At 72.3% G+C, this 461373-nt stretch carries 412 protein-coding genes, 3 tRNA genes and 1 riboswitch; of the genes, 139 read left to right on the top strand and 276 right to left on the bottom strand.

Annotated elements, in window-relative coordinates:
• From RB608_RS02745 to RB608_RS02800, 12 genes are all read right to left on the bottom strand, one after another.
• A partial coding sequence (locus tag RB608_RS02745; protein ID WP_308086257.1) for a ring-opening amidohydrolase occupies positions 1-719 on the bottom strand: 719 nt, incomplete at its 3' end.
• Positions 720-742: 23 nt separating this feature from the next.
• Positions 743-1678: a carbamate kinase gene (locus RB608_RS02750; RefSeq protein ID WP_308086258.1), complete on the bottom strand. Its 936-nt coding sequence runs from the start codon at positions 1676-1678 to the stop codon at positions 743-745.
• Positions 1679-1768: 90 nt separating this feature from the next.
• Positions 1769-2506, bottom strand: coding sequence for an NmrA family NAD(P)-binding protein (locus RB608_RS02755; protein WP_308086259.1), 738 nt, complete (start codon positions 2504-2506; stop codon positions 1769-1771).
• 11 nt (positions 2507-2517) lie between these two features.
• Entirely contained in the window at positions 2518-4521 is a 2004-nt protein-coding gene (locus RB608_RS02760) for a hydantoinase B/oxoprolinase family protein (RefSeq protein WP_308086260.1), read from the bottom strand.
• Between the two features lies 1 nt (position 4522).
• On the bottom strand, positions 4523-6601 hold the full coding sequence (locus RB608_RS02765; RefSeq protein WP_308086261.1) for a hydantoinase/oxoprolinase family protein: 2079 nt from the start codon (positions 6599-6601) through the stop codon (positions 4523-4525).
• A 226-nt stretch (positions 6602-6827) separates the two neighbouring features.
• On the bottom strand, positions 6828-8228 hold the full coding sequence (locus tag RB608_RS02770) for an amidase family protein (protein ID WP_308086262.1): 1401 nt from the start codon (positions 8226-8228) through the stop codon (positions 6828-6830).
• Positions 8225-8860: a carbon monoxide dehydrogenase subunit G gene (locus RB608_RS02775; RefSeq protein WP_308086263.1), complete on the bottom strand. Its 636-nt coding sequence runs from the start codon at positions 8858-8860 to the stop codon at positions 8225-8227. Before RB608_RS02775 ends, RB608_RS02770 begins: the two co-directional genes overlap by 4 nt.
• The gene (cutA, locus tag RB608_RS02780) at positions 8857-11238 is read right to left on the bottom strand and encodes an aerobic carbon-monoxide dehydrogenase large subunit (RefSeq protein WP_308086264.1); all 2382 of its coding nucleotides are present in this window, start codon (positions 11236-11238) and stop codon (positions 8857-8859) included. The genes RB608_RS02775 and cutA overlap by 4 nt, the downstream gene beginning before the upstream one ends.
• The gene (locus RB608_RS02785; protein ID WP_308086265.1) at positions 11235-11744 is read right to left on the bottom strand and encodes a 2Fe-2S iron-sulfur cluster-binding protein; all 510 of its coding nucleotides are present in this window, start codon (positions 11742-11744) and stop codon (positions 11235-11237) included. Before RB608_RS02785 ends, cutA begins: the two co-directional genes overlap by 4 nt.
• Complete coding sequence (locus tag RB608_RS02790) at positions 11741-12616, bottom strand: FAD binding domain-containing protein (RefSeq protein WP_308086266.1); 876 nt, start codon at positions 12614-12616, stop codon at positions 11741-11743. Before RB608_RS02790 ends, RB608_RS02785 begins: the two co-directional genes overlap by 4 nt.
• Positions 12613-13974, bottom strand: coding sequence for a solute carrier family 23 protein (locus RB608_RS02795; protein WP_308086267.1), 1362 nt, complete (start codon positions 13972-13974; stop codon positions 12613-12615). The genes RB608_RS02790 and RB608_RS02795 overlap by 4 nt, the downstream gene beginning before the upstream one ends.
• Before the next feature lie 166 nt (positions 13975-14140).
• Complete coding sequence (locus tag RB608_RS02800) at positions 14141-15370, bottom strand: helix-turn-helix domain-containing protein (RefSeq protein ID WP_308086268.1); 1230 nt, start codon at positions 15368-15370, stop codon at positions 14141-14143.
• Between the two features lie 119 nt (positions 15371-15489).
• Between RB608_RS02800 and RB608_RS02805 the strand changes: the two genes are divergently transcribed.
• The 3 genes from RB608_RS02805 to RB608_RS02815 are packed head-to-tail and all read left to right on the top strand — an operon-like array spanning position 15490 to position 19174.
• On the top strand, positions 15490-16293 hold the full coding sequence (locus RB608_RS02805; protein WP_308086269.1) for a DUF2877 domain-containing protein: 804 nt from the start codon (positions 15490-15492) through the stop codon (positions 16291-16293).
• Positions 16290-17765 carry an FdrA family protein gene (locus tag RB608_RS02810; protein ID WP_308086270.1) on the top strand — a complete coding sequence of 492 codons (1476 nt, stop codon included), beginning with the start codon at positions 16290-16292 and terminating at the stop codon, positions 17763-17765. The genes RB608_RS02805 and RB608_RS02810 overlap by 4 nt, the downstream gene beginning before the upstream one ends.
• Complete coding sequence (locus RB608_RS02815; protein WP_308086271.1) at positions 17762-19174, top strand: DUF1116 domain-containing protein; 1413 nt, start codon at positions 17762-17764, stop codon at positions 19172-19174. The genes RB608_RS02810 and RB608_RS02815 overlap by 4 nt, the downstream gene beginning before the upstream one ends.
• Before the next feature lie 9 nt (positions 19175-19183).
• Here RB608_RS02815 and RB608_RS02820 read toward each other — a convergent pair whose 3' ends face one another.
• Complete coding sequence (locus tag RB608_RS02820; protein ID WP_308086272.1) at positions 19184-20494, bottom strand: thymidine phosphorylase; 1311 nt, start codon at positions 20492-20494, stop codon at positions 19184-19186.
• The gene (locus RB608_RS02825) at positions 20491-20916 is read right to left on the bottom strand and encodes a cytidine deaminase (protein ID WP_308086273.1); all 426 of its coding nucleotides are present in this window, start codon (positions 20914-20916) and stop codon (positions 20491-20493) included. The genes RB608_RS02820 and RB608_RS02825 overlap by 4 nt, the downstream gene beginning before the upstream one ends.
• A gap of 202 nt (positions 20917-21118) precedes the next feature.
• Here RB608_RS02825 and RB608_RS02830 point away from each other — a divergent pair, with 202 nt between their 5' ends.
• From RB608_RS02830 to RB608_RS02845, 4 genes are all read left to right on the top strand, one after another.
• Positions 21119-22216 carry a BMP family ABC transporter substrate-binding protein gene (locus RB608_RS02830; protein WP_308086274.1) on the top strand — a complete coding sequence of 366 codons (1098 nt, stop codon included), beginning with the start codon at positions 21119-21121 and terminating at the stop codon, positions 22214-22216.
• A gap of 166 nt (positions 22217-22382) precedes the next feature.
• Positions 22383-23897: an ABC transporter ATP-binding protein gene (locus RB608_RS02835; RefSeq protein ID WP_308086275.1), complete on the top strand. Its 1515-nt coding sequence runs from the start codon at positions 22383-22385 to the stop codon at positions 23895-23897.
• Positions 23894-25141 (top strand): ABC transporter permease, encoded by a 1248-nt coding sequence (locus RB608_RS02840; RefSeq protein WP_308086276.1) that lies wholly within the window; start codon positions 23894-23896, stop codon positions 25139-25141. The genes RB608_RS02835 and RB608_RS02840 overlap by 4 nt, the downstream gene beginning before the upstream one ends.
• Positions 25138-26427, top strand: a complete 1290-nt coding sequence (locus RB608_RS02845; protein WP_308086277.1) for an ABC transporter permease — start codon at positions 25138-25140, stop codon at positions 26425-26427. The genes RB608_RS02840 and RB608_RS02845 overlap by 4 nt, the downstream gene beginning before the upstream one ends.
• Before the next feature lie 59 nt (positions 26428-26486).
• Here RB608_RS02845 and RB608_RS02850 read toward each other — a convergent pair whose 3' ends face one another.
• The 5 genes from RB608_RS02850 to RB608_RS02870 all read right to left on the bottom strand — a co-directional run bounded on the left by RB608_RS02850 (position 26487) and on the right by RB608_RS02870 (position 33382).
• Positions 26487-27095: a DUF3060 domain-containing protein gene (locus RB608_RS02850; RefSeq protein ID WP_308086278.1), complete on the bottom strand. Its 609-nt coding sequence runs from the start codon at positions 27093-27095 to the stop codon at positions 26487-26489.
• A gap of 59 nt (positions 27096-27154) precedes the next feature.
• Positions 27155-28336, bottom strand: coding sequence for an amidohydrolase (locus tag RB608_RS02855; protein ID WP_308086279.1), 1182 nt, complete (start codon positions 28334-28336; stop codon positions 27155-27157).
• 76 nt (positions 28337-28412) lie between these two features.
• Complete coding sequence (gene meaB, locus RB608_RS02860) at positions 28413-29399, bottom strand: methylmalonyl Co-A mutase-associated GTPase MeaB (RefSeq protein WP_308086280.1); 987 nt, start codon at positions 29397-29399, stop codon at positions 28413-28415.
• 13 nt (positions 29400-29412) lie between these two features.
• A complete protein-coding gene (gene scpA, locus RB608_RS02865) occupies positions 29413-31578 on the bottom strand; it encodes a methylmalonyl-CoA mutase (protein ID WP_308086281.1) in 2166 nt (721 codons plus the stop codon).
• Between the two features lie 79 nt (positions 31579-31657).
• Positions 31658-33382, bottom strand: a complete 1725-nt coding sequence (locus RB608_RS02870) for a methylmalonyl-CoA mutase family protein (RefSeq protein WP_308086282.1) — start codon at positions 33380-33382, stop codon at positions 31658-31660.
• Positions 33383-33530: 148 nt separating this feature from the next.
• Here RB608_RS02870 and RB608_RS02875 point away from each other — a divergent pair, with 148 nt between their 5' ends.
• The 4 genes from RB608_RS02875 to RB608_RS02890 all read left to right on the top strand — a co-directional run bounded on the left by RB608_RS02875 (position 33531) and on the right by RB608_RS02890 (position 38217).
• Positions 33531-34601, top strand: a complete 1071-nt coding sequence (locus RB608_RS02875) for a hypothetical protein (protein WP_308086283.1) — start codon at positions 33531-33533, stop codon at positions 34599-34601.
• Between the two features lie 49 nt (positions 34602-34650).
• Positions 34651-36162, top strand: a complete 1512-nt coding sequence (locus tag RB608_RS02880; protein ID WP_308086284.1) for a hypothetical protein — start codon at positions 34651-34653, stop codon at positions 36160-36162.
• A gap of 95 nt (positions 36163-36257) precedes the next feature.
• The gene (locus RB608_RS02885; protein WP_308086285.1) at positions 36258-37307 is read left to right on the top strand and encodes a glycosyltransferase; all 1050 of its coding nucleotides are present in this window, start codon (positions 36258-36260) and stop codon (positions 37305-37307) included.
• Between the two features lie 142 nt (positions 37308-37449).
• Positions 37450-38217 carry a crotonase/enoyl-CoA hydratase family protein gene (locus RB608_RS02890; protein WP_308086286.1) on the top strand — a complete coding sequence of 256 codons (768 nt, stop codon included), beginning with the start codon at positions 37450-37452 and terminating at the stop codon, positions 38215-38217.
• A 28-nt stretch (positions 38218-38245) separates the two neighbouring features.
• Here RB608_RS02890 and RB608_RS02895 read toward each other — a convergent pair whose 3' ends face one another.
• The 13 genes from RB608_RS02895 to RB608_RS02955 form a co-directional block, all read right to left on the bottom strand.
• Positions 38246-39571, bottom strand: a complete 1326-nt coding sequence (locus RB608_RS02895) for a M20/M25/M40 family metallo-hydrolase (RefSeq protein ID WP_308086287.1) — start codon at positions 39569-39571, stop codon at positions 38246-38248.
• A 30-nt stretch (positions 39572-39601) separates the two neighbouring features.
• Positions 39602-40414: an alpha/beta fold hydrolase gene (locus tag RB608_RS02900; RefSeq protein ID WP_308086288.1), complete on the bottom strand. Its 813-nt coding sequence runs from the start codon at positions 40412-40414 to the stop codon at positions 39602-39604.
• Complete coding sequence (locus RB608_RS02905; RefSeq protein WP_257427442.1) at positions 40411-40563, bottom strand: hypothetical protein; 153 nt, start codon at positions 40561-40563, stop codon at positions 40411-40413. The genes RB608_RS02900 and RB608_RS02905 overlap by 4 nt, the downstream gene beginning before the upstream one ends.
• A gap of 23 nt (positions 40564-40586) precedes the next feature.
• Complete coding sequence (locus RB608_RS02910; RefSeq protein WP_308086290.1) at positions 40587-41876, bottom strand: Rieske 2Fe-2S domain-containing protein; 1290 nt, start codon at positions 41874-41876, stop codon at positions 40587-40589.
• 37 nt (positions 41877-41913) lie between these two features.
• Positions 41914-42861, bottom strand: a complete 948-nt coding sequence (locus RB608_RS02915) for a PDR/VanB family oxidoreductase (protein WP_308086291.1) — start codon at positions 42859-42861, stop codon at positions 41914-41916.
• Positions 42858-44066 carry an MFS transporter gene (locus RB608_RS02920; RefSeq protein WP_308086292.1) on the bottom strand — a complete coding sequence of 403 codons (1209 nt, stop codon included), beginning with the start codon at positions 44064-44066 and terminating at the stop codon, positions 42858-42860. The genes RB608_RS02915 and RB608_RS02920 overlap by 4 nt, the downstream gene beginning before the upstream one ends.
• A 79-nt stretch (positions 44067-44145) precedes the next feature.
• The gene (locus RB608_RS02925; RefSeq protein WP_308086294.1) at positions 44146-45468 is read right to left on the bottom strand and encodes an MmgE/PrpD family protein; all 1323 of its coding nucleotides are present in this window, start codon (positions 45466-45468) and stop codon (positions 44146-44148) included.
• Complete coding sequence (locus RB608_RS02930) at positions 45468-46487, bottom strand: LLM class flavin-dependent oxidoreductase (RefSeq protein WP_308086295.1); 1020 nt, start codon at positions 46485-46487, stop codon at positions 45468-45470. Before RB608_RS02930 ends, RB608_RS02925 begins: the two co-directional genes overlap by 1 nt.
• Positions 46484-47341: an alpha/beta hydrolase gene (locus RB608_RS02935; RefSeq protein WP_308086296.1), complete on the bottom strand. Its 858-nt coding sequence runs from the start codon at positions 47339-47341 to the stop codon at positions 46484-46486. The genes RB608_RS02930 and RB608_RS02935 overlap by 4 nt, the downstream gene beginning before the upstream one ends.
• A complete protein-coding gene (locus RB608_RS02940; RefSeq protein WP_308086298.1) occupies positions 47338-48288 on the bottom strand; it encodes a hypothetical protein in 951 nt (316 codons plus the stop codon). The genes RB608_RS02935 and RB608_RS02940 overlap by 4 nt, the downstream gene beginning before the upstream one ends.
• A 35-nt stretch (positions 48289-48323) precedes the next feature.
• Positions 48324-48923 (bottom strand): urea carboxylase-associated family protein, encoded by a 600-nt coding sequence (locus RB608_RS02945; RefSeq protein WP_308086299.1) that lies wholly within the window; start codon positions 48921-48923, stop codon positions 48324-48326.
• Positions 48920-52291 (bottom strand): molybdopterin cofactor-binding domain-containing protein, encoded by a 3372-nt coding sequence (locus RB608_RS02950; protein WP_308086301.1) that lies wholly within the window; start codon positions 52289-52291, stop codon positions 48920-48922. The genes RB608_RS02945 and RB608_RS02950 overlap by 4 nt, the downstream gene beginning before the upstream one ends.
• Positions 52288-52758, bottom strand: coding sequence for a 2Fe-2S iron-sulfur cluster-binding protein (locus tag RB608_RS02955; RefSeq protein ID WP_308086303.1), 471 nt, complete (start codon positions 52756-52758; stop codon positions 52288-52290). Before RB608_RS02955 ends, RB608_RS02950 begins: the two co-directional genes overlap by 4 nt.
• A gap of 108 nt (positions 52759-52866) precedes the next feature.
• Here RB608_RS02955 and RB608_RS02960 point away from each other — a divergent pair, with 108 nt between their 5' ends.
• A complete protein-coding gene (locus RB608_RS02960; protein ID WP_308086305.1) occupies positions 52867-55209 on the top strand; it encodes a molybdopterin-dependent oxidoreductase in 2343 nt (780 codons plus the stop codon).
• A gap of 19 nt (positions 55210-55228) precedes the next feature.
• Here the strand turns inward: RB608_RS02960 and RB608_RS02965 are convergent, their stop codons facing one another.
• Positions 55229-56020, bottom strand: coding sequence for an IclR family transcriptional regulator (locus RB608_RS02965; protein WP_308086307.1), 792 nt, complete (start codon positions 56018-56020; stop codon positions 55229-55231).
• 219 nt (positions 56021-56239) lie between these two features.
• Between RB608_RS02965 and RB608_RS02970 the strand changes: the two genes are divergently transcribed.
• The 8 genes from RB608_RS02970 (at position 56240) to RB608_RS03005 (ending at position 63241) form a co-directional block, all read left to right on the top strand.
• Complete coding sequence (locus tag RB608_RS02970) at positions 56240-57109, top strand: ABC transporter ATP-binding protein (RefSeq protein WP_308086309.1); 870 nt, start codon at positions 56240-56242, stop codon at positions 57107-57109.
• Between the two features lie 28 nt (positions 57110-57137).
• Positions 57138-58139, top strand: coding sequence for an ABC transporter substrate-binding protein (locus RB608_RS02975; protein WP_308086311.1), 1002 nt, complete (start codon positions 57138-57140; stop codon positions 58137-58139).
• A gap of 84 nt (positions 58140-58223) precedes the next feature.
• A complete protein-coding gene (locus tag RB608_RS02980; RefSeq protein WP_308086313.1) occupies positions 58224-59081 on the top strand; it encodes an ABC transporter permease in 858 nt (285 codons plus the stop codon).
• Positions 59078-59836 carry an ABC transporter permease gene (locus tag RB608_RS02985; RefSeq protein ID WP_308086314.1) on the top strand — a complete coding sequence of 253 codons (759 nt, stop codon included), beginning with the start codon at positions 59078-59080 and terminating at the stop codon, positions 59834-59836. Before RB608_RS02980 ends, RB608_RS02985 begins: the two co-directional genes overlap by 4 nt.
• A gap of 98 nt (positions 59837-59934) precedes the next feature.
• Positions 59935-60651, top strand: a complete 717-nt coding sequence (locus RB608_RS02990) for a TetR/AcrR family transcriptional regulator (RefSeq protein ID WP_308086315.1) — start codon at positions 59935-59937, stop codon at positions 60649-60651.
• A gap of 59 nt (positions 60652-60710) precedes the next feature.
• Complete coding sequence (locus RB608_RS02995) at positions 60711-61424, top strand: aspartate/glutamate racemase family protein (protein ID WP_308086316.1); 714 nt, start codon at positions 60711-60713, stop codon at positions 61422-61424.
• Positions 61425-61427: 3 nt separating this feature from the next.
• Positions 61428-62273: an alpha/beta fold hydrolase gene (locus tag RB608_RS03000; protein ID WP_308086317.1), complete on the top strand. Its 846-nt coding sequence runs from the start codon at positions 61428-61430 to the stop codon at positions 62271-62273.
• A complete protein-coding gene (locus tag RB608_RS03005; RefSeq protein ID WP_308086318.1) occupies positions 62270-63241 on the top strand; it encodes an asparaginase domain-containing protein in 972 nt (323 codons plus the stop codon). The genes RB608_RS03000 and RB608_RS03005 overlap by 4 nt, the downstream gene beginning before the upstream one ends.
• A 14-nt stretch (positions 63242-63255) precedes the next feature.
• Here RB608_RS03005 and RB608_RS03010 read toward each other — a convergent pair whose 3' ends face one another.
• The gene (locus tag RB608_RS03010) at positions 63256-65550 is read right to left on the bottom strand and encodes an FdhF/YdeP family oxidoreductase (protein WP_308086320.1); all 2295 of its coding nucleotides are present in this window, start codon (positions 65548-65550) and stop codon (positions 63256-63258) included.
• A gap of 175 nt (positions 65551-65725) precedes the next feature.
• Here RB608_RS03010 and RB608_RS03015 point away from each other — a divergent pair, with 175 nt between their 5' ends.
• Genes RB608_RS03015 through RB608_RS03025 form a run of 3 tightly spaced genes read left to right on the top strand, consistent with a single transcriptional unit; the run spans position 65726 to position 69255 of the window.
• Positions 65726-66442, top strand: a complete 717-nt coding sequence (locus RB608_RS03015) for a succinate dehydrogenase cytochrome b subunit (RefSeq protein ID WP_308086322.1) — start codon at positions 65726-65728, stop codon at positions 66440-66442.
• A 12-nt stretch (positions 66443-66454) separates the two neighbouring features.
• Positions 66455-68500, top strand: coding sequence for a fumarate reductase/succinate dehydrogenase flavoprotein subunit (locus tag RB608_RS03020; RefSeq protein WP_308086324.1), 2046 nt, complete (start codon positions 66455-66457; stop codon positions 68498-68500).
• Positions 68501-68511: 11 nt separating this feature from the next.
• Positions 68512-69255, top strand: a complete 744-nt coding sequence (locus RB608_RS03025) for a succinate dehydrogenase/fumarate reductase iron-sulfur subunit (RefSeq protein ID WP_308086723.1) — start codon at positions 68512-68514, stop codon at positions 69253-69255.
• A 135-nt stretch (positions 69256-69390) separates the two neighbouring features.
• Here the strand turns inward: RB608_RS03025 and RB608_RS03030 are convergent, their stop codons facing one another.
• The 9 genes from RB608_RS03030 to trpS all read right to left on the bottom strand — a co-directional run bounded on the left by RB608_RS03030 (position 69391) and on the right by trpS (position 77396).
• Entirely contained in the window at positions 69391-71364 is a 1974-nt protein-coding gene (locus tag RB608_RS03030) for a cytochrome c oxidase assembly protein (RefSeq protein ID WP_308086326.1), read from the bottom strand.
• Positions 71361-71927, bottom strand: a complete 567-nt coding sequence (locus RB608_RS03035; RefSeq protein ID WP_308086327.1) for a copper resistance protein CopC — start codon at positions 71925-71927, stop codon at positions 71361-71363. Before RB608_RS03035 ends, RB608_RS03030 begins: the two co-directional genes overlap by 4 nt.
• A complete protein-coding gene (locus RB608_RS03040) occupies positions 71924-73195 on the bottom strand; it encodes a Dyp-type peroxidase (protein WP_308086328.1) in 1272 nt (423 codons plus the stop codon). Before RB608_RS03040 ends, RB608_RS03035 begins: the two co-directional genes overlap by 4 nt.
• Entirely contained in the window at positions 73195-73758 is a 564-nt protein-coding gene (locus RB608_RS03045) for a copper chaperone PCu(A)C (RefSeq protein WP_308086329.1), read from the bottom strand. The genes RB608_RS03040 and RB608_RS03045 overlap by 1 nt, the downstream gene beginning before the upstream one ends.
• 64 nt (positions 73759-73822) lie before the next feature.
• Complete coding sequence (locus RB608_RS03050) at positions 73823-74437, bottom strand: hypothetical protein (protein ID WP_308086330.1); 615 nt, start codon at positions 74435-74437, stop codon at positions 73823-73825.
• Positions 74438-74475: 38 nt separating this feature from the next.
• The gene (locus tag RB608_RS03055; protein ID WP_308086331.1) at positions 74476-74703 is read right to left on the bottom strand and encodes an SCO4848 family membrane protein; all 228 of its coding nucleotides are present in this window, start codon (positions 74701-74703) and stop codon (positions 74476-74478) included.
• Positions 74700-75785 carry a YihY/virulence factor BrkB family protein gene (locus RB608_RS03060; protein WP_308086332.1) on the bottom strand — a complete coding sequence of 362 codons (1086 nt, stop codon included), beginning with the start codon at positions 75783-75785 and terminating at the stop codon, positions 74700-74702. The genes RB608_RS03055 and RB608_RS03060 overlap by 4 nt, the downstream gene beginning before the upstream one ends.
• A gap of 16 nt (positions 75786-75801) precedes the next feature.
• Positions 75802-76308, bottom strand: coding sequence for a 2'-5' RNA ligase family protein (locus RB608_RS03065; protein WP_308086333.1), 507 nt, complete (start codon positions 76306-76308; stop codon positions 75802-75804).
• Positions 76308-77396 carry a tryptophan--tRNA ligase gene (trpS, locus tag RB608_RS03070; RefSeq protein WP_308086334.1) on the bottom strand — a complete coding sequence of 363 codons (1089 nt, stop codon included), beginning with the start codon at positions 77394-77396 and terminating at the stop codon, positions 76308-76310. Before trpS ends, RB608_RS03065 begins: the two co-directional genes overlap by 1 nt.
• 89 nt (positions 77397-77485) lie before the next feature.
• Between trpS and RB608_RS03075 the strand changes: the two genes are divergently transcribed.
• Positions 77486-78673, top strand: a complete 1188-nt coding sequence (locus RB608_RS03075; protein ID WP_308086335.1) for a hypothetical protein — start codon at positions 77486-77488, stop codon at positions 78671-78673.
• Here the strand turns inward: RB608_RS03075 and RB608_RS03080 are convergent.
• The 3 genes from RB608_RS03080 to RB608_RS03090 form a co-directional block, all read right to left on the bottom strand.
• On the bottom strand, positions 78657-79889 hold the full coding sequence (locus tag RB608_RS03080) for an MFS transporter (protein ID WP_308086336.1): 1233 nt from the start codon (positions 79887-79889) through the stop codon (positions 78657-78659). The two genes, RB608_RS03075 and RB608_RS03080, sit on opposite strands and share 17 nt — an antisense overlap.
• A gap of 78 nt (positions 79890-79967) precedes the next feature.
• Positions 79968-83477, bottom strand: coding sequence for an ABC transporter ATP-binding protein (locus RB608_RS03085; protein WP_308086337.1), 3510 nt, complete (start codon positions 83475-83477; stop codon positions 79968-79970).
• A 94-nt stretch (positions 83478-83571) separates the two neighbouring features.
• Entirely contained in the window at positions 83572-84255 is a 684-nt protein-coding gene (locus tag RB608_RS03090; protein WP_308086338.1) for a DNA alkylation repair protein, read from the bottom strand.
• Between the two features lie 54 nt (positions 84256-84309).
• Between RB608_RS03090 and RB608_RS03095 the strand changes: the two genes are divergently transcribed.
• A complete protein-coding gene (locus tag RB608_RS03095) occupies positions 84310-84540 on the top strand; it encodes an AbrB/MazE/SpoVT family DNA-binding domain-containing protein (RefSeq protein ID WP_308086339.1) in 231 nt (76 codons plus the stop codon).
• Entirely contained in the window at positions 84530-84946 is a 417-nt protein-coding gene (locus RB608_RS03100; protein WP_308086340.1) for a type II toxin-antitoxin system VapC family toxin, read from the top strand. The genes RB608_RS03095 and RB608_RS03100 overlap by 11 nt, the downstream gene beginning before the upstream one ends.
• Positions 84947-85019: 73 nt before the next feature.
• Here the strand turns inward: RB608_RS03100 and RB608_RS03105 are convergent, their stop codons facing one another.
• Entirely contained in the window at positions 85020-87209 is a 2190-nt protein-coding gene (locus RB608_RS03105; protein WP_308086341.1) for an NADP-dependent isocitrate dehydrogenase, read from the bottom strand.
• A 155-nt stretch (positions 87210-87364) separates the two neighbouring features.
• On the opposite strand from RB608_RS03105, the gene RB608_RS03110 reads away from it, so the two are divergent.
• On the top strand, positions 87365-88450 hold the full coding sequence (locus RB608_RS03110) for an MIP family channel protein (RefSeq protein ID WP_308086342.1): 1086 nt from the start codon (positions 87365-87367) through the stop codon (positions 88448-88450).
• A 98-nt stretch (positions 88451-88548) separates the two neighbouring features.
• On the opposite strand, the gene RB608_RS03115 is transcribed toward RB608_RS03110, so the two are convergent.
• A complete protein-coding gene (locus RB608_RS03115; RefSeq protein ID WP_308086343.1) occupies positions 88549-89208 on the bottom strand; it encodes a hypothetical protein in 660 nt (219 codons plus the stop codon).
• A 94-nt stretch (positions 89209-89302) separates the two neighbouring features.
• Between RB608_RS03115 and RB608_RS03120 the strand changes: the two genes are divergently transcribed.
• Complete coding sequence (locus RB608_RS03120; protein ID WP_308086344.1) at positions 89303-90289, top strand: malate dehydrogenase; 987 nt, start codon at positions 89303-89305, stop codon at positions 90287-90289.
• 87 nt (positions 90290-90376) lie between these two features.
• On the opposite strand, the gene RB608_RS03125 is transcribed toward RB608_RS03120, so the two are convergent.
• From RB608_RS03125 to RB608_RS03145, 5 genes are all read right to left on the bottom strand, one after another.
• On the bottom strand, positions 90377-90607 hold the full coding sequence (locus RB608_RS03125) for a DUF3017 domain-containing protein (protein WP_308086345.1): 231 nt from the start codon (positions 90605-90607) through the stop codon (positions 90377-90379).
• Between the two features lie 113 nt (positions 90608-90720).
• A complete protein-coding gene (locus RB608_RS03130; RefSeq protein WP_308086346.1) occupies positions 90721-91590 on the bottom strand; it encodes a bifunctional methylenetetrahydrofolate dehydrogenase/methenyltetrahydrofolate cyclohydrolase in 870 nt (289 codons plus the stop codon).
• Positions 91591-91608: 18 nt separating this feature from the next.
• Positions 91609-93210, bottom strand: coding sequence for a bifunctional phosphoribosylaminoimidazolecarboxamide formyltransferase/IMP cyclohydrolase (purH, locus tag RB608_RS03135; RefSeq protein ID WP_308086347.1), 1602 nt, complete (start codon positions 93208-93210; stop codon positions 91609-91611).
• A 103-nt stretch (positions 93211-93313) separates the two neighbouring features.
• A complete protein-coding gene (purN, locus tag RB608_RS03140) occupies positions 93314-93952 on the bottom strand; it encodes a phosphoribosylglycinamide formyltransferase (RefSeq protein ID WP_308086724.1) in 639 nt (212 codons plus the stop codon).
• An 18-nt stretch (positions 93953-93970) separates the two neighbouring features.
• A complete protein-coding gene (locus RB608_RS03145; protein WP_308086348.1) occupies positions 93971-95290 on the bottom strand; it encodes a DUF6350 family protein in 1320 nt (439 codons plus the stop codon).
• 135 nt (positions 95291-95425) lie between these two features.
• Between RB608_RS03145 and RB608_RS03150 the strand changes: the two genes are divergently transcribed.
• The 4 genes from RB608_RS03150 (at position 95426) to RB608_RS03165 (ending at position 99612) form a co-directional block, all read left to right on the top strand.
• Positions 95426-97378 (top strand): sigma factor-like helix-turn-helix DNA-binding protein, encoded by a 1953-nt coding sequence (locus RB608_RS03150; RefSeq protein ID WP_308086349.1) that lies wholly within the window; start codon positions 95426-95428, stop codon positions 97376-97378.
• A 97-nt stretch (positions 97379-97475) separates the two neighbouring features.
• The gene (locus RB608_RS03155; RefSeq protein WP_308086350.1) at positions 97476-97985 is read left to right on the top strand and encodes a SigE family RNA polymerase sigma factor; all 510 of its coding nucleotides are present in this window, start codon (positions 97476-97478) and stop codon (positions 97983-97985) included.
• A complete protein-coding gene (locus tag RB608_RS03160; protein ID WP_308086351.1) occupies positions 97978-99387 on the top strand; it encodes a hypothetical protein in 1410 nt (469 codons plus the stop codon). The genes RB608_RS03155 and RB608_RS03160 overlap by 8 nt, the downstream gene beginning before the upstream one ends.
• 60 nt (positions 99388-99447) lie before the next feature.
• The gene (locus RB608_RS03165; protein WP_308086352.1) at positions 99448-99612 is read left to right on the top strand and encodes a hypothetical protein; all 165 of its coding nucleotides are present in this window, start codon (positions 99448-99450) and stop codon (positions 99610-99612) included.
• Positions 99613-99688: 76 nt separating this feature from the next.
• Here RB608_RS03165 and sucD read toward each other — a convergent pair whose 3' ends face one another.
• Positions 99689-100585 (bottom strand): succinate--CoA ligase subunit alpha, encoded by an 897-nt coding sequence (sucD, locus tag RB608_RS03170; RefSeq protein ID WP_308086353.1) that lies wholly within the window; start codon positions 100583-100585, stop codon positions 99689-99691.
• A 19-nt stretch (positions 100586-100604) separates the two neighbouring features.
• Entirely contained in the window at positions 100605-101771 is a 1167-nt protein-coding gene (sucC, locus tag RB608_RS03175) for an ADP-forming succinate--CoA ligase subunit beta (protein ID WP_308086354.1), read from the bottom strand.
• 354 nt (positions 101772-102125) lie between these two features.
• Between sucC and RB608_RS03180 the strand changes: the two genes are divergently transcribed.
• A complete protein-coding gene (locus tag RB608_RS03180; protein ID WP_308086355.1) occupies positions 102126-103277 on the top strand; it encodes a peptidoglycan DD-metalloendopeptidase family protein in 1152 nt (383 codons plus the stop codon).
• A 54-nt stretch (positions 103278-103331) separates the two neighbouring features.
• Positions 103332-104381 (top strand): hypothetical protein, encoded by a 1050-nt coding sequence (locus RB608_RS03185; RefSeq protein ID WP_308086356.1) that lies wholly within the window; start codon positions 103332-103334, stop codon positions 104379-104381.
• Between the two features lies 1 nt (position 104382).
• Here the strand turns inward: RB608_RS03185 and pcrA are convergent, their stop codons facing one another.
• The 5 genes from pcrA to RB608_RS03210 form a co-directional block, all read right to left on the bottom strand.
• Positions 104383-106839 carry a DNA helicase PcrA gene (gene pcrA / locus RB608_RS03190; RefSeq protein ID WP_308086357.1) on the bottom strand — a complete coding sequence of 819 codons (2457 nt, stop codon included), beginning with the start codon at positions 106837-106839 and terminating at the stop codon, positions 104383-104385.
• Positions 106840-106960: 121 nt separating this feature from the next.
• The gene (locus RB608_RS03195; protein ID WP_257427390.1) at positions 106961-107320 is read right to left on the bottom strand and encodes a hypothetical protein; all 360 of its coding nucleotides are present in this window, start codon (positions 107318-107320) and stop codon (positions 106961-106963) included.
• A 30-nt stretch (positions 107321-107350) separates the two neighbouring features.
• Positions 107351-108205 carry a M15 family metallopeptidase gene (locus RB608_RS03200; RefSeq protein ID WP_308086358.1) on the bottom strand — a complete coding sequence of 285 codons (855 nt, stop codon included), beginning with the start codon at positions 108203-108205 and terminating at the stop codon, positions 107351-107353.
• Positions 108202-108861: a response regulator transcription factor gene (locus RB608_RS03205; protein WP_308086359.1), complete on the bottom strand. Its 660-nt coding sequence runs from the start codon at positions 108859-108861 to the stop codon at positions 108202-108204. Before RB608_RS03205 ends, RB608_RS03200 begins: the two co-directional genes overlap by 4 nt.
• A complete protein-coding gene (locus tag RB608_RS03210; protein ID WP_308086360.1) occupies positions 108854-110179 on the bottom strand; it encodes a PspC domain-containing protein in 1326 nt (441 codons plus the stop codon). The genes RB608_RS03205 and RB608_RS03210 overlap by 8 nt, the downstream gene beginning before the upstream one ends.
• Before the next feature lie 144 nt (positions 110180-110323).
• Here RB608_RS03210 and RB608_RS03215 point away from each other — a divergent pair, with 144 nt between their 5' ends.
• Genes RB608_RS03215 through RB608_RS03225 form a run of 3 tightly spaced genes read left to right on the top strand, consistent with a single transcriptional unit; the run spans position 110324 to position 112364 of the window.
• Positions 110324-111487, top strand: a complete 1164-nt coding sequence (locus tag RB608_RS03215; RefSeq protein WP_308086361.1) for a PspC domain-containing protein — start codon at positions 110324-110326, stop codon at positions 111485-111487.
• Positions 111484-111816, top strand: coding sequence for a hypothetical protein (locus RB608_RS03220; RefSeq protein ID WP_308086362.1), 333 nt, complete (start codon positions 111484-111486; stop codon positions 111814-111816). The genes RB608_RS03215 and RB608_RS03220 overlap by 4 nt, the downstream gene beginning before the upstream one ends.
• The gene (locus RB608_RS03225; protein ID WP_308086363.1) at positions 111813-112364 is read left to right on the top strand and encodes a YbaK/EbsC family protein; all 552 of its coding nucleotides are present in this window, start codon (positions 111813-111815) and stop codon (positions 112362-112364) included. Before RB608_RS03220 ends, RB608_RS03225 begins: the two co-directional genes overlap by 4 nt.
• A 258-nt stretch (positions 112365-112622) precedes the next feature.
• On the opposite strand, the gene npdG is transcribed toward RB608_RS03225, so the two are convergent.
• Complete coding sequence (gene npdG, locus RB608_RS03230) at positions 112623-113327, bottom strand: NADPH-dependent F420 reductase (protein ID WP_308086364.1); 705 nt, start codon at positions 113325-113327, stop codon at positions 112623-112625.
• 150 nt (positions 113328-113477) lie between these two features.
• On the opposite strand from npdG, the gene RB608_RS03235 reads away from it, so the two are divergent.
• From RB608_RS03235 to RB608_RS03250, 4 genes are all read left to right on the top strand, one after another.
• Complete coding sequence (locus RB608_RS03235) at positions 113478-114515, top strand: LLM class F420-dependent oxidoreductase (protein ID WP_308086365.1); 1038 nt, start codon at positions 113478-113480, stop codon at positions 114513-114515.
• Positions 114515-115663 (top strand): acyl-CoA dehydrogenase family protein, encoded by a 1149-nt coding sequence (locus RB608_RS03240; RefSeq protein ID WP_308086366.1) that lies wholly within the window; start codon positions 114515-114517, stop codon positions 115661-115663. The genes RB608_RS03235 and RB608_RS03240 overlap by 1 nt, the downstream gene beginning before the upstream one ends.
• Positions 115664-115850: 187 nt before the next feature.
• Positions 115851-117983: an MMPL family transporter gene (locus tag RB608_RS03245; protein ID WP_308086367.1), complete on the top strand. Its 2133-nt coding sequence runs from the start codon at positions 115851-115853 to the stop codon at positions 117981-117983.
• 86 nt (positions 117984-118069) lie between these two features.
• The gene (locus RB608_RS03250; RefSeq protein ID WP_308086368.1) at positions 118070-120655 is read left to right on the top strand and encodes a bifunctional FO biosynthesis protein CofGH; all 2586 of its coding nucleotides are present in this window, start codon (positions 118070-118072) and stop codon (positions 120653-120655) included.
• On the opposite strand, the gene RB608_RS03255 is transcribed toward RB608_RS03250, so the two are convergent.
• Positions 120643-121257 (bottom strand): DUF4126 domain-containing protein, encoded by a 615-nt coding sequence (locus RB608_RS03255; RefSeq protein ID WP_308086369.1) that lies wholly within the window; start codon positions 121255-121257, stop codon positions 120643-120645. The two genes, RB608_RS03250 and RB608_RS03255, sit on opposite strands and share 13 nt — an antisense overlap.
• Before the next feature lie 44 nt (positions 121258-121301).
• On the opposite strand from RB608_RS03255, the gene RB608_RS03260 reads away from it, so the two are divergent.
• Together RB608_RS03260 and RB608_RS03265 are read left to right on the top strand one after the other, a co-directional pair.
• The gene (locus RB608_RS03260) at positions 121302-121736 is read left to right on the top strand and encodes a DUF5709 domain-containing protein (RefSeq protein ID WP_308086370.1); all 435 of its coding nucleotides are present in this window, start codon (positions 121302-121304) and stop codon (positions 121734-121736) included.
• Between the two features lie 73 nt (positions 121737-121809).
• Complete coding sequence (locus RB608_RS03265) at positions 121810-121953, top strand: GPGG-motif small membrane protein (RefSeq protein WP_174245237.1); 144 nt, start codon at positions 121810-121812, stop codon at positions 121951-121953.
• 73 nt (positions 121954-122026) lie between these two features.
• On the opposite strand, the gene RB608_RS03270 is transcribed toward RB608_RS03265, so the two are convergent.
• The 7 genes from RB608_RS03270 to RB608_RS03300 form a co-directional block, all read right to left on the bottom strand.
• The gene (locus RB608_RS03270) at positions 122027-123127 is read right to left on the bottom strand and encodes an FAD-dependent oxidoreductase (protein ID WP_308086371.1); all 1101 of its coding nucleotides are present in this window, start codon (positions 123125-123127) and stop codon (positions 122027-122029) included.
• Positions 123124-124008 carry a DUF1295 domain-containing protein gene (locus tag RB608_RS03275; RefSeq protein ID WP_308086372.1) on the bottom strand — a complete coding sequence of 295 codons (885 nt, stop codon included), beginning with the start codon at positions 124006-124008 and terminating at the stop codon, positions 123124-123126. The genes RB608_RS03270 and RB608_RS03275 overlap by 4 nt, the downstream gene beginning before the upstream one ends.
• Before the next feature lie 87 nt (positions 124009-124095).
• On the bottom strand, positions 124096-125274 hold the full coding sequence (locus RB608_RS03280; RefSeq protein ID WP_308086373.1) for an ArgE/DapE family deacylase: 1179 nt from the start codon (positions 125272-125274) through the stop codon (positions 124096-124098).
• Positions 125271-126173, bottom strand: coding sequence for a DUF1028 domain-containing protein (locus tag RB608_RS03285; RefSeq protein WP_308086374.1), 903 nt, complete (start codon positions 126171-126173; stop codon positions 125271-125273). The genes RB608_RS03280 and RB608_RS03285 overlap by 4 nt, the downstream gene beginning before the upstream one ends.
• 76 nt (positions 126174-126249) lie before the next feature.
• The gene (locus RB608_RS03290; RefSeq protein WP_308086375.1) at positions 126250-127245 is read right to left on the bottom strand and encodes an LLM class flavin-dependent oxidoreductase; all 996 of its coding nucleotides are present in this window, start codon (positions 127243-127245) and stop codon (positions 126250-126252) included.
• A 1-nt stretch (position 127246) separates the two neighbouring features.
• Positions 127247-127795: a nuclear transport factor 2 family protein gene (locus RB608_RS03295; RefSeq protein WP_308086376.1), complete on the bottom strand. Its 549-nt coding sequence runs from the start codon at positions 127793-127795 to the stop codon at positions 127247-127249.
• A 35-nt stretch (positions 127796-127830) separates the two neighbouring features.
• The gene (locus tag RB608_RS03300; protein WP_308086377.1) at positions 127831-128625 is read right to left on the bottom strand and encodes an alpha/beta hydrolase; all 795 of its coding nucleotides are present in this window, start codon (positions 128623-128625) and stop codon (positions 127831-127833) included.
• A 74-nt stretch (positions 128626-128699) separates the two neighbouring features.
• On the opposite strand from RB608_RS03300, the gene RB608_RS03305 reads away from it, so the two are divergent.
• Entirely contained in the window at positions 128700-129584 is an 885-nt protein-coding gene (locus RB608_RS03305) for a MerR family transcriptional regulator (RefSeq protein ID WP_308086378.1), read from the top strand.
• Between the two features lie 25 nt (positions 129585-129609).
• On the opposite strand, the gene RB608_RS03310 is transcribed toward RB608_RS03305, so the two are convergent.
• From RB608_RS03310 to RB608_RS03340, 7 genes are all read right to left on the bottom strand, one after another.
• Positions 129610-131088, bottom strand: a complete 1479-nt coding sequence (locus tag RB608_RS03310) for a cytosine permease (protein WP_308086379.1) — start codon at positions 131086-131088, stop codon at positions 129610-129612.
• Positions 131089-131248: 160 nt separating this feature from the next.
• The gene (gene guaA, locus RB608_RS03315) at positions 131249-132835 is read right to left on the bottom strand and encodes a glutamine-hydrolyzing GMP synthase (protein WP_308086380.1); all 1587 of its coding nucleotides are present in this window, start codon (positions 132833-132835) and stop codon (positions 131249-131251) included.
• A gap of 286 nt (positions 132836-133121) precedes the next feature.
• Positions 133122-134837, bottom strand: coding sequence for a GMC family oxidoreductase (locus RB608_RS03320; protein WP_308086381.1), 1716 nt, complete (start codon positions 134835-134837; stop codon positions 133122-133124).
• Positions 134834-136474, bottom strand: a complete 1641-nt coding sequence (locus RB608_RS03325) for a succinic semialdehyde dehydrogenase (RefSeq protein ID WP_308086382.1) — start codon at positions 136472-136474, stop codon at positions 134834-134836. Before RB608_RS03325 ends, RB608_RS03320 begins: the two co-directional genes overlap by 4 nt.
• Positions 136475-136563: 89 nt before the next feature.
• Positions 136564-138018: an aldehyde dehydrogenase gene (locus RB608_RS03330; protein WP_308086383.1), complete on the bottom strand. Its 1455-nt coding sequence runs from the start codon at positions 138016-138018 to the stop codon at positions 136564-136566.
• A gap of 38 nt (positions 138019-138056) precedes the next feature.
• Positions 138057-139241: a hypothetical protein gene (locus tag RB608_RS03335; RefSeq protein ID WP_308086384.1), complete on the bottom strand. Its 1185-nt coding sequence runs from the start codon at positions 139239-139241 to the stop codon at positions 138057-138059.
• Complete coding sequence (locus tag RB608_RS03340) at positions 139238-140392, bottom strand: phosphotransferase family protein (protein WP_308086385.1); 1155 nt, start codon at positions 140390-140392, stop codon at positions 139238-139240. The genes RB608_RS03335 and RB608_RS03340 overlap by 4 nt, the downstream gene beginning before the upstream one ends.
• 89 nt (positions 140393-140481) lie before the next feature.
• On the opposite strand from RB608_RS03340, the gene RB608_RS03345 reads away from it, so the two are divergent.
• Positions 140482-141072 carry a TetR-like C-terminal domain-containing protein gene (locus RB608_RS03345; protein WP_308086386.1) on the top strand — a complete coding sequence of 197 codons (591 nt, stop codon included), beginning with the start codon at positions 140482-140484 and terminating at the stop codon, positions 141070-141072.
• A gap of 64 nt (positions 141073-141136) precedes the next feature.
• Here the strand turns inward: RB608_RS03345 and RB608_RS03350 are convergent, their stop codons facing one another.
• The 13 genes from RB608_RS03350 to RB608_RS03410 all read right to left on the bottom strand — a co-directional run bounded on the left by RB608_RS03350 (position 141137) and on the right by RB608_RS03410 (position 160102).
• Positions 141137-141802 (bottom strand): LUD domain-containing protein, encoded by a 666-nt coding sequence (locus RB608_RS03350; protein WP_308086387.1) that lies wholly within the window; start codon positions 141800-141802, stop codon positions 141137-141139.
• Complete coding sequence (locus tag RB608_RS03355; protein WP_308086388.1) at positions 141799-143259, bottom strand: lactate utilization protein B; 1461 nt, start codon at positions 143257-143259, stop codon at positions 141799-141801. The genes RB608_RS03350 and RB608_RS03355 overlap by 4 nt, the downstream gene beginning before the upstream one ends.
• Positions 143256-143996, bottom strand: coding sequence for a (Fe-S)-binding protein (locus RB608_RS03360; protein ID WP_308086389.1), 741 nt, complete (start codon positions 143994-143996; stop codon positions 143256-143258). Before RB608_RS03360 ends, RB608_RS03355 begins: the two co-directional genes overlap by 4 nt.
• A 109-nt stretch (positions 143997-144105) precedes the next feature.
• Positions 144106-149856, bottom strand: a complete 5751-nt coding sequence (locus RB608_RS03365; RefSeq protein ID WP_308086390.1) for a family 78 glycoside hydrolase catalytic domain — start codon at positions 149854-149856, stop codon at positions 144106-144108.
• A gap of 121 nt (positions 149857-149977) precedes the next feature.
• The gene (locus RB608_RS03370; RefSeq protein WP_308086391.1) at positions 149978-150214 is read right to left on the bottom strand and encodes a helix-turn-helix domain-containing protein; all 237 of its coding nucleotides are present in this window, start codon (positions 150212-150214) and stop codon (positions 149978-149980) included.
• Positions 150211-151686, bottom strand: coding sequence for a rhamnulokinase family protein (locus tag RB608_RS03375; protein WP_308086392.1), 1476 nt, complete (start codon positions 151684-151686; stop codon positions 150211-150213). Before RB608_RS03375 ends, RB608_RS03370 begins: the two co-directional genes overlap by 4 nt.
• Before the next feature lie 21 nt (positions 151687-151707).
• A complete protein-coding gene (locus RB608_RS03380; protein ID WP_308086393.1) occupies positions 151708-153759 on the bottom strand; it encodes a bifunctional aldolase/short-chain dehydrogenase in 2052 nt (683 codons plus the stop codon).
• A gap of 35 nt (positions 153760-153794) precedes the next feature.
• The gene (gene rhaI / locus RB608_RS03385; RefSeq protein WP_308086394.1) at positions 153795-154982 is read right to left on the bottom strand and encodes an L-rhamnose isomerase; all 1188 of its coding nucleotides are present in this window, start codon (positions 154980-154982) and stop codon (positions 153795-153797) included.
• A complete protein-coding gene (locus tag RB608_RS03390; RefSeq protein WP_308086395.1) occupies positions 154979-155350 on the bottom strand; it encodes an L-rhamnose mutarotase in 372 nt (123 codons plus the stop codon). Before RB608_RS03390 ends, rhaI begins: the two co-directional genes overlap by 4 nt.
• A 51-nt stretch (positions 155351-155401) precedes the next feature.
• The gene (rhaS, locus tag RB608_RS03395; protein WP_308086396.1) at positions 155402-156436 is read right to left on the bottom strand and encodes a rhamnose ABC transporter substrate-binding protein; all 1035 of its coding nucleotides are present in this window, start codon (positions 156434-156436) and stop codon (positions 155402-155404) included.
• The gene (locus tag RB608_RS03400; RefSeq protein ID WP_308086397.1) at positions 156433-157530 is read right to left on the bottom strand and encodes an ABC transporter permease; all 1098 of its coding nucleotides are present in this window, start codon (positions 157528-157530) and stop codon (positions 156433-156435) included. Before RB608_RS03400 ends, rhaS begins: the two co-directional genes overlap by 4 nt.
• Positions 157527-158558, bottom strand: coding sequence for an ABC transporter permease (locus RB608_RS03405; RefSeq protein ID WP_308086398.1), 1032 nt, complete (start codon positions 158556-158558; stop codon positions 157527-157529). Before RB608_RS03405 ends, RB608_RS03400 begins: the two co-directional genes overlap by 4 nt.
• On the bottom strand, positions 158555-160102 hold the full coding sequence (locus tag RB608_RS03410; RefSeq protein WP_308086399.1) for a sugar ABC transporter ATP-binding protein: 1548 nt from the start codon (positions 160100-160102) through the stop codon (positions 158555-158557). The genes RB608_RS03405 and RB608_RS03410 overlap by 4 nt, the downstream gene beginning before the upstream one ends.
• Positions 160103-160283: 181 nt before the next feature.
• Between RB608_RS03410 and RB608_RS03415 the strand changes: the two genes are divergently transcribed.
• Positions 160284-161315, top strand: coding sequence for a LacI family DNA-binding transcriptional regulator (locus RB608_RS03415; protein ID WP_308086400.1), 1032 nt, complete (start codon positions 160284-160286; stop codon positions 161313-161315).
• An 87-nt stretch (positions 161316-161402) separates the two neighbouring features.
• Here RB608_RS03415 and RB608_RS03420 read toward each other — a convergent pair whose 3' ends face one another.
• From RB608_RS03420 to RB608_RS03440, 5 genes are all read right to left on the bottom strand, one after another.
• A complete protein-coding gene (locus RB608_RS03420) occupies positions 161403-162509 on the bottom strand; it encodes a GuaB3 family IMP dehydrogenase-related protein (RefSeq protein ID WP_282400819.1) in 1107 nt (368 codons plus the stop codon).
• Positions 162510-162535: 26 nt separating this feature from the next.
• Positions 162536-163036 (bottom strand): GNAT family N-acetyltransferase, encoded by a 501-nt coding sequence (locus RB608_RS03425; RefSeq protein ID WP_308086401.1) that lies wholly within the window; start codon positions 163034-163036, stop codon positions 162536-162538.
• Positions 163033-163572 carry a Uma2 family endonuclease gene (locus RB608_RS03430; RefSeq protein WP_308086402.1) on the bottom strand — a complete coding sequence of 180 codons (540 nt, stop codon included), beginning with the start codon at positions 163570-163572 and terminating at the stop codon, positions 163033-163035. The genes RB608_RS03425 and RB608_RS03430 overlap by 4 nt, the downstream gene beginning before the upstream one ends.
• 454 nt (positions 163573-164026) lie before the next feature.
• Positions 164027-165529 carry an IMP dehydrogenase gene (guaB, locus tag RB608_RS03435; RefSeq protein WP_308086403.1) on the bottom strand — a complete coding sequence of 501 codons (1503 nt, stop codon included), beginning with the start codon at positions 165527-165529 and terminating at the stop codon, positions 164027-164029.
• A 70-nt stretch (positions 165530-165599) separates the two neighbouring features.
• Positions 165600-168734, bottom strand: a complete 3135-nt coding sequence (locus RB608_RS03440; protein ID WP_308086404.1) for an HtaA domain-containing protein — start codon at positions 168732-168734, stop codon at positions 165600-165602.
• A 143-nt stretch (positions 168735-168877) separates the two neighbouring features.
• On the opposite strand from RB608_RS03440, the gene zwf reads away from it, so the two are divergent.
• Complete coding sequence (zwf, locus tag RB608_RS03445) at positions 168878-170326, top strand: glucose-6-phosphate dehydrogenase (protein WP_308086405.1); 1449 nt, start codon at positions 168878-168880, stop codon at positions 170324-170326.
• A 15-nt stretch (positions 170327-170341) separates the two neighbouring features.
• Here zwf and RB608_RS03450 read toward each other — a convergent pair whose 3' ends face one another.
• The 5 genes from RB608_RS03450 to groES all read right to left on the bottom strand — a co-directional run bounded on the left by RB608_RS03450 (position 170342) and on the right by groES (position 175901).
• Entirely contained in the window at positions 170342-171349 is a 1008-nt protein-coding gene (locus RB608_RS03450; RefSeq protein WP_308086406.1) for a cytochrome d ubiquinol oxidase subunit II, read from the bottom strand.
• Positions 171346-172749, bottom strand: coding sequence for a cytochrome ubiquinol oxidase subunit I (locus RB608_RS03455; protein ID WP_308086407.1), 1404 nt, complete (start codon positions 172747-172749; stop codon positions 171346-171348). The genes RB608_RS03450 and RB608_RS03455 overlap by 4 nt, the downstream gene beginning before the upstream one ends.
• Before the next feature lie 87 nt (positions 172750-172836).
• The gene (locus RB608_RS03460) at positions 172837-173697 is read right to left on the bottom strand and encodes a GNAT family N-acetyltransferase (RefSeq protein WP_308086408.1); all 861 of its coding nucleotides are present in this window, start codon (positions 173695-173697) and stop codon (positions 172837-172839) included.
• 192 nt (positions 173698-173889) lie between these two features.
• Entirely contained in the window at positions 173890-175515 is a 1626-nt protein-coding gene (gene groL / locus RB608_RS03465; protein WP_308086409.1) for a chaperonin GroEL, read from the bottom strand.
• 92 nt (positions 175516-175607) lie between these two features.
• Complete coding sequence (groES, locus tag RB608_RS03470) at positions 175608-175901, bottom strand: co-chaperone GroES (RefSeq protein ID WP_056710771.1); 294 nt, start codon at positions 175899-175901, stop codon at positions 175608-175610.
• A 203-nt stretch (positions 175902-176104) separates the two neighbouring features.
• On the opposite strand from groES, the gene RB608_RS03475 reads away from it, so the two are divergent.
• A complete protein-coding gene (locus tag RB608_RS03475) occupies positions 176105-178258 on the top strand; it encodes an MMPL family transporter (RefSeq protein WP_308086410.1) in 2154 nt (717 codons plus the stop codon).
• Between the two features lie 13 nt (positions 178259-178271).
• Positions 178272-179447, top strand: coding sequence for a class I SAM-dependent methyltransferase (locus tag RB608_RS03480; protein ID WP_308086411.1), 1176 nt, complete (start codon positions 178272-178274; stop codon positions 179445-179447).
• A 15-nt stretch (positions 179448-179462) separates the two neighbouring features.
• Here RB608_RS03480 and RB608_RS03485 read toward each other — a convergent pair whose 3' ends face one another.
• The 12 genes from RB608_RS03485 to glmS all read right to left on the bottom strand — a co-directional run bounded on the left by RB608_RS03485 (position 179463) and on the right by glmS (position 191715).
• Positions 179463-180347: an oxygenase MpaB family protein gene (locus tag RB608_RS03485; protein WP_308086412.1), complete on the bottom strand. Its 885-nt coding sequence runs from the start codon at positions 180345-180347 to the stop codon at positions 179463-179465.
• Between the two features lie 4 nt (positions 180348-180351).
• Positions 180352-181413, bottom strand: coding sequence for a tRNA (adenosine(37)-N6)-threonylcarbamoyltransferase complex transferase subunit TsaD (gene tsaD, locus RB608_RS03490; protein WP_308086413.1), 1062 nt, complete (start codon positions 181411-181413; stop codon positions 180352-180354).
• Positions 181410-181889, bottom strand: a complete 480-nt coding sequence (locus tag RB608_RS03495; RefSeq protein WP_308086414.1) for a GNAT family N-acetyltransferase — start codon at positions 181887-181889, stop codon at positions 181410-181412. The genes tsaD and RB608_RS03495 overlap by 4 nt, the downstream gene beginning before the upstream one ends.
• Entirely contained in the window at positions 181886-182509 is a 624-nt protein-coding gene (gene tsaB, locus RB608_RS03500) for a tRNA (adenosine(37)-N6)-threonylcarbamoyltransferase complex dimerization subunit type 1 TsaB (RefSeq protein WP_308086415.1), read from the bottom strand. Before tsaB ends, RB608_RS03495 begins: the two co-directional genes overlap by 4 nt.
• Before the next feature lie 24 nt (positions 182510-182533).
• Positions 182534-183685, bottom strand: a complete 1152-nt coding sequence (locus RB608_RS03505) for a glycoside hydrolase family 16 protein (RefSeq protein ID WP_308086416.1) — start codon at positions 183683-183685, stop codon at positions 182534-182536.
• A 196-nt stretch (positions 183686-183881) separates the two neighbouring features.
• Entirely contained in the window at positions 183882-184787 is a 906-nt protein-coding gene (locus tag RB608_RS03510; protein ID WP_308086417.1) for a glycoside hydrolase family 16 protein, read from the bottom strand.
• A 177-nt stretch (positions 184788-184964) separates the two neighbouring features.
• Positions 184965-185903 carry a tRNA (adenosine(37)-N6)-threonylcarbamoyltransferase complex ATPase subunit type 1 TsaE gene (gene tsaE, locus RB608_RS03515; RefSeq protein ID WP_308086418.1) on the bottom strand — a complete coding sequence of 313 codons (939 nt, stop codon included), beginning with the start codon at positions 185901-185903 and terminating at the stop codon, positions 184965-184967.
• Positions 185900-186943, bottom strand: a complete 1044-nt coding sequence (locus RB608_RS03520) for an alpha/beta hydrolase (protein WP_308086419.1) — start codon at positions 186941-186943, stop codon at positions 185900-185902. The genes tsaE and RB608_RS03520 overlap by 4 nt, the downstream gene beginning before the upstream one ends.
• Positions 186940-188118: an alanine racemase gene (alr, locus tag RB608_RS03525; RefSeq protein WP_308086420.1), complete on the bottom strand. Its 1179-nt coding sequence runs from the start codon at positions 188116-188118 to the stop codon at positions 186940-186942. The genes RB608_RS03520 and alr overlap by 4 nt, the downstream gene beginning before the upstream one ends.
• Before the next feature lie 15 nt (positions 188119-188133).
• Positions 188134-189513: an NAD(P)H-hydrate dehydratase gene (locus tag RB608_RS03530; RefSeq protein ID WP_308086421.1), complete on the bottom strand. Its 1380-nt coding sequence runs from the start codon at positions 189511-189513 to the stop codon at positions 188134-188136.
• A complete protein-coding gene (locus RB608_RS03535; protein WP_308086422.1) occupies positions 189513-189866 on the bottom strand; it encodes a holo-ACP synthase in 354 nt (117 codons plus the stop codon). The genes RB608_RS03530 and RB608_RS03535 overlap by 1 nt, the downstream gene beginning before the upstream one ends.
• Before the next feature lie 4 nt (positions 189867-189870).
• Entirely contained in the window at positions 189871-191715 is a 1845-nt protein-coding gene (glmS, locus tag RB608_RS03540) for a glutamine--fructose-6-phosphate transaminase (isomerizing) (RefSeq protein ID WP_308086423.1), read from the bottom strand.
• 95 nt (positions 191716-191810) lie between these two features.
• On the opposite strand from glmS, the gene coaA reads away from it, so the two are divergent.
• Entirely contained in the window at positions 191811-192806 is a 996-nt protein-coding gene (gene coaA / locus RB608_RS03545) for a type I pantothenate kinase (RefSeq protein WP_308086424.1), read from the top strand.
• A gap of 243 nt (positions 192807-193049) precedes the next feature.
• Here coaA and RB608_RS03550 read toward each other — a convergent pair whose 3' ends face one another.
• The 9 genes from RB608_RS03550 to rplM form a co-directional block, all read right to left on the bottom strand.
• Positions 193050-193841, bottom strand: coding sequence for an ABC transporter permease (locus tag RB608_RS03550; protein WP_308086425.1), 792 nt, complete (start codon positions 193839-193841; stop codon positions 193050-193052).
• Positions 193838-194752: an ATP-binding cassette domain-containing protein gene (locus RB608_RS03555; protein WP_308086426.1), complete on the bottom strand. Its 915-nt coding sequence runs from the start codon at positions 194750-194752 to the stop codon at positions 193838-193840. The genes RB608_RS03550 and RB608_RS03555 overlap by 4 nt, the downstream gene beginning before the upstream one ends.
• A gap of 43 nt (positions 194753-194795) precedes the next feature.
• Positions 194796-195986: an ABC transporter permease gene (locus tag RB608_RS03560; protein WP_308086427.1), complete on the bottom strand. Its 1191-nt coding sequence runs from the start codon at positions 195984-195986 to the stop codon at positions 194796-194798.
• Positions 195983-196882: an ATP-binding cassette domain-containing protein gene (locus RB608_RS03565; RefSeq protein ID WP_308086428.1), complete on the bottom strand. Its 900-nt coding sequence runs from the start codon at positions 196880-196882 to the stop codon at positions 195983-195985. The genes RB608_RS03560 and RB608_RS03565 overlap by 4 nt, the downstream gene beginning before the upstream one ends.
• A gap of 87 nt (positions 196883-196969) precedes the next feature.
• Complete coding sequence (locus RB608_RS03570) at positions 196970-197623, bottom strand: response regulator transcription factor (protein ID WP_308086725.1); 654 nt, start codon at positions 197621-197623, stop codon at positions 196970-196972.
• 22 nt (positions 197624-197645) lie between these two features.
• Complete coding sequence (locus RB608_RS03575; protein WP_308086429.1) at positions 197646-199004, bottom strand: histidine kinase; 1359 nt, start codon at positions 199002-199004, stop codon at positions 197646-197648.
• A 3-nt stretch (positions 199005-199007) separates the two neighbouring features.
• Complete coding sequence (glmM, locus tag RB608_RS03580) at positions 199008-200363, bottom strand: phosphoglucosamine mutase (protein WP_308086430.1); 1356 nt, start codon at positions 200361-200363, stop codon at positions 199008-199010.
• A gap of 208 nt (positions 200364-200571) precedes the next feature.
• Entirely contained in the window at positions 200572-201087 is a 516-nt protein-coding gene (gene rpsI / locus RB608_RS03585; protein ID WP_392390966.1) for a 30S ribosomal protein S9, read from the bottom strand.
• Between the two features lie 34 nt (positions 201088-201121).
• Complete coding sequence (rplM, locus tag RB608_RS03590) at positions 201122-201565, bottom strand: 50S ribosomal protein L13 (RefSeq protein ID WP_308086432.1); 444 nt, start codon at positions 201563-201565, stop codon at positions 201122-201124.
• Positions 201566-201827: 262 nt separating this feature from the next.
• On the opposite strand from rplM, the gene RB608_RS03595 reads away from it, so the two are divergent.
• From RB608_RS03595 to RB608_RS03605, 3 genes are read left to right on the top strand one after another with little or no spacing between them, the layout of a single operon-like run.
• Positions 201828-202727 carry a bile acid:sodium symporter family protein gene (locus tag RB608_RS03595; protein WP_308086433.1) on the top strand — a complete coding sequence of 300 codons (900 nt, stop codon included), beginning with the start codon at positions 201828-201830 and terminating at the stop codon, positions 202725-202727.
• 22 nt (positions 202728-202749) lie between these two features.
• Entirely contained in the window at positions 202750-204039 is a 1290-nt protein-coding gene (locus RB608_RS03600) for a citrate synthase (protein ID WP_308086434.1), read from the top strand.
• Positions 204040-204041: 2 nt separating this feature from the next.
• Positions 204042-204686 carry an HAD family phosphatase gene (locus RB608_RS03605; protein WP_308086435.1) on the top strand — a complete coding sequence of 215 codons (645 nt, stop codon included), beginning with the start codon at positions 204042-204044 and terminating at the stop codon, positions 204684-204686.
• A 9-nt stretch (positions 204687-204695) separates the two neighbouring features.
• On the opposite strand, the gene RB608_RS03610 is transcribed toward RB608_RS03605, so the two are convergent.
• The 3 genes from RB608_RS03610 to RB608_RS03620 all read right to left on the bottom strand — a co-directional run bounded on the left by RB608_RS03610 (position 204696) and on the right by RB608_RS03620 (position 210509).
• Entirely contained in the window at positions 204696-205238 is a 543-nt protein-coding gene (locus RB608_RS03610; protein ID WP_308086436.1) for a Uma2 family endonuclease, read from the bottom strand.
• An 88-nt stretch (positions 205239-205326) separates the two neighbouring features.
• The gene (locus RB608_RS03615; protein ID WP_308086437.1) at positions 205327-206640 is read right to left on the bottom strand and encodes a M1 family metallopeptidase; all 1314 of its coding nucleotides are present in this window, start codon (positions 206638-206640) and stop codon (positions 205327-205329) included.
• Between the two features lie 11 nt (positions 206641-206651).
• Positions 206652-210509: a Pls/PosA family non-ribosomal peptide synthetase gene (locus RB608_RS03620; protein WP_308086438.1), complete on the bottom strand. Its 3858-nt coding sequence runs from the start codon at positions 210507-210509 to the stop codon at positions 206652-206654.
• A gap of 92 nt (positions 210510-210601) precedes the next feature.
• On the opposite strand from RB608_RS03620, the gene RB608_RS03625 reads away from it, so the two are divergent.
• Both RB608_RS03625 and RB608_RS03630 read left to right on the top strand, forming a co-directional pair.
• On the top strand, positions 210602-212233 hold the full coding sequence (locus RB608_RS03625; RefSeq protein WP_308086439.1) for a long-chain-fatty-acid--CoA ligase: 1632 nt from the start codon (positions 210602-210604) through the stop codon (positions 212231-212233).
• A 67-nt stretch (positions 212234-212300) separates the two neighbouring features.
• On the top strand, positions 212301-213524 hold the full coding sequence (locus tag RB608_RS03630) for a trypsin-like peptidase domain-containing protein (protein WP_308086440.1): 1224 nt from the start codon (positions 212301-212303) through the stop codon (positions 213522-213524).
• Between the two features lie 73 nt (positions 213525-213597).
• Here RB608_RS03630 and RB608_RS03635 read toward each other — a convergent pair whose 3' ends face one another.
• From RB608_RS03635 to RB608_RS03655, 5 genes are all read right to left on the bottom strand, one after another.
• Entirely contained in the window at positions 213598-213780 is a 183-nt protein-coding gene (locus RB608_RS03635; RefSeq protein WP_308086441.1) for a DUF5302 domain-containing protein, read from the bottom strand.
• 200 nt (positions 213781-213980) lie between these two features.
• Positions 213981-215681, bottom strand: coding sequence for an ATP-binding cassette domain-containing protein (locus RB608_RS03640; protein WP_308086442.1), 1701 nt, complete (start codon positions 215679-215681; stop codon positions 213981-213983).
• Positions 215682-215723: 42 nt separating this feature from the next.
• A complete protein-coding gene (locus RB608_RS03645; RefSeq protein WP_308086443.1) occupies positions 215724-218471 on the bottom strand; it encodes an FtsX-like permease family protein in 2748 nt (915 codons plus the stop codon).
• Complete coding sequence (locus RB608_RS03650; RefSeq protein WP_308086444.1) at positions 218468-219193, bottom strand: ABC transporter ATP-binding protein; 726 nt, start codon at positions 219191-219193, stop codon at positions 218468-218470. The genes RB608_RS03645 and RB608_RS03650 overlap by 4 nt, the downstream gene beginning before the upstream one ends.
• The gene (locus RB608_RS03655; protein ID WP_308086445.1) at positions 219190-219738 is read right to left on the bottom strand and encodes a PadR family transcriptional regulator; all 549 of its coding nucleotides are present in this window, start codon (positions 219736-219738) and stop codon (positions 219190-219192) included. Before RB608_RS03655 ends, RB608_RS03650 begins: the two co-directional genes overlap by 4 nt.
• A 74-nt stretch (positions 219739-219812) precedes the next feature.
• Here RB608_RS03655 and RB608_RS03660 point away from each other — a divergent pair, with 74 nt between their 5' ends.
• A complete protein-coding gene (locus RB608_RS03660) occupies positions 219813-220487 on the top strand; it encodes a maleylpyruvate isomerase family mycothiol-dependent enzyme (RefSeq protein WP_308086446.1) in 675 nt (224 codons plus the stop codon).
• A gap of 25 nt (positions 220488-220512) precedes the next feature.
• Here RB608_RS03660 and RB608_RS03665 read toward each other — a convergent pair whose 3' ends face one another.
• From RB608_RS03665 to RB608_RS03680, 4 genes are read right to left on the bottom strand one after another with little or no spacing between them, the layout of a single operon-like run.
• Positions 220513-221184: an SIMPL domain-containing protein gene (locus RB608_RS03665; RefSeq protein WP_308086447.1), complete on the bottom strand. Its 672-nt coding sequence runs from the start codon at positions 221182-221184 to the stop codon at positions 220513-220515.
• Between the two features lie 39 nt (positions 221185-221223).
• The gene (locus RB608_RS03670) at positions 221224-221835 is read right to left on the bottom strand and encodes a methyltransferase (protein ID WP_308086448.1); all 612 of its coding nucleotides are present in this window, start codon (positions 221833-221835) and stop codon (positions 221224-221226) included.
• On the bottom strand, positions 221832-222689 hold the full coding sequence (gene truA / locus RB608_RS03675; protein ID WP_308086449.1) for a tRNA pseudouridine(38-40) synthase TruA: 858 nt from the start codon (positions 222687-222689) through the stop codon (positions 221832-221834). The genes RB608_RS03670 and truA overlap by 4 nt, the downstream gene beginning before the upstream one ends.
• A gap of 9 nt (positions 222690-222698) precedes the next feature.
• Positions 222699-223634 carry a PfkB family carbohydrate kinase gene (locus RB608_RS03680; protein WP_308086450.1) on the bottom strand — a complete coding sequence of 312 codons (936 nt, stop codon included), beginning with the start codon at positions 223632-223634 and terminating at the stop codon, positions 222699-222701.
• Positions 223635-223662: 28 nt separating this feature from the next.
• Between RB608_RS03680 and xseA the strand changes: the two genes are divergently transcribed.
• From xseA to RB608_RS03700, 4 genes are read left to right on the top strand one after another with little or no spacing between them, the layout of a single operon-like run.
• Positions 223663-224910, top strand: coding sequence for an exodeoxyribonuclease VII large subunit (gene xseA, locus RB608_RS03685; RefSeq protein ID WP_308086451.1), 1248 nt, complete (start codon positions 223663-223665; stop codon positions 224908-224910).
• The gene (locus tag RB608_RS03690; RefSeq protein ID WP_308086452.1) at positions 224903-225124 is read left to right on the top strand and encodes an exodeoxyribonuclease VII small subunit; all 222 of its coding nucleotides are present in this window, start codon (positions 224903-224905) and stop codon (positions 225122-225124) included. Before xseA ends, RB608_RS03690 begins: the two co-directional genes overlap by 8 nt.
• A gap of 48 nt (positions 225125-225172) precedes the next feature.
• The gene (locus RB608_RS03695; protein ID WP_308086453.1) at positions 225173-225406 is read left to right on the top strand and encodes a ribbon-helix-helix domain-containing protein; all 234 of its coding nucleotides are present in this window, start codon (positions 225173-225175) and stop codon (positions 225404-225406) included.
• 6 nt (positions 225407-225412) lie between these two features.
• A complete protein-coding gene (locus RB608_RS03700) occupies positions 225413-225727 on the top strand; it encodes a type II toxin-antitoxin system PemK/MazF family toxin (RefSeq protein ID WP_282400872.1) in 315 nt (104 codons plus the stop codon).
• 22 nt (positions 225728-225749) lie between these two features.
• On the opposite strand, the gene RB608_RS03705 is transcribed toward RB608_RS03700, so the two are convergent.
• Both RB608_RS03705 and RB608_RS03710 read right to left on the bottom strand, forming a co-directional pair.
• Positions 225750-226631, bottom strand: a complete 882-nt coding sequence (locus tag RB608_RS03705; protein ID WP_308086454.1) for a hypothetical protein — start codon at positions 226629-226631, stop codon at positions 225750-225752.
• A 182-nt stretch (positions 226632-226813) separates the two neighbouring features.
• The gene (locus RB608_RS03710) at positions 226814-227395 is read right to left on the bottom strand and encodes a DUF4245 family protein (RefSeq protein WP_308086455.1); all 582 of its coding nucleotides are present in this window, start codon (positions 227393-227395) and stop codon (positions 226814-226816) included.
• A 110-nt stretch (positions 227396-227505) separates the two neighbouring features.
• Between RB608_RS03710 and RB608_RS03715 the strand changes: the two genes are divergently transcribed.
• Genes RB608_RS03715 through glpX form a run of 5 tightly spaced genes read left to right on the top strand, consistent with a single transcriptional unit; the run spans position 227506 to position 231632 of the window.
• Positions 227506-227916 (top strand): TOBE domain-containing protein, encoded by a 411-nt coding sequence (locus RB608_RS03715; RefSeq protein WP_308086456.1) that lies wholly within the window; start codon positions 227506-227508, stop codon positions 227914-227916.
• Between the two features lie 11 nt (positions 227917-227927).
• Complete coding sequence (modA, locus tag RB608_RS03720) at positions 227928-228731, top strand: molybdate ABC transporter substrate-binding protein (RefSeq protein WP_308086457.1); 804 nt, start codon at positions 227928-227930, stop codon at positions 228729-228731.
• Positions 228732-228738: 7 nt separating this feature from the next.
• Complete coding sequence (locus tag RB608_RS03725) at positions 228739-229524, top strand: ABC transporter permease (protein WP_308086458.1); 786 nt, start codon at positions 228739-228741, stop codon at positions 229522-229524.
• The gene (locus tag RB608_RS03730) at positions 229521-230576 is read left to right on the top strand and encodes an ABC transporter ATP-binding protein (RefSeq protein WP_308086459.1); all 1056 of its coding nucleotides are present in this window, start codon (positions 229521-229523) and stop codon (positions 230574-230576) included. The genes RB608_RS03725 and RB608_RS03730 overlap by 4 nt, the downstream gene beginning before the upstream one ends.
• 42 nt (positions 230577-230618) lie before the next feature.
• Positions 230619-231632: a class II fructose-bisphosphatase gene (glpX, locus tag RB608_RS03735; RefSeq protein WP_308086460.1), complete on the top strand. Its 1014-nt coding sequence runs from the start codon at positions 230619-230621 to the stop codon at positions 231630-231632.
• 94 nt (positions 231633-231726) lie between these two features.
• Here the strand turns inward: glpX and RB608_RS03740 are convergent, their stop codons facing one another.
• Positions 231727-232350: a TetR family transcriptional regulator gene (locus RB608_RS03740; RefSeq protein WP_308086461.1), complete on the bottom strand. Its 624-nt coding sequence runs from the start codon at positions 232348-232350 to the stop codon at positions 231727-231729.
• A gap of 109 nt (positions 232351-232459) precedes the next feature.
• Here RB608_RS03740 and RB608_RS03745 point away from each other — a divergent pair, with 109 nt between their 5' ends.
• Complete coding sequence (locus RB608_RS03745) at positions 232460-233191, top strand: DUF981 family protein (RefSeq protein WP_308086462.1); 732 nt, start codon at positions 232460-232462, stop codon at positions 233189-233191.
• Between the two features lie 37 nt (positions 233192-233228).
• On the opposite strand, the gene RB608_RS03750 is transcribed toward RB608_RS03745, so the two are convergent.
• Entirely contained in the window at positions 233229-234059 is an 831-nt protein-coding gene (locus RB608_RS03750; protein WP_308086463.1) for an alpha/beta fold hydrolase, read from the bottom strand.
• 57 nt (positions 234060-234116) lie between these two features.
• Here RB608_RS03750 and RB608_RS03755 point away from each other — a divergent pair, with 57 nt between their 5' ends.
• Complete coding sequence (locus RB608_RS03755; RefSeq protein WP_308086464.1) at positions 234117-235019, top strand: alpha/beta hydrolase; 903 nt, start codon at positions 234117-234119, stop codon at positions 235017-235019.
• A gap of 9 nt (positions 235020-235028) precedes the next feature.
• Here the strand turns inward: RB608_RS03755 and RB608_RS03760 are convergent, their stop codons facing one another.
• Genes RB608_RS03760 through RB608_RS03775 form a run of 4 tightly spaced genes read right to left on the bottom strand, consistent with a single transcriptional unit; the run spans position 235029 to position 239364 of the window.
• Positions 235029-236243, bottom strand: coding sequence for a sn-glycerol-3-phosphate ABC transporter ATP-binding protein UgpC (locus RB608_RS03760; RefSeq protein ID WP_308086465.1), 1215 nt, complete (start codon positions 236241-236243; stop codon positions 235029-235031).
• A gap of 7 nt (positions 236244-236250) precedes the next feature.
• Positions 236251-237096, bottom strand: coding sequence for a carbohydrate ABC transporter permease (locus tag RB608_RS03765; RefSeq protein WP_308086466.1), 846 nt, complete (start codon positions 237094-237096; stop codon positions 236251-236253).
• A gap of 4 nt (positions 237097-237100) precedes the next feature.
• On the bottom strand, positions 237101-238024 hold the full coding sequence (locus RB608_RS03770) for a sugar ABC transporter permease (RefSeq protein WP_308086467.1): 924 nt from the start codon (positions 238022-238024) through the stop codon (positions 237101-237103).
• A 5-nt stretch (positions 238025-238029) separates the two neighbouring features.
• On the bottom strand, positions 238030-239364 hold the full coding sequence (locus RB608_RS03775) for an extracellular solute-binding protein (RefSeq protein ID WP_308086468.1): 1335 nt from the start codon (positions 239362-239364) through the stop codon (positions 238030-238032).
• 129 nt (positions 239365-239493) lie between these two features.
• Here RB608_RS03775 and RB608_RS03780 point away from each other — a divergent pair, with 129 nt between their 5' ends.
• Positions 239494-240696, top strand: coding sequence for a DUF4032 domain-containing protein (locus tag RB608_RS03780; RefSeq protein WP_308086469.1), 1203 nt, complete (start codon positions 239494-239496; stop codon positions 240694-240696).
• A 3-nt stretch (positions 240697-240699) separates the two neighbouring features.
• On the opposite strand, the gene RB608_RS03785 is transcribed toward RB608_RS03780, so the two are convergent.
• A complete protein-coding gene (locus RB608_RS03785) occupies positions 240700-241728 on the bottom strand; it encodes an asparaginase (protein WP_308086470.1) in 1029 nt (342 codons plus the stop codon).
• Positions 241729-241784: 56 nt separating this feature from the next.
• Here RB608_RS03785 and RB608_RS03790 point away from each other — a divergent pair, with 56 nt between their 5' ends.
• Positions 241785-242453, top strand: coding sequence for a YdeI/OmpD-associated family protein (locus RB608_RS03790; RefSeq protein ID WP_308086471.1), 669 nt, complete (start codon positions 241785-241787; stop codon positions 242451-242453).
• On the opposite strand, the gene RB608_RS03795 is transcribed toward RB608_RS03790, so the two are convergent.
• Positions 242377-243153: a MerR family transcriptional regulator gene (locus RB608_RS03795; protein ID WP_308086472.1), complete on the bottom strand. Its 777-nt coding sequence runs from the start codon at positions 243151-243153 to the stop codon at positions 242377-242379. The genes RB608_RS03790 and RB608_RS03795 overlap by 77 nt on opposite strands.
• A gap of 20 nt (positions 243154-243173) precedes the next feature.
• On the opposite strand from RB608_RS03795, the gene RB608_RS03800 reads away from it, so the two are divergent.
• A complete protein-coding gene (locus RB608_RS03800; protein WP_308086473.1) occupies positions 243174-243662 on the top strand; it encodes a DUF6194 family protein in 489 nt (162 codons plus the stop codon).
• A 72-nt stretch (positions 243663-243734) separates the two neighbouring features.
• Here the strand turns inward: RB608_RS03800 and RB608_RS03805 are convergent, their stop codons facing one another.
• The 9 genes from RB608_RS03805 to RB608_RS03845 form a co-directional block, all read right to left on the bottom strand.
• On the bottom strand, positions 243735-245051 hold the full coding sequence (locus RB608_RS03805) for a DUF222 domain-containing protein (RefSeq protein WP_308086474.1): 1317 nt from the start codon (positions 245049-245051) through the stop codon (positions 243735-243737).
• Positions 245052-245293: 242 nt separating this feature from the next.
• Positions 245294-246988 carry a phosphomethylpyrimidine synthase ThiC gene (gene thiC / locus RB608_RS03810; RefSeq protein ID WP_308086475.1) on the bottom strand — a complete coding sequence of 565 codons (1695 nt, stop codon included), beginning with the start codon at positions 246986-246988 and terminating at the stop codon, positions 245294-245296.
• Positions 246985-247656 (bottom strand): bifunctional hydroxymethylpyrimidine kinase/phosphomethylpyrimidine kinase, encoded by a 672-nt coding sequence (locus RB608_RS03815; RefSeq protein ID WP_308086476.1) that lies wholly within the window; start codon positions 247654-247656, stop codon positions 246985-246987. The genes thiC and RB608_RS03815 overlap by 4 nt, the downstream gene beginning before the upstream one ends.
• A complete protein-coding gene (locus tag RB608_RS03820) occupies positions 247653-248171 on the bottom strand; it encodes a thiamine phosphate synthase (RefSeq protein WP_308086477.1) in 519 nt (172 codons plus the stop codon). Before RB608_RS03820 ends, RB608_RS03815 begins: the two co-directional genes overlap by 4 nt.
• 101 nt (positions 248172-248272) lie before the next feature.
• Positions 248273-249049: a thiazole synthase gene (locus RB608_RS03825; RefSeq protein ID WP_308086478.1), complete on the bottom strand. Its 777-nt coding sequence runs from the start codon at positions 249047-249049 to the stop codon at positions 248273-248275.
• Positions 249046-249249 carry a sulfur carrier protein ThiS gene (gene thiS / locus RB608_RS03830; protein ID WP_308086479.1) on the bottom strand — a complete coding sequence of 68 codons (204 nt, stop codon included), beginning with the start codon at positions 249247-249249 and terminating at the stop codon, positions 249046-249048. Before thiS ends, RB608_RS03825 begins: the two co-directional genes overlap by 4 nt.
• On the bottom strand, positions 249246-250268 hold the full coding sequence (locus RB608_RS03835; RefSeq protein WP_308086480.1) for an FAD-dependent oxidoreductase: 1023 nt from the start codon (positions 250266-250268) through the stop codon (positions 249246-249248). Before RB608_RS03835 ends, thiS begins: the two co-directional genes overlap by 4 nt.
• Position 250269: 1 nt before the next feature.
• Entirely contained in the window at positions 250270-250875 is a 606-nt protein-coding gene (gene thiE, locus RB608_RS03840) for a thiamine phosphate synthase (RefSeq protein ID WP_308086481.1), read from the bottom strand.
• Positions 250866-250976: riboswitch (TPP riboswitch) on the bottom strand. Its footprint overlaps the gene before it by 10 nt.
• A 3-nt stretch (positions 250977-250979) precedes the next feature.
• A complete protein-coding gene (locus tag RB608_RS03845) occupies positions 250980-252071 on the bottom strand; it encodes an NAD(P)-binding domain-containing protein (RefSeq protein ID WP_308086482.1) in 1092 nt (363 codons plus the stop codon).
• Positions 252072-252237: 166 nt separating this feature from the next.
• Between RB608_RS03845 and RB608_RS03850 the strand changes: the two genes are divergently transcribed.
• From RB608_RS03850 to RB608_RS03860, 3 genes are all read left to right on the top strand, one after another.
• Positions 252238-253503 carry a choice-of-anchor P family protein gene (locus RB608_RS03850; protein ID WP_308086483.1) on the top strand — a complete coding sequence of 422 codons (1266 nt, stop codon included), beginning with the start codon at positions 252238-252240 and terminating at the stop codon, positions 253501-253503.
• 89 nt (positions 253504-253592) lie between these two features.
• Positions 253593-255281, top strand: a complete 1689-nt coding sequence (locus RB608_RS03855) for a fumarate hydratase (RefSeq protein ID WP_308086484.1) — start codon at positions 253593-253595, stop codon at positions 255279-255281.
• Between the two features lie 69 nt (positions 255282-255350).
• Positions 255351-255596 (top strand): zf-TFIIB domain-containing protein, encoded by a 246-nt coding sequence (locus tag RB608_RS03860; RefSeq protein WP_392390965.1) that lies wholly within the window; start codon positions 255351-255353, stop codon positions 255594-255596.
• On the opposite strand, the gene RB608_RS03865 is transcribed toward RB608_RS03860, so the two are convergent.
• Entirely contained in the window at positions 255577-256524 is a 948-nt protein-coding gene (locus RB608_RS03865) for a hypothetical protein (RefSeq protein WP_308086486.1), read from the bottom strand. The two genes, RB608_RS03860 and RB608_RS03865, sit on opposite strands and share 20 nt — an antisense overlap.
• A complete protein-coding gene (locus RB608_RS03870; protein WP_308086487.1) occupies positions 256521-256883 on the bottom strand; it encodes a GntR family transcriptional regulator in 363 nt (120 codons plus the stop codon). Before RB608_RS03870 ends, RB608_RS03865 begins: the two co-directional genes overlap by 4 nt.
• 50 nt (positions 256884-256933) lie before the next feature.
• On the opposite strand from RB608_RS03870, the gene RB608_RS03875 reads away from it, so the two are divergent.
• On the top strand, positions 256934-258316 hold the full coding sequence (locus tag RB608_RS03875) for a class II fumarate hydratase (protein ID WP_308086488.1): 1383 nt from the start codon (positions 256934-256936) through the stop codon (positions 258314-258316).
• Positions 258317-258332: 16 nt separating this feature from the next.
• On the opposite strand, the gene RB608_RS03880 is transcribed toward RB608_RS03875, so the two are convergent.
• Entirely contained in the window at positions 258333-258644 is a 312-nt protein-coding gene (locus RB608_RS03880; RefSeq protein WP_308086489.1) for a hypothetical protein, read from the bottom strand.
• A gap of 191 nt (positions 258645-258835) precedes the next feature.
• On the opposite strand from RB608_RS03880, the gene RB608_RS03885 reads away from it, so the two are divergent.
• Positions 258836-259015: a hypothetical protein gene (locus RB608_RS03885; protein WP_308086490.1), complete on the top strand. Its 180-nt coding sequence runs from the start codon at positions 258836-258838 to the stop codon at positions 259013-259015.
• A 114-nt stretch (positions 259016-259129) separates the two neighbouring features.
• Here RB608_RS03885 and RB608_RS03890 read toward each other — a convergent pair whose 3' ends face one another.
• The 4 genes from RB608_RS03890 to RB608_RS03905 all read right to left on the bottom strand — a co-directional run bounded on the left by RB608_RS03890 (position 259130) and on the right by RB608_RS03905 (position 263379).
• Positions 259130-259465 (bottom strand): hypothetical protein, encoded by a 336-nt coding sequence (locus tag RB608_RS03890; protein ID WP_308086491.1) that lies wholly within the window; start codon positions 259463-259465, stop codon positions 259130-259132.
• Positions 259466-259671: 206 nt separating this feature from the next.
• Positions 259672-260388, bottom strand: coding sequence for a response regulator transcription factor (locus RB608_RS03895; RefSeq protein WP_308086492.1), 717 nt, complete (start codon positions 260386-260388; stop codon positions 259672-259674).
• A complete protein-coding gene (locus tag RB608_RS03900; protein WP_308086493.1) occupies positions 260385-262637 on the bottom strand; it encodes an ATP-binding protein in 2253 nt (750 codons plus the stop codon). The genes RB608_RS03895 and RB608_RS03900 overlap by 4 nt, the downstream gene beginning before the upstream one ends.
• 55 nt (positions 262638-262692) lie before the next feature.
• On the bottom strand, positions 262693-263379 hold the full coding sequence (locus RB608_RS03905) for a lytic transglycosylase domain-containing protein (protein ID WP_308086494.1): 687 nt from the start codon (positions 263377-263379) through the stop codon (positions 262693-262695).
• 362 nt (positions 263380-263741) lie between these two features.
• Between RB608_RS03905 and RB608_RS03910 the strand changes: the two genes are divergently transcribed.
• Positions 263742-264704 carry a hypothetical protein gene (locus RB608_RS03910; protein ID WP_308086495.1) on the top strand — a complete coding sequence of 321 codons (963 nt, stop codon included), beginning with the start codon at positions 263742-263744 and terminating at the stop codon, positions 264702-264704.
• A gap of 80 nt (positions 264705-264784) precedes the next feature.
• Here RB608_RS03910 and RB608_RS03915 read toward each other — a convergent pair whose 3' ends face one another.
• The 9 genes from RB608_RS03915 to RB608_RS03955 form a co-directional block, all read right to left on the bottom strand.
• Entirely contained in the window at positions 264785-266119 is a 1335-nt protein-coding gene (locus tag RB608_RS03915; RefSeq protein ID WP_308086496.1) for a PhoH family protein, read from the bottom strand.
• Positions 266120-266345: 226 nt separating this feature from the next.
• The gene (gene trmB / locus RB608_RS03920) at positions 266346-267080 is read right to left on the bottom strand and encodes a tRNA (guanosine(46)-N7)-methyltransferase TrmB (protein ID WP_308086497.1); all 735 of its coding nucleotides are present in this window, start codon (positions 267078-267080) and stop codon (positions 266346-266348) included.
• 93 nt (positions 267081-267173) lie between these two features.
• Positions 267174-268367 carry an elongation factor Tu gene (gene tuf, locus RB608_RS03925; protein WP_308086498.1) on the bottom strand — a complete coding sequence of 398 codons (1194 nt, stop codon included), beginning with the start codon at positions 268365-268367 and terminating at the stop codon, positions 267174-267176.
• A 115-nt stretch (positions 268368-268482) separates the two neighbouring features.
• Positions 268483-270555 carry an elongation factor G gene (gene fusA, locus RB608_RS03930; protein WP_392390967.1) on the bottom strand — a complete coding sequence of 691 codons (2073 nt, stop codon included), beginning with the start codon at positions 270553-270555 and terminating at the stop codon, positions 268483-268485.
• Positions 270556-270701: 146 nt separating this feature from the next.
• Positions 270702-271172 carry a 30S ribosomal protein S7 gene (gene rpsG, locus RB608_RS03935; RefSeq protein ID WP_139624791.1) on the bottom strand — a complete coding sequence of 157 codons (471 nt, stop codon included), beginning with the start codon at positions 271170-271172 and terminating at the stop codon, positions 270702-270704.
• Between the two features lies 1 nt (position 271173).
• On the bottom strand, positions 271174-271548 hold the full coding sequence (gene rpsL, locus RB608_RS03940) for a 30S ribosomal protein S12 (RefSeq protein ID WP_038677267.1): 375 nt from the start codon (positions 271546-271548) through the stop codon (positions 271174-271176).
• 247 nt (positions 271549-271795) lie between these two features.
• Entirely contained in the window at positions 271796-273253 is a 1458-nt protein-coding gene (locus RB608_RS03945) for an NCS2 family permease (protein ID WP_308086500.1), read from the bottom strand.
• The gene (locus RB608_RS03950) at positions 273250-274512 is read right to left on the bottom strand and encodes an MFS transporter (RefSeq protein ID WP_308086726.1); all 1263 of its coding nucleotides are present in this window, start codon (positions 274510-274512) and stop codon (positions 273250-273252) included. The genes RB608_RS03945 and RB608_RS03950 overlap by 4 nt, the downstream gene beginning before the upstream one ends.
• Before the next feature lie 83 nt (positions 274513-274595).
• Complete coding sequence (locus RB608_RS03955) at positions 274596-275045, bottom strand: MarR family transcriptional regulator (RefSeq protein ID WP_308086501.1); 450 nt, start codon at positions 275043-275045, stop codon at positions 274596-274598.
• 57 nt (positions 275046-275102) lie between these two features.
• Between RB608_RS03955 and RB608_RS03960 the strand changes: the two genes are divergently transcribed.
• Both RB608_RS03960 and RB608_RS03965 read left to right on the top strand, forming a co-directional pair.
• On the top strand, positions 275103-275396 hold the full coding sequence (locus tag RB608_RS03960; RefSeq protein ID WP_308086502.1) for a DUF2530 domain-containing protein: 294 nt from the start codon (positions 275103-275105) through the stop codon (positions 275394-275396).
• Positions 275389-276018, top strand: coding sequence for a class I SAM-dependent methyltransferase (locus RB608_RS03965; protein WP_308086503.1), 630 nt, complete (start codon positions 275389-275391; stop codon positions 276016-276018). The genes RB608_RS03960 and RB608_RS03965 overlap by 8 nt, the downstream gene beginning before the upstream one ends.
• A gap of 222 nt (positions 276019-276240) precedes the next feature.
• Here RB608_RS03965 and RB608_RS03970 read toward each other — a convergent pair whose 3' ends face one another.
• On the bottom strand, positions 276241-277017 hold the full coding sequence (locus RB608_RS03970; RefSeq protein ID WP_308086505.1) for a DUF3027 domain-containing protein: 777 nt from the start codon (positions 277015-277017) through the stop codon (positions 276241-276243).
• A 64-nt stretch (positions 277018-277081) separates the two neighbouring features.
• Between RB608_RS03970 and RB608_RS03975 the strand changes: the two genes are divergently transcribed.
• A complete protein-coding gene (locus tag RB608_RS03975; protein ID WP_308086506.1) occupies positions 277082-278509 on the top strand; it encodes an MFS transporter in 1428 nt (475 codons plus the stop codon).
• A gap of 13 nt (positions 278510-278522) precedes the next feature.
• Here the strand turns inward: RB608_RS03975 and RB608_RS03980 are convergent, their stop codons facing one another.
• Complete coding sequence (locus RB608_RS03980; protein WP_308086507.1) at positions 278523-278918, bottom strand: cold-shock protein; 396 nt, start codon at positions 278916-278918, stop codon at positions 278523-278525.
• A gap of 97 nt (positions 278919-279015) precedes the next feature.
• Between RB608_RS03980 and RB608_RS03985 the strand changes: the two genes are divergently transcribed.
• Positions 279016-279615 carry a GNAT family protein gene (locus RB608_RS03985; protein WP_308086508.1) on the top strand — a complete coding sequence of 200 codons (600 nt, stop codon included), beginning with the start codon at positions 279016-279018 and terminating at the stop codon, positions 279613-279615.
• Between the two features lie 7 nt (positions 279616-279622).
• Here RB608_RS03985 and RB608_RS03990 read toward each other — a convergent pair whose 3' ends face one another.
• From RB608_RS03990 to RB608_RS04000, 3 genes are read right to left on the bottom strand one after another with little or no spacing between them, the layout of a single operon-like run.
• Positions 279623-280825, bottom strand: a complete 1203-nt coding sequence (locus RB608_RS03990) for an RDD family protein (protein ID WP_308086509.1) — start codon at positions 280823-280825, stop codon at positions 279623-279625.
• Between the two features lie 27 nt (positions 280826-280852).
• A complete protein-coding gene (locus RB608_RS03995) occupies positions 280853-282358 on the bottom strand; it encodes a hypothetical protein (RefSeq protein WP_308086510.1) in 1506 nt (501 codons plus the stop codon).
• Positions 282355-283194, bottom strand: a complete 840-nt coding sequence (locus tag RB608_RS04000) for a protein phosphatase 2C domain-containing protein (RefSeq protein ID WP_308086511.1) — start codon at positions 283192-283194, stop codon at positions 282355-282357. The genes RB608_RS03995 and RB608_RS04000 overlap by 4 nt, the downstream gene beginning before the upstream one ends.
• 222 nt (positions 283195-283416) lie before the next feature.
• Between RB608_RS04000 and RB608_RS04005 the strand changes: the two genes are divergently transcribed.
• Positions 283417-285501: a helicase-associated domain-containing protein gene (locus tag RB608_RS04005; protein ID WP_308086512.1), complete on the top strand. Its 2085-nt coding sequence runs from the start codon at positions 283417-283419 to the stop codon at positions 285499-285501.
• A 46-nt stretch (positions 285502-285547) separates the two neighbouring features.
• Positions 285548-287203, top strand: a complete 1656-nt coding sequence (locus RB608_RS04010) for a DNA repair helicase XPB (RefSeq protein WP_308086513.1) — start codon at positions 285548-285550, stop codon at positions 287201-287203.
• A gap of 25 nt (positions 287204-287228) precedes the next feature.
• On the opposite strand, the gene RB608_RS04015 is transcribed toward RB608_RS04010, so the two are convergent.
• The 7 genes from RB608_RS04015 to RB608_RS04045 all read right to left on the bottom strand — a co-directional run bounded on the left by RB608_RS04015 (position 287229) and on the right by RB608_RS04045 (position 294835).
• A complete protein-coding gene (locus RB608_RS04015) occupies positions 287229-287765 on the bottom strand; it encodes a Uma2 family endonuclease (protein WP_308086514.1) in 537 nt (178 codons plus the stop codon).
• A gap of 112 nt (positions 287766-287877) precedes the next feature.
• Positions 287878-290214 (bottom strand): endopeptidase La, encoded by a 2337-nt coding sequence (lon, locus tag RB608_RS04020; protein WP_308086515.1) that lies wholly within the window; start codon positions 290212-290214, stop codon positions 287878-287880.
• Positions 290215-290310: 96 nt separating this feature from the next.
• Positions 290311-290850: a Uma2 family endonuclease gene (locus RB608_RS04025; RefSeq protein WP_308086516.1), complete on the bottom strand. Its 540-nt coding sequence runs from the start codon at positions 290848-290850 to the stop codon at positions 290311-290313.
• Between the two features lie 18 nt (positions 290851-290868).
• Positions 290869-292083 (bottom strand): DUF2786 domain-containing protein, encoded by a 1215-nt coding sequence (locus tag RB608_RS04030; RefSeq protein WP_308086517.1) that lies wholly within the window; start codon positions 292081-292083, stop codon positions 290869-290871.
• A gap of 184 nt (positions 292084-292267) precedes the next feature.
• Positions 292268-292957, bottom strand: a complete 690-nt coding sequence (locus RB608_RS04035; protein WP_308086518.1) for a 3-oxoacid CoA-transferase subunit B — start codon at positions 292955-292957, stop codon at positions 292268-292270.
• Positions 292954-293649 carry a 3-oxoacid CoA-transferase subunit A gene (locus RB608_RS04040; protein ID WP_308086519.1) on the bottom strand — a complete coding sequence of 232 codons (696 nt, stop codon included), beginning with the start codon at positions 293647-293649 and terminating at the stop codon, positions 292954-292956. The genes RB608_RS04035 and RB608_RS04040 overlap by 4 nt, the downstream gene beginning before the upstream one ends.
• Before the next feature lies 1 nt (position 293650).
• Positions 293651-294835, bottom strand: coding sequence for a thiolase family protein (locus tag RB608_RS04045; RefSeq protein ID WP_308086520.1), 1185 nt, complete (start codon positions 294833-294835; stop codon positions 293651-293653).
• A gap of 90 nt (positions 294836-294925) precedes the next feature.
• Between RB608_RS04045 and RB608_RS04050 the strand changes: the two genes are divergently transcribed.
• The 6 genes from RB608_RS04050 (at position 294926) to RB608_RS04075 (ending at position 300069) form a co-directional block, all read left to right on the top strand.
• Positions 294926-295816 carry a LysR substrate-binding domain-containing protein gene (locus RB608_RS04050; RefSeq protein WP_308086521.1) on the top strand — a complete coding sequence of 297 codons (891 nt, stop codon included), beginning with the start codon at positions 294926-294928 and terminating at the stop codon, positions 295814-295816.
• Positions 295817-296033: 217 nt separating this feature from the next.
• Positions 296034-296939 carry a LysR substrate-binding domain-containing protein gene (locus RB608_RS04055; protein WP_308086522.1) on the top strand — a complete coding sequence of 302 codons (906 nt, stop codon included), beginning with the start codon at positions 296034-296036 and terminating at the stop codon, positions 296937-296939.
• Between the two features lie 7 nt (positions 296940-296946).
• On the top strand, positions 296947-298050 hold the full coding sequence (locus RB608_RS04060) for an enolase C-terminal domain-like protein (protein ID WP_308086523.1): 1104 nt from the start codon (positions 296947-296949) through the stop codon (positions 298048-298050).
• Positions 298051-298092: 42 nt separating this feature from the next.
• Positions 298093-298941: a catechol 1,2-dioxygenase gene (catA, locus tag RB608_RS04065; RefSeq protein WP_308086524.1), complete on the top strand. Its 849-nt coding sequence runs from the start codon at positions 298093-298095 to the stop codon at positions 298939-298941.
• On the top strand, positions 298941-299228 hold the full coding sequence (catC, locus tag RB608_RS04070) for a muconolactone Delta-isomerase (RefSeq protein WP_308086525.1): 288 nt from the start codon (positions 298941-298943) through the stop codon (positions 299226-299228). Before catA ends, catC begins: the two co-directional genes overlap by 1 nt.
• Before the next feature lie 7 nt (positions 299229-299235).
• On the top strand, positions 299236-300069 hold the full coding sequence (locus RB608_RS04075) for an alpha/beta fold hydrolase (RefSeq protein ID WP_308086526.1): 834 nt from the start codon (positions 299236-299238) through the stop codon (positions 300067-300069).
• Here the strand turns inward: RB608_RS04075 and RB608_RS04080 are convergent.
• Entirely contained in the window at positions 300006-302288 is a 2283-nt protein-coding gene (locus RB608_RS04080) for an arylsulfatase (RefSeq protein ID WP_308086527.1), read from the bottom strand. The two genes, RB608_RS04075 and RB608_RS04080, sit on opposite strands and share 64 nt — an antisense overlap.
• 23 nt (positions 302289-302311) lie before the next feature.
• On the opposite strand from RB608_RS04080, the gene RB608_RS04085 reads away from it, so the two are divergent.
• Complete coding sequence (locus tag RB608_RS04085) at positions 302312-302752, top strand: MarR family transcriptional regulator (protein ID WP_308086528.1); 441 nt, start codon at positions 302312-302314, stop codon at positions 302750-302752.
• 5 nt (positions 302753-302757) lie between these two features.
• On the opposite strand, the gene RB608_RS04090 is transcribed toward RB608_RS04085, so the two are convergent.
• Together RB608_RS04090 and RB608_RS04095 are read right to left on the bottom strand one after the other, a co-directional pair.
• Complete coding sequence (locus tag RB608_RS04090; RefSeq protein WP_308086529.1) at positions 302758-303684, bottom strand: bile acid:sodium symporter; 927 nt, start codon at positions 303682-303684, stop codon at positions 302758-302760.
• A 280-nt stretch (positions 303685-303964) separates the two neighbouring features.
• Positions 303965-304267, bottom strand: a complete 303-nt coding sequence (locus tag RB608_RS04095) for a chorismate mutase (RefSeq protein ID WP_308086530.1) — start codon at positions 304265-304267, stop codon at positions 303965-303967.
• A 104-nt stretch (positions 304268-304371) separates the two neighbouring features.
• Here RB608_RS04095 and RB608_RS04100 point away from each other — a divergent pair, with 104 nt between their 5' ends.
• The 4 genes from RB608_RS04100 (at position 304372) to RB608_RS04115 (ending at position 307554) form a co-directional block, all read left to right on the top strand.
• The gene (locus RB608_RS04100; protein ID WP_308086531.1) at positions 304372-305727 is read left to right on the top strand and encodes a TrpB-like pyridoxal phosphate-dependent enzyme; all 1356 of its coding nucleotides are present in this window, start codon (positions 304372-304374) and stop codon (positions 305725-305727) included.
• Between the two features lie 116 nt (positions 305728-305843).
• Complete coding sequence (locus tag RB608_RS04105; RefSeq protein WP_308086532.1) at positions 305844-306470, top strand: hypothetical protein; 627 nt, start codon at positions 305844-305846, stop codon at positions 306468-306470.
• A gap of 33 nt (positions 306471-306503) precedes the next feature.
• A complete protein-coding gene (locus tag RB608_RS04110) occupies positions 306504-306881 on the top strand; it encodes a hypothetical protein (RefSeq protein WP_308086533.1) in 378 nt (125 codons plus the stop codon).
• A gap of 49 nt (positions 306882-306930) precedes the next feature.
• The gene (locus RB608_RS04115) at positions 306931-307554 is read left to right on the top strand and encodes an alpha-ketoglutarate-dependent dioxygenase AlkB (RefSeq protein WP_308086534.1); all 624 of its coding nucleotides are present in this window, start codon (positions 306931-306933) and stop codon (positions 307552-307554) included.
• Between the two features lie 5 nt (positions 307555-307559).
• Here RB608_RS04115 and RB608_RS04120 read toward each other — a convergent pair whose 3' ends face one another.
• The 6 genes from RB608_RS04120 to RB608_RS04145 form a co-directional block, all read right to left on the bottom strand.
• Positions 307560-307955, bottom strand: coding sequence for a VOC family protein (locus RB608_RS04120; RefSeq protein WP_308086535.1), 396 nt, complete (start codon positions 307953-307955; stop codon positions 307560-307562).
• Positions 307952-308767: a hypothetical protein gene (locus RB608_RS04125; RefSeq protein WP_308086536.1), complete on the bottom strand. Its 816-nt coding sequence runs from the start codon at positions 308765-308767 to the stop codon at positions 307952-307954. The genes RB608_RS04120 and RB608_RS04125 overlap by 4 nt, the downstream gene beginning before the upstream one ends.
• 16 nt (positions 308768-308783) lie before the next feature.
• A complete protein-coding gene (locus RB608_RS04130; RefSeq protein WP_308086537.1) occupies positions 308784-309575 on the bottom strand; it encodes a 3'(2'),5'-bisphosphate nucleotidase CysQ in 792 nt (263 codons plus the stop codon).
• Positions 309576-309687: 112 nt separating this feature from the next.
• A complete protein-coding gene (gene pth, locus RB608_RS04135; RefSeq protein WP_308086538.1) occupies positions 309688-310290 on the bottom strand; it encodes an aminoacyl-tRNA hydrolase in 603 nt (200 codons plus the stop codon).
• 98 nt (positions 310291-310388) lie between these two features.
• Positions 310389-311003 (bottom strand): 50S ribosomal protein L25/general stress protein Ctc, encoded by a 615-nt coding sequence (locus tag RB608_RS04140; protein WP_308086539.1) that lies wholly within the window; start codon positions 311001-311003, stop codon positions 310389-310391.
• Positions 311004-311208: 205 nt separating this feature from the next.
• Positions 311209-311640 carry a MarR family transcriptional regulator gene (locus RB608_RS04145; RefSeq protein ID WP_308086540.1) on the bottom strand — a complete coding sequence of 144 codons (432 nt, stop codon included), beginning with the start codon at positions 311638-311640 and terminating at the stop codon, positions 311209-311211.
• 78 nt (positions 311641-311718) lie between these two features.
• Between RB608_RS04145 and RB608_RS04150 the strand changes: the two genes are divergently transcribed.
• Positions 311719-312354, top strand: a complete 636-nt coding sequence (locus RB608_RS04150; protein WP_308086541.1) for a maleylpyruvate isomerase family mycothiol-dependent enzyme — start codon at positions 311719-311721, stop codon at positions 312352-312354.
• Between the two features lie 129 nt (positions 312355-312483).
• Here RB608_RS04150 and RB608_RS04155 read toward each other — a convergent pair whose 3' ends face one another.
• On the bottom strand, positions 312484-313002 hold the full coding sequence (locus RB608_RS04155) for a pyridoxamine 5'-phosphate oxidase family protein (protein ID WP_308086542.1): 519 nt from the start codon (positions 313000-313002) through the stop codon (positions 312484-312486).
• A gap of 179 nt (positions 313003-313181) precedes the next feature.
• Between RB608_RS04155 and RB608_RS04160 the strand changes: the two genes are divergently transcribed.
• Together RB608_RS04160 and RB608_RS04165 are read left to right on the top strand one after the other, a co-directional pair.
• The gene (locus tag RB608_RS04160) at positions 313182-314495 is read left to right on the top strand and encodes an HNH endonuclease signature motif containing protein (protein ID WP_308086543.1); all 1314 of its coding nucleotides are present in this window, start codon (positions 313182-313184) and stop codon (positions 314493-314495) included.
• A 62-nt stretch (positions 314496-314557) separates the two neighbouring features.
• On the top strand, positions 314558-315730 hold the full coding sequence (locus RB608_RS04165; RefSeq protein WP_308086544.1) for an ATP-binding protein: 1173 nt from the start codon (positions 314558-314560) through the stop codon (positions 315728-315730).
• A 15-nt stretch (positions 315731-315745) separates the two neighbouring features.
• On the opposite strand, the gene RB608_RS04170 is transcribed toward RB608_RS04165, so the two are convergent.
• From RB608_RS04170 to RB608_RS04200, 7 genes are all read right to left on the bottom strand, one after another.
• The gene (locus RB608_RS04170; RefSeq protein ID WP_308086545.1) at positions 315746-322417 is read right to left on the bottom strand and encodes a metallophosphoesterase; all 6672 of its coding nucleotides are present in this window, start codon (positions 322415-322417) and stop codon (positions 315746-315748) included.
• A 115-nt stretch (positions 322418-322532) separates the two neighbouring features.
• On the bottom strand, positions 322533-323513 hold the full coding sequence (locus RB608_RS04175) for a ribose-phosphate diphosphokinase (RefSeq protein WP_308086546.1): 981 nt from the start codon (positions 323511-323513) through the stop codon (positions 322533-322535).
• 34 nt (positions 323514-323547) lie between these two features.
• Positions 323548-325026, bottom strand: a complete 1479-nt coding sequence (glmU, locus tag RB608_RS04180; RefSeq protein ID WP_308086547.1) for a bifunctional UDP-N-acetylglucosamine diphosphorylase/glucosamine-1-phosphate N-acetyltransferase GlmU — start codon at positions 325024-325026, stop codon at positions 323548-323550.
• 23 nt (positions 325027-325049) lie between these two features.
• Positions 325050-325691 (bottom strand): response regulator transcription factor, encoded by a 642-nt coding sequence (locus RB608_RS04185; protein ID WP_308086727.1) that lies wholly within the window; start codon positions 325689-325691, stop codon positions 325050-325052.
• A 5-nt stretch (positions 325692-325696) separates the two neighbouring features.
• Positions 325697-326920: a histidine kinase gene (locus RB608_RS04190; RefSeq protein ID WP_308086548.1), complete on the bottom strand. Its 1224-nt coding sequence runs from the start codon at positions 326918-326920 to the stop codon at positions 325697-325699.
• Between the two features lie 17 nt (positions 326921-326937).
• A complete protein-coding gene (locus RB608_RS04195) occupies positions 326938-328272 on the bottom strand; it encodes an ABC transporter permease (protein ID WP_308086549.1) in 1335 nt (444 codons plus the stop codon).
• Positions 328269-329009: an ABC transporter ATP-binding protein gene (locus RB608_RS04200; protein WP_308086550.1), complete on the bottom strand. Its 741-nt coding sequence runs from the start codon at positions 329007-329009 to the stop codon at positions 328269-328271. The genes RB608_RS04195 and RB608_RS04200 overlap by 4 nt, the downstream gene beginning before the upstream one ends.
• A gap of 240 nt (positions 329010-329249) precedes the next feature.
• Between RB608_RS04200 and RB608_RS04205 the strand changes: the two genes are divergently transcribed.
• The gene (locus RB608_RS04205; RefSeq protein WP_308086551.1) at positions 329250-329432 is read left to right on the top strand and encodes a DUF5999 family protein; all 183 of its coding nucleotides are present in this window, start codon (positions 329250-329252) and stop codon (positions 329430-329432) included.
• Between the two features lie 17 nt (positions 329433-329449).
• Here RB608_RS04205 and RB608_RS04210 read toward each other — a convergent pair whose 3' ends face one another.
• The 13 genes from RB608_RS04210 to RB608_RS04270 all read right to left on the bottom strand — a co-directional run bounded on the left by RB608_RS04210 (position 329450) and on the right by RB608_RS04270 (position 343001).
• Positions 329450-331060, bottom strand: a complete 1611-nt coding sequence (locus tag RB608_RS04210) for an AMP-binding protein (RefSeq protein WP_308086552.1) — start codon at positions 331058-331060, stop codon at positions 329450-329452.
• 59 nt (positions 331061-331119) lie between these two features.
• Positions 331120-331965, bottom strand: coding sequence for an ABC transporter permease (locus RB608_RS04215; RefSeq protein ID WP_308086553.1), 846 nt, complete (start codon positions 331963-331965; stop codon positions 331120-331122).
• Positions 331965-332909 (bottom strand): ABC transporter permease, encoded by a 945-nt coding sequence (locus RB608_RS04220; protein WP_308086554.1) that lies wholly within the window; start codon positions 332907-332909, stop codon positions 331965-331967. The genes RB608_RS04215 and RB608_RS04220 overlap by 1 nt, the downstream gene beginning before the upstream one ends.
• A complete protein-coding gene (locus tag RB608_RS04225; RefSeq protein ID WP_308086555.1) occupies positions 332906-333901 on the bottom strand; it encodes an ABC transporter ATP-binding protein in 996 nt (331 codons plus the stop codon). Before RB608_RS04225 ends, RB608_RS04220 begins: the two co-directional genes overlap by 4 nt.
• A complete protein-coding gene (locus tag RB608_RS04230) occupies positions 333898-334884 on the bottom strand; it encodes an ABC transporter ATP-binding protein (RefSeq protein WP_308086556.1) in 987 nt (328 codons plus the stop codon). Before RB608_RS04230 ends, RB608_RS04225 begins: the two co-directional genes overlap by 4 nt.
• 33 nt (positions 334885-334917) lie before the next feature.
• Positions 334918-336438 carry an ABC transporter substrate-binding protein gene (locus tag RB608_RS04235; protein WP_308086557.1) on the bottom strand — a complete coding sequence of 507 codons (1521 nt, stop codon included), beginning with the start codon at positions 336436-336438 and terminating at the stop codon, positions 334918-334920.
• A gap of 68 nt (positions 336439-336506) precedes the next feature.
• Entirely contained in the window at positions 336507-337262 is a 756-nt protein-coding gene (locus RB608_RS04240; RefSeq protein WP_308086558.1) for an SDR family oxidoreductase, read from the bottom strand.
• On the bottom strand, positions 337259-338059 hold the full coding sequence (locus RB608_RS04245) for an enoyl-CoA hydratase/isomerase family protein (RefSeq protein ID WP_308086559.1): 801 nt from the start codon (positions 338057-338059) through the stop codon (positions 337259-337261). The genes RB608_RS04240 and RB608_RS04245 overlap by 4 nt, the downstream gene beginning before the upstream one ends.
• 1 nt (position 338060) lies before the next feature.
• The gene (locus tag RB608_RS04250; RefSeq protein ID WP_308086560.1) at positions 338061-339698 is read right to left on the bottom strand and encodes a CocE/NonD family hydrolase; all 1638 of its coding nucleotides are present in this window, start codon (positions 339696-339698) and stop codon (positions 338061-338063) included.
• On the bottom strand, positions 339695-340462 hold the full coding sequence (locus RB608_RS04255; protein ID WP_308086561.1) for an SDR family oxidoreductase: 768 nt from the start codon (positions 340460-340462) through the stop codon (positions 339695-339697). Before RB608_RS04255 ends, RB608_RS04250 begins: the two co-directional genes overlap by 4 nt.
• 12 nt (positions 340463-340474) lie before the next feature.
• Positions 340475-341293 carry an enoyl-CoA hydratase-related protein gene (locus RB608_RS04260; protein WP_308086562.1) on the bottom strand — a complete coding sequence of 273 codons (819 nt, stop codon included), beginning with the start codon at positions 341291-341293 and terminating at the stop codon, positions 340475-340477.
• Positions 341290-342024 carry an SDR family NAD(P)-dependent oxidoreductase gene (locus RB608_RS04265; RefSeq protein WP_308086563.1) on the bottom strand — a complete coding sequence of 245 codons (735 nt, stop codon included), beginning with the start codon at positions 342022-342024 and terminating at the stop codon, positions 341290-341292. Before RB608_RS04265 ends, RB608_RS04260 begins: the two co-directional genes overlap by 4 nt.
• Positions 342021-343001: an amidohydrolase family protein gene (locus RB608_RS04270; protein ID WP_308086564.1), complete on the bottom strand. Its 981-nt coding sequence runs from the start codon at positions 342999-343001 to the stop codon at positions 342021-342023. The genes RB608_RS04265 and RB608_RS04270 overlap by 4 nt, the downstream gene beginning before the upstream one ends.
• 68 nt (positions 343002-343069) lie before the next feature.
• Here RB608_RS04270 and RB608_RS04275 point away from each other — a divergent pair, with 68 nt between their 5' ends.
• A complete protein-coding gene (locus RB608_RS04275) occupies positions 343070-343684 on the top strand; it encodes a TetR/AcrR family transcriptional regulator (RefSeq protein WP_308086565.1) in 615 nt (204 codons plus the stop codon).
• An 11-nt stretch (positions 343685-343695) separates the two neighbouring features.
• Here the strand turns inward: RB608_RS04275 and RB608_RS04280 are convergent.
• The 6 genes from RB608_RS04280 to RB608_RS04305 all read right to left on the bottom strand — a co-directional run bounded on the left by RB608_RS04280 (position 343696) and on the right by RB608_RS04305 (position 350506).
• Positions 343696-343774: transfer RNA gene (locus RB608_RS04280), tRNA-Gln, on the bottom strand.
• 559 nt (positions 343775-344333) lie between these two features.
• The gene (locus RB608_RS04285) at positions 344334-344855 is read right to left on the bottom strand and encodes a hypothetical protein (RefSeq protein WP_308086566.1); all 522 of its coding nucleotides are present in this window, start codon (positions 344853-344855) and stop codon (positions 344334-344336) included.
• Positions 344856-344955: 100 nt separating this feature from the next.
• Positions 344956-346458, bottom strand: coding sequence for a metallophosphoesterase (locus RB608_RS04290; RefSeq protein ID WP_308086567.1), 1503 nt, complete (start codon positions 346456-346458; stop codon positions 344956-344958).
• On the bottom strand, positions 346455-347426 hold the full coding sequence (rlmB, locus tag RB608_RS04295; RefSeq protein ID WP_308086568.1) for a 23S rRNA (guanosine(2251)-2'-O)-methyltransferase RlmB: 972 nt from the start codon (positions 347424-347426) through the stop codon (positions 346455-346457). The genes RB608_RS04290 and rlmB overlap by 4 nt, the downstream gene beginning before the upstream one ends.
• Positions 347427-347428: 2 nt before the next feature.
• A complete protein-coding gene (cysS, locus tag RB608_RS04300) occupies positions 347429-348862 on the bottom strand; it encodes a cysteine--tRNA ligase (protein WP_308086569.1) in 1434 nt (477 codons plus the stop codon).
• A 24-nt stretch (positions 348863-348886) separates the two neighbouring features.
• A complete protein-coding gene (locus RB608_RS04305) occupies positions 348887-350506 on the bottom strand; it encodes a hypothetical protein (RefSeq protein ID WP_308086570.1) in 1620 nt (539 codons plus the stop codon).
• 107 nt (positions 350507-350613) lie between these two features.
• On the opposite strand from RB608_RS04305, the gene RB608_RS04310 reads away from it, so the two are divergent.
• Entirely contained in the window at positions 350614-351849 is a 1236-nt protein-coding gene (locus tag RB608_RS04310) for a peptidase C39 family protein (protein WP_308086571.1), read from the top strand.
• 211 nt (positions 351850-352060) lie between these two features.
• On the opposite strand, the gene RB608_RS04315 is transcribed toward RB608_RS04310, so the two are convergent.
• Entirely contained in the window at positions 352061-353596 is a 1536-nt protein-coding gene (locus RB608_RS04315) for a molybdopterin-dependent oxidoreductase (RefSeq protein ID WP_308086572.1), read from the bottom strand.
• Positions 353597-353642: 46 nt separating this feature from the next.
• On the opposite strand from RB608_RS04315, the gene ispF reads away from it, so the two are divergent.
• The 3 genes from ispF (at position 353643) to RB608_RS04330 (ending at position 355859) form a co-directional block, all read left to right on the top strand.
• Complete coding sequence (ispF, locus tag RB608_RS04320; RefSeq protein ID WP_308086573.1) at positions 353643-354134, top strand: 2-C-methyl-D-erythritol 2,4-cyclodiphosphate synthase; 492 nt, start codon at positions 353643-353645, stop codon at positions 354132-354134.
• A gap of 98 nt (positions 354135-354232) precedes the next feature.
• Positions 354233-355135, top strand: a complete 903-nt coding sequence (locus tag RB608_RS04325; protein ID WP_308086574.1) for an alpha/beta hydrolase — start codon at positions 354233-354235, stop codon at positions 355133-355135.
• A 13-nt stretch (positions 355136-355148) separates the two neighbouring features.
• Positions 355149-355859: a 2-C-methyl-D-erythritol 4-phosphate cytidylyltransferase gene (locus RB608_RS04330; RefSeq protein WP_308086575.1), complete on the top strand. Its 711-nt coding sequence runs from the start codon at positions 355149-355151 to the stop codon at positions 355857-355859.
• On the opposite strand, the gene RB608_RS04335 is transcribed toward RB608_RS04330, so the two are convergent.
• Together RB608_RS04335 and RB608_RS04340 are read right to left on the bottom strand one after the other, a co-directional pair.
• Positions 355856-357016, bottom strand: coding sequence for a HAMP domain-containing sensor histidine kinase (locus RB608_RS04335; RefSeq protein ID WP_308086576.1), 1161 nt, complete (start codon positions 357014-357016; stop codon positions 355856-355858). The two genes, RB608_RS04330 and RB608_RS04335, sit on opposite strands and share 4 nt — an antisense overlap.
• Entirely contained in the window at positions 357009-357695 is a 687-nt protein-coding gene (locus RB608_RS04340) for a response regulator transcription factor (protein ID WP_308086577.1), read from the bottom strand. Before RB608_RS04340 ends, RB608_RS04335 begins: the two co-directional genes overlap by 8 nt.
• Positions 357696-357783: 88 nt before the next feature.
• Between RB608_RS04340 and RB608_RS04345 the strand changes: the two genes are divergently transcribed.
• On the top strand, positions 357784-358380 hold the full coding sequence (locus tag RB608_RS04345) for a M15 family metallopeptidase (RefSeq protein ID WP_308086578.1): 597 nt from the start codon (positions 357784-357786) through the stop codon (positions 358378-358380).
• 8 nt (positions 358381-358388) lie between these two features.
• On the opposite strand, the gene RB608_RS04350 is transcribed toward RB608_RS04345, so the two are convergent.
• Both RB608_RS04350 and RB608_RS04355 read right to left on the bottom strand, forming a co-directional pair.
• Positions 358389-358997, bottom strand: coding sequence for a 2-C-methyl-D-erythritol 4-phosphate cytidylyltransferase (locus RB608_RS04350; RefSeq protein ID WP_308086579.1), 609 nt, complete (start codon positions 358995-358997; stop codon positions 358389-358391).
• 68 nt (positions 358998-359065) lie between these two features.
• Positions 359066-359551 carry a CarD family transcriptional regulator gene (locus RB608_RS04355; protein WP_028654642.1) on the bottom strand — a complete coding sequence of 162 codons (486 nt, stop codon included), beginning with the start codon at positions 359549-359551 and terminating at the stop codon, positions 359066-359068.
• Between the two features lie 230 nt (positions 359552-359781).
• Between RB608_RS04355 and RB608_RS04360 the strand changes: the two genes are divergently transcribed.
• The 3 genes from RB608_RS04360 to RB608_RS04370 are packed head-to-tail and all read left to right on the top strand — an operon-like array spanning position 359782 to position 362214.
• On the top strand, positions 359782-360795 hold the full coding sequence (locus RB608_RS04360) for a UbiA family prenyltransferase (RefSeq protein WP_308086580.1): 1014 nt from the start codon (positions 359782-359784) through the stop codon (positions 360793-360795).
• 52 nt (positions 360796-360847) lie between these two features.
• Positions 360848-361468: a hypothetical protein gene (locus RB608_RS04365; protein WP_308086581.1), complete on the top strand. Its 621-nt coding sequence runs from the start codon at positions 360848-360850 to the stop codon at positions 361466-361468.
• The gene (locus RB608_RS04370) at positions 361468-362214 is read left to right on the top strand and encodes a phosphoglyceromutase (protein ID WP_308086582.1); all 747 of its coding nucleotides are present in this window, start codon (positions 361468-361470) and stop codon (positions 362212-362214) included. Before RB608_RS04365 ends, RB608_RS04370 begins: the two co-directional genes overlap by 1 nt.
• 24 nt (positions 362215-362238) lie before the next feature.
• On the opposite strand, the gene phoU is transcribed toward RB608_RS04370, so the two are convergent.
• A complete protein-coding gene (phoU, locus tag RB608_RS04375; RefSeq protein ID WP_308086583.1) occupies positions 362239-362892 on the bottom strand; it encodes a phosphate signaling complex protein PhoU in 654 nt (217 codons plus the stop codon).
• A gap of 122 nt (positions 362893-363014) precedes the next feature.
• Between phoU and RB608_RS04380 the strand changes: the two genes are divergently transcribed.
• Genes RB608_RS04380 through RB608_RS04390 form a run of 3 tightly spaced genes read left to right on the top strand, consistent with a single transcriptional unit; the run spans position 363015 to position 365912 of the window.
• Positions 363015-364223 (top strand): ATP-binding protein, encoded by a 1209-nt coding sequence (locus RB608_RS04380; RefSeq protein ID WP_308086584.1) that lies wholly within the window; start codon positions 363015-363017, stop codon positions 364221-364223.
• Positions 364220-364897, top strand: coding sequence for a response regulator transcription factor (locus RB608_RS04385; RefSeq protein ID WP_141004123.1), 678 nt, complete (start codon positions 364220-364222; stop codon positions 364895-364897). The genes RB608_RS04380 and RB608_RS04385 overlap by 4 nt, the downstream gene beginning before the upstream one ends.
• A gap of 43 nt (positions 364898-364940) precedes the next feature.
• Positions 364941-365912, top strand: a complete 972-nt coding sequence (locus tag RB608_RS04390; RefSeq protein WP_308086585.1) for a DMT family transporter — start codon at positions 364941-364943, stop codon at positions 365910-365912.
• 15 nt (positions 365913-365927) lie between these two features.
• Here the strand turns inward: RB608_RS04390 and RB608_RS04395 are convergent, their stop codons facing one another.
• The 10 genes from RB608_RS04395 to RB608_RS04440 all read right to left on the bottom strand — a co-directional run bounded on the left by RB608_RS04395 (position 365928) and on the right by RB608_RS04440 (position 376615).
• Positions 365928-367241: a Glu/Leu/Phe/Val dehydrogenase gene (locus RB608_RS04395; protein ID WP_308086586.1), complete on the bottom strand. Its 1314-nt coding sequence runs from the start codon at positions 367239-367241 to the stop codon at positions 365928-365930.
• A complete protein-coding gene (locus RB608_RS04400; protein ID WP_308086587.1) occupies positions 367238-368080 on the bottom strand; it encodes a nitrilase-related carbon-nitrogen hydrolase in 843 nt (280 codons plus the stop codon). Before RB608_RS04400 ends, RB608_RS04395 begins: the two co-directional genes overlap by 4 nt.
• A gap of 27 nt (positions 368081-368107) precedes the next feature.
• Entirely contained in the window at positions 368108-369118 is a 1011-nt protein-coding gene (locus RB608_RS04405; RefSeq protein ID WP_308086588.1) for an LLM class flavin-dependent oxidoreductase, read from the bottom strand.
• A gap of 90 nt (positions 369119-369208) precedes the next feature.
• Positions 369209-370819: a thiamine pyrophosphate-binding protein gene (locus tag RB608_RS04410; RefSeq protein WP_308086589.1), complete on the bottom strand. Its 1611-nt coding sequence runs from the start codon at positions 370817-370819 to the stop codon at positions 369209-369211.
• A 118-nt stretch (positions 370820-370937) separates the two neighbouring features.
• A complete protein-coding gene (locus RB608_RS04415; protein ID WP_308086590.1) occupies positions 370938-372296 on the bottom strand; it encodes an aminotransferase class III-fold pyridoxal phosphate-dependent enzyme in 1359 nt (452 codons plus the stop codon).
• Between the two features lie 5 nt (positions 372297-372301).
• Positions 372302-372865 (bottom strand): amino acid synthesis family protein, encoded by a 564-nt coding sequence (locus RB608_RS04420; protein WP_308086591.1) that lies wholly within the window; start codon positions 372863-372865, stop codon positions 372302-372304.
• A gap of 221 nt (positions 372866-373086) precedes the next feature.
• On the bottom strand, positions 373087-373872 hold the full coding sequence (locus RB608_RS04425; RefSeq protein WP_308086592.1) for an IclR family transcriptional regulator: 786 nt from the start codon (positions 373870-373872) through the stop codon (positions 373087-373089).
• Positions 373873-373965: 93 nt separating this feature from the next.
• Positions 373966-374823, bottom strand: a complete 858-nt coding sequence (locus RB608_RS04430; protein WP_308086593.1) for an ABC transporter permease — start codon at positions 374821-374823, stop codon at positions 373966-373968.
• Between the two features lie 22 nt (positions 374824-374845).
• Positions 374846-375766, bottom strand: coding sequence for an ABC transporter permease (locus RB608_RS04435; protein WP_308086594.1), 921 nt, complete (start codon positions 375764-375766; stop codon positions 374846-374848).
• A 27-nt stretch (positions 375767-375793) separates the two neighbouring features.
• Entirely contained in the window at positions 375794-376615 is an 822-nt protein-coding gene (locus RB608_RS04440; RefSeq protein ID WP_308086595.1) for an enoyl-CoA hydratase/isomerase family protein, read from the bottom strand.
• A gap of 252 nt (positions 376616-376867) precedes the next feature.
• On the opposite strand from RB608_RS04440, the gene RB608_RS04445 reads away from it, so the two are divergent.
• The 3 genes from RB608_RS04445 to RB608_RS04455 are packed head-to-tail and all read left to right on the top strand — an operon-like array spanning position 376868 to position 380204.
• Entirely contained in the window at positions 376868-378226 is a 1359-nt protein-coding gene (locus RB608_RS04445; protein ID WP_308086596.1) for a dihydroorotase family protein, read from the top strand.
• 60 nt (positions 378227-378286) lie between these two features.
• Entirely contained in the window at positions 378287-379189 is a 903-nt protein-coding gene (locus RB608_RS04450; protein WP_308086597.1) for a nitrilase-related carbon-nitrogen hydrolase, read from the top strand.
• A 7-nt stretch (positions 379190-379196) separates the two neighbouring features.
• Positions 379197-380204 (top strand): LLM class flavin-dependent oxidoreductase, encoded by a 1008-nt coding sequence (locus RB608_RS04455; RefSeq protein WP_308086598.1) that lies wholly within the window; start codon positions 379197-379199, stop codon positions 380202-380204.
• 67 nt (positions 380205-380271) lie between these two features.
• Here the strand turns inward: RB608_RS04455 and RB608_RS04460 are convergent, their stop codons facing one another.
• The gene (locus RB608_RS04460; protein ID WP_308086599.1) at positions 380272-382389 is read right to left on the bottom strand and encodes an acetate--CoA ligase family protein; all 2118 of its coding nucleotides are present in this window, start codon (positions 382387-382389) and stop codon (positions 380272-380274) included.
• 114 nt (positions 382390-382503) lie between these two features.
• Between RB608_RS04460 and RB608_RS04465 the strand changes: the two genes are divergently transcribed.
• Together RB608_RS04465 and RB608_RS04470 are read left to right on the top strand one after the other, a co-directional pair.
• Positions 382504-383538, top strand: coding sequence for an ABC transporter ATP-binding protein (locus RB608_RS04465; RefSeq protein ID WP_308086600.1), 1035 nt, complete (start codon positions 382504-382506; stop codon positions 383536-383538).
• Positions 383535-384647, top strand: a complete 1113-nt coding sequence (locus RB608_RS04470; protein WP_308086601.1) for an oligopeptide/dipeptide ABC transporter ATP-binding protein — start codon at positions 383535-383537, stop codon at positions 384645-384647. Before RB608_RS04465 ends, RB608_RS04470 begins: the two co-directional genes overlap by 4 nt.
• Positions 384648-384790: 143 nt before the next feature.
• Here the strand turns inward: RB608_RS04470 and RB608_RS04475 are convergent, their stop codons facing one another.
• The 5 genes from RB608_RS04475 to RB608_RS04495 form a co-directional block, all read right to left on the bottom strand.
• Positions 384791-385633, bottom strand: coding sequence for a tetrahydrofolate dehydrogenase/cyclohydrolase catalytic domain-containing protein (locus RB608_RS04475; protein ID WP_308086602.1), 843 nt, complete (start codon positions 385631-385633; stop codon positions 384791-384793).
• 30 nt (positions 385634-385663) lie between these two features.
• Complete coding sequence (locus RB608_RS04480; protein ID WP_308086603.1) at positions 385664-387139, bottom strand: NAD-dependent succinate-semialdehyde dehydrogenase; 1476 nt, start codon at positions 387137-387139, stop codon at positions 385664-385666.
• Between the two features lie 26 nt (positions 387140-387165).
• Positions 387166-388065, bottom strand: coding sequence for a formyltetrahydrofolate deformylase (gene purU / locus RB608_RS04485; RefSeq protein ID WP_308086604.1), 900 nt, complete (start codon positions 388063-388065; stop codon positions 387166-387168).
• 5 nt (positions 388066-388070) lie between these two features.
• Positions 388071-390524 (bottom strand): FAD-dependent oxidoreductase, encoded by a 2454-nt coding sequence (locus RB608_RS04490; protein WP_308086605.1) that lies wholly within the window; start codon positions 390522-390524, stop codon positions 388071-388073.
• 88 nt (positions 390525-390612) lie between these two features.
• Positions 390613-392151: an ABC transporter substrate-binding protein gene (locus tag RB608_RS04495; RefSeq protein ID WP_308086606.1), complete on the bottom strand. Its 1539-nt coding sequence runs from the start codon at positions 392149-392151 to the stop codon at positions 390613-390615.
• Between the two features lie 216 nt (positions 392152-392367).
• Between RB608_RS04495 and RB608_RS04500 the strand changes: the two genes are divergently transcribed.
• The 4 genes from RB608_RS04500 (at position 392368) to RB608_RS04515 (ending at position 396612) form a co-directional block, all read left to right on the top strand.
• On the top strand, positions 392368-393570 hold the full coding sequence (locus tag RB608_RS04500) for a pyridoxal phosphate-dependent aminotransferase (protein WP_308086607.1): 1203 nt from the start codon (positions 392368-392370) through the stop codon (positions 393568-393570).
• 89 nt (positions 393571-393659) lie between these two features.
• Positions 393660-394073, top strand: coding sequence for a YciI family protein (locus RB608_RS04505; protein ID WP_308086608.1), 414 nt, complete (start codon positions 393660-393662; stop codon positions 394071-394073).
• Complete coding sequence (locus RB608_RS04510; RefSeq protein ID WP_308086609.1) at positions 394070-395215, top strand: sigma-70 family RNA polymerase sigma factor; 1146 nt, start codon at positions 394070-394072, stop codon at positions 395213-395215. Before RB608_RS04505 ends, RB608_RS04510 begins: the two co-directional genes overlap by 4 nt.
• A 110-nt stretch (positions 395216-395325) precedes the next feature.
• Positions 395326-396612, top strand: coding sequence for a proprotein convertase P-domain-containing protein (locus RB608_RS04515; RefSeq protein WP_308086610.1), 1287 nt, complete (start codon positions 395326-395328; stop codon positions 396610-396612).
• Positions 396613-396645: 33 nt separating this feature from the next.
• On the opposite strand, the gene RB608_RS04520 is transcribed toward RB608_RS04515, so the two are convergent.
• Genes RB608_RS04520 through mshA form a run of 3 tightly spaced genes read right to left on the bottom strand, consistent with a single transcriptional unit; the run spans position 396646 to position 399289 of the window.
• Positions 396646-397476 carry an isocitrate lyase/phosphoenolpyruvate mutase family protein gene (locus tag RB608_RS04520; protein WP_308086611.1) on the bottom strand — a complete coding sequence of 277 codons (831 nt, stop codon included), beginning with the start codon at positions 397474-397476 and terminating at the stop codon, positions 396646-396648.
• A gap of 29 nt (positions 397477-397505) precedes the next feature.
• Complete coding sequence (locus RB608_RS04525) at positions 397506-398015, bottom strand: YbjN domain-containing protein (protein ID WP_308086612.1); 510 nt, start codon at positions 398013-398015, stop codon at positions 397506-397508.
• Positions 398012-399289, bottom strand: coding sequence for a D-inositol-3-phosphate glycosyltransferase (gene mshA, locus RB608_RS04530; RefSeq protein WP_308086613.1), 1278 nt, complete (start codon positions 399287-399289; stop codon positions 398012-398014). The genes RB608_RS04525 and mshA overlap by 4 nt, the downstream gene beginning before the upstream one ends.
• A gap of 87 nt (positions 399290-399376) precedes the next feature.
• Between mshA and RB608_RS04535 the strand changes: the two genes are divergently transcribed.
• Complete coding sequence (locus RB608_RS04535; RefSeq protein WP_308086614.1) at positions 399377-400117, top strand: SDR family oxidoreductase; 741 nt, start codon at positions 399377-399379, stop codon at positions 400115-400117.
• Between the two features lie 28 nt (positions 400118-400145).
• On the opposite strand, the gene RB608_RS04540 is transcribed toward RB608_RS04535, so the two are convergent.
• Positions 400146-401249: a nucleotidyltransferase family protein gene (locus RB608_RS04540; protein WP_308086615.1), complete on the bottom strand. Its 1104-nt coding sequence runs from the start codon at positions 401247-401249 to the stop codon at positions 400146-400148.
• Positions 401250-401515: 266 nt separating this feature from the next.
• Here RB608_RS04540 and RB608_RS04545 point away from each other — a divergent pair, with 266 nt between their 5' ends.
• Genes RB608_RS04545 through RB608_RS04555 form a run of 3 tightly spaced genes read left to right on the top strand, consistent with a single transcriptional unit; the run spans position 401516 to position 403184 of the window.
• On the top strand, positions 401516-401965 hold the full coding sequence (locus RB608_RS04545; protein ID WP_308086728.1) for a lasso peptide biosynthesis B2 protein: 450 nt from the start codon (positions 401516-401518) through the stop codon (positions 401963-401965).
• A gap of 15 nt (positions 401966-401980) precedes the next feature.
• Positions 401981-402937 carry a hypothetical protein gene (locus RB608_RS04550; protein WP_308086616.1) on the top strand — a complete coding sequence of 319 codons (957 nt, stop codon included), beginning with the start codon at positions 401981-401983 and terminating at the stop codon, positions 402935-402937.
• The gene (locus RB608_RS04555; RefSeq protein ID WP_308086617.1) at positions 402900-403184 is read left to right on the top strand and encodes a PqqD family protein; all 285 of its coding nucleotides are present in this window, start codon (positions 402900-402902) and stop codon (positions 403182-403184) included. Before RB608_RS04550 ends, RB608_RS04555 begins: the two co-directional genes overlap by 38 nt.
• 13 nt (positions 403185-403197) lie before the next feature.
• Here RB608_RS04555 and RB608_RS04560 read toward each other — a convergent pair whose 3' ends face one another.
• Positions 403198-403887, bottom strand: coding sequence for an amino acid racemase (locus RB608_RS04560; protein ID WP_308086619.1), 690 nt, complete (start codon positions 403885-403887; stop codon positions 403198-403200).
• A gap of 66 nt (positions 403888-403953) precedes the next feature.
• Here RB608_RS04560 and typA point away from each other — a divergent pair, with 66 nt between their 5' ends.
• Entirely contained in the window at positions 403954-405858 is a 1905-nt protein-coding gene (typA, locus tag RB608_RS04565) for a translational GTPase TypA (protein WP_308086620.1), read from the top strand.
• A 38-nt stretch (positions 405859-405896) separates the two neighbouring features.
• Here typA and RB608_RS04570 read toward each other — a convergent pair whose 3' ends face one another.
• The 6 genes from RB608_RS04570 to RB608_RS04595 all read right to left on the bottom strand — a co-directional run bounded on the left by RB608_RS04570 (position 405897) and on the right by RB608_RS04595 (position 414400).
• Positions 405897-406142: a ribbon-helix-helix protein, CopG family gene (locus tag RB608_RS04570; RefSeq protein WP_308086621.1), complete on the bottom strand. Its 246-nt coding sequence runs from the start codon at positions 406140-406142 to the stop codon at positions 405897-405899.
• A gap of 267 nt (positions 406143-406409) precedes the next feature.
• Positions 406410-410009, bottom strand: coding sequence for an HtaA domain-containing protein (locus tag RB608_RS04575; protein ID WP_308086622.1), 3600 nt, complete (start codon positions 410007-410009; stop codon positions 406410-406412).
• Positions 410010-410180: 171 nt separating this feature from the next.
• Positions 410181-411398 (bottom strand): acetyl-CoA C-acetyltransferase, encoded by a 1218-nt coding sequence (locus RB608_RS04580; protein WP_308086623.1) that lies wholly within the window; start codon positions 411396-411398, stop codon positions 410181-410183.
• Between the two features lie 33 nt (positions 411399-411431).
• Positions 411432-412199 carry an SDR family oxidoreductase gene (locus tag RB608_RS04585; protein ID WP_308086624.1) on the bottom strand — a complete coding sequence of 256 codons (768 nt, stop codon included), beginning with the start codon at positions 412197-412199 and terminating at the stop codon, positions 411432-411434.
• 84 nt (positions 412200-412283) lie between these two features.
• Positions 412284-413762: a DUF6297 family protein gene (locus tag RB608_RS04590; RefSeq protein ID WP_308086625.1), complete on the bottom strand. Its 1479-nt coding sequence runs from the start codon at positions 413760-413762 to the stop codon at positions 412284-412286.
• A complete protein-coding gene (locus RB608_RS04595) occupies positions 413759-414400 on the bottom strand; it encodes an ABC transporter ATP-binding protein (protein ID WP_308086626.1) in 642 nt (213 codons plus the stop codon). The genes RB608_RS04590 and RB608_RS04595 overlap by 4 nt, the downstream gene beginning before the upstream one ends.
• Before the next feature lie 260 nt (positions 414401-414660).
• Here RB608_RS04595 and RB608_RS04600 point away from each other — a divergent pair, with 260 nt between their 5' ends.
• Entirely contained in the window at positions 414661-416265 is a 1605-nt protein-coding gene (locus RB608_RS04600) for an ATP-binding cassette domain-containing protein (protein ID WP_308086627.1), read from the top strand.
• Here the strand turns inward: RB608_RS04600 and RB608_RS04605 are convergent.
• On the bottom strand, positions 416258-417625 hold the full coding sequence (locus tag RB608_RS04605) for a phospholipase D-like domain-containing protein (RefSeq protein WP_308086628.1): 1368 nt from the start codon (positions 417623-417625) through the stop codon (positions 416258-416260). The two genes, RB608_RS04600 and RB608_RS04605, sit on opposite strands and share 8 nt — an antisense overlap.
• 167 nt (positions 417626-417792) lie before the next feature.
• Here RB608_RS04605 and RB608_RS04610 point away from each other — a divergent pair, with 167 nt between their 5' ends.
• Together RB608_RS04610 and RB608_RS04615 are read left to right on the top strand one after the other, a co-directional pair.
• Entirely contained in the window at positions 417793-418092 is a 300-nt protein-coding gene (locus RB608_RS04610) for a GNAT family N-acetyltransferase (RefSeq protein WP_308086629.1), read from the top strand.
• A gap of 90 nt (positions 418093-418182) precedes the next feature.
• A complete protein-coding gene (locus RB608_RS04615) occupies positions 418183-418731 on the top strand; it encodes an AAA family ATPase (RefSeq protein WP_308086630.1) in 549 nt (182 codons plus the stop codon).
• Between the two features lie 80 nt (positions 418732-418811).
• Here the strand turns inward: RB608_RS04615 and RB608_RS04620 are convergent, their stop codons facing one another.
• Positions 418812-419381 (bottom strand): helix-turn-helix domain-containing protein, encoded by a 570-nt coding sequence (locus RB608_RS04620; protein WP_308086631.1) that lies wholly within the window; start codon positions 419379-419381, stop codon positions 418812-418814.
• A 62-nt stretch (positions 419382-419443) separates the two neighbouring features.
• Here RB608_RS04620 and RB608_RS04625 point away from each other — a divergent pair, with 62 nt between their 5' ends.
• Positions 419444-420100, top strand: coding sequence for a hypothetical protein (locus RB608_RS04625; RefSeq protein ID WP_308086632.1), 657 nt, complete (start codon positions 419444-419446; stop codon positions 420098-420100).
• Between the two features lie 202 nt (positions 420101-420302).
• Here RB608_RS04625 and RB608_RS04630 read toward each other — a convergent pair whose 3' ends face one another.
• From RB608_RS04630 to RB608_RS04650, 5 genes are all read right to left on the bottom strand, one after another.
• Positions 420303-420980: a methyltransferase gene (locus tag RB608_RS04630; protein WP_308086633.1), complete on the bottom strand. Its 678-nt coding sequence runs from the start codon at positions 420978-420980 to the stop codon at positions 420303-420305.
• Between the two features lie 95 nt (positions 420981-421075).
• Positions 421076-422089, bottom strand: coding sequence for a helix-turn-helix transcriptional regulator (locus RB608_RS04635; RefSeq protein WP_308086634.1), 1014 nt, complete (start codon positions 422087-422089; stop codon positions 421076-421078).
• A 68-nt stretch (positions 422090-422157) separates the two neighbouring features.
• Positions 422158-423492, bottom strand: coding sequence for a cytosine permease (locus tag RB608_RS04640; RefSeq protein WP_308086635.1), 1335 nt, complete (start codon positions 423490-423492; stop codon positions 422158-422160).
• Entirely contained in the window at positions 423489-424967 is a 1479-nt protein-coding gene (locus tag RB608_RS04645; RefSeq protein WP_308086636.1) for an amidase, read from the bottom strand. The genes RB608_RS04640 and RB608_RS04645 overlap by 4 nt, the downstream gene beginning before the upstream one ends.
• A gap of 108 nt (positions 424968-425075) precedes the next feature.
• On the bottom strand, positions 425076-425834 hold the full coding sequence (locus tag RB608_RS04650; protein WP_308086637.1) for a LuxR C-terminal-related transcriptional regulator: 759 nt from the start codon (positions 425832-425834) through the stop codon (positions 425076-425078).
• A gap of 108 nt (positions 425835-425942) precedes the next feature.
• On the opposite strand from RB608_RS04650, the gene acs reads away from it, so the two are divergent.
• Positions 425943-427910, top strand: coding sequence for an acetate--CoA ligase (acs, locus tag RB608_RS04655; RefSeq protein WP_308086638.1), 1968 nt, complete (start codon positions 425943-425945; stop codon positions 427908-427910).
• The gene (locus tag RB608_RS04660; protein WP_308086639.1) at positions 427910-428491 is read left to right on the top strand and encodes an adenylate kinase; all 582 of its coding nucleotides are present in this window, start codon (positions 427910-427912) and stop codon (positions 428489-428491) included. Before acs ends, RB608_RS04660 begins: the two co-directional genes overlap by 1 nt.
• A gap of 121 nt (positions 428492-428612) precedes the next feature.
• Here the strand turns inward: RB608_RS04660 and RB608_RS04665 are convergent, their stop codons facing one another.
• The 8 genes from RB608_RS04665 to RB608_RS04700 all read right to left on the bottom strand — a co-directional run bounded on the left by RB608_RS04665 (position 428613) and on the right by RB608_RS04700 (position 441422).
• Positions 428613-433487, bottom strand: coding sequence for an SdrD B-like domain-containing protein (locus RB608_RS04665; RefSeq protein ID WP_308086640.1), 4875 nt, complete (start codon positions 433485-433487; stop codon positions 428613-428615).
• 325 nt (positions 433488-433812) lie between these two features.
• Entirely contained in the window at positions 433813-434526 is a 714-nt protein-coding gene (locus RB608_RS04670; RefSeq protein WP_308086641.1) for a YoaK family protein, read from the bottom strand.
• Between the two features lie 133 nt (positions 434527-434659).
• The gene (locus tag RB608_RS04675) at positions 434660-435604 is read right to left on the bottom strand and encodes a zinc-binding dehydrogenase (protein ID WP_308086642.1); all 945 of its coding nucleotides are present in this window, start codon (positions 435602-435604) and stop codon (positions 434660-434662) included.
• Positions 435597-436466 carry a mycofactocin-coupled SDR family oxidoreductase gene (locus RB608_RS04680; protein WP_308086643.1) on the bottom strand — a complete coding sequence of 290 codons (870 nt, stop codon included), beginning with the start codon at positions 436464-436466 and terminating at the stop codon, positions 435597-435599. Before RB608_RS04680 ends, RB608_RS04675 begins: the two co-directional genes overlap by 8 nt.
• A complete protein-coding gene (locus tag RB608_RS04685) occupies positions 436466-437578 on the bottom strand; it encodes a serine aminopeptidase domain-containing protein (protein ID WP_308086644.1) in 1113 nt (370 codons plus the stop codon). The genes RB608_RS04680 and RB608_RS04685 overlap by 1 nt, the downstream gene beginning before the upstream one ends.
• 32 nt (positions 437579-437610) lie before the next feature.
• A complete protein-coding gene (locus RB608_RS04690; protein ID WP_308086645.1) occupies positions 437611-438651 on the bottom strand; it encodes an ABC transporter permease in 1041 nt (346 codons plus the stop codon).
• Complete coding sequence (locus RB608_RS04695; protein WP_308086646.1) at positions 438648-440195, bottom strand: sugar ABC transporter ATP-binding protein; 1548 nt, start codon at positions 440193-440195, stop codon at positions 438648-438650. Before RB608_RS04695 ends, RB608_RS04690 begins: the two co-directional genes overlap by 4 nt.
• A gap of 39 nt (positions 440196-440234) precedes the next feature.
• Positions 440235-441422: a sugar ABC transporter substrate-binding protein gene (locus RB608_RS04700; protein ID WP_308086647.1), complete on the bottom strand. Its 1188-nt coding sequence runs from the start codon at positions 441420-441422 to the stop codon at positions 440235-440237.
• Between the two features lie 128 nt (positions 441423-441550).
• Here RB608_RS04700 and RB608_RS04705 point away from each other — a divergent pair, with 128 nt between their 5' ends.
• Together RB608_RS04705 and RB608_RS04710 are read left to right on the top strand one after the other, a co-directional pair.
• Positions 441551-443335 carry a gamma-glutamyltransferase gene (locus RB608_RS04705; protein WP_308086648.1) on the top strand — a complete coding sequence of 595 codons (1785 nt, stop codon included), beginning with the start codon at positions 441551-441553 and terminating at the stop codon, positions 443333-443335.
• 83 nt (positions 443336-443418) lie between these two features.
• On the top strand, positions 443419-444093 hold the full coding sequence (locus RB608_RS04710; RefSeq protein WP_308086649.1) for a GntR family transcriptional regulator: 675 nt from the start codon (positions 443419-443421) through the stop codon (positions 444091-444093).
• Here RB608_RS04710 and RB608_RS04715 read toward each other — a convergent pair.
• Both RB608_RS04715 and RB608_RS04720 read right to left on the bottom strand, forming a co-directional pair.
• Complete coding sequence (locus RB608_RS04715; RefSeq protein WP_308086650.1) at positions 444090-444983, bottom strand: alpha/beta hydrolase; 894 nt, start codon at positions 444981-444983, stop codon at positions 444090-444092. The genes RB608_RS04710 and RB608_RS04715 overlap by 4 nt on opposite strands.
• Positions 444980-445372 (bottom strand): hypothetical protein, encoded by a 393-nt coding sequence (locus RB608_RS04720; RefSeq protein WP_308086651.1) that lies wholly within the window; start codon positions 445370-445372, stop codon positions 444980-444982. Before RB608_RS04720 ends, RB608_RS04715 begins: the two co-directional genes overlap by 4 nt.
• A 220-nt stretch (positions 445373-445592) precedes the next feature.
• On the opposite strand from RB608_RS04720, the gene RB608_RS04725 reads away from it, so the two are divergent.
• Positions 445593-446462, top strand: coding sequence for a dihydrodipicolinate synthase family protein (locus RB608_RS04725; RefSeq protein WP_308086652.1), 870 nt, complete (start codon positions 445593-445595; stop codon positions 446460-446462).
• Between the two features lie 457 nt (positions 446463-446919).
• Here RB608_RS04725 and RB608_RS04730 read toward each other — a convergent pair.
• The 8 genes from RB608_RS04730 to RB608_RS04765 form a co-directional block, all read right to left on the bottom strand.
• Positions 446920-446995, bottom strand: a tRNA-Ala gene (locus RB608_RS04730).
• 52 nt (positions 446996-447047) lie between these two features.
• Complete coding sequence (locus RB608_RS04735) at positions 447048-447338, bottom strand: hypothetical protein (RefSeq protein WP_308086653.1); 291 nt, start codon at positions 447336-447338, stop codon at positions 447048-447050.
• Positions 447339-447388: 50 nt separating this feature from the next.
• Entirely contained in the window at positions 447389-448318 is a 930-nt protein-coding gene (locus RB608_RS04740) for a hypothetical protein (protein WP_308086654.1), read from the bottom strand.
• A 107-nt stretch (positions 448319-448425) separates the two neighbouring features.
• Positions 448426-449055 (bottom strand): GNAT family N-acetyltransferase, encoded by a 630-nt coding sequence (locus tag RB608_RS04745; RefSeq protein WP_392390968.1) that lies wholly within the window; start codon positions 449053-449055, stop codon positions 448426-448428.
• A gap of 35 nt (positions 449056-449090) precedes the next feature.
• Entirely contained in the window at positions 449091-449594 is a 504-nt protein-coding gene (locus tag RB608_RS04750) for a MogA/MoaB family molybdenum cofactor biosynthesis protein (RefSeq protein ID WP_308086656.1), read from the bottom strand.
• Positions 449591-450070 carry a cyclic pyranopterin monophosphate synthase MoaC gene (moaC, locus tag RB608_RS04755; RefSeq protein WP_308086657.1) on the bottom strand — a complete coding sequence of 160 codons (480 nt, stop codon included), beginning with the start codon at positions 450068-450070 and terminating at the stop codon, positions 449591-449593. Before moaC ends, RB608_RS04750 begins: the two co-directional genes overlap by 4 nt.
• A gap of 18 nt (positions 450071-450088) precedes the next feature.
• Entirely contained in the window at positions 450089-451288 is a 1200-nt protein-coding gene (glp, locus tag RB608_RS04760; RefSeq protein WP_308086658.1) for a gephyrin-like molybdotransferase Glp, read from the bottom strand.
• Complete coding sequence (locus RB608_RS04765; RefSeq protein ID WP_308086659.1) at positions 451281-452687, bottom strand: UTP--glucose-1-phosphate uridylyltransferase; 1407 nt, start codon at positions 452685-452687, stop codon at positions 451281-451283. The genes glp and RB608_RS04765 overlap by 8 nt, the downstream gene beginning before the upstream one ends.
• Positions 452688-452716: 29 nt before the next feature.
• On the opposite strand from RB608_RS04765, the gene RB608_RS04770 reads away from it, so the two are divergent.
• The gene (locus RB608_RS04770; protein ID WP_308086660.1) at positions 452717-453310 is read left to right on the top strand and encodes a 5-formyltetrahydrofolate cyclo-ligase; all 594 of its coding nucleotides are present in this window, start codon (positions 452717-452719) and stop codon (positions 453308-453310) included.
• Between the two features lie 142 nt (positions 453311-453452).
• Here the strand turns inward: RB608_RS04770 and RB608_RS04775 are convergent, their stop codons facing one another.
• Entirely contained in the window at positions 453453-456140 is a 2688-nt protein-coding gene (locus tag RB608_RS04775) for a penicillin acylase family protein (RefSeq protein WP_308086661.1), read from the bottom strand.
• Between the two features lie 95 nt (positions 456141-456235).
• On the opposite strand from RB608_RS04775, the gene RB608_RS04780 reads away from it, so the two are divergent.
• The 3 genes from RB608_RS04780 (at position 456236) to RB608_RS04790 (ending at position 457732) form a co-directional block, all read left to right on the top strand.
• Positions 456236-456604, top strand: coding sequence for an FmdB family zinc ribbon protein (locus tag RB608_RS04780; protein ID WP_308086662.1), 369 nt, complete (start codon positions 456236-456238; stop codon positions 456602-456604).
• A 59-nt stretch (positions 456605-456663) separates the two neighbouring features.
• The gene (locus tag RB608_RS04785; RefSeq protein WP_308086663.1) at positions 456664-457329 is read left to right on the top strand and encodes an SAF domain-containing protein; all 666 of its coding nucleotides are present in this window, start codon (positions 456664-456666) and stop codon (positions 457327-457329) included.
• Between the two features lie 64 nt (positions 457330-457393).
• Positions 457394-457732: an MscL family protein gene (locus RB608_RS04790; protein ID WP_308086664.1), complete on the top strand. Its 339-nt coding sequence runs from the start codon at positions 457394-457396 to the stop codon at positions 457730-457732.
• A 61-nt stretch (positions 457733-457793) separates the two neighbouring features.
• Here RB608_RS04790 and RB608_RS04795 read toward each other — a convergent pair whose 3' ends face one another.
• Together RB608_RS04795 and RB608_RS04800 are read right to left on the bottom strand one after the other, a co-directional pair.
• Positions 457794-457979 (bottom strand): hypothetical protein, encoded by a 186-nt coding sequence (locus tag RB608_RS04795; RefSeq protein ID WP_308086665.1) that lies wholly within the window; start codon positions 457977-457979, stop codon positions 457794-457796.
• Between the two features lie 9 nt (positions 457980-457988).
• A complete protein-coding gene (locus tag RB608_RS04800) occupies positions 457989-459407 on the bottom strand; it encodes an LCP family protein (RefSeq protein ID WP_308086666.1) in 1419 nt (472 codons plus the stop codon).
• A 204-nt stretch (positions 459408-459611) separates the two neighbouring features.
• Between RB608_RS04800 and RB608_RS04805 the strand changes: the two genes are divergently transcribed.
• From RB608_RS04805 to RB608_RS04815, 3 genes are all read left to right on the top strand, one after another.
• A tRNA-Arg gene (locus RB608_RS04805) sits at positions 459612-459684 on the top strand.
• Between the two features lie 23 nt (positions 459685-459707).
• Entirely contained in the window at positions 459708-459986 is a 279-nt protein-coding gene (locus RB608_RS04810; RefSeq protein WP_308086667.1) for a hypothetical protein, read from the top strand.
• Positions 459987-460020: 34 nt separating this feature from the next.
• Positions 460021-460644, top strand: coding sequence for an LLM class flavin-dependent oxidoreductase (locus tag RB608_RS04815; RefSeq protein WP_308086668.1), 624 nt, complete (start codon positions 460021-460023; stop codon positions 460642-460644).
• Positions 460645-461373 lie beyond the last annotated feature (729 nt).

Raw genomic sequence — 461373 nt, forward strand, 5'->3', positions numbered from 1 at the left:
ATCTGGGCCACGTCGAGCTCGACGCCCGAGGAGCACGACGCGACCGACGAGTACAGGTCACGGTTGTTCATCACATCCGCGTCGGTCGGCATCTCGATCTCACCCAACGCGACCGCGATACCGAGACCGGTGACACCGTTGGACAGGTCCATCGACTCGTGGGTGTGCTCGGTCCAGACCTCCTTGCCGCGGCTGTGCGCGTCGCGGATGGTGTGGATGGTGAGCAGCGGCGTCTTGGTCTGCACGTAGTGCACGTCGGCGACATCGGTGATCCCGGCCCGCTCCATAGCGACCTTCACACCCGCGGCGACCTTCTCGATCATCGCGACATACCCGATCTCCTCGGGCAGGATCGGCTCACTCATCGCGAAGCCGACGGTGAGGCGCTGCTCCTCGCGGCTCGGGTCGTCCTCGGCGACGTCGACCGTTGCGAAGATGGTGGCGTGGGGGCTGATGACGCCGTCGGTGCCGCCCGACCACACGATCGGGACCTGCTTGACCTGGTCGGCCGGGGCACCCTTGTCGACGAGCACCTCGCGGAAGGCACGGTCGGCGATGATCCGGGTGTAGTCGTTCACCCCGCCGTTGCCCTCGGTCTTGCCGATGATCGCGATGACGCGGTCGGCCTTGAAGACGCCCTCGTCGATGAGCTTGGCCAGCTCGGAGGCGTCGGCGACGGAGTGGATCGGGACCTTGCGGACCTCGATGGCAGAAGGCATGGTCAAGCTTCCTTTCGGGTTCTTCAGTTGGGGGTGACGATCGTTCCGGCGCGACCGTCGGCGGCCGCGAGGATGCTGCTGAGGTCGGTGATGACGCCCCGCTGCCCGGACTCGGCGACGAAGCGGCAGACGGCGTCGACCTTGGGGCCCATCGAGCCACCCGCGAAGTGACCGTCGGCGGCGTAGGCCCGCATCTGGTCGAGGGTGACCTGGCCGATGTCGGCGGCCTCGGGGGTGCCGAAGCCGAGCACGGCGTGCGCGACGTCGGTGGCGATGACGAGGAGGTCGACCTCGATCGCCTGGGCGAGCAGGGCCGCGCCCAGGTCCTTGTCGATGACCGCCTCGACGCCGGCGAGGGAGCCGTCGGGTCGGCGTACGGTCGGGATGCCGCCACCGCCGTTGGCGACGACGACGAAGCCGGCCTCGACCAGCGCGACGGCCGCCGGCGCGTCGAGGACCTCGAGCGGCTCGGGCGAGGCGACCATCCGCCGCCACCCGCGCTCACCGCGGTCCTCCCAGGTCTCGCCGTGCTCGATCATGGTGCGCGCCTCGTCGGCGGACAGGTAGCGGCCGACCGGCTTGCTCGGCTTGGCGAACGCCGGGTCCGCGGCGTCGACCCGGGTCCGGGTGACCAGTGCGGCCGTCGGCCGGGTGAGGCCGCGGGCGGCGAGGGCGCCGTCCAGCGCGTTCATCAAGATGTTGCCGAGGGTGCCCTGGGTCTGGGCCCCGCACCAGTCCAGCGGGACCGGCGGTACGACGGGCGCGGCGATCTCGTTCTTCACGAGCAGGTTGCCGACCTGCGGGCCGTTGCCGTGGGTGATGACGACGTCGACACCGGCGGCGACCAGGTCGGCCACGGCCTCCATCGCCTCGGTCGCGGCCGCGATCTGGTCCTCCGGCCGGGCCTTCCCGTCCGGGGACGTCATCGCGTTGCCGCCGAGCGCCAGCAGGATCCTCATGCAGCGAACCTAGTGAGCCCGATCACCGTCGTTCATCGTGGAGAACAGCCAACTCGGGCGGTCAAGGCTGGCAACACCTGCCAGAGGTCCTCAGGCCAGGTCGCGCGCCAGCACGTCGGCGACCGAGGTGGGCGCACGGCCGAGCAGGGCGCGCAGCGGCACGCCGCCGGTGGGCAGTCCGTGGTCGTCGTAGTAGTCGAACATCGCCTGGAGCCAGGGGTGCACGTCGCCCTCCGCGGGCACCCGCGCCGCCGTGAGGCCGGCCGCCGCGGCGACGTCGGCGACGCTCACCAGTGCCGGGCCCCCGAGCTCGTAGGTGGCGCCGACGTGGCCGTCGGCGGTGAGCACCACCGCGGTCGCGGCCGCGACGTCCTGCAGGTCGACCATCCCGAACGGCGTGTCGACGGCGTAGGGCACGCTCAGCTCGCCGACCGACCGGGCCGCGCGCAGTGCCGGCAGCAGGTTCTGGACGTACGCGCAGGGCTGCAGGATCGTCCAGGCCAGCCCGGAGCGACGGACCATGTCCTCCGACACGGCCTTGCCGAGATGGTGCGGCATCGCCGGGACGTAGGGCGATGCCACCGAGTGGTAGCTCACCCGGCCGACGCCGACCTCCGACGCGGCGGCGAGCACCGCGGCGACGTACGACGGCTCGTCGGCGTGCAGGTTGGGGGCGATGACGTGCACGGCATCCGCACCGGCCAGCGCGGCCGGCAGGTCGTCGAACGCGGCCCGGCCCAGGGGGCGTGTCGCCACGCCCGCCTGGGCCAGGGCCGCGCCGACGGCGCGACCGGTCTTGCCGGATCCCCCGAGGATCGCGACCTTCATGGACACGAGCCTCAGAGCACGTCCACGGCGGCTGCGGCGGCGCCTCCGGAGAGGGTGCCGTAGCCCGGGCCGCGGTCGAAGAACGCGTCCTCGGTGGCCGGCGCCGGACGGCCGGACCGCTCCGCCTCGGTGGCCGCGGCGTCGTAGGAGAGACTGTCGTCGTCCAGCGAGCCGGTGAGCACCACGCCGTAGTCGGCCAGCGCGGCCTCCGGGGAGACCTTGCGCCACACGACGTCGCGCACCACGAGCGCCGCGTCCCGCTCGAGCGGGTTGCCCCAGCCGCCACCGCCGGTGGTGCGGATCCGGATGACCTCACCCGCCTTGACCGGCTCGGCATCGGCGAGGGCGTCGACCTCGCGCTCGTTCGGGCCACCCGCGTCGATGGTGACCTGGAACGGCTTGCCCGCCTTGCCGCCCTTCACGCCCCAGCAGGCCAGGATCGAGCGGTCGGCGATGGACATGAAGTCCGCGTCCTTGAGCATCCGGATGTGCTTCTCGTAGCCCAGGCCGCCGCGGAACTGGCCGGCGCCGCCGGAGTCCACGGCCAGACCGAGCGACTCGACGACGAACGGGAAGCGCGACTCGGTGAACTCCGAGGGCAGGTTCCGCGAGTCCGGAACGACGTGGATGGTGTCCTCGCCGTCGGCGTAGTAGCGGCCACCCGAGCCGCCGCCGAGCACCTCGCGCATGAGATACGAGCGGCCCTCGAGGTCCTCGCCGTAGACGCCGGTGTAGCGGATCGTCTCCTGGTCGGCGGGCATCTTGCCGTCGACCGCCTTGGCGATCACGCCGGCCAGCACGCCGAGCAGGCGCAGGATGACGAACGTACGGGCGTTGGTCGGCGCCGGGAAGACCGGCGTGAGCAGCGTGCCCGGCGGCGGGAACCGCATCTCTATCAGCGGCACCACGCCCTCGTTGACGTCGAGCTCCGCCATCCGCTCCGGAGTGTCGGCCAGGTTGCGCAGGATCGGCGCGAGCCACTTCTTGAGGAAGGCGCCGTCGGCATAGTCGCCGCAGTGGTTGATCGGGCCCTTGGCCTGCGCGCTGGTGCCCGCGAAGTCGAGGATCAGCCGCTCGCCGTCCGGGTCGTCGGCCGACGTGCGGGTCAGCGTGATCCGCTGCGTGTGCAGCTTCGGGTCGTCGACGCCGTCGTGCTCGGCGTAGTCCTCCCAGGTCCAGGTCCCGACCGGGATCTTCGAGAGGATCTCGCGGCGGTAGGTCTCGGTGGACCGGTCGATGACGGCGTCGAAGCACGCCTCGACGGTCTCGATGCCGTAGCGGTCGAAGAGCTCGCCCAGGCGGCGGGCGCCCATCAGGCAGGCCGAGCACTCGGCGTCGAGGTCGGCGGCCAGCGACTCGGGCATCCGCGAGTTGCGCGTCATGATCCGCAGCGCGGCCTTGTTGGGCACACCGGCGTCCCACAGCTTGATCGGGGGGACGGCGAGGCCCTCCTCGTACACGCTGGTGGCGTGCGAGGGCATCGAGCCGGGCACCGCGCCGCCGATGTCGTCGTGGTGGCCGAAGGCCTGGATGAAGCCGACGACGCGCCGCTCCCCCTCCGCCCCGGCGAACACGGGGACGGTGACGCACAGGTCGGGGAGGTGGCCGATGCCACCCTCGGAGAGGTAGACGTCGTTGTGGAAGAAGACGTCGCCCTCGTTCATCTCCTCGATCGGGAAGTCCCGGGCGACCGGGTGCACGAGCGCGGAGTACGAGCGGCCGGTCAGCTTGCGCAGCAGCCGGTCGTGGATCCCGGCGCGGAAGTCGTGCGCGTCGCGGATCATCGGCGAACGGCTGGTCCGGCCGATGGCGGTCTCGACCTCGTGCTCGACGGCGGCGAGCGAGCCCTGGACGATCTCGACGAGCACGGGGTCGGCGCTGCGTCCGGCGTCGGCGGTCAGCGTCCCGAACGGGAAGTCGGTCGGCGCCCGGCGCGAGGTGATGTCACCGTCGTGCGTGAACGAGCGCGGCGCACCCGGGTTCTGGACAGAGACGGTCTGGCAGCTCAGGCACATGTCAGCTCTCCTCCGAGCGCGTCACGATGATGTTGGCGTAGTCGTCGACCCGGGCGGTGAAGCCGGGGTGGACGGGCACGGTCGAGCCGAACTCCTCGATGATCACCGGGCCGGTGAGCACCTGGCCCGCCGGCAGGTCGGGGCGCCAGAAGATCGGCGTCTCGACGTATCCGGCGTCGGCGTCGAAGCAGACCGCGCGCGAGCCGGTCTGCTGGGGCTGCGGCTTGGCGCCGTCGGCGCGCAGGATCTCGGGCCGCTTGATCGGGCCGACGCCGGAGACGCGCAGGTTGACGACCTCGACCTGCTGCGAGCTGTCGCCGGAGAAGTCGTAGCCGTAGAGCACCCGGTGCTCGGCGTGGAAGCGGTCGGCGATCGCGGTGAGGGTGTCCGCGGTGATCGGGCCGTCCGGTACGGCGACCCGCACCTCGAAGGCCTGGCCGAAGTAGCGCACGTCGGCGGTGCGCACGAAGACGTGCTGCTCCTGCCCGAAGCCCTCCTTGGTGAGCGCGGCCGCGGCCCGCTCGGTGAGGGCGTCGTACTCGCGCTGCAGGTCGGCCGGGTCGACGTTCTCCTGGAGCGCGACGTGGGTCTGCACGTAGTCGTTCTTCACGTCGACGGTGAGCAGGCCGAAGGCGGAGACGTTGCCCGGGTTCGGCGGGACCAGCACGGTCGGGACGTTGAGGATGTCCATCAGCCGGCACAGCAGCAGGGAGCCCGATCCGCCGAACGTGGTGAGGGCGAAGTCGCGCACGTCGAGGCCGCGCTTGACCGTGACCTGGCGCAGCGCGTTGGCCTGGTTCCATGCGGAGATCTCGAGGATGCCGGTGGCGCAGGCCTCGGCCGAGATGCCGAGCTTGCCGGCCAGCTGCTGGATCGCCGAGGTGGCGGCGTCGACGTCGAGCGGGATCTCGCCACCGAGCAGGTGGGGAGGGATCCGGCCGAGGAAGACGTGCGCGTCGGTGATCGTGACGTCCGTGCCGCCCTTGCGGTAGCAGATCGGGCCCGGGTCGGCGCCGGCCGAGTGGGGGCCGACCTTGAGCGTGCCCTCGGGCGAGAGCCACGCGATGGAGCCGCCGCCGGCACCGACGGTGACGACGTCGATCATCGGGATCTTGGACGGGTAGACGCCGACACTGCCCTCGGTGGTCAGCGTGGGCTCACCGTCGATGACGACCGACACGTCGGTCGACGTACCGCCGCCGTCGGAGGTGAGGACCTTGTCGAAGCCCGCGATCTTGGCGATCAGCGCCGCGCCGAGCGCGCCCGCCGCCGGGCCGGACAGGACGGTGGTGATCGGCTGGTGCACGACCTCGTCGGCCGACAGCACGCCGCCGTTGGACTTCATGACGTAGAACGGGATGGTCCGGCCACCCTGGGTGGCGAGCCGGTCCTTGATGTTGTTGACGTAGCGGCTCAGCTTGGGCTTCACCGCGGCGTCGACGAGGGTGGTCATCGAGCGCTCGTACTCGCGGTACTCGCGCAGCACCTCGCTCGAGATCGAGACGACGGCGTCGGGGTGCTCCTCGGCGATGATCTCGCGCATCCGCTCCTCGTGCGCCGGGTTGGCGTACGCGTGCAGGAAGCAGACGCCCAGCGTGTCGATGCCCTTGGCCTTGAACCAGCGGGCGACCGTGCGGGCGCCGTCCTCGTCGAACGGGCGGATCTCCGCGCCGGTGAAGTCGAGCCGGCCACCGACGCCCTTGACCAGGTCACGGGGCACGATCCGGTCGGGCTTCACCCAGAAGTACGAGTTGCCGTAGCCGTCCGGCACGGACTGGCGGGCGATCTCCAGCATCGCCTCGTAGCCCTCCGTGGTGACGAACCCGAGCGCGTCCACCTTGCCCTCGAGGAGCTGGTTGGTCGCGACCGTGGTGCCGTGGCTGACGGCGACCACGTCGGCGAACTCCGCCTCCGCGATCCCGAGCACCTTGTCGATCCCCGCCAGGAACCCGTCGGCCGGGTTCCCCGGCGTGCTCGGGGTCTTGGTCGTGACGACCTCACCGCTGTCCTCGTCGAAGGCCACGACGTCGGTGAACGTGCCGCCGGTGTCGATGCCGATCCTGATCCGCCTTGCTGTCATGGCTCACATTCAAGTGAGCCAGATCGCTGCGCACGACGGCATGATCTGCCGAGGGATTCGGGCTTCGTGGGCAGATGTTGCCTGCGGTCTGGTCGGCTCGGGAAAAGCAACACGCTGTCCACCTGACTACCCGGCACTGGTCAGCAGGAACGGGCCGGATTCGGGCCTTCGGCTGCTGAGAACAGCCAGGCAGTCGGGTGGACAGCGTGTTACTGGGTTCCGCAGGTCAGCGGGCGGCGAGCCCCTCGAACGCCAGCGCGACCTCCAGCAGCTTCCGGTCGGCACCGTGCCGGGCGACGAGCTGGACACCGACGGGGAGCCCGTCGGCCGTCGTACCGAAGGGCACGGAGATGGCCGGGCAGCCGGTGACGGTGATGAAGTACGCCGAGCGCATCCAGTCGAGATAGGTCGCCATCGGCTTGCCGTTGATCTCGCTGGGGAACTCCTGGGTCGCCGGGAACGGCGGGACCTGGGAGACCGGCAGCACCAGCACGTCGTGGTCGCCGAAGAACAGCCGCATCGTCTCCGACAGGGCGGTGCGCTGCGTGTAGGCGCGGGCGATGTCGGCACCGGTGAGCGACTCGCCGGCGCGGATGTTGTCGGCCAGCGACGGCTTGAAGGCGTCGGGATGCGCCGCGAGCAAGGACCCCAGCTTGGCCTGGAAGTGCCAGGCGCGCAGGGTGCGGAAGGTGTCCTCGGCCAGCGACAGGTCCGGGTACGCCGACCCGACGGATGCCCCGGCCGCGGCCAGCGCGCGTCCGGCGTCCTCGACGACCGCCGCGACCTCGTGGTCGACCTCCAGCGCTCCGCCGAGATCCACGCTGAGCGCGACCCGCAGGCCGGCCAACTTGGCCGGCTCGGGAGAGGCGAACGAGGCGCCCGGGTCGCCCAGGGCCTGCGGCGCCCGCGGGTCGGGGCCGGCCATGACGGAGAGCAGCAGCGCGAGGTCGCCGACGTTGCGGGCCATCGGCCCACCGACCGACGTGGACTCCCACTGGTTGTAGAGCGGCCACTCGGGCACCCGGCCCAGGCTCGGGCGCATGCCGACGACGCCGCAGAAGGACGCGGGGTTGCGCAGCGAGCCGCCCATGTCGGAGCCGTCGGCCAGCGGCACCATGCCCGCGGCGAGGGCACAGGCCGCTCCCCCGCTCGAGCCCCCCGCGGACCGCGAGGGATCCACCGGGTTGAGGGTGGTCCCGAAGACCTTGTTGAACGTGTGCGAGCCGGCGGCGAACTCCGGCACGTTGGTCTTGCCGATCGTCACCACGCCCGCGCCGCGGACCCGCTCGACGATCAGCTCGTCCTGCGACGGCACGTTGTCGGCCATCACCGTGGAGCCGTACGTCGTGCGCCAGCCGCCGACCACGTGGGTGTCCTTGAACGCGAACGGCAGGCCGTGCAGCGGACCGACCTCCGCGCCCGAGGCGAGCGCCTGATCAGCGGCCGCCGCGCCCTCCCGGGCACGGGACTCGTCGAGCGAGACGATCGCGTTCAGCTCCGGGTTGCGCTCGGCGATCCGGTCCAGGTGCAGGTCGAGCAGCTCGCGCGCCGAGATCTCCCGGCGTCGTACGGCGCCCGCCTGGTCCCGCGCGGTCGAGTCGGTCGAGATCGAGGCAGAGGAGGTCATCGACGACGGCCCAGCAGGCCACCGACGATCACGCCGGCGAGCACGAGACCGCCACCGACCGCTACGCCCGTCAGGAAGGACTCGCCGCCACCGACGGCACCGACAGCGCCGCCAGCAGCCTTGGGGGCCGCCGCGAAGACGGGTGCGCCCTCCGCCGACACGGCCGGCTCGGCCGCGGCGACCTCGGCAGGCAGCCCGTTGGCGATGACCTTCTCGACGTTGCCGAAGAACTCGGCCGCCATCCGCCGCGAGACGCTGGTCAGCATCCGCTGGCCGACGCCGCCGATCATGCCGCCGACGACCGCGTCGGCGTCGTAGGACAGCACGGTCTCCTCGCCCGAGCCCGCGAACGTGACGAGCACCGTCGCATCGATCGTGCCGGGGGCGCCCGCGCCCTTGAGCTTCATGGTCAGGCCCTCGCCCTGGCGCAGGTCCTCGAGCACGCAGGAGCCCGAGTAGGTGCCCTTGATCGCCGCGACGCCGGCGCTGACGGTCATCGCGTAGGCGTTCTCGCCGGTCGCCTCCAGCCGCTCGCAGCCGGGGATGGTCGCCACGAGGACGCGCGGGTCGAGGATCGCCTCCCAGACCTTGTCGACGGGCGCGGCGATGGTGTTCTGACCGGAGATCTTCACTTCGACTCCTGAGCGTGGGCCGCCCGGAGTGCGAACAGCTCCGACGGCGAGATGGGCATGGCGGTGATGGGCAGCCGCTCGGCGTCCTCGATGGCGGCGGCGAAGGCTGCGGACCCGGGGATCACGCCGGCCTCCCCGGCACCCTTGATGCCGAGCGGGTTGAGCGGAGACGGGGTCTCCAGGTGGTCGATCTCGATACTGGCCGGCACCTCGGTGACGTACGGCATCAGGAAGTCCATGAAGGACGCGTTGAGCAGCTGGCCGGACTCGTCGTAGGCCATCCGCTCGTAGAGCGCGCCGCCGATGCCCTGCGCGACACCGCCGTGGATCTGGCCCTCGACGATCATCGGGTTGATCAGGTGGCCGCAGTCGTGGACGACGGCGTACTTGAGGATCCGGATCTCGGCGGTCTCGACGTCGGTCTCGACGATCACGGCGTGCATGCCGGAGGCGAAGGTCGAGCGCGGCGGCGAGTAGAAGTCCGTGCCCTCCAGGCCCGGCTCGTCGTCCTCGGCGACCGGCGGCTTCGTCGGGTCGCCCACGTTGAACTGCGTGGCCGCCTTGGAGGCCTCGTCGAAGGCGTAGCGCAGCGGGTTGGACAGCACCGCGATCGTTCCCAGCGGGATGGACGAGTCGGTGCCCTTGACGCTGACGACGCCGTCGACGATCTCGAGGTCGTCGACGTCGGCCTCGAGCGCGTCGGCCGCGATCCGCAGCGCCTTCTCCTTGGTCCGCTTGGCGGCCAGGTGGATCGCCGAGCCGCTCATCACGGCGGCGCGCGAGGCGAAGGTGCCCACGGCGTACGCCATCCGGCGGGTGTCGCCGGTCGTGATCTCGACGTCCTCGAACCGTACGCCGAGCTCGTCGGCCACGATCTGCGCGAACGCGGTCTGGTGGCCCTGGCCCTGCGAGGTCAGGCCGGTGGCGACCTTGACCTTGCCCGAGGTCTCGATGTGCACGTGCGCGCCCTCGTAGGGGCCGACACCGGTGCCCTCGACGTAGCAGGCGAGGCCGAGCCCGACCCGCTTGCCCTCGGCCGCCTTGGCCGCCCGGAACGACTCGAAGCCGTCCCAGTCGACGAGCTCCTTGATCTTGTCGAGCATCGCCGGGTAGTCGCCGGAGTCGTACGTCAGCTCGCGGCCGTCCTGGAAGATCAGGCCCTGCTCGTAGGGGAACTCGTCGGGCTGGATGAAGTTGATCGCGCGGACGTCGGCGCGGTCCTTGCCGAGCTCGGCGGCGATGGCGTCCATCGTCCGCTCCATCACGAAGCAGCCCTGCGGCCGGCCCGCGCCGCGGTAGGGCGTGACGATGACCGTGTTCGTGTAGAGCGAGTCGAACTGCACGTGGTAGGCGCCCGGCTTGTAGGGGCCGAGCAACTGGGTCGAGGTGATGATCGGGACGATCAGGCCGTACGGCGTGTACGCGCCGTGGTCGTGCCAGAAGCGCACGTCGAGGCCCAGCACCCGGCCGTCGTCGTCGAAGCCGACCTCGACGTGGTGCACCTGGGCCCGCTCGTGGGCCGAGGAGATGAAGTGCTCGCGCCGGTCCTCGGTGAACTTCACCGCGCGGCCGAGCTTCTGCGCGGCGAGCGGGACGAGGAGCTCCTCGGGCCACGGGTGCACGATCTTGACGCCGAAGCCACCGCCCACGTCGGGCGTGATGACGTCGACCTGGCCGAGGTCGAGGCCGAGCTTGGCCGCCACCGCGGCGCGGACGCCGGTGGAGGTCTGGGTCGAGGTCCACACCTGGAGCCGGTTCTGGTCGGGGTCCCAGCGGGCGACGGTGCCGCGGCCCTCCATCGGCATGCAGGCGCTGCGCTCGATCTGCAGGTCGAGCGAGAGCGTGCGGGGCGCGGCCGCGATCGCCGCGGCGGCGTCGCCGTTGGACTGCTCCATGCGCGCGCCCACGTTGCCGGGCACGTCGTCGTGGACGAGGTGCGCGCCGTCGCGCGCGGCCTCGATGCCGACGACCGCGGGCAGCAGCTCGTACTCGACGGCGATCCGCGCGAGCGCGTCCTCGGCGACGTACCTGTCGTCGGCGACGACGAAGGCGATGGCCTCGCCGACGTAGTTGACCTCGTCCTTGGCCAGCGCGTACTGCGTGCGGCCGTGGGTCAGCGTGGGGTGCGGGATGAGCAGCGGCAGCGGCTCGGCCATCGCGCCCTCGAGGTCGTCGTAGGTCCACACGGCGTGGACACCCTCGACGTCGAGCACGGCGTCGACGTCGATCGACAGGATCCGGGCATGGGCGTGGGGACTGCGCAGCACCGCGGTGTGGAGCGCGTCCGGGGCGACGTCGTCGACGTACCGGCCGGTGCCGCGGACCAGGCGGTCGTCCTCGACCCGCTGGACCTTGGCCCCCATCATCTTGGTGGTCATGCGGCACCGCCCTCAGGAGCGCGGTCGTCGCGGGCCAGCTCGGCGGCGCGGCACACGGCCTTGACGATGTTCTGGTAGCCCGTGCAGCGGCACAGGTTGCCGGCGATCATGTCGCGTGCCTCGTCCTCGGTGGGCTCGGGGTTCTCGGCGATGCCGGCGGTGATCGTGGTCAGGAAGCCGGGGGTGCAGAAGCCGCACTGGAGGCCGTGGCACTCGCGGAACGCCTGCTGCACCGGACCGAGCTCGCCGTCCGGCCGGGCCAGGCCCTCGACGGTCGTGATGTCGTGGCCCGCGGCCGAGACGGCGAACATGAGGCAGCTGCGCATCGGCTGGCCGTCGACCAGCACGGTGCAGGCGCCGCAGACGCCGTGCTCGCAGCCGACGTGGGTGCCGGTGAACCCCAGGTCGTGGCGCAGGGCGTCGGACAGCAGCCGCCGGGCGGGCACCGCCACGTCGTGGTCGGTGCCGTTGACCGTCAGCCGGATCTCGTGCTGGTTCTCGCTCACTTGCTTCCCCCCGCCCGGGTGCGGGCGTCCTCGTAGGCGGCGGTCACGACCCGCGCGGTCAGCACGGTGGCCAGGTGCGCGCGGTAGTCGGCCGTCGCGTGGATGTCGGTCTCCGGCTCGAGTACGGCGAGCGCCGCCTCCGCCGCGCGGGCCAGCGACGCGTCGCGGAGCTCACCGCCGAGCGCCTCGGTCAGGTCGACCACGGCCGGGATGTCCGAGACCGACAGATAGCCGGCCTTCGCCGCCACGACCCGGTCGCCGTCGACGGTGACGACGGCGGCGACGCCGCACATGGCGTAGTCGCCGTGGCGGCGGGCTATCTCCTCGAAGGCCACGCCGGTGTCCGCCGCGAGGGCCGGGAAGAACGCCTCGACCGCGATCTCGTCGTGGTGCAGGCTGGACTCGAGCGGGCCGACGTACAGCTCCTCGACCGGGATCGTCCGGCGGCCGGCGGGGCCGACCACGTCGACCGAGCCGCCGAGGAGCTGGAGCACCATCGGCATCTCCGCCGCGGCGTCGGCGTGGACGAGCGAGCCGACCGTCGTACCGCGGTTGCGGATGGTGGCGTGGGCGACGTTGGCGAGCGCCTTGGTCACCAGCGGCTGGACCCGCGCCACGTCCGCGTCGGCGAGCACCCGGGCGTGCCGGGCGAGTGCTCCCACCCGGACGCCCTCGGCGTCGACCCGGACGTGGTCGAGGTCCGGCAGCTCGTTGATGTCGACGAGCACGGCCGGCGCCGCCAGCCGCATCGAGAGCAGCGGGACGAGGCTCTGGCCCCCGGCGAGGACCTTGGCTTCCGGGTGCCCGGCCAGGGCCTGGAGGGCTTCCTCCAGGGTCCCCGGCCGGACGTAGTCGAATGGTGCGGGCTTCACAGCCTCTTGGTCACCTCTCCCGATGTGGCTTCGGCGGTGCGTCCCTTCACGGCGTGGAAGAAGACGATGACGAGGATCGTGCCGAGGGCGATGCCGCCGAGCTCGAAGTCATCGGTGACCTTGAGCGTGACACCGCCGATGCCGGCGATCAGGCCGGCGGCGAGGCCGACCATGTTGACCGGGTTGCCGAAGTCGACCCGGTTCTCCACCCAGATCTTCGCGCCGACCAGGCCGATCATGCCGTAGAGCACGACCGTGATGCCGCCGAGCACGCCGCCCGGGGTGGCGTTGACGATGGCGCCGAACTTCGGGCAGAGACCGAGCAGGATCGCCACGATGCCGGCGACGTAGTAGGCCGCGGTCGAGTAGACCTTGGTGGCGCCCATGACGCCGATGTTCTCGGCGTACGTCGTGGTCGGCGAGCCGCCGAAGAGGCTGGCGAACGCGGTCGCGGCACCGTCGGCGCCGATCGCCCGGCCCATGTAGGGGTCGAGATCGTCGCCGGTCATCTCGGCGACCGCCTTGACGTGGCCGGTGTTCTCGGCGATGAGGGCGATCACACCCGGCAGGACCAGCAGGATGAAGGTCATCGAGAAGCTCGGGCCGTGCACGACGGAGACGCCGTCGGCGAGGTCGCCGCTCGGGAAGCCGATCCAGTCGGCCGCCTTCACGCCGGCCCAGGAGACGCGGTCGTGCTCGACGGCCTCGGGGCCGGTCGGCAGGACCGAGGTGATCGGGCCGAAGACCTTGTCGGCGAGCACCGAGACGACATAGCCGAAGATCAGCGCGAGGAAGACCGCGATCCGCGACCAGAAGCCGGGCAGCAGGACCGAGGCGCAGACCATGAAGGCGGCGGTGGCCAGCGCGATCCACTGGTCCTGGGGCCAGTAGGTGCCCGCGACGACCGGCGCCAGGTTGAAGCCGATCAGCATGACCACCGCGCCGGTGACGGCGGGCGGCAGCAGCTTGTGGATGAGACCGGAGCCCGCGAAGTGCACCGCCACGCCGATCGCGGCCAGGACCAGGCCGGCGACCAGGATCGCGCCGGTGACGTCGGCCGAGTCGCCGCCCTGGGTGCGGATCGCGGCCACACCGGCGACGAAGGACGCGCTGGTGCCGAGGTAGCTGGGGACCTTGTTCGCGCAGATCAGCAGGAAGCCGATCGTGCACAGGCCCGAGAACATGATCGCCAGGTTCGGGTCGAGACCCATGACGAGCGGGAACACGAAGGTCGCGCCGAACATGGCGACGACATGCTGCGCGCCGAGGCCGACGGTGCGACCCCACGGCAGGCGCTGGTTCGGCGCGACCGGCTCGCCGGGCGCGGGATCCACTACCTCCCACTTGAACATCGACATCTGAGTCCTCCTGTGTCTGGGGCTGTGCTGGGCGTTGAGCTCCGCCCCTGAGGGCGACCGAGACAACCCAACCTATTGAGGGCGAGATCACACCTCACTGGCCACTTTCGCCAAAGGATCCTGGGAAAGTGCTGTCGAACATTGCCTGCGATTCAGCTCCGCCCTGTCATTTGCTGACGACCTCCAGCACCTTGAGCGCCACGGCGACGTCCAGACGCAGGTTCTGGTCGGAGGCGACCGGCCCGAGCAGCCGCTCCAGCTTCCCGACCCGGTAGCGCATGGTGTTGTAGTGGAAGAACTGCGTGCGCGCCGCCTCCGCCACGTTGAAGTTCGTGTTGAGGAGCACCTGCAGCGTCTCGCGGAGCGTGATCGCCTCCTCGGTGGCCCCGGCCAGCTCGCCGAGCACGTCGTGCGCGAAGGCCCGCAGCTCCTCGGTGTCGGGCACCATCGCGATCAGGCGGTGCAGCCCGAGGTCGTCGAACCAGGTGGTGGTGCTGGGGCCCCGGAACCGGCGCCCGACCTCGAGCGCCCGCCGGGCCTGGCTGTAGCTGTCGGGGAGGCCGGACGGCACCGACGCGACCCGGCCCACGCCCGCGGTGAAGGGGCGGCGGCCGCCGCCCTTGTCGCCGGCGACGGCGTGCACGAGGCGTCGCACCAGCACCGCGGCGGCCTCCAGATCCTCGGCCGGCAGCACCGCCACCACCTCGGAGCCGAAGTCGGCGATCGGGATGGCGCGGTCGACCGAGGCGGCCACCTGGCGCCAGGCGTTGGCGAACCGCTCCTGCCACTGGCGGCGGTCCTCGACCGAGGCCGGCGGCTGGTACGACGGCTGCGGGTCGATCTGCGCGGCCAGCACGATCGTCGGGCCGCTCAGGTCCCAGCCGAAGCCGACCACGTGCTCGCTGACGAACTCGTCGGAGCCCGCGCGGCCGAGGAAGACGTCGCGCAGGAAGTCGCCCCGGTACTTGTTCTCCACCGCGGAGACCGCCTGCTCGCGGGTGATCGAGAGGGACACGGCGGTGGCCGCGCGCTGCAACGCGACGACCTGCTGCGGCACCATCCCCTCCTCGGCGATCGCGACCAGGTGGCCGAGCGCCTGGTTGGGCGCGGCGAGCGGCTCGCGGTGGACATGGGCCCCGGTCACCGGCTGGCCCTCGTGGCCGCCCCGGTCGCCCAGCCACTCGACCCGCAGCCGACCGGTCTCGTCGGTCAGGCCCGCGGCGGTGATCCGCTCCCGCATGGCGTCGTCGATCCGCGCCGCGCGCTCCCTGCCGTCGGTCGTGGTCACCGCGACCTGGACGTCGAGGGCGTCGCCGATCGCGGCGACGAGGTCACCGAGATCCGCCCCGGCCAGCACCAGCTGGGCGAGCGACTCGGCGAGCTCCTCCACATCCATGACGCCATGGTCCGCGATACCGCCCCCCGCCGTGGCTATCAACTCTTGCCCGACTTCTGCTCGCACGTTGGCAATGCTCACCATTCGATGCACGATACCCAGCCGTTAGCGTCCCAGAGGTGCACCAGGTCACATCGCAGGTCGAGTCGCAGGTCGGAGGAGCCGGTTCACCGGCGCTGCGCGGCCTGCTCCACGGCCCCCCGGCGACCGGCACCGTCGTGCACGCCGGGAGCCAGGCCGTGTACGCCGAGGTGGGCGGGCGGATCATCGGCGTCCTCGCCCACGGCGCCGTCCACGTGCCCTGCGCGATCGCCACGGCGCTCCCCCGGCTCCCCGACCTGCCCGGCATCGCCGTCGGAGCGCCCGTCACGCTCGGCGACGGGACGCTGCGGGTCGGCCCGCTGAGCGTGGGCGTCGCCCGCCTGGTCTCCTTCGTCACCCCGCCGCTGACCCCCGCGGCCGCCCAGCGGCTGGCGGCCGTCCCCGCCGACCTCTCGCCCGCCCGGGACCAGCTCCCGGCCGAGGCCCTGGAACTGCTCGTCGCCGGCGACCCGGCGGGGGTGCGCGCCCTCGTCGGCCGCGGCGACGGCCTGACGCCGGTCGGCGACGACGTGCTCTGCGGCTGGCTGGTGACGACCCGCGCGGGGGGCCGCGACACCACCGCGATCGCCGACGCCGTGCGGGCGCACCTCCCCCGCACGACCGGCCTGTCCGCCACCCTGCTGCGGCACGCCGTCGACGGCGAGGCGATCACGCCGTTCCGCACCGCCCTCGCCGTCGGCGACGCGGCGGCGGTGGCAGCGCTGCTCGCCGTCGGCCACACCTCCGGCGCCGGGATGCTCCTGGGCGCCCACCTCGCCCTCTCCGCCCGGCACGTTCTTTCCGCAATCACCAACGAAGCCCTTGAAGGGAGTACTCGATGACCGTCGAGCACGTCGAGATCCGGCCCGGTGCGTACGCAGACAGCGTGGCACTGCTGCAGGTCAGCCGGGACGTCGCCGCCACGCCCGGCGTCGCCGCCGCCCAGGTGGCGATGGCGACCGAGCTGAACGTGGAGGTGCTGCAGGGCATGGGCTTCACGCTGCCCGCAGCCAGCACCAACGACATGGTCGTGGCGCTGCGGCTCGACGACGAGTCGGCCCTGTCCGCCGCGCTGGCGGCCGTCGACGCCGCGCTGGCGGCGGCGCGCAAGGGCTCGTCCGGCGGCGAGGTCACCGCGCCCCCGCGCACCACGGGCTCGGCCCTGCGCCGCGCGGGCGGCGACCTCGCACTCGTGTCGGTGCCCGGTGCCTCGGCGCTCGTCGAGGCGATGGACGCGCTCGACGCGGGCGTCGACGTGATGATCTTCAGCGACAACGTGCCGGTCGAGCAGGAGCTCGCCATGAAGCGGATCGCCCGCGACCGCGGCCTGCTCGTGATGGGCCCCGACTGCGGCACAGCCGTCGTCGGCGGCGTCGGCCTCGGCTTCGCCAACACCGTCTCCCCGGGCAGCGTCGGCATCGTCGCGGCCTCGGGCACCGGCTGCCAGCAGATCCTCGCGCTCCTCGACGCCGCGGGCGTCGGTGTTGCCGCCGCGCTCGGCGTCGGCGGGCGCGACCTGTCGGCGGCGATCGGCGGCATCTCCACCACCACCGCGCTGGACCGGCTCGACGCCGACCCGACGGTCGAGCAGGTCGTCGTCGTGTCCAAGCCGCCGGCGGCCGAGGTGGCCGCCGCCGTCGAGAAGTACGCCGCGGGCCTCACCACGCCGGTGCGCTTCGCGCTGCTCGGCGCCGGCCAGCCCGACCTCACCACGCAGGTCGAGGCGCTGCTGGGCGACCTCGGCGTCGCCGTACCGTCCTGGCCGACGTGGGGCACCCCCGCCGTGCGCAGCGCGTCGGGCGGCACCGCGCTACGCGGCCTGTTCGTCGGCGGCACGCTGTGCGACGAGGCGATGCTGCTCGCCGCGGAGACGCTCGGTCCGATCCGCAGCAACATCCCGCTCTCGCCCGACCTGGCCCTCGACAGCAGCCTGCTCGAGTCGGGCCACCTGATGATCGACTTCGGCGACGACGGCCTCACCCGCGGCCGGGCGCACCCGATGATCGACCCGACGCTGCGCCTGGAGCACCTCGCCAAGGTCGCCGCCGACCCCGAGACCGCCGTCGTCCTGATGGACGTCGTCCTCGGGCACGGGGCCGAGGACGACCCGGCCGCCGGGCTCGCCCCCGCGATCGCCGCGGCCCGCGCGATCCGTGACGTCCCCGTGGTCGTCGCCTGCGTCGGCACCTCGGCCGACCCCCAGGGCCTGGCCCGCCAGGCCGAGGCGCTGGCCGCAGCCGGCGCCGAGGTCCACCTGTCCAACGCCGCAGCCACCCGCCGCGCGATCGCTCTCGTGAACGGAGTCGCCCGATGACCACCGCCTCCCTGCCCAGCGCGACCCCTGCCGCCGTCGCCGCCGTCGGCGCCGACATGTTCGCCACCGCCGTCGCCGACCAGGCCGTGCCCGTCGAGCGGGTCGACTGGACGCCCCCGATGGACGGCACCGCCGACGACCTCGCCACGGTCGCCGCCGACCCGCTGCGCCGCGACGCCAACGCGCTCGCGGTCTCGCGGATGCTCGATGTGCAGGCGATGCTCGTCGGCGTCGCCCCGGCGTCCGAGCTGCTCGGCCTCGAGAAGGGCCAGTTCCTGCACGCCGGCCCGCCGATCGAGTGGGCCCGCGCCTCCGGCCCGCTGCGCGGCGCGCTGATGGGCGCCGCCGCGTTCGAGGGTCTCGTCGAGGACCCCGAGGACGCCGAGGCGCTCTTCGCCTCCGGCGCCGAGGTGTCGCTGGAGCCGTGCCACCACCGCAGCGCGGTGGGCCCGATGGCGGGCGTGGTCTCGCCCTCCATGTGGATGTTCGTCCTCGAGGACCCGGCCACCGGCCGGCGCACCTACTGCTCGCTCAACGAGGGCCTCGGCAAGGTGCTGCGGTACGGCGCCTACGGCCCCGAGGTGCTCGAGCGGCTGCGCTGGATGCGCGACGTGCTCGGCCCGCTGCTCGGGGAGGCCGTGTCCGCCGCCGGTCCGGTCGACGCGACCGCGATCCTCGGCCAGATGCTGCAGATGGGCGACGAGGCCCACAACCGCAACCGGGCCGGCACGCTGATGCTGCTGCGCGACATCGCCCCGTCGCTGGTGCGCACGTCCCGCTCCACCGAGGAGATCGCCGAGGCGTTCGCCTTCATGGGCGGCAACGACCACTTCTTCCTCAACGTCGCGATGCCGGCCTGCAAGCTCGCGCTCGACGCCGCCCGCGACGTACCGGGTTCCACGATGGTCGTCGCCATGGCCCGCAACGGCACCGACTTCGGCATCCAGGTGTCCGGCACCGGCGACCAGTGGTTCACCGGACCGGCCCAGCTGGCCGACGGTCTCTTCCTGGGCGACTACGGCCCCGACGACGCGAACCCCGACATCGGCGACTCCGCCATCACCGAGACCGCCGGGATCGGCGGCTTCGCGATGGCGGCGGCGCCCGCCATCGTCCGCTTCGTCGGCGGCACCGTCCCGGACGCCCTGGCCACCAGCCGCCGGATGCGTGAGATCACGATCAGCGAGAACAACCGCTGGCCGATCCCGGTGCTCGACTTCGCCGGTGCCGCGACCGGCATCGACGTCTCGTCGGTGTGCCGCACGGGCATCCTGCCCCAGATCAACACCGGCATGGCCGGCAAGGTCGCCGGCGTCGGCCAGGTCGGCGCCGGCCTGGTCACGCCCCCGGCGTCGATCTTCCCGGCCGCGCTGGCCGAGCTGGCCCGGCGCACGCGGGACCGCGCCTGACCAGTCGACTCAGTCGACGCGGTCGATGATCAGCGGCCGGGGCGCGTACGGCGTCCCGGCCGCTGCCACGTCGTAGCCGCCCTCGAGCGCGGCGAGCGCCCGCTCGAAGCGCTCGGGGGTGTCGGTGTGCAGGGTGAACAGCGGCGCGCCCGCCCGCACCTCGTCGCCCGGCCGGGCGTGCCAGACGACGCCGGCACCGGCCTGCACCGGGTCCTCCTTGCGCTCGCGGCCGGCGCCGAGCCGCCAAGCGGCGACGCCGACCGACAGCGCGTCGAGCCGGGTCAGGACGCCGTCGGCCGGTGCCGTCACGACGTGCTGCTCGCGCGCGACCGGGAGCGCCGCGTCCGGGTCGCCGCCCTGCGCGGCGATCATCGCGCGCCAGGCGTCCATCGCGGAGCCGTCGGCGAGCTTGGCGGCGGGGTCGACGTCGTCGCGCCCGGCACCCGCGAGCATCTCCCGGGCCAGGGCGAGGGTGAGCTCGACGACGTCGGCCGGACCGCCGCCGGCGAGGACCTCGACCGACTCGGCGACCTCGATGGCGTTGCCTGCGGTGAACCCGAGCGGCACAGACATGTCGGTGAGCAGCGCGACCGTGCGGACGCCGGCGTCGGTGCCGAGCGCGACCATCACCTCGGCCAGCTCCCGCGCCTTGTCGACGTCCTTCATGAAGGCGCCGCTGCCGACCTTGACGTCGAGGACGAGAGCGCCGGTGCCCTCGGCGATCTTCTTGCTCATGACCGACGACGCGATGAGCGGGATCGCCTCGACGGTGCCGGTGACGTCGCGCAGCGCGTAGAGCTTCTTGTCGGCGGGCGCCAGGCCGTCGCCCGCCGCGCAGATGACCGCGCCGACCGACTCGAGCTGCGCGAGCATCTCCTCGTTGGAGAGCAGCGCCCGCCAGCCGGGGATCGACTCCAGCTTGTCGAGGGTGCCGCCGGTGTGGCCCAGGCCCCGCCCCGACAGCTGGGGCACGGCGACCCCGCAGGCCGCGACCAGCGGGGCGAGCGGCAGCGTGATCTTGTCGCCGACTCCCCCGGTGGAGTGCTTGTCCGCGGTCGGGCGGGAGAGCGATGAGAAGTCCATCCGCTCCCCGGAGGCGATCATCGCCGCGGTCCAGTCGGAGATCTCGCGACGGTCCATGCCGTTGATGAGGATCGCCATCAGCAGCGCGGACATCTGCTCGTCGGCGACGGCGGCGCGGGTGTAGGCGTCGACCATCCACTCGATCTGGCTGCTGCTGAGGGGGTGTCCGTCGCGCTTGGCGTGGATCACCTCGACGGCGTCGTGCTGGGGGCCCGACGGGGCGCTCTGGCTGCTCACGGTGTGTTTGTACCAGGAGGCACCACGCGCCCGAGATCCTCGGAGCCGAACGCCTGCGGCAGCACGGCGTCCATCGTCAGCACGCCCTGCGGTGTCAGCACCTCCAGCGCGGCACCGCCGGCCTCCCACAGCAGCTGGCGGCAGCGGCCGCACGGCATGATCACCTCGCCGGCGCCGCGCGCGTCGAGGGTGACGCACACGAAGTGGGTCAGCCGGCCGCCGCCCGTGGCGTGCAGCTGCGAGACGAGCCCGCACTCGGCGCACAGGGTGACGCCGTACGCCGCGTTCTCGACGTTGCAGCCCACCACCAGGCGCCCGTCGTCGGCGAGCGCGGCCGCACCCACCCGGTAGCCGGAGTAGGGCGCGTAGGCCCGTGCCGCGATGTCGCTCGCGGCCCGCGTGAGGGTGTCCCAGTCGACCACCCGGCCACGCTAGAGCATGGATCGCCGTCATGAGGATCTTCCGCATGGGCAGGTCTCGACGGGAAATGTCCCAAGTTGGTAACCGTTTCGACGAATGCGCTTCCCGCAGAGCGGTCCGTGGGTGAGGATGCACCCCGGAGTACCAGAACCATTTTTTTCCTGCCCTGCGACTCGGAGCCGGGCGTCGACCTGGAGGACATCTGTGAAGACCTGGAAGAGGACGACGGCCGCCGCGGCCGTGGCGCTGATGGCGAGCGCGGCCCTGGCTGCCTGTGGCGACGCCCCCGACGACGACAAGAAGGGCTCGGAGGGCAGCGCGAGCAGCGACTTCCTCCCCTGCATCCTCTCCGACGCGGGCGGCTTCGACGACAAGTCGTTCAACCAGCTCAGCTACGAGGGCGTGCAGGACGCCGCCGAGGAGCTCGGCAGCGAGTACAAGGAGTTCGAGTCCAAGAACGAGAACGACTACGCGGGCGCGCTCGAGCAGTTCGTCGGCCAGGGCTGTGACGCCATCGTGACGGTCGGCTTCGCGCTGTCCGCGGCGACCGTGGAGTCGGCCAAGGCCAACCCGGACATCGAGTACATCCTCATCGACGACGCGGCCGACAACGACTTCGACGGCACCAAGGACGCGGACAACATCAAGCCGATCCTCTACGACACCGCGCAGGCCGCCTTCCTTGCCGGCTACGCCGCGGCGGACTACACCAAGACCGGTGTCGTCGGCACCTACGGCGGCCAGCCGTTCCCGACCGTCACGATCTTCATGGACGGCTTCAAGCAGGGCGTCGACTACTACAACGAGAAGAAGGGCAAGGACGTCAAGCTCTTCGGCTGGGAGGGCAACGACAAGGGCGTCTTCACCGGTGGCTTCGACGCCAACGAGAAGGCGACCAACGCGGCCAAGGGCCTGCTCGACCAGAACGCCGACGTGCTCCTGCCGGTCGGTGGCCCGATCTACCAGGGCGCGCTGACCGCGATCGCCGACTCCGGCAAGGACGTCGCGATGATCGGTGTCGACGCCGACTTCTACGAGACCGACCCGAAGACCCAGGACCTGGTGCTCACCTCGATCCTGAAGAACATGAAGATCTCGACGACCGAGGCCGTCGTGGCGGCGGGCAACGACGAGTTCGACCCCGAGGCGTACGTCGGCACGCTCGAGAACGACGGCGTCGGCATCGCGCCGTTCCACAACTTCGAGTCCAAGATCTCCGACACGCTCCAGGCCGAGCTCGACGAGGTCAAGGCCGGCATCATCGACGGCAGCATCCCGGTGACGTCGTACCTCAACCAGTGACGCGCGCCTGCCTCCCCTCGGCCACGCGCTGAGGGCAGGCAGGGCGGAGACACCCTCCGGGGGAGGTCGGTTCCGACCTCCCCCGGAGGCGTTCGCGTCGGACGCGCCGGTCGTGTTCCCGGCGCATTTGCTGGCTTCTGCACCCCCGCTCCGAGAGGATTCCCCCATGACGCTCGAACTCCGGGGCATCACCAAGCGCTTCGGCCCCCTGGTCGCCAACGACCGGATCTCCCTCACCGTCGACGAGGGCGAGATCCATGCCCTCCTCGGCGAGAACGGCGCGGGCAAGTCGACCCTGATGAACGTCCTCTACGGCCTCTACCAGGCCGACGAGGGCGAGCTCGTCCTCGACGGCGAGGTACGGAAGTTCGCCGGCCCGGGCGACGCGATGGCCGCCGGCATCGGCATGGTCCACCAGCACTTCATGCTGGTCCCGGTCTTCACCGTCGCCGAGAACGTCATGCTCGGCAACGAGGCCACCGGCTTCGCCGGCACCCTCGACATCGGCGCCGCGCGCGAGCGGGTGCGGGAGATCTCCCAGCGGTTCGGGTTCGACGTCGACCCCGACGCACTGGTCGAGACCCTGCCCGTCGGCGTCCAGCAGCGCGTCGAGATCATCAAGGCGCTCTCCCGCGACGCCCGCGTCCTCGTCTTCGACGAGCCGACCGCGGTGCTCACCCCGCAGGAGACCGACGAGCTGATGGGCATCATGCGCCAGCTCCGCGAGTCGGGCACCGCGATCGTCTTCATCAGCCACAAGCTGCGCGAGGTCCGCGCGATCGCCGACCGGATCACCGTGATCCGGCGCGGCGCCGTCGTCGGCGAGGCCAGCCCCACCGCCACCAACGCCGAGCTCGCCTCGCTCATGGTCGGCCGTCCGGTCGAGCTGACCGTGCACAAGGAGCCGGCCCAGCCCGGACCGGACGTCCTCGTCGTCCGCGACCTGCGGGTGCTCGACGACACCGGCCACACCCATCTCGACGGCATCAGCTTCTCCATCGCCCGGGGCGAGGTGCTCGGCGTGGCCGGCGTCCAGGGCAACGGGCAGACCGAGCTCACCGAGGCGATCATGGGACTGCAGAGCCACGTACGCGGCTCGATCCGGCTGGGCGAGCACGAGCTGGTCGGGCGGTCGGTCCGCAAGGTGCTCGACGCCGGCGTCGGCTTCGTGCCCGAGGACCGGCAGGTCGACGGCCTGGTCGGCGAGTTCACCATCGCCGAGAACCTGATGCTCAACCGCAGCCATGGCAAGCCGTTCGTGTCCGCCGGCACGGTCCGCAGCGGGGTCCTCGAGGAGTTCGCCCAGCGCAAGCTCGTCGAGTACGACGTCCGCGCGTCCGGCATCCAGGCCAAGGCCAACCAGCTCTCCGGCGGCAACCAGCAGAAGGTCGTCGTCGCGCGCGAGCTCTCCCGCGACCTCAGCCTGCTGGTGGCCGCCCAGCCGACCCGCGGTGTCGACGTCGGCTCCATCGAGTTCATCCACAAGCAGGTCGTGGCGACCCGGGACTCCGGCGTACCGGTGCTCCTGGTGTCCACCGAGCTGGACGAGATCGTCGCCCTGTCCGACCGGATCATGGTCCTCTACCGCGGGCAGGTGGTCGGCATCGTGCCGGCGGACACGCCCCGCGAGACCCTCGGCCTGATGATGGCCGGCGAGCGCCCCGAAGGGACGGCCGCGTGAGCACCGACGACGAGAACCAGCCCGCCTCCGTCGAGGAGCAGACGCCGGACCCGAAGGAGCCGCCGCCGTCCGGCCACGAGTCCGGCCGCTTCGGCGGCGTCCTGCGTGAGATCGTGCTCGGCAACGCGCTGGTGTCCGTGCTGTCGGTCGTCCTCGCGGTCGTGGTCGGCTCGCTGATGATCCTGCTGACCGACGAGAACGTGCGCGACACGGTCAGCTATATCGGGTCTCGTCCCGGTGACTTCTTCAGCGCGGTCTGGACGGCCATCTCCGACGCCTACTCGGCGTTGTTCCGCGGCGCGATCTACAACACCAACGTCGAGGGCTTCGAGGGCCGGATCAAGCCGCTGACGGAGACCCTGAAGTTCTCCGCCCCGCTGATCCTCGCGGGTCTCGGCGTCGGCCTCGCCTTCCGTGCCGGGCTGTTCAACATCGGCGGTCGTGGCCAGATGCTGCTGGCCGGCGCCGCCGCCGGCTGGGTCGGCATCGGCATGGACCTGCCGCTGGTCCTCCACCTGCCCCTGGCCGTCCTCGCCGGCGCCCTGGCCGGCGCCCTGTGGGCCGGGATCGCGGGCTTCCTCAAGGCGCAGAGCGGCGCCCACGAGGTGATCGTCACGATCATGCTCAACTACGTCGGCTACTACCTGGTCTTCTACGCGCTCTCCAAGCAGGGCCTGCTCCAGGCGCCGGGCTCGCTCAACCCGAAGTCGAAGCCGATGCCGGAGTCGGTGATCCTGCCGAAGCTGCTGGGTGACCGGTTCAACCTGCACCTCGGGTTCGTGATCGCGCTGGTCGCGGTCGGCGTGGTGTGGTGGCTGCTCAACAAGTCGGCGATGGGCTTCCGGTTCCGTGCCGTCGGGGAGAACCCCGACGCCGCCCGCGCCTCCGGCATCAACGTCGGCCGGACCTACATCACCGTGATGCTCATCGCCGGCGGCCTCGTCGGCCTCGCCGGAGCCAACCAGATCCTCGGCACGGCCACGAGCGGCATCACCGTCGACCTCGACGCCGGCATCGGCTTCGACGCCATCACCGTCGCCCTGCTCGGACGATCCCGACCGCTGGGCATCCTGGCGGCCGGTCTCCTCTTCGGTGGCCTCAAGGCCGGCAGCTTCTCGATGGCGGCCGCCGAGGGCATCCCGGTCGAGATCGTGCTCGTCATCCAGTCGCTCATCGTCTTGTTCATCGCGGCTCCGCCACTGGTGCGAGCGATCTTCCGGCTCCCGAAGGAGGCCACGGCATGAGCACCACCGCCAAGGTCCCGGTCCCCGTCGACGAGTCGGAGCCCGCCGCCGTCCCGCTGCGCACCGCGCTCAAGGCGCCGATCATGCTCGGCGTCGTCACGCTGCTGGTCGCCCTTCTGATCGCCTTCAAGGCCCGCTCCGGCAAGACGACGTTCCGGCTCGCCGCCGACACCGACTTCTTCGACCTGCCCGAGATCACCGTGCCCTCGACCGCCACGGTCGCCACGGTCGTGGTCCTGCTCGCCGCCTTCACGGCGGCGTCGGCGCTGCTGGTCAGCCGCGGTCGCCGTACGCCGGTGTGGCTGGTCGCGCTCTTCGCCGTCCTCGCGATGGTCGGCTTCCTCGCCTGGGCCGCGGCCGGCAAGTCGGTCCCGGTCATCGGCCTGCTCGGCGGCTCGATCGCCCTCGCCGTCCCCCTCGTCTTCGGCGCCCTCGGCGGCGTCCTCGGCGAGCGCGCGGGCGTCGTCAACATCGCGATCGACGGTCAGCTGCTGTTCGGCGCCTTCGCGGCCGCCATCTTCGGCACCGTGATCGGCTCGCCGTGGGGCGGCCTGGTCGCCGCGATGCTGGCCGGCGGCCTGGTCGCCCTGGTGCTGGGGTTCTTCGCGATCACCTACTTCGTCAACCAGATCATCGTCGGCGTGGTCCTCAACGTCCTGGTGATCGGCCTGACCAGCTTCCTGTTCGGCCAGGTGCTCGCCGAGCACCCCGACCAGCTCAACGCCCCCGACCACTTCGGGCGGATCCCGATCCCGCTCCTCGGCCAGATCCCGGTCATCGGCCCGGTGCTGTTCCGGCAGACGATCCTGGTCTACCTGATGTACGCCGCCGTCGTGGTCGTCGCGTGGGCGCTCTACCGCACCAAGTGGGGACTGCGGGTCCGCGCGGTCGGCGAGCACCCGAAGGCCGCCGACACGGTCGGCATCAAGGTCAACCGGACCCGCTACACGACGCTGCTCATCGCCGGCCTGATCGCCGGCGCCGGTGGCGCGACGTACACGCTGGTCTCCGTGCCGCAGTTCGGCCAGGAGATGACCGACGGCGCGGGCTATATCGCCCTCGCCGCCGTCATCTTCGGCCGTTGGGACCCGGTCCGGGCGACCCTGGCCGCGCTGCTCTTCGGCTTCGCGACGAACCTGTCCGGCGTGCTGTCGGTGCTCGGCTCCCCCGTGCCCAGCCAGTTCATGCTGATGCTGCCGTACGTCGTCACGATCATCGCCGTCGCCGGCCTGGTCGGGGCTTCCCGGCCCCCCGCGGCCGACGGCGAGCCGTACCGCAAGGGGTAGCCGGCCAGGTGCAGGAATCGCCTCCTCAGCGGCGATTCCTACGCCCGAGCCGCGCGGGCTCAGCCGCGGCGGTGCACCCGCACCACGTTGTTGGCGCCCTTGACCCGGACCTTGGTGGTGCCGGTGCGGACCTTGACGGTGTTGTTGGCGCCGCGGACGACGACCTCGCGCAGCTTGCGGTAGGTCACCTCGTTGTTGGAACCCTTGATCTTCGCCTTGGTGCCCTTGGCGGCCTCGACCTCGTTGTTGGAGCCGACCAGGACGGCCTTGCCGAGCGCCGGGATCTCGATGTCGACATTGCTCGCCCGCACCCGGACGACGGGCGCGGCGGCCGCCTCCACCGAGGAGTTGGCGCCGGTCACCGCGACGGGGCCGACCGCACCCGCGGCGGTCACCTCGACGTTGGCGCCGGTGACCGTCAGCGAGGTGGCACTCGTCAGCGACACCGTGACGACGCTCGCGGTCACGGTCACGTCGGTGCAGGCGCCGGTCAGCACGTAGTCCTCGGTGCTGTCGGCCAGGGTGACCGGTCCGGTCGTGCAGTCGAGGGTCACCGCCGCCTGCGCCGGGGCCGGGAGGACCGCGGCGGTCGCGCCGATGAGCGCGACGGCGGCGAGAGAGGTGGCGAGAGAGGTGGTACGGGCGCGCGGCAGCGTCGTGGAGGTCATGCCTGCACCCTTGCCGGGCCGGCCCGCGCCGAAACCCGCCCCGGGCGGACCCGGACGGCTCAGGCCTGCGCGAGGGCGGTGACGGCAGCTCCGGCCAGCATCCGGGCGCCGTACCCGATCGCCGCCTCGTCGACCTGGAAGTCGCCCTGGTGCAGGTCGAAGGTGGCGCCGCCGGGGCTGCGGGTGCCGAGCCGGAACATCGCGCCGGGGACGTGCTCGAGGTACCAGCCGAAGTCCTCGCCACCCAGGCTCTGCTCGACCTCGGTGCGGTGGTGCAGGCCCAGCATCTCGTCGGCGGTCGAGGCGACCATCGCGACGCTGACCCGGTCGTTGACCACCGGTGGGACACCTTGGAGGTAGTCGACGCTGGCCGTGACGCCGTAGGGCCGCACGATGTCGAGCACGGCCTCACGCACCACCGCCTCGCACGCGGCCCAGGCCTCGGCGTCGAGGATCCGCACGGTGCCGCTCGCGATCCCGTGGTCGGGGATCACGTTGGCGGCGGAGCCGGCGCGGAGCACGCCCCACACGACACTGACGCCGGCCCGTGGGTCCATCCGGCGGCTCAGCACCGCCGGGAGCTCGCTGGTGATCTTCGCGAGCGCGAAGGTGAGGTCCCCGGTCAGGTGCGGCCGCGAGGTGTGGCCGCCGTTGCCCTCGAGGCGCACGTCGATCCGGTCGGCCGCGCTCGTGATCGGCCCCGACCGCAGGCCGACGACGCCGACGTCGACCGACGGGTCGCAGTGCAGCGCGAAGATCCGGTCGATGCCGGTGAGGGCGCCGTGGTTGATCAGGTGGCGGGCACCGCCCGGCATGACCTCCTCGGCCGGCTGGAAGAGCAGCCGCACCCCGCCGCGCAGCAGGCCCCGCTCGTGCAGCTCGGCCAGGGCGTGCCCGGCTCCGACGAGCGCGCTGGTGTGCACGTCGTGCCCGCAGGCATGGGCGACGCCCTCGACCTCGCTGCGCCACGGGTCGGTGGTGAGGTCGGCGACGGGGAGGGCGTCGAGGTCGGCCCGGAGCCCGACGGTGGTCCCGCCCTCGCCCAGGTCGGCGACGACACCGCTGCGGGGCATCCGACTGATCCGCCAGCCGTGCCGCTCGAGGTGCTCGACGACCCGGTCGGAGGTGCGCTGCTCGTGCCAGGACACCTCGGGGTGGCGGTGGAGGTCACGGCGCAGCTCGACCAGCTCGTCGGCGTACTTCGCTACGACGGAGTCGATCAGAGCCAGCGATGCGTCCACCGCATCAGCCTATGCCTGCCACGGCGCGGCCCCGGTGTCGGGGACGCGCCGGGCGGACCCCGGCCGGCGCCTCCGGTCAGGAACCGTCGTACGCCGCCAGCAGGCGGTCGGCGGCCAGCGGCGCGGTCAGCTCGCCGGCGAGCAGGGCCGCCCGCACCTCGGCCTGGACGGCCTTGACGCCGGTGCTGTGCCGCAGCCGCTGATCCAGCTCGTCGCGGACCAGCGCCCAGGTGAAGTCGAGCTGCTGCTCGGCGCGCTTGTGGGCGAGTCCGTCGGCACCGAGATGGTCGCGGTGCTGGAGCACCTGGGCCCACACCTCGTCGACCCGGGCGCCGGTGAGGCCGGAGCAGGTGATCACGGGCGGGGCCCACTCGGCATGACCGCGGACCAGGCGCAGCGCGCCGGCGAGCTCGCGGGCCGCGACCCGGGCCTCCTGCTCGCGAGCCGGGTCGTCGGGGTCGGCCTTGTTGACCGCGATGACGTCGGCGATCTCGAGGATCCCCTTCTTGATGCCCTGCAGCTGGTCGCCCGTGCGCGCCAGCGTGAGGAACAAGAACGTGTCGACCATGCCGGACACGGTGACCTCGGACTGGCCGACGCCGACGGTCTCGACCAGGACGACGTCGTACCCGCCTGCCTCAAGGACCGCCATCGCCTGCGTGGTCGCGCGGGCGACGCCGCCGAGGGTGCCAGCCGACGGCGAGGGCCGGATGAAGGCGTGCGGGTCGGCCGACAGCGTGGCCATCCGGGTCTTGTCGCCGAGCACCGAGCCGCCCGTGCGCACCGAGGACGGGTCGACGGCGAGCACCCCGACCTTGTGCCCCGCCGCGGTCAGCTGGCCGCCGAGTGCCTCGATGAAGGTCGACTTGCCGACGCCGGGCACGCCCGAGATGCCGACCCGGACCGCCGGGGTCCGGGTCGCCGCGTCGCCCGCCAGCGCCAACAACAGCTCGCGGGCCGCCGCACGGTGCCGCGGCGCGGTCGACTCGACGAGCGTGATGGCCCGCGCCATGGTGGCGCGGTGACCCGCACGCAGACCGTCGAGCAGGTCGTCGACCCGCATCAGAGCCCGGCCATCAGTGCCCGAGGGACTCGCGCAGCCTCGCGAGCAGGTCGAGCGCCGACTCCGCGATCACCGTGCCGGGAAGGAACACCGCGGCGGCGCCCATCTCCTTGAGGGTCGGGACGTCGTCCGGCGGGATCACGCCGCCGATGACGACCACGATGTCGTCACGGCCCTGCTCGGCCAGCGCCTTCTTCAGCGCGGGCAGCAGGGTCAGGTGGCCGGCGGCGAGCGACGACACACCGACGATGTGCACGTCGGCGTCGATCGCCTGCTGCGCGACCTCCTCGGGCGTGGAGAACAGCGGCCCCACGTCGACGTCGAAGCCGAGATCGGCGAAGGCGGACACGACGACCTTCTGACCACGGTCGTGGCCGTCCTGGCCCATCTTGGCGACCAGGATGCGCGGGCGGCGTCCCTCGGCCTCGGCGAACTCGTCGGTCGCCGCGCGGGCCTGGGCGACCAGCGAGTCGCCCGCGCCGTCGTTGGCCAGGTCGGCCTCGTCCCGGTACACACCGCTGATGGTACGGATCACCGCCTGGTGCCGGCCGTAGACCTTCTCCATCGCGTCGGAGATCTCACCGACCGTCGCCTTGGCGCGGGCTGCGGCGACGGCCAGGTCGAGCAGGTTGCCGTCCCCGGTGTCGGCGCTGCGGGTCAGCGCCTCCAGCGCCGACTCGACGTCGGCGCCGTCGCGCTCGGCGCGCAGCCGCTCCAGCTTGGCGACCTGCTGGCGGTAGACGTCGTCGTTGTCGACCTTGAGCACGTCCAGCTTGTCCTCGACGGCCAGCCGGTAGGTGTTGACGCCGATCACCTTCTGCGCGCCGGAGTCGATCCGCGCCTGGGTGCGGGCGGCGGCCTCCTCGATGCGCATCTTGGGAATGCCCTGCTCGATCGCGGCGGCCATGCCGCCGGCGGCCTCGGCCTCCTGGATGTGCGCCCAGGCGCGCTCGGCGAGGTCGTGGGTCAGCTTCTCGACGTAGTACGAGCCGGCCCACGGGTCGATCGTCTGGGTCGTCCCGCTCTCCTGCTGCAGCAGGAGCTGGGTGTTGCGGGCGATCCGGGCGGAGAAGTCGGTCGGCAGCGCGATCGCCTCGTCCAACGCGTTGGTGTGCAGCGACTGGGTGTGCCCCTGCGTCGCGGCCATCGCCTCGATCGCGGTGCGGCCCACGTTGTTGAAGACGTCCTGCGCGGTCAGCGACCAGCCCGAGGTCTGCGAGTGGGTGCGCAGCGACAGCGACTTGGGGTTCTGCGGGTCGAACTGGCGCACCAGCCGGCTCCACAGCGCCCGGGCCGCGCGCATCTTGGCGACCTCCATGTAGAAGTTCATGCCGATCGCCCAGAAGAAGCTGAGGCGAGGGGCGAACTGGTCGATGGTCAGGCCCGACTCGAGGCCGGCCCGGATGTACTCGACGCCGTCGGCGAGCGTGTAGGCGAGCTCGAGGTCGGCGGTCGCCCCGGCCTCCTGCATGTGGTAGCCGGAGATCGAGATCGAGTTGAACCGCGGCATCCGCTGGCTGGTGAACGCGAAGATGTCGGAGATGATCCGCATCGACGGCGCCGGCGGGTAGATGTAGGTGTTGCGGACCATGAACTCCTTGAGGATGTCGTTCTGGATGGTCCCCGAGAGCTGCTCCGGCTTCACCCCCTGCTCCTCGGCCGCCGCGATGTAGAGCGCGAGCACCGGGAGCACCGCGCCGTTCATCGTCATGGAGACGGACATCTGGTCGAGCGGGATGCCGTCGAAGAGGGTGCGGGTGTCGTAGATCGAGTCGATCGCGACACCGGCCATGCCGACGTCGCCGCGCACCCGCGGGTGGTCGGAGTCGTAGCCGCGGTGGGTCGCGAGGTCGAAGGCGACCGACAGACCCTTCTGGCCGGCCGCGAGGTTGCGGCGGTAGAAGGCGTTGGACTCCTCGGCGGTGGAGAAGCCGGCGTACTGCCGGATGGTCCACGGCTGCGTCGTGTACATCGTCGGGTAGGGCCCGCGCAGGAACGGGCTCAGTCCCGGGTAGGTGTCGAGCGCGTCGAGGCCGGCCAGGTCCTCGGAGCCGTACGACGGCGCGATCTCGACGCCCTCGGGGCTGCGCCACGGCTCGCCCGACGGCGGGTTCGGCGCGGCAGCGGCGGCCTGCTCGGGAGCGAGCGGCAGGCCCGCGAAGCTCTTGGGGATGGTCATCGCCGACCTCGCTTCGCGTCGGTCGCCGATGATCCAGAAAGAGACGGCCCGTTTTGGATGGCTCGCTCGCTTCGCTCGTTCACTTCAGCTTCTCCCTCGTGCGGTTCAGGAAGGCGAGCGCGTCGATGCCCATCGCCGCGCTGTCGTCGACGTACTCGGTGGGCTTGCCCGCGACGATGACGTGCGTGGCACCCGCCGCGCGCAGGGCGGCCGCGGCGGCGGCGCCCCACTCCTCGTAGGCGGCGTCGGTGCCGGCGAGGCAGACGACGGGCTGGCCGGCGTAGGCGCTCGTGAGGTCGTCGATGCCCGTGGTCGGGCCGGCGACCTCGACGGCGATGCCGCCGGCGGCGAGCAGGTTGCTCACGAAGGTGGCGCGGGCGGTGTGCTGGGCGACGGTGCCGAGGGTGGCGAGGAAGACCGGCTTCGCGGCGGGCGCGTCGCGCAGGGCCTCGAAGGAGGCGCCGTAGCGGCGGACCCGGTCGTTGAGCGGGTCCGCGGGGCGCTCGGGGAGGGCCTCGCCGAGGTTCGGGAACTCGCTGACCCCGGTGAGCGGGCGCTTGCGCCGGGCGATCTCGGCCTCGCGCTTCTCGACGACGGCCGCGATCCGGGCGCGGAACGGGTCGAAGTCGTGACCGCTCTCCCACTCGGCCTCGAGCTGCTGGAACTCGGCCCAGCCGGCCGCGGCCAGGTCGGCGGTGAGCTGCTCGACGGCGTACGCGCCGCCGGCCGGGTCGGCGACCGCGGCGACGTGCGACTCGTCGATGAGCAGGTGGTTGACGTTGCGGGCGATCCGGCGGCCGAAGCCGTCGGGGCGGCCGTTGGCGCTGTCGAAGGGCAGCACGGTGACCGCGTCGGCGCCGCCGACGCCGGCGGCGAAGGCCGCGACCGTGCCGCGGAGCATGTTGACGTAGGGGTCGTACTTGCTGAGCATCGGCCGGCTGGTGACGGCGTGCTGACGCTGGGCGACCGGCTCGGCGACCTCGGACAGCTCGAGCACCCGCGCCCAGAGCACGCGCGCCGCGCGCAGCTTGGCGATCGTCGGGAACTGCTCGTCGGTGGCCGCGTAGCGGAACTCGACCTGCTTCGCGGCGTCCGCGACGGAGAGGCCGTGGTCGGTCAGCCAGCGCAGGTAGGCGACGCCGACCGCGATCGACCAGCCGAGCTCCTGGGCATCGCTCGCACCGAGGTCGTGGGCCGCCGTCGCGTCGACGACGATCGCCCGGATGTCGTGCTGGTCGGCCTTGCCGGCCAGGGTCCGCAGCTCGGCGACGGCCTCGTCGACCGCCAGGGGGATGTCGCGCAGCATGACGCCGAGCGGGTCGATGCCGAGGTTGCTGTCGGGGTGCTTGGCACCGGGCAGGGCCAAGAAGGCCTCCGCCGCCGCGGTGGTCGCCGACGGCGCGTCGAGGACGACGGGCGCCAGGTCCAGGAGCACGTCCTGCAACGTCGCGGCGACGTCGGTGTCCGCGTCGGCCGCCAGCCACAGGCTGGTGACCCCGCCGTCGAGGTCGACGAGGGCCGCCTCGTTGGCCGCCTTGGCGTCGGGACCGGAGACCAGGCTGCGGATGTCCCAGGTGCCCTGGCGGGTCGGGCGGACGGCACTCGCCGGACCGCCGGGCAGGCCCAGCGGCGTGATGCCGATGCCGTCGAGGGTGGTGCGGGTCAGCTTCTCCCACACGGCGCTGTCGGGGTCGTTGTCGCCGAGCCTGCGCGTCTTGCGCAGTACTGCGGCGGTGGCGGCCTCCCACTCGGCGCGCGTGTGCGCGTCGTCGGGCTGCGCCAGCGTCAGGGGCGAGTCAGTCACAAGCGACAAGCCTATCCGTGACAACGCCGGTGTTAGCGGGGTGTGAGATATCTCCGGCTACCTCGAGGTAACCGAGGTGCCGGAGGATGACAGGTTTGGCGGGGCCGTCGTGCGGCAAGAAACGCAGGCAGGTCCGCATGGGGGTCGCATGGATCAGGAAGGTCGCCCGATGCTCGGGAGCAGGAGAACCGCGTGGGCGGTCGCCGTCGTCGCCGTACTGGCGATCGCCGCCGGCGTCGCCCTCGTCGTCGTCCGGCTCGGTGGCGACTCCCTCGATCCCGGCTTCGTCGCCGACGGCACCTCCGGCACGGCGATGGCCCACGAGGCGGAGGTCCAGCTGCCGATCGGGACGGTACGGCTCGCCTCCGGGGCACCCCTCGACGAGATCGCGGCCCGGCGGGTCGGCAGGGACGGCGACGGCTCCGTCCGGGCGGCCGGGGACGCGGCGATCGTCCCCGTCTCGTGGAGCTTCCGCCCCTCCCTCTCCTACGACGACCTGCTGGGCTACCCGGCGGTCTTCTCGCTCGCCCTGGTCGCCGGCGGGGAGCGCACCGAGCTCGGTGAGCAGGACGTCGACCTGCACGAGACCGGCGAGTCGGGCGTGTTCCCCGAAGGCTCCCTCATCGCGGTCGTCGCGGGCGACGGCGACGACCTCGGGATCGAGGTGACCTACGAGGACCAGACCCAGACCGCCGTCATGGCCTCCGGGAAGGTCGACCCGGGCCGCGCCGCGGCGCTGTACCCGGACGGACCGGTGTCCTACGGCCCCCGGGAGCGCTGCGACGCCCGGCGCACCCCGGAGGCCCGGTCGATCGACGCGGGAGCCGGATCCATCTACTGCCGGATCGACCCGCTGACCCGCACGCCGTACCTGCCCGAGCTCGGCTGGGCCGAGGAGGGGCGGGTGTGGAGCACCGTCGGCGTGGTCGTCACGGCGCCGGAGCAGGTCCGGTGGATCCCCACCGGGGGCAGCTACCGGGTCGAGCGGCAGCCGGCCACGGTCGCCCTCGAGGGCGACGAGGCCGTCCGCACACCGAAGGCCCCTGAGGGCGCCGCGACGACCTGGCAGGGCACCTGGGTGTTCGACTCCCCCGCCGAGCCGGCGGCCCTGCTCCTGCACGTCGCCACACCGATGACCGCGGTCCGGGAGCCGGGGGCGACCGGCGGTCCCTCCGCGGTCCCGTTCGGGGTCGACGCGACCTTCACCTTCCACCGCTGACCGCATCCCACCACCTGCCGCTCGGGCACCGTCACCTCCAGGAGAAGACATGACAGGCGAGGACGTCGACTTCGGCAACTTCGAGGGCTCCGTCACCTACACGACCTCGGGCGACCTCGACAAGCTGGCCGAGGCCATGATCGACGCCTATCTGCGGCGCGCCGTGCCCAACGTGGTGGACGGGTCCTGCAAGGAGGGCCGGTTCGAGATCATCACGCCGCGGCCCACCATCCGGCACCAGTCCGAGCGGCTGTACGTCAGCTACCCCGGCGGCCACTGGACCAAGGACGGCGGGCTCATCGGCGACGATCCCGACCTCGGCTTCGACTACTTCGACGCAGCAGGGGTCTACACGCAGATCAAGCAGGGGGTCGACACCTACCTGACCCCGATGCTGAGCAAGGGCGAGGGTGGGCAGGCGCCCAAGGCCGAGGACTTCGACGACCAGGTCTCCGTGGTCCAGTACGCGATGCAGGAGCTCTCGGTCTCCGGTGAGGTGCGCACCACCGGCGAGGAGGCCGCGACCACGACCGAGATCGGCAACGTCCTCGTGCCCGAGTACATCTCCGAGATCGAGGCGGAGCTGGGTGACCTGGACGGCATGGCGGTCATCCGGCTCCGCGAGCTGTACGGCGCCAACCGCATCTCCGACGTGATGACCGGGCTGCACGCCCTGGCCGTCATCAGCGGCGTCCTCGTCGCGGGCGAAGCACAGGTCTGGGCCCGCTATCACCGCGACTTCTCCAAGCTGATCGAGACCGCGACGGCGGACTTCCACGCCTATTCCGAGGGCAACGAGGTCAGCGCCGGCGAGATCTTCGACGTGGTCAAGTCGATCGCCGACGCCAGCGGCCTGCTGTCGCTCCCCAAGGGCGTCGCCACCGTGATCGGCAAGGCCTCCACCCTGCACGGGATCGTCAAGGGCTTCCTGCCCGATCCGCCGGCGCCGTACCAGTACACGCTGGATGGGTCGTCCTACCAGGCGCTCGACACCTCCTTCTGGAAAGCGGTCACCGGCCTGCTCGACGACGTCGACGCGACCGAGGCCGCCTTCGCGACGTGCGCCGAGACGGCGGTCACGAGCGCGACCCAGCCGGAGGGGAGGAACCGGGTGATCACGACCTCGTTCGACCTGGTCAACCCCACCGAGTTCCTCAACGCCGGCGAGCACGGGATCTACACCAACGTGAACGGCCAGCGGGTCAACGTCCAGGTCACCGACGCGGCCCTGAAGCGGGTCTCCGGACGCTACGAGCTGATCGGCGACCACTGCCACGACGTCGCGACCAAGCTCGAAGGCGGACCCGAGCAGTCAGCGTGGTCCCGGGGCATCGTCGGAGCCCAGGGCGGCGCCTTCGGCCACTTCGAGGCCTTCAGCGGCATGGTCACCATCCTGGTGGCCCTGTTGAAGAACAACGGCGACGAGATGCGCGACGTCGGCGAGAAGTGCATCCTCATCCTCAACGACTTCAAGGGGACCGACGCGGCGATCCGCAAGGAGCTGGAGGGCCTGGCCGCCGATGTCGAGGCCCAGACCAAGGAGGACAAGAACGTCACCTGAGCGGGACGGTCCCCGGACCCAGGATTCGCCTGTCCGCCACGTGACGGACACGGTGCGAGCAGGTCCCGGCCACCCGGCGGCGCCACGCTCGAGCCATGCGGATCGTCCTGGCCACCGAGTCGTTCTACCCGGCACCGGACTGCACCACCACGACCCTGAAGGCGACCGCCGACCGGCTGGTCGATCGCGGTCACACCGTGCGGATCATCGCCCCCGGTCCCGGTCTCGCGAGCTATCGCGGCTGCGACGTGGTCCGGGTCCGTCCGCTGGAGCCGACCGGCGCGCAGGTGCGGGAGGCGATCGAGGGCTTCGCGCCCGATCTCGTCCAGGTCCACTCGCCCCGCGCGGTCGGCCGCAAGGCGCTCAAGCACGCTGGTCGCGCCGGCGTACCCACCCTCGTCATCGAGCAGTCGCCGGTCCTCGACCTCGCCGCGGACTACTGGCGACTCAAGGTCGCCGAGCGCGCCGACCAGGTGCTGGTCACCTCGCCGTGGATGGTCGGCCGCGCCGCCGAGCTCGGGGTCCACGCGACGCTGTGGGAGCCGGGTGTCGACCCGCTCGCCTTCACTCCGACCCTGCGCGACCCGTGGCTGCACCGGTCGTGGTCGCGCGCGAAGTCCGGCGACGCACGGGTCGTCGTCGGCTACGTCGGCAGCCTGCACCGGACAGGCGGGGTACGCCGCCTGGCCGCGCTCGCCGCACTGCCCGGCATCCGTGTCGTGGTGATCGGCGCCGGCCCCGAGCGGGAGTGGCTGGCCCGCCGGCTGCCCGACGCCCGGTTCACCGGCCCGCTCGGCGTCGGCGACCTGACCATCGCGATGCCGACCCTCGACCTGCTGGTGCACCCCGGCGAGCACGAGACCGACTGCCACGTCCTGCGCGAGGCCGGCGCGTCCGGTGTCCCTGTGGTCGCGCCGCGCTCCGGCGGCGCGCGTGACGTCGTGAGCCACCTCGAGACCGGCATCCTCTACGACGCCGCGGACTCCCGCGACCTGGCGCGGGCCGTCGCGTCGGTGGCCGCCGACCCGCACCGCCGGCTGCTGGGGGCCGCGGGACGGGAGCGCGCGCTGCGGCGTACCTGGGTGGACGCGGTGGACGAGCTGGTCACGACGGCCTACCCGGCGCCGGCCCCGCTGGTCGCCTGACCGAGCTCCGGCCGAAGCCGTCGACCCCGGTCGGAGCACGGCTGGCACCACCCGCGGCTCTCGATTGACGTCGTCGGGCTTCCCCGGCAGAGTCCTCGCAGGCCCGGGCCCGACAGGACGGTCGGGGGATCGGAGGAGACCGATGAACGACGTCCGGGTCGAGACCGACGGCGAGGTCACCACGATCGTGCTGGCCCGTCCCGAGCGGCACAACGCCGTGGACGGGCCGATGGCCGCGGAGCTGGCGGCCGCCTTCCGGGAGTTCGAGGCGTCGGACGCGAAGGTCGCCGTCCTGGCGGGCGACGGGCCGTCCTTCTGCGCGGGCGCCGACCTCAAGGGCGTCGGCACCGAGCGGTCCAACCGGGTCTCCCCCGAGGGCGACGGCCCGATGGGACCGACCCGGATGGACCTCGACAAGCCGGTCATCGCCGCTCTCCACGGTCACGCCGTGGCCGGTGGCCTCGAGCTCGCGGCGTGGTGCGACCTGCGCGTGGCCGACGAGGGGACGACGCTCGGCGTGTTCTGCCGCCGCTGGGGCGTGCCGCTCATCGACGGTGGCACCATCCGGCTGCCGCGGCTGATCGGCCACAGCCGGGCCATGGACCTGATCCTCACCGGGCGGCCCGTCGACGCGCGGGAGGCGCTCGAGATCGGCCTGGTCAACCGCGTCGTACCGGCCGGCACCGCCCGCGAGGCCGCGGTGACGCTCGCCCACGACATCGCCCGGATGCCGCAGACCTGTCTGCGGGGCGACCGCCGCTCGGCCCGCGCGCAGTGGTCGGACACCGAGGAGGCGGCCCTGCGCCACGAGCTCGCCATCGGCCTCGCGTCACTCGCCGCCGACGGGGTCGACGGCGCGGGGCGCTTCGCCTCCGGCAAGGGGCGCGACGGGTCCTTCGACGACATCTGAGACCGACGTCGGCGGACCGCTGCCCTGTCTAGGCCGTGGGCGGAGCGACCGGCCGGCTCGCCAGGGTGACGGCCGTGTGCACCAGATGGCGGGTGAGGCGTTGAGCCTCTCGCAGGTCGACGACGTTCATGCCCGCGGGGAAGTCCAGCGGCAGCGGCGCGTCCGGACCGATCCGGTCCATGCCGATGCGCGCGGTGGGCAGGCCCTTCTGCCGCAGGATGTTGGCGTCGGTCGCACCGCTGTTCGCGATGATCGGACGGTGCGGCTCGCCGGCGAGCTCCTCCCACGCGGCGACGGCCGCCGCGACGACCGGGGCGTCCATCGGCGTGGCGGTCCCGGGAATGGTCAGCCGCGAGCGCCAGCGCACCGCGAGCTCGGGATGCCGCGCGCGGATCTCGTCGACGGCCGCCCCGAACTCGCGGCGGACGTCGGCGAGCGGCGTGCGCGGGCTGGTGCGCAGGTCCACGTAGAACCGGCACAGGGCCGGCGTGACCGACGACATCCGGGGCCAGCCGCTCTCGATCGCCGACACGATGCCCTGCGGCGCGACCAGGCCGTCGGTGTGCCGGTCGGCGTACACCGTGAACCACTCCTCGAGCTCGAGGACGACGACGGAGGCGCCCGCGATGGCATTGCGGTACGGCATCCGGTGCCGGCTGCCGACGTAGGAGAAGTTGCCCTCCACCTCGACCTCGAACCAGCACAGGCCGACCTCCTCCCACGCGACCGCCCAGCCCGGCTTGGCGATCACGGCGTGGTCGGCCCAGACACCCTGCTCGAGCATGAACGAGCAGCCGGCGCCCTGGCCGGCGTTGTGCCGGGTCAGGCCGCGCTCGATCCGGCCGTTGGTCGGCATGCCGCCGGCGCCGAGACCCACCAGGACGCTGCCCGGGAGCTCGAGCCCGGCGGCGGCGATCGCCTCGGCGGCGGCCATCACACAGGCGGCGTGGCCCTTGGGGTTCGACGCACCGAGGCCGAGCACATGGTCGCCGCGCACCCGGGCCTGAGGCTGCATGTCCTCGCGCAGCTCGGGCCCGACCCAGGGGACGTCCTCGTCCGCGTCGCCGACGGTCAGGGTGTCGATGGGCGCGTAGAGCAGCACGTCCTCGCCGCCGCCGGTGCCGGCCAGCTCCCCGACTGCATTGGCCTGCCGATCGTCGAGCCACTGGGTGCGCGCGGGGATGCCGTGGGCGTCGAGCTGTCCGGCGGCCCACTGTGCGAGCTCGCCCTCCTCCCCCGTCGGCGAGGGGATGTCGACCAGACCGACGACCAGCTCGGCCAGCCGGTCGCGATCGATCTCGCCCCACGCGGCGGCGATCGCGGTCCGTACGGCGCTCGGGTCAGGTGACGTCATGCTGACTCTCCTCGGTTCTGGGACTCGGTTCTAGGACAGGTGGGCGCGCACCAGGTCGGCCGTGCGCTCGGGGAACTCGGCCTGGGGGTGGTGCGCGGCGCCGGGGATCACCGCGGCGGAGCCGCGCGGCAGGCCGTCCGCGAGCCAGGCGCCGTACGCCGGCTCGCCGAACGGGTCGTGCTCGCCCCACAGCACCAGGGTCTCGGCACCGACCTCGTCGAGCAGACCGGTGAGGTCGTCCGGCTCGCCAAGCAGGCCCGGGTCGGCCGCGACGGCTCGGCTCGCGGGCGAGACGCTCGCCGCGTACCGCATCCGGACCAGCGCGTCGGGGATCCGGCTCGGGTCGTGCCACTCCAGCGCCAGCACGGTCGCGCGCAGCCGTTCGGGGCTCGGCTCGCCCGCCTCGTAGTACGCCGCGCGGGCCCGCGGTCCCAGCCCCAGGTCGGCGACGACGCCGGGCGGCGCCGGGAGCGGCTGGCTGCCGCAGGCGACGAGCCGGCCGACCAGGTCCGGACGGCGTGCGGACAGGACCATCGCGACGATCCCGCCCAGCGACGTCGTGACGACGTCACAGCCGGTCAGGTCCCGGTCGTCGAGCAGCGCGGCCAGAGTGTCCGCGCAGCCCGCCATCCGCGGGCCGCGCACCGTGGGCAGGGGCGAGCCGCCGTAGCCGGGCAGGTCGACCAGGAGCAGCTTCCGGTCGGCCAGGAAGGGCAGCAGGGCCCGGAAGTCCGCCGCGGCATGGCAGCCGGGGCCTCCGCCGTGCAGCACGACCAGCGGCGGCGCGGCCGCCGTCCCCTCGCCCCGCCACTCGACGGCGAGGCGGGGACGGGCATCGCTCATCGCAGCGAGGCCGGCCGGTCCTGGCGGCGTACGTCGCGCACGACCGTGCCGGTCAGGCGCAGCAGCACCGCCTGCACCAGACGCGGCAGCACGGCCAGGACGGCGAGCACGGCCACGATGCGGAGCAGAGCCTTGGGGTGGAGGTTCATCGTCGAAAGTCCTCTCGGGTCGGTCACTCGGCCGGGGGCTGCCGCTTCGAGCCGGGCGTGCGGTCGACCTGGACGGTCGGCTCGACCTGCTCGATGTGGCGACGGATCGCGGTCAGGGACAGGTCGGGGCGGTAGAGCTTCTCGGGCGGCGCGTTCATCACGTCGACCATCCAGGCGTCCTGGCCGGTGAACTGGCCGTGGAAGAGCCACCGGATCGCGGAGAGGTACTTCGCCTTGAAGATCGACGCCTTCGCGCCCTTCTCGAAGCGCACCAGGATCTGCACGTAGCGGACCTGGTCCTCGTTGACCGGGACGTACCACTCGAAGTGGATGAACTCCGGATAGGCGACGCGCAGCAGGCCGGGCAGCCGGAAGGACACGAAGCCGGGGATGTTGAGCCCCTTGATGACCGGGTTGACCCGCTTGCCCTTGCCCGGGGCGTCCGGCAGCGGCATCCGCTTCCACCAGCGCTTGTTGGTCCACGTGCCGAGGCCCGGGAACTCCGCCTCCCAGTGCACCTCGTCCTGCACCCGGATCAGCCAGCCGTCCTCCTCGACGATGCGCGTCATGTTCCACGCCGGCATCACCTTGAACAGCCGCCACAGCGCGGTGTTGTGGAGGTACTTCGCGTGCCCCTCGTCGAAGCCGTTCTCCGCCGCGAAGCGCCAGTTGCCCTCGCGGATGTCCCAGCGGCCGCCCATCACGAAGTCGTTGTCGAGCAGCTCGTTCGGGATGTCCCGCTCGACCGGCGGCACGTCGTCGCCCTGCGCGTCGCCGACGTAGATCCACACCAGCCCGAGCCGCTGCTCGACGGGGTACGTCGTCACGGAGACCTTGTTGTTGATCGGCGAGTCCGGCCCGTCGGTCAGCGCCGCGCACATCCGGCCGCTGTCGAGCTCGTAGGTCCAGCCGTGGTACGGGCAGCTGATCGTGCCCTCGTACTGGCGCCGGCCCAGCGACAGCGGCACGCCGCGGTGCGGGCAGCGGTCGTGCAGGCCGAAGATCTCGTCCTTCTCGCGGACCAGCACGATCCGCTCCCCCAGCAGCTCGACCGGGACCGGCTTCTTGCCGACCTGCTCGGCCCACATCACCGGGTACCAGTAGTCGCGGAAACCGAGCTCCGCGGCGTCGTACCGGGGCCACGACGACCAGTCGTTGCCGTGCTCGTTGGACGCGGCACGCCGACGCGCGCGGGGCCGGCGCTCGCCGGCGGTTCGGCGCGGCGCGGGCGGGGCCTCGCCCGGGGCCCGCCGCCGGGCCGCCTTGCGCTCGGGTGCGTCGGTCGTCGACTGCTCGTTCTCGGTGAGGCTCATCGTCTTTCCTTCCTCCAGGTTCATGTCGTCGCCGGACTCAGATGTCCAGGACGAGCTCGGGCGTGCGGGCCCGGGAGACGCAGACCGCCAGGGCGTCGTCGCTCTCCCCCGGCGCCCGGAACGAGTCGCGGTGGTCGGGTTCGCCCTGCAGGACGCGCACCTCGCACGAGCCGCACACCCCGTCGCGGCAGGCGTTCGCGACGCTGATGCCGACCGTCTCGAGCGCGTCGAGGATGCTCTCGTCGGCGGCCACGTCGACGGTCACCTCGGACTTCGCGCACCGCACCTTCACCGGCGCGGACACCAGCCCGGAGAGGTCCTTGCCCGCGAACCGCTCGACGTTGAGCGCGCCCTCGGGCCACTCCTCGCAGGCGGCCTCGACCGCGTCGATGAGGCCGGTGGGGCCGCAGCAGTAGACCGCCGTGCCCTCCTCGGGGTCGGTCAGGAGGCCGGCGATGTCGAGACGCCCAGCCTCGTCCTCGGGCTGGATCAGGACCCGGTCGCCATGGGTGGCGAGGAGGTCGCGGAAGGCCATCGAGGAGCGGGTCCGGCCGCCGTACACCAGCCGCCACGGGACCCGCTCGGCCTCGGCCTGGCGGATCATCGGCAGGATCGGCGTGATGCCGATGCCGCCGGCGATGAACAGGTAGCGCTTGGCCGGCACCAGCGCGAAGTGGTTGCGCGGACCGCCGACCTCGACCAGGTCGCCCGGACGGGCCTCGTCGTGGATGTAGCTCGAGCCGCCCCGCGACTGCGGCTCGGCGAGCACCCCCACGACGTATCGGTCCCGGTCGGCGGGGTCGCCGCACAGCGAGTACTGGCGCACCACGTCGGGCAGGCCAAGGTCGATGTGCGCCCCCGGCGTCCACGCGGGCAGGATCCCGCCCTCCGGATCGACGAGCTCGAGGCTCAGCACGCCGTCGGCCTCGACCCGCATCGCGCGGATCATCAGGTCCAAGACGCCCTCGTCGTCCCAGTTGGTCATGTCACTACTCCGCTTCTCACCCAACGTTGTCTGGCATGGGCGATCAGCGCGGCGGATGCGGCCGCGGCGATCGCGATGACGTACCAAGCCGGTCCGTAGCGGCCGGAGCCGGCGACGGCGGCGAACAGGAGCGGCCCGCACACGCCGCCGAAGAAGACGCCGCCCTGGGTCAGTCCGGTGACGGCGGCGATGCTGTGCGGGCGCGCCTGCGTGACGCTCAGGTTGAACAGTCCGTTCCAGCCCCAGCCGAGGCCGTAGGCGGCGAGCGCACCGACCAGGAAGCCCCAGCCCGAGCCGGTGCCCAGCAGGACGTAGCCGAGGGCGCCGCCGGCGAGCATGGACCCCACGGCGCGCAGCGAGTCGGCGCCCTCGTGGCGCCCGCCGGTCCACGAGGCGAGCACCCGGGCCACGATGCAGGTCAGGCTCCCCGCGATCTGCACCGCTCCCACGACCTGCGGGGAGACCCCGGCGTGCTGACCGGTGACGGCCAGGAACGACGGCAGCGTCGTCGCCGCGACGGAGCCCAGGAAGGCACCGCCGACCAGCGCCGCCACCAGCGGCGCTCCGCCGACCGGCACCGGCGTCGTACCGGGCACGGCCGGGCCGGCCGGGAGCCGCGGCGCGCGGGCCACGGCGTCGCGCCCGAACGGGATGGCCAGCTGGACCGCCGCGACCAGGACGGCGACCGCCCAGACGGCCGCCCGCCACGAGCCGGTGCCACCTACCGCCGCGAGCAGCGCACCGGCGATCAGGGTCGCGGCCGGGATGGCGGACTGCACCGCGCCGAAGGCGATCGCCCGCACCCGCCCGGGGCCGATGCCCGAGAGGATCTGGTTGGACGCCGGCTGCACGAGGGAGTTGGGGATCCCGATGAGGGTCAGCGCGATGACGACAGCGGCCGCGTCCCCGGCGAGCGCGACGCCGACCAGCCCGAGCATGCTGCCGAGCGCGGCCAGGCGCAGCGCGACCAGCGGACCGCACCACGCCACGAACCGGCCCGAGAACGGCGAGAGCAGCGCCGACACCGCGTAGTAGCCGGCGACCGCCGTGGCGACGTCGCCCGCCCCGAAGGCCATGGTCCGGCCCATCTGGATCGCGAGCGTGCCGACCAGGAAGGGCGGCACCGAGACCGCCACGAGCGTGCCGAGCACCCCGGCGACGGCGCGGACGCCTGTCGTCGTGCTCGGTTCGATCGTGCTGGTCATGGTCCGACCCCTTTCCGTACGCTGTACCGTACATGAAAGGACGGCGTGAGGGGAAGGCTTCGTCGCCCTCGGTCCGACCTCAGCGCAGGTCGGACAGGAGACGGATCAACCCGCGCGGCGTGAGGCCGGCGATCAGCTCGCCGGGCAGCGCCGTCCAGCAGGCGTCACCGTCGAAGAGCACGCCGAGCTTGCGGGCGACGACCTCCGCCGGGTCGACGTCGCGCCGCAGCGGCTCGCGATGTCGCACGACGTCGCCCGCTGCCGAGGTCACGACGAGCCCGACCGCGTCGGCCGACGGGACCGGCACCAGCCTCAGCTCACCCGCGAAGGCGGTCGCGGGGTCGGCGGCGCGGAAGTACCGGACATCGCGCTCGCGTCCCCGGGCGACGGCCCCGACCGAGTAGGCCAGGCTCGCTGCCGCCTCGGGCGGACCGTCCACGACGCGATCGGTCGAGATGTAGGCCGTCATCGTGGCGGGCAGGGTCACCTCGATCGCGGAGGCGGCGCCGATCACCGGGCGGCCGGACCGTTCCGCGAGCCCCACCAGGCCGCGGATCACCGCCTGCAGCGGGGTCGAGCAGGGGAACTCCTTGTGCATCCCCTCGACGATGCGAGGTGGATCGTCGACCGCGCCGTCGACCGCACCGTCGACCGCCCCGGCCACCGGTACGGCGAAGGCGCGGCGGGCGGGCCCGTCGAGGAGTGTGGGTGAGGCGCGCAGGCCGGCCGCGGCGCGCACGGCCGCCTGCAGGCCCGCGGCCGCCACGTCGCCGAGGAGCACGTAGTGCCCGTCGGCGAAGACGTCCTCGCTCAGCAGACCGCCGGCCGACGCGGTCGCCAGCGCCAACGCCTGGACCGTGCGCTCCGTATCGAGGCCGAGCAGGCAGGAGGCCGTCATCGCGGCGCCGAGGCGTCCCGCCACGGCACCCGGCCACCAGGAGGCCTGGTAGAGCCGGGGCCCGCCCAGCAGGCCGGCCGCGACCGCGGTGACCTCGTAGCCCGCCGCGATCGCGGCGAGGACGTCGCGGCCGCCGACGTCCGCCCGGGCGCCGAGGTGCACGGCGAGCGGAACCACCGCGGCGCCGGGCACGGTGCCCGACCCGGGGTGGACGGCATCCAGCTCGTCGACATGGACCGCCGTGACGTCGGCGACCAGTGCGTCGGTCCGGCTCCGCCGCACTCCCGGCGCCCCCAGGGGCGTCCAGGCCTGGTCGGTGTCGACCGGCTCCTGGGAGTCGAGCAGGCGGCCCACGGTGGGGTGGCCGGCGCCGACCACCAGGCAGGCCAGGGTGTCGGCGCTCAGCAGCGCCGCGGCCCGGACCACGTCGCCCTCGCCCGCCCGCGCCGAGGCGGCGACCGCCGTACCGCGGTGGGCGAGGACCTCGAGCGTCGACGCGGCCATCAGCGGGCGGGCACCCCGAGCACCTCCACGCCGACCGCCTCGACGAGGTCGTGCGGCAGGTCGTAGGACCCGACGTGCTGGATGAAGACCGACGTGGCGCCGGCCCGCTCCACCAGGTCGAGCTTGGCCGCGATCTCGGCAGGGGTGCCGAACAGGCAGAACTCCTGGGCGAACCTCACCGCGTCGTCGTCGCTGATCCACTCGCCGCAGACCTCGACCGCGTGGTCCCAGTCCTCGGCGTGCACGAGGTCCGGGTAGACACCCGGGATCTCAGCCGGAACCTCGGCCTCGATGCCGGCGGCCTGCAGGGCGGTCCTGCCGCCGCGCTGGGCGATGCCGGCGCAGATCGGCTTGAGGATGCGGGCGTCGCGCTCGATGTCGTCCGTCACCTTGGCATGCGCCGAGACGATGATCTTCACGTCCGCGGGCGCCTTGCCGGCTTCACGAGCACCGGCCTCGACGAGGCCACGCGAGCGGGCGACCGCCGACTCCGAGACCCCGCTGAGCAGGATCGCGCCGTCGGCGATCTCCCCGGCCAACTGGAGGTTGCGCGGGCCGCTCGCGGCGAGGAGCACCGGCACTCCCGGATGCGGGTCACGCATCCGGGAGCTGACCGGACCGAAGTCGACCGTGTCGCCGGCGAGGACGGAGCGGATCACGTCCACCCCCGCCCGGAGCTCGGCCTGGCGGCTCGACCTGAGGCCGACCGGGTCGACGGAACTGTGACCCACGCCCAGGCCCAGGTCGAAGCGGCCGGGCGCGGCCTCGCCGATGGTCCGGGTCAGACCCGCCACGACGCTGGGGTGCCGCGTGACGACGTTGCTGACCGCGGTGCCGATCCGGATCGACTCCGTCTGCAGGGCCACGGCGTAGGCCGTGAGGAAGGCGTCGCGCCACAGCATCTGCGAGTCGGGCAGGAAGACCTGCGCGAACCCGAGCTCCTCGGCCCGGCGGGCCAGCCGGGCCACCTCGGTGGCCGGAGCGCAGGGAGGCAGCCGGATGCCGATCGGCAGGCTCATGCGAGCGCGCCGCCCCGCCCGAAGAACTCGCGGGCCTCCTTGTTGAAGCGATCCGCGTGCTCGTGCTGCGGCCAGTGCCCGCACTCGCCATAGATCTCCAGCTCCGAGCCGGGGATCGAGGCGTGCATGCGCTCAGCCTCGGGTACGTCGCCGAACGGGTTCTCCGCGCCCCACACGATGCGGGTGGGCGCCTTGATGCGGCCCATCTGCTCGGGCGAGAGGAGGTCCTCGACGCGGTTCTCCATGGTCTGCAGACACAGCAGGCGATCGATCCTGGCCACGAACTCGGGGCGGTGGTAGATCGCGTGCCGAACCTCGACGAGCTCCTCGGACACATTGGCCGGGTCGAACATGAGCAGCTCGAGGCGCTGGCGGGTCAGCGCCACGTCGTCGCTCTCGACCGCGGCCCGGGTGCTGGTGCGGATCCGCTCCATGACCGGCGGGTTCGCGACCGTGCCGCCGGGGGCGACCAGGATCAGGCTGCCGACACGCTCGGGGTGGTCGGCTGCCAGCCGGCCGGCGACCCAGCCACCCAGCGACTCCCCCACGAAGTGCGCCTTGGCGATGCCCTGGGCGTCCATGTAGGCGAGCACATGCTCGACGTAGCGCGGGATACGGTAGTCGGCATCCGGGCCCTCGGTGTAGCCGTGCCCGACCATGTCCACGGCGTGGCAGTCGAACTCGTCGGACAGCACGGTCAGGTTGCGGACGAAGGCCTCGAGGTGCCCACTCGTCCCGTGCAGCATGATGACGGGGTCGCCGGCGCCGGCCCGCACGTAGCGGGTGCGCAGTCCGCCCGCCTCGATGAAGCCGTGGCGGTAGTCCGTCGTGCTCAGCTGGGTCCACAGGGTCATGCTCGGTCTCCTTCGTCGAGCGGCTCGTAGAGAGCCACTGCCATTCCGGTCAGCCATTCGTCCATCGGGGCGTAGGCCAGGGTGGTGCCGCGGCCGGCGCCGACGGCGGCCGCCATGGCGATCCAGGAGCGCACCTCCTGGGCGCCGTTGCCGGCCTCCTTCTCGATCTCGTCGCTCGACTTCGCGATGGTGCGCGACAGGTCGCCGGCCGCGAGCTGCTCGAGGAAGTCCGCGTCGAACGCGGGATTGAGCTGGGCGGGAGCGGCGCGGATGATCTCGCGACGCCGGACCTCGAACTCCTTCCACTGCTCGCGGCCGTTGAGCCAGGCCTCCACGAGGAAGCGGTCGTCGTCGGACAGCGTCTGCGACCAGTCGGGCCAGGGCAGCCGGTGCGAGAGGCCGCCGGACGCGATGACGACGATCCGCTTGTCCTGCCCGTCGGTCTCCAGCGCGGTGCGCAGCGTCCGACCGACGGCCTCGGCCCGCGCGAGCGAGATCAGCGGCGGCGCGAACATGTTGAGCACGATCGGCACGATCGGCACGTCGAGCGCGGGCACCAGGTGCTGGAGGCCGTGCGTGATGCCGTGGTCGACGGTCAGCCGCAGCGAGAACGCCGGGTCGAACGAGCTGTCGACCAGCGTGTCCACGACGTGCTTGGCCAGCTCCCGGTCGACCGGGAGCGGGCCGGACGGAGTCTGGGCCTCGCCGGCCCCGATCACCTCGGCGACGCCGACCGTGATCGACGGCATCAGGTCGAGGAAGAGCCCGCGGAAGTGGTTGCTGCCGATGACGACGACGGCGTCCGGCCGGGCTGCCGCGATGGCGTCTGCCGCCCGGCCGAGCCCGTCGCGGAACTCGTGGGCGGCCGGCAGGTGGTCGACCTCGTCCCAGTGTGTGTTCATCAGCGTGCTGTGGGATGCCCCCACGCCCAGCACGATCCGGCTCATGGCACCACTCCTTCAGTCGCGTACAGTGTACGGTACTAAGGATTCGACGTCGACAGTGCGATGTCGGAAGGCTCGAACCCGTTGCACGGGTTGCGCTCCTGCGGGCAGGCCGAGACCGCGACGAGCAGCGACCGCTCCGCACGCAGGTCGATGTGGTCGCCCGCCCGGCTGGTCGGCAGCACGATCTCCAGGCCTCCGTCGGGACCGATCGCGATGTTCATGAACAACGAGGCGATCGCGTCCAGCTCCAGCTCCGCCGGACCCGCGATGTGCCCGGCAAGGCTCTCGACCAGGTTCTCCCGGCAGCTCCCTCCCTCCGGGCTGCCATAGCGGAACTCGTTGGTCTCGGCGCTGCAGCAGCCACCGCCGAACCAGTGCACGCCGACGGTGTCCTCGACCACCGTCGCCAACGGACGGGCCGCCTTCGAGTAGATCACGTGACCATGGGTGATCCGGGTGGTCCGGTTGAGGAGCTGCGTGTAGATGCACGACATCTGGTCGTGCGGATCGTCGACGGGCATCAACACCACATCCGCCGCCTGCCGGCCGGCGAGGTCCTCGATCCGCAGCACCTCACCGGCCTCCACGACGAACGCCGGCACGAACGAGCGTGCCGGCACCACCGTGTCGATCACGAGGTCACCGACTCCAGGACGTGCTCGGCCAGGCCGGCGACCGCGTCCAGCTTCCAGCCGTTGCCGGGCAGCGGGTGCGCCTCGCGGTCCAGCTCACGGTCGAGCACCTTGCGCAGCTGGGCGGCCGTCGGCGCCGTACGCCCCCGCAGCCACTCCTCCGCCTCGACGGCACGCCACGGCACGGGCGCGATCGCACCCAGCGCGATCCGCGCGTCACGCCAGGTCCCCGACGCGTCGATCTCCGCCGAGATCACGGCCGACGCAGTGGCGAAGTCACCGGTGTAGAGGTTGAGCTTGCGGAAGGCGCTGCGGCGCTTGCAGGCCGCAGCGGGAATCACGATCTCCACGACGACCTCGTCGGGGCGCAGGGCCGTCTCGCCGGGACCGGTGAAGAACTCCCCGATCGGCACCGTGCGGTGGCCGTTCGACGTGCTCAGCTCGACGCGCGCGTCGAGCGCGGTGAACACCGTGGCCAGGTCGGACGGGGTGACCGCCTGGCAGCGGTGGCCGTCGATGACAGCGTGCTGGAACCGGTGGTCACCCATCACGGCGTAGCACGGGCTGGTCACGCCGTTGCGCTTGTAGCAGGGGAATCCGCTGCGGAAGAACCAGCAGCGCTTCTCCTGCAGCAGGTTGCCCGCGACCGTCGCGACATTGCGGATCTGTGCGGAGGCGATCGAGTCGACGGCGTCCGCGATCGCCGGGATCCGCTCACGCGTCGCCTCCGCGAGCTCGGTCAGCGTCAGCGCCGCGCCGATGCGCAGCGAACCGTCGTCGGGCCACGTCACACCACGGAGCGTCATCACGCTGCGCGTCGAGATCAGCACCGTCGACGGGGACGCCTCACGACGCCGCTCCACCAGCGCGTCGCTGCCGCCACCGATCACCTGCGCGCCCTCGGCCGCGGCCTTCAAGATCACCGGTAGGTCGTCCGGGGCGCTGATCGAGGTCACGCTCTCCGGGTCACCGACACCGCTCCCGACACCGTGGCCGAGCTTCGTGCCCCAACGGTGCAGCAGGTGGTGCAGGCCCAGCGGATAGAGCCAGCGGAGCAACGCGATCCACCAGCGGTCGGGACGCCGCCAGATCCGGTGCCGGCGACGCCGGCCCTCCTTCTCGGCGAGCGCGGTGATCACCTTGTCGGGCGTCAGCGGCAGCTCACGGATGCGCACCCCCACCGCGTCGTGCACGGCATTGGCCAGCGCCGCACCCGGCGGGATGATCGACATCTCCCCCACGCTCTTGGCGCCGTACGGGCCCGCGGGATCGTGCGCGTTGACGATGACCGGACGCACCGACGGCACGTCCGCGGAGCGCGGCATCGCGTAGTGCAGGTAGCTGGTGTTGACGATCCGGCCGCCCTCGCGCACCAGCTCCTCGCCGAGCGCCGCGCCGATCCCCATCACCGCCCCGCCGGCGATCTGCCCCTCGACCGCGGTCGGGTTGATCGCCCGGCCGACGTCGTGGGCCGCCACGTAGTCGAGCAGCTCGACGGCGCCGGTACGACGGTCCACCTCGACATAGGCGCCGTGGGCGGCGTAGGCGTAGGTCGGCGAGAGGTTGGCGGTCGACTTCCCCGGCGCGAGAGGCTCGGTGCCCTCGAGCAGGTAGATCGTCTCGTGGGAGAGCATGCCGTCCACGGCGTCATCGCTGAGCCGGACCAGGTCGCCGAGCGCGACGGCGTCGTCCGCCCCGACCGCCTGGCCGTCGCGCAGGACGACGTCCTGCGTACCGAGCTTCGCACGCGCCAGGTCGCGCAGCCGCTCGGCCACCTCGGAGGCCGCCTTGCCGACGGAGGAGCCGGTCATGTGGGTGCCGCGCGAGGACCAGGCGCCGAGCTCGAAGGGCGTCCGCTCGCTGTCCATCGACAGCACCTCGACGTCGGCGAGGTCGACCCCCAGCTCGTCGGCGGCGATCTGAGCCAGGATGGTGCTCTGGCCGGTGCCCGCGTCGGAGCCGCCGTACCGGACCCGGACCCGGCCGTCGTCGAAGACGTCGATCGCGGCGTCGCTGCGGTTGGCCAGGTCGTAGGCATAGGCGCCGCTGCCGTGGCTGCCGGCGGCGACGCCGACGCCGCGATCCGGGCGGGGATCGGCGCGGCGGCGATCCCAGTCCAGCTCGGTGCGCACCGCGTCGAGACAGTCGGCGAGGCGGGCGGTCGTCACGTCGTAGCCGCACAGGGTGGTCGCGTACTCGCGGTTGACGTTGCGCAGCCGCATCTCCAGCGGGTCGAGCCCCAGACGGTCGGCGAGCTCGTCCAGCTGCGACTCCGCCGCGAGCGAGACCTGCGGCGTGCCGTATCCCCGGAACTGCCCGCCGGGCTGCGTGGCGGTGTCGATCAGGCGAGCCTCCACGAGCGCGCCGTCCGGGCGGTACATCGACCCGAGGGTGATCGCACCGACCCGCATCACGGAAGGGCCCATGTGGTTGTAGGACCCGTTGTCGACGCGGATGTCGCTCTCGTAGAGCCGGACCAGGCCGTCCTTGTCGACGGACGTGCGCAGCCAGGTCTCGAAGCGGTGTCGCGGCTTGTTGGCCCCGAGCTCCTCCTCGCGGGTCAGGCTCAGCAGCACCGGCCGGTTCGCCTTGCGGGAGAGCGCCGCGGCCAGCACCTCGTGCTCGGATGCCTTGGACTTCGAGCCGAACCCGCCGCCGGTGGCGATCTCGCGGAAGATCACCTGGTCGTGCTCGAGCCCGAGCAGCTGGGAGACCTCCTTGCCGATGAACCACGGCGCCTGGGTCGAGGTCCACAGCTCGACGGTGCTGTCGGCCTGGTTCCACCGGGCCAGGGTCGTATTGGTCTCCATGCAGGCGTGGGACACGCTCGGGTAGACGAAGCGGCCCTCGACGGCGGCGCTGGCGCGCGCACGTCCGGTCGCCACATCGCCCCACTCGGTCTGGAACAGGACCGAGACGTTGGGCTCGGCGGTGGTGCGCTCGTGCAGTCGGCGCGCACCGGGGGCCGTCGCCTCGGCGAGAGTCAGCGGGGCCGTGCGCGGGCGGTACCCGACCCGGATCGCGGCGAGCGCCGCGACCGCCTGCACGTAGGTCTCGGCCGCGACGGCGGCCACCTCCTGGCCCACGTGCCGCACCGTGCCGCGCGCCAGCGGCGGGCGGTCGGAGAGGGGCGCGCCGCGGTGGATGTAGACCGCGTCGGGAGCGAAGTCGGCCGCGGTGATCACCGCGACGACGCCGGGCATCCGTTCCGCACGCGACGTGTCCAGGGCCACGATGTCGGCATAGGGATGGGGCGAACGCAGGACCGCCGCGTGGAGAGCGGGCAGGCGCAGGTCGGCGGCGAACAGGGTGCTGCCGTCCGTGCGTGCCGCCCAGTCGTGCGGGCGCTGGGAGGTGCCGACGTAGCTCATGCCGCCCCACCCGCCCGGCGCTCGGCGACCTCGACCACGGCGGCGACGATCGCCTGGTAGCCCGTGCAGCGGCAGATGTTGCCGGACATCTGGTGCCGGACGACCTCGGGGTCGAGGCCGGACCGTGCCGCCTCAGCGCGGAGCAGCGCCGTCGCCCGGACGAGCTGTCCCGGAGTGCAGAAGCCGCACTGGAAGGCGCCCCGGTCGGCGAACTCCTCGCGCAGGTCGCGGATCTCCTCCGCGAGCCCCTCGATCGTCTCGACCTCGCCGGTGACGAGGGCCGCCGGCTCGATGCAGGACATCGTCGCCCGGCCGTCGACCAGCACGGTGCAGGCACCGCACTCGCCCCGCTCACAGGCGATCTTGGTCCCGGTCAGGCCGACCCGCTCGCGCAGCACCGCCGCAAGGGACTCCGCACCCCGGACCTCGACCGCGACCTGCTCGCCGTTGATCTTCAAGCGCTGCATGCCATCCTCCTCACCGCGAACGGACATCGCGACAGCGCGACCCTACCTCGCTTTTCCGTACGTTGTACCGGACACTATGTACGGAACGACCGAGCCGAGGAGTGCCGCATGCCCGAACCGACCCGACACGGTGCCACGGCGGGCACGCCGACGACCACCCACTGGGGCCGCTACCGGGTCCACGTCCGCGACGGGGAGATCACCGGGCTCGCGCCGGCCCCCGGCGACGGTGAGCCCTCGCCGATCGGCCGGTCGCTCGTCGACGGACGGGTCGCGCCGGCCCGGATCCGGGAGCCGATGGTGCGCACCGGCTATCTCGAGCACGGCCCGCGCCACCGGAACAACAACCGCGGCGACGACACCTTCACCCCCGTGCCGTGGGAGCACGCACTGGATCTGGTCGCGCACCAGCTGCGCCGGGTCTACGACGAGCACGGGCCGGCCGCGGTCTACGGCGGCTCCTACGGCTGGGCGAGCGCCGGCCGGTTCCACCACGCGCAGAGCCAGGTGCACCGGTTCCTGAACCTCGCCGGCGGCTACACCGGCTCGACCGGCACCTACAGCTACCACGCCATGCAGCGCATCGTCCCGCACGTGGTCGGCATCGACGCCGAGCGGCTGATGCTCGAACTGCCCTCGTGGGAGCAGGTGGCCGAGCACGCCGAGCTCGTCGTGGCCTTCGGCGGACTGGCGCCCAAGAACAGCCAGGTGAGTCCGGGCGGCGTCCACCGGCACAGCGCGAGCGAGGGCCGTGAGCACTGCCGGGCCGCCGGCGTGCGGTTCGTCAACGTCGGCCCCTGCCGCGACGACCTGCCCGACGCGGACGAGTGGATCGCACCGCGGCCGCACACCGATGTCGCGCTGATGCTGGCCCTCTGCACCCAGATCGTCGACACCGGCCGCCACGACCGCCGGTTCCTGGCCGAGTGCTGCACCGGCTTCGACCGCCTCCACGCCTATCTCGCCGGCCGCGAGGACGGCGTACGCAAGGATCCGGCCTGGGCGGCCGAGATCTGCGCGATCCCGGCCGAGACCATCGTCCGGCTGGCCGAGGAGATCGCCGCCCGGCGCACCCTGATCACCATGAGCTGGTCGATGCAGCGCGCCCAGCACGGTGAGCAGCCCTGCTGGGCGCTGATCGCGCTGGCCGCGATCGCGGGCCAGCTCGGGCACCCCGGCCGGGGTGCCGGTCTCGGGTTCGGGACCCACCACAGCACCGGCCTCGCCGGACTCCGGCACCCCGTCGCGGCGCTCCCCCAGCGTGCCGACCGTGCCCCTGCCTTCCCCGCGATCCCGGTGGCCCGGATCGCGGACCTGCTGCTCTCGCCCGGCGCCGAGATCGACTACGACGGCAGCCGCGTCACCTTCCCCGACATTCGTCTCGTGTACTGGTGCGGAGGCAATCCCTTCCATCACCACCAAGACCTCAACCGGCTCACGACGGCCTGGCAGGTGCCGGAGACCGTCGTCGTCCAGGAGCCGTTCTGGACGGCCACGGCACGCCACGCCGACATCGTGCTGCCGACGACGGTGACGCTGGAGCGCAACGACTTCGCCCACGGCCGGTTCGAGTCGGCGCTGTCGGCGATGCACCGCGCCGTCGACCCGCCCACCGGCGTCCGGCACGACTACGAGATCTTCGCCGCGCTGGCCGGACGCCTGGGATTCGACGACGCCTTCACCGAGGGCCGCACGGCCGACGACTGGGTACGCCACCTCTACGAGGAGACCCGCACTCGACTGGCGGAGGCCGGCGCCGCGATCCCCGACTTCGCCGCGTTCTGGCGTGCCGGCGAGACCGTGCTGACCGACGACCCGGCCGCCCGCCGTCCGGCCGGTGCCCTGGAGCTGCTGCGCCGCGACCCCGTCGCCCATCCCCTGCCCACGCCCAGCGGCCGGGTGGAGCTCTTCAGCGAGACCGTCGACGGCTTCGGGTACGCCGACTGCCCGGGCCACCCGACCTGGCTGGAGCCCGCGGAGTGGCTCGGCGGTGAGGGCGCGCGACGGCATCCGCTGCACCTGGTGTCGAACCAGCCGGCCACGCGGCTGCACAGCCAGCTCGACCACGGCGCCGTGAGCCGCGAGGGCAAGGTGGCCGGTCGCGAGCCGGTCGCCCTGCACCCCGACGACGCGGACCGGCGCGGCATCGCCGACGGCGACGTCGTCCGCGTCTTCAACGACCGCGGGTCCTGCCTGGCCGGCGCCCGAGTCACGGCGGAGGTGCGCCGCGGCGTCGTCGTCCTGGCCACCGGTGCGTGGTACGACCCGGTCGCTCCGGGCGGTCTGGACCGGCACGGCAACCCCAACGTGCTCACCGCCGACCGGCGTACGTCGGCGCTGGCGCAGGGCCCGGCATCGGGCACGGCACTGGTCGAGGTCGAGGCGTGGTCCGGCCCGGCTCCGGGGGTGGCGAGCTTCCGCCCGCCGGAGCTCGCGGGCCGGCGCCGCTGACCGCGGAACCGGGACCGGTTCAGCCGGACATCTCCCCGCCGGGCGGCCGGCGCTGCTCGCGCGCGGTGCGCAGCTGGCGCGCCAGACCGAGGGCCGAGGTCTTGACCGCCGCGGCGAGCTGGGGCATCCGGTAGGCCGAGACGGGCACGGAGATCGACATCGCCGCGACGGCGACGCCCTGCACCAGCACCGGCGCCGCGACGCACTCGCGGCCGACGGTGGCCTCCTCGCGCTCGAAGGCCAGGCCGGTGGCGCGGACCTCGGCCAGCTCCCGCTCCAGTCGCTCCGGGTCGACGATCGACTGGTCGGTGATCGCCCGCAGCGGCCGCTCCAGGTACTCGACCCGCACCTCCTCGGCACTGAACGCCAGCAGCGCCTTGCCGATCCCGGTGCACCCCAGGGGGAGGCGGCCGCCCACCCTCGACGGAAGCCCGAGATCGGAGTGCCCGTGGATCTTCTCGACGTAGACGACGTCGGCCCCTTCCCGGACGCCGAGGTGGACCGTCTCGTGGGTCGCCATGAACAGGTCCTGGAGGAAGGGACGGGCAGCCACGCGCAGCTCCTGCTCCACGGAGACCAGACTGCTGAGCTCGAACAGCCCGATGCCCAGCTGATAGCCGCCGTCCTCCTGCGCGAGCAGCCGCTGCTCGACCAGACTGCCGGCCAGCCGGTGCACGGTCGACAGCGGCAGGGACGTGCGCCGCGCAAGCTCGGAGAGCCGCAGCTGCTGGGTCCCGCCGTCGAACGCACGCAGGATGCGCAGACACTTGTCCAGCATGGTCGGCTGACCGCGAGCTTCCTTCCGCTCCACGGAACTTCCCTTCTCTACGTCTTCGGAGGGGGACCGTGGCGGCCCGGCCGGCGCCGGCAGACGCTGCCACCCACCGGAAATGTTTCATCTCGGAAAAGTTTCCCGGGCGGGCTCCCATTCCGTCGCTGGGAACTGTACCGTACGTCGTACGCAAGTGCTCGCCGTCACAGCGGCAGCCCCGCGACACAGGACGCGGACGCGAACCGAAGGGAATGACACATGACGACTTCGCTCGAGCCGACACAGGTCGAGGACCGTGTTCCCGCGCGCACGATCCTCGACGTCAGCGAGCTCCGCAAGAGGTACGCTCCGGACCGCCCCCTCGTCTGCGACGGCCTCACCTTCCAGGTGCGGGAGGGCGAGTTCGTCGCCATCATCGGGCCCTCCGGGTGTGGCAAGTCGACCCTGCTGCGGATGATGTCCGGCATCCTCAAGCCGACGTCGGGCACGGTGAGCCTGCACGGGCGCACGATCAGCAAGCCCCCGCCGGAGATGGCGCTGGTCTTCCAGGACTACACCCGCTCGCTCTATCCGTGGCTCACCGTCGAGCGCAACGTGCGCTTCCCGCTCGCCAAGGACAAGTCGCTCTCCAAGGCGGAGAAGGCCGAGCGGGTCGCGCGCGCCCTGGACAACGTCGGGCTCACGGGCTTCGAGTCCTACCACCCCGGCGCCCTGTCCGGCGGCATGCAGCAGCGCGTCTCGATCGCCCGGGCACTGGCCTTCCAGCCGCAGATCCTGCTGCTCGACGAGCCCTTCGCCTCCGTGGACGCCCTCACCAAGGAGGGACTCGAGGACACCCTGCTCGACGTACGCGACCGGATGCAGGACGCCGGAAAGACCATGCTGATGGTCACCCACGACATCGACGAGGCCATCTACCTGGCCGACCGGATCGTGGTGCTGAGCAAGCCGCCGTGCATGGTCGCCGAGGAGCTGGTCATCGACCTGCCGAAGCCGCGCAACCAGATCGAGACGCGCAGCCACCCGGAGTTCCTGCGGATCCGGGCGCACATCCACGACGTCATGGGACTCACCGACCAGCGCCGCGGCGCCGGCGGCTCCCCGGCGACCCACGGAAAGGGCCACTGAAAGAGACATGAGGAAAGCAGGTCACACCATGCGCAACCACAAGACGACGAGCGGACTGGTCGCACTCGCCTTCGCGGCCTCCGCCGTCCTGAGTGCCTGCGGAGGAGACTCGGGCGGCTCCGAGGTGACGACCAATGAGGACGGCACCGCGAGCATCACCATCGCCACGGTGGGGTCGGACTCCGGCTCCCAGGCCTTCATCGGCGAGAAGGAGGGCTTCTTCGAGGACCACGGCCTGGACGTGAAGGTCAAGATCGTCGCCAACGTCCCGGAGCTCGCGGCCGCGGTCGAGTCCGGCGACGCCCAGTTCGCCCTGACCTCGCCGACGTCCATCGCCTCCGCCAAGGCGGCCGGCGTCGACTTCACCATCGTCGCGGGCGCCGCCGTCTACACCAAGGACAACCCCGGGGTGTGGATCATGGTGCCCGAGGGCAGCTCGATCACCTCGCCGAAGGACCTCGACGGCAAGTCGGTGGCGGTCAACGCGCTCAACACCATGCCGCACCTGTCAACGCTCGCCACGCTCGAGGACGCGGGCGTCAAGGTCGACGCCAAGTCGCTCGAGGTCGTCACCTTGGACTTCACCCAGGTCGGCCAGGCCTTCGAGAGCGGCCAGGTCGACGCGGCGACCGTGACCGCGCCGTTCAACTACCAGATCGAGGGCGACGGGCTGGGCCGCGCGATCGCGTCGCCGTACGACGCCGTCAACGACGGCAAGGACTTCTACAACACGATCTGGTTCGGCCAGGGCTCGCTGGTCGAGAAGCAGCCCGAGGTGGTCGAGAAGTTCCAGGACGCACTGCGCGACACCAACGCCTGGGCCAACGACCCGGCCAACGAGGCCGAGCGCAAGGGGATCCTGCAGGAGTACACGGACCTGGCCGACGACATGCTCGACGGTCTCCAGCTGCTGCAGTTCGGTGACGACGTCACGCCCGAGCTGATCCAGCCGGTCATCGACATCATGGAGCACTTCGAGGTGCTCCCCCGGCCGATCGAGGCCGACGACATCATCGCCGACGTCAAGTGATCCGCGTGCCGGTGGAGGCCTCGGGCCTCCACCGGCACCGATCGGCAACGACACGAGCTGGCCGACGGCCGGAGGGATTGAACGATGAGCACCACCACCGCTGAGCGGGTCGACGCACCCGGCGCCGACCGACCGGGCACCACCGCCCGCCGCAGACGACCGACCCGACGGTGGCGCTCCGTCGTCAACCTGCGCGGTCTGGTGTTCGCGATCGGCCTGGTGCTGCTGGTGGAGCTGCTCACCGCGACGGTCGTGACGTCGGTCTACGTACCGCGCCCCTCCGAGATCGGCGGCGCTCTGGTCTCGGAGCTGCAGCGGGGCGACCTGATGAGCGGCATCGGCATCACCCTGGGCGCCTATCTCCAGGGTCTGGCGATAGCAGCCGTCGCAGGCGTCGTCCTGGGCGCCGCGCTGGGCGCCTCCGACCTGGCCTACAACGCCTTCCGGATCCTCATCGAGTTCCTCCGGCCGCTGCCCTCCGTGGCCCTGATCCCGTTCTCGATCCTGCTGCTGGGCGTCGGCACCACCACGACCGTGGCCATGATCGTCTTCGCGTCCTTCTGGCCCATCCTGTTCAACACCTACTACGGCGTGCGCGCCGTCAACCCGGTCGCGATCGAGTCGGCGCGGATCTTCGGGCTGAACCGGCGCCAGGTCTTCTTCCGGGTGCAGATCCCGAGCGCGGCGGTCAACATCGCAGCGGGCATCCGGATCAGCTCAGCGATCGCGCTGATCCTCGTGATCACCGTCGAGATCCTCACCCGGAGCGGCGGCCTCGGCTACTACATCGTCCGGATGCAGGTGGCGATCCGCACCGAGGACATGTACGCCGGCATCTTCGTGGTCGGCGTGATCGGCTACCTCGTCGCGCTGGCGGTGGCCGGGCTGGAGCGACGCGTCATCTTCTGGAACTCCGACATCCGAGAGGGCGGTGACCGATGATGCGGTCGGCACTCACGACCCGCGTGCTGCCCTGGGTGGCGCCGCTGCTGCTGCTCGTCGTCTGGGAGTACGCCGGACGCCACACCACGAGCATCTACCTGCCGCCCGCCAGTGACGTGGCCAAGGCGCTGCGCGAGGACTGGATGTGGGAGCACACCACCCGGGATCTCCTCCCCAGCCTGAAGCGGTTCGCCCTGGGCTACCTCGCGGGGAGTGCGCTGGGCATCCTGGTCGGGCTGGCCATCGGCTCCTCGCGACGGGTCGCGCAGTACACCGGCCCCACCCTGGAGTTCCTGCGCGCGCTCCCGGCGGTCGCGGTCATGCCGGTCGCGATCCTGCTCTTCGGACTCGGCGACGGCATGCGGATCTCGATCATCGCCTTCGGCGTGCTGTTCCCCGTGCTGGTGAACACCGCCGCCGGAGCGCGCAGCTGCCGCCAGGAGCGGATCGACGTCGCCGAGATGTTCGGTCTCAGCCGGCTCCAGGTGATCCGCCGGGTCATCCTGCCGTCGGCGGTGCCGATGATCTCGGCCGGCCTGCGCGTCGGGCTGCCGATCGCCCTGATCATGATGGTCGTCTCCGAGCTCGTGGGAGGCAAGAACGGCATCGGCTTCTACCTCACACAGGCCCAGTCGCTCTTCGACATCGCGGGCATGTTCTCGGCGCTCGTCATCCTCGGCGTCCTCGGCAACCTGATCAACTGGCTCTACGTCCGCGTCGAGACGCAGCAGCTGCACTGGGGCGCTCACCTCTAGCAGCCGAAGTCGGACCCGCCCGGTGCCCCGTTGTCGTACTGTGTACGACAACACCGGCGCGAGTGCCTGCCGCCGCCAGCAGAGGAGACAGGGAAGACGTGACCACGACAGCCAAGGCCGGGTCCAAGGGCCGCCGCAGCGGGAGCCGCGGCAAGATCAGCCGAGAGGCGATCGTGGCCGCTGCGCTCGAGGTCTCCGACTCCAGCGCGGGTCTGGACGCCGTGACCGTGCGCAGCCTGGCCACCAAGCTCGGCACCGGCACCATGACGCTCTACGGCTACTTCCGCAGCAAGGACGAGATCCTGGACGCGATGGCCGACCACGTGATGAGCGGGATCGAGTTGCCGCCCGTGGAGGACGAGACCCCCGAGCAGGCGCTGCGCGTCGTGGCCCAGGCCTTCGTGAAGCTGATGACCGAGCACCCGAGCGTCTCGTGGCTGCTCTCCTCGCGGGTCACCCGGTCCCACGCGTCCCTGAAGGCGGCCATGGAGGACGTCCTGCGCCGGCTGGTCGACGCGGGCATCCCCGCCGAGACCGCGGTGCGCTGCTACGGCCTGCTCATCCAGTTCGCCCTGGGATTCGCCGCCTACCAGGCTCCCCGCCAGTGGGGCGCGGCCAGCGGCGAGGACGGCGCCGAGCTGCGTCGCCAGCAGCAGCACTACTGGGCCGGCCTGCCGGCCACCGAGTTCCCGCTGGTCGTGGAGCTGGCTCCCCAGCTGGTGATGCTGCCGACCGAGGAGCAGTTCGACTGGGGCGTGGAGCTCCTCGTCGACGTGCTTGCACGGGCGCTGGAGCGCGAGACGCAGCGCTCCTGACCCGTTGCTCGTTTCGTACGGCACCCCGTACGCTGTACGAAACGAGCGAGAGGGTCCCTGTGAGCATCGGTTTCGGCACCGCGGCGCGCGTCGGCCACCTGTACCCCTCCGGCGGCCTGTGCGACTACGAGATCCAGTTGATGGCGCCCGCGGGGGTCCAGTTCCTCACCACGCGGATGCCCTTCCGGCGTACCGGCGTCGCCGACGACCTCGCCCTGGCCGAGGGCCTGGAGACGCACGCCGGCCTGCTCGCCGACGCGGCGGTCGACCTGATCGCGTTCAACTGCACCGCGGCGAGCATGCTGCTCGGGCCGGCTCGGGTCAACGAGCGGATCACCGCGGCCACCGGCATCCCCAGCGTCACCACGATCGAGGCCGTCCTCGAGGCGCTGGCGCACCTCGACGCGCGGCGCATCGTGCTGCTCGACCCCTATCCACGCGAGGTCGAGGACGCCGAGGTCGCTCATCTCGCCGCGGCCGGCCACGAGGTCGTCGCCCGTGGCGGTCCCGAGTGCGCGACCCCGGTGGAGCAGGGCTGCCTGCCCCCCGAGGAGTGGCGCCGGATCGCGCGCGCCGTCGATGCGGGCGACGCGGACGCCGTCCTCATCAGCTGTGCCGGCGCCCAGGTGGCGACCAGCATCGCGGAGATCGAGAGCGCGCTGGGCATCCCGGTGGTGGCCAGCAACCAGGCGCTGCTGTGGAAGGTCCTGCGCCTGCTCGACCTTCCCGCGCCGGGGCCCGGCTACGGCCGGCTACTGAACGAGGAGTCCTGAGACATGTCCGATGAGCAGAGGTCCGATGAGCAGAGGCCCGGGCCGCCGGCCGTCGTGAAGGGCTACGCCGACTCCCGGTTCGGCCAGCTGCACTACGTCGAGTGCGGATCGGGCGCGCCGGTGCTCCTGCTGCACCAGACGCCACGCTCGTGGGACGAGTACCGCGACGTGCTCCCCCTGCTGGGCGCGAACCGGCGCGCGATCGCCATGGACACCCTCGGTTTCGGCGCCTCGGTCCGCCCGTCCGAGCCGTTCCGCGTCGAGCTGTTCGCCGACGCTGTCGAGGACCTGATCGACACACTCGGACTGACCGGCGTCAGTCTGGTCGGGCACCACACCGGCGGCGTCGTCGCGATCGAGGTCGCCGCCCGTCGCGGCGAGGCGATCGAGGCCCTGGTCCTCTCCGGCGTCCCGTACGTCGACGCGCCGCGGCGCGCCCGGGTCGCCGGAGCGCCACCGATCGACCACGTCACGCCCGCGGCCGACGGCAGCCACCTCGGCGAGCTGTGGAACCGGCGCCGCGGGTTCTACCCGAGCGACCGGCCCGACCTGCTGGCTCGCCTGGTCGCCGACGGCCTGCGCGTGATCGACCGGGTCGAGGAGGGCCACCGGGCGGTCAACGCCTACCGGATGGAGGACCGGATCCGGCTCGTCCGGAGCCGCACCCTCGTCCTGTGCGGGGAGGACGACAGCTACTCGCTGCCCGACGTCCCCCAGCTGTGCGCCTCGATCCCGGGCGCCGCCTCGGCCGTGCTCCCCGGCACCGGTGTCCCGTCCGTCGACCACCGCCCGGACCTCTTCGCCGCGTCTGTCGCCGCCTTCCTCGACGAGGGAGCGGCGGGCCGGTGAGCACCGATCTTCCGGTCCACTGGCTCAGCCTCGGCGGAACGCTGCAGGCGCAGGGCCACGACCCGCTGGACGTCGACCGGTACTGGCGCACGGGGCGGTCGCTGGCGCCCGAGGAGGTGCTCGCCCCGGTCCGCTCGCTGGTCGGACCGGTCACCGTCGAGGCCGTCACCACCCGCCCCAGTCACGATCTGACGCCGGACGACCTGCTCGCACTGGTGCGCCGCCTGCGCGCCCTCGACCCGGCCGCGATGACCGGCGCCGTGCTCACGCTGGGGTCCAACGGCCTGGAGGAGGTCGCCTTCCTGGCGTGGTTGCTCGGCGCCCCGGTGCCGATCGCGGTGACGGCCTCGATGCGACCACCGACCGCGATCGGCAGCGACGCACTGCCCAACCTCGTCGACGCCGTCACGGTGGCCAGGTCCGCCGGGGTGCGCGAGCACGGCGTGGTCGTGGTCTCCGACGGCGCCGTCCTGCACCCCGCGGAGACGATGAAGAGCCACAGCTCCCGCGTCGACTCCTTCCGGTCCAGTGCGACCCCGCTCGGCGAGGTGCACGCCCGGACGCCCCGTTGGCTCCGACCGGCCCGACCCGGGCCGCTGCGCGATGCGCCGGTCCCGGCCACGCTGGCACCGGTCGAGATCGTCACCACCTACCTCGGCGCCGACGGCGCGGCGGTGCGCTCGGCCGTCGAACGGGGGGCACGGGCGGTCGTCTCCGCCGGGACCGGCGCGGGGTTCCCCACGAGCGCCGAGCGACAGGCGCTCGAGGACGCCGCGGCCGCCGGGGTCGTGGTGTGCCAGGCCCAGCGCACGCCGTACGGCTCGGTGGCGGCGACCGCGGGCGCCCTGCTGTGCGCCCGGGAGCTCACGCCGCAGAAGACCCGGCTCCTGCTGTCCGCCGCGCTCGCGGCCGAGCAGCCGCCCGGCGCAGAAGCGCTCCAGCGCCTCCTCGACGACGCGTCACGCTAGCCGCGGCGCTGCCCTCAGCCGCGGGCGGCGACCGGCTCCAGGCGCACGATCACGCCCTTCGACGTCGGGGTGTTGCTGATCTCGGCGACGCTGTCGAGCGGCACCAGCACGTTGGTCTCGGGGTAGTACGCCGCAGCCGACCCGCGCGCAGCCGGGTAGGCGACGGCACGGAAGCCCTCTGCGCGACGCTCCGTGCCGTCGGTCCAGACGCTCACGATGTCGACCGGGTCGCGGTCGGCGATGCCGAGCTCGGCGAGGTCGTCGGGGTTGACCATCACGATGCGGCGGGCGTCGTGGATGCCGCGGTAGCGGTCGTTCATGGCGTAGGGGATGGTGTTCCACTGGTCGTGCGAGCGCAGGCTCTGCAGCACCAGGTGGCCCTTCGGCGCCGTGATCATGTCGAGCTCGTTGCAGGTGAAGACCGCCTTGCCGCTCGGCGTCGGGAAGCGCCCCTCGTTGACCGGGTTGGGCAGCCGGAAGCCGCCCGGGACGGCGACCCGTGCGTTGAAGTCGGCGAACCCGGGCACCACGCGGGCGATCCGGTCGCGGACCAGGGCGTAGTCGGCCTCGAAGTCCTCCCACGGGATGGCGCCGCCCTCCCCCAGGGTGCGGCGGGCCAGCCGGCCGATGATCGCGACCTCGCTCAGCAGGTCCGGCGAGGCGGGCTCGAGCCGGCCACGGGACTGGTGCACCTCGCTCATCGAGTCCTCGACGGTGACGAACTGCTCGCCGGTGGCCTGGACGTCGCGGTCGCTGCGCCCGAGGGTCGGCAGGATGAGCGCGGTCTCGCCGCACACGGTGTGCGACCGGTTGAGCTTGGTCGAGATCTGCACGGTCAGCCGGCAGCCGCGCAGCGCGGCCTCGGTGACGTCGCTGTCGGACATCGCGCGCACGAAGTTGCCGGCGACGCCGACGAACACGCTCGCCTTCCCGTCGCGCATCGCACGGACGCCGGCCACCGAGTCGTAGCCGTGGGCGCGCGGCGGCGCGAAGTCGAACTCCGCGGCCAGGGCGTCCAGGAAGGAGTCGGGCACCCGCTCCCAGATGCCCATCGTGCGGTCGCCCTGGACGTTGCTGTGGCCGCGGACAGGGCACACGCCCGCGCCGGGGCGCCCCAGGTTGCCGCGCAGCAGGAGGAAGCTGACGATCTCGCGGATGGTCGGCACGCCGTGGCGGTGCTGGGTCAGACCCATCGCCCAGCAGACGATGACCTTGCGGGCGCCGAGCACCTCGCGGTGGACCGCCTCGATCTCCTCCCGGGTCAGGCCGGTCGCCGCCAGCACGTGCTCCCAGGTGACGGTGCGGGTATGAGCCGCGAAGTCGTCGTACCCGACGGTGTGGGTGGCGATGAAGTCGTGGTCGAGCACGGTGCCGGGGGCCGCGTCCTCGGCCTCGAGCAGCAGCCGGTTGAGCATCTGGAAGAGCGCGAGGTCCCCGCCCGGCCGGATCTTGAGGAAGAGGTCCGCGATGACGGTGCCCTTGCCGACGACGCCGCGCGGCGTCTGCGGGTTCTTGAACCGGATCAGCCCGGCCTCCGGCAGCGGGTTGACCGCGATCACCCGGCCGCCGTTGCGCTTGGTCTCCTCGAGCGCCGACAGCATCCGGGGATGGTTCGTGCCCGGGTTCTGGCCGACCACGAACACCAGGTCGGACTCGTGGATGTCGTCGAGGGAGACGCTGCCCTTGCCGACACCGAGGGTCTCCCCCAGCCCGGATCCGCTCGACTCGTGACACATGTTCGAGCAGTCCGGCAGGTTGTTGGTGCCGTAGGCGCGGGCGAAGAGCTGCAGCAGGAACGCGGCCTCGTTGTTGAGCCGGCCCGAGGTGTAGAACATCGCCTCGTCGGGCGAGGCCAGGCCGTTGAGCTCGTCGGCGACGAGGCCGAGCGCGTCGTCCCAGCCGATCGGCTCGTAGTGGGTCGCGCCGGGGCGCTTGACCATCGGCTCGGTCAGCCGGCCCTGGTGGTTGAGCCACATGTCGGACGCCGCGCCGAGCTCGGCGACGGAGTGCGCGGCGAAGAACTCGCGGGTCACCCGTCGGGTCGTCGCCTCGTCGGTGACGTGCTTGGCGCCGTTCTCGCAGTACTCGTTCTTGTGCCGGTGCTTCGGGTCCGGCCACGCGCAGCCCGGGCAGTCGATGCCCTCGGCCTGGTTGAGACTGAGCAGGGTGAGCGCCGTGCGCTTGGGCCCGGCCTGGGCCAGCGCGTACTCCATCGCGTGCGCGACCGCGGGCAGGCCGGCGGCGTACGTCTTCGGCGGCGTCACGTCGAGATCGTCCTGGGGGTCCACGTCCGGCCGCTTCCTGCTCACCCCTGCAGCGTGCCGCCCCACCGGGACGGCGTCAAACGCCCGGGACGGCCGGGCGGTCCGGGCGCGCAGGGCCGGCGGACGCCGCCGCCCGACGTCTGGTAAGGGTCGCCTTACGTGCATATCTCACATGATCCCGGTCAACTACTCGTCAGTAGCGGGAGTAGCGTGACCCCCCGTGGCAACGACGACGCGTCCCCAACTGGTGAAGGGCAGCCGTGCAGTGCGCACGACGATCGCCCTGAAATTGCTCATGGCAGTGAGCGGTGTGCTGTTCATCGGCTTCGTGCTGGGACACATGTACGGCAACCTCAAGGCCTTCGCCGGTGAGGGGGCGTTCAACGAGTACGCGCACCACCTGCGCGAGCTCGGCGAGCCGATGCTCCCGCACGAGGGCTTCCTCTGGATCATGCGGGTCGGCCTGATCGTCGCCGTCATCGTCCACATCGCCTGCGCCGTCGCGCTGTGGCGTCGCGCCGCCGCGGCCCGGCCGGTGCAGTACGTCGCCAAGAAGAACGCCGGCTCGTCGCTGTCCTCGCGCACCATGCGGTGGGGCGGGATCACCATCTTGGTGTTCGTCGTCTGGCACCTGCTCAACTTCACGATCGTCAAGGTCAACCCGAGCAACGGCGAGACCGGCGGCGACAACCCCTACGCGCTCCTGGTCGACACCTTCGACCTGTGGTGGATGACCATCCTCTACCTGCTCGCGATGGTCGCCCTCGGTCTCCACCTGCACCACGGCACGTTCAGCTCGCTGCAGACGCTCGGCCTCACCGGCTCCGCGGTCTCCCGGGCCCGGGCGCGGGCAACCGGCTGGATCGTGGCGATCGTGGTCGCCGGCGGCTTCTCGCTGGTCCCGCTGTCCGTCCTCGTCGGCATCATCGAGAAGTAAGGAGCTCCCATCATGGCTGGAAGCACCCTCCACGACGGCCTCACGCCGCTCAACGAGCCCTCCGTTCAGAAGTCCGACGACGCGCACGGCTACTACACGCTGGGCGAGAAGGTGGTCGACGAGGCCGCCCCGACCGGCCCGATCGCCGACCGCTGGACGACCCGCAAGTTCGAGAACCGCCTGGTCAACCCGGCCAACCGCCGCAAGCTCGACGTGATCATCGTCGGCACCGGCCTGGCGGGCGGCGCCGCCGCCGCCACGCTCGGCGAGGCCGGCTACAACGTGAAGTCCTTCTGCTACCAGGACTCCCCGCGCCGGGCGCACTCGATCGCCGCCCAGGGCGGCATCAACGCGGCCAAGAACTACAAGGAGGACGGCGACTCGACGTTCCGTCTCTTCTACGACACGGTCAAGGGCGGCGACTACCGCTCGCGCGAGTCGAACGTCTACCGCCTGGCCGAGGTCTCGGCCAACATCATCGACCAGTGCGTCGCGCAGGGTGTGCCCTTCGCGCGCGACTACGGCGGCCTCCTCGACAACCGGTCCTTCGGCGGTGTGCAGGTCTCTCGCACGTTCTACGCGCGTGGTCAGACGGGCCAGCAGCTGCTCATCGGCGCCTACCAGGCGATGGAGCGCCAGGTCGCGGCCGGCACGGTCGAGTCGTTCACCCGGCATGAAATGTTGGAGCTGATCGTCGTCGACGACGGCGCCGGACCTCGCGCGCGCGGCATCATCGCCCGCGACATGGTCACCGGCGAGATCGAGACCCACCTCGCCGACGTCGTCGTCCTCGCCACGGGCGGCTACGGCAACGTCTTCTTCCTGTCCACCAACGCGATGGGCTCCAACGTCACCGCCGCGTGGCGTGCGCACCGCAAGGGCGCCTACATGGCCAACCCCTGCTACACGCAGATCCACCCGACGTGCATCCCGGTCTCCGGCGACCACCAGTCGAAGCTGACCCTGATGTCCGAGTCGCTGCGCAACGACGGCCGGATCTGGGTGCCGAAGAAGAAGGAGGACTGCGACAAGGACCCGCGGGACATCCCCGAGGAGGACCGCGACTACTACCTGGAGCGGATCTACCCGTCCTTCGGCAACCTGGTCCCCCGCGACATCGCCTCCCGCCAGGCGAAGAACATGTGCGACGAGGGCCGTGGCGTCGGCCCGCTGGTCGGCGACTTCCGGCGGGGCGTCTACCTCGATCTCGGCGACGCGATCAAGCGCCTCGGCAAGGACGCCATCGAGGAGAAGTACGACAACCTGCTCGACATGTACGAGCGGATCACCGGTGAGAACCCGTACGAGATGCCGATGCGGATCTACCCCGCCGTGCACTACGTCATGGGCGGCCTGTGGGTGGACTACCACCTGCAGTCCAACATCCCCGGCCTGTTCGTCTCCGGTGAGGCCAACTTCTCCGACCACGGTGCCAACCGGCTCGGTGCGTCCGCCCTGATGCAGGGCCTGGCCGACGGTTACTTCGTCCTCCCGAACACCATCCGCGAGTACCTCGCCGACGGCCCGTTCGAGAAGATCGACGAGTCGCACCCGGCCGTCCTCGAGGCGAAGCAGAACGTCGAGGAGCGGATCACGAGGTTCCTCTCCATCAACGGCACCCGCTCGGCCGACAGCTACCACAAAGAGCTCGGCAACATCATGTGGGAGTACTGCGGCATGGAGCGGACCGAGGAGGGCCTGCGCAAGGCCATCGACCTGATCCGCGAGCTCAAGGCCGACTTCTGGAGCAACCTGAAGGTCCTCGGCTCGGCCGACACCCTCAACCAGAGCCTCGAGAAGGCCGGCCGGGTGGCCGACTTCATCGAGCTCGGCGAGCTCATGTGCATCGACGCGCTCAACCGACGCGAGTCCTGCGGCGGTCACTTCCGGGGCGAGTCGCAGACCGAGGACGGCGAGGCGCTGCGTCACGACGACGAGTTCGCCTACGTGGCGGCCTGGGAGTGGGGCGGCGATTCGCTCGAGGGCGGGCAGCCGGTGCTGCACAAGGAAGACCTGATCTACACCGCCATCGAGATGAAGCAGCGGAGCTACAAGTGAGCGCGGACAGCATGAACCTGACCCTGAAGATCTGGCGCCAGAACGGGCCCGACGACAAGGGCGGCATCCACACCTACCAGGTCTCGGGGATCTCGCAGGACATGAGCTTCCTGGAGATGCTCGACGTCCTCAACGAGCAGCTGAACGAGAAGGGCGAGGAGCCCGTCGCGTTCGACTCCGACTGTCGCGAGGGCATCTGCGGCATGTGCTCGCTGATGATCAACGGCGAGGCGCACGGCCCCGAGGTCACCACGACCTGCCAGCTCCACATGCGCTCGTTCAACGACGGCGACACCATCACCGTCGAGCCGTGGCGCGCCGAGCCCTTCCCGGTCATCAAGGACCTGGTCGTGGACCGCTCCGCCTTCGACCGGATCATCCAGTCCGGGGGGTTCATCTCCGCCAACACCGGCTCGGCGCCCGAGGCGAACTCGGTGCCCGCGCCGCGCGACAAGGCGATGCGCGCGTTCAACGTGGCGACCTGCATCGGCTGCGGCGCCTGCGTCGCCGCGTGCCCCAACGGGTCGGCGTCGCTGTTCCTCGGTGCCAAGATCACCCACCTCGGCGAGCTGCCGCAGGGCCAGCCGGAGCGCTGGACGCGCGTCGTCGACATGGTCGGCCAGCACGACCACGAGGGCTTCGGCGGCTGCACCAACATCGGCGAGTGTGCCGCGGCCTGCCCCAAGGAGATCCCGCTCGACGTGATCTCCCAGCTCAACAAGGACCTGCGCACCGCGCTCAAGAACGGTCACTGACCCGGCGCAGTCTGAATCTGATATCACGCCGACCCGGCGCAGTCTGAATCAGGATCGACGCCGACCCGGCGCAGTCTGAAGTTCAAACTGCGCCGGGTCGGCGTGGTTTCGGGCTTCATGTGCGACGGGTCGGGGCTAGTCCCGGTCAGAGGCTCGCCGCAGCATCTCGTTGTACGCCGTCAGCTCCGCATCACCGTCGCGGTCGGCCGCGCGGTCACGGCGCCGGGCCTCGCGCTGGTCGTCGCGCCACCACTGGATGACGAGCACGACGATGACCATCACCATCGGCACCTCGCCGAGGGCCCAGTTCATCGCGCCCGCGAGGTGCTGGTCGTCGGCCAGGCTCGCGACATAGGGGACGTCGAGCAGCCGGAAGTACTCCCCGCCGATCACCCGCTCCGAGCCCATCACGCTGATCGAGAAGAAGGCGTGGAAGGGCATCGTGACGAGCAGCAGCATCAGTCGGCCGACGTACGACGTGCCGGCGCCGGGCCGGTCGCCGAGGAGCACCTCGAAGAACACCAGTCCCGCCAGCAGGAAGTGCAGCTCCATGGCGAGGTGACCGAGGTGGTTGCGCATCAGTACGTCGAACAGGCTGCTGAAGTAGACGACGTACAGGCTGCCGACCAGCAGTACCGCCGCGGTCACCGGGTGCAGCACGATGCGGGCCGGACGCGAGTCGAGGGCGGCGGCGAGCAGCTGGCGCGGGCCGGTGCCGCCGGGGACGTCGCTGCCGGGGAGCGCGCGCAGGGCGAGCTGCGTCGGCCGGCCCGAGACGAGCAGGATCGGCGCGACCATCGACAGCGCCATGTGCGCGGCCATGTGGGCGCTGAACATGACCCCGGCGTAGCTGCCGAGACCGCCGAAGGTGGCGTAGCCGACCACGGCCAGCCCGCCGAACCAGGCGATCGTGCGGCCCACCGGCCAGCGGTCGCCGCGCCGGCGCAGCGCGCGGGTCCCGGCGAGGTAGGCGGCCGCGCCCAGGCCGACCACGAGGAAGCCGAGCCCGGACGGGGTGAACGACCACAGCAGCCGCCCCAGCGTCGGTGCGGGCGGGACCGGACCGCCGAGGAGGCCCTCGGCGAGCGAGGTGTAGAGGTCCTCGGGCGCGGGGGGCGGCGTCCGGCTGAGGCCGACGCCGGCACCGACGGCGACGGCCATCACGAGCAGCTCCAGGCCGGTCAGCCGCAGCAGCACCACCCAGTCGGTCGCCGCGCTCGCGACCAACCGGCGGCGCAGGGTGAGGCCGATCAGGCCGGCGACGACGATCACGGCGGTCTTGGTCAGCACCCCCGCGCCGTACGCCGACAGCAGGTCGGCCGGCCGCGCGAGCCGCACCCAGGCACTCACCACCCCGGAGACCGCGGTCAGCCCGAGGCACCAGGCGGCGAGCGCGGAGAAGCGACGCAGTGCCCGGTCCCGGACCTTGGTCGCCACCGCGAGATGCCACCACAGCGCCAGCACGCCGCCGATCCAGACCACCGCCGTGACGACGTGCACGACCATCGCCACGATCGCGGCGTCGTGGCTGCCGGCCGACGACGCGTGCCCGGTGAGGATCGGCGGCACCACGGCGACCAGGGCGAGCCCGAGCAGGACGAGCACGCCGCGGGCGGTCAGCACCCAGCGCGCGGCGACCGCCAGCACCGCCAGGAGCGCCGCCTGGGCCAGCAGCGCCCGCGGCTGGTCGACGCCGGTGGCGAAGCCGCGCAGCTCGCGCCAGCGGATGTCGCCCACCGGGATCGCGAACTGGTCGGAGTAGGTGAGCACCACCTGCGCCAGCGCGACCGCGCACCAGCCGGCGGCCAGCCACCGCACCGGCAGCAACGCCCGGAACGCCGTGCCGCCGAGCTCGGCCTCCGGGCGGCGCATGGTGAGCGGCGCGACGAGGAGACCGGCGACCACCGCGACCGCGAGCACGTCGGCGACGAGGCGCAACGCGGGCAGTCCCCAGCCGGTGGGCCGGCCCGGGTCGGGCAGGCCGGGGATCGGCTCCTGCGGCGCGCCGCCACCCGCCACGAGGATGACGAAGGCGACGGCCGCGGCCAGGACCAGCACCGCCGCGGCCCGGGCCAGGCTGCGGCGCCGGGCCACGGCGGTGTCGCTCACCGGGTCCTCCGGCGGCTCCACAGCAGCAGACCGCCGGCGACGGCGAACAGCGCGACGGCGACGCCCACCTGGACCTGGCCCAGCGACGGCCCCCCGTCGTCGGCCTCGTCGCGCGCCGCCGGGGTTCGGTCGGCCCCGGCGTCCGGCGCCGTGGAGGCCGTCGGCGCCGACGGCACGGTGTCGTCCAGCGGCCCGTCACCCACGACGAAGGCGATCCGGCCGGTGACCGGGTGGCCGTCCTCGGACACGACCCGGAAGGCCAGCCCGTAGGTCCCGTCCGGGGCGGCACCGCCGAGCTCCACGCTCACCACACCCCCGTCGATCCGGGCCTCGCCCTGGTCGGCCCGGGAGCCGTCGGGTGCGGTCACGACGACGTACGCCGGGGAGCTGATCGCCTCGCTGAACTCGAGCCGGGCCCGGTCGGGTAGCCGGTCGAGCCGCTGGCCGGCGTCCGGGTCGCTGGCGACCAGCGACGCGTGCGCCGCGGCGGGCAGGCTCCAACCCGCCGCGGGGACGGCGGCCAGCGCCATCATCGCCGCCACGATCGCGTACCTGGTCCTCATGTGTCCCCTCCCTGGGTGGTGCCGGTGCCCTCCAGCAGCTGTTGGCCGACATAGCCGCCCGGCGGCGCCGCCGGGGGGACCGCGTAGACCGCCGAGCCGATGGTGACGACCCAGTCGTTGAGCCGGTCGAGCTCGTCGAGCCGGCGCTGGACCGGGACGAACTGCCGCGCCGGGTCCGCGGCGAAGGCCAGGAAGACCAGTCCGCTGTCCTCCCCGCCGCTGCGGCCGGGCTCCGGCTCGGTGTAGTTGTACGCACGGCGCAGGAAGCGCTCCCCCGGGTCGGCGCTGCGGGCCCGGGCGATGTGGCTGGCCGGGTCGATCACCGGGAAGCCGAACCGGTCCGTGGCGGCGAAGTCGGGCTCGTCGAACTCCCGCTCCCCCGTCAGCGGCGCGCCGGTGTCGAGCCGGCGGCCGACCACGACCTCGCGGCCGACCCGGTCCACCCGGTCCCACTTGTCGAGCTGCATCCGGATCCGTCGTACGACGAGGAAGGTGCCGCCGGCGAACCCCGAGCCGCCCCGGTCGTCCTCCGCCCAGACCAGGGGGTCGAAGTCCGGCTCGGCCGGGACCGGATTGACGGTGCCGTCGACCTGGCCCATCAGGTTGCGCATGGTGGTCCCGTCGGGGACGGTGCCACGCGCGGTGCGGAAGCCGGCCTGGATCCAGGCCACCTCGGCGAAGGTGCGGGCGTCCTTGACCAGCATCCGCCGGGCGTGGGCCAGCGTCGTCGGGTCGTCGCTGCAGATCTGCGCGACGACGTCGGTCTGACCCCAGCGCGGGTCGAGGCGGTCGCGGCCGAAGGACGGCAGCTCCGCGAGTCCGGGCCGGCGGGCGGCGGGGACGAGGTCACGCAGCACCCCTGGCCCGAAGCCGAAGGTGACGGTGAGCCGCGCCGGGTGCGCGGCCAGCTCCGGCTCGGTGTCCGCGAGCGCGGCGGTGCCCGTGGTCAGCCGGGCCGCGTCGTCGCTGAGCAGGCGCATCATCCGGGTCAGCCCGATCGTGTCGGTACCCGCCCGCAGGCGCCAGCCGACCAGCGCCAGGTGGGCCTGGGGAGCGCTGTCGACGCCGGCCTGGTGGATGCCGACGACCGGTACGGTCTCGGCCCCCGCGGACGGGGCGACCACCCGGCCCGGACCGTCCGCGGGCGCCGCCGCGGCGGCGCCGTTCGCCACGAGGGCGGACCCGCTCCACCCGGCACCGGCGCCGCCGAACGCGGCGGCGCCGGTGCGGAGGACGCGCCGGCGGTCCCAGCGGGGACCGCCGGACATCAGTGCTCGCCGCCGTTCTGGTACTGCTCGTCCGCGCCGTCGAAGGCCTTGACCGTGGCCTCCACCGTCGCGGTCGACCCGTCGTCGAGCGTGAGCGTCAAGGTCAGCGCCGTCCCCGGCTCGACCGGCCCGGTCAGGCCCATCAGCATCAGGTGGTCGCCGCCGGGCTGCAGGGTCAGGCTGCCGCCCGCGGGAATGACGAAGCCACCCTCCTTGGGCTGCATCGCCATCGATCCGTCCTCGTTCTCGACCGTCTCGTGGAGCTCGGTCGACGCGGCGACGTCGGTGACGGCACTGACCACGGCGAGGTCCGCGGGCCCGGTGTTGGTCAGCGTCCCGAAGGCCGCGGTCATGCCGTCGGGCGCGGCCTTGACCCACGGGTCGGTGACGGTGAGCAGGTCCGCCGCGGTGTCACCGGTGGCGTCCGTGGCGCCGGCCCCGGAGCTGCCGGTCGCCTCGCTCGGGGTCGAGGGGGCGGCGCGGTCGTCGTCGGCGCCGCCGCAGGCGGCGAGGGCGGGGAGGAGCGCGGCGGCCAGGGCCGCCGTCGCGAGGTGCTTCTTCACAGAGGTTTCCGTTCGGTGGGCGCGCCGTGGCGCGCGAGGGAGCGCATGCGCGCCACCGGAGCGGTCAGCGCATGGCGCAGGAGGGGCTGGGGACGACCGCGGCCCGCGGCGGCGCCCGCGGCCGCCCCGGTCGGGTGGCGAACCGGCCGCGCAGCCGGCGGACCCGGCGCAGCGGGCGGCTCCGGTAGCCGACGGTAGGGAGCGCGACGGGCAACAGCAGCGGCAGCAGCCAGCCGGCCGCGGCCCGGAGTACGTCGAGCGCCGCCCGGTCGAGACCCGCCGCGACCGCGACGGTGCCGCCCGCGACGAGCAGGTGGAGCGCCAGCATCGCCGGGGTCGGCAGGACCGGGCCCTCCGCCACGGCACCGGCGCCGTGGCCGTGCGCGTGCACCGGGGCCCCGGACGGAGCGAGCATGAGACAGAGGTGACCGAGCACCTGGGCGACGAGCGCGGTCGCGGCGATCCGGGGCAGCCCCACCGCGTTGCCGGGCGTCAGCGCGATGCTCATCGGCACCACGACGGCGGTGACCACCAGACCGGGGACCAGCTCGACCGAGCCGCCGGCCACGACGTGGGCGACGAGCGCGCCGAAGGCCGCCACGCCTCCGGCGGCGGCGCCCCGGACCCGCCGGAAGCGCCGGGCCCGCGCCTGGGCGCGGGCGACGGGTCCGGTGGTCATCAGGGGGTCTCCTGGTCGGGGTGGGCGGTCGGCCGGGCTCAGGCGTCCCGGGACGCCCGCAGCGCCTTCCAGCCGAGTGCGCCGAGCAGGCCGGCGATCACGAAGTTCACGACGATGAGCACGGTGTGGGCGACCCAGTAGCCCGTCGCCCGGTCCTCGCCCGCGTCGTAGGCCTGGTAGAGGTTCTTGGCGAAGTTGCCGAAGGAGAAGACGTTCCAGGCGGCGACCGCGAGGAGCAGGAGGGCGTGCTTGCGCTCGAACTTCACCTCGACAGTCTCCCAGACCCCTCCACACGGGACCGCCGCGGCCGCCGGCGCAGGCCCGCCGCTGTGAGCAGCGCCCCAGCCAGGCCTCCGGCGGCGAAGGTGGCGAGGCCCGGCAGCCGGGGCGCAGGTGCCGGATCGGCGGCCCGTTCGGGCTGCGGCGCTGCTGCGGCGGCGATCGCCGCGGCCGCCGGGACCGGGGTGGGCGGCTGCTCGGCCGCCGGGCTGGTACGGGCCCACGCGGCGGCGTACAGGATGACCCGGGAGAAGTAGTTGATCCAGACCAGCAGGATCAACGCGATGCCGAAGGCCTGGAACGCGGGTTGACCGCGGGTGCCGGACAACAGCAGCCCGGAGAGCTGCTTGAGCACCTCGAAGCCGACCGCGCCGAGCCAGGCGCCCGACCAGAGCGCGCGGTCCGGCAGGGGCGGCCGGGCGAGCAGGCGGAACATCAGGAAGAACAGGAGGGCCGAGGCCGCCAGGCCCAGCCCGACCGCGATGACCGCCACCAGCCAGCCGAGCTCGGCGCCTACGTCGAGCAGGTCGAGTACGGCGCGCGAGGTGCGGGTGAGCACGCCGGATGCGACGACGCTGAGCAGCAGCACCACCCCGAGGACGGCGAGGGTGAGCAGATCGCGGAGCTTGCCGACCACGAAGTTGGGGCGCAGCCGCTCGGGCAGCTCGAACAGCACCGCCAGGGCCGCCTGCAGGGAGGAGAGCCAGCCGAGACCGGCGTAGAGCACGCCGACCAGGCCGATGATCCCGACCGTCCGGGCCGCGTCCTGGACGTCGCCGAGCCGGACCTGCCCAGTGTCCTCGCCGACGAGTCCCGGGAGCACCGCGTCGATCGCGTCGACCAGCGCGTCCTGGGCGTCGGGGAAGACCTGGGCCACCCAGCCGACCACGAAGAAGGCGAGGGCCAGGATCGGGAACACCGACAGGAACCCGAAGTAGGTCACCCCGCCGGCCTGCTGGCTGCCCTGGGCCCCGCTGTAGAGCTCCTGGGTGCGGACCGCATGGTCCACCGCCGGATATCGCTCACGGAGCCGGGCGAGAGTGGCCTTGGCGCGGTCGACGAGGGTCATGGGCGCCTTTCGTTCCTCAGGACAGCGGGAAGGTGCGGGTCGAGCGCCACCCCTCCTGCTCGTGGTGGACGTAGAGGTGGAAGTCGATCACGTCGAAGGCGCACTCGAAGCCGGCCAGGTCGTCGAAGGCACGGTCCAGGGTCGGGTCGTCGAGGTGGTGCGCCACGGTGACATGCGGGTGGTAGGGGAAGCCGAGATCGACGGCGAGCGGCCCCCGTCGTACGGCGTCGGCGAGCTGCTCGCACTGGGAGATCCCCTCGGCGAGACTGACGAACACCACGGGCGACACGGGCCGGAAGGTACCCGTTCCGCGCAGATGCACCCGGAAGGGCGCGATCCCGGTCGCCGCGGTGGCGAGGTGCTCCTCGATCTCCGCCAGCGCTCCGGTCACCTCGGTGGGCGGGATGAGCGTGATATGGCTCGGAACCCCTTGGGCGGACGGGTCTCCGATCCGGTGGCGGTAGTCGACCAGCTCCCCGGCCCACGGCTCGGGGAGGGCGATGGCGACGCCGATGACCGGCATCAGCCCGCCTCCGTACGACGCTCCACCGGTGCCACGAACCCGACGCGTTGGTAGACGTCGCGCAGCGTGCTCTCCGCGACGGCCCCGGCGGTCTCCGCCCCCTGGGCGAGCACCTGCATCAGGTGGTCCTGGTTGTCGAGGAGCTCGAGGGTGCGGTCCCGGAACGGGGTCACGAACCCGACCACCACCTCGGCGAGGTCCTTCTTGAGGTCGCCGTACATCCGGCCGGCGTACTGCTCCTCGAGGGCCGCGATGCTCTCGCCGGTCAGCGCGGAGTAGATGGTCAGGAGGTTGCTCACCCCCGGCTTCTCGTCCTGGTCGAAGCGGATCTCGGTGCCGGAGTCGGTGACCGCGGAGCGGATCTTCTTCGCGGTGACCTTGGGGTCGTCGAGCATGTCGATGATGCCGGCCGGGGCCGAGCCCGACTTCGACATCTTCCGGGTCGGCTCCTGCAGGTCGTAGAGCTTCGCGGTCGCCTTGAGGATGTAGGGCTCGGGCAGCCGGAACGTCTTCTTGAACCTGCTGTTGAACCGCTGGGCGAGGTCGCGGGTCAGCTCGAGGTGCTGGCGCTGGTCCTCGCCGACCGGCACGTAGTGGGGGCGGTAGGCCAGGATGTCGGCGGCCATCAGCACCGGGTAGGCGAACAGGCCGACGCTCGCCGCGCCCTCGCCGCCCTTGGCCGACTTGTCCTTGAACTGGGTCATCCGCCGGGCCTCGCCGAAGCCGGTCAGGCCGTTGAGCACCCAGGCCAGCTGGGCGTGGGCCGGCACCTGGCTCTGCACGAAGACCGCCGACTTCGCGGGGTCGATGCCGGCCGCCAGCAGCTGGGCGGCGCTGCGCAGGGTGCGCTCGCGCAGCACCTTGGGGTCCCAGTCGACCGTGAGCGCGTGCATGTCGGCGATGAAGAAGAACGGCTGGTGGTCGTGCTGCAGGTCCACCCACTGCCGCACCGCGCCGACGTAGTTGCCGAGGTGGAAGGAGTCCGAGGTCGGCTGGATCCCGGAGAGGACGCGCGGGCGCGCGGTCCCCTCGGGCACAGCCGGCTGCGCGGTCTCCGGCACGGGCGGGTGCTCGGTGGTGGCGGACATGGGAGCGATTCTCTCAGGCCTGCGTGCCCGGCCGAAACCTGGATCGGCTCCGGTTCCCGCCCGACCCCCGCTGGGTAGGTTCCGGGCGCGTGAGAGATCCCTACGGGCGCCGGAGACGACCGCTCGCCCGACTCAGCGGTGGTCGCCCGGGCCGAGCGGCCCTGATCCTGGTCGGCAGTTATGTCGCCGCGCTGCCGGTCGCCTGGGCCGGATGGGTGCTGGGGCAGGCACCGGCCTTCGACGACGCGCGGCCGGCGGCCTACGCCCTGGTCGGAGCGCTCGGCCTCGCCACCGTCGGGACCCTCGTCCTCGTCTTCGGCTCCTGGCCGATGCCCACCGGGGTGGGCCTCCGGCTGAGCCGCGGGTACGGCGAGCGGTACGACTCCTTCGGCAGCCCCGCCGGGTTCCGCCTCGGCCTGCTCCGCACGGTCCTCCAGTTCGTCGTGACGGGCAGCTGTCTGGCGGCGTTCCTGCTGGCGATGCTCGACATCCGCTGGTTCAACATCGTCCCGACCGCGGAGATGCGCGGCCTGCCCGACCGCGCCGCGGCGATGCCCGTGCCGGACGACTGGCGACTCACCCGGACCGAGGAGGGCGTCGACGACGACGTGAAGGTGCCCAACGCCTACGTCCTCCAGGTCTACGACGTGCCGGACTCGGTGGCCCTGCGGGCCTGGCTCTCGGCACCGACGTGGGCGGACGATCCCGACGGCCGATCCTTCGGCGCGATCCGGGTCGAGCACTGCGACGAGGACGGGGAGTCCTGCTCGGCGCACCTGATGCCCCCGGCCGGACAGCAGCCGGAGTTCTTCGTGACCGCGGCCCGGTACGGCGCCGCGGGAGGCGCCCGCTCCGTGCAGATCCGGCTCTCCTACCGGCAGTACGTCGCACCGACAGACCTGGCGGTGTCCCCGGCCACCCTCGAGCGCGCCTCCCTCATGCCCGTCCCCGTCGACTGGGTGCGCCTGACCGTCGACGGCGGCGGCCGCGGGGTCACCACCAGCGAGAACTACGAGCAGTCGTTCGGCGTGCCGGACACGTTCGCCCCGGCCGACCTGGACGCCTGGCTGGCGTCGCCTGCGTGGACCTCCCCCGCGTCAGGACCGGCCTTCGGTGCGATCGCCCTGGACCAGCCCTGCCGTGAGCGGGAGTTCTTCCCCGGCTACGTCTGCGACGTGACCGTGTCCGCGCCGCCGGACGCGGGGGTCGCCGAGACGTTCGAGGTGTCGCTCGAGCCGGACCACACCGTCGTGCTCCGCTTCACGCGCGACTGGTGACCCGGGACGTCGTACGGCGGTGGGTGAGCGCCGAGACGACCAGGATCGCCGTACCGACAGCGGCGAGGCCGGCGCCGACGAGCGCGGGGGCGCGGTAGCCGTGGCCGCCGGCGATGACCAGGCCGCCGAGCCAGGCGCCGAGCGCGTTGGCGATATTGAGGGCGGCGTGGTTCATGGCCGCGCCGAGGGTGACGGCGTTGCCGGCGACGTCCATCAGCCGCAACTGCAGGTTGACGACGAGCACGGAGCCGGCGGCGGTGACCAGGAAGGCCACGGGCAACAGCAGCCAGCCGTGCGGCGCGGCGGCGTAGTAGACGAGCATCAGCGCGATGCCGCCGACGCCGGCGAGCAGCAGGCTGCGATAGACCGACCAGGCGGCGAGCTCGCCGGCCGCCCAGGTGCCGACGACCATGCCGAGGCCCAGGGCGAGCACGAAGAACGGCACGGTCCCGCGCTCGAGCCCGCCGACGACGGTGACCGTCTTGGCGATATAGGAGTAGACCGCGAACATGCCACCGAAGCCCACGGCGCCGACCGCCATGGTCAGCCAGACCTGGAGGCTGCCGAAGAACTCGCGGGCCTCCTTGCGCCCGCTCGCTCCGGAGTCGCCCGGGATCGACGGGACCACCGCGAGCACCATCGCCGCGGTCGCGAGCGCGAGCAGGCCGCCGAGGAGGTACGTCGAGCGCCAGCCGACCTGCTGGCCGAGGAAGGTGGCCAGCGGGACGCCGACGACGTTGGCGACCGAGAGCCCGAGCATCACACTCGCGACGGCGCGGCCACGGCGCTCGGGGACGACCAGACTGGCCGCGACCAGGCTCGCGACACCGAAATAGGCGCCGTGCGGCAGCCCGTCGAGGAAGCGTGCGACCGTGAGCACCTCATAGGTCGGCGCGACGGCGCTGAGCAGGTTGAACACGGCGTACGCCGCCATCAGGCCGACGAGCATCCCGCGGCGCGGCAGAGCGGCGCCGAAGAAGGCCAGGATGGGTACGCCGACCACCACGCCGAGCGCGTAGGCCGAGATGACGTGGCCGGCGCTCGGCACCGAGACCTCGACGCCGCGGGCGATCTCGGGCAGCACGCCCATCGTCATGAACTCGGTGGTGCCGATGGTGAACCCGCCGACCGCGAGCGCCAGGATCGCCAGCGCGGGTCGGTGGTGGGACACCGCCGGGCGCCCCTCGATCGAGGTCGTCGTCGGCGAGGAGGTCACGGGGGATCGTAACCGGCGCTCCGGGCGTCCTATTCCGGGACGTCGGATGTTTCGGGCCTCGCGGCCACCTCGCCTTGCTCAGCCCGCGAGATGGCTCCAGTCCCTGGCGAGCTCCGTCCACGGCCCGACGGCCGCGATCTCGCCGTCGACGAGGACGACGACCCGGTCGGCCTGCGCCAGCGCCGCCCGCTTGGAGGTCGCGCCGATCACCGTGGTGTGCTGCTCGCGGAGCGCGGCCCACAGCTCGATCTCAGTGGCCGCGTCGAGGGCACTCGACACGTCGTCGGCGAGCAACAGCTCGGCGTCGGCGGCGAGGGCGCGGGCCAGCGCGAGCCGCTGGACCTGGCCCCCGGACAGGCGCACGCCACGGTGGCCGACGACGGCGTCGGGGCCACCGGCGTCGGCGACGTCCTCGGCCATCCGGGCGGTCTCGACCGGCCGGGTGATCTCGCGGTCGTGGCCGAGCTGGATGTTGTCGGCGAAGGTCCCGGAGAGCACCCGCGGCACCTGGGCGACGTGGGCGACCTGAGCGGGCCGCAGGAAGGCCTCCGGGTCGACGACGTCCTGGCCGTTCCAGCGCAGCACGCCGCGGTGGTCGATCAGGCCGGCCAGCGACGACAACAGGCTGGACTTGCCGGAGCCGACCTGGCCGACCAGCAGCACCAGCTCGCCGCGCTCGACCACGAGGTCGATGCCGGCCGCGCCGATCGTGCCGTCGTCGTGGACCGCGGTGTAGCCGGCGAGCTCGAGGCGCTCGAGCGGGACCCGGGTCACCGCCCGCGGCTCCGGGGACTCGCCCGACACCAGGTCGACCCCGGCCGGCATCGCCATCAGGTCGGTGCCGCCGGCGAAGCGCGCCGTGGCATGCTGCCAGGCGCGGGTGCCGGGCGCCTCGGTGACGACCGCGCCCGCGACCCGGCCGAACCAGTCGAAGCCGTTGACGGCGGTCGCGACCAGCAGCGCGGTGCCGAGCCCCCAGACGTCCCACAGGTAGAGCGCCCAGGCGGCGACGACGCCGACCTGCACCATGACGATGGGGACGCCATCGAGGACCGCCTGGACCCGGTGCTCGAACACCGCCGCCTCCACCCGTCCGTCGTCCACCTTGCGGAGGTGGGCGTGGATCTGCGGGGTGCGGCCGGCGAGCTTGACCGTGCGGGCCGACTCGACGGCCGACACGACCGCGCGACCGAACCTGGCCCGCGCCGCCGAGGAGCGCGCCGCCGAGCGGCCCGCGATCGGCCGGCCGACCGAGGAGGCCAGGGCGCTGGTCGCCATCACGATCAGCAGGACGCCGCCGGCCAGCCAGGTGCCGCCGGCGAGCATGGTGATGGCGGCGATGAGCAGTCCGTTGACGAAGTCGACCCAGCGGTCGGCGTACCGGGCGTAGCGGTCGGCGTCCATCGAGCGGGCCACCACCTCGCCGGGGGGCGTGCGCGGCAGCCGGTGGCCGCGGATCTGGCCGAGCAGTACCGCCATCCGGACCCGGAGCATGACCTCGATCCACCAGCGGGGGTAGCGGCGGAAGGCGTCGGCCAGCAGGAACGGCGCGACCAGCAGGGTCCCGACGAGGACGGCCATCAGGACCGTGACGGACTCCCCCGCCTCGAGGTGCTCGACCACGCGGCCCCACAGGAACCCGGTGATGGCGCCGAGCGGCGCGAAGATCGTGCCGCCGAGGAACAGCAGCACCGACCAGGCGCCCCACCAGGGCCGCACCCAGAAGGCGTTCCAGGTGCCGCGGGCCAGGCTCGAGCCGGCATCGATCGCGGGGCGCTCGGGCGGCGTGCCGCTCCGGCGGCGGCCACCCACGGCGGTGCCCGTCGCGGCGGCGTCGACCTCGGAGTCCGCGAACCCGTCGGTGTCGCTGGCGGCGAGCAGCCGGCGGAACGGCCCCTCCACCCGGGCGAGCTCGTCGCGCGGGCCGTGCTGGATGACCCGGCCGTGGTCGAGCACCGCCACGGCCTCGGCCCGCTCGATGGTGCCGAGCCGGTGGGCGACCAGGATGCCGGTGCGTCCGCTGATCAGCCGGTCGGCCGCAGCCACGACCCGCGCCTCGGTGACCGGGTCCATCCGCGCGGTGGCCTCGTCGAGGACGACCACCTGCACGTGGCGGACCAGCAGCCGGGCGAAGGCGACCAGCTGCTCCTCCCCCGCCGACAGGGTGGTGCCGCCGGGCCCGAGCAGGGTGTCGAGACCGTCGGGGAGGCCGGCGACCCAGTCGGTGAGGCCGAGCTCCTCGACCGCGGCCTCGACCTCCTCGCGCGCGACCGCGGCGAACAGGGTGATGTTGTCGGCGAGGGTGCCGGCGAGGATCTCGGTGCGCTGGGTCACGACGCCGACCCGGCGGCGCAGCTCGTGGAGGTCCAGGGTGGTGATGTCGGCCCCGCCGAGAAAGATCGTCCCCGGCGGCGGCTCCTCGGCGCGCGACAGCAGTGACGCCAGCGTCGACTTGCCGGAGCCGGTGCGCCCGACCAGCGCGAGGGTGTGGCCGGACTCGACGTACAGGCTGACGTCCTCAAGCGCGAAGGAGCCCTCGAGGTAGGAGAAGTCGAGGTGGCGGATGCGCAGGTCGAGCGCACCCGACGGGACGGACGCGCCGCCCTCGGGCTCCGCCTCGACCGCGAGCAGCTGGCGCAGCCGCAGTACGGCGCCGAGGCCGGCCTGGATGTCGGGCAGCTGGTGGGCCAGGTTGTTGATCTGGCCGACGAAGATCGTGGTGACCAGGAACAGCGTCACGAGGCGGGCCACCCCGAGGTGGTCGCCGCTGACCAGCGCAACGCCGGAGAGCGCGATCGCGGCCAGCAGGCCGTGGAGCAGCAGGCCGACCTTGATCGCCAGCCGGGCCTCGATCATCAGCACCCGACGGAACTTCTCGTGGACGTCGGCGGACAGCCGCGTCAGGCGGCGTACGGCGAACGGCTGACCCAGGCTCGTGCGCAGGTCGTCGCGACCGGCGACACCCTCCTCCAGCGCGGCGGCATGGTCGGTCCAGGCCGCCTCCTCGATCACCTTGCGGCGGGCGATCTCGACCAGCGCCGGGCGCATCACCCAGACCGTCACGACGCCGACCAGGGGGAAGAGCAGGAAGGCCGGCCACCAGGTGAAGCCCGCGACCAGCCACATCGGCACCGAGGCGAAGCCGGTGCGCATCGCCATCCAGATCTGCTGGCGCAGCAGCGTCCCGACCTCGTGGGTGTCGTCGTCGACCCGGTCGAGGACCTCGCCGACGGCCTGCTCGGTGAGGTGGGCCAGCGGCTGCTGGAGCGCGGCGCTGAGCAGGTCGCCCCGCAGCCGGCCCTCGGCCCGGTCGACCTGCCCGGCCCACACCACGCGGCCGGCGGTGTCGACCACGGCCGCGCCGACCACGAAGGCGGCGAGCCAGGCGACCAGCGCCTGGGTCGGGTGGTCGGCGATCCGGCCGGCCACGACCGTGCCCAGCGCCTGCCCGAGCGCCGCCAGCGCGACGGCGCCCACGGCGAAGCCCGCGGCCGGGGTCCGCAGGCGGCGCCAGTCGACGCGTCGCGCCGGGTCGCCGCTGACGGTGGCCCGGTCGGTGGTCACGGTGCGGGTCAGCGTGCTGGTCATCGTGGCCCAGCGTAGGTTCCGGCACCGACACTTCGCCTCTGAATATCTTGCGGTGGACGGGCCACCGGAGGCCGGAACGTCCGGGGAGGAGATGTCAGAGGTGCTTGAGCGCCTCGCGTCGGCTCAGCGGGCTCAGGTCGTGGCTCTCGGCATAGGCGCGCACCCAGTCCGGGTGCACCCGCGCGACCTCGCGCAGCGACCAGCCGATCGCCTTGCGGATGAAGAAGTCCCGGTCACCCAGGTTGGGCTCGATCAGGGTGCTGAGCAGGTCGCGGTCGACCCGGTCCTTGCGGCCGAGCTGGCTGAGAATCGCGAGCCGGCGCACCCACAAGAAGTCGTCGGTCGACCAGCGCAGGACGGTCTGGGCCGTCTCGGCCGGATGGGCGTCGTGCAGGTCGGCGACCCGGCCCGCGGCCGCGTCGACGTGGTCCCACCAGGCGCCGGTGCGGGCGATGTGCTCATGGAAGGGCACGAGCGAGAGATCGCCCTTGAGCGGGCGGAGCGCGAGCAGGGTCTCCGCGGCGTAGCGCTCCTCCCGGTGGGTCGCCTCGTCCCAGAGCTCGCGAGCCGCGGCGACCAGGACGGCCGGCTCGCGGATCCCCCGCTCCCGGACGAGGGCCCGGGTGAGCCGTCGCACCTCGGGATTGCGGACGCCCAGGAAGGGCATCGCGGACTTCATGTAGGCCCGCTGGCTCGGGGCGATCGCCGGGTCGGCCGCGGTCCGCAGGGAGCTCCGGACCGCGGCGGCGAGGGCTCCTTCGTCCTGAACGGCGACCATCGAGCCAGCGTAGTATGTGGTAGAGGTACCACGTAGCACACCTGAGGAGCGACCATGCGACTGAACAGCAAGGGCCAGGTCACGATCCCGGCCGAGCTGCGGCACAAGCACGGCCTCGTCGAGGGCGACGAGGTCGACGTGGTCGAGGACGGCGACAAGCTGCGGATCGTGCGACGCGCCGACGCGCCCACCCGCGGGGACCGGGTGGTCTCCCGGATGCGCGGCGCGGGCACCGTCGCTGGCAGGACCACCGACGAGCTGATGGCGCTCCTGCGTGACGACTGAGCGCCTGGTGACGCTGGTCGACTCCAACGTGCTACTCGACCTCGCGACCGAGGACCCGGTCTGGCTGGAGTGGTCACAGCGCGAGCTCACCCGGGCGCTGGACGACGGGGTGGTCGCGATCAACCCGATCATCTACGCCGAGGTGTCGGTCGGCTTCACGCGGATCGAGGAGCTCGACTCCTTCGTCCCCGAGACCGACTTCAGGCGGCTGCCGCTCCCCTACGACGCGGGATTCCTCGCCGGCAAGGCCTTCGTCGCCTACCGACGTCGCGGCGGCACCCGGTCCGCACCGCTGCCGGACTTCTACATCGGGGCCCATGCCGCGACCACTGGACTGCGCTTGCTGACCCGCGACGCCGCTCGCTACCGGACCTACTTCCCGACGGTCGAGTTGATCGCGCCCTGACCTGCAGACACACGGACGACGAACGGCGGCCCTGGATCGGGTCCAGGGCCGCCGTCATCGGTTCAGCTGAGCGTCAGAACGCCGCCAGCGCCTCGTTGAGCGTGGCGCTCGGCCGCATCACGGCCGACGTCTTCTCGGCGTCCGGGTAGTAGTAGCCGCCGATGTCGGCGGGACTGCCCTGGACGGCGATCAGCTCGGCGGCGATCGTGTCCTCGTTGGCGCGCAGCGTCTCGGCGAGCGGCTTGAACGCCGCGGCGAGCGTCGCGTCCTCCGTCTGCGCCGCGACCTCCTCGGCCCAGTAGAGCGCGAGGTAGAAGTGCGAGCCGCGGTTGTCGGTCGTGCCGAGCTTGCGGCCCGGCGAGCGGTCCTCGTTGAGGAACGTGCCGGTGGCGCGGTCGAGCGCGTCGGCCAGCACCTGCGCGGCCGGGGCGCCGGCCTGCTCGGCGTACTTCTCGAGCGAGGGGACGAGGGCGAAGAACTCACCCAGGCTGTCCCAGCGCAGGTAGTTCTCCTCGACCAGCTGCTGCACGTGCTTCGGCGCCGAGCCGCCCGCGCCGGTCTCGAACAGGCCGCCGCCGGCGATCAACGGGACGACGGAGAGCATCTTGGCCGACGTACCGAGTTCGAGGATCGGGAACAGGTCGGTGTTGTAGTCGCGCAGCACGTTGCCGGTCACCGAGATGGTGTCCTCACCCTTGCGCATCCGCTCCAGCGAGTACGCCGTCGCGAGCGTCGGCGCGAGGATCTCGATGGTCAGGCCCTCGGTGTCGTGCTCGGGCAGGTAGGCGTTGACCTTCTTGATCAGCTCGGCGTCGTGGGCACGCGACTCGTTGAGCCAGAAGATCGCCGGCGTCTGTGAGGCGCGGGCCCGGGTGACGGCCAGCTTGACCCAGTCCTGGACCGGGACGTCCTTGGTCTGGCAGGCGCGCCAGATGTCGCCGGCCGCGACGTCGTGCTCGATGAGCACGTCGCCGTTGGAGGCGATGACGCGGACGGTGCCGGACTCGGCGATCTCGAAGGTCTTGTCGTGCGAGCCGTACTCCTCGGCCGCCTGCGCCATCAGGCCGACGTTGGGGACGGTGCCGATGGTGGCCGGGTCGAGCGGGCCGTTCTTCTTCACGTCGTCGAGGACGGCCTGGTAGACGCCGGCGTACGACGAGTCGGGGATCACCGCGAGGGTGTCGTCCTCGCCGCCGTCGACGCCCCACAGCCGGCCGCCGTTGCGGACCAGGGCGGGCATCGACGCGTCGACGATGACGTCGGAGGGCACGTGCAGGTTGGTGATGCCCTTGTCGGAGTTGACGTACGACAGGCGCGGGCCGGCGGCGAGCGCGGCCTCGAAGGCGGCGTTGATCTCCGCGCCGTTCTCGAGCTTGTCGAGGCCGGCGAGGATGGCGCCGAGACCGTCGTTGGCCGAGAGACCCGCCGCGGCCAGCTGGTCGCCGTACTGGGCGAAGACGTCGGCGAAGTAGGCCTTCACGACGTGGCCGAAGATGATCGGGTCGGAGACCTTCATCATCGTCGCCTTGAGGTGCACCGAGAACAGCACGTCCTGGGCCTTGGCCTCGGCGAGCGCGTTCTTCAGGAACGCCTGGAGGTGCGCGGCGTCCATCTTGGTGGCGTCGATGATCTCGCCGGCGAGGACCTGCAGGCCGCTCTTGAGGACGGTCTTCTCGCCGGCCTCGGTCTCCAGCACGATCGCCAGGACGTCGTCCTCGGCCAGGGTCACGGACTTCTCGTTGCTGGCGAAGTCGTGGGCGCCCATCGTCGCGACGTTGGTCTTGGAGCCCTCAGGGAACGGCTTGTTCGTGTGGGGGTGGGTCTTGGCGTAGTTCTTGACCGACGCGGGCGCGCGGCGATCGGAGTTGCCCTCGCGCAGGACCGGGTTGACCGCGGAGCCCTTGACCTTGTCGTACTTGGCCCGGATCTCCTTCTCCTCGTCCGTGGCGGGCGCCTCGGGGTAGTCGGGGACGGCGAAGCCCTGCGCCTGCAGCTCGGTGATCGCGGCCTTGAGCTGCGGGATCGAGGCGGAGATGTTGGGCAGCTTGATGATGTTGGCCGCGGGCGTCTTCGCGAGCTCACCGAGCTCGGTCAGGGCGTCGTCGGCGAGGCCGAACTGGGCGAGGATGCGCGCGGCGACGGAGATGTCGCGCGTCTCGAAGGCGACGCCGGCCTTGGCGGCGTAGGCCTCGACGATCGGCAGGAAGGAGTACGTCGCGAGCAGCGGCGCCTCGTCGGTGTGGGTGTAGATGATGCTCGACATGTTCGGGCGTCACTCCTGAGGCCGGTGATGGGATTCTTGACGTCAAGATACCTGATGGTGGGGCTCGGGTCCCTTTCGGTGGCCACAGTAATGACTAGGCTGCCCTGTGTAACCCGGCTGGTTTTCGGGAGTCCTACCGAGGAGAAGGTCAAGCCATGACTGACACAGCAGTGGAAGCAACCGCACCGCCCACCCTGGTCCAGAAGATCGCCGCCGAGGTCCTCGGCACGGCCGTCCTCGTGTTCCTCGGCTGTGGCTCGGTGGTCATCTTCAGCAACGCCGCCAGCGACACCAGCGGCCTCTCCGGCCTGTTCGCCATCACCTCGATCGGCCTGTCCTTCGGCATCGCGATCGTGGCGATGGCCTACACCTTCGGCCGGGTCTCGGGCGGGCACTTCAACCCCGCCGTCTCCGTCGGCGCCGCGCTCGGCGGGCGGATCTCCTGGAAGGACGCCGGTCTCTACAGCGCGGCCCAGATCGTCGGCGGCCTCGTCGGCGGCCTGCTGCTCGCGCTCACCGCGGTGTCCAGCGACTTCGGCTGGGACTTCGGCGAGCCGCTCGGCTCCAACGGCTTCGGCGACCACGGCGGCGTCGAGCTGCTCGGCGCGCTGCTCATCGAGATCATCCTGACCTTCATCTTCGTGACCGTCATCCTCGGCACGACCGACGAGCGCAACCGCGCGGTGGCCGCCATGGCGCCGCTGACCATCGGCCTGACCCTGGCGGCGATCCACTTCGTCGCCATCCCGGCGACCGGTACGTCGGTCAACCCGGCCCGGTCCATCGGCGTCGCCTTCTTCTCCGGCGGCGACGCGATCGCCCAGCTCTGGCTCTTCATCGTCGCGCCGCTGGTCGGCGGCGTCGTCGCCGGCCTGCTCTACCCGCTGGTCTTCGGCCACGGCACCGACCCGGTGCCCGGCTCCGGCCTGAACTTCGGTGCCGGCGGCTCCTCCGACCCCGCCTTCACGCAGCAGTGGAACCAGCAGCAGGGCTTCGGCCAGCAGGGCTACCAGCAGCAGGGCTACGCCCAGCAGCCCCCGGCCCAGTCGCAGCCGATCATCCAGGACGGCTGGCAGTGGGACCCGGCCGCACAGCAGTGGATCCCGGCCCAGCAGCAGCCCGCCGCGCCGGCCGCGCCCGCGGCCCCCGACCCGCAGGCGCCCCAGGCTCCGCAGGCCCCGCAGCAGGGCGGGTGGGCTCCCCCGGCCAACGACCAGACCCAGGTCCGCCCGCCGCAGTGATGCGGTAGCGGGACCGATCTCCGATCCGGGGGCGCGGACGCGCGTGACGCGCTCCGTGCCCTCGGGTGGTTTTCGGGGACTCCGCCCGACCGGACCGACTACCGCCCGGGGTCGTACGCGACCAGGCCCGCTTCGTCCGTCCGGACCAGGCCGACGCCGCGGGCGTACACCTCGGTCCGGGCGCCGACCGGGGTCTCCACCTCCAGCGTCACGGTCCGCGCGTACGTCGCCAGCGGGACCGAGACCTCCTCGTCGCGCCCGGCGACAGTGGCGACCTCCTCCACCCCGGTGGCCACAGCGGTGCGGAAGCCGTCGCCGAAGCGGGGTCGGGCAGGCATGGCCAGGCCCGCCTCCGCGCCCGATGCGCCGGCCTGCCACTCCCCCTCGCGGCCCAGCCACCACACGTTGCCGGCGCGGTCCTGCGCGTAGTGGTCGCGCACGACCGGGCCGTCCGGCGGGGTGCGGACCAGGGTCGTGGTGGCGATGCCGTCGATGTCGGGGCCGGACTCGACGGTCAGGGCCAGGGCCGGCTGCCCGGTCCCCTCGTCCGCGTACTCCCAGCGGGAGCCGGGCGTCAGCGGGAGCCAGGGGTTGTCGACCGTGGCGACGAAGTCACCCGGATCGGGGTCGGGCGTCGGGACCACCAGCCCGTCGACGCCGGTCGGCGGACTGGGCGCCGACCCGGAGCCGCAGCCGGTCAGAGCGCCGGTGAACGCCAGGAGGCCGGCCGCGATCGCGGCGGGGACACGTGTCCGCATGGCGTCATCGTCTCGCAGGAGTGCCCGGCTGCCCGCGCCGGGCCGGGCGCTGCTAGCGTCGCAGGAGTCCATCGAGTTCCTTGAAGGAGTCCTTGTGAGCACCACCCCGCTCAAGGTGGCCGTGACCGGCGCGGCCGGCCAGATCGGCTACAGCCTGCTCTTCCGCATCGCCAGTGGCGCGATCGCCGGTGACCGTCCCGTCGAGCTGCGCCTGCTCGAGATCGAGCCCGCGCTCAAGGCCCTCGAGGGCGTCGTCATGGAGCTCGACGACTGCGCGTTCCCGAACCTGGCCGGCGTCCAGATCGGCTCCGACCCGGAGAAGATCTTCGACGGCGTCAACCTGGCCCTGCTCGTCGGCGCGCGTCCCCGTGGCCCGGGCATGGAGCGTGGCGACCTGCTCTCCGCGAACGGCGCGATCTTCACCGCGCAGGGCAAGGCCCTCAACAGCGTGGCCGCCGACGACGTCCGCATCGGTGTCACCGGCAACCCGGCCAACACCAACGCGCTGATCGCCGCGACGAACGCCCCCGACATCCCCAACGACCGGTTCTCGGCGCTGACCCGCCTCGACCACAACCGGGCGATCTCCCAGCTGGCCGCCAAGACCGGTGCCGCCGTCACCGACATCAAGAAGATGACGATCTGGGGCAACCACTCGGCCACCCAGTACCCCGACATCTTCCACGCCGAGATCGCCGGCAAGAACGCCGCCGAGGTCGTCGCGGACCAGGCCTGGATCGCGGACACGTTCATCCCCACCGTCGCCAAGCGCGGCGCCGCGATCATCGACGCCCGGGGCGCCTCCTCCGCCGCCTCCGCCGCGTCCGCGACCTGCGACGCCGCACGTGACTGGCTGAACGGCACCCCGGCCGGTGACTGGGTGTCGATGGCGGTCGTCTCCGACGGCTCCTACGGCGTCCCCGAGGGCCTGGTCTCCTCGTTCCCGGTCACCACCGCGAACGGCGACTGGAGCATCGTCCAGGGCCTCGAGATCGACGACTTCTCGCGCGGCAAGATCGACGCGTCCGTCGCCGAGCTGGCCGACGAGAAGGCCGCGGTCACCGAGCTGGGCCTCATCTGATCCCACTCAGCACGACGAAGGGCCGGTGCCTGGCACCGGCCCTTCGTCGTACCCGCCGACCTTCGTCGGACCGCTGACGGAGCGGGGTCAGCTCTGCTCGGGGATCGTCCCCGCGAGGAGCAGGAGCACCACCGCGACGGCGACCAGGATGCCGACGTCGAGGAACCGGTGACGCACGGCGAGCATGCCGGCGTCCTTCTCCGGCAGCACCAGACGCAGTCCCCCGGCGACGGCGAGGCCGCCGGAGACGATCCGCAGGCCCAGGCGCCAGTCGGACGCGGCCGCGACGACCAAGCCGACACCGACCGCGACGAGCACGGCGATATAGCAGGCGCCGCCGATCGTCGAGGGATACCGGCGCGGCTCCTGGTCGTCGGCGTCCTGGTCGGCAGCGTCGGCCGCCTCGGGGACGCCCGGGCTCTCGTCCTCGCTCAGCGCGCTGCCTTCCCGGTGAGCGCCTGCTTCTCCGCCATCGAGACCACGTTGGCGAGCAGCATCGCGCGGGTCATCGGGCCGACACCGCCGGGGTTGGGGGACACCCAGCCCGCGACGTCCCAGACGTCGGCGGCGACGTCACCCGCGATCTTGCCGTCGACCCGGCTCACGCCCACGTCGAGGACCGCGGCGCCGGGCTTGACCATGTCGCCGGTGATGATGTCCGGCACGCCCGCGGCGGCCACGACGATGTCGGCCTTGCGCACGTGGGCGGCGAGGTCGACGGTGCCGGTGTGGCACAGCGTGACGGTGGCGTTCTCGCTGCGCCGGGTGAGCAGCAGCCCGAGCGGACGGCCCACGGTGATGCCGCGGCCGACCACCACGACCTCCGCCCCCGCGATCGGCACGTCGTGGCGGCGCAGCAGCTCGACGATGCCGTACGGCGTGCACGGCAGCGGCGCCTCGTTGCCCAGCACCAGCCACCCCAGGTTGGTCGGGTGCAGCCCGTCGGCGTCCTTGGCCGGGTCGATCAGCCCGAGCACCCGGTTCTCGTCGCGCCCGCGTGGCAGCGGGAGCTGGACGATGTAGCCGGTGCAGGCGGGATCGGCGTTGAGGCCGGCCACGGCCTCCTCGATCTCCGCCTGGGTGGCGACCTCGGGCAGGTCGACCCGGATCGAGGAGATGCCGACCTCGGCGCAGTCCTTGTGCTTGCCGTTGACGTACCAGCGGGAGCCGGGGTCGTCCCCGACCAGCACCGTGCCGAGGCCAGGGGTGATGCCCTGCTCGTGCAGCTTCTCGATCCGGACCCGGAGCTCGTCCTTGATCGCGGCCGCGGTGGCGTTGCCGTCGAGCTTCTGTGCAGTCACGGGATGATCCTCTCAGGCTCAGTGGAAGAAGTGCCTCGTGCCGGTGAAGTACATGGTGACGCCCGCCGCGGCACACGCCGCGATGGTCTCCTCGTCGCGCACCGAGCCCCCCGGCTGCACGATCGCCTTCACGCCGGCGTCGATGAGGATGCCGGGGCCGTCGGCGAACGGGAAGAACGCGTCGGAGGCGGCGACCGCGCCGCGGGCCCGCTCGACGAATCCAGCTGGGCCCTCGACCAGGGTGTTGGCGCGCTCGACAGCGAGGCGGCAGGAGTCGACCCGGTTGACCTGACCCATGCCGATGCCGACCGCGCCGCCGTCCTTGGCGAGCAGGATCGCGTTGGACTTCGCCGCGCGCACCGAGCGCCAGGCGAAGGCGAGGTCGGCCAGCGTCGCGTCGTCGGCCGCCGCACCGGTGGCCAGCGTCCAGTGCGCGGGGTCGTCGCCCTCGGCCTGGAAGCGGTCGACGTGCTGCATGAGCAGGCCGCCACTGACCGGGCGGGTCTCGACGCCGCCCTGCGCGAGCGGCTCGGCGACGAGGATCCGGATGTTCTTCTTGCCCTGGAGCACCTCGACCGCGCCATCGTCGTACGCCGGCGCGACGATCACCTCGGTGAAGATCTCCGCGACCTGGCGGGCCATCGCGACCGAGACCGGCACGTTGGTGGCGATCACGCCGCCGAACGCGGAGACCGGGTCGCACTCGTGGGCGCGGCGGTGGGCCTCGGCCACGTCGGCACCGACGGCGATGCCGCAGGGGTTGGCGTGCTTGATGATCGCAACGGTCGGCAGGTCGCCGTGGTCGTACGCCGCGCGGCGGGCCGCGTCGGTGTCGACGTAGTTGTTGTAGGACATCTCCTTGCCGTGCAGCTGCTCGGCGGAGGCGAGGCCACCGGGGCCGAAGCCGGAGCGGTAGAGCGCGGCGGGCTGGTGCGGGTTCTCGCCGTAGCGGAGCACGGCCTGCTTGTCCCAGGTGCCGCCGATCCAGGCCGGGAAGCCGGTGCCCTCGGTGGAGTCGGTCAGCACCGAGCCCATCCACGAGGCGACCTGCACGTCGTACGTCGCCGTGTGCACGAACGCCTTGGCGGCGAGCGCCTTGCGCTCGGCATAGGTGAAGCCACCGCCCTGCGCGGCCGCCAGGGCGGCGGCATAGTCGGCGCCGTCGGTGACGATCGCGACCGACGGGTGGTTCTTGGCCGCCGCGCGGACCATCGAGGGACCGCCGATGTCGATCTTCTCGATGCAGTCGTCGACGCCCGCGCCGGAGGCGACGGTCGCGGCGAACGGGTAGAGGTTGACCACGACCAGGTCGAACGGCGCGACCTCCAGCTCCTCGAGCTGGGCCACGTGCTCGGGCAGGCGGCGGTCGGCCAGGATGCCGGCGTGGACACGCGGGTGCAGCGTCTTGACGCGGCCGTCGAGGCACTCGGGGAAGCCGGTCAGGTCCTCGACCTTGGTGACCGGCAGGCCCAGGCTCTCGATGAGGGCCGCCGAGCCACCGGTCGAGACCAGCTCGACGCCGGCGGCCGCGAGCCCCCGGACCAGGTCGTCGAGACCGGTCTTGTCGAAGACGGAGACCAGCGCGCGCTTGATCTGGATCTGGTCGGGTGTGGCGGACATCGAGGGGCTCCTCATCGGTCGGTGATCTCGATGAGGGCACCCAGGCGATCGATGCCGACTCGTCACTCCCCGGTGGTTGCCCACCTGCGCCAGTCGTGTGCCCTCACTCTATCGAGGTTCGGCCTCCCAGCCGAACCCGCCGGCCGACGACGGTGAACCCCTCCCGGGCCATCCGGCCGACCGACTCGACGAGCATGGCACGCTCGGCGACCTTGATCCGCTCGTGCAGGGACTCGACGTCGTCGTCGTCCTCCACCGGGACGACCGTCTGCGCGACGATCGCGCCCGTGTCGACGCCGGCGTCGACCACGAAGAGCGTCGCGCCGGTGACCTTCACGCCGTACTCCAGGGCCTCCGCCGGGCCCCGCATCCCCGGGAACGACGGCGACAGCGCCGGATGGGTGTTGACCGTCAGGCCGCCGAAGCGGTCCAGGAACTTCTCCCCCACCAGCTTCATGAAGCCGGCGAGCACGACCAGGTCGGGCTCGAAGGCGGCGACCTTGTCGGCCAGCGCCCGGTCCCAGTAGCCCCGGCTGCTGTAGTCGCCGACCTTCGCCACGAAGGTCGGGATGCCGGCGCGCTCGGCACGGGCGAGGCCCTCGATGTCGTCGCGGTCCGCGCCGACGGCGACCACGCGCGCGCCGTACGCCGGGTCGGCGCAGGCGTCGATCAGCGCCTGGAGGTTGGTGCCGGAGCCCGACACGAGGACGACGAGGCGAGGACGAGCGGGCACGGCCCGGATTCTAGGGCCTGCCGGAGGTCAGGAACGACGCGGCAGCCGGACGCGGACCGCGCGCAGCGCGCCGCGGACCCGGCCGTCGCTGTCGCGCTGCCACCAGCAGACCAGGAGCGCACCGACCACGCCGCCGATGCCGAAGGAGGTGATCGCGTGCAGCAGCACGTCGAAGGTGTAGGGCCCGACGTCCTGCATCCGGCCGGGACCGACGGCGCCGCCGGCGAACACGGTCACGGCCGCGAGGACGACGCCCGCCGCGATGCCGCCGGCGCAGCCGCGGATCGCGGCACGGTCCCAGGCGAGCACCGGTCGCTCGCGCTGCACCTGGCCGGCGACCAGCGCGGCCAGCAGGACCGGGACGAGCATCAGCCAGTCGGTCCACCACGGCTGGGTGCCCTGGTCGGGCAGTGCGGCGAGCATCGGGAACATCGGCAGTGGCCCGAGGACGACCGCGGTGGTCGACACCGTCGTGCCCGTGCCGACGGTGAAGCCGGGGCCCAGCAGGTAGGCGCTGCCGAAGAGGAGCGCGTTGGGCAGCAGGAGCACACTCAGCGCGACCATCAGCAGCACCGCCCCGGCGTCGGCGTGGAGCTGCGAGACCACGTTGGCGGCCGTGGAGAAGTCGAGGACCAGCGCGGCCAGGAGGGCGACCAGGCAGATCAGCGCCCACCGGGTCAGGATCCGGCGGGCGACGAGGACGACGTCCCGGACGGCCGGGGGCACGCCGGGCAGCCAGATGGCGGCGCGCCCTGAGCCGAAGGCGATGGCCGGTCCCCCGACGCCGAGACCGAGCAGCATCGACCACAGCACGACCCGCGCCGGGTCCGGCGAGGACGCGGCGGTCGCGGCGAGCGAGGCCGTGAGGACGCCGACGACCGCGTAGGTGACGGTGAACAGCGCGGCGGCGTAGGGGACGGTCAGGTCGCGCGCGCCGTCCGCGATCCGGTCGGCGTCGGGGCCGTGGCCCGAGATCGACTCGCCGACCCGGTGACCGACCCGCCACACGACCCAGGCACAGAGCAGGGTGAGACCGAGCGGCATCGCCGTGATCCGGATGCCCTCGACGGCGACCGTCGAGCCATGGGCGGTCAGCCAGCCGTGGGCGCCGACCCGCAGTGCGCCGCTCGGCGTGCCCTCGCCCCCGGCGTCGGTGAGGAACCAGCCCACGACGGCCACGGCCATGCAGACCAGCAGCGGGGCCACCGCCGCGATCACGCCGCCGATGCCGGCGGTCGGGACCAGCGGCCGGGTCGTGGCCAGCTGGCGGCGCAGGTCGGCGTCCGAGGAGGACCCGGAGCGTCCGGGTCCGGTACGGCGTGCCGGTGGGCTCTGCAACGACGTCATGGTCCGTCCATCTTCACGCGCGGGCGCGGCCGGTTCGGCCCGCCACGCCGGGGAGCCGCGAGAGTCCCGGGAGACGACGGACACGGTGGGACGGGTTGGGGCCGGCGACCGCCCTCGGCGTACGGTGGTGCGGCCATGACCGCAGAGGACCAGGTGACCCCCAGCACCGAGCCGCACCGGTCCGCCTACGTCAGCAGCGCGGACCTGATGAGCAGTTTCGACGCCTTCTACCGCGATGCCCGCGACCGGCTGCTGCTGCAGACCTTCGCGCTGACCGGCGACCTGGCCGTCGCCCGCAGCGCGGTCCGCGAGGCGTTCGTCGTGTCCTGGCACCACTGGCGCAAGACCGGCCGGCTCGCCGAGCCGGAGTCCGCCGTCCGCCCCGACGCGTGGCGCAAGGCGCTGCGGCGCAGCAGCACCCGGCCGTGGCACCGCAAGAAGGACCTCGACGAGGAGACCCGACGGGTCCTCGACGCGCTCGGCGCGTTGCCGGTGACCCAGCGCAAGGCCCTGCTGCTGACCCAGCTCGCCGCGGTCACCATGGAGGAGATGGCCCAGGAGATCGGGCTGCCGGCCGAGGCGGCCGAGCGGGAGCTGCAACAGGGCGCCGCGCAGTTCGCCACCGCGCTCACGATCCCGACCTCCGCCATCCCCCTCGCGCTCAACGGCCTGTCCGGCGCGATCCGCTCCGTGACCTGGCCGCGGGTGACGATCATCCGGCGCGCCGGCGCAGCCCGGCGGCGGGCGCACACCGTGATCGGCGGCGCCGCGGCCGTGGTCGCCCTCGTCGCCGGCGGCGCGGTGGCCACCGACAGCACCGGCGTCCGGCCCACCCTCGACCGCGAGGCACCCCCGGCCGTGACCGGCCCGGCGCCGGCGGGACCGGCGATCAGCACGCTGCCCGACACCACCCTGGTCCCGGTCGACGCGGTCCAGCAGGCGGTGCCCGGCCGCGGCTGGACCCAGGGCACCACTACCGACAACTCCTCCGGCAACGGTCTGGTGCTCCCCTGCCAGCCGGCCCGGTACGCCGACCCGCAGGGCACCGCCGCCTGGGTCCGCACCTTCCGTGACGGCGCCAAGCCGCAGACCCCGCGCAGCGTCGTCCAGGTCGCCGAGGCTTCCTCCTCGACGGCACGGGCCGAGCGCACCTACCGGCACGCCCGCCGCTGGTTCGCCACCTGCCCGTCGCCCGACGAGGACGGGTCCGCCGTGCCGCGGGTGCAGCTGGTCGGCACCGCCGACCTGCCGGGGGTCGGCGACCAGTCCGCGCTGTTCGTGCTCCGCTCGCGCACCGATGCCACGACCCACGTCGTGGGCGTGGCCCGCACCGGACTGCTCACCACCGTCACGGCGCTGACCACCACCGCGCCACCGGCACGGGTCAACCGGGCCGGCGTCGCCCGCCTGCTGGCGACCGCGGTGGGGCGGCTGTGCACGCTGCCCGACGCCGGTGGCTGCGCGGACCCCAACCCGAAGCCGATCCCGCGGGCGTCGTACCCGGCCGGCTCGACGCCGTGGATGCTCTCCGAGATCGATCTCCCGCCGATCACCCCCGATCCGGGACCGTGGGTCGGCACCCCGGCAGCCCAGCTGACCGAGGACCGGATCGACGTCGGCGCGATCGGCTGCGACACGGTGCACCTGTACGGCAGGTTCCGCAACCGTGCGTTCCAGGCCAACGAGTTCCGGACCTTCGTGTTCAGCGGCGCCAAGCTGCCGCCACAGGTCGGCCTCACCCAGACCGTCGGCACCCTGCCGGGCCCGGCGGCCGGCGCGTTCGTCACGCGCTTCCGCGAGCAGATGGCCGCCTGCCCGGACCTCGACGCCACCGCCGGCACCGAGGTCGAGGAGCTGGTCGCCATCGACCAGGGCAAGCAGGCGCTGACGGCGTGGCGCCTCAGCACGGCGCTGCCGGGCGACCGGACCATCGAGTACGACGTCGCGGTGCTCCGCCAGGGCACGGCGGTCTCGGTGCTCGCCTATGTGGCGGCGCCCAAGGCCCTGATCGCCAACGAGGACTTCGTCGCCGTGGCCCAGCGTGCCCTCGACCGGCTGGCCCGCACCGCTCCGTACGATCCGAGCTGACGGAAACTTCCTCCGGATCCCGTGCAACCGAGCACGGCCCTGGGGCGTATCCCCCTCGAGAGTCCGCGGCAGCGGAGGTACGCGAGAGGAGGTCGGCGTGGACGCAGCTGAGTTCGACGAGTTCTACACGGCCTCGTTCCGACGGGTGACCGGACAGGTCTACGCCATGATCGGCAACCTCGACGAGGCCACCGACTGCACCCAGGAGGCCTTCTCCCGGGCGTGGGCGCACCGGCGCAGACTGAACCGTGGCGACCACCCCGAGGCGTGGGTCCGCACCACCGCCTACCGGCTCGCCGTGAGCCGCTGGCGCCGACGCAGACGCGGGGAGCGGTCGCCCGACCGGGCCCTGCAGCACGCCGGCGTCGCTGCGGCGGTCGACGAGTCGCACGTCGCGCTCGTGACCGCGCTGCGGCAGCTGCCCGAGGCCCAGCGCCAGGCGCTGGTCCTCCACCACATCGCCGATCTCCCGGTCCAGCAGGTCGCGGCCGAGGTCGGCGTACCGGAGGGAACGATCAAGGCCCGGCTGAGCCGGGGACGGGCGGCGCTCGCCGCCCTCCTGGCCGACGAGCCCGGCCTGGCGGGAGGAGGCACCACCCATGCCTGAGCAGTCGGGACACGACCCCATCGACGACCTCGCGAGGTTCGGCGCCGATCTCGGACGCGCAGGAGGAGACATGCCGCTCTCTGCCGCCGACGTACGCCGCCGCGGCGACCAGATCCGTCGTCGCCGGACGACGCTCGTGGCCGGCGGTGCCGCCCTCGCGGTCGCTGCCGTCCTCACCCCGATCCTCGCGCTCACCGGCGACGGCGGCCACCGGGACCTGACCACCAAGGACCCCGCCGCCGCGCTCAGCGAGCACGATCTGCTGACCGACGACGACACGGTCTACAGCGACGGTTCCGACTGGTTCGCGATCGACCCGGAGGAGGGGGCGGCGGCGTTCCGGTTCTGCGAGCCGCGGAGCCTCGCCGACTTCGGCGCGACATCGACCCGGCGGCGCGACTTCGAGATGCGCAACGCCGAAGCCTCGGTGGAGGTGTCGGGCGACGCCTTCCGGGAGTCGATCGGGCAGTTCCCCGACGTCGCGAGCGCTCGGGAGGCCTACGACGAGGTCGTCGCCTTCGTGCAGGAGTGCGGCGCGCGCGTGGGACGGACCTTCGATCCGCGCCCCGTCGACCCCGGGGTCGGTGACAGCGAGGCCGTGGTCGTCGACGGCCACTACCCCGGCGTGCCGGAGGACATCGATCCCTACGGCGACGCGGCCTACATCTCCGAGGTCGGCGTCGCGCGGGTCGGTGCCCGCATCGCCGTACTCGACTCGGTGGTCGTCGGCCAGGACTACAACTTCGTCGACGGCACCCCCGTCGAGCGGATGCTCCCGGTCGCCGCCGACCGGCTCCAGCCGGGCGCGGACGAGCCCTTCGACCCGACGACGGTGCCGGGCACCCGGATCGCCGACGACTTCCCGCTGGCCGCCGGCTGGCCGGAGACCGGCAGCGACAGCCAGGAGCCCCTGACGGGTCCCCTGCGCGGCCTCGACCCGCTCGTCATGACGGCCTGCGACAGGCCGACACCGGATCCGCGACGGTCCGACCGGCTCTCCGCCCAGTGGGTCGACGTCGAGGACGTCCGCAACCGTCAGCTGACGACGTACCCGACCGAGGACGACGCCGCCGCGGCCGCCGCGGGGTTCGTCGAGGCCTTCCGGGCGTGCCCGCAGGGTCTCGTCGGCGACGACGGCACGACCCAGCGCTGGGACGTCCGGGACGTGGACGCCGGCGACGAGGCCTACGCCGTCCTGGGCTGGCAGCAGGCCGACGGCGGTGCCACCCCCTTCGGCGACACGACGCTCGTCGTCCGGGTCGGCCGGTCGGTCCTCGTCGAGAGCCGCGGCGGCCACGCGGGCAACCCGCAGGGCCGCGAGCAGGAGATCGTCGACGCGATCTCCAGCGACGCGGCGCAGGTCGTCGACGCGATGTGCGTGTTCGCCGACGCCGGCTGCTGATCGTCGCAGGCAGCCGCGAGAGGGGTTGCCGAAAGCCGATCGCTGGCGCATCATCGACCCATGACCTGGTTGATCGTGATCGCCGTCGTCGTCGCCGCGGGCGCCCTGTGGACCTGGGCCAACCGGCACGGCCGCCAGGCCGCCGCGGTCGAGCACGCCCACGAGGCCACCAAGACCGAGGTCGAGACCTGGCGCGCGCCGCACTCGGCCGGACCGAGGCTCTGAGGCCGAGCACCTCCCGACGTACGAAGGCCCGCCGCCCCGAGGGGTGGCGGGCCTTCGCTTCGCTCCGTGCGTCAGGTCAGAGCGACTGCAGGATCTCCCGGGCCAGCGCGGCGGTCGCGGACGGCGTCTTGCCGACCTTGACGCCGACGGCCTCGAGGGCCTCCTGCTTGGCGGCCGCGGTGCCGGCGGAGCCGGACACGATGGCGCCGGCGTGGCCCATGGTCTTGCCCTCGGGGGCGGTGAAGCCCGCGACGTACCCGACGACGGGCTTGGTGATGTTGGCCTTGATGTAGTCCGCGGCCCGCTCCTCGGCGTCGCCGCCGATCTCGCCGATCATCACGATCACCTTGGTCTCCGGGTCCTCCTCGAAGGCCTGGAGCGCGTCGATGTGCGTGGTGCCGACGATCGGGTCGCCGCCGATGCCGATCGCGGTCGAGAAGCCGAAGTCACGCAGCTCGTACATCATCTGGTAGGTCAGCGTGCCCGACTTGGAGACGAGACCGACCGGGCCCTTGCCCGCGATGGTGTGCGGCGTGATGCCGGCCAACGACTCGCCGGGCGTGATGATGCCGGGGCAGTTGGGGCCGATCATCCGGGTCGACTTGCCCTGCAGGTACGACCAGACCTCGGCGGTGTCCTGGACGGGGACGCCCTCGGTGATGACCACGATCAGCGGCATCTCGGCGTCGATGGCCTCGATCGCCGCGTCCTTGGTGAACGCCGGCGGGACGAAGAGGACCGACACGTTGGCGCCGGTCTCCTTCATGGCCTCCGCGACCGTGCCGAACACGGGGAGCTCGACGTCGTTGCCGTCGTGGTCCTGGTGGGTCACCGTCGTGCCGGCCTTGCGCGAGTTCACGCCGCCGACGATCGACGCGCCCGAGTCGAGCATGAGGGCGGTGTGCTTGGCACCCATACCGCCCGTGATGCCCTGGACGATGATCTTGCTGTCCTTGTTGAGGTAGATGCTCATCTGTTCTTCTCCCCCGGCCTCAGGCGTTCGCCAGCTCGGCGGCCTTGTCGGCCGCGCCGTCCATGGTGTCGACCTGGGTCACGAGCGGGTGGTTCAGCTCGTCGAGGATCGCGCGACCCTGCTCGACGTTGTTGCCGTCGAGGCGGACGACGAGCGGCTTGGTGGCCTTGTCACCGAGGAGCTCGAGGGCGCCCTTGATGCCGTTGGCGACCTCGTCGCACGCCGTGATGCCGCCGAAGACGTTCACGAAGACCGCCTTGACCTGCTCGTCGTTCAAGATGACGTCGAGGCCGTTGGCCATCACCTGCGCGTTGGCGCCGCCGCCGATGTCGAGGAAGTTGGCCGGCTTGACGCCGCCGTGCTTCTCACCGGCGTACGCGACGACGTCGAGGGTGCTCATCACGAGACCCGCGCCGTTGCCGATGATGCCGACCTGGCCGTCGAGCTTGACGTAGTTGAGACCGAGGTCCTTGGCCTTCGCCTCAAGCGGGTCGGCCTCCTCGCGGATCTCGAACTCCTCGTGCTCGGGGTGGCGCACCTCGGAGGCGTTCTCGTCGAGCGAGACCTTGCCGTCGAGCGCCTCGAGCTTGTCGCCGGCGAGGCGCGCGAGCGGGTTGACCTCGACGAGGGTCGCGTCCTCCTCGACGAAGACCTTGTAGAGGTCCTCGATCATCTTCACGGCCTGCTCGAAGACGGGCTCGGGGAACTTCGCCTCGGTGGCGATCTCGCGGGCCTTGACCGCGTCGACGCCCTTGCCGGGGTCGATGCCGATCTTCTTCACGGCGTCGGGGTTGGTCTTCGCGACCTCCTCGATCTCGACACCACCCTCGACGGACGCGATGCAGAGGTACTGGCGGTTGGACCGGTCCAGCAGGAACGAGAAGTAGTACTCCTCCTCCGGCGGGGTGGCCGGGGTGACCAGCACGCGGTTGACCGTCAGGCCCTTGATCTCCATGCCGAGGATGTTGGACGCGTGCTCGAAGGCCTCGTCGGCAGTCTTCGCCAGCTTGACGCCACCGGCCTTGCCGCGACCGCCGGCCTTGACCTGCGCCTTGATGACGGTCACCCCGCCGATCTGCTCCGCCGCCGCCCGCGCCTCCTCGGCGGTCTCGACGACCGTTCCGAGAGTGGTGGCCACGCCGTGCTTCGCGAAGAGCTCCTTCGCTTGGTACTCCATCAGGTCCACTGATACGTCCTCACGTCTTGGTCAGAGGTTCGGTGCGCACAGCGGCACACCCCCGGGCACGATAGTCCTGACCCACGAGTAGGACGAGTCCGGGAGCCGCCGACGGACCCCGACGTGACCGGGCTCACGCGCCGCCGGCGCCCCGGATGCCGGTTGTGGGCGTTCGCCTGCGTATCCCCAGGGGCGAGACGTACGATTTCGAGGCCGTGCCGGCATCGGCTATCGTCGGCACGCATGTTTCACCCGGCTGTCACCAGACAGCCACCCCGGCCGGGGTCTGCTCGGGGCGTCACCGGCCGGACACCAGGGGTGAGACGCGCCTGCAGGAACGTCCCCCCAAGGAGTCAGCAGTCGATGGGTAACCACCGAGCGGACCACACCGCGCCGCGCCCGGAAACGACCCTCGGCTCTCCCTCCCCCAGTTCCAGCTCCCCCAGTTCCAACGGCTACGTCGGCAAGCGCGTCGCCGGCCGCGTCGCCGACGAGACCCCCTCGACGTACGTCGGCAAGCGGGTCGCGCGGACCGCCGAGCCGGCCGCCACGATCGCGCCCGTCGTAGCCCTCGCCCGGCCGGTCGAGCCGACCGTCGCGCTCGACGAGCCGACCCTGGCCGTCGAGGCCGTCGCCCCCGCGCGCACCCTCGACCGGATGCCCACCGTCGAGCTCCCCGCGCTGCGCGACATCCCGCTCGTCGACGCCCTGTCCGACTCCTCGACCACGCTGCGCGCGGTCCAGCCCGCCGGCAAGCGCCGCGCCGTCCGGCACGCCGGCGCCCGCGGCCCGCTCTTCCGCGGCCTGCCCACGCTGCCCGTCGCCGTCGGTGTCGCCACGATCGCGGTCGCGGTCGGCGGCGTCGTCACCTCCGCCGACCCGCAGCTGGCCTCCGCCGGCGACCGCCTCACCTCCCCCAACGCCCTCACCGGCTCCTTCGGCAGCGCCACGGTCGGCGACCGCCCGCAGACCGTGAGCCGCGACTCCGACCGCGACGCGCTCGCCCAGGCCGCCGGTTCCGACATCGCGGCCGAGGCGGAGCGCTCGGCCGCCGAGCGGAACACCGCCCTCACGAGCCTGCGCGCCGATGCGGAGAAGGAAGCCGCCGAGATCGTGCTCAACGCGTGGATGCTGCCCCTCGCCAGCTACCGCCTGACCGCCACCTTCGGCGAGTACGGCCTCTGGTCCAGCTACCACACCGGCCTCGACTTCGCCGCCCCCAGCGGCACCCAGATCCGCGCCATCACCAACGGCACGGTGACCTCCGCCGGCTACGACGGCGCCTACGGCAACAAGACCGTGCTGACCCTCGAGGACGGCACCGAGCTCTGGTTCTGCCACCAGAGCGCCTTCAACGTCTCTGTCGGCGACACCGTCCGCACCGGCGACCTGATCGGCTACGTCGGCAGCACCGGCAACGTCACCGGCCCCCACCTCCACCTGGAGGTCCGCCCCGGCGGCGGCGACCCGGTCGACCCGGACGCCGCTCTGCGGCAGCACGGCATCACGCCGTAGCTTCAGCATCATCGTTCTCCAGCGCCGTCCGAGGCGCTCGGCGAGGATGACCGGGTGACCGACGCAGGGCCATTGACCGACGCCGACCTCGTCGAGTTGGACCGCGCTCTGAAGCGCCGGTGGGCGGCGACGTGGGTCGCCGTCATCGGCACACCCATGATTGCCTGCCTAGTGGCGTTCCTCATCTCGTCGGTGCGCTATGTGTGGTTGCTGGACGAGGATGCGCGCGCCGACCGCACGATGTTCTCCTATTCGTTCGAAGACGTCCCCGCGTGGTCCCTTTCATCGACGGCGACCATCGCGATCGCCCTCGGGACATCGGCCGCTCTGATCACCCTGTTCGTCGCGACCGTGCTGACCGCCATGGAGAGGGACCGGGCGCGCGGCCCGGCGATCGTCAACCGGCTGATGCTTGATGGCCTTGCACTGGCCGCCTGCCTGGTCGGATCGATCGCGTGTTGGCTGGCCGGCTTCGCATCAGACTGGAGCACTGCCGACGGCGTGGCCGGCGCAGCGACGGCTGCACTATCTGGCCTCCTGCTCGCCGGCTTGGCCGCATCCGCCGAGGAGCGGATCGAGGCATCGCAACACCGGGCTTGGCGGACCCATCTAGGGACCGAGCGGGTACGTCAGGCCTGGTACGACAGCATCGACCGGACTGCACGGTATCCACCCAACCGTCGTCGCACCTTTCCTTGGCGGATCGGTCTACTCGCGGCACCCGTCGTTCTCCTCCCCATGGTCGCGGCCGACCTGGTTGCGGGCGTGGACCATTGGGATCGATGGGTCGGCAATCTCGCTGTCGTCGACGCCATCCTCACCGCGCTCATCCTCGCCACGTGGAGTTGGCGGGTCAGGCGCAAGGTGGAGCAGGTCAGGGTCGGTCGCCGGGTCTCGGGTTTGAGCGTCGGCATCGTCCTGCTCTTCGTTCCCCTCTGGGCCTTGGCCCTGATTGCCACAGCGACGACCAACTACACGTCGATCTGGGTCACAGTGGCCCTGGCCGCGGCGCTGGCGTTCGGTCCACGGCTGGAGGATCACTTGAACTCCGCTTACGCGCACCAACTCCAGCGACGCGTCAGGTCACTCGAGAAGATCGGCTGACCTACAGCTTCTCCACCGGGGCGTAGCGGAGCAGCAGCCGCTTGACGCCGTCCGACCCGAAGTCGATCGACGCGACGGACTTCTCCGCGGCGCCCTCGACCGCGACCACGGTGCCGAGGCCGAAGGAGTCGTGGGTGACCTTGTCGCCGGGGGCGAGGACGGGGATGGGGCGCGACGGCTTGGACTTGGCGGCGGCGTCGGCGCGGGCGGCGGCGGAGCTGAAGTTGCGGCGGCCGGCGGCGGTGGGCTGACCGAAGCGGTTGCCGGCGTAGTCGCCCGCACCACCCGGGCCGCCCGAGCGCCCTGAGTCGTACGACGGGCGCGACCAGCGGGTCTGATCGGCCTCGGTGCGGCGCCAGTCGACGAGGTCGACAGGCAGCTCGCCGAGGAATCGGGACCCGGGGTTCATGGTGGGGGCTCCCCAGGCGGAGCGGACCATGGCGCGGGAGACGTAGAGGCGCTGGCGGGCGCGGGTGATGCCGACATAGGCCAGGCGGCGCTCCTCCTCCAGCTCGGGCCGGTCGCCGAGGGCGCGGGAGTGGGGGAAGACGCCGTCCTCCATGCCGGTGAGGAAGACGACGGGGAACTCCAGGCCCTTCGCGGTGTGCAGGGTCATCAGCGTCACGACGCCCTGGTCCTCGGGGGCGTCCGGGTCGTCGTCCGGGGCGTCGGGGATCTGGTCGGCGTCCGCGACCAGCGCGACCCGCTCCAGGAAGTCGCCCAGACCGGGCTCGAGGACGCCGGCGTCGACGTCGGCGGGGTCCGCGGAGGGTCCGGCGACCGGGTCCTCCGCGAACTCGCGGGCGACGGCGACGAGCTCGGCGAGGTACTCCAGCCGGGTCTCGTCCTGCATGTCGTCGGAGTTCTCCAGGGTCACGAGGTAGCCGGACCGGTCGAGCACGGTCTCCAGGATCACGTCGGGCCGCTCGCGGGCCTCGACCATCTGCTGGAGCTCCTGCAGCAGCTTCACGAACGACTCGATGCTGGTCTGGCTGCGCGTCGCGAGACCGGGCGCCTCGGCGGCGCGCTGGAGCGCCTCCCAGTAGGTGATCCGCTCCCGCTCGGCGAAGGCGCCGATCGCGGCCTCGGCCCGCTGGCCGATGCCCCGGCGCGGGGTGTTGACGATGCGGCGCAGCGAGACCTGGTCGTCGGGGTTGACCAGGACCCGCAGGTAGGCCAGCGCGTCGCGGATCTCCTTGCGGTCGTAGAAGCGGGTCCCGCCGACGACCTTGTAGGGCATCCCGGTGCGGACGAAGATCTCCTCGAACACACGGGACTGCGCGTTGGTGCGGTAGAACACCGCCACGTCGGCGGGCCGCAGACCCAGTTGGGGGTCGTCGGTGAGCTTGTCGATCTCCCCGGAGACGAACCGCGCCTCGTCGTGCTCGTCGTCGGCGACGTACCCGACGATCTTGGCGCCGTCGCCCGCGTCGGACCACAGCCGCTTGGGCTTGCGGCCCTCGTTGCGCTCGATCACCGCGTTGGCGGCGGTCAGGATCGTCTGGGTGGAGCGGTAGTTCTGCTCGAGCAGGACGGTCCGCGCGTCGGGGAAGTCCTTCTCGAAGTCCATGATGTTGCGGATGTCGGCGCCCCGGAAGGCGTAGATCGACTGGTCCGCGTCGCCGACGACCATCAGCTCGGCGGGCGGCACCCGGTGCGCCGGCAGGCCGTCGAGGGTGGTCGGATCGCGCTCCTCGAGGTCCTGGCCGCACAGCTGCTGGATGAGGGCGTACTGCGCGTGGTTGGTGTCCTGGTACTCGTCGACCAGGATGTGCCGGAACCGACGGCGGTAGGTCTCGCGGACCTCCCGCTTGAGCTGGAACAGCCGGACCGTCTCCATGATCAGGTCGTCGAAGTCCATGGCGTTGGCCTCGCGCAGGCGCCGCTGATAGGACGTGTACGCCGCGGCGTACGTCTCGTCGATCGAGTTCTTGGCCTCGGCGGCGACCTCGTCGGGCTCGCGCAGCTCGTTCTTCTGGCTGCTGATCCAGTGCAGCACCGGCCCCGGCTGGAACTTGCGGGGATCGAGCTCGAGGTCGCTGCAGACCAGCTGGATCAGGCGCTTCTGGTCGGCGGTGTCGTAGATCGAGAAGTTCGACTTCAGCCGCTCGTAGCCGAGGTGCTCGACCTCCTTGCGCAGGATCCGCACGCACGCCGAGTGGAACGTGCTCACCCACATGATCCGGGCGCGGTTGCCGATCAGCTCGGCCACCCGCTCCTTCATCTCGGCGGCCGCCTTGTTGGTGAAGGTGATCGCCAGGATCGAGCCGGGGTGCGCCTTGCGGACGGCGATGGTCCAGGCGATCCGGCGGGTCAGCACCCGGGTCTTGCCCGAGCCGGCACCGGCGACGACGAGCAGCGGCGCGCCTTCGTGTTCGACGGCCTCGCGCTGGGGGTCGTTGAGCCCGTCGAGGAGGGCATCTGCGGTGAGGGCCGGGGGCGTCGCGGAGTCGATCATGCTCCGGCCAGCCTACGGCTCCGCTCCGACGGCGTGGCCGGTGGCGTCACGCACCTACCAGAATTGTCGTGAAACGCCGCCGTGCACGACGAATTCGGTAGTTGAACCGCCGACCCCGCGATCAGCTGCTGTGGACGGGCGACCAGAGCACGGCGATGCAGACCTCGGCGATCGCGAGGACGAGCAGGCCGGCCCACAGGCCGTTGGGGATCTTCGCCTTGCGCATGTTGGCCATCACCAGCACCAGGAGCACCAGCCCGATCGCGAGCTTGACGCCGACCTTGGCGTGGTTGACCGGGTCGTCGCCGCCCTCGAGGACGCCGACGAGAAGGAGGCCCGCGAGGAACGCCGTACCGACGCCGTCGCGCATGACGCCGGTGACCTTCTTGTCGCCGGGACCGGCCTGCGCCAGCAGTCCGCCGATCAGGGCCGCGAAGCCCAGGATGTGGAGGATGAGCAGGATCAGGCGCAGGGTCTCCATGGCCGCACTCTAATCGGTGGAGAACGGCTTTCAGCGACCGGTCGCCGAGAAGTGCTGGTAGTCCTTCAGCGAGTTCCACGACCCACCCCAGCTCCACCCGATCCGGGCGAACTCCCGGACGATCAGGTCGCCGGCGTGGATGATGCCGGGCTGGATCCGCGTCCGGTCGAGGTACGCCGACGCGCGCTCGGGCAGCACGACGCCGCCCTTGTGGTACGGGTTGAGGAACGGGTTGACGTCGATCGCGAGCCCGTAAGCGTGCGCCGACCAGGAGGTCTGGCCCCGGGCGGCCCGGCACACCAGCGCGGCGGTGTCGTTGCCGTCGCCGGTCGGCTCCGCCTCCAGGTCGGCGGTGGTCGGGAGCCGCATCTCCTCGATCGGGTAGCCCGCCGCGAACAGCGCCCGGAACACCGACACCACGTCGTCGGCCTCCGACGCGGCGAGGACCAGCTCGCCGGTGTGCGCCGCGCCGTCGAAGCCGCGGAAGGTGACGGTGACGTACGCCAGGTCGGCCAGCCGGACCGGGCACGCGGGCGACCAGGTCTCCCCCATCCGCTCCCTGATCGCGTCGCTCACCGGGCCGACGTGGGCATGGAACCCGCCGTCGGCCGGCGGCGGGAGCAGGTCCCGCGTCGGGAACAGCCGGTGGCGCAGCGGCTTCGGGGTCGGCCGGATCTCGCCGTACCCGTCGGGGGTGCGGGGCAGCACGTGGACGCCGAGCTCCCAAGCGGAGTACGCCGGACCGGGGTCGCTCGGGGTGGGCTGCGGCACCACCGACGACGAACCCGACGGGGTGGGCGAGGCGGCCGGAGGCGCGCTGGTCGTACCTCCGGAGCACCCGCCGAGCAGCAGCGTCGCCGCGACCAGCGCGGCGACGCGCCTCACAGCAGCCGGCGGTCGGACGCCCACCGGGTCAGCTCGTGACGCGAGGACAGCTGGAGCTTGCGCAGCACCGAGGACATGTGGGTCTCGACGGTCTTGATGGAGATGAACAGCTCCTTGGCCACCTCCTTGTAGGAGTAGCCGCGCGCGATCAGCCGCATCACCTCCCGCTCGCGCTCGGTGAGCCGGTCGAGGTCCTCGTCGACGCTCGCGAGATCGGCGGAGAGGCCGGCGCCGGCGAAGGCGTCGAGCACGAAGCCGGCGAGCCGCGGCGAGAAGACGGCGTCACCGTCGGCGACCCGCGCGATCGCGTCGACCAGCTCGGGACCGGTGATGGTCTTGGTGACATAGCCGCGAGCGCCGCCGCGGACGGTGCCGATGACGTCCTCGGCGGCGTCGGAGACGGACAGCGCGAGGAAGCGCACCTCGCCGTCCTTGACCCGCCGGATCACCTCGACGCCGCCTCCGCCGGGCAGGTGCACGTCGAGGAGTACGACGTCGGGCCGGTGCTCCTGCACCGCCGCGACGGCCTCGTCGACGTCGGCGGCCTCGGCCACCACCTCGACCCGGCCGGCGCCCGTGGCACCGAGCTCGGCACTGACGCCGCGGCGGAACATGGCGTGGTCGTCGACGACCACCACGCGCACCGGGTCACTCATGGGTCTCCTTCGTCTTCGACGAGTCGGGGGTGTGGTCGAGGTGCAGCCTGATCTCCGTGCCCTCACCGGGCGCGGACCGGATCTCGGCCCGGCCGCCGTGGCGCTCCATGCGGTCGATGATGCTGCGTCGCACGCCGAGCCGGTCCTCCGGGGTGGCGTCCGGGTCGAAGCCGGCACCACGATCGCGGACGAAGACGTCGATCCCCGCCTCGGTGATCTCGGCATACACGTCGACGCGGGGGACCCCGGCGTGCTTGGCCGCGTTGGTGGCGGCCTCCCGCGCCGCCTGCACGATCGGACGGGCGGCCTCTCCGTAGTCGCAGTCGCCGACGGCGACCACGTCGACGGTGATGCCGTAGGCGTCCTCGATCTCGGCGGCGGCGGCCCGCAGCGCGCTGGCCACCGTGGCCTCGTCCATCGACTCGCCGGCGTAGAGCCAGGCCCGCAGGTCGCGCTCCTGGGCTCGTGCGAGACGGGCGGCGTCGGCGGGGTTCTTCTGGATCAGGGCGAGGGTCTGCAGCACCGAGTCGTGGAGGTGGGCGGCGACGTCGGCGCGCTCCTGGGTGCGGACCCGCTCGGCCCGCTCGTCGCTGAGCTCGGTGAGCAGCCGGTAGACCAGCGGCCCGAGCACGATCACGAGCCCGCCGAGGGCGAGCAGGACGGCGATGACGGCGTCGCGGGCCACGCTCAGCGAGCCGTCGCGCAGGGTGAAGAGGACCAGCGCGACCACGACCAGGCCCACGCCAGCGGCGATCCGGGCCCAGGCGGCCCAGCCACCGCCGCCGAGGAACATCCGCACCGGGTCGACCCGGTCGGTCGCGTCGAGCCAGCGCTCGCGCTGCGCCTCGTCGGCCTGCCGCCACAACAGCGCGACGCCGACGACGGCGATGCCCAGCGGCCAGACCCACCAGCCGGTGCCGAGGACGGCCTCGGTGGCGAACACCGCGCCCACGCCGAGGACGGCGAGCGTGACGACCGGGCCGATGTCGGAGAGGCGCCGGGCCCGACCGGGGCGGCGACCGTCGCGGGACGCGCTCGCGAGGCCGGGCGCCAGCAGCTCGGGCGGCGGCCCGGCGGGCAGCAGCGCCCACAGGGCGGCGTACGTGAGGACACCGAAGCCGCCGATGACCGTGGTGACGACGAAGGCGGCCCGGACGATCCGCACGGAGACGCCGAGGTGGGCGGCCAGGCCGGCCGCGACGCCGCCGATCATCGGGTCGCGCAGGTCGCGCCAGGCGCGCCGGACGTCCCTGGCCGCGCCGGCGTCCTGGGAGGCGGGCGCGCCGGGCGGCAGCGGCGTGGTCGCGGCGGTGCTCATGATGGCTCCATCGTCACACAGCCCGGGGCCCGCGAGCAGGGGGAAGGACCCTGATCCGACCCTGACGACCCGCCCCGGGACAGCGGTGCGGATCAGGGCTGTCCCCGATGGTCCGGTCGCGGTTGTGCCACCATGCTGGAACACATGAACCCAGCGACCGACAGCGAGCAGGAGCCGCACGGCGAGGGCCCTCGCGTGACCCGCGACGAGGTCCGCGACCTGGCCCGGATCCGCCGCAGCCGCGACGACCGGAAGGTCGCCGGTGTGGCGGCCGGTGTCGCGCGTCACCTGGACATCGACCCGCTCCTGGTGCGGATCGCGTTCGTGGTGCTCACCTTCTTCGGTGGCGGCGGCCTCATCCTGTACGGCGTGTGCTGGCTGTTCGTGCCCGAGGAGGGCACCGAGGACACGGTGATCCGCGTCGACGAGGGGGTGCGCACCGGGGCACTCATCGTCGGCGGCATCATCACCGTCGCCTCGGTGGTCGGCGACACCGTCGGCGGACCGGACTTCCCGTGGCCGCTGCTCCTCGCCGGACTGGTGCTGATCGTGGTGCTGGGCGGCAAGCAGGCGATCAAGCCCAGCGGCCCGACCCATCCCTGGCTGCGGGGCGGTCCCGCGGCCCCGCCGCCGGGCGGCCCCGCCGCGGGAGATCCCGCCTACCCGGGCTATCGCCCCGGTCCCCCGCCCCCGCCGCGCCGGCCGCGCGACCCGCGTCGCCGCGGACCACTGCTCTTCCCGTTCACCCTGGGGCTCGCGGCCCTCGGCGTGGGCATCCTGGTCACGCTGCGGCTCGCCGGCGTCGACATCGAGCCCTCGGCGTACCCCGCGACGGTGCTGGGCGTGACCGGCCTGATGCTGCTCGTCGGCGCGTTCTACGGCCGGGCCGGGGGCCTGATCCTGGTCGGCCTCATCGCCGCGGCCGCCACCGCCGTCACCGCCGTCACCGGCACCTTGGAGGTGGGGCAGGTCAAGCCGGTCCTGCAGCAGGCGTCCGACCTCGACGGCTCCTACGACCTGGGCGCCGGCGAGATCCTGATCGACCTGCGCGACATCCGCGACCTCGACGAGCTCGACGGCCGGACGCTCGACCTCGAGGTCGGCGTCGGCCACATCCTGGTCCTGGTGCCGAAGGACGGCCTCAACGTCGAGGCCAGGGCGACCATCGACGCCGGCGAGGTCTCCATGTTCGGCAAGACGACCGGCGACGACACCCGCGGCGACAACGGCACCGTCGCCGGCGACCCGACCCTGACCATCGACGCCGACCTCGACCTCGGCCAGATCGAGTTCCGGAGCGCAGCATGAGCCACCCCACACACGGCTACGACGACCCCGCCGCCGAGTACCCCCGCGAGCAGCCCGCCGCGGACGGCAGCCGCGACCGCCGTACCGGCTGGCACCCGGTCAACACCGGCCACCTCGTCATGGGCGTCGCCTTCACCGGGCTGGTGATCGTGTGGGCGCTGGTCACCAGCGACACCGTCGAGCTGGAGGACGCCGGCTGGCTGATGGGACTGCCCTGGCTGGTCGCCGGCGCCGCCGGCCTGCTCGCCTCCGTGCTGCGGGGACGTCGCCGGGAGGACGACGGGGACCAGCCCGGCTGGGACGGGCACCAGATGCGGGGCTGGCAGTGACGCTGCCGGCGCTGCCCGGGCTGCCCGGGCTGACCTCGCTGGTCGCGCTCGAGCGGCCCGACCTGGTCGCCCCTCCGGTTGCCGCCGCCCTGGCCGCCTGGCCGGGCGCGGAGCGGATCGCCGTCGTCGAGATCGACCCCGACCTCGCCGACACGGCCGCGATGAGCGCGGCGTACGACGTGCCGATGGCGGCCGGCGCCAACTGCGTCCTGGTCGCGGGCAAGCGGGAGGGCGAGGAGCGGATCGCGGCGTGCCTGGTGCGCGCCGACACCCGCGCCGACGTCAACCACACCGTGAAACGACTCCTCGACGTCCGCAAGCCGTCGTTCCTCCCGCTCGACCGGGCGGTGGCCGAGTCCGGGATGGAGTACGGCGGCATCACGCCGGTCGGGCTGCCGGCGGGCTGGCGGCTGCTGGTGGATGCCCGCGTCCCGGAGATGGAGCTCGCCGTCATCGGGTCCGGCCTGCGCCGCTCGAAGCTCCTCGTCCCCGGAGACCTGTTCGCCCACGCCCCGGGCGCCGAGGTCGTCGCCGGCCTCGCCAGCTGACGCCCGCTCACCCTTGTAACTAAGGGTTACAGCACGATTTCGGGTGCAGCAGCACCAAGGTAGTAGCAACAACGCCCGGGTAGATGCGTCTGGTGAGCCGGCCCGGCCACACGACCGACGAAGTCGGCCACGCCACGTCGCGGGCGTCCCTCGGGCGCTCGGCCCGGACATCTACCAGGGCGTTGTTGCTGCTACCCGGGCGTTGTTGCAGCGGATTTCGCGCCGTAACCCTTAGTTACAAGCGGCGGCCGCGCACCCTCAGTGGTCGAGACCGGTGACCCGGATGCCCGAGTGGGTCTTGTACTTGCGGTTGATCGAGATCAGCACGGCGGTGAAGGGCTCGAGGACCCGGGCGAGGCGCAGCTTGCCGCCGTCGACGCCGGGGCGGCCGGTCACGGAGGCGGCGAGGTCGATGGCGACCTGCTTGCCCTCGGCGGAGTCGCCGACCACGATGACGTCCTCGTCGAGGAACTCGTCCTCGCCCCACAGGGCGGGGGCGGCGACATTGTGGAAGGCGCCGACGACGGTGGCCTCGGGGGCGATCCGGGCGGCGGACTCGGCGGCCGAGCCCTCGCCGGCGTCGATGACCTGACCGTGGGCGCCGCGCTTGTCGAAGGCGAGCGGGTTGACGCAGGAGATGACGGTCTTGCCGTCGAGCGCGCCGTCGGCCGCCAGCGCGGCGACGAGGTCGTCGTGGCCGTCGTACGGGACGGCGAGGAGGACGACGTCGGCGGCGGCGATGGCGTCGGCATTGGCCGCGCCGCGGGCGGTGCCGGCGCCGGCCACCTCGGCCAGGCGCTCGGTCACCTCGGCGGCGACGGTCTCGGCCTTCTCGGCCGCGCGCGAGCCGAGGATGATGTCGTGGCCGTGGCGGGCGAAGCGGTAGCCCAGGCCCTTGCCCTGCGGTCCGGTGCCGCCGATGACGGCGACGGTGTAGCTGTTCGGGGTGTCTGAAGAAGTCACGCTCCTACCTATCACGGCGACGGATCCCGCCTGGCCGGGTCTCATCGCCGCGGCCATGGACATTGTGACAACATTACTGTCACAGTTGCGCTGTCGGCGACGTACCGCCGGCGCACCGTCACCGTGGCCGGGAGGCCAGAAGGGACTTTCATGAAGCTGTCGATGCCTCTCGTCTACGCCGGCAATCCACGCGCCTCGGCCGACCAGGTCGTCGCCCTGGAGAAGGCCGGACTCGACACCATCTGGGTCGCCGAGCCGTACGGGTTCGACGCACCCACCCTGATGGGCTACCTCGCCGCGAAGACCGAGACCGTCGAGATCGGCGCCGGCATCCTCAACGTCTACTCCCGCACCCCTGGCGCCCTGCTGCAGACCGCGGCCGGCCTCGACAACGTCTCCGGCGGCCGTGCGGTGCTCGGCCTCGGCGCTTCCGGCCCGCAGGTCATCGAGGGCTTCCACGGCCTGCCGTACGACCGGCCGCTGACCCGCACCCGCGAGATCATCGAGGTGCTCCGGATGGGCCTGCGCGGCGAGCGCCTCGACTACCAGGGCAAGACCGTCCAGGTCCCGCTCCCCGAGGGGCAGGGTCTCGGCCTCGGCAAGCCGCTCAAGCTGCTCAACAGGCCCGAGCGCGCCGACCTGCCGATCTGGGTCGCGGCCCTGGGCGACAAGAACGTGGCGATGACCGCCGAGGTCGCCGACGGCTGGCTGCCGTTCCTCTACTACCCCGAGAAGGCGAAGGACGTCTGGGGCGAGTCGCTCGCCGCCGGCACCGCGAAGCGTCCGGCCGACCTGAAGCCGCTCGAGATCTCGGCCGGCGGCATGGTCGCGATCGGCGACGGCCCCGAGACCAAGGCACTGCTCGACTTCATGCGCCCGCTCTACGCCCTGTACGTCGGCGGCATGGGCGCACGCGACAAGAACTTCTACAACCAGCTCGCGTGCGAGTACGGCTTCGAGAAGGAGGCCAAGGAGATCCAGGACCTCTACCTGTCGGGCAAGAAGAAGGAGGCCGAGGCGCTCGTCCCGCTCGAGTGGCTCGAGGCCGGCAACCTGGTCGGCCCCGCGTCGTACGTCCAGGAGCGGATCGCCGCCTTCCGCGAGTCCGGCGTGACCAACCTGTCCGTCTCGCCGGCATCCGACGACCCCGCCGGCACCATCGCACAGATCAAGGAGTGGGTGAGCTGATGCCCGAGCGTCCCAGCATCTACGAGACCGAGCACGAGGACTTCCGCGCGACCGTCCGCGCCTTCATGGAGCGCGAGGTCATCCCCCACCACGCGCAGTGGGAGAAGGACGGGATCGTCAGCCGCGAGGTGTGGCGCAAGGCCGGCGAGGCCGGCATCCTCAGCTTCGAGGTGCCCGAGGAGTACGGCGGCCTCGGCATCAAGGACTTCCGCTACAACGCGATCGTGGCCGAGGAGTGCGCCCGCGCCGGCGCCAGCGGCCCCGGGTTCGCGGTCCACACCGACATCATCGTCCCGTACCTCATCGCCATCGGGAACGACGAGCAGAAGGCGCGCTGGCTGCCCGGCACCGTCACCGGCGAGACGATCACCGCCATCGCGATGACCGAGCCCGGCGCCGGCTCGGACCTCCAGGGCATCCGCACCACGGCCGTCGACAAGGGTGACCACTACGTCCTCAACGGCTCGAAGACGTTCATCAGCAACGGCATCCTGTCCGACCTGGTCATCGTCGTGGCGAAGACCAACCCGGAGGCCGGCGCCCACGGCATCAGCCTGCTGGTGGTCGAGGAGGGCATGGCGGGGTTCACCCGCGGCACCAACCTCGACAAGCTCGGCCTCAAGGCGCAGGACACCGCCGAGCTCAGCTTCGACAACGTCATGGTGCCGAAGGCCAACCTGCTCGGCGAGGAGGGCCAGGGCTTCATCTACCTCATGCAGAACCTGCCCCAGGAGCGCGTGTCCATCGCCACGATCGCGATCGCCGCGATCGAGCACGTCCTCGACCTCACCCTCGACTACGTCAAGTCCCGTGAGGCGTTCGGCAAGCCCATCGCCAAGTTCCAGAACACCCGGTTCACGCTGGCCGAGATGGCCACCGAGGCCTACATCGCCCGGGTGTTCGTCAACCACTGCATCGAGCAGCTCAACAAGGGCGAGGTCGACACCGCGCTGGCGTCGATGGCGAAGTGGTGGACCACCGAGCTGCAGAAGAAGATCGTCGACCAGGGCGTGCAGATGCACGGCGGCTACGGCTACATGATGGAGTACCCCATCGCGAGGGCCTACGCCGACACCCGGATCCAGACGATCTACGGCGGCACCACCGAGATCCAGAAGGAGATCATCGGGCGGTTCCTCGGCCTCTGATCGCTCCGCTCCGCCCCGACGACCCCGGAATGTCACATTCCGGGGTCGTCGTGTGTCTGGTGGTCGGCGCAGACTTCCGGTGAAGGCAAAGAGTTCCCGCCCCGCGATGAATCAGGGGCGATCTCAGGGTCGGACCCGGAGGAATCCCGATGCCGTCCGCCCCACCCACCGGAGAAGTGTGACCACCATGCACCGTCAGATCGCCGGAAGACTGACCGGCCCCGTCACGAAGTGGATCGTCCTCGTGGCGGTCATCCTGATCGCCGGCGGCCTCGGCTCGTTCGCCGGGAAGCTGGTCGACGTCCAGAACAACGAGACCGAGTCCTGGCTGCCCGAGAGCGCCGAGTCGACCCGGGCCTTCGAGAGGCTCGAGGCCTTCCAGGACCCCTACGACGTCGGCACCACCGTCGTCTACTACCGCGCGGCCGGGCTCACCGAGACCGACCTCGCCGCCATCGAGGACGACGCCGTCGAGATCGCGAGACTCGACGGCGTCAGCGACGTGATCACACCCGCGGGCGCAGCGGCGGCCGGCGTACCGGCGCCCTTCGTGTCCGCGGACGGGCAGGTCGCCAAGCTCGAGTTCACGCTCAACTTCGGGGACAAGCTGTGGGAGGAGCTGCCGGACCTCAAGCCCGAGATCGACAAGATCATCGCCATCGACGGCGTCGAGTCCTATCTCGCCGGCGCCGGCGGTCAGAGCGCGGACGCCGCGACGATCTTCTCCTCGGGCGACAGCAACCTGCTGATGATCACGCTGGGCGTCGTCATCCTGATCCTGCTGGTGACCTACCGAAGTCCGATGCTGTGGCTGCTGCCCATCATCAGCGCGGTGGTCGGGCTCGGTGCGTCCATGGGTCTGCTCTACTTCCTCGCCAAGCACACCGGCCTCACCGTCAACGGGCAGACGCAGTTCATCCTCACCGTGCTGGTGATCGGGGCAGGCACCGACTACGCCCTGCTGCTCGTCGCCCGGTACCGCGAAGAGCTGCGCCGGCACCAGGACCGGCACGAGGCGATGGCGTTCGCCCTCCACCGGGCCGCGCCGGCGATCCTGGCCAGTGCGGCGACCGTCGTCGTGGGGCTCCTGTGCCTGATGTTCGCCGACCTCAACTCGACCGCCGGCATGGGCCCGGCCAACGCGGTCGGCGTCGCGGTCACCTTCGTCGTCATGGTCACCCTGCTCCCCGCCCTGCTGGTGATCTGCGGGCGCTGGGTGTTCTGGCCGTTCGTGCCCCACTTCGGCACCGCCGAGCCGACCGCCTCGGGGCTGTGGGCGAAGGTCGGCAGGGGCATCGCCCCGCGACCGCGGATCGTCTGGGTCGGCACCGCCGCGGCGCTCGCCGTCCTCTGCCTCGGGTTCCTGCGCCTCGACACCGGCGGCATCCCGAGCGACGAGCAGTACACGCAGGCCCAGGACTCGGTCACCGGTCAGACGATCCTCGTCGACCACGGTCTGGTCGACGCGAGCACCCCGATCCAGGTCGTGGCGAAGGCCGACCAGGCCGACCGGGTGATCACGGCCATGTCGCGTGTCGACGGCATCGCCACACCGGTCGAGGTCGCCAGCCTGGACGGCACCGCGCTCATCGTCGCGGATCTCCACAGCGATCCCTACTCCGACACCGCCTTCGACGCGGTCCACGACGTGCGGGAGGCGGTGCACGGCGTACCGGACGCCGATGCGCTGACCACCGGCATGTCGGCGGTCACGGTCGACGTCATGGAGGCGTCGGCCCGGGACAACAAGGTGATCATCCCGATCGTCCTGGGCGCCGTGCTGCTGATCCTGATCGGACTGCTCCGCTCGGTCCTCTCGCCGGTCATCCTGGTCGGCACCGTGATCCTGTCGTTCGGAGCGGCCCTCGGCATCTCCGGCCTGGTCTTCGACCTGATCTACGACCGTGGGCACACCGATCCGGGGTTCCCGCTGTTCGCGTTCGTCTTCCTGGTCGCCCTGGGCATCGACTACAACATCTTCCTGATGACCCGGGTCCGCGAGGAGGCCGCGATCCGCGGCACCCGCCGAGGCTCGCTGATCGCGCTGTCCTCGACCGGTGGGGTGATCACCTCCGCAGGGCTGGTGCTGGCGGCGACCTTCGCGATGCTCGGGACGATGCCGATGACGTTCACCCTCCAACTCGGTACGACGGTCGCGCTGGGCGTCCTGCTCGACACGATGATCGTCCGGTCGGTCCTGGTGACGGCGATCAACCTCGACCTGGGCGGCCGCATCTGGTGGCCGAGCAGGCTGGACCGTGGGACCACGACGGTCAGCGAGCCGCCGAGCGCGGAGGAGGCGAAGGTGCCGGCCCTCTGACCGATCGCGTGGGCCTGACGGGCGGGCGTCCGGTCTCTGGGTGGGACGCGATCAGTGGCGGGTGTCCACCCGTTAGTCTCTTCACGATGTCCGAGACGCCCACTCCCCAGCAGGTTCGTCGTGCGTTGGCCCGGGCGGAGCGTGGTGCGGCGCTGGATGTGGGTGAGGCGGAGGCGCTGCTTGCCGCGACCGGGGAGGAGTTGGACCGGTTGTGTGCGGCGGCGGTGAAGGTCCGCGATGCGGGCCTGGTCGCGGCGGGCCGAGTGGTGGCTGGTCGGGGTGTGGTGACGTTCTCGCCGAAGGTGTTTGTGCCGGTGACGCGGTTGTGTCGGGATCGGTGTCATTACTGCACGTTCGTGGAGACTCCGGCCCAGGCGGCGCGGGAGGGGCGGGCGCCGTATCTGTCGCCGGACGAGATCCTCGACATCGCCTCTCGGGGTGCTGAGCTCGGTTGTCTCGAGGCGTTGTTCACGTTGGGCGATCGGCCGGAGGATCGGTGGCCCGAGGCGCGGGCGTGGTTGGACGAGCAGGGCTATGACTCGACCATCGCGTATGTCCGGGCGATGGCGGTGCGGGTGTTGGAGGAGACCGGTCTGCTGCCCCACCTCAACCCGGGTGTCATGAGTTGGGAGGAGTTGAACCGGCTCAAGGCGGTGTCCCCGTCGATGGGGATGATGCTGGAGACCACCTCCACCCGGCTCTATGAGACGAAGGGCCTGGCGCATTACGGGTCGCCGGACAAGGACCCCGCGGTGCGGTTGCGGGTCTTGGAGGACGCCGGGCGGCTCAACATCCCGTTCACGACGGGGTTGTTGGTCGGGATCGGGGAGACCCTCACCGAGCGCGCGGAGACGATCTTCGCGCTCAGGAGGGTCTCCCGCGCCTACGGGGCGGTCCAGGAGGTGATCGTGCAGAACTTCCGCGCGAAGCCCGACACCGCGATGCGTCATGTCGACGATCTCGACCTCGCGCAGTACCGCGCCGCGATCGCGGTCACCCGGATCGTGTTGGGCCCGAAGGCACGGATCCAGGCACCCCCGAACCTGGTCGACCTGACCGAATGCAGGGCGTTGCTGGATGCCGGGGTCGATGACTGGGGTGGCGTGTCGCCGCTGACCCCGGATCATGTGAACCCCGAACGGCCCTGGCCCTCGCTGGACCGGCTGCGGTCGATCACCGAGCAGTGTGGGTTCGACCTCAAGGCCCGGTTGACCGTGCATCCGGACTACGTGACCGGGGCGTTGGGTCGCGGTGAGGCGTGGATCGACCCGCGGCTGCACGCCCACGTCGCGGCGTTGGCCGATCTTGACGGCAGCGTCGCCGGGATCCCTGGGCTGGCGATCCCCGACGTGCGACCGGTCGGCTTGGCCTGGCAGGAGCCCGACGGCGGGTTCGACGCCGCCCACGGACGCGGACGGACCGACCTGCACGAGGCCGTGGACAGCGAAGGCCGTAGCGAGGACCGGCGTTCGGATTTCGCCTCGGTGTACGGCGACTGGGCCACGGTCGGTGAGGCAGCCGCGATCACCAGCACCCCGGCCGTTTTGCACGCGGAAGGTGGTGACGCGCTGCGGGCTGCGGAGCGTGATCCGGGGAACCTGTCCGATGAGCACGCCCTGACGTTGATGACCGCCGAAGGGGACCTGCTGCGCCAGGTGATCGGGTTGGCCGACGACCTGCGCAAACAGGTCGTCGGGGAGGTGGTGACGTATGTGGTGAACCGGAACATCAACTTCACCAACGTCTGCTACGTCGGGTGCCGGTTCTGCGCGTTCGCGCAACGCCGCACCGACGCGGATGCCTACTCCCTGTCCTATGCCGAGGTCGCCGAGCGTGCCCAGGAGGCCTGGGACCTGGGCGCGACCGAGGTGTGCATGCAGGGCGGGATCGACCCCGAGCTGCCCGCGACCGCCTATTTCGACATCGCCGCCGCGGTCAAACAGCGGGTGCCGGGCATGCATGTCCACGCGTTCTCCCCGATGGAGGTCGTCAACGGCACCGCCCGCACCGGCCTGAGCGTGGAGGACTTCCTCATCAAGGCCCGCGAATCCGGTCTGGGGTCGCTGCCCGGTACTGCCGCGGAGATCCTCGACGACGAGGTCCGCTGGGTCCTGACCAAGGGCAAGCTGCCCGCCTCGACCTGGGTCGAGATCGTCACCACCGCGCACCGCATCGGACTGCCGACCACGTCCACGATGATGTACGGCCACGTCGACAACCCGCGGCACTGGGTCACCCACCTGGGCGTGCTCAAGAACATCCAGGACACCGCCCGTGAGAACGGCAGCAGCGGGTTCACCGAGTTCGTGCCCCTCCCGTTCGTCCACACCTCCGCACCGATCTACCTCGCCGGCGTGGCCCGGCCCGGCCCGACCCTGCGCGACAACCTCGCCGTGCACGCGATGGCCCGGATCCTGCTCCACGGCCGTATCGACAACATCCAGACCTCCTGGGTCAAGCTCGGCACCACCGGCACCCAAGCGATGCTGTCCGCCGGCGCCAACGACCTCGGCGGGACCCTCATGGAAGAGACCATCTCCCGCATGGCCGGCTCCGAGCACGGCTCCGCCAAAACCGTGGCCGAACTGGTCCAGATCGGCCACGGCATCAACCGACCCGTCCACGAACGCACCACCCTCTACACCGAGCCACCCGCCCGTCAGACCGGCTGATCCGGCGACGGACCGCGGCCGGTCCGACGCTCCCGCCAGGCGCGGAACCGCAGCCAGCCTCGGCGCACCGTCCGCCAGGCCAGCCAGAGCAGCACCAGCCCCGCGACCAGCAGCACGGCGGCGACCGTCGCGGCCGCGTACGGGTGCTCGACCGCGAACCACACCACGGCCAGCACGGCGACGTCCTCGCCGACGCTGATGCCGATATTGCTGAACGGCTCGGGCACCGTGTTGACCGCCATCCGGGTGCCGGTCTTGACCGAGTGCGACGCGAGCGCGCTGCCGCCGCCGACGACGCCGCCGACGAGCTCGTTCAGGGCCGTCGAGTCGCCGGCGATGAGCACCCCGACCACGCCGCCGACCAGCGGCCGGATCGCGGTGGAGACGACGTCCCACGCCGAGTCGACGTACGGGATCTTGTCGGCCACGAACTCGAAGGCGTACATGAGCCCGGCGACCGTCAGCACGTCCCAGCGGCCGAGCACGTCGGGGATCGACGCGAAGGCGCCGACCCGGTCGGCCATGCCGAGCACCAGCACGACCAGGTAGCTGTTGATCCCGCTGGCCCAGCCCGAGGAGAACGCCAGGGCGAGTGATTCCACGTCACCAGCGTAGGTCCCCGCGACTCCCGGGTACCGCACCTCGCATGAGCACCAACGATCCCGAACAGTACGAGGGCTACAGCGTCGACGACGAGGACCAGCTCCAGCCCGAGGACACCCTGGCCGACGGGGACGTCGAGGACGAGCTCGACCGCGGCTACTCGCCGCCGGAGCGGTACTCCGCCGCCCAGCGCTACGGAAACACGCCGTGGGAGCAGGCGCACGACCGGCCGCTGGACGACCGGCTGGCCGAGGAGGAGCCGGAACCCGACCCGGACGCGGAGCGGTCGGCGACCGCGGACCCGGAGGATCCCGACGCCGAGGTGGGCGACGTGCGGGCCGGCCGGCTCGTGGAGCCCGACGAGGGCGCCGGCGACGACGTCGAGAAGGACCTGGTGGCCGACGACGTCGGCATCGACGGGGCGGGCGCCAGCGCCGAGGAGGCGGCGATGCATGTGATCCCCGACGACGAGGAGTGAAGGACAGGTCTGCTCAGCGCGGGCCGGGGTACCTCAGGACAGGGCCGAGCGGCCCCCGACGAAGGAGGGAAAAGTGGCACTCATCTTGTGGATCCTGGCGGTGATCCTCGTGGTCTCCGGCATCTTCAGCCTCTTCCGGGGCGAGCTGCTCTGGGGAATCGTGCTGATCGTCGTGGGCCTGCTGGTCGGTCCCGGAGGCGTCAGCCTCTTCACCTGACCACTCCCCTCGCGAGCGCAACCAGCTGAGCCCGGGCCGCACGGTCCGGGCTCAGCGCCTGCTCAGCGCCCGCTCAGGGCGTGCGAACGCCGCCGTAGATGCCACGGCGCACGACCCACGGCTGGAGCACCCGCCGCACCGACCACGCCGGGAACCGGAACGGGTGACCGGACGGCGCGAACACCCGCAGTCCGTCGGCCTCGGGACCGAGCACCGATCCCCAGCGTCGGCGCGGTGGCGCGAACTCTCGGAGCCGCCGACCCGCGAGGTGCGCCCCGATATTGGCCGCCAGCAGCCGGTCGGCGCGGTTGCGGGCCGAGGAGCGCAGCGCGTCGGTCGCGGCGACGTCGCCGATCGCGAAGACGTCCGGCGTGCCGGCGACCCGCAGGGTCGGCTCGACCCGCACGAACCCGGCCTCGTCGAGCAGGTCGGCCGGGAGCCAGGCGGTGTTCGGGCGCACCCGGCCGATCGCCCAGACGACCGCGTCGGCCGGCGTCTGCGGCTGGCCGGTGGTCCAGGCCACCGGACCACCGGTGATCTCGTCGGCGGCGAAGCCGTCCGGTACGTCGGCCCGGTGCCCTGCGAGCAGTTCGACGCCCGCGGCGGCGAGTCGGCGGCGGACGACGTCCCACACTCGGGGATGGTGCCGGGGCAGGGCCCGTTCGCCGGGGAAGGCCAGGCGCACCGTCGTACCGGACCACCGGGTCGCGGCCTGCAGCGCGGTGCTGACGGCCGCCGCTCCCCCGCCGACCACGAGCACCGCTTCCGCGGCGGCCAGCCGGGCGTGCGCCTGCTCGACGGCGGCGCTGACGTCCGCCTCGGTCTGGAAGCCGGGCCGGCGCCAGAACCCGTTGCTCACGCCGGTGGCGAGCACCAGGACGTCGTACCGGATCGTCTGTTCGCCGACGGCGACGCTCCGCGCCTCCCGGTCGAGGCCGGTCAGCTCGCCGTGCACGATCTCGACGCGGTCGAGGCGGCGGAACCTGTCGAAGGCGATGCGGTAGTCACGAGCCCACGCCTCGGGGCGGGCCAGGCGCAGTCCGAGCTCCTGGCCGCTCACCAGCCCGGGCTTGCTGGAGATCCCGACGACGTCGACCGCGGTCCGGGCGAGCTGGATCGCCGTCAGCAGGCCGCTGTCGCCGAGGCCGGCGACGACGACGCGCGGTCGGCTCACGTCGCCCGGGCCCGGCGAGGTGGGCGCGGCACCAGCATCGGCACCCGCTCGACGACCTCCTGGTACGCCGGCCGGCGCTCGAGACTGCGCCGTTCCATCATCGGGATGCTCGCGCCGAGGAACATCGCCACCATGCCCACGCCGCCGACGCACAGCCACCACCAGTCCCCCGGCGCGGCGGCGATGCCGAACAGCGCCAGGCTCCACCAGAAGCCGATCTCGCCGAAGTAGTTGGGGTGGCGGGACCAGGCCCACAGCCCTCGGTCCATGACCTGGCCGGGGGTGCGCTCCGCGACGAAGTCGCGCATCTGGGCGTCGGCGACGAGCGCCAGGAGCACCGCTCCCAGGCCGACCACCAGCGCGATCCCGTCGAGCCAGCCGAGGTCCCGGCCCGGGCGGGTCAGCACGGCGTAGGCCGGGACCAGGCCGAGGAAGACCTGGAGCGTCGGCACCAGGTGGATGCCGACGAGATCGGCCGGCAGCTCGAAGCGGCCGGCCCGCTCCCGCACCAGCGGATAGCGCCAGTCCTCGTGGTGCAGGCCGGGAAAGGTGCGCACCCAGTTGGCGGTCAGGCGCACCGCCCACACGACGATGACGCCGAGCACCAGCCACGCCCGCGGGTCGTCGAGTGCGACGTCCGCGGCGAGCCACCAGTAGCAGGCGAGGTACGGCGGCAGCACGCTCCAGTACGCGTCGTAGAAGCTCGAGTTTCGGTGGATCCGGCTGGCCGCGAAGACCACGAGGGTGGCCAGGATGTCGGCGACCAGCCCGTCGAGCCACAGCCAGGGGGTGTCCGGGCCCACCAGCAGCCAGATCGTCGCGACACCGAACGCGACGACGTAGGCCAGGGCCACTCGGACGAGGGACGCGGTCCTGCTCACAGGAGGGACCCTACAAGAACACGTTCTACTTGCGGTGCGGTTCCAGGACCGCAGCCCTCGTCCGACGTCACGCGTCGCGGCGACGCCTCACAGCCGCGGTCCGGCCACGGTCGCGGAGAAGCCGGCGTACGCGCGGGCGAAGGTGCGCGCCGCGGTAACCAGTTCGTCCACCTCGACCCACTCGTCGGCCGTGTGGGCCTGACGGATCGACCCTGGCCCGTAGACGACGGTGGGGATGCCCAGCCGGTTGCGGAGGAACCGTCCGTCGGTGCCGAGTGAGAGACCGACGAAGGAGTCACTTCCGGTCAGCTCCGCGACGAAGCGCGGGAACGGGTGATCGGGCGCGATCTCCGACGGCTCGACGACGACCAGCTGCCGCAGCGTGTACGCCGCGCCGGGACAGGCCGCATCGATGACCCGGCGCAGTCCGGCGAAGACGGTGTCGACGCTCTCCCCCGGCGCCGTACGACGATCGAGCACGAAGGTGCACGACGGCGCCACGACATTGCGTGCCACGCCGCCGTCGACGAGCGCGACATTGCAGGTCGGGGTGCCGACCTGGGGATGGACGACGTCGGAGACCGCACCGTCGTGCAGAGCGGTGATCATCCGGGCGGCGTCGGCGATGGCCGAGCGTGCCGCCCCCGGCTCGGAGCCGTGCCCGGCCTCGCCCTCGACGTGGACCTCCACCTGCACGGTGCCACGCTCGGCGACAGAGACACGGAGCTCGGTCGGCTCGGGCACGATGCACGCGTCCGCGCCCACCCGTCCGGCGGCGACGAGGGCCTCGGTACCCGCCGCGCCGCCGGTCTCCTCGTCGGCAACCAGGTGGAAGACGATCGCTGCGCGGGGCTCGATGCCGACTGCCCGGCAGGCGGCCAGGCCCTCGATCGCCGACGCGATGCCGCCCTTCATGTCCGCCGCCCCGCGCCCGTACAGGCGGGTGCCGACCCGGGCCGGCTCGAAGGGCGGACGGGTCCAGGCCTCAGCGACGACGGGGACGACGTCGATGTGCCCGTTGATCAGCAAGGTGCCCTCGGCCCGGTCCTCTGGCGGCCGGTACGTCGCCAGGACCGACGGCCGTCCGGGCACGGGCTCGACGACGTCGACGTCACACCCGAGGGCCTCGAGTACGCCGACGAGGTCCGCGACGACCGATGCCTCGCGGCCCGGCGGGTTCTGGGTGTCGCAGCGGATCAGCGTCTCGGCGAGCGCGACCAGCCGCTCGGGCGAGACGCCGTCGGCGGCATCCGGACGGCCGATCACGCGATCTCCTCCGGGCGCAGGATCCCCACGTCGGCCAGTCCCCGCACGAAGCCGGCGAGTCCGGGCCGGTCGCGGACCAGCTCGGACATGGCGGCCCGGCCGAGCTCGGTCCGGCCGGACCGCAGAGCGACCACCGCGCGCCACAGGTCCGCCTCCCGGTTGTCGCCCAGCAGTGCGGCCGCGGCGCCGAGTCGCTCGATCATCGCCGCGGCCCGGCCGGTGTCGATGTCCGTGCGTGCCCCGATCACCAACGGCGCCGCGAAGAGGGCCGCCCCCACGGCAGCGAAGCCCTCCTGGATCGGCAGCAGTCGCTCGAGCTCGGCCACCGGATCGGGATGGTCGTCGACCCGCAGGTCGGCCAGGACCTCGCGCCACGGGGTCTCCGTACGGCGACCGCTCACCACCGTCACCGCCGCGGACTGGGAGCCGCGCGCATCGCCGCCCGCGGCCTCGGCGGCCCGCAGCGAGGCGACCAGGCGTCGTACGAGCGGCTGGTCGGTGGGCCCGTCGAGAAGCATCGCCGGGGCGACGGCGTCCGACGCGAGCATGTTGCCGGCCGCGCACGACGTGGCGTCGAGCGCTCGGCTCACCTCCGGCGCGCAGGCGTGCCCGTGATGCTCGGCGCTGCGGCCGGACCCGTCCATGACGAGGAGCTGCCGGTACTCGGCCAGCGGATCCGCGGCCACCAGGCTGCGCACCACCTGGTCGGGAGCGCGTCCCTGCCGCAGGAGCTCGATGCCCAGATGCGGCCAGTCGGTGTTGGCGAACGCCTGGCTGACCACCACGCCGACTCCGGCCTCCGCGCGGGCGACGACGGAGCCTACGGCGAGGAAGTGGGACTGCACGGCGTAGCCGAGGGAGCCGTCGCGCGGGTCGAAGCCGATCACGGAGAAGGTCATCGCGCACCCGCCGGACGCACAGTCGCCATACGCACCCGGACCCCGACGAGCGCCAGGCTGACGCCCGGGATGCCCGTCATCGCTCGCCCCTGACCCGGGGCAGCAGCTCGGCCGCCAACCGGGCGACCTCGGCCTCGGCGTCGTCGCCGGGCACCAGGCAGAAGCTCACCGCCGTGGCGCCCGCCTCGCCGAGCCGCCGGATCTTGCGGGCGCAGGTGTCCGGGTCCCCGACGATCGCGAGGTCGTCGATCCAGGCGTCGGGGATCTTGGCGACGGCCTCGTCGAACGGCAACGTCGCGAGGTGGGCCGCCTCGTCGGCGATGCCGTGCGCCTGGGTCATCGGGTTGCGTGGTCCGGCCAGCAGGTAGATCGCGAACAGCTCGCGCAGCCGCTCACGGGCTTCCAGCGCGTCGTCGGCCATGCTGACGAACGTGTAGGCGACGAGGTCGAAGTCCTCACCGGCACCGCCCTCGGCGATCGCGGCGGCCGCCCAGCGGACGTACTCCTCGCCCGCGAGCACCGACAGGATCGCGCCGTCGGCGACACCGCCGGCCGTCCGCAGCGCCTTCGGCCCGCCGACGCCCAGGAAGAGCGCGGGCGGCGCGCTCGGCGCGTGCTCGAGCCGGACGCCGGAGGCGACGAAGTCGTCGTTCTCCGTGGTGAGCTCGCCGCCCTCGAGCAGCAGCCGCAGCGCGCCGATCGTGTTCTTCAGCGCGGTCAGCGGCTTGGCCGGGCCGATGCCCATCTGCTCCAGCCAGTCCGGAACGCCGACCCCGACGCCGGCGGTCAGCCGGCCCGGGTAGATCTCGGCCATCGTCGCCAGCTCCATGGCCAGCAGGGCCGGGTGCCGTGAGGCGGTGGGCAGGATGCCGATGCCGACGGGGAGCGCGGTGTGGGCGAGCGCGGCGCCCGCGGTCGCGATGCCGCCGGTGAAGAAGTAGTCCTCCCCCACCCACAGCTCGTCGAACCCGCCGGCCTCGGCGGCGCGGGCCAGGGCGATCGTCTCGCCCGGGGGCTGCGCGCTGCCGAGGACCAGGCCGATCCGGGGGACGGTGCTGCTCGTCGTACCCATCTCAGACCCCCTCGGGAAGGGGGTTCCACGGCACCCAGCCGAGGCCGCGCGACGCCGTCGAGCCGCCGAGCCCGGGTCGCTCCTCGTCGAGCGGGGGCAGCGCGGTGATCTGGGTGTGCCACATCCGCCACTCGAGCGCGCCCGCGCCGTTGTCGCGGTGGTAGATCTCGGTGGCCCGGCCGACGGTGGCGTCGACGTTGTCAGCCGTCCACTCGCCGCCGTCGACCATCTCGGCCTCGATCGAGAACTCGCATGCGAGCCAGGCCATGTCGCCCTTGACCTCCAAGCGCATCACCTTCGTCGTCATGCCGCCGGACTGGTCGACGATGTCGCGGTAGAACTCCCACAGGGCCGTCTTCTCGCGCATGTTGAAGTAGGGATGCCCGTTGAAGTTGAACATCAGGTACTCGTCGCCGGGCTCGGGGAAGACCTTGCTCATGCGCGGGATGTCCCAGTCCAGGTTCGACTCCCACCACTCGCGGTGCAGGTGCAGGATCTGCTCGATGTCCTCCTTCGGTGCGGTACGACGGGCGAAGGCCGGTGCGGTCATGGGAACGGTTCCTCTCGTTGGGGTGATTGATGTCGTCAGCGGCCGAGGACGTGCGCGCGGACCAGATCCGCCACGTCACCGGCGGCGCCGTAGATGGGGAGGTGACCCTGGCCCGCGAGGACCGCGAGCCGCCCACCGGTACGCCGGGCGAGCTCGGCCGAGTCGGCGACGGGGCACCCCAGATCGTGCTCCCCGACGACGGCGAGCACCGGGCAGAGGATGCCGTCGACATGGTCGAGGGCAGCGCTGGCCGCCGCGGCACGCCAGATCGCGGCGACCTGGGCCCGGGCGGCCTGCGGCACCGTGTGCGTCACGGCCTCGGCGACCTGCGCGGGCGTGAGCCCTGGCTCACCGGCGACGATCGTGCGCAACAGCTCGCGCGCGCCGAGACGCTCGAGCTCGCCGAGGAACTCCGCGGTGTCGGCGGCGCTCGCGGCCCGGCAGGCGCCGCCCACGGAGGTGAGCGTGGTGAGCCGGGCGGGGTCGGCGGCAGCGAGAGCGGCGAGCACCGCCGCACCGACGGACGCGCCGACACCGTGGGCCGCGGGCCAGCCGAGCTCGTCGAGCACGTGCCGGCAGGCCGTCGCCCAGGTGGCGAGGTCGTAGCTCTCACGACGTGCCGACCGGCCGTGCCCGGGCAGGTCGACGGCGACGTAGTCCCAGTCGGCCGGTAGGTGTGCGACGACCGGGTCCCAGCTCGCCGCCTGGAGGTTCGCCGGGTGCACCAGGAGCAGCCGGCGCACGGCGGGACCGGTCGCCTCGCGGAGCAGCACGGACACGCCGCCGCGCAGCTCCACGCGTCGCGGGAGGACGGCGGAGGGGATGGACACGATCGCGACCTTACACTTTTCTTGTAAGTTTAGTCCATGGCGAACGGGCTCGAACCGATCGATAGGGTGGCGTGATGACCCACCCCGCGCAGAGCTGGCGCACGATCGGTGACGTCGCCGCCGAGGTCGGCGTGAGTCCCCAGACCCTGCGAGTGTGGGAGAAGCAGGAGCTCCTGGTGCCGGACCGCACCGGGGGCGGCCAGCGCCGCTACACCCCCGATCAGGTCACCCGTGCGCGCCAGATCGCCGAGCTGCGCCGCCGCCACGGTTGGAACCCCGCGGCGATCCGGATCTCACTGACCGGAGCCCCCCCGGCCGCGCCCGCCCAACAGCCGGCGCAGCCCGACGGCGCCCGGCTCCGCCGCGCGCGGCTCGCCCGCGGTCTCTCGCTGGCGACACTGGCGCGCGCGGCGGACACCTCGACCGCCCACCTCTCGTCGATCGAGCGCGGCCTGGACCGCCCCTCGACCCAGCTGGTCGCCCGACTCACCGACGCCCTGGGCATCCCGATGAGCGGGCTGGCGGACTTCCACGCGACCGATGCGAGCGTCGTACGCGAGGGCGACCGGGCACCCGTCCAGCTCGAGAACGGCGCCCATTGGGAGGAGCTCTCCATGCCGGGCCACCAGTTCGAGGCGGCCATGCTCACGATCGCGCCCGGCGGGTCGAGCGGCGGCCCGTACTCCCGGCCCGGCGAGACCTTCGCCCATCTGCTGGACGGCCAGGTCGAGTTCCGCCTCGGCGGCACCTCCAGCGACCACGAGCAGACCGCGGAGGCCACGACCGTCGGCCCCGGCGACTCGATCACCGTGCCGCCCAGCATCTTCCTGTCCTGGAGCAACCCCGGCACGGTCCCGGCGCGCTGCCTGTGGTTCGAGCTGCTCCCGCCGCACGCCTGGTCCGACCCGATGACCCAGCGCATCGTCCGCGCCGCGTCGGGGGTCACGCCCCTCCCCTAGCCTGCCGGGTGGCCCGTCGGACCGGTCATCTCCCGCGGGCCATCCCGAGATCGCCGTCGAGCAGCTGCCGACTCCGGACGATCGCCGCCTCCTCGCGCACCGCGTCGTGGCCTCGGGTCAGCAGCCAGTACGCCGCCGCGGGGGCCGCCAGTCCGATCACGAACGCCAGGTCGACGCCGCCGACGTCGTCCAGCAGCGGGCCCTCGATCGACCCGACCCGAACGAACGGCGCGAGCGCGAGCAGGCCGAACAGATAGGACACCAGGCCGCGCCAGCCCCACAGCCCGTAGATGCCGTCCGGCTTGAAGATCTCCACCACGGCGTAGTGCCCCCGCCGGACGAAGTAGTAGTCGACCAGGTTGACCGCCGTCCACGGCACCAGGACGTAGAGCATGATCGTGACGAAGTCGTTGAAGCTACCGAGGTACGACGCGGGCAGCCAACGCGCGACGGCGAACACGGCGACCGCCGCGCCGGCGATGCCGAGCGCCCGGCTCCGCGCCGAGATGCGCAGGCCCGGCCGGAAGGACTGGACGATGCTGAGCGAGGACAGCATGGCGCCGTACAGGTTGATGCCCATGAGCGCGATCGCCCCCGGCACCAGCACCAGCACCACGGCGAACTGCCCGAACCCGGCGAACCACTGGTCGCCGATCTCCTGCAGATTGGGCAGCGCATCCGGAACCGAGACCGACGTGGCGACGAAGTTGCCCAGCGACATCAGCCAGAGGGCCGACAGCCCGGCCCCGAGGTAGGTCCAGCCGATGACCGCCCGCTGGGAGGTGCTGGCGGGCAGATAGCGCGAATAGTCGGAGACGTAGACGGCGTACCCGAGCTGGTAGCCGGTCGCCGCGACGAACTGCGCGAGCCAGGCGGCCCAGGTGAAGCCGCCGTCGGGGCCGGGCGCGGCCGGCGTCAGGTTCGCCAGCGCGAGCACGGTGAGGATGCCGAACACCGGCACCACCAGATAGGGCAGCCAGCGCAGCACCACGTGCAGCAGGTCGTAGCCGAAGATCGCGAGCCCGGTCGCCAGGGCGACGATGACGATGCTCCACAGGAGCGTGCTCCCACCGAGGTACGACGCCAGCACCTGCGACCCGAGCAGGACGCCGAACGAGCTGAACCCGAGGTAGACACCGATCACCGCGACCATGGGGACGCTGGCACCGCGCAGGCCGAACTGCGCGCGCGACTGGATCATCTGCGGCAGGCCCATCGTGGGCCCCTGGTTGGCATGGAAGGCCATGAAGCAGGTGCCGAACAGGATGCCCGCGATCGTCGCGACCAGCGACCAGGTGAGGGAGAGGCCCAGCACGGGTCCGACGAAGCCGACGACCATCGTGGTCGGCACGAACTGCCCGGTGAACCAGAAGGGCGCCTGCTGCCATGCCTTCCCGTGCCGCTCCGCCTGCGGGACGTAGTCGATGGACCGGGTCTCCAGCTCCATCCTGCGTCCCCGGGGCGACGTCGTCGCCCCGGTCTCGATCCCCTCGGTCGCCGCCATCCCGCACCTCTCTCGCGCCGGTCGTTGGCGAGAAAGTTACATCGTTCTTGTAGATTTGTCTGCAGTCAGGAAGAATATTCCGCGCGGCGCCTGTGCCCGCGCTGGGGTCGCCGAGTGTCGGTCGAGAGCCGGGTCGCGCGCGGGTCAAGCCCCGTGCGGGCTACTCCCACTCGATGGTGCCCGGGGGCTTCGACGTGATGTCGACGGTGACCCGGTTGACCTCGGCCACCTCGTTGGTGATCCGGGTCGAGATCCTCTCCAGCACCTCGTAGGGCAGCCGCGCCCAGTCGGCGGTCATCGCGTCCTCGGAGGTGACCGGGCGCAGCACGACGGGGTGGCCGTAGGTGCGGCCGTCGCCCTGGACCCCGACCGAGCGGACGTCGGCGAGGAGTACGACGGGCATCTGCCAGATGTCGCCGTCGAGGCCGGCCGCGGTCATCTCCTCGCGGGCGATGGCATCGGCCTCGCGGAGCAGGTCGAGCCGCTCGCGGGTGACCTCGCCGATGATCCGGATGCCGAGGCCGGGGCCCGGGAACGGCTGGCGCTGGACGATGACGCTGGGCAGGCCGAGCTGGGCGCCGACGGCGCGGACCTCGTCCTTGAAGAGCTCGCGCAGCGGCTCGACGAGCTCGAACTCGAGGTCCTCGGGCAGCCCGCCGACGTTGTGGTGCGACTTGATGGTCGACGTACCGGCGCCATGGCCGGACTCGACGATGTCGGGGTAGAGGGTGCCCTGGACGAGGAAGCCGACCTTGGTCCCCTCGGGCGCGTCCTTGATGACCTCGAGCTCGGCACCCTCGAAGGCGCGGATGAACTCGCGGCCGATGATCTTGCGCTTCGCCTCCGGCTCGCTGGTGCCGGCGAGGGCGTCGAGGAACTGCTTCTCGGCGTCCACGATGACCAGCTTGGCGCCCGTCGCGGCGACGAAGTCACGCTCGATCTGCTCGGTCTCGCCCTTGCGCATCAGGCCGTGGTCGACGTACACACACGTGAGCCGGTCGCCGATCGCCTTCTGCACGATGGCCGCGGCCACAGCGGAGTCGACGCCGCCGGACAGGCCGCAGATGGCGCGGCCGTCGGGGCCGATCTGCTGGCGGATCCGGGCGATCTGCTCCTCGGCGATATTGCCGATGGTCCAGGTCTGCCGGCAGCCGGCGATGTCCCAGAGGAAGTGCTCGAGGATCTTCTGGCCGTGCTCGGAGTGCAGCACCTCGGGGTGCCACTGGACGCCGGCCAGGCCGCGGTCGACGTCCTCGAAGGCCGCGACGGGGGTGACCTCGGTGGAGGCCAGGACGGCGAAGCCCTCGGGTGCCGCGGTCACGGAGTCGCCATGGGACATCCAGGCGTTGTGCTCGGCGGGGAGGCCGGCGAGCAGCGTGCCCGGGAGGCTGGTCGTCACCCGGGTCCGGCCGTACTCGCGGGCGCCGGTGGCCGAGACGGTGCCGCCGAGGCCGCGCGCCATGAGCTGGAATCCGTAGCACATGCCGAACACGGCGGGCCCGGACGAGAAGAGGGCCGGGTCGATCGTCGGCGCGCCCTCCTCGTAGACCGACGAGGGGCCGCCGGAGAGGATGATCGCCTTCGGGTTGCGCGCGACCATCTCGGCCACCGGCATGGTGTGCGGCACGATCTCGGAGTAGACCCGCGCCTCGCGCACCCGGCGGGCGATCAGCTGGGCGTACTGGGCCCCGAAGTCCACCACCAGGACCAGGTCGTGCTCGGGCTGGTTCTCCACGGCCTGCGTCATGGCCGAATCGTATCGGCGGGGTGCCCGTGGCCCCGAACCCGCGTCGTACCCGGAAAACGCACCAGGGCCCGGCCGGGGAGGGAGGGTGGCCGGGCCCTGATTGTCCACGCAGCTGATGGACAGTGCCTGGACCGAGCCCGGTCTTCGGGAGGGAGCGTGAATTCCCGGGCTCGGTCGTTCAACGACCCCCCGATGGGCGGGTTACGCCGGGTTCGGACAACTTCGGCGAAAAGTTCTGAGCCGGCCCGGGGAGCCTCCGGACCGCCTCGTCAGGCACACCGGTCCCTCAGCTCACTCCGACGATCGGCAGCCGCAGTGCCGCCGGGGCGTCCGCGGGGACGACCGGTGCCACGGGGGCGACCGGCTCGATCTGCCGGTAGGCGTCGCCGAGCGGCGGGCGGGTGTCCCGCTCGCCCCTGTTGGGCCAGTAGGCCATCGCCCGCTCAGCCTGGGCGGTGATCGTCAACGACGGGTTCACCCCCAGGTTGGCCGAGATGGTCGACCCGTCGACGATGTGGAGGCCGGGATGCCCGAAGACCCGCTGGAAGGGGTCGACCACGCCGCTCTCGGGGCTGTCGCCGATGGTGCAGCCGCCGATGAAGTGGGCGGTGAGCGGCCGGTTGAACGGCTCTCCGATGGTGCCGCCGGCGGTGCCGCCGCCCATCGCCGCGGCCATCCGGCGCACGGCGTCGTTGGCGGCGGGGATCCAGGTCGGGTTCGGCTCACCGTGGCCCTGCCGGGACGACAGGATCCACTTCCCGGCCACCCGGCGCGGGAAGGTGGTGATCGAGTTGTCGACCGACTGCATCACCAGGGCGATCACGACGCGCTCGGACCAGTGCTTGACGTCGTAGAGGTCGCGGACCCGCTTGCGCTCCTTCCACAGCTCCTTGAGCCATACCTTCCAGCGCGGGTCGGGCCCGTCGCCGTCGGTGAGCACGGTCTGCATGAGCGACATCGCGTTGCTGCCCTTGCCGTAGCGCACCGGCTCGATGTGGGTGTGCTCGTCGGGGTGCCACGAGGAGGTGATCGCGACGCCGTCGGTGTAGTCGACGTCGGAGCCCTGCGGCGCGATCGCGCCGAGGATCGACTCGGAGTTGGTCCGGGTCAGGTGGCCGAGCCGGTCGGAGACGTTCGGCAGGTCGCCCTCGGCCTTGAGCCGGTGGAGCAGCTTCTGGGTGCCGAGCGCCGCGGCGGAGAAGACGACCTGCTCCGCGGTGAACGTCTTGGTGGCCGTACGGCGCGACAGCTTCGCCTTCGTCCACCGGGTGTCGACCTGGTAGCCCCCGCCGGCCAGCGGGCGGACCCGGGTCACGGTGGTGAGCGGGTGCACCTCGGCGCCGTTGCGCTCGGCGAGGTAGAGGTAGTTCTTGACCAGGGTGTTCTTGGCGTTGTGCCGGCACCCGGTCATGCACTCGCCGCAGTCGCGACAGGTGTTGCGCGTCGGGCCGGCGCCGCCGAAGTAGGGGTCCTCGACCGACTCGCCCGCCGACTGCGAGGGACCGCCGAAGAAGACCCCGACGGGCGTGTGGTGGAAGCTGTCGCCGACGCCCATCTCGTCGGCGACCTTCTTCATCACCTCGTCGGAGGGTGTCATCCGCGGGTACTCGACGACGCCCAGCATCCGCTTGGCCTGGTCGTAGTACGGCGCCAGCTCGGTCTTCCAGTCGGCGATGTGGGCCCACGACGGGTCCCGGTAGAACGGCTCCAGCGGCTCGTAGAGGGTGTTGGCGTAGACCAGTGAGCCGCCACCGACGCCCGCACCGGCGAGGATCAGGCAGTCCTTGACCATGTCGATGCGCTGGATGCCGTAGCAGCCGGCGGCCGGGGCGTAGAGGTACTTCTTGAGGTCCCAGGAGTTGTCGGCGAAGTCGGCGTCCGTGAACCGCGCGCCGGCCTCCAGTACGCCGACCCGGTAGCCCTTCTCGGTCAGCCGCAGCGCGGTGACCGAGCCGCCGAACCCGGAGCCGATCACCAGGACGTCGTAGTCGAACCCGCTCATGCGCGCCCCAGCTTGTCCATGATCCGCAGCGAGGCGGACATGAACCTCGCGTAGCCCTCGTCGGACATGCCGAGCATCGGCCCGAACCGGATCAGCCGCTGGGTCGCCACGGACTGGGTCTCGGTGTAGCGGTGGATCCCCTCGCCGCCCTGGCGCCGCCCCATCCCGGACTCCCGCATGCCACCCATGGGGGCGTCGATGCTGGCGAAGGTGGCGCCGAACGCCTCGTTGACGTTGACCGTGCCGCACTTGATCTGACGCGCGATCGCGCGGCCGCGGGCGGTGTCGCGGGTGTAGACCGAGCCGTTGAGGCCGTACTCGCCGTCGTTGGCGCGGGCGATCGCGTCGGCCTCGTCGTGGAACCGGTAGATCGAGACCACCGGGCCGAAGGTCTCGTTGCCGAAGCAGGTCATCTCGGGCGTGACGCCCTCGAGGATGGTCGGCTCGTAGTAGTACGGCGCCAGGTCGGGCCGCGCGTTGCCTCCGGCGAGCACGCGGGCGCCCTTGGCGACCGCGTCGTCGACGTGGGCGGTGACGGTCTCGAGCTGGTCGGCCGAGATCAACGTGCCCATGTCGGCGTCCCAGCTCATCGTCGCGCCGAGGCTCATCGCCTTGGTGCGCGCGACGAAGCGCTCCACGAAGCGGTCGTAGACGGCGTCGGCGACGAACATCCGCTCGGTGGAGACGCAGAGCTGGCCGGCGTTGGAGAAGCAGGCCCGCACCGCGCCCTCGGCGGCGCGCTCGACGTCGGCGTCGCGCAGCACCAGGATCGGGTTCTTGCCGCCGAGCTCCAGCGAGCAGCCGATCAGCCGCTCGGCCGCCTGCTTGGCGATGATCCTGCCGGTGGCGGTGGAGCCGGTGAAGCAGATGTAGTCGGCGCGCTCGATGATCGGCGTGCCGAGCTCCCGGCCCGGGCCGGCGACGACCTGCCACAGGTCGCGGGGGAAGCCGGCCTCCTCCAGCAGCTGCGCGCCGAGCAGCGCGGACAGCATGGTCTGCGCATCCGGCTTGGTGACCACCGCGTTGCCCGCGAGCAGGGCCGGCAGACCGTCGCACAGGGCCATGGTGAACGGGTAGTTCCACGGCGAGATGATGCCGACGACGCCCTTGGGGACCCGGTTGAGCTCGACCTTCGTCAGCACCGGCACGACGCCCGGGCGGCGCTGGGTGTCGAGGTGCCGGCGCGCGGTGCGGGCGTAGTAGCGCGCGGTGAGCGCGATGTGGAGCGGCTCGTCGAACGCGTGCTTGCGCGCCTTGCCGGACTCGAGCTGGATGAGGTCCATGATCTCGGCCTGCCGGTCGAGCACGATGTCGTGCAGCCGGTGCAGGATCCGGGCCCGCTCGTCGATCGACACCCGCGCCCACGCCGTCTGCGCCACCCGCGCCCGGCGGAACGCCTCGGCGACGTCCTCGGTGCTCGACTGCGGGATGTTGGCGACCGGCGCGCCGTTGATCGGCGAGTGGACCTGGGTGGTCCGCCCGGTCGTCGCCAGAACCCGGTCGGTGAGCCGGGCGACGTGCTCCGGCTCGAGGGCGTACGACGCGCGCGGGTCGTGCTCGGGGTCGTGCGGGCCCTCGACGGACCGCCCGCCCTGGCCTTCGGAGGACGCGCCGGAACCGGAGATCGCTTCACTCATGTGACGAGGGTAGGTGAGCGGGGTCACCCACGGCTACCGATCGGTAACAGATGTGCTGCTTTACACATCTGTTACCGATGTCAAGGCCCTCACATCGGCGGCGCCGACAGGTAGACCGACTTCAGCTCGGTGTACTGCGCCAGCCCCTCGGGCCCGAACTCCCGGCCGAGACCCGACGCCTTGAAGCCGCCGAACGGCGCGGCGAAGTCCATCGTGTAGGTGTTGATGCCGTAGGTGCCGGTGCGCACGCCGCGGGCGACCTCGAGGCCGGCCTCCTGGTCGGCGGTCCAGACGGTGCCGGCGAGTCCGTACTCCGAGTCGTTGGCGATCCGGACGGCGTCGGCCACGTCGTCGTACGCGATGACGGAGAGGACCGGCCCGAAGATCTCCTCCCGGGCGATCCGCATCTTGTTGTCCACGCCCGCGAAGACGGTGGGTCGGACGTACCAGCCGCGGTCGAGGCCCTCAGGCCGCCCCTCGCCGCCGGCGAGCAGCTGGGCGCCCTCCTCCTGCCCGATCCGGATGTACGACGCCACCCGCTCCTGCTGGCGCCGCGCGACCATCGGGCCGATCTCGGTGGCCGGGTCGAGCGGGTCGCCGACCTTCATCCCACCGATCGCCGCGGCCAGGGCCGCGGCGAAGGAGTCGTGCCGCTCGCGGCTGACCAGGACCCGGGTCTGGGCGACGCACGCCTGGCCGGAGTTCATCACGCCGAGGAACTTCAGGCCCTCGATCGCAGCGGCCTCGTCGGCGTCGTCGAGGATGATCGCGGCCGACTTGCCGCCGAGCTCGAGCGAGACCCGCTTGAGCTGCTCGCCACAGATCGCGCCGATCGTGCGGCCGGCGGCGGTGGATCCGGTGAAGGCGACCTTGTCGATGCCGGGGTGGCGCACCAGGTGCTCCCCCACGTCGCGGCCGCCGGCGACGATCGACACCACGCCCTCCGGCAAGCCGGCCTCGACCAGCAGCTCGGCGAGCAGGTAGCCGTCGAGCGGGGTCTCGGGCGCCGGCTTCACGACCACGGTGCAGCCGGTCAGCAGGGCCGGGATCACCTTGGACAGGATGGTGAACTGGGGGACGTTCCACGGCGGGATCGCCGCGACCACGCCGACCGGCTCGTGGCACACGACGACCTCCGCGCCCAGCGCGCCGGGCCGGGTCGCCTCCCAGGGGAACTCCCGCGCGATGGCGAGGAAGGCCTCGATCTGCATCCACGGCGCGGGCGCCTGGGCCAGCGAGCTGAAGGAGATCGGCGAGCCCATCTCGGTGGAGATGATGGTCGCCATCTCGTCCAGCTTGGCGGCGTACAGGCCGGACAGGGTCTGCACGATGTCGATCCGCTCGGCGGGGCTCATCCGCGGCCAGGGGCCCTCGTCGAACGCCCGCCGGGCCGCCGCGACCGCGGCGTCGATGTCGCCGGTGCTGCCTTCGGGGACCCGCGCGACCACCTCCTCGGAGTGCGGCGAGACCACCTCCAGCACGGCGTCGGTGGCGGGCGTGGCCCAGGTGCCGCCGATGAAGAGGGCGTCGCGGTCGAGGGTCATGTCGTGCTCCTAGTCGAGGTCGTTCAGGTCGGAACCGGTCAGGGGGCGAGGGTGAACCAGTCGGCGAAGCCGCTCGGATCATGTCGCCCCAATGCGCCGTGCTCGAACAGGCCCCAACCCTCGGAGCCCTCCGGTACGCCGGCCCCGGGGCCGTGGATCGTGGCCTGTCCGACGTGGTCGATCACGCCGAACATGACGCGGCCGGCGACGGCCGGGTCGTTCATGTCGTAGGTGAGCCGCTCCGTGAACGCCGGCCCCTTCCACATGCCGTGGGTCCAGTCGGAGTCACCGCCGTAGCCACCGCCGACGTGGATCGGCACCGGCAGCTTGGAGGCGACCTCCAGCACCAGCTCCTTGCCCTCGGGCGTCGCGCACACGATCGTCGCGCCGGTCGGCACCCGGGTGCCCGGGGCATACCGGATCGAGACCCGCGGCCAGCCGAGCTGCTCGACCCGGCCGTCGCGCCAGATCCGCGTGCAGTCGTTGAGCGTGCGGAAACCGTCGGGCGTCTCCTGGATGATGAGGACGACGCAGAACTCCTCGAAGCGCAGCGGCACGTAGAGCCACCACATCCCCTCGAAGGCCGGGTCGGCCGGCTTGCCCGCGGGCGCGGCCTCGCCGACGGGGCGGACGCCCCACGAGCGGTCCCGGCTGCCGAGCCAGCGGTCGGGGGTGACCGCGATGTCGGTGCCGTCGACGCTGAGCACGCCCTCCCAGGTGCCGAGCTGGGCGAAGCGCTGCGCGTCGAGCGTCGTACCGGTGCCCTGGCGCATCACGTGCGGCAGCTCCTGGACGACCGGGAACGAGCCCTCCCAGGTCAGGTCCATGGCGACGCCCTCGGTCTCCTCGAGCACCAGGCGCAGCTTGTGGAGCGGCTCGATCACCTCGACCCGATAGCCGCCGACCTGCTGGGCCATCCGGTCGGCACCGCGCGGGTCGGCGGCGTCGGAGAGGTGGACGGCGGTCTGCTCGTCGCCGCGGCGCAGCAGGACGAAGGCGTCCTTGGTGCCGAGGTTCGGGTAGAAGCCGAGGCCGGTGATGAGGAAGAGGTCGCCGGTGCGGTCGTGGGCGTTGAGATAGCAGCGGTCGTAGAAGTTGCGGTCGCTGCTGCCGGCCCAGGCGACGGGGCGCGGGAGCTGGTGGATCGGGTACTCGTCGAGGGGGCCGAGGCCGTGGTACTCGCCGTGCAGGCCGTGGTCGTGCTGCCCGTCGGGGGTGCTCATGCACCGACCTCCTCGAGGAGCCGCTCGAAGAGCGGGCGGTGATGGAAGACGGCCTCCGGGTCCTCGGGGCGCTCGATCTCCCCGAAGTGGATCTGCCGGGCGCTGGTGCGCAGGAACACGCAGCCCCAGTTGACCGCGGCGTGGACGAGGTACCAGGTGAGGTCGCCCGGCTCGACGCCGCTGAGCTCCCGGTACGTCGCCACGACGTCGTCCGCGGCGAGGAAGTCGGGCATCCCAGGGAGCCCCAGCATGGTCGCGATCTCCTGGAAGACCTGGTGGGCGAACACCAGCCAGGCGAGGTCCATCTCACGGGGCCCGAGCGTGGCCATCTCCCAGTCGAGGACGGCGACCGGCTCGAAGTCGCGGTACATCATGTTGCCGATCCGGGAGTCGCCCCAGACCAGGACGGGCTCGCCCTCGTCGGCCGGGAGGTTGGCCGCGAGCCAGGCCAGGCCGCGCTCGATCAGCGGGGAGCGCGGGCTCGCCTCGCTCGTGGTGATGGCGTACTCGTACCAGGCGCGCGTCTTCGCGAGATTGCGGGCCAGCGGGGTCGCGCCCTCGTGGCCGGTGACCGCCGGATCGAGGAAGCCGAACGTGGCGGCGGCGTCGGGGATGCCGTGCAGGCGGGCCAGGACGTCGACCGTGCTGCGCTGCAGCCGGTCCTGCTGCTCGGGCGAGGCGTCGAAGAGCCAGTTGTCGCCGAACGGGTAGGGCAGCACGTCGGGCGGCACCGCGCCGTCGAGTCGCTCCATCAGGAAGAACGGGGTGCCGAGCACGTCCCCGGTCGGCTCGTTGAGGCCCACGGGCGGGACCGGGACGCCGGCGAGCTCCCCTGCGAGACGCATCGCGTCGTACTGGTCGGTGAGGCGGTACTCCGCGAACACCGGGAGGTCACCGGCGGCCGGGGCGACCCGGGCGACGTACTCGTGGGTGACCCGGTCGCCGTCCTCGGCGTGGGCGACCCCGAGCAGCACCGTCTCGCTCGACATGCCGTTGGTCTGGATCCCGTCGTGGATCGTCACCTCGGGCTCGGCGCCCTCGGGGAGCACCTCGGAGAGCCACGCGGTGAGCCGGGCGCGCAGGTCGTCGGCGTCGCGGCTCGACCGCTGCAGGGTCATCTCGGCCATCTCTGCGGGCAACGACTCGGTCACGGGGCCTCCTGCCTGACACGTTACTAGAACGTGTTCTAGATCACGACTGCCGTTACGGTACCTTCGGTATCGAAAGAGGGGAAGAGGCCATGGGGACGAAAATCGCCGGCCCTCGGGCGACCGGCCGGCCGCGGGACCCGCGGATCGAGCGGGCCGCCCTCGACGCGGTCCGCGAGCTCCTGGCCGAGGGCGGCTACGCCGCGGTGACGGTCGCGGCGGTGGCCGGGCGCGCCGGGACCACGAAGGCGGCGCTCTACCGGCGCTGGCCCGCGCTCCCCCACCTGGTCCACGAGGCGGCGTTCCCCGGCGAGCTGGCGCTCGAGATGCACCTCGGCGCGGATCTCGCGACCGACCTGGCGGGCGTCGTCCGCGGCACCCGCGACGCGCTCTGCACGCCCGTCGCCGCGGCCGCCCTGCCCGCGCTCCTCGCCGAGGTGCAGACCTGGCCGGACCTGCACACCGCGATGATCCAGCGTTTCGCGGGCGTCTTCCGCGCCCTCGACGAGCGGATCCGGGTCGCCGTCGACGCCGGCGAGGCGCATCCCGACACCCGCGCGGACGACCTGCTCCAGCTGGTCCTCGGCGCGGTCATCACCGGCCTCCTGCTGACTCCGGGACAGCTCGACGACGCGTGGGCCGAGCGACTCACGGCCGCCCTGTTGCGCGGCCTGCGGCCCTGACCGCCCCCTGACCAGCCCTGATCAGAGCGGGTCGGCGCGGGTCGCGGGCGTGGGGTGGTCGGGTTCAGGCAGGGTCCGGGTCGACCACGATGACGTGGAGCCGGCGGGGGCCGTGGACGCCTTCGACGCGGTCGAGCTCGATGTCGCTGGTGGCGCTGGGGCCGCTGATCCAGGTGAGCGGGCGGTGGGGGTCGAGGCGGGCGATGGCGTCGGGTACGTCGGGCACGATCTGGTCGGCGTGCACGATGCAGACGTGGTGGTCGGGGACGAGGGCGATCGCTCTGCGGCCCTGGTCGGGGGTGTGGTCGAGCACGATGGTGCCGGTCTCGGCGATGCCGAGGCGGCAGCGGGTGACGACGGCGTCGAGCGCGTCGAGCTCGCTCGCGGCGAGGCCGGAGTCCGGGACCGGCGTGGGGATGCCGGCGAGGTGGTCGTCGGGCAGTCCCGGCGGGACGACGACCCGTGCACCGGCGGGCAGCGCCGCGGCGATGGCCGCGGTCAGGCCGTCGGGCGGGCAGCGTACGACGGTGGCGCGGTAGTCGGCGACCCGCTCGGCGAAGTGGGCGACGAGACCGTCGGGGTGGTCGGCGCCCGGCGGCCGAGCGCCCGGCGGCGCGACGATGGGCGCGGTCGCGCTCTCGGCGTCGCGGTCGACATCCAGCAGCGCGGTGCGGATCCGGCCGAGGATCTCGGCCCGGGCGCTCGTCTGGGCCCCGGTCCGGGCGCTCATGGGCGCTCCCCTCCGTCGGTGCGTCGCCACCAGGCGCGGAAGGTCTCGGTGGGTGGGGCGGGGAGGTCGCGGGCGTCGGTCCAGGCCGCGCCGGGGCCGGGGAGCCGGCCCAGCGACGTACGTCCGCGGCGGCGCAGCAGCCGCCCGGCCAGGGAGGAGAGCCACTCGGTCCGGTCGAGACGCTGGGCGTGACCGAAGGCCCAGGCGGCGCCGCGGAAGGCGAGGGCCTCGGGCTTGGGGAGCCGGTCGGCGCGGTGGGCGTCGACGACCTCGGCGCGGAGGTGGACCAGGACCTCGGGGATGTCGATGCGGACCGGACAGGCCTCGAAGCAGGCCCCGCACAGTGTCGAGGCGTACGGCAGCGAGTCGGTCTGGGGGTCGCCCGTGCCGCGCAGGAGGGGGTTGAGGATCGCGCCGATCGGGCCGGGATAGACCGATCCGTAGGCATGGCCGCCGGTGCGTTCGTAGACGGGGCACACGTTGAGACAGGCCGAGCAGCGGATGCAGCGCAGGGCCTGGCGCCCGGTCGGGTCGCCCAGGGCGCGGGTGCGGCCGTTGTCGAGGAGGACCACGTGGACCTCCTGCGGCCCGTCGTCCGGGACGACGCCGGTCCAGGTCGAGGTGTAGGGGTTCATCCGCTCCCCGGTCGAGGAGCGCGGCAGCAGCCGCAGCAACGGGTCGAGCTCGGCCCAGGTCGGCACGACCTTCTCGATCCCGACGATGCTGACCAGCACCTCCGGCAGGGTCAGGCACATCCGGCCGTTGCCCTCGGACTCGACGACGACCAGGGTCCCGGAATCGGCGACGGCGAAGTTCGCGCCGGAGACCGCCATCCGGGCGCGGAGGAACTTCTCGCGCAGGTGCTCGCGCGCGGCCCCGGCGAGCACCGCCGGCTCGTCGGTCAGGTCGTCCGGCGCGGGCCGGCCGACCTCGCCCATCCGGCGGGTGAAGATCTCCCGGATCTCCGCCCGGTTGCGGTGGATCGCGGGCACGAGGATGTGGCTGGGCAGGTCGCCGCCGAGCTGGACGATCAGCTCGGCGAGGTCGGTCTCCCACGCGGCGATGCCCGAGGCCTCGAGCGCCTCGTTGAGCCCGATCTCCTGGGTGACCATCGACTTGACCTTCACGACCTCGTCGATCTCGCGGGCCCGCGCCAGGTCGACGACGATCCGGTTGGCCTCCGCGGCGTCACGCGCCCAGTGCACGACGGCACCGCGGGCGGTCAGCGACTCCTCGAGCTGCACGAGGTGGGCGTCGAGCGAGCGCAGCGCGCGTTCCTTGACCGCCGCACCGGCGAGACGCAGCTCCTCCCAGTTCTCGACCTCCCCGACGACCGCGGCCCGCTTCGCGCGGATCACGCCGGTGGCGTGCGCCAGGTTGTGCCGCAGCTGGGTGTTGCCGAGGGCGGTCCGGGCCGCCGACGGGAACGCGGGCATGCCGACGAAGGTCGCGCTCATGCGGGCTGCTCCTCGGTCGAGGCGAGGATCTCCGCGAGGTGCAGCACGCGTACGCCGGAGCGCCCGCGCCCGAGCACGCCCCCGATGTGCATCAGGCACGAGTTGTCTCCCGCGACCAGTACCTCGGCACCGGTCTCCCGCACGTGCCGCGCCTTGTCGGACCCCATCGCCACCGAGGTGTCGGAGTTCTTCAGCGCGAAGGTACCGCCGAACCCGCAGCACTCCTCGGCCTTCGGCAGGTCCAGGAGCCGCAGTCCGCGGACCTGCTCGAGCAGCCGGCGTGGCCGGTCGCCGACGCCGAGCATCCGCAACGAGTGACACGTCGGGTGATAGGTCACCGAGTGCGGGAAGTACGCCCCCACATCACTCACCCCCAGCACATCGATCAGGAACTCGCTCAGCTCGTACGTCCTCGGCGAGGTCGCCGCGACCGCCGCCACCAGACCCGTATCGCCCGAGCGCTGCGCGACCAGCCGATGCTGATGCCGCGCCGACCCGGCACACGACCCCGACGGCGTCACCACCGCGTCATAGCCCTCGAACGCACGCACGAACGACCGTACCGCCGGCACCGCCTCGTCGAGATAGCCGGTGTTCACCATCGGCTGCCCGCAACACGTCTGCGCCGCCGGGAAGTCCACCTCGACGCCGAGCCGTCGCAGCAGTCGTACGACGGCCTGCCCGGTCCCCGGGAACATCGCGTCATTGACACACGTGACCATCAGCGCGACCCGCATAGCGCACACTCTCCCACCTGTTGCCCTGGTGAAACGATTCACGGTACCGCCGGAACGGCCCCACCGCGAGTCACGGTGGGGCCGCTCCTGAGTCACGCCGATCGGGTCGTCAGCGTCGCCTCACCTTCGTGGCGGCGCTGGTCACCGTGACGCTCTGGTGCCCGGCGAGGGAGACGGTGACCCGCACGCGGACCTTCTCGCCCTGCCACTTCCGCTTCAACCGCAGCGTGGCCTTCGTGCCCTTCTTGATCGCCTTGCCACCGACCAGCCACTGGTACGACGCCGTGGCACCCGCGGGCACCGCGAGGCTCGCCGCCAGCTTCTTGCCGACCCGCGCCTTGCCGGTGACGACCGGGACCCCCACGGCGAGGTCGGCGGCGGTCACCGGGCCGGTCGCCGCCGACTCCGCGACCCCGCTGTCACCCGCCTTGGTCGCCGTGACCCGCACCGAGAGCCGGGCGCCGAGCTCGGCCAGGCCGACGACATACGTCGCCCCGGTGGCGCCGGCGATCGGCATCCCGTCCCGCAGCCACTGCCGGGCGAAGGACAGCCCCTTGGTGTTCCACGAGCCGTCGGTCGCGGTCAAGGTCGAGCCGTACTGCGGGACGCCGGTCACCTGGGGCGCCACGACCGCGCCGATCTGGTCGACGTCGGCCAGCGTCACGGTGGTGCGGTGCACCGCCTCGGTGTTGCCCGCGAGATCGGTCGACAGGTACTCGACGACGTGGTCGCCGTAGCCCTCGACCTGGACCGGGCTGCCGTCCGCGCGCTGCCACGCGCCTCCGTCGATCCGGTAGCGGGTGCCCGCGACGCCGGAGAGGGCGTCCTCGGCGGAGAATTCCACCTGCGCGCGGTCGGAGCCCTCCACCCCGCTGCCCCGCTTCGCGGTGACCACGGTGACGGGCGGCGTCAGGTCGATGCCGACCGTCAGCTCCCCCGCCGCCGACCGGTTGCCCGCGGCGTCGCTCGCGCGGTAGGAGACGACGTGCTCGCCCTCCTCCGCGATCGCGACCGGACCGGCGTAGTCCTGCCAACCCGAGGAGCGACCGACCTGCACGACCGGCGCCGGGTCACGACCGTCCGCGGCCGTCACCTCGATGCTGACGGGCGAGGAGTACCAGCTCCCGGTGCCCGGCACGCCGCCGGTGACGCCGGCGGACACGTCGGGTGCCCGCATGTCGTCGGTCAGGGGCAGCACCCACATGTCGGCGATGGAGGGGTCGAAGTAGCCGGAGGCGTCGAGCGGGTACTCGTACTTGATCCGAGCCGTGCCGTCCGCCGGCAGCACCGCCGGGTCGTCGACGACGAAGTCGTAGACCTTGATGCCGGCACCGGCTGCGGATCGCGGGACCAGCTGGGTCCGCACCAGTACGTCGTCGACGTAGACGTTGTACTTCTTGGTGCGCGGGCCGTCATAGGTCTCGACGTTGCGGATCAGGAACGGCTCCCCGGCGGGGACGTCCACCTCGACGGAGTACCACGAGCCCGGATACGCCGAGTGCGCGTAGCGCCGGGTGTAGCCCGCCTCGCTGTTGGTACCACTGCTCGACGAGGCCTGCAGGCCGTGTGCCTGCTCGGAGGCGGAGGCGCCGAAGTCGACGTGGTCGACAGCCTCGACCGTGGGCGGGTGCGGGTGGTCGACGGTCACGCTCGCGGACTTCGACACGGTCACGCGACCGGCCTGCCGCACGTCGACCGTCAGGTCCACCGCACCGCCGACCAAGTCGAGCGGCACGGACAGCGGCACGGTCACGGCGACGGTCTCGCCCGCGGGCACCAGCGTCTCGGCCGAGGGGACCGCCCGCCAGCCCGCGGCGAGCCCCTGGACCGCCACGGTGACCCGAGTGTCGCGGTCGCCGTCGTTGGTGACCGGCACATCGAGGACGACCCGCTCGACCGGGTCCTCGTCGGCCGGCTCCGCGGTCACGTCCCCGATGCCGAGCCCGGAGTCGACGTGCACCCAGCCCGCGGTCACGTCGCCGACCTCGTACGCCTTGCCCCCGAGGGTGAAGGTGACGTCGAGTGCGGCGTCGTAGGCCCCCGCGGCCGCGTTCGCGGGCACTGCCAAGGCCACCGGGACCTGCCCGTTCTCGCCGGGAGCGAGGTCGGGCAGCGGGACCGTGACCGGCGTCCAGCCGGCCACACCGACGGTGGCCGCCACGTCGGTGACCGCGCCCCCGCCGTCGTTCGCGACGACGACGGTGCCCGTCGCCTCAGCGCCGGCCGACACCGGCGCGCCCACCGGCGGCAGGCTCACCGTGACGCCCTCGGCCGTCATCACGACCCGGGCCAGCGCCTGCTCGACGGCGGCCAGTCGGCTGTCGACGGCGCCCCGGACGGGGGCGTCCACCGCGCTGTCGCCGAGCCAGGCACGCAGCCCGCGGATCACGTCGAGCGCGGCCACCAGGTGCTCCGTGACGGCGTCGCCCTCGGCGGTGCGGGCGGCGAGCACGTCGTCGCGGGCCTCGTCGAGCCCGTCGGTCAGATGCGTCCCGGCGTCCGTGGCCAGGTCCCCGCCGGCGACCGTGTCGGCCACGTGGTCGCGCGTAGCCGCGATCAGGTCGAGGATCGCGCCGAGAGGCGCGTCGGACGCGGTCACCAGGAAGTCGTAGCTGCCGGAGCCGACGGTCACGACCACCTCGCCGTCGGCGCTGGTCACGTCCTGGACTCCCTCGACGTCGGCGAGGAGCTCGCCGCCCTCGGTCACCGCCCACACGTTGGCCGCGGGGAGCACGACTTCCGCGGTGGTGTTGACGGGCACGTCGACCGCGAGCCTCAGGTCGTCGCCCTGCCGCTCCCAGTCGGTCGCGATCGTGCCGTAGACCGAGTCCAGCTCACCGCGGGCGTCGGTCAGCGCGCCGTCGACGGCGGGCGCCACCCGGAACCGGCGGTAGCCGGGCTCCAGCGCACTGATGCCGCCGATGTGCTGGTACATCCAGTCGCCGACCGCTCCGTAGGCGTAGTGGTTGAAGGAGTTCATCCCGACGTCGCCGAAGGAGCCGTCCGGCTTGATCGAGTCCCACCGCTCCCACATCGTGGTGGCGCCCATCGCGACCTCGTAGCCCCACGACGGGTAGTCCTCGTGCAGGAGCAGCTCGTAGGCGAGGTCGTCGCGGTCGATCGAGGTGAGTGCGGGCAGCAGCCAGGGCGTGCCGAGGAAGCCGGTCGTGAGGTGGTTGTCGCTCGCGGCGAGCTTGGCCACGAACTTCGCGGCGACCTTGTCACGCATCTCCTCGGGCACCAGGTCCATGCCCAGCGCCATCGCGTAGGCGGTCTGGCTGTTGCCGGTGACGGTGCCGTCGGCGGCGACGTACTCCTCGGCGAAGGCGGCCCGGACGTCGGCCGAGCGCTGCGCGAAGGCGGTGGCGTCGGCGTCCTCCCCGATCGCGGCGGCCATCTCCGCCAGCATCCGGGCGTCCTCGGCGTAGTACGCCGTGCCGAGCACGCCGACCGGGGTGTCGTCGTTGAGGTTGAGCCAGTCGTTCCAGTTGCCGCGCGCCGTGTCGATCAGGTCGGGTCCCGCTCCGGCGACGACGAAATCGAAGTACGTCGTCATGAGGTCGTAGTACTGGCGCACGATCGCGGTGTCGCCGAGCGCCCGGAAGACGGCGTACGGCACGGTGATGCCGGCGTCGGACCAGCCCAGGCCGGCACCGAGGTCGATGCCCGGCGGCACCGGGGCGATGCCGGGCAGGTTGCCGTTGGCGTAGGCCGCGTCGCTCAGGTCGCGCATCCACTTCCCCAGGAAGGACCGGGTGTCGCGCAGGTAGCTCGCGGTGGGGGCGAAGACATTGATGTCACCGGTCCAGCCGAGTCGCTCGTCGCGCGCCGGGGTATCCGTGGGGATAGAGAGGAAGTTGCCGCGCTGGCCCCACGAGATGTTGCTCTGCAGCTGGTTGAGCATCGCGCTCGAGGTCTCGAGGTCGCCGATCGCGGGCAGGTCCGAGCCCCACACCACCCCGGTGACGTCGCCCGCGGCGGGCGGCGTGCTGGCGCCGGTGATCTCGACGTACCGGAAGCCGTGCTGGGTCAGGGTCGGCTCGTAGGTGACCGTGCCGGCGGCGCCGAAGGTGTAGTAGTCGGTCACCTTCGCCGCCCGGAGGTTGGCGGTGTAGAGGGTGCCGTCGGGATTGAGCATCTCGCCGTAGCGCACGCGCACCGTGCTGCCGGCCTGGCCGGTCAGCACCATCCGGGCGACACCGACCATGTTCTGACCGAGGTCGTAGACGAAGGCGCCCGGCGTGGGCTCGGTGCGCTCGACGACGTCGATCTCCTCGGTCGTGCGGACCGGCTCGTCCGGTTGCGGTACGACGAGCTCGGTCGCGGACTCCCGCACCACGGCCGGCGTCCACCCGCCGTCGTCGTAGCCGGGCTGGTCCCAGCCGGCCTGGGCCAGCCGGGCGTCGAAGGTCTCGCCGTCGATGTTGTCGGCGGCGACGTAGGGGCCCGCGTGGGTGGTCCAGTCGTCGCCGGTGTCGACCCACTGTGTGGTGCCGTCGGTGTAGTCGATGCGCAGCCGGGCCAGCAGCGAGAGCCGGTTGCCGTAGACGCCCGGTCCCCACATGCCGACCTTGCCGCCCCACCAGCCGTTGCCCATGGTCGCGCCGAGGCCGTTGTCGCCCGCACGGACCTGGTCGGTGACGTCGTAGGTCTGGTGCTGGAAGCGGGTGTTGTAGTCGGTCCAGCCCGGCGCGAGGTGCTGGTCGCCGACAGGCTCACCGTTGAGGGTCAGCTCGTAGATGCCGCGGGCGGTGGCGTAGATCCGCGCCCGCTCGACGCTCTTGCCGCTCTCCGTGACGAAGTCCGTGCGCAGCAGCGGGAGGTTGTCGTCGGGCGAGTGCCACAGGAACTCCTGGTTGCCCTTCACCTCCAGGCCGCCGGAGACCAGGGTCCCGCCGCGGAACGGGTTGCCGTCGGAGAAGTCGGTGTCGAGCAGCACGTCGCCGTTCTCGGCCTCGACGCGCACGGCGTGGACGGTGAAGGCCTCGGTGCCCTCGGTGGCCACCGACGTGCGGAAGCCGACGTATCCCTTGCCGAAGTTCGTCCGGGTCCGGGTGTCGATCTGCTCGCCGTCGATCGAGGTGGTGATCGTGTCGCCGTCGACCGTCACGCTCATCCGGTGCTGCCCGGTCCGCAGCTCGTCGGCCGTGATGACCGAGCTGATGTCCACGTCACCGAGCGCGGCGTAGTTGCCGTTGACCTTGGTGTGCGGGCGGAACAGGGCCTGGTCGCCCACCGCCTTGACCTGCCACATGTACCCGTTGCTGGTGTTGGCGCTGCGGATCATCGCGGCGAAGACCAGGTTGTCGAGGGTGAAGTCGAAGTCGGCGGTGTAGTCGGTCCACCTGTTGACCTCGGTGTCGGCGGGTGCGCCGACCCACTCGGCGCCGCCCCAGTCGCTGGCGTCCAGCAGCCCGGTCTCGAACCACGTCGGATCGCTCCACGCGCTCGCCACGCCCGCGCCGTCCCAGACCCGGACGCGCCAGGAGTAGCGGGTCTGGGAGGCGAGCGCCGGGCCGGCGTAGGCGACGTTCAGCTGCTCGGACGACTCGACCCGGCCCGAGGACCAGAGGGCCGCTCCCCCGTCGGCCTCCGCGACCTCCAGCTCGTAGGCACTCTGCACGACGCCTCGGGCCCCGGCGGTCGACCTCCAGCCGAAGGCGACGTCGTCGGCGCCGATGCCGAGCGGCGTGGTGCGCGCGTTGGTCTGCAGACCGGTGACGGCGAGTGCCTCGCCGGGAGCGGCCTCCACGGCCGCCGCCGGTGCGGCGCCGCCGGCGAGCGGTCCTCCCGTCAGCATGCCGAGAGCCAGCGTGGCGGCCGCGACCGTGGAGGTCAGGAACCGGCGGCGTGGGGTCATGTCGTGCCTCCTGATTGAAACGTTGCAACAGCAACCTAGGAGGTATGTGACGACGACCACAAGGAGGTTGTCCGGATCCGGCCGCGCCCGGATCCGGAGGGTCTCCCCCGAGCCGGCCCGGTCAGATGAGGCCGGTGCGGACGGCGTGGACGACCACCTCGATGGAGGAGTCGACGCCGAGCTCGTCCGCGACCGTGCGCAGCCGCCGGCGCACGGTCCGGTCCGACACGCCGATCCGGCGGCCGATCGCGTCGATGGTCAGCCCCCGGGCGAGCAGGCTCAGGATCTCGAGGTCGAGGCGGGTGGGCGCCCACTCCTCCTCGTGGCGATCCGTCGGCCGCTCGTGGACCACCGTCATCCGACACGCCGCTCGGCCGCGGCCCAGTCGGCCCCACCCCGCGGCTCGAACCTGCGGACGTCGTACGAGCGTGCGACGAGATCGCGCATCGCGGGCAGGTCGGGCAGGTCGGCACCGAGGGCGCGACCCTGGACGAGGACGTTGCCGAGCGCGGCCGCCTCGACCGGACCGGCGAGCACCGGCAGGCCGCAGGCGTCGGCGGTGAGCTGGCAGAGAACCTCGTTCTGCGAGCCGCCGCCGACGATGTGGACGACGTCGGGCGAGGTCCCGGCGAGGGTGGCGGCCGTGCGGACGTGGCGGCGGTAGGCGACGGCGAGGCTGTCGACGATGCAGCGGGTGATGGCGACCGGCGAGCGCGGGATCGTCTCGCCGGCTTCCGCGGCCAGCACGGCGATCCGCTCGGGCATCGGGTCCGCCGCCGTGCTCGGGGCGAGCAGCCGGGGATCGTTGATGTCGACCACTGTGCGCAGCGGCTCGAAGTCCGCGGCGGCCGCGACCAGCGAGCGCAGCTCGACGTCCTTGTAGCGCCGCTCGGCCCACGAGCGCAGCGACTCCGAGAGGACCCACAGCCCCATCACGTTCTTGAGGAAGCGGACCGTGCCGTCGATGCCGAGCTCATTGGTGAAGTCCGCCGACCGAGCGGCCTCGGTGAGCACCGGGGCGTCCAGCTCCAGGCCGACCAGGGACCAGGTGCCGGAGGAGATGTAGGCGAAGTCGCCGCCGCTCGCGGGCACGCCGACCACGGCGGAGGCGGTGTCGTGCGAGCCCACCGCCACGACCGGTACGTCGGCACCGAGGCCGACCTCGCGGGCGACCTCGGGCAGCAGGGGGCCGAGCAGGGAGCCCGGGTCGCGCAGGGGCGGCAGGATCCCCCACGGGAGGCTCAGGTCGCGGCACAGGTCGACCGCCCATGCACCCGCACGGACGTCGTACAGCTGGGTGGTCGAGGCGTTGGTGCGCTCCGCACCGATGACGCCGGTGAGCCAGTAGCCGAGCAGGTCCGGCAGCAGCAGCATGGTCTCGGCGGACTCCAGCGCGGCGGTGCCGCGGGCGGCGACCAGCTGGTAGAGCGTGTTGAACGGCAGCTGCTGGATGCCGGTGGTGGCGTAGAGCGCGGATGCGCCGATCTCGGCGACCACCTTCTCGGCGACGCCGTCCGTGCGGGCGTCGCGATGGCTGAAGACCGAGCCGAGGAGCTGCCCGTCACGGTCGAGCAGTCCGTAGTCGATCGCCCAGGAGTCGATGCCGATGCCGTGCAGCGGCCCGGTCCGGGCCACCTCCCGGATCCCGGCCAGGGTCTCGCGGTGGATGCCGAGGACGTCCCAGAACAGCGCGCCCCGGGCCCGCACCGCCCCGTTGGGGAAGCGGTGCATCTCGTTGATCTCGACGCGCTCGGCCGTGATCCGGCCGGACATCACCCGACCCGACGTGGCACCGAGGTCGACCGCGGCGACCCGGACCGCCCCGCTCATCGCGCCGGCCTCATCGCGGGCTCATCGGAGGAAGGCGGCCGCGACCCCGGCATCGACCGGGATGTGCAGGCCGGTGGTGTGGGTCAGCTCGGGCCCGCAGAGCACGAAGACCGCGTTGGCGATGTGGTCGGGCAGCACCTCGCGCTTGAGGATCGTGCGCTGAGCGTAGAACCTGCCCAGGTCCTTCTCCTCGACGCCGTAGACCGCGGCCCGGTTGGCGCCCCAGCCGCTGGCGAAGATCCCGGAGCCCTGCACGACGCCGTCGGGGTTCACGCCGTTGACCTTGATCCCGTGCTCGCCGAGCTCGGCGGCCAGCAGGCGGACCTGGTGGGCCTGGTCGGCCTTCGCGGCGCCGTACGCGACGTTGTTGGGTCCGGCGAACACGGCGTTCTTGCTGGAGATGTAGACGATGTCGCCCCCCATCCGCTGGGCGATCATCACCTTCGCGGTGGTCTTGGCGACCAGGAACGAGCCCTTCGCCATCACGTCGTGCTGGAGGTCCCAGTCCTTCTCGGTGGTCTCCAGCAGCGACCGCGACAGCGACAGGCCGGCGTTGTTGACGACGAGGTCGACGCCGCCGAAGGCGAGCACCGCGGCGTCGACGGCGGCCTGGACCGCGGCCCCGTCGCTGACGTCGACCTGGACGCCGACGGCGACGTCAACACCGCCCAGCTCGGCGGCCGCGGCCTGCGCCTTCTCCAGGCTGAGGTCGGCGATGACGACACAGGCACCCTCGGCAGCCAGCTTCGCCGCCGTCGCTCTGCCGATGCCCGAGGCGGCCCCGGTGACGAACGCGACCCGGGCGGCGAGCGGCTTGGGCTTCGCCATCCGCTGGAGCTTGGCCTCCTCCAGGGCCCAGTACTCGATGCGGAATTTCTCCGCCTCGTCGATCGGCGCGTACGTCGAGAGCCCCTCCGCGCCCCGCATCACGTTGATCGCGTTGACGTAGAACTCACCCGCGACCCGGGCGGTCTGCTTGTCCTTGCCGAAGCTGAACATGCCGACCCCGGGCACCAGCACGATGAGCGGGTCCTTGCCGCGGATCGCCGGCGAGTCCGGCGTCGCGTGGCGGTCGTAGTAGCCCTGGTAGTCCTCGCGGTACGCCGCCGCGAGCTCGTGCAGGCGGGCGATGCTGTCCTCGACACTCGCGCTCGGCGGGAGGTCGAGCACGAGCGGCTTCACCTTGGTCCGCAGGAAGTGGTCGGGGCAGGACGTGCCGAGGGCGGCCAGGCGCGGGTGCTCGCTGCTCGCGAGGAACTCGAGCACCACGTCGGTGTCGGTGAAGTGGCCGACCATCCCCCTCCCGGCCAGCACAGCGTCCGCGCTGGCGATGCCGCGGATCGTCGGGGCCAGCGCGGCGGCGCGGGCCCTGCGCTCGGCGTCCGGCAGGGCGGCGTACCCGTCGAGCCGGGGGCCGAACGGCTCCGCCTTGCTGTACTCGGCGATGTACGCCGCCGCCGTGTCGATGATCCACAGCGAGTTGGTCTCGGCCTCCTCGCTGGTGTCGCCCCACGCGGTGATGCCGTGACCGCCCAGGATGCAGCCGACCGCCTGCGGGTTCTTCTCCTTGATCTCCGCGATGTCGAGGCCGAGCTGGAAGCCCGGACGGCGCCACGGGACCCAGACCACCCTGTCGCCGAAGATCGACGCGGTCAGCGCGGGCCCGTCCGCGGCGGTCGCGATCGCGATGCCGGAGTCGGGATGCAGGTGATCGACGTGCGCAGCATCGACGAGGCCGTGCATCGCGGTGTCGATCGAGGGAGCCGCGCCGCCCTTGCCGTGCAGGCAGTAGTCGAAGGCCGCGACCATCTCGTCCTCGCGCTCGATGCCCGGATAGACATCGACCAGGCTGCGCATCCGGTCCATCCGGAGCACGGCGAGGCCCGACTCGGTCAGGGTGCCGAGGTCGCCGCCGGAGCCCTTCACCCAGAGCAGCTCGACCGGCTCGCCGGTGACCGGGTCGGTCCCGGCACCCTTGGCCGAGGTGTTGCCGCCCGCGTAGTTGGTGTTCTTCGGGTCGGCGCCGAGGCGGTTGGAACGCGCGATCAGCGCGGCCGCTGCGGGGTTGGTCATGGTGCCCTTCGTTCGGGTGAGTTCGGGTGAGCGGGTCAGGTCCAGGACAGCTGGGTGCCGCCGACGCGGTCGGCCTCGATCGCGGCCTGGTAGCCGGACTCGGCGTACGCCCGCATCGGGTCGCCCGGCAGACCGCGCTCCTCGCGCCAGGCGGCGAGGTCGGCGCGCACGTCGGTGTAGAACGCGTCCATCAGCACGCCGTGCGCGTCGAGCACGTCGCCGGCGGCCTGCGCGGCGGCCAGGGCGTCCCGGTCGACGAGCAGCGCACGGGCGGTCATCTCCTGCACGTTGAGGACCGACCGGATCTGGCCGGGAATCTTGTCCTCGACGTTGTGGCACTGATCGAGCATGAAGGCGACGTCGCTGTGACCGTCGGGGTTGGCCGGGCCGTAGCCGCCGCCGCGGACCACCTCGAAGAGGATCCGGAACAGCTGGAACGGGTCCGCCGCCCCGACGATCAGGTCGTCGTCGGCGTAGAAGCGGGAGTTGAAGTCGAAGGAGCCGAGCTTCCCGAGCCGCAGCAGCTGCATCACGATGAACTCGATGTTGGTGCCCGGCGCGTGATGACCGGTGTCCAGGCAGACGACGGCACGCTCGCCGAGCGCGGTCACCTGGGCGTACGACGTACCCCAGTCCGGGACGTCGGTGTGGTAGAACGCCGGCTCGAAGAGCTTGTACTCGAGCACCAGCCGCTGGTCGTCGCCGAGGCGGTCGTAGATCGCGGCCAGCGACTCCGCCAGCCGGTCCTGACGGGCGCGGAGGTCGGCCTGGCCCGGATAGTTGCTGCCGTCGGCGAGCCAGATCTTCAGGTCGCGCGATCCGGTCGCGTCCATCACGTCGATGCACTCGAGGTGGTGGTCGATCGCCTTCTGACGGATCTTCGGGTCGACGTGCACGAGCGAGCCGAGCTTGTAGTCGTCGTCCTGGAAGGTGTTGGAGTTGATCGTGCCGAGGCTCACGCCCTGCTCCTCGGCGTAGGCCGCGAGCGCGGCGTAGTCGTCGACGCGGTCCCACGGGATGTGCAGCGCGACCTTCGGCGCCAGCCCGGTGAGCCGGTGCACGGTCGCCGCGTCCGCGATCTTCTCCTCGACGCTGCGCGGGGTCCCCGCGCTGCCGAAGACCTTGAAGCGGGTGCCGGAGTTGCCGAACGCCCAGGAGGGAAGCTCGATGGCCTGGCCCTCGAGCTGGGCGGCGATGGCGGCGAAGCCACCTTGAGTGGTCATGATCGGTTGCCTTCGGTGAGATCGGGTCGGCGGGTGTGCTGGGCGAGCTGCTCGTCGAGGTTGAAGACCTCGCGCAGCAGCACGAAGCCCTCGTCCGGAGCGCCCTCGAGTTGGGTGAAGTACGGCGCCATCTCGGCCTGCCAGCGGGCGTTGACGTCCGTGGCGGCCATGGCGGCCTGGGCTGCGGTCAGGTCGTCGGCCTCGACGTACCCGATCAGCAGCCCGTCGTCCCGCAGGAACAGGGAGTAGTCGCGCCAGCCGGCCGCGGCGAGTGCGGCGAGCATGTCCGGCCAGACGGCACGGTGGCGCTCGGCGTACTCCTCCGTCCGGTCAGGACGGACCTGGAGGCTGAAGCAGTAGCGGGGCATGGTTGTTCCCTCCTCCCTGTTCCTGCGGATCGAGCTGGTGAGCGGTCGGGCTCAGAAGTGGAACTCGTCGATGTTCTCGGCGTTGAAGCGGAACGGGTCGCCGAGCAGCACGGTGCTGTCCGCGCCGACGGTGAACTCGCCCAGGTCGCCGGCCTCGAAGGTGTCGCCCTCGGCGCCGGTGATGTCGCCGTCGGCGAGCGCCTTGCCGGCGTACGCCGAGAGGTAGCCGAGCTCCTCGGGGTTCCACAGCGCGAACTCGGTGACGGTGCCGTCCTTGACGTAGTCGCGCATCTGGTCCGGCGTGCCGAGACCGGTCAGCGCGACCTTGCCCTTCGAGGCGGACGTCGACAGGTAGCGCGCGGCCGCGGAGATGCCGACGGTCGTCGGCGAGACGATCCCCTTGAGGTTCGGGTGGTCGGCGAGCAGCGCCGCGGTCTTGTCGAACGACGTCTGGTCGTCGTCGTCGCCGTAGACGGTGTCGACGAGCTTGATGTTCGGGTGGTTCGCCGCCAGGTCCTCCTCGATGAGGTCGATCCACGCGTTCTGGTTGGTGGCGTTCGCCGCCGCCGAGAGGATCGCGATCTCGCCCGCGTCGCCGATCTGCTCGGCGATCATGTCGACCTGGACCTTCGCGATGCCCTCCGCGGTGGCCTGGTTGATGAACAGGTCGCGGCACTCGGGGTCGGTGTCGGAGTCGAACGTGACGACCTTGGTGCCGGCGTCGCGGGCGGCGTTGAGCGAGTCGCACAGCGCGGTCGGGTCGTTGGCCGAGACGATCAGCGCGTTGACGCCCTGCGCGGCGGCCGTGTCGATGTAGGACACCTGGGCGTCCGGGCCGGCGGTGTCGGGACCGACCTCGGCGAAGGTGCCGCCGAACTCCTCGACGGCCTTCTTGCCACCGGCGTCGCTGGTCTCGAAGTAGGGATTGCCGAGGTTCTTCGGCAAGAAGGTGACGGTCGTCTTGTCACCGCCGCCCCCGCCTCCGTCCGAGCCACCGTCGTCGTCGCTGCCGCAGGCGGCCAGGCCCAGCGTGGCGACCAGCGCCAGTGCTGCACCGGCAGCGAACCGCTTGGAGTTGATCCTCATTGAGCTACCTTTCGGGTGTGGTCGCCGTTGACCGGCGTCTTCGACGTGACCTCGGGGGTCACGGCCCGCCGCGGAAGCAGAGCCCGGATGCGCGGCAGGAAGTTGGAGGCGATCACCGAACCGACGAGCAGCAGGCCGATGATGATCTGGATGACCTCGGAGCCCTGCCCGTCGAGCTGCAGCGCCGAGTTGAGGACGGCGATGAGGAGCACGCCGGCGATCACACCGTGCAGCGCGCCGCGGCCGCCGAAGATGGACACCCCGCCGAGGAGGACGCCGGCGATCACCTTGAGCTCGAAGCCCGCGCCGGTGTCGGTGGCGACGGAGTTGGACTTGAGGGCGACGTACACGCCGGCGAGGGCGGCCACGGCACCGCTGAGCGTGAACAGGATCAGCTTGGTGCGGGCGACGTTGACGCCGGAGAAGTGGGCCGCCTCGTCGCTGAGCCCGATCTCGAAGACGCTGCGGCCGAAGCTGGTGAAGTGCAGCAGCAGCCCGAAGAGCACCGCCAGCACGATGATCGGGATGATGATGTTGGGGTACTGCGTGTCGCCGATCCGCTCGGTCGGCCAGGTGCGCAGCGCGCCGGGGAAGCCGGAGATCCGCTTGTCCTGGATCAGGCCCTCGGCAAGGCCGCGGTAGAGCGCCAGGCTGCCGATGGTGACCGCCAGGGAGGGCAGGCCGACGTAGGCGACGAAGAAGCCGTTGAGGGCTCCGAGCAGCGCGCCGACGACGATCGCGACCACCGCCGCGGACGGCACGGAGAGGTCGTGGTCCACCACGAGGACGCCGGTGATCGCGGCGCTGGCGCCGAGGGTGCTGGCCACCGACAGGTCGATCTCGCCGGTGACGATGATCAGCGTCATCGGCAGCGCCATCAACAGGATGGGCGCGTACTCCTTGAGCAGGTTGTAGATGGTCAGCGGGCCGTCGAAGTACTGCACGTTGCCCAGGGCGTAGACGAACACCACGACCAGGGCCGCGATCACCGCGGCCTCCCGGTTGAGCAGCAGGCGGGCGAGCAGGCTGCGGGAGTACGCCGCGTAGGTGCGGCTCTCCGCTGCCGCGGGTGCGACAGGCGTTGCGGTGCTCATGCGTGGTCCCTCGCTTCCACGAGCTGGTGGGTGCGGCGGATGCTGAGCACCCGGTCCAGGACGATCGAGCCGATGATGAGAGCGCCGACCACCGCGCCCTGCCAGAACTCGCTGATGCCGAGGATCGGGAGCGCCCGGTTGATGGTGACCAGCAGGAACGCGCCGATGGCCGCGCCCCAGACGGTGCCGCTGCCGCCGAAGATCGCCACCCCGCCGATGACCACGGCGGCGACCGCCTGGAGCTCGATGCCGCTGCCGGTGCCGGAGAAGGCCGTGGCGTACCGGGCGGCGGAGAAGACGCCTGCCAGACCGGCCAGGGCACCGCAGAGCACGAAGGCGCCGAGCACCCGACGCCCGGTCGGTAGGCCGTAGAGGTCGGCGGCATCGGGGTCGGAGCCGATCGCGTACAGCTCCCGTCCGCCACGCGCCGTGTGGAGGTAGTAGCCGACGGCGGCCACCACGACGAGCGCGATGATGGTGAGCACCGGGATCGTCAGCACCTGCTGGGTGCCGAGCTTCTCGAAGTGTGCGGGGTAGTCCTGGGCGTTCATCCGGTCGCTGCCGACCTCGCGGGTCAGCGCGCCGCGCAGGACGTACATGGTGCCCAGCGTGATCACCAGGGCCGGCACCTTGAAGAGGGTGACGAGCACGCCGTTGATCGCGCCGATCACGGCCCCGACGGCGAGGCCGGCGAGGAACACCACGATCACGGAGATGTCGGGATTCGCGACGAAGATCTTGCCGGTGACGTAGGCCGTGATGCCGAGCGTGGAGCCCACCGAGAGATCGACGTTGCGGGTCACCACCACGACCATCTGACCGACCGCGAGCAGCAGCAGGATCGACGGCGCCAGCAGGGTGTCGCGCCAGCCGTCCGCGCTCAGCACGAACGAGCTGCGCCGCGCGGTGGCGAGCAGGATGATCAGGCCGAGCACGATCACGATCGCCAGCTCGCGCGAGCGCAGCACGGTGTGCAGCGCGCGGGTCGCCGGGCTCTCCTGCGACGGGGCCAGGGTGGACGTGCTCATACCGGCTCCTTGGTCGCGGTCGCGGTGGAGGTGGACCGGGTGGCGGCGGCCATGACGTTCTCGGGCGTGGCGTCGGCCCGCGCGATGTCGGCGGTGATCCGGCCCTCGCAGACCACGAGCACCCGGTCGGCCATGCCGAGCACCTCGGGCAGCTCGGAGGAGATCATCACGATCGCCAGGCCCTGGCCGGCGAGATCGGACAGCAGACGGTGGACCTCGGCCTTGGTGCCGACGTCGATGCCGCGGGTCGGCTCGTCGATGATGAGCAGCCGCGGTCCGGTGGCGAGCCACTTCGCGATGACGACCTTCTGCTGGTTGCCACCGCTCATCGTGGCGGCACGCATGTCGAGCGCGCTGGTCTTCACCTGCAGCCGCGCCGCCCACGGGCCGGCCGCCCGGTTCTCGGCACGCGCCGTGAGCAGGCCGGCCCGGGCCAGGCCGCCGCGGATCACCGCGCTGACATTGCGGGCGACCGAGCTCTCGATCACCAGGCCCTGCTGCCGGCGGTCCTCGGGGACGAACGCCATGCCGGCACGGATCGCCCGGCGGGGGCTGCCCTTCGGCACGACCCGGCCGTCGAGGGTGACCGTCCCCTCGTCGTACCCGTCGACGCCGAAGACGGCCCGGGCGATCTCGCTGCGGCCGGCTCCGACGAGGCCCGCCAGTCCGACGATCTCGCCGGCGCGGACCTGGAAGGACACGTCGTGGAACTCCCCCGCGCTGCTCAGGCCCCGCACCTCGAGCACGACGTCGCCGAGCGGCGCGGGCGTCTTGGGGAACAGCTCGGCCACCTCGCGGCCCACCATCTTGGCGACGATCTCCGCCTCGGTGGTCTCCGCGACGCGGGCGGTGGAGACGTAGGCCCCGTCGCGCATCACGGTGACGGTGTCGCACAGGTCGAAGACCTCGTCGAAGCGGTGGGAGATGAACACCAGGGCCCGGCCCTCGTCGCGCAGGCTGCGGGCGACCGCGAAGAGGCGCGCGACCTCGTTGCCACTGAGTGCCGCGGTCGGCTCGTCCATCACCAGCAGCTTCGCGTCGAGCGAGATGGCCTTGGCGATCTCGATCAGCTGCTGGTCGGCGATGGAGAGGCCGTTGGCGACCCGGCGCGGGTCGATGCTGACGCCGAGCCGGGCGAAGAGGGCGTGGGACTCGGCGTACATCCGGGTCCGGTCGATGCGGCGACCGCGGCCGCGCGGGTGGCGGCCCATGAAGATGTTCTCGGCGACCGACAGGTCGGGGAAGAGGGTCGGCTCCTGGTAGATCACCGCCACGCCGGCGGCCTTCGACTCGGCCGTCGAGCCGAAGTCGACCGGCTCGCCGAGGAGCCGGAACTCGCCCGCGTCGCGGCGGTGCACGCCGGCGACGATCTTCACCAGCGTCGACTTGCCCGCGCCGTTCTCGCCGACCAGGGCGTGGATCGAGCCGGGCCGCACCTCGAGCGTTCCGGAGCGCAGCGCGGCCACGGCACCGAACGACTTCGCGACGTCGCGCAGCTGGAGGGTCGGCGTCCGCTCCTCGCGGCACTCCTCGTCGTCCGGCATCGCACTCCCTCGGGTTCTCGACATCTGCGCGTTGAAAGGTTTCAATAGCAGACGTAACGGACACTAGGTGACCGTGGTCACAGACGTCAAGGAACCCCGACGAAGTTTTTTGAAACGAATCAAATGCAGCGGTCGACCACTGCGGTGGCCCTAGGGTGAGCCCCACACGACAGGAGGAAGCGTGACCACGAGCGAGGCGACGACGAACGGCGACACGAGCCGCAGCGTCTCCGTCAAGGACGTCGCCGCGGCGGCAGGGGTCTCGGTGGGGACCGTCTCCAACGTGCTCAACCGGCCGGAGAAGGTCTCCCCCGCCACCCTCGAGCACGTCCAGCAGGTCATCGGGCGACTCGGCTTCGTCCGCAACGACGCGGCCCGCCAGCTGCGCGCCGGCACCAACCGCGCGATCGGCATGGTCGTCCTCGACGTGCGCAACCCGTTCTTCACCGACATCGCCCGCGGGGTCGAGCTGCGTCTCGCCGAGCACCGCCGCCCGCTGATCCTCGGCAGCTCCGACCAGGACGCCGAGCGCGAGTCGACCTACCTCGACCTCTTCGAGGAGCAACGGGTCAGCGGTCTGCTCATCACCCCCGTCGGCAAGGTGCTCCCGCGCCTGCGCCGGCTGCGGGAGCGCGGCACCGCCGTCGTGGTCGTCGACCGGCGCACCGGCAGCCGCGAGTTCTCCTCCGTCGCCGTCGACGACGTGCGCGGCGGCCGCCTCGCGGCGCAGCACCTCCTGGAGTCCGGTCGCCGCAGGATCGCCTTCATCGGTGGTCCGCGCGGCCTCACCCAGATCAAGCACCGTCTCCACGCCGCCCAGGAGGAGGTCGACGCGGTCGACGGTGCCCGGCTGCGCTTCGTCGAGACGGGCACGATGGACGCCGACGCCGGGCGGCGCGGCGCGGAGGACCTGCTCGCCGGTCCCGACCGTCCCGACGCGATCTTCGCGGCCAACGACCTCGTCGCCCTGGGCGTGCTCCAGGCGTTGACGCTGGCCGGGGTGCGTGTCCCCGAGGACGTCGCCATCATCGGCTTCGACGACATCGACTTCGCCGCCTCCGCCGCGATCCCGCTCAGCTCGGTGCGCCAGCCGCGGGCAGAGATGGGTCGGGCCGCGATCGACCTGCTGCTCGCCGCCATCGACGATCCCGCCGCGCAGGTGCGCGACATCGTGCTCGAGCCCGAGCTCGTGGTCCGTCGCTCGACCGGCTGAGCGCAGTCCGGACCGCGCGCAGGCCGGCTCCGCCGTCTCCGGTGGCTCCGGCGGCCTAGGTGACGCCGCGGCGCCGGCCGGCGGGGGTCAGTGGGCGACGACCTCGACGCGCTGGAACTCCTTGAGCTCGGTGTAGCCCGTGGTCGCCATCGAGCGCTTGAGGGCGCCGACCAGGTTCATGGTGCCGTCGGCGACCCGCGAGGGCCCGAACAGGATCTCCTCGATCGTGCCGATCTGGTCGAACTGCACCCGCTGGCCGCGCGGCAGGTCCGCGTGGTGCGCCTCGGCGCCCCAGTGGAAGCCGCGCCCCGGCGCGTCGGTGGCACGCGCGAACGGCGAGCCGACCATGACCGCGTCGGCCCCGCAGGCGATCGCCTTGGCGAGATCACCCGAGGTGCCGATCGAGCCGTCGGCGATCACGTGGACGTAGCGGCCGCCCGACTCGTCGAGGTAGTCGCGGCGGGCGGCGGCGACGTCGGCCACCGCGCTCGCCATCGGGACGGCGACGCCGAGCACGGTGCGCGTCGTGTGGGCCGCTCCCCCGCCGAAGCCGACGAGCACACCGGCCGCGCCGGTGCGCATCAGGTGCAGCGCGGCCTGGTGGGTGGCACAGCCACCGACGATGACGGGGACGTCGAGCTCGTAGATGAACTCCTTGAGGTTCAGCGGCTCGGCCTGGCTGGAGACGTGCTCGGCCGAGACGGTGGTGCCGCGGATGACGAACAGGTCCACACCCGCGTCGGTCACCGTCTTGGCGAACTCCTTGGTGCGCTGCGGCGACAGCGAGCCCGCCACGGTGACGCCGGCGTCGCGCATCTCACGCAGCCGCTCGGTGATCAGCTCGGCCTTGATCGGCTCGGTGTAGATCTCCTGCAGGCGGCGGGTGGCCTCGACCCCCTGCAGCCCGGCGACCTCGTCGAGGAGCGGCTGCGGGTCGTCGTACCGCGTCCAGAGGCCCTCGAGGTTGAGCACGCCCAGGCCGCCGAAGCGACCGAAGTCGATCGCGGTCTTCGGGGACATCACCGAGTCCATCGGCGCCGCGAGGATCGGCAGGGAGAACCGGTAGGCGTCGATCTGCCAGTCGACGCTGACCTCCTCGGGATCACGCGTGCGCCGCGACGGCACGATCGCGATGTCGTCGAAGGAGTACGCCGTCCGGGCCCGCTTGGCGCGGCCGATCTCGATGTCGCTCACGCCGACGAGGATATCGGGGCCGTCCGTCAGGACCGCATACCGGCGAGGTCCAGGAACATGACGTGCAGTCCGACCAGGCTCCCGTCGGGGCGCCGGAAGGCTCGCGGGACGGTGCCGACGACCTCGAAGCCGAGGCTGCGCCACAGCGCCACGGCGGCCTCGTTGGTGGCCACGACCGCGTTGAACTGGATGCCGGCGAAACCGTGCTCGCGGTGCCAGGCGACGACGTGCTGCCCGAGCGCGCGACCGACGCCCGCGCCCCGGGCAGCGGTCGACACCATGAAGGACGCGGTGCCGATGTGGCTGCCCTGGGCCGGCCGGTTGGGGCCCATCTTCGCCGTGCCGACCACCACTCCGTCGACCTCGGCCACCGCGACCGCGCCGGGCTGGCCCAGCCAGAAGTCGCGAGCTCCGGCGTCGTCGAGCGCCGGCATCGCGTAGGTCTCGCCGGCCGTCAGCACCTCGGCGATGATCTCCGCCACCGCCGGCCAGTCGCCGTCGGCGTAGGGGCGGACCGCCAGGGTCACCGCAGGACGGCGGCCAGGTCGAGCGGCACCGTGCCGTGGTCGCCGACCGGGACGTCGGCGGTCGGGCTCGCGCCGTCGACCGTGGCCAGGAGCTCCCAGCGACCGTCGACGTTCGCCTGGACCTCGATGATGCGGGCGTCGATGTCGACCACCCAGTACTGGCCGATCCCCGCCTCGGCGTACTCGGGCGCCTTGCGGAGCAGGTCCTCGCCCTGCGTCGACGGCGAGAGCACCTCGACGACGAGGACCGGCGTCTGCCTGATTGGGACCTCGTCCACCGGCTCGACGTCGAACACGACGACATCGGGCAACCGCTCGCGATTGCGGGGCAGGGCGACGCTGAACGCCTCGTCGACGCAGCAACCGGGCAGTGCCTCCTCGAGGAGGTTCGCCAGTCGCCGGGCGGCGCGCTGATGGCGCCGTCGAGGCCCTGTGGGACTCATGACGGCGACCCCGTCGACCCACTCCGCCCGCGTGTGATCGGGCAGCGCACGGTAGTCCTCGTACGACATCGGAATGCGCAGCAGGGTCTCCACGTGATCTCCAACGGGTGCGACGGACACATCGGTGCTCCTTCCATGATGGACCCGAGAGCAGGTCGTCAGGAAGTGAACCGACGTTCGTCAGGACGCGTGTGCGTCCTCCACAGGCGCGGGAGCGACCGTGTGGCCGCCACGCGAACGAAGCCGGCTACGGGAGCCAACCGCGTGCGCGGCAGCGCGGCGTGACGAAGGCTGAAACGCGATGTCGGTCATCGCGGGAAGCGAGGGCGACGGATCGCAGGAAGCGAGGAACGAGCGACCGGAGCGGAGGAGCCGAGCCTTTCCGCGAGCCGACCGTGTGGCCGCCACGCAAACGCCACCACGTACCCGGCCGACCGCGCGGCCGACCGCGCGGCCGGCAGCGTGGCGCCCGCGCGCAGCGCATCGGAGGCAAGCGTGGGCCCGAAGGGTCTGCGCGCCGCCTTCGATAGGCGACACGCTCGGCCCATCAAGAACGGTGGTAGTTGGGCGCCTCGACGGTCATCTCGATGTCGTGCGGGTGGCTCTCCTTGAGCGAGGCGGACGTGATCCGGACGAACCGGCCCTTCTCCCGCAGCTCGGGGATGGTTCGCGAGCCGACGTAGAACATCGACTGCGACAGGCCGCCGAGGAGCTGGTGGGCGACGCCGGCGAGCGGGCCTTTGTAGGCGACCCGGCCCTCGATGCCCTCGGGGACGATCTTGTCGTCGCTGGTGACCTCGGCCTGGAAGTAGCGGTCCTTGGAGTAGGACTTCTTGCCACGCGAGGACATCGCGCCGAGCGAGCCCATGCCACGGTAGGCCTTGTACTGCTTGCCCTGATGGAAGACGACCTCGCCGGGCGACTCCTCGCAGCCGGCCAGCATCGAGCCGATCATCACCGACTCGGCGCCGGCGACGATCGCCTTGGCGATGTCGCCGGACTGCTGGAGCCCGCCGTCCGCGATGACGGGTACGCCGGCGGGCCCGGCAGCGCGGGCGGCCTCGTAGACGGCCGTGATCTGCGGGACGCCGCAGCCGGTGACGACCCGCGTCGTGCAGATCGAGCCGGGACCGAAACCGACCTTGACCGCGTCGGCGCCGGCGTCGACGAAGGCCTGCGCGCCCTCACGGGTGGCGACATTGCCGCCGATGACCTGGACGTGCTTGGTCGCAGGGTCGGACTTGAGCCGGCGGACCATGTCGAGCAGGAGGGTGACGTGACCGTGGGCGGTGTCGGCGACGAGCACGTCGACGCCGGCCTCGATCAGGCCGGTGGCCCGCTCCCAGGCGTCGCCGAAGTAGCCGATGGCGGCGCCGACCATGAGCCGGCCGTCGCCGTCCTTGGAGGCGAGCGGGAACTGCTCGGACTTCACGAAGTCCTTGACCGTGATCAGGCCGCCGAGGCGCCCTTCGGCGTCGACGAGCGGCAGCCGCTCGCGCTTGTGCCTGCGCAGCAGCGCGGTGGCGTCGTCGCGACTGATGCCCACGTCGCCGGTGAACAGCGGCATCGGCGTCATCACCTCGTCGACCTTGGTGGTCGCCCACTCCGCGACGGGGGTGAAGCGCAGGTCGCGGTTGGTGCAGATGCCGAGCAGCCGGTTGTCGGCGTCGACGACGGGCAGTCCGGAGACGCGGTACTCGCCGCAGATCCGGTCGAGCTCCTCCAGCGTCGCGTCGGGGCCGATGGTGACCGGGTTGGAGATGATCCCGGTCTGGGTCCGCTTGACGAGGTCGACCTGGTAGGCCTGCTCCTCGGCGGAGAGGTTGCGGTGCAGGATGCCGATGCCGCCCTGGCGGGCCATCGCGATCGCCATCCGCGACTCGGTCACGGTGTCCATCGCGGCGCTGATCAGCGGCGACCTCAGCGAGATCTCGCGGGTCAACCGCGAGGTCGTGTCGATGTCGTCCGGCGCCAGGTCGGAATGACCCGGCAGCAGCAGGACGTCGTCGTAGGTGAGACCGAGTGCGGCGAACTTGTCCGGGACCTCCACCCTCCCAGTCTAGGCGGTGATCGGGGTCACGCCCGGCCCGGTCCGGACCGGGCGTGACCGCGGCGCGCCACTAGCGCACGACCAGCCTCCGGTACGCCGTCCGCACAGGTTCCTGCGTCGCGTTGCCGGCCAGTTCGAGACGCAGGAAGTGGCGGCCCTTCGCCAGGCGCGGCAGCCGGATCTTCAACCGGCCCCGGCGGTCGACGGCCAGCTGGCCGGTGGCCCGCACCTTCCCGCCCTCACGGACGACGACTTGGCCGATCGGGTGCGCGCCCGCGATGCCGACGAGGCGGGCGTCGAGCCGGATCACGGCCCGCTTGCCCACCCGGACCTTGGCCTTCTTGAAGCGCCAGTCCAGCTCCACGGCCGCCTTGCCGGCCGCGGGCGGCGGCGTGACCACGGGACCGCCCGCGTCGGTGCCGAGGACGCCGTCCAGGGTGATCGGGTCGAGCGCCGCCCCTGCCTCGTAGAAGCCGGCGAAAGCCGCCGCTCCGGGGCCGGTCAGCCTGGCGGGCAGGGCGCCGCCGGCGATCCGGTCGCCGACCGCCTTCCAGCCCGCCGCGTCGACCTCGGCGAGGACGACGCCCGGGTAGGACACGATCTCGTGGGTCGTCTCGTCCTTGGACTCGACGTCGGCGACCAGCTCGCCGGTCGCGCCGGAGAGCCGCAGCACCGGATCGCTGATCGTCACCGCCAAGCAGGGCGAGTGCTCGACCGCACAGGTCGGCGGGCCGTCGTGGCCGGTGAAGCGGACCGTGCCGCCGAGCCGCACCTCCGCCGTGCCCTGCGCCGGATCGCTCCAGCCGCCGGTCACCGGGAAGGTGAAGGTGCCGTCGGCGTTCTGCGTGACACCGCGGGAGACGGCGACGCTGCCGTGCGCGATCGGGCCGGCGAGGTAGTCGCGGAAGGACTCCTTGACACCCCAGGTGAGCGTGCCGCCGCTGATCTCGCGGCGGACGGCGGACGGCGTGGCGACCGTCAGCTCGACGGCTCGGGTCGGGGTGGTGCCGACCACATTGGACAGCCGGGCGCGGAACCGGGTGCCCGTCTGCTCGGCGTCGGCGTCGAGCACCGTGAGGAACCCACCGTCGATCTCGACGTTCTCGTCGTCGCCGCTGATGTTCTCCCAGAAGCCGGACACCCAGCGCTGCCAGGTGATGTCGGGGTAGGGGAAGCCCGAGGGCATCACCTTGAACAGGGCGTCCTCGCCCTCGGCGACCGTGACGCTGTCGGGCTGCGCCGCCACGCGCGGGAAGAACTCGACGGTGAGGTCGGCGACGGCCGAGGCGCTGGTCGCCTGCTCGTTGGTCGCGAGCACCCGGAACTGTCGGCCGTTGTCCTCGCTGGTCGCCGACCAGCTCAGCGTCTCCCCCGTCGCGTCGGGCACGTCGGCCCACTTCCCGGACGCGCTGCCGCGCGTCTGCCAGCGGATCGCGTCGGCTCCGGTGAACGCGGCGGCGAGGCTGATCTCCTGTGCGGTGTCGTCCTTGCCGAGCCGAACGATCTGGTCCGCGGGTGAGGTCGCCTCCGCGGGAGCCAGGCCGGCCATCCGGTACTTCAGCACGCGGTCGTCGCCGGTGGTGCTGGCGACGAACACGGTCTGGTCGGTGCCGATGTCGGCACCGAGGTAGTTGGAGAACGAGTTCGACCCCAGGCCGGGCACGCTGACGTCGGTCCAGCCGTCGCCGTTCCAGACCCGGAACCTGCGAGCGGAGTAGTCGAGCATCAGCACCGAGTCGGACGCCGTCTCGACGCGTTCGGCGAGGAAGGTGCCGCCGGCGGCCTCGATGCGCTCGCCACCGGTCCACTTCCCGCCGACCGACACGAGGCGCGTCTTATCACCTGTGTACGCCGACAGCCACACACCGCGGTCGTCCCGGAAGGCCATCGTGGGCTGGTCGAAGACACCCGGCTGCGTCGACTTCGGGTCGGCGACTCCCTCCAGCGGTTCCGCCGTCATCGTCGAGGTCGCGCTGGACAGCGTGATCACACGGGCGCCGTTGCCGAACGTCGGCGCGACGCCGGCCGACGTGGTCACCAGGCTGGTCCGGGCGCGGGAGGCCACCGACTCGCGCCCTTCGAAGCTGAGACCGGTGTAGGTCTGCACCTGGTAGCCGGGGGCCTGCGCTGAAGCGGTCAGCAACGCCAGGCCCGCGGAGCCGAGGACGATGACCCGGCGGTAGAGACCGTCGTAGGAGATCTCCTGGACAGCGCCGACGCCCGGCTCGACCACGGCGCCGGTGTACCCGGCGGCGGGGTCGAAGACGTGAACCACGACCTGCTCGCCCAGGGCCATCAGCACCGCCCCGGTGGCCGCGTCGAGAGTCATGCCGGGGTAGCCACCGTTCGCGGCGCCGAACGTGGGCGTGTCGAGCGGGGCGAGGGTCTCGTAGTCGTAGGCCTGCAGTACGGCGGACCCGGCACCCTCGGGACGGTGCTGGACGTGGAGCACACCGCGCTCGGTGTCGGCCACCAGGTTCGTCACCTCGGTCAGCCCGTCGATCTCGCCGGCGGGCTCGTACTGCGGCGCCCCCGAGACCACGATCCGCTCGGCCGTGACGACCGGCTTGCCGCCCGGTCCCACGTAGTCGATGGTGACCGGGTCGAGAGCGGCACCGGTGCCGTAGAAGCCGGAGAACGCGGGCGCCGCGTCCTCGGTGAGGGTCGCCGTCAGATCGGTCCAGGTGGTGCGCTCGGCGCCGACCGTCGGGGTGGTCGAGGCGATGCCCAGGTCGGCGAGAGGAACGCGGCCGTAGTCCACGACCTCCCCGGCCAGGGTCTTGGACACCACCTCGGCGGTGATCGCCTGGACCTCACCGTCGATGGTCACCTCCAGGTTGCTGAAGGTCATGTCCAGCGCGCCGCCGTGGGCGTTGAAGCCGACCGTGCCGGTGAGATCGAGGTGCAGCGCGTGGTTGTCGGGGTCGTACGTGCCGTCGGCGACATCGAACACGAACTCGCCGTCGTCGTTCTGCGTGAGGCCGTCGGAGACGGTCACCCCCTCCGGGCCGATGTAGTTGCGGAAGGAGGCCCGCACGCCCCACTCGACGGTGCCGTCGACGATGGCGACGGCCGGGCCGCCGCCCTCCACCGCCCGGACGGGCGGTGGGACGAGCAGCAGGGCCGGGAGCAGCAGGGAGAGCACGGTCACGAGCAACAGGGGTGGGCGCGCGAGTGCGCGCCACCCGGACGACGACGAGGTCACCGGAGGTCCTTTCGGAGACAGAGAGGAGCAGGACCCGAGACCGCTCCAAGATAGGCAAGCCTTACCTTAGACATGACTGAAGGTCTTGTCGACATCTTGTCGACAAGATTCCGCCCCCTTGACGGGTCCGGGAAGGTGGACGGGTGACCCCGGAACCTGGGAACGCCCTGGCCCCCCACGTGCTCGTGCTCTTCGGAGCGACCGGCGACCTGGCCGCCCGCAAGCTCTTCCCCGGGCTCTATCGGCTCGCCGCCGCCGGCCGCCTGCCGGAGCACTTCGAGGTGATCGGCAGCGGCCGCCACGCGCCCGGCGACGACGACGACTTCCGCCGCCACGTGCGCGACGCCCTCACCGAGTTCGTCGGCGACGTCGACGAGTCCGTGGCCGCCCCCCTGCTCGAGCGGACCCGGTTCGTCGCGTCCTCCGCCGACGACGGGACGGCGCTGGCGCGGGCGGTCGCCGAGGCCGAGGACCGGATCCTCGCGACCTGCGGTTGCCTGCTGCGCGACGTACGACGCCTCCTCTACCTCTCGGTGCCGCCCGGAGCCGTCAAGGGCATGGTCGGGATGCTCGACCGCGAGGACCTCGTCGACCGGTCCCGGCTGGTGGCCGAGAAGCCGTTCGGCACCGACCTCGCCACCGCGCGCGAGCTGCACGAGGTGCTCTGCTCGGCCTTCGCCGAGGACCAGGTCTTCCGGATCGACCACTTCCTCGGCAAGGAGGCGGTGCAGAACATCCTCGCCCTGCGCTTCGCCAACGGTCTGTTCGAGCCCGCCTGGAACCGGCACACCATCGAGTCGGTGCAGATCGACGTGCCCGAACGGCTCACCGTCGAGGGCCGCGGCAGCTTCTACGAGGGCACCGGCTGCCTGCGCGACATGGTCACCACCCACCTCGCGCAGCTGCTCGGCTTCGTCGCGCTGGAGGACCCGCATGCGTTCCGCGCGTCCGCCATCCGCGCCGCGAAGGCCGCGGCCTTCTCGGCGGTGCGCCCGCTCGATCCCGAGCGCGTCGTCTTCGGACAGTACGACGGCTACCGCACCGAGCCCGACGTCGCCGCCGACTCCGAGGTGGAGACGTTCGTCGCGGCCGAGATGTGGATCGACAACGACCGCTGGCGCGATGTCCCGTTCTACCTGCGCACCGGAAAGGCACTGGCCGAGGGCAACCGCACCATCACGGTGCGCTTCCGCGATCCGCGACACCGCTGGCTCAAGCCCGAGGGCGGCGGCACCCCCGCACCCAACGAGCTGGTCATCGAGCTCGCCGACCAGCCGCGCGTCGCGATCGACGTACGCGCCAAGCGGCCCGGGCCCGACATGGCGCTGGTGGAGGGGGTGTTCCGTCTAGACCTGGTCGACGACGTACCCGGCGCCGACCCGCTGGAGGCCTACGAGCGGCTGCTGCTCGACGTCATGCGCGGCGACCGGACGCTGTTCATCAGCTCCGACGAGGTCGACCGGCTCTGGGAGATCTTCCAGCCGGTGCTCGACCGCCGCCCACCGGTGGAGGCCTACGCCCCCGGGACGTGGGGTCCCGCCTCGGCGCTGGAGCTGCCTCTCGGCGGGTGGCGGCTCGGCAACCACCGCTGACGGCGCCGACGGTGCTCAGTGGCCCGGGCGCGACCACTCCTCCGACTGGGTGAGCCGGAACAGGTACGCCAGCGGCGGGACCACGACCACGACCGCGAGCCCGACCGCGACGAGCAGACCCTGCAGGGTCGCGGTGGCACCGGCCGCGTCCGTGATCGTGACCTCGTCGACGAGCAGCCACGGGTACTGCCCCACCCCCCAGCCGGACACCACGGCGGCGACCGCGAGGACCGCGGTGACCCGCGCGACGGCGTACCTGCGGGTCCACAGCAGCGCGATGGTGGCCGCCCCGGCCAGAGCGGCGAGGGCGACGAGCGGAGCGGCTCGGCCCTCGAGCCCCGCGGCCAGCGTAGGCGCGTCGCGGTCGATCGGCACCAGCGCGGCGAACACGACGACGCCGGTGACCGCACCGACGGCGAGTGCCCGGACCCGCAGCTCGTCGGCGAGCCGCTCCTGGCCGCTGCGCCGGGCGTCGGCGACCAGGAAGACGCCGGCGAGGAAGGCGCAGGTCCCGACCGCGATCGCACCGCCGAACAACGAGGTCGGGTTGACCCAGGACGACCAGCGCTCACCCGTGCCGTCGAGCGGCACCCGGCCGGACGCGATGCCGCCGGCGACGGTGCCGAGGAAGAACGGCGTGATGATCGAGGAGGTGGCGAACACGATGCCGAACAGGCGGGCCTGGGCCAGCGTGGCGGCGTACTTGCGGAAGGCGAAGCTCGCGCCGCGCAGCACGATCCCCAGGAGGGCGAACAGCAACGGCAGCACCAGGGTCGACATCGCGGCGGCGAAGGACTCGGGGAAGCCGGTCCACCAGATGACGAGCACGTAGATCAGCCAGACGTGGTTGGCCTCCCAGACCGGGCCGATGCTGTGGTCGACGAGCGTGCGCAGCTCGGCGCCGCGCGAGCTGTTGCCGGCGGTGAGGTCGAAGAAGCCCGAGCCGAAGTCGGCGCCGCCGAGGACGGCGTACGCGATGACACCGACGAAGAGGGCGGCCGCGACGGCCAGCTCGAGGCTCATCCGTGCTCACCCGCCGGCACCTCGGGGGCGTACGGACTGGGCAGGTCGGCGTCGCCGGCCCGCCAGCGCCGGGCCATGGAGCGCAGGACGACGACCGCGCCGACGGTCATCGCCGTGTAGACGACGGTGCTGATGCCCAGCAGCCACCACAGGCTCGCGGAGTAGTCCCCCACCGCCTCGGGGGTGCGCATGACGCCGTACACGATCCATGGCTGACGACCGACCTCCGTGGCGATCCAGCCGGCCTCGAGCGCGATGACGGCCAGCGGCCCGGCCGCGGCCGCGAAGCGGAGGAACCAGCGTCTCTCCAGCAGGTCGCGCCCTCGTCGGCGCTGGAACCAGAACCACACGACGGCGGCCGCGAGCAGGGTGCCGATGCCGACCATGGTCTGGAAGGCCAGGTGGGTCAGGTTGACCGGAGGGTGGTCCTCTTCGGGGATGGTGTCGAGACCGGGCACCGGCTCGTCGGGTGAGTTCATCGCGATCAGGGAGCCGAGGTAGGGGATGTCGATCGAGTACTTCACCTCGCCGTCGACCAGGATCCCGCCCAGTCGCAACGGCGAGGGGCTCTCGGTCGTCTCGGCCAGCTCGAAGGCCGCGAGCTTGGCGGGCTGTCGCTCGTCGAGACCGAAGCCGAGGACGTGCCCGACGAAGGGCTGGGTCACCGCGGCGATCGAGGCGAAGACGAAGGGGACCAGGAAGCCCAGCCGGTGATGGGCGTCGCGGCGGCCGCGGAGCATGCCGACGGCGTACACGCCGGCGATGGTGAAGCCGGCCAGCATGTAGGCGCCGACCCACATGTGGGCGAACTGCACGAACGTCTGCAGGTTGAAGAGCACCGCCCACGGCTGGACGTCGGTGACCGCGCCGTCGACGATCCGGAAGCCGGTCGGCGCGTTCATCCAGGCATTGACCGCGAGCACGCAGTAGGCACCGACGACGCCAGTGACCGCCATGGGCAGGACCATCAGCACATGCCGCTTCGGGGGCATCCGGCCCCAGCCGTAGAGGTAGATGCCGAGGAAGATCGCCTCGAGGAAGAACGCCAGCCCCTCGAACGCGAACGGCAGGCCCAGGACGTCGCCGTAGGTGCCCATCAGGCCCGGCCAGAGCAGGCCCATCTCGAAGCTGAGCACCGTGCCGGACACGGCGCCGATCGCGAACAGCACCGCGGAGACCTTCGCCCAGCGCTTGGCGAGCTCGAGCGCCACCGGATCCTTCCGGCGGATCCCGATCAGGTGCATCGCGAAGATCATCGCGGGGAAGGCGACGCCGAAGCAGGCCAACACGATGTGCCAGCCCAGCGAGAGCGCCATCTGCTGCCGGGCGGGCAGCAGGCCCGCCGGTTCGGCCTCGGCGGCGAGGTGGGTGAGGGCGGTGACGACGTCGGGGGCCAGCACCCTTCGACCGTAGCCCTTGTGAATACGTTCACAAAGTCGCCGCAGGTGTCACTTCCGCCACATCCGGCGGTACGCCGGCGGGTGGGCTCAGCGGCGCAGGTCGCTCAGCGCGATCCGCACCGTCAGCGACTCCCCCGCCATCCGGATCCGGCCGCGCATGCCCGCCGCGAGCACCATCGGGAGCACCGCCTTGGTGTCCGACGGCGCTGTCAGCACGATCTCATCGGCGCCCGCGGAGCGAGCCGCGCGCGCGACGTCGGCGAGCAGCCGGGTGCCGACACCTCGTCGGTGCCACGCGGGATCGACCCACAGGTCGACGGGCCACGGAGCATCGCCCTCGGCCCGCGCGTACTCCGCCCGGCCGGCGACCTTGCCACCCGCCAGTGCGGACACCACCTCGCCCGTGGTGACGAACTCGGGGTCCCCCGTGCCGGGCTGGTGGGGGGCCGGCGGCACCTGGGCGTCGAGGACCTCGCCGACCAGTTCCGCGAGCGCGTGGGCCCGGGCGCGCTCGGTCGGGGTGAACGGGGTGTCGCGGCGGATCTGGATCGTGGCGGACCCGCCGACCACCATCTCCAGCACGTCGTCCGCACCGGCGCTGGGCGCGACGTCGGCGTCGAACAGGTGCGCTGCCACGTCCGGGAACGTCGCCGGCTGGGCGATGATCTGGCGCACTGCCCGGACGTAACGGGTCGGCTGGTCCTCGAGCGCGGCCGTGGTGACCGGCGCCGCGGACACCGCGTCGCCGCCGGCCCGGGCCACCAGCTCGAGGAGCTGGTCGCGGGTCCACTCCGGTGGCACCTGGAGCACCAGCTCGTCGGTCACCGACGGGCCTTCGGGGAAGACCTGGACCGTCACGATGTTGACCCCCGCCCGTCCGCAGGCAGCGGCCACCTCGGCCAGCGCCCCGGGGCGATCGGCCAGTCCGGCTCGCACGCGCCACAACATGGCTCTCACTATGCCGGACGAAGGTCACGCCGCGCGATCATCGATGTTTCACCGACCCGTCGCAGATTGAACTCAAGACAGCACCGACCCGGCCCAGGTTGAACTCAAAACGGCGCCGACCCGGCGCGGACTGAACTCGAAAAGTTCAATCTGCGCCGGGTCGGGTCAGATCCGGATTCAATCTGCGCCGGATCAGTGGCCGTGGCCGTGCCCGTGCCCGTGACCGGCCACCTCGGGCTCCTCATCCTCGGGCTTGTCGACGACCAGCACCTCGGTGGTGAGCAGCATGCCCGCGACGGAGACCGCGTTGGCCAGGGCCGAGCGGGTCACCTTGACCGGGTCGATGACGCCCTGGGCCACGAGGTCGCCGTACTCGCCGGTTGCGGCGTTGTAGCCGTTGCCGACACCGAGCTCGCGGACCTTGTTGGTGATCACGTAGCCGTTCTCGCCACCGTTCTCGGCGATCCAGCGCAGCGGCTCGTCGGCCGCCTTGCGGACGATCCGGACGCCGAACGCCTCGTCGCCGGTCAGACCGAGGTCGTCGGCGAGGACCGACACGGCGTGCACCAGCGCGGAGCCGCCGCCGGAGACGATGCCCTCCTCGATCGCGGCGCGCGTCGCGGAGACGGCGTCCTCGATCCGGTGCTTCTTCTCCTTCAGCTCCACCTCGGTGTGGGCGCCGACCTTGATCACCACGACGCCGCCGGAGAGCTTGGCCAGCCGCTCCTGGAGCTTCTCGGTGTCCCAGTCGGAGTCCGAGGCCTCGATCTCCTTCTTGATCTGCTCGACGCGACCGGCGACCTCGGTGGCGTCACCGGCGCCGTCGATGATCGTGGTGTTGTCCTTGGTGATCACGATCCGGCGGGCCTGGCCGAGCACGTCGAGACCCACCTGGTCGAGCTTGAGGCCGACCTCCGGCGAGATGACCTGACCACCGGTGAGGACCGCGATGTCCTGCAGCATCGCCTTGCGGCGGTCGCCGAAGGCCGGGGCCTTGACGGCGACGGCGTTGAAGGTGCCGCGGATCTTGTTGACCACCAGCGTGGAGAGCGCCTCGCCCTCGACGTCCTCGGCGAGGATGAAGAGCGGCTTGCCGGCGGCGATGACCTTCTCCAGCAGCGGCAGCAGGTCGGCGATCGCGCCGATCTTGCCCTGGTGGATGAGAACGTACGGGTCGTCGAGGACCGCCTCCTGGCGCTCCGCGTCGGTCACGAAGTACGCCGAGATGTAGCCCTTGTCGAACTGCATGCCCTCGGTGAACTCGAGCTCGGTCGACGGGGTGTTGGACTCCTCGACGGTGATGACCCCGTCCTTGCCGACCTTGCCGAACGCCTCGGCGAGCAGCTCGCCGATGTGGGCGTCGCGCGAGGAGACGGTCGCGACCGAGGCGATGTCCTTCTCGTCGTCGACCTCGCGGGCGGCGGCCTTGAGGGCGTCGGCCACGGCACCGGCCGCGGCGTCCATGCCCCGCTTGAGGCCCATCGGGTTGGCGCCGGCGGCCACCGCACGCAGACCCTCGTGCACCAGCGCCTGGGCCAGCACGGTCGCGGTCGTCGTACCGTCACCGGCGACGTCGTTGGTCTTGGTCGCGACCTCCTTGGTGAGCTGGGCACCGAGGTTCTCGAACGGGTCGTCCAGCTCGACCTCACGGGCGACGGTCACACCGTCGTTGGTGATGGTCGGGGCGCCCCACTTCTTGTCGAGCACGACATAGCGGCCCTTGGGGCCGAGGGTCACCTTGACGGTGTTGGCGAGGGCGTCGACGCCGCGCTCGAGGGCGCGGCGGGCGTTCTCGTCGAACTCCAGGATCTTGGGCACTGATTACTCCTTGGGTGTGGGAAGCCGAACGCCCGGGACGCCGCTCGCACCGGATGGCGGTGCGGGACGTCCCGGGCGGCGTGAAGCTCGGATCAGGCCAGGACCGCGAGGACGTCGCGGGCCGAGAGGATGAGGTACTCCTGGCCGGAGTACTTGACCTCGGTGCCGCCGTACTTGCTGTAGATGACCTTGTCGCCCACCGCCACGTCGAGCGGGACGCGGTTGCCGTTGTCATCGATGCGACCCGGGCCGATGGCCAGGACCTCGCCCTCCTGGGGCTTCTCCTTCGCGGTGTCGGGAATGACCAGCCCGGAGGCGGTGGTCTGCTCGGCCTCGAGGGGCTTGACGACGATCCGGTCCTCGAGCGGCTTGATGTTGACCGACACGATGTCGACCTCCACTTTCTAAGACGTCTGTGTGTCCTGCAGGGCATCCTGCAGCTGTCCTGCTCTGGCACACTCGCGGCGAGAGTGCCAATGACGAAACTAGCACTCTCCGCAAGGGAGTGCCAGAGCACAGCCACAGGAAGACACGAACACGACCAAAGTCGGTTGACCTGACGTCGGGTCAGACCACTAGCGTTCTCGACATGTTTGCTGCGCTCGGCCGCTTCGTGACCCGTTTCCGTTGGTATGTGATCGGCGCCTGGGTGCTGCTCGCCGTGATCGTGGGCGCCACGGCACCCGCCCTGGAGTCGACCCAGGACAACTCGGAGTTCCTGCCCGACCACTACGAGTCGATCCAGGCCCTCCAACTGCAGGAGGACAAGTTCTCCGACGCCTTCTCCCCCGGCGCCATCCTCGTCATCGAACGCGAGGACGGCGGCACGCTGACCGCCGACGACCAGGCCGCCGTCGCGGGCCTCGCGCAGGAGCTCGCCCCGACCCTGGGCAAGAAGACCTTCCAGCAGGTGGTCGTCGCCCAGAACGAGGTCGGCGAGCCCAACCTGTCCGAGGACGGCACGGTGATGTTCGCGGTCATCCCGCTCGCGGACGGCGCCACCGGCTACGACGCGGCGGCGTTCGACGACGCCGAGAAGCTCCGTGACGAGCTCGGCGAGCTGACCGAGGGCTCCGACCTCGAGGTCCGCGCGACCGGAGCCGTGCCGCAGGGCCTCGACTCGCAGGAGTCCGGCGAGGACACGCTGCTCATCGTCGCCATCGCCACGGTCGTGCTGATCGTCGGCCTGCTCGCCCTCATCTTCCGCAGCGTGCTGATCTGCCTCCTGCCGATCGTGGTCGTCGGTCTCGTGTCGTCGATCGCCACCGGCGCCATCGCCTGGGCCAACGACATCTTCGGGCTCAAGGCCGACGCCTCGGTGCAGCAGATCCTCGTCGTCGTCCTCTACGGCGTCGGCACCGACTACATCCTGTTCTTCCTGTTCCGGCATCGTGAGCGGATGCGCCAGGGCGCCGCGGTCAAGGACTCGGTCGTCTACAGCCTCGACCGGGCCGGTGAGGCGATCGCCTCGGCGGGCGGCGCCGTGATCGTGGCCTTCATGGCGCTGATCCTCAGCTCGCTCAGCATCTTCCGGGCGATCGGGCCCGCCCTCGCGATCGCCGTGTTCGTCACGCTGCTGGCCGCGCTCACCCTGGTGCCCGCGGTCGTCTCGTTGCTCGGCAAGGCGCTCTTCTGGCCGTCGAAGTCGTGGCAGAAGGAGCCGAAGCACGGCACCTTCGTCAAGCTGGGCAACACGGTCGGCCGTCGTCCCGGTCTGACCGCCCTGGTGTCGGGCGGCGCCATGACGATCCTCGCGATCTTCGCCCTCAGCTTCAACCCCTCCTTCGACTTCAACTCCAGCCTGCCGGAGGGCGTCGAGTCGACGGAGGCGATGAAGACCTTCCAGGAGCACTTCTCCGCGGGCGCCGCGGAGCCGGTGCCGGTCCTCGTCGACGCCGAGGGCGCCGACGTGACACCGACCCAGCTCGAGGAGTTCAAGGCGGCGCTCGGCGACGCCAAGGGCGTCGACCAGGTGACCGGCCCGCTCCCGTCCTCGGACGGGACGGCCTACCAGTACTACCTCACCCTGGCCGACGACCCCGTCTCCGACGCCGCCCAGGACAACGTCGACGGTCCGATCCGGGATGCGGCCCACGCGGCCGCGCCCGAGGGCACAGAGGCGTACGTCGGAGGCACGCCGGGCATCTTCGCCGACATGTCGGCGGCGATGGCCCGCGACTACAAGGTCGTCTTCCCGGTCGCCGCGGCCGTCATCCTGCTGATCCTGGCGCTCCTGCTGCGCAGCCTGGTGGCGCCGTGGTTCCTCATGGCCGCCGTGGGGCTCGGCTTCGCAGCGACCCTGGGCCTGACGGTGATCGCCTTCCAGTTCATCGGCGGCGAGTCGGGGCTGATCTTCATGCTGCCGATCTACATCTACCTGTTCGTCACCGCACTCGGCACCGACTACAACATCTTGATGATCGCGCGCCTGCGCGAGGAGGCACGGGAGGGCCGCGACCCGCACAGCGCCGCGGCTCAGGCCGTCACCCACGCCGGGCCCACCATCGCCGCGGCGGGCGTGATCCTCGCCGGGACGTTCGCGTCGCTGATGCTCGGCGGCAACACGCTGATCGTGTCCATGGGCTTCGCGCTGGCCGTCGGCATCCTGATCGTCTCGTTCGTGATGTCGATGTTCTTCACGCCGGCGCTGACCTCGCTGCTGGGCCACGCCGCCTGGTGGCCGGGCCACGGCGACGAGAAGCGCGACGAGGAGCCGGAGAAGGAGCTCAGCCCCACGGCCTGACAAGATCGGGGTTGTGGACCTCGACGACTTCCAGTGGCTGCTGACCGACGAGGGGCAGACACTGCTCGCCGAGGCCACGGCCCTGGTCGCCGAGGGCGCCGCTCCGCTCGCCGCCGGCTCCGCGCTCCGTCGTACGACGACACCGGAGCGGGCGGCGACGGCGCTCACCCAGGTCGAGCTGCGCGGACGCGCGGTCGCGAAGTTCGGTGACCTCGCGCCGCGGATGTACTTCACGCCCGCCGCGCTGGAGCAGGCGACCAGGATCCGGGTCGCCCGGCACCGCGCGGGCCGGGCCGCGGCGTTCGGGGCACAGACCCTGGTCGACCTCGGCTGTGGCATCGGCGGCGACCTGGTCGCGACCGCCGAGGCGGGCATCGTGTGCGCCGGCGTCGACCTCGACCCGGTCCGGGTGGCGGTCGCGCGGGCGAACCTGGCCGCGCTGGGCCTGCCCGGCGCCGTCCAGGTCGCCGACGCCACGACGGTCGACCACAGCGGCTTCGACCTGGCCTTCGCCGACCCCGCCCGGCGCTCGGGGGCCGGTCGCAGCTCCCGGGTCGAGGACTGGACCCCGCCGTGGTCGTGGGTCGAGGGCCTGCTCGCCCGCGACGCCTGCGTGAAGGTCGCACCCGGCATCCCGCATTCGCTGGTGCCCGAGGGGGTCGAGGCCGAGTGGGTCAGCGACGACGGCGAGGTCAAGGAGGCCGCACTGTGGGCCGGTCGGACGGCCACGGTCGCCCGCCGCGCGACAGTGATCGGCGTCGGCGGCCTGGCCACGATCACCGACGAGGACGACCCCGGCGTCGGGGCGGTCGGGGTGCGGGAGGTCGGGGGCTACCTCTACGAGCCCGACGGCGCCGTGATCCGCGCCGGACTGGTGACCGCCGTGGCCGCAGGGGTCGGCGGCGGACTGGTCGACGCGAAGATCGCCTATGTCACCGCGGACCGGCCGTTCCGCACGCCCTTCGCCCGCGGCTACCGCGTCCTCGAGCCGCTCCCCTACCGGGAGAAGCAGCTCAAGGCCGCGCTGCGCGAGCGCGGTGTCGGTCGGCTGACCATCAAGAAGCGTGGTGTCGACGTCTCCCCGGAGACGCTGCGCAAGCGGCTGTCGCTCCAGGGCGACGCCGAGGCGACCGTCGTGCTGACCCGGGTGGCCGGCGAGGGCACGGCCCTCCTGGTGGAGCCGATGTGAACCTCGTGGGCGGCCCTACTCCGGCAGCTCCATGGTGCGACCGCCGCGTGCCAGCACCGCCCGCTCGCTGCGGATGACCGTCTTGTGCAGGTCCGCGTTGTCGCCGCGCCGCACCCCGGCGGGCAGGACGTGGCGCGAGCTCCGCGCGAAGGCGGTGGCCCCGCGCCAGGCGAGTGCGTGGGCCGGGGTCCAGGCCAGGTCGTAGAGACGGCGTACCTCCGGGGGCAGCATCCCGACCACGAGCAGGTTGGTCACCGTGACCCCCGGCCGGGCGACGAGCGGGACCGGCATGTCGTGGGCGATGGCGCGCCCGACCGCGCGGGCCTCGGCGGTCAGGTGCATCCGCCCGGAGGCGTACCAGTCCGCCATCCAGCGCTCGAAGTCCGCAGCCGTCGCCGGCGCCACCGACCGGGGCATGCCGAAGAGCTCGCCGAACCGGACCCAGTCGGCCCACAGGTCCTCCTTCTCCGCGGCGCTCAGCGGGCGTACGAGCGTCTCGAACGCGACCCGGGAGGAGTCCGCGAGCATGGCCATCGTCCAGAGCATGAGCTCGGGGTCGAAGGCGTCGTACGGCGTGCCGCGGGGGAAGTCGCCCTCGTCGCGGTCCAGGGCGCCCCGGACCCGGGTGTGCAGGTCGTGCACCGCGGCCAGGAGCCGGTCGGCCTCGGCGCGCGGCGCGAAGAAGATGGTCTCGAAGGCGAGCGCGGTGCGGGCCAGCCGCTCGAAGGGACGCTCCTTGGCGAGCGTCGACTGCGAGGTCCCGACGTAGGGCACCGGGTGCGTGGCGCCGACGATCAGCGCGCGCTGGCCGTAGGTCTGCCCGACCGCGCGGTGCGACTGCACGAAGCGCAGCATCGACCCTTCGGGGAAGTACCCGTCGCCGCTGCGCGTCTCGTCCATCGCCTCAGCCTGCCAGGACCTCGGTGACCGGGAGGCTGGAATCGGCAGGAAGGTCGAGCCGCGACGGGGCCCGTCCCCGCTCCACCATCGTCGCGCCGAGGGCCGCGACCATCGCCCCGTTGTCGGTGCACAGGCCCGGGCGTGGCACCCGGACCCGGATCCCGAGCTTGCCGGCGCGCTCCTCCGCGAGTGCGCGCAGGCGGGAGTTGGCGGCCACGCCGCCGCCGATCATCAGGTCCTCGATGCCCTCGGCGCCGGCCGCGTCGAGCGCCTTGCGGACCAGGACGTCGCAGACCGCCTCCTGGAACGACGCGGCGACGTCGGCCACCGGCACCGGCTCGCCGGAGCGCTCCCGGGCCTCCACCCAGCGGGCGACGGCGGTCTTGAGACCGGAGAAGGAGAAGTCGAAGCGGTGTCGCTCCAGGTCGCGGCGGCTGGACAGCCCGCGGGGGAAGTCGATCGCGATCTGGTCGCCCTCGCGGGCCACCCGGTCGATGTGGGGACCTCCGGGGAACGGCAGTCCGAGCAGGCGCGCGACCTTGTCGAACGCCTCACCCGCCGCGTCGTCGATGGTCGCCCCCATCGGGGCCACGCCGTCGTCGTACCCGGTGATGTCGGTGACCTTGAGCAGGCTGGAGTGGCCGCCGGAGACGAGCAGCGCCAGGCACGGCTCGGGCAGCGGCCCGTGCTCGAGCTGGTCGACCGCGACGTGGGCGGCGAGGTGGTTGACGCCGTAGATCGGCTTGCCGAGCGAGAGCGCGAGCGCCTTGGCCGAGGCGACGCCGACGAGCAGGGCTCCGGCGAGGCCGGGGCCGTGGGTCACCGCGATCGCGTCGACGCCGGCCAGCGTCACGCCGGCGGTGTCGCAGGCCCGCTGGATGGTCGGGACCATCGCCTCGAGGTGGGCCCGGCTCGCGACCTCGGGTACGACGCCCCCGAAGCGGGCATGCTCCTCGACGCTGCTCGCGACGGCGTCGGCGAGCAGCGTGTGGCCGCGGACGATGCCGACACCGGTCTCGTCACACGAGGTTTCGATGCCGAGCACCAGGGGTTCGTCGCGGGTCACGGGACCATTGTGACGGGTGTCGCCAGCACCAGGGCGGTCGTGCCGTCGCGGTAGTAGCGCGCCCGCCTCCCGAGCTCGCCGAACCCGTGCCGCTCGTAGAACCGCCGGGCGGGCAGGTTGTCCTCGCGCACCTCCAGCAGCAGCCGGGTGGCGCCGCCTTCGCCGGCGACGGCGTGGACGCCGCGCAGCACTGCCGTGGCGACGCCGGCCCGCCGCAGCGGCTCCGGGACCGCGATCCGCTGCAGTTCCGCGTCCACGTCGACCACGCTGACCACGGCATAGCCGGCGAACGCCCCGTCCTGCTCGGCGACGACGACGGCGATCGTGGGCAACAGGCCCGAGACGCCCTCCCCGATCAGGTTCGCCGACCACGGGTCGAGCGGGAAGGCGTCCGCCTCGAGGGCGACGATCGCGGCGACGTCGCCCGTGGTCGCGGTCCGGACGGTGGTGCGGCCGCTCGGGGAGAGTCGGCTCACCGGGCGCGCGCGACCGCGTCGGGGCGGCGCAGGTAGAGGGGCTCGGGCGGCAGCACCGCGACCCGGCCCTCCGCGACGGCGCGCGCCAGCCAGGCGGCGGCCGGCCGCTCGGGGCCGCGGGCGTCGGGGAACGCGTCGGGGTACAGGCGCGCACCCTCGCCGACCACCGGGCCGTCGGTGGCGAGCGCGGCCGGCTTGTCGACGACCGGCTCGTCGAGGCGCACCCCCCGGGCGTCGTACGACGCGCGGTAGACCTCCTTGCGCCGGGCGTCGGTGGCGACGACGAAGTCGCCGGTCACCGTGCCCTCGGCGACCGCCTCCAGCGCGAGGGCGTCGAGCGAGCACACGCCGTGGACGGGTACGTCGAGCACGTGGGCCAGCGTGCGGGCCGTGACCAGTCCGACCCGGAGCCCGGTGAACGGGCCGGGACCGACGCCGACGGCGACGGCGGTCAGGTCGGCCGGGCGGGCGCCGGCCTCGGCGAGCACCTGCTCGATCAGCGGCGCCAGCTGCTCGCCGTGCCGCATGCCCTCGGCCGAGGTCGCCGCGGCGACGACGCCCGCCCCGGCGTGGAGCGCGACGGTGACCGTCGGCGAGGCGGTGTCGAAGGCGAGCAGCACGCCCCGAGGCTACCGTCGCACCCGCTACTTCCAGACCTTGACGTAGTCGACCTCGAGCGTCGTCGACGGCACCACGCCGCCGAGGAAGGTGTTCACGCCGCTGCCGCTGAGCAACTGCGAGAAGCTCATGATGAAGCGCTTGCGGAAGCTCGCGGCGCCGGCGGTGTTGGTCAGGCAGGTCCGGCCGTCGACCGAGATCGTGAGCCGCTCGGCGGTCCACTCCAGCGCGTAGGTGTGCCACTGTCCGCGCGGAGCCAGGCAGTTCCAGGCCGTGTTGAGGCCGGGGACCGGGCCGCCGTTGTCGTTCCAGGTGTAGTGCAGGAAGGGGATGGCGAGATGCGGGTAGGCCGCGTAGTTCTCGACGATGTCGATCTCGCCGGAGGCGGGCCAGGTCGTGTCCGAGCTGTAGCGCGTGTCGGGCCACAGCCAGAACGCCTCCTGCGGACCGGCGAAGGACACCGCCTGCGACTTCATCCGGGCCTCGAACCGGCCGTACTGCTGGCTCCACTTCCAGAACGTGTTGACCGATCCGGTGACATAGGAGGCGCGGGTGCCGTCCTTGCGCAGCGGGCACTGGTCGGCGCGGGCGACGGGTCGTGCGGTGAGCCGCAGCGAGCCACCGCTCACCGCCACGGTCTGCGGGGTGTCGACCATGCAGGCCGCGCCGGTGCTCGTGCCGTCCATGACGTGCCAGTACCGCTCATCGAGGGCGGTGCCGTCGAACTGGTCGACCAAGGAGCACTGGTAGGTCCCTCCGCCCGGCCGGTCGAGTACCGTGCCGCAGGCATCGGTCGGCTTCGGCTTCGGCTTCGCGGTGGCGGCGGCCTCCACGGTGGGGACCGGCGCCACCGCGCGCGCCCGGCTGGTGCGGCCGTCCGACACGACGCGGTACTGACGGGTCCGGACGGGCGAGCCGAGCGTGATCCGGAAGGTGCCCCGGCGCGACGCGCGGTCCTGGGCGACGGCCTTCCAGCCGGCCCGGGCGCGCACCTGGAGCCGGACGCTCGCCCGCGGCCTGGCCTTGCCGGTGAAGACCAGGCTGGTGTCCCCCTGCCGCGGCTTGTCGAGCGCCGGCGCCTTGCGGCCGCCGACCGTGGCGGCGGTGGCGGCCGGCGCGGCCAGCCCCCATGCCACCAGGCATATCACCAGTACCGCCATCGCCCGTGCGCTCTTCATCGCCATCGTCCCCCAGTCGAGTGGTCTCGAGGAAGACGCTATGGAAGGGCGCCCCTCGTGCGGCACCACCGTCAAGCCGGGTTAACTGGCCCCAAACGACGGGTGGTCCCAGGACCTTCGTCCCGGGACCACGCTGGCCGATCGGTCACCCGCCGGCCATCACCCATATCGGTGATCGTCGCTCAGCTCGCTGTGCTCACTGCCACACCTTCACGTAGTCGACCTCGAGCGTCGAGGGCAGCACCGACGAGCTCGTGATCTTGTTGACGCCCGTGTCGCTGACCAGCTGCGAGAAGGCCATGATGAAGCGCTTGCGGAAGCTCGCCGCGCCGTCGGTGTTGATCAGGCACGTCTTGCCGTCGACCTTGATGATCAGCTTGTACGCCGTCCACTCCAGGGCGTAGGTGTGCCACTGCCCGCGGGTCGCGGCGCAGTTCCAGGCGGTGTTGAGGCCGTGCCGGGCCCCGCCGTTGTCGTTCCACGAGTAGTGCAGGAACGGGATCGCCAGGTCCGGGTAGGCCGCGTAGGTCTCGACGATGTCGATCTCGCCGGAGGCGGGCCAGAAGGCGTCGCTGCTGTAGCGGACGTCGGGCCACAGCCAGAACGCCTCGTGGGCCCCCGGCCCCCGGGCGACGTCGGACTTCATCCGGGCCTCGAACCGGCCGTACTGCTGGCTCCACTTCCAGAACGTGTTGACCGCCCCGGTCGCGTACGGCGCCCGGCTGCCGTCGGCGCGCGACGGGCACGCGGCCGCGCCGCCGGACGGCCGCGCGGTGAGCCGGAGCACTCCCGACCCCACCGACACGGTCTGCGGGTTGTCGAGGTTGCAGGCCAGGCTGCCGCTGGGCCCGTCCATGACGTGCCAGTACCGGCTGTCGAGCGCCGTGCCGTCGAACTGGTCGACGAAGGTGCACTTGTAGAACCCGATCAGGTTCGGCCGGCGGACCCGCGGCCCGCAGGCGTCCCCCGACGTGACGGCGGCCGCGACCGCCCCGGCCGCGGCGACGGGAGCGGCCGCCCTGGTCTCCGGCATCGCCTGCACCTGGAGGCCGAGCACCAGCAGCACCGCGCCCGCCAGTGACAGCACACGTTTGAACCCCATGAACCCCATGTCCCTCAGACCCCCCTGCGCCTCGTCCACATCGACCTTCGCGTGTGGCTAACCCGGACCCTAGGGGAAAGACACCATCGACTGGAACCGGTTCCAGTCACGATTGAGATACCGCGGGCGGGCCGTCGAGACCGTCGGCACGACGGTGGCAGCCGAGGCTCGGCGGCGCTAGAACCTGAGGTCCGCGTCGAGCCAGCGGGCGCCGACGGCGTCGATCTCGACGAGACGGGGGTCGGCCTCGGGGTCGTCGGCAGTCGGGTCCGTCTGCCCCGCGCGCCGCGTGATCCGGACATCGAGCCGGGCGTCCGCCAGTCCCTCGGCGAGCCCCGTCCCCCACTCGACGACGGTCACGGCCTGGTCGAGATCGGTGTCGAGATCGAGGTCGTCGAGCTCGGCCCGGCCGCCGAGCCGGTAGGCGTCGACGTGGACCAGCTCGGGCCCCTCACCCAGCGACGGATGCACCCGGGAGATGACGAAGGTCGGCGACGTGATCGGGCCGCGCACGCCGAGCCCCTCCCCGAGGCCCTGCGTGAACGTGGTCTTCCCGGCGCCGAGCTCGCCGCTGAGGACGAGCACGTCGCCGCGCGCCAGCGATCCGGCGACACGCCGGCCGAGGTCGCGCATCGCCGCGGCGCTCGCGACGTCGACGAGGACGGGGGCGGGCCGCGCCATCTCGACGTACGGCGCGCGCCGGGCCGTCTCGACGAAGCCCATGTCGCGCCAGAACCCGGCGGTGCGGGGCAGCTCCTCACGGGCCAGGATCACGACCCGGCGCGCCCCGCCGAGGCCCGCCTCCACCAGCCCGGACCGGACCAGGTCGCGGGCCAGGCCACGGCCGCGTGCGGCCGGGTCGATGCCGAAGCGGCGCAGGTAGACGGTGTCGGCCGGGTCGCCGACCGGATCGAGGACCACGGCGCCCACCGGACGGCCGTCGTCGAGCACGACGAGACCGCCGCCCGGCGCCAGCATGGCGGCGATCGACTCCTCGGTCTCGGCCAGGGCGTCGGCGGGCGGGTCGAGGGGCGGTCGGTCGGCGAAGGCGGCCTTGACGACGGCCAGCACGTCCGCGGCGGCCTCGGGACCGACGCGCCGGGTCTCGAGGCTCATCGGGCGGCTGCCCTCGCGGACGCGGCGGTGATCAGCTGGTCGAGCTCGGCGTTGACCAGCTCGTGACGCTCCATCAGCACCATGTGACCGGCTCCCTCGCACTCGAGGAGGCGGGATCCGGGGATCCGCGACTGCAGCTTGCGGGAGTGGCCGATCGAGGTCAGCCGGTCGGCGGTGCCGCAGATGACCGACGTCGGCACCCGGCCGAGGACCTCCACGAAGTCGAACTTGTCGAGGCCGGCGAAGTGCGGGAAGAAGTCGGCGAGCACCTCGAAGGGCGTCGCCGCCAGCATCTGGTCGACGAACTCGACGTACCCGCGGGGCACGTCGCCGCCGAACGCGAACCGGTCGGTGGCGACGGTGGCCACCGAGCCGCCCGCCCGGCGCACCGAGTCGACCGCGCGGTGGCCGAGGTGCAGCGTGCGGACGACGCCCCGGGCGACCGGGCCGGCGAGGCGGGCGGGCACCATCGGAAGCAGGATCCGGGTCGGGTCGAGGCCGCCGGCGGTCGTGGAGATCAGCCCGATCCCGACGACCCGAGAGCCGATCAGCTCGGGGTACTGCTCGGCGAAAGCGACGATCGACATCCCGCCCATCGAGTGGCCGACGAGCACCACGGGACCGTCGGGCGCGACCGCCTCGATCACCCGGTGCAGGTCGCGGCCGAGCTGCTCGATGGTGGAGTGGGCGCGGTCGGAGTCGCCGGAGCGACCGTGGGAGCGCTGGTCGTAGTAGACCGCGCGGACCAGGCCGCGGTACGCCGCTCGCTGGAAGTGCCAGCAGTCGAGGTTCAGGCAGAAACCGTGGACGAAGACGACGGTGACGGCCGACCCGGCCTCGTCGACCTCGACGTGCAGCGGCAGGCCGTCGTCGGCCACCACGGTCACCGGCGCGGAGCGCAGCGTGCCGAAGGGGATCTCCTCGCCCGCGCGGCGGCTGATCGCCCGCTGCTGGCGGCGGATCCCGGCGGCCGCCGTACCGGCTGCGGCGACGCCGAGCGCACCCGCGATCGACCCGACGATCCGGCCCCGGCGGCTCACGCGCCGTCCTGCTCGTCGAGCTCGTGGAGGTAGGTGCGCGTCATCCGGCCGCCGATCCGGGTCACGATCTCGTAGTTGATGGTGCCCGCCGCCTCCGCCCAGTCCTGGGCGGTCGGGCCGCCGGCTCCCGGCGGGCCGAGGACGACCACGTCGCTGCCGACCTCTGGCCGGTCGCCGCCGAGGTCGACGACGAACTGGTCCATGCAGATCGTGCCGCGGACCGGCCGGAGCTTGCCACCGACGCCGACGGTGGCCTGGTGAGCGGCGCCCGGGGACGAGGCATGCCGGGGGATGCCCTCGCCGTAGCCCACGGGGACCAGGCCCACGGTCGTGGCCTGCTCGGCGACCCAGCGGTGGCCGTAGGAGACGGCGTCGCCGGGCGCGAGATCCTTGACCAGGGTCAGTGGCGCGTGGACGGTCATCGCCGGCATCAGTCCGATGTCGGTCGCCTGGCCGGGCGCGGGGTCGAGACCGTAGAGCGCGATGCCGCAGCGGACCGCGTCGAAACGGGCGCTGGGGCGCAGGAGCGCGGTCGCGGAGTTGGCGAAGTGCCGCAGCTCGGGCCGCAGGCCGTGCGCGTGGGCGAGCGCGAGGGCCTCGCGGAAGGCCTGCTCCTGACGGTCGTTGGCGGGGTGCTCCGGCTCGTCGGCGCAGGCGGGGTGGGTCCAGATCCCCGTGATCCGCCAGGTGCCCGCCGCCTCGCCCTCGGCGGCGCGGGCGAACAGCGCCGCCCACTCACCGCGGCCGGCGCCGGCGCGGGACATGCCGGTGTCGAGCTTGAGCTGGACCCGCGCCGGGTGCGTGCGACCGCCGAAGGCCGCGGCCATGACGTCGAGCTGCCCGACGCTGTGGGCGCTGACGTCGATACCGCCGGCGGCCGCCGCGGCGTAGTCGGCCTCGGGCCCGCCGATCCAACACAGCAGCGGTCCCTCGATCCCGCCGGCCCGGAGCGCGAGCGCCTCCTCGACGGTGGCCGTGCCGATCCAGTCCGCCCCTCCCTGCCGCGCGGCCCGCGCGCTCGCGAGCGCGCCGTGGCCGTAGCCGTCGGCCTTGACGACCGCGACCACCGGGACGCCGGCGGTCGCGCGCAGCAGCCGCGCGTTGGCCCGGATGGCCGCCAGGTCGACGACGATCCGGCCGGGGCCGAGAGGCGGGCGGGACATGCTCGTGGCCATGGTCCCATCGTCCCATCAGGGGGTGGTGAGGCGTGCGAGCAGGGCCGGAAGAGCTGCCGCGACGTCGCCGGCGACGATCGGTCCGCGCCGGGCCGCGAGGGTGGCGGCGGCGCCGTGCAGCCAGGATCCGACCGACGCCGCGTCGTACGGCGTGAGGCCGGTGGCGAGCAGCGCGCCGATGAGGCCGCCGAGGACGTCGCCCGCGCCGGCGGTGGCCAGCCAGGGGGTGCCCGTCGTGGTGACGCGGGCCGCGCCGTCGGGCCGGGCGACGACAGTGCGGCGCCCCTTGAGGAGCACCACTGCGTCGTAGGTGCGGGCGGCGCGGCGGGCGTGCTCCAGGCAGTCGGCCTCGATCTCGGCGCGGTCCACGTCGAGCATCCGCGCCAGCTCGCCGGCGTGGGGCGTGAGGACCGCCGGGCGTCCGCGGGCCAGGCCGGCGAAGGCCAGGGCGTCCGCGTCGATGACCAGCGGGACCCCGTCGGCGACCGAGCGGCGCACGGCGTCCTCGGCGCCCGCGTCGCTCCCGGAGCCGACGACCCATGCCTGGACGCGGCCGGGGCCGACCACCTCGGGGTGCGCCGCCCGGACCAGGTCGAGAGCGGCCGGGTCGCCGTCGTAGCGGACCATGCCGGCCAGTCCGCAGGCCGCGCCGGCCACGCTGAGCAGCGCGGCGCCGGGGTAGGTCGCCGAGCCGGCGCGGACGCCCACCACGCCGCGGGTGTACTTGTGGGCGTCGGCCGCCGGGCGCGGGAGCAGCGCGGCGACGTCGGCGGCCTGGAGGGCCTCGACCGGTGCCGCGGGGAGGTCGAGGCCGATGTCGACGAGGTGCACGGCGCCGCACGCCTGGGCCGCGGGGTCGACGAGGTGGCAGGTCTTGTGGGTGCCGAAGGTGACCGTGAGGTCGGCGGTGACGTGCGGCCCCTCGACCCGTCCGGTGTCGACGTCGACGCCCGACGGGGTGTCGACCGCCACCACGGGGATCCCCGCCACCAGCTCGAGCGCCCTCGTCGCCTCGGGGCGCAGGCCGGGGCGCCCGCCGATGCCGACGATCCCGTCCACCACCACGTCGAAGGCGGCCCGACCCGGCGTGCCGACCCGGCCGCCCGCGGCCCGGAGCGCGGCGAGGCCGCCCTCGTGGGCGGTGGCGGACAGCAGCCACGCCTCGACCTGCGCGCCGCGGCGGGCGAGCAGCGCGCCGGCGTACAGCGCGTCACCGCCGTTGTCGCCCGATCCGACGAGCAGCAGCACCCGGCGTCCGTACGCCGAGCCGAGGAGGTCGAGGACGGCGTACCCCAGCCCCGCCGCGGCGCGCTGCATCAACGCGCCCTCGGGCAGCCGCGCGAGGAGGTCGGCCTCGGCGGCGCGGACCTGCTCGACGGTGTGGGCCCGCAGCATCAGGACTCCAGCACGACCACGGCGGAGGCGATGCCGCCGTCGTGGGTCAGTGACAGGTGCACCGACGTCACCCCGAGCGCGTCCGCCTCGGCGAGCACCGTCCCGCGCAGCACGAACCGCGGACGGCCGGAGTCCTCGGAGACCACCTCGGCGTCGTGCCAGGACATCCCGCGAGGGGCGCCCAGCGCCTTGGCGAGCGCCTCCTTGGCGGCGAATCTGGCCGCCATCGACCGGATGTGCAGGTCGCGCTCGGCCTCGGTGAACAGCTTGGTCACCAGCGCCGGGGTGCGCCGGCAGGACTCCTCGAAGCGGGCGATCTCGCACACGTCGATGCCGACGCCGATCACGGGCACCGCGTCACTCCACCGTGACGGACTTGGCGAGGTTGCGCGGCTGGTCGACGTCGTGGCCCAGCACCGTGGCCAGCTCGCACGCGAACAGCTGGAGCGGGACGATCGCGACGAGCGGCTGGAGCAGGACGGGCACCTTCGGCAGCCGCAGCAGCACGTCGGCGTACGGCTCGATCGCGGTGTCGCCGTCCTCGGCCAGGCAGATGGTGCGGGCGCCGCGGGCACGGACCTCCTGGATGCCGCTGAGCATCTTGCCGTGCAGCTGGTCCCGGCCCTGAGGGGGCACGACGCACAGGACCGGGAGGCCGTCCTCCACGAGCGCGATCGGGCCGTGCTTGAGCTCGCCGGCGGCGAAGCCCTCGGCGTGGAGGTAGGCCAGCTCCTTGAGCTTGAGCGCGCCCTCCAGGGCGACCGGGTAGCCGGCGTGGCGGCCGAGGAAGAGCACCGACCGGGTCGAGGCGTGGTCGGCGGCCAAGGCGTAGACCTGCTCGGCGCCGGCGAGGACGGTGTCGATGTGGTCGGGCATCGCCTCGAGGTGGCGCATGATCTCGTCGATCTCGTCGCCGAAGCGGGTGCCCTTGACCTGCGCGATGTAGAGCGCGAGCAGGTAGCAGGCGACCAGCTGGGTCAGGAAGCCCTTGGTGGAGGCGACGCCGATCTCGGGGCCGGCGTGGGTGTAGATCACCGCGTCGGACTCGCGCGGGATGGAGGAGCCGTTGGTGTTGCAGATCGCGAGCACCTTCGCGCGCTGAGCGCGCGCGTGCCGGATCGCCTGGAGCGTGTCGGCGGTCTCGCCCGACTGACTGATCGCGACGATCAGCGTGGTCGCGTCGATGATCGGGTCGCGGTAGCGGAACTCGGAGGCGAGCTCGACCTCGACCGGGGTGCGCGTCCAGTGCTCGATGGCGTACTTCGCGACCATGCCGGCGTAGAACGACGTCCCGCACGCGATGATGATGATCTTGTCGACGTCGCGCAGCTCCTCGTCGGCCAGGCGCATCTCGTCGAGCTGCAGCTGCCCCGACGGCGTACGACGCCCGATCAGCGAGTCGGCCACCGCCCGCGGCTGCTCGAAGATCTCCTTGCGCATGAACCAGTCGTGGCCGTCCTTCTCCGCCGACGACAGGTCCCAGTCGACGTGGAAGCGCCGCGCCTCGACCGGACGGCCCCGGAAGTCGGTGACCTCGACCGTGTCGCGGGTCATCACGACGATCTGGTCCTGGCCCAGCTCGAGCGCCTCACGGGTGTGCTCGATGAAGGCGGCGACGTCGGAGCCGAGGAAGTTCTCGCCCTCCCCCAGCCCGACGACGAGCGGTGAGTTGCGGCGGGCGGCGACGACCTTGCCCGGCTCCTCGGCATCGATCGCGACCAGGGTGAACGCACCGTCGAGCTGCTGGCACACCCGCTGCATCGCGGTGGTCAGGTCGACGCCGGACTGCACCTGCAGCTCGACGAGGTGGGCGACGATCTCGGTGTCGGTGTCGGACAGCAGCTCGTGGTCGTCGGCCTCCACCCGCGCCCGCAGGTCGAGGAAGTTCTCGATGATGCCGTTGTGCACCAGCGCGATGCGGCCGGAGGCACCGGTGTGGGGGTGGGCGTTGCTGTCGTTGGGCGGGCCGTGGGTCGCCCAGCGGGTGTGCCCGATGCCGATCTCCGCGGTCGGGATCGGCGACTCGCCCAGCACCTTCTCGAGGTTGGCGAGCTTGCCGGCCCGCTTCTCCACGGTCAGCGCGCCGTCGTGGACGACCGCGATGCCCGCGGAGTCGTAGCCGCGGTACTCCAGCCGTCGCAGACCGTCGATGACGGCGTCCTCGGCCGACCGTGGCCCGACGTACCCGACGATCCCGCACATGATCCGCCAGTCTAGGCGCCGTCGCCCGGAGCCATGTCGTCCGGATCGGGGACGCGCCGCGAGCACCCCCGGGACCGGCTGGAACAATCGGCGCCATGACGACGGGCACCCCGGCGGACACCCACCTCGGCGAGGACTCGTCGCGGGAGGCATCGCCGTACGTCGAGCTGGACCGCGCGACCTGGGCCAACCTGGCCCACGAGTGGCAGCAGCAGGGCAGCCCGCTGACCAGCGACGAGGTGTTCCGCCTGCGCGGCATCGGCGACTCCCTCGACCTCGACGAGATCCGCGACGTCTACCTGCCGCTGTCCCGGCTGCTGTCGCTGCGGGTCAACGCCGCGACCCGGCTGCACCACGAGCAGGAGCAGTTCCTGCACCGCCGCACTCCCCCGCGCACGCCCTTCGTGATCGGCCTCGCCGGCTCGGTGGCGGTCGGGAAGTCGACCGCCGCCCGCGTGCTCCAGCAGATGCTGGCCCGCTGGCCCGAGCACCCCAACGTCGCGCTGGTGACGACCGACGGCTTCCTCTACCCCAACGCCGAGCTCGAGGAGCGCGGCCTCCTCGACCGCAAGGGCTTCCCCGAGTCCTACGACCGCCGCGCGCTGCTGAAGTTCGTCATCGACATCAAGTCCGGCATCGACGAGGTCGAGGCCCCGGTCTACTCCCACCTCGTCTACGACGTCGTCCCCGACGAGAAGGTCGTCGTCAAGCGGCCCGACATCGTGATCGTCGAGGGTCTCAACGTCCTCCAGCCCGCGCGGGTGCGCGAGGACGGCCGCACCGGCCTGGGCCTGTCGGACTTCTTCGACTTCTCCATCTTCGTCGACGCCAACACCAACCACATCCGGGAGTGGTACGTCGACCGCTTCCTCCGGCTGCGCGAGACCGCCTTCCGCGATCCCAACTCCTACTTCGCGAAGTACGCCGCCCTCAGCCACGACTCCGCGGTCGACGAGGCGCGCCGGATCTGGGACGCCATCAACGGCCCCAACCTCACCCAGAACGTGCTGCCCACCCGTTCGCGCGCCACCCTGGTGCTGCGTAAGGCCGCCAACCACGCGGTGAAGTACGTCCGGCTCCGCAAGATCTGAGGGGCCCGCGGGCGCCTCGACGCTTGTAACTAAGGGTTACAGCACGAATTCGGGTGCCATAGCGCCCGGGTAGTAGCAACAGCACCCGGGTAGTCGCGCGTCGTGAGCTCTGGGTGCTCCTCCACCGCTCATGAGCGCTGAACCGCTGGCCGCGCTCATCTACCTCGGTGTTGTGACATCTACCTGGGCGCTGTTGCACCTGTTTTCGTGCTGTAACCCTTAGTTACAAGTGCTCGCGCGCTCTCACCCCACGTCGCGGCGCAGCGTCGTCAGCCGCCCGATCACGGCGAACACCGCCGCGTACCCGACCAGGACCAGCACCGCCGCCCACCGCGGCAGCAGGTCGACGGTCCCGGCGCTGCCGAGGAAGGACGCGCCGATGAGCGAGTCGGCCGCGCCGCCGGGCAGGTACGAGGCCACCCCGGCGAGGGCGTCGACCTGGCTGAGGACGACCCGGGCGATGGGCTCGACGAACTGGGTGAACGCGAGGATGACGACGATGGCGGCGACCTGGTTGGACAGGATGCTGCCGAAGGCGACGCCGATGACCGCCCACAGCGCGACGACCACCACGCCGAGCGCCAAGCCGGCGAGCACGTCGCCGTCGCCGAGGTAGGAGCCGTCGCCCCGGATCGCCAGCAGTGGCGCACCCCCGGCGACGGTCGCCGCGACGCCGACGACGCCCGCGGCCAGCCCGATGGGCACCACGGACAGCAGCTTGGCCAGCAGGAACCGGGTGCGGTCCGGCTCCACCAGCAGGCTCTGCGTGATCGTCTTGTGCCGGAACTCCGTGGTCATGGCGAGGCTGCCGATCACCAGCGGGAAGACGTAACCCACCCCGTTGACCAGCGAGTACGTCGCCCGGGCGGCGTCCTCCCCGACCAGGGGCGCCTCGGAGCCCTCCGGCACGAAGACGAAGGTCGCCGAGACGGCCGCCGACACGAAGCCCAGGTAGGCGACCATGACGAGGAGCAGCAGCCACCACATCCGGGTGCTGACGAGCTTGCGGTACTCCGCGAGCAGCGCGGCCCTCATCGGGCGGCCTCCGGATCGGTGCCGGTAGGTCGGGTGAGCTCGAAGAAGAGCGCCTCCAGGTCGACGTCGCGGCGGACCAGCTCGTGCAGCTCGATCCCGGCGGCGTGCGCCGCGGCGCCCACCTCGGCCGCGGTCGCGCCGTCGACGACCAGCCCGTCGCCGTCCCGGGCCGCGGCCCAGCCACGGTCCGTCGCGAGCGCGGTCACGGCGTCGGGCCGGGGCGCGACGACGTACGCCGCCGGCGTGGCCCGGGTGCGCAGCTCGGCCAGCGAGGAGGCGTGCCGCAGCCGGCCCTGCGCGATGATGACGACCTCGTCGACGCTGGCCTCGACCTCGCGGAGCAGGTGGCTGGAGACCAGCACGGTGCGCCCCTCGTCGGCGAACTGCCGCAGCAGGCGCCGGATCCAGACGATGCCCTCCGGGTCGAGGCCGTTGGTCGGCTCGTCGAGGACGATCACCGGCGGGTCCGCGAGCAGGGCGGTCGCCAGGCCCAGCCGCTGCCGCATGCCGAGCGAGTAGCGCCCCACCCGCTGCCCCGCCGCGTGCTCCAGCCCGACCGCCTCCAGCACCTGCCGGCACCGGCTCCGGGACACGCCGACCTGGGGCGCGAACACCTCGAGGTGCGCGAGCCCGGTGCGGCCCGGGTGGAAGCTCGACGCCTCCAGCGCGGCACCCACGACACGGCCGGGCTGCTGGTGCGCGGCGTACTCCCGCTCCCCCACCAGCGCGCGTCCCGCGCTGGGACGGGTCAGCCCCAGCAGCATCCGCAGCGTCGTGGTCTTGCCGGCCCCGTTGGGCCCGAGGAACCCGGTGACCGCACCGGGGCGGACGGTGAACGTCAGGTCGTCGACCGCCCGGACCCCACCGAACTGCTTGGTGAGCCCGTCGATCGTCAGCGAGGGGGCTGTCATGTCTCTCACCCTTTCAGAGAAGATGGCTGGCACGTCGCGCCGGTCAGTCGGCCGCGGCCCAGGCCTGCTTGAGCGTCACGCGGCCCTGCGTCTGCAGCAGGGCCCGGCGGTAGATCCGCTCGGCGAGGACGACGGTCGCCGCCATCGCCGCGAGGAGGATCGCGATCGCGGCGACCGGCTCGCCCACGGCGGCGTCGCCGTTGAGGACCCGGATCGGCATCAGCACGATCGAGAACGGCGGCACGTACGACGCGACGGTCTGGACGGTCCCTTCGAAGAGGAAGGCGCCGAAGAACACGCCCATCATCACGAAGGTGAGCGGGGCCGCGGTCGTCTGCAGGTCCTCGGCACGGCTCGCGAGCGCGCCGGCCACCGCCCACCAGCAGGCGACGAAGAGGAAGCCGACGAGGAAGAAGACGGCGAACCACCCGATGCCCGCGGAGATGCCGGACAGGAACGAGGAGTACTCCGTGAAGGAGATGCCGACCAGCCCGACGGCGACGATGAGTGCCGTCTGCCCCAGCGCCAGCAGGGTGTTGCCCGCGATCTTGCCGATCAACAGCTGCCGCACCGGGATCTTGGTGGTGATGATCTCGACGATCCGGTTCGCCTTCTCCTCCACCACGCTGCCCGACAGCGTGTAGCCGAAGCCGAGCGCGGCGAAGTAGAAGAGGAAGGCCAGCAGGAACCCCATCCCCTGCGCGAAGTCCTGGCGCTCCGCGTCGCCCTCGAGCAGGACGGTGTCCACCGCGCCGCCCTGCCGGAGCTCTGCGGGCGACGTGCCGGCGCGCTCGGCGTTCGCCGTCAGCGCGGCGTCGCCGATGATGCTCTCCGCGGCGGCGGTCAGGTCGCCCGGCACCTCCTTGCGGCCGACGAGGGTCCAGCCGTCGTCGGTGGCTCGCAGCAGGACGTCGGCGTCCTCGTCCTCCAGCGCGGCGACACCGGCGGCGTCGGAGGCGACCTCCACCAGCTCGACCTCCAGGCCGTCGTCGACCTCGGGGACCTCACGCTCGAGCAGCTGGGCGGTGGCCGCGTCCGCGGCGGTCGCGGCGACCGTGACGCGCTCGGTGCGGTCCTCGGACCAGATCGTCCAGCCGATGAAGCCGACGACGAGCACCAGGGTGATCAGGGTGCCGATGAGGAAGGACTTGTCGGTGAGCCGGGTGACGACCTCGCGGCGGGCCACGAGCAGCCAGGGCCGCTCGGCCGCACGGGTCTCGGTCTGGTCGTTCATGCGGTGACCTCCCGATAGATCTCGGACAGCGGGGTGCGGACCGTGGCGAGCTCGCGGACCTCGCCACGGTCGAGGCCGGCGGTCAGGATCGCCCGACGGACGGCGTCCGCGGCGCGCTCGTCCTGATCGGCCAGCTCGACCAGGGCCTCGGCGCCGTCGACGTCGAGGACGTGAACGCCGGCGATGTCGCGGATCCACCCGGCGTCGCGGTCGGTGACGACCCGAAGCCGCTCGGGTCCGCGGGCGCGCAACTCCTCGACCCCGCCCTGGGCGACGACCTCGCCGGCGCGGAGCACGACGAGCCGGTCGCAGAGTCGCTCGACGAGGTCGAGCTGGTGGCTGGAGAACAGGACCGGTACGCCGCGGCCGGTCTCCTCACGCAGCAGGTCGACCATCGAGTCGACCGCGGTGGGGTCGAGGCCGGAGAAGGGCTCGTCGAGGATCAGCGCCTGCGGCTGGTTGAGCAGCGCGGCGATGATCTGGACACGCTGCTGGTTGCCGAGGCTGAGCTTCTCGACGCGGTCGCCGCTGCGGTCGGCGAGGCCGAACCGCTCGAGGCTCTCCGTGGCCGACGCGCGGGCCCGCGCCGCCGGCAGCCCCGAGAGCTCGCCGAGATAGACGAGCTGGTCGAGGATCCTCTGCTTCGGGTAGAGGCCGCGTTCCTCGGGCATGTACCCGAAGCGGCGGCGGTCGGCTGCCGCGATCGGGCGCCCCTGCCAGAGCACCTCGCCCGCGGAGAGCCCGAGCAGCCCCATGATCATCCGCATCGTCGTGGTCTTGCCGGCGCCGTTGCCCCCGACGAAGCCGGTCAGCATCCCGGCCGGCACGTCGAACGACACGTCGTCGACCACGGTCCGCTCACCGAACCTGCGCGTCAGACCCCTCGTCTCGATCATGACGTCCACGCTAGGGACGCCGGCGCCTGCTGTGATCCGCCGCGAGGAGGGGATCCACCTCCGCCGTACGACGGAGACCGGTCAGGCTCAGCCCGCCAGGCCGGCGCGGTGGGCGAACACCACCGCCTGGACCCGGTCGCGCAGGAGGAGCTTGGCCAGACAGTTCGAGACGTGGGTCTTGACCGTCGCCTCGCCCAGCACGAGGCGCTCGGCGATCTCGGCGTTGGACAGCCCCTCGCCCAGCAGGCGCAGCACCTCGCTCTCGCGCTCGGTCAGCCGGTCGAGGAGCTTCGTCTCCTCCGCGGTGGGCCCGGCCGGCGGAGCCTGTCCCGCCGCCATCTCGGCGATGACCCGGCGGGTGACCTCCGGGGAGAGCAGGGCGTGCCCGCGGCCGACCGCGCGGACGGCCTCGACGAGCTGCTCCGCCTCGGCGTTCTTGAGGAGGAAGCCGCTGGCGCCGGCCCGGAGCGCGTCGAAGAGATAGTCGTCGCGGTCGAAGGTGGTGAGGATGACGACCCGGCCGAGGTCCTCGGCGACCAGGTCCGCGGTGGCGGCGATGCCGTCGACACGCGGCATCTGCACGTCCATCAGGACGACGTCCGGGCGCAGCCGCCGGGCCAGCTCGACGGCCTCGGCGCCGTCGGCCGCCTCGCCGACCACCTCGATGTCGGGCTCGGCCGACAGGATCATCCGGAAGCCGGAGCGGACCAGCGCCTGGTCGTCGGCGAGGAGGACCCGCAGCCTCGATCCGGAGCCACGGTGCTCAGTCATCCGTGCCTCCCAGCGGCAGCCGGGCCCGGACCCGGTAGCCCCGGGTGGTCCGTGGACCGATCTCGACCTCTCCCCGGTGCGAGGCGACCCGCTCGCGGATGCCGAGATGGCCCATGCCCGAGCTCGACGTCCCCGATCGCGGCCGGCCGTCGTCCAGCACCTCGACCTCGGCGAACGGCCGGTCGCCGGCCTCGGTGACCCGCAGCCGCACCGAGGCGCGGGACGCCGTCGAGTGCCGCACGACGTTGGCCAGCGCCTCCTGCGCGGTCCGGTACAGCGTGAGCCCGACCGTCTCCGGGAGCCGGGCCGCGGCCCCGGGCCGGTCCTCCACCACGGCGTACGACGTGCGCAGCCCGTCGTACGCGCGGCCGGCGACGAGCTCCTCGAGGTCAGCTACGCCGGGCGTGCTGGTCCGCGACCGCTCGGCGGTCGGGTCGTCCGCGGAACGGGCCTCGATGTCACGCAGCGTGCCGAGCAGCGAGCGCATCTGGGAGACCGCCTCGCGCGAGCTGGACTCGATCGCGCCCAGCGCGCCGGCCGCCGTCCGAGGGTCGTCCTGGAGCACGCGGCGGGCGCCGGCGGCCTGGACGCCGATCACCGAGACGTGGTGGCCGACGACGTCGTGCAACTCACGGGCGATCCGCAGCCGTTCGTCCACCACCGCACGCTGCTGGAGGGTCACCGTCTGCCGGGCGATCGTGCGCGCCTGCTCGGCGAGCGCCTCGCGCTGCCGGGCGCCACGCCAGGCGACCTGGCCGCCGATGATGGCGCCGACGAAGTAGACGACGTTGACGATGAAGGTGAGCAGGATGATGGCGGGGACGGGCGGCAGGAAGCCGAAGCGCTCGTCCTCACCCACGCCGTCCAGCCAGGTCTGCACGCTCTGGCCCACCGCGAACTGCCAGGCGACCCAGCAGAGCATGAACACCAGGATCGTGCTGGTCACCAGCAGCGCCGAGCGACGGCTGCGGCCCCATGCCATCGCCGAGAACAGCCCCATGAAGTAGCAGATCTGGAGCGCCACCTGGCCCATCACCTGGGGCATCGCGACGCCGGTCACGAACATGTGGGTGGAGAGGTAGACCGCCACCACGAGCGGGTAGCGGCGCCGAAGCACCAGGGCGAGCGCGGCCGCGGACATGACGAGGTAGATCGCCCACCACGGCGCGTCGACGTTGTCGAAGGCGCCGGCGCTGCGGGCCAGCTCGAGCGTGACGATCCCGGCGATCTCGAACGCCGCGCCGGTGGCGACGTCGCGGGTGGTGATCGGGGGGCTGCCCCGGTCCCACTCGTCGTCGACCGCGAAGTACGCGCCGAGGCGGGCACGCAGCGCGGGACCGACGGAAGACACGGCCTAGAACGCCAGCCGCTCGCGGACGACGTCAGCGAGCCGCTGCGCGACCCCCTCGGCCCGCTCGGCGGTCGGCGCCTCGACCATCACCCGGACCAGCGGCTCGGTGCCGGAGGGACGCAGCAGCACCCGCCCGGAGCCGTCGAGCTCGGCCTCGGCGCCGGCGACGGCCTCGAGGAGGGCGGGGTCGTCGGTGCGGGTGCGGTCGACGCCACCGACGTTGACGAGGACCTGCGGGAGGCGGGTCATCACGCCGGCGAGGTCGCGCAGCGAGCGGTCGGTGGTGGCCATCCGGCGGGCGACGTGCAGCGCGGTGAGGATGCCGTCGCCGGTGGTGGCGTGCTCGCGCATGATCACGTGCCCGGACTGCTCGCCGCCGAGGCTGAATCCCCCGCGGCGCATCTCGTCGAGGACGTAGCGGTCCCCGACGGCGGTCTGCACGACGGTCACGCCGGCCTGCTCCATGGCCTGCAGCAGGCCGAGATTGCTCATCACGGTGGCGACGAGGGTGTCACCGACCAGGCCGCCGGCCTCGCGGAGGGCGAGCGTGAGGACCGCCATGATCTGGTCGCCGTCGACGACCTCGCCGGTGTGGTCGACGGCCAGGCAGCGGTCGGCGTCGCCGTCGACCGCGAACCCGGCGTCGGCGCCGTGCGCGACCACCGCCGCCCGCAACGGGTCGAGGTGGGTGGAGCCGCAGCCCTCGTTGATGTTGAGCCCGTCGGGCGACGCGCCGATGGTGACCACCTCGGCGCCGGCGGCGCTCAGGGCCCGCGGTCCGACCTCGCTGGCCGCGCCGTGGGCACAGTCGAGCACCAGCTTCAACCCGGCCAGCGGCTTGCCGGCGGGTGCGTCGAGGGTGCGGACCAGGTGGTCGACGTACTCCTTGACGGTGGGGCCGTAGGGCGTCACCCGGCCGACCGCGGCGCCCGTGGGGCGGTCCCAGTCCTGGCCGAGCAGCGCCTCGATCTCACGCTCGAGTGAGTCGTCGAGCTTGACGCCGCCGCGAGCGAGGAACTTGATGCCGTTGTCGGGCATCGGATTGTGCGAGGCGCTGATGACCACCCCCACGTCGGCGCCGAGGGCGTCGGTGAAGTAGGCGACGCCGGGGGTCGGCAGCACCCGCAGCCGGAGGACGTCGACCCCCGCGGAGGCGAGTCCGGCGACGACGGCGTGCTCGAGGAACTGGCCGCTGATGCGCGTGTCGCGACCGACGACGGCGAGCGGGCGCGGCCGGCTGTAGCCGCCGTGCTCGACGAGCACCCGGGCCGCGGCACTGCCGAGGTCCACCGCCAGCTCGGCGGTCAGCTTGTCGTTGGCCAGTCCACGGACTCCGTCGGTCCCGAAGATGCGCGGCACGTGCTCCCCCTGAGCTCTGCGGTGCGGGTGGGAAATGGCGACAGGGCCACGGACCGCGGCTGCGGTGCGTGGCCCTGTCGTGACTATCTTGCGCTGCGTCGCGTGTCGGAGTGCCTCGCAAGGCGGAGCCGCGAAGGCGACCTTGGAAGCGGAGCGGTCGTCGAGCGGCGACAGTCGCTCGCTGCGGTGCCCGGCACGCGGCGCAGGATCAGCGCTTGCTGTACTGCGGGGCCTTACGGGCCTTCTTGAGACCGGCCTTCTTACGCTCGGTCGCCCGGGCGTCGCGGGTCAGCAGACCGGCCTTCTTCAGGGTCGGGCGGTAGGCGTCGAGGTCGATCCCGTTGAGCGAGCGGGCCACGCCGAGGCGCAGCGCGCCGGCCTGGCCGGTGATGCCGCCGCCGTGGATGCGGGCGATCACGTCGAAACGGCCCTCGAGGCCGAGCGCCGCGAACGGCTCGTTGACGACCTGCTGGTGCAGCTTGTTGGGGAAGTAGTCGTCGATGGTCCGGCCGTTGATGGTCCAGCTGCCGGTGCCGGGGACGATGCGCACGCGGGCGACGGCCTCCTTGCGGCGACCGGTGGCGGCGCCGGGGGCGACGGTCACGGGGCGGTTGTCGACGGCGGCCGACGGGGAGGTCTCGCTGGTGTAGGCGACACCCTGCTCGTCGGTCTCGAAGGTCTCCTCGACCTCACCGGGGGTGGTGCTGTTGTTCTCAGTCACGATCGTTGTCCTCAGTCCGTTCAGATCAGTCGAGAAGTCACTGGGAGATCTGGGAGATCTCGTAGGGCACGGCCTGCTGGGCCTGGTGGGGGTGAGCCGGGCCGCTGTAGACCTTCAGCTTCTTGATGATCTGCCGGCCGAGGCGGTTCTTCGGCAGCATGCCCCAGACGGCCTTCTCGACGGCCTTGCGGGCGTCCTTGTCGATGACGTCACCGATCGGGGTGGCGGTCAGACCACCCGGGAAGCCGGAGTGGCGGTAGACCATCTTGTCGGCCCGCTTGTTGCCGGACAGGGCCACCTTGTCGGCGTTGACGATGATGACGTAGTCACCGGTGTCGGTGTTGGGCGCGAAGATCGCCTTGTGCTTGCCGCGCAGCAGATTGGCGGCGGTGACAGCCAGGCGACCGAGGACGACGTCGTTCGCGTCGATCACGAGCCAGGCGCGCTCGATGTCGCCGGGCTTCGGAGCGTAGGTGCGCATGATGCGTACCCTCCTTGCTAGTTCGTTGCCCGTACGACGGTCGCCGCCCGGGTTGCCCTGCGCGGTCGGTGACCCCGGCCGCTCGGGCGACGTACTCCTGACGAACTCAGCCCGGCCCACGCACGCTCGTCTCTCGACGATCCACAGGCGATCCGGGTCTGCCCCGTGCCCCGACCGAGGTCGTGACGCGAAGCGGCAGAAGACGCGACCTGCAACACTACGGGCGCCCCCTACCACGGTCAAAATGCGGAGGAGCCGGGCCATGGACTCAGGACTGGTCTCGGTCGGCCTGCCGGCCGCGCTGGCGATCATCATGTTCGGCCTCGGCCTCGCGCTCACGACCGACGACTTCCGGCGCATCGGCCGCACGCCGCTGCCGGTCGCGGTCGCCCTGGTGGCCCAGCTCGTCGTGCTGCCCGCCCTCTGTCTCGGTCTGGTCCTCGCGCTCGACCTGGCCCCGATCCTCGCGGTCGGGATGATGCTGCTGGCAGCCTCGCCGGGCGGTACGACCGCCAATCTGTTCAGCCATCTGTTCCGTGGCGACGTGGCCCTCAACATCACACTGACCGCGGTGAACTCGCTGATCGCCGTCGTCAGTCTCCCGCTGGTCGTCAACCTCGCCGTCGGCTGGTTCGACCCACCCGGAGCCGAGGACATCGGACTGCAGCTCGGCAAGACCGCCCAGGTCTTCGCGATCGTGCTGGTGCCGGTGGCGCTGGGCATGCTCGTGCGGCGCTCCTCACCCCACGTCGCCGCCCGCGCCGACCGCCCGGTCCGGATCGCCTCGGCGGTCGTCCTCGCGCTGGTGATCGTCGGAGCGCTGGTCGGCGAGCGTGAGAACCTCGCCGACTACATCGCCGACGTCGGCATCGCCACCACCCTGTTCTGCGCGCTCAGCCTGGGCGTCGGCTACCTGCTCCCCCGGCTGCTCGGGGTCGAGCAGAAGCAGGCTCTCGCCTCGGCGTTCGAGGTCGGGATCCACAACAGCACGCTCGCCATCGCGATCGCGATCGGCGTGCTCGACAACGACACCCTGGCGGTGCCCGCGGCGGTCTACGGCGTCGTGATGTTCCCGCTCGCGCTGCTCGCCGGATGGCTGCTCGCCCGGCGCCGGTCACCGGTCCGCGGTCACCGATCGGGACACCGGCTACCGCCTCTGTGACGTGGCCGACTAGGTTGGCAGGGTGACTGACTCTCTCACCGTACGCGACAACCGCACCGGCGCGGAGTACGAGATCCCGATCGCCGACGGCACCATCAAGGCCGCGGACCTCGGGCAGATCAAGCTCAACGACGACGAGCCGGGACTGGCCACCTACGACCCGGGCTTCGTCAACACCGCCTCCTGTCGCAGTGCCATCACCTACATCGACGGCGACAAGGGGATCCTCGAGTATCGCGGCTACCCCATCGAGCAGCTCGCGGAGAAGTCGAACTTCCTCGAGGTCGCCTACCTCCTCATCCACGGCGAACTGCCCACCAAGGAGCAGTACGAGCAGTGGGTGCACGACATCACCTTCCACACGTTCGTGCACGAGAACGTCAAGGGCTTCATGCAGGGCTTCCGGTACGACGCGCACCCGATGGGGATGCTGATGGCGTCGGTGGGGGCCCTGTCGACGTTCTATCCCGAGTCGAGCCGCATCGACGACCCGGAGAACCGCCACATCCAGATCGTCCGGATGATCGCCAAGATGCCGACCCTCGGCGCGTGGGCCTTCCGGCACGCGCAGGGCAAGCCCTACGTCTACCCGGACAACGAGCTGTCGTACGCCGAGAACTTCCTCTCCATGCTCTTCAAGATGAGCGAGTCGAAGTACGCCGCCGACCCGCGCATCGCCAAGGCCCTCGACGTGCTGTTCATCCTGCACGCCGACCACGAGCAGAACTGCTCGACCAACGCGGTCCGCTCCGTGGGCTCCTCGCAGGTCGACCCGTACTCCGCCGTGGCCGCCGGCATCGGCGCCCTCTTCGGCCCGCTGCACGGCGGCGCCAACGAGGCCGTGCTGCGGATGCTGCGCCGGATCGGCAGCAAGGAGAACATCCCCGCCTTCATCGAGGGTGTGAAGAACGGCGACGAGCGGCTGATGGGCTTCGGCCACCGGGTCTACAAGAACTACGACCCGCGCGCCAAGATCATCAAGAAGGCCACCGACGACGTCTTCGAGGTGACCGGGGTCAACCCGCTCCTCGAGGTCGCGATGGAGCTGGAGAAGATCGCGCTGGAGGACGAGTACTTCGTCAAGCGCAAGCTCTACCCCAATGTCGACTTCTACTCGGGCCTGATCTACGAGGCGCTGGAGTTCCCGCCCGAGATGTTCACGGTCCTGTTCGCCATCGGCCGCACCCCCGGCTGGCTCGCGCAGTGGCTGGAGCTGACCGGCGACAAGGAGCAGAAGATCGCCCGCCCGAAGCAGATCTACACCGGTGACCGCGGCCTGACCTTCGTTCCCGCCGAGGAGCGCTGGGCCTGAGCTTGCCCCGCTCCGCCGTACCCTCCTCGACCCCTGCCACCGACGTGGCAGGGGTCGTCTGGGATCTGGGCAACGTCCTCATCGACTGGCAGCCGCTCGCCGCGGTGGCCGCGGGCGTCGGCGACGCCGAGGCGCGTCGGTTCCTCGCCGAGTTCGACTTCGGCGCCTGGAACCACGCGTGCGACGCCGGCCGCTCCTGGGCCGACGCGTTGGCCGAGCTCGACCGTCTCCACCCCGAGTGGTCACCGCACGGGCACGCCTACCATCGGCACTTCCCCGCGGCGCTGAGCGAGCTCCCCGCGTCCGTCGCGGTGGTACGCGAGCTGCACGCCGCCGGCGTGCCCCAGTGCGGGCTGACCAACTGGTCCCACGAGCTCTACCAGGCCCATGCGGCAGGACGATTCGACCTCCTCGACCTGCTCGACCACGTCGTCGTGTCCGGCACCGAGCGGATCGCGAAGCCCGACCCGCGCATCTTCCTCCTCGCCGCCGAGCGGTCGGGGCTGGTGCCCGAGCAGCTGGTGTTCGTCGACGACAACGTGGGCAACGTAGAGGCGGCCGCGTCCCTCGGGATGGCGGGGATCGTGTTCACCGACGCCCCGACGCTGCGCGCCGAGCTGGCGGCCCTCGGGTTGCTCCCCGGCTGAGGCCGACGCTCAGGCGAGCAGCGCGTCGATATCGACGGGGACCTCGACGTCGCCGTAGGCGAGCACCACCTGGCCGCTGGCGAAGCGGCCGGTCTCGAGGTAGAAGCCGTCGACGAGCCGCATCGTGGTGACCTCGTGGTCGCGCGGGTCGACGATCCAGTACGACGGGGCGCCCCACGCGGCGTAGCGCTGCACCTTGCCCACGAGGTCGTCGCGCCGGTTGGTGGAGAGCACCTCGACGACCAGCAGAGGCACGTCGGCGAACACGTCGTCGTCGCTGTCGTCCCGGAACACCGTCAAGTCGGGGATGAGGTGCTCCTGGACTCCTCGCGGCGACCAGCCGAGCGACTGCAACGCCTCGGCACCGGCTGGGAGGACGGCATCGACCAGCCGCTCGAGCCGCTTGATGATCTGCTGATGCTTCTTGGTTGCCGGCGGCATGATGACCAGGCACCCCCCGTAGTACTCGCCGGTCTCGGGGTGGTCGAGGAAGTCCTCCCAGCTCATGGGGATGCGTCGCAGGTCATCGGTGGGGTGCATCGCCACGGTCATCGCTGCTCCTTCCGGTTTCGGCGTCTCCCGAGATCGTCGCCGACCCGATCAGTCAACGCAACCGGGACGGCGGCGGCAACCGCGGCCCTCAGCCCTGTGGATAGGACGGCAGCGCGGCGTCGTACAGCCACGGCCGGAGCAGCGCCGCGGCGTCGGCGCCGGTGCGCTCGGAGGCGAACGCGAGGAAGTCCTCGGTGGTGACCGACTCCCCCGCACGGGTGGCCGCCCAGTCGCGCAGGACGGCGAAGAAGGCGTGGTCGCCGACGGCGACCCGCAGGGCGTGGAGGGTGAGGGCGCCGCGCTTGTAGACCCGGTCGTCGAACATCAGCTCCGCGCCCGGGTCGGCGAGGACCAGGTCCTGGTCCAGCCCGGCGAGGCGCTCGTGGTGGTGGCGGGCCCACGCGTCGCAGGTGCGTGGACCGCCGCTCTCCTCGGACCACAGCCACTCGGCGTAGCAGGCGAATCCCTCGTGCAGCCAGATGTCGCGCCAGTGGCGCAGGGTGACGGCGTTGCCGTACCACTGGTGGGCGAGCTCGTGGGCGATCAGCCGCACCTGCGACCAGTCCGGCGAGCAGAAGTTGCGGCCGAAGGTCGACAGGCTCTGGCTCTCGAGCGGGATCTCGAGCTCGTCGTCGGTGACCACGGCGGCGTAGGCGTCGAACGGATAGGGCCCGAAGGCGCGCTCGAAGAACTCCATCATCGCGGGCTGCCGGTCGAACGAGCCGGCCAGGTCGGCATCGGGCGGCGCGACGGTCCGGGTGCGCGCGTCGTGCTCGGTGGTGGCGTAGCGGCCGATCTGGACGGTGGCGAGGTAGGTCGCCATCGGCCGGTCCATGGCATAGGTCCAGCTCTCGGCGCCGGCGTGCCGCTGGTGGCCGGCGAGGGTCCCGTTGGCGACGACGACATAGCCGGTGGGCGCGGTGACGGTGGTCCGGTAGGTCGCCTTGTCGTCGGGGCGGTCGTTGCAGGGGAACCAGGTCGGAGCGCCGTGCGGCTGGGCCGCGACGATGACGCCGTCCTCGAGCTCCTCCCACCCGGCGTCGCCGTGGTGGCGGTCGACGACCGGCCGGGGCGAGCCGCCGTAGACGACCGTCAGCCGCAGCTCGTCGCCGGCGGCGACCGGCCGGTCGAGCTGCAGGACCAGCCGGTGGCCGCGCGCCGACCACTTCTTGATCCGCGGCGCCGGCTGTCCACCGTCGAGCCGCAGCTTGGTGGCCCGCAGGTGGGCGAGGTCGAGGACCAGCCGCGCGGTCTCCTCGCGGACGACCAGGTCGAGGACCGCGGTCCCGCTCAGACGGTTGCCGTCGGGGACGTAGGCGAGGTCGAGGTCGTAGTGCCGCACGGCGTACGACGGGTCGCCGTGGCCCGGCAGGTACGCGTCGGCGGTGGGGAGGTTCGGCACGAACAACGCCCTCAGTCGGCCCACGGACCGATGGGATTGCCGATCCAGCGCGTCTTGTCCGGCACGGACTCCCCCCTCATCACCAACGACACCGGCCCGACCGTAGCGTGCTTCCCCAAGGACGCGGCGGGCAGCACCACCGAGTTCGGGCCGACGGTCGCGCCGCGGTGCAGCCGGACGGTGTCGGTCGCGAGCAGCCGGTCGTGGAACAGGTGGGTCTGCACGACGCTGCCCTGGTTGACCGTGGCGCCGTCGCCGAGCTCGACGAGGTCGGGCTCGGGCAGCCAGTACGACTCGCACCACACGCCGCGGCCGACCTTGGCGCCCATCGCGCGGAACCAGACCGCGATGAGCGGCGAGCCCGTCGCGAGCCCGGCGAACCAGGGCGTCGCGACCACCTCGACGAAGGTGTCGGCGAGCTCGTTGCGCCACACGAACGAGCTCCACAGCGGGTGCGAGCCCGCGCGGACCCGGCCCACGAGCAGCCACTTCGCGAGGATGGCGACCACCGCGGCGACGATCCCGGCACCCCACAGCAGGACGGGTACGACGAGCGCCCCGGCCAGGGCGCCGTGCCGGTCCCCGACGGCGAGGGTGCCGAGGACGACGGCCAGGTGCAGGGCCACGGCCAGGGTGACCGGGAGCAGGCGCGCGACCTCCCAGCAGGCGCGGGCCACCTTGAGCCGGGCCGGCGGGGCGTAGGTGCGCTCGTCGGCGGACCCCTGCGCCGCGCGCCGCAGCGCCGCCGGCGGGCTGCCGAGCCAGGACTCGCCGGCCTTGAAGGTGCCCCGGGCGGGCGCGGCCGAGAGCACCGCGACGAGCGAGCGCTTCGGGACCTTGCGGCCGGGGGCCGCCATCGCGGAGTTGCCGACGAAGGCGCGCTTGCCGACCTTGACCCGCTCGGCGCGCAGCCAGCCGCCGCCGAGCTCGTAGCCGCCGATGAGGGTGTCGTCGGCGAGGAAGGCCTGGTCGCTGACGCTCACCAGCGACGGGATCATCAAGGCGGTCGAGGCCTCGACGTCCTTGCCGATCCGCGCGCCCAGCACTCGCAGCCAGACCGGGGTGAGCTGCGAGCTGTAGAGCGGGAACAGCCAGGTCCGGGCCTCGTCGAGCACCCGGATCGTCGACCATACGCACAACGCCGGGCCGCTCTGCAGCGGATGCGCGCCGGCCTTGACGCCGCGCGCGAGAAGCCGCACGACGCCGACGATCAGGGCGGCCAGGACGACGAACCCGGCCAGGACGCCCGGAACCAGCCAGGGCGCGAGGGTCACGGCCGCGTCGCCGGCACCTGTGGTGGCGCCGACATCGGCCAGCAGCAGGACGGGCACCGCCACGACCAGCACGGCGACCGCGGGCAGGCAGGAGAGGAGACCCGCCACGGCGGCGTACGCCATCGCCCAGGTGCGCAGCGAGCGCCGCGATGCCGGCGGGCGCTCGGCCCAGGGGCCTCGTGCGGCGGAGCTCATCCGCACGGCGGGCGCCCCCGACCAGAACTCGCCGGTCGGGACCTCGCCGAACACGGCCGAGCCGGGCGCGACCTCGGCGTCGTCGCCGACGACCGCGCCGGGACACAGCATCGAGCGGGTGCCGACGCGGGCGCGCCGGCCGATCCGGATGCCGCCGACGTGGAGGGTGTCGCCGTCGATCCAGTAGCCGGTCAGGTCCACCTCGGGCTCGACCGAGGCCCCCTTGCCGACGGTCAGGTGACCGGTGACGGGAGGCAGCGAGTGGAGGTCGGCGCCGCGGGCGACCTTCGCGCCGAGGAGCCGGGCGTACCAGGTGATGTACGGCGCTCCCGCGAGCCGGGTCGCGCCGAGCTCGTCGGCCAGCCGCTCGGCCGTCCAGATCCGCAGGTGCACCTTGCCGCCGCGCGGGTAGGCGCCCGGCTCGACGCCGGCGAGGACCGCCCGCGCCAGCTTGGCGGCGACGAGCATCCGACCGGGCGGGCTGACGAAGACGACGAGCAGCAGGACCAGCAGCCACCACGGCACGGCCGGCAGCCATCTCACGTCGAGGACGTCGTGCCCGATCCGCGCGAGGGTGAGCGTCCCCGCCACCCAGCGGGGCGCGGCCAGCGCCCGCAGCAGCGGGATCGCGACCACCTGGCCGATCTGGGTCTTGCGCGGGATCGGCATCACCTTGCGGCTCTGCTCGGCCAGGGCCATCGGCTCCAGCGAGTCGAGGAAGCCGGCCAGGGCGCCGATCGTCGGGTTCTCGTAGAGGTCGGCGACGGTCAGCTCGGCGTGGTCCGCGCGCAGCAGGGTGACCACCTGGGCGGCGGTCAGACTGCCGCCACCGAGGTCGAAGAAGTCCGCGCCGGGGCCGTCGGGCGCGGCACCGATCACCTGCTGCCAGATCTCCGCGAGCCGGGCGGCGGTCCCGTGCAGACCCGCGTCGGCGGGGTCAGCGGCCGCCAGCGGCCACGGCAGCGCGTCGCGGTCGACCTTGCCGGAGGTGCGGGTCGGGATGTCGTCGACGACGGCCAGACGCGGCACCAGGGCGGCCGGCATGGTGGCCCGCAGGTGGGCCGTCGCAGCGGCACCGTCGTAGTCCGCCGTGGTGGCGACATAGCCGACGAGCAGCTGGTTGCCGCTGCTGGTGCGACGCACGGCCGCCGCGGCGGCGCTGACGCCGGGCAGCGCCAGGAGCGCGGAGTCGACCTCGCCGAGCTCGATCCGGCGGCCACCGACCTTGACCTGGTCGTCGGCTCGGCCGGTGAAGAGCAGGCCGCCGGAATCGTTCACGACGATGTCGCCGCTGCGGTACGCGCGCTCCCAGCCGAGCGTGGGCATGGGCGCGTACTTCTCCGCGTCCTTGGCGGGATCCAGGTAGCGCGCGAGCCCGACGCCGCCGATGATCAGCTCGCCGGGCTCCCCCTCGGCGACCGGCTCACCCGTCGCCGGGTCGACGACCACCAGGTCCCAGCCGGCCAGGGGCAGTCCGATCCGGACCGGGCCCTCGGCGTCGACGAGGGCGCCGCAGGCGACGACCGTGGCCTCGGTGGGCCCGTAGGTGTTCCAGACCTCGCGACCGGGTGTGACCAGGCGGGCGGCCAGCTCGGGCGGCAGCGCCTCGCCACCGAGGATGAGCAGCCGGACCCGCTCGAGCGCATCGTCGGGCCACAGGCTGACCAGGGTCGGCACGGTGGAGACGACCGTGATGGCGTTCGCCGTCAGCCAGGGGCCGACGTCGACGCCGCTGCGCACCAGCGCCCGGGGCGCCGGGACCAGGCAGGCGCCGTACCGCCAGGCCAGCCACATCTCCTCGCAGCTCGCGTCGAACGCGACGCTGAGGCCCGCCATCACCCGGTCCTCCGGGCCGAGCGGGGCCTGCTGGAGGAACAGGTCCGCCTCGGCGTCCACGAACGCCGCGGCGTTGCGGTGGGTCACCGCGACGCCCTTGGGCGTGCCGGTCGAGCCGGACGTGAAGATCACCCACGCGTCGTCCTCCGGCGTCGGGTCCCGCCGGGCCCGGGGCGCACCCTCGCGGCGGGACTCGATGACCAGGCCCGCGCCGATCAGCGCGGCGACCCGCGCCTCACCGAACACCAGCCGGGCCCGCTCCTCGGGGTCGTCGGCGTCGACCGGCACATAGGCCGCGCCGGCGAAGAGGATCCCCATGATCGCGACGTACAGGTCGGTGGTGCCCGACGGCAGCCGGACCCCGACCTTGTCGCCCGCCCCGATCCCGAGCTCGGCGAGCTCGCCGGCCACGATCTCGGCGGCCTCGGCGAACTCGGCGTACGTCACCGTGTCGTTGCCGCTGTCGAGCGCCATCGCGTCCGGGTGGTCGGCCACCGTCCGGCGGAGGACGTCGACGAGCGTGCGCGGCGCCGGTGCCTCGGCGCCGCGGAGCAGGGGATTCACCTCTCGATCGTCGTCGGTCCGGGTGAACGCAAGGTGACCGGCCGATGCGCGGTCCGTTGTGCCGCTTTGTGATGTGAGCCACAATCTGCGAGATGAGCGCGACGACGGAGCCCCAGCCCCCCGCCCCTGCCCGCGCGTGGCCGCCAGCCACGCCCCCCGAACCGACCTACGTCGAGGACCGACTCAACTACTGGGCGGAGGCGACGCCCGACGCCGAGGCGATGACCTACCTCGGCCGCACCTGGACCTGGCGGGAGTGGGCCGACCGGGTCCACCGCGCGGCAGGCGGACTGCGCGACCTCGGGATCGCCCGCGGCGACGTCGTTTCCTTCCTCGACAAGAACCACCCGGCCTGCGTCGAGGTCAGCCTCGCGGCGGGCTCGATCGGCGCCGCCAACGCGATCATCAACTGGCGCTCGGCCGGCGACGAGATCGACTACGCCGTCAACGACTCCGGCGCGAAGGTGCTCTTCGTCGGCCGCGAGCTGATGCCCACGATCGAGACGATCCGGGACCGGCTGCCGGACGTGCAGAGGATCATCGAGGTCACCCCCGACGGCGGTGACGACGACGAGTACGAGCAGTTCCTCGCCGCGGCCACGCCGTGCGACGACGGTCCCGATGTGCTCGAGGACGACGTGTGCCTGGTCATGTACTCCTCCGGCACCACGGGCCGGCCCAAGGGCGTGATGCTCACGCACCGCAACATGGTCCGACACACGATCAACGCCCACGACGGCTGGGGATTCGAGCCCGGCGACAAGTCGATGGTCGCCATGCCGCTGTTCCACGTGGGCGGGTCGTCGTACGTCCTCTTCGGGCTCCACGACGGCATCCCCAGCGTGATGACCCGCGAGCCCGACGCGGCCTCGCTCGCCGGCGCGATCCTGGCCGGCGCCAACCGGACCTTCCTCGTCCCGGCCGTCCTCGCGCAGGTGCTCCAGGCCGGCCCGGACGCGGTCAAACTGTTCGGTCTGCTCAAGACCTACACGTACGGCGCCGCGCCGATGCCGCCGCCGCTGCTCCGTGCCGCGATGGAGGCCTGGCCGGACACCGACTTCATCCAGGTCTACGGACTCACCGAGGTCGCCGGCGTCGCCACCCACCTGATGCCCGAGGACCACCGCACCGCCGAGGCCGACGGTCACCCCGAGCGGCTGGTCTCCGCCGGTAGGCCGCTGCCGGAGTGCGAGGTCCGCATCGTCGACCCGGCCACGCTCGCGGACGTCGACACCGGCGAGCACGGCGAGATCTGGCTCAAGACACCGCAGCTGATGAAGGGCTTCCTCAACAAGCCCGAGGCCACCGCCGAGGCGATCACCCCCGACGGCTGGTTCCGCACCGGCGACATGGGCCACGTCGACGAGGACGGCTTCGTCTTCGTCTCCGACCGGCTCAAGGACATGATCATCACCGGCGGCGAGAACGTCTACTCCCCCGAGGTCGAGCGGGTCCTCTCCGAGCACCCCGGCGTGCTCGAGGTCGCCGTGATCGGCGTACCGGACCCCACGTGGGGCGAGTCGGTCAAGGCCGTCGTCGCGCTGCGCGAGGGATCCGACGCCAGCGAGGTCGAGCTGATCGAGTGGACCCGCGAGCGCCTAGCGCACTACAAGGCGCCCAAGTCCGTCGACGTCATCGCCGCGCTGCCCCGCAACCCGACCGGCAAGATCCTCAAGCGGGAGCTGCGCAAGCCGTACTGGGAGGAGCAGCCCCGGCAGGTGTAGCCGGGCTCAGAGGAAGTCCTCACGCGGTCCTCAGCCGGATCACAGGGACAGCTCGCACAGTGGAGGCATGACCCAGTCCCTGCCCCCGATCCCTCCGGCCCAGCCGGCACCGCCCGCCCCGCCGGCCTTCCCGCCTCCCTCCTCCCACGAGTGGTCGCCGCCTCCCCGGCGGCCGCGGCGGGCCGGGTTCGCGGTGACGGTGCTGACCGGTGCGCTGCTGGTCGGGGGCGGGGCCGGGATCGGCGGTGCGGCTCTCTACGACGCGGCCTCCGGTGACGGCGGCAGCAGCACCAGCCGTACGTCGTCGCTGCCGGTCGTCGACAGCGGCAACCGGCCCGCGGCGTCCGGGAGCGTGGAGTCGGTCGCCGCCGCCGTCCTCCCGTCCGTGGTGGCGCTCGACGTCCGGGGGGCCGGCGGCGCCGGCAGCGGCTCGGGGGTCGTGCTCGACGGCGACGGGCTGATCCTCACCAACGACCATGTGGTCACCCTCGGCGGCGAGATCCCGGCCGACCAGGCCGAGGTGACGGTGTCGTTCAACAACGGAACGAAGGTGCGCGGGACCGTCGTCGGCACCGATCCCCTCACCGACACGGCCCTGGTGAAGGTCGAGGGGGTGGACGACCTGAAGCCGATCACCATCGGCAAGTCGAGCAACCTCGACGTGGGCGAGCAGGTAGTCGCGATCGGGTCGCCGTTCGGCCTGGACGCGACCGTCACCAGCGGCATCGTCAGCGCGCTCGACCGGCCGGTCGAGGTCGCCCGCGACGCCCAGGGCAACGCCACCGCCTATCCGGCCATCCAGACCGACGCCGCGATCAACCCGGGCAACAGCGGCGGACCGCTGGTCAACATGGACGGCCAGCTGGTCGGCATCAACGCCTCCATCCGCTCGACGTCCCCGGGTCAGGGTGCCGAGTCGGGCTCGATCGGCCTCGGCTTCGCGATCCCGATCGACGAGGTGCTGCCGATCATCGATCAGCTCCGGGCCGGGGAGACCCCGACCCATGCCCGGCTGGGCATCCAGGTCGCGGACGCGGCCGGTACGGCGGGCTCCAGCGACACCACGCTGAGCGGCGCCCGGATCGCCGAGCTCGAGAAGGGCTCCGCCGCGGCCGACGCCGGCCTGGCGCAGGACGACGTCATCACGGCGATCGACGGCCGCCAGATCGAGAACACGGAGGCGCTGATCGCGACGGTCCGCTCCTACCGGCCCGGCGACACGGTGAAGGTGACCTACCAGCGAGGTGGCAAGGAGAGCACGGCCGAGCTCCAGCTCGGCTCGGACGCCTGAGCGGGCATCCCTCCCACCGACGCGAGGGGGCAGCCTCCGACGGGAGGCTGCCCCCTCGACCAGTTGCAGGGGGTCAGGAGCCGCCGCCACCGGCCTTGCGCCGGTGCATCTTCGGTGCGCCGCCGACCACTTCGGAGCCGTGCGCCTTCTCCTTCGCGGGCCCGTCCTCGTGGACGCCCCGCTCCTTGTGGTTCTTGCGGTCGAGAGCCTCGCGCATCTTCGCCTTGAGATCGTCGTTCGCGCTGTTGGCAGCCATGATCGTCCTTCCGCAGCAAGAGGGGGTGATGTCCCCAACCGTTGCATCCGGGAGCGCCGGAACCAAGCGATTTGCCGCGCTGTAACACGCCGTCCACCGCACTGGTCGCCAGTTGTCAGCGCCGAACGGCCCGGAGTCGGCCTCGAAAGCGCCGACAACCGCCGGGTAGACGGGTGGACAACGTGTTACACCCCCGCCGATCAGCGTCCGCGGACGACCCGTCCCTCATCCCACACCGGTCCGTCGGACTCGTAGACGGTGCCGTCGGCGCCGAACACGCAGAACCGGTCGAACCCACGGGCGAACCAGCGGTCGTGGGTCACGGCGACCACGGTGCCGTCGAACGCCTCGAGCCCCTCCTCCAGCGCCTCGGCGGACTGGACGTCGAGGTTGTCGGTGGGCTCGTCGAGGAGCAGCAGGGTCGCGCCGGAGAGCTCGAGGAGCAGGATCTGGAAGCGCGCCTGCTGGCCGCCCGACAGTGAGTCGAACGACTGCTCGGCGCTTCCCGCCAGCTCGTAGCGGTCGAGCACCCGGCTCGCGGCCTCGCGGCCCATGCCCTGGCGGCCGGCCGGCGTCCCGTCGCCGCGGTGCAGGATCTCCAGCAGCGTCCGGCCGGCCAGCTCGGGGTGCTCGTGGGTCTGCACGAACCAGCCGGGACGCACGCGCGCACCGAGGCGGGCACGGCCGGTGTGGGCGACAGGCGCGATCGGTACGTCGCCCACCGGACGGTGCTCGACGTCGGGGTCGGTGCCGCCGGCCGCGAGCAGACGCAGGAAGTGGGACTTGCCGGACCCGTTGGAGCCCAGCACGGCCAGCCGGTCGCCGTACCAGACCTCGAGGTCGAACGGCTTCATCAGGCCGGTGAGCTCGACGTCCTCGCAGACGACGGCACGCTTGCCGGTGCGCGCCCCGGACAGGCGCATGGTGACCTGCTGCTCGCGCGGCTGCTCGGTCGGCGGGCCGGCCTCCTCGAACTTGCGCAGCCGGGTCTGCGCGGCGCGGTACTGCGAGGACATTCCGTCGTTGTACTCGGCCTTGATCTTCAGCCGCAGCACCAGCGCCTTGATCTTCGCGTGCTCCTCGTCCCAGCGGCGGCGCAGCTCGGCGAAGCGGGCGAAGCGGTCCTTGCGCGCCTCGTGGTACGACGCGAAGCCGCCGGGGTGCGTCCAGGTGCTGTTGCCACCGCCGCCCGCGCCGAGCTCGACGGTCACGACGTGGGTCGCGGCGTTGGCGAGCAGCTCCCGGTCGTGGCTGATGAACAGGATGGTCTTGTCGGAGGCGGCGATCCGCTGCTCGAGCCAGATCTTGCCGGGCACGTCGAGGAAGTTGTCGGGCTCGTCGAGAAGCAGCACCTCCTCCGGGCCCGCGAGGAGGTACTCCAGCACCAGCCGCTTCTGCTCACCGCCCGACAGGGTCCGCAGCTCGCGGTACTTCGCCCGGTCGTAGGGCACCCCCAGCGCCTTCACGGTGCACACGTCCCAGACCACCTCGACGTCGTACCCGCCGGCGTCGGCGTACTCCGCCAGGGCGTGGGCGTACGCGAGCTGGGTGGACTCGTCGTCGGTGTCCATCAGGGCCAGCTCCCAGCGGTCGACCTCGGCCGCGGCCGCCCGCATCCGCGCCGGCGCGAGCCCGAGCAGCAGGTCCGCGATGGTCGGCTCCTCGCCGAGGCCCCGGTCGACCATCTGTCGCATCACGCCCAGCCCGCCGGACCGCGTCACGGCCCCGGCATGGGGGGTCAGGTCACCAGTGATGATCCGGAACAGCGTGGTCTTGCCGGCCCCGTTGGCGCCGACCAGCGCCACCTTGGCGCCCTCGCCGACCCGGAACGACACATCGTCGAGCAGCACCCGCCCGTCGGGCAGCTCGTACCGGACGCCGGCGACCTCCACATGACCCACGAGAGTCGATTGTCCGGGTTGACGCCGCCCACCGCGAGCCGATTACGCGCGCCGCTCCAGCATCGGCACCCGCGAGCGCGTGCACGCCGCCGTGATCAGCGCCGCGAGCACCGGGACCCCGAGCCCCACGCCCACGAGGTTGACCCACGGCACCGTGAACGACGGCGCCCCGAAGGTGGCCCGCAGGGCGTAGGACACGAAGGTCCCCAAGACCACCCCCACCAGCGCGCCGACCCCCGCGATGACCAGGGCCTGCGCGCCGGCGAGCCGCCGGCGTACGGCGGGATCGGCACCCACCGCGGACAGCGTCGCCAGCTCGCGACGCCCCTCGGCGGCGGAGAGCGCGATGGCTATCGCGACGCCGATCAGGGTGACCAGCCCGGCCAGTGCGCCGACCACGAGCAGCGCGAGCCCGCCGTCGGAGTGGTACGGGTGGTCGACCGAGCCCCCGGCCCGGTGCCCCTCACCCGCGGCCCGCAGGCCGGCGCGGACCTGGGCCCGCGTCGCGTCGGGGTCGAAGGTGACGAACCGGTTGGTCGGCGACACCACCAGTCCGTTGCGCTCGGCGGTCTCGGCACTCATCAGCACAGCCGGCATCGAGGCGTAGGTGGTCTCCGGTTCGACCGCCCGGGCCGGCAGTGACAGCGTGGGGATGTCCTCCTCCCGAAGGACTCCGTCGGCATCGGCCTCCGCCCGACCCTCGAGGTCGGCGGTGACCTTGCCGTCACCGCCGACCAGACCCGGCATCAGCGCCAGCGCCTCACCGTCGGCGAGCGCGGCCGTCTCCTCGGCGCTCAGGTCTCGGCCCAGGATCACCCGGGCCAGCGCCGGATCCGCGATCGCCGCCGACCCGCTCACGCCATAGCTGACGCAGTCGGCCGGGCAGCTGATGCCGGCGTCGAACCACAGCTGCTCGACGTCGGCGGCGCCCTGGTCCTGGCGCGAGACGGACGTCGGATAGCCGAGCTCGGTGGCGGCCAGCACTCTTCCGTCCGGCAGGGCCTCGGCAGCGCGCTGCGCCGCCTCGTCCACGGCCGTCGATCCGTCCGCGCCGGGGGCATGGGCCGGGTAGACCTGCATCACGCCCGGCGGCAGCTGCGGGATCCAGGCTGCCTCGTCGCCCCGCTCGCTGCCGGCGATCGCGAAGGCCGCGACGACCGATCCGGCCACGGCCAGCATGATCGCGCTCGCCGCCGGTCCCGTGCGGTGCCGGTGCCGGTCGGCGTCCCGCAGCGCGATCCGGCCGGCGAGCGGCAGCCGGGCGCCGAGCCGGCCCAGCCGGCCGAGGACGACCGGCATGGCCAGGACCAGGCCGGCGATGGCGAGGACGGCACCCAGCAGCACCAGCGCGATGGGCACGGTCGGGCTCGGCGCCGACAGGTAGTTGCCGGTCTGCTTGGCCACGGCGAGCGCCTCGGCGTACCGCTCGAAGTCGTCGGCCATCTGCGCGCTGCCGAGCAGCGCCAGGACGGCACCGGCCAGGATGCCCGCGGCGCCGAGGAGCCCGGCTCGCCGCGAGCGCGCGCCGGTGACGCGGAACCGGCCGGACAGCGCGTCGAGCGGCTGCTGACGCGCCGCGCCGATGGCCGGGACCGCCGCCGCCAGCACACCCGAGAGGATGCCGACGACCACGGCGATCAGCACCTCGGGACCGAACCGGAAGACCGGCAGCACCGAGCCGTTGAGCCACTCCCACAGCGGCCAGCCCAGCCAGGCGACCAGGAATCCGACCGCGACACCGCCCGTCGTACCGATGACGCCGAGGGTGGCCCCCTGCACCAGCAGCACCGCGCGCAGCTGGCGCGGCGAGGCGCCCCCCGCATTGATCAGCCCCATGTCGCGCCCCTGCTTGCGGGCGCCCACCGCGAAGGCGGCGCCGGCGAGCAGGATCACCTCGAGCAGGCCGAGGCCGACGATCAGGGTCGTGAGCGCGGCACCCCGCAGCTCGTCGGCGGTCAGCGCCGGCTGGTCCCAGATGCGGTAGCGGTCGGGGTGCAGGTAGGTGTCGCGCGGGTACAGCAGCACGCCCTGCTCGGCCAGGGACATGGCCAGGGCGTCGCCGTTGACGCCGGCCGGGAGGTCGACGAGGTACGTCGGCCGGCTCGGCGCCCAGCCGGAGCCGTCGGCCCCGCGGGCCGGGATGAGCATCTGGCCGGGCTGGGCGTACACGGAGTCGCAGGCGCGGCACTGCTCGTCGCGGACGACCCCGCTGACCGGCAGCCGGACGCCGCTGATGTCGTCGGTGACGGTGTCGCCCGCCCCGACCTTCATCGCGGCGGCCGCCGACTCGGTGAGGACCACCTCGCCCGCCTTCGGGTACCTGCCCTCGCGCAGCTGGAGCCGGTTCGGCTGCAGCCGCGACGGCATGGTGGCGAACTGGAGCGGCAGGTCCACGATCTCCGAGCCGTCCCCCACCTCCACCAGCAGTCCCGACCCCGACCCGTCCTCGTCCTGCGACTCGAGCCGGGTGCCGTGGGGCAGCAGCGCGGTGACGTCGACGCTCGCCGGGTCCCGCTTCTCGACGCCGTCCTCGAAGTAGTAGCCCTCCCACTCGGTCGACAGCCGGAAGCCCTCGAACGTGACCTGGTCGGTCACCACGAGCTTGGCGTCGGCGTTGCCGAGCGCCAGATACGCGTCGCGGGCCGGGGAGTCGCTGGAGCGGTAGAGCACGTCGCCGAAGGTCGCCACCGCCACCGGTAGCCCGATCAACAGGGCGATCAGGGCCGACCGGGCCAGGTTGCGACGGATCGAGCGGCGGGCCATCCGCTGCGCGGGGCGCCACACGCTCATGTCAGCGCCCCCAGGTCGACGGCGACGGGCGCGCTCGCGGTGGTCTCGTCGACGATCGCGCCGTCGCTGATGAAGACCACGCGGTCGGCCCACGCGGAGTGCCGCGGCTCGTGGGTCACGAGCAGGCAGGCCGCGCCGGCGTTGCAGCGGGCGCGCAGCATGCGCAGCACCCCCTCACCGGTCTCGCTGTCGAGGGCGCCGGTGGGCTCGTCGGCGAGCACCAGGCGGCGCGGTCCGACCAGGGCCCGGGCTATCGCCACCCGCTGCTGCTGGCCGCCCGACATCTCGTCGGGGAAGCGGTCCGCGACCTCGCGCAGGCCGATCTCCTCCAGGGCGGCGAGCGCCTCGGTCCGCGCCTCGGCGGCGCGGGCGCCGTCGAGCTCGCGCGGCAGGGCGATGTTCTCGGCCGCGGTCAGGGACGGCACCAGGTTGAGGTCCTGGAAGACGTAGCCGACCGAGCGGCGGCGCAGCCGCGCCAGCTCCTTGCGGGACAGCCCGGACAGCGACCGCCCCTCGACGAGCACGTCACCCGTGCTGGGCGCGTCGAGGCCACCGGCGAGGTGCAGGAGCGTGCTCTTGCCGGAGCCGGACGCACCGCGGACCGCGACCAGCTCGCCGGGTGCGATGCTCAGGGACGCGCCGTGCAGAGCGGTCACGAGGGTCGCGCCGGCGCCGTACACCTTGCCGGCGTTGCGAAGCTCCAGGACGGGGTTGGCGGTCACTGGACGGCCTCCTTCTCGGGGGTCTGGGTGGTTCGTGCCTTCCGGAGCCGGGCCTCGCACCGGTCGAGCCAGCTCACCTCGGCCTCGACGGCGAAGATCAGCGAGTCGATGACCATCACCCGGGCGAGGTCCTCCTCGGGGACGGTGCCCTTGAGCCGGGTCAGCGACTGCAGGGAGCTCATCGCCTGGCTGCGCTGGGCCTGCACCACCTCACGCGCCTCGACCCCCGGCGTACTCACGGCCATCGCCAGCTTGATGGCGAGCTCGTCGCGCGGGCGCGACTCCTGCGCGATGGGCGAGCCGAACCAGTCGGCCAGCTCGGCGCGGCCGGACGGCGTGAGGGCGTAGACCACCCGACCGTCGTCGTCCGGCACCCCGTCCGCCTCGATCTGGCCGCCCTTCTCCAGCCGCTGGAGAGTCGAGTACACCTGCCCGATGTTCAGCGGCCAGGCCGACCCGGTCGCGGTCTCGAACTCGGCCTTGAGCTGGTAGCCGTACTTCGGGCCCGGCGCCAGCAGCGCCAGGAGACCGTGTTTGATGGACATGAGTACGGAGTATGCATACGCCGTATCCATATGTCCAGCGCCTCGCCGACCGTGGCGCCTGCGAGAATCGCCGGATGGAGTGGATCGACCTGCTGGAGGACACCACCGGCCGGTTCGCGGAGGTCCTGGCGACCGGCGACCTCACCGCGCCCGTCCCGAGCTGTCCGGGCTGGACCCTCGCCGACCTCGGCGAGCACACCCGGTGGGTGCACGCGTGGGCGGCGCACGCGGTCACCGACGGCAATCCGGACGGCGACACCCCGGCGCCGGGGCCGGAGCGGGAGGCGCTCCTGGCCGGCTACCGCGCCGCGGCCGCCCACCTCGTCGATGTCCTGCGGCGCACCTCCCCCGACGCCCCGGCCTGGGCGTTCGGCCCGGAGACGAGGGCGGGATTCTGGCGACGCCGCCAGGTCCACGAGGTCACCGTGCACCTGTACGACGCCCTCGGCTCCCAGGGCCGCACCGGGGATTGGCAGCCGACCCCCGAGCTCGGCTGGAACGGCGTCGACGAGGTGGCGACGCTCTTCTACCCGCGTCAGGTGCGGCTGGGCCGCAGCGCGCCGCTGCCGGCACCGGTCCGCCTCAGCGCCACCGACCTCGACCGCTCACTCGTGCTCGAGCCCGACGCCGCGGGCGAGCCGGTCGAGCTGGCCGCGCCCGCGATCGACCTGCTGCTCATGCTGTGGGGCCGGGTGCCCGCGACCGGACCGGCCGCCGAGGTCCTCGCCCAGGCCAAGGTCACGTCCTGACCCGCTCCGCGGGGCGGTGCCCGGCTCAGTCGACGACGAAGCGGGCATCGACCTCCGCGGAGACCTCGATGTCCTCGGGCGACAGCTCCAGCTCGGCGCCGCCCGCGGCGTCCTTGGCCGCCATCCGCATGAAGGCACCACCGCCTCCGCCCATCGGCGAGATGCCCTGGCTCAGCATGCCGGCATCGGCCACGGCGACCGGCCGGACCGGGCCGAGACCGAGCGCGTCGGCGTACTCCTGGGCACGGCGGGCGGCGTCCTGCACCGCGCGGGTACGGACGGTGCGCTCGAGCTCGATCCGATGGGCCTCGGTGAGCGCCCAGACGACGCCGTCGAGCCGGAACCCCTCCGCCGCGGTGACGAGCCGGCCCACCCAGGTCGTGAGCCGCGCGAAGTCGCGGAACTTCACCTGCACCCCGACGCTGGCGTGGTGCACGAGCGGCAGCTGCTTGCCGTCCTGGTTCCACGGGCGCTCGGCCCAGGTCCGCACGTGCTGGGTGGCCCACCAGGTGACCGGCCCGCTCGTGGGGTCGTGGAGCTCCTGGACCGATGTCTTCACGGCCTCGAGGTCGCCGGCGACCCGGTCGTAGACGGGCTGCAGCGCCGGTCCCTGGAAGGCCAGGGTGACCTGCGCGGTGCCGCGCTCGGGCGGCTGGAAGGCGGAGTGGGACCCGCGCACGGTGAACTCGGTCGGCATGTCGCCCACTCTAGGAGCCGGTGAGTCAGGATCGGCGGGTCAGGAGCGGCGGGTCTCGAGGACCCGGAACCCCTTCGCGCTGGCGATCCGCTCGGTCGGGAAGCCCTGCTCGCCGAGCCAGCGCTGCAGCGAGTCGGCGCCGAGGTTCTTGCCGACGACCATGACCGCGCGGCCGCCGGGCGCGAGCCGCGGCAGCCAGGTCAGCAACAGCTCGTGCAGTGCCGCCTTGCCGATCCGGATCGGCGGGTTGGACCAGATCTCGTCGTACGTCGCGGCGGGGTCGACGGACTCCGGGACGCGGGCCGCGAAGCGGTCGCTCACGCCGAGCGAGGCGGCGTTCTCGTTGGCCAGCAGGACGGCGCGCTGGTTGACGTCGACGGCGGTGACCGTGGCCGTCGGAGCGGCGAGCGCGCAGGCCAGCCCGATCACGCCGTACCCGCAGCCGAGGTCGAGGATCTGGCCGCCCGTTGGGGGTTCAGTCTCGCGGAAGAGCACGGACGTGCCGATGTCGAGACGACCGCGCGCGAAGACGCCCGATCCGCTGACCAGGTCGAGGTCCAGGCCCCACACCCGGGCGTGGACCCGCGCCCGCTGGAAGGGCACGGACGGGTCCGCGGAGAAGTAGTGCTCGTCGTCGCTCGGACCACTCATCCCTCGGCCCCGTCCTCGACGAGGGTACGGCGGGCGGCGGTCTGCTCCGCGCGGGCGGCGAGCCCGGCGGCGTCGGGGTAGGCGACCTCCTCGAGCGTCAGGCCGTGGGCCGGGACGACGATCACGCCCTGGTCGCGCCGCCGGCCGGTGAGGATCTCGACGGCCCACGCCGGGTCCTGACGGCCTTCGCCGATCGCGATCATGCAGCCCACGAGCGCCCGCACCATCGAGTGGCAGAACGCGTCGGCCTTCACGTGCCCGACGATCAGGTCGTCGTCGGTCCGGGTCCAGCCGAACTCCAGCAGGGTGCGGATCGTGGTCGCACCCTCCCGGTGCTTGCAGAAGGCGGCGAAGTCGTGGAGGCCGACCAGCGAGCGGGCCGCCTCGTCCATCGCTGCGACATCGAGCGCGCGGGGCCAGAAGAGAACGTGGTTGCGGGTGAGGGGGTCGGCACGGGCCGGGTCGTCGACGATCCGGTAGGCGTAGCGCCGCCACAGCGCCGCGAACCGGGCGTCGAACCCCGCGGGCGCCGCGGCGATGCGGTGCACGCGCACCGTCTTGTCAAGCACGCCGTTGACCCGGCGGGCCAGGACGTCGAGCTGGGTGAGCTGACGCGCGGCCGTCTCGGAGCCCGCCTCCGGGTCCTCGGGCACGTCGACGTGCACGACCTGGCCGCGCGCGTGCACGCCTGAGTCGGTCCGGCCCGCGCAGGTGACCCGCAGGGAGCCCTCCGGCAGCCGCAATACGGTGGTGAGCGCGGCGGTCAGCTCCGCCTGGACCGTGCGCAGGCCCGGCTGGCTCGCCCAGCCCCGGAAGTCGCCGCCGTCGTAGGCGAGGTCGATCCGCAGGCGCACCGGGCCAGCCTATTGCGTGGCGGCGGTGAGCTCGGCGCGGGTTGGCGGGTCCGCGCCGACCCGGCCGACGGTGACGGCGGCGGCCCGCCCGGCGTACCTGAGCGCGGCGCTCCAGTCCTTGGGCCCGAGGGCGGCGAGCCGGGCGCGGGCGCCGGGACCGAGCAACGGCCACAGGTGATCGAGGAGGGCGGCGGAGAAGGTGTCGCCCGCGCCGATCGTGTCGACCACCTCGACCGGCTCGGCGTGCACGCCGCCCGTCGACCAGTCCGCGCCGGAGCAGGCGTGCCACGAGGCGCCCTCGGCGCCGTGGGTGACGACGACCGCCACCGGCCCCAGGGCGAGCAGCGCGGAGGCCGACTCCCCGGCCGAGCGGTCCGGCCACAGTGCGACCAGGTCCTCGTCGGAGGCCTTCACGAGCGTCGCCGACGCGGACGTGCGCAGCACCCGCTCGACCACCTCGCGTCGGGCGCCGGTGATGGCGGGGCGCAGGTTGACGTCGTAGCTGATGCAGGTGGTGGGCGCGATCCGCTCGGCCATCGCCAGCACGTCGTCGGCGCCCGGCGCCAGCAGCGGGGCCAGCGAGGTGAGGTGCACGACGTGCGCCGGCCCGCCGGGCCGGTCCGGCAGGGCGGGCAGCCGCCACCCGATGTCGAAGGAGTACGACGCCGCGCCGGTCGCGTCGATCACCGCGTCCGCCCGCGGCGTGGCGGCCAGTACGTGCGGGTCACCGGCGAGGTCCACGCCGGCCGCCCGCAGCTGGCCGGCGATCACCGCACCGGCCGGGTCGTCGGCGTACGCGGTGGCCAGGCGGACCGGCCTCCCGAGCCGGGCCAGGGCGACCGCGACGTTGACCGCCGAGCCGCCGGGACGCTCGTCCGGCGGGGCTCCGTCCGCGCGGACCACGTCGAGTACGGCCTCACCGATCACCAGCGCCGTCGCCGTCATGTCGACACCCTGCCATAGGCTCGCGGCCGTGGCCCTCGAGACGTCGCTGGAGAAGCCGGCTCCGGTCCGGGCGATCGCGAACGCGCTCGCCGGCTGGATCGACCGGCTCGGCGCGGTGTGGGTCGAGGGCCAGGTGACCCAGATCAGCCGGCGCCCCGGCCTGGCGACGGTGTTCTTGACGCTGCGCGACTCGGTGGCCGACATCTCCGTGCCGGTCACCTGCTCCCGCGTCCTCTTCGACGGCCTGCCGACCCCCGTGACCGAGGGCGCGAGCGTGGTCATCCATGCCCGGCCGTCCTACTACGCCAACCGCGGCAGCCTGTCCCTCAACGCCCGCGAGATCCGGATGGTGGGCCTCGGCGAGCTGCTCGCCCGCCTCGAGCGCCGCCGCCAGCTGCTGGCCGCCGAGGGGCTGTTCGCCCAGGAGCGCAAGCGCCGGCTGCCCGCCGTACCGCGCCGGATCGGGCTGGTGACCGCTCCCACGTCGGCCGCCGAGCGCGACGTCGTCGAGAACGCCACCCGCCGCTGGCCGGCGGTCAGCTTCACCACCGCCTACGCGTCGATGCAGGGACAGCGCTCGGCGGCCGAGGTGATCGAGGCGGTCCGCCGGCTCGACGCGGATCCCGAGGTCGACGTCATCGTCGTGGCGCGCGGCGGCGGCTCGGTCGAGGACCTGCTGCCGTTCTCCGACGAGGGCCTGATCCGCGTCGTCGCCGCCGCCCGCACCCCCGTCGTCTCCGCGATCGGCCACGAGCCCGACTCCCCGCTGCTCGACCTGGTCGCCGACGTCCGCGCCTCCACGCCGACCGACGCGGCCAAGCTGATCGTGCCCGACATGACGCAGGAGCGGATGATGGTCGACCGCGCCCGCGACGCGCTGCGCCGCGCGGTCCGGCACCGCCTCGACCGCGAGCAGGCCCAGCTCGACGCCCTCCGCTCGCGGCCCGCCCTCGCCCACCCGGGCACCATGATCGACGCCCGCCTCGACGAGCTCGACGGCTGGCGCTCCCGCATCCGCCGCCAGCTCGAAGGCCAGCTCGACCGCGCCGCCGACGACCTCGACCACCGCCGCGCCCGGGTCCGCGCGCTCTCCCCGCTCGCCACCCTGCGCCGCGGGTACGCCGTACTCCAGGACGCCAACGGCCACGTCGTCACCTCCGTCCACGCCGTCGCCGCCGAGGCCCCGCTCTCCGTGCGCGTCGCCGACGGCCGCATCCACGTCACCGCCACCACGACCGAGCCGATCGTCGCATCGACCGAGGAGACCCATGACTGACGAGACGACGGAGTCCCCCGAGCTGTCCTACGAGGACGCCCGTGCCGAGCTGGTCGAGGTGGTCCGTCAGCTCGAGGCCGGCGGCACGTCCCTGGAGGAGTCGCTCGCGCTCTGGGAGCGCGGTGAGGCGCTGGCCACCACCTGCCAGGGCTGGCTCGACGGCGCCCGGGCCCGGCTCGAATCCGTGCTGGACGAGGGCGACGACGAGGACTGAGCTTCCCATGCCATTCCGCATTGGGATTCATATTGGTATGCTGGTGCCGTGAGCACCCAGATCGCCATCCGGCTACCGGACGACATGGTGGCCTTCCTCGATCGCCGGGTGGCCGAGGGCCGGGCCACCAGCCGAGCCGCGATCGTGAGCGCGGCGATCGAACGCGAGATACGTCGTCACGCCGCAGAGCAGGACGCGCAGATCCTCCGCGCACGAGGCGCCAGCGACGAGCTCGACGACCTGGTCGCCTGGAGTGCCCGCGCCGTGACACTCGAGGACTGATCCGGCTTGCGGGAGATCTGCCTCGCCCGTCTCGACAAGACGCGTCCCGTGGTGGTGCTGACGCGCGAAGCCGCGCGGGCTGCCATGACCAAAGTGAGCGTGGCACCGATCACCTCGACCGCCAAGGGCCTGTCCAGCGAGGTCCCCGTCGGTCCGGCCAACGGCCTGGACCAGGAGTGCGTCATCTCCTTGGACAACATCGTCACCATCCCCAGCGATCTCCTCGGCCGCACCGTCGGGTTCCTGCGCGACGACCAGGAGCCCGAGCTCGCCCGAGCACTGGTCCTCACCTTCGACCTGGACCTGCCGCTCCTGGGGTGAGGCGTCCGGGCCGCGCCGAACCTCAGCCGCGCGCCACCTCGTGGTCGAAGAGCCGCATGATGCGCCGCCGACGTCGAGCAACCAGCACGGCGGCAACCACGAGCACCACGGCGCAGATCACGGAGCCCACCGCGCCCACCGCCGATCCGTCGACGAGCAGGGCCACATTGACGTAGCCCATCGCGACGAGCACCGGCAGCACCAGCAGCCACCCCGCGCTGCCGACGCCCCGCCGGACCGCGTCGCGCGCCACGCTCTCGGCGGGCTCGTCGTCGGGATAGCGCACGTCGCCGGTGCCGACGCGTCTCTGCCGCCAGGCGAAACGGCCGGCGACCCGGCTCCTCTCCAGCCGGGTGAGCGCGGCCATCACCTCGGGTACGACGGCGGTGGGGGCGCCCCTCCGCGCTGCCTCCGCCGGCGGCGGCGCGCCTTCGGGGAGGGGGCGGATCTCCCGCGGGGCCGCAGCTGACGATGCCGGGGCGAACCCAGGTCTGAAGAACCATCGGTCCAGCGAGTCCGGATAGCGCGCCACGTAGTAGCCACTGACCTGGCGGGCGCGCAGCGCCCACAGGACACCCACCACCACCGCCGCGTCAACAGTCCCGGGCCCGACGTCGATCTCGTACCTGGCAGCCGGCTCCCACCACACTCCGGCCAGCGCCACGAAGATCATGACGCTCACCAGCAGCCCGAACAGTCCGAGTCCGAGGAAGACCAGACCGTAGATCGCCGCTTGGCGGGCGACCGATGCCGGCGCCTCGTCGTCCGGGTAGTTGCGCTTACCCCGGCCGACCTGGTTGAGCCGCATCGTGTAGCAGCGGACGGCATAGGACCGCTCCCAGGCCGTGAGACGCTGGAACAGCTCGGGGTCGAAGGTCCGGGGATCGCCGTCGCTGACCGCCATCCACATCACCAGAACTTCAGCTTCTTGACGGCGGACCTGACGCCAGCACCGCCCCACGACCCCAGGACGACGACGTGCCGGAGATCACATCGAGCGCCCGACGGTACTGGCCTCCGCGCGCGTCAGCAACCTTCTGCAAAAAGGTGGCGGGTCGGGCACACGGTCGAGGAGCGGTCCCGCTCTCAGCCGACGGGCGTGGTGACGAGCGCGTCGACCAGCGCTCGCAGGTCCTTCGCGGGCGCGGAGCCGAAGACCAGGACGGTCTCGTCGCCGACCTCCGCGACGTACGCCGCGTCGCCACCGGAGTCGGAGTAGCCCTCCCACTCCCGCGCCACGGGTGCAGGCACGTCGGACGGGACGGCGTAGTCGTCGGCCGGCTCGACGTTCTCGTCGACCCACTGGGACAGCAGCGCGGTGGCCGAGGCGTCCTCCTGACGCACGGCGGCGAACTTCCCGTCGTCGGTCAGCATCCGGACCATGAACACCGGGTCGTCGCCCGGCGTGACGTCGACGCCGGTGGCGATCCAGCCCTTCGGGAGGGTGGCCGGGTAGATCGGGGTCAGGCCGGCCTGCTGGGCGGACTGGACGGTCTCGACGTAGTCGACCGCCTCGGGCTCGATCTCGAAGTCGGAGCGGAAGGCGCCCATGAAGTAGAGCATGCCCACGATGGCCACGACGGTGACGACGAGCGAGGTCACGAGTCCCACCACCGACCGCTGATAGCGACCCGGGCTGCCCGACGGCTGTGCCTGCTGCGTGCTCATCTCGCGACCATTCTCCCAGCCGACCGGGAGCGGGTACGGCACACCCCCCAACTCCACGCATCTGCGTCGAATACTTGATGAATCGGTCGCAGATGCGCCAAAGTGACGTCATGACCGAGTACCGCGTCGCAGAGGCCGCCGAGCTGCTCGGCGTCTCGACGGACACCGTCCGCCGGTGGATCGAGGCGGGGCGGGTGGCCAGCACCACCGTCGACGGCCGCACCGTCGTCCCCGGCCCCGACCTCGCCGCGCTCGCGGCCTCCCTGGTCGACGAGGCCGACCGCGAGCGGACCCGCGCCGGCGCCGTCAGCGCCCGGAACCGGATGACCGGGATCGTCACCCGGGTCCTCGCCGACACGGTGATGGCCCAGGTCGAGATGGTGTGCGGCCCCTACCGGGTGGTCTCCCTGATGAGCGCGGAGGCGGCGCACGAGCTGGGCCTGCAGCCCGGCGTACGCGCGATCGCGTCGGTCAAGTCCACCACGGTCGTCGTCGAGCGACCCGTCCCGAGGAAGTCCTGAGGCCCGCCCCCGTGGAGAAGACCAAGAAGACCTGGCTCCGGCCGCGACGGCTCCTGAGCGTGACCAGCGCCGCCGTCCTGCTGGCCCTCCCGCTCACCGCCTGCGGCGACGACGGCGACAGCGGGGATGGCGGCGCGCAGACGCTGACCGTCTTTGCGGCCGCGTCGCTCACGAAGACCTTCGAGGAGCTCGAGAAGGAGTTCGAGGACGCTCACGACGGCGTCGACGTGAAGCTGTCCTTCGGCGGCTCCTCCGACCTCGTCGCGCAGATCGCCGAGGGCGCAGAGGCAGACGTGTTCGCGTCCGCCGACACCGCCAACATGGACAAGCTGGTCGCCGGTGGCCTGGCCGCCGGTGACCCGTCGGAGTTCGCGACCAACACCTTGATGATCGCCGTCCCGCCGGGCAACCCGGCGGGGATCGCGTCCCTCGCCGACCTGGCGGGGAAGGACGTCGATCTAGTGCTCTGCCAGCCCGAGGTCCCCTGCGGCAGCGCGGCGCTCAAGGTCGCCGACGCCGCCGGCCTGACGTTCTCCCCCGTCAGCGAGGAGGAGTCCGTCTCCGGCGTACTGACGAAGGTCGAGGACGGCGAGGCCGACGCCGGCCTGGTCTACGTGACCGACGTGAGCGGGGCGGGTGACAGGGTCGAGGGCATCGAGTTCCCCGAGTCGGGCGAGATCGTCAACCACTACCCGATCGTCGCCGTCGAGGAGTCGGCGCACCCCGATCTCGCCCAGGCGTGGATCGACCTCGTCCTCGGCGAGGGTCAGGCCGTCCTGGCCGCGGCCGGCTTCGGCGCACCGGAAGCCGAGTGACCGCTGCATGACCCGCTCCCGGCACGTCGGCCTGCCGCGCTGGCTCTTCGCCCCCGCGTTGCTGGCCGCCGTGTTCGTGGTGCTCCCGGTGGCCTCGATGACCACCCGGATCGACTGGGGCGACTTCCCCGGCCTGGTCACCTCGCAGGCCGCCCGGTCCGCGCTGCTCCTGAGCCTGAAGACCTCCTCGGCGAGCACCGTCCTGTGCCTGCTGCTCGGGATCCCGCTGGCGACGGTGCTGGCCCGCAGCGAGGCGCGCTGGCTCGGCGTCCTGCGCTCACTCGTGCTGCTCCCCCTCGTGCTGCCGCCCGTCGTCGGCGGCATCGCGCTGCTCTCCGCCTTCGGCAGGCAGGGCCTGCTCGGCGAGCACCTCGACACACTCGGCATCCGGATCGCGTTCTCCTCGATCGCTGTCGTCCTCGCCCAGACGTTCGTCTCCCTGCCGTTCCTGGTCGTCAGCCTGGAGGGGGCGCTGCGCACCGCCGGCGAGCGGTACGACGTCGTCGCGGCCTCCCTCGGCGCGCGGCCCACGACGGTCCTGCGCCGGGTCACCCTGCCGCTCGTCCTCCCCGGGCTGGCCTCGGGCGCCGTGCTCGCGTTCGCCAGGTCGCTGGGCGAGTTCGGCGCCACCATCACCTTCGCCGGGAGCCTCGAGGGCACCACCCGGACCCTCCCCCTGCTGATCTACAACCTCCGGGTCACCGACGCCGACGCGGCGGTCGCCATGTCCCTCGTCCTGGTCGTGGTCGCCGTGCTCGTCATCGGCCTGGTCCGCCCGCGGGGCTCCCTGTGAGCGCCCTGGTCGAGGTGGTCGTCGCCGAGCGCGGCGTCGACGTCGCCTTCGAGGTCGCCGACGGTGAGACCGTCGCGCTGCTCGGCCCGAACGGCGCCGGCAAGTCGACCACGCTCGCCGTGCTCGGTGGACTGTTGCGGCCCGACACCGGGCGGGTCCTGCTCGACGACGAGGTGCTGACGAGCTTCGGGCGCACCGGCCCCGTCCGCTGGGTCGCGCCGCACGCCCGGCGTACCGCGCTGCTGGCGCAGGACCCGCTCCTCTTCCCGCACCTCACCGTGCTGGAGAACGTCGCCTTCGGCCCGCGCAGCACCGGCGCCGGGCGCCGAGCTGCCCGCGCGGCGGCCGAGCACTGGCTGGCCGAGGTCGACGCCGCCGAGCTCGCCGGGCGCCGGCCCGCCCAGCTCTCGGGTGGCCAGGCCCAGCGGGTGGCGGTCGCCCGCGCCCTGGCCGCCGAGCCGCGGCTGCTGCTCCTCGACGAGCCGATGGCGGCGCTCGACGTGGCCGTGGCACCCGCCCTGCGCACCCTGTTCCGCCGGGTGCTCGCGGACCGGACGACCGTGATCGTCACCCACCACGTGCTCGACGCCCTCCTCCTGGCCGACCGCGTCGTCGTACTCGACGGCGGCCGGGTGGTCGAGCAGGGCGCCACCAGCGAGGTGCTGTCCCGCCCGCGCAGCGCCTTCGCGGCGCGGTTCGCGGGCCTCAACCTGGTCGCGGGCGACGCCACCCCCGACGGCGTACGACGCCCGGACGGTCTCGTCCTGCACGGCACGCCGGGCGCCCCGCCCCCGCGCGAGGGTGCCGCCGGGGTGGCGGTCTTCCGCCCGTCGGCCGTGGCCGTCCACCGCGAGCCGCCCGGGGGGAGCCCACGCAACGCCCTGCCTGTCGTCGTCACCGAGCTCGAGCCGCTCGGCGACCTGGTCCGGGTCCGCGCCGGCGACCTCGCCGCCGACGTGACCGTGGCATCGGTCGCCGAGCTCGGGCTGGCACCGGGCGCCGAGGTCACCTTCGTGGTCAAGGCGACCGAGGTGGATGTCTACGCACGGTAGGGAATCTCGGGGTGGACCGCGCGGAACGATAAGGTTCGCCTCATGAACGAAGCCCTCATCGTGGAGCCGCCCGCCCCCGACCGCAACCTCGCCCTGGAGCTGGTGCGCGTCACCGAGGCGGCCGCGATGGCGGCCGGGCGCTGGGTCGGGCGCGGCGACAAGAACGGCGCCGACGGCGTGGCCGTGCAGGCGATGCGGGTGATGATCTCGTCGGTCAGCATGAACGGCACCGTCGTCATCGGCGAGGGCGAGAAGGACAACGCCCCGATGCTCTACAACGGCGAGAGCGTCGGCGACGGCACCGGCCCCGAGTGCGATGTCGCGGTCGACCCGATCGACGGCACCACCCTGACCGCCAAGGGCATGGCCAACGCGGTCGCCGTGCTCGCCGTCGCCCCGCGCGGCACCATGTACGACCCGTCCGCGGTGTTCTACATGGAGAAGCTCGTCACCGGTCCCGAGGCCGCCGAGGTCGTCGACATCCGCTACCCCGTCGCCGAGAACATCCACCAGGTCGCCAAGTCCAAGGGCTCCAACCCGTCCGACGTCACCGTCGTCCTCCTCGACCGGCCGCGGCACGCGACCCTGGTCGAGGAGATCCGGGCGACCGGCGCCCGGATCAAGTTCATCACCGACGGCGACGTCGCGGGCGCGATCATGGCGGCCCGCGCCGACACCGGCATCGACCTGCTGATGGGCATCGGCGGCACCCCCGAGGGCATCATCGCCGCCTGCGCGATGAAGGCCATGGGCGGCACCATCCAGGGCCGACTGTGGCCCGCCGACGACGAGGAGCGCCAGCGCGCCATCGACGCCGGTCACGACCTCGACCCCGACCACATCCTCACCACCGACACCCTGGTCACCGGCGACGACTGCTTCTTCGTCGCCACCGGCATCACCGACGGCGAGCTGGTCCGCGGCGTCCGCTACCGCGCCGGCGGCGCCGTCACCCAGTCGCTGGTGATGCGCTCGCGCAGCGGCACGATCCGCACCATCACCTCCGAGCACCAGCTCTCGAAGCTCCGCGGCTTCAGCAGCATCGACTTCGACTGACCCGTGCGACGGGTCGGCTCGTCAGGGGATTCAATCTGCGACGGTTCGGCGCGCCGGGGGATTCAATCTGCGACGGTTCGGCGCGTCAGGGGATTCAACCTGCGACGGGTCGCGCATCGCGGACCAGCTCCAGCAGGCGCGCCACGTCGGTGACGGCGTCGGCCACCGGGTCCTCGTCGCCGGTGGCCGCGCCGTAGAGCAGCGCCGCGTCGAGCATCCGCACGACCAGGTCGAAGTGCCGGCTCGCCGCGACCTCCGCCCAGCCGCACCGCTCCAGGGCCTCGCGTAGCGCGTCCAGCAGGGCGGGCCGGGAGGCGGCCATGATCGGGCGCAGGTCGGGATCCGCCGTGGCCGCGAGCATCGGCTGCAGCCGGCGGGTGACCACGGCGCCGTCGAGCGCGGGCGCGTAGAGCACCTCGAGGAGCAGCGCCGCGGTGGCGCTCGCCGAGCGGCGGCGCCGCGGCAGTGACCGGGCGCGCTCGGCGGCGCCGGCGGAGCGGACCCGTTCGGCGGCGGCGACCGCGGCGGCGTACAGCTCCTGACGGGTCGGGAAGTAGTAGCCGGCCGATCCGGCCGGAACCCCGGCTGCGGCGGCGACCCGGCGGTGGGTCACGGCGTCCGGCCCCTCCTCGATGAGCAGGCGGGCGGCGGCGTCGACCATCGCCTGCTGGCGCTGCGCGCTGCGCGCGCGGGCCTTCGGGCGGGGTGCGGTAGCCACGGCGCCACCCTACGGGCGGCCCTCCAGCCGGAATAACTAAACGCGCGTATATGTTCAGTTGAGCGAGGGCCGAGATCCGGCCCCACGGTTCGACTCGAGGTGCAGCACGATGAACACCCTGGTGGCCCAGGAGGGCCTGAAGATCGACTGGGCGAACATGCCCACGTACAACACGATCATGGCGGTCGCCGTCGGCGCCGCGCTGATCGGACTGGTGATGCTGGGCCGCCAGCTCCTCACCTCCCCGCAGGAGGTCGAGGCCGACGGCTGGGCGCTCACCTTCGGCGTCCTCGGCGGCATCCTGACCGCGACCGGTCTGCACATGACGCTGACCTGGCCGCTCGCCGCCGGCGGATTCCCCTTCGACAACATCATCTTCGGTGAGACCAGCCTCGGGTTCGGCGTCCTGCTGGTCGGTGCGGCGCTCTACCTCTGGAAGCGCGGCACCGACGCGCTGGCCTCCAGCAAGCCCGTCGAGAAGCTGGCGCGCGTCGCCCAGCCGATCACCGTCTTCGTCGGCGGCCTGGGCCTCAGCCTGCTGGCGATCGCGGTGGCCGGCATCAAGTACCAGCTGTTCGCCGCTCCCCCGCAGGAGCCCATCTCGGGCGAGTTCGCGGACTACCCGCTGGTCGAGGCGATCTTCATGTCGGTCCTGATCGGCATCGTCGGCCTCGGCGCCCTCGCCTTCGCCGTCCTGGTGAACCGGATCCGCTCGACCGGCACCACTGGCGCCTGGGCCCGCGTCACCGGCTGGCTGTGGGCTCTCTCCGGCGCCCTGTTCCTGCTGTTCGGCGCGATGAACTTCTTCACCCACATCGGGCTCATCGTCAACACGATGTGAGCCGGTCCACCGTCGTACCGGACGACACGGTCGCGATTCAGGCCGAATCGCGACCGAATTGTCCGGTACGACGCGCGTCGGGGACCAGGAGCGCGGCCGCCACGACATCGATCACCCGCGGGTCCAGGGCCATGCCGATGTGCGACGCCCGGACCTCGACGGCGACACCGGCGGGATCGATGCAGGCCCGCCAGTCGACGATCCCGTCGCGGCGCGAGTAGATGTTGGTCATCGCCACGTCGGCACGCAGCGGCTCCTGCGACTCGGTGAAGCTCAGGTGCGCGCACTCCCCCGCGACGCAGTCCTCGCTCAGCAGACCGGGGACCCCGACGTCGGAGAGCCGGTTGAGCAGTCGCACCCCGCGGGTCAGCAGGGCGTGATGGGCCGCCGGCGCCCGCATCGGGCTGCCCAGGGTGACGATGCCCGACACCAGGTCGGGTCGTCGGGCGGCGAGACCGCGGGCGATCATCCCGCCGAGGCTGTGACCGACGATCAGGACCCGGGCGTCGCGCCGCTCGGCGATCCGCTCCAGACGGGTCTCGAGGGCCAGCGCCGAGCCGAGGGTGCAGCCGATGTTGGCGTGGATCTGTGAGCGATAGGTGCGGAACCCGCGGCCGCGCAGGTCCCGGGCCATGGCGGTGAGGGTCCAGTCGCCGGCCAGGAAGCCCGGGATCAGCAGGACGGGCTCGGCGAGCCGCTCGGCCGAACGCACCGCGACCGGGGTACGACGCCGCGCGCGTCGGGTCACGCCACTGCGGGCCGCGAGCCGGCCGGCCTCGGTCACGACACTGCCCTCGCGCAGCAGCGCGGCCAGCGCCGGGCGGCCGTAGCCGTCCGGCAGGAGCCAGGGTGCCAAGGTGTTGCTCACGTCACAGACCGTACCCAGTTGAAAGGACAACTACCCGCATTTCGGCACACTGGGGGCATGACCGTCTCGGACGAGCTGCTGGCCCCCGTGTCCCCCGGCGTCGAGCTGTGCTACCAGACCTTCGGCGACCCCGCCGGCGAGCCGCTGCTGCTGGTGATGGGGCTGGGCGGACCGATGACCTGGTGGCCGCGGGAGCTGTGTGAGGGACTGGCGGAGGCCGGCTTCCACGTCGTGCGCTACGACAACCGCGACACCGGCCGCTCGACCCGGATGAGTGGACGGGTGACCACGGGACGGCTGGCCCGGGCCTTCGTCGGCGCGCCCGGCCCGGCGCCGTACTCCATCGGAGACCTGGCGGGCGACGCCTTCGGCCTGCTCGACCATCTCGGCCTCGACTCCGCCCATGTCGTGGGTATCTCGATGGGCGGCATGGTCGCGCAGACGATGGCGCTCGAGGCTCCAGGCCGGGTGCGCAGCCTGACCAGCATGATGTCGACCACCGGACGGCGCGGCGTCGGCTGGCAGAGCCCCGCACTGCTGCCCACCCTGGTCACCCCGCGCGGCCCGGGCCGGGAGGCCTACATCCGCCGTGCGCTGGTCGTGTGGCGGATCATCGGCTCCCCCGGCTTCCCGCTGGACGAGGCCGAGCTGCGTCGCCGCGCCGGCGAGACCTGGGACCGCGGCATCGACGAGGCCGGCGTCCTGCGGCAGATGATGGCCGTGCTCACCCAGCCCGACCGCACCCGCCGCCTGGCGGACCTGCGGGTGCCGACCCTGGTCATGCACGGACTGGCGGACAAGATGGTCCACGTGTCCGGCGGACGAGCGAGCGCCACGGCGATCCACGGCGCCGAGCTGGTCGTGATCCCGGGGTGGGGCCACGACCTGCCGGCCGCGCTGTTCCCGACCTTCACCCGCGGCATCCGGCGCACGGCGGACCGGGCGCGCCGGCCGGCCTGACCATCGCGGTCAGGCGCTCACCCCGGCGCCCGCCCCCTCCCGTCCGGGCAGCCGTCCTGCGCGGGTGTGGTCGACGGTGAGGTTCTCTCCCGACGCCGGGTCGAAGAGGTGGATCCGGCGACCGTCGACCCAGATCTCGGCGTCCTGTCCCTCCGCGATCCGGCTGGCGCCGTCGAGCGAGACGACGAGCTGGGTGCGCATCGCCTCGCCGTCGAGGTCCTTCTCCAGCTGGTGCAGCTGCTGCTTCACCTCGTCGGGCGCCTCGAACGGGATGTAGGCGTAGGTCTCGTTGCCCAGCCACTCGACGGCATCCACCTTCGCGGAGAAGGTCGACCCGGTGCGGCCCTCGGCGGCGGCCAGGGAGGCGTCCTCGAAGTGCTCGGGCCGGATGCCGGCGATGAGCAGGCCGCGCCCGGCGGACCGCTCGGCCTTCTCGGCCGGGATGTCGACGCTGCCGAACGGCAGCTGCACCCGGTTGCCCTCGACGGTGGCCGGCAGGAAGTTCATCGGTGGTGAGCCGATGAAGCCGGCGACGAACAGGTTGCCGGGGTTCTCGTAGAGCTCGCGCGGCGTCGCGAGCTGCTGGAGGAGTCCGCGCTTGAGGACGGCGACCCGGTCACCGAGGGTCATCGCCTCGGTCTGGTCGTGGGTCACGTAGACGGTGGTGATGCCGAGCCGCTTCTGCAGCCGGGCGATCTCGGTGCGCATCTGGCCGCGCAGCTTGGCGTCGAGGTTGGACAGCGGCTCGTCGAAGAGGAACGCGTCGGCCTGCCGGACGATCGCCCGGCCCATGGCGACCCGCTGCCGCTGGCCGCCGGAGAGGTTGCCGGGCTTGCGCTCGAGGTGCTCGTCGAGCTCCAGGGTGGCCGAGGCCTCCCGCACCAGTCGGTCGACCTCGCTGTCCGGCTTCTTGGCCAGCCGGAGCGGGAAGGCGATGTTCTCGTAGACCGTCAGGTGCGGGTAGAGCGCATAGTTCTGGAACACCATGGCGAGGTTGCGCTCGCGCGGCGCGAGGTCGTTGACCCGCTTGTCCCCGATCATCATGTCGCCCGAGGTGATGTCCTCCAGGCCCACGATCATCCGCAGCAGGGTGGACTTCCCGCAGCCGGAGGGGCCGACGAGGATCATGAACTCCCCGTCGGCGACGTCGATCGAGACGTCGTTGACGGCCGGGAAGCCGTCGCCGTACTGCTTGACGATGTTCTTCATCGTGATGGCAGCCATCAGTGGTTCACCCCTTCACGGCGCCGGAGGTCAGGCCGGCGACGATCTTGCGCTGGAAGATCAGGACGATGACGACGATCGGGATGGTCGCGATGACCGCTCCCGCGGCGAGCAGCGAGGCCGGCCGGTTGAACGGGTCGGAGCCGACGAAGAACGACAGGGACGCCGGGATCGGGCGGGCGTTCTCGGTCGAGGTGAGCGAGATACCGAACACGAAGTCGTTCCAGGCGAAGAAGAAGGTCAGGATCGCGGCGGTGAAGACGCCCGGCGCCGCCAGCGGCACGATCACCTTGCGGAAGGCCTGCCACGACGTCGCGCCGTCGACCTGCGCGGCCTGCTCCATCTCCCACGGGATCTCCCGGAAGAACGCCGACAGCGTCCAGATGGCCAGCGGCAGGGTGAACGACATGTACGGGATGATCAGGCCCGGCCAGGTGTCGTAGAGCCCGATCGCCCGCCACATGTCGAACAGCGGGCCCACCAGCGAGACCACCGGGAACATCGCGATCGCCAGGGCGATGGTGAGCACGGCCTTCTTGCCGCGGAACTCCAGCCGGGCGATCGCGTACGCCGCCAGCGTGGCCACGACGACCGAGAGCAGGGTCGCGATCAGACTGATGCCGATCGAGTTGAAGATCGCGCGGCGGAACTGCTCGTTGTCCCACACCGCCTGGTAGTTGTCCCATCCCGCGCCACCCCCGTCGGAGGGGAAGAAGCCCGGGCTGCCGTTGGTGATCGCGGTCTCGGACTTGAAGGACAGCGAGATGATCCAGGCCACGGGCAGCAGGCACCAGATCATGATCAGGACGCAGCCGACGATGATGCCGACCCGGTTGCGGAGCTGGTTCTTCATCTCATCACTCCTGCCGTGCCTGCGCCAGGTCGACGCGGAAGACCTTGACGATCGCGAACGCCACCACCAGGACCGAGAGGAACAGCAGCACCGAGAGCGCTGAGCCCATGCCGAGCTGGAACTGCTCGATGGTCTGGCGGTAGGTCAGGAAGCTGATCGACTCGGTCTTCACCGCGCCGGCGGTCATCACGAAGATGTTGTCGAAGATCCGGTAGGCGTCGAGGGCCCGGAACAGGACGGCGACCATGATCGCCGCCCGCATGTTCGGCAGGATCACCTTGGTCAGCCGCTGCGTCCAGGTGGCGCCGTCGACCTTCGCCGCCTCGATCATGTCCTCGCTGACCTGCGCCAGCCCGGCGAGCAGCAGCAGCGACATGAACGGGGTGGTCTTCCAGATCTCCGAGACCATGATCGCGATCACCGCGGAGCCGGTCTCGCCGAACCAGTTGAAGTCGTCGCCGACGAAGGGCAGCCACCCGTTGACGAAGCCGTTCTGGAAGGAGAACGCGAACTGCCACGCGAAGCCCGAGACCACGGTGATGATGCCGTACGGGATCAGGATCGAGGTCCGGATGATGCCGCGGGCGAAGATCACCCGGTGCATGACCATGGCGAACGCGAAGCCGATCACCAGCTCGACGGCCACGGTCACCACCATGTAGAGAACGGTGATCGCGGTGGTCTGCCAGAACAGCGGGTCGGTCAGGGCGGTGAGGTAGTTGCTGACTCCGACGAAGTTGCGGTCGTCGGGGGCGGTGAGGGCGTAGTCGAAGGTGGACAGGTAGAGCGCCCGCAGCATCGGGAACGCCGTCACCAGCAGCATCAGCACGATCGCGGGCGCGACCAGCTTCTGGCCCAGGCGGGTCTCCGCCCGGGAGCGGTCGCTGACTGCGGCCTTGGCGGGCTTGCCCTTGACGGGTGCGGTCACGGTGCTCACAGCAGCGACTTCCCTTCCAGCACGTCCTTCAGGTAGGTCGCCGACTCCTCCGGCGTCTTCGCCGGGTCGACCGAGTTCGGCGAGTGCCACTGCGCCTGGATGGCGCCCGAGATCATCGCGTAGAAGGCGCTCTTGGGCCGGGGGCCACCCTCGTCGACGCTGGTGCGGAACAGCTCGATGAGGTCGGCCGGGTAGTCACCGCTGGCGACCACCTTGTCGTAGGCCGCGTTGGTCGAGGGCATCAGGCCGTTGTCGAGCGCCAGGTCCACCTGCGCCTGCTCCGAGGTGATGCAGCGGGCCGCCTCCATCGCGAAGTCGGGGTGCTCGCTGTAGGCACCGACGCCGATGTCGATCCCGCCGATCGGCGGCTTCGACTCCTCGCCCTCGACCGTCGCGGGGTAGCGGGCCCACCCGAGGTCGGCGAACTGCTGCTCGGTGACGTCTCCCCCGACCAGGCCCTCGTAGTTCTTGTAGACGAACGTCCAGTTGACCATGAACTCCCCGGCGCCGTCGGCCGGGAACATCTGCCCGAGGCTGGTGCCCTCGTTGGAGACCGTCAGGTCCGGCTGGGCCGCCTTCGAGTCGGCGAGCTCCTTGATGACCTCGGCGGCCTTGCGACCCGCGTCGGAGTCGATGTCGACCTTCGCGTCCCGCCCGGCCTCGGTGTCGGAGACGATGTCGCCGCCGGCGCCCTGGACCAGGGCGTTGATCCACACGACGTAGGCCTCGTACTTGTTGGCCTGGACGCCGACCGTGCCGCCGTTGTCGGCCGCGGCCTGGATCACCTGGTCCCAGGTGACCGGCTGGGTCATGTCGAGGCCGGCCGCCTGCGCGAGCGACTTGCGGTACCAGAGCACCTGGGTGTTGGCCCACAGCGGGATCGCGTAGACCTTGTCGTCCCAGGTGACGGTCTCGGCGGCGCCGGAGAGGTAGTCGCCCTCGCCCTCGACGCTGCCGGTGATCGCGTCGGCGAGGTCGCCGGTCACCTCCTGCAGCCAGCCCGCGTTGGCGAACTCCGCCACGAAGACGGGGTCGAGGTTCATCAGGTCGGTCGAGGAGTCCTCCGCCGCCAGGCGCCGGGCGAGCTGGGTGCGCTGGTCCGTGGCGCCGTTGGGGAGCAGCTGCACCTCGAGGTCGTAGTCGCCCGTGCTGCACTCCTTGGCGTACTTCTCGAAGGTGTCGACCCCGTCGGGGTTGACGTACCAGTTGAGCACCGGCTTCCCGGACCCACCGCAGGCGGCGAGGCTCCCGGCCGCGAGCGCCCCGACGACCGCGAGCGCGGCGCGTCGACGCCGGGATCCCCGTCCGAACGGACGGATCGTCGATCTCATCGCCTCGATCACCCCTCCCAGAGTGTGGCGTGTGTCACCCAGTCCTACCCCCAGTCGGAGCCTTTGTCCACGACCCCGTGCCGGACAGGTGCCCGTGACGTGCCGGTTCAGACGTCGTAGGTTTCCGGCATGGCGCTGCATGTCGTCGCCGCTCGCACCGACCCGGCCCTGTTCCGGCTGCCCTGGTCGCGCCCGCTGGCGGAATGGGAGGACTGGTACGTCGTGCCGCTCCCCCTCGGCCTGTCCCGGCACGTCGTGCGGGTGGTCCAGGTGAACCGGCAGTTCCTCGCGGCGAAGGAGACCGAGGAGGCGATCGCGCTGCGGGAGTACGACCTCCTGCGCGACCTCCAGCGCCTCGACCAGCCGGCCGTCGTACCCCGGGGCGTGGTGACGGGTCGGACCACCGCGGACGGCGAGCGGCTGCCCGCGGCCCTGCTCACCGAGCACCTGCACTACTCGCTCCCGTATCGCACCGTCTTCCAGCACGGGCTGCGGTCCGACCAGGTCCCGGCGCTGGTCGACGCGCTCGTCGTTCTCCTCGTGCGGCTGCACCTCGCGGGCTTCTTCTGGGGCGACGTCTCACTCTCGAACGCGCTCTTCCGCCGCAGCGCCGGGGGTTTCGCGGCCTTCCTCGTCGACGCCGAGACCGGTGAGCTGCGGTCGTCGGTGTCCGACGCGATGCGTGAGCAGGACGTGACGGTGGGGGTCGAGAACATCTTCGCCGAGCTGATGGACCTCCAGGCCAGCGGCGACACGGACATCGAGGTCGACGCGTTCGCGATCGTCGACCAGCTCGCGGAGCGCTACCACGCGCTGTGGGACGAGCTGACCGCCGTGGAGGAGTTCGGCGCCGACGAGTGGTACCGCGTCGAGCAGCGGATCGCGCGTCTCAACGACCTCGGCTTCGATGTCGACGAGCTGGACGTCCAGACGGACTCGGACCGGGTCCGGATCCAGCCCAAGGTCGTCGAGGCCGGCCACCACCGGCGGGAGCTGCGCGAGCTCACCGGGCTGGTCGCCGAGGACAGCCAGGCCCGCAAGCTGCTCAACGACCTGGCGGCCTTCACCGCCCACGGCGGCTACGACGACGAGGACCGCGAGGTGGTCGCCCGACGCTGGCTGACCAGCGTCTACACGCCGATCGTGGACCTGCTGCCGGCCGCGCTGCGTCGCGCCATCTCCGCCCCGGAGTACTTCCACGAGGTGATGGAGCACCGCTGGGCGCTCTCCGCCGAGGCCGGTCACGAGGTCGACATCTTCGACTCCGCGCGCGACTACGTCGCGAACGTGCTGCCCCATCGCCCGCCCGACACCCCGTCCGGGCTGGGCTAGCGGTCAGGGACGCCCGCGCAGGCCGAACGCGGCGACCAGCTCGTCGCGGGTGACCGGTCCGCGCGCCGCGAGCGCCCACAGCAGCAGCCGGGCCTTGACCGGTGACAGCCAGCCGGCACCGACGGCGCCGCGGGCGGTGAGGTCGACCTCCGAGCCCGGATAGCCGTACATCGCCCGCCCCGTGGGGCCCGAACCGGTCCGCGAGGCGAAGACCACCGGGACCTGAGCGGCCGTCCGTCCCACGGCCTCGGCCATCCGCGCCGCCACGTGCCCCGCGCCGAAACCGGCGATGACCACCCCGTCGAGCCGGCTCGCCCCGTCAGCCCGGATCGCGTCGAGCACGGAGCCGTCGTCTCCGAGATAGGTCGCGACCAGCGGGACGCGCGGATCACCGGTCTCCTGGCCCGGGGACATCCGCAGCGGCGGCACCCGCGTGGCGGGCACGCCGTACACGACCTCTGCCTCGACGCAGCGGCCGATCGGCCCGAACACCGGGGAGCGGAAGGCGCCGGTCGACATCGAGTCGGTCTTCGCCACCCAGCGGGCCTGGTGCAGCTCGTCGTCGAAGGCGACGAGCACGCCGCGCTCCCGCGAGACCGGCGCCAGCGCGCAGCGCACGGCGGTGAGCAGGTTGGCCGGGCCGTCCGCGCCGGCGGCCTGCGACGAGCGCATCGCGCCCGTCACGACGAGCGGCTCGGGGCGGTCCCAGAACAGGTCGAGCAGGTAGGCCGACTCCTCCAGGGTGTCGGTGCCCTGCGTGACGACGACGCCCTGCGCACCCGCGTCGACGGCCGCCCGCGCCCAGCCGAGGGTCCGCAGGACCGTCGGCTCGTCGAGCGAGGGACTCGGCAGCCGGGCCAGCGTCTGGGCGCGGACGGTCGCGATCTCCGCCAGGCCCGGCACGGCGGCCGCGAGCCGCTCCGCGGTCAGGGTCGGCACGATCTCGCTGCCGTCGGCCGCGCTGGACGTCGACGCGATGGTGCCGCCGAGGGCGCCGATCGCCACCGTGGGCCTGCTCTCGCCAGCCGTCATGGCGCCATCTTCGCGGATGACGGCCGGATGTCGGCGCCCGGTGGGAGGCTGGCGCCATGTCGCAGGACGAGATCCCCGGCCGGATGGGCGGCTCCGCCGAGCGCCCCGCCCGGTTCTTCGCCGACGCCGAGGAGTTCGGCGCCTGGCTGGCCGCCCATCACGACACCGAGACCGAGCTGTGGATGGGCCTCTACAAGAAGCACGTTCCCGACCGTGGTCTCACCTGGGCGCAGGCGGTCCCCGAGGCGCTGTGCTGGGGCTGGATCGACTCCGTCGCCCAGCGCATCGACGAGGACGCCACCCGCCAGCGCTGGACGCCGCGCCGCCGGACGAGCATCTGGAGCAAGGTCAACATCGACCTCGTCGACAAGCTGCGGGCCGAGGGCCGGATGCAGCCGTCCGGGCTGGCGATCTGGGAGCAGCGGCGCCGCGACGTGGCGCCCTACACGCACGAGGCCGACCCCGCGATGGTGCTGCCACCGGCCTACGCCGCCCAGCTCGTCGCCTCCCCCGCGGCCACCGCCTTCTGGGAGGCCGCCACCAACACCTATCGCCGGATCTGCACCAACTGGGTGATCACCGCCAAGCAGGAGGCGACCCGCGACCGCCGGATGGCCCAGCTGGTCGAGGAGTCCGCCGCCGGCCGGCTCATCCCGAGCCAGCGCTACGGCGAGATCCCGAAGTGGGTGGAGCGGGCGGCCGAGGCGGCGCGGACTGCGGGCTGACGATCGCGGCGAGGACCGCGCCGGCCCGCAGCAACGCCAGCACCCGGTGGGCGATGGCGGCCACCCGGGCGTCCAGTGCCTCGAGCGAGCGCGCGGTGTCGCCGAGCTCGCGGACCGCGCCCAGCGCGTCCCGCACCTCAGGGATCCGATAGCCGGCCGCGCGCAGGGCGACCACGATCCGGGCCTCGCGGACAGCGGCCACGGGATAACGCCGGGCGGTGCCGGAGCGGGTGGCGATCCGCTCCGGAGCGACGAGCCCCTCCTGCTCCCAGAATCGGAGGGTCGAGGCACGCACGCCGAGCGCCTCCGACAACTCGGTGATCGTCATCGTGTCGGCCTCGTCAGCAGGTGCATCAGTGTCGGCCTCGCCGCTCACCGCGATGAGAGCCGCGCGGGCGGCGAGTGCCTGCTCCCGCTCGAGAACGAGCCTGGCGTGAAGCGCGCCGACCAGCGCCGTCGCATCCTCGACACTGAGCGCGCGCAGGTCGCGCAGCACCCGCCGCGCGACGACCGGCCCGACGGCCAGGGCGAGGTCGCGGTAGGCGCCGAGGTCGCGCACGTGGACCGTGGAGAACCGTCGGTATCCGGCCGGCGTCCGCTCGGCCGCCGGAATCACGCCGAGCGCCTCCAGATTGCGCACCTGCTGGGCCGAGTAGCCGCTCGCTCGGGCGATGTCTGCGGTCGAACCCTCCACTAGCACTTCAACTCCACACTCGAACCATGACGACAGCCACCAGTATGGAGCAGATCCTCGACGTGCTCCGTTCCTTGCCGGACGTCCTGGAGCTCGCCCCGACCACCGGGAGTGAGTTCCCCGAGATCGCCTGGGGCGACCACTTCTTCTACGTCGCGCCTGACGGTGAGGTGCCCCGCACCGAGCAGCCGTTCGCGACCATCGTGACCAAGGACTACCCCGACGACGCCACCAGTCGCCTGGACCCACCCGGCCGCTGGCGGCTCAACATCCACGTCGGGAAGGCCCGGTTCGCGGACCTGCTCGGGGACGGGCCGGGAGCCTGGACCGGTGCGGACGATCCCGCCGCCGCCGACACCCTGCTCCCCCACCCCGTCTACCGGGCCCAGGGCTGGGTCGCGATCATCGCTCCCGGACCGGCGACCCTGGTGCCGGCGCTGGTCCTGCTCCGCGAGGCACACGCTGCCGCTCGGCGGCGCCGGGCTCGACGTACGCCGACTCCCCCGGCACCATGACCTGCCCGGCCGGGTCCGGACATGCCTCAACCCCCGCAGGCTCATGCTCCTACGGGGTCCGGGGCGGGGTGGCTACTCGTCGGGTGGCGAGGTGGTCCGGATGGGGTGGGTGCCGCGGTGATCGACCCGGAACCGGTGGCCGGTCGGGCTGGTCCACACATAGGTCGCTGGTGCCGGGGTGTCGTAGCGCCAGGTCGAGTGGGTCTTCGCGCGATGGTGCCGCCGGCATAGCGCGACCTCGTTGCACGGACACGTCGGCCCGCCCTCGCCGTAGGGGCGGGCATGGTCGACGTCGCAACGGGTGGCCGGGCGGGTGCAGTGCGGGAACCGACAGGTCTGGTCCCGCAAGATCACCCGGGCGCGGTGCCGGTCGGGGATCTCATAGGAGCCGACGGGGACATGGTCGGCCAGATCGATCACCGGCCGCACGATCACGGTCGTGTCCTTGGTCCGCAGCCACTCACGGATCTGCGCCGAGGAGATCGGGCAGCGGCCCTCCTCCCACCGGCCGACGGGGTTCCCGAACGGGTTGTCCCCGGTGATCGTGGTGCCGGTGATGGTGGTGTCGGTGACGTGCACGTTCAGCACGACCTTGCGGCCCGGGCTGGTGGCGACCTCTCCGGTGTCGGGGTCGGGGATCAACAGATCCAGGGCGAGGTCGTCGCGGGCCAGCTCGGCAGCAGCCTTCGACCGTCGCACATCCAGAGCACTGTCGTCACCCAGCCTGCCCAGGACCTCGGCTCGGCGGGCGACCGCGAGGTCGAGGTCGTGACCGTCGGCGGCATCCAGGAGCCCGTCGAGGTGGACCAGACCGTGCTCATCGACGGCGCCGACATCGAACCGGCGCTGGTCGGCGGCCCTCTGTCGCTCGGCCTCGGCGCGTTCGGGGTCGAACCGGAGCACCGCCTCGGCAACGAGTCGCTCGAGCTGGGCCCACCCGACCCCCGAGGCATCCCAGAGCTGCCGGTCCACGAACCCCGCCGCCTCAGCCGACAGACTCCGGGTGAGGTCGGCGATCCGCTCGGCCCGCCACGGCGCCAACCGACCCGCGGTGACGGCGGCGTAGACGTTCGGGAGCCGCCACGCGCACTCGATGACCCGCCCGACATACGCCTTCCCACCATCCGGAGACCGGCCCAGCACCGCGACCAGCTCCATCAACCCGAACTCCGACACCAACGGCGCACCCGGCCCGGCGATCGGGACCCCGGTATCGAGATAGCCCTCGGTGATCGTCGCGACCCCCTCAGGACCGGCGATCACGTGGTCGCTCGCCCACTCGACGATGCCGGCCCACTCCTCCACGAGGAGCCGGTCGCGGGCCTCGATCCCAGCACCCAGCCGCGACAGCAGCGAGGCTGTCGAACGGGGTCGGGTTCCGAGATCCATGACCGGATCCTCCCACCCACCCACGACACCTCAAAGCGTCGCAAACCCGCCTGTGGACAAGAGAAACCCCGATCCGGGGGTGCGGACAATCGACGTCACGTTCAGCGACACAAGCGCCCCAACCGCCCAACCCGCGAACCGCAACCCGACCGCCGAACCCAGCCACCTCCCCACCGTCCTCGTCGCTGCTTTCGGAACGCAACCGGCTACGCAGCCGCAGCTTTCGGACAACTACGGCACCCTCACCCCGCTGACGGCTCGACATACACCGACGCCCCCAGCTCGAGGAACTCCGCCGACTTCTCCTTCATCCCCACGACGGCGTCCTCCGGCGAGAGCTCGGAGCCGAACCGCTCGCGGACGTCCTGGCTGATCCGCATCGAGCAGAACTTCGGCCCGCACATCGAGCAGAAGTGCGCGGTCTTGGCGTTCTCGGCCGGGAGCGTCTCGTCGTGGAAGGACTCGGCGGTCACCGGGTCGAGGGACAGCGCGAACTGGTCGTGCCAGCGGAACTCGAAGCGGGCCTTCGACAGCGCGTCGTCCCAGTCCCGGGCGCCGGGATGGCCCTTGGCCACGTCGGCGGCGTGCGCGGCGAGCTTGTAGGTGATGACGCCGGTCTTGACGTCGTCGCGGTTGGGCAGGCCGAGGTGCTCCTTGGGCGTGACGTAGCAGAGCATCGCGGTGCCGTGCATGGCGATGGTGGCGGCACCGATGGCCGAGGTGATGTGGTCGTAGCCGGGCGCGATGTCGGTGGCGAGCGGGCCGAGTGTGTAGAAGGGCGCGCCGTGGCACCACTCCTGCTGCAGGCGGACGTTCTCCTCGACGAGGTGGAGCGGCACGTGGCCGGGCCCCTCGACCATCACCTGCACGTCGTGCTCCCACGCGCGGGCGGTGAGCTCGGCGAGCGTGCGCAGCTCGGAGAGCTGGGCCTCGTCGTTGGCGTCGGCGGTGGCGCCGGGGCGCAGGCCGTCACCGAGCGAGAAGGAGACGTCGTACGCCGCGAAGATCGCGCACAGCTCGTCGAAGTGCGTGTAGAGGAAGTTCTCCTCGTGGTGCGCCAGGCACCAGCCGGCCATGATCGACCCGCCGCGGCTGACGATCCCCGTCACCCGGTTCGCGGTCAGCGGCACATAGCGCAGCAGTACGCCCGCATGGATCGTCATGTAGTCGACGCCCTGCTCGCACTGCTCGATCACGGTGTCGCGGAAGACCTCCCAGCTCAGCTTGTCCGCCTCCCCGTTGACCTTCTCCAGCGCCTGGTAGATCGGGACGGTGCCGATCGGCACGGGGCTGTTGCGGATGATCCACTCGCGGGTCGTGTGGATGTCCTCGCCGGTGCTGAGGTCCATGACGGTGTCGGCGCCCCAGGTGATCGCGTGGGTGAGCTTGTCGACCTCCTCCGCGATCGAGGAGGTCACCGCGGAGTTGCCGATGTTGGCGTTCACCTTCACCAGGAACCGACGACCGATGATCATCGGCTCCGACTCGGGGTGGTTCACGTTGACGGGGATGATCGCGCGGCCGGCGGCGACCTCGCTGCGCACCAGCTCGACGTCGCAGCTCTCGCGGACGGCGACGTACCGCATCTCGTCGGTGACGATCCCCGCCCGCGCATAGGCCAACTGCGTCACCGCAGCCCCGCCGCACGCGCGCAGCGGCGCCCGGCGCGCACCGCGCCACTCCCCCTGCGCGGTGCCGCGCCGGACCGCCGAGCGGCCGTTGTCGAGCAGCTGCGTCTCCCTCCCCTCGTAGGGGGCGACGTCGCCACGGGCCCCGATCCAGTCGGCACGCAGCGGCGGCAGGCCGACCTCAGGATCGGAGCCGGGGCCCTCGGTGCAGTAGCGGTCGAACGTCTCGCCGTTCGTCAGGGCGACGCGGGTGAGGGGCACGCCGAGGTCACCGACCTCGATCCGGGTGTGGGCGGGGTGCACGGTCATGCGGGATCTCCTTGGATGTGGGCGACCGGCCCTCGGCCGCGGCCGAGGGTCCAGTCCGAGCTGACATGGAGCTGACGGGCGACGAAGGCGTCCGCGCGGACGGCGGCGAGCGGGAGGTCGACGCCGTGGGCGAGGTACGCCGCGAGGGCGCTGCTGTGGGTGCAGCCGGTGCCGTGGTCGTTGGTCGTGGCGATGTCGCCACCGCGGGTGACGATGACGCCGGGGCGGTCGGGCCGGCCCAGCGCCTCGAACTCCTCCTCGTTGGGCGTCGCGACGGTCGCGACGGGCAGCAGGTGCTCGCGATAGGCGGCGACGACCTCGTCGCTCGCCAGCAGCGCGCCGCTGGTGGCGGCCAGGACCGGGTCGACGACGAGCAGCCGGTCCGCGCAGCGCTCGGCGACGAGGCGGACGACCTCCGGCGTCGCGAGCATGCCCGTCTTCACCGCGACCGGGTCGAGATCCTCCAGGACGGCGTCGAGCTGCGCCGCGACGATGTCGTGCGGCACGGCATGGATCGCCCGCACACCGGTCGTGTCCTGGGCGGTGACGGCGGTGACGACGCATGCCCCGTGGACGCCGAGCGCCGCGAAGGTGGTCAGGTCCGCGGCGATGCCGGCGGCCCCGCCGGAGTCGGTGCCGGCGATCGTCAGTACGACCGGAGGGTTCACGACCGCACCTCCCGCAGCAGCGCGGCGACGACCGCGCCGGGGTCGTCGTCCCGCATCACCGCACCCATCACCGCGACGCCGTACGCGCCCGCGGCTCGCGCCCGCGCCGCGTTGGCAGGGGTGATCCCGCCGAGCGCGAAAACCGGCAGCGGCAGCCCCGAGAAGGCCGCGGTCGGCAGCGGCGGCCCGTAGCCCGGCTTGCTCGACGTCGTCGCGTACGGCGAGAGGGTGGCCCACCACGCGCCGTCGGCCGCCGCGGCGACCGCATCCGCACGGCTGTGGCAGGAGCGCCCCCACCGGGTCGCGACGCCCGGCCGGCCCGCGGCGGCGGGCAGGTGGACCCCCGCGCAGCCCGGAACCGGCCGGTGCGCGGCCACGACCTCGAGCCCCACCGACCGCGCGTGGCCGGCGATCTCGGCCCGCTCCTCGTCGGCCAGGTCCGTCTCGCGCAGCAGCACGGTCGACAGACCGGCCCCGGCCGCCGCGCCGAGGACGTCGCACAGCGAACGGTCCATAGGGACCTGGGTGCGGTCGGTGAGGAGGAGTAGTCGACGGGACGTCATTCGCTCTGTGGGCTCCAGCCCACAGAACGCATGACGCAACGCACGGGGGACGCTCATCCGATCCGCCCGACGACCGGGCTGGACGCCCGAGCCTCACTGCGACGCGGGATCCGACCGGCCGACCGGGCGAGCAGCCCCGCCTCGACCCCCAGCCGCAACGCGGAGGCCATCGCGACCGGGTCGTCGGCGCGGGTGACCGCCGTGGCGGCGAGCACCGCGTCGCAACCGAGCTCCATGGCCAGCGCCGCGTCACTCGCGGTGCCGACGCCCGCGTCCAGCACCACCGGGACGTCGACCGCCGCCCGCACCGCCGCGATCGCGTGCGGGTTGAGCACGCCCAGTCCCGAGCCGATGGGTGAGCCGAGCGGCATCACCGCCGCACAGCCCGCGTCGGCGAGGCGGCGCGCCAGCACCGGGTCGTCGGTCGTGTAGGGCAGCACGACGAAACCACGGCCGACCAGCTGCTCGGCGGCGTCGAGCAGCTCGACGGCGTCCGGCAGCAGCGAGCGCTCGTCGCCGATCACCTCGAGCTTCACCCAGTCGGTGCCGAGCGCCTCCCGGGCGAGCTCGGCGGTCAGCACGGCCTCACGGGCCGAGAGGCAGCCCGCGGTGTTGGGCAGCAGGCGGACGCCGCACGCACGCAGCGCCGCGAGCAGCCCGCCCTCGGCCAGGGACGACGTGCGACGCACCGACACGGTCACCAGCGCCGGGCGGGCCGCCTCCAGCACGGGCCCGACCAGGGCGACGTTCGGCAGCCCGCCGGTCCCGAGGAACAGCCGGGACGACAGGGTCTCCCCCGCGACGACCAGTGCGTCCACCCGGGTACTCATCCGCCCTGCACCGCCGTCACGACCTCGACCACGTCGCCCTCCGCCAGCCGCCGCACAGGCCAGTCGCCGCGCGGGACGACCTCCTCGTTGACCGCGACCGCGACCCCGGCGGGGCGCGGATCGCCGAGCCGGCGCTCCAGCAGGTCGGCGACCGTCGCCGCGGCGACGGCGACCGGCTCTCCATTGCAGGTGATGGTCATCGTGCTCCTTCGGGAAGGACGCCGGCGAAGCGGCGCGGGTCGAGGGCCGGCTCGATCGCGCCGGACTCCAGGTGGTCGCCGACCAGACGCGCCGTCAGCGGCGCCAGCAGGACGCCGTGCCGGTAGTGCCCGGCCGCGAGGACGACCCCCGCGACGCCACTCGGACCCACCAGCGGGAGCCCGTCGGGAGTCGCGGGACGGTCGCGGGCGGTGCCCTCGACGAGCTCGGCACGGTCGAGGGCCGGCCACAGGGTGCGCGCCGCCGACAGCAGCCGAAGTGCTCCCCCTGCGGTGACGACGGGCGGTGCGGCGTGGGCCTCGGACGTCGCGCCCAGCACGACCCGCCCGTCGCCACGCGGCACCAGGTAGACCGGCTCGCCCCCGACCCAGCCGCGCACGGTACGACGCGGCGGGTCGTCCGAGCGCAGCCGCAGGATCTCGCCCCGCACGCCCGACACCAGGCCCGTCCACGGCCGCGGCAGCGACGCGCCCGTCGCGACGACCGTGACCTCGGCTCCCGCGCGCGGCACGCCCCGCAGGACGACGCGCTGGAGCAGGGAGGCGCACACCGCCCGCGGGTCGACACTCGCCTCGCCGGGCAACAGCGCCCCACCGGCCGCGCGCGCCAGGGTCGGCTCCGCCGACCGCACCCCCGCCCGGCCCAGCAGCTCGACCGGATGGCCGTGGCGATGCAGCAGCGCGGCCTGCCGCTCGACCTGCTGGAGGTCGCCGCCGTCGTACCCGACGAGCAGCGTGCCGTCCCGGCGCAGGCCGACCCCCAGGCGCCCGGCGAGCTCCGGCCACAGCGCCAGCGACGCGAGCCCGAGGCGGAGGATCTCCTCCTCCCCGTGCCAGACCTCGGCGGCCGGGCTCAGCATCCCCGCGGCGGCGTACGACGCCCCGCCGGCCGGATGCCGGTCGACCACCGCGACGTCGTGGCCGCGGCGGAGCAGCTCCTCGGCGACGGTGAGTCCGACGATCCCCGCGCCGAGCACGTCGACGCGCAGGCCCGTCGCCATCTCAGGCCACCGCCGCGACGAGCTCCTTCGCTGCCGTCACCGGGTCGGGATGTCGCCAGATCGCGCCGATCACGGCGATGCCGTGTGCGCCGGCCGCGCGGACCTCGCCCGTGGCGCGCGCGGTGATGCCGCCGATCGCGACCAGAGGCAGCGGGCCGGCCGCCTCGCTGACGGCGGCGACGCCCATCGGTGCGGGCAGGCCGGGCTTGGAGTCGGTCGCGAACACCGGCCCGAAGCCGGCGTAGTCCGCGCCGTCGGCCGCGGCGGCGAGCACCTCCGCGCGTGAGCGGCAGGTGGCGCCGATCAGCAGACCGGGGGCGAGGCGCCGGGCGTCGGTGACCGCGAGGTCGTCGGTGCCGAGATGGACCCCGGCGGCGCCGGCCGCCAGCGCGACGTCCAGCCGGTCGTTGACCACGACCGTGGCTCCGGCCGGCCGGACCGCGGCGAGGACCGATCGGACCAGGGTGACCAGCGCGCCGGTCGGCAGCGCCTTGTCGCGGACCTGGAAGCCGTCGACGCCGGCGGCGGCCAGCGCGGGCAGCAGCGCGAGGTCGTCGCGGTGCGAGACCAGGCAGAACAGCCTGGGAAAACGGGGGGATGCGCTCATGGTGTCCGTTCCTTCGCCGGCATGATCCGGATCAGGTGTGACGGTCGGAGCGGCTCCAGCTCCCTCTCAGCCCGCTGCCGCGGACTCCCGTGGGTGGTCGTGCGTCACGCTAGCGCACGGTCGTCGTCGGCTTCCAGGGGGTGCGCGAGAAGGTGGCGCCGGACCGCCAGCGCGGCCGCACGGCCCGCCCGGTTGCCGCCGATGGTGCTCGCCGACGGGCCGTAACCGACCAGCTGCACCCGGGGGTCGCGGACCGCGGTCGTTGCCGTCTGGACGTCGGCACCGCTCTGCAACAGGGCGATCCCACCGTGCTCGCTGCGCAGGTGCAGCGGCGCGAGGTGCCCGACCGCCGGCCGGAAGCCGGTGGCCCAGAGGATGGCGTCGGCCCGCTCGAAGGAGCCGTCGGCCCAGCGGACGCCGTCCGGCTCGATCCGCGCGAACATCGGTCTGCGGCGCTCGTACGCGCCCAGCCGGGCCGCCTCCTGCTCCTGCGGCCGCAGGGCCAGGCCGGTCACGCTGACCACGCTCGCGGGCGGCAGCCCGGCCCGGACCCGTTCCTGCACGAGCTCGATCGCGTGCCGGCCGGCGTCCTCGCCGAAGTGGTCGCGCCACACCGGCGGCCGCCGGGTGACCCAGACGACGTCGGTCCGCGGCGCGAGCTCGCCCAGGAACTGCACCGCCGACGCGCCGCCGCCGACCACGACGACCCGCTTGCCGTCGAAGTACGCCGGTCCCGGGTAGTCGGCGGTGTGCAGCTGCTCGCCGCGGAAGGTCTCGGCGCCGGGGTAGTACGGGAGGAACGGCCGGGTCCAGGTGCCGGTCGCGCTGACGAGCGTCCGCGTCGTCCACGACCGCTGCCCCGCCCGCACGACCAGCAGGTCGCCGTGGCTGCGCACCTCGTCGACCCGGACCGGCCGGAGGACCGGGAGCCGGTGGTGGTGCTCGTAGTCGCCGAACCAGGCGGGCACGACGGCGTTCGCGCGGTCGCCGGAGTCGCCGGGCGCGGGCGCGTCGGGCAGGTCCGCGACGCCGTGGACGTCATGCATCGACAGCGAGTCCCACCGGTGCTGCCAGGCGCCCCCAGGAGCCTCGTTGGCGTCCAGCACGACGTGGTCGACGCCGAGCCGGGCCAGGTGGAAGGACGCCGACAGCCCGGCCTGGCCGGCCCCGATCACGACCGCGTCGTAGACGTGCACACGGGAGGAACGACTATTTCCGCCCACCTATGCCCTCGGGCGTGACATTCTGGACGATCCTTCGTTGGAACTCCCGGGAACACTCTCCCGGCTCGCTCTATGCCGTCCGGGAGTGCTTGCCTGGGGGGCAAATTCATACAGTCAACACGGATGGGAATGGGGTCCCGTGAACGTGCGGAAGTTCGTCTCTTTTGTCGCCTTCGTCCTGATGGGCGTGGGCCTTGTCGCCGTTCCGGCACCTGCCCAGGCAGCCGACACCACCGGTTGGGCCTACAACGCCGCGACCGGCGCGACCTACGTCAAGGCCGTCGGCGGGGTCGTGCAGTCCGACCTGACCGCCCAGACGGGCGTGTCCGGCGGCAACTTCTCCCGCGTGTCGGAGAACAGCACCGTCGGTGGTCAGGTCAGCCAGCTGCTCACGATCGGCGCAGCCCAGACCAAGACCACGGCCGACTACTCCAGCGCCGGTACGACGCTGACCTCGTGGGCGCGCACCGCCGGCGTCAGCCTGCTGAACGGCCTGATCAAGGTCGACGCCATCGAGACCAACTCGGTCACGACCGGTCACGCCGACGGCACGGTCACCCACACCGGTGACTCCCAGCTGCTGGGGATCAAGATCATCGGCATCGACCTGCCGGTGAAGATCCCCAAGAACTTCGCGGTGACCGTCCCCGGCGTGGCGACCGTCAGCCTCAACTACGACATGTCCGGCCAGGACGGCAACGGTGCGATCGCCGTCAACTGGGCGCTCGCCGTCCAGCTGCTCAAGCCGATCGGCGGCTTCGACATCGGCACGACGGTCCTCGTCAACCCGGTCAGCCAGGGCCTCATCCACGTCAACGAGAACGCCGGCGCCATCCTCGGCGGCAACGCCTACGGCACCCGGATCGCGGCCAACGTCGGCTCCGACATCAAGATCGTCAGCGACCCGACCGCGCAGATCGGTGTCCCGTTCTCCTCCAGCGGCGGCCGCACCCTGCGCAACAGCACCGCGACCGTGACCGTCCCGGGCCTGCTCACCCTCGGCGCCATCACGTCGACCTCGACGTCGAGCAAGACCGGCAAGGACGCGGAGATCGTCAACACCAACCAGCTGGCCGGGCTCAACCTCCTCGGCGGCCTGATCAAGGCCGACGCCATCGGGGTCAGCGCCAGCGGCAAGCGGGTCGGGACCCAGTGGACCGGCGCCATGAACATGACGCTGGTCAACCTGGTCATCGCCGGGAAGTCCATCCCGATCGACGTCTCCCCGAACACCACGCTCAAGATCGCCAACCTCGGCAAGGTGGAGATCAACAAGCAGGTCGTCAACAAGTCGATCCGCGCGAACCAGATCTACGCCCTGAAGATCACGCTCGACACCTCCACCGCCGGCCTGCCGGTCGGCGCCGTGATCGAGATCGGCCAGGCCAGCACGATCATCTACTGATCGCGCTCCGCACCGGTCGCGAGGGGCCGGGTCGCCAGCAGGCGGCCCGGCCCCTCGTGCGTTCCCCCGCGGCGATATCCTCGGTAGCCGTGGCTGAAGCTGAGTTCCGATACTCCGACCTCCTCCCCACCGGCAAGGACGACACGCCCTACCGGCTGATCACGAAGGAGGGCGTCGAGACCGTCGCGGGGCCCGACGGGCAGACCTTCCTCAAGGTCTCCCCCGAGGCCATCCAGCGCCTGACCGCCGAGGCGATGCACGACATCAGCCACTACCTGCGCCCGGCCCACCTGCGGCAGCTGCGCAAGATCATCGACGACCCCGAGGCGTCGGGCAACGACCGCTTCGTGGCGCTCGACCTGCTCAAGAACGTCAACATCTCCGCCGGCGGCGTGCTGCCGATGTGCCAGGACACCGGCACCGCCATCGTGATGGGCAAGAAGTCCGAGGGCGTGCTCACCGGCGCCGACGACGGCGAGTGGATCAGCAAGGGCGTCTACGACGCCTACACGAAGCTCAACCTGCGCTACAGCCAGCTCGCCCCGCTGACGACGTACGACGAGAAGAACACCGGCACCAACCTGCCGGCCCAGATCGAGCTCTACTCGACGGCCCAGGGCGAGAAGGGCCCGGAGTACAAGTTCCTCTTCATGGCCAAGGGCGGCGGCTCGGCTAACAAGTCGTTCCTGTTCCAGGAGACGAAGGCGATCCTCAACCCGAAGCGGATGCTCGAGTTCCTCGACGAGAAGATCCGCTCGCTCGGCACGGCCGCCTGCCCGCCGTACCACCTCGCGGTGGTGATCGGCGGCACGAGCGCCGAGTTCGCCCTCAAGACCGCCAAGTACGCCTCCGCGCACTATCTCGACAATCTCCCCACCGAGGGCTCGATGAGTGCCCACGGCTTCCGCGACCTCGAGCTGGAGGAGGAGGTCTTCAAGCTGACCCAGTCCTTCGGCATCGGCGCCCAGTTCGGCGGCAAGTACTTCTGTCACGACGTCCGCGTGGTCCGGCTTCCCCGCCACGGCGCCTCGTGCCCGGTCGCGATCGCCGTCTCCTGCTCGGCGGACCGCCAGGCGCTCGGCAAGATCACCGCCGAGGGTGTCTTCCTCGAGCAGCTGGAGACCGACCCGGCGCAGTACATGCCCGATGCCGGCGTCGCCGAGGACATCTCCGGCGGCGAGGTCGTCGAGGTCGACCTCAACCGGCCGATGAGCGAGATCCTCGCCCAGCTGTCGTCGTACCCGGTCAAGACACGGCTCTCGCTGACCGGCCCGCTCGTCGTCGCCCGCGACATCGCCCACGCCAAGATCCAGGAGCGCTTGGACGCCGGCGAGGAGATGCCCGACTACCTCAAGAACCACCCGGTCTACTACGCCGGCCCGGCCAAGACCCCGGAAGGCATGGCCTCCGGCTCCTTCGGCCCGACCACGGCCGGCCGGATGGACTCCTACGTGAAGTCCTTCCAGGCCGCCGGCGGCTCGATGGTGATGCTCGCCAAGGGCAACCGGTCCAAGCAGGTCACCGAGGCCTGCGACGAGTACGGCGGCTTCTACCTCGGCTCGATCGGCGGCCCGGCCGCGCGGCTGGCCCAGGACTGCATCAAGAGCCAGGAGGTCATCGAGTACCCCGAGCTCGGCATGGAGGCGGTCTGGAAGATCGAGGTCGAGGACTTCCCCGCCTTCATCGTGGTCGACGACAAGGGCAACGACTTCTTCACCGACCCGGGCGGCACCGTCACCGTGCCCGTCAGCGGCATCCGGGTGCGCTCCGCGGAGTAGAGGGAACCCTGAGCCCCTTCGGTCCGTTGACGGGGTATGCGCTGCCCTGTTGACGAGTCCACGCTGGTGATGAGCGAGCGGAACGGCATCGAGATCGACTACTGCCCCCAGTGCCGGGGCGTGTGGCTCGACCGTGGCGAGCTCGACAAGATCATCGACCGCTCCGCCGACCTGGCCCAGCCCGCGCCCCAGCAGCAGGCGCCGCAGCAGCAGTACGACAGCTACCGCGAGCCGCGCCAGCAGCAGTACCCGCCGCAGCAGGGCCACTACAAGAAGCGCAAGCGCGAGTCCTGGCTCAGCGAGCTGTTCGACTGAGCCGCACGACGAGCGCGTTCACCAGCTCGGCGGCAGGCTCCGGCCGGTCCACCGTCGCCGCGAACCGCTGGCCGTCACGCAGCGTGAGCACGAGCCCCTCGCCCCGGCGCGCCACCGCCGCGCGGCCCCGCGTGGTCCGCCGGTAGCCCCACCCGCCCCAGCGGAGCGGCTCGATGTCGCCCGCCTCGGCCGAGGCGATCTCGGCCAGGCCGACCCGGAGCCGGGGCCACTGGGCCGGCCCCCACGAGACGGCGACGCCGGCGTCGTCGACGCGGACCGTGACCACGTGGACCCAGGCGACCGCGATCGCGGCGAGCCCGGCGGCGAGCGCCGCGGGCCAGACGGCGAACCACAGCGGGACCGTGCCCAGGCCGAGCACGACCCCCAGGACCAGCAGAGAGCGGGAGCTCGCCTGGCCGACCCAGGCGACCCGCTCGCCGTCGGCCAGCGCGAGGGTCGCGCTCTCGGCCGGCAGCGGCTGCTCACGCCAGACCGGGCCCGGCAGCAGGCGGTGGACCACCAGCGCGGCGACGAACGGCAGCAGCGTCGCGAGCAGGATCGTCACGAGCGGCAGCCGGACGTCCGCGGCCCGAGCGGCGTCAGCGGACGCGACGAGCGTCGCCGCATAGAGCGCTGCCGGCAGCCAGGCGAGCCAGGTGGCACCGGCGGCGCCCAGCGACGCCAGCGCCGAGCGTCGGCCGGAGGCGGCGACGAGGCCGAGCGCGAGCACCGTCGCCGCGCCGACCACGGCGAGCACGACAACGGTGAAGACGGGAAGGGCGAGGGTGCCGTCGACGTCCCCGGCGAGGTCCCAGTGGGTCGGCACCGGGTCGGGGACGTCACCGCGAAGGGCGAGGCCCACCCCGGCGGCCCAGGCGGGCGCCTGGAGCACGACGAGAGCGGCGAGGAGCTGGCGGGGGCTGGTCATGGGAGGGCCTTCCGGATCTCGTTCACGAGTTCTTCGGGGGTGATGCCGATGCGGGCGGCACGATCGAGCAGGTCCCGCACCTCGCGCCGGAGCGCGACGCGTTCCCGGTCGGGTTCGGCGAGGTCGCTGCGCACGTGCGCTCCGCGCCCGCGGCGGAGGTCGACGATCCCCTCGTCGCGCAGCGCTGCGTAGGCGCGCAGCACGGTGTGCATGTTGACCTCGAGCGCGGCCGCCAGCTCCCGGGCGGGCGGCAGCTTGTCGCCGCCCCGCAGGCTCCCGCCGATGACCGCCGCGCGCACCTGCGCTGCGATCTGATCGGCCAACCCGAGGGGGCTGGCGGGGTCCACGCGGATCAACATGTTTGCATCATACTAGAACAATCAATCAGCGACCTGGGTAGGGTCGAAAGGTGAGCGACTTCCGCACCGAGCACGACTCCATGGGCGAGATCCAGGTCCCCGCCGACGCGCTGTGGCAGGCCCAGACCCAGCGCGCCGTCGAGAACTTCCCTATCAGTGGTACGCCGATCGAGCCGGCCCTCATCCACGCGCTGGGCCACGTGAAGGCAGCGGCCGCCACAGCCAACGTCGAGCTCGGGGTACTCGACCCGGCGCTCGGGGGCGCCATCGCGACGGCGGCACACGCGGTCGCCGACGGCCGCTACGACGACCAGTTCCCGATCGACGTCTTCCAGACCGGGTCCGGCACCAGCTCCAACATGAACGCCAACGAGGTCATCGCCTCGCTGTGCGCCCGCGAGGGCGTGGTCGCCCATCCCAACGACCACGTCAACGCCAGCCAGTCGAGCAACGACACCTTCCCGACCGCGATCCACGTCGCGGCCACTCTGGCGGTCGCCGACGACCTGGCACCCGCGCTCGATCGACTGGCGACGTCCCTGGAGGCGAAGGCCGACGAGTTCGCCGGCCTGGTGAAGTCGGGACGCACCCACCTGATGGACGCAACGCCGGTGACGCTCGGCCAGGAGTTCGGGGGCTATGCCGCCACCGTCCGCTACGCCGGGGAGCGTCTCGCCGGCGTACTCCCCCGGGTCCGCGAGCTCCCGCTCGGCGGCACCGCCGTCGGCACCGGCATCAACACCCCGTCCGGCTTCGCGGCGGCCGCCATCGAGGCGTTGAGCGTGGCGACCGGTCAGGTGTTCACCGAGGCCCGCAACCACTTCGAGGCGCAGGGGACGCGAGACTCCCTCGTCGAGCTCAGCGGGGTGCTGCGCACGACCGCCGTCGGCCTCACCAAGATCTGCAACGACCTGCGCTGGATGGGCTCCGGACCGACGACCGGTCTGGCCGAGATCCACCTGCCCGACCTCCAGCCGGGCTCGTCGATCATGCCCGGCAAGGTCAACCCGGTGCTCCCCGAGGCGACCCTGATGGTCTGCATGCAGGTGATCGGCAACGACGCCGCCGTCACCGCCGCCGGCGCGAGCGGCAGCTTCGAGCTCAACGTCGCCATGCCGGTCCTGGCCCGCAACGTCCTCGAGTCGATCCGCCTGCTCGGCCGGGCCTGCGTCACGCTCGCCGAGCGGTGCGTCGACGGGATCGCGGCCGACGCCGACCGGATGCTCCGCTACGCCGCCTCGTCACCGTCCGTCGTGACGCCGCTCAACAAGCACCTCGGCTACGAGGCTGCGGCCAAGGTCGCCAAGCAGGCACTCGCCAGCGGCAGCACGATCCGCGAGACCGTGCTCGCCCTGGGCTACGTCGAGCGCGGCGACCTCACTCTCGAGGAGCTCGACGCCGCGCTCGACCTGATGTCCATGACCCGGCCCTAGGGGCGCAGGAGCCGCCTCAGACCCGCTTGCGCCCGGTCAGCGTCGCCGCGACGATCACCGCGACCGCGGCGACGGCGATCTGCCACAGGTGGCGCAGCCAGTCGATCCCGTTGGTCGCGTTGTCCCAGGTGGCCTCGTGGCCGTCGAACGACTTGTTGTTGTGGCCGAACAGCACCCAGTAGAGCAGGCTGCCGACCAGCATGCCGACCACACCGCAGGCGACGGTGAGCCAGAGCGGGAACTTCGTGCGGTCACCGGGCGCGACCGCCTTGCCGATGAGGCCGATGATCGTGCCGCCCACGAGGGTGACGATGATGGTCCAGAGCATGAGCGAGCCCCTTCTGTCGTACGGGACACCCGCGTCCCGTCCCCAAGCATCATGCACCCGCCGAGCCACCGTGGCGTGGACCCCGCGCACCCCCGGCCCCGGCGTGGCGCGGACACCGTCCCCTACTTTCGACCGGGCGCTCCGTCCCCGGGTCGGATGTGCCCAGGTGCGGAACCGACCAGACTCGCGGCATGAACACGGTCACTCAGCTGCTCGTCGGAGTCGTCCTCGTCGGCGCCGGCCTGATCCTCGCCCTGGGCTTCCCGGACACCGAGCTCGGCTGGTTCGAGGGCCGACCCTTGGGAGTGGTCCTCGGGATCATCGGCGTGGTCGACCTCGGCGAGGCGGTGCTGCGGCGACGGCGAGGCTGAGCCCCTCTGGCCTCCGGCCGCGACGACGGAGCTGAGCGCCCACAAGCGCGGCGCGAGGCACGAGCGACCATGTCGGTGCGGGGTCCAGATCACCGACCCCGCACCGACGAGTACTCAGGAATAGGTCCACCCGTAGGAGATGCGGTTGTCCCACCAGTTGGGGCACACGGCGGTCGACGCGTAGCCGTTGCCGTTCACCCGGGCGCCGTAGTACCACCTCTGGTTGCGGTCGCCCTCCCAGGTCCCACAGACGATGAAGGCCCGAACGGGCCGTTCCCACGTCCGGTAGGGCGCAGGCACGTAGCACCTGATCGTCACCGCCGCCTTCCAATCGACGTCGTGACGTGTCGTGTTGCACGAGGTCGCGTAGGTGTAGCCGCCTGGGTCGGTTCCGGCGTGCGCGGCCGGGACACCAGGAGCGGCGAAGATCAGGGTGGCGACGCTGATCACCACCGCCAGGATCCCGCCGGCCGAACGTCGGGCTCTGAGTCTCATGAGGTTCCTTTCGTGACGGCGGGCGCGGGAGCGCGATCGCCTCATCCGTGCTTCTCGAACGGCACCGACGCTACGGATCAGGCAGCGCACCGTCAGGTCGGACATTCGACGTCGGTGGAAACACCGACGTGGGCGGTCGAGGCGATCAGTGCCCAGCCGGCTCAGCGGCCGTCCGGCCGGCGGTCCGGGTAGGTCTCGACGTACCCGTCGGCCGCGGCCTCGCGCACCGCCTCGACGGTGTTGCGCACCGAGCGTCCCAGCAACCGGTACTGCAGGAAGACCCGCTCGATGTAGGTGGAGACGGTCGACTCGGAGATCGGCGGGTCGAATGCGCGGGCGATCGACCGGCGGGTGTGTCCGTCGGCGAGCAGTTGCAGCACCTCCAGCTCGCGTGGCGCCAGCCGGGCGCACACCTGGTCGTCGGTCACCAGCACGTGCGCCAGCTCGCTCGAGGTGGCCAGTCCGGTCTGGTCGACCTGTTCGAGCACTGAGACGATCTGCTCGAGCGGGTCGGACTTGAGGATGAGACCGACGGCGCCGGCGACGACCGCACGTCGCAGCGGGACCGGTCGGCTCTCGCTGGTGAGCACCACACACCGGGTACCACGAGCCGTGAGGGACCGGATCAGGTCCTCGGGGTCCGACCCGTCGCCGAGGTTCAGATCCACCAGCGCCAGGTCCGGCGGACGCGCCGCGTCGTCCAGCAGGGTCAGGAGGCCCTCGGCCGTGCGGGCCGATCCGAGCCACCGGAACGAGTACCCCCACCGCTCCAGTGCGGATCGCAGGCCTTCGACGACCACGGGATGGTCGTCGACGGCCACGATCGTGACCGGACCTGCTGCGGCGTCATTCGATGGCGCGGTGTGGTCCGCTGTCATTCTGTCGATCCTGCGCGGTCCGGCACGTTCCGCCAAGTCGGCCGATGCACCGACTCGTCGGGCTCGAGCCCCTCGGCCCCCGGCCTGCTCGGCACGGTCAGCACCTGCTGGTCGATCGCGCCGCCGGGCCCGGCTCTCAGCACCGACAACCGCCACCCGGACACGGATCGCCGAGCGGTCACCGTGAGGCGCTCACCGGACGCCGCGCGACGTCGGTCGGCACCCGGGAGCCACCGGTCGGTCGCCTCCTCGACGAGCCCGGCCAACGCGTCGTCCACCTGGCTGTCGACGTCGGCAGCCAGGTGCACCACCAGCGGGATGCCGGCGTCCCTGGCGATCCCCACCGCCCGCCAGGTACGCGGCACGGGAAGACACGACAGTCCCTCCCGGACCCGCCGCTCGCTCGCCGCCGCCTCCTGGCGCACTCCGGGGCACCCCGGGTCGACCGAGCCGTCGGCGAGCCCGTCGAGGAGCGAGGGCACCACCGGGTCCAACTCCCCGACGAAACGCCGCAGGTCCGCGCCGGGCGCACCCGCCAGCCGGTAGCCGGACAGGGTGCCCGCCGCGCGCACCTCATGTCCGGCGCGGCGGATGAGGGCGCCCATCACCGCTCCGACGCCGGCCCCGACCAGGGGGGCGGCCAGGATCACCCACCAGGTCGCGGGCGTGGAGAACCGGGCCACCAGGACCGCGAGCACGGTGAGGGTGAGGGCGAGCCCGGTCAACACCGCCTCACGGCGCGGGCGCACCGCCCAGACGACAGCGACGACAGCGGCGGCCGACGACCCGGTGCCGAAGAGCGACGGGTCACTCGCCCCGGGTGCCACCGCCGCCCCGGCCGCGGCCACGCAGACGACCATGGCGAGAGCCGCGTACGTCGTACCCCTCCCCGACAGGCGGCGGCGCGGCACGCCGTGGATCATGGTCAGGAGGACCGCAAGCAGGCCCGTGGCTCCGACGACGCCGAGCACCGGAGCTCGAAGGGAGCCGGCCGTGGCGGCGACGGCCACCAGATTGGCCGCGGGGTGCACCGCCGTCGGCCACAGGAGGCGGCGGGCGCCCGCGACGCCGAGGGCGGCGGGCGCCGCTCCGGTGCGCGCCTCCGACGGAGGTCGCCAGCCGAGGGTGACCGTCGTGCCCCACCCCGGAGCGCTGTCGACGGCAGCCGTGCCGCCGATAGCCAGCATCCGGTCGCGAATGGAGCCGGCGAGGCCATGGCGGTCGGCCGGAACCGCCGCGGGATCGAAGCCGTCCCCCTGATCGATCACGCGCACCCGCACGCCGGCAGCCAGCGGGAACGGGCTGCCGACCTCGACCACCGCCCGCGTCACCCCGGCGTGCCGGGCGACGTTGCGCACCGCCTCCGCGACCGCGGCGACCATCGTCTCGCCGACGACGCGCGGTACGACGACGGCCGGCGCGCCGCGCAGGTCCACCCTCACCGCCCCGGCGGGCGTGGTGGCGATCGCCGAGACCAGGTCGACGACCTCCGTCTGCGGCTCGGTGTGCCGGCGCAGCGCGACCGCGTTCTCCCGACACGTCTCCGCACTGACGTCGGCGCGCTCCATCGCCACCATCTGCAGGACCGGCAGCACTCGGTCGTGGACCTGACGCGCCAGCTCGGGCCGGATGCGGCGCAGCTCCGCCGAGCGAGCGGCGGCCAGGCGCTCGGCCTCCCCGGGCAGGTCCGCCTGGTCGACGAGGTCGGCGACGCTCGAGATCGCCCACACCACCGCCGCGCAGACGCCGACCATCCCCGCATGGTGCGCGGCCTGGGCCAGGACCGTCCCAATCGGATGGTGCCCGTCAGCCGGCTCGGTGAGCGCCAGACCGGCAGCGGCGGTCACGACCGGCAGGAGGCTCCCGAGGAACGACCACCACCTGCCGGCGCCATCGATGAGCAGCAGGCAGCCCAGCAGGGAGGCAGTGGTCATCGGCCACCAGGGCGACGACCAGGAGGTCGGCGGCGTGAGCCACGGGCCCGCGACCACGGCGGCGCCCAGCACCAACACCGCCGCCGCCCACCAGGGCGAGCGGCGTCGGCCACGGCTGAGCAGCGCTGCGGCGCCGCCGGCGACGGTGAGTCCGGCAGCCAGCGCCGTACCGACAGGAGCATCCGCGGCGATCGTCCACCAGGCTCCGGCCTGCACCAGGAGGGTCAGGCCGACCAGAGCGGCGACGACCGGTTGCCTGCCCGCGCGCATGCGCTGCCGCCAGAGCGCCATCCGAGGCGGCAGGTCCGCATCCATGGCGTCATCATCGCACCGGGCCTACGCCACCCCGGGTCGAGCAGCGAGGCGCTGATCAGTACCAGCCGCGGGCCTGGCTGTGGCCCCAGGCGCCGCAGGGGCTGCCGTAGCGGCCCTTGATGTAGCCCAGCCCCCAGCGGATCTGGGTCGCCGGGTTGGTGGCCCAGTCGGCACCGGCGGTGGACATCTTGGAGCCGGGCAGCGCCTGCGGGATGCCGTAGGCGCTGGAGCTCGGGTTGTCGGCGTTCCAGCGCCAGTTGGACTCACGGGTCCACAGGGAGTCGAGGCAGCCGAACTGGCTGGAGGAGAAGCCGAACTCGCCGAGGAGCGCTCGGGCGATGTCGCGCGGGTCGGAGTCGGAGAGCTCGCGGCTGTCGGTCATAGCGGCGGTCCGGGAGCCGGAGAGGTCGGCGGACTTGGCCGGGACGGCCTCGGGGCGCAGGTCGTCGCGGGAGAGCACCGGCTCACGGCGCTCGGTCGCGTCCTCGGGGAGGGTGGCGGCGCCGACGTTGGCGATCGCGTCGAGATCGGCGGACCCCGCCGCGCCCGCGGCGGCCGGAGCCGCCTGCTGGCCGGCGAGGCCGGCGGCGACGGAGGCACCGGTGACGGCCACCGCGACGGACGAGAGGACCACGACATTGCGGGCAGCGGTCCGCGGGGCACGAGCGATGTGGGCGTGCTTGGGCGCGCCACGATGCTTGGGCGCTCGCCTCTTCGGCGGCTGCGGCGCATTGTTCGTCAAGGGCTCGGATCCGGGCTCGGCGACATGGGCACGGCCACCGCCCGATCGGGCCCGACTCACGGTCATCGCCGCCGGCGGCCAGCGACCACCCTGCCTGACGGAGAGGGCTCACGCAAACCGAACGGCCGATTTCCCCGGCCTCTCCAGCACCGCTGGCACCGTTGATCACATCCGTCTCACGAGTTGCCCTCCGCGGAGCCGGACACACACAACGTCATACGTTCTGTGGGCTAGAACCCACAGAACGTATGACGTCACGCAACGAGTCGTTCGTCGTCCACAAGCCTCGGTGGTCCACCTGCCCTCCACAGGCCTTGGTCGGGTCACCGGCGACTGCGTTTCTGACGTCGCATCGTCGTGCCATGAGCAGTCCCTCTCGGTACCGGCGCCGGATCAACATCGATGCCGACTCCCCCCGCAGCAGGCAACTCCGTGACCTGGCCGAACTGCAGTACGGCGTAGTGTCGCGGCGGCAGCTCTACCGGCTCCACGTGACTCGCTGGGAGATCGAGGCCCACCTCCGCGCGGAACGCTGGCGACGCCTCAGTGACCAGAGCGTCGTCCTCCACACCGGGCCGGTGGCGTTCCAGGGCCTCCTCTGGGCGGCGGTGTTCCAGGGCGGTCCGCACGCCCAGCTGGACGGCGCCGCATCCCTGATCGCCTCCGGCCTCCGACGGTTCGAGCTCGACAGCATCAGGGTCTCGCTTCCCCGGGGTGCGCGCGTACGCCGCACAGCGATGTTCGACCTACGCCAGACTCGCCGGTGGAGCGCCGCCGACCAAACACCGTCGGGCATCCCGCGGACCCGCCCTGAGGTGGCCGCGGTCCGGGCCTTCCTCTGGGCCAAGACGGACCGGCAGGCGGTCTACCTCCTGACCCTCGCCGTCCAGCAAGGCCTCACGACGCCCGAGCGGATCGGAGCGACCGCGCTGCGGATTCGCCGAGACAAGCGCCGACGTCTGCTGCACGCGACGGTCAACGACCTCCTCGACGGCGCACGGGCGCTGGGCGAGCTCGACGTCCTCCAGGAACTCAGGCGCCGCGGCCTGCCCCTTCCGGAGCGCCAAGTGGTCCGCGAGGACAAGCAGGGGCGCTTCTATCTCGATCTCTACTGGCCCGACCTAGGCGTCGTCATCGAGGTGGACGGGATCCACCACACCTGGGCGGAGAACATCGTCGGCGACGCCCTGCGCCAGAACGCACTGACTCTCTCAGGCGACGTCGTGCTGCGGCTCCCCCTTCTCGCCCTGCGGCTCGAACCGGACGCGTTCTTCGCACAGATCGCTGAAGCGCTCGCCGCCGCGCAGAGACGGCGGGCGGCGTGATCGGCCTGTGGACGGCCGTGACGTCATACGTCCTGTGGGCTAGAGCCCACAGAACGTATGACGTTGCGTCGGGAGGACGCTCACACCACGACGTTCTCCAGCATCTCGGTCACCAGCGCGGCGATCGGCGAGCGCTCCGACCGGGTCAAGGTGACATGCGCGAAGAGCGGGTGTCCCTTCAGCTTCTCGACGACCGCCACGACCCCGTCGTGGCGCCCGACCCGCAGGTTGTCGCGCTGGGCGACGTCGTGGGTGAGCACGACCTTGGAGTTGGCGCCGATCCGCGAGAGCACGGTGAGCAGGACGTTGCGCTCCAGCGACTGGGCCTCGTCGACGATCACGTAGGAGTCGTGCAGCGACCGGCCGCGGATGTGGGTCAGCGGGAGGACCTCGAGCATGCCGCGGTCGAGGATCTCGTCGACCACCTCGCGCGAGGTCAGGGCGCCGAGGGTGTCGAAGACCGCCTGTGCCCAGGGCGACATCTTCTCCGACTCCGAGCCCGGCAGGTAGCCGAGCTCCTGGCCGCCGACGGCGAACAGCGGCCGGAAGACGACGACCTTCTTGTGCTGCTGACGCTCCATGACCGCCTCGAGGCCTGCGCACAGCGCGAGCGCGGACTTGCCGGTGCCGGCCCGGCCGCCGAGCGACACGATCCCGACCTCGGGGTCGAGCAGGAGGTCGAGGGCGACCCGCTGCTCGGCGCTGCGGCCGTGGATGCCGAAGGCCTCACGGTCGCCGCGGACCAGGTGCACCTGCTTGTCCGGGCCGACCCGGCCGAGGGCGGTGCCACGCTCGGAGAGCAGGACCAGGCCGGTGTGGCACGGCAGCTCACGGGCGTCGGCGAGGTCGAGGGTGCCGTCGTCGTACAGCTCGTCGACATCGGCGGCGCTCACCTCCATCTCCGCCATGCCGGAGTAGCCCGTGTCGGAGTCGCTGACGGTCTCGCCGCGGTACTCCTCGGCGGCCAGGCCGACGGCGGAGGCCTTGATCCGCATCGGCAGGTCCTTCGAGACCAGGGTGACGTCGTGACCCTCGTCGGCGAGGTTGCGGGCCACCGCGAGGATCCGGGTGTCGTTGTCGCCGAGACGGAAGCCCGAGGGCAGCGAGGAGGCGTCGGTGTGATTGAGCTCGACCCGGACGCTGCCACCGTCGTCGCCCACGGGGACCGGGGCGTCGAGGCGGCCGTGGCTGACCCGCATCTCGTCCAGCATCCGCAGCGCACTACGCGCGAAGTAGCCCAGCTCGGGGTGATGCCGTTTGCCCTCGAGCTCGGTGATCACGACCACCGGCAACACGACCTCGTGCTCGGCGAACCGGCGCAGGGCGGCCGGGTCGGCGAGCAGGACGCTGGTGTCGAGGACGTAGGTACGGCGGCGCTGCGTGCTGGTCTGTGCCTCATCGTGAACGTTTCCCACGACTCACCTCACCGGACCGCGCGCCCCAGGGGGCCACCCGGCCCTATCCCTGGTAGACGGACCGGGGTGCGCGTTCGTGGTTCGTCACGATCGGCCTCCCGATGTGGCCGGCTTCCCCACCTGCCACTGCTGGGGAAATTACGCCTCGCGTCCAAGGGATTCGGGCGACACGCCCTATCCGCGAGGTGAACGTCCCATGACGGACGTGTCTCGCCCTTCGCACCGGTCAGACGCGGCGGTAGGTCAGGTCGGTGATGGTGCGGTCCTTCGCGAGGCCCTTGCGCTCGAACTTGGTGACCGGCCGCTCGGCCCACCGTTCGACCACCCCGCCCTCCAGCCGCGGCTCGGCGTCGAGGACCTCGACCATCCGCTCGGCGTAGTCGGCCCAGTCGGTCGCCAGTCGCCACAGCCCTCCGGGCGCCAGGCGGGAGGCGATCAGGGCGGCGTACTCCTCGTTGACCAGCCGCCGCTTGTGGTGCCGCGTCTTGTGCCAGGGGTCCGGGAAGAAGGTCCACAGCTCGCTGATCGCGCCGGGGGCGATCAGGTGCTCCAGCGTCCACACCGCGTCGACACCGCAGAACCGGACGTTCGTGGCGCCCGCCTCCGCCGCCCGGCCGAGCCCCTCGGCGACGCCGGGGCGCCAGACCTCCAGCGCGAGCACGTTCGCCTCCGGACGCGCTGCCGCGAGCGCCGCCGTCGCCTCGCCCACGCCACCGCCGATCTCGACGATCAGCGGGGCGGCCCGGCCGAACCAGCGCTCCCAGGAGAAGTCCGCCGCGTCGACCGCCTCCTCGGGGATGACCCACCGATCGGCGTAGGCGTCCCAGGCGGCCTGCTGCTTCGGGGAGAACCTGCTGCCGCGGCGGGTGTAGGTCAGCACCTCGCGCATCCGCCGGCCGTCCTCGGTCTGCTTGTGATGCGGTCGCGCCGGGCGTACTCCCTCGTTTGTCTGCTCAGCCACGCCCACCATTCTCCCGGCCGGCCGGGCTTCGCCCGAAATGCAGGAAGCCCCCGCTGCCCACAGGCAGCGGGGGCTTCCCCGAAGCAGGTCAGATCACTTGGTGATCTTCGTGACCCGGCCGGCGCCGACGGTGCGGCCACCCTCGCGGATCGCGAACTTCAGACCCTCGTCCATGGCGATCGGCTGGATCAGCTCGACCGTCATGTCCGTGTTGTCGCCCGGCATGACCATCTCGGTGCCCTCGGGAAGGGTCACGACGCCGGTCACGTCGGTGGTCCGGAAGTAGAACTGCGGACGGTAGTTGTTGAAGAACGGCGTGTGGCGGCCGCCCTCCTCCTTCGAGAGGATGTAGACGCTCGCCTCGAAGTTGGTGTGCGGGGTGGTGGTCCCCGGCTTCACCACGACCATGCCGCGCTCGACGTCCTCGCGCTTGGTGCCACGGAGAAGCAGACCGACGTTCTCACCGGCCTGGCCCTCGTCGAGCAGCTTGCGGAACATCTCGACACCGGTGACGGTGGTCTTCTGCGAGGTGTCGCGGATGCCGATGATCTCGACCTCCTCGTTGACCTTCACGATGCCGCGCTCGATGCGACCGGTGATGACGGTGCCACGACCGGTGATCGTGAAGACGTCCTCGACGGGCATGAGGAACGGCTTGTCGATCTCACGCTCGGGCTGCGGGATGTACTCGTCGACCGCGCTCATGAGCTCGAGGACCGACTTGCCCCACTTCTCGTCGCCGTTGAGCGCCGGGAAGGCGGCAACGCGCACGACCGGAACGTCGTCGCCCGGGTACTCGTACTCGGAGAGGAGCTCGCGCACCTCCATCTCGACGAGCTCGATGAGCTCCTCGTCGTCGACCATGTCGCACTTGTTGAGCGCGACGACCAGGGCGGGGACGCCGACCTGGCGGGCGAGCAGGACGTGCTCACGGGTCTGCGGCATCGGACCGTCGGTCGCGGCGACCACCAGGATCGCGCCGTCCATCTGCGCGGCACCGGTGATCATGTTCTTGATGTAGTCCGCGTGACCGGGGCAGTCGACGTGCGCGTAGTGGCGCGCCTCGGTCTGGTACTCGATGTGCGCGATCGAGATCGTGATGCCGCGCTGCCGCTCCTCGGGAGCCTTGTCGATCGAGTCGAACGGCGAGGCCTCGTTGAGGTCCGGGTACGCGTCGTGCAGGACCTTCGAGATCGCCGCGGTCAGCGTGGTCTTGCCGTGGTCGATGTGACCGATCGTACCGATGTTGACGTGCGGCTTGGTCCGCTCGAACTTCGCCTTAGCCACTGGGGCTCCTCCTGGTGTGTTGTTACTTGACTCGTACTAATGGGGTGGTGCGCCGAGGGCCTGCGGTGAGTGCCCCGGGATACCGGGGGCACACGGGGGCGGTGCCCCCGTGCGGTTACTCGCCGCGCGCCTTCTTGATGATCTCGTCGGCGATGTTCGTGGGAACCTCGGCGTACGAGTCAAACTCCATCGAGTACGACGCCTGACCGGAGGTCTTGGACCTCAGGTCGCCAACGTACCCGAACATCTCGGACAGCGGCACGAGGGCCGCCACGACGATGTCGCCGTGACGCTCCTCCTGCGCGCGGATCTGGCCGCGACGGCTGTTGATGTCGCCGATGACCGTGCCGAGGAAGTCCTCGGGCGTGGTCACCTCGACGGCGAACACGGGCTCGAGGAGGACCGGCTTCGCCTTGCGGGCGGCCTCCTTGAACGACTGGATGCCGGCGATCTTGAACGCGAGCTCGGACGAGTCGACGTCGTGGTAGGCGCCGTCCTCGAGGGTGAACTTGACGTCGACCATCGGGTAGCCGGCGAGCACGCCGAACTCCATGGCCTCCTGGCCGCCGTTGTCCACCGAGGGGATGTACTCGCGCGGCACCCGGCCGCCCGAGACGTTGTTGACGAACTCGTAGCCCGCACCGGTGCCGGTCTCGGGGTCGAGGTTCGGCTCGAGGGAGATGACGACCTTCGCGAACTGGCCCGAACCACCGGTCTGCTTCTTGTGGGTGTAGCTGTGGTTCGAGACGGTCCCGCGGATGGTCTCGCGGTAGGCGACCTGCGGCTTGCCGACGGTGGCCTCGACCTTGAACTCGCGCTTCATCCGGTCGACGAGGATCTCCAGGTGGAGCTCGCCCATGCCGGAGATGATGGTCTGGCCGGTCTCCTCGTCGGTCTTGACGACGAAGGTCGGGTCCTCCTCGGCGAGACGGCCGATGGCGACGCCGAGCTTCTCCTGGTCAGCCTTGGTCTTCGGCTCGATGGCCACCGAGATCACCGGCGCCGGGAAGGTCATCGACTCGAGCACGACCTGCTTGGACGAGTCCGAGAGGGTGTGCCCGGTGCGGGTGTCCTTGAGACCCATCACGGCGACGATCTGGCCGGCGCCGACCGACGCGATCTCCTCACGCTTGTTGGCGTGCATCTGGTAGACCTTGCCGATCCGCTCCTTGCGGCCGTTGCTCGTGTTGAGCACGGTGCCGCCGGCCTCGAGCTTGCCGGAGTAGACGCGGACGAAGGTCAGCTTGCCCAGGTGCGGGTCGGCGGCGATCTTGAACGCGAGCGCCGACAGCGGCTCGTCGCTCGACGGCTTGCGGACGACCTCGTTCTCCTCGGTCTCCTCCGCGCCCGGCTTGTGGCCGACGATGCCGTCGACGTCGAGCGGGGAGGGCAGGTAGTCGACGATCGCGTCGAGCAGGGGCTGGACGCCCTTGTTCTTGAACGCGGTGCCGGTGAGGATCGGGTTGACCTTGTCGGCGAGGGTCGCGCGACGGATGGCGGCCTTGAGGGTCGGCACGTCGAACGTGTCGCCGTCCTCGAGGTAGACCTCCATGATGTCGTCGTCGGCCTCGGCGAGGGTCTCGACGAGCTTCTCGCGGTACTCCGCTGCCTTCTCGACGAGGTCGGCGGGGATCTCCTCGACGACGTAGTCCTCGCCCTGCTCGGTCTCGCCACGCCACACCTTGGCGTTCATCTCGACCAGGTCGACGACGCCGATGAAGTCGCCCTCGGCGCCGATCGGGAGCTGCATCACCAGCGGGGTGGAGTTGAGCTTCTGCACGATCGAGTCGACGACGCGGTAGAAGTCCGCACCGGTCCGGTCGAGCTTGTTGATGAAGCACATCCGCGGGACGGCGTACTTGTTGGCCTGGCGCCACACGGTCATGGTCTGCGGCTCGACGCCGGCGACGCCGTCGAAGACCGCGACGGCGCCGTCGAGGACGCGCAGCGAGCGCTCGACCTCGACGGTGAAGTCGACGTGCCCGGGGGTGTCGATGATGTTGATCTGGTGCTTCTTCCACCAGCAGGTCGTCGCGGCGGACGTGATCGTGATGCCGCGCTCCTGCTCCTGCTCCATCCAGTCCATCGTGGCGCCGCCATCGTGGACCTCACCGATCTTGTAGGTGATGCCGGTGTAGAACAGGATCCGCTCGGTGGTGGTGGTCTTGCCGGCGTCGATGTGCGCCATGATGCCGATGTTGCGGACGACGTTCAGGTCCGTCGTGATGTCGACTGCCACGTGAGTCAGCGTTCCTTAGGTCGGTGCTTGGTTCTGGGGATGGAGCCGGTGGTGCCGGAGCGAGCACCGTCGAGACGGGCCCGCTCCGGCAGAGATCACCAGCGGTAGTGCGCGAAGGCCTTGTTGGACTCGGCCATCTTGTGGGTGTCCTCGCGCTTCTTCACCGCGGCACCGAGGCCGTTCGCAGCGTCGAGGATCTCGTTCTGCAGGCGCTCGGCCATGGTCTTCTCGCGACGCTCCTGGGCGTAGCCGACCAGCCAGCGCAGCGACAGCGTGGTGCCGCGGTTGCCCTTGACCTCGATCGGGACCTGGTAGGTCGCGCCACCGACGCGGCGGGACTTGACCTCGAGCGCGGGGCGCACGTTGTCGAGCGCGCGCTTGAGGGTGATGACCGGGTCGGTGCCGGTCTTCTCGCGGGTGCCCTCGAGTGCGGCGTAGACGATCCGCTGAGCAACCTGCTTCTTGCCGTCCTGCAGCACCTTCGACACGAGCTGGCTCACCAGCTGCGACCCGTAGACCGGGTCGACGTCGATCGGCCGCTTCGGCGCGGGGCCCTTGCGCGGCATGTCAGCTCTTCTCCTTCTTGGCGCCGTAGCGGCTGCGCGCCTGCTTACGGTTCTTCACGGCCTGGGTGTCCAGGGCGCCGCGGATGACCTTGTAGCGAACGCCGGGGAGGTCCTTCACGCGACCGCCGCGGACGAGCACGATCGAGTGCTCCTGCAGGTTGTGACCCTCACCCGGGATGTAGGCGGTGACCTCGACGCCGCTGGAGAGGCGCACGCGGGCGACCTTCCGGAGGGCGGAGTTCGGCTTCTTGGGGGTGGTGGTGTAGACGCGGGTGCACACACCGCGCCGCTGGGGAGATCCCTTCAGGGCAGGCGTCTTGGTCTTCGACACCTTGTCCTGGCGGCCCTTGCGGACCAACTGATTGATAGTGGGCACCTGGTGGTTCCCTTTCATGTCTGCTGTCACGGCCTGGCGCGGTGCCGGGCTCGGGGTGATGCGATGCTGCGTGCCGGAGTGCTCCTCCGTCCGACGCGCCGATGAGGGCGTTCGACCGGAGGGCATGCTCGACGTGCCGGGTCGCCCCAGACACAAGAATCGAGATTACCGGCCGTGCCAAAGGCGGGTCAAAATGCGGCGCGCACGCCTGGACCTCCCCCGGCGCCCACTCCCGGCGCGGGCCGGATCAGGTCAGCCAACGGGTGATCGGGTCGATCGCGAAGTAGACCACGAACAGACCGGCCACGACCCACAGCAGCGGGTGCAGCTCGCGGGCCTTGCCGCGCACCACCTTGAGGAACGCGTAGGAGACGAATCCGGCCCCGATGCCGACCGAGATCGAGTACGTGAACGGCATCAGCGCGATGGTGAGGAAGGCCGGGATCGCGATCTCCACGTCGTCCCACGAGATGCCGGTGATCTGCTGCATCATCAAGAAGCCGACCAGGACCAGCGCCGGGACCGCGGCCTCCGACGGGATCATCGCGACCAGCGGCGACAGGAAGATCGTGACCAGGAAGAGCGCACCGGTCACGACCGAGGCCAGTCCGGTGCGGGCGCCCTCGCCGACCCCCGAGGCCGACTCGATGTACGACGTGTTCGACGAGACGCCGGCCGCGCCGCCCGCGATCGCGGCGACGGAGTCGACGACCAAGATCCGCTCGGCGTGCGGTGGCATGCCGTCCTCGTCGAGCAGGCCGGCCTCGGCGCCGATGGCGGTCATCGTGCCCATGGTGTCGAAGAAGTCGGCGAGCATCAGCGAGAAGACGAGCAGCAGGACGGTGACCACGCCCGCCTTGTCCCAGGAGCCCAGCAGGTTGAACTCGCCGAGGGTGCCGAAGTCGGGGGCGTGGAAGGAGTCGGGCCAGGCCGGGACGGTGAGCGCCCAGCCACCGGCCTGCTCCGCGGACCGGCCGAGGTCGCCGATCGCCTCGACGACGACCGCGACCGCGGTCATCACGACGATCGAGATCAAGATGGCGCCGCGCACGCGGCGTACCCACAGCGCCAGCATCAGCAGCAGGCCCACCACGAACACGAGAACCGGCCAGCCGCTGAGGTTGCCGTCGGCGCCGAGCTGGACGGGCACGGTCGTCTGCGCCCTGTCGGGGATCCGCGACACCACGCCGGCGTCGACGAACCCGATCAGGGCGATGAAGAGGCCGATGCCGACCGAGATGGCCACCTTGAGCTGCGCCGGCACCGCTCGGAAGACCGCCGTCCGGAATCCGGTGAGGACGAGCACGAGGATGAGGACGCCCTCGATCACCACCAGCCCCATCGCGTCGGCCCAGGTCATCTGGCTGGCGACCGCGAACGCGAGGAACGCGTTGAGGCCCAGCCCGGTCGCCAGGGCGAGCGGGTAGTTGGCCACGACGCCCATCAGGATCGTCAGCACACCCGCGACCAGCGCGGTGCCGGCGGCGATCGCCGCGAGGTTCGGCTCGGTGCCGCCGCCGAGGTACTTCCCGTCGATGTCGGTCGCGTAGCCGAGGATCAGCGGATTCAGTACGACGATGTAGGCCATCGTGAAGAACGTGACGACGCCTCCGCGGATCTCCTGACCGAGGCTGGAGCCCCGCTCGGAGATCCGGAAGTAGCGTTCGAGCGGGTTCGTCGGGGCGACGGGCTGGGCCGAGTTCACGGCCGAAGCATGGCAGGAGCGACGGCCGGGGTCGAGCCGGCGGCCGGCTCGAGCGCGGGGCCTCCCGCCCTCGCCACGGTCCGGCGCACCAGCACGGCGAGCCCGACGCCCACCAGCACCAGGGCGCCGCCGAGGACCAGCGTCCAACGGGCGCCGAACTGCTCGCCGATCCAACCGATGAAGGGGGCGCCCAGCGGCGTGCCGCCCATCACGATGGTCATGTAGATCGCCATCACCCGACCGCGCAGCGCCGGGGCCGACTCGATCTGCAGCAGCGCGTTGCAGGAGTTGAGCACGGTGATCACCGAGAAGCCGAGGAGCGGGCACAGCAGCACGAAGGTGAGGTACGACGGCACCAGGCCCGCCGCGATCTCGACGACTCCGAACACCACCGCCGCACCCATCATCAGCCGGACCCGGACCCGGGAGCGGCCGGCCGCCACCAGTGCGCCGGTCAGCGAGCCGATCGCGAGGAAGGAGCCGAGGATGCCGTACTCCGTGGCGCCCTTGCCGAAGACCTCGGTCGCCATCAGCGCGGAGGTGATCTGGAAGTTCATGCCGAAGGTGCCCACGAAGAACGCGAGCACCAGGATCATCAGCATCTTGGGCTGGCCGCGCAGATAGGCGACGCCCTCGCGGAGCATGCCGGGCGTGCGGCTCGCGGTGGGCGGCGACTGGAGGGTGGCCTCGTCCATCCGACGCAGCTGGACGATCACGGCGAGGTAGGACACCGCGTTGGCCAGGATCACCCAGCCGGTCGCCCGCATGCCGCCGCCGCCCAGACCGATGAGCAGGCCGGCGAGCCCGGGGCCGACCAGGCGCGCGGTGTTGAAGGCGGCCGAGTTCAGGCTCACCGCGTTGGCGACGTCGTCGGCACCGACCATCTCGGAGACGAAGGCCTGGCGGGCAGGACCGTCGAAGGCCGCGCCCACGCCGAAGACGAACGCGAGCAGGTAGACGTGCCAGGTCTCGGCCACGCCGAACGCGGCGATCACGCCGAGGGCGAGCGAGGCGAGGGCCATCACGGCCTGCGTGATCTGGAGCAGGACCCGCTTGGGGATGCGGTCGGCGACCACGCCGGCGTACGGGGAGAGCAGCAGCACCGGCAGGAACTGGAGGCCCGTCGTGATGCCGAGGGCGGCGCCGCCGTTGCCGGGGATGGTCAGGACCAGCCAGTCCTGAGCGACCCGCTGCATCCAGGTGCCGACGTTCGACACGATGCTGCCGGCGAAGTACAGGCGGTAGTTCGGGTGGGCCAGGGAGCGGAATCGGGGGCTCGTGGGGACTCCTTCGGTCGGTCAGCGGGGCGTGGTCATCGGGGTGGTGGTCGACGAGCTCGCGCTCAGTCGGCCTCTGCGAGGCGTTGCAGGAGCGGAGCCGCGCGGCGCAGCACGTCGCGCTCCTCCGGGGTCAGGTCGGCGAGCCGGCGCGAGAGCCAGCGGTCGCGACGGGCGACGTCGGCGGCCACTACGGCGCGCCCGGCGTCCGTGATCCGGACGACGACCTGCCGGCCGTCACTCGGATGCGGGCGCCGCTCGACGAGCTCGGCGTCGGCGAGCCCGGTGACCGTGCGGGTCATGCTCGGCGGCTGCACCTGCTCGCGGCCGGCCAGCGCTCCGACAGTGAGGTCGCCCTGGCGGCCGAGGGCATAGAGCACCGCCATCGCCGACACACTCAGGTCGTTGTCGGGGTGCCGCTCGCGCAACAGCCTCCGGCGCAGGCGCACGACCGCGAAGCGGAGCTCGGTCGCGAGTCCGGCGTCACTGCGCACGTGCTTCTCGAGAGTGGGCATATCGTTAGCCTAAGTCATTACCTCTGCTAACTATTCCCGGAGCAGTAGCATGGGCTCGTGGAGCTCCGCGACGATCAGCCGACCCAGCACGAGATCGGCAACCGGACCTACCTCATCGCGCCCGTCGAGCCCCTCGACGTCGACGGGGTGCGGACCGTCCAGGTCGGCACCGCGCTCTTCCTCCTCGCCTTCGTCGGCCTGCTCCCGTTCTACGGGCGGCTCGAGGAGGACGGCCGCACGTGGCTGCTGTGGATGTGCCTGACCGGGGTCGGCCTCGGCCTGCTCGGCACGGAGTACTGCAAGCGGCGCCGCCGGGCCCGCTCCGAGCGCGACCACGACGCCCATGAGTGAGGCCGCGCCCCTCCGCCCGACCCGCTGGGCCCTCGGCGGGCCGCGCAACGGCGGCTATGCCGACCGGTTCGCCCAGCTGATCGCCGAGGGAGCCGACGTCGTCGGCGAGGCCCGGCTCGCCGACGCCCTGGTCCCCCGCGGCGCGACGATCCTCGACGCCGGCTCCGGCATGGGCCGGATCGGCGCCCACCTGCGCGCCCTCGGCCACCGGGTCACGGCGGCCGAGCCCGACCCCGCCCTCGTCGAGCAGTCCCGGCGCACCTACCCGGACCTGCCGGTGCTCCCGCTGGAGATCCTCGCGCTGACGCCCGATGCCCTCACCGCGGCCGGCGCGCCCACGTCGTACGACCTGGTGGTGTGCGTCGGCAACGTGCTCACCTTCGTCGCCGAGGGCACCGAGGTCGCCGTCCTGGAGCGCCTCGGCTCGCTGCTCGCCCCCGGCGGCCGGATCCTGGTGGGCTTCCACCTGCAGCAGGGGCCGGCGACCGCGAGGGTGTACCCGCCGGAGGAGTTCGCCGCGGACGTCGAGGCGGCCGGGCTGGTCGTCCAGCAGCGCTTCGGTGGCTACGACCTGCGGCCGGTCGACGACCTCTACGCGGTCACGATCCTCGCCCGGCCCTGACCCCGGCCGGCCTTGTAACTAAGGGTTACAGCACGGAATTCAGCGCCATAGCGCCCGGGTAGTAGCAGCAGCACCCGGGTAGACGCGTCCGAGGCACCCCACGCTCGCGTTCCGGTCACGACGACCGGCACGCAGCATCCACCCGGGCGTTAGGACCACTACCCGGGCGCTGTTGCACCGGTTTTCGCGCCGTAACCCTTAGTTACAAGGGGCGAGCGCCCCTCAGAAGGTCTCGAGGTCGTCGAGGGAGATCGTGTCGATGACGGGCGGCGCGGGCGGCTGGGGCTGCTGGCGCTTGCTCAGCCGGATCTCGGAGTGAGCGCCGCAGCCGTGCTGGTGCGCGACAACGCGTCCGTCGTCGTTGGCGTCGCCGTTGGCGCACACGCCGAACAGCTCCGACAGCGGGCCGGCGAGGCGGACCAGGAAACCGCAGGAGTAGCAGTGGTGCGGCGCGGACTTGGCGATCGGCGCGTCGGGACCGGCGGCGCCGTCGTACCAGCGCTCGGCGGCGGCGTCGCGGCCCTCGCGCGAGAGCACCCGGACCCGGCCGAGGCCGAGGTCCTTGGCGACCTGGCGCACCTGGGCCTGGTCGTCGGCGTCGAGCGGGTCGTCGCCGAAGGAGTACGTCGGCACCAGCCGCGCGTCGTCGTCGGAGACGGGGAGCAGGTCGCCGGGCGACATGTCGCCGGGAAGCAGCCGGTCGCGGTAGGGCACCCAGGCAGGGGCGACGATGGCGTCGGAGCCGGGGAGCAGGACGACCTCGACCACGGTGACCTTGCGCTGGCGGGAGGCCCGGGTGAGCGTGACCGCCCACTGCCAGCCGCGGTAGCCCCGGCGCGTGCAGTCGAACAGGTGGGTGACGACCCGGAGCCCGTCGATCTGGTGGCCGCGGTGGTCGCCGACGTCGGAGGCGTCGACCTCCTCGAGCAGCGCCGAGCGCGCCGCGTCGATCGCGTCGGCGGTGGCGGCGTCGGTCAGCTTGCGCTCGAGGGTGGACACCGGCACAGCATCCCCCATCGTGGCGACGCACGTCACGTCGGGGGTAACAGGCAAGATAGGGAAGGTGAGCACCGACGGCCCGGACCTGAGCCCCCCGCCGGAGCGCGGCCCCGCCGGCGACGCGCCCGCCGAGACCGGCTCGGTCCGCGCGGCCAAGGCGACCGCGCGGGGCGTCAAGGGCTTCGCCCGGGTGACCGGACGCGCCAGCAAGGCGACGGTGCGCACGGCACGCAAGGCCGCCGGCGCCCAGGGCGCGGAGCGCTCCGGTCTCAACCGGCTCATCGAGCTGCACGCCGCGAACGCGGCCGGCGACTCGGCCTTCGCGATCGCGCTGGCCGGCACCGTCTTCTTCGCCGGCGCCACCAGCGGTCAGCGCGGCCCGGTGCTGCTCTTCCTCGGCCTCACCATGGTCCCGTTCGCGATCGTGGCCCCCCTGATCGGCCCCTTCCTCGACCGGTTCAGCCACGGCCGGCGTTGGGCGATCGGCGCCACCTTCGCGCTGCGCGCCTTCCTGTGCTGGATCCTCGCCGGGACGCTCAGCGACGGCTCCCCCTGGTTCTACGTCGCCGCGCTCGGCGTCCTCGTCTCGTCCAAGGCGTACGGCGTGGCGAAGGCCGCCGCGGTGCCACGTCTGGTCCCCCAGGAGATCACCCTGGTGAAGGCCAACGGCCGGGTGGCGCTCGCCGGCGTGGTGGGCGCCTGCGCGTCGGCACCGCTCGCGGGTGCGGCGTACTGGATCGGACCCGAGTGGGCCTGCCGCTACGCCTTCCTGGTGTTCACCGTGGGCACGGTCGCGGCGATCCTGCTGCCCGGGAAGATCGACTCCTCGGCGGGCGAGGAGTCGATCGACGGGCCACGCGGCACCGGGCGCCGCGCCGGGCTGCCGCCCCAGGTCGCCTTCGCCCTGCGTGCCAACTGCGGGCCCCGCCTGCTCTCCGGCTTCCTCACCATGTTCATGACGTTCGTGCTGATGACCGAGCCGCTCGACGGCTGGGAGAGCAAGACCAAGGCGACGCTGACGGTCGGCCTGGTCGTCGGCGCCGCGGGCCTCGGCAACACCGTCGGCATCGTCGTGGCATCGCTGGCCCGCAAGATCAACCCGGCCGCGATGGTCGTCATCGCCCTGCTCGCCGACATCGTCGCGCTCGTCGTGGCGACCCTCTTCTTCAGCCTGCTCCCGCTCGTGCTGCTGGGCCTGACTGTCGGCCTGATGCAGTACCTCGCCAAGGTCTCGCTCGACTCGACCATCCAGGCCGGCGTCCCGGTGCGCGCGCACGCGAGCGCGTTCGCGAAGGGCGACACGACCCTGCAGCTGGCGTGGGTCGTCGGCGGCTTCCTCGGCGTGATCCTGTCCTATCCCGCCGTCAACGGCATCGGACTGGGCTTCGCCGCCGTCCTGCTGACCGCCTGGGCCGTCTTCGTCCTGCGGACCAGTCCGTCGCGACGCGAGCGGAACCGGCCGGGCAGCCCGGTCGGCGCCACCCCCGGCTGAGCCGAGCCGGGCCCTACGACTCGAGCTCGTCGGCCAGCGCGCGCAGCAGCTTGGCCACCGGCTGCGCCGTACGACGGTCGGGGTGGCGGCCGTGGCGGTAGGCCTCGCCCACGCCGTCGAGCACCCGGATCAGGTCCTCGACGATCGGGACCATCTCTTCGGGCTTCTTGCGCTTGGCCTGCTGCTGGTTGCGCGCGACCGAGGCCGGCGCGTCGAGGATCCGCACCTGGAGGGCCTGCTCACCACGGCGGCCCTGGGCGATGCCGAACTCCACCCGGGTGCCCGCCTTGAGCGTGGTCACGCCGTCGGGCAGCGCATCGGCGCGGACGTAGACGTCCTCCCCGCCCTGCTGGGAGAGGAAGCCGAAGCCCTTCTCCGCGTCGTACCACTTCACCTTGCCAGTCGGCACGGCTCGGCCCACCCTCTCCTCACGCCTGCGTGCGCCCGGTCGGGCGCACGAACCGCACATCGTAGGACATGCGGTGTCGGCCTCTATTCTCGCGAACGTGGCAACCGAATTGATCCCGCCCGGGCTGCCGGCGCCCCTCCTCCCGATCCGGACCGAGCGCCTCGTGCTGCGCGCCGTGCTGCCCACGGACGAAGCGGCGATCGGCGCCTACTGCGCGAGCCCCGAGGTCACCCGGTACCTGCCCTTCGGGCCGCTCGGCGCCGAGGGCCTGCGGGAGCGGATGGAGCGGATGGTGGCGGGGAGGGCGCCGTCGGCACCCGGCGAGATGCTGTCGCTCGCGGTCGAGCACGACGGCGTGCTGGTCGGCGACCTGATGCTGCGCCTCACCGCCCGGCACGGGCCCCAGGACCCGCCGGCGATCGGGGAGCTGGGCTGGGTCTTCGCCCCGGAGTACGCCGGGCGCGGGTTCGCGACCGAGTCCGCCCGCGCCCTGGTCGACCTGGCGTTCACGCACTACCCGCTGCATCGGCTGATGGCCCAGCTCGACCCGCGCAACCTCCCCTCCGCCCGGCTGTGCGAGCGGCTGGGCATGCGGCACGAGGCGCACACCCGCGAGGACTTCGCCGAGCGGGACGGCTCGTGGGGCGACACCTCGGTCTACGGGCTGCTGCGCCGCGAGTGGGAGGCGCGGGGCTGACCCGGGCTCAACCCTCTCTCTCGACCCGCATGGTGCGGTCGCCGAAGCGCACCTCGTCGCCCGCGAGCAGGGTGCTCGGACGCCCCGGGGACAGCGAGCGGGACATTCCCTTGCGGATGACGTAGGAGCCGTTGGTCGACCCGCGGTCCATCACCACGAGCGCGCCGTCGGCGGCGACCTGGAACTGGGCGTGGGTCTTCGACAGCGACATGTCGGAGGAGCGCAGGGGGACGACGTGTCGCACCGGCTCCCCCGGCCGGGGCTCCGGGCGCCGGCCGACGAGAGCGAGGCCCTCGACCACGAAGCGCTCGCCGGTGTCGAACTCGACCCGCCACCGGACGGTCTGTGGCGTGAGCGCCTCTGCGGACCCGGCGCTCGGGTCGGGCCGGACCCGGGTCTGCTCGACCGGGGGACGCTCGGCGGCCGGGACCGGCGTGGGCCGCGGCGCGGCAGGAGCGGGCGCGGCCTGGCTGGGGACGGCCGGGGTGGGCGCGGCCGGGGTGGGCGCGGCCGGGGTGGGGACGGCCGGGCTGGGGACGGCCGGGCTGGGCGCCGCGGCCGGGACGACGGCCGGCACGGGCGCGGGGGTCGGGAGGGGGGTGGAGGTGGGCGTGGGGGTGGGCGTGGGGGTCGGGTCCGGGCGCTCCTCGACCGGCGACGGCAGCAGCCGCATGGCGGTGAGGTTCACGATCTGCTGCGGCCGCGCGACCTCCGCGGCCTCCTCGACCTCCTGGGGCCGGACGTCGACCACGACGGCGTCCCCGATCCGGTCGTGCAGTCCGCGACGCTGCCGCGACGGGTCCATCGCCGCGGTCCAGGCGAGCGTGGCCAGGCCGAGACCGGCGGTCGGCAGCCCGGCGATGCCGAGCACCAGCGTCCGCAGCAGCCCGGCGCCGACGCCGATGGGCTCGCCCGTCGTACGCCGCACGACCCGCAGGCCGGTAGCCGCCTTGCCGGGGGTCCGGCCGGTCGCGCCCACGAGCACGGCCAGCACCAGACCGACCAGGACCGCCACCCCGACGAAGGTGAGGACGAGGAGCCAGGCGCTGTCCGGCTCGACGAGGCGCCACACCGCGAGCGCCGCGGCGGCGGCGACGGCCCAGCCCAGCGCCCGGTCGATGACCGCGGCGGTGAACCGGCGCTCCATCTCCGCGGGTGGAGAGGCGGCACCGTCGCCGGCGGGCGGCGGTGGGCTGGGGACGTGCGTCATGCGGAGCGCTCCGAGTAGCGGGCAGGGTCAGGGACGGGTGACCTGGATGGTGACGCCGTCACCCAGGTTGATGGTCGCGCCCGGGATCAGCTGGACGGCGATGCCGGGCTTGAGGTCCTCCGGCCCCAGGCCGGGCTGCACCAGGACCGTGCCGTTGGTCGAGCCCATGTCGGTCACGACAGCGGTGCCGAGGTCGGCGCCGACGCCCGGGCGGACCTCGATGTGCGTGGAGGAGATCTCGTGGAGGCGGCTCGGCACGGTGACGAGCGTCGGCTGCTCGGTCGAGGCGAACCGCCGCGCCTCCGGCGCGCGGCCGATCAGGACAGCGCGGTCGACGATGACCGACTGGCCGTCGGAGACCAGCAGCTTCGCGACCGGCTGCGTGACCGGCGGGGCCGCCGGCGTACCGGGGACCGGCGGCACCAGCGGGGCCGGCGGCTCACCGGCGCCGGCGACGGTGAAGCCGTCGTGCTCGACACCCGGTCCGGGCGGCGGCGTGACCGCGCCGACAGGCTCCCACGAGCCGATCGGGAGCGGCGGCGCGTCAGGGAGATCCGGCGCGGGGAGATCCGGCGCGGGGAGATCCGGCGCGGGGAGATCCGGCGCGGGGAGATCCGGCGCCGGGACGCCGGGGACGGGAGCGCCCACGGGCGGGGGCGGCACCCAGGTCGGCGGCGGCGTGGTCGGGGCGTCGGCGGCGGGCGTGTCCCAGGGCGTCACCCAGCCGTCCGGTGCCGGCTCCTGCGGGGCCGCGCCGAGTGGCTCGTCCACGCTCTCCATGACCTCGGTGACGGGGCCGTCGTCGAGGTAGGCCGCTTCGGTGGCCGCGGCCGCGCCCTCGTCGAGAGGACTCGGCTCGTCGAGAGGACTCGGCTCGTCGAGTGGGCCGGGCTCGTCAAGTGGGCCGGGCTCGTCGAGGAGGCCCGACTCGCCGGCAGCGGCGGGCGACGCCTCCTCCAACGAGACGGGCTCCTCGGCCGCCGGCGCGGCCAGCGGCACGGGGACGGAGGGGGCGGAGGGGGCGGCCCCCCCGGCCGGCGCACCGGCGGCGGGGGCGAGCGCGGGCCGGTCGATCCGGCCGACCCGGACCAGACCGGTGAGGATCGGGAAGTCGGCGCCGGGGGTCTGGGCCGCATCCGCCTCCGCGGGCAGGCCGATGCTCAGGGAGGTGACGCCGTCCAGGCTGCGCTCGACCCAGGTGTGGCTCTCACCGCCGTCGACGGTCACGGTCTCCCCCCCAGCGGTGATCGTGGCGACGACACCGGTGCCGCGGAGCAGGACCCGGGTCGTCCCCTCGGTGGCGCTGACCAGCGCGAAGCCGGGGATCCGGCTCAGCCCGGAGGCGAGCAGTCCGTCGAGGACGTCGTCGAACCCGGCGCCGCCGTCGACCAGGGCCCACAGGCCGACGACCTGGTCCCTCTGCGACTCCGGCAGCACGATGGCGGCACCGGCGCCGAAGACCGCGAACCAACCGCCGTCGCGGTACGACCAGGCACCGGTCGTGCGCTCGGTCGCTTGCATGCCGTCGGTCATGGGAGAGCCCCCAGCTTCTGCTCCAGACTCAACCGCTGTGCGTGTGAGTCGTACGGGTCGTCGTTCGCCAATCCCACCACATCGACCACGAGCGCGGTCGCGTTGTCGTGGCCGCCCGCAGCCACCGCGGCGGCGACCAGGGCGTCGGCGGCATCGCGCGGGTCGTCGTACCCGGCGAGGATCGAGGCGATGGTCACGTCGTCCACCATGCCACTGACGCCGTCGGAGCACAGCAGGAGGCGCTCGGCCGCGGCGAGCGGCAGGAGGTAGTAGTCGGCCGCGCCGCTCACCGCGCCCGGCATCGCCGCTCCCCCGAGCGCACGGGTGATGACATTGCGGCTCGGGTGGACGGCCGCCGCGTCGGGGGTCAGCCGGCCGGCGTCGACCAGTTCCTGGACCAGGCTGTGGTCGACGCTCACCTGCTCCAGCTCACCCTCGTTGTAGCGGTAGATCCGCGAGTCGCCGACATTGGCGAGCAGCCAGTGCGGGCCGTCGGCGGACTGGACGAGCAGCGCGAGGACGACCGTGGTGCCGGCCGCGAAGGTGTCGTCGGCCCCCGCGGCGCGCTGCTCCTCGTCGTACGCGAGCAGCCGGTCCTGTGCGGCCTGGAGCGCGGCGTCGACCGCGGCGGTGCCCTCCTCGAGGACGTAGTCGCCGCGGGCGAGCCGGGCGAGCTCCTCGACGGCGTACCTGCTGGCGACGTCGCCGCGGTCGTGGCCACCCATCCCGTCGGCGACGACGAAGACCGGCGGATCGGCCAGGAAGGCGTCCTCGTTGACCTCCCTGACCAGGCCGACGTCGGTGGCGGCACCGTGGTGCAGCTCGACCCGGTTCATCGATGTCCTAGGTTGGACACTGTGGGAGCGGGACCGAGCGGACACCGGTCGTTGGCCGACCAGCTGCGGTCGTGGCCTGACGAGCGGCTCCAGCGCCTGCTCACCGAACGTCTGGACCTGGCCACCCCTGCCCCTCACGACTTCGGACAACTCGCCTCTCGCGCCGCGGTGAGGAACTCGATCGCACGCGCTCTCGACGGCCTCACCCGAGGCGAGCTCTCGGTGCTTGATGCCCTCGTCGTCGCGGGCCAAACCACCGATTCGGAAGTCGCCGCGACGGTACGGGCGGCGGAGGGGTACGTCGCCGCGACGCTGGCCCGGCTGCGAGATCTCGCCGTCGTCTGGGACTCCACCGAGGGGCTCCGCGCCCTCAGCGGGGTGAGCGACGCGATGACCGGCGGAGCGGAGGCCGGCGTGAGCGGGCTCCGGCCCCGGTCGGGCCTGCCGCGACCGGCCGCCGAGATCGCCGAGGCACTGGCCGCGCTCCCACCGGAGGCCCGGGGACTGCTGGACCACGTCATCGCCGAGGGCGGCACCGCACGGTCCGGCACCGTCCGGGTGGGCGTGCACCCGGAGGACGCCGAGTCGCCCGCCGAGCTGCTCGTCGCGCTCCGGCTGCTCGTCCCCGGAGGCTCCCTGCTGCCGGGGCTGCTCGTGGTGCCCGGCGAGGTGGGCCTCGCGGTCCGCGGGGGGAAGACGACGACCGAGCCGGTCGACGTCGCGCCACCGGTCGCGTCACAGGAGCGGTCGCCGCGGCTGGCGGCGAGTGCCGCGCTGGGCGCCGCCACGGACGTCGTACGACGCGTCGGGCTGCTCCTGGAGTGGTGGGGCACCCGCCCGGCGGCCGCGCTGCGCACCACCGGGCTGGGGGTCCGCGAGCTGAAGGCGGCCGCGACGCAGCTGCAGGTGCCGGAGCCCGAGGCTGCGCTGATCGTCGAGCTCGCGCACGAGGCCGGGCTGGCCGGAACCCGCGCGGACGCGGATGGCAACCCGGTGTGGGTGCCGACATCGGCGTACGACGAGTGGGCCGAGCGGCCGGTCGCCGAGCGCTGGACCGTGCTGGCGCGGGCGTGGCTGTCGAGCCCGCGGCTGCCGTCGCTGGTCGGCGAGCGCGGCCCCGACCAGAAGCCGTGGAACGCGCTGACGCCGGAGCTGTCGGCGGCCGGGATGCCGGAGGCCAAGGCGATGGCGCTCGCCGTCCTCGCCGACCTGCCCGAGGGACACGGCCTCGCCGCCGGCACCGGCCTGCCGTCGCTGGTCGCCCGGGTCGCGTGGGAGCGGCCTCGGCGGCCCCGCACGCGCCCCGACCTGGTGGCGTGGGCGGTCGCGGAGGCGGCGATCCTCGGCCTCACGGGCGCCGACGTGCTGACGCCGTACGCGCGGGCGCTGCTCGAGGGCGCCGACCCCGCACCGGTGCTTGCCGAGCTGCTGCCCGCCCCGGTCGACCACGTGCTCGTCCAGGCCGACCTGACCGCCGTCGCGCCCGGCCCGCTGGTGCCGGAGCTGGCGCGGCAGCTGCAGCAGGTCGCCGACGTCGACTCCCACGGCGCCGCGACCGTCTACCGCTTCACCTCCGACTCGGTACGGCGGGCGCTGGATGCCGGCTGGACGGCGGCCGAGCTGCACGCGTTCGTGCTGGCGGCCTCGCGCACACCGGTCCCCCAGCCGCTGACCTACCTCATCGACGACGTCGTCCGGTCGTTCGGCCGGCTGCGGGTGGGGCTGGCGGCGTCGTTCGTGCGCTCGGAGGACGAGGCCGCGCTGGCGGCGCTGGTCAACCACCCGAGGGCCTCGGGCCTCGGCCTGCGGCGGATCGCGCCGACCGTCGTGGTGTCGACCCTCCCGATCGACGTACTGCTCCTCCGGCTGCGCGAGCTCGGACTCGCGCCGGTGGTCGAGGGCCCGGACGGGGTTGTGCGTGTCGGCACTCCCGACTCCCTGCGCGCCCGCCCCCCGCGCACCCGGGAGTCCGCCGACGCCGCCCGGACCGCCGTGCGGCAGGCCGCCCAGGTCGTCTCCGCCGTCGCGACGCTGCGCGAGGGCGATGCGGCCGCGCGGAACCGGCCGGCCTCCGCCTCGGCGCCCGGAGGCGGCGTGCTGTCCGCGCTCCGCGACGCGATCGAGCGGCGCGGCGCCGTCCTGATCGGGTTCACGGACAACCAGGGCGTCGGGTCCGAGCGGACCGTGCGTCCGCTCGTCGTCGAGGGCGGCCAGCTGACGGCCTTCGACGCCGACGCGGCGGACGACGATCCCGACGCGGAGCGGCGCTATGCCGTCCACCGGATCACCCGGGTGGTCCCGGTGTGAGGTGCTGGCGGCGGCGGCACGACCGGCACCACCGTACGATTGGCCGGTGAGTGACGGACCCCTGATCGTGCAGTCGGACAAGTCGCTGCTGCTGGAGGTCGACCATCCGCAGGCGGCGGAGTGCCGCAAGGCGATCGCGCCGTTCGCGGAGCTGGAGCGCTCGCCGGAGCACATCCACACCTACCGGCTGACCCCGCTGGGACTGTGGAACGCGCGGGCGGCCGGACACGACGCCGAGCAGGTGGTCGACACGCTGCTGACCTGGTCGCGCTACCCCGTCCCCCACGCGCTGCTGGTCGACGTCGCCGAGACGATGGCCCGCTACGGGCGGCTGCGACTCGAGAAGGACCCGGTGCAGGGTCTCGTGCTCGCGTCCAGCGACCGGGCGGTGCTGGAGGAGGTCCTGCGGGCCAAGAAGATCGCCGGCATGCTCGGCGCCCGGCTCGACGACGACACCGTCGCGGTGCATCCCTCCGAGCGCGGCAACCTCAAGCAGGCGCTGCTCAAGCTGGGCTGGCCGGCCGAGGACTACGCCGGATACGTCGACGGCGAGGCGCACGCGATCGATCTGGCCGAGGACGGCTGGGTGCTGCGCGACTACCAGCGCGACGCGGCCGAGTCGTTCTGGCACGGCGGCTCCGGGGTCGTCGTCCTCCCCTGCGGGGCGGGCAAGACGCTGGTCGGCGCGGCGGCGATGGCGCACGCGCAGGCGACCACGCTGATCCTGGTCACCAACACCGTGAGCGCCCGGCAGTGGAAGGACGAGCTGGTCCGGCGTACCTCCCTGACCGAGGACGAGATCGGCGAGTACTCCGGCACCGTCAAGGAGATCCGTCCGGTCACGATCGCGACGTACCAGGTCATCACGACCAAGCGGAAGGGCGTCTACCCGCACCTGGAGCTCTTCGACGCGCGCGACTGGGGCCTGATCGTGTACGACGAGGTGCACCTCCTGCCGGCGCCGATCTTCCGGATGACCGCGGACCTGCAGGCCCGGCGCCGGATCGGGCTGACCGCGACCCTGGTGCGCGAGGACGGCCGCGAGGGAGACGTGTTCTCGCTGATCGGCCCGAAGCGGTACGACGCCCCGTGGAAGGACATCGAGGCGCAGGGCTGGATCGCGCCCGCCGACTGCATCGAGGTCCGGGTCTCGCTGCCCGACGCCTCCCGGATGACCTACGCGACCGCCGAGCCCGAGGAGCGCTACCGGCTGGCCGCGTGCACCCCGGAGAAGCTCGGCGTCGTGCGCGACCTGGTGGCGCGGCACGCCGGGCAGCCCACCCTGGTGATCGGCCAGTACCTCGAGCAGCTCGACGAGCTCGCCGAGGCACTGGATGCTCCGGTCATCACCGGGCAGACGACGGTCAAGGAGCGGCAGCGGCTCTTCGGCGCCTTCCGCTCCGGCGAGATCGGACTGCTCGTCGTGTCGAAGGTCGCGAACTTCTCGATCGACCTGCCGACCGCCGAGGTCGCGATCCAGGTGTCCGGCTCGTTCGGCTCACGGCAGGAGGAGGCGCAACGGCTCGGCCGGCTGCTCCGGCCCGGAGAGCCCGGTCCGGACGGCGAGCGCAAGGTGGCGCACTTCTACACGATCGTCGCGCGTGACACCGTCGACGCCGAGTTCGCGCAGAACCGGCAGCGGTTCCTGGCCGAGCAGGGGTACGCGTACCGGATCGTCGACGCGGAGGACGTCGGCGCCTGAGGCGCCGACGTCCTCCAGGGACCTCTCAGCGGACCAGCTGTGACGGGACGACCGTGATCTCGAAGGGGACGGTCGCCGTCCACTCCTCGTCACCGGCGATCGCCGCCACCGCCTCGTAGCGACCGTCGCGCAGCTCCCAGGCCGTGAGGGCGATCTCGTCGCCCTCGACATCGACGACCCAGTAGGCGGCGACGCCGCTCCGCTCGTAGATGCGCTTCTTCTGGCCCAGGTCACGGCGGCGCATGCTCGGCGAGAGAACCTCGACGACCAACGCAGGTGGACCGTTCATGCCGCGCTCGTCGAGCTTTGACGGGTCGACCACCAGTATGTCGGGCACCAGGATCTCGTGCTCGCCCAGCACGACATCGAAGGGCGCCTGCGAGACCCGCAGGTGATCGGGACAGGCCGCGTAGAGCCGCACCAGCAGCTCGGTGCTCACGAGCTGATGGCGGGGACGGGGCGACGGCGACATGACGATCTCACCCTCGATGAGCTCGTAGCGATTGCCGTCGTCCGGCATCGCGTCGAGGTCCTCGCGCGTCAACATCTCCACTGCCGCCATGCTCCCCATCGTGCCTCACTCCCCGAGATGACTGAAGGTCCATGCCGGTGATCATCGGCGACGATCGCCGATCCGCCGGACACGGACCTCCAGCCTGTGGAGAACCTGGTGGTCAGGCCGCGGCCACCCCCGCTTCCGTGGCCACCAGCGCCAGCTCGAGGATCTCGGTGACCGCGCCGACCGGCGTGACGGTGAGCGCCGAGAGGATCTCCTCCGGGACGTCGTCCAGGTCAGGCCGGTTGCGCTCGGGGATGAACACCTCGGCGACGCCGGCGCGCTGGGCGGCGAGCAGCTTCTGCTTCACCCCGCCGATCGGGAGCACCCGACCGGACAGGGTGACCTCGCCGGTCATCGCGATGTCGGAGCGGACCGGACGGTCGGTCAGCAGCGAGACCAGCGCGGTGACCATGGTGACGCCGGCCGACGGCCCGTCCTTGGGGACGGCGCCCGCGGGGAAGTGCACGTGGATCGACCGCTCGAAGGCCTCGGCCGGGATGCCCAGCTCGGTGGCGTGGGAGCGCACCCACGAGAGCGCGATCCGCGCGGACTCCTTCATCACGTCGCCCAGCTGCCCGGTGACGGTCAGCCCGGCCTCACCCGCGGCGACCGAGGTCTCGACGTACAGGACGTCGCCGCCCATGCCGGTCACGGCCAGTCCGGTCGCGACCCCGGGAACCGACGTGCGCTCCTCGAGGTCGGGCGTGAACCGCGGCCGGCCGATCAGGTCGACCAACTCGTCCACGCCGATGTCGACCCGCTCGACCGATCCCGACGCGAGCCGGGCCGTGGCCTTGCGGAACGCCTTGGCGAGCAGTCGCTCGACCTGGCGTACGCCGGCCTCCCGGGTGTAGTTCGCGGCGATCTCGCGCAGCGCCTCGTCGGCGATGGTCACCTCGTCTGCCGAGAGTGCGGCGCGCTCGAGCTGGCGCGGGACCAGGAAGTCGCGGGCGATCGCGACCTTGTCCTCCTCGGTGTAGCCGTCGAGTGCGACCAGCTCCATCCGGTCGAGCAGCGCGGCCGGGATCGAGCCGATGTCATTGGCCGTCGCGATGAACAGCACGTCGGACAGGTCGAGATCGAGCTCGAGGTAGTGGTCGCGGAAGGTGTGGTTCTGCGCGGGGTCGAGGACCTCGAGCAGGGCCGCGGCCGGGTCGCCCCGGTAGTCGGAGCCGACCTTGTCGACCTCGTCGAGCAGCACGACCGGGTTCATGGAACCGGCCTCCTTCACGGCCCGCACGACGCGGCCGGGCAGCGCGCCGACGTACGTGCGCCGGTGACCGCGGATCTCCGCCTCGTCGCGGACGCCGCCGAGGGCGACCCGGACGAACTGACGACCCAGCGCCCGCGCGACGGACTCGCCGAGCGAGGTCTTGCCGACGCCCGGAGGCCCCGCGAGGAGCACGACGGCGCCGGAGCCCCGCCCGCCGACGACCTCCAGCCCGCGTTCGGCGCGCCGGGCGCGGACGGCGAGGTACTCCGTAATCCGGTCCTTCACCTCGTCCAGGCCGTGGTGGTCGGCGTCGAGCACGGCGCGGGCCGCGACGACGTCGGTGTCGTCCTCGGTCCGCACCGACCAGGGCAGGTCGAGCACGGTGTCGAGCCAGGTCCGGATCCAGCCCGCCTCGGGGCTCTGGTCGCTGGAGCGCTCGAGCTTGTCGAGCTCGCGCAGCAGCGCCTCGCGCACGGCGTCGGGGACATCCGCCGCCTCGATCCGGGTGCGGTAGTCGTCACCGCCGTCGGGATCGCCCTCCCCGAGCTCCTTGCGGATGGCGGCGAGCTGCTGGCGCAGCAGGAACTCACGCTGGTTCTTCTCCAGCGACTCGCGCACGTCGGCGTCGATCTTGTCGCTCACCTCGGACTCGGCGACGAAGTCGCGGGTCCACTCGACCAGCAGCCGCAGCCGCTCGGCGACCTCGGGGGTCTCGAGCAGCTGGCGCTTGCGGTCGTCGGAGAGGTACGGCGCGTAGCCGGCCGTGTCGGCGAGGGTCGCCGGGTCGTCGATCCGGGTCACCTGGTCGGCGACCTGCCAGGCCTCGCGGCGCTGCAGGAGGCCCACGACGAGCTTGCGGTAGTCCTCGGCCAGCGCGTGGACGTCGTCGTCCACGACCCCGCCGTCGACCGGCTCGACCTCGACCCACAGGGCCGCGCCGGGACCGGTCACCCCGCTGCCGATGCGGGCGCGCCCGCCGGCTTTGAGCACGGCCGCCGGCTCACCCCCGGAGAACCGGCCGACCTTCTCGACACTGGCCACGACGCCGTACGACGCGTAGCGGTCCTCGAGTCGGGGGGCCACCAGGACCTGGGCGGTCTCGCCGGACTCCTTGGCAGCCAGGGCGGCGGCGTCGATGGCGGCTCGGGCGGGCTCGTCGAGCTCGACCCGGACCACCATCCCGGGGAGCACCACCACGTCGGAGAGGAAAAGCACCGGAAGCTGGATCGGGTTCGTCATTGCCCCTTCGTTCATGCACCGTCCAATGCGTTCCGGGTCGGCGGTGTTCCGGCGTTCGCCAGCCGCGAACGCCGGAACCTTCCCGACCGGTCGGCCTCAGTCGAGAAGGCGCGTCGGGACGAGGGTGACCTCGAACGGCGCGGCGGCGGTCCACTCCTCGTCGCCGGCGACCAGCGCCGCCACGTCGTAGCGCCCCTCCCGCAGCTCCCACGCGGTGAGGCTGGGCACCTCCGGGTCGAGGATCCAGTACGACGGCACGCCGGCGCGCTCGTAGATCCGCTTCTTGCGCACCTGGTCGCGACCGCGACTGCTCGGGGAGAGGATCTCGACGACCAGCAGCGGCGCGCCCGTCAGCCCGCGCTGCTCGGGCCGGTCCCGCTCGACCACGAGCAGGTCGGGCTCGACCACCGACAGCTCCTCGAGCTGGACGTCGAACGGGGCGGCCAGCACGACGAGGCCCGTCGGGCAGGCGAGCCGCAGGGCGTAGTAGAGGTTGCCCGACGAGCGCTGGTGGTCGAACGACGGCGCAGGCGACCTGACGATCTCACCCTCGAGCAGCTCGTAGCGGTTGCCGTCGTCGGGCATCCGGTCGAGGTCGGCTCGGGTGTGCCCCGGGCCGAGGGTCGGTGTCGTCATGCCTCTCATCGTGCCTCCTCAGGCCGAGAGCTCGCCAGCGCGCAGGTGGGCGCGGTCGGCGGCGGAGCGCCCCTGCGCCGCGCCCCAGGCGTCGTGCCGGCCGCCGACGTTGCGGTCACGGAGCCGCCCTGCGAACAGCCGGTCGAACTCCTCCTCGACCGCGGCGGAGCGGGACCGCAGGACCGGGAGCGCGACGGAGGCCCCCGGGTCGGCGAGCACCTCAGCGCCGACCGCGACGAGACGCTCGCGGATCCGCGCGGCGAAGCCGAGGTGGAAGGACTGCCGGAAGGCTGCCGACCTGGGGCGTTCACCGCTGCCGGCGTCGTGAGCGGCTGCCGCGAGGGCGTTGCCGGCCTGGACGAGCAGGGAGGTGAACAGGATCTCGACCGTGGCGAGGTCCTCCGCGTGCCCGACGACGGCAGCGATGTCGAGACCGCCGAGCTCGACGGAACGGCAACGGTTGGCGTGGGCCACCGCGGCGAGGAGGACGCCCTTGGCCGCGGCGTACGGCGGCTCGAGGAGGATGCGGATCATCCGGGGTCCGTCGTCGGGCGCCGGACCGAGAAGCCGCGCCCGGTCGACGGCGTGCCGCGCCATCAGCTCCTGGGCCTTGGCCGTCAGTGCCTCCGCCTCGGCCTCGAACGCCGTCGACTCGGCCTTCGCCAGCAGCTTGCGGATCCGGTCGAGCGCGGGGTCGGCGCCTGCCGGGCCGGCCGGGGAGGCGACCTCGACGACCGCCAGGTCGGCACCAGGAGGCGGGATCAGCACCGGAAGCCGCGGCAGCCGGGCGAGCGCACGCCACACGTCGGCGGCAGCGTCGTAGCACCGGGGCCGGGCGATGTCCTCACGGCGCCGCCAGTGCCGCAGCCAGTCGACACGAGTGGACTCCGCCCGAGCGAGGAGGGCGTCCACCTGGGCCTGCCAGCGTGGGTCGACGGCACCCGGGCGCCGGTCGTGCTCGGCCGCGATCGCGAGGTCGACCAGGCGCCCGCCCACCCGCCCGACCCTCCGGGCCACGACGTGCACCACCTCGGCGGGCTGCCACCCGAGGCCGTAGGCCGAGGCGACCGCCTGGAGCAGCACCCGCTCGGCCATCGGATCGACGATCGAGACCGAGAAGGCGGCCAGCCGGTCCGCATCGACCGTCGGGACCCGCCGGGTCCCGGCCGGCCGCCACAGCAGCCGCTGCCACACCTCGCGCGCAGCACGCGCGTCGTACCGATCTCCTGCCATGGGCGCCTCCGTTCGTCGTGGGACGAACGACGCTGGCGCCCGGTGCCGACACGGCGACCGGTCGGCCGGACGTGGCTGTGGACGACCTCGCGCGGCGCAGGGAGCTGGGGAGAGACGAGGCACCTCGCGGTGATCCGTGGGACGGAGGTGGACGCGAGGGAGGGGACGCGCGGGAGGGGTGGCGTCAGCCCTCCCGCGTCACCAACGGCAGACCGAGCCGGTCGCGGAGCTCGGTGACCGAGATCCCCCAGGTGGTCCGGACCACGACCTCGTCGCCACCGACCTCGAACACGCCGTGGTCGGTGTAGACCCGGCTCACGCAGCCGACACCGGTCAGCGGGTAGGTGCAGGCCGGGACCAGCTTGGGCGAGCCGTCCTTGCCGAACAGCGCCATCATCACGAGCACGTCCTTGGCGCCGATGGCGAGGTCCATCGCACCGCCCACGGCGGGGATGGCGTCCGGCCGGCCGGTGTGCCAGTTGGCGAGATCGCCGTTGGCCGCGACCTGATAGGCACCGAGGACGCAGACGTCGAGGTGGCCGCCGCGCATCATCGCGAAGGAGTCGGCGTGATGGAAGTACGCCGCTCCGGGCAGCTCGGTGACGGGCACCTTGCCGGCGTTGGTGAGGTCGGCGTCCACCTCGTCGCCGGCTGCTGCCGGGCCCATGCCGAGCATGCCGTTCTCGGTGTGGAGGATCACCGTCGCGGAGCCGTGGTGGTCCCGGGGCAGGTGGTCGGCGATCTTGGTGGGCTGGCCGATGCCGAGGTTGACGAAGGAGCCCTCGGGGATGTCGCGCGCGATCACCTCGGCGAGCTCGTCCATCGACAGCGGGCCGCGGTCGAGGTGCTCGATCGTGCCGGCGAGCATGGTCATCGCGCCCCCTGGACGGTGTGGTGGCGGGCCGCCACGGCGACCACCCGGTCGACGTAGATGGACGGGGTGACGACGGCCTCGGGGTCGAGCTCCCCGGTCGGCACGACGGAGCTCGCCTGGACGATGGTCGTGGTCGCGGCAGCGGCCATCACCGGGCCGAAGTTGCGGGCGGTCTTGCGATAGACGAGGTTGCCGAGCCGGTCGGCGCGGTGCGCGGAGATCAGCGCGTAGTCGCCCTTGATCGGCAGCTCCAGGAGGTAGGTCCGTCCGTCGATGTCGCGGACCTCCTTGCCCTCGGCGAGCGGCGTGCCGACCGCGGTCGGGCTGTAGAACGCGCCGATCCCGGCTCCGGCGGCGCGCATCCGCTCGGCCAGGTTGCCCTGCGGGACGACCTCGAGCTCGAGCCTCCCGGACAGGTAGAGCTCGTCGAACACATAGGAGTCGGCCTGGCGCGGGAACGAGCAGATCACCTTGCGCACCCGGCCGGCCCGGAGCAGCGCGGCCAGCCCGACCTCGCCGTTGCCGGCGTTGTTGGACACGATGGTCAGGTCCGTCGCGCCCTGGCGGATGAGCGCGTCGATCAGGTCGAACGGCATGCCGGCCAGGCCGAACCCGCCCACCAGGACGGTCGACCCGTCCTCGATGCCGGCGACCGCCTCGTCGGTGGTCTCGAGCAGCTGGGCGCGCGCCATCTCAGGAGGCCTCCTCGTTCTCGAGGACGACGGCGAGGCCCTGGCCGACGCCGATGCAGATGCCGGCGACGCCCCAGCGTTCGCCGGTCTCGCGCAGGACCTTGGCCAGGGTGCCGATCAGCCGGCCGCCGGAGGCGCCGAGCGGGTGGCCGAGGGCGATCGCGCCGCCGCGCCGGTTGACGATCTCGGGGTCGATCGGCCACGCGTCGACGCAGGCGAGCGACTGGACGGCGAAGGCCTCGTTGAGCTCGACGGCACCGACGTCGGACCACGAGACGCCGGCCCGGGCGAGCGCCGCGTTGGCCGCCTCGACCGGCGCGTAGCCGAAGGCCTGCGGCTCGAGCGCGTACGCCGCCCGGCCGGCCACGCGCGCCAGCGGCGTCGTACCGATCCGGTCGGCCGCGGCCGCGGAGCCCAGCAGCACGGCGGACGCGCCGTCGCTCAGCGGGGAGGCGTTGCCCGCGGTGATGGTGCCGTCCGTGCGGAACACCGGCTTCAGCCCGGCCAGCGACTCCGGCGTGCTGCCGGGACGGATGCCCTCGTCCCGAGTGAGGTCGATGTCGTCGACGGGCGCGACCAGGTCGTCGTAGAAGCCGTCCTCCCAGGCCTGGTGGGCGAGCTGGTGCGACCGCGCGGCGAACGCGTCTTGCCGCTGGCGGCTGATGCCGAACCGCTCCTGCAGCTGCTCGTTGGCCTCCCCCAGACTGACCGTCCACTCCTTCGGCATCCGCGGGTTGACCAGGCGCCAGCCGAGCGCGGTCGAGACCGCGGTGACGTCGCCGACGGGGAACGCGCGGTCCGGCTTCGGCAGCACCCACGGCGCGCGGGTCATCGACTCGACGCCGCCGGTCAGGACGATGTCGGCGTCGCCGGTCTCGATGGTGCGCGAGCCCACCATCACGGCGTCGAGGCTGGAGCCGCAGAGCCGGTTGACGGTGGCGGCAGGAACGCTGACCGGTATGCCGGCCAACAGGGCCGCCATCCGGCCGACGTTGCGGTTGTCCTCGCCGGCGCCGTTGGCGTTGCCCCAGACGACGTCGCCGATGGCGGCGGGATCGAGACCGGGCGTGCGGGCGAGGATCGAGGAGACGACGGCGGCGCCCAGGTCGTCGGTGCGGACGCCGGCCAGTGCGCCGTTGAACCGGCCGAAGGGCGTGCGGACCGCTGCGTAGACGTAGGAGCTCACGGTCACCGACCGTAGAGGTGGAACTTGATATTGTGAAGGATCAATATCCGACTCGATTGAGACGTCGACGTATATGAAACAGAGGGCGACGTGGATCTGCTGCGCCATCTCCACTACTTCGTGACGGTCGCCGAGGAACGGCACTTCGGCCGCGCCGCCGAGCGGCTGCACATGGCCCAGCCCCCGTTGTCCCAGCAGATCCGCCGGCTCGAGGCCGAGCTCGGCGTGACGCTCTTCGAGCGGACCACCCGGCGCGTCGACCTCACCGCCGCCGGCACCGCGTACCTGGCCCGCGCCCGGACGATCCTCGCCGAGGTCGACAACGCCGCCGACGAGGCGCGGAGGATCGCTGCCGGCGTCGTGGGCCGGATCGCGATCGGGTGCGTCGGCTCGGCCACCTACAGCCTGCTCCCGGAGCTCTCCCGGCGCCTGGCCGAGGACCTGCCCGGCGTCGACTTCGCGTTCCACGGCGAGATGCTCGTGGCCGAGCAGGTCGAGGCACTGCGCGAGGGCCGGATCGACATCGCCCTGCTGCGACCGCCGATCGGCGACGGCTCCCTGACCGTGACTCCGCTGCGCGAGGAGCGGCTCGTGGTCGCCGTACCGATCACGCACCGACTGGCCACCCGCCGCCGGCTGCGCGTCACCGACCTCGCGGGAGCCGACCTGATCGTGCACTCGGCCGGCCGGCGCTCCGCGATGTACGACGTCGTGCGGGCGCTGTTCGCGGAGGCCGGCCTGGCGCCACACATCCGGCACGAGGTCGGCGAGACCTCCACCCTGATCACCCTGGTGGCCGGCGGCCTGGGCGTGGCGGTCGTCCCCGAGCCGGTGCGGGCACTCGCCCTCAGCGGGGTCGTCTATGTGCCGCTCGCCCGGCCGGCCCCGACCGTCGAGCTGGCCGTCGCCCACCGCAGCGACCGGACCGAGGCGCACCTGCTGCGCACGCTCGCCGTGCTGCGCGAGCTGGTCAGCGGGTAGCCGCGGTGAGCCGGCGGGACGCTGCCGACGGTCGTCCGCTCTGGCCGACCCTGGCCGAGGTGCGTTCCACACCGGCCTGATTCATAATTGAGAGTTATGAATCAGGACATTATTCGTCTTTGTGCAACTCAATCTCTTCGATCTAGCGTGATGGTGCACCGTGACGCCGGCCACACGCCGGCCACGCCCCCCGATCACGCCGGACGGAGGTGACCCGATGGACCTCAAGCAGCTGCGCTACTTCGACGCGGTCGCCGAGACCTGCCACTTCGGCCAGGCCGCCGAGCGCCTCCACCTCGCCCAGCCCGCCCTCTCCCAGGCGGTCCGCCGGCTCGAGGCCGAGCTCGGCGTCCTGCTTCTCGCCCGGACCACCCGCCAGGTCAGGCTGACCCCGGCCGGCGAGTTCTTCCACCGCGAGGTGCGCCGGATCCTGGGCGACCTGGACGCCTGCGTGGTCGGCACCCGCAGCATCGCCGACGGCAGCCGCGGCCTGCTCCGGGTGGGTTTCACCGGCACCAGCGCGTTCACCCAGCTGGCCCGGCTCTCCCGGATGATCCGCTCGGCGCTGCCCGCCGTGGCGCTGGAGGTCCGGGCCGATCTGCTCACCCCGGGGCAGGTGGAGCGACTGCTCGACGGCCGCCTCGACCTCGGCGTACTCCGCGGCCCGGTCGCCGAGCCCGGCATCGAGACCCGCAGCCTGCTCCAGGAGCCGCTCGTCCTCGCGCTGCCCGCCGACCATCGGCTGGTCCCCGAGCCCGCCCTCGAGGTGGTCGACGTCTCCGCCGACGAGTTCGTCGCCTACGCCGACGCCCGTTCCGCGGTCAACGAGGCGATGGTGTCCAGCTGCCTGCGCGCCGGCTTCTCCCCCAACATCACCCACCGAGCGCCGGGCACCGCCGCGCTGCTCGCGCTCGTCGCCGCCCATCTCGGCGTCGCGCTCGTGCCCGAGTCGGTGCGCAGCATGCAGCTCAACGGCGTCGTCTTCCGCGACGTCGCCGACGCCACGACCATCGACCTGTCCCTGGCCTGGCGGGCCGACGAGCCGTCGGCGCTGGTCGCCGGCGCGCTCGACGTCCTCGACCGCCACGGCTTCTTCTCCCCGCACCCCTCCCCCACGAGCTGAGGACCCCGTGAAGATCACCGCGATCGAGGCGATCCCGTTCCGGATCCCCTACGTCAAGCCGCTGAAGTTCGCCAGCGGCGAGGTGCACGTCGCCGACCACGTACTGGTCCGCGTGCACACCGACGACGGGCTGGTCGGGGTCGCCGAGGCGCCACCGCGGCCGTTCACCTACGGCGAGACGCAGCGCGGGATCATCGCGGTGATCGAGACGATCTTCGCGCCCCAGGTGGTCGGCCTCGCGCTGACCGACCGCGAGCGGATGGCGGCGCTGCTGGGCCGCACGGTCGGCAACCCGACGGCCAAGGCCGCCATCGACATGGCCGTCGGCGACGCGCTCGGCCGCACCCTGGGCCTCACCGTCTCCGAGCTGCTGGGCGGCTACACCGACCGGATGCGCGTCTCCCACATGCTCGGCTTCGACCAGCCGGCCGCCATGGTCGACGAGGCCGAGCGGATGCGCGACGTCCACGGCATCACCACGTTCAAGGTCAAGGTGGGCCGGCACCCGGCGTCGCTCGACGTCGCCGTGGTCCGTGCCCTGCGCGAGGGGCTCGGCCCCGACGTCGTCCTGTACGTCGACGGCAACCGCGGCTGGACCGCGTCGGAGTCGGCCCGGGCGATGCGCCAGATGGCCGACCTCGACCTGGCCTTCGCCGAGGAGCTCAGCCCGGCGGACGACGTCCTGGGCCGGCGCTGGCTGGTCCAGCAGCTCGACGTCCCTTTCATCGCCGACGAGTCGGCCACGACGCCGGCCGAGGTCACCCGCGAGGTGCTCGGCGGCTCGGCCACGGCGATCTCGATCAAGACCGCGCGGACCGGCTTCACCGGCTCGCAGCGGGTGCTCCACCTCGCCGAGGGACTCGGCCTCGAGGTGGTCATGGGCAACCAGATCGACGGCCAGCTCGGCTCGATCTGCACCGTCGCGTTCGGGGCGGCCCACCAGCGCAGCAGTCTGCACGCCGGCGAGCTGTCCAACTTCCTCGACATGAGCGACGACCTGCTCACCGAGCCGCTCCGCATCGAGAACGGCGAGCTCGCGCTCCGCCCCGGCGCCGGGCTCGGCGTCGAGATCGACGACGACAAGCTCCGCCACTACCGCACCGATCGCTGACCCAGCAGCACCGCACCAACCCAACCCGAGAGGACACCCGCCATGACCACCGAGGTCGCCACCGCCGCCGCTTCCGGCGCCAGCGCCACCGAGCGCTTCCACTCCGACAAGTCGCCGTACGCCGCGGTCAAGGACACCCCTCCCGAGCGGGTCGACCGCCTGGCCCGGCGTGTGCTCGAGGCCGTCTACCAGACGGTCCGCGACGAGAAGGTCACCTACGACGAGTTCAACGCGCTCAAGGCATGGATGATCGGCGTCGGCGAGGACGGCGAGTGGCCGCTCTTCCTCGACGTGTGGCTCGAGCACGTCGTCGAGGACGTCAACACCGCCCACCGCGAGGGCAACAAGGGTTCCATCGAGGGTCCGTACTACGTCCCCGGCGCCCCCGAGCAGGGCGCGAAGGGCACCATCGAGATGCGCGAGGGCGAGGCCGGCACGCCGCTGGTGTGGACCGGCACGGTCACCTCGACCGACGGCACGCCGCTCGACGGCGCACTCGTCGAGGTCTGGCATGCCGACAGCGACGGCTTCTACTCGCAGTTCGCGCCCGGCATCCCCACCTGGAACCTGCGCGGCAACTTCCGGGTCGGTGCCGACGGTGCCTTCGAGATCCACACGATCCAGCCCGCGCCGTACCAGATCCCGACCGACGGCTCCTGCGGCAAGCTGATCGCCGCCGCCGGCTGGCACGCCTGGCGTCCGGCCCACCTGCACGTCAAGGTGTCCGCGCCCGGCCACGAGCTGCTCACCGCCCAGCTCTACTTTCCCGGCGACGAGCACAACGACGACGACATCGCCTCGGCCGTCAAGCCCGAGCTGATGCTGGCGCCGCAGGCCCAGCCCGACGGCTCGGTCACCGTCGGCTACGGCTTCGTGCTGGACCCCGCCTGATGCTCTTCCAGGTCCGGATGGACGTCGACCTCCCGCGCGACCTCGACCCCGCCCAGCGGGACGACGTGCTCGCGCGGGAGAAGGCGTACTCCCAGGAGCTCCAGCGCAGCGGCGAGTGGGCGCACCTGTGGCGCATCGTCGGGCACTACGCCAACATCAGCGTCTTCGACGTCGAGTCGAACGCCCGCCTGCACGAGATCCTGTCGAGCCTGCCGCTGTTCCCCTACATGCGGATCGAGGTCACGCCGCTGACCACGCACCCGTCGGCGATCCGGACCGAGGACTGAGGCCGCCGTGCTGCCCTCGGTCGCCGTACGGCACCTGGCCGGCACCCCCGGCCGGCCGCTGCTGGTCGTCGGTCCCTCCCTCGGCACGACGGCCGACCGCCTCTGGGGGACGGTCGCCGCGGCGCTGCCGGGCTGGAACGTCCTCGGCTGGGACCTCCCCGGCCACGGCGCCAGCCCGGCCGCCGACCGCCTGACGCCCGGCTTCTCGATGGCGGGCCTCGCCGCGGCCGTTCTCGGAGCGGTCGACGAGGCCGTCGGCGACGCGGTCCCGTTCGCGTACGCCGGCGACTCGGTCGGCGGCGCGGTCGGGCTCCAGCTCGCGCTGGACCGCCCCGGCCGGGTCACCTCGCTGGCCGTCCTGTGCAGCGCCGCGACGTTCGGCGGTCCGGACGCCTGGCGCGATCGGGCGGCACCCGTGCGGGCCGAGGGAATGGCACCGATGGTCGCTGCGTCACCGGCGCGCTGGTTCGGGTCGTCGATCTCCGAGGAGCGGCGGGCCGCCGCGCTCGGCGACCTCGCGACCGTCGATCCCGAGGGCTACGCGCGGGTGTGCGAGGCGCTCGGCGGCTTCGACGTGCGCGATCGGCTGGCCGAGGTCGGGGTGCCCCTGCTCGCGGTGGCCGGCGCCGACGACGTCGCCACCCCGCCCGACGTGCTGGGCGCGATCGCGAGCGGTGTGCCCGACGGGCGGCTCGAGGTGCTCGACGGCGTCGGCCACCTGGCGCCGTACGAGGCGCCGGAGCGGGTGGCGGCGCTGCTGCGCGACCACCTCGCCGCTCACTCCGAGCGCAGCAGTGCCGACAGCCGGGCCCGGTCGGCGTCGAGGTCGGCCAGCGCCTGACCGCCGGTGAAGGTCACCGACCGCAGCTCGCCGGTCCACCGGAACGGCGGCGCGTAGTCGTCGCTCACCGGGAAGCCCGCGTCGTGGCCGAGCCGGAGCCCGCCCCCGCCGATCTGGATGCCGCTCGCGCCCATGCCCTGAGCGAACGGCGCGCGGGCGGCCTCGACCCCGTCGACCAGCAGCACGCCGTCGGCCCCGACCAGGCGGAACCCCACGGTGTGCGGGCCGGGGGTCAGCGGCACGGCCGACGTGACGTCGTACGGCGTGCTGGTGGCGTTGAGCAGGAAGCGCGGGCAGCCGTCGACCACGACGAGCGCCCAGCCGTTGGACCAGTCGCCGATCGCGGCGAGCACGCCCTCGCCTCCCCCGTCCGGTACGACGACGTCCGCCTCGACCAGCGCCCCCAGCGCCAGCGACGGCACCGCCTCGTCGGCCACCGGGTTGCCGCCGGGCCGGACGACGAGGCGCTCGGGCACCGGCCACAGCGGCGGCTCGATGCCGGGCAGGTGCCCGTAGAGCCCGTCGGTCAGGGGGAACACCTGGTTGGCCTCGGCCTCTGCCTCCCACCGGGCCGCCAGCTCGGCGACGACCTCGGGGTGCTCGTCGGCGACGTCGTGCGCCTCGGAGAAGTCGTCGTCCATCCGGAACAGGCACCAGCGATCGGTCGCGAAGTCGCGGCTGCCGGGCAGCATCCGCTCGTCGTCGACGCCGGTCGAGACGTGGTCGGTGGTGGCCTTCCAGCCGTCGTGGATGATCGAGCGGGAGCCGAGCATCTCGAAGTACTGCGTGGTGCGGGGGGACGGCGCCGCAGGGTCGGCGAGCGTGGCTCGCAGCGAGGCTCCTGCCATCGGCTGCTGCGCGACACCGTCCACCTGCTCGGGAGCGGTGACGCCGCACAGGTCCAACACGGTCGGCGCGATGTCGACGACATGGCACCACTGCTCGCGGACGCCGCCCGCTCCGGCCGTGCTCCGAGGCGGCTTGAGGACCATCGGCACCCGGACGCCGCCGAGCCAGGAGTAGCGCTTCCACAGGTGGAACGGAGTGTTCCCCGCCCACGCCCAGCCCCAGGGGTAGTGGTTGTAGCCGCGCCAGCCGCCGATGTCGTCGATCGCGGCCAGGTTGTCGTCGAGGTCGTCGCCGACGCCGAAGCCGAAGCGGTGCTCGTTGAGCGAGCCGATCTGTCCGCCCTCGGCGCTGGCGCCGTTGTCCGAGGTGAGCAGCACGATCGTGTCGTCGAGGACGCCCTGCTCCTCCAGGGCGTCGAGCAGCCGGCCGAGGTGGTGGTCGAAGTGCGCGACGAAGCCGGCGTGCGCCTCGGCGTACCTCGCGAAGAGGCGGCGCTCGGCGTCACCGAGCGCCGCCCAGTCCTGCACCCACGGCGGCCGCGGCGGCAGCGTGGTGCCGGCGGGCACCAGCCCGGCCGCCTGCTGCCGGGCGAAGACCCGCTCGCGCAGCCGCTCCCAGCCGTCGTCGAAGCGGCCGGCGTACCGCTCGATCCACTGGGCGGGGACCTGGTGCGGCGCGTGGCCCGCGCCGGGCGCGAAGTAGAGGAAGAACGGCTTCTCGGGGGCGGCGTGCTGCTGGTCGCGCACCATCCGGATCGCCTCGTCGACCAGGTCCTCGCTCAGGTGGTAGCCCTGCTCCGGGGTGGCGGGCGGATCGACGGGCGAGTTGTCGCGGTAGAGCGTCGGCGTCCACTGGTTGGCGTCGCCGTGGAGGAACCCGTAGAACCGCTCGAAGCCCTGCCCCAGCGGCCAGGTGTCGAACGGGCCCGCCGCCGTGCGGTCGTTGCGCGGGGTCAGGTGCCACTTGCCGACGGCCAGGGTGTTCCAGCCGGCGTCGCGCAGGATGCGGGGCAACGTGGCCGCGGAGGCGGGGATCCGGCCGAGGTAGCCGGGGTAGCCGCCGGGCATGTCGGCCAGGAAGCCGATGCCGACCGCGTGGGAGTTGCGCCCGGTGAGCAGGGACGCGCGGCTCGGCGAGCACATCGCCGTCACATGGAAGCGGTTGTAGCGCAGTCCCCGCGCGGCGATCCGGTCGACGCTCGGGGTGTCGATCTCCCCGCCGAAGGTGCCGAGCTGGCCGAAGCCGATGTCGTCGAGCAGGACGACCAGCACGTTCGGGCGGCCGGCCGGGCGCGGCCGCGGTGGGTGGTGGGGCGTCGAGTCGGCCGCGGTACGGGCGATGACGGGTCCGGCGGCGGGGATCTCGCTCACGGACGGCCTCCTACGATGCTCGGGTGACGGACTTCGGCGTACTGCTCAGCCTCGCGGGCGTGGTCTTCGTCGACGCCCTGCACGAGCGGCTGGCCGGGGCGGGGTTCGAGGACTTCACCGTCCGCAGCGGCTGGGTGCTGCGCACGCTCGGCGACGAGGAGCTCAGCCTGCGCGACCTGGCCGACCGGATGGGGCTGAGCAGCCCCGGCACCCTCAAGGCGATCGACCCGATGCTCCGGGCCGGCTACCTGGAGCGCGCCCAGACCAGCGACCGGCGGGTGCGCGCGGTCCGGGTCACCGACCGGGGCCGGGCGGCCCTCGCCTGCGCCACCGCCTTCCACGCCGAGTTCGAGGAGGGTCTGGCCGCCGACGTCGGCGCTGACGACGCGGCCGCGACCCGACGGGCGCTCGAGGCCCTCGTGGAGCGGGGCTCGGCGCACCTGCCGCGCACGTTGCTGCCCTGAGTCGGTCATCCGACCGGCTCCGCGGTGGGCGGGCGACGCCGCCACCAGGAGGAGAGCGCGAGGCCGGTGCACACGTCCCACAGCGCCCAGAAGGCCACCACGAGGGCGACGCCGCCGAGCCGGTCGAAGTAGGCCAGCGCCAGCACCAGGCCCAGCGCGGTGTTGCGCACGCCCATCTCGAAGGTCATCGCCCGCACGCCGGCCGGCGGCAGCGTCAGGGCCCGGCCGACGGCGTACCCGACGAGCAGGACGGCGGCGTTCTGGACGATCGCGGGCAGCGCCACCTCCCCGAGATGCTCCACGATGACATCCCCGCGTGCCGCCAGCCCGGCGACGATCACGAGCAGCAGCACCACGAGGACGGCGAGCTCCACCGGACGGCGCAGCCGGGCCGCGAGGTGTGGCCGGCGCGTGGCCACCGCGACCCCGACCGCGAACGGCAGGCCGATGAGGAGCGCGACCTCGCCCCCCATCGTGACCGGGTCGAGGCTGATGTCCCGCAGCAGCGCGTCGGCGGCGGGATACCGCGCCGCCCAGAACCCGAACGCGAACGGTGTCGCGAGCACCGCGACCAGGTTGGCGCAGGTCGTCAACGCGATCGACAGCGCGACGTCGCCGTGCGCGCGGTGGGTGAGGAGGTTGGAGAGGTTGCCGGCCGGGCAGCAGGCGACGAGCAGCATGCCCAGGGCGACCGAGCCGCCCACATCGAGGGCGCGGCACAGCAGCAGGGTCAGCGCGGGCAGCACCGCGAACTGCGCCACCAGACCGGTCGCCAGGACCGTGGGCCGGCGCAGGACGGCTCGTAGGTCGGCGACGCGCGTGTCCAGGGCGATCCCCAGCAGGAAGACCGCGATCAGGACCTTGATCCCGGTCTGCGCGCCTTCTCCGAGCGAGAGCCGGAGCGTGTCCAGGTCGGACGCGGCGACCACCATCCGCCCCTCCTCCGCCCATTTCGTTAACCGAAGTTAAGCATATGGGCGGGCGGATGCTTGTAACTAAGGGTTACCCCACGAAAAGGGGCGCAACAGCACCGAGGTAGTAGCCATAGCACCCGGGTAGATCACTCGGGGTGTCGACCCCGTGACCGCGGTGACCCACCGGGCGACTGCCCGGTCACTGGGCCTACTACCCGGGTGCTGTGACTACTACCCGGGCGTTGTGGCACGCGAATTCGCGCTGTAACCCTTAGTTACATGCGCCGAGCGCGCTCAGTCAGTCGTCGTTCTCCTCGGCGAACTGCTCGTGGTTGCGGATGACCTCCGCGATGATCACGTTGAGGATCTTCTCGGCGAAGTGCGGGTCGAGGCCCGAGCTCTCCGCCATCGACCGCAACCGCTCGATCTGGACCGCCTCGCGGGCGGGATCGGCCGGCGGCATACCGGCGCTCGCCTTCAGGCGACCCACCGTCTCGGTGCACTTGAAGCGTTCCGCCAGCAGGTGCACGAGGGCGGCGTCGAGGTTGTCGATGCTCGACCGGAGTCGGTGGAGCTCGGCCCGGGCGTCGTCTGCACTCACACCCCGAATCCTGCCCTACGTCGGCCGGGCGGCGTCCAGCCCACCCCGTCGCGGCGAGACACCCTAGGATCCGAGCACCCGAGAATTCTTCCGAGAGGACCCCCATGAGCGACCAGGTGATGTACACCCTCGAGCCGCACGAGCAGCCCACCCGCTGGTACAACATCGTCGCCGACCTCCCGGTGCCTCCGCCGCCCCCGCTGCATCCGGGCACCCACCAGCCGGTCGGGCCCGACGACCTCGCACCGCTGTTCCCGCCGGAGCTGATCGCGCAGGAGGTCACCGCCGAGCGCTATGTCGAGATCCCCGAGCCGGTGCTCGACGTCTACCGTCAGTACCGCCCGAGCCCGCTCTACCGCGCCCGCCGCTGGGAGGAGAAGCTCGGCACCAGCGCGCGGATCTACTACAAGTACGAGGGCGTCTCGCCGGCCGGCTCGCACAAGGTCAACACCGCGGTGCCGCAGGTCTACTACAACAAGATCAACGGCATCACCCGACTCACCACCGAGACCGGCGCCGGCCAGTGGGGCACCGCGCTGTCGTACGCCGCCTCACTCTTCGGCGTGACCTGCGAGGTGTGGCAGGTCGGTGCGTCCTTCGACACCAAGCCGCAGCGCCGTACCCTGATCGAGGTCTTCGGCGGCACCGTGCACCGCTCGCCCAGCCGGCTCACCGAGTCGGGCAAGGCCTTCGCCGAGGACCACCCGGGCTCGCTCGGCATCGCGATCTCCGAGGCCGTCGAGGTCGCCGCCCAGGATCCCGAGGCGAAGTACGCCCTCGGCTCCGTGCTCAACCACGTCCTGCTCCACCAGAGCGTGATCGGCGAGGAGGCCCTGCTCCAGCTGGCCAAGGCGGGCGAGACCGGCGCCGATCTCGTCGTCGGCTGCGCGGGCGGCGGCTCGAACTTCGCGGGCCTGGCATTCCCCTTCCTCCGCGAGAAGCTCGCCGGCAACCAGGCCCCGCGGATCCTCGCCGTCGAGCCCAGCTCGTGCCCGACGCTCACCCGCGGCGAGTACCGCTACGACTTCGGCGACACCGCCGGCCTCACGCCGTTGATGAAGATGCACACCCTCGGCCACGACTTCGTGCCCTCGCCCATCCACGCGGGCGGCCTGCGCTATCACGGTATGGCGCCGCTGGTCTCGCACGCCGTCAACGAGGGCTACATCGACGCCGTCGCGCTCCACCAGAACGAGTGCTTCGAGGCTGCCGTCGAGTTCGCCCGCACCCAGGGCATCGTCCCGGCACCCGAGTCGTCGCACGCGCTCGCCCAGGCCCGGCGCGAGGCGCTGGCCGCCGCGGAGACGGGCACCGAGCCCGTCATCGTGATCGGGCTCTCCGGGCACGGCCTGCTGGAGCTCGGCGCCTACGAGAGCTTCCTCAGCGGTGGGCTCGAGGACGACCCGCTGTCCGACGAGGCGCTCAGCGAGGCGCTGGCCAACGTGCCGGTGGTCGGCTGAGGACCGGCGGACCCGCGTTCGCGCACGACCTCCCACGTCGACGTTGACCGGCGGCTGAGGGCTCGATGGTGGGGGTACCGGTGACAGCGGCCGGGGCGGTCGGTTTGAATACCGGGATGGAGGACGACCATCCCGACCTGACCGCCCTGCCCTGGCCGTTGACCGGAGCCGACGCCCTGCGCGACGAGCTGCTGGCGGCCTACGCCGATCCGAGTCGCGGGCACCACGGCACCCGCCATCTCGCCGAGGTCCTGCAGCGGCTCGAGGAGCTCACGACCGCCGGGGCGGCGTACGACCGGGTGCCGGTGCTGCTCGCGGCGTGGTTCCACGACGCCGTGTACGACGGCGAGCGGGACGCCGAGGAGCGCTCGGCGACCTGGGCGGAGGACGCGCTGCCCGCGCACGCCGACGCGGCGACGGTCGCCGAGGTGGCCCGGCTGGTGCGGCTGACCGAGCACCACCGTCCGGACGCCACCGACGCCAACGGCTGCGCGCTGTCCGACGCGGACCTGTCGATCCTGGCGGCCCCGCGGGAGCGCTACGACGCGTACGTCGCGGCCGTGCGCTCGGAGTACGCCCACCTCACCGACGACGTGTTCGCCGCGGGGCGCGCCGAGGTGCTGCGAGCCCTCACCGACACCCCCACCCTGTTCCGGACGGCCCATGGCCGCAGCCACTGGGAGCAGCCCGCGCGCGACAACGTCGCCCGCGAGCTGGCCGGCCTGCCGGCAGCGGTCTCCTAGGCGGCGTCACCCGCCGCCACGCACAATGGAGGCGTGGACGACAGCGTGATCTTCCGGGCCCGCGCGCAGGTGCTGGCCGACCTGCAGGCCCGGGCCCTCAGTACGCCGGACTCCGTGACCGTGCTCGAGGACGCGTGCTCCGAGCGCCGCTGGTGGCTGGGCCAGTGGCCCGAGGGCGCGCCGTTCATCGCCGGCCTCGTGGCCCAGGACGTGCAGGACGGCCTCGCCGACCGGTTCGGCCGCCAGGCCCAGGAGGGGCTGTGGCCGGTGTGCACCCGGTGCGAGGGCGGTGCCGTGCACGCCCTGCACATCGAGCCCGACCTCGGCGGCCCCGACCCGACCTGGGTCTGCGAGGAGTCGGGCGTCGCCATCGCGCCGCTCGGCGGGCTCGGCAGCGGGGCAGCAGGCTGATCGCCCGAGTCATGCGAACATCTGTTCGAAGTCGAGGTATCCTCGGTCCATGACGGTCGACTTCCAGACCAGCCTGTTCGAGACCAGCGTCCCGGCGGCCGAGCCGGCCGTCGATCGCCGGCGGCTCAGCGCCGGCGCCTGGGTCGACGTCGCGCGCGACTGGCTGCCGGACGCCGACGAGGTGTTCGCGACCCTGGTCCGCGACGTGCCGTGGCGCGCGGAGCGCCGAGCGATGTACGACCGGGTCGTCGACGTGCCTCGTCTCGTCTTCACCTACATGATCGGCGACGACCTGCCCCACCCCGCGCTGACCGCGGCACGCGAGCGGCTGACGGCGCGGTACGCCGACGAGCTCGGCGAGCCGTTCCGCACCGCCGGCTGCTGCTACTACCGCGACGGGCGCGACAGCGTCGCCTGGCACGGCGACACCATCGGTCGCGGCTCGACTGACGACACCATGGTCGCGATCGTCTCCGTCGGCGACCCGCGCCGCCTGCACCTGCGCCCGCGCGACCCCGACCGCCGCGACGAGGCGTTCGCCGTCGAGATGGGCCACGGCGATCTGGTCGTCATGGGCGGCTCGTGCCAGCGCACCTGGGAGCACGCCGTGCCCAAGGTCTCCTCCGCCGGGCCTCGGGTCTCCATCCAGTTCCGGCCCTTGAACGTCTTCTGAAGCAGCTACGACCCGGCGAGCTCCGCGTCCGAGCGCAGGATGCAGAACTCGTTGCCCTCGGGGTCGGCGAGCACGACCCAGCCACTGCCCGGGCCGTGGATGCCGCGGTGGTCGGCGACCTGGGTGGCGCCGTACCCCAGCAGGCGCTCGACCTCCGCGTCCCGGTCGCCGGTGCGTGGCCGCAGGTCGAGGTGCAGGCGGTTCTTGCCGGCCTTGCGCTCGGGCACCTCGATGAACAGCAGCCGGTGGCCCGAGTCCGGGTCGACGATCATGCACTCCGTGTGGCCCGGCTCGTTGGGGTCGTCGGGGAGGTCGGTGTAGCCGAGGACCGGCTTCCACCACTCCGAGAGCCCGAAGGCGTCGGTGCAGTCGACGGCGGTGTGGGAGACGTACGACGTCATGGGCTCGCTCCTTGCGACGGACTCGGGGTGGGGGTCGGCGTGGGCGTGGGAGTCGGCGACGGCGTCCCGCTCGGCGTGGGCGAGGACGTGTCGCTCGGTGTGGCCGGGCCGGTCGGCTCGGTCGGCTCGGGAGCCGTCGGGGTCTCGGTCGGGGTCTCGGTGGGAGCCGGCGTGGGTGTGGGGGTCGGCGTCTCCTCGGCGGGCGGCTCCTGCCGTCCGCCGTCCTTGCCCTTGCCACCGGTGCCGAAGACGCCGGTCAGCGAGGTCCGGTCGTCGCCGTCGGTGCCGCCGGTGATGGTCGAGACGCTCTTGCCCGCGACCAGCTCGACGGCGCTGATCACGAGCAGGGAGAGCACGAAGACCGCTGCGGCGAGCAGGGCGATCCGCTTCCACTGCAGGTCGGCCCAGCGGCTCCGTCCGGACGACGTCGTCTCGGCGCCGGGCTCGTCGAGCTCGTCGGCGAGCTCCTCGCCGGCGGCGTCGAGGTGGCGGTGGGCACGGTCCAGCTCGCGCTCGGCGGCCTCCGGGTCCGAGCGCCGGGCGGCGCGGCGCACGTTCTGGTCGGCGAGGTTGACCCGCTGCAGCGCGGCGGCCTGGACGTCGGCCATCCGGCGGCGACTGGACTCGATGCCCTGCTTGTAGAGAGCGGAGCTGACGGTCGCGATGACGCTGCCGAGCGCGGCACCGATCAGGGTGCCGGCGGCACCGAGCGTGGAGAGCAGCACCGCGACGGTGACGGCCGCGGCGGCGCCCGCGAAGGTCGCGGGCCAGTCGATCCGCGACCTCCGCTCCGCGGTGTCGGTCTCCGCCATCGCGTCGCCGCCCGACTCAGTCGGTGCCGTTCGCGGCGATGAAGGCGAGGATCTTCGCGGACAGCTCGGGTCGGCACACGATAACGTCGGGCAGGTAGACGTCGGCCTGGTTGTAGACCAGCTCGCTGCCGTCGACCCGCGAGGTGAACAGACCGGCGGCGCGGGCCACCGCGACCGGTGCGGCGGAGTCCCACTCGTACTGGCCGCCCGCGTGCACGTAGGCGTCCGCGACGTCGCGGACGACCGACATCATCTTCACTCCGGCCGAGCCCATCGGCACCAGCTCCGCGTCGAGCTCCTGCGCGAGGGCCGCGACGAAGGCCGGCGGACGGCTGCGGGAGACCGCGATCCGCGGGCGCTGCGAGGTGCGCGCGGGCACCGCCGGCGGCGTACCGGTGTGGAAGGTCTCCCCCAGCGCGGGCTGCGCGACCGCACCGGCGACCAGCTCGCCCTCCTGCCACAGGGCCACGTGCACCGCCCAGTCGTCGCGGGGCGGCTCCGAGAACTCCCGGGTCCCGTCGAGCGGGTCGACGATCCAGGCACGGGTCGCGCGCAGGCGGGCGTCCTTGTCTGCGGCGTTCTCGAGGGCCTCCTCCGAGAGGACGGCGTCGTCGGGCCGGTACGTCGCCAGCAGGTCCATGAGCAGCTCGTGGGCGGCGCGATCGCCGGCGTCCTTGAGCTCCTTGCCCGCCAGGCCCTCGGCGCGCACCTCCAGCAGTCGGCGCCCGGCCTCCTCGGCCAGCCAGGCCGCGAGGCGGTGGTCGTCGGCGACGACGTCGGGAGCGGGGGTACCGGGCTCGAAAGTCACCTGGCCAGCGTAGTAGCCCTCCCGTTGAGTTGCCCCTTCCTCACCGTCGAGTTGCCACGACTCGGAACTCAACGGCGAGGAGTCGGCAACTCAACGGCTGGGAACCGGCAACTCAACTGTTGAAGCGGGACTGGGTCTTCTCGAGGCCGTCGGAGATCAGACTCTCGACGGCATCGGCGGCGGAGTCGACCTGGAACGGCAGCTCCTTGCGCTCCTTGGTCGCATAGTCGGAGAGCACGAAGTCGGCGACCTCCTGACGACCCGGCGGGCGGCCGATGCCGGCCCGGACCCGGAAGAAGTCGCCGGTGCCCAGCGAGGAGCGCATCGACTTGAGGCCGTTGTGGCCGTTGTCGCCGCCGCCCTGCTTGATGCGCAGCGTGCCGAAGTCGATGTCGAGCTCGTCGTGGATCGCGATGACGCGCACGGCGGGGACCTTGTAGAAGGTGGCGAGTGCCTTGACGGGTCCGCCCGACTCGTTCATGTACGAACGGGGCTTGGCCAGCACCACGCGGGGGGCGCCGGTGCCGGGGGCGCCCAGCCTGCCCTCGACGACGTCGGCCCGGCCCGACTTGTGGGCACGGAAGCCGCTGCCCATCCGGCGCGCCAGCTCGTCGACCACCAGGTAGCCGATGTTGTGGCGGTGCCCGGCGTACGACGGCCCGGGGTTGCCGAGGCCGACCACGAGCCAGACGTCGGCGCTGTTCGCGTCAGCCACGTTGGTCTCCTCGGCGTCGGGTGCGTCGGTGCTCCCCGGCGCGGGCGTCCGCGCCGGGGAGATGAGTCGGCCCAGGAACCACCTGAGCCGGCTCAGGGTCACTCGCTGTCGCCACCCGCGGCGGGCTCGGCCGGCGCCTCGGCCGCTGCGTCCTCGGCGGCAGGCTCGGCCGCGACCTGCTCGGTGACGTTGACGACGAGCGTGTCGGGGTCGGTGAGCAGGGTGGTGCCCGACGGCAGCTCCAGCTGGCCGGCGAGGAACTGGGTGCCGGCCTCGGCACCCTCGATGTTGACCTCGAACTGCTCGGGGATGTGGGTGGCCTCGGCCTCGACCTGGACCGTGGTGTTCTCGGTGACGACCAGGGTGCCGTTGACCGCGTCGCCGACGATGTGGACCGGGACGTCGACGGTGACCTTCTCGCCGCGCTTGACCGCGACGAAGTCGACGTGCTCGAGGACACGGCGGACCGGGTCGACCTGGACCTGCTTGGTCAGGGCGAGCTGCACGGTGCCGTCGATGTCGAGCTCGAGGAGCGCGTTGGCGCCGCCGTGCTTGAGCGCCATCATCGTGGCGTGGCCCGGGAGGGTCAGGTGGATCGTCTCGTTGCCGTGGCCGTAGACGACGGCGGGGACGTTGTCGTCGCGACGGATCCGGCGGGCGGCGCCCTTGCCGAACTCGGTGCGGACCTCGGCCTTGATCTTCTCGGTGCTCATGGGGGATCTCCTGCTCGTCACGTGGTGGTGGTGTGCCGCACCCGGAGAGAAGGAACGCCGCGCTTCCCTCACCCGGTGACCGGCAGGGCGCGCGGCGGCGTCGAAGACGAGCCGGCCCAGTCGATCACGGAGTCACAGAAGCAGGTGCTCCCTCGCCGAGGCAACCGCAGAAGACTACCCGCGGCGGCGCGGGTCGGCGAAATCGTCACTGGTAGGGGTCGGTGATCTCCCTCAGGTCCCGCAGGGCCTCCTTCAGCGCCGCCAGGCGCTCGGCTCCCAGGTGCCTGCTCCACTCCCGCTCGATCGCCCGCTCCACCCGCCGCGCGACCTGCTGCACCTCGCGCCCACGCGGCGCGAGGACGACCAGCCGGGCTCGGGCGTCGGTGGGGTCGGGCACCCGCTCGACGTACGCCGCCCGCTCCAGTTGGTCGACGAGGACGCTGGCGCTCTGCTTGGTGACCCGCGCCTGCTCGGCGAGCTCGGTGACCCGGATCCCGTCCTCGCTCAGCCGGGCGGCGACACGCGCCATCGCGGGCGTGAGGTCGGTGTACCCGGCGGCGACGACGGCGTCGGCGACCCGCTGCTCGACGTACCGCGCGCCGATGAACATGAGCAGCGCCGGATGCGGGTCGCGCACGCCAGGCCCTCCCCTCTTGACGAAGTAGTCAGCCAGGCTGACTATAACAGTCAGGGACACTGACCATCGGAGGTCGTCATGGACAAGGCCACGATCTGGGCGCACATCCACGCCGAGCGAGCCGCGCTGGCCGAGCTCCTGGCGGACCTCGACGACGAGGCGTGGCGACACGACACCCTCTGTCCCGGATGGAGCGTCCACGACGTCGCGGCGCACGTGATCTCCACGCCCCAGCTCGGCTGGGCCGCGATGCCGGGGCTGCTGGCGCGCAACCTGGGCCGCGGCTACAACACGATGATCTTCCGCGAGGTGAAGCGTCTCGGCGCCCGGGAGACGAGGGAGAGCATCCTCGGCGACTTCGAGAGGTACGCCGCCAGCACCCGTCACGTCCCGACCACGACCTCGGTGGAGCCGCTGATCGACGCGCTCCTCCACCACCAGGACATCGCGCGCCCGCTCGGCCGGCGGCGCACCATGCCGGTCGAGGCGGCCGTGGTCGCCGCCGACCGGGTCCGGCGGCTGGCTCCGCTGATGGGCACCGGCCGTCTCGTCCGGAGCGTGCGGATGGTCGCCACCGACGTCGACTGGGAGCGCGGCTCCGGCCCGACCGTGACCGGGCCGATCCAGGAGCTGTTGATGCTTGCCTCAGGCCGGGCACCGGACCCGGACCTGGTCAGCGGAGACGGCCTTTCGGTGGTGCCGGCCCGCCCCTGAGCACCGTCGCGCGTGCGGCGTTCGGGTCGGCCGGCCGCGGCACCAGCCGTAGCTGCCGACGCGACCTCGACATCGGTGTGGTCGATGGGCATCGTCGGCGTGCTCCTCATGATGGGCGGTCCATCCGACTCAGGCGGCGGGTCTCCAGGTCTGGCGTGGGGCGAAGCCCGTGCGGCGTAGCCAGTGTTCCGTATAGAGGATCCGGTGCGGGGTGATCACCGTCAGCGGGTCGGTGGGCGGCTTGCTCAGCGACCGCCCCCGTTCGACATGGTCCGACTGCCAGCGGAATGCCTCCCAGTAGTCGTCACTGTCCGGATCGCTCCGCTCCAAGGTGCGTGCGGTACCGAACAGCTGCGCGCCCCGGCTGCTCGCTTGCCCGACGAGAGGCGCGAAGATCCCCGCCGAGACCCTGGCGTCGCGCTGCAGGTTGCGTGACTTCACTGAGGCGTTCCAGCTCGTGAAGAAGATCTCGAACCCGAGGCTGTAGAAGCGAACCGGCGTTGCGGCCGGCGAGCCATCGCCGTTGATGGTCGCGATCACCGCCACGTTCTGAGTGGAGAACAGGTTGAGGATGCGCTCCTCGAGGTCTGCTCGAGGCAGCACTTCGGCAGGCGCTGGTCCAGCGAGCCAGGGATTGGTCAGCGTCATACACGATTCTCTCAGCACCCGATCCCGGGCTTCGCCGCTGGCACGCCCATGTCGACCTGACTATGACTTGACATCGACAGCGACTTGTCACGATCCACTGCACCTCGACAGCTGTGCTGCCGGGCGAGCCTGCGTGAGGTCGCCCGGGTTGTGTCGGACCCCCTGTGTTTGATCGGGGCATGGTCAGTGATCAGGGTGAGACGGGTCTGGAGGACCTGTCGGTGGTGGGGGTGCTCGACTTCGTCGAGCGCCAGCACGCCGCCCGCCTGGAGGCTGAGCGTCAGGTGCTGCGGGCGGCCTATCAGTGGGCGGTGCTGCACCACCCCGACCGCCTCCCTGCGTCGGATCGCCGCGGCCGTGCCCGCGCGAAGCGCGCGGGTGGGGTCGGGACCCCGTTGATCACCGAGCACGCCGCGGCCGTCTTCGGCGCCCGGGTCCAGACCAGCCCGTACGGTGCACGCAGGTTGATCGCCGACGCGGTCGACCTCCAGCTCCGGCTCCCCCAACTGTGGGCCGGGATCGAGGCCGGCACGGTCCGGGTTCCGCATGCCCGGCATGTCGCCGACACGACCCGCGACCTCTCGACTGAGGAGGCTGGGTGGGTCGACGGTGAGGTCCATGGGGTCGCGGACGGTCGTCTGGCGTGGTCCCGGTTCGAGACCCTGGTCGCGGGCAAGATCGCCGCCGCGGCCCCCGAACTCGCCCGGGCCCGTGAGGAGGTCGCGGCGAAGGAGCGGTGTGCCCGGATGAGCCGGGTCAACCAGCACGGCATGGCCACGTTCTTGATCAGGGCTGATGCGGTCACCATCGCCGGGATCGACGCCGCAGTCACCGCGGTCGCCGACAGGTTGAAGGAGCAGCTGCCCGACGCGGGCGTGAACGACCGCCGCGTCGCCGCCGCGGCCCTTCTCATGAACCCGACCACCCATCCCGACCTCGGCGAGGACGTGGGTCCGGTCAAGGTACGGGCCAAGGTCTACCTGCACCTCTACGCCGACTCACCCATCGCCCGACTCGAGGGCCACGGCCCGATCACCATCGGCCGCCTCACCCACCTGCTCGGCGAGACGGGTGCCCGCGTCCAGATCACCCCCGTGGTCGACCTGCCCGGGATGGCACCCGTCGACGCCTACGAGATCCCCGCCCGCCTGCGCGAGGCCGTGCACCTGATCCACCCCGCCGACGTGTTCCCCTACGCGGCCAACACCACCCGCCACATGGACCTCGACCACGCGATCCCCTACGGCGAGGGCGGACCCACCAGCATCGACAACCTCGGACCACTCACCCGGACCCACCACCGGATCAAGACCCACGCCGGTTGGCAGGCCCGACATCCGTTCCCCGGGATCGTGATCTGGCGCGATCCCCACGGGGCCCACTACCTGGTCGACCCGACCGGCACGAGACGCATCACCGCCGCGAGCGGTGACGAGACGCCCACGCACGTCGACATCATGGTCACCAACTTCGTCCTCGACCACGCGGCCTGACCGCTGATACTGATTTATACTTTCCGGAAGTATAAAGACGTATCACAGCCCGGAGGCCGTCCATGCCGAGCAACCCCTACACCCCCGGACAGGTGCCGCGGATCCTCGCGGGCCGCTCCGTGGAGATGCGGCGGATCGAAGGCCTGCTCGCCCGGGTCGCGACGTACGGCGAGCTCGGCGGTCCTCTCCTGGTGTTCCACGCGCCCCGCGGCATCGGCAAGACCTCGCTGCTGCGGGCCGGTCAGCGCCGGGCGGTGGAGTCCGGGTTCGTGACCGCCTGGGTGGCCTGCTCGCGACAGCAGCCCGTCCTCGCCGAGATCGCGCACAGCATCGCGCGGGGGCTCGAACGCGCCGACGCCGTCCCGGCGGGAGCAGCCGGCAGCCGCTGGCGCGGCCAGCTCGAGCGGCTGACCGTGGAGGTCGGGATCCCGGGCGCCAAGGTGCAGGCCGAGGTGTCCCGCAAGGAGACGACCGCTCCCCCGCACGCGGCTATCGGTGTCCTGGAGTCGTTGCTGCACGAGGCCGCCTCGTCGGTCCGACAGCACGGCGGCGCGGGCCTGTTCCTCCTCCTCGACGAGCTCCACACCGCCTCGGCCGACGAGATGGCCGTCCTCCTCAACACGCTGCAGAACCTCGACGGCGAGCGCACGGACAACCCGCTCGCGACGGTCGCCGCCGGCCTGCCGGTCACCCCCGAGGCCCTCACCCGCGCCGCGACCTTCGGCGAGCGCAGCAGCTTCGTCTCCCTCGAGGTCCTCTCCGACGACGACGCCCGCGCGGCGCTGGTCGCGCCGGCCGAGGCCGAGGGCGTCGGCTGGTCGGAGGCGGCGCTCGCCGCGATCGTCGCCGAGTCGCGCGGATACCCCTACCTGATCCAGCTGCTGGGCAGCACCACCTGGGACGCGGCCACGCCCGGCACCGGCGACCGGCTCACCCTCGCCGCCGTGAAGCGCGGCCTGCCGGTCGCGCGCGATCAGCTCGCCGCGATGCACCGGGCCCGTTGGGGCGCGGCGTCACGCCTGGAGCGGCGCTTCCTCGCCGCCATGGCCGCCGCGGGTGACGGCAATGTCACCCGGGCGGCCATCGCGGCCGGCATGGAGGTCGACTCCCGCGCGATCAGCGTCCCCCGCGAGCGGCTGATCGAGAAGGGCGTGATCGAGCCGGTCGGGCACGGGCTGGTGCGCTTCACCCTGCCCGGGTTCGGCGCGTTCGTGCGGAGCCTGGACGACGCCTGACCGAGCCGGCCCGGTTCAGCGGCGGACCTTGATTCTCACGATCGTCCTCGTCTTCTCGACCTCGGCGTTCCCGGCGAAGACGACCTTCAGCTTCCGGGCGCCGACCCGCTGGAACGCCGGCAGCCGCACCTTCACGACGCCGTTGCGTACGACGCCCCGGACGTCCTTCGCGCCGGGGATCTTGATCGTCACGGTGCCGTCGGCGCTGACGCCCGGTGGTACGTCGACCCGCACCCGGACCACCGCGCGGGTCCGGCGCACCTGGATCCGCTTCGGCCTCACCTTCAGCACCCGGACCTCCGCCTGGGCCTTGGCGACATGCACCCGGACCGTGGCCGACGCCGCGGCATAGCTCCCGTCGCCGTCGTAGGCCACCCGCAGCTGATGGGTGCCGACCGGCAGCGACCGGGCCGGGAGCACGACGTACGCCGTGCCGGCCGCGAGCTGTCCGGCGCCGACGACCGTCGCGCCGGCGAGGACGCGCACCGCCCCGGTCGGAGCTCCCTCGGCGCCGCCCACCCGGACCGTCAGCGTCGCGGTGCCGCCGAAGCCGAGCTCCAGGTCGTCCGCGCTGACGGTCGGCCGGGCCGGGTCGGTCGGGTCGACCGGTGCGTCGGGGTCCAGCGGTGCGACGTAGCGGACGTCTCCGGCGGAGAACCCGGCGACCAGGCGGTAGGCCGCCGGCTCGTCCGGCAGCACCAGGTCGAGCGCGGCGCGGCCAGCGCCGTCGAGGGTGCGCTGCCCCAGGTAGGCGACGTCGGCGGCAGCGGGGGCGTTCGGGTCGGCGGTCCTGCGCAGCACCAGCACGCCTGCCTCGCCGCCGGCGGCGGCCGGGCCCAGCTCGAGGGCGACGGTGACGGCACCGTCCTGGCCGCTGGCCAGCGTGTGGCCGGGTCCGTCCGTCCCGGTCCCGGGAGCGGCCTGCGTCGCCCGGGTGCCGAAGCCCGGCGCGGCGCGGCCGAGGCCGGCGCCCCGCTCGCTCGCGGCGGGCGCCGGTGCGCGGAGCACCGGACGGGCGAGGTCGGCGTCCCACCGCCACACCTCGGCGAGGTCGAACCCGATCCCGGACCAGGTGGACTCCTGAGCCAGCTCGGCGGCGGTCAACGAGCCGCCGTTGCGCGTGCTCGGTCCCACCTCGGTGCTGACCTGCACGGCCGGCACCAGGGTGTCGACGGCCCACAGGTCGCCCAGCGTGGCGGGCTCGGCGCCCGCGAACCGGGCGATCACCCGGTGCGCGTTCGTGGTCGCGGTGACCACCGGGCTGGCCACCACCCCGTGCCGGACGACGGTCCCGCCGTTGCGGGCATAGCCGGTGAGACCGCCCGCCGACGCGGCGGCCGACCGGACCTCGCCGGTCGCGTAGACGCGCTCCGTGGTGCTCGGCGCGTCCGCGACGCCGATGATGCCGCCGGCATAGGCGGCGGTCGTGGTCGTCACGTCCGCCGTCGACCACGCGTCGCGCAGGGTGCCGAACGACTCGCCCGCGATGCCGCCGGCGTACGACGGCGCGCTGACGGATCCGGACACCCCGACGCGCTCGACGGTGCCCCGCAGCGTGTCGACCAGGCCACCGGCCTTGTTGCCGGTCTTGGTGATCTCCACCTGCTCCAGCACGAGATCGGTCACGACACCGGCGGTGTCGATCACCCCGAAGAGCCCGCCCTCGGTGGACCGGAGGCCGCGGATCTCGTGCCCCGCCCCGTCGAGCGTTCCCCGGAAGGTGGGCACCCGCACGGAGGTGCCGGCCAGGTCGAGGTCGGCGGCGAGCCGGAACCGCTCGTCGGGGTACGTCGCGAGCGCCCGCAGCTCGGTGGCGGTCGTGATCAGCCAGGCGCCGTCCTCGTCCTGCCCGGCGGTCGGGCCCGGGCGCTCGGGCACGTCCTCGGTGGCGGTGCGCAGCACCGGCCGCTCGCCGTTGGCGTCCCAGGCCCAGGTCTGCTCGAGGTCGAAGCCGAGAGCGTCGGCCCAGGTGGCCTCCCGCGCAGCGTCCGTCGCGGACACGGTCGCGCCGTTGAGCGTGGCCGGCCCGGTCGCGGTGGCGGACTGGACGCCGGCCACCACGAACTCGGCGGCGTAGAGGTCCGCGAGGGTCGCGGTCTGGCCGTTGGCCGAGCGGGCGACCACCCGCTGGCTGGTCGTCGTCCCGGTGACCGACGGATTGAGCGCGAACGCCTGGCGCACCACGGTGGCGCTGTTGCGGGCGTAGCCGCTGATGCCGCCTCCCGACGTGCCCGTCGCGGTGATCTCCCCCGTGGCGTAGACGCGCTCGGTCAGGCTCGGCGCGTCCGCGACGCCGACGATGCCGCCGGCGTAGTTGCCACCCGACGTGCGCACCGTGGCGGTCGAGTAGGCGTCGCGGATCGTGCCGAAGGAGTCTCCGGCCACGCCCGCGGCGTACTCCTTGGCGGTGACCGAGCCCGAGGTCCAGACCCGCTCCACGGTGCCGCGCAGCGTGTCGGTCAGGGCACCGGCGCGGGCGTCCGGCTTGTCGATGCGGACCTCGGCGATCCCGAGATCCCGCACGGCTCCGTCGGCGCCGATCAGGGCGAACAGGCCTCCGGCGGTGGAGGTCCAGCCGCGGATCTCGTGGCCGGCACCGTCGAAGACGCCGTTGAACGGGCGGCGGGTCGCGAGCTGGGGCACGTCCGCGCCACTCAGGTCGAGGTCGGCGCCGAGCCGGTAGCTCTCCTCCGGGAACGCGGTGACCTGCGCCAGGTGGGCCGGCTCGGTGATCAGGTAGGAGCCGTCCTGGTCCTGCGGGAGGGTCGGGGCGACGGCCGTGTCGTCGATCTCCTCGGGCGCCCCACGCAGCAGCGGACGCTTGGCCTTCGCGTGCCACTCCCAGACGCCGTCGAGGTCCCAGCCGAGGCCGGCGAACCAGGAGGCCGTCCGGAGGTCGGCGGCCCGGACGACCTCACCCTTCCAGTTGTCGGCGGCGGGCGGGTCGGTCAGGCTCTCCCCCGTCACGGTGACACCGGAGCTGCGGTAGTTGCGCGAGAGCTCGGCGATCTGGCCGTCGGCCACGCGCCCGACGATGGCGTGGGCGAAGGAGGGCGCCTGGACGAGGTCGTTGAGGGACACCGACTGGGAGACCACCGTGTTCTCGTAGCCGTAGCTGACGACGCCGCCGGCGTTGCGGCCCTGCGCCCGCACCGCGCCGGTCGACAGCAGTCGCTCGCTGGTCGATCCGCCGACCGCGATCGCGACCACGCCGCCGGCGTACAGGCCGGTGGTGGTGACGTCCGCGGTCGAGTAGGAGTCGCGGATGGTGCCGTAGTGGTCGCCGACGATGCCCCCGGCCCGGGTCGCGCCGGTGATCGAGCCCGCGGTGCGGACCCGCTCGATCACGCCGTGGTTGACGTCGGCGACCAGGCCGACGGTGCCGCGCTCGGTCGTGACGTCGCCGACGACGGCGAGGTCGCGGACGGTGCCGTCGTTGTCGGCGAACAGGCCCACGCCCTCGGTGCTCGGCGGCGTGAAGCCGGTGATCGTGTGCCCGGCGCCGTCGAGGACGCCGGTGAAGGAGACCAGCCGGTCGAGCTGCGAGTAGGTCTCGCCGGTGAGGTCGAGGTCGGTGGTCAGCCGGTAGTGCCCGGCCGGGTCGTTGGCGATCTTGGCCAGGTCGGCCCCGGAGGTGATCAGGTACGGGTCGGCCTCGGTGCCCTCGCCGCCGATGCCCTCACGCGCCACGATCGGCGCGGTCATCGGTCGGGCGCTCGCCAGGCCGTCCCAGGCGTACACCTCGAGGGTGTCGCTCGGGTTCACCGGCAGCGGTGTGGCGAAGGTGGCGAACTGCTCCGAGCCCTGGTGGTCGAGCGGCACGTCGACGGTGCGCAGGTCGCGCAGCTCGCGTCCCGTGCTGTCGTAGGTCGCGGCGACCAGCGTCGTCGACTCCGGTGCCCCCTCGGTGCTGAGCACGCCGACGCCGTCGAGCCGGCGGTCGACCACGTCGGTGGAGGTGATCCGCCAGTGGCCGGTGGGCTTCTTGACGGTGTAGCTGTCGACCTCGCGGCCGTCGACCGTGTACGTCGTCAGCGTCAGCCCGGCATCGGTGGCCTCGAGCACGGTGCCCATCTGGGCGTTCTCGTCGAAGACGACGTCGTCCCACCAGTGCACGACGTTGTCGTAGAACTTCGGCCCGGCCGAGCCGAGCGTCACGAAGGTGGTGCCGAGGGCCTCCTCCGCGGGCGTCGCGGCGAGGCGACCGTCGTAGATGGTGGAACGCTTGTAGATGTGGTCGTGGCCGCCGACATAGAGGTCGACACCGAGCTTCTCGAACGCGGCGGTCAGCTTCGGCCGGTCGGCCGCGAGCGGCCCGTCGTCGCCGTGCGAGCCGCCGTAGTAGGAGTAGTGGCCGGTGACCACGTTCCACTTCCGGTCGGAGGACCGGATGTCCCGGGTGAGCCACTCGATCTGCTTGTCCATGTCGTGCACGGAGTTGAGCACCGCGATGTGCACGTCGCCCCGGTCGAAGGAGTAGTTGCTCTCGCCGATGGCGCCGTTCTTCGGGGTGTCGAACATGTTGCCGAAGATCGCCGTGCGCTCCTCGGAGTGCGCGTTGTAGTCGAGGTCCCCGTAGGTCTCGTGGTTGCCGGCCACCGGTGCGTACTGGACGTCCAGGCCGTCGAAGACGTGCTCGAAGACCTCCTCCCAGTACTGGCCGCGCCCGCCGTTGTCGACCAGGTCGCCGGTCTGCAGCAGGGTGCGTCCGCCGGGGGCCTTCTCCTGCAGGGTGGCCAGGACGTCGCGCAGCATGCCGAGGTCACCGGCGTCGTGGCTGGTCGCCTGCAGGTCGCCGATCGCGTAGATCGGCTCGTTGCCAGCGCCGCCGGCGACGAACGCGCCCTGCACCTCGGTCCAGGCGCCGGCCGCGGCCGGCGACGGGGCGGCGCCGTCCACCGCGACGCCGAACCGGTACTCGTAGCGGCCGCCGTCGCCCAGGCCGGTGAGGTCGAACTCGTGGCTGCGCAGCGTCTGACCGGTGATCGAGTGCTGGTAGACCGGCTCGTCGTTGCCGATCGTGTTGACCTCGTAGGCCCGATCGTTGGTCGAGGTGAGCACCTCGGCGCCCGTCCAGTCGTCGCCGCCGGCCGGGCGGACCTGCGCATAGACCTTGTCGATGGCGCGGTCCGTGGAGACGGCGATGCCGGCTCCGCCCGCCTGCTCGGTCACCGTCGCGGTGCTGCCGAAGTACTGGAAGACACCCGCGGGGTCGAGGGTGTCCTGGTCGACCACGATGCGCAGCAGCTCGGTGCCGATATTGCCCTGTCCGTCCTCGGCCTTGACGACCACGAAGTGGTCGTCGTAGCCGCGCACCCGGAACGCGCCGTCGGCGACCTCGACGGCGCCCGCGGCGTCGTACACCTCGTAGGTCACGGTCGGGGCGAGGCCCGAGTCGTCGGTCGCGGTGACCTGCGGAAGGTCGATCGTCGCGCCGTACGCCGCGGTGGCCGGGAAGCCGTCGGCCACGGTGATCTCGGGCGCGTAGTTGGCGCCGCGGGTCGTCTCGCCGATCCAGATCGGGGCGGAGACGGCGACGTGGCCGTCGGCCTGGGTGGCGCGCACGAAATACCAGTCGCCCGCGGCGACCGCCTGCTCGTGCCCGAGGTCCAGCGTGCGGCCCGCCACGCCGGGGAACTCGTGGGCGACGATCCCACCGTTGGTGACCAGCTCGACCCGGGTGAACGCATCGCGCTCGTCGGGGTCCTCGAGCCGGACGTCGAAGCTCACCGTGGTCGTGTCGGCCGGCAGGATCGAGCCCATCAGCCGGTCGTTGCCGCCGAAGGCGAGCTCGAGGTTGCCGTCCTGGCTGCTGTAGGTGCTGCGGTCCTTCATCGCGGCGTACAGGCCGTCGAGGGAGTGCTCACTCGCCCACACGCCGCTGATCGCCTGGTTGCCGCTGACCCAGGTCGCCGAGTGCTCGTCGCCGTTCCAGACCGGGCCGAGGTGCCAGCCCGTGTCCAGCGCGGCGACGTACTGCTCCTGCTGCCCGGCGCTCTTCACCTCGATCAGCTCCATCGACGCGTCGACGGCGCGGTCGAGGCCGTTGAAGCCGAAGAAGCGGCCCTTGCCCGTGGCGCTGGGGTGGTTGAACTGGCCGATCGCATCCGGGTCCTGCTTGATCCGGGCGAAGAAGGTGTACATGTCGTACTTCAGGTCGCCGGTGCCGAAGCCGTTGCCGAAGCCGTCGACGCTGCCCTTCTCCGTGGCCCGCGCGGTCGCCTTCCAGTCGGCGTTGAAGACGTTGATGTGGCCGGTGCCGTCGTACCAGGTGTTCTCGATCGAGGGCACCGCGACGAGGTCGTCCTGGGCCTCGTTGAAGGCGAGCGCGTCCTCGTGCACCGCGCGCCACTCCTCGGAGTCGGCGTCGCGCCAGTCGTCGACGAAGTCGTCGCCGTTGCGCAGGTCCCACATGACGTCGTGCTCGGAGACCGTGAAGAAGTCGGCCTCGGTCTCGGACCGCACGTGGTCGAAGGCGTCGCTCGGCAGCTGCACACCGTCGCTGACCGAGGTGTGGGAGTGGAACTCACCGGTGTAGAGACTCTTGCCGAGGTACGTCGGCCGGTCGTCGTCGCGCGGCGCCGCGGTGGCGCTCGCCGCCACCCCGCCGAGCAGGCCGAGGAGCAGTGCTCCGGCCGTCGTGCCTACCAGTCCGCGACGGGCCGTGCGGCCCCACCTGACGCTCATCGATCCTCCGTGGTTGCGTGAACCAACGCAGCCCATCGGAGTCAGATGAACGAAGGGTCTCCACGACCCGACCGCGGGGTGTCCCGCGGCGGTCGATCGGAGGACGGACGCGGGGCTATGCGTGCCCGTCGAACATCGAGGTCACCGAGCCGTCCTCGAAGACCTCGCGGATGGCCCGGGCGACGAGCGGCGCGATCGAGAGGGTGGTGAGCTTGTCGAACTGCTTCTCGGGCGCGACCGGGAGGGTGTTGGTGATGACCACCTCGGTGGCGCAGCAGTTCTTGAGCCGGTCGACGGCGGGGTCGGAGAGGATCGCGTGGGTCGCGGCGATGATGACGCCGGCCGCGCCGTCGGCCATCAGCGCCTCGGCGGCCTTCACGATGGTGCCGCCGGTGTCGATCATGTCGTCGGTCAGCACGCACATGCGGCCCTTGACATCGCCGACGACGCGGTTGGCGACGACCTCGTTGGCGACGTCGGTGCGGCGGGTCTTGTGGATGAACGCGAGCGGTACGCCGCCGAGGCGGGCCGCCCAGCGCTCGGCCACCTTGATCCGGCCGGCGTCCGGCGAAACGACGGCGAGCTCCTGGTCGCCGTACTTGTCCTTGATGTAGTCGGTGAGGATCGGCAGCGCCATCAGGTGGTCGACCGGGCCGTCGAAGAAGCCCTGGAGCTGGTCGGCGTGCAGGTCGACGGTGATGATCCGGTCGGCGCCCGCGGTCTTGAACAGGTCGGCCATCAGACGGGCCGAGATCGGCTCACGGCCGCGGTGCTTCTTGTCCTGACGGCTGTAGCCCCAGAACGGCATGACCACGGTGATCCGCTTGGCCGAGGCGCGCTTGAGCGCGTCGACCATGATCAGGTGCTCCATGATCCACTCGTTGATGGGCGTCGTGTGGCTCTGGATCACGAAGGCGTCGCAGCCGCGGACCGACTCCTCGTAGCGGACGTAGATCTCGCCGTTGGCGAACTCGTACGCCGATGTCGGCACCAGCGCCTGGTCGAGGATCCGGGCGACCTCGTCGGCCAGCTCGGGGTGTGCCCGTCCCGAGAAGACCATCAGGTTCTTCTCGGTCGTCCGCTTCAGACCGCTCACGTCTGTGACTCCCCCTGGTCGTCGCTGGTGGTACCTAGGATTCTGCCCGCTCGCCCGCGTCGTCCCCAAGTCCGGGTCCGTTTTCGGACTGTTCACCCGTGGCGGAGGCCGCGGCCTCCGCCTGGGCGGTCCCGGCGCGTCGCGAGACGACCCAGCCCTCGAGGTTGCGCTGGGGCGAGGTGCTGACGGCAAGGGCGCCGGGCGGCACATTGCGCCGGACCACGGTCCCACCCCCGGTCGAGGCGCCGTCGCCGATCGCGACGGGCGCGACGAAGGTGTTGTTGGAACCCGTCTTCGCGTGCTTCCCGACGGTCGTGCGGTGCTTGGCGACGCCGTCGTAGTTGGCGAAGATCGTGCCGGCGCCGATGTTGGCGCCCTCGCCGATCTCGGCGTCGCCGACGTACGACAGGTGCGGGACCTTGGCCCCGTCGCCGATCTGCGCGTTCTTGGTCTCGACGAAGGTGCCGATCTTGCCATCGGCGCCGAGCAGGGTGCCGGGCCGCAGGTACGCGAACGGTCCGACCGTCGCCCCGGCCCCGATCACGGCGAGCTGGCCGTGCGCGCGGACGACGCGCGCCCCGGCGCCGATCTCGCAGTCCTCCAGCGTCGTGTCGGGCCCGATGACCGCGTCCTCGGCGACGACGGTGGTGCCGAGCAGCTGGGTGCCCGGCAGGATCGTGACGTCGGGAGCCAGCTCGACGTCGGCGTCGATCCAGGTCGTCGCCGGGTCCATGACGGTGACCCCCTCACGCATCCAGCGGGTGACGATGCGACGGTTGAGCTCGCGGCCGAGGTCGGCCAGCTGGACGCGATCGTTGGCTCCCTCGGTCTGCAGCGCGTCGTCGACGGGGTGCGCGGTGACGACCCGCCCGGCGGCGCGGGCCAGCCCGACGGCGTCGGTGAGGTAGTACTCCCCCTTGGCGTTGTCGTTGCCGATCCGGCCGATGGTCTCGGCGAGGAAGGCGGCGTCGAAGGCGAGGATGCCGGAGTTGATCTCGGTGATCGCCCGCTCGGCGTCGGAGGCGTCCTTCTCCTCGACGATCGCCTGCACGACCCCGGTGTCGTCGCGGACGACGCGGCCGTAGCCGAACGGGTCGGCCACGATGCCGCTCAGGATGCTGACCGCGGCGCCGGCGCGCTGGTGCGACGCCGTGAACGCGCGGAGGGTGGCGCCCTCGAGGAGCGGCGTGTCGCCGTACGCGACCAGGACCGTGCCCTCGCGCGGTGCGTCGGCGAGCGCGTCCAGCGCGACCCGGACGGCGTGGCCGGTGCCGAGCTGCTCGTCCTGGACGGCGAGCACCGCCTCCGGCCGCAGCTCGCTGACGTGAGGGCCGACCAGCTCGCGCTGGTGCCCGATCACGGTGACCACCCGGGCCGGCTCGAGCGCACCGACGGCAGCCAGCACATGGCCGATCATGCTGCGACCGCCGATCCGGTGGAGGACCTTCGGCGTCTTCGACTTCATGCGGGTGCCGCCGCCGGCGGCGAGGACGATCACGGTCAGGTCGGTCACGCCGCCACCCTAGATGAGCGGGCTCAGCGCCCGTCCAGCCAGGCGAGCACCGCCAGCACCCGCCGGTTGTCGTCGGCCGCCTGCGGCAGGTCGAGCTTGGTGAAGATGCTGTTGATGTGCTTGCCGACGGCCTTCTCGGTGACGACCAGGCGGGCGGCGATCGCCGCGTTGGACCGCCCCTCGGCGATCAGGGTCATCACCTCCTGCTCGCGCTCGGTGAGCCGGTCGAGGGGGCGGCTGCGAGCGCTGACCAGGGCCGCCACCACCTCCGGATCCAGCACCGTGCCGCCGTCGGCGACCTGGCGCACCGCGGCGAGGAAGCCGTCGACGTCGGCGACCCGGTCCTTGAGGAGGTACCCGATCGCGCCCTCCCCGCCTGCCAGCAGGTCGCGGGCGTAGAGCGGCTCCACCCACTGGCTGAGCACCAGGACCGGGAAGGCCCGCCGCGTGGCCCGGACCGCGGTCGCCGCTTCCAGGCCCTCGGTGGTGTGGGTCGGCGGGAGGCGTACGTCGACCACCGCGATGTCGATGTCGTCGCGGGTCAGCGCCCGGGTCAGCGACGGGGCGTTGTCGACGGCCTCGACCACCGCGACGCCGCCGGACTCGAGGATCCTGGTGAGACCCACCCGGAGCAGGGCCTGGTCCTCGGCGAGCACGGCTCGCAGTCCGGTCATACGGTCGGGCACGGCACCTCCAGCCGGACCGTGGTCGGCCCTCCGTCGGGACTGTCGATCGTCACGGTGCCGTCGAAGGCGGCGAGCCGGCGAGCGACCCCCGCGAGACCGGACCCGGCAGGGTCGGCGCCGCCCCGGCCGTCGTCGCCGACGACGAGGCGGAGCCGCTGCTCGGCGTACGACCCGCTGACCCAGGCGCGGCTCGCGTCGGCGTGCTTGACCGTGTTGGCGAGGCACTCGGCGACGGCGAAGTAGGCGGCCGACTCGACGGGCGCCGGGAGGCGGGGCACGGCGACCGCGACCGCCACGGGCACCGGCAGCGCCAGCGCGAGCGCCTCGATCGCGCCCGCGAGGCCGCGGTCGGCGAGCACCGGCGGGTGGATGCCGCGGACCACCGAGCGCAGGTCGTCGAGGGCGTCCATGGTGGTCTCCCGGGCCTCGCGCAGCAGGGCCGCCGCGCCGTCGGGGTCGGTCTGGAGCAGCTTCTCGGCGAGCCCGACGCTCATGCCGACCGAGGCGATCCGGGCCTGGGCGCCGTCGTGGAGGTCGCGCTCGATGCGGCGCACCTCGGCGGCCGAGTGGTCCAGCGTCTCCGCGCGCGACTCCTCGACCCGCTCGACCCGCTCGGCGAGCGCCGCGACCCGGTCGTGGCCGAGGATCGCCCGCTCGGTGCGGGCCCGGGCCCGGACCAGCGGCTCGGCGGTGACCCACCACGCCATCAGCAGCGGGCCGCTGAACACGAAGAGCAGCACCCAGGCCCAGTCACCTGCGGTGAACGCCAGGATCAGCCAGGTGATCGGTGTGGTCAGCAGCACGACCGGCAGCAGCGACAGGACGAAGCCACCGGTCGCGGCGAAGCAGAGGAATCCGAAGTCCCGCCACCGGGCGGGGTCGCGCAGCCAGTACGCCGGACGGACCAGGGCGATGCCCCGCGCCGGTGCGTACGACGCCTCGATCGGCTCCCCCAGCAGCCGGCCGCTGACCCGGCGGTGCACGCCGGTCAGCGCCGCCGTCGCCGGGACCACCCCAAGCGCCGCGAGGAAGCCGACGCCGACCAGGCCCAAGGGGATGCAGAGCAGGGTGAGGATCGCCAGCACCAGGCCGGGGACGAACGAGACGGCGTACCCGGCACCCACGAGGGTCAGCCGCAGCCGCTCCCGGAGGCCGGTCTCGTCGACCGGCGACACGGGCAGCGGGCGGATCGGTGCCAGCACGTCCATCGTGACCGAGTCTGTCATCACACCGTCACCCGCGCAGCGCTCCGCACCGCCCCCCGGGCCGCGCCCAGGGTCAGCGCGACGACCGCGGCGGCCACCGCGGGCACCAGCCACAGGCCGCCGTCGGGGACCAGGCCCTCGTCGCGGGCGACGGCGAACGGGACGACCGTCGTCGCCGCGGCCACGAGCCCGAGCACGACGCCGATCACCGCGACGAGGCCGGCCTCCGCCACCACCGAGCCCCGCACCTGACGCGGCGTCGCGCCGAGCAGCCGGAGCCGGTGGAGCTCCTCGCGACGGTGCGCGACGGTGGCGACGAACGCGTTGACGACCATGATCGCCGCGAACAGGGAGATCATCCCGACGACGACATTGTTCAGCAGGGTGATGGTGTCGCTGTCCGGCGTTCCCGCGGGCAGCGAGCGCCGGTCGATGTCGACGAGCATCAGCGTGCCGGCCGCGGCCGCGGTCAGCACGACGACCGGAGCGAGGACCCCGGCCAGCAGGTGTGCCCGGCGAGCGGTGTTGTACGACGCCAGGTGGGCGGTCGCCGAGGTGCCGGCCAGCAGCCGGACCGGGCCGGCAGCCCAGCGCAGCAGGACGGGCGCGAGCACGGCCAGACCCACACCGACCAGGATCGAGCTGGAGCCGCTCGTGGACATCGCGGCATAGGGGTCGTCGGAGTCGGCCGTCACGGCGACCGTGATGACGGCCATCGCGAGGCCGTAGCCGATCAGCAGCAGCGCGACCGCGACCCGCCACCAGCGCATCCGGCCGTGCTCGCCCGCGCTCTCCCGGACCAGCATCCCGGCCGGGCCGCGGGTGGCCTTGCGTGCGGCCACGGCGGCGGCGAGGGCCGAGACGACCAGCACGAGGACGGCCGCACCGGCGACCGAGGCCGGCCCGGCGTCGTACTCCGTGCGGTCGGAGACGAGCCCGCCCGAGCGGATGAGCTCGAAGAGCAGGCGGCCGGTGACGGAGGCGGCGAGCGCGCCCGCCACGGCGGCGGTCAGCGCGATCGCGCCGGTCTCGCGCGCGATCAGCCGGCGGGCCTGACGGGGCGTGGCGCCGATGGTGCGCAGCAGGCCGATCTCCGTGGCCCGCTGGGTGGTGGTGATCGCGACCGTCGAGGCGACGGAGAAGAGCACGATCAGCGCGCCCCAGCCGCCGACGACGGCGCCGAGGATGATCAGGGTGCCGTCGTCCGGCGCGGGTGCGCCACCCGACGACTCGGCCAGGGTGGCGAACGAGCCGATCAGCAGGGTGCCGAGCAGGACGGCGAGGAAGGTCGCGACCGCGGCGCGCGGGCGGTGCCGCAGGCTGCGCACGGCGAGCCCGCTCATGGCGGCGCTCATGCCGACACCAGCTCGTCGAGGTGGGCCAGCTGACCGGCGACCGCGCCGGCGGTGGGGTGGGCCATCCGGCCCGCGACCCGGCCGTCGACGAGGAAGACCACCTCGCCGGCGTACGACGCGGCGACGGGGTCGTGGGTCACCATCACCACGGTCTGGCCGAGGTCGGCGACGCTGCCGCGCAGCATCCCGAGCACCTGGCGGGCGGTCGTGGAGTCGAGCGCGCCGGTCGGCTCGTCGGCGAGCAGCACGTCGGGCGAGGTCAGCAGCGCCCGGGCGATGGCGACCCGCTGCTGCTGTCCGCCGGAGAGGCTGCCGGGCAGGTGGTGCGCGCGGTCGGCCAGACCGACCCGCTCGAGGAGGTAGCGCACCCGCTCGCGGTCCACCCGCCGTCCGGCGAGCCGGCTCGGCAGGGCGACGTTCTGGGCGGCGGAGAGGTACGGCAGCAGGTGGAAGCCCTGGAAGACGAACCCGATCCGCTCGCGGCGCAGCCGGGTGCGGCGCTCCTCGTCCCAGTCGGTGACGTCGGTGCCGCCGACGAGGACCCGTCCGCCGGTCGGGCGGTCCAGGCCGGCGGCGCAGGACAGGAAGGTCGACTTGCCGGAGCCGGACGGCCCCATCACGGCGGTGAAGGTGCCTCGCCGGAAGGCGAGGTCGACGCCGGCGAGCGCGGTGACGGCGTTGTCGCCGGCGCCGTAGGTGCGGGTGAGGTCCTGGACCTCGAGCGCGATCTCTGACATGGCTGCTCCTGGGCTGTTCCCGGGTGTTCCGGGGTGGCGGGATCCGATGTCATCGACGCTAGGGTCGGCGGCGGCCCGGCTCGATGGTCCTGGGCCGCCGGTGCGGGGTGGGGTTTTCCCTACCCACTACCGCGGCGTTCGGCGAAAGACTTCCTGACAGTTCGGCGAAAGAGCGTGCATCTGCGGCCGATGAGGCGTATCACGAGACATAGAGATGTGAGACGACCGAAAGGGAGCACGATGATGTGTGACCACTCGCCCGAGTGCCCGACCGCCGGGGACCCCGACTGCTGCACCGCCCACGTGACCGCCGACCACAGCGAGCAGGGCTGGTGCCGACTCTGCAACGGCGTCATCCTGTTCGACGACGGCGTGTACCTGACGCCCGAGGGCCGGGCGATGTCCCTGCCCCGCTCGGCCTGACCCGACGGGTCGTCGGGTCAGCGGGCCCGACCCGGCTCGCCGATCCGCTCCTTGCGGATCCGGATCCCGAGGCCCTCGCGGTCGATGGTGTCCGGCGTGATCCCGTCCGCGCGCAGGCTGTGCTTCTGGATCTTGCTGGTCGGCGTCTTCGGCAGCTCGTCGAGGACGCGGAAGTAGCGCGGCACCATGAAGTGCGCCATCCGGGGCCGGATGAACTCGATCAGCTCCGCGACGTCGATCGACCTGCCGGGGGCCGGCGCCAGCACGGCCAGCACCTCGTCCTCCCCGTCGGGGCTCGGCGTCGCCACGATGGCGACCTCCGAGACGCTGGGGTGCGCGACGATCTCGTTCTCCACCTCGAACGACGAGATGTTCTCGCCCCGGCGCCGGATGGTGTCGCCCATCCGGTCGACGAAGAAGTACTCGCCACCGACCCGCCGGAAGGCGTCGCCGGTGTGGAACCAGCCGTTGCGCCAGGCCGCGGCCGTGGCCTCCGGGCGGCCGAGGTACTCCGTGGCGATGGTCCACGGCTCGGCGCCGCGCACCACCAGCTCGCCGACCGTGCCGTCGGGCACCTCCAGGTCGTGCTCGTCGACGATCCGGACCTCCATGCCCGGGCGGACCCGGCCGGACGTGCCGTCCTGGGCCGGGTTCGGGCCGGAGACGATCGGGATCGACACCTCGGTCATGTTGTACATCGCCACGACCTCGACGCCGAACCGCTCCGCGAAGGTCGCGGCGTCCGACAGCGGGATCATGAACACCCGCCGCAGCGAGTGCTCGCGGTCCGCGGCCGACGGCGCCTGCTTGCTCAGGTAGGTCGCCATGACCCCCAGGAGCGTCACGTGCGTCGGCTCCGTCGCGCGGACGAAGTCCCAGAAGTCCCCTGTCCGGAAGCCGGACGTCAACACGATGCTCCCGCCCAGCACCACCGCCGCGTTGACCCCGATCGTCCCGCCGGCGTGGAACAGCGGCAGGGTCACCAGGTAGCGGTCGTCGGCGCCGAAGTCGCCGGCGAAGGCCGCCTCGGCACATGCCGACAGCTGAGCGTAGGAGCACACGACGCCCTTCGAGGGTCCCGTCGTCCCCGAGGTGAGTACGACGGCGTACGGGTCCCACGGCATCACCTCCGGCCACGCGACCGGCTCCGGCGGCGGGGCGCCGTCCAGCACCGCCGCGTCGTGCACCCGCACCCCGGCGACGGCCCCGGGCCCGCCCACGACGACCACGTCGGTCAGGTCCGCGCGACCGACCCCCTCCAGGCGATCGACGAGGTCGGCGTGCACGACCGCGACCGAGGCGCCCGACAGCGCGAGGGAGTGCTCCAGCAGGCCGCCGCGGTAGGCGGTGTTGAGCGGCACGAGCACGGCACCGAGCAGGTTGACCCCGAACCAGACCCGCAGCGCGTCGGGCCCCGTGGGCAGCCAGGAGACGACCCGGTCGCCGCGATCGACGCCGAGGCCGCGCAGGGCGTGGGCCACCTTCTCGGCCTCACCCAGCGCCTCGGCGTAGGTCCAGCGCCGGCCGTCCTCGAACACGACGAGGGTGCGGTCCGGGTGCTCGGCCGCGCGGCTCCGCAGGACCTGCGGCAGCACGGCCGCGCTGCTGGTCAGCCAACTCGAGTTCATGGGTCTCCCGTCGTTCGTTGTCGATGATGCAGGTCGGGTGGGCGGCGCGCACGTCGCGGTCACCGGCGGCGCGGGTCGAGGAGCCGCTGGACCTCCTCGCCCACGATGTTGAGGGCGAAGACGGTCAGCGCGATCGCGGCGCCCGGGACGAAGATGCTCATCGGCGCGCGCTCGAGGAAGGTGTAGGAGCGCGCCAGGATGGTGCCCCACGACGCCGTGGGCGGCTGGACGCCGAGCTGCAGGAAGCTCAGACTGGCCTCGGCGATCAGGGCGAAGCCCATCAGCACCGCGAGCTGCGCGACGATCGGCTGGACCACGTTCGGCACGACATGCGGCAGGATCATCCGCCGCACACCGCGGGCACCGAACGACGACGCCGCCTCGATGTAGGTCTGGCCGGCCACGGCCATGGTCTGGGCGCGGGTCAGGCGCACCACCACCGGGGTCAGCACGACACCCACGGCGACCATCGCCGTCGTGATGTCGGGCCCCAGCATCGCGGTGATGCCGATGGCGAGGACGAGGGCGGGGAAGGCCATCACCGTGTCGAGCAGCCGCATCAGGATCGCGTCGGGCCACCCGCCGACGTACCCGGCGAGGACCCCGAGGGGGAAGCCGACGACCAGCGCGATCCCGACGGCCAGCAGGGCCGCGAGGATCGAGACCCGGGTGCCGTGCAGCAGTCGGCTGAGGACGTCGCGGCCGAGGTCGTCGGTGCCCAGGGGGTGCTCCGTGCTGGGGCCGAGGAGCACCGAGGTGAGGTCCTGGTGGTTCGGCGCGTGGGGTGCCAGGACGTCGGCCAGGACCACGACGACCGCGACCACGGCGAGGATGCCGTAGCTGAGCCAGATCACCGCCGAGGTGCGCGGTGCGGTGCGGGCGGGCTTGCTGAGCGTCGTCCACATCAGGAGATCCTCGGGTCCAGGAGACGGTAGGAGATGTCGACGACCAGGTTGGTGACCAGCACGATCACCGCGGCCAGCAGCACCACCGCCTGGATGACGACGTAGTCGCGCTGGTTCGTCGCCTCCACGACGAGGGACCCGATGCCCGACAGGCCGAAGACGGCCTCGACCACCACGGCGCCGCCGACGAGGTGGGACACCTGGATCCCCAGGATCGTCGCCAGCGGCAGGCTCGAGTTCTTCAGGGCGTGCCGCCACACGATGGACCAGCGGGACAGGCCGGTCGCCCGCAGGGTCCGCACGTAGTCGGAGCCGAGGCTCTCGATCATCGCGGAGCGGACCTGCCGGCAGATCTCGGCCGAGCCGACCATGCCCAGGGCGATCGCGGGGAGGACGAGGGCGCGCAGCGCGTTGCCGGGGTCGTCGGCGAAGTCCACGCCGCCCGGTCCGGGCAGCCAGCCGAGCTGCAGGGCGAAGACGGCGATCAGCATCATGCCCAGCCAGAAGTTCGGGATCGCGATGCCCGCGGTCGCCGCGGTGGTGAACAGCCGGTCGACCCAGCTGCCGGGCCGCTGCGCGGCGGCGACGCCGCTGGGGATGCCGATGACGATCGCGACGAGCAGCGCGAAGAGGGTCAGCACCAGGGTCACCGGGAGCCGGTCGAGCACGATCTCGGTGACCGGCTGTCCGGTGCGGTACGACGTCCCGAGGTCGCCGGTGACGACGCCGCCGATCCAGTCGAGGTAGCGGGTCAGCACCGGCTGGTCGAGGCCCAGGTCGGCGCGGATGGCCGCGAGCTTCTCGTCCGTCGCGTACTCGCCGGCCAGGGCCACCGCCTGGTCGCCGGGGATCAGCTGTTGCAGCAGGAAGGCGACCAGCGTGGCCAGCAGCAGGGTGGGCACGGTCCAGACCAGCCGGGACGCGACCGCGGAGGCGATCCTCATCGGGTACCACTCCTCGTCGCGTCGGCCGGGCGCGGGCCGTAGAGCTCCGCGACCCGCAGACAGGCCGACGTACCGCCGTCCGCGACGGGGAGGAGCACCGGCGTCTCCGTCGCGCAGGCGGCGGTGGCGTGCAGGCACCGGGGATGGAAGCGGCACCCCGAGGGTGGGGCCAGCGGGCTGGGCACGTCCCCGCGCAGGATGATCCGATCGCCGGCCCCCGGCGCGTGCACGTCGGGGCGTGCGGAGAGCAGGGCCTCGGTGTAGGGGTGGCGCGGCGCGTCCAGCAGGACGTCGGCCGCGGCCGTCTCCACCAGCCGGCCGAGGTACATCACGGCCACCCGGTCGGCGATGTGGCCGACCACGCCGAGGTCGTGGCTGATGAACACGACGGTCAGGTCGTACTCGTCCTTCAGGTCGCCGAGCAGGTTGAGGATCTCCGCCTGCAGCGCCACGTCCAGCGCGGCGACGGACTCGTCGCACACGAGCATCCGCGGCCGGGTCACCAGGGCCCGGGCGATATTGACCCGCTGCTTCTGGCCACCGCTGAGCTGGTGGGGATAGCGGTCGTGCAGGTGGGCGGGCAGTCCGACGTCGGCCAGTGCCGCCCGGACCAGGTCGTCGCGCTCGGCGCGGGCGCCGCGGCCGAGGACGTCGAGCGGCTCGCGGACGCTCTGGTGCACCCGTCGGCGCGGGTCGAGCGCGCTGTGCGGGTCCTGGAACACCATCTGCACCTCGGCGGTGAAGTCGCGACGGCGCTGCCGGGACATCCGGGCCACCTCCTCGCCCTGCCAGGAGACCGAACCCGCGGCGGCGGGGACCAGGCCCAGCATGGCGCGTGCCAGGGTCGACTTGCCCGAACCGCTCTCGCCGATCAGGCCGAGCGTCTGGCCCGCGACGATGTCCAGGCTCACCCCGTCGACGGCCGAGACGCTGCGTCGCCGCCCGACCGGGAAGCGCACCGAGACGTCGTCGAGTCGCATCAGCACGTTCATGACCCGCTCCCTGCCAGCTGCAGGTCCTCGGCGCGGGCGCACCGGACCTCTCGACCGCCGGTCACCGGGCGCAGTTCGGGGGTCGCACCGCACGCGGGCCGCGTGTGCGCGCAGCGCTCGGCGAAGACACAGCCCTCGGCGGTCCGCCCCGGGGCCGGTACGGCGCCCGGGATGGTCGGCAGCCGACCGCCGCGGTGCCGGGGGTCGGGCAGGGCGGCGAGCAGGCCCGAGGTGTAGGGGTGGAGCGGCCGGGCGAGGACCTCCCCCACCGCGCCGGACTCGATCACGCGGCCGGCGTACATGGTGATCATGCGGTGGCACATCTGGGCGACCACACCGAGGTCGTGGGTCACGAACACCACCCCCATCCCCTCGTCGCGGGCCAGGCCCGTGATGAGCTCGAGCAGCTGGGCCTGGATCGTCGCGTCCACCGCGGTGGTCGGCTCGTCCGCGATGAGCAGCCGGGGCGAGCAGGCCAGCGCCAGCGCGATCACCACTCGCTGCCGCATGCCGCCCGAGAGCTCGTGCGGGTAGGCCCGCAGCCGGGCCCGCGGGTCGGGGATCCCGACCTGGTCGAGCAGCTCGGCGGCACGCGCGGTGGCCTGCCGCCGGTTCAGGCCCTGGCGGCGCCGCAGCGTCTCCACGAGCTGGTGGCCGATCCGGAAGACGGGGTCCAGCGCCGTCATCGGCTCCTGGAAGACCATCGCCATCGGGACCTCCGCGTGCGGACGCAGACGGCCCGTGGCGTCCCACAGCGGTTCGCCGTGCAGTCGCGCCTCCCCCTGGACCCGCGCCGTGCGCGGGTCCAGGAGGCCCATGAGCGCCAGCGAGGTGACGGTCTTGCCGCTCCCACTCTCGCCGACCAGGCCGACGACCTCTCCCGGCGCCACGTCGAAGGAGACGCCGTGCAGCGCCTGGACCTGCGTTCCGTACGCACCGAAGAAGACGTCGAGACGATCGACGCTGAGCAACGCTCCACTCATGTCAGCACCTGCTTGTCGGTCTTGTCGCTCTGGTCAGTCCAGCGAGACGCCGAGGAACTTCGGCTTGCCGAGGAGGTTGTCCTCGAAGCCGGAGACGTCCTCGCCCAGCGCGATCAGGTTGTCGGGGAAGGAGATCGGGAGGAACGACGCGTTCTCGAAGATCGCGGTCGCGGCCTCATGGAAGCCGGGTGCCCGCTGGTCGCCCTCGAGCGACGCGTCGGTCGTCTCCAGCGCCTCCGCGAGACCCGGGGTCGCCAGGCCGGACACGTTGTAGAAGCTGCTGTCCGAGAAGAGCACGTCGAAGGCCATCTTCGGGTCGGGACGGCCGGTGAAGGCGGAGAGCAGCGCGGGCTCCGCGTGGTCGACGAAGTAGGCGTTGACCGCCTGGACGCCCTCCAGCGGCTTCAGGTTGACCGTGACACCGACGTCGGCCCACTGCTGCTGGAGGATCTCACCCATCCGCACGGTGCCGGCGTCAGCGCTGAGCAGCATGTCGAAGGACAGGTCCGACGCGCCGGCCTCGGCCAGCAGCGCCCGGGCCTGGTCCGGGTCGAAGTCGTAGGCCAGCTCCTCGTTCGCCGCCCAGTAGCTGCCGGGGAACAGGGTCGAGGCCGGGCTGCCCAGCCCGAAGTAGGCGCTCTTCACGATGGTCTCGCGGTCGATGGCGAGATTCAGCGCCCGGCGTACGCGCACGTCCTTCAGCTCCGCCGAGCCGAGGTCGAAGTACACCTCGTCGACCCACAGCCGCGGCGTCCGGACCAGCTGGACCTCCGACTTCCCGTCCAGCTCGGCGGCGTCGGAGGGGGCGTAGCCGAGGGCGACGTCCTGCTTGCCGGAGCGCAGCGAGGTGGCCCGGGTGGTCGGATCGGCGACCACGTTGAACTGGAGCTCGGGCACCCGGGTGGCGTCGGCGTCCCAGTAGTCGTCGAACCGCTCGACGCGCAGGAACTGGCCGCGGTTCCACTTCACGATCGACCACGGGCCCGCGCCGACCGGGTTGTCGCTGACGTCGCCGTCGCTCTTCTCGACGGCGGCCGGCGAGACCATCATGCCGGCCCGGTCCGCGAGCACCATGAGCAGCGAGGCGTCCGGCTCGGCCAGCTCGAGGGTGACGGTGAGCGGGTCGTCCACGCGGATCGCGGTGACCGAGGCGAGGTCGACCGCGACGTTCGAGCCCTCGCCGCGGGCACGCTCGAGGTTGAACCGGACCGCCTCCGCGTCCAGGGCGGTGCCGTCGTGGAAGGTCAGCCCGTCGCGCAGGGTGAGGGTCAGCTCCTTCGGGCTCGCCTGCGACCAGGACTCCACCAGGCCGGGCTGCGGCACCATGTCGGCGTCGAAGCCGACCAGCGTCTCGTAGATCGGGTAGAGCATCACGTGGTCGCCTCCGGCACTGCCGAGGATCGGGTCCAGCGAGGACGCGTCGGCCGGTACGGCGACGTCGAGTCGCCGGTCCCCTCCGGCGCTGTCGCCGTCGCCGCCGCAGGCGGTGAGGGCGAGGGTGAGGGCGGTGACCAGCGCCACGCCCGTCCGCTTGAGTGTCATGAGCTTCCTCATGTGTCTTCCTTCCTTGACAGCGCTCGGCGCGCTGGGGTCTGTCGGATCCGGCCCGAGCCGTCGTGCGGTCAGCGCAGTGCGTTGCCCCCGTCGGCGATCAGGGACTGGCCGGTCACCCAGCCGGCGGACGCGCTGCACAGGAAGCCGACGACCGCCGCGAGGTCGCCCGCGCGCCCGACCCGGCCCAGGGGCGTCGCGCGCCGCACCGCCTCCTTGAGGCGCTCGGGATCGCTCGTGATCTCGGCGAGGGCGTCGGTGTCGACGACGCCGCCGACCGCGGTGTTGGCCGTGATGCCGCGCGGCCCGAGCTCGGCGGCCAGGTAGCGCACGACGCTCTCCACCGCGGCCATGGACGCCGCGATGGGCGCATAGCCCGGCACGTGCCGGTGGGTACCGGTGCTCGTCACCGCGACGATCCGACCGCCGTCGTCCAGGTCGGCGCCGGCGGCGTCGACCAGGCTCAGCAGCGCACCGACGCGGGCGGTGAACATCTCCTGGTACACCCCCAGGGCCACGCCGAGCGACGTGCCGAGGCCGGGATGCTCCGCGCCGAAGCCGGTCGCGTTGGACACGACGGCGCGCACCGGGCCCAGCGCCGCGCGCGCCCCGGCCACCAGCAGCTGGCAGGACTCCGGCGAGCGCACGTCGACCTGGTAGGCCACCGCCCGGACCCCGTGTCCCTCCGCCGTCGCCACCACCTCCTGCGCGGCGTCGGCCCGGGCGAAGTAGCCGACAGCGAGGTCGTAGCCGTCGCGTGCCAGCTGCTCGGCGACGGCGCGGCCGATGCCGCGGCTGGCCCCGGTGACGACCGCGAGCCCGCTCATGCCGGCTCCCCGAGACCCGAGAAGCCGACCGGGGCACCGGCCTGCGCCGCGGCGTACCGCTCGCGGGCGGCGCGCTGGAGACGCAGCGAGTCCGGCGTCGCGAGCAGTTCCCCGAAGGTGCCGCCCTCCAGCCGCAGGGCGGCGGCGAGGTCCAGCTCGGCGCCCTCGCGCACGACCCGCTTGGCCGCGGCCACCGCGGCGCGCGGCAGCCGCGCGATGTCGGTCGCGGCCGCCAGCACCTCGGCGCGGAAGTCGCCGGAGAACACCCGGCTGACGATCCCGAGCCGCTCGGCGTGGGCGGCGTCGACCCGCAGGCCGGTGATCACGAGGTCGGTCGCGGGACCGCGCCCGATCAGCCGGATCAGGCGCTGGGAGCCGCCCGCGCCGGGGACGATGCCCAGCGCGGTCTCGATCGCGGAGAAGTGCGCCCGCGGGCTCGCCCAGCGCAGGGTGCAGGCGAGCGACAGCTCCAGTCCCCCACCCCATGCCTGGCCGTCGATGGCGGCGACGACCGGCTGCGGCATGGTCTCGATCAGGCGCATCGTGGTGTACCACGCCCGCGCCTCCGGCACCGGCCCGTCGGCCAGCCGGGTCAGCTCGTCGAGGTCGGCGTGCGCGATGAAGCGCTCCGGGTCCGCGCTGGCCAGGACGACGACGGCGATGTCCGGGTCGTCCGCGAGAGCAGTGAGATGGTCGCCGAGCTCGGTGAGCGCGGCGAAGGTGAGGAAGTTCCGCGGGGGGTTGTCGTAGACGAGCTCGACCACGCCTCCGGAGCGGGTGGCTTTCCACAGCGGCATGTCAGCGCTGTCCTTCCTGGGGGTGGACGTCGATGGAGAGCGTCGACTCCGCGAGATGGAGGTCGACGGCGACGGTGCGGGCCTCGGCGGAGGTGCTCGAGGGCGCGCCGGTGCTGAGGTTGCGGTCGAGGTGGGGGAAGGCGCTGCCCGTCACGAGCAGGCCCAGCCGGTGGCCCGGCCCGAAGCGCTGCGCGGCGTACCCGAGGTCGACGCGGACCCGGGCAGGAGCGCCGTCGGCGGGGCCGCCGAGCACGTGGCTCAGCCGGGCCACGCCCTCGGCGACGGGGTACACCCGCCCGTCGGGACGGACGTCGACCAGGCGGACGACGAGGTCGGCGTCCGGCTGGCTCACCGACACCGTCAGGTCCGCGTGGACGGCGCCCACGACGTCGAGCGGCTCGTCGAGCTCCGCCGTCCGGTAGCCGAGCACATCGGGTCGCTCGAGCTGCCGGCTCAGGTCGAGCGGTCCCGGCGTGGACCGCCCGAGGTGGATGACCCGGCCGCCGCGGCTCGGCACCGGGTCGAGCGGGTCGTGGACAAGGCTGTCGACGGCGCCGGCCGCCTCCGGCTCGGGACCGAGGGCGCCGGCCCGCCCCAGGTGCAGCACCTCGGACCGGGTGGCGCGCGGCGGCCAGGCATCGGCCGTGTGCCACTGGTCGGCGCCCATGAGGAAGTACCTGACCTCGTGCCGCGGCGCGACCGCCGCGGGGTCCGCGAAGAAGGCCAGCTGCTGCGCGGGCACGGTCGCCGCCGCGGCGGAGGCGGTGATGCCGAAGTTCAGCTCGCCGGTGTGGTGCGGCAGCGGTCCGGTGTGCGCCCACGGGCCGACGACGAGGCGGTGCGCCAGCTCGGGATGGGCCCGGACGGCGTCGCGGAACGTGTCGATCGTGGCGGAGGCGAAGACGTCGAACCAACCCGTCGTGACGAACACCGGCACCTCGACGGCGGCCGGCTCCCACTCGGGGGTGGTCGGCACCCGGCCGGCCAGCAGCGCGGGGACGTCGATCGGGAAGCCGCGCAGCCGCGCCAGCGGACCGTCGGCCAGCGGCAGTGCCGCGAGCGCCGGCTCCGGGTCGAGCAGCAGAGCGTGCAGGGTCGCGACCGTCTCGGCGTCGGCGTCCTCCGGACGCCGACGCAGCCAGTCGGCGGCCATGTAGAGCAGCCAGCTGACGACCTGCTCGAGCCGCATCGCCCCGCCCAGCTCCCGCAGGTCGCGGCTGCCCGAGGTCACCATCGCCGCGGCCACGCCGGCCAGGCTCGGCGGACGCTGGGCGGCGCCCAGGAAGGAGACGATGCCGCCGTACGACGTGCCGGCGAGGATCACCCGGCCGTCGCACCACTCCTGGCGGGCGACCCACTCCACGGTGTCGTAGGCGTCGAGGGCCTCCTGGTCCCACATGATCGGCTCCCAGTCGCCCTCCGAGCCGAACCGGCCCCGGGTGTCCTGGCAGACCGCGGCGAACCCGCCGTGGAGGCAGTCGACCGGCCGCAGTACGTCGGAGGTGATCGCGCGGCGGCCGTAGGGCGTGCGGAAGACCACCGCGGGACGGGGCTCGCCGTGGTGCCACACGTCGGCCTGCAGCGCCACGTCGTCGCGCATCGGCGTCGCGACGTCGCCGAGCCAGAAGCCGGCGCTCACGCCGACGCCGCCGTCGGGAGCATCCCCAGGCCCATCTCGTTCCAGCCGGCGGTCGCGCCGCCGTCGACCGTGATCACGCCGCCGTTCATGTACGACGACTCGGGGAGCGCCGCGAAGACCGCCGCCCGGGCCTGCTCCTCCGGGCGGCTGAGCCGTCCGGCAGGCGTCGCTCTCAGGAACCCGTTGCGGGCGACGCCGTCCTCCGGCCACAGCTCGTCGGCCATCGCGGTGTGGGTCGGTCCGGTGACCATCGCCACGGCGCGGATGCCCTGGGCGCCGTAGTCGACCGCGACCGATCGGGTCAGCCCGATGACCGCGTGCTTGGCCATGTTGTAGACCGACGACCTCGGCGTCGCGCCGACGCCGCACATCGAGGCGGTGAACACGAAGACGCCGCCCCGCTCCCGCATGTGCGGCACGCCCGAGCGCACGAGGTAGAAGTTCGCGTCGCAGCACACGCCCATCACCCGGCGGTAGTCGTCGTCGGAGATCGAGTGCGGGCGACCCGGGATGCTGATGCCCGCGTTGCCGTGCACCACGTCGAGCCGGCCGTGCTCGGCCACCACCGCACGCAGTGCGGCGTCGACCGCGGCGGGGTCGGACACGTCGCAGGCCCGGATCCCCGGACCCTCGCGCAGGTCCAGGCCCACCACGGTGGCGCCGGCCCGCTCGAACAGCGTCGCCGACGCGGCTCCGATGCCGGACGCCGCGCCGGTCACGACGACGACGTGGCCGTCGAAGCGGCCGAAGATGTTCTCGCTCATGGCGGTGTCTCCCTACTTCCCGACGAAGCGCGGACGGCGCTTCTCGATGAAGGCCGTGGCGCCCTCGAGCGCGTCCTCGACCTCGGCGTTGTTGCGGATGTGGACGGCGTTCTGCAGGCGCAGGGCCTGCTGGACGGGCTGGCCGATCGTCTGCTCGCGCAGCTCCTTGAACAGGCCGATGGCCGCGGTCGGCGCGCTGGCGAGCCGCTCCGCCTCGGCGAGGACCGCGCCGACGAGGTCCTCGGGCGCGACCACCTTCGTGAAGATGCCGAGGCGCTCGGCCTCGTGCGCGTCGAGCAGCGCGCCCGACAGGTAGATCTCGGTCGCCCGCGCGGCGCCGACGAGCCGCGACATCATCACCAGGCCACCGGCCTGGGCGACGTTCAGCAGCGCGCTGCCGAGACGGGCTCGCGAGCTCGCGATCCGGAGGTCGCCCGCGCAGGCCAGCTCGGCACCGGCACCGGCGGCGTCGCCGTTGACCGCCATGATGACCGGGACCCGGCTGGTCACCAGCATCTCGATGATCCGCAGGTACATCGGGTCCGGCGTCGTACCGATCACCGGCGAGCGCTCGTACTCCCCGCGGAGGTGCTCCTCGACGGCGCCGAGGTCGTCGCCGGCGCAGAAGGACCGGCCCTCGCCGGTGATCACCACGACCCGTGTCGCGCGGTCCGCGAGCGCCCGCTCGAGCACGGCGTACAGCTCCTCGCCGAGAGCGCGGTCGATCGCGTTCAGCCGCTCCGGGCGGTTCAGGGCGATCCACCGGACCCCCGGGCTCGGCTCGTGGGTGCGCAACGTCGAGAGCGCGGGCTCTTCGTGCAGGGTGGTCATGAGCGGTTCATTCCTCCATCGATGAAAAGTGACTGGCCGGTGACGTAGCCGGCGTCCTCGCCGAGGAGCCAGCTGACGGCGCCGGCCACGTCGGCCGGGCGCCCCAGGCGGCGCAGCGGCAGGGTCCGGGCGACGCGCTCGGCCAGCGAGCGCAGCTCGCCCTCGTCGAGCATCGGCGTGTCGATGAACCCCGGGCAGACCGCGTTGGCGCGGACTCCGCGGGGGCCCAGCTCGACAGCCAGCGAGCGGGTCAGGGTCAGCAGGCCGCCCTTGCTGGCGTCGTAGGCGACCTGGCCGGCGAAGCCGGTCACCGCGATCGAGCAGACGTTGACGACCGCGGCCGAGCGGCCGGCCGCCAGCAGGTCGGCCAGGTCGCGGGCCAGCCGGAAGGGCGCGCCCAGGTTGACGTCCAGGACGGCGTCCCAGCGCTCGTCGGCATGCTCCGACAGCGGCGCTCGCAGCTCGATCCCGGCGTTGTTGACGAGGCCGTCGATCCCGCCGAGCAGCTCGACACCGTGCCGCGCGACCTCCCGGGAGGCAGCCGGATCCCGGAGGTCGACGCCGACGACGTGCAGGCCCGGCGCGTCCGGGCCCCGGTCGCGACGTACGACGTCCGGGTGGTCGACCGCCAGCACCCGGGCGCCGTCGGCGAGCAGGCGAGCGGTGAGGGCGGTGCCGATCCCTCCCAGCGCGCCGGTGACGACGACACGACGCTGCTCGAGGTCCGTCATCCGGCCGCCTCCAGGTCGCGGGCCAGCAGCCGGGCCGCGTTGCCGCTGAGCCAAGCCTCACGAACCTCGGCGGTGATCGGGAGCAGGGCGGCGGACGCGACCACCGCGGCCGGTCCCTGGCCGTGGGTCCAGCTCGTGGAGCCGAAGAGCACCCGGTCGCGCACCGACCGCGACCCGTGGAGGAAGAGCGGCTCCCAGCCGGAGCCGGCCGCGGCCATCGTGCGCGGGTGGTGCGAGGAGAACTCCAGGTAGACGTGCGGATGGCGCTGGAGGAGGGCGACGGCGTCCAGGACCCAGGGCCAGCCGCCGTGGCCGAGCACGATCCGCAGGCGCGGGTGCCGGATCGCCAGGGCGTCGATGACCTGCGGGCTGCTGATCGTCATGGGCGAGGAGGAGAAGCTCTGCCCGCTGTGGATCCAGACCGGCAGGTCCCGATCGACGGCGAGCGCCCACAGCCCGTCCAGGGCCGGGTCGCCGGGATCCACGCCGTCCAGGAAGGGGATCACCGACAGTCCCGTCATGCCGAGCTCGTCGACCGCCCGTGTCGCCTCGGCGACCGCGGCGTCCGGGTCCGCCAGCGAGACGCCGGCCCAGGGCACGAAACGGTCGCTGAGCCGGGCGATCCCGGCGACGTGGTCGTTCGTCGTACCGCCCTCGCACGGCCACGGTCCGCCGTGGATCACCTGCACGATGTCGTTGTCCTCGAGCTCGGCGACCCGGGCCTCGGGATCGAAGGCGCGGGCCGCGACCGCGGCCAGATCGTCGATCGCCGCGTCGAGGTCCTCGGCCAGCGCCGCCCGGATCTGCCGGGGCGAGCGGTCGGACAGGGCGGCGAAGCGCGCGGCGAAGACCACGCCGTAGCGCGGCGCGGCGCTCAGCAGGGCGCCCAGGTAGGCCCGCCAGCCCTCGCGGCCCAGGACGACGTCGCACAGGTCGACGGCGGCGGGCTGCCGGGTGAAGGGCATCACAGAATGCATGAACGTTTGTTTACCAGGACGGCGAGCGCTACGTCAACAAACGTTCATATATCGGGTACGGTGGTGCCGTGAGAACCGCCAAGACCGACGCCCGCCACACGGACACCGCCCAGCGCGTCCTCGACGTGGCCACGGAGCTCTTCTTCACGAACGGCTACCCGGCGACGTCGGTCCGCCAGATCATGCAGGCCTGCCACGTCACCGCCGGATCGCTGTACAACCACTTCGGGTCCAAGGAGGACGTGCTGTACGCGATCCTCATGCGCTCCCTCAACGACTCCGTCGAGTCCCTCCTGCGCGCACACGGCGCCGCGGCCGACAACGCGACCGCGCAACTGCGGGCCATGGTCGGCGCGATCTCGATCTTCCACTCCGAGCGCCAACTGGAGGGCCTGGTCAGCCAGACGGAGTGGCGGCACCTGCCGCCCGAGCGCGCCGCCGACGTCCTCGAGCAGCAGAAGCGGATCCGCCGGCTCTTCGAGGACTGTCTGCAGCGCGGGATCGCCGACGGCGAGTTCACCCTCGCCGCCGCCGGCGCCGACACCGACATCACCGCGAAGTCGATCCTCGACCTGTGCATCAACGCCGGCAAGTGGTTCCGGCCCGCCGGCCGGCTCAGCGCCGCCGACCTCGCCCGTCAGCACGTCGAGCTGGTCACCCAGATGGTGGGCGCCACGCCTTGAGGGGCCTGGAGCTCCCCGGGTAGGAGTCGAACCTACGTCGCTTGTCCTGATTCAAAGTCAGGCGGGCCCTGCCGGCAGACCAACCGGGGATTGCGGGAACAGCCTAGGGCCCGCCCGGCGGGGCAGCACGTCGGGCCCGGCAGACCAACCGGGGATTGCGGGAACAGCCTAGGGCCCGCCCGGCGGGGCAGCACCTCGGGCCCGGCACCGTCGCCGTCTCTGGCTGTGACGGGTTCATCCACAGGTGCGGAACCGATGCTGGCCGGCGCAGGCGGCCGCGACGTAGGCTCGCGGCACTGTCCCGCCAGGATTCGGCTCAGGAGCAGGCATGGCCCACATCCCTCACCAGATCGAGCGCAAGCTCGACCAGCAGGGCGAATGACATCGAGAGCATCTACGAGCTGCTCGCCGACCTCCAGGCCAGCCTGATCACCCACAACGGCCTCTTCACCGGCATCCAGGCCAAGCTGACCACCCACGACGGGCGCTTCGACACGATCGACTCCCAGCTGGGAGCGCTCCACGATTCGATCGCCGAGGCGCTTCGGCGGCTGCCGGAGCCTCCGGTCAACTGACCCGCGCCGTCGTACCCGGCGAACGGGTCGCGCTCAGCGCGAACTCACCGCCCGATCGCCGGGTACGACGCGGCTCAGGCGGCCGGGCCGAGGCAGAGCAGGGTCTTGCGGGTGACGTTCTCCAGGGGCTGGGAGCCGTTCGCGCACTCGTTGCCGGCCTTGCCGACGGAGACGACCTTCACGATCGACGTGTTGGTCGCGCCCTCCGAGCAGGCGACCTTCGAGGCCGGCGTCGACATGCCGCCGAGGTCGACGCAGTCGCCCTTGGCGACGTTGAGGTCCAGGCACAGGTCGGCGACGTTGCCGCTGCTGCGGTCGTTGCCGAGCGAGATCGTGTAGTTGAGCTCGACCTCGTCGCAACCGCCCTTGTCGCTGACGATCTTGAACGTCGCCTCAGCGTCGGCGCAGTCGACCTCCTTGTGGTCCGCGTCGAAGCTGGAGCCGGTCATGACGAGACACTCGCCGACCTTGGGAGCCTTCGCCTGCTCGACCTTCTCCTGCCCCTTGAAGAAGATGAAGTAGGCGCCGAGGGCGACCGCGATGCTGACGACACCACCGATGATGCGGCCGAGGAGGCCACCACCGAGATTGGCCATGCTGGGATTTCCTTCCGAGATGGGGCGGTCCCGAGTCACCCGCAGAAAATGACGGGGGACACAGTAGAGGAGCCGTCACCAATGCCCTCGGACAGGGTCGTCAGTAGGTGAGCTCCGCCCACGGGTCGACCTCGTAGCGGCCGTTGGGCTGCAGGGTCACCGACTGGATGCCGACCGGGCGGCCGTCGCGGTAGGTGACCAGGCCGATGCTCGCGGGCCGGCGCAGCTTGCTGCCGATCGCGATCGCGTACGCCGCACCGCCCGTCGTGCCGAGGGTGTAGGTGTAGCCGACCCGGCCGTCCTCCGCGGTCACCGGCGTAGGGCCGGTCTGGACGTGCACGTGGCCGCCGAGCACCAGGTCGACGCAGCCGCGGGCGAGGGCCGGCTTGGCGATATTGGCGTCGTGGACGAGCAGGGTGTCGACCCGGTCGCCGTCCTCGTCGGCGGCGCACGCGGCGTCGGCCAGCAGCTCGGCCACCTCGCCGAAGCTGAGCCCGGTCTGCTCCCGCCAGTCCCCCAGCCCGCTGGAGCGCGGGTCGTCGATCCCGAGGATCCGCGAGTCACCGGGACCGTCGATGACCTCGTCGTCGAAGTAGGTCCAGCCGAGGTCCTCGAGGTGCGAGCGCACGAAACCGCCGCTGTCGTGGTTGCCGGCGACCGCCCACCGGCCGTCGAAGTCCTCGAAGGCGGCGGCCAGCGAGTCGAGCGAGAACGCCTCCCAGCGACTGCCGGTGGAGGTGTCGTCGCCGGCGTCGTACACGGCGGTCGCGCCGCCGACGTCGGCGATCGCCCGGGCGACCTTGTCCATGCCGACGTTGTCGTGCCGGTCGGAGACCAGCAGGACGACGGTCTCCCCCTCCTCCGGCTGGCGCAGCTCGAGCGCCGCGGCGTTGTCGGCGGCCTGCGAGTAGAACTCGACGCTCTTCTGGTAGCTGCTGATGCCGCTCTCGATCAACCGCCGGGACTGGGCGGTCGTCGCGTCCGCCATCACCTCGACGTCGGCCGCCTCGGCGGGCAGCGGCACCTCGGGCCCGAGGAAGTCGTGCAGCGACTGCCAGTGCTCGGCCGGCGGGTCGGTGCGCCCCCAGCCGTAGGGGACGGCCGCGACCACGACGAGGACGATCACGAGCCCGGCCACGGCGATGCCGCCGCGGGTGCGGAGGCCGGCATACAGCTCGTGGCGCCGGGCGCGGCCGACGGCCGCCCACACCAGCAGGGGTACGGCACCCAGCACGGCGCCCTGCACCAGGGCGGCGAGCGCCATCGCGACGACGGCCCGCTCCGCGACGGCGATCTGGCCCTCGGGCTGGGAGGCGATCGCGGCGTACCGGCTGGTCAGCTCCTCGAGCGTCGCGACGTCGGTCTTCCCGAGCTCGACCTCGACGCCGACCCAGGTGCCCGACGGGATCCGCAGGTCCGGCAGCACCGGCCCCATCCGGGCCACGACCTCGCCGGAGAAGTTGGGACTGAGCGTCGCCTCATGGCTGGCGATCTCGACGGTCCGCTCGCTGTTGACGAAGATCGCGGCGGCGATGGCGACCGACAGGACCGCCCAGGCCCCCACGTAGGCGAGGACCTTGAGAAGACGGCGCGTGGGGATCACCTGCGCGCGCGGGCCTCCGCGACGGCGTACAGGGTCACCGACGCGGCGACGCCGGCGTTGAGCGACTCCAGGACGCCGGCCATCGGGATCGACATCAGGCGGTCGCAGGTCTCCGCGACCAGCCGGGACAGGCCCTCGCCCTCCGAGCCCACGACCAGCACCAGGGGTCCACCGACCAGGTCGGCGTCGGCCACGAGCTCGGGCAGGGTCAGATCGCCGTCGGCGGCGAGGCCGATGACGAAGCAGCCGGCCTCCTGGAAGGCCTTGATCTGTCGGGTCAGGTTGACCGTCTGCGCGACCGGGCAGCGCGCGGCCGCACCGGCCGAGGTCTTCCAGGCGGCGGCAGTCATCGAGGCCGCCCGGCGTTCGGGGATGACGACACCATGGGCGCCGAAGCCGGCGGCGCTGCGGACGATCGCGCCGAGGTTGCGCGGGTCGGTGATCGAGTCGAGCATCACGACGAGCGCCTTCTCGCCGGCCTCGTCGGCGGCGTCGAGCAGGTCGTCCGGGTGGGCGTACTCGTACGCCGGGATCCGGGCGGCGAGGCCTTGGTGGACGGCGCCGTCGGTGAGCCGGTCGAGCTCGCCACGACTGACCTCGAGCAGGCCGATGCCGTGCTCGGCCGCGAGGCGGAACACCTCGCGCAGCCGGCCGTCGCGCTCGGCGCCCTCGGCGACGTAGACCGACCTGACGGGGACCCGCTCGCGCAGCGCCTCGACCACCGGGTTGCGACCAGCGATCCACTCGTCGCCGCCGGTCTTGCGGCGCGGGCCGCCGCGGCCGCCCTTCTTGGCCTCGGCGCGCTTCTTGGCCTCGGCGATCTTGTGCGCCTTGTGGTACTCGCGGTCGGTCGCCTTCGGCGTCGGCCCGCGACCTTCCAGGCCACGGCGGACCTGACCGCCGGAGCCGGCCTGCGGCCTCTTGCTCGACTTGCGGATCGCGCCCTTGCGGCTCGAGTTTCCGGCCATGATCAGCTCACGCTCCAGGTAGGTCCGTCGGGGGTGTCGGTGACCTCGATGCCGGCCGCCTTGATCCGGTCGCGGATCGCGTCGGCGCGGGCCCAGTCCTGGTCGGCGCGCGCCTGCGTGCGCTCGTCGAGGAGGCCGGCGACTAGGGCGTCGACGGCGGCGGTGAGCCGCTCCTCGGCGCCGGAGGCACCGGCGCCGGCCCAGGCCCGGTCGGCCGGGTGCACGCCGAGCACGTCGAGCATCGCGGAAACCGCGCCCGCGGCGGCACTCACGTCCTCGCCGGCGGCGAGCAGGCGGTTGCCCTCGCGCACGGTGTCGTAGAGGACGGCCACCGCGGCCGGCGTACCGAGGTCGTCGTCCATCGCCGCGGCGAACGCGTCGGGCAGCTCGCCGGTCTCCGTGACGCCGGCCCGGTCGAGGAAGGAGACGATCCGCTGGTAGCCCGCCGCCGCCTCGTCGAGCGCCTCGAAGCTGAACTCGACGTGGGAGCGGTAGTGGGCGGCGACCATGTAGAACCGCAGCTCCGCGCCGGTGACCCGCTGGAGCACCGAGGGGATGGAGAGGGTGTTGCCGAGCGACTTGCTCATCTTCTCGCCGGCGGTGGTGATCCACGCGTTGTGCATCCAGTACGACGCGAAGGCGCCACCCGCCGCCCGCGTCTGGGCCTGCTCGTTCTCGTGGTGCGGGAAGCGCAGGTCGACGCCGCCGCCGTGGATGTCGAAGGCCTCGCCGAGGTACTTGCCGGCCATCGCGGAGCACTCGATGTGCCAGCCCGGGCGGCCGCGACCCCACGGGCTCGGCCACGACGCGGTCTCCGGCTCGGACTCCTTGCGGCCCTTCCAGAGCGCGAAGTCCCGCGGATCCCTCTTCCCCCGCGGGTCCGCGTCGGCGGCGGGCTCCATGTCGTCGACGCCCTGGTGGGTCAGCTCGCCGTACGTCGGCCAGGAGCGGACGTCGAAGTAGACGTCGCCGCTGCCGTCCTCGGCCGGGTAGGCGTGACCCCGCTCGATCAGCCGCTCGATCAGCTCGATCATCTCGGGGACGTGACCCGTGGCGGCCGGCTCGTACGTCGGCGGTGCGACGTTGAGCGCGGCGTAGGCCTTGTCGAGCTCGATCTTCATCGCGTAGGCGAGGTTGTACCAGGGCCGCCCCTGGTCGGCCGCCTTCGCCAGGATCTTGTCGTCGATGTCGGTGATATTGCGGATGAAGGTGACCTCGTACCCGCGGTGGCGCAGCCAGCGCTGGAGGACGTCGAAGTTCACCGCCGACCGCACGTGCCCGACGTGGGGCTCGCTCTGGACCGTGAGCCCACAGACGTACAGACCCGCCCTGCCCTCGCGGAGGGGCACGAAGTCACGCACTTCGCGGGTCGCGGTGTCGTACAGCCGGATGGTCACAGCGCCCAGTCTAGGGATCCGCGCGGGTCCGGCAGGCATTGTCACCGGACCCGCGCGCAGGGCTCAGCGCTTGACCCGCTTGGCCTTCGACGTGACGGTCGCCGGCAGGTAGGACGTCTTGGTCGCGGTGACGACCACGGTGATCCGCTTGCCGCGGTCCTTCTTCGTCAGCCGGTACGACGCCTTGGACGCCTTCTTGGCCGGCTTGACGGCCTTGCCGTTGCGGTACCAGCGGTAGCTCAGCGTGACACCGTCCCAGCCGGTCGCCTTCGCCTTGAGCTTCGCGCCGGCCCGGGCCGTGCCCTTCACCTTGACCTGGCCGGCCGGCAACACGCCCTGGACGACGTCGGAGTCGGCCGAGGTGCGCAGGAAGCCGTTCCACCAGCCCGGACGGGCCACGGTGGCGGCGACGGAGATCCGGTGGCCGACATCCGAGGGCTGCAGCTGGTAGTTCGCGCCGGTCGCGCCGGGGACCGGAGCACCGCCGCGCAGCCACTGGTACGTCGTCGTGGCGGCCGGGTCCGCGGTGAGGCCGCTCGGGGCGGTGAGGGTGCCGCCGACGGCGGTCGCGCCGGACACCGGCGTGGCGGCGACGGTCGGCTGAACCTTGACGGGGAGCGGCTGCGGCGGTCGCGCGCCCTGGGCCTGGACCATCGCCCGGCCGTCGGACCTGCTGCCGTCGATGGAGTTCCCGGCAGGATCGTCGAGGTAGACCATCACCCTCGCCTCGATGACGGCACCCGCCATCGCCGCCGTCACGGGGAAGGTGGCGCTGGTCGTGCTCGACCGGGTGAAGCCGACCTGCGGGCGGCCGTCGACGTACCAGCTGATCTCGCTGTAGTAGCTGCCGGCGGGCGGCCCGAAGGTGGCCGTCAGGGTCTGGCCGGGCGCAGCCGTGCCGGTGATCTTCAGCGGCGCCGACAGCCGGGCGTGGCCCGAGCCGACGATATTGCCGTCCGCGAACAGGACGGCCGTCTTGTAGCCGCCCAGGCTGCCGGTCACCGAGACCGTCACCCGCTTGCCGGCATCGGCGGAGGTGGGGGTGTAGGTCGACGTGGTGGCGCCCGCGATCTTCTCGAGGGTGGTGTTGGTGGCCCACCGGTGCCACTGGTAGGAGAGGGTGGCGGTGGTCGGTCGCCAGCCTTCGAGCCCGACGGCGGTGAGCGGCTTGCCCACCTCGTAGGCACCGAGGACGAACGGGTCGACGGGCGCCATCCCGAGTCCGACGGCGGGCAGCGTCAGCGTGAACGTCGTGGGACCATCCGTCGCCGTCCAGTCGCTCGCCGTGTCCACGGAGGTCGAGACGGTCCCGTCGGCGCGCCAGCAGGCCTCCCGGTGGCGCACGTCGGCGGTCCACTCGCCGCCGTCGCCGAAGCCGTAGAAGGTGTCGCTGAAGCAGATCCGGTACTTGGTACCGATGTCCAGGCCGATCTCGCCGCCGGTGTAGCTGAAGCGGCCGTTCTCGTCGGTGAGCTTCGGCCCGAACTGCAGACCGATCCACTGGCCGCCCTGCAGGCTGTAGATGTCCCAGTAGACGTTCTGCAGCGGCTTGCCCTGCTCGTCCACCGCGACGCCGACGACGGTGGGCCGCGCCGAGGCGGGGACGGCGGTCAACGGCAGCAGGGCGAGCGCCAGGAGAGCGGCGGAGAGGACGGAGGACAACAGGCGGACGGGTCTGAGCACGAGCGCCACCCTTCCCGTCGGGCATCGGGCGGAAACGGTCCCCGCGACGATGTGACGCAGGCCTCGGCGGTGTGACGGAAGTGACGGGTGTGACATACCGTCGTGCGATGCGCCGGCTCTTCCCCCACCCCGTCGTGTCCCTCGCTCTCGCCGCCTGCCTGGTGGCGGGCGCCTTCACCCTGGCCCTCGGCCGTCCGGGCGGTGCCGCAGGCACCGAGTCGCGGGCGGTCAACGCCGCGGCCGTGTCCGACCGACAGATCGACCTGGAGCGGTTCGCCGTGCCCGGGCCGTGGAAGCCGGCGAAGGCGCGCGCGAAGTACGGCCGGACCTACGAGACCGCGCGCTGGAAGAGCCCCTGGGTCTCCCCCGGCTTCGACTTCACCGAGCTGGTCGCGTCCTGGTCCGCGCGCACCCCCGGCTCGAGCTGGATCGAGATCGAGGTCCGCGGCCGGTCCGCCGGCGGCGCGAAGACGTCGTGGGACGTGCTCGCCCGTTGGGCGGCGAAGGACAAGGTCGTCAAGCGCCGCTCCGGCGGCACCCAGGCCGACGACGGCACCCGGGTCGTCACCGACACCTGGAAGACGGCCGGCCTGGCGTCGTACCGACTCCGGATCGCGGCGCACCACGAGCGCGGCCGCAAGGCGCCCCGCGTCGACCTCGCCACCGCGATGACCTCCCGGCTGCCCGCCACCGCGGGCCCCACGTCGGCACCCGTGGCCGCGCGCGGCGTGGAGCTGGCGGTGCCGCGCTACTCCCAGATGATCCACTCCGGCCACTACCCGCAGTGGGGCGGAGGCGGGGAGGCCTGGTGCTCGCCGACGTCGACCGCGATGGTGCTCGGCTACTACGGCCGGCCGCCCGGCGCCGGCAGCTACGGCTGGGTGCCCGCCGGCCACCCCGACCCCTGGGTCGACGCGACGGCGCGGCTGACCTACGACCACGCCTACCGGGGCACCGGGAACTGGCCGTTCAACACCGCGTACGCCGCCCGGCGGGTCGGTGCCTCCGGGGAGGCGTTCGTGACCCGGCTGCGCGACCTCACCGACGCCGAGCTGCTCGTGCAGGCCGGCATCCCGCCCGTCATCTCACTGGCCTTCGCCCGCGGCGAGCTCTCCGGAGCGCCGATCTCCTCGTCCAACGGGCACCTGCTGGTGATCGTCGGCTTCACCGCCACCGGCGACGTGATCGTCAACGACCCCGCGGCGCCGGGCAACGACGGCGTGCGACGGGTCTACTCCCGCGCCCAGCTCGAACGGGTCTGGCTCCAGGCGTCCGGCGGTGCGGCATACGTGATCCACGACGCCGCCCACCCGCTGCCGCCCGCGCCCGCCGGCAACTGGTGAGCTGCGCGCGGCAGCGTGTCGCACGGCGGCGAAGCCGCATCGTGCGAAGCCCGCGGGCCGAGCGGGCTTGCCGCCATGCGGACGCAACCACGTCGCAACTCGACCGCGCGCGCGGCAGCGTGTCGCACGGCGGCGAAGCCGCATCGTGCGAAGCCCGCGGGCCGAGCTTGCGAGGCCCGGGCGGCGAGCACGATCTGCGACACGCTCGCGCCTAACCAGCACTGAACTCGATGGTGTGCCAGCCCGTGGCGCCGTCGGGGAGGACGTCGGCGACCGCGCCGGTCTGGGTGCGGCCGCCGGTGTCGACCGCGCGGACCCGGAGCTCGTGGTCACCGGGCTCGACCTCGACGACCGCCCGCCACTGGACCCAGGTGTCGAGGTTGGGGACGGCGGCGAGGGTGGCCCGCTGCCAGCGGCCGCCGTCGACCTGCACCTCGACGGCGGCGATCCCGGTGTGCTGGAGCCAGGCGAGGCCGGCGCACACGACCTCCCCGGCAGGTACGTCGGCGCCGTCGCCGGGGACCTGGATCTTCGAGGCGATCTTGACCGGCCCCTGCTCGGACCAGCCCTTGTCGGTCCAGTACGCCGTGATGTCGGCGAACCGGGTGACCTCCATGTCGACCACCCACTTGCACGCCGACACGTACCCGTAGAGGCCCGGCACGATCGTGCGCACGGGAAAGCCGTGCTCGATCGGCAGCGGCTCGCCGTTCATCGCCACCGCGAGCATCGCGTTGCGCTCGTCGGTCAGCGCCGCGAGCGGCGTACCGCAGGTCCAGCCGTCCTCGGAGGTCTGCAGCACCGCGTCGGCCCCGTCGAGCGGACCGGCCTCGGCGAGCAGCGCGGCCAGCCGCACCCCGCTCCACCACGCGTTGCCGATCAGGTCGCCGCCGACCTCGTTGGACACGCAGTTGAGCGTGATCCAGTCCTGGGTGATCTCGCGGCCGACCAGCTCGGCGTACGACAGCCGGATCTCGCGCTCGACCATCCCGTGGATGCGCAGCTCCCAGTCGGCGGGCACGATGGTCGGCTTGATGATGGCGGTGTCGATCAGATAGAAGTCGTCGTTCGACGTCTGCCAGGGCGAGACGCCGTCGACGCCGACCCCCACCCCGTCAGGGACGGCGGGCGCGGTCGTCCCCTCGATCCGCAGCAGTCGCCGGCTCTGCTCGGCCCGGCGGCGCGCACTGCCCGCGATCCGCCCGACCAGGCCGCCGCCCAGCGCGAGCGCGGCCGCCCCGCCCGCGGCGAGGAAGAACCGGCGCCGGGTGTGCATCGGCTCGGCCGCCGGGTCCCCGCCGTCCTCGACCAGCTCCCAGCGGCGCAGCCACTCGGCCAGCACGGCGAGCACGACCAGCCAGCACAGCAGGCCGGCCACGATCGGCGCGAGGTCGATCAACGCCGGGGTCGGCTTGGTCAGCACTGCGACGACGGCGGTGCCGGCGAGCACGGCGTACCCCGCCACCGCCGCCCACCACCGCCGGTGCGCCAGCCGCCCGAACCACGCGAACAGGAGCGCGAGGGCCCCGACGATGCCGAGGACGAGCACCTTCTTGTCGGACGTCCCGAAGGTGTCGATCGCCCAGGTCGCGACCGGGCCGGGTGTCAGCGCGATGACGCTCTCGGCCACCGCCACGACGGGAGAGTCCCGCACATGCAGCAGCGCTGCGCCGGCGTAGCTGACCGCCAGGCCGACAGCTCCGGCGATCAGCCCCGCCAGCGGCCACCAGGCGCGGGAGGTCCTCACGCGGCTGATTCTCCCCCACGGCTGGGGGCTCGGGCATGATCGGGCCGTGAACCCGCGCATCGGCATCGGCTCCGACGTCCACCGCCTGGTCCCCCGCGGACCGCAGGACCCGCCGCTCGCGCTCGGCGGGCTGACCTGGCCCGACGAGGACGTCCGGCTCGAGGGACACTCCGACGCCGACGTCGCCGCGCACGCGGCGTGCGATGCCCTGCTGTCGGCGGCGGGACTCGGCGATCTCGGCAGCAACTTCGGTACGGCGGAGCCGGCCTGGGCCGGCGCGAGCGGGGCGGCCCTGCTCGGCGAGACCCGGCGGCGGGTCGAGGCTGCGGGCTTCGCGGTCCTCAACGTCGCGGTCCAGGTGATCGGCAACCGACCGAAGGTGGGGCCACGACGGGCGGAGGCGGAGGCCGCGCTGAGCGGTGTCCTCGGCGCCCCGGTCTCGCTGTCCGCCACGACGACCGACGGTCTCGGCCTGACCGGTCGCGGCGAGGGCGTGGCGGCGATCGCCACCGCCCTGCTCACCTCGCTCACCCCCTGACGTCCGGCCAGGTGTGACAGCTCGTCACACGAAGACCTGCCGCCGCGGCCGATCGCATGGCAGGGTGGGGCGCCGACAGTGAGACCGAGGAGGCACCGATGTCCGACCACGCCGTGACCACCGAGGACGGCCTACGGGTCCACGTGACCGTGCACGGGCGTCCGGACGCACCGCTGACGGTGCTGCTCTCGCACTGCTGGACCGCCGACGAGTCGGACTGGCACTACCAGGTCACCGACCTGCTGGCCCGCTACGGCCGGGACGTCCGGGTGATCACCTGGGACCACCGCGGTCACGGGCGGTCCGACCGCGCCCCCGAGGCCGCCTGCACCATCCCGCACCTGGCGCGCGACCTCGGCCTGGTCGTCGACACCTACGCCCCCGAGGGCCCGCTGATCATCGCCGGCCACTCGGTCGGCGGCATGACGATCACGGCCCTCCCCGAGGAGCGGCCGGACCTGATGCCGCGGGTCGTGGGCGTGCTGTTCGTCAGCACCACGAGCGGCGAGCTCGCCAAGGTGACCCTCGGCCTGCCGGCGGCGGCCGGAGCCCTGCTGCGCGACCGGCTGCCCTTCATCCTCGCCAACCGCTCGCGGATGCTCAGCCTCAGTCGTCGCGAGAAGTTCCCGACGATCGAGCGCCAGGTCGCGCGCCGGTTCCTGTTCGGTCGCCCGGCCCGCGCCCGCGACATCGCGCACGCCGTCGACCAGCTCGTGCACGCCCGGCCCGAGACCATGTCCGGCTTCTTCAAGGACATGATGAACCACGATCGGATCGGCAACCTCGCGGCGTTCGACGACATCCCGGCCACCGTCCTGGTCGGCAGCCGCGACCTGCTCACCCCGCCCGAGCACGCCGGCAAGATCGCCCGCGGCATCCGCGGCGCCCGGCTCCTCATCGCCCCCGACGCCGGGCACTACCTCCCCTTCGAGCGCCGGGAGCTGGTCAGCGGTGAGCTGTTCGTCCTCGTCGACCGGGCGCGGCAGCGGGTCCCGGCCTGACTACGCTCGTCGGGTGACCAACGCACCGACCGCCGCGATCGTCGTCCTCGCCGCCGGGAGCGGCACCCGCGTCGGCGGCGAGATCAACAAGGTCCTGTTGCCCCTGCAGGGCCGTCCGGTGCTGGCCTGGTCGGTGCGCACCGCCCTCGACGTCCCCGGTGTCGACCCGGTCGTGGTCGTCCACCGCCCCGGCGAGCGCGCCGACGTCGGTACGGCGCTGCTGCCCGTGATCGGCGAGCGCGAGGTGCTGCTCGTCGAGGGCGGCGCCACCCGTCAGGACTCCGAGCGGGCCGCGTTCGCCGCGCTCGCGTCGCGCGCGGACGACGGCAGCATCGACGTGATCGCCGTCCACGACGGCGCTCGGCCCCTGGCCGACGCGGAGCTGTTCGCCACCGCGATCACGACCGCGCGCCGCTACGGCGGTGCCGTCCCCACCGTCGAGCTGACCGGCCTGCTGCCCCGCGACCCGGCCGCGGCGCCGGCTCCCGGCGGTGCCGGCACCCGGCTGGTCGGCGTACAGACTCCCCAGGCGTTCCGGGCCGCACCGCTGCTCGCGGCCTATGCGGCCGCGGCGGCCGCGGGTTTCGACGGAACCGACACCGCGGCGGCCTTCACGCGGTTCGCGCCGCCGGATCTCGAGGTGCGTGCGGTGCCGTCCGGCCCGGCCAACCTCAAGGTCACCTTCGCCGAGGACCTTCGGGTCGCCGAGCGGCTGCTCGCCTAGGAGACTGCTGAAGAAGGCGCGGCGACCGGCAGCCGCACCGTCGCGCGGAGCCCGCCCACGGGCAGTGCGACCAGCGTGAGGCTGCCGTCGTGCGCCTCCGCGATGCTCCGGACGATCGCGAGGCCGAGCCCGGCGCCGGCGTGAGCCGGCGGGCCCCCCTGCCCCGGGCGGCCCCCGTGGGTGCGCTCGCTCCCCCGCTGGAACGGCTCGGCCAGTGTGGCGACCAGCTCCGGGGCGAGGACCGCGCCGGTGTTCTCGACGGTGAGCACCGCCGCGTCCGGGTCCCGTCGCGTCGTGACCCGGACGCGGCCGTGGTCGGGCAGGTTGTGGACGATCGCGTTGTGAACCAGGTTCGTCGTCAGCTGCAGCAGCAGCGCGGGCTCGCCGGGGACGACGGCGACGTCCCCGGTGGTCTCGACGACGACGCCCCGAGCCTCCGCGAACGTCAGCAGCGTCTCGGTGGCCTCCTCGGCGAGCAGGGAGAGATCGACGTGCTCGCGGGCGAAGGAGCGCCGGTCGGCGCGGCTGAGCATGAGGAGCGCCTCGGTGAGGTCGATCGCCCGCGTGTTGACGGCGTAGAGGCTCTCGACGAGTCGCCCGGTGTCCCGGGTCGGGTCCTTGCGGGCCAGCTCCAGCAGCGTCTGGGTGATCGTCAGCGGCGTCCGCAGCTCGTGCGAGGCGTTGGCGGCGAAGCGCTGCTGCTCGGCGACGTGCGCGTCGAGCCGCGCCAGCATGCTGTCGAAGGCGTCGGCGAGCTCGCGGAACTCGTCGCGGCGGCCCGGCAGCCGGATGCGGTGGAAGAGCGAACCGGTCGCCGCCGTCCGGGTGGCCTCGGTGATCCGCGCCAGCGGGGCCAGCATCCGTCCGGCGAGCAGCCACCCGCCGAGCAGGCCGCACACCAGCAGGAATCCCAGGGCCATCGCCGCCTTGGGCGCGAAGGCCTCCCACAGGTCGGAGCGGCCGGGCACGAAGAGGTACGGCGACCGCATCGGGTCGTCCGAGCCGCCCCGGACCGGGACGGTCACCGCCTGGTCGGGCACATAGCGCAGCAGGAACAGCCACACCACCGCCAGCAGCAGCGCACCGGCCAGCAGCAGGAAGCCGGCGTAGCTCAGCGTCAGCTGGAGACGCACGCTCAGCCCCGGACGCCTATCCATCGCTCGCTCCCCCGAGGCCGCCGCTGTCGATGCGGTAGCCGACGCCGGCCACGGTCGCGATGACCCAGGGCTCGCCGAGGCGCTTGCGCAGTGCGGAGACGGTGATCCGGACGGCGTTGGTGAACGGGTCGGCGTTCTCGTCCCAGGCCCGCTCCAGCAGCTCCTCGGCGCTCACGACGCCGCCCTCGGCTCCCACCAGGACCTCGAGCACCGCGAACTGCTTGCGGGTCAGTGCGACGTACCGGCCGTCGCGGTAGACCTCACGGCGGAAGGGGTCGAGACGCACGCCGGCGATCTCGCGGACGGGCGGGCGGTGGTGTGCGCGGCGGCGGTCCAACGCGCGCAGCCGCAGCACGAGCTCGGCGAGCTCGAACGGCTTGGTGAGGTAGTCGTCCGCGCCGAGCGCGAACCCGGATGCCTTGTCGTCGAGCCGGTCGGCCGCGGTGAGCATCAGGATCGGCATCCCGCTGCCGGAGGCCACGATGCGTCGCGCGATCTCGTCCCCCGACGGGCCGGGCACGTCCCGGTCGAGGACCGCGAGGTCGTAGGCGTTGACACTCAACAGCTCCAGGGCCGTGTCGCCGTCGCCCGCGACGTCGGCCGCGATCGCCTCCAGACGCAGCGCGTCGCGGACCGCCTCGGCCAGGAGAGGCTCGTCCTCGACGATCAGCACCCGCACCCGGTCGATGCTACGAGCCTCCACATATCGCCGGCATATCGAAAAGCCCATACGCCCGTGCAACGCCGCGCTGCCTTGACTCGTGGCCATGGCCACCTTCCCCACCGCCCCGCCCGTGCGGCACCGCCTCCGGCCGGTCGTCGTCCCCCTCGTCCTCCTCGTCGTGGCGCTGGTCGCCGCCGTCGGCTCCCGTCTCGTCGCCCTGCCCACGTCGTCGTCGGACGCCGCCGCCCCCGTCGGGGACGGCGAGCTTCCCGACGGCACGTCGGTGTACGACGACCGTCATGCCGGGGTGACCGAGCTCGACCCGGACCTCCTGCGCGCGTTGCGGCGGGCGGCGACGGCCGCGGTCGACGACGATGTCGACATCGTGGTCAACAGTGGCTGGCGCTCCCGGGAGTACCAGCAGCGGCTCCTCGACGAGGCCGTCGCGACCTACGGCTCGCGGGCGGAGGCGGCGCGCTGGGTCTCCACCCCCGATGCCTCGCCGCACGTGTCGGGCGACGCGGTCGACGTCGGGCCCGCGCAGGCGGCGGCCTGGCTGGGGAGCAACGGGGCGCGGTACGGCCTGTGCCGGATCTACGACAACGAGCCGTGGCACTACGAGCTGCGCCCGGAGGCGGTCGACCGGGGCTGCCCGCCTCGCTACCCCGACCCGACCCACGACCCCCGCAACCGACGGTGAGCCGCGGCTCAGCGTGGATCGGTGAGCGCCTCCAGCACCGCGAGGTCGGCCTCCGAGCCGATCCGCCGGGCCGTCGGCGGCGCCTCGACGAGCACGACCCGGTCGGCGCCGTACCGTTCGCGGAGCGCGGCGACGAGCGCGACGAAGTCGGTCGCGGGCAGCCGGCCGTCGCCGAGCAGGTCGGCGACCACGGACGGCGGGAGCACCACCGGCGAGCAGACGGCCACCAGGCCGTCCCGGTCGACGGTCGAGCCCAGGGACCGGCCGCCGTCGGACTCGGCGTGCTCCTCCTTGACGGTGTCGGTCACCGGGCGCACACCGACCAGGATCCGGTCCTCCACCGCCGCCCGCTCGGCGCAGCGGCGCAGGAACGCGGGCGGGGTCATCGGGCACAGCGGGTCGTGCAGGAGCAGCGGCTGCTCGAGCTCGACCACCAGGTCCCAGGGGACGGTCTGGTCGAGCAGGTCGACCCCGGCCTCGCCCGCCGCCCAGGCGGCGGCGGCGACCAGGGACTCGCCATGGATCAGGTGGAACGGAAGGGCGCCACGCCCCTCCTCGACCACGATCCCCGCGACGGGGGTCGCAATGCCGACGACGTCATACGGATGCGGGTTCATCGGAACCCACCGTATGACGTCGTCGGTCCTGCGTTGTCGATGGCCCGCGCATCGCGGGCCTCAGCGGCTCAGGAGGCCAGCACCTCGTCGAGGATGGTCTCTGCCTTGTCCTCGTTGGTGTTCTCGCAGAGCGCGAGCTCGGAGACCAGGATCTGACGGGCCTTGGCGAGCATCCGCTTCTCGCCGGCCGACAGACCACGGTCCCGCTCACGGCGCCACAGGTCGCGAACAACCTCCGCCACCTTCATGACGTCGCCACTGTGGAGCTTCTCGAGGTTCGCCTTGTAGCGCCTCGACCAGTTGGTCGGCTCCTCGACGTGCTCCGCGCGGAGCACTCCGAAGACCCGGTCCAGCCCGTCCTTGTCCACGACATCCCGAACACCCACGAGATCCAGGTTGTCTGCCGGGACGCGGACCACGAGGTCCTGCTGGGCGACAATCCGAAGCACGAGATACTGCCGTTCCTGGCCCTTGATCGTCCGCATCTCGATGTTCTCGATGACCGCGGCCCCGTGATTGGGGTAGACGACCGTTTCGCCGACGGTGAAAGTCATATGAGCAAAACCCCTTCCTAGGGAGACCTATCTTACCACGGCATCAACGACTCTCCGAATGCGTTTGCGCAGGTCAGGGCCACAATCGGCGGCTTGACAAGTGACCGAACCTATGGTCCGGCCAGGCGGACGGCCCGTGGCGGAGATCACGCGGAGGGGTATGCCGGCCGGTCCTCCCGTTTCGGCGGGCCCGCCCCCATGCAGGTCTCCCGTGGTCAATACTGCTCGCCATGGCGAAGACGCAGCGCTGGCGGCGCGGCCGCTCCGCCGGGGAGGGAACCCCGGTCGCGGCGAGCCCCGAGGAGATCTCCGAGGAGACCCCCGAGGCGGCCGAGGCGACCCCCGACGACGACCTCGGGGCCGACCCGGAGCAGGACCTCCCGGCTGCGGCCGAGGACGCGCCCGAGGACGCGCCCGAGGACGCGCCCGAGGGGCTCGAGGAGGCTCTCGACGACGACCTCGACGCCGACGCGCACCCGCCCCTGCCGCACGTGCCGGACCGGTCCGGCCTGTCCGGGCGGCTGTTCGGCGGACGCGCGCCGGCCGACGTCGTAGCCCTCCAGCTGCTGCAGGCAGCGCACGCCAAGCAGGCGATCACCACCGCGCTCGCCATGGGCCTGGTCGCCGCGATCGCCGGCCGCCCGGCCCGCGAGGCGGGCGTGGTCCTGGTGACCGTGCTCGTCGGCCAGACCATCCTCGGCTGGCACAACGACATCGTCGACCGACAGCGCGACGAGGCGCACGGCCTGACCGGCAAGCCGATCGCCGCCGGCCGCCTCGACCCCGGCACCGCCTGGTACGCCGTCGTCGTCGGCTTCCTGCTGCTCCTCCCCCTCGCCACCACGACCGGGGCGAAGGCGGGCGCGTTCTACGGCGCCTCGGTCGTCGTGGCAATGCTCGGCAACATCGTGCTGCGCACCGGCTTCCTGTCCTGGTGGTCGTGGGCGGTGTCCTTCGCCCTGCTGCCGGCGTACCTCTCCTACGGCGGCTGGGGCGGCCAGGCCGTCGGCAGCCCGCCCGAGCCCGCGATCGTGGTGCTCGCGGCGCTGCTCGGCATCGGCGTCCACTTCACCCGCGCGGTGTGGGGCCTGGTCGCCGACCACGAGGACGGCTGGACCTACCTGCCGCTCAAACTCGGACTCAAGCTCGGCGCGACCCGGCTGCTGGCGCTCTCGACGATCTTCACCGTCGTCATCGTGGTGCTGCTGGTCGTGGTCGGTGCCCGGGTCGGGCTCAGCCGTTGACCGACGCTAGAGTGAGGCCGCTTCGACCCAACTGACCCGGAGGCTCGCCGACATGCCCCACCTGCGCCGATCCGCGCTCGCCGGACTGCTGCTGGCGGTCGTTCCCGCCACTGCCCTCAGCGCCTGCGGCTTCGACTACCCCACCGATCGGGTCAACACGATCGCCGGCGGCGTCAACGAGCGCACCGGCGACGTCGACGCGCTCGGCATCCGCATCCTCGCGACCGCGCAGGGCGAGGGCCGGCTGATCGGCTCGCTGTCCAACAACCTGCGTGAGGACGCCTCGCTCGACTCCGTGTCGTCGTCGGCGGGCGTCGTCACCGGCGCGTTCGACCCGATCGAGGTCGCGGGTCGCGGCTTCGTCAACCTGGCCACCGACAGCGTCGTGCCGCTCACCGGCAACTTCACCGCCGGTCAGGTCGTTCCGCTCGACCTGACCTTCAGCGACGGCACCACGCTCAGCCTCGACGTACCCGTCGTCAAGCCGTGCTTCCAGTACACCCAGGTGCCGACCGACCTCCCGAGCGAGACCGCGTCCGCCAAGGGCGGCGACAGCGCGTCCGACGCCTCGTCCGCGTCGACCGACGGCGCCACCGAATCCGCCGACGAGGGCCACGACGCCAACTTCGGCTGCGCCGACGAGGCCCCGAGCCCCGGCGGCGAGGCGCACTGATGACGTTCACCCTGGTCCTGCTCCGCCACGGCGAGAGCGAGTGGAACGCCAAGAACCTCTTCACCGGCTGGGTCGACGTGGCCCTGACCGAGAAGGGCCGGGGCGAGGCGGTCCGCGGTGGCGACCTCCTCAAGGAGGCCGGCATCCTGCCGGACGTCGTCCACACCTCGCTGCAGCGCCGGGCGATCAACACGGCCGCGCTGGCACTCGACGCCGCCGACCGGCACTGGATCCCGGTCCGCCGCTCGTGGCGCCTCAACGAGCGCCACTACGGCGCCCTCCAGGGCAAGGACAAGAAGGCCGTCAAGGACGAGTACGGCGAGGAGCAGTTCATGCTCTGGCGCCGCTCCTTCGACACGCCTCCCCCGCCGTTGGCCGACGACGACCCCTACTCCCAGGCGGCCGACCCCCGCTACGCCGACCTCGGCGACGACCTGCCGCGCGCCGAGGCCCTCAAGCAGGTCATCGAGCGACTGCTGCCGTACTGGGACGCCGGCATCGTGCCCGACCTCCGCGCCCGCCACACCGTCCTGGTCGCCGCCCACGGCAACAGCCTGCGCGCGATCGTCAAGCACCTGGATCAGATCAGCGACACCGACATCGCCGGCCTCAACATCCCCACCGGGATGCCGCTGGTCTACGAGCTGGACGAGAGCACCCTCGCCCCGCTCGTCCCCGGCGGGCGCTACCTCGACCCGGAGGCGGCCGCCGCGGCTGCTGCCGCGGTCGCCAACCAGGGCCGCTGATCCGAGACCGGATCGACCCGTCGGTCAGGCAGCAGGCGCCGGGTTGTGCCCGGTGACCACGAAGATGACCCGGTTGGCCACCGAGACCGCGTGGTCGGCGATCCGCTCGTAGTAGCGGCCGAGGAGGGCGATGTCGACCGCGGCCTCGACGCCGTGGGCCCACTCGTCGCCGAGGAGCTCGGTGAAGCTGCGCCGGCGCAGCTGGTCCATCTCCTCGTCGTCGCGGCCGAGCGCGATCGCGGCCTCGACGTCACGCCCGGAGATCACCTCGCTGACCCGGCCGACCATGTCCTCGGCGACCTCGGCCATCCGGGCCATGGTGGGGCGGACCTCGTCGGGGACCGCGACGTCCGGGACGCGCAGGCGGGCGATCTTGGCGACGTGGACGGACAGGTCGCCCATCCGCTCGAGCTCGGCGACCATCCGGAGCGCGGCGACGATGGTGCGCAGGTCGCCCGCGACCGGCTGCTGCAAGGAGAGCAGGGCGAAGGCCGAGTCCTCGACCTTCTCACGGGCCCGGTCGATCTCGACGTCGCCGCTGATCACCTTCTCCGCGATCGAGGAGTCGCCGGTCATCAGGGCCTGGGTGGCCTCCCCGACCGCGACCTGGACGCGGCGGGAGATTCCGGCGAGGTCGTCGAAGATCGCGTCGAGCTGGTCGGTGTAGGCATCACGCATGGCGCCGAGCCTACGGAGGCGAGGTGTCCATCAAGCGAAGTGCGGTGAACGCAGGATGAACATCGTGAAGCCCGGCCGTCGCGATGCGGAGCCCGAGCCGCCCCGCGCCGTACGATCGAGGCGTGGATCCGACGACGCAGGCCTTCGTGGCCGCGCTCCTCGGCGCCCTCGTGGCGGGTGGCGCCATGCTCGCCTGGCATCTCAGCGACCGCCAGCAGCGGGTCTTCCAGCAGCCCGAGGAGCCGCTGCTCCCCGACGGCGTGGCAGCCGTGCTCTCGGTCCTGCGCAGCAGCGCGGTCGTCGTCGACGAGTCCGACGCGGTCGTGAAGGCCTCCGCTCCGGCGTACGCCATGGGCTTCGTCCGCGGCACGACACTGCTCTCCGACGAGCTCGGCGGCCTGATCCGCCAGGTACGCCGCGACGGGCAGATCCGCGAGACCGAGCTGATCGTGCCGCGCGCGGCGACCACGCCCCGGCACGTCACCGCCCGCGTCGCACCGCTCGGCTCGCGACTGGTCCTGGCCCTGGTCGAGGACCGCACCCGCGAACGTCAGGTCGACGCCGTACGACGCGACTTCGTGGCCAATGTGAGCCACGAGCTGAAGACGCCGGTCGGTGCGATGCGCCTGCTCGCCGAGGCGGTGCAGGATGCCGCCGACGACCCCGACGCGGTCTACCGGTTCGCGTCGCGGATGCTCACCGAGAGCGACCGGCTCTCCCGGCTGATCCAGCAGATCATCGAGCTGTCGCGACTCCAGGGCGACGAGCCCCTCGACTCACCGGTGCCGGTGTCGCTCGACGACGTCGTCGCCTCCGCGGTCGACTTCGTCGACATGAACGCGAACGCCAAGAACATCCAGGTCCTCGCCGAGGGCGAGGCCGGACTCAAGGTGCTCGGCAGCGAGAAGCAGGTCGGCGCCGCGGTCTCCAACCTCGTCGCCAACGCCGTCGCCTACTCCGAGCCCGGATCGCGGGTCGTGGTCACGCGCAAGCGGGCCGGCCACGACGTCGAGATCTCGGTGATCGACCAGGGCATCGGCATCCCCGAGGCCGAGGTGGAGCGGATCTTCGAGCGGTTCTACCGCGTCGACCCCGCGCGCCACCGCTCGACCGGCGGCACGGGCCTGGGCCTGTCGATCGTCAAGCACGTCGCGGCCACCCACGGCGGCGAGGTGCGCGTCTGGTCCGTCGAGGGACAGGGCTCGACGTTCACGCTGATCCTGCCGCGCCACCCGAACCACGACGACGGGCCGTACGTGCGGCTCGCGCCGCTCGCGTCCGGCCCGGAAGCGCCGGGCGGACGCACCGAAGATCAGGAGGAAGCCCGATGACCCGGGTACTTGTCGTCGAAGACGAAGAGAGCTACAGCGACGCCCTCGCCTACCTGCTCCGCAAGGAGGGGTTCGAGGTCGCGATCGCGGCCGACGGCAACGAGGCGCTCAAGGAGTTCGACCGCAACGGCGCGGACATCGTGCTGCTCGACCTGATGCTGCCGGGGATCCCCGGCACCGAGGTGTGCCGGACCATCCGCCAGACGTCGAACGTGCCGGTGATCATGGTCAGCGCCAAGGACGACGAGGTCGACAAGGTCGTCGGCCTCGAGCTCGGCGCGGACGACTACGTCACCAAGCCGTACTCCCCCCGCGAGCTGGTCGCCCGGATCCGCGCCGTCCTGCGCCGGGGCATCGGCGACGAGCTGCTGCCCGACACCCTCGAGGCCGGGCCGGTCCGGATGGACGTCGAGCGGCACGTGGTGACCGTGGACGGCACCGAGCAGCGGCTGCCGCTCAAGGAGTTCGAGCTGTTGGAGATGTTCCTGCGCAACCCCGGCCGGGTGCTCACCCGCGGTCAGCTCATCGACCGGGTCTGGGGCTCCGACTACGTCGGCGACACCAAGACGCTCGACGTCCACGTGAAGCGGCTGCGCGCCAAGCTGGAGCCGGAGCCCAGCGAGCCGAAGTTCCTCGTCACGGTGCGCGGGCTGGGCTACAAGTTCGACGTCTGATAATCGCGCGACGGCCGGGGCGCCCGACCTCTAGCGTGGGCAGGTGACCGCCGCCGACTCCGCCGCGCCCTCGTCCGAGACCGGCACGCGCACGGTCCGGGCGCCCGGGCTGCTGGCGCCCGCCGCGGTCGCGGTCACCCTGGTGCTCTGGGCGAGCGCGTTCGTCGCCATCCGGCACCTCGCCGACGACTTCTCCGCGGGCTCGCTGGCGCTGGGGCGACTGGCGGCGGGAGCGCTGGCCCTCGCCCCGGTGGCGCTGGTCCAGGGCCTGCCCCGCCCGAGCCGGCGGCAGTGGGTCTCGATCGTGACGATCGGCGTGCTCTGGTTCGGGATCTACAACCTCTCCCTCAACGCCGGCGAGCAGCGGGTCGACGCGGGTACGGCGGCGATGCTGATCCAGGTCGCCCCGGTCCTCATCGCCGCGCTGGCGGCTGTCTTCCTGGGCGAGCGCTTCTCCGCCCAGCTCGCCGTCGGCCTGGCCCTGGCGTTCTCCGGCGTGGTCGTCATCGGCCTGTCCACCTCCGGCGGGGACAGCGGCGGCGACCTGCTCGGCGTCGTCCTGTGCCTGGTGCCGGCGGCGGTGTACGCCGTGAGCGTGATCCTGCAGAAGCCGCTCGTCGCCGACCTCTCGGCGGTCCACGTCACCTGGCTGGCCTGCAGCGTCGGCGTCGCGACCTGCCTGCCGTGGGCGGGCCGCCTGGTCACCGAGGTGGGCGACGCGCCGGTGTCGTCGACGCTGTGGCTGGTCTACCTCGGCGTGTTCCCGACGGCGATCGCGTTCACCACCTATGCCTACGCCCTGCGCCACATGACCGCCTCGGCGCTCGGCGTGACGACCTACCTGGTCCCACCGCTGACCATCGTGATGGGGCTGGTGCTCCTCGACGAGGTCCCGCCCGCCGCCGCGTACGCCGGCGGCGTCCTCGCGCTGCTCGGCGTCGGCGTCGCGCGCCGCACCCCGGCCCGCACGGCCGTCGTCGCGCCGGCGGTGCCCGGTCGGGATCCGGTGACCTGACCCCCGACCTGCCCGTCAGGGGTACAGGCCGCGGCGCCGGTGGGCCTGGGCGACCGACTCGACCGCGAGGCAGGTCGCGGCGGACCGCAGGGACAGGTCACGCTGGGCGGCATAGAGCCGGACCCGCTCCCACGCCCCGAGCATCCGCTCGCGCAGGCGCGCCTCGACGTCGTCCTCACTCCACCAGTAGGCCTGGTTGGCCTGGACCCACTCGAAGTAGGACACCACCACGCCGCCGGCGTTCGCGAGGATGTCCGGTACGACGAGCTGGCCGTTGTCCTCCAGGATCCGGTCGGCCTCGGGGGTCGTGGGTCCGTTGGCACCCTCCACGATCACCGCCGCGCGCACCCGCGCCGCGTTGTCGGCGCGGATCACGCACTCGACGGCCGCGGGCACGAGCAGCTCGACGTCCTCCTCGACGAGCAGGTCGCCGTCGAGCGGCTCGGCACCCGGGAACCCGACCACCGTCCCGGTGCGGTCGACGTGGGCCTCGAGGTCCACGATGTCGATGCCGCCGTCGGCCCGGATGCCGCCGTACTGGTCCGACACGGCGGTGACGGCGACTCCCGCCTCGGCCAGGAAGCGGGCCGCGCTGCGGCCGACCTTGCCGAAGCCCTGCACCGCGGCGCGGGAGGCCGTGGGGGCCAGTCCCCGCTCGGCGAGCGCGGCGAGGGCGACGTGCACCACGCCGCGCGAGGTGGCGGTCGCCCGGCCGAGGGAGCCGCCCAGCGAGATCGGCTTGCCCGTGACGACGCCCAGGACCGTGTGCCCGGAGCTGACCGAGTAGGAGTCCATGATCCAGGCCATGGTCTGCTCGTCGGTCCCGACGTCGGGAGCCGGGATGTCCTGCTCCGGGCCGATGATCGGCATGATCTCGCTCGTGTAGCGCCGCGTGACCCGCTCGAGCTCGCTCGTCGAGTAGAGGCGCGGATCGATCCGGACGCCGCCCTTCGCGCCGCCGTAGGGCACGTCGAGCAGCGCGCACTTCCAGGTCATCCACATCGCCAGCGCGCGCACCTCGTCGAGGTCCACGTCGGGGCTGAAGCGCAGGCCGCCCTTGGCCGGCCCGCGGGAGAAGTTGTGCTGCACCCGGTGCCCGGTGAGCACCTCGACGGTGCCGTCGTCGCGGCGCAGCGGGACGCTGACGGTCATCTCGCGCCGTGCCGTCGCGAGCATGTCGTACATGTGCTCCTCGTAGCCGAGGACGTCGATCGCCGCGCGGAGCCGGCTGTGGGCGTCGGCCAGCGGGTCGGCTGCCTCCGACACCGTCTCCGACACCGTCTCCGACACCGTCTCCGACACCGCCGCCCCGGAGCTGAGGGCGGTCATGACAGCGCGGGCGGCACGGTCTGGGCGGCGCTCACCCGGCCGTAGAGCTCGGGGCGGCGGTCACGGAGGAAGGGCCGGCGCCGGCGGATCTCGTCGACCTGCGCCAGGTCGACCTCGGCGAGCGCAAGACCGTCGGCGTCATCGGGGGCCGTCGCGAGAACCTCGCCGTTGGGGCCGTAGACGGCGGAGAGGCCGAAGTACTCCTTCGTGCCCTCGACGCCGTGCCGGTTGGCGCAGACGACGAACATCGAGTTGAAGACCGCGTGGGCGCGCAGCTCCAGCTGGAAGACCTCCTTCATCGGCGCGCTGGCCGAGGCCACCGGCACGCAGAGCACGGAGCCGCCGTCGAGGGCGACCGTCCGGCTCAGCTCGGGGAAGTGCCGCTCGTAGCAGATCACCGTTCCCACGCGCGTCTCGCCCGTGTCGACGACCTCCGGCGGAGTCTCGCCCGGACGGAAGTAGAACTTCTCCGGGAAGCCGTTGGAGAAGGGGAGATGGGACTTGCGGTAGACCGAGCGCAGCTCTCCGCCGACGTACGTGCAGGCGGTGTTGTGGTAGACGCCGGGGACCGCGCCGGCCTCGAAGACCGACGACACCACGGTGATCCCGTGGCGGCGCGAGGCCTCGGCGGCCATCGCGTTCGACGGTCCGTCGAGCGCCTCGGCGTGCACGAAGTAGTCCGGGTCGGGCTCGGGCTGCACGAACGGCACCGCGAACATCTCCGGCAGCAGGACGATCCGGGCGCCCTGCGCGGCGGCGTCGTCCACGAGGGCCTCCGCCCGGCGGATGGTCTCGGGCCGGTCGGCGCCGGCCTTGAGCTGGACTGCGGCGAGCTTCATCGCGAGTTCTCCCGTCGAGGTCAGGCGTCAGGACCGAGCGGCCTGGGCGAGGCGGGTGAGTGTGCGCTCCTTGTCACCCAGGGTGGAGATGATCGGGCAGCGCACGCCCGCTTCGTGGTAGGACACGAGCTTCTCGAAGGCCTGGTCGGTGGTGCCGCACGCCGTCACGTTCTGCACCAGCTCGTTGGGCACGAGCGCCATCGCCTTCTTGATCTGCTCGGGGGTGGCCGGCCAGCCGGCGATCTCCTGGAGCCGGTCGACGAGCTCGCGCTCGACGCCGCAGTGCTCGGCGATGTGCGGCTGCTGGCACAGGTAGAGCGTCAGGAAGGCCTTGCAGGCGTCGATCGCCTCCTGGGGGTCGTCGTCGTTGACGCTGCAGGACACGATCTGGGTGAGGTCGATGGACGTGCGTCCGTCGGTCCGCTTCGCGAGACCGCGGTCGATCGCGGCCAGCGCACCCTCCATGTACGACGGCGGCAGCAGGAAGTCCATGTGGACGCCGTCGCTGATCTCGCCAGCGAGCTCGAGCATCCGGGGCCCGACGGCCCCGATGTAGATGGGGATGTCGACCGGCCGGTTCTCCCGGTACATCGAGTCGAAGCGGACGCCCCGCATCTGGACGAACTCGCCCTCGAACTCGACGTTCTCGTTGCGGAACAGCGCCTGGCACACGCCGATGTACTCGCGCATCGCCTTGATCGGCTTGGAGATCGGCTGGCCGACCTTCGTCGCCAGCGGCTCCCACCAGGCGCCGATGCCGAGGATCGCGCGGCCCGGGGCGACCTCGTCGAGGGTCTTGAAGGTGACCGCCATGAGCGCCGCGTTGCGGCTCTTGTTGTTGAGGACGCCGGTCCCGATCTTCACGTTCTCGGTCCGGCTGGCGATGATCGCCGCGGGCACGATCCCGTCACGGGACAGACGTCCCTCGGCGACCCACACCGACTCGAAGCCGTTCTCGTCGGCGACCTGGGCCTGCCAGTAGGTCTGCTCGAGGCTGAGCCGCTCACCGACGTGGATTCCCAAGGGCAGCGATGTCATGGTCACTCCTCTCACGGTTCATTAGTTGAACCACTGGTTCGTAATATGCTGGCGCGGGCGCCATCTGTCAACACCCCCGCATGCCGGGCCTCAGGCGAGGTCGGCCACGTCGACGTCCGGGTCGCAGCGCACATCGAGCAGGAGCGGGCCGGCGCCGTCGGCGCCCAGGCTCGCCAGCCACGGACCGACGGCGTCGAGATCGTCACCCGTGCGCACCGTCGCCGACCGGGCACCCAGCGCGCGGGCCACCTCCGCGAAGTCCGGCCAGGTGCACCGCGCCGGGGTCGGGTCGTCCCCGTCGAGGCGCAGATGCCGGTACTCCATGCCGTAGGCGCCGTCATTGCAGACCACCACCAGCAGCGGGAGCCCGAGCCGGACGGCGGTCGCGAGCTCGACCAGGTTCATCACGCCGCCACCGTCGCCGACCACCGCCACGGTCGGGCGCTCCGAGGCGACGGCCGCGCCGAGGGCGGTCCCCAGCCCCAGGCCGATCGAGGCGAAGTTGCAGGTGTGCGTGAAGTCCTGCGGACTCCGCACCGACAGCAGCCGCCAGGGCGCGTACACGAAGCGCCCGGTGTCGGTGACCACGACCCGGTCCGGCGGCAGCAACTGGTCCAGCCGGCGCATCACCGTGCGCGGGTCCATCGTTTCCGGGCCGTCCGCGCTCGCGACCGGCCGGGCGGCCTCGAGGGCGAGGAGCTCGGCGAGATCGCCGCGGTGCGCCGTGGCGGGCTCCTGCCCCGCCGCGACGAGCAGCTCGCACATCGAGGCCGCCGTCCGTCGTACGTCGGCCACCAGGCCGACCTCGGCCGCGGTGGAGATCCGCGCCGGATCCCGGTCCACCTGGATCACGGCGCGTCCCTGCAGCAGCGCGCCATCGACCGATGTGTAGCGGTTCAGGCCGGCGCCCAGCACCAGCAGGCAGTCCGCCGCCTGGACCGTCTCCAGGGTGAGGTCGGAGGACAGGGTCCCGATCACCCCGAGATCCAGGGGCTCCCCCGCGAACAGGCCCTTGCCGAGCAGCGTCGTACCCGTCGGCGCGCCGACGGCGCGAGCCAGAGCGATGACCTCGTCCTTCGCGTCCAGCGCGCCCCGCCCGGCCAGGACGACCGGCCGGCGGGCACCGGCCAGGATGCCGAGCGCGCGGTCGAGCTCGCCCTCGTCGGGCAGGCCGGGCGCGGTCGGGGTCACGGGGCGCAGGGGCGGCCCGTCGGCGACCTCGATCCGCTGGAGGGGCACCGGCAGGTCGAGGACGACGGGCCGACACTCCGTCCCGGCCCGCCGAACGGCCCGCGCGGCGTCGGCCGCGGTGTCCGCCGCGGCGCCGACCCGGACATAGCCTGCTCCCGCGAGCCCGGCCAGTCCCCGCAGGTCGAAGCGCTGCAGGTGGTCGTGACGCGGCGGGGTGTCGCCGGTCAGCACCAGCAGCGGCGTCCGCGCGCGGACCGCCTCGGTCAGGGCGGTCAGCGCGTTGGTCGCACCGGGACCGTGGGTGACCGACGCGACGCCCAGCCGCCGTCCCACCCGGGCGTAGCCGTCGGCCATGCTGACCGCGGCGCCCTCGGTGGTGGCGGCGACCACCGTGCCGCCGAGACCACCGAAGTCGATGAGCGGACGCATGTTGCCCTCGCCCATCAGGCCGAAGATCGTCTCGACGCCGAGCTCCCGCAGCGCCGCGGCGACCCGCTGGTGCGCCCGCACGCTCAGCCCTCGGTCGCGCCGACCGGCGGGAGCCGGCCCGGGCCGTAGGTGGCGTCGGCGACACAGGTGCGGTGGTCGTGGCCCACGGGTGCTTCCCTCCTGCTTCGGCGACCGGTGCTCAGGACACGCCGGCGGCGTCCGCGTGCACCAGGACGTCGTCGAGGATGTCGAGCGCGAGGTCGATGTCCTCGGCGCCGATCACCAGCGGCGGCGTCAGGCGCACCACGTTGTTGTTGGCCGAGAGGTAGAGCCCGCGCTTCTTCGCGGCGGCCACCACGGCCTGCATCGGCGCGCCCGCCTCGCCGACCGGGTTGAACGGCACCAGCGGCTCGCGCGTGACCCGGTCACGCACCAGTTCGAGTCCCTGGAACAGACCGAGCCCGCGCACCTCGCCGATGGAGGGGTGCCGCTCGGCGAGCCGGTGGAGGCCGGCGTTGAGCCGGGCGCCCATCTCGCGAGCGTTCTCGATGATCCGCTCCTCCCGCATGGCCTCGATCGAGGCGACCCCGCTCGCGCAGGCCAGCGGGTGGCCGGCGTAGGTCAGGCCGCCCCAGAACTTGTTGCCCATCAGCCAGTCCGAGATGCGCTCGTTGACGGTCATCGCACCCAGCGGCACGTAGCCCGAGTTGAGGCCCTTGGCCGTGATCAGGATGTCCGGCGTGACGTCCCAGTGGTCACAGGCGAACCACTCGCCGGTGCGCCCGAAGCCGGCCATCACCTCGTCGAAGATCAAGATGATGCCGTACCGGTCACACACCTCCCGGATGGACTGGAGGTAGCCGGGCGGCGGCGGCAGGATGCCGTTCGTGCCGGTGACCGTCTCGAGGATCACCGCGGCCACCGTGTTCGGGTTCTCGTACTGGAGGATCTCCTCCAGGTGCGGTGCGCCCGAGCAGACGGGACACGGGTCAGGGTGTCCGGCCGAGCAGCGGTAAGTGTAGGGATCGAACATGCGCACGACCCCCGTGGGGCCCGGCTCGGCGTGCCAGCGGCGCGGGTCGCCGGTGAGCGCGATCGCGCCGGCCGTCGCGCCGTGGTAGCTGCGGTAGCGCGCCACGACCTTCTGCCGGCCGGTGACGTGCCGGGCGAGCCGGATCGCGTTCTCGTTGGCCGCTGCTCCGCCGGTGGTGAAGAAGGACATCTTCAGGTCACCGGGCGTCACCTCCGCCATCAGCTCGGCGAGCTGCGCGCGGGACTGCTCGGCGTAGTTGGGCCCGATGTAGCACATCTCCGCCGCCTTGGCCCGGATCGCCTCGACGATCCTGGGGTGCTGGTGGCCGAGGTTCATGTTGACCAGCTGGGACTGGAAGTCCAGGTAGCGGTTGCCCTCGTGGTCCCAGAACCACGCTCCCTCACCACCGGCGATCGGCGTCGCGTTGACGGCGCCCTGGTTGGACCAGGAGTGGATCACGTACGCCTTGTCCGCGGCGCGGATCCGGTCAGCGTCCCAGGTGGTGGCCACCTCGCTCGTCGTCATGGCCGTCAGCTCGCCGAGGTCTCGGCACCGAAGGTCGCGAGGCGGGACAGCGGGCGACCGGAGCTGGCCGCGACGCAGCCGACGAGGATCTCGTTCGGCAGCGGGGCACCGGGCACCTGGAGCGTCACCGTCTGGTGGTGCGAGCGCGTCTTGGCGTCGTTCTTGTGCTTGAGGGGGACGTCGATCGGGTCGCCGGGCAGGCCGACCTTCTCCGCCGCGGGCAGCAGCTCGGTGCCCTCCGCCGCGTTGCGGAAGACGTTGCCGAAGCGCAGGTTGTGGATCAGCGCCGAGCCGTGCTCCACCTCGCCGCCGATGCCGACGAGCGCGACCTTGCCGAAGGCCTCGACCGGGGCGCCGAGGAGCTCCACGCAGGCGGGGCCGGTGAGCTGGCCGATCTCCTCGGCGATCTCGTCGGCGAGCGTCACGAGGTCCTGGACGTAACCGGCGCCGTACGGGTTCTCGATCACGATCCCGACGAAGGCCAGGCGGTGGGCGGGCGACACGTCCTGCCCGTTCTCCCGCTCGGTCACCTCCAGGTGCCGGACCGTCTTCCGCACCTTCATGGTCATGTCTCCACCTCTCGCATCACTGGTTCGTTAGTTGAACCGTTGGTCCAGATACTGACGATGCGACGAGACCTTGTCAAGTGACATCGCGGATACGTCGCCGATACACGCCCGACATCGACGGCAGCACGGCAGCGGCACGACGGCAGCCCGACAGCGGCCCTGCCGGAGGACGGCGGGCCGCTGTCGGGCCGGGTGGCTGGGGCGGGCTCAGCCCGCGCCGCTCACACCCGCAGGTCGGTCGGCAGCTGCAGGTCGGTGTAGGTCAGGAGCTCACCGAGCTTGCGCGAGGCCTCCAGCAGGCGGGGCGAGACCTCGGCCACCCACTCCGGGGTGAGCCGGAAGCTCGGCCCCCCGATCCACACGGCGTACGGGTAGCTGTCGGCCACCCGCACCGGCGCCGCGACGGACGTCGCCCCCTCCTCGAGCTCGTCGCGGGAGTGGGCGTAGCCACGCTCGCGGATCTCGCGGAGCATCGCGACGAACGCCTCGGCACCCCCGAGGGACGCCGGGCCGTGCCGGTCGATGTCCTCGACGTACTCGTCGAGCTTCGCCTTGTCCAGCATGGCCAGGAGCACCTTGCCGGTCGAGGTCGACCAGACCGGCTGGGTCCGCGGCACCGGCTTCATGGTCTGCCCGATCAGGCGCGGGCCGGCGGCCTGCGCCACGACCATGACGTTGGGCGGGTGCAGCACGTCGAAGCCGCAGGTCTCCTGGGTGTCGGCGGCCAGGTCGGCCAGCACCTGACGCATGTGGCGGTAGCCGCCGTTGCTGTCGAGGAAGCCGCCGACGATGGAGAGCAGTCCGAGCGAGACCTTGTAGCGACGCGTGTCGGGGTCGAGGGTCAGCCAGCTCTCCCTCTCCAGGACGCTGAGCACGCGGTAGCAGGTCGCCTTCGGGATGCCCGACTCTCGCGCGATCTCGCTGAGTCCGACGCCGTTCGGGTGAGCGGCGACGGCCCGCAGGACCCAGATCGTGCGACGCACGAGTCCCGATTCGTTGGCTGCCATGAGGTCCCTCCATGGTGATGTCGGCCGAACACTAGCGCAGGTGTACCAACGTGCCGCCCGGTCGGCAGGCCGAGCGGCACGTCGTCGTCGGCATCACCGCAGGGTCGGATCGAAGGTGTCGCGCAGGCCGTCGCCGACCAGGTTCAGGCTCAGCACGGTGATCAGGATCGCGACACCGGGGAAGATGCTGATGTGCGGCGCGGAGGCGACGTACTGCCGTCCGCTGGCCAGCATCGCGCCCCACTCCGGGCTCGGCGGCTGGGCGCCCAGCCCGAGGAAGCTCAGCGAGGAGATGCCGACGATCGCCAGTGCCAGTCCCACCGTGGTGATGACGATGATGGGCGCGTTGATGTTCGGGAGCACATGTCGCCAGGCGATCCGTGGGCCGCGGACACCGGAGGCATGGGCGGCCTCGATGTACTCCTTGCCCATCACCTCGAAGGTCGCGCCGCGCACGACGCGCGCGTACTGCGGGATGTAGGTGATGCCGATCGCGATGGCGGCGTTGCGCAGACTGGGCCCGGCGACGGCCACCACCAGGATCGCGAGCAGGAAGTAGGGGAACGAGAGCACCAGGTCCATCGCACGCATCAGCAGACTGTCCGCGACGCCGCCGCGGTAGCCGGCGAGGACGCCGATCAGCGTGCCGACGACGCCGCTCAGCGCGACCGAGCCGACCGCGGCCAGCAAGGTCGAGCGGGCGCCGATCATGATCCGGCTGAGGATGTCGCGGCCGAACTCGTCGCGCCCCAGCCACGCATCGCCGCTCGGGCCCGCGCGCCGCAGGTCCAGGTGCTGCGCGGCCGGGTCGTGCGGCGCGATCCACGGCGCGAGCACCGCGGCGAGGACCAGCAGCACGAGCACCACCAGGCCCACGACCGCGGCCCGGTTGCGACTGAAGGTGCGCCAGGTCTCCGCCCAGCGCGTCGGCTCGGCCGACGGAAGGGTCATCCCCGTAGTCTCCTGCGTCATCTCACAGTCCCCTCTGCCTCGGGTCGACCCACTTGTAGAGCACGTCGACGGCCAGGTTGAGCAACACGAACACGACTGTTCCCAGCAGCACCGCGCCACGGACGATCGGGTAGTCACGGCCCTCGATGGCGGTGACCATCAGCCGGCCCATGCCCGGGATGCCGAAGATCGTCTCGGTCAGCACCGCGCCTCCGATCAGGGCGCCGAACTGGAGGCCGATGACGGTCAGCACGGGCCCCAGTGCGTTCTTCAGGGCGTACTTGAGCACGACCATCCGCTCGGGCATCCCCGCGGCCCGGGCGGTGCGCACGTAGTCGCTGCCGAGCACCTCCAACATGCTGGAGCGGGTCAGCCGCGTGATCACCGCCAGCGGATAGGTGCTCAGCGCCAGGGCCGGCAGCACCAGGTGGCCGTAGGTGCCCCACCCGAAGGCGGGGAAGATCGAGAGCTTCACCGAGAAGAGGATGATCAGCAGGATCGCGAGCCAGAACACCGGCATCGAGACCAGCGCGAGCACGCCGACCCGGACCACGTTGTCGATCCACGAGTACTGCTTGACCGCCGTCAGGATGCCGACGCCGACACCGACGACCACGGCGAGCAGCATCGCGGTGACGGCGAGGGTGGCGCTGACCGATGCGGTCCGGCCGAGCTCGGAGACGACGTCGCGACCGCTGCGGTAGGACTCGCCGAGGTCACCGCCCAGCGCGTCGCCGATGAACGAGAAGTACTGAACGACGACCGAGCGGTCCAGCCCCAGCTCGTGGTTGAGGCGCGCGACCTCGTCGGGGGTCGCGTTCTGGCCGAGCAGCAGGGTCGTGGGATCGCCCGGCGCCAGCGAGAGGGCGACGAAGACGACGAATGCGATGACCAGCAGCAACGGCACCAGCTGGGCGACGCGCTTGAAGATGTAGAGAGCCATGGCTCCTCCTGTCCGGGGCTCGGTCGGTCAGCTCGTCCGGTACGGCGTGTCGCGGGCGTCGAGGAAGGCCCGGAAGCCGTCCTTGGCCCGGATCTCCCGCAGCCGGTCCCGCTCGGGGAGCCCGGTCGAGTCCAGGACGAGGGTGTCGGCGAAGCGGTGGCCCATCTGCAGGCCCTTGAAGCCCTGCGTGTCGAGCATCATCCGCACCGAGCGCTTCACCGACTGCAGCGTCAGCAGCGGCGCGTTGGCGATCCGGTGCGCGAGGGCCAGCGCCTCACGGTCGACCGCGTCGTCCTCGACGACGCGGTTGACCAGGCCGAGGCGGTAGGCCTCCTCCGCGTCGACGCTGTCGCCGGTGAGGTACATGTGGTTCATCAGCTTGAAGTGCGTGAGCCACGGCAGGAGCAGCAGCGGGGACAGCGTCCCGTGCCGGATCTCCGGCTCGCCGAACGAGGCGGACCGGCCGCAGATGGTCAGGTCGCCGATCAGTGCGAGGTTGCAGCCCGCGGCCAGCGCGACGCCCTTGACTGAGGTGATCAGCGGCTTGTCGAGGTACCACAGCCGCTCGATCATCCGCGCATTGCGCTGCGCGATCGCGTCGACCTCCATGGTGGTGGTCGGAGCCGGGTCGTTGACGAGGTCGACACCGGAGGAGAAGGCGCGATCGCCGTCGGCGGCGAGGACCACGACCTTGACGCCGACATCGGACTCCACGTCCTCGATCGCGCGGTTCAGCTCGGTGACCGTCTGCTGACGCAACGCGTTCAGCGCCGCCGGACGTGCCAGAGTGATCACCGCGACCTGGTCGTCGCGCTCCACCCGGATGTCCTCGAACACTGGCTCCACCATCCCTGCCCTGGTTCGATGATCGAACCGTCGATTCGTTTTAGCACAATGAACGCCACGACGGACTCCGCTGTCAAGAGGTTCGGGCGGACCGAGCGCCGATCGACGGGGCGCGCAACCGATCCGATCGCGATCGCGAGGGCCGGATCGCCGGAATCCATTGACACACCCCGGAGCGATTGGTTCACTGTTGAGACTTTCAGTTCATTGAGTGAACCAATCCTCGGCGTTCGGCCGGGAGGAAGGCCGGGGCGCATGGAGTTCGACATCGCCATCACGGGGGCCGAGCTGGTCGACCCCCTCTGGGGTCAGCGAAAGGCTACGCTCGCGATCCGCGACGGCCGGATCGCGGGCTGGATCGACCCCGCGGTGCCCGTCGACGCCGGCGAGGTCATCGACGCGCGCGGCAAGGTCGTCCTCCCCGGCGTCATCGACCCGCACACGCACTTCGGCTACGCACAGTCCTTCGAGGCCGACCTCGCGAGCGAGACCCGGTCCGCCGCCCTCGGCGGCGTCACATCGATCCTCTCCTTCTACCGTCAGTACCAGGGCATGGCGCCCGCGCCGTACGACGAGCTGCCGGAGCTGATCGCGGCGATCGGCCAGTCCGCGCACGTCGACGTGGGCATCCACTTCGGCATGCTCGCGGAAACACAGGTGGACCAGATCGAGAAGTACGCCGGCCAGGGCGTCACCTCCCACAAGTTCTACATGGCCTATCGCGGCGCCGACGGTGCCACGGTCGGCATGGTCAACGAGTGCGACGACGGCCTGCTGCTGGAGGGGCTGGCGAAGGTCGCCGCCGTCGACGGCGTCGCGTGCATCCACGCCGAGAACACCGACATCGTCAACCGGTCCATGCGCCAGGTGCGGGAGGCCGGCGAGCAGGGCCTGCGCGCCTGGTCGAACGCCCGGCCCGCCTTCGCGGAGGCGGAGAACATCCGCCGGGTCGCGTTCCTCGCCGACCACGTGGACGCGACGATCTACCTGGTCCACATCGGCTCGCAGGAGTCCCTCGACGCAGCCCGGCACGTCCGCGCCACGGGCAGCCGGGCCTGGGTCGAGACCTGCCCCCACTACCTGACCCACACCTACGACAGCCCGGTCGGCTCGATGGCCAAGATCAACCCACCGGTCCGCAGCGCCGACGACGTCGAGGCGCTGTGGCAGGGACTCATCGACGGCTCGGTCGACACGGTCGGCACCGACCACTGCGCCGTACCCCGGGAACGCAAGGAGGGCGACATCTGGTCCGCCGCCGCCGGCTTCCCGGGTATGGCGACCACGCTCCCGGTCCTCCTCTCCGAGGGCCACCACCGCCGCGGCATGACCCTGCAGCGGATCGCCCAGGTCCTCTCCGGCAACGCGGCGTCGATCTTCGGCATGTCGCAGAAGGGGACGCTGCGTCCCGGCGCCGACGCGGACGTGGCGATCTGCGACCTCGACCTGGAGCGCACCGTGCGCCACGAGGAGCTGGGCAGCTTCTGCGACTACAGCATCCTCGACGGCCAGCGCCTGCGCGGCTGGCCGGTCCGCACGCTGATCCGCGGCGTCACCGTCGCCCTCGACGGCGAGGTCGTCGGCACGCCGACCGGCGCGTTCATCCATCGCTGATCCGTCTCCCACGGACGGCACCCCACCCCTGATGAGGAAGAAGAAGAGGTAGCTCCAGCAATGAAGGCAAAGGTACTGCTGATCCAGAACGGACCGGCGACGACCGACCCCCAGAAGAACGTCGACGACAACCTGGCGCTGGTGGCCGAGGCCACCAAGGACTTCAAGCCCGACTTCGTCCTGTTCAGCGAGCTCTCGAACACCCAGTACTTCTGCGGCTACAACACCCCCGAGCACTTCTCGCTCGCGGAGCCGATCGACGGGCCGTCGGTACGTCGCCACCAGGAGCTCGCCAAGGAGCTCGGCGCCTACGTCATCTTCCCGTTCTACGAGAAGGGCGAGGTCAAGGGCGAGTTCTACAACAGCGCGGCCGTGATCGACCGCGAGGGCAACCTGGTCCCCGGCGACCTGCCCGACGGCCGCCAGGTGCGGGTCTACCGGAAGAACCACATCCCCGACCAGTGGTCGTACTCCCCCGGCCTCAACGAGCGGTACTACTTCAAGGAGGGGCCGGGCCTGGCGACCTTCAAGACGGAGTACGGCAAGATCTCGATCCTCATCTGCTACGAGCGCTCGTTCCCCGAGGCCTGGCGGGTGCTGGCCCTGCAGGGCTCGAAGATCATGTTCGTGCCCGTCGCCGCCTGGGGCCCGAACCGGGCCGACTCCTGGGGCGGGGAGCTGCGCACCGCGGCCATCCAGAACGGCCTGTTCGTGGTCGCCTCCAACAAGGGCGGGCTCGAGGAGACCGAGGGACCGCGCCAGATGTTCGGCGCCAGCCGGATCTTCTCGCCCCTGGGCGAGGAGCTCGCCGCCGGACCGGCCGGTGAGGGACCGTTCGTCCTCACCGCCGAGCTCGACCTCGACCAGGTCGACCAGCACGGCGTGCGGTACACCTTCTTCCGGGACCGTCGTCCGGAGCTCTACGGCACCCTGAGCGACGACATCGCTCGCGGCGTCCTCTGAGGCCGCGATGGATGTCGGAGTCTTCCTCGGATCCCAGTACTCGGCCGACGAGGACATCGCCGCCGCGGTCACCGGACTCATCGAGCAGACCAAGCTGATCCGGGACAACGGGTACGACGCCGTCTGGCTCGGCCAGCACTTCCTGAGCCACCCGGAGCAGTACCTGCAGACGACCCCGCTGCTGGCGCGGCTGGCCGCGGAGGCCGGGGAGATGAACGTCGGCACCAACCTGCTGCTGCTGCCGATGCTCAACCCGGTCGACGTGGCCGAGCAGTACGCCACGATGGACGTCATCACCGGTGGGCGGCTGATCCTCGGGGTGGGCCTCGGCTATCGCGCCGAGGAGTTCGCCGCGATGCAGCTGGACAAGAAGGACCGCGTCGGCCGGCTGGTCGAGGGCGTCGAGATCCTCAAGCGGCTCTGGACCGAGGACCACGTCTCCTTCCAGGGCAAGCACTTCACGCTCGACGACGTCAGCATCGCGCCCAAGCCGCTGCAGGGCCCCCGGCCGCAGATCTGGTTCGGCGCGACGGCGGACAAGGCCATCCAGCGCGCCGCCACCCACGCGGACGCCTGGATCGCGACGTCCATGACCGAGTGGGGCGAGATGAAGCGCCAGGTCGACCTCTACCACCAGGCGCGCGCCGATGCGGGCCTGGACCGGGAGGTGCGCTTCGCCAAGTGCGTCGAGCTCTTCGTCGGCGACGACAAGGAGAGCGCGCTGCGCGAGGCCGAGCCGTTCATCGGCGCCAAGTACAAGGCGTACTACTCCTGGGGCATGGGCGACAACGTGCCCGGCGAGAGCGGCGCCAACATCAGCGACTTCGGCGACCTGACCAAGAACAGGTTCATCGTCGGTGGGCCCGAGGACGTCATCGCGGACTGCCTCCACCACCGCGACGTCCTGGGCGTGACGGACCTGATCGTCCGGCTCAACTTCCCGGGCATGCCCAAGGAGCTGGTGCACCGCAACATCGAGCGGTTCGCCACCGAGGTGATCCCGCACATCCGCTGAGCCTGAGCGGCCGGCAGGCGCCGCGGCAGCGCACCCGAGGGGTTGCGGTGCCGCGGCGCTCGTGCGTTCAGTCGTCGTCGCGGATCAGCAGGCAGTCGACGGCCAGCACTCCCCGACCACGCTCGCCCACCAGCAGCGGGTTCATCTCGGCGGCGGCGAGCCCGGGCAGTGCGGCGGCCAGCCGGGAGAAGCGCACGGCGGCGCCCACCAGGGCCTCCCGGTCCATCGGCGGCGCACCCCGGTACCCGGCCAGCAGGGCGCCGAGGGCCGAGCCGTCGATCAGCTCCTCCACCTCGGCGGCGCTCACCGGCACCGGCCGCGACGCGACCGGGCCGAGGAGCTCGGCGAGGACGCCACCGGGCGCGATCGACAGGCAGGGCCCGACCTGCGGGTCGGCCGTGACGCCGACCAGGCACTCCAGGCGCTCGCCCGCGACCATCGACTGGACCAGGATGCCGTCGATGCGGGCGGCCGGCTCGGCTCGCGTCACCGCGGCCAGCAGCGCCTCGGCCTCGGCGGCTGCGGTCGCCGGCTCCACCCGCAGCCGGACGCCACCGGCCTCGGTCTTGTGCGCGATGTCGGGTGACTCGATCTTGAGCACCACGGGCCCGCCGAGCTCCGCCGCCGCGACCGCGGCCTCCGCGGGCGTGGCGACGAGCCGGAAGGGCGCCACCGGGATGCCGGCGGCCTCGAGAGCGGCCAGCGCGTCCGCGCCCGCCGCCACCGAGGTCGGCGCGGGCCAGTCCTGGGCGGGCACGGCCGGCTCGGACGCTCGCCCGGCCCGCGCCGGCCAGGTGAGCCACGAGCGCAGGGCGGCCAGGGCCGGGCGGATCCCGAGCAGCACCGGTACGCCGGCGCCCCGGGTCGCCTCCGCGATGCCCGGGTCGAGCGCGCCGCCGGTCATCGCCGCCAGGACGACGGGCTTGGCCGAGGTGCGTGCGGCCTCGGCGAGGATCCGGGCCTGGCCGCGGTAGAACTCCTCCTGGCCCGGGCCGGCCAGGCCGACGTTCATGGCGAAGACGACCACGCCGACGGCCGGGTCGGCCGCCGCCGTGCGCAGGGCACCCGCCAGGATCGTGGGGTCCTCCGCGGCCGCGCCGGTGACGTCGAGCGGGTTGTTGACGGCGGCGAAGTCGGGCAGGCCGGCGAGCAGCGCCCGCGCCGTCTCCGGAGCGAAGGCGGGCAGCGCGACGCCGAGATCGTCGGCCAGGTCGGCCGTCAGGCCGCACGCACCGCCGGAGATGGAGAGGGCCGCCACTCCAGCGGAGCCCTGGGCCGAACGGCCGGCCAGCGTCGAGAAGAGCAGCAGGGTCTCGCGGAACTCGTCGAGGTCGTCGACCCGGACCGCACCGACCGAGGCCAGGAGGCCGTCGAGGGCCGCGGCCGCGCCGGCGATCGCGCCCGTGTGGGCCATCGCGGCGCGGCGGCCGGTCTCGGACCGCCCCGCGGCCAGGACCACGACCGCCTTCCCCCGCTCCCGGGCCCGCCGGCAGGCGGCGGCGAACCGGTCGGCGTCACGCAGTCCCTCGACGAAGACGCCGATGACCTCGGTGACCTCGTCCTCGGCGTACCAGGCGACGTAGTCGCTGACGGTCGCCGAGAGCTCGTTGCCGGTGGTGACGATCGCCGACAGCCCCAGCCCGCGGCCCAGGGCCGAGTCCGTGACAGCGTGGGTCAGCGCTCCGGACTGCATCACCAGGGCGACGTTGCCGGACTCCAGCGGGTCGATGATCCGGCCGGAGTAGGCGGCAGCGCCGCTGGCGACGTCGAGCACGCCGTAGCAGTTCGGGCCGCACAGGACCAGGTCGTGCTTGGCGACCAGCTCGGCCAGCGCCACGCCCCGCTCCCGGCCGTTCTCGCCCTCGCCGAAGCCGCTGCCGATCACCACGACACCGCGGATCCCGCGCTCCGCGGCGTCGCGGACGACGTCGACGGCCCGGTCGGCGGCCACCGCGACCACCACGAGGTCGATCCCGTCGGGGAGGTCGTGCACCGTCGGCACCGCCGGGCGGCCGAGGACCTCGGCATGGCCGGGGTTCACGACGACGACCCGGCCGGCGTACCCGAAGCGGGCCAGGTTCTCGAGGACCCGGCTGCCGCGGTTTCCGCGCGGTGAGGCGCCGACGACGGCGATCCCCCGGGGGGCGAGGAGCGGTTGGACGTTGCGGAACGGCGTGGTCGCCATCGATCTCCGATCTTTTCCGGGCCTACGCTTGTGGGGCTCCAGAACTACGGTTATGTTGATCCAACGGTTTGCCTAGTGAACCACATCGTGATCTGATCCGGCCAGGGAGAGACCATGTCCGTCCACGTCGAGACCTCCGGGGTCGTCCTCGAGCTGCGCAATCTGCGCAGCCGGATCGACACCCAGCGCGGACCGGTGTTCCCGGTCAACGACGTCAGCCTCGAGTGCCATCGCGGCCGCACCCTCGCCGTCGTCGGGGAGTCCGGCTCGGGCAAGTCGATGACCTTCCTGTCCGCGCTCGGGCTGCTCCCCGCCGGCGGGGTCGTGGAGTCCGGCGAGATCGTCTTCGAGGGTCGCACCCTCGACACCACCAGCACCGCCGAGCAGCGCCGCCTGCGCGGCAAGTCCATCGGCATGATCTTCCAGGACGCGCTCGCCGGCCTGAACCCCGCCTTCACCATCGGGCAGCAGATCGGCGACGTGATCCGCTATCACGACAAGGCCTCGCGCAAGGCGGCTCGCGCCCAGGCGATCGAGACGCTCGGCCTGGTCGGCATCCCCGAGCCGGCCCAGCGCGTCGACTACTACCCCCACCAGCTCTCCGGCGGCATGCGCCAGCGGGTGATGATCGCGATGGGCATCGCGCTGCGCCCGCAGGTCCTCGTCGCCGACGAGCCGACCACGGCGCTCGACGTCACCGTCCAGGCCCAGATCATGGAGCTGCTGGACCGCCTGCGCACCGAGCTCGGCATGTCGCTGGTGATCATCACCCACGACCTCGGCGTCGTCGCGCGCTACGCGGAGGAGGTCGCGGTCATGTACAGCGGCCGCGTGGTCGAGCGCGGCACCGTGGAGCAGATCCTGCAGTCCTCGGTGCACCCCTACACCCGGGCGCTGCGCGACTCGACGCCCCGTCCCGACGCCGACGACGCCGGGCTCCGCGCGATCCCCGGACAGCCGCCGAGCATCCGGAGCCTGCCGAACGGTTGCAGCTTCCATCCCCGCTGCTCGGTCGCGCGTGACCGTGCGGTCTGCTTCGAAGAGGTCCCCCCGCTGCGCCGACTGGCCCCCGCGGGCCAGCTCACCGCCTGTCATCATGCCGAGGAGCTGCTGCCCGTGCCCGTCGTCCGTGAGGGGGTCGGCGCATGACCGCCACCGAGCCCGAGATCCAGGACCTGCCCTTCGTCGCCGGGGAGGACTCCGTCCTCCACGTCGAGCACCTGACCAAGCGCTTCGGCCGGACCGGTCGGTGGAGCCGGTCGGGCACCGCCGTCACCGCGGTGGACGACGTGTCCTTCGACCTGCGCCGCGGTGAGACGCTCGGACTCGTCGGCGAGTCCGGCTGCGGCAAGACCACCTTGAGCCGGATGCTGCTGCGCCTGATCGAGCCCACCTCGGGCAGCGTCGTCGTCGACGGCCAGGAGGTCACCGGTCTCGGCGGCAACGAGCTGCGCCGGTTCCGGCAGCGGGCGCAGGTGGTGTTCCAGGATCCCTACGCGTCCCTCGACCCCCGGCAGCGGATCGCGGCGACCGTCGCCGAGCCGCTCACCTCCTCGAGCAAGACCCGGGCGGAGAAGCAGGAGATCGTCAACGGGCTGATGGAGCGAATGGGCCTGCTGCCCGCGCACGCGCACCAGTTCCCGCACCAGTTCTCCGGCGGCCAGCGCCAGCGCATCGGCATCGCCCGCGCCCTGTCGGTCACCCCCCAGCTGCTCATCCTCGACGAGCCGGTGTCCGCCCTCGACGTGTCCATCCAGGCCCAGGTGCTCAGTCTCCTGCAGGACCTGCGCACCGAGTTCGACCTCAGCTACATCCTGATCTCCCACGACCTCTCCGTCGTCCGCCACGTCAGCGACCGGGTGATGGTGATGTACCTCGGCCGGCTGGTCGAGGTCGCCGACAAGCACGACCTGTTCACCGCGCCCCGGCACCCCTACACCGTGTCGCTGCTCTCCGCGGCCCCCGTTCCCGACCCGACCGTCGAGCGGTCCCGCGAGCGCATCGTGCTCCGTGGCGACCCGCCCAACCCCGCCAATCCGCCGTCGGGCTGCGCCTTCCACCGCCGCTGCTTCCACGCCACCGCGATCGCGTCCGGCCTGTCGGACGGCGAGGTGACCCGGCTCGATGACGGCAGCCGGGTGCCGACGACGTGCGTGAGCACGGTGCCCCTGCTGGCTCGCCAGGGTGCGACCCACTGGTCCGCCTGCCACTTCCCCGTCACCGACGCGGCCGCGTCCGGCGTCACCAGCGCTCTCTGACCCAGGCCCCGTTGAGTTGCCGGAACCGAGCCGTCGAGTCGTCAGTTCTGACCTGTTGAGTCGTCAGTTCTGCCCGTCGCTGCGGGCCGAAGTGACGACTCGACGGTACGTTCGTGACGACTCGACGGGTCAGAAGTGACGAGTCAACGAAGGTGGCGCTCCGCTCCGTCCATGGTCTGCGCCAGCAGCGTGGCGATCGTCATCGGGCCCACGCCACCGGGGACCGGGGTGATCCACGAGGCGCGGGCCGCCGCGGCGTCGTACTCGACGTCGCCGACGTTGCCCGGGTTGTAGCCGGCGTCGACGACCACCGCGCCGGGCTTGATCCACTCACCGCGGACGAGCTCCGGACGGCCCACCGCCGCGACGACGATGTCTGCCTCCGCGACCCGGTCCGCGAGGTCCACGGTGCGCGAGTGGCAGAACGTGACGGTCGCGTCGCGCTCCAGCAGGAGCATCCCGACCGGCTTGCCGAGGATCCGGCTGCGACCGACCACGACGGCGTGACGCCCCGCGAGCGGCAGGTCGTAGGCCTCCAGGAGCCGGATGATGCCGCCCGGGGTGCAGGAGGCGAAGCCCGGCTCGCTGAAGGACATCGCGGCGAAGCTGGCGAGGGTGACCCCGTCGACGTCCTTGGCGGCACCGATGGCCTCGAAGGCCGCGTGCTCGTCGATGCCGTCCGGCACGGGGTGCTGGAGCAGGATGCCGTCGATCGCGGGATCCGCGGCCAGCGCCGCGATCCGCTCGACCAGCTCCTCGCTCGTCGTACACGCGTCGAGCTCGATCCGGACGGAGTCCAGTCCGGCCTGGCGGCAGCGGTTCTGCTTCATCCGGACATAGGTGTGCGACGCCGGGTCGTCCCCGACCAGCACCGTCGCGAGGGTCGGGGCGCGCCCGACCCGCTCGGCGAAGCGGGCGGCTCGCTCGGCGACATCGGTGAGCAGCTGGGCGGCGACGGCCTGGCCGTCGAGGATCCTGGCAACCATGGGGGGTCCTTCGAGATCGGGTGGGGCGGGTCAGGCGGAGAACGGGTCGGCGATGCCGACGTAGCGGACGTCGAGGTACTCGTGGATGCCCTCGGCACCGCCCTCCCGTCCCAGTCCCGACTGCTTGATGCCGCCGAACGGTGCGGCGGCGTTGGAGATGACCCCCAGGTTGATGCCGAGCATCCCCGAGTCGACCGTCTCGGCGAGGCGGAGCTGTCGCGCGCCGTCCCGGGTGAAGGCGTAGGCGGCCAGGCCGTACTCGGTGGCATTGGCCAGCGCGACGCCCTCGGCCTCGTCGGCGAAGGTCACGATCGGTGCCACCGGACCGAAGATCTCCTCCGCCAGGATCCGCGCGTCGGCCGGTACGTCGACCAGGACGGTCGGCGGGTAGAAGTGGCCGGCGCCGTCCTGCGGGCTGCCTCCGGTCAGGACCCGGGCGCCGCGCTCGACGGCGTCGTCGACCAGCTCCTGGACCTTCGCGCGGCTGGGCTCGTCGATGAGCGGGCCGATGTCGACCCCGCTCTCGGTGCCACGCCCGGTGCGCAGCGCCGCCATCCGCCCGGCCAGCCGGTCGGCGAACTCGTCGGCCACCGAGTCCTGGACCAGCAGCCGGTTGGCTGCCGTGCAGGCCTGGCCCATGTTGCGCAGCTTGGCCGCGAGCGCCCCCTCGACGGCGACGTCGAGGTCGGCATCCTCGAACACCAGCAGTGGGGCGTTCCCACCCAGCTCCATCGAGGTCCGCAGCACCTGGTCCGCGGCGTCGCGCAGCAACCGCCGCCCGACCTCCGTCGATCCGGTGAAGGACAGCTTGCGCAGCCGGGGGTCGGCCACCAGCGGGGCCACGACACTGCCGGCCCGACTGGTCGGCACGACGTTGAGGACCCCGGCCGGCAGCCCGCACTCCTCGAGCAGCTGCGCGAAGAACAGCGTGGACAGCGGCGTCAGCGCCGGCGGCTTGATCACCATCGTGCAACCGGCGGCGATCGCCGGCGCCACCTTGCGCGTGACCATCGCCAGCGGGAAGTTCCACGGTGTGACGAACAGGCACGGCCCGACCGGCCGGTGGTGCACCAGGAGCCGGCTGCGACCGTCGGGGGCCGCGACGTAGCGCCCGTCGATGCGCACCGCCTCCTCGGAGAACCAGCGCAGGAACTCGGCCGCGTAGAGCACCTCGCCCCGCGCCTCGGCCACCGGCTTGCCCATCTCCAGGGTCATCAGCAACGCGAAGTCGTCGGCGCGCTCCATCGTCCGCTGGTAGGCGAGCCGCAGGAGCTCGCCCCGCTCCCGCGGCGGCGTCCGCCCCCAGGACTCCTGGGCACGGTGGGCGGCCTCTAGGGCGGCTCCGCCGTCCTCGGCGGTCGCGTCCGCGACCTGCGCGATCACCCGCTCGGTCGCCGGGTCCTCCACGCCGAAGGTCGCGCCGGAGCCGGCCGAGCGCCACTCCCCCGCGATGAACAGGTCGGTCCGGACGGAGGCGAGCAGCTGGCGCTCGCGGTCGGTGCTCACGGTGGTTCCCTCTCTCAGGTTCGAGCTCAGCGGAAGACGATGGTCCGGTGCCCGTTGAGCAGGACCCGGTGCTGGACGTGCCACAGGACGGCCCGGGCCAGCGTGTGCGCCTCGGTGTCCCGGCCCAGCGCCACCAGGTCCTGGACCGACGCCTGGTGATCGACGCGAGCGACGTTCTGCTCGATGATCGGGCCCTCGTCGAGGTCGGAGGTGACGTAGTGGGCGGTCGCACCGACCAGCTTGACGCCGCGGTCGTGCGCCTGCCGGTAGGGATTGGCGCCCTTGAAGCTCGGCAGGAAGGAGTGGTGGATGTTGATCGCGCGGCCATCGAGCTCCTTGCAGAGCTCGGTCGACAGGATCTGCATGTAGCGGGCCAGCACGACCAGGTCGACGTCGTGGCGGTCGACGAGCTCGAGCAGCGCCGCCTCGGCCTCAGGCTTGGTCTCGCGGGTCACGGGGAGGTGGACGAACTCGATGCCGTACCAGGCCGCGATCGGCGCGAGGTCGGGATGGTTGGACACGATCACCGGGATGTCGATCGGGAGCAGCCCGCTGGACCAGCGGTAGAGCAGGTCCTGCAGGCAGTGGTCGAACTTCGAGACCATGATCAGCACCCGCATCGGCCGGCTGAGCTCAGCGAGGCGGTAGTCCATCCCGAACTCCGCGGCGACGTCGGCGAAGGCGTCGTCCAGGTCCGGCAGGGCCGGGGTCTGCTCGGAGGTCCGCATCTGCACCCGCATGAAGAACTGTCCCGAGCCGGTGTCGCCGAACTGGTTGCTCTCCACGATGTCGCAGCCGTGCCGGTAGAAGAAGTCCACCACCGCCCGCACGATGCCGGGGCGGTCCACACAGGACAGGGAGACGACGATCCCGTCGGAGGCAGGTGCGGCGGTGCGCTGGGGCGCGGTCAGGTTGCTCTCGCTCATCGCCGTCAGCCCTTCAGCCGCGAGCCGGTCGGGTCGAACGGTGCCTTGAGACCCACCTCGGCGTCGAAGACGACGCCCGCGGCCTCGACCTGGTAGCGGCCCTCCCGCACGTAGGCGGCGTCGGCGACCTCGACCTCCGGCTCGACGTACGCCATCGCGGCGAAGCGGCCGAGCACGGCGCTGTAGGCCGCCGAGGTCACGAATCCGCGCGGCTCGCCGTCGCGGAGCAGGAGCTCACCACCCCACAGCACGGCCTCCGGGGAGTCGACCGTCAGGGACACCAGGCGGCTGCGCGGCCCGGCCTGCTTGGCCTTCTCGACCGCCTCGCGGCCACGGAAGTCGATCCCGCCGGCCAGCTTGCAGGTGAAGGTCATGCCCGCCTCGACCGGCGTGCGGTCCGGGGTGAGCTCGCGCCCCCAGGCCCGGTAGCCCTTCTCGATGCGCATGGCGTCGACGGCGTAGTGGCCCACCGCGGTCAGGCCGAGGTCGGCGCCGGCGTCGACGAGCCGCTCATAGGCCGTGACGGCGTACTCGGTGGGGATGTAGAGCTCCCAGCCGAGGTCGCCCACGTAGGAGACCCGGGTGGCGCGCACCGGGACCGGCCCGATGTCGATGCGCTGGCTGGTGTAGAAGGGGAAGGCCTCGTTGCCGAGGTCGCTCCGGGTGAGCCGCGAGAGCAGGGTCCGCGACTGGGGCCCCATGATGCCGAGGACCGCGTACGACGACGTCACGTCGACGACCTCGGTCCGCGCCCCCTCGGGCAGGTGCCGGTTCAGGTAGTGCTCGTCCCGGGCGGCCTGCGCGGAGCCGGTCACCAGGAGGTACTCGTCCGGAGCGGTGCGGGTCACCGTCACGTCCGACTCGTAGCCACCGCGGTCGTTGAGGATCCCGGTGTAGACCGTCGTCCCGGGCGCCACGGCCAGGTCGTTGGCGCAGAGGTACTGCAGCGCGTCCTCGGCACCGGGACCGCGCACCAGGAACTTGGCGAAGGCGGTCTGGTCGAGGAGGGCCACCCCGTCGCGGGTCGCCCGGTGCTCGGCATCCACGAGCGGACGCCAGTTCTGGTGGCCGAAGGAGTACTCGGTGACGCGCGGCGTGCCCTCCGGCGCGAACCAGTTGGGCCGCTCCCAGCCGTTGCGGCTGCCCATCACCGCCCCCTGCTCGTCGAGCAGGTGGTGGATCGGCGAGCGCCGCAGCGGCCGGCCGGTCTCCGGCTCGCGGTTCGGCCACGGGATCGCGTAGTGCAGGCCGAGGGTCTCCTTGGTCCGCTCGCGCAGCCAGGACTCGTTGCTGTTGAACGGGGCGAACCGCCGGATGTCCACCGGCCACAGGTCGCGGTCGGGCTCGCCGGCGACGATCCATTCGGCCATCGCCATGCCGGCGCCGCCGGCCGAGGCGATGCCGGTGGAGTTGAAGCCGGCCAGGACGTACATGTTGGGGACCTCGAGCGACTCACCCATGATGAAGTTGTTGTCCGGGGTGAAGCTCTCCGGACCGTTGTAGAACTTCTTGACCCCCGCCCGCTCCAGCGCCGGGACCCGGGTGATGGCGTTCTCCATCAGGATCTCGAACTGGTCCCAGTCCTCGTCGAGCAGCTGGAAGACGAAGGGGTCGGGAATCTCGTGGGGACCGACCCACGGCTTGGCGTCCGGCTCGAAGCCGCCCATCACCAGGCCGCCGACCTCCTCCTTGAAGTAGATGTAGCCGTCCTGGTCCCGCATCACGGGCAGATCGCGGTGCACTCCCTCGATCGGGTCCGTGACGATGTAGAAGTGCTCCACCGAGTGGAGGGGGACGCGAACGCCGGCCATCGCGCCGACCTGGGCCGCCCACTGGCCGGCACAGTTGACCACGGTCTCGCACTCGATCGGGCCGTTCTGGGTGTGGACCGTGGTGATCCGTCCGTCGTGCAGGTCCATGCCCACGACCTGGGTCTCCTCGCACACCACGGCGCCGCGGCCGCGGGCGCCCCGTGCCAGGGCCTGGGTGAGGTCGGTCGGGTTGGCCTTGCCGTCGCCGGGCAGCCAGACCGCGCCGACCAGGTCGTCGGTGCGCATGAGGGGCCACTTCGCGCCCGCCTCCTCCGGCGTCAGCCGGTGCGCCTCGACGCCGAAGGCCCGCGCGGTCGCCTGGGTGCGGAGCAGGGAGGTCATCCGCTCCTCGGTCCGCGCGACCGAGAGGCTGCCGCAGCGCTTCCACCCGGTCCCGAGGCCGGTCTCCTCCTCGAGCGTCGCGTAGAGCTGGGTCGAGTACTGGATCAGCTTCGTCATCGCGTCCGTCGGCCGGAGCTGACCCACCAGGCCGGCCGCGTGCCAGGTGGTCCCACCCGACAGCTTGCCCTGCTCGAGCACCACCACGTCGGTGACGCCGAGCTTGGTCAGGTGGTAGGCGACGCTCGTACCGATGATGCCGCCGCCGATGATCACGACCTGTGCTCGGGACGGCTGGGGGGAGACCATTCGCTTCTCTTTCTCGTGCGCTTGGGTGCGGGGAGGTGGTGCGGGAGGGGGTGGGCGGGGTGCCGGATGAGTCCGGCACCCCACCCGCTCAGTCGACCGTCGTACCGCTGAGGTCGATGAGCTCGGAGGTGGTGGTGTGGAAGCCCTCGACACCCTTGCGGGCGGCGAAGGAGTTCACCATGTGGTAGATCGGGATCACCACGGCGTCGTCCTCGACGAGCTGACGCTGGACGTCCTGCATCACCTGGTTCCGCTCGTCGCTGCCGACCTCGAGGGTGGCGAGCGAGTCGATCTCCTGGTCGACCGCCGGGTCCTTGAACTGCGACATGTTGTTGACGGCGTCGCTGCGGAAGACCCGGACCAGCATGTCGCCCGGGTCACCCGAGCTCATGCCCCAGCCGAGGTAGTACATCTCGGTCTTGTGGTCGAGGAGGGACTGGTACCAGGTGCCCGCCTCCTGGACGTCGAGCTTCAGATCGATGCCCACCTCGGCGAGCTGCTGCTGGACGACCTCGCCGATCTCCTTGTCCTTGAGGTAGCGCGCCGAGGGCAGGGTGAGCGTGAGCTGCGGGTTGGGCTCTCCGGCCTCCGCGAGCAGGCGCTTGGCCTCCTCCGGGTCGTAGTCGAGCTTGATCGGCGGGTCGTTCTTCAAGAACTCCGGCGAGACCAGGCCCTCGTCGGCGGCGTTGCCGACCCCCTCGAGCACGTCGTCGACGATCGCGGAGCGGTCGATCGCGTGCGCGATCGCCTTGCGGACGAGCGGGTTCGGGACCGTCTCCAGGTTGAAGCCGAGGAAGATCGGGCGGGCCTTCGGCTCGGTGATCGCGTAGAAGTCGCCACCGAGGTCCTTGAGCTGGTCCGGCGGGGGGTTCTCGATGACGTCGATGTCACCGGCCTGCAGGGCACTGAAGCGGGTGCTGGCCTCGGGGATCGGGACGAACTCGACCTTGTCCAGCTTCGGCTTGGTGCCCCAGTAGTCGGGGTTGGCCTCGAAGGACATCGTCGTGTCCGGTACCCACTCGCCGAAGGTGAACGGACCCGTGCCGACCGGCTCCTTGGCCAGCTGCTTGTCGTCCTTCTCCGCCAGCGCCTTGGGGCTGATGATCGCCGCCACGAGGACGGTCAGGTTGTTCAGGATGCTCGAGAAGGGCTTGGTGAGCACGATCCGCGCCGTCATCGGGTCGGGAGTCTGCACCTCCTTGATGACCCCGAGGAAGCCCTTGCCCTGCGACTGGGTCGCGGCCCGCTCCAGGCTCTGCTTCACCGCCGCGCTGTCGAAGTCCGTGCCGTCGTGGAACTTGACGCCCTCGCGGAGGGTGAAGTCCCACTCGGTCGGGGACGCCTGCTCCCAGGCGGTCGCCAGCCCGGGCTCGAAGCCACCGCTGTTGGTCAGCTTCACCAGGGTCTCGTAGACCATGTTGTCCCGCGTGAAGTCGCCCGCGAGGACGAAGTTCGGCGGATCGAGGCTCTGGGCATCAGAGGCCATGCCGATCCGCAGGACCTGGGTCGTGTCGCCATCCGGATCACTGCTGCCGGAGAGCCCACCACAGGCACTGATCACCAGTGCGCCGACGCACAGGCCGACGAGCACCGCGCTGCGCCGGAGTGCGTGCGAAAATCGCGCCATCGCCTCACCTTTCAACTCGACCAGGCAACCACGCCCGATTGCGGTCGCTGGTTCATTAGATAAACCGTTGATCCGAAATAGTGATCTGGCCCACCGCCTGTGTCAATAGGTGTCGCCGGATTGCCCGCCGCCTGCTCGGGCCTGCCGGGCAGGCGGCACCTCACCAAAAGTGAACCGATGGTTCAGTTTTGTCGTGCCACGCCCTAGGCTGCGGACATGAGCCTGGAGCGCCCCCGGATCTCCGCCCGTGTCCGCGCCATCGCGGAGTCCGCCACCCTCAAGGTCGACGCCCGGGCCAAGGCCCTGCGCGCCGAGGGCCGACCCGTCATCGGCTTCGGCGCCGGCGAGCCCGACTTCCCGACACCCGCCCCCATCGTCGAGGCGGCCGTCGCCGCCTGCCGGGAGCCCCGGTTCCACCGCTACACCCCGGCGAGCGGGCTGCCCGAGCTCAAGGACGCGATCGTCCGCAAGACCCGGCGCGACTCGGCGTACGAGATCGAGACCGGCCAGGTCCTCGTCACCAACGGCGGCAAGCACGCGGTGTACGGGGCGTTCGCCACCCTGCTCGACCCGGGCGACGAGGTGCTGCTGCCGACGCCCTACTGGACGACCTACCCCGAGTCGATCCGGCTCGCCGGGGGCGTCCCCGTGGAGGTGTTCGCCGACGAGACCCAGGACTTCAAGGTCACCGTCGAGCAGCTCGAGCGTGCCCGGACCGAGCGCACCAAGGCGCTGCTGCTCACCTCGCCGTCGAACCCGACCGGCGCGGTCCTCACCGTCGAGGAGCTCACCGCGATCGGCGCCTGGGCCGTGGAGCACGGCCTGTGGGTGGTGACCGACGAGATCTACGAGCACCTCGTCTACGACGGCCTCGCCACCGCGTCCCTGCCTGCCCTCTGCCCGGACCTGCGCGATCGCTGCATCGTCGTCAACGGCGTCGCGAAGACGTATGCGATGACCGGCTGGCGGGTCGGCTGGATCGTCGGCCCGCGCGACATCGTCGCCGCGGCGTCGAACCTGCAGTCGCACGCCACCTCCAATGTCGGCAACGTCAGCCAGGTCGCCGCGGCCGCGGCCCTCGACGGCGGTCTCGATGCCGTCACCGAGATGAAGGCCGCCTTCGAGCGCCGGCGCCGGGCCATCGTGGACCTGCTCAACGACGTACCCGGCATCGTGTGCCCCGAGCCGCAGGGCGCCTTCTACGCCTTCCCGTCGGTCAAGGGCCTGTTGGGGCGGACCCACCGCGGGGTGGAGGTCGCGAGCTCGTCGGATCTCGCCTCCTACATCCTCGACCAGGCCGACGTCGCCGCCGTTCCCGGCGAGGCCTTCGGCGCGCCCGGCTACCTCCGGTTCTCCTACGCCCTCGGCGACGACGCGCTGCACGAGGGGATCACCCGGATCCAGAAACTCTTCGGATGAGGTCGCCGCCGATGTCGAGAAGGCGTCGGCGGCTCCGTCCCTCGGGTGAAGGCGGCAAGATGGCCGTCTCGGCACCTGAGGAGAACATCATGGCGAAGTACCTCTTGCTCAAGCACTACCGCGGCGACCACGCGATCGCCAAGGACGACCTCGTCCCCATGGACCAGTGGACGCCGGAGGAGGTCACCGCGCACATCGACTTCATGCGGCAGGTCTCCGCGGAGCTGCGCGAGCGCGGCGAGTTCGTCGACGAGCAGGCGCTCTCCCCCGAGGGCACCTTCGTCCGGTACGACGGCGAGGGCCGTCCGCCCGTCACCGACGGGCCATTCGCGGAGACCAAGGACCTGATCGCCGGCTGGATGGTCATCGACGTCGACAGCCAGGAGCGGGCCTTCGAGGCCGCCGCCCGGCTCTCCTCGGCGCCGGGGCCCGGCGGCACGCCGATCCACGAGTGGATCGAGGTCCGCCCGTTCTACGGCGAGCTGCCGGTCGTCACGGAATGACCGACCTGGGCGTGGACCTGCGCGTCCTGACCCCCCAGGTCCTCGGTGCCCTCGTCCGCCGCGGAGCCGACTTCGCGGCGGCCGAGGACGCCGTCCAGGAGGCGCTGATCGAGGCGCTGCGGCACTGGCCGGAGACCCGGCCCGACAACCCACGGGCCTGGCTGATCAGAGTCGCGGGGCGCAAGCTGGTCGATGCCCAGCGCTCAGCGTACGCGCGGGAGCGCCGCGAGCTGCGGGTGCAGCTCGAGCCCGAGCCCGGACCGTCGGAGCAGGACGACGACACGCTGCTGCTGCTGAGCCGGTGCTGTCATCCGGCGCTCACCCCGGCCTCGGCGATCGCGCTGACCCTGCGGGCGGTCGGTGGTCTCACCACCGCCCAGATCGCGGAGGCCTTCCTCGTGCCCGAGGCGACGATGGCGCAGCGGATCACCCGCGCCAAGCGCACCGTCAGCGGCGAGCGCTTCGACCGGGCGGGCGAGGTCGGCGCGGTGCTGCGCGTGCTGTACCTGGTGTTCAACGAGGGCTTCACCGGCACCGTCGACCTGGCCGACGAGGCGATCCGGCTCACCCGCCAGCTCTCCGCCGCCACCGACGACCCCGAGGTCGACGGCCTGCTCGCCCTGATGCTCCTGCACCACGCGCGCCGCCGCGCCCGGCGTACCCCGTCGGGAGCGTTGGTGCCTCTCGCCGAGCAGGACCGCGCGCTGTGGGACACCGCGCTGATCGCGGAGGGGGTCCGCGTGCTGCAGGCGGCGCTGGCGCGCGACGCCCTCGGCGAGTACCAGGCACAGGCGGCGATCGCCGCCCTCCACGACGACGCCGCGAGCGCGGCGGAGACCGACTGGCCACAGATCCTCGAGTGGTACGACGAGCTGCTCCGGCTCGCCCCCAGCCCCGTGGTCGCGCTCAACCGCGCCGTCGCGGTCGGCGAGGTCGACGGGCCGCTGGCCGGGCTGCGCCAGGTCGAGGGACTGCCCGAGGACCTCCCCCGGCGCGACGCCGTCGCGGCGTGGCTGCACGAGCGGGCCGGCGACCGGGAGGAGGCGGCCCGCCGCTACGCGCGGGCCGCGGAGCGTGCCACGAACACCGCGGAGCGGGACCACCTGACCCGGCAGGCGAGCAGGCTCCACACGGGCGGGTGACGGGCGGGCGACGGGCGGGTGCGGGCGTCCGGCGAAAGTCGCCGTATCACGGCCGGGGGCCCGCGGGTCTGGAGGAGGTCAGCACCTCACCCCCTCCGAAAGGCTCAGTCATGCGCCGTCTCGCGCTGATGACCGCAGGCGTCATCACCCTCGGAGGCCTCGCCGGCCTCACCACCGCAGGTCCCGCCCAGGCGGCATCCGGGACCTTCACCAACAGCGCGGCGATCGCGATCGCCGACGCCACGACCGTCACCCGGTCGGTGTCGGTCTCGCCGTTCGGCGGCAGCATCACCGACGTCGACGTCGTCCTGACCAACCTGTCGCACACCTTCGCCGCGGACCTGGACGTCTACCTCCGGGCGCCCGGTGACGCCAACCAGGCCGTCAAGCTGATGTCCGACGCCTGTGGCGGCGGCCCGATCAACGGCACGTTCACGTTCGACGACGAGGCCGCCGCGAGCCTGCCGGGCGCGGGATGCGCCAGCGGCTCGTTCCGGCCCACGAACGTGGCGGAGGGCGACAACACCCCGGCCGGTCTCACGGTGGCGCCCTCGCTGTCCGTCTTCGACGGCCGCAACCCGGTGGGCTCGTGGACGCTCTACGTGGTCGACGACGCGGGCGGCGACATCGGCACGATCAGCGGCGGGTTCTCGGTGCGGATCACGACCGAGTCCTCGGTGATCGACGTCCCGGTCACCGGCAACGCCGTGCCCTACCCGTACCAACTCGACGTCAGCGGCGAGGCCGGCGCCATCACCGACCTCGACGTCCGCCTCGACGGCGTCAGCCACACCTGGCCGACCGACCTCGACATCCTGCTGGTCGGCCCGACCGGGGCGAGCGCGCTGCTCGTGTCCGATACCTGCGGGACCGGGGACGTCGACGACGTCGACTGGCGCTTCGACGACTCCGCGCCGGCGATGCCTCCGGGCGGCCCGTGCCCGACCGGCACCTACCGGCCGACCAACAACGACAACACCGAGGCCTTCGCCCCACCCGCGCCCGGCGCGCCGTACGGCGCCGCGCTCAGCGCCTTCAACGGCAGTTCGCCGAACGGCACCTGGCGACTCTTCGTGACCGACGACAGCAGTCCTGACGGCGGCTTCGTCACGAGCGTCGAGCTGATCGTCAGGACCGACGCGCCCGGCAACACCACCATCACCAGCAAGCCGAGGAAGAACACCACGAAGCGCAAGGCGACCATCGGCTTCACCGCCGACAAGGGCAACGTGACCTTCCAGTGCAAGGTCGACGCGAAGGCGTGGAAGGCATGCTCGTCGCCGCTGCGGGTCAAGAAGCTGAAGCCCGGCAAGCACAAGGTCAGGGTCCGCTCGGTCGGGACCTCCGGCCAGGTCGAGACCACGCCGGCCGTGGTGAAGTGGCGGGTACGCCGCTGACCCGGCCGGCCCACCGGGGACACCGGAGGCGGATCAGCGCTGCTGGTCCGCCTCCGGCCCGTCACGGAACAGGGCGTTGAGGTCGGCACCGGCCGGGGATCCGTCGAAGCCGTCGAAGCGCCCGTCGACGAGGGCATCGGCGGCCCGCTCGAACCCGCTCCAGGCCGAGCGGGCCAGCGCGCCACCCACGCTGACCCGGCGGACGCCGAGATCGGCGATCCGCGCGAGCGTGAGAGCGCTCGGGCCGCCGACGAGCAGGTTGACCGGCTTGGGCGCCACGGCCGCGACGACGGCCGCGACATCGTCGGGGGCGCTGACGCCGGGCGCGTAGAGGCAGTCGGCGCCCGCGGCGGCGTAGGCCCGCAACCGGTCGAGGACCTCGGCGAGGTCGGGGCGGCCGATGATGAACCCCTCGGCGCGCCCGACCAGCAGGACGTCGTGGCCGCTGGCGTCGATCGCCTCCCGGGCGGCGGCGATGCGCTCGGCGGCCACGCCGAGGTCGTAGGGCTCGCCCGCGAGCGCGTCCTCGACCGACAGGCCGGCGACACCGGTCTCGACGGCCAGGGCCACGCTCTCCGCGACCTCCTGCGCCGTGGCGCCGTAGCCGTTCTCGAAGTCGGCGTTGACCGGCAGATCGGTCGCGCCGACGATGTCGGCGAGGTGGTCGAGCGCCTCGTCGCGGGTCGCGGAGCCGTCGGGCCGGCCGCGACTCCACGCGGCGCCCGAGCTGGTGGTCGCCAGGGCAGCGAAGCCGAGGTGCTCGAGATAGCGGGCGGAGCCGCGGTCCCAGGGGTTGGGCAGCAGGAAACAGCCGCTCTCGTGGAGGGCGCGGAAGGCGGCGCGGCGATCGGCGATGCTCGTCATGTCCCGACCGTAGGCCGGGCCGCCGACGCTCACTCCGGCGCGTCGGCCTCCAGCCAGCCCCGGAACGCCTCCAGGTTGGCCGTCGACTCGCCGCGCTCGATACGCCAGGCCCATTCCTTGCGGATGGACGACTCGAAACCGAGCTCGAGGATGGTGTTGAAGGCGGAGTCGGCGTACTCCAGCACCGAGCCCAGCAGCCGGTCGAGGTCGTCGGGCGTGACCGACGACAACGGCAACCGGGCGTCGAGGTAGATGTCGCCGTGGTGGTCGATGCCGAAGGCGACGGCGTACATCCTCATGTTGCGCTCGAGCAGCCAGCGGTAGACCCGCTCGAACTCCTCGTCGGGCCGCCGGCACACGAACGCGTGCACGCCCAGCGCGTGCGGCCCGAGGTCGAGGCGGACCGGCGTCTGCAGCTTCTTCTCACCTGGGAGCGCGAAGCTGAAGGTGCGCTCCTCGGTCTCCTCGAACGCGATCTCGTTGTCCGAGAGCCAGGCACGGACGACGTCCGCCGGACCGCTCGGGTCGGGGTGGGTCATCCGACGCGCGCCTCCTGCCGCAGGAGCGCGTGGGCGCGCTCGTAGACCTCCACCGTATGGGCCGCGGTGGCCTCCCACGAGAACTGCCGGGCCTGCACGAGCGCACCGGCGGCGAGCCGGTCCCGGTAGGCCGGGTCCGCGACGACCCGCTCCAGGGCGAGGGCCCAGTCGTGCGGCTCGTGGGTGTCGACCAGCAGGCCGCTGTGGCCGTCGCGTACGACGGTCGTCAGTCCGCCGACGGCCGCGGCGACGACCGGCGCACCGGACGCCTGGGCCTCCGCGGCCACCAGGCCGAAGGACTCGTTGTAGGACGGTACGGCGACCAGGGTGGCGGCGGCGTACCAGTCGGCGAGCTGGTCCTGCGGCACCGGCGGCACGAAGCGGACCACGTCGTCGATGCGCAGCTCGGTGGCCAGGTTGGCGAGCGCGGCGGGCCGCTCCAGACCGCTGCCGGACGGTCCGCCGACCACCGGGACGACCAGTCGCGGGCGCAGGTCCGGGCGCCGGGCGAGCAGCTCGGCGACGGCGCGCAGCAGCACGTCGGGCGCCTTCAGCGGCTGGATCCGGCCCGCGAAGAGCAGCACCAGCGCCTCGTCGTCGAGGTCGCGCTCACGGCGCGCCCGGGCCCGGTCGGCCGGCGTCAGGGAGCGGAACACCTCGGTGTCGACGCCCGGGTGGACGACCTCGACCCGCCCCGGGTCGGCGTCGTACAGGTTGATCAGCTGCTTGGCCTCGAGGTCGGTGTTGGCGATGAGCACGTCGGCGGCCTCGACCACCTGCTCCTCGCCGATGACCCGGGCCTGCGGCTCGGGGGCGTCGCCGTCGGCCAGCGCCTCGTTCTTGACCTTCGCCATCGTGTGCATGGAGTGGACGAGCGGCACGCCCCAGCGGTCGCGGGCCAGGGCGCCGACCTGGCCCGAGAGCCAGTAGTGGGAGTGGACGACGTCGAAGTGGCCGGCCGGGTGCGCAGCCTCGGCGCGCAGCACCTCGCGGGCGAAGACGCACAGCTGTCCGGGGAGCTGGTCCTTGGTCAGCCCCTCGAACGGACCCGCGTGCACGTTGTGCACGGTCACGCCGTCGCGGACGGGCACGACGGGGTCCAGTCGCGAGCTGGTCGCGCGGGTGAAGATGTCGACCTCGATGCCGCAGTCGGCCAGGCGCCGGGCGAGCTCGATGACATAGACGTTCATGCCGCCGGCGTCACCGGTCCCGGGCTGGTCGAGCGGGGACGTGTGCAGACTGATCATGGCGACCCGACCGATCGACTCCCCCATCGCACCTCCCGCTGTCCGCACCCATTGCCGGTCGATCGGTCAACCCTGTCAGTGTGCCCGGCATTCCCGAGCCACGAAGATGGGTCCATGAGCACCCGCATCGCCGTCGTCACCGGAGCCTCCAGCGGCATCGGCGCCGCCACCGCACGCCACCTCGCGCGCGAGGGGTTCGAGGTGGTCTGCGCGGCCCGCCGCGTCGACCGGATCGAGGCGCTCGCCACCGAGATCGGCGGCCGGGCGGTCGTCTGCGACGTCACCGTGGACGCGTCGGTCGCGGCCCTCGCCGCCACGGTCGGACCCCGTCTCGACGTCCTGGTCAACAACGCCGGTGGCGCGTTCGGGCTCGCCCCGGTGGCCGAGGCGGACGCCGACGAGTGGCGCCGGATGTACGAGGTCAACGTGCTCGGCCTGATGCGCGTCACCAAGGCACTGCTGCCCGCCCTCGTCGCGAGCGGCGCGGGCGTCGTCGTCAACGTCGGATCCATCGCCGGGCGGGGAGCCTACGAGGGGGGCGCCGGCTACACCGCCGCCAAGCACGGCACCAAGGTCGTCACCGAGACGCTGCGCCTCGAGCTCTTCGACCAGCCGGTCCGGGTGTGCGAGGTGGCGCCGGGGCTGGTGCACACCGAGGAGTTCTCCCTCACCCGTTTCGGGGGCGACCAGGCCCGCGCCGACGCGGTCTACGCCGGCGTGCCCGACCCGCTGGTGGCCGACGACGTGGCCGACGCCATCACCTGGGTCGCCACCCGCCCGGCGCACGTCAACATCGACGAGCTGGTGATCAAGCCGCGCGCCCAGGCCGCGACGCACAAGGTGCACCGGGTCTGAGCCGGTCGCGCGCCCGGTCCCGGTCGGATCAGCGGCGCACGAGGCGCTGGGCGCGCAGGGCGAAGGCGCGCGGCACGCCACCCCAGGCGGTGGCCGAGCGGACCGGCAGGGCGGCGTGCGCCGGCAGCACGAGGCCGACCGCGAGCTGCCGGAGATCACGCGGTCCCCGCGTGGAGGCGAGCCCGTTGCGGAAGTCACGAGCGGTGCTCGCGCCACCCCACGCCGCGACGGGCAGCAGATGGCTGGCCCGGGCCCGGGCCACCACGGCGTCCGGCACCCGGTCGATGGCCGCGAGCACCCGCGCCGGCACCGAGTCCGGCAGCCCGACGGTCGCGCGCGCCGCGGCGAGGGACGCGAGCGCCGGCGCCGGCAGCTCCTGCGCGAAGACGTCCGGGTCGCGGGCCAGCCGGCGCAGATCGACCAGGGTGCGCAGCCAGATCCAGCCCTCGCGGTGCCCGGCGAGGTGGCGGAAGGCATCGGCCGGGGCGAGGGTCGGCACCGCGACGCCGCCGACCTCGACCGGCGTACGGCGCGCCAGCAGCGCGGCCGGGTCCGGCTGGGCTCCCGGCATGGCGTCCAGCCGCCAGTGCAGATCGACGTCGGCACCCGGGCCGAGATAGGTCAGCGTGTGGCCCCAGCGCAGGACGTGGCGCCAGGCCCACATGCCCGGCTCGATCCGGCACTGCTCGTGCAGCGCCCATCCGGACGCGCTCAACAGCCGGTGCGCCTCCGCGGCCGCCGCGGGCCGCACGAGCAGGTCGATGTCCCCCGCGCCGCGGGCGCCGGGCTGCCCGGTGGTGAGCACCGCCAACGGGATGCCCTTGAAGACCAGCGCGTCGATGCCGGCCGTGTCGAGCAGCTGCCAGGCGCGCACCGTCTCCAGGGCATGCACCATCCGGCGCTGCCGCGCCCCCTCGACCATCGCGGCCAGGATCTCCGCCGCCCCGCCCGGCAGACCGAGGTCGTCTGCTCGGGAGTGGAGCAGCTCCGGCACCCGGTGGCGCCGTACCCCCTCCAGCAGCGCCCGCACCGACGCCTCCGGAACGGGGACCCGCCCCACGGCCTGCCCCTCCTCGGCGGCGAGCGCGCTCCTCATCAGCCGGCACAGCAGGTCGAGAGCGTCGGCGGTCACGGCGCGAGCGTGGCACGCGGGCGGGAGCGGCGTCGGAGGAACGGGAAGGCCGGGAAGGTTAAAAAACGGGTGAGGCACGGACGAGGCCGTGTCCTGCCCACGGGTATCCGCGTTGCACCGTCGACGGAGGCACTCCCTCCTCTCCGTCCTGTACCCAATGGAGCTCCTATGAAGCTGACCTACGTTCCCCCCACCCTGGAGACGCTGAGCCTCACGGCGACCCAGGACATCGAGATCGACATCGACATCACCCTCGGGCTCGGCAGCTGACCTCACCCAGGCTCCGACTCGCCGCGGCGACCGCGTGGTACCTGCTGGGCGCCACCCGGCTGCTGACGGTCGTCCTGCCGTTCGGCGTGGTCCGCCGCCTCCTCGGGGAGCCGGCGGCGCCGGGCGGATCGGAGGCCCCGGCGCCTCCGGACGCGAGCGCACCTCAGGTCGCCCGCGCCCGGGCGGTCGGACGGGCCATCGGGCGTGCCGCCGGGCGGACTCCGTGGACGTCCGACTGCTACCCGCAGGCCCTGACCGCGCGCATCCTGCTGCGCGGCGCCCGGGTTCCGCACACGGTGGTGTTCGGGCTCCGTCGTGACGACGCCGGCGAGCTGCGGGCGCACGCGTGGGTCACCGTCCGCTCGGCGGGCGGTGAGCCGGTCGCCGTCACCGGCGGCTCCACCCGCGCGTGGACCCCCGTCGGGGCCTTCAACTGGCAGCCCTGAGCCTCCTCCCCTCCCTTGACGACCATGTACGCCGGCTACGGACTGCTCATCGACAGCGAGCTCCCGCTGCCCGAGCTGGCCCCGGAGACCTCGCGGGTGCCCGCCGCACGGCCGGACGCCGTGATCCGGCTGGGCACCGTGCGGCCCCCGTCCGCGGACGCGCTCCTGCTCCCCCGGGGCTTCTGGGCCGACGGCGAGCGGGTCGGCCTCGACGTGCCCGGGGTCGGCCGCTACGTCTGCGAGCGGGGCACCCGGATCACCGTCGAGCCGGCGCCGGGCGCCTCGGCCGACGCGCTGCGGCTGTTCCTGCTCGGCTCCGCGCTCGGCGTGCTGCTGACCCAGCGCGGCCTGCTCGTCCTGCACGGCAACGCGTTCGTCGTCGACGGCGCCTGCACCGTGGTGCTCGGCCATTCGGGCGCCGGGAAGTCGACCCTCGCCGCCGAGATGCACCGGCGCGGGCACGTCGTCCTCAGTGACGACGTCGTGCCGGTCGACGCCACCGGGTGCGCGCTGCCCGGCTGGCCCCGGATCAAGCTGTGGCAGGACGCGCTCGACCGGCTCGGGCTCCCGTCGTCCGGTCTGGACCGGGTCGGCGCGGGCTTCGACAAGTTCCACGTGCCGCTGGAGCGCGGCGCGCTCGGGCCGGGAGCCGTGCCCGTCCGCTGGATCTACGTCCTCGACCGGTACGACGGCCCGCTGCGCGTGGTGCCCGTCACGGGAGCGGCCGCCTTCACGATCCTGCACGAGCACAGCTACCGCAACGAGATCCTCGTCGGCGAGCTGCGGCGTACCCACCTGGCGCGCAGCGCCGCCCTGGCCCGGGTCGCCCGCCTCGCGCGCGTCGACCGCCCTCGCGGGGTCGACTCGGTCGCGTCCTCCGCCGACGCGATCCTGGACCACATCTCCGGGACATCCCCCAACCGAGAGGAGCAGCATGCGATCAGCGCAGCGACCCGAGCAGTGGATGCGTGATCCCGCGCTCCAGGCCGTGGAGATGGGCGAGGAGTTCGTGATGATGGGACTCGCCCAGGGCGAGTACTACTCCGTCAAGGGTGTCGCCGCGGCGGTGTGGCGCCACCTCGCGCAGCCGCGCGACGTCGGCGAGCTGTGCGAGCTCGTCGCCGCCGAGTACGACGTCAGCGCCGAGGCCTGTCGCGACGACATCGTGGCGTTCCTCGACGAGCTGCGCGGCAGGCGGATGGTGCTCGCCGCGTCGTAGCGCGGCCCCGCCGTCAGGCCAGCGCGCGGTCCAGCGCCGCCGTGACGTGCAGCGTGGTGCAGGGGAAGACGGGGATCTCGGAGTCGGCCTGCCGGATGAGCAGCTCGAGCTCGGAGCAGCCGAGGATGACGCCACCGGCACCGGCGTCCCACAGCTCGCTGATCATGCCGACGACCGCGCGGCGGGAGTCGTCGACGACCTTCCCGTGCACCAGCTCGTCGTAGATGATCCGGTTGAGCTCGTCGTGGTGGGCCGTGTCGGGGACCAGCACGCCGAGACCGTGGCTCGCGATCCGGTCGGTGAAGAAGGTGCGCGACATCGCGAACTTCGTGCCGAGGAGCGCGACGCTCTCGACACCCTCGGCCTTGCAGGCCTCCGCGACCACGTCGCCGAGGTGGAGCAGCGGGATGGAGACGGCGTCCTGGACCTGCTCGGCCACCCGGTGGAAGGTGGTCGTGCAGAGCATGAGGAAGTCGGCGCCGGCCCGCTCGACCGACTCGGCCGCGGAGCGCAGGATGACGGCGACGCCGTCCCAGTCCTCGGCCTCCTGCAGCTCGGTGACCTTGGCGAAATCGACCGACGCCATGACCGTCGTGGCGGAATGCAGACCGCCGAGTCGCTGCTCGACACCGCGGTTCAGCGCCTCGTAGTACGCCGCGCTGCTCTCCCAGGACATGCCGCCGACAAGGCCGATGGTCTGCATGGGGCGAGTCTAGGGTCATCGTGCGGATGCGAGGCGAGAGGTCCGACGCCAGTAGGCTGGTCGTTCGTGTCCCAGACTCGTCGTACCGATCTCCGCAACGTCGCCATCGTCGCCCACGTCGACCACGGCAAGACGACCCTCGTCGACGCGATGCTCCACCAGGCCGGCGCCTTCAGCGCCCACCAGGCCGAGGGCGTCGCCGAGCGCGTCATGGACTCCGGCGACCTCGAACGCGAGAAGGGCATCACGATCCTCGCGAAGAACACCGCCGTGCACTACCGCGGGCCGTCGGCCCAGGAGATGGCCGACGGCGACATGGTCATCAACATCATCGACACCCCCGGCCACGCCGACTTCGGTGGCGAGGTCGAGCGCGGCCTGTCGATGGTCGACGGCATCGTGCTGCTGGTCGACGCGTCCGAGGGCCCGCTCCCCCAGACCCGCTTCGTGCTGCGCAAGGCGCTCAACGCCGACATGCCGGTGATCCTCGTGGTCAACAAGACCGACCGCGGCGACGCCCGGATCGACGAGGTCGTCGACGAGACGTACGAGCTGTTCATGGACCTGCTCGACGACTCGCACTCGCAGGACGCGCTCGACTTCCCTGTCGTCTTCGCCTCCGGCAAGGCCGGCATCGCCTCGCTCACCAAGCCCGAGAACGGCACGCTGCCCGAGGGCACCGACCTCGAGCCGCTGTTCCGCACGATCCTCGAGACCATCCCCGCCCCCGAGTACGACGCCGACGCCCCCCTGCAGGCGCACGTGACCAACCTCGACGCCTCCCCCTTCCTCGGCCGCCTCGCGCTGCTCCGGATCAAGCACGGCACCCTCAAGAAGGGCCAGCAGGTCGCCTGGATGCGCCGCGACGGCGAGGTCAAGAACGTCAAGATCACCGAGCTCCTCGTCACCGAGGGCCTCGAGCGCAAGCCCGGCGAGTCCGCGGGCCCCGGTGACATCGTCGCCGTCGCCGGCATCCCCGAGATCACCATCGGTGAGACCCTCGCCGACCCGGAGAACCCGGTCGCGCTGCCGCTCATCCACGTCGACGAGCCGGCCATCTCGATGACCATCGGCACCAACACCTCGCCGCTCGTCGGCAAGGGGGGCAAGGGCCACAAGGTCACCGCCCGCCTGGTCAAGGACCGCCTCGACTCCGAGCTCATCGGCAACGTCTCGCTCCGCGTGCTCCCGACCGAGCGCCCCGACGCCTGGGAGGTGCAGGGCCGCGGCGAGCTGGCGCTGGCCATCCTGGTCGAGCAGATGCGCCGCGAGGGCTACGAGCTCACCGTCGGCAAGCCGCAGGTTGTCACCCGCGAGGTCGACGGCAAGGTGCACGAGCCCTTCGAGCGGCTCACCATCGACGCCCCCGAGGAGTTCCTCGGCACCATCACCGAGCTCCTCGCCAACCGCAAGGGCCGGATGGAGGGCATGACCAACCACGGCACCGGCTGGGTGCGCATGGAGTTCGTCGTCCCCGCCCGCGGCCTGATCGGCTTCCGTACCGACTTCCTCACCGAGACCCGCGGTACCGGCATCGCGCACTCCATCTCCGAGGGCTACTTCCCGTGGGCCGGCGAGATCCGCTCGCGCCAGTCGGGCTCGCTCGTCGCGGACCGCTCGGGCGCCGCGACGGCGTACGCCATGACCTCGCTGCAGGAGCGCGGCACCATGTTCGTCGACCCCGCGACCGAGGTCTACGAGGGCATGATCGTCGGCGAGAACTCCCGCGCCGACGACATGGACGTCAACATCACCAAGGAGAAGCAGCAGACCAACATCCGGTCCGCCACCTCCGACAACTTCGAGAAGCTCATCCCGCCGCGCAAGCTCTCGCTCGAGCAGTGCCTGGAGTTCTGCCGCGAGGACGAGTGCGTCGAGATCACGCCGGAGACCGTCCGGATCCGCAAGGTGATCCTCGACGCCAACGAGCGGGCCAAGATCACCAGCCGCGCCAAGAAGGCCAACAGGTGACCTGCCCGCGCGGGTGAGTCCGCTCTGATCGGACGGGTTCAGGCGGTCCGCAGGTAGGCGGCGAGCGCCTGGCGAACGACCGCCTCGGGCGACTCCCCGTCCCTGGCCGCGCGCTCGTCGATCGCGTCCAAGAGGTCGGTGGGCACCAACTGGACCCGGCCGAGGTGCGGATTGGGCTCGGAGGGCCGATCCGTCAGGTCGTAGCCGGACTCGGCCTCGGTCACCGCGCGCGCCACCTGCTCGTCGCTCAACCCCGGCACGTGGTCGGTGATCTCGATGTTCATCGTCGCCCTCCTCTCGGCACGTATTTCTTGCGCGACTTCATCGCATGGATCACGACTTCGTCTCCATCATCTCCCTGAATGGTGACGATCTCCAGCAGCCTGCCCGATCCGTCGACGCCGAGGTAGAGCCACTTGTCCGGGTCCTCGCCGATCAGCGTACGCCGCCAGGACGTCGAGAGGCCGCCGAGGATCGCCTCGGGCGTACACCACGGGGCATCCGGGCGCCGGCTGGACCGGCGCCCGGATGTCCGCCTCAGATCGACCCCGTCAGCGGACCACCGTGACCTTGGTGGTCGTGGTCGCGGCATCGTGGGTCCCCGACGCCTTCGACGTCACCGTGGCCTTCCAGCGGCCCTTCGACAGCCGAGGCAGCGCGACGACAGCACGGCCGTCGACCACCGTGGCCCGGACCTTCCTGGTCACGCCGCCCTTCTTCAGCACGACCCGGATCGTGCCGTCGACCGGAGCACCGTCCGACGCGGTCAGCAGCACCCGGAGCCGACCGGGCCTGCTGCGCGTCGGCGCCTTCGCGACCTTCACCTTGGCGAAGCTCACCGTGGCCCGCTGCGCGGTCGAGAGGACCGACAGGATCGCCGGCGCGGAGAGTACCGCGCCCTTCGCATTGGACACCCGGACCCGGAACCGGGCGCCGGAGTCCGCTGCCTCGACGGCCGCGATGACGAGCCGGTCGGTCGTCTCGCCCTCGACCGAGATCCAGGAGGATCCGATCCGGCGCTGCCACTGGTAGGCCAGGCCGGGCCCGGTCGCCGTGACGCGGAGGGCGGCCGGCTCGCCGAGGCGCGCCGACACCGAGCCGGGCTGTCCGGTGATCACCGGCGCGGTCGCACCCGCGACCTGCTCGGCAGCGGTGAAGTCGACGACCGAGGGACGCGGCGCCTTCTTCGCGTCCGCCGCCCCGCCCGAGGAGTACCAGTACGACGACAGGCCGGTGGCGAAGTGGACGTCCACGAACGCCTGTGGCCACGACCCCCAGCCGGCCGCGCTCCGGTCCTGCGGGGTCTGCCCGCTCGGGACGTCCAGCTCCACGCCGGCGTAGTCGGGGGTGATCGTCACCGCGCCGGCCGGGTCCAGCTCGATGCCCTGGTAGGTCGCGATCGTCACGTCCGCCACCGGGTCGAGCGGGCTGCGGTCGTTCGGGTTCTCCATCGTCGCGGCATAGCCCGCGAGGTCCGCGCGCAGCGTGCCCGTGCCGTCGGACTCGACGGACAGGTGCGGGTCGGTGAGCGTGAACGGCACCAGGCCGCCGTAGAAGTTGACGCTGAACGAGCCGTCCCACGCCACCGACGCGGATCCGTCGGCCTCGATCCGCGCGTGTCCTCCGGAGAGGCGGACCAGCTGCGTCACCGTGCCGCCCACCGATGCACCCCGGGTCCCGTACGTCGCCGGGGACTCCGCGCCCGCGGCGTCGCGATGCACGACCGCGACCTCCCCGGCCGCCGAGCGGTAGGTCGCCTCGTCGCCGTCGGAGACGCCGGCCGAGAGGTAGTTCGAGCCGCCGAACGGCGGTGCCGACTGGACCTCCTCGTTGCCCGACCACTCGAGGCTCACGCCGTCCAGCGCCAGCCCGTCGTCGGGGATCGTGATCGTCGGGGTGACGGTCAGCGTGGCCACCGCGGACCGGACGGTGCCTACCGCGTTGCGGATCCGCGCCCGGAACCGGGTGCCGCTCTGCGCGACGTCGGTGTCGGGGACCATCAACGAGCCCTCCGCGAGGACGAAGTTCTGGTCGTCTGCGGCGATCGGCTGCCAGAACCCGCTCACCTGCCGCTCCCAGACCAGCTCCGGCGCGGGCAGGCCGGTGAAGGTCGTGGTGAAGACAGCGGAGCTCCCGGCGCTGACCGAGACGGAGCGCGGCGCGCCCACGACCGCGGGCGCGGACCGGACGGTGAGTGTCGCGGTCGCGGAGACGACGGTGCCGATCGTGTTCGTCGCCACGACCCGCACCTCGGTGCCGTCGTCGGCGGTCCCGGCGGCGAGCTCCAGCGTCGGTCCGGTGGCACCGTCGACGTCGGCGAAGCGGCGGGCATCGGGGGCCCTGACCTGCCACCGCAGGTCGCCGGTCGCGTCGTCGGCGAGCGCCGCGCGGAAGGTCACCGGCCGCGTGGCCTGTCCGGCGTCGAGGGTCACGGTCGTGTCCCCGGGCTCGGTGCCGAACCGTGGCGTCGCACCCGCGAGCTCGAGCCGGTGGACGTACCTGTTGGCCGAGAGGACGTAGACCGCGTCACCATGGACCACGGTGCCCGCGATCGTCGTACCGAAGCCGCGGACCTTGCTCAGCCTCCCGTGGAGGTACATGCGCAGCTCGCGCGAGTTGGAGCTGGCCAGGGCGAGCAGGTCGCCGCTGCCGCGGATGCTGGACTGGCCGCCGCCCACGTCCGGGCTGGTCGCGAAGGGGATGAGCGGGTCGGACGCGACGTACCCGGCGTCGGTCAGCTCCCAGCGCAGCACGCCGGAACGGACGACCGGGTAGTCGGTGTAGTCCGTCGCGGCCTGCACGAGGGTGCCGTCGTCGAGGATGCCGTAGCCCGTCCCGACGGGTACGCCGTCGGCCGGCTCGATCGACTCCGCGCCGGGCGCGCCGACGATCCGGAAGGCGCCCACCGCCTGGCCCTGGTAGACCGCGCCGATCGCGATGCCGTGGCCGTCGCGCGAGAAGAGCACGGTGCCGGGGGTCGACCCCTCGGGGTAGGCGATGTCGCGGTGGGCGTGGGTGCCGTCGGCCTGCAGGGTGTAGACCCGCAGTGCGGCGGTGCCCTGCTGCCACGAGGCCCAGACCTCCCCCGTGGCGGGATTCACCGCGATGTCGTTGCTCGCGCCGGTGCCCGGCACCGGCAGCGTGTCCAGGACCGTCCAGGCGCCGTCGTCGTCCTGCCCGATGACCGTCACCGCGGTGTCGATGACGTACGCGCGGTCGTGCTGCGGCGAGTACACGACATGGCGCGGGTTCTGGCCGGGCACCGTGACGGTCACCTTCCGCTCCAGCGTCGCCGCGTCGAAGGCGACGACTTGGCCGGTGTTGTAGTTGCGCGTCCACAGCCAGTCGTGGTCGGTGTCGTAGGTCAGCCCCGTCCCCTGGAAGTCGTCGTGGAGGACGCTGGTGTTGGCGTAGGCGGGCTGGCCCTGCGGGTCCCAGGTCTCGGTGGTGACGACCGGCGGGCCGCCCGGCCCGGTGTAGCTCAGGGCGACCGGGTCGAGCTCGGTACCGCCGGCGTAGAAGCCGCCGAAGGCCGGAGCGCCCGCCGCCGTGAGGCGGGCGGGGATCGCCGACCAGGTCGACATGCCGCCCGCGCCGGCGTACTCGCCCGCCTCGGGGTCGAGGGTCGCGACCACGACGTCCGGGTAGGCCACCACCTGGCCGGTCGTCATGTCCTTGCTCGTCATGTCGGCCCGAACGACGCTCTGATCGCCGTTGAGGTCGATCCTGACGTCGTCGATGTCGAGGTCGAGCTGGCCGTCGTGGCCATCGAAGCTGACCGCGCCGGGGAAGGTGATCCGGGTGAGGTTGCCCGCGTCGTCGAAGGTGCCGGCGCCGCCCGCGAACCGGAAGCTGCCGTCGGCGTTGCGGCTCACGCCGCCGGTCGTCGCGATCGCGCCGTGCGCGATCGAACCTTCGATGTAGGTGCGGAAGGACGTCTTGATGCCCCAGTCCAGGGTGGCGTCCGTGATCGCGCCCTCCGCCGCCTGCGCGGGGGGCGGGGCGCCGACCACGAGGAGGCCGAGGACGACCCCCGCTGCGGTGGCTGCGGCCGTCAGGCGTCCGGTCCGACGGCTGCGTCGGCGGGTACGGCGGGGGGCCGGTCGGGATCGCTCGGGCGGCGCCCAGGGGCTGCGCCTCGTCGTTGTCATCGGTGGTGATCTCCTGGGAACGAGCCGGACCTGGGGTCCGGTGCGGTCGCCCGAGCGCCGCAGGTTAGGTTTGCCATACCTAAATTGGCACACCGGAGATCTTTCTGACAAGACGTCGGAAAAAGAGACCGGCCGCGAGGGCGCACCCCCGCGGCCGGTCCGACGCGTGCGTCAGGACAGGCGCTCGAGCACCATCGCCATGCCCTGGCCGCCGGCGGCGCACATGGTCTCGAGACCGAACTGCGCGTCGCGCTCCTGGAGGCCGTGGATCAGGGTGGTGGCCATCCGGGCGCCGGTGGAGCCGAACGGGTGGCCGAGCGCGATCGCGCCGCCGTTGACGTTGACGCGGTCCAGGTCGAGGCCGAGCTCGTCGATGCAGGGCAGCACCTGGGCCGCGAAGGCCTCGTTCATCTCGACCAGATCGAGGTCGCCGAGGGAGAGACCCGCGCGGGCCACCGCCTGGCGGCTGGCCTCGACCGGGCCGAGTCCCATGATCTCGGGGCTCAGCGCGGAGACGCCGGTCGCGACGACCCGGGCCAGCGGGGTGATGCCGAGTTCGGCGGCCCGGGTGTCGCTCATCACGACGAGCGCGGCGGCACCGTCGTTGAGCGGGCAGCAGTTGGCAGCCGTGACGGTGCCCTCGGGATGGAAGACCGGCTGCATGGCGGCGACCTTCTCCAGGGTGACCCCGGCGCGCGGACCGTCGTCGCTGTCGACGACGGTGCCGTCGGCGAGGGTGACGGGCGTGATGTCGGTCTTCCAGAAGCCGCGCTGCGCCGCCGCCTCGGCGAGGTTCTGGCTGCGCACGGCGTACGCGTCCTGCGCGGCCCGCGTGACGCCGCGGTACGACGCGACGTTCTCGGCGGTCTCGCCCATCGCGAGGTAGATGTCGGGCAGCTCGCCGCTCGCGCGCGGGTCCACCCACGGCTCGCGGGCGGCGGCCCGTGCCGCCGCCCTGGCCGCCGCGGCGGCGTACAACGGGTTGCGGGTGTCGGCCATGCCGTCGGCCTTGCCGCGCTCGAAGCGGGAGACACACTCGACTCCCGCGGCGACGAAGACGTCGCCCTCGCCGGAGCGGATGGCGTGCAGCGCCATCCGGGTCGCCTGCAGCGACGACGCGCAGTAGCGGTGCACGGTGGCGCCGGGAACGCCGTCCAGGCCGAGCCGGAGCGCGACCATCCGGCCGATGTTGTAGCCCTGCTCGCCGGCGGGCTGGGCACAGCCGACGATCAGGTCCTCGACCAGGCTCCGGTCCAGCTCGGGGACGGCGGACAGCGCGGCGTCGACCATCTGCGCGGCGAGATCGTCGGGCCGCATCTCGCGCAGCGAGCCCTTGTAGGCGCGGCCGATCGGCGAGCGGGCGGCGGAGACGATGACTGCTTCGGGCACGGTGGCTCCTGGTGGGTCGGCCTGGCCGCTTGGTCAGGCGTTGGGGGTGTGCTGGAGGAAGGCGGGCCACTCGCCGCCGCCGTCGACGTTGAGGACGGCCCCGGTGACGTGGGCGGCGAGCGGCGAGGACAGCAGGACGCAGGCCTGGCCCACCTCGAGCGGGCGGGCGAAGACGCCCCGCGGGATGGTGGCGGCGACCCGCGCGAACTGCTCGGCGTCGCCGTAGTGGTCGGCGGACCCGGGGGTCTCGACCAGGCCGCAGCTGACCGCGTTGACGCGCACGTCCGGCGCCCACTCGACCCCGAGGCTCGCGGTGAGGCTCTCGAGAGCCGCCTTCGCGGCGCCGTACACGGCGGTGCCCGGACTGGACCGTCGGGCGGAGATCGAGGTGATGTTGACCATCGAGCCGCCGGCCGCCCGCAGATGTGGGTGGACCGCGAGGGCGACGAAAACCGCGGACATGAAGTTGAGGTCGTTGATCTTGGCGTGGAAGCGCGGGGAGGCGGCGGCGAAATCGGCGTACGGCGCTCCCCCGGCGTTGTTGACGGCGACGTCGAGCCGCCCGCGCCGGCTCACGACGTCCTCCACCCACGCCGCGACCTGGTCGGCCTCGCGCACGTCGACGGCGGTGAAGTGCGGCCGGCGGCCGGCGATCTCGCGCAGCGCGTCGGGGGTGCTGCGACCGCAGATCTCCACCTCGGCACCCGCCTCGAGGTAGGCCTGCACGATGCCGTCGCCGACGCCGCGGCCCCCGCCGGTCACGAGCACCACCTGACCGGTCATGTCGATGCTGTACGCCACGGGAACCCTTTCGTCGTCACTGCGGTGACGATCATAGGCCCCAAACCAAGCAAGTGCTAGGTTAGTCCGCGCTGAGGCGGACCATCACCTCCTGCCGCACAGGTAGGCGATCACGCCCACCGACAGCAGCCCGCTCACCACGGCGCCACCGCCGGTCGGGGCCAGCAGCATCGGCAGGGCGGTCAGCACGGCGATGTCGAACCCGCGCAGCGCGCTTCCGTAGAGGTTCGTCGGCACGCCGCCGGCCGGCGTGGAGACGAGCGGGCGCCCGTAGTCGGGAGGCCGGCCGGTGACCCAGCGCACCCCCGCCGCCAGCCCACCGAGCCCGGACGCCGCGCCCAGCAGCGCGAGGTCGCCCACGGTCGCGTCGAGGGTCCGGCCCAGTGCGGGCGCGCTGAGCAGACCGTGCGCCAGCAGCAGGACGCCGGGGACGACGACGGCCGCGGCCCGGGTCGGGCCGAGGGGGGTCGGGAACATCCGCACCATCCCCGACGAGCGGGTCAGCACCCGCAACGCGACCAGGAAGGGCACGACGAGGACGAAGCAGACCAGCACCTCGACCAGCACGACCACCACCCGGCCGCCGACCGCCGCGACGGCGTAGGGGACCAGCAGCGAGCCGGCCAGCAGCACCAGCCGGCCCGGGTGCCGCCGCAGCCGGATCACGTCGCGCCAGGTCAGGGCCGCGAGCCCCCGCGGACCCCCGCGCCGCGGCCGGACGACGCCGCGACGGGCAGTGGCGTGCGCGACGAGGACGTCGAACATCAGCGCCAGGTCCAGCGTCGCCAGGGCGCCACCCAGGCCGGGGACCAGGACGCCGCCGGGCGCCACGTCGCGGCGACGCAGGCGCGCGGTCAGGATCCGGGCCCGGACGAGGGCCACCACCACGCCGGCCCACACGAGCAGCACCCCGGCCAGGGCCGGCACCCGGGCGCGGGAGCCGGCGGACAGGGCCGGCTCGACGGAGAACGCGATCGCGGCGAGCCCCGCCGCCACCGCGACCAGGCTGACCGGGCCGAGGAGGAGCGCCGGGTGGCGCCGGCGGCCGACCGTCTGGGCGTGCACCAGCGCCCCGACGCCGTACGCCGCCAGGCCGGCCGCGCCCGCCGTGAACAGCGCCAGCACGGGGACCTCGAACCCGGCCAGGGTGGCGGCGCCCGCCGCGACCGGGGCGACCAGGGCGGCGGCGAGCAGCACCGTCCCGCGCGCCCGGCCGCGGAGCAGCTCGCCCCGGTCGACCGGGGCGGGCAGCAGCCACCCGGCCACGCCGGGGCTCACGGCCACCGGCCCGACCATCCGTGCGAGCGACCAGAGCACCGCCAGTGCCGTGCCCACGACCAGCCAGGGCAGCAGCGAGCGGGCCGCCGCGCACTCGGCCGCGACGCAGGCCCGGTCGCCGACGTCGGACAGGTTGACCAGGACGCTGATCAGCATCGAGCCGAGCATCAGCACCGCGAACACCCCGATGTAGAGGTCCTGCAGCGCCTCGCCGACGGAGAGGGTGCGGCGGCTGCGCCGCCAGTGCCGGATGTCGGCCCAGAGCTCGCGCGACTCGGTGGTCACGGGCCCCCCACGCCGGCCAGGCGGACCACGTCGTCGGCGACCGCGTCGACCAGTCGCGGCGAGTGGCTGGCCAGCAGGATCGCCAGCCCGGCCTCCTTCTCGGCCCGCAGCCGGGTCACCAGCCACTCGAGCCCCTCCTGGTCCAGGCGCTGCTCGGGCTCGTCGAGCACGAGCAGCCGCCGGGGCCGGACGAAGGCGCTCGCCAGCGCGAGCCGGCGCCGCTGGCCCGAGGAGAGTGACGTCGGGAGCTGACCGGACTGGGCGGTGAGTCCGACCTCCTCCAGCACGTCGTCGACGACGTCGTCGGCGTCGTCGGTCCGGTGGGCGCGGGCGAACAGGTCGAGGTGCTCGACCACGGTGAGGTCGGGGAAGAAGTCGAGGTCGTCCATGACCACGGCCAGCGCGGCCCGGATCGTGGCCGAGCGCTCGTCGAGGGCCTCCCCCAGCACCGTCACCGTGCCCGCGTCGGCCTCGTCCACGCCGGTGATGCAGCGCAGCGCCGTGGACTTGCCCGCCCCGTTGGGGCCCACCAGCACGGCGGCCCGCCCCGCGGGTACGTCGAGGTCGAGGTCCGCGAGCACGCGGTGGTCACCGAACGAGCGCGTGAGCCCGCGCACCGAGAGGACTGCTTCCGTCACGGAGCCAGACTCCCAGACCGACCCTCCTCCCACCGATGGGGGACGGCGGACCGGCGGCACGTAGGCTGGGCCCCGTGATCGAGGTCGACAGACGCTAGCCGCCCCGACCGGGCGGCCTGCTCCGCGCGCACGGACGCCGTCGAGGCGAGTCCCGCGGACCGCACCTGCCCCCGGCCGGACCTGACGTCAACCCCTCATCCGGGCCGATGCCGCCTGCTCCCCCGCGGAGCCGTGCCGGCCCATCACGAACGGACCCAGTCATGTCCAGCAACGCTGTCATCACCCTGCGCGACCTCACCTTCGAGTGGCCCGACGGGACACTCGCCCTCGCCCGGCTCAACGGGTCGATCAACCCCGGCCGCACCGGGCTCGTCGGACGCAACGGCGCGGGCAAGTCCACCTTGCTGCGCCTCGTCGCCGGCCTGCTGCGCCCCACCTCCGGCCACGTCGACGTCGCCGGGGAGGTCGGCTACCTGCCGCAGACCCTCACCCTCCAGTCCGACACGACGATCGCCGGGCTGCTCGGCATCCAGTCGATCATCGACGCCATCGACGCCATCGAGCGGGGCGATCCCGACCCCCGCCACTTCGACACGATCGGCGACGACTGGGACATCGAGGCACGCTCCGACGAGCTGCTGGACCAGATCGGCTTCGGTGCCCGGGACCTCGGCCGCCGGGTGGCCGAGCTGTCCGGGGGCGAGGCGATGCTCATCGCCGTCACCGGCATGCGCCTGCGGCGCACCCCGATCACGCTGCTCGACGAGCCGACCAACAACCTCGACCGGCCGACCCGGGCGCGGCTCGCCGGGTTCGTCGACCAGTGGCCCGGCGCCCTCGTGATCGTGAGCCACGACCTCGAGCTGCTCGAGCACGTCGACCACACCGCCGAGCTGTACGACGGCGGGCTGACCACTTTCGGCGGCACCTACCGCGCCTGGCAGGCGCACCTGGAGCAGGAGCAGGCGGCCGCCCAGCAGGCCGCGCGCTCGGCCCAGCAGGCGCTGAAGGTCGAGCGGCGCCAGCGCGCCGAGGCCGAGACGAAGCTCGCGCACCGGGAACGCACCGCACGCCGGACCCAGAAGGACGGCGGCATCCCCCGCATTCTCGCGGGCAACCGGGCCAGCAAGGCCCAGAACGCCGCCGGGTCGCTGCGCGCCACCCTCGACGAGAAGGTGAGCGCGGCCCAGGCCGCCGTCGACTCCGCCGACGCCCGGCTCCGCCGCGAGGAGCACATCAGCCTGGCGCTGCCCGACCCCGCCGTGCCGCGTGGCCGACGGCTGCTCGAGCTCACCCAGGCGGACCGGACGGTCGTCGTCCAGGGCCCGGAGCGGGTCGCGCTCGTCGGCCCGAACGGCACCGGGAAGTCGACCCTGCTGCACCAGCTCGTGCACGACCTGCCGCCCGTCGCTGACGCGCCGGCGGGCCGGCTGCTGACCGATCGCGTCGGCTTCCTCCCGCAGCGCCTGGACGGACTCGACGAGGCGGCGGACGCGATGACGAACGTACGGCGCGTGGCACCCGGCGTACCCGACAGCACCATCCGCAACCAGCTCGCCCGGCTGCTCCTGCGCGGATCGAGTGTCGACCGCCCGGTCACCTCCCTCTCGGGGGGCGAGCGCTTCCGGGTGTCCCTCGCCACCCTGCTCCTCGCCCAGCCGCCGGCGGAGCTGCTGATCCTCGACGAGCCGACCAACAACCTCGACATCGCCAGTGTCGCTCAGCTGACCGAGGCGCTGTCGGGCTACCGGGGCGCCCTGCTGGTCGTGAGCCACGACCGGCCCTTCCTGGAGAGCCTGGGCCTGGACACGGTGCTGACCCTGGACGGCCAGGGCCGGCTGTCCCGGGCCGCCGAGCTCAGCTGAGCTCGGCCTCGAGCTCGTGGAAGGGGTAGTCCTTCGGGCCGAGATAGCCCTCGTCCCGGTAGCCGTCGCGGCGCGGCGTCGGGTCCGGGTCGGCGGAGTTGACGTAGTTGCTCAGGGTGCGCGGCGCCTGGCGATAGATCATGTCGACGTGCTTGACGTACTTGGCCGTCATCGCCGCGTCACCCCGGATGATGATGTTCTCCTCGTCGGAGTGCCAGCCGAGCCGGGTCCAGTTCTCGCTGCTGGACAGCACCACGTTGCCGTCGCCGCGGCCGTCGACGTTGCCCTGGACCGCCAGGCCCTTCATGTGGACGTAGCGGTCCTTGAACTTGTCGGCCTCCTCGCCGTAGATGTAGACCATCTGCTTGGCCCGCATCCCCCGCAGGATGCCGCGGATCCGGCGCTGCATCATCATGAAGACGATCTCGACGTCGCAGCCCGCGCGGTCGAGCTGACGGGCCTTCCGGGCGATCCGGGCGCCGCGCTCCTCACCCCACACCGCATTGGCGATGCGGACCTTCGTCCGCCCGTCCGGGGTGTTGGTGGCGCCGGTGCACTGCACCTTGTTGAGCACCGACAGGGCCGGATCGACGTTGCCCTTGTGGGGGGCGAACATCGTGGTGATGTTGCCGACGGTGAACCGCATCGCCGGGAAGTTCCGGTCCTGGGTGGCCTGGTCCCACATCTGCATCCAGCCGTCGTAGAGCTCCTTGTTCTCCGTGACGGTGGTCCAGTCGTTGAACTGCTGCACGGCCGCGGCGCCGGTGAAGTTGCCGGAGCCCTGCATCACGATCCAGTTCGTGGCGCCGGAGCGGCTGACCAGCATGAGCTTGGAGTGCATCGACCCGCGCTTGCCGCGGCAGGTCTGCTTGCAGGTGCGGATCCAGCTCCTCAGGCCTTCGGGGCGCTTCTTCTCCCCCCGCGCGAAGGCCCGCAGCATCATCGGGTACGACCGTGCCGGGTTGCCGCCCTGCGAGCGGGCCAGGCCACGCGACATGATGATCTGCACCGACACGCCCCGGTTGTGCGCGTCGATGAACTTGCGTGCGAGATAGGGCGAGTCGAAGTTCCAGGTGATCACCCGCACGGTGGCGCCAGCGGGCGCGTTCTTGAGCGCCTTGACGATCCGGCGGTGGATCTTGCCGCGCTTCCCGTTGCGGAAGGGGTGGTTGAACGTGATCCCCGGCTTCGCGACGTACTTGGGGTTCGGCTTCTCCGCCGTCGCGGCCGCCGGAGCCACCACGGGCTCCGGCGCGGCGGCCCGCGCCGGGACGAGGATGCCGTGCCCGGCCACGAGCACCGTCACGGCGACGAGCAGCGCCAACGCCGTCGACACCAGCCTCCGGCCTCGTCCCTGCATCGACGCGATCCCCCACCCAGTCGCCACGATCCCGCATCCCCCTACTTCGGCCGAGCTGACCAAGGGACCCTACCCAACCGACGGGGCGCGCGAACCCCGGTCGAGGCAGACACGCCGTAAGCCGCGCCGGCCTTGACCGGCGGGGACTTCCCGGAAAGGCTGGAAGTGTGCAGATCGCGGACCAGCCCGACCGGAAGCGCTTCGAGGCCGTGGTGGACGGCCAGCTGGCCGGCTGGGCAGAGTACCAGCTCACCGACGAGCTGATGGTGTTCACGCACACCGAGGTGGACCCGGCGTACGAGGGCCAGGGCGTGGGTGGTGCCCTCGCCCGGGCCGCGCTGGACGAGGTGCGCGCCCGCGGCCTCCGGGCGCTGGTGGTCTGCCCGTTCATCACCGCCTGGATCGGCCGGCACCGCGAGTACGCCGACCTGCTCTACGGCGCGCGCCCGAGCAGCGTGACCGACTGACCCTGCCGCCAGACCCGGTGACGGCACCCCTGATCGGGCCGGCCGAGGCCGGTCCCTGCCGCATCGTCCCGGCCCTGAGAGAAGAGGCCCGTGGAACCGAACCCCGTCCCCAGCATCCTCGTCGTCACCGGCATCATGGCGTCCGGCAAGTCGACGGTCGCCCAGGCGCTGGCGGAACGGCTGCCGAAGGCCGTGCATCTGCGCGGCGACGTGTTCCGCCGCATGATCGTCTCCGGCCGGGTCGAGGTGACGCCGGGCCTGCCGGCCGAGGCGATGCGTCAACTGGACCTGCGCCAGCGCCTGGCGGCAACCGTCGCGGCGGAGTACGCCGAAGGCGGCTTCACCGTGGTGTGGCAGGACGTGATCCTGGGCCCGACGCTGGGCCGGGTGGCCGGCCTGCTGCGGAGCCGCGATGCGGGAGTGGTGGTGCTGTGCCCGTCCCCCGACGTGGTGGCCGAACGCGAGGCGGGTCGCGCCAAGACCGGCTATGGCGTCTGGACGCCCGAGGATCTGGACCGGGGACTGCGGGCCGACACTCCCCGGATCGGGTTGTGGTTGGACAGTTCGGGCCTGACGGTCGACGAGACGGTCGACGCCGTCCTGGCCAGCGCCGCCGAGACGCGACAGGGGCTGGGATAGGCGGGCGGCGCGACAGCAGCTGACCTCCCGGCGGCGCGAGGTGCTCGCGTTCGTCAGACCAGGCTCGGGGCTCTCCTGCCCTAGCAGCCGTCGACGCCGAAGGCCCGGACGAACACCTCGCCGAGGAGGACGCCGGCCTCGGCGCCCGAGCACTGCCCGACCTGGACGTCCTCGAGTGCGGCGCGTGCCGTCCCGTGGATCATCGAGTACATCCAGGTCGGCGACAGGCTCGCGGTCAGCGCTCCCGCCGCGGCCTGGTCCGCGAGCCAGGCCAGCAGCGGCTCGTCCGGGCGCGGGCGCCGCAGGTCGTCGTCGGACGCCGGCGCGGCCGGCACGGCCACGGCCACGGCCCCGAACTCGACGCCGACCCGGACGATCGCGGCCGCCAGGGCGCGCAGCACCTGCGGGGTCCCACCCCCGGCCGCGACGGCCTCGCGGAACGCGGCACGCTCGGCGGCGGCGACCTTCTCGCGGATCGCCAGGATCAGTGCCTCCCGGCTCGGGAAGTGCCGGTAGAGCGTCGAGCGCCCCAGCCCCGACCGCGCGGAGATCTCCACCATGCCGGCCTCCGGGTCCTCGCTGAGGGCCGCGATCGCCGCCTCCAGCACGAGGTCCCGGTTGCGCCGGGCGTCGGCGCGCGCCTCCCCCATCGCTCCTCCTCGACCCTGTGATAGGAATGAAGTGGTACACAGTGTCCCACTTAGGAGGTCGGATGACCAGCCGCTCACGCGCGCCGCAAGCGCCCCGCCCCGATCTCGGCGACCTGTCCCCGGGCACTCCCGACCAGCTGGGCCCCCGCGCGGACCTCGAGGGACTTCGGTTCGAGGAGCCCCGCGGTGCGCTCCTCGAGATCACCGACGCCACCCTGCAGTCCTGCGTGCTGGACCGTGCCCGGTTCGAGACGGTCGACGCACAGCGGTCCTCGCTGCGCGACCTGCGCTGGGAGCGTCCGGAGGTGGTGAGTCTCCACGGCTGGCGCAGCCGGTGGCGCGACCTGGTCGTCGAGGGCGGACGGATCGGCGTCCTCGAGTCGTACACGTCCACCTGGAGCTGTGTGGCGCTGCGGGGCGTCAAGGCGAGCTACGTGAACCTGCGCGGTTCCGAGCTCGTCGACGTCACCATCGCCGACTGCCCGGTCGACGAGCTCGACCTGTCGGAGGCCACGGGGAAGCGGGTCGCCTTCCCCGGCAGCCGCATCGAGCGGCTGGTGGTGCACCGGTCGGCCGTCGGCGCCCTCGACCTGCGCGGCGCCGAGATCGGCGAGCTGATCTGGGCCGAGAGCCTCACCGGCGTCGTCCTCTCGCTCGGCCAGGCGGTGGACCTGGCGCCGGAGCTGGCCCGCCAGGCGGGCGCCCTGGTGGAGGACTGAGGCGCTCGGACGCCGCTGCGGGGCCGGAGGTCCGGCACGTCACGAGGCGCCGTGGCATGTCCCTCCGACCGAGAAAGCCGGCCGGTACGCCGTCTGACCGGCACGTCGGCGGGTAGTTCAGGTGCAGTCGATGCTCCTACGTCGGCGAGGCCCTGGTCGGGGTGGGCAAGCACCTGCCGGCCGGGGTCGCCCCTCCGCTGGCTCAGGCCCGGGCGCCGGGCTCGCCGGTCGTGTCGGGCCGGACCAGCTTCACGACGAGCCCACGCCCCGGCTCCGCTCGCGTCTCGACGACCACCAGCGAGTCGGGGAGCTCGGCCCGCAACAGGTCGGCCTGGGCGTAAGACCCCAGCTGGAGCAGGGCACTCCCGTCGGCGTGCAGGCAGCGGTCGATGACGGCGACACACGCGCGTGCCGGATCCAGACCGTCGGCACCGCCGTCGATGGCCAGCAGCGGGTCCGCCGGGAAGCAGCCGACCAGCTCGGAGCGCACCCACGGCGGGTCGGCGATGATCACGGGGAACGGCTCGGCGGCCGAGAACGACCCCAGCTCCTGGCGTCGTACCTCGACGAGCTCAGCACGCCCGGCCGCGGCCGCGTTGGCCGCCGCGTAGTCGCACGCCACCGGATCCACGTCGACGCACACGAGCCGTCGATCGGTCCCGTGGACCGCCAGGAGGCCGATGTGCGCCGCGCCGCAGCACAGCTCCAGCACCGCACCGGGCGGGGCACCGTCGAGCAGCTCGCGCGCCCAGTGCGACTGGGAGGTGGTCCACTCCCGCGGCGCGAGGACCCGGTGGTCGAAGGAGATCGACAACGGCCCGAACGCCGTCGTCAGCGGCGCGGCCTGCGCGGTCCGCGCGGCCGGGGGGCGCGTCGTCATGCGGCGCCCGGGTGCGTGCTGTTCATGACGGGGAGATACCCACGGCACCGCCGAGCAACCGAGGGCCTGGCGCACGAAGCTCCGGTGCCGGCTGCTCAACGAGGCGGCGATACCCGCCTGTCGGGCGACAGGATCGCGTGGTCGGCCGCCTTGATCGCGGCTGCGGTGCGCGAACTCACCTGCAGCTTGCCGAGGACGTGGTCCATGTGGGTGCTCACCGTGCGGCTGCTGAGATGCAGCGCCGCGGCGATCTCGGCGTTGGACAGGCCACCGGCGGCGAGCGAGAGGATCTCCACCTCCCGCCGGGTGAGGCCGAACGGGGTCGGGGCCCGCTGGAGCGTCAGCACCGTGGGATAGGTGCGATCACCGGTGGGCAGCACCTGGACGTGGGCGCTCACGCCGCGGCCGCGCTCGCGCTCGTCGAACCACGGGAACCGGGCCCGGGAGGGGACGGACCGCGACCCGTCCACGTACACCAGCAGGTCGGCCGGGGGCATCGGCCAGTGGCGGAGAGGCTGCCAGCCGCCACTCGCGTCCTGAACGGCGACCGCGTCGGCACCGGGGGCGCACTGCAGGACCAGCGCGTGGGCGTTGCGGTCCGGGGCGACGAGGGGAAGCAGGGCGGCCCCGGCCACGCCCAGGAGCGAGCGGGTGCCCTCGACGGGGGCCCGGGAGTCCTCGATGTTGACGGTCAGCATGCCGAGGTAGCCGCCGTCGTCCGAGCGCATCAGCATCGTCGCGCCCTCGCCGTAGCCGTTCGGCTCGAGCACCGTCGAGTAGAACCCCGAGCCCTTCGGGTCGAAGGGGCAGTCCTCCCAGAAGACCGGGCCGGGCTTGCTCGCGACGACCGACCACACCCGGTCGTTGCGGTACCGCTCGCTGTACAGGGATGCGAGCACCGCGGCCGAGTAGCCCCGGCTCGCGATCACGCGATGGGTGTCGTTCGCGAAGTCCCAGCGGGCCAGCTGGATGGCGGCGTACGGGATGATGTGGCGCAGCTCGTCGAACACCGCCTCGGCACGATCGGCGGCCGACGCCACGCCGGCCACGATTCCCGGAACGCGCCAGGCGGCCTCGATCGCCTGAGCTGCGGGGTATGCGCCGCCCATGTCCACCTCCGTGCGCCACCCGTACTCTACGCATCCGGAGGCGGACCTGGGCGAGGCTGCCGGTGGGGTCATGACACCCGCTGCTCCACCTCGTCGAGCCGTCGTCCCGGCCGGTCGGCGAACACCAGGTGGATGAGCAGGTAGGCCAGGGCGCCGGCGACCATGCCGACCACGGCGGTCGAGAGCTGCGGTGCGAACGCCTCCGCGAGACCCGCGCACACGCTTCCACCCGCCCAGCCGGCGAAGGCGTGGACCCGGTAGCCGGCGGAGACGATCTCGCAGCCGACCCGACGGACCACGAGCTGGTCGACGATCATCACCGCGCCCAGCGACGGCACGAGGACGCCGAGGAGCGAGAGCCAGGTGCTGAAGTGGTTCCACGCACCGGAGACCGCGATGACGATCCCGAGGATGCCGATGACGGAGGCGGTCACCCGCATGCTCCGCCGGCTCAGGCTCGCCCAGCCGACCGCGGACAGGTACAGGTTGTGCGCGCACACGCTGCCCAGGTTCAAGAACAGCAGCAGGATCGCCAGCACGGCGAGGAGACCGCCCTGGTCGGCGAACCGGCCGAAGAAGTTGGCGTCGTCGGCCGAGCCCGTGGCCGCGACGATCAGACCGCCCAGGAGCATCGAGACGGTGTTGGCGAACGGGAAGGCGCCGGCCGTGGAGATCAGCGAGTGGCGGGGCGTCTTCGCCCACCGGTTGAAGTCGCCGGTCATGGTGCCGCCGTCGACGAACAGGGCGATGACCATCGTGACGGCGAAGCCGAACGTCAGCGACCCGTCGCCACGGAACGAGCCCACCGCCGACCAGCCGGCCGACGACGTCGACTCGACGGCCGCCCACACACCGAAGACCAGGAACAGCGGGATCGACACGTACCCGATCAGGGTCAGCGCCTTGACGCCGAGCACCGTGAACCCGGTGTAGAGCAGCCCGGCGGCGACGGTGACGACGAGGACGTCGACCCCGAAGGCGTCGGCCATGCTCTCCCCAGTCAGCGCCACCTGGACGGCGAACCAGCCCACCACGATCGTCGCCATGGCCCCCGTGATGATCGTGGAGCCGTCCCTCCCGAAGGTCATCGCCGACTGGAGGCGGAAGTTCAGGCCGTGCCGGGTCGACACGATCCCGATCAGCCCGGTGTAGGCGAAGAGGACCAGGTTGCCCACCACGATGGCGAGCGCGCCCTGGGCCAGTCCGAGCGCCGCCACGATCAGCCCGCCCGAGACGGCGCAGGTGAGGATCATCGGGAAGCCCATCCACACCAGGACGTTCGACACCAGGGAGCGGCGCGCGCTGAGCGGTACGGGCGAGTTCTCGTACTCGTCGGAGAGCACGGAGTGGTCGTGGTCGGCGGGCCGGACCGTCTCGGTCGTCCGGGATGCGGGGAGGCTCATCGCCTGCTCTCCTTACGAAGGGGGGTGGGCACCGTCACGCGCGGCCAGGGTCGGGCCAGCTCGAACGCCGAGATCGCCCGGAGGACCTCGGCGTCGCCGTACCTCGGGCCGATCACCTGCAGGCCCACCGGCAGACCGCCGACGGTGCCCATCGGCACGGATGCGCTGGGGTTGCCGGTGAAGTTGGTCAGATAGGTCATGCACCAGCCGATCAGCGGGTCGACCGGCTCGCCCTCGATGCTGGACGGCCCCACGGTGTCGCCGTCGTCGCCGTTCGGCACGGGCATCGCGGCCACCGTCGGCGAGACGACGAGGTCGTACGTCGCGAACACCCGGAGCATCTCGTCGTAGACGTGGGTGCGGGTCCGCGCGTCCTCGATCTGGCTGTCGATGCCGAGCTCCGGCACCCGCCGCACACGCTCGGTCAGCTGCGCGGGCAGCGGCCCGAGCGTGTCCCACTCGTAGCCCTCGTCGAGGAGCTGACGGAACCCCTCGTAGGCACCCACCGCCGTGGTCCGGCACCAGGTCTCGGTGAGCTCGGCGTGGCTGTGCCTCCAGTCGAACGCCACCTCCTCGACCTCGGCGCCCAGCGACTCGAGGACCCGGACGGCCTCGTGGAAGGTCCGCACGATCTCGCGTTCGACGGGGAAGATGCCGAAGTCCGCGGTGACGCCGATCCGGACGCCCCGCAGCGAGCGCTCCCCCAGGCGGTCGGTGAAGCGAGGCACCGGTGCGCCGACACTCAGCGGATCCCGGACGTCGGGGCCCGCCAGCGCCGCCAGGGCCAGCGCGCAGTCCTCGGTGCTGCGCGTGATCGGGCCCTCGTACAGGAACAGCGCGTGGCCGAACGCGTTGGGGCGGTTGACGAAGGGGATCGTGCCCGCGGAGGGCTGGAAGCCGACGGCGCCGCACCAGGCCGACGGGATCCGGATCGAGCCGCCGCCGTCGGTGGCACCCGCCACCGGGACCAGACCGCCCGCGACCGCCGCCGCGCTCCCCCCAGAGGACCCGCCCGCGTTGCGGTCCAGGTCGTGCGGGTTCCGCGTGGGGCCGGTCACCGTGTTGTCCGTGGTGCCACGGAAGCCGAACACGGGGCTGTTGGTCTGGCCCACGACGATCGCGCCGGCCGCCTCCATCCGCGACGGGAACACGCTCCAGCCCGTCGCCCTGCGGCCCAGCAGCCCGGGCACCTGCCCGAGAGTCGCCGGCCAGCCGGGCCGATGGCCGAAGAGGTCCTTCATCAGCGTCGGTACGCCGGCCAGGGGGCCGACGTCCTCGCCGGCGCCGATCCGGCGCTCCAGCTCGACCGCGCGCGACGTCGCCTCGTCGTACGCGACGAAGGTGACGGCGTTGAGCAGCGGGTTGATCAGCTCGATCCGCGACAGCGTCGCATCGAGGACCTCGACGGGAGACACCTCGCGGGCGCGCACCGCGCTCGTGATCGAGGCCGCCCCCGCGTCCAGTAGTTCGTCCATTGCTTCCTCCAGACAGGGCGCGGATGCCAGCGCACTTGTGACGTGCCGCACACGCTAGGGAGGAGGGACGGGGGCTTACATCGGGTGAAATACGTAGGTCTGCCAGCGCTAGGACAGGAGTCCGAGCCGGCGCGCCTCGACGACCGCTGCCTGCCGCGTGCCGGCGTGCAGCCGGGCCATCGCGGCCCGCAGGTAGCTCTTGACCGTCGGGAGGGAGAGCCCGAGGTGCTCGGCGATCTCGGCGTTGCGCAGGCCCAGCTCCACCAGCGCGAGGACGTCGACCTGGCGCGGCGTCAGCTCGGTCTCCGGCTCCCCCGGCGGTGCGCTTTCGTCGGGGCCGGCGCGGCGGCTCTCGAGGCGGGCCGGCACCGTGCGGATCGCCTCCGCGGCGAGCAGCATGCGCAGGCGCAGGTCGACCTGGTCGCGGACGTCGAGCTCGTGGGCGACCTGCCCGGCCTGGCGTTCCAGGCAGCGGACCAGCTCGGGGCCCCGGGCAGGTGAGCGCGTCCCGGCGTACAGCAGGCCCCGCATGCGGCGGCGCACGATGATCGGCGCGACCGCGAGGGTGACGATGCCCTCGCCGAGGATCTGGTCGTCGAAGTCGTGGGTGATCTCGTCGGCGGTGGCGTAGTCGTCCACGACCAGCGGGCGCCGGACGTCCCAGCTGCGGCCGCCGAGGCCGCGCGAGGGCATCAGCACGATCGAGCTCAGCTTCCGGGTCGCCGCGCCCGCCACCGCGGTGACGCGGACCTGGCCCTGGTCGTAGAGGCCGGCGAAGGAGACGGCTCCACGGATCGCCTGGCGGACCTCGCGGCTGGCCTGCTTGATCAGGGCCATGTCGCTCGGGCGCATGAGATCCACGGACACCACTACCTACCTTCGGACGTGCCGGACGGACACTCGGGCACTTGAGCATGTGGCGCAGACCACGACGCACCCGTGATTCTCGCGGGCGCACCCCACGGAGGCAAGCAGATGTCCCACGACACCGACACCACGGCCCACCACCTTCCGGCGCTGATCCCGCCCGCGGAGCTCGCCCGGCAGGCGAACCTGCGGGCCGACGCCTACGACCGCGCGGCCGAGGACCGGCTGGGCTTCTGGGCCGAGCAGGCGGCCCGGCTGGACTGGGCCGAGCCGTTCACCGAGGTGCTGGACTGGTCGAACCCGCCCTTCGCGAAGTGGTTCGTGGGCGGGCGGCTCAATGCCGCGTACAACTGCGTCGACCGCCATGTCGCCGCCGGCGCAGGCGACCGGGTCGCCCTGCACTTCGTCGGGGAGCCCGGCGACAGCCGCGACATCACGTACGCCGAGCTCCAAGCGGAGGTGTGCCGCGCCGCCAACCTCCTCACCGAGCTCGGCGTCGAGGCCGGGGACCGGGTCGCCCTCTACCTCCCGATGATCCCCGAGGCGGTCGTCGCGATGCTGGCCTGTGCCCGCATCGGCGCCCCGCACACCGTGGTCTTCGGCGGCTTCAGCTCCGACGCGCTCGCCAGCCGGATCGCCGACTGTGCGGCCAAGGTCGTCATCACCGCCGACGGCGGGTACCGCCGCGGCACCGCCTCGCCGTTGAAGCCGGCCGTCGACGAGGCCCTGGCCAAGCTGGCCGGCGACAACCCGGTCGACCACGTGCTCGTCGTACGCCGGACCGGTCAGGACGTGCCGTTCGACGAAGCGACGGACCTGTGGTGGCACGAGGCCGTCGCCGGGTCGTCCGACGAGCACGTCCCCGAGGCGTTCGACGCCGAGCACCCGCTCTACGTCATGTACACCTCCGGCACGACCGGGAGCCCCAAGGGCATCCTGCACACCACCGGCGGCTACCTCGTCCAGACCGCCTACACGTTCTGGGGCGTCTTCGACCACAAGCCCGGCGACGTCTACTGGTGCACGGCCGACATCGGCTGGGTCACCGGGCACTCGTACCTGGTCTACGGACCGCTCGCCAACGGCGCGACCCAGGTGCTCTACGAGGGCACCCCGGACACGCCGCACCGCGGGCGGTGGTGGGAGATCATCCAGGACAAGGCCGTCACGCTCTTCTACACGGCTCCCACCGCGATCCGGACGTTCATGAAGTGGGGCGAGGAGATCCCCGCGCAGTACGACCTCTCCAGCCTGCGCGTCCTCGGCTCGGTCGGCGAGTCGATCAACCCCGAGGCCCACCGGTGGTACCACGAGCACATCGGCGGCGGTGCCGCGCCGATCGTCGACACCTGGTGGCAGACCGAGACCGGCGGCCACATGATCAGCCCGCTGCCGGGCGTCACGGCGGCCAAGCCGGGATCGGCCATGGCGCCCGTCCCCGGCATCACCGCCGACGTCGTCGACGACGCCGGCCGCTCGGTGGCTGACGGCGAGAGCGGCTACCTGGTCGTGCGCGACCCCTGGCCCTCGATGCTGCGCACGATCTGGGGCGACGACGAGCGCTACCGGGACACCTACTGGTCGCGCTGGGAGGGCATGTACTTCGCCGGCGACGGCGCGCGTCGCGACGAGGACGGCGCCATCTGGCTGCTCGGCCGCGTCGACGACGTCATGAACGTCTCCGGGCACCGGCTCTCGACCACGGAGATCGAGTCGGCCCTCGTCTCCCACCCCACGGTGGCCGAGGCGGCCGTCGTCGGCGCCGCCGACGACACCACCGGCCAGGCCGTGGTCGCCTTCGTCATCCTGCGCGACTCGGCGGACACCCCCGAGGAGGAGCTGGTGGCCGCGCTGCGGAGCCACGTCGCCCGCGAGATCGGGCCGATCGCCAAGCCGAAGCAGATCGTCGTCGTCCCCGAGCTGCCCAAGACCCGCTCCGGCAAGATCATGCGACGGCTGCTCCGCGACGTCGCCGAGCACCGCAGGGTGGGCGACGCGACCACCCTGGCCGACAGCTCGGTCATGGACCTGATCGCCGCCGGCATGGCCACGCCCACGCAGGGGGCGGACGACTGATGCGCCTGCTGATCATGGGACCGCCGGGCGCCGGCAAGGGCACCCACGCCGGCGCGCTCGCCTCTCTCGTCGGAGGTCCGCACATCTCGACCGGCGACCTCTTCCGCGACAACATCGCGCGGCGTACCGAGCTCGGCCGGCTCGCGGAGAAGTACATCTCCGCCGGCGAGTACGTCCCCGACGAGATCACCGACGACATGGTGCGCGACCGCCTCGGCCGGCCCGATGCCGCGCGGTCCTTCGTCCTCGACGGCTACCCGCGCACCGGCGCCCAGGTGGCCGCCCTCGACGCCCTGCTCGACGCCCGCGGCACCGGCGTCGACGGTGTCGTCGCGCTGACCGTCCCCGACGACGAGCTCGTCGCGCGCATCCTGCGCCGCTCGGCCGTCAGCGGGCGCAGCGACGACTCCGAGGACGTCGTCCGGCACCGGCTGGCGGTGTACGCCGACCAGACCGCCCCGCTCGTGCGGGCCTACGGCGACCGCGGCCTGCTGCACCGCGTCGACGGCACCGGTTCGATGGAGGAGGTGCGGCTCCGGGTCGAGAGCGCCGTCGCGGCGGCGGCCGGGCCGGACGCCTGAGCTGTGCCTGGTCCGGAGAGCCGGCTCGGCTCCGGGACGTCCATGGTCCGCACCCGCCGGGCCGAGCAGACAGCCGGACGGGGACCGGGGCCTGAGCCCCGATCCCCGTCCTCGTCATCGATCAGTCCAGCGCACCCCGGCGCCGTCCGGTCACCAGGAACGCGACCCCGCCCAGGATCAGCACCAGGGCGGCGATGATCAGGCCAATGCCGATCGGCGAGCCGGTGCCGGGCAGGCCAGCGGAGCTGCTGACTCCGGCGACACCGCCGCCGTTACGCTCGCCGGCGCTCGCGCCGTCGACGTCCCCGGTCGGGACGACCCCCGCGTCCCAGGTGGGGTCGATGCCCTCGCTGGCACCGACGGTCCGGTCGTAGGACCGCACCAACGCGGTGTTGCTGTCGTCGAGCACGATCGGACCGGTCGTACCACGCACCCGGTGGGCGTCGGAGTCCCGCGCGTCATCACTGCCGGCGTCACGGCGGGTGAACGCGTACTTCTTCGCCTGCTGCTTCGTCAGCGTGAACCGGACCTGGTAGGTACCGGCCGGCAGGTCGTCGAACAGGTAGCGGCCCGCCGCGTCGGTGAGCATCGAGGCGACCACCCCGCCGGTGCGGACGTCCAGGAGCTCGACCTGTACGCCGGCCAGCGGCTTCTCGCCCCCGCCCTGGCGACCGTCGCCGTTCTCGTCGATCCAGACGACGTCGCCGATCGCGTAGCTCTTCAGCACGAAACCGAAGTCCAGCGTCGGGTCGCGATCCCCGTCCTCGCCCAGCCCACCGGTCAGCGACGTGGCCTCCCACAGGTCCGAGTCGCCCTCGCGGTCCCCGACCTTGGCCGGTGCGGGGGTGTAGGGCGCCAGCGCCTTCGCCGAGGCGGTGCGGTCGATCTGCACACGGTAGGTGTCCGATCCGGTCAGGGCCGGCAGATCGTCGAACGAGTAGCGCCCCTCCGCGTCGGTCGTCCGCGGCCCGACCGGCTGGCCGAACACGTCCGTCACGGGCCGGCCGTCCGGACCGACCAGGACCAGCACGACGCCCGGGATGCCGGGCTCGCCGGCGTCCTGACGGCCGTCACGGTCCTGATCGAGCCAGACCAGGTCGCCGACCGAGACCCGCTTGAGCACCACGCCCGCGTCCCAGGTCGGGTCCACGCCCTGCGTGGCCTCGAAGGGCTGGTCGGCATAGCTGCGGCTGAGGGCGGTGTTGGTGTCGCCGAGCCGGAACGAGGCCGTCAGACCCTCGGCAGGATCGGCCTGCACCTGGGCGTCGGAGTCCCTCACGTCGTCACCCGCCTCGGTGGCGGTGAACTGGTAGCGCGCGGCCTGGTCGGACGTCAGCGTGAAGCGGACCCGATAGTCGCCCTCTCCCAGCTCGTCGAACAGGTAGCGGCCCTGGGCGTCGGTCGTCGTGGCCCCGACCACGTCGCCGTGCACGTCCCTGACCGGATCGCCGTCGGCGTCGGTCAGCTCCACGCGTACGCCGGCCAGGGGCCCCTCGTCGGTGTCCTGGATCCCGTCGCGGTCCCGGTCGATCCAGACCACGTCACCCACGGCGTACGACTTGAGCATGAACCCGAAGTCCAGCGTCGGGTCGTGCGCACCGTCGTCCTGCAGCTCGCCCGGAAGGGTCGAGACCTCGCCGGTGGAGGAGTCGCCGGCACGGTCGCCACGGCCGGCGGGGGCCGGCACATACGGCTCGAGCACCTCGAGGGTCTGCGGGTCGTCGGCCACGATCCGCACCGTGTAGGTCTCCGTCCCGGTCAGCGCCGGAAGCCGCTCGAAGAGGTACTCGCCGTCAGGGCCGGTCCGGACCGGCGCCACAGGCTGGTCGTCGATGTCGGTCACCGGCCGGCCGTCGGGGCCGACCAGCTCCAGCAGCACGCCGGGGATGCCCGGCTCGCCCGTGGTCTGGCGTCCGTCGCGGTTCTCGTCGAGCCACACGAAGTCGCCCACCGACACGGCCTTGGGCCGCGTGTGCGCCCGCCACGGGTCGTCGTCGGTGACCTTCTCCCGCGAGTGGATGCCGATCCCGGTGACGCTCGCCCGGTCGACGTGGCTCTGGGCGAAGCCGTCCAGGGTGAGCGTGCCGGTGCACTCGAACTTCGCACCCGGCTGGAACGGACCGGACCACTGAGTGCCCGGCGTCGCGCCACCGGGGAACGCGCAGGCCAGGTCCTGCACGACACCGGCGCCGGAGACCAGCTCGTCGGAGACCTCGATGTCCGTCAGGGGCTCCCCGCCGTCGTTCGAGATCGTGAACCGGATCTGCTGAGCCTCGTCGATGGTCAGCTCCTTGCCGGGGCCGGCCGCGTCGAAGTCGCCGTAGAAGCCGTCGTTGACGAGCGCCCCGGCCGCGTCGTAGAGCGGACCGGAGGACGTCGGCTCGACGGTCCACTTCTCGATGTCGATGCTCGGCGGGTCGCCGGGCTCGATGGTGGCGTGGCTGTCGTCGATGATGTTGACGATCGGCTCGGTGACGTCGGAGGGGTCGTTCACCCTGACGACGAGGTACGCCGCGATCGGCTGGCTGGCGTCGAGCACCGTGCCCGTCTTCTGGCGCAGGGTCACCGTGCGCCCGGCCGCGTCGTAGACGGCTTGGAGGTTGCCACCGATGTCACGCGGCCCGGTGACGGCACCCGCGCCGGTGGCGGCGTCGGCCTCGTCGACGAAGCCGACGAAGCTCACTCCGGCCGGCAGCTTGTCCACGACGGGGCTGATCACCACGCCGTTGAAGTTGCCGTGCGGCAGGAACTCGACCCGGTAGGTGTAGAGGTCCCGGATCAAGGTGCCGTCGGCGTCGACGTAGGCCTTGAGGGTCGGCACCCACTCCTCGTCCCACGGGTCGAAGACCCGCTTGCGGACCTCCGCCTCGTCGCCGTACGACGTGGACTCGGTCGTGTGCTCGGACCAGTAGTGCGTCTTCTCGTCCTCGCCGTGGAGAACGGCCCGGTTGCGGATCTCCAGGGTCTCCTTGACCGGCGGCGGACCGGCCGCTCCGATCGGGCGCGTGGTCAGGTCGATGACGACGCGCCACTCCTTGTCCGTGCCCCGGGCCCGGACGAGCGCCTTGCCCGCGTCGCTGAGCTCGATCTTCAGGTCGCTGCCGATCTTGGTGACCACGAGGTGCGAGGCGTCGAGGTTCTGGCCGTCGTACTTGCTGCCGCCGCTGCCGTCACCGGGGACGATCACGTCGGACAGGGTGCCGGGCAGCACGAAGAGGTCGGGGTCGACGGCGTCGACGATGTGGCTCTTGGTGGCGTCGATCCCCTTGCCGCCGGCGAGGCGGAAGGTGTAGCGGACCGTGGTGGACTCACCCGGCTCGACCTCGGTGCTGCTGGCGAGACCCGACTTGGCGAAGACGGTCTCGTCGTTGTAGCCGTCCGTGCCGTCGGGGAGCTCGACGATCGTCACGTCGACCTGGCGCGAGGCCGGGCTGCCGGTGGTGTAGTCGAAGGTGGCCGTGTTGCGCAGCCGGTACGCCGTCGCGCCGGCGATCGTGGTCGAGCCGGCCTTGGTCAGCCCGGTCACGCTGTTGACCAGCACCTTGGCGCGGATGTCGACGTTCGTGGCGTCGTCCTTGCCCACGTTGATCAGCAGGACCTGCCCGCTGACGCAGTACCTGCCGACGAAGGCGTCGCCGCGGAAGTCCGCGGCCGTGGTGCCCGGGCAGGTGCCAGCGTCGCTCAGCGTGAGGCCGCCGGCGCCGCCGGAGCCGCGCCCGACGGTGGTGAGGAAGCCCGGGTCGCCGGTCTTCCACGTGGCCTGGGTGGGCAGCTCGTCGCGGATGACGACGTTCTGGCCGAGGACGCGGTTCGGGTTCGCGCCGTCGTTGTCCCACCTCGTCAGGTCAGCGCGCAGGGTGTAGGTGAGGTCCTCCGGCGGAGTGAGGTCACCGTCGGCGTCGGTCTCGACGTTGCGCGAGGACCAGCTCGCGCTCTTGGCGAAGGCAGCGTTCAGGTCCGGCCCCGGGTTCGGGTCGGCCACGGTGCCCCGCAGGCGCAGGTGGGCGGTCCGCTCGATGCTGCCGCCGAACCTCGCGGTGTTGTTGAGCTCGATCTGGAAGGTGCCGTGGCCGGCGCCGGCCGCCAGGGCGTCGTACTTCGCCTGGAGTGCGGTCTGCAGGGCGAGACGCGCGGCCTCGTCGGGAACGCGGACCTTGTACTCGACGCTGAGCAGCGACGGCGCGGGGAGGTCGACCCTGGTGGAGAACGAGTCCCCGTTCAGCGTGGGAGCGAAGGGGAAGGGGTCCTGGACCGTGCGGTTGAGCAGGTCGTCGTCCCAGGAGGTCAGCTTGGCCGCGAACGAGCCGGGAACGTACGCGAGGCCGGACGGCAGCGTGTCGGCGATCTCCCAGTCGGTGCGCGCCGGGCCCGCGTTGGGCGTGTCGACCTCGAGCCGGTAGGTCAGCGTGTCGTCGAGGATCGCCGGGGAGACCGCGACGACGCCGTCGGTGACCGTGACCCGGTTGTTGGGCCAGACCAGGGGGTTGCCGCTGGGACGGTCGGAGCCGTTGAGCTTCTTGGCGTACCGCTCGCTCGTCACGTTCGCCGGCTGGTCGCCGTTGTTGACGATGACGACGGGCACCGAGCTCTGGTCGCCGTCGATCTTCCAGGTGATCGGCTCCTTGGTGCTGTGCTCGACCGAGTCGACCGTCAGGTCGATGTCGAAGACCCCCTGGTTGACCGTCGTGGGCCACGGGTCCTTGAAGGTGATGACGACCTTGTTGCCCGTCTGGGTGATCGACTCGATCGCCTCGTTGCCGCTCGGCTTCGACACCTCGACGTTCGGGCCGAACTCGAACTCCACCGACGTGCCGGCACCGACGCCGCGGTCGTACTGCACGCGCAGCTTGAGCTTGTCGCCTTCCGCGAGCACCGTGCCCGGCGCGACCGGCTGGCCGTTCTTGAGCAGGCTGCTGGTGATGCCGGGCACGGCCGCGCCGGCGGACGGGCTGATGCCGGCCACCGTCAGGATGGCGAGCAGCAGCGCGATCGTCATCGAGAGCACGGGTCGGACATGCGAACTGTTTTCCGGCGCGCCAATAGACGCCGGGTTGGAGCTGGTCACTGAGATTCCCTCCGTATGCGGACCAATCGCGAGCAGCACCCGGAACCGCTCCATGACATCGGCCCCTCCCTAGGGCCGGTCAATGCCGCTACTTTGATCTCCGCACCAGCTCGGCGGCAACTCCGCGGACGCCTGGACGAGGATGACCTTTCGCACTGTCTTTTCGCGTCAGATCGCGCCGTCCGGAACGTCTAGGAGGTGGACCAGTTCTGTGGCTTCAGGGCCACGACAGGGCCCGCCGAAGATGCGGGCCCGTTCATGGCATGCCGCCCGGAAGCCGGCTGGAAGCGGGCACCGATCCTGTTGCGGCACGGGACCCGGTCGCCGCGGCGGCGAAGGTGGTCACCAGGACGATGACCGCGACGACGACCAGCGACCACCCGAGGCCGGCGCGCAGCAGCAGAGCGCCCGTGAGAGCGCCGAGCCCGATCGCGACGACCGCCGCGAGCCGGCGCCACGAGCCGGACCTGGTGCCCAGGCCGAGGCGGGAGTCGGCAGCGAGGCCGGTCAGGGTCGATGTCACGACCACGGTGGTGACGTCCTTGACCGCCAGGAAGCGGGCTGTCGCGGCCTGTAACCCCATCGCCGCCCCGAGCGTGGTCGTGACGGCGAGGGCGATCGGTTCGCGCTCAGTGCCGACGCTGCCAGCCGCGACGCCGAGCGCGAGCAGCAGCAAGCCGACCGCGGCGAGGAGGCCGGTCGTCCGTCGCGTCCAGCCCGGTGCGGCCCCACGCAGTGCTCGGCCACCGACAGCGGCGCCCACCATGAACCCTGCCAGGGCGAGCAGCGGACCCGCGACGGGCAGCCCGTCCGCGCCCGTCAAGGCCATTCCGAGGATGACCACGTTGCCGGTCATGTTGCCGGTGAAGACCCGGTCGAGGCCGAGGAATCCGATCGCATCCACGATGCCGGTGGTGAAGGTCAGTGCGATCATCGCCCACAGCTGAGGGCGTTCCGGCACGGTGCTCACGGCGCCTCCGCCGATGTCAGGACGTGTCGAGGCCGGCGACCTGCAGTCGCGGGACCGCCGGAGCGAGGCGACCCTGGTGCCGTCGTGCGGAGCGATGCCGAAGGCCCAGCAGGTCCGCCTGGGGGCAGCTCGATCATGCGACCTCGAGCACAGCCTTGCCGTGCAGCTTGCGCTGGCGCAGCAGGGCGAACGGTGTCGCGTGATCGTCCCACGGACCGCGCCAGGTGACCTCGGCCTCGAGTCGCCCCTCCGCCACCTCGGTCGCCAGCAGGCTGAGGTCGTCCCCGGGCGGCGGTCCCCCGTGCAGATGGAAGGTGACCAGCCGGCGGTCGTGGAGGCCGCCGTGCGCGTGGAACGCCCCGACCGGGAACACGGTCTCGGTCACCGTGGCGTGGCCGACGGCCACCACCACGCCCCCGGGCCGCAACGCGAGGTAGCTCGCAACGAGCTGGTCACCGGCCACCAGGTCGACGACTCCGTCGAGACGACCGTCGATGTCACTCGGGTGACCGACGACCTCGTCCGCGCCGAGCTCGCGCAGCCGCGGCCCGAGCTCGGCCGGGCTCGTGGTCGACGCGACGACGTGCGCTCCCCCACGACGCGCGAGCTGCACGGCGTACCGGCCGACACCGCCGCCGGCGCCGGTGATCAGGACGCGCTTCCCGAGCGTTCCGGTGATCTGCAGCGCCCGGAGCGCTGTCGTCGCAGCGACGGGCAGCGTCGAGAGACCGGCAGGGTCGGTCCCCGCCGGCGCCGTACCGAGCCAGCTGGTAGGGACGGCCCGGAGCTCCGCCCAGCCGCCGAGCCCGCCGTGCGTGACGACGAGCGCGCCCGCGGGCGGGCCCGATCCGTCTGCGGCCGCGCGCTCGACGACCCCCGCGGAGTCCCACCCCGGCACGGTGCCGTCCGGGAGGTCGAAGATGCCGGCGTTCACCTCGCCGAAGTTCAGCCCGACGGCGCTGGTGCGCACCAAGGCCTCGTTCGGCGCCGGCTGCGGGACCGGGACGTCGGTGGCCAGCCGTACCCCAGCCTCGGTGGCCGCGTCACGGACCAGCGCCCGCATCGTCGACTCAGGCATCGCGGACCGGCCACGGGTTCAAGCCGGGGAGTGCCAGGTGCCCGGCGTCGACGGGCAGCTGGATCCCGTGCACGAACGCGGCGTCGTCGGAGCAGAGCCAGATTGCCGCGAGAGCCGCCGCTCGGGGCGGAAGCGCTCCGACGTTGCGCATCGCGGTCCACTGGTGGACGGCGTCGAGGTAGTCCTCACGCGTCCCGTCCGGCTTGCCGCTGGCGCGGCGCCACCCGGCCGGGTGATCGTTGATCAGCGTGTCCGTCGTCGAGGGCAGCAGCGCGTTCACGCGGACGTTGTGGTTGCCGAGCTCCAGGGCGGCAACCCGCATCAACCCGATCACTCCGTGTTTCGCCGCGACGTACGGCGCGCTGCAGGGCGCACCCTCGACCCCGACGTTCGAGGAGGTGAAGACGATGGCGCCGCTCTGTTGCCGGACCATCAACGGTGCGACCGCCTTGGCGGTGCGCCACGCGCCCTCGAGGCAGACGCCGATCTGGTCGGCCCAAGCCGCCTCGGACGTCTCCCACAGCGGCTTGTCGGACCAGTCGTAGATGCCGGCATTCACCAGGAGCGCGTCGATGCGGCCGAACCGCTCCACCGTCGCGGCCACCGCCTCGTCCAGCGCGGCCTGGTCGCGGACGTCCGCGACCAGCGCCAGGCATGCGCGCCCCTCGGCCTCGACCATCGCCCGGGTCTCCTCGAGATCCTCCTTCGAGGCGAGTGGGTAGGGCACGCTCGCGATGTCGGCCGCGATGTCGACCACGACGACGTCCGCGCCGCGGCGCGCGAACTCGATGGCCGCCTCTCGGCCCTGGCCTCGGGCGCCGCCGGTGACGAAGGCGGTCTTCCCCTCGAACGAGCTGTTCATCAATCCTCCTGTGTCAGGTGGGGTACGGGATCAGGCCTGGAGGGCCCTGTCCACGGGGCGTCGAGCTGGTGCGCGAGCCAGTCGGCTGCCGCGGGCAGCCACCGTGCTCGGGCATTGGCGACGTTGTGGTCACCGCCGGCGACAACACGTCGCTCGGCACCGGGGACGTGCTCGGCCAGCCACCGGCCGGTGAAGTCGCCGTGGACGAGTGGGTCGGCATCGCCGTCGACGACCAGGAGCGGAACGTCGATCGCACGCGCGGCGTCGGTGACGTCGAGGCAACCGGTGAAGCGACGGGCGCTCTCCTCGTCGCCGGCGCGCACCGTCAGGAGTCCTTGGATCAGCGGCGGAAGATCGTCGTAAAGGGGGGTCTTCACCAGGCCACTGACGACCACCCCGGCACGCAGCCGCGGCTCCCTGGCGAGGGTCGCGGTCGCGTACAGCCCACCGAGGCTGCAGGCGAGGATCCCGGCGCGGACGTCCCGGCCCTCGTCCTCGAAGCGCGCACACACCACGTCCAGCGCCTCTCGGACGACCGCCGGGTAGTCGGTCGTCGGCGGACGGACGCCGACGAGCTCGCCCTGCCCCGGGCCGTCGAGCACGAGCGTCGCGCAGCCACGAGCGAGCAGCGCCTCGGCGAGGGACCAGAGCTCCTCCTTCGCGCCGTCGAGGCCGGGCACGAGCACCACCAGGGCGGCGGACTCCGTCGTCGGACGACGGAGCACGCCGCGGAAGAGGTCCCCTTCGACCCGCTCGGCGCTCGGGTCGAGCAGGGTGAGCGCGACGGCCTGCGCCTGCGCCGCCTCCTGGTAGGTGGTGGTATGCGGGTTGGGCCACGACCCGGCGAAGTAGTACCACGCCGAGGCGGTCAGGAAGGCCTCGCCGCTCGTCACGGTCCGCCCCTGCTCGCGGGCCGCCTCGGCGATCGTCACGTAGCTCGCTGCGACGCCTCGGAACGTCTCGCACCACAGGTCGATCGACGTGAGGGCGCCGGTCACGGCGTCGTACTCGTGGACGTCGATCCCGGCCGCGACCGCGCGGGAGCGGGTCGCTGCCGCCATCTCGGCGGCCATCTCGGCATCGCTCGTCTCGGGCGTCTGGGTGGAACTCACGGGATCTGCCTCTCTACTGGGAAGAACGTCGGTCAGGCCCTGCGGGCCAGGAGTCGTTGTCGCACCCGGTCGAGGTACACCGCCACCAGCAGGATCGCGCCGGTGACCACCATTTGCCAGGAGTTGTTGAAGCCGCGTAGCGCAAGCGCGTTGGCGAGCACCTGGAGGAACGCCGTCCCGATCAGCGCCGCGTACACCGACCCGCTGCCGCCGGTGATCGAGACCCCCGCCAGCAGGGTCGCCGCCACGACGTAGAGCACGATCGTGTTGTTGCCGGCGGTCGGATCGGCGATCGTCTGCCGGCCGATCATCATCACCCCGGCGAGACCAGCACACGCACCGCTCACGCCGTACACGGCCGGGACCACCCACTCGGACCGGACACCCGAGAGCTGGGCGGCCTCCGGGTTGCCGCCGATCGCGTACACCGAGCGGCCGAACACCGTGTAGGTCAGCACCACGCCGGCGACCACGACGGCCAGCACGGCGAGCAGGGCTCCGTACGGGAGCACGCCGGCGAGAGCGTCGTTGCCGAGTGTGCGGGCGAGCGAGTCCCACGACAGGTCGTACTGCCGGTTGCCCGACCACAGCAGGGCGAACCCGCTCAACAGCGAGGCACTGGCCAGGGTGACGACGAAGAACGAGAGCCCCACCCGCCCGATCAGCACGCCGTTGACCAGGAAGCCGATGGCTGCCCCGAGCAGCACGGTGACCAGCAGGGCGACCTCCGACGGCACGCCGCTCATGACCAGCTTGGCATAAGCGATCCCGCAGACACTGAGGATTCCGCCCATCGACAGGTCGATGCCACCAGTGAGGATGACCATCGTCATCCCGACGCACAGCAGCATCGGGACCGCACCGGTCCGCAGCAGATTGGTGATATTGGATGACGAGGAGAAGTTCGGCTCGGTCAGGAGCTCGACCAGAACCACGAGCACGAGCAGGGCTGCGACGGCGTAGGCCGGCGCGCTCGTGCCCGTCAGGCGGCTCCGCCAGCCGCCGGGCGTAAGCCGGTCGGCCACGAACGGCACTGTCGCCGTCCTCACCGTGGGGTCGTCGCTCGAGCTCATCGTGCTGCCTCCATCTGCTGTTCCGGTCCCGGCGCGGTGAACGCCAGCCGAGTGATCGACTCCTCCGTTGCGGCGGCGCCCTGCTCCTCGCCGACGACGCGGCCCTTCGCCATCACGACGACGCGATGGGCGAGCCGCAGCACCTCGAGAAGCTCGGACGAGACCACGACGACGGCGAGACCGCGGTGTGCGAGTGCCTCGACCAGGGCGTAGATCTCCGCCTTCGCGCCGACGTCGACACCGCGGGTCGGCTCGTCGAGGACCAGGACCCGGAGGTCGTTGAGGAGCCACTTCCCGATTGCGATCTTCTGCTGGTTGCCGCCGCTGAGGGTCCCGGCAGCGACATCGAGGCTCGCTGCCTTGATGGACAGCTCACGCGCGATCCTCGCCGTGTCCGCGAGCTCGGGGGCGGGCCGCCGTATCCCCCACCTGGCACGGTGGGACCAGGAGGCCATGGCCAGGTTCTCCCGCACGGACATCGAGAGCACCAGGCCCGCTCGCTTGCGGTCCTCGGGGACGAGCGCGACGCCGGCGCCCATCGCCGCCCTGGGCGAGCCGAGTGCCACCGGCTGCCCCGCGACCTTCACGGTGCCGGTGTGGGGCCACCGCCCGAAGAGGGTCTCCGCGAGGCTGGTGCGCCCCGCTCCGGCCTGACCCGCGATCCCCACGATCTCACCCGCGCGGACGCGGAGGTCGACGTCGGCCAGCCGGGAGCTGCTCAGGCCGGAGACCTCGAGTGCCGTCGGTGCGTCCGTGAGATCCTCGGTGTCCTTGGCCGCCGGGCGCTCGAAGATCGCGACCTGCTGGCGGCCGACCATCATCCGCACCAGCTCGACCTCATCGACCGTGGCCGTCTCCCGGGTGCCGACATCGCGGCCGTCGCGCAGCACCGTCACTCGGTCAGTGAGGTCGAAGTACTCCCGCAGCCGGTGCGTGATGTAGACGACGCCCGCGCCGCGCTGGGCGAGGCTCCGGATCATCGCGTACACGTGTCCGGCCTCGTCGCCGGTCAGTGAGCTGGTCGGCTCGTCGAACAAGATCAGCCGAGGGCGGCGTCGCACGACCCGTGCGATGGCGAGCATCTGCTGCTGGTGCAACGGCAGGTCCCCCACCAGCATGGTCGGACTCAAGGGGAGCTCGAGCTCGGCAAGCTCATGCTCCGCCTGGCGGTTCGCTCGCCGCCAGTCGACGAGCCCGAGCCGCCGGGGGGGCCGGCCGTCAAGCAGGTTCTCCGCGACCGTGAGCCGCGGTTGAACCTGCACTTCCTGTGCGATCAGGGCGATGCCGAGGTCGAGGGCCGCCGCAGGTGAGGCGTGGGAGACGGAACGCCCGTCGAACCACACCTCCCCCGCGTCGGCGGCGTACCGGCCCGCGGCGATCTTGAGCAGCGTGGACTTGCCGGACCCGTTCTCGCCGACCAGGCCGACGACCTCGCCGCGGCGTACGTCGAGGTGCACACCATCGAGTGCCTGAACCCCCGGGAACCGTTTGCTCACCCCGGCCATCCGCAACAAGACGTCGCCCCCACCGCTCGTGCTGGTCATCGCCACTCCTCTCGTCCCGTTGCTCTCGACCGTGGTCCGTCAGTCCAGGGGGCACGCGACGGCTGCGCGCTGCTCGGCCGTGGCCTCGAGCATGGGCTCGTCGCTCTCGACCAGCGGCTGGATGCCCGTCGGCTGGAGGTCGCGCCCCAGGGCGATGCCCTCGGTGCGCACCGCGATCGAGGGCATCTCGTCGACGGTCGACTTGCTCAGGCACTTGGGATAGACGGTGACGTACTTCGGCGCCGGCTCCCCGTTGGCCAGGGCGATGAGGACCTCGACCGCCTTCTGCTGCTGCTCGGGAAGGCCCCAGGCGAACGTGTAGTCGATGGTGCCCTTCGCCAGGGCGTCGAGCCCGATCGCGTCCGCGTTGTACCCGACGATGGTGAGGCGGTCGCGCATGCCGAGGTTGTCGGCGGCACGTGACGCGGCCACCGCATTGGTGTCGCTGTAGGCGACCACCCCGACCGCGTCCGGGTGCTGCTGAAGGACCGCTTGGGCGGTGCTCAGTCCGCCTGCGATGTCGTCGGTCTTGTTCGCGTAGGTCCCGACGACGCTCAGGTCGCCGTCGCTGCACGCGTCCAACTCCTCTTCGAAGCGGGCCTGCATGTCGATGAGGTCCTGCTGCGGGTTGCCATAGGCGCCGTAGATCAGGTCGCCCCCGTCGGGGAACTTCTGGCACAACAGCCGAGCGGCATTGACGGACGCCGTGAGCCGGTCCTGGTGGAAGGTCGTGGCCGCGCCGTCGAAGTTCGTGACCTCGCCCGCGACGACCGGGATCCCGGCAGCCACGGCTCGCTCGCTGGGAGCGGTCATCACGTCGGCGGACAGTGGGAAGAACGAGACCGCGTCGGCCTTCTGCGCCACGATCTGGTCCATCGCCGTGATCATCGTGTTGAGCGGGTCGTCGGCCTTCGCCTCGACGATCATCGCCGTCGCGCCACACGCCTCGGCGGCAGCCTTGAATGCGTCGTTGCCGGCCTTCCCACCGGCGTTCGAGCTCCAGACCGCGGCGTACCCGATCGTCAGCCCTTCGCCACTCGTGCACTCCTCCGCCGGCCCGGCCCCGAGCTCGTCGAGGATCTCGTTGGCGTCGTCGGCCGACACGGTCTCGTTCAGCACGTCGTCGGTGCCGCTGCCCTGCGCTCCGTCAGCGCAGCCCGCCGCAGCCAGGACGACGGTTGCTGCAGCAACGGCCAGGCCGCACCGGCGGATCCTCGATCGCCTCATGGTTCCTCGTTTCTCGTCTGCGGCCCCGAACCACCGCGGTAGCTGTTGCACTAGACTCTAAACAGATTGCATCCTATCTGTCACTACTCGGATTTCATTTTCTGAAATTCCCGCAAGAGGAGACGCCCATGAACCCACCCGCCTTCCTGGCTCGGCCCGACCTCGAGGGCTCCTTCGGGATGTGCGCCTCGACGCACTGGGTGGCCTCCGCCGTCGGCCAGGCCGTCCTCGAGCGCAACGGCAACGCTTTCGATGCCGCGGCCGCCGCTGGCTTCGTCCTCCACGTGGTGGAGCCGCACCTCAACGGCCCCGGTGGCGACCTCGTTGCACTCGTCGCTCGCCCCGGCCGAGCGCCGGCAGTGCTGTGCGGACAGGGTCCGGCACCCCGAGGAGCGAGCATCGCGCATCTGCGCAGCGAGGGATTCTCAGCCGTCCCTGGTTCGGGAGCGCTCGCCGCCGCCGTCCCCGGCGCGATGGACGCGTGGCTGCTCCTGCTACGCGACCGCGGCACATGGACGCTGGGGGATGTGCTGGAGTTCGCGCTCCACTACGCCGAGCACGGACACCCGCTGCTGGCCTCGACCGCACGGGTCATCGGTGAGGTGGAGGAGCTCTTCCGCACCTCGTGGCCGGCCTCGGCGTCCCTCTGGCTGCCCGGAGGTCGGGTCCCCCACGCCGGCGAGGTGGTCCGGAACCCGGCCTGGGCCGCGACACTGCGCCGCCTACGTGACGAGTCGGCGAGGCCGGGCACGACCCGCGCCGAGCAGATCGACGCCGCCCGAGCCCTGTGGCGCTCGGGGTTCGTCGCCGAGACCGTGGCAGCGTTCGTCGCCACGTCCAAGCATGCCCACTCGGACGGTCGGGAGCACCACGGCGTCCTGGACGCGGCCGACATGTCGGCGTACGCCGCGCGCTGGGAGCCGAGCGTGAGCCGGGAGTTTCGCGGGCACCGGGTGCACAAGGCCGGCGCGTGGACCCAGGGGCCGGTACTGCTCCAGGCACTCGCCATCCTCGAGCAGTACGACGACCACGAGCTCGACCTCGACACCGCCGACGGGCTGCACCGTACGCTCGAGGCGCTCAAGCTGGCGCTGGCCGACCGTGACGCGCACTACGGCGAGGGACTCAGCGCCGAGGGCCTCGCCACCCTGCTCTCGACCGAGTACGCGAAGCAGCGCCGAGAGCTGGTCGAGGACACCGCGTCCCACGAGTTCCGTCCAGGCTCCGGAGCCGGGCTCACGGCGTACCGTCCGCCTCTGATCGCCGCCGATGCCACCGAGCTGACTCTCCCGACGACCGGCGAGCCGACGGTGCAGTGGAACGGCGAGAGCCGCGGCGACACCTGCCACCTCGACGTGGTCGACCGCTGGGGCAACGCCGTCTCGGCGACCCCGTCTGGTGGATGGCTGCAGTCCTCACCGACGATCCCCGACCTGGGCTTCGCCCTCGGGACCCGGCTGCAGATGACGCACCTCGACCCGGCCAGCCCGTCGGCACTTCGTCCCGGAGCCCGCCCGCGCACCACCCTCACTCCGACGATTCTGACCGCGCCCGGACGGGTGGTCGCCATGGGCAGCCCCGGCGGCGACCAACAGGACCAGTGGCAGCTGGTGCTGCTGCTCCGCACGCTCGTCGCAGGCCAGTCCCCCCAGGCAGCGATCGAGGCGCCGATGTTCCACACCACCAGCGCGCCTGGGAGCTTCTGGCCACGCACCTGGACGCCGGGAGGCGTGGTGATCGAGGACCGATTCGACCCCCGGCTGGTCGACGAGCTCCGGTCGCGAGGTCACGTGGTGACGACGTCCGGAGGATGGTCCCTGGGCCGGCTGTCACTGGCCGCCCACGACGACTCCGGCAGGTTGTCCGCGGCCGCCAACCCGCGTGGTGCGCAGGGCTACGCGGTGGGCCGATGACCGGCGCACAGCACGGTGGGTCCGTGCAGCACGGAGCCGATGGGATGCAATCATGGGTGAACCGGACGATCGAGGAGCCCCTGGTGACCAGCAGCAACGAGTCGATGAGTGAGCGCGTCGTCGCCGAGCTCCAACACCGGATCATCGTCGGCACCATCCCGGTGGGGACCTGGTTGCGGCACGACGCGATCGCGCAGGAGTTCGGGACCAGCCGGACCCCGGTGCGCGAGGCGCTCCGGATCATGGCCGCACAGGGGCTGGTGACGATCGAGCCCAACCGCGGCGCACGGGTCAACGGGCAGTCGAGCCAGGACATGCGCGAGATCGGCGTGGTCCGAGCGGAGCTGGAGGGACTGGCCGCCTCACTCGCGGCGGCCCACATCGACGACGCCCAGGCAGAGCGGATGACCGCCGCATGGCAGGACTTCAACGACGCGTTCGAGGACACCGGGCCAGGCGAGGAGCTCGCCGAACGCTGGATGGAGTCCAACGAGACGTTCCACTCCACCATCCTGGAGGCATCCGGCAACCGCTACCTGCAGCAGGCCATCGCCGACCTGCGCCGCAAGCTGCCGCACAACATCTCCTTCGGCGCGTACGCCGGCAGCTCGCGACTGATCGCGCGCAACATGGCAGAGCACCAAGCCATCGCGAATGCCATCCTCGCCCAGGACGCTGATCAGGCGCGCACCTTGATGAAAGGCCACATCCGCAGTTCGGTAGAGGCCGTGGCGCACTGGAACGAGCGGAGCACCTAGAGCGCGAGACGGTCAGCCCTGCGCAGGTGCTCGACGAGAACCGCTCCCACCGGGTCCGGCGCCTGCTGGTGGACCCAGTGCCCAGCCCCGTCGACCACGACCACCCGTAGGTCCGTGAACAGACTCGCATCGACCCGCATGAACCTCGCGACCGGATCCGTGCTGCCGGTCACGAACAGCGAGGGCACCTCGATGACCTGCCGGTCGCGCTCGGTCGCTGCGCGCCAATTGTCGTCGATGTTGCGGTAGTACTTCAGGCCGCCATCGAACCCGGTCCGCTGGAACACGGTGACGAGGTGCGCGAACAGATCCTCGCTCATCCACGCGGGCGGGTCGTTCCGTCCGCCGGGCCCGACGATCGCCTGGAAGTCGTCATGGAACGCCGCTGAGAGCGTCATCGCGGTGTCGCGTTCCAGCACCTGCTCGGCGATGCCCTCCGCCTGGAAGCGGACCTGGTAGAAGTCCTCCCCCAAGCGGCGGCGCAGGATCTCGATCGGGGGCGCCGGCGCGGGGCGCACGTACGGCACGCTCAGCCCGGCCAGGGAGAGGAGACGCTCCGGATGATCGACCCCCAGCGGCCACACGCACTGCGCGCCCCAGTCGTGCCCGACGACGTGCGCCCGATCGGCGCCTTCGTGATCGAGCAGGCCGATCAGGTCCCGTCCGACCTCGCGTGCGGTGTACGCCGACCGGTCGTCCGGCCGCGAGCTGTCGCCGTAGCCCCGCATGTCGGGCACGATCACGCGGTAGCCGGCGTCGACCAGGCGGGGCACCTGCTGGCGCCAGGTGACCCCGAGGTCGGGGAAGCCGTGCGCGAGGATCACCACGGGACCGTCACCGACCGCGGCGACCGCGAGCTCGACCCCGTTGACCCGCCAGACCTCGCTCACCAGTCGGTCTCCAGGCCGGGGATCACCCGACCGTTGTGCACCGGCGGCTGAGCGGTGGCGCTCCGGCTCCGCCCGAGCAGCTCGACGATGTAGTGCGTGCTGTCGGTGTCGCCGACATTCGTGATCCAGTGGTCGGCCGGCAGCCCCTCGACACCCACCTCCCGATAGAGAACGAAGCCCTCGTCCGACGGCTGCCGGATCACGCCGTCGCCGCCTTGTTCGCGCGCCTCCATCTTCGACGGGTTGGCATACACCAGGACGTGGTCGTTCGCGTGCATGTGGGGCGAGCACGACTGGCCCGGCGACAGACGCATGCGCCACACGCGCACGACGTCGTTCTCGAACAGCAGGTCCGTCCCGACGGCTTGATTGCGGTCGTGATCGGTCATCGGTGATCTCCTCCGTCAGTGGCATTCTGGCGACATCTCGATTGGATGCAGTACATTGATGATTGCATCTAATCACACGGGCGAAGGAGCAGCCAGATGCAGGTCGGCATGGCGAGAAGCACCCACCATCACGAGTATCTGGCCGCGGGCGCCTCGATCCGGGTACACCAGCTGATCCGCCAAGGGCACGACGCCGTCGATCGCCACAGGGGGCTCGCACATGGGTGAGGTCCCCGTCTGGGGGATGGTGCTCACTCCCTTCACCGGTGGCGGCGCGGCCGTCGACCACGCGTCGCTCGCGGCGCACGTCCGAGCTCTCCTCGATCAGGGAGTGCACGGCCTCGTGGCGCTGGCGGTGATCGCAGAGCCCGCGGCGCTGTCCCGCGAGGAGCGCGGCGCCGTGCTGGACACGGTGCTCGACCACGCGCAGGACCGACCGGTCGTCGCCACCGTCATGGCGCTCGACGACGACGATCACGCCGCGGACCTACAGACCGTCGTCACTCCGCGAGCGGACCGCCTGGCCGGGCTCATGCTTCCGGTCCACTCGCCCGACCCCCGGGCTCTCACCGAGCGCCTCCGCACAGCCCACCAGAAGAGCCGGCTACCGATCTGGGTCCAGGACTACCCGGGCCCGACAGGCGTCACGATCGCGCTCGACGACCTGGCCGGGGCCCTGGGTGCCGTGCCGTCGGTCGTCGCAGTGAAGTGTGAGGCCGCACCGACGTTCCTGCGCATCCATGAACTGGCCCGAGCGCTCCCCCAGCTGCGGCTGCTCAGCGGACTAGGTGGCGCCAACCTGGTTGAGGACCTCATCGCCGGCGCGACCTCGATCGCCTGTGGGATCTCGCGACCCGTCGACCTCGTGGCCGCAGTCCGCGCCTGGGAGGTCAACGACCTGCCCGGCACGCGGGCAGCGGTCGCCAAGGTCTCGGCGCGCGTGGGCATCGAGACCCAGCCCGGCACGAGCATCGCAATCCGCAAGGAGCACTGGCGTCGAGCGGGGATCATCGCCGGCGCCGACGTCCGTCCTCCGCAGCTCGCCTACCCGGGCTTTCTGTCCGGGCTGAGCGACTCGCTCCTCCGGTGACACAGCGGACTCCTCGACGTCCGCCCGTACCCGCCGACGGCCGTCCGCGGTGCGGCTCGCCGCAAGACCCTCCTTCGCACCTGCGGCCATGAATACGCCCAGATGTCGTTGAGACCCCGGCCCAGCACCGCCTCCAGCAGCTGGCGGAACCGGATGAAGTCGAACGACGAGGCCCCGGTGGGTGCGTCGACGACCAGGTCGATGTCGGAGTCGGCGCGCATCGCGATACTCCGCCAGCAAGGTCATAAAGACGCCTTATCAGCGTCCGAAGCGGTCCCGTCGCGTCAGCTGCACCGCTGGGTTCCCCGGTGCCGCCGGAGGTGGCGCGGATCCGAGAAGTCACTCGCTCGAGGCACCAGCGAGGTCAGCGCGACACGGTGAAGTGTCGAGCAAAAGACGAGACAGGGTTCCGTCTCCTCGTGAGAGGTTCCAGAACCCTGTCGCTGACCTGCGTACTTGGTGGAGGTGAGGGGATTCGAACCCCTGACCTTCTCATTGCGAACGAGACGCGCTACCAACTGCGCCACACCCCCAAGCGAGGAGAAACGCTAGCACCCAGGTCGTGCGGCGTCCGAATCGGGATGCTCAGTCACGGTCGTCGTCGGCGTGGCCGGCGGGGCGCGGGTGGTCGTCGCCGTGCGGGCCACGGTCGGCCTGGGAGCTCCCGCGCGGCTTGGGCGGGTCCTCGAAGGTCGTGGACTGGCCGCGGGCGGACGCGCCGCCGAAGGGGCTCTCCTCGATCGCCTCCTCCGGGTCGCCGCCTTGGGTGTCGGGCGAGACGGCGGTGGCGGAGTCGGCGTACTTCTTCTCCTGCTCGCGCGTCTGCTGGGCGGCCTGGCGGTCGGCGGCGGTGCCCTCGTCCTCGTCGTGACTCATGGCTGGGCGTTACCCCCGGCTGGGAAGCCCATCCGGGACGGTCAGGAACCTCAGGAGCCGGTGGCGCGGCGCTGCTGCTCGGCCTCGGCGGCGGAGTCGGCCTGGGCGCGCTGGGCGTCGGCCTCCCGGGCGAGCTGGGAGTCGGCCTCGTTGCGGCCCGAGCTCCACACGCCGGTGGAGTCGAGGTCGATGGTGCGGACCGTGCGGCCCGCGGGTGCCTTCGCGACGTACGTCGGCAGGGGGACGGAGACCGGTGCCCAGCCGTCCTCGACGACCTCGGCAGCAGACTCGTCGAGCACCTCGGCCGTGACGACGGGGATCTCGTCGGTGTCGTCGCGCAGCTCGCCGAACGGGCCCTCGCCGGCGTCGAGGTCGGGCTCGGTCGCGGCGTCCTCGTCCGCGAGAGCCTCGTCGGCGAGCGTCGTACGACGCCGCCGGACCGGGGCGACGCGGGCGGCACGCTCGCGCTTGACCATGATCCGGCAGGCCACCAACCAGGCGGCCATCAGGCCCACCGGGGCGGCGAGCCAGGCCCACGCGACGACCTTGCCGATGGCCAGGCCGGTGACGACCACGACGGCGAGGAGCAGGACGTTGAAGACCCGGCGGCGCCGGGCTGCGGCGCGGCGGGCCGCGGGGCGGTCGGCCGGACGGGAGGCGCGCGGCGCAGGGGTGGGCGCCGCGGGCTCCGCATCGGTCTCGCCGGAGGACTCCTCGGCGGCCTCGGCGGGCACCGTCTTCTCCTCGACCCGGGACTCCTGCACGGCCGGACGATCCTTGGCCGCCGGGCGGTCCTTCTCGACGAGCTCGGCCTCGGTGGCGGACACCGCCTCGCGCCGGGCGAGCACACGCAGTCGGTCGGAGAAGCCCTCGACCGAACGGCTGGAGGCGTCCTCCTCGTGGTGCCGCAGCGCCTTCGGGACGAGGTAGACAGCCCACGCCACGAACAAGGCGACGAAGATCAGTGAGCTGAGGTCCACACCGAGAGGTTAGGAGCGCTACCTCAGGACGGGGCGCATGTCCATCGGTGTGTCACAGATTGATTCGTGTGACGCATGTGATTTGCCGGTCCCCCCGGCAGATCACCCTAAGCCTCGCCTCCGGCGGATCGCTCGAGCCGGATCAGGACGCCGCGGGGTGCCTCCTCGCGGGTGACCGCGAAGATCCGGTGGTCGCGCCACTCGCCGTCGATGTGCAGGAAGTACGGCGCGTAGCCGATCTCGCGGATGCCGAGCTTCTCGACCACCCGCAGGGAGTTGGTGTTCTCGGGGCGGATGCAGATCTCGATGCGGTGCAGGCCACCGAGGAAGAAGCAGTGGTCGATCACCATCGCGACCGCGCGCGGGATCACGCCGCGGCCGGCGTACTGCTGGTCGATCCAGTAGCCGACCGACGCGAACTGCGCCGATCCGCGCACGATGTTGTTGACGCTGACCTGACCGGCGAAGACGCCGTCGACCTCCACCACGAAGGGGTACGTCGTCCCGCGGCGCGCGGCCCGGCGCAGCCGCTTGACCAGCGCCCGGAAGGACGTGGGCCGCGCGTCGGAGCCCGGCGGGGCGGTGGCGTCCCAGGGCCCCAGCCACAGCGCGTTGCGGCGCCGGGCGGTGCGCCAGGCGCGGGCGTCGCCGCGGGCGATCGGGCGGAGCCGGACGACCGGGTCGGTGCCGGAGATCAGCTCGTTGGGCCAGGCGCGTCCGGGGACGCCGACGACCATCCGCTCCCGCGGGCTCCCGTCGGGCCGGGCCTCGTTCAATGGTCGCTCCCGACGATCTGCTCGACGGCGTGCAGCAGGACCGGCTCGAGGACGGCGAGCGCGTCCTTGACCCCGCCACGCGAGCCGGGCAGGTTGACGACCAGGGCGGACCCCGCGACGCCCGCCAACCCCCGCGACAACACCGCCGTCGGCACGCCCTTCGCGACCCCGGCCGCGCGGATCGCCTCGGCCAGGCCAGGGACCTCCCGGTCGAGCAGGGGCCGGGTCACCTCGGGGGTGCGGTCGGTGGGGGTCAGACCGGTGCCGCCGGTGGTGAGGACCACCCGCGCCCCGTCGCGGACGGCGAGGGCGATCGCCGCGCCGACCGGCTCGCCGTCGGGGCGGACCACGGGGTCGCCGACCACGAAGCCCCACGAGCGCAGGGCGTCGACGATCAGCGGTCCGGTCGTGTCCTCGTAGACGCCGGCGGCGGCACGGTTCGACGCCACGACCACGACGGCCAGGTAGTCCGACGCCCCGGCTCCGACGGGATCGCTCATCGCGACCAGTCCCCCGACTTCCCGCCGGTCTTGGTCTCGACCCGGACGTCGGTGATCACGGCCCCCTTGTCGACGGCCTTGACCATGTCGACGACGGTGAGCGCGGCGACCGACACCGCGGTCAGCGCCTCCATCTCGACGCCGGTCCGGTCGGTGGTCCTGACGCTCGCGGCGATCTCGACGGCATCGTCGGCGACGGTCAGGTCGACCGTCACGCCCGAGATCGACAGCGGGTGGCACAACGGGACCAGCGCGGGGGTCTGCTTGGCCCCCATGATCCCGGCGATCCGCGCGACCGCGAGCGCGTCGCCCTTGGGCACGCCCTCGCCGCGCAGCAGCCGCACGACCTCGGGCGACACGAGCACCCGCCCCGACGCCGTCGCGACCCGATGGGTCACGTCCTTCGCCGATACGTCGACCATCCGGGCGGCGCCGGAGGCGTCGACGTGGGTCAGCCGGGCCTGCTCGTCAGCCATGGGGCTCCTCGGTTTCGCTCACAACAGCACCTCGATCGACCGCCCGGCGGCCAGCTCGCCCCCCACCGGAGGTACGACCATCAGCACCTCGGCCTGGGCGAGCAGCCGCTGGGAGTGCCCGGCATGGCCGGGCAGGGGGACGACGTGGCCATTCTCGTCGTAGACGCCGGGCAGCACCACCGTGCGGTCCCCCGCCGCGACGGGTACGCCGAGCGGGGCACGTCGCGTCGCGGCACCCGCGGCGCCGCCGAGCCGGGCCAGTGCCTCCCGCCCGAACAGGAGGAAGGCGGCGTACGCCGCGATGGGCGTGCCGGGCAGGGTGAGGACGGGGACCTGGCGGCCGTCGCTCGCCCGCACGCGGCCGAAGCCCTGCGGACGCCCGGGCTTCAGGGCGACCGGCCCGAACCAGAAGCCGTCCGTCCCGGCCAGCGCCGCCTTGACGACGTCGTGGTCGCCGGCGGAGATGCCGCCCGTGGTGACGACGAGGTCGCTGACCTCGGCGGCCGCGGCCAGCATCGAGCGGAAGCCGTCGGGGTCGTCGGGGGCGGGACCGTGGGCGGTCGCCACCGCTCCCTCGGCCCGGCCCGCCGCCAGCAGCGTCCGGGTGTTGCTGTCGGGGATCTGGCCGCCGACGAGCTCCGCTCCGGTGGCGATCACCCCGAGCCGGGGTCGCGGCCGGACCGCGACCTCGGCGACGCCCATCGAGGTGAGCAGCCCGAGCTGCGCGGCGCCGAGGCGGGTGCCGGCCCGCAGCGCGACCTCTCCCGCCCCGACGTCCTCGCCCTGGCGCCGGACATGTCGGCCGGCGCCGGCCGACCGCTCCACGCGGACCGGGTCGGTGCCCGTCGTCCACTCGAACGGGATGACCAGGTCGGCGCCGGCGGGGACCGGCGCGCCCGTCATGATCCGGTACGCAGCGCCCGCGGGCAGGTCCGGCGGGGCGGGATCGCCGGCGGCGACCACGCCCACGACGGGAAGCTCCACGGGCGGCGCGACGACCTCCGCGGCGCGTACCGCGAAGCCGTCCATCGCCGCGTGGTCGAAGGGCGGCACCGCGAGGGCCGCGGCGACGTCGGCCGCGAGCACGCGGCCTCGCGCCTCGTCGACCGGCAGCGATTCGGACCGGTCGAGCGGGGCGACGCCGGCGCGTATCCGGGCCCGGTGGTCCGCGACGGACGCGGATCTGCCCGCCGGACCGGATCCGGAGGGGTCAGTCATCCGCGCCTTCGCCGGCGGGGTCCCCGAGCACCTCGCCGGCGGGCACCCGCTGCGGGCCCCGGCCGTCGAGCTCGACCTCGCCGACGACCTGCACGCCGCGGCCGAAGGTCCAGTCGCCGCGGATCCGCAGCGCCGTCGACCGGGACAGCAGCGGCTCCCCGTCGGGGAAGCGCTTGTCGAACTCGTGGATGGTCCGGTAGTAGCCCGTGTCGAGGTCGACGTACGGGACGCCGGCGGCGACCTGGGTGAGCGCGAAGTCGGCGCCGATCTCGTAGACGTCGGAGCGCAGGATCAGCAGGTCGTTGGTGGTCTTGACCGGGATGAAGCGGTCGCGGCCGACCTCGATCAGCCGGGCGCCGTCGAAGATCTCGATGGCCGCACCCATGGCGGTCTCGATCTGCACGACCTCCGGCGAGGCCGGGTCGGCGGGGTCGACCGGCTTGACGTTGCGGATGAGCGGCAGGCCGAGGATGCCCTCGCGGTCGTCGAGCACCGACTTCATCGCGTGCAGGTCGAACCACAGGTTGTTGGTCGAGGTGAACCGGTGCCGGTCGAGGTCGGCGAGCGCCTCGAGGTCCTCGGGCAGCGTCTGCGCGGTCTCGCGCAGCACGATCCGGCCGTCGGCCTTGCGCCGGGCGAAGTGGCCGCCCTTGCGGTCGGAGGGGGTACGACGGACCGCCTCGATCGCGAACGGTGCTCCCGACGCGGCGAACCACCCGGCGATCCGCGGGTCGGGGACGGCACCGAGGTTGTCGGAGTTGGACACGAAGACGTAGCGGTAGCCCTGCTCGATCATCCGCGCGATCAGGCCGGCGCCGCGCAGCGCGGTGTAGACGTCGCCGTGCCCGGGCGGACACCACTCGAGGTCGGGGTCCTTGGGCCAGTTGACCGGCGTCAGGTCGGTGGTGAGGAGCCTGGGCTCCTTGTTCTGCAGGAACTCCAGCGGCAGCCCCTCCACCGGCAGGTCCTCGTAGCGGCCGAGCGCGTGCAGCGTGTCGGCGGAGGTGCGGAAGGAGTTCATGAGCAGCAGCGGCAGCCGCGCGTCGTACTTCTGGCGCAGGTGCAGCGCCTGCCGGGCGATGATGTCGAGGAAGGAGAGCCCGCGGCGCACGCACAGCAGCGACTTGGCCCGCTCCATGCCCATCGAGGTGCCGAGCCCGCCGTTGAGCTTGATCGCGACGGTCTTGCCGATCGCGTCGGCCGCTACGTCGGCGTCGACCTCGACGTCGGCCAGGCTCTCCACGTCGACGGGGGCGATCGTCGACTCCGGGATCATGCCGGTCTCGCCGTGCTCGAGCAGCCGGTAGTAGTGCGCGAAGGTGTCGATCGCGACGGGGTCGACCCCTGCGTCGAGCATCTTCGCCCGCGCCTTCTCGAGGCCGCCACTGCGACCACTCATACCCATACCGCCGATCGTAGGCTGGTCCGGTGACAGGTACACATCCGTGCCACGGAGCGGCCAAGGTCGCGGTCCGCGACCAGCTGCTCGCCGCCCGCCGGCGCCGTCCGCTCGCCGAGGTCGGCGCCGCCGCCAGGGCGATCGCGGAGCACCTGCTCGCCGCCCCCGAGGTACGCCGGGCGGCCACCGTCGCGGCGTACGTCTCGGTGGGCGCCGAGCCCGGCACCACCGCCCTGCTCGACCAGCTGGCCGACGCCGGGAAGCGGGTGATCCTGCCGGTGCTGCTGCCCGACAACGACCTGGACTGGGCGGCCTACCGCGGGCCCACCTCGCTCGCGCCGGCCCGCCGCGGGCTGCTCGAGCCGGTGGGCCCGGCGCTCGGCGTCGATGCGGTCGCGACCGCCGACGTCGTCCTCGTCCCCGGGCTCGCGGCCTCCCCCACCGGCCTGCGCCTGGGCCGCGGCGGCGGCTCCTACGACCGCGCCCTCGCGCGGGTGCCGGTCGGCACCTTCACCTGCGTGCTGCTGTACGACGACGAGCTGCTGCCCGACGTACCCACCGAGCCGCACGACCGGCCGGTCACCGCGGCCGCCGCCCCCGGGGGGATCCACCGCTTCCGTTGAGTCGTCGGTTCTGACCCGTTGAGTCGTCACTATTGACCCGCCGAGTCGTCAGATCGCGCGCCCGCGGCCTGACTGCTCAGCCGGTCGGAACCGACGACTCGCACGGTCAGAACCGACGACTCAACAGGTCAGATCCGACGACTCAACCCTCGGGGGTGAGCAGCAGTACGTCGTCGGCCGCGTCGGTCACGGCCTCCTCGGAGAACGCCCAGGGCAGGGTCTCACCGCGAGCCCACAGGTCGGTCTGGTCGGTGTAGTGGGGATGGAAAGCGTGGCCGGAGACACCGGTCAGGTTGATCCACCGGGCGGCGTCGAGATCGTCCATCGGCACGATCATCCGCATCGACGGGGCCGTCACGACCTCGTAGCCGCCGCGGGCGTCCCAGGCCGTCGCGTTGACCAGGGAGCTGCCGCCACCGACCTCCCAGCCGCCGCGGTTGAAGATCCGCTCGACGATGCCGATCCCGGACTCCCCCAGCGTCGAGGACCGCAGCTCGAGCTCGTGCAGCCCGCCCCACGTCCACTCGTCGGCGCTGGGCGACTCCAGCGCGGTCAGCTCGTCCCGGGCTGCGATCATCGCGTCGTGCAGGATGTCGCTGCGCCGCTCGACCTTGTCGTCGGTGCGTACGTCGTCCCACCACGCGTTCTTCCCGCGCGGCAGCAGCGCGCTGACGACGGCGAACCACCGGCTCCCCCCGTCGGGCCGGATCGCCTCGGGCAGCTCGTCGCCGAAGGTCCGCTCGAGCACCTCGCGCCACACGACGTTGAAGTACGCCGCGGCCGCGCTGTCGGCGTCCTCCTGGTAGTTCCACGACCGCAGCAGCCGCTGGCCGTCGGAGTAGTAGCCGGCGGGCAGGTCGATGTCGAGGAGGTAGGGCGTGAGCGCCTCGCCGATCGCGCTGCGGTCGTCGAGCTGGATGGCCGCCATCCCGTCCACGCTCAGCTCGTCGTCGGCGGCGAGGAGCCGGTTGATCCGGTCGGAGCGGTAGCCGAGATCCCAGTCGGAGGTGAGGTACGGCGGGTAGCGGCTCGGGTCGATGACGGCCTGGTTGGCCGTGGCGATGATCCCGGAGTCCGGGTCGAGCACGCTGGGCAGCGCGTCGTAGGGCACGAACGCCCCGGTCCAGTCGGTGTCCTTGCGCCAGCCCGCCGCGGGCAGCCGGCCGTCGTTGCCCGGGCCGCGGACCGGGACCAGACCGGTCGCCTGGTAGCCGATGTGGCCCTCGGTGTCGGCGTACACGACGTTCTGGCCGGGCACCGCGAAGTCGGACAGCGCCTCCCGGAAGGACGTCCAGTCGCCTGCCCGGTTGAGGGCGAGCAGGGCGTCGACGGTCGGGCGCGGGGTCAGCGCCGTCCAGGCCAGGGAGATCGCGTCCTCCCCCGTCGGACCGGCCTCCTGGGCCGCGACGACGTGCTCGACCTGGTCGAGCAGGCCGTCCTCGGTGATCTCGATGCCGTCCTCGCCGGCGAACCGGGCCAGGTCCGAGAGCAGCGGGCCGTGACCGGTGGAGCGCACCGTGAGCTCGACGTCGTCGCCGTCGCGGACCTCGATCCGCTCGGTGCGCTCGGTCAGCGGGAGCTGCTGCCCGTCGTAGCTCCAGGTGTCGCCGGTGACCCGCTCGACGAAGAGATCGGTCACGTCGGGGCCGAGGTTCGTGAACCCCCAGGCGATGTCGCGGTTGTGGCCGATCACGACGCCGGGCACCCCGGAGAAGCTGAACCCGGCCACGTCGTAGGGGCACTCGGGCGACAGCGTGCGGCAGTGCAGGCCCACCTGGGTCCACACGCCGGGTAACGAGACGCCGAGGTGCGGGTCGTTGGCGAGGATCGGCGCACCGGTGTCGGTGTGGTCGCCGTCGACGACCCAGGCGTTGCTGCCGAGGCCGTCGCCCTGACCGAGCAGCGCGGGTACGCCGGCCAGCACGTCGCGCACCCGCTCCAGTGCGTCGACGGTGCCGGTGCCCGCGGCGGAGTCGGGGCGGCCTCCGAGCGGCGGGCGCGACAGGCCCCCGGCGCGCGAGGCCGAGGCGTCCTGGTCGAAGACCCGCTCCTCGCCGCTGCCGACGACCGCGCCCTGCTCCACGATCGGCGCGCGCTCGTCGTACGGGTAGGCGGGATAGAGGTCGGCCGCCTTGCTCTCGCCCACGGTCGCGATCGCGATCACCCGGCCGATCTCCTCGTCGAGGTTGCCGCGCAGGTCCCAGGCCATCGCCTTGAGCCACGCGACGGAGTCGACCGCGGTCCAGCTCTCCGGCTGGTAGTCGAGCCCGCTGAGGCCGAGCAGGGTGTACTCCAGCGCCATCTCCGAGGTGGAGCGGCCCTCGAGGTAGGCGTTGACACCCTCGGCGTAGGCGTCCAGCGCGCTGCGGGTCGCCGGCCGCAGCAGGGCCAGCTCCTTCTCCGCGACGTCGCGCCAGCCGAGGGTCCGCACGACGAGGTCGGTCTCCAGACCGGAGTCGCCGAACAGCTCGGAGAGGCGGCCCGCCGTGGCGTGGCGGCGCACGTCCATCTCGAAGAAGCGGTCCTGGGCGTGCACGAAGCCCTGGGCCAGCATCAGGTCGTGGGTGGAGTCGGCGTAGATCTGCGGGATGCCGTGGTCGTCGCGCACGACCCGGACCTCGCCCTCGAGCGCGCTGATCGACAGCTCGCCGCCCGTCTGGGGCCAGGACCGCCGCACCACGACGACGGCCGTGGTCAGGCCCGCGACCAGGGCGAGGACGAGGAGGACGCCGATCCCCGTGGTCCAGCGCAGCCACCGGGGCCAGGAGGGAGGGGAGGGCTTCGCGGCCGGGGAGTCGGCGACGGTGCCGCTCGGGTCGTGGTCCACCATGGTGGCGCCATTGTGCCGTGCCGCCCGGTCCTGACGTAGCATTGGCACTCGCCCGGTAAGAGTGCTAGGGCGAGAGTGCCAAGCGAGGATCGTCGATGCCCACCTACCAGTACCTGTGCACCGCGTGCGGTCACGCCTTCGAGCAGGTCCAGAAGTTCAGCGACGACGCCCTCACGACGTGCCCCGAGTGCGCCGGCAGGCTGCGCAAGGTCTTCAACTCGGTGGGCGTCGTGTTCAAGGGCTCGGGCTTCTACAAGACCGACAGCAAGACCGACAGCAAGTCGTCCGCCAACGGCTCGAGCGGGTCCGGCGGATCGGGCGGCTCCAGCGACGCGCCGGCGGCGAGCTCGTCCGGCTCCTCGGGCTCCTCGGGCTCGTCCGACAAGTCCGGCTCGAGCAGCTCGAGCGGCTCGACGGGCTCGTCCGGCTCCTCCAGTTCGACCTCGGCGGCTTCCTCCGCCTGAGCCACCGGTCCTGTGGATGACGCCGGCGGCCGGCGTCGCGGCGGCCTACGGTCGCCGGCATGGACTCCCGTGATCCCCGACGCCCGTCCCCGGGCGGGCCGCTGCACCGCGTCCGCGCCGCCCTCGATGAGGTACGCCGACGGGTGCTGCGCCGGCGACGACTGATCGCCGCCCTGCTGCTGGGCGCGGCGGCCGCGGTGGCAGTCCGCTCCCTGGCGCCGCCGGAGCCGCCGACCGCCGCGGTGCTCGTGGCCGCGCGCGACCTGCCGGCCGGGCAGGCGCTGAGACCCGGCGACCTGTCCACGGCGCGGGTCCCGCCGGCCGCCGTACCGCACGGGGCCGCCGCCGACCCGGTCGGCCGCCGGCTCGCGGCACCCCTGCGCGCAGGTGAGCCGGTCACCGACGTCCGCCTGGTCGGGCCCGGCCTCGGCGCGGCCCAGTCCCCGGGCACGACGACCCTGCCGGTCCGGCTCTCCGACGCCGGCCAGGTGGCGCTGCTGACCGCGGGTGACCGGATCAGCCTGCTCGGCACCGACCCGCAGGCGGGCAGCACGCGGGTCCTCGCGCGGGACGCGACGGTGCTCGCCGTGCCTGACCCGGCCTCGGCCACCGACGGCGCGCTTCCCGGCCGCCTCGTCGTCCTGGCCCTAGATTCGGATGCGATCTACCACGTCACCGCGGCCTCCGCAGCCGAATACGTGACTTATACATGGAGTCGCAGTTAGGTTTTTCGGGAACCAAGAAGAGGATCCCGACCTCCACCACTCGTCTCGGGAAAGAGGAGAGAGCATGTCCGGGTTCAAGAAGTTCCTGCTCCAGGGCAACCTGGTCGACATCGCCGTCGCGTTCATCATCGGTGCGTCCTTCGGCACGGTCGTCACCACCTTCGTCAACTGGCTCACCGCGCAGATGCCCGAGTCGGCCAGCGACGTCTTCAGCAACGACGCGAACTCGTTCGGCGCGTTCCTCAACGCCGTGATCGCGTTCGTGATCCTGGCCGCCGTCGTCTACTTCCTCGTCGTCACGCCCTACACCAAGGCCAAGGAGCGGTTCTTCCCCGACCCCGAGCCGGGCGAGACCGAGCTCGACATCCTGACCCAGATCCGCGACTCGCTCGCCACGCGCTGACACCGGCTCGTCACGAGCGGTCCGAGGGCCGGCGGGGACTCCCCGCCGGCCCTCGGCGCGTTCAGCCGCCGTGGTGGGGCGGGACCTGCGCCTTGAGCCAGCGGTCGGTCGAGCTCTCCCGGGCGTCCGGGGGTACGTCGTCACGCTCGTCGGAGGTCACCGCGGGCTCGACGTCGCCGAAGATCTCGGACAGCCGGCGTCGCCGTTCCCACTCCGTCTCCTGCTGCGTCTCCCGCTGCTCGCCCATGATCGGTCCTCAGGTGCAGAGGCCGGCGGCCTCGCGGCCGGAGGTGCTCAGGCCCTCGTTGGTCGGCGGCGGGATCGGGGTGTCGGTGCCCGGCGTACCGCCGGGGGTGCCGTCCGACGCCCCGTCGGAGGTGCCGTCGGAGGCACCTCCGGTGGTGCCGGACGGGCTGCTGGGCGACGACGGGCCACCGGACTCGGACGTACCGTCGCCAGGGGTGTTGCCGGCCGACGGCGAGCCGTCCGGGTTGTCGCCCGCGCTGAGCGCGTCCTTGAGGAACTCAGGGGTGAGCGGCTTGTCGCGACGGACCAGCTGCCAGAGCTTCTCGACCTCGGGGGTCCACTCGATCCCGGAACTCACCTTGCCGGAGTAGATCCACGGGGTGGTGATGAACTTGATGTTGTCGGCGCCGATGCCCTGCGCGGTGACGGCCAGGTCGGCCATCTGCGCGATGCCCTTGAAGTCGGTCTGCAGCGACGACGTGGCGGCGTTCATGAAGCTGATCATCCGGTCGGGGCGCGCGATCATGCCCGCGGTCAGCGCCTTGTTGATCATCGAGCCGATGAACGCCTGCTGGCGCCGGGTGCGGTTGGGGTCGGTGCCGTCGCCGATCCGGTAGCGGGCCCGGACGTAGGTCAGCGCCTCATTGCCCTTGATCTCGCGGGTGCCCGCCTTGAGATGGATGTTGCGCACCTCGTCGTCGATGTCATCGGGGATGCAGACCTCGACGCCGTCGAGGGCGTTGACCATGTCCTTGAACTGGTTGAAGTCGACGACGACGTAGTTGTCGACGCGGATCCTGGTCGCCTGCTCGAACTGCTGGATGGTGCAGGCGGGGCCGCCGTACGCGAAGGCGGCGTTCCACTTCTCGTACCCGGTCGCCGCGCGGATCTTGCTGCCGTCCTCCTTCGTGCACTCGGGCCGCATGACGGCCGTGTCACGCGGGACGGAGATGCCGTAGGCGAACTCGCGGTTGGCGGAGAGGTGGAACAGGATCGTGGTGTCGGAGAGCCCGTTGGTGGACTCGCCGTCGATGCCGTTGCCCTCGCCGGAGCGGGTGTCGGAGCCCATCACGAGGATGTTCATCGGCTCCTTGGGACCCGCGACCTCTTCCTTGTCGGGGCGGTTGGTGAGCTGCTTCGACACGTCCTGCCGGTCGATGTTGCCGTTCCAGTTGTTGTAGACGAGGACGACCCCGAGACCAGTGGCCAGGCCGAGTGACATCAGGCTCGCGATGATCACCTTGAAGACGACCTTGCCCGGCTGCGGAGCCTTGCGACGACCCCCGGACACCCGGCTTCCGCGGCCGCCCCGGCCACCCCGCTCGCTGCGCGGTCGGCGCCGGTCACGGTCGGCCCGCGAGGTCGGCACCCGCCGGGCACGGCTCCCGGGCGTCGCGTCGGCGCGCCCGGTCTCAACGTCCTCCGTCATGCATCACCTGGTCGTGTGGCCGCCGTGGCGGATGGTCATGGCTCGACTGCGCTGCCGAGTCAGCGGCCGATCGGCACCGGTGGTACCACGCCCACCGTACGGACCACATCAAGTCGTACGGCGAGTCGCTCCCATTGTCACCGGTCGCCCCGCCTCGACCCAATCCGGGGGCGAAGGACCGGACCTGACAAGATGGGTCCCCACGCCCCAGTAGCTCAGTGGATAGAGCAGCCGCCTCCTAAGCGAAAGGTCGCAAGTTCGACTCTTGCCTGGGGCACCCTGTGATGTCTCAGGACATCCGTGGCGATCGGCCAAGGCCTCGCCTCCCTTCGCAGCAGGGGCACAGCTGCGTTGCTCGGCGTACCCACCAAGCCGGTTGAGATCGACCTGCTCAACGACGTCGTGTTCAAGGGAGCGACGATCCGCGGTGTCTTCGCCCGGCGGATGTACGAGACGTGGCATCAGGTCGAGAACGTCCTCGTCGGCGGCCGGCTCAACCTCGACTCGGTCATCAGCCACAAGATCCCCGCCCGGGACTACGAGCAAGCCTTCGACTCATGTCCTCCGACCAGGCGATGAAGATCGTCGTCGACGACGACGCAGGGGCACCGCGGTGACGATCCCGAGTAGGCCGATCAAGCTCGGCATGGTCATCGACTACGCCGGCGTCTTCGACGAGACCGTCGAGCTGATCGTCGCCTATGAACAGGCCCGCCTGGGGATGCTCGCCATCCCGGAGGCCTACTCCTTCGACGCGGTCAGCCAACTCGGCTACATCGCCTCGCGAACCGAGCGACTGGAGCTGATGTCCTCGATCCTGCCGATCTACTCACGCGCTCCCTCCCGGCCCGCAGGTGGTCAAAGACTTCCACGGAGTGAGGTACGACGCTCCCCTTGGGCGCATGAGGGAGGTAACCGACGTCTGTCGGCAGGTATGGGGCAGGAAGCCCGTCGCATTCGGGGCGACCACTACGTCATGCCACTGACCTCGGCAGACGGCGGCTCAGGGCTCGGGAAGTCGCTCAGGCTCATCAACCGCCCGATCCGCGCCGACATCCCGATCTCGGTCGACGCACTGGGCCTCAAGAGCGTGGCCATGGTCGCGGAGCTCGCCCGGGGCTGGCAGCAGCTGTTCTTCGACCCGCGGAAGGCTGCCGACGTATGGGGAGACGCTCTGGCCGAGGGACTCGCCGAACGAGACCCCGAACTTGGCCCGCTCGAGATCCAGCTCCAGTGAGCCTCCACTTCGGCGAGCCCTCTCCAGAGGCACTGCAGTCGATCCGCGACCAGGCGGCCCTCTACATCGGCGGTATGGGCGCGCGCGGCAGGACCTTCTACAGCCAGCTCGCCTGTCGCTACGGCTACGAGCCCGAGGCCACGGCGATTCAGGATCTGTATCTGACGGGGCCGGAAGGCCGAGGCGGCAGCTGTCGTACCCGAGGAGCTGGTCGACGGAGTCACGCTCCTCGGCGACGAGCACGAGATCCGCCGGCAGCTCGAGGCCTTCTCCCAGGCGGGAGTCACGACCCTCCTGCTGAACCCGATCGCCTCATCGGCGCCTGAACGCCTGGAGCAGTTCGGCCGGCTGGCCGCGGTTCTCGCGGCAACACGCCGTACCAGCGGGCTCAGCCCCGTGGCTGTGCCCGCTGGTAGGCCCGCCACGGGCGGTCGGTCGTGACGGGGATGTAACGCTGCGTGATCGCGAGCAAACTTAGCGGAGCAGTTCCTGGACCGAGCGCAGGTCGGCGCCGCCTTTGAAGAGGTGCGTGGGGCGGCAGTTCCACGGCGGCACATTGCCGCCTTCCCGCAAGGAGCTGACAGTCGTCTGTTCGTCAACCGTCGCGGCCCAGGTCGCTGAGTGGGCCGGGTACACCGTCGCCGTCCTGCTCCAGGTGCATCGGTCGGCAAGATGAGGCCGTCAAGCGCGCATCGAGGATGCCTCGCCCTGCCCCGCAAGCCACGGTTC

The organism is Nocardioides sp. LHD-245 (genome assembly GCF_030929495.1).
Taxonomy (GTDB): Bacteria; Actinomycetota; Actinomycetes; order Propionibacteriales; family Nocardioidaceae; genus Nocardioides.

What these genes read in the sequence shown, in the direction of transcription:
- RB608_RS04240 (WP_308086558.1), bottom strand. Translation starts at nt 337,262, where the DNA reads ATGAGCGGGCTCGCGGTCGTCACCGGGGCCAGCCGCGGCATCGGCCGC.
- RB608_RS04735 (WP_308086653.1), bottom strand. Translation starts at nt 447,338, where the DNA reads ATGAGTCACGACGAGGACGAGGGCACCGCCGCCGACCGCCAGGCCGCC.
- RB608_RS04265 (WP_308086563.1), bottom strand. Translation starts at nt 342,024, where the DNA reads ATGACGGACCTCGAGCAGCGTCGTGTCGTCGTCACCGGCGCGCTGGGA.
- RB608_RS04395 (WP_308086586.1), bottom strand. Translation starts at nt 367,241, where the DNA reads ATGACCGCCCTCAGCTCCGGGGCGGCGGTGTCGGAGACGGTGTCGGAG.
- RB608_RS02760 (WP_308086260.1), bottom strand. Translation starts at nt 4,521, where the DNA reads ATGTGCCTGAGCTGCCAGACCGTCTCTGTCCAGAACCCGGGTGCGCCG.
- RB608_RS04230 (WP_308086556.1), bottom strand. Translation starts at nt 334,884, where the DNA reads ATGAGTGGAGCGTTGCTCAGCGTCGATCGTCTCGACGTCTTCTTCGGT.
- RB608_RS03050 (WP_308086330.1), bottom strand. Translation starts at nt 74,437, where the DNA reads ATGACCACCGGACCCGTCGCCCGCGCCCAGGCGCGGGCCCGGCGCTTC.
- RB608_RS04625 (WP_308086632.1), top strand. Translation starts at nt 419,444, where the DNA reads ATGACCAGCCGCTCACGCGCGCCGCAAGCGCCCCGCCCCGATCTCGGC.
- rhaS (WP_308086396.1), bottom strand. Translation starts at nt 156,436, where the DNA reads ATGAGGATCAACTCCAAGCGGTTCGCTGCCGGTGCAGCACTGGCGCTG.
- RB608_RS02895 (WP_308086287.1), bottom strand. Translation starts at nt 39,571, where the DNA reads ATGACGTCACCTGACCCGAGCGCCGTACGGACCGCGATCGCCGCCGCG.
- RB608_RS03165 (WP_308086352.1), top strand. Translation starts at nt 99,448, where the DNA reads ATGACCTGGTTGATCGTGATCGCCGTCGTCGTCGCCGCGGGCGCCCTG.
- RB608_RS03150 (WP_308086349.1), top strand. Translation starts at nt 95,426, where the DNA reads ATGACCGCAGAGGACCAGGTGACCCCCAGCACCGAGCCGCACCGGTCC.
- RB608_RS04400 (WP_308086587.1), bottom strand. Translation starts at nt 368,080, where the DNA reads ATGAAGCTCGCCGCAGTCCAGCTCAAGGCCGGCGCCGACCGGCCCGAG.
- RB608_RS03285 (WP_308086374.1), bottom strand. Translation starts at nt 126,173, where the DNA reads ATGACCTTCTCCGTGATCGGCTTCGACCCGCGCGACGGCTCCCTCGGC.
- phoU (WP_308086583.1), bottom strand. Translation starts at nt 362,892, where the DNA reads ATGCGTGATGCCTACACCGACCAGCTCGACGCGATCTTCGACGACCTC.
- RB608_RS04525 (WP_308086612.1), bottom strand. Translation starts at nt 398,015, where the DNA reads ATGACCCACCCCGACCCGAGCGGTCCGGCGGACGTCGTCCGTGCCTGG.
- RB608_RS03995 (WP_308086510.1), bottom strand. Translation starts at nt 282,358, where the DNA reads ATGACCGACGGCATGCAAGCGACCGAGCGCACGACCGGTGCCTGGTCG.
- RB608_RS04200 (WP_308086550.1), bottom strand. Translation starts at nt 329,009, where the DNA reads ATGTCAGAGATCGCGCTCGAGGTCCAGGACCTCACCCGCACCTACGGC.
- RB608_RS04500 (WP_308086607.1), top strand. Translation starts at nt 392,368, where the DNA reads ATGAGCCTGGAGCGCCCCCGGATCTCCGCCCGTGTCCGCGCCATCGCG.
- RB608_RS04260 (WP_308086562.1), bottom strand. Translation starts at nt 341,293, where the DNA reads ATGACCACCCTGCACGAAGAGCCCGCGCTCTCGACGTTGCGCACCCAC.
- RB608_RS03110 (WP_308086342.1), top strand. Translation starts at nt 87,365, where the DNA reads ATGACTGACACAGCAGTGGAAGCAACCGCACCGCCCACCCTGGTCCAG.
- RB608_RS03505 (WP_308086416.1), bottom strand. Translation starts at nt 183,685, where the DNA reads ATGAAGAGCGCACGGGCGATGGCGGTACTGGTGATATGCCTGGTGGCA.
- RB608_RS04150 (WP_308086541.1), top strand. Translation starts at nt 311,719, where the DNA reads ATGGACAAGGCCACGATCTGGGCGCACATCCACGCCGAGCGAGCCGCG.
- trpS (WP_308086334.1), bottom strand. Translation starts at nt 77,396, where the DNA reads ATGTCCGCCACCACCGAGCACCCGCCCGTGCCGGAGACCGCGCAGCCG.
- pcrA (WP_308086357.1), bottom strand. Translation starts at nt 106,839, where the DNA reads ATGATCGACTCCGCGACGCCCCCGGCCCTCACCGCAGATGCCCTCCTC.
- RB608_RS03065 (WP_308086333.1), bottom strand. Translation starts at nt 76,308, where the DNA reads ATGCCGGTCATCGGCGTCGCCATCGCCCTCCCCGAGCCGTGGGCCGGG.
- RB608_RS03195 (WP_257427390.1), bottom strand. Translation starts at nt 107,320, where the DNA reads ATGGAGACCCTGCGCCTGATCCTGCTCATCCTCCACATCCTGGGCTTC.
- lon (WP_308086515.1), bottom strand. Translation starts at nt 290,214, where the DNA reads ATGACGAACCCGATCCAGCTTCCGGTGCTTTTCCTCTCCGACGTGGTG.
- RB608_RS04365 (WP_308086581.1), top strand. Translation starts at nt 360,848, where the DNA reads ATGCCCCACCTGCGCCGATCCGCGCTCGCCGGACTGCTGCTGGCGGTC.
- RB608_RS04470 (WP_308086601.1), top strand. Translation starts at nt 383,535, where the DNA reads ATGACCGCCACCGAGCCCGAGATCCAGGACCTGCCCTTCGTCGCCGGG.
- RB608_RS04630 (WP_308086633.1), bottom strand. Translation starts at nt 420,980, where the DNA reads ATGACGACGCGCCCCCCGGCCGCGCGGACCGCGCAGGCCGCGCCGCTG.
- RB608_RS02955 (WP_308086303.1), bottom strand. Translation starts at nt 52,758, where the DNA reads ATGCAGCGCTTGAAGATCAACGGCGAGCAGGTCGCGGTCGAGGTCCGG.
- rlmB (WP_308086568.1), bottom strand. Translation starts at nt 347,426, where the DNA reads ATGGCCGGAAACTCGAGCCGCAAGGGCGCGATCCGCAAGTCGAGCAAG.
- RB608_RS03965 (WP_308086503.1), top strand. Translation starts at nt 275,389, where the DNA reads ATGAGTGAGGCCGCGCCCCTCCGCCCGACCCGCTGGGCCCTCGGCGGG.
- RB608_RS04785 (WP_308086663.1), top strand. Translation starts at nt 456,664, where the DNA reads ATGGACTCCCGTGATCCCCGACGCCCGTCCCCGGGCGGGCCGCTGCAC.
- RB608_RS04645 (WP_308086636.1), bottom strand. Translation starts at nt 424,967, where the DNA reads ATGGACGAACTACTGGACGCGGGGGCGGCCTCGATCACGAGCGCGGTG.
- RB608_RS03250 (WP_308086368.1), top strand. Translation starts at nt 118,070, where the DNA reads ATGTCCGAGACGCCCACTCCCCAGCAGGTTCGTCGTGCGTTGGCCCGG.
- RB608_RS03630 (WP_308086440.1), top strand. Translation starts at nt 212,301, where the DNA reads ATGACCCAGTCCCTGCCCCCGATCCCTCCGGCCCAGCCGGCACCGCCC.
- RB608_RS03760 (WP_308086465.1), bottom strand. Translation starts at nt 236,243, where the DNA reads ATGGCTGCCATCACGATGAAGAACATCGTCAAGCAGTACGGCGACGGC.
- RB608_RS04040 (WP_308086519.1), bottom strand. Translation starts at nt 293,649, where the DNA reads ATGGCGCGCGCCCAGCTGCTCGAGACCACCGACGAGGCGGTCGCCGGC.
- RB608_RS04000 (WP_308086511.1), bottom strand. Translation starts at nt 283,194, where the DNA reads ATGAACCGGGTCGAGCTGCACCACGGTGCCGCCACCGACGTCGGCCTG.
- RB608_RS03800 (WP_308086473.1), top strand. Translation starts at nt 243,174, where the DNA reads ATGACGACAGCCACCAGTATGGAGCAGATCCTCGACGTGCTCCGTTCC.
- RB608_RS02880 (WP_308086284.1), top strand. Translation starts at nt 34,651, where the DNA reads ATGACAGGCGAGGACGTCGACTTCGGCAACTTCGAGGGCTCCGTCACC.
- RB608_RS03060 (WP_308086332.1), bottom strand. Translation starts at nt 75,785, where the DNA reads ATGACCCTCGTCGACCGCGCCAAGGCCACTCTCGCCCGGCTCCGTGAG.
- sucD (WP_308086353.1), bottom strand. Translation starts at nt 100,585, where the DNA reads ATGAGCATCTACCTCAACAAGGACAGCAAGATCATCGTCCAGGGCATC.
- scpA (WP_308086281.1), bottom strand. Translation starts at nt 31,578, where the DNA reads ATGACCATCCCCAAGAGCTTCGCGGGCCTGCCGCTCGCTCCCGAGCAG.
- tsaE (WP_308086418.1), bottom strand. Translation starts at nt 185,903, where the DNA reads ATGAGCCTCGAGACCCGGCGCGTCGGTCCCGAGGCCGCCGCGGACGTG.
- RB608_RS04725 (WP_308086652.1), top strand. Translation starts at nt 445,593, where the DNA reads ATGGGTGAGGTCCCCGTCTGGGGGATGGTGCTCACTCCCTTCACCGGT.
- RB608_RS03330 (WP_308086383.1), bottom strand. Translation starts at nt 138,018, where the DNA reads ATGACCCTCGACCGCGACGCCCTCTTCATCGGCGGCACCTGGGCCACG.
- RB608_RS04700 (WP_308086647.1), bottom strand. Translation starts at nt 441,422, where the DNA reads ATGAGGCGATCGAGGATCCGCCGGTGCGGCCTGGCCGTTGCTGCAGCA.
- RB608_RS04695 (WP_308086646.1), bottom strand. Translation starts at nt 440,195, where the DNA reads ATGACCAGCACGAGCGGTGGGGGCGACGTCTTGTTGCGGATGGCCGGG.
- RB608_RS02765 (WP_308086261.1), bottom strand. Translation starts at nt 6,601, where the DNA reads ATGACAGCAAGGCGGATCAGGATCGGCATCGACACCGGCGGCACGTTC.
- RB608_RS04255 (WP_308086561.1), bottom strand. Translation starts at nt 340,462, where the DNA reads ATGAGCGAGAACATCTTCGGCCGCTTCGACGGCCACGTCGTCGTCGTG.
- RB608_RS04660 (WP_308086639.1), top strand. Translation starts at nt 427,910, where the DNA reads ATGCGCCTGCTGATCATGGGACCGCCGGGCGCCGGCAAGGGCACCCAC.
- RB608_RS04155 (WP_308086542.1), bottom strand. Translation starts at nt 313,002, where the DNA reads ATGACGCTGACCAATCCCTGGCTCGCTGGACCAGCGCCTGCCGAAGTG.
- RB608_RS04190 (WP_308086548.1), bottom strand. Translation starts at nt 326,920, where the DNA reads ATGGACGTGCTGGCACCGATCCGCCCGCTGCCCGTGTCGCCGGTCGAC.
- RB608_RS03820 (WP_308086477.1), bottom strand. Translation starts at nt 248,171, where the DNA reads ATGGACCGTTCGCTGTGCGACGTCCTCGGCGCGGCGGCCGGGGCCGGT.
- RB608_RS04745 (WP_392390968.1), bottom strand. Translation starts at nt 449,055, where the DNA reads ATGGTCGTCGGCGTCCCCGGACGCGCCTGGCCCAACGAGCTGATCTCC.
- RB608_RS03210 (WP_308086360.1), bottom strand. Translation starts at nt 110,179, where the DNA reads ATGAGCACCGCCGCGACCACGCCGCTGCCGCCCGGCGCGCCCGCCTCC.
- RB608_RS04680 (WP_308086643.1), bottom strand. Translation starts at nt 436,466, where the DNA reads ATGAACAGCTCGTTCGAGGGGAAGACCGCCTTCGTCACCGGCGGCGCC.
- RB608_RS04800 (WP_308086666.1), bottom strand. Translation starts at nt 459,407, where the DNA reads ATGACGGAGGACGTTGAGACCGGGCGCGCCGACGCGACGCCCGGGAGC.
- RB608_RS03405 (WP_308086398.1), bottom strand. Translation starts at nt 158,558, where the DNA reads ATGAGCACGTCCACCCTGGCCCCGTCGCAGGAGAGCCCGGCGACCCGC.
- RB608_RS03375 (WP_308086392.1), bottom strand. Translation starts at nt 151,686, where the DNA reads ATGAGCGGGGCGGTCCGGGTCGCCGCGGTCGACCTCGGTGCCACGTCG.
- RB608_RS04455 (WP_308086598.1), top strand. Translation starts at nt 379,197, where the DNA reads ATGGATGTCGGAGTCTTCCTCGGATCCCAGTACTCGGCCGACGAGGAC.
- RB608_RS03325 (WP_308086382.1), bottom strand. Translation starts at nt 136,474, where the DNA reads ATGAGTGAAGCGATCTCCGGTTCCGGCGCGTCCTCCGAAGGCCAGGGC.
- RB608_RS03885 (WP_308086490.1), top strand. Translation starts at nt 258,836, where the DNA reads ATGAACACGGTCACTCAGCTGCTCGTCGGAGTCGTCCTCGTCGGCGCC.
- RB608_RS02935 (WP_308086296.1), bottom strand. Translation starts at nt 47,341, where the DNA reads ATGACCCTGTGGACCCAGCTGAGCACGACGGACTACCGCCACGGCTTC.
- RB608_RS02750 (WP_308086258.1), bottom strand. Translation starts at nt 1,678, where the DNA reads ATGAGGATCCTGCTGGCGCTCGGCGGCAACGCGATGACGTCCCCGGAC.
- RB608_RS03450 (WP_308086406.1), bottom strand. Translation starts at nt 171,349, where the DNA reads ATGAGCCTCGAGCTGGCCGTCGCGGCCGCCCTCTTCGTCGGTGTCATC.
- RB608_RS04385 (WP_141004123.1), top strand. Translation starts at nt 364,220, where the DNA reads ATGACCCGGGTACTTGTCGTCGAAGACGAAGAGAGCTACAGCGACGCC.
- RB608_RS03390 (WP_308086395.1), bottom strand. Translation starts at nt 155,350, where the DNA reads ATGCCCCGCTACTGCTTCAGCCTCCAGGTCCGTCCTGACCGGACGGAG.
- RB608_RS03090 (WP_308086338.1), bottom strand. Translation starts at nt 84,255, where the DNA reads ATGGTCGCCGTTCAGGACGAAGGAGCCCTCGCCGCCGCGGTCCGGAGC.
- RB608_RS04520 (WP_308086611.1), bottom strand. Translation starts at nt 397,476, where the DNA reads ATGACGAGCATCGCCGATCGCCGCGCCGCCTTCCGCGCCCTCCACGAG.
- RB608_RS04495 (WP_308086606.1), bottom strand. Translation starts at nt 392,151, where the DNA reads ATGGCGCGATTTTCGCACGCACTCCGGCGCAGCGCGGTGCTCGTCGGC.
- RB608_RS04570 (WP_308086621.1), bottom strand. Translation starts at nt 406,142, where the DNA reads ATGAACATCGAGATCACCGACCACGTGCCGGGGTTGAGCGACGAGCAG.
- RB608_RS04415 (WP_308086590.1), bottom strand. Translation starts at nt 372,296, where the DNA reads ATGACGACGAGCGAGGTGGCCACCACCTGGGACGCTGACCGGATCCGC.
- RB608_RS03780 (WP_308086469.1), top strand. Translation starts at nt 239,494, where the DNA reads ATGGCGCTGCATGTCGTCGCCGCTCGCACCGACCCGGCCCTGTTCCGG.
- RB608_RS03295 (WP_308086376.1), bottom strand. Translation starts at nt 127,795, where the DNA reads ATGACCGCACCGGCCTTCGCCCGTCGTACCGCACCGAAGGAGGACATC.
- purH (WP_308086347.1), bottom strand. Translation starts at nt 93,210, where the DNA reads ATGTCCGCCACACCCGACCAGATCCAGATCAAGCGCGCGCTGGTCTCC.
- RB608_RS04030 (WP_308086517.1), bottom strand. Translation starts at nt 292,083, where the DNA reads ATGGCAGGAGATCGGTACGACGCGCGTGCTGCGCGCGAGGTGTGGCAG.
- RB608_RS03145 (WP_308086348.1), bottom strand. Translation starts at nt 95,290, where the DNA reads ATGACGTCGTTGCAGAGCCCACCGGCACGCCGTACCGGACCCGGACGC.
- RB608_RS02835 (WP_308086275.1), top strand. Translation starts at nt 22,383, where the DNA reads ATGACGCTCGAACTCCGGGGCATCACCAAGCGCTTCGGCCCCCTGGTC.
- RB608_RS03680 (WP_308086450.1), bottom strand. Translation starts at nt 223,634, where the DNA reads ATGACGGCGACGGCGCTGGTGATCGGTGAGGCCGTACTCGACGTGGTC.
- RB608_RS02910 (WP_308086290.1), bottom strand. Translation starts at nt 41,876, where the DNA reads ATGAGCCTCACCGAGAACGAGCAGTCGACGACCGACGCACCCGAGCGC.
- RB608_RS03475 (WP_308086410.1), top strand. Translation starts at nt 176,105, where the DNA reads ATGTTTGCTGCGCTCGGCCGCTTCGTGACCCGTTTCCGTTGGTATGTG.
- RB608_RS02985 (WP_308086314.1), top strand. Translation starts at nt 59,078, where the DNA reads ATGATGCGGTCGGCACTCACGACCCGCGTGCTGCCCTGGGTGGCGCCG.
- RB608_RS03510 (WP_308086417.1), bottom strand. Translation starts at nt 184,787, where the DNA reads ATGGGGTTCAAACGTGTGCTGTCACTGGCGGGCGCGGTGCTGCTGGTG.
- RB608_RS02940 (WP_308086298.1), bottom strand. Translation starts at nt 48,288, where the DNA reads ATGAGCCGGATCGTGCTGGGCGTGGGGGCATCCCACAGCACGCTGATG.
- cysS (WP_308086569.1), bottom strand. Translation starts at nt 348,862, where the DNA reads ATGCCTGCCGGACCCGCGCGGATCCCTAGACTGGGCGCTGTGACCATC.
- RB608_RS03785 (WP_308086470.1), bottom strand. Translation starts at nt 241,728, where the DNA reads ATGACGGCTGGCGAGAGCAGGCCCACGGTGGCGATCGGCGCCCTCGGC.
- RB608_RS02975 (WP_308086311.1), top strand. Translation starts at nt 57,138, where the DNA reads ATGCGCAACCACAAGACGACGAGCGGACTGGTCGCACTCGCCTTCGCG.
- RB608_RS04160 (WP_308086543.1), top strand. Translation starts at nt 313,182, where the DNA reads ATGGTCAGTGATCAGGGTGAGACGGGTCTGGAGGACCTGTCGGTGGTG.
- RB608_RS04350 (WP_308086579.1), bottom strand. Translation starts at nt 358,997, where the DNA reads ATGAACCCGCATCCGTATGACGTCGTCGGCATTGCGACCCCCGTCGCG.
- RB608_RS04575 (WP_308086622.1), bottom strand. Translation starts at nt 410,009, where the DNA reads ATGACAACGACGAGGCGCAGCCCCTGGGCGCCGCCCGAGCGATCCCGA.
- RB608_RS03560 (WP_308086427.1), bottom strand. Translation starts at nt 195,986, where the DNA reads ATGAACGACCAGACCGAGACCCGTGCGGCCGAGCGGCCCTGGCTGCTC.
- RB608_RS04205 (WP_308086551.1), top strand. Translation starts at nt 329,250, where the DNA reads ATGATGTGTGACCACTCGCCCGAGTGCCCGACCGCCGGGGACCCCGAC.
- RB608_RS02875 (WP_308086283.1), top strand. Translation starts at nt 33,531, where the DNA reads ATGGATCAGGAAGGTCGCCCGATGCTCGGGAGCAGGAGAACCGCGTGG.
- RB608_RS04640 (WP_308086635.1), bottom strand. Translation starts at nt 423,492, where the DNA reads ATGAGCCTCCCCGCATCCCGGACGACCGAGACGGTCCGGCCCGCCGAC.
- RB608_RS03365 (WP_308086390.1), bottom strand. Translation starts at nt 149,856, where the DNA reads ATGACCCCACGCCGCCGGTTCCTGACCTCCACGGTCGCGGCCGCCACG.
- RB608_RS04235 (WP_308086557.1), bottom strand. Translation starts at nt 336,438, where the DNA reads ATGAGGAAGCTCATGACACTCAAGCGGACGGGCGTGGCGCTGGTCACC.
- purU (WP_308086604.1), bottom strand. Translation starts at nt 388,065, where the DNA reads ATGAGCGAGAGCAACCTGACCGCGCCCCAGCGCACCGCCGCACCTGCC.
- RB608_RS04475 (WP_308086602.1), bottom strand. Translation starts at nt 385,633, where the DNA reads ATGGTTGCCAGGATCCTCGACGGCCAGGCCGTCGCCGCCCAGCTGCTC.
- RB608_RS03410 (WP_308086399.1), bottom strand. Translation starts at nt 160,102, where the DNA reads ATGCCGGACGACGAGGAGTGCCGCGAGGAGCGGACGCCGACCCTCCAG.
- RB608_RS02770 (WP_308086262.1), bottom strand. Translation starts at nt 8,228, where the DNA reads ATGACCTCCTCTGCCTCGATCTCGACCGACTCGACCGCGCGGGACCAG.
- RB608_RS03725 (WP_308086458.1), top strand. Translation starts at nt 228,739, where the DNA reads ATGACCCGCTCCCGGCACGTCGGCCTGCCGCGCTGGCTCTTCGCCCCC.
- RB608_RS03635 (WP_308086441.1), bottom strand. Translation starts at nt 213,780, where the DNA reads ATGGCTGCCAACAGCGCGAACGACGATCTCAAGGCGAAGATGCGCGAG.
- catA (WP_308086524.1), top strand. Translation starts at nt 298,093, where the DNA reads ATGACCACCGAGGTCGCCACCGCCGCCGCTTCCGGCGCCAGCGCCACC.
- RB608_RS03380 (WP_308086393.1), bottom strand. Translation starts at nt 153,759, where the DNA reads ATGACCAACCCCGCAGCGGCCGCGCTGATCGCGCGTTCCAACCGCCTC.
- RB608_RS04665 (WP_308086640.1), bottom strand. Translation starts at nt 433,487, where the DNA reads ATGACGATCGCGCTGCTGCTCGCCATCCTGACGGTGGCCGGCATCAGC.
- RB608_RS02970 (WP_308086309.1), top strand. Translation starts at nt 56,240, where the DNA reads ATGACGACTTCGCTCGAGCCGACACAGGTCGAGGACCGTGTTCCCGCG.
- RB608_RS03825 (WP_308086478.1), bottom strand. Translation starts at nt 249,049, where the DNA reads ATGAGTACCCGGGTGGACGCACTGGTCGTCGCGGGGGAGACCCTGTCG.
- RB608_RS03215 (WP_308086361.1), top strand. Translation starts at nt 110,324, where the DNA reads ATGAACCCAGCGACCGACAGCGAGCAGGAGCCGCACGGCGAGGGCCCT.
- RB608_RS03105 (WP_308086341.1), bottom strand. Translation starts at nt 87,209, where the DNA reads ATGTCGAGCATCATCTACACCCACACCGACGAGGCGCCGCTGCTCGCG.
- meaB (WP_308086280.1), bottom strand. Translation starts at nt 29,399, where the DNA reads ATGCGGGTCGACGACCTGCTCGACGGTCTGCGTGCGGGTCACCGCGCC.
- RB608_RS03665 (WP_308086447.1), bottom strand. Translation starts at nt 221,184, where the DNA reads ATGCCGACCGAGTTCACCGTGCGCGGGTCCCACTCCGCCTTCCAGCCG.
- RB608_RS03710 (WP_308086455.1), bottom strand. Translation starts at nt 227,395, where the DNA reads ATGAGCACGCAGCAGGCACAGCCGTCGGGCAGCCCGGGTCGCTATCAG.
- RB608_RS03860 (WP_392390965.1), top strand. Translation starts at nt 255,351, where the DNA reads ATGAGCGAGCGGAACGGCATCGAGATCGACTACTGCCCCCAGTGCCGG.
- RB608_RS04225 (WP_308086555.1), bottom strand. Translation starts at nt 333,901, where the DNA reads ATGAACGTGCTGATGCGACTCGACGACGTCTCGGTGCGCTTCCCGGTC.
- RB608_RS03355 (WP_308086388.1), bottom strand. Translation starts at nt 143,259, where the DNA reads ATGAGCGCGACCTTCGTCGGCATGCCCGCGTTCCCGTCGGCGGCCCGG.
- RB608_RS03260 (WP_308086370.1), top strand. Translation starts at nt 121,302, where the DNA reads ATGAGCACCAACGATCCCGAACAGTACGAGGGCTACAGCGTCGACGAC.
- RB608_RS02890 (WP_308086286.1), top strand. Translation starts at nt 37,450, where the DNA reads ATGAACGACGTCCGGGTCGAGACCGACGGCGAGGTCACCACGATCGTG.
- glmS (WP_308086423.1), bottom strand. Translation starts at nt 191,715, where the DNA reads ATGTGCGGGATCGTCGGGTACGTCGGGCCACGGTCGGCCGAGGACGCC.
- RB608_RS03865 (WP_308086486.1), bottom strand. Translation starts at nt 256,524, where the DNA reads ATGACCAGCCCCCGCCAGCTCCTCGCCGCTCTCGTCGTGCTCCAGGCG.
- RB608_RS04335 (WP_308086576.1), bottom strand. Translation starts at nt 357,016, where the DNA reads ATGGATAGGCGTCCGGGGCTGAGCGTGCGTCTCCAGCTGACGCTGAGC.
- RB608_RS04195 (WP_308086549.1), bottom strand. Translation starts at nt 328,272, where the DNA reads ATGAGCGCCGCCATGAGCGGGCTCGCCGTGCGCAGCCTGCGGCACCGC.
- RB608_RS03690 (WP_308086452.1), top strand. Translation starts at nt 224,903, where the DNA reads ATGACTGACGAGACGACGGAGTCCCCCGAGCTGTCCTACGAGGACGCC.
- RB608_RS03715 (WP_308086456.1), top strand. Translation starts at nt 227,506, where the DNA reads ATGACCGAGTACCGCGTCGCAGAGGCCGCCGAGCTGCTCGGCGTCTCG.
- RB608_RS04635 (WP_308086634.1), bottom strand. Translation starts at nt 422,089, where the DNA reads ATGGGCGGCGCATACCCCGCAGCTCAGGCGATCGAGGCCGCCTGGCGC.
- thiC (WP_308086475.1), bottom strand. Translation starts at nt 246,988, where the DNA reads ATGACCGTGCACCCCGCCCACACCCGGATCGAGGTCGGTGACCTCGGC.
- RB608_RS04675 (WP_308086642.1), bottom strand. Translation starts at nt 435,604, where the DNA reads ATGCCTGAGTCGACGATGCGGGCGCTGGTCCGTGACGCGGCCACCGAG.
- RB608_RS04620 (WP_308086631.1), bottom strand. Translation starts at nt 419,381, where the DNA reads ATGGGGGAGGCGCGCGCCGACGCCCGGCGCAACCGGGACCTCGTGCTG.
- RB608_RS03660 (WP_308086446.1), top strand. Translation starts at nt 219,813, where the DNA reads ATGGAGTGGATCGACCTGCTGGAGGACACCACCGGCCGGTTCGCGGAG.
- RB608_RS03035 (WP_308086327.1), bottom strand. Translation starts at nt 71,927, where the DNA reads ATGAGGACCAGGTACGCGATCGTGGCGGCGATGATGGCGCTGGCCGCC.
- RB608_RS03000 (WP_308086317.1), top strand. Translation starts at nt 61,428, where the DNA reads ATGTCCGATGAGCAGAGGTCCGATGAGCAGAGGCCCGGGCCGCCGGCC.
- RB608_RS03610 (WP_308086436.1), bottom strand. Translation starts at nt 205,238, where the DNA reads ATGACCGTGGCGATGCACCCCACCGATGACCTGCGACGCATCCCCATG.
- RB608_RS03775 (WP_308086468.1), bottom strand. Translation starts at nt 239,364, where the DNA reads ATGAGATCGACGATCCGTCCGTTCGGACGGGGATCCCGGCGTCGACGC.
- RB608_RS04775 (WP_308086661.1), bottom strand. Translation starts at nt 456,140, where the DNA reads ATGGTGGACCACGACCCGAGCGGCACCGTCGCCGACTCCCCGGCCGCG.
- RB608_RS03755 (WP_308086464.1), top strand. Translation starts at nt 234,117, where the DNA reads ATGACCGTCTCGGACGAGCTGCTGGCCCCCGTGTCCCCCGGCGTCGAG.
- RB608_RS03745 (WP_308086462.1), top strand. Translation starts at nt 232,460, where the DNA reads ATGAACACCCTGGTGGCCCAGGAGGGCCTGAAGATCGACTGGGCGAAC.
- RB608_RS04600 (WP_308086627.1), top strand. Translation starts at nt 414,661, where the DNA reads ATGTCCAGCAACGCTGTCATCACCCTGCGCGACCTCACCTTCGAGTGG.
- RB608_RS02885 (WP_308086285.1), top strand. Translation starts at nt 36,258, where the DNA reads ATGCGGATCGTCCTGGCCACCGAGTCGTTCTACCCGGCACCGGACTGC.
- RB608_RS03880 (WP_308086489.1), bottom strand. Translation starts at nt 258,644, where the DNA reads ATGCTCTGGACCATCATCGTCACCCTCGTGGGCGGCACGATCATCGGC.
- RB608_RS03565 (WP_308086428.1), bottom strand. Translation starts at nt 196,882, where the DNA reads ATGATCGAGACGAGGGGTCTGACGCGCAGGTTCGGTGAGCGGACCGTG.
- RB608_RS03790 (WP_308086471.1), top strand. Translation starts at nt 241,785, where the DNA reads ATGTCGCAGGACGAGATCCCCGGCCGGATGGGCGGCTCCGCCGAGCGC.
- RB608_RS04210 (WP_308086552.1), bottom strand. Translation starts at nt 331,060, where the DNA reads ATGAACTCGAGTTGGCTGACCAGCAGCGCGGCCGTGCTGCCGCAGGTC.
- RB608_RS04445 (WP_308086596.1), top strand. Translation starts at nt 376,868, where the DNA reads ATGGAGTTCGACATCGCCATCACGGGGGCCGAGCTGGTCGACCCCCTC.
- moaC (WP_308086657.1), bottom strand. Translation starts at nt 450,070, where the DNA reads ATGGCTGACGAGCAGGCCCGGCTGACCCACGTCGACGCCTCCGGCGCC.
- rhaI (WP_308086394.1), bottom strand. Translation starts at nt 154,982, where the DNA reads ATGACCACTCAAGGTGGCTTCGCCGCCATCGCCGCCCAGCTCGAGGGC.
- RB608_RS04090 (WP_308086529.1), bottom strand. Translation starts at nt 303,684, where the DNA reads ATGGTGGTCGCCGCGTCCGACCTGGACACGCTCCGGCTCTCGCTCGGA.
- RB608_RS04435 (WP_308086594.1), bottom strand. Translation starts at nt 375,766, where the DNA reads ATGGCTCTCTACATCTTCAAGCGCGTCGCCCAGCTGGTGCCGTTGCTG.
- RB608_RS04780 (WP_308086662.1), top strand. Translation starts at nt 456,236, where the DNA reads ATGCCCACCTACCAGTACCTGTGCACCGCGTGCGGTCACGCCTTCGAG.
- thiS (WP_308086479.1), bottom strand. Translation starts at nt 249,249, where the DNA reads ATGACCATCACCTGCAATGGAGAGCCGGTCGCCGTCGCCGCGGCGACG.
- RB608_RS04515 (WP_308086610.1), top strand. Translation starts at nt 395,326, where the DNA reads ATGCGCCGTCTCGCGCTGATGACCGCAGGCGTCATCACCCTCGGAGGC.
- RB608_RS03025 (WP_308086723.1), top strand. Translation starts at nt 68,512, where the DNA reads ATGAACCTGACCCTGAAGATCTGGCGCCAGAACGGGCCCGACGACAAG.
- RB608_RS04370 (WP_308086582.1), top strand. Translation starts at nt 361,468, where the DNA reads ATGACGTTCACCCTGGTCCTGCTCCGCCACGGCGAGAGCGAGTGGAAC.
- RB608_RS04115 (WP_308086534.1), top strand. Translation starts at nt 306,931, where the DNA reads ATGACGGTCGACTTCCAGACCAGCCTGTTCGAGACCAGCGTCCCGGCG.
- RB608_RS02850 (WP_308086278.1), bottom strand. Translation starts at nt 27,095, where the DNA reads ATGACCTCCACGACGCTGCCGCGCGCCCGTACCACCTCTCTCGCCACC.
- RB608_RS04430 (WP_308086593.1), bottom strand. Translation starts at nt 374,823, where the DNA reads ATGACCCTTCCGTCGGCCGAGCCGACGCGCTGGGCGGAGACCTGGCGC.
- RB608_RS03095 (WP_308086339.1), top strand. Translation starts at nt 84,310, where the DNA reads ATGCGACTGAACAGCAAGGGCCAGGTCACGATCCCGGCCGAGCTGCGG.
- RB608_RS03400 (WP_308086397.1), bottom strand. Translation starts at nt 157,530, where the DNA reads ATGAGCACCGCAACGCCTGTCGCACCCGCGGCAGCGGAGAGCCGCACC.
- RB608_RS04765 (WP_308086659.1), bottom strand. Translation starts at nt 452,687, where the DNA reads ATGAGTGGTCGCAGTGGCGGCCTCGAGAAGGCGCGGGCGAAGATGCTC.
- alr (WP_308086420.1), bottom strand. Translation starts at nt 188,118, where the DNA reads ATGGCCACGAGCATGTCCCGCCCGCCTCTCGGCCCCGGCCGGATCGTC.
- RB608_RS04120 (WP_308086535.1), bottom strand. Translation starts at nt 307,955, where the DNA reads ATGACGTCGTACGTCTCCCACACCGCCGTCGACTGCACCGACGCCTTC.
- RB608_RS02800 (WP_308086268.1), bottom strand. Translation starts at nt 15,370, where the DNA reads ATGGATGTGGAGGAGCTCGCCGAGTCGCTCGCCCAGCTGGTGCTGGCC.
- RB608_RS04345 (WP_308086578.1), top strand. Translation starts at nt 357,784, where the DNA reads ATGGCCACCTTCCCCACCGCCCCGCCCGTGCGGCACCGCCTCCGGCCG.
- acs (WP_308086638.1), top strand. Translation starts at nt 425,943, where the DNA reads ATGTCCCACGACACCGACACCACGGCCCACCACCTTCCGGCGCTGATC.
- RB608_RS04420 (WP_308086591.1), bottom strand. Translation starts at nt 372,865, where the DNA reads ATGACCATGAAGGTGCGGAAGACGGTCCGGCACCTGGAGGTGACCGAG.
- RB608_RS04285 (WP_308086566.1), bottom strand. Translation starts at nt 344,855, where the DNA reads ATGGCCAATCTCGGTGGTGGCCTCCTCGGCCGCATCATCGGTGGTGTC.
- RB608_RS04360 (WP_308086580.1), top strand. Translation starts at nt 359,782, where the DNA reads ATGGCGAAGACGCAGCGCTGGCGGCGCGGCCGCTCCGCCGGGGAGGGA.
- RB608_RS03670 (WP_308086448.1), bottom strand. Translation starts at nt 221,835, where the DNA reads ATGAGTGGTCCGAGCGACGACGAGCACTACTTCTCCGCGGACCCGTCC.
- RB608_RS04035 (WP_308086518.1), bottom strand. Translation starts at nt 292,957, where the DNA reads ATGACCATGCTCGCCGGCACGATCGAGCACCTCGACCGCGGCCCGCTG.
- RB608_RS04605 (WP_308086628.1), bottom strand. Translation starts at nt 417,625, where the DNA reads ATGCAGGGACGAGGCCGGAGGCTGGTGTCGACGGCGTTGGCGCTGCTC.
- RB608_RS04535 (WP_308086614.1), top strand. Translation starts at nt 399,377, where the DNA reads ATGAGCACCCGCATCGCCGTCGTCACCGGAGCCTCCAGCGGCATCGGC.
- RB608_RS03220 (WP_308086362.1), top strand. Translation starts at nt 111,484, where the DNA reads ATGAGCCACCCCACACACGGCTACGACGACCCCGCCGCCGAGTACCCC.
- catC (WP_308086525.1), top strand. Translation starts at nt 298,941, where the DNA reads ATGCTCTTCCAGGTCCGGATGGACGTCGACCTCCCGCGCGACCTCGAC.
- RB608_RS02905 (WP_257427442.1), bottom strand. Translation starts at nt 40,563, where the DNA reads ATGAACCTCCACCCCAAGGCTCTGCTCCGCATCGTGGCCGTGCTCGCC.
- glp (WP_308086658.1), bottom strand. Translation starts at nt 451,288, where the DNA reads ATGACTGACCCCTCCGGATCCGGTCCGGCGGGCAGATCCGCGTCCGTC.
- RB608_RS03485 (WP_308086412.1), bottom strand. Translation starts at nt 180,347, where the DNA reads ATGGACGAGACGCGCAGCGGCGACGGGTACTTCCCCGAAGGGTCGATG.
- RB608_RS02925 (WP_308086294.1), bottom strand. Translation starts at nt 45,468, where the DNA reads ATGGCCGCGTCGACGCTCGAGGTCCTCGCCCACCGCGGTACGGCGGTC.
- RB608_RS04555 (WP_308086617.1), top strand. Translation starts at nt 402,900, where the DNA reads ATGCGATCAGCGCAGCGACCCGAGCAGTGGATGCGTGATCCCGCGCTC.
- RB608_RS04690 (WP_308086645.1), bottom strand. Translation starts at nt 438,651, where the DNA reads ATGAGCTCGAGCGACGACCCCACGGTGAGGACGGCGACAGTGCCGTTC.
- RB608_RS02930 (WP_308086295.1), bottom strand. Translation starts at nt 46,487, where the DNA reads ATGAGCCTGCCGATCGGCATCCGGCTGCCTCCCTGCGCTCCGGCCACC.
- RB608_RS04510 (WP_308086609.1), top strand. Translation starts at nt 394,070, where the DNA reads ATGACCGACCTGGGCGTGGACCTGCGCGTCCTGACCCCCCAGGTCCTC.
- RB608_RS03530 (WP_308086421.1), bottom strand. Translation starts at nt 189,513, where the DNA reads ATGCTGCGGGCCCACACCGTCGAGCAGGTCCGCGCCGCCGAGGCCGAC.
- fusA (WP_392390967.1), bottom strand. Translation starts at nt 270,555, where the DNA reads ATGGCGCACATCGACGCCGGCAAGACCACCACCACCGAGCGGATCCTG.
- guaA (WP_308086380.1), bottom strand. Translation starts at nt 132,835, where the DNA reads ATGACGCAGGCCGTGGAGAACCAGCCCGAGCACGACCTGGTCCTGGTG.
- RB608_RS03895 (WP_308086492.1), bottom strand. Translation starts at nt 260,388, where the DNA reads ATGACAGCGGACCACACCGCGCCATCGAATGACGCCGCAGCAGGTCCG.
- RB608_RS04325 (WP_308086574.1), top strand. Translation starts at nt 354,233, where the DNA reads ATGTCCGACCACGCCGTGACCACCGAGGACGGCCTACGGGTCCACGTG.
- RB608_RS03305 (WP_308086378.1), top strand. Translation starts at nt 128,700, where the DNA reads ATGACCCACCCCGCGCAGAGCTGGCGCACGATCGGTGACGTCGCCGCC.
- RB608_RS03370 (WP_308086391.1), bottom strand. Translation starts at nt 150,214, where the DNA reads ATGACGGTGGTCCACGAGCGGCCGACGGATCGCCACGAGGAGGAGTGG.
- RB608_RS04465 (WP_308086600.1), top strand. Translation starts at nt 382,504, where the DNA reads ATGTCCGTCCACGTCGAGACCTCCGGGGTCGTCCTCGAGCTGCGCAAT.
- RB608_RS03900 (WP_308086493.1), bottom strand. Translation starts at nt 262,637, where the DNA reads ATGGATGCGGACCTGCCGCCTCGGATGGCGCTCTGGCGGCAGCGCATG.
- RB608_RS04220 (WP_308086554.1), bottom strand. Translation starts at nt 332,909, where the DNA reads ATGAGGATCGCCTCCGCGGTCGCGTCCCGGCTGGTCTGGACCGTGCCC.
- cutA (WP_308086264.1), bottom strand. Translation starts at nt 11,238, where the DNA reads ATGACCACCAAGATGATGGGGGCCAAGGTCCAGCGGGTCGAGGACGAC.
- RB608_RS03240 (WP_308086366.1), top strand. Translation starts at nt 114,515, where the DNA reads ATGCCCGAGCGTCCCAGCATCTACGAGACCGAGCACGAGGACTTCCGC.
- RB608_RS04165 (WP_308086544.1), top strand. Translation starts at nt 314,558, where the DNA reads ATGCCGAGCAACCCCTACACCCCCGGACAGGTGCCGCGGATCCTCGCG.
- RB608_RS03320 (WP_308086381.1), bottom strand. Translation starts at nt 134,837, where the DNA reads ATGAGCGGGTTCGACTACGACGTCCTGGTGATCGGCTCCGGGTTCGGC.
- RB608_RS04720 (WP_308086651.1), bottom strand. Translation starts at nt 445,372, where the DNA reads ATGACCGATCACGACCGCAATCAAGCCGTCGGGACGGACCTGCTGTTC.
- RB608_RS03955 (WP_308086501.1), bottom strand. Translation starts at nt 275,045, where the DNA reads ATGCCCACTCTCGAGAAGCACGTGCGCAGTGACGCCGGACTCGCGACC.
- RB608_RS04795 (WP_308086665.1), bottom strand. Translation starts at nt 457,979, where the DNA reads ATGGGCGAGCAGCGGGAGACGCAGCAGGAGACGGAGTGGGAACGGCGA.
- RB608_RS03180 (WP_308086355.1), top strand. Translation starts at nt 102,126, where the DNA reads ATGGGTAACCACCGAGCGGACCACACCGCGCCGCGCCCGGAAACGACC.
- RB608_RS02845 (WP_308086277.1), top strand. Translation starts at nt 25,138, where the DNA reads ATGAGCACCACCGCCAAGGTCCCGGTCCCCGTCGACGAGTCGGAGCCC.
- RB608_RS03350 (WP_308086387.1), bottom strand. Translation starts at nt 141,802, where the DNA reads ATGAGCGCCCGGACCGGGGCCCAGACGAGCGCCCGGGCCGAGATCCTC.
- RB608_RS03765 (WP_308086466.1), bottom strand. Translation starts at nt 237,096, where the DNA reads ATGAAGAACCAGCTCCGCAACCGGGTCGGCATCATCGTCGGCTGCGTC.
- RB608_RS03235 (WP_308086365.1), top strand. Translation starts at nt 113,478, where the DNA reads ATGAAGCTGTCGATGCCTCTCGTCTACGCCGGCAATCCACGCGCCTCG.
- RB608_RS04750 (WP_308086656.1), bottom strand. Translation starts at nt 449,594, where the DNA reads ATGAGCGATCCCGTCGGAGCCGGGGCGTCGGACTACCTGGCCGTCGTG.
- RB608_RS04025 (WP_308086516.1), bottom strand. Translation starts at nt 290,850, where the DNA reads ATGACGACACCGACCCTCGGCCCGGGGCACACCCGAGCCGACCTCGAC.
- RB608_RS04355 (WP_028654642.1), bottom strand. Translation starts at nt 359,551, where the DNA reads ATGACTTTCACCGTCGGCGAAACGGTCGTCTACCCCAATCACGGGGCC.
- RB608_RS03335 (WP_308086384.1), bottom strand. Translation starts at nt 139,241, where the DNA reads ATGAGCACCCCCGACGGGCAGCACGACCACGGCCTGCACGGCGAGTAC.
- RB608_RS03160 (WP_308086351.1), top strand. Translation starts at nt 97,978, where the DNA reads ATGCCTGAGCAGTCGGGACACGACCCCATCGACGACCTCGCGAGGTTC.
- mshA (WP_308086613.1), bottom strand. Translation starts at nt 399,289, where the DNA reads ATGGGGGAGTCGATCGGTCGGGTCGCCATGATCAGTCTGCACACGTCC.
- RB608_RS04505 (WP_308086608.1), top strand. Translation starts at nt 393,660, where the DNA reads ATGGCGAAGTACCTCTTGCTCAAGCACTACCGCGGCGACCACGCGATC.
- RB608_RS04125 (WP_308086536.1), bottom strand. Translation starts at nt 308,767, where the DNA reads ATGGCGGAGACCGACACCGCGGAGCGGAGGTCGCGGATCGACTGGCCC.
- RB608_RS03705 (WP_308086454.1), bottom strand. Translation starts at nt 226,631, where the DNA reads ATGGCGGTCAGCGACGGCGATCCCCGGACCTTCGACCCCGAGCTGTTC.
- RB608_RS04460 (WP_308086599.1), bottom strand. Translation starts at nt 382,389, where the DNA reads ATGGCGACCACGCCGTTCCGCAACGTCCAACCGCTCCTCGCCCCCCGG.
- RB608_RS02810 (WP_308086270.1), top strand. Translation starts at nt 16,290, where the DNA reads ATGACCGTCGAGCACGTCGAGATCCGGCCCGGTGCGTACGCAGACAGC.
- RB608_RS02755 (WP_308086259.1), bottom strand. Translation starts at nt 2,506, where the DNA reads ATGAAGGTCGCGATCCTCGGGGGATCCGGCAAGACCGGTCGCGCCGTC.
- RB608_RS03555 (WP_308086426.1), bottom strand. Translation starts at nt 194,752, where the DNA reads ATGACAGCCCCCTCGCTGACGATCGACGGGCTCACCAAGCAGTTCGGT.
- RB608_RS03835 (WP_308086480.1), bottom strand. Translation starts at nt 250,268, where the DNA reads ATGGCGACGGGCCTGCGCGTCGACGTGCTCGGCGCGGGGATCGTCGGA.
- RB608_RS02900 (WP_308086288.1), bottom strand. Translation starts at nt 40,414, where the DNA reads ATGAGCGATGCCCGTCCCCGCCTCGCCGTCGAGTGGCGGGGCGAGGGG.
- RB608_RS02795 (WP_308086267.1), bottom strand. Translation starts at nt 13,974, where the DNA reads ATGTCGATGTTCAAGTGGGAGGTAGTGGATCCCGCGCCCGGCGAGCCG.
- RB608_RS04270 (WP_308086564.1), bottom strand. Translation starts at nt 343,001, where the DNA reads ATGCATTCTGTGATGCCCTTCACCCGGCAGCCCGCCGCCGTCGACCTG.
- RB608_RS03310 (WP_308086379.1), bottom strand. Translation starts at nt 131,088, where the DNA reads ATGGCGGCGACCGAGGGGATCGAGACCGGGGCGACGACGTCGCCCCGG.
- RB608_RS04790 (WP_308086664.1), top strand. Translation starts at nt 457,394, where the DNA reads ATGTCCGGGTTCAAGAAGTTCCTGCTCCAGGGCAACCTGGTCGACATC.
- RB608_RS04405 (WP_308086588.1), bottom strand. Translation starts at nt 369,118, where the DNA reads ATGACATCGCTGCCCTTGGGAATCCACGTCGGTGAGCGGCTCAGCCTC.
- RB608_RS03990 (WP_308086509.1), bottom strand. Translation starts at nt 280,825, where the DNA reads ATGACGCACGTCCCCAGCCCACCGCCGCCCGCCGGCGACGGTGCCGCC.
- RB608_RS03550 (WP_308086425.1), bottom strand. Translation starts at nt 193,841, where the DNA reads ATGAGGGCCGCGCTGCTCGCGGAGTACCGCAAGCTCGTCAGCACCCGG.
- RB608_RS03345 (WP_308086386.1), top strand. Translation starts at nt 140,482, where the DNA reads ATGGGGACGAAAATCGCCGGCCCTCGGGCGACCGGCCGGCCGCGGGAC.
- RB608_RS04490 (WP_308086605.1), bottom strand. Translation starts at nt 390,524, where the DNA reads ATGGTCTCCCCCCAGCCGTCCCGAGCACAGGTCGTGATCATCGGCGGC.
- thiE (WP_308086481.1), bottom strand. Translation starts at nt 250,875, where the DNA reads ATGAGCGCATCCCCCCGTTTTCCCAGGCTGTTCTGCCTGGTCTCGCAC.
- RB608_RS02920 (WP_308086292.1), bottom strand. Translation starts at nt 44,066, where the DNA reads ATGACCAGCACGATCGAACCGAGCACGACGACAGGCGTCCGCGCCGTC.
- coaA (WP_308086424.1), top strand. Translation starts at nt 191,811, where the DNA reads ATGACGACGGGCACCCCGGCGGACACCCACCTCGGCGAGGACTCGTCG.
- RB608_RS02815 (WP_308086271.1), top strand. Translation starts at nt 17,762, where the DNA reads ATGACCACCGCCTCCCTGCCCAGCGCGACCCCTGCCGCCGTCGCCGCC.
- RB608_RS04310 (WP_308086571.1), top strand. Translation starts at nt 350,614, where the DNA reads ATGCGCCGGCTCTTCCCCCACCCCGTCGTGTCCCTCGCTCTCGCCGCC.
- RB608_RS04440 (WP_308086595.1), bottom strand. Translation starts at nt 376,615, where the DNA reads ATGGTGGAGCCAGTGTTCGAGGACATCCGGGTGGAGCGCGACGACCAG.
- RB608_RS04055 (WP_308086522.1), top strand. Translation starts at nt 296,034, where the DNA reads ATGGACCTCAAGCAGCTGCGCTACTTCGACGCGGTCGCCGAGACCTGC.
- RB608_RS03460 (WP_308086408.1), bottom strand. Translation starts at nt 173,697, where the DNA reads ATGTTGTGGCGCGTGCGAGCCGGACTGGCCGATCGCCCCGGGGCGCTG.
- RB608_RS04100 (WP_308086531.1), top strand. Translation starts at nt 304,372, where the DNA reads ATGAGCGACCAGGTGATGTACACCCTCGAGCCGCACGAGCAGCCCACC.
- RB608_RS04215 (WP_308086553.1), bottom strand. Translation starts at nt 331,965, where the DNA reads ATGTGGACGACGCTCAGCAAGCCCGCCCGCACCGCACCGCGCACCTCG.
- RB608_RS04705 (WP_308086648.1), top strand. Translation starts at nt 441,551, where the DNA reads ATGAACCCACCCGCCTTCCTGGCTCGGCCCGACCTCGAGGGCTCCTTC.
- RB608_RS03360 (WP_308086389.1), bottom strand. Translation starts at nt 143,996, where the DNA reads ATGCGGGTCGCGCTGATGGTCACGTGTGTCAATGACGCGATGTTCCCG.
- RB608_RS04170 (WP_308086545.1), bottom strand. Translation starts at nt 322,417, where the DNA reads ATGAGCGTCAGGTGGGGCCGCACGGCCCGTCGCGGACTGGTAGGCACG.
- RB608_RS03910 (WP_308086495.1), top strand. Translation starts at nt 263,742, where the DNA reads ATGAGCAGTCCCTCTCGGTACCGGCGCCGGATCAACATCGATGCCGAC.
- RB608_RS04245 (WP_308086559.1), bottom strand. Translation starts at nt 338,059, where the DNA reads ATGCCGCTGTGGAAAGCCACCCGCTCCGGAGGCGTGGTCGAGCTCGTC.
- RB608_RS04105 (WP_308086532.1), top strand. Translation starts at nt 305,844, where the DNA reads ATGGAGGACGACCATCCCGACCTGACCGCCCTGCCCTGGCCGTTGACC.
- RB608_RS03805 (WP_308086474.1), bottom strand. Translation starts at nt 245,051, where the DNA reads ATGGATCTCGGAACCCGACCCCGTTCGACAGCCTCGCTGCTGTCGCGG.
- RB608_RS04560 (WP_308086619.1), bottom strand. Translation starts at nt 403,887, where the DNA reads ATGCAGACCATCGGCCTTGTCGGCGGCATGTCCTGGGAGAGCAGCGCG.
- rplM (WP_308086432.1), bottom strand. Translation starts at nt 201,565, where the DNA reads ATGCGCACCTACGCTCCGAAGCCCGGCGACATCGAGCGCGCCTGGCTC.
- RB608_RS04015 (WP_308086514.1), bottom strand. Translation starts at nt 287,765, where the DNA reads ATGGCGGCAGTGGAGATGTTGACGCGCGAGGACCTCGACGCGATGCCG.
- RB608_RS04450 (WP_308086597.1), top strand. Translation starts at nt 378,287, where the DNA reads ATGAAGGCAAAGGTACTGCTGATCCAGAACGGACCGGCGACGACCGAC.
- RB608_RS03205 (WP_308086359.1), bottom strand. Translation starts at nt 108,861, where the DNA reads ATGAGTGACCCGGTGCGCGTGGTGGTCGTCGACGACCACGCCATGTTC.
- RB608_RS02960 (WP_308086305.1), top strand. Translation starts at nt 52,867, where the DNA reads ATGCCCGAACCGACCCGACACGGTGCCACGGCGGGCACGCCGACGACC.
- RB608_RS03085 (WP_308086337.1), bottom strand. Translation starts at nt 83,477, where the DNA reads ATGACCAGCACGCTGACCCGCACCGTGACCACCGACCGGGCCACCGTC.
- RB608_RS03870 (WP_308086487.1), bottom strand. Translation starts at nt 256,883, where the DNA reads ATGTTGATCCGCGTGGACCCCGCCAGCCCCCTCGGGTTGGCCGATCAG.
- RB608_RS03020 (WP_308086324.1), top strand. Translation starts at nt 66,455, where the DNA reads ATGGCTGGAAGCACCCTCCACGACGGCCTCACGCCGCTCAACGAGCCC.
- RB608_RS03625 (WP_308086439.1), top strand. Translation starts at nt 210,602, where the DNA reads ATGAGCGCGACGACGGAGCCCCAGCCCCCCGCCCCTGCCCGCGCGTGG.
- glpX (WP_308086460.1), top strand. Translation starts at nt 230,619, where the DNA reads ATGAACGAAGCCCTCATCGTGGAGCCGCCCGCCCCCGACCGCAACCTC.
- RB608_RS03115 (WP_308086343.1), bottom strand. Translation starts at nt 89,208, where the DNA reads ATGCGGACACGTGTCCCCGCCGCGATCGCGGCCGGCCTCCTGGCGTTC.
- RB608_RS03655 (WP_308086445.1), bottom strand. Translation starts at nt 219,738, where the DNA reads ATGTCCATCAAACACGGTCTCCTGGCGCTGCTGGCGCCGGGCCCGAAG.
- RB608_RS02980 (WP_308086313.1), top strand. Translation starts at nt 58,224, where the DNA reads ATGAGCACCACCACCGCTGAGCGGGTCGACGCACCCGGCGCCGACCGA.
- RB608_RS03595 (WP_308086433.1), top strand. Translation starts at nt 201,828, where the DNA reads ATGGACTCAGGACTGGTCTCGGTCGGCCTGCCGGCCGCGCTGGCGATC.
- RB608_RS03245 (WP_308086367.1), top strand. Translation starts at nt 115,851, where the DNA reads ATGCACCGTCAGATCGCCGGAAGACTGACCGGCCCCGTCACGAAGTGG.
- RB608_RS02915 (WP_308086291.1), bottom strand. Translation starts at nt 42,861, where the DNA reads ATGACCAACTGGGACGACGAGGGCGTCTTGGACCTGATGATCCGCGCG.
- RB608_RS03040 (WP_308086328.1), bottom strand. Translation starts at nt 73,195, where the DNA reads ATGTCCGGCGGTCCCCGCTGGGACCGCCGGCGCGTCCTCCGCACCGGC.
- rpsG (WP_139624791.1), bottom strand. Translation starts at nt 271,172, where the DNA reads ATGCCGCGCAAGGGCCCCGCGCCGAAGCGGCCGATCGACGTCGACCCG.
- RB608_RS04425 (WP_308086592.1), bottom strand. Translation starts at nt 373,872, where the DNA reads ATGGCAGCCAACGAATCGGGACTCGTGCGTCGCACGATCTGGGTCCTG.
- RB608_RS03290 (WP_308086375.1), bottom strand. Translation starts at nt 127,245, where the DNA reads ATGGGTACGACGAGCAGCACCGTCCCCCGGATCGGCCTGGTCCTCGGC.
- RB608_RS04140 (WP_308086539.1), bottom strand. Translation starts at nt 311,003, where the DNA reads ATGAGCACCGAGAAGATCAAGGCCGAGGTCCGCACCGAGTTCGGCAAG.
- RB608_RS03645 (WP_308086443.1), bottom strand. Translation starts at nt 218,471, where the DNA reads ATGAGCGTGTGGCGCCCCGCGCAGCGGATGGCCCGCCGCTCGATCCGT.
- RB608_RS02950 (WP_308086301.1), bottom strand. Translation starts at nt 52,291, where the DNA reads ATGAGCTACGTCGGCACCTCCCAGCGCCCGCACGACTGGGCGGCACGC.